The organism is Arthrobacter sp. AIWTK1, assembly GCF_056680535.1.
Window position 1 is genome coordinate 1,931,876 of sequence record NZ_CM155287.1, and the last position, 458,841, is coordinate 2,390,716.

General features: G+C 64.7%; 402 protein-coding genes, 2 tRNA genes and 6 pseudogenes (2 of these 410 only partly in view). 219 read left to right on the forward strand and 191 right to left on the reverse strand.

The genetic code is table 11. From position 1 onward, the window contains the following. The 3 genes from AC1MDG_RS08870 to AC1MDG_RS08880 form a co-directional block, all read right to left on the reverse strand. Positions 1–20 carry the beginning of a hypothetical protein gene (locus tag AC1MDG_RS08870; protein WP_479808578.1) on the reverse strand. The gene continues 271 nt to the left of window position 1, outside the view, so the window shows 20 of its 291 coding nt (coding positions 1–20); the start codon lies at positions 18–20; its stop codon lies off the left edge, out of view. Positions 21–159: 139 nt separating this feature from the next. Further along, positions 160–519 (reverse strand): DUF2750 domain-containing protein, encoded by a 360-nt coding sequence (locus AC1MDG_RS08875; protein ID WP_479808579.1) that lies wholly within the window; start codon positions 517–519, stop codon positions 160–162. Positions 520–647: 128 nt separating this feature from the next. Then, positions 648–974 (reverse strand): hypothetical protein, encoded by a 327-nt coding sequence (locus AC1MDG_RS08880; RefSeq protein WP_479808580.1) that lies wholly within the window; start codon positions 972–974, stop codon positions 648–650. Positions 975–1,115: 141 nt separating this feature from the next. On the opposite strand from AC1MDG_RS08880, the gene AC1MDG_RS08885 reads away from it, so the two are divergent. Continuing rightward, positions 1,116–1,868, forward strand: coding sequence for a toll/interleukin-1 receptor domain-containing protein (locus AC1MDG_RS08885; RefSeq protein WP_479808581.1), 753 nt, complete (start codon positions 1,116–1,118; stop codon positions 1,866–1,868). A 302-nt stretch (positions 1,869–2,170) separates the two neighbouring features. Here the strand turns inward: AC1MDG_RS08885 and AC1MDG_RS08890 are convergent, their stop codons facing one another. After that, positions 2,171–2,611, reverse strand: a complete 441-nt coding sequence (locus tag AC1MDG_RS08890) for a VOC family protein (protein WP_479808582.1) — start codon at positions 2,609–2,611, stop codon at positions 2,171–2,173. Then, positions 2,569–2,865 (reverse strand): ArsR/SmtB family transcription factor, encoded by a 297-nt coding sequence (locus AC1MDG_RS08895; protein WP_479808583.1) that lies wholly within the window; start codon positions 2,863–2,865, stop codon positions 2,569–2,571. Before AC1MDG_RS08895 ends, AC1MDG_RS08890 begins: the two co-directional genes overlap by 43 nt. A 211-nt stretch (positions 2,866–3,076) precedes the next feature. On the opposite strand from AC1MDG_RS08895, the gene AC1MDG_RS08900 reads away from it, so the two are divergent. The 4 genes from AC1MDG_RS08900 to AC1MDG_RS08915 all read left to right on the forward strand — a co-directional run bounded on the left by AC1MDG_RS08900 (position 3,077) and on the right by AC1MDG_RS08915 (position 6,213). Then, a complete protein-coding gene (locus AC1MDG_RS08900; RefSeq protein ID WP_479808584.1) occupies positions 3,077–3,565 on the forward strand; it encodes a hypothetical protein in 489 nt (162 codons plus the stop codon). After that, entirely contained in the window at positions 3,562–4,590 is a 1,029-nt protein-coding gene (locus AC1MDG_RS08905; RefSeq protein WP_479808585.1) for a hypothetical protein, read from the forward strand. Before AC1MDG_RS08900 ends, AC1MDG_RS08905 begins: the two co-directional genes overlap by 4 nt. Next, entirely contained in the window at positions 4,587–5,036 is a 450-nt protein-coding gene (locus tag AC1MDG_RS08910) for a hypothetical protein (protein WP_479808586.1), read from the forward strand. Before AC1MDG_RS08905 ends, AC1MDG_RS08910 begins: the two co-directional genes overlap by 4 nt. A gap of 448 nt (positions 5,037–5,484) precedes the next feature. Next, positions 5,485–6,213, forward strand: coding sequence for an alpha/beta hydrolase family protein (locus AC1MDG_RS08915; RefSeq protein WP_479808587.1), 729 nt, complete (start codon positions 5,485–5,487; stop codon positions 6,211–6,213). Positions 6,214–6,221: 8 nt separating this feature from the next. On the opposite strand, the gene AC1MDG_RS08920 is transcribed toward AC1MDG_RS08915, so the two are convergent. The 9 genes and pseudogenes from AC1MDG_RS08920 to AC1MDG_RS08960 form a co-directional block, all read right to left on the reverse strand. Continuing rightward, positions 6,222–7,253, reverse strand: a complete 1,032-nt coding sequence (locus AC1MDG_RS08920; protein WP_479808588.1) for a DUF4192 domain-containing protein — start codon at positions 7,251–7,253, stop codon at positions 6,222–6,224. 843 nt (positions 7,254–8,096) lie between these two features. After that, positions 8,097–8,380, reverse strand: a pseudogene (locus AC1MDG_RS08925) (aldehyde dehydrogenase family protein). 51 nt (positions 8,381–8,431) lie between these two features. Next, on the reverse strand, positions 8,432–14,341 hold the full coding sequence (locus AC1MDG_RS08930; RefSeq protein WP_479808589.1) for a hypothetical protein: 5,910 nt from the start codon (positions 14,339–14,341) through the stop codon (positions 8,432–8,434). Continuing rightward, positions 14,338–17,154 carry a phospholipase D-like domain-containing protein gene (locus AC1MDG_RS08935; protein WP_479808590.1) on the reverse strand — a complete coding sequence of 939 codons (2,817 nt, stop codon included), beginning with the start codon at positions 17,152–17,154 and terminating at the stop codon, positions 14,338–14,340. The genes AC1MDG_RS08930 and AC1MDG_RS08935 overlap by 4 nt, the downstream gene beginning before the upstream one ends. Before the next feature lie 3 nt (positions 17,155–17,157). Continuing rightward, positions 17,158–20,643, reverse strand: coding sequence for a hypothetical protein (locus AC1MDG_RS08940; RefSeq protein WP_479808591.1), 3,486 nt, complete (start codon positions 20,641–20,643; stop codon positions 17,158–17,160). A gap of 616 nt (positions 20,644–21,259) precedes the next feature. Continuing rightward, complete coding sequence (locus AC1MDG_RS08945) at positions 21,260–22,666, reverse strand: SIR2 family protein (RefSeq protein ID WP_479808592.1); 1,407 nt, start codon at positions 22,664–22,666, stop codon at positions 21,260–21,262. A gap of 304 nt (positions 22,667–22,970) precedes the next feature. Beyond that, positions 22,971–24,095, reverse strand: coding sequence for a hypothetical protein (locus AC1MDG_RS08950; RefSeq protein WP_479808593.1), 1,125 nt, complete (start codon positions 24,093–24,095; stop codon positions 22,971–22,973). A 15-nt stretch (positions 24,096–24,110) separates the two neighbouring features. Next, the gene (locus AC1MDG_RS08955; protein ID WP_479808594.1) at positions 24,111–24,350 is read right to left on the reverse strand and encodes a hypothetical protein; all 240 of its coding nucleotides are present in this window, start codon (positions 24,348–24,350) and stop codon (positions 24,111–24,113) included. 621 nt (positions 24,351–24,971) lie between these two features. Next, entirely contained in the window at positions 24,972–25,316 is a 345-nt protein-coding gene (locus tag AC1MDG_RS08960) for a hypothetical protein (RefSeq protein WP_479808595.1), read from the reverse strand. Positions 25,317–27,349: 2,033 nt separating this feature from the next. On the opposite strand from AC1MDG_RS08960, the gene AC1MDG_RS08965 reads away from it, so the two are divergent. Beyond that, complete coding sequence (locus AC1MDG_RS08965; RefSeq protein WP_479808596.1) at positions 27,350–28,081, forward strand: AfsR/SARP family transcriptional regulator; 732 nt, start codon at positions 27,350–27,352, stop codon at positions 28,079–28,081. Here the strand turns inward: AC1MDG_RS08965 and AC1MDG_RS08970 are convergent. Continuing rightward, positions 28,078–28,326, reverse strand: coding sequence for a hypothetical protein (locus AC1MDG_RS08970; protein ID WP_479808597.1), 249 nt, complete (start codon positions 28,324–28,326; stop codon positions 28,078–28,080). The two genes, AC1MDG_RS08965 and AC1MDG_RS08970, sit on opposite strands and share 4 nt — an antisense overlap. Before the next feature lie 605 nt (positions 28,327–28,931). Here AC1MDG_RS08970 and AC1MDG_RS08975 point away from each other — a divergent pair. Then, a complete protein-coding gene (locus AC1MDG_RS08975) occupies positions 28,932–29,204 on the forward strand; it encodes a hypothetical protein (RefSeq protein WP_479808598.1) in 273 nt (90 codons plus the stop codon). 856 nt (positions 29,205–30,060) lie between these two features. On the opposite strand, the gene AC1MDG_RS08980 is transcribed toward AC1MDG_RS08975, so the two are convergent. From AC1MDG_RS08980 to AC1MDG_RS09000, 5 genes are all read right to left on the reverse strand, one after another. Continuing rightward, a complete protein-coding gene (locus tag AC1MDG_RS08980) occupies positions 30,061–30,294 on the reverse strand; it encodes a DNA/RNA non-specific endonuclease (protein WP_479808599.1) in 234 nt (77 codons plus the stop codon). Positions 30,295–30,945: 651 nt separating this feature from the next. Beyond that, a complete protein-coding gene (locus tag AC1MDG_RS08985; protein WP_479808600.1) occupies positions 30,946–31,458 on the reverse strand; it encodes a hypothetical protein in 513 nt (170 codons plus the stop codon). Positions 31,459–31,750: 292 nt separating this feature from the next. Continuing rightward, positions 31,751–32,044: a hypothetical protein gene (locus tag AC1MDG_RS08990; RefSeq protein ID WP_479808601.1), complete on the reverse strand. Its 294-nt coding sequence runs from the start codon at positions 32,042–32,044 to the stop codon at positions 31,751–31,753. Between the two features lie 118 nt (positions 32,045–32,162). Then, a complete protein-coding gene (locus AC1MDG_RS08995) occupies positions 32,163–32,501 on the reverse strand; it encodes a hypothetical protein (RefSeq protein WP_479808602.1) in 339 nt (112 codons plus the stop codon). Between the two features lie 501 nt (positions 32,502–33,002). After that, positions 33,003–33,131: a hypothetical protein gene (locus tag AC1MDG_RS09000; RefSeq protein WP_479808603.1), complete on the reverse strand. Its 129-nt coding sequence runs from the start codon at positions 33,129–33,131 to the stop codon at positions 33,003–33,005. Positions 33,132–33,543: 412 nt separating this feature from the next. On the opposite strand from AC1MDG_RS09000, the gene AC1MDG_RS09005 reads away from it, so the two are divergent. Together AC1MDG_RS09005 and AC1MDG_RS09010 are read left to right on the forward strand one after the other, a co-directional pair. Next, positions 33,544–34,143, forward strand: coding sequence for an SLATT domain-containing protein (locus tag AC1MDG_RS09005; protein WP_479808604.1), 600 nt, complete (start codon positions 33,544–33,546; stop codon positions 34,141–34,143). Then, positions 34,140–35,444, forward strand: coding sequence for a nucleotide-binding domain-containing protein (locus AC1MDG_RS09010; protein ID WP_479808605.1), 1,305 nt, complete (start codon positions 34,140–34,142; stop codon positions 35,442–35,444). The genes AC1MDG_RS09005 and AC1MDG_RS09010 overlap by 4 nt, the downstream gene beginning before the upstream one ends. 154 nt (positions 35,445–35,598) lie before the next feature. On the opposite strand, the gene AC1MDG_RS09015 is transcribed toward AC1MDG_RS09010, so the two are convergent. Further along, positions 35,599–36,351 carry a hypothetical protein gene (locus AC1MDG_RS09015; RefSeq protein WP_479808606.1) on the reverse strand — a complete coding sequence of 251 codons (753 nt, stop codon included), beginning with the start codon at positions 36,349–36,351 and terminating at the stop codon, positions 35,599–35,601. Positions 36,352–36,741: 390 nt separating this feature from the next. Continuing rightward, positions 36,742–37,632 (reverse strand): HIRAN domain-containing protein, encoded by an 891-nt coding sequence (locus tag AC1MDG_RS09020; RefSeq protein WP_479808607.1) that lies wholly within the window; start codon positions 37,630–37,632, stop codon positions 36,742–36,744. A 395-nt stretch (positions 37,633–38,027) separates the two neighbouring features. Here AC1MDG_RS09020 and AC1MDG_RS09025 point away from each other — a divergent pair, with 395 nt between their 5' ends. Next, positions 38,028–38,222, forward strand: coding sequence for a hypothetical protein (locus AC1MDG_RS09025; protein ID WP_479808608.1), 195 nt, complete (start codon positions 38,028–38,030; stop codon positions 38,220–38,222). 3 nt (positions 38,223–38,225) lie between these two features. Here AC1MDG_RS09025 and AC1MDG_RS09030 read toward each other — a convergent pair whose 3' ends face one another. Continuing rightward, positions 38,226–38,351: a hypothetical protein gene (locus AC1MDG_RS09030; protein WP_479808609.1), complete on the reverse strand. Its 126-nt coding sequence runs from the start codon at positions 38,349–38,351 to the stop codon at positions 38,226–38,228. Between the two features lie 361 nt (positions 38,352–38,712). Between AC1MDG_RS09030 and AC1MDG_RS09035 the strand changes: the two genes are divergently transcribed. Further along, positions 38,713–41,748 carry a DEAD/DEAH box helicase gene (locus tag AC1MDG_RS09035; RefSeq protein WP_479808610.1) on the forward strand — a complete coding sequence of 1,012 codons (3,036 nt, stop codon included), beginning with the start codon at positions 38,713–38,715 and terminating at the stop codon, positions 41,746–41,748. A 1,808-nt stretch (positions 41,749–43,556) separates the two neighbouring features. Here AC1MDG_RS09035 and AC1MDG_RS09040 read toward each other — a convergent pair. From AC1MDG_RS09040 to AC1MDG_RS09125, 18 genes and pseudogenes are all read right to left on the reverse strand, one after another. After that, a complete protein-coding gene (locus AC1MDG_RS09040; protein ID WP_479808611.1) occupies positions 43,557–43,715 on the reverse strand; it encodes a hypothetical protein in 159 nt (52 codons plus the stop codon). Between the two features lie 365 nt (positions 43,716–44,080). Further along, a complete protein-coding gene (locus AC1MDG_RS09045; protein ID WP_479808612.1) occupies positions 44,081–44,404 on the reverse strand; it encodes a hypothetical protein in 324 nt (107 codons plus the stop codon). Then, positions 44,401–45,114: a Gfo/Idh/MocA family protein gene (locus tag AC1MDG_RS09050; RefSeq protein WP_479808613.1), complete on the reverse strand. Its 714-nt coding sequence runs from the start codon at positions 45,112–45,114 to the stop codon at positions 44,401–44,403. Before AC1MDG_RS09050 ends, AC1MDG_RS09045 begins: the two co-directional genes overlap by 4 nt. A gap of 71 nt (positions 45,115–45,185) precedes the next feature. Then, positions 45,186–46,178 (reverse strand): annotated as a pseudogene (locus AC1MDG_RS09055) (sugar phosphate isomerase/epimerase family protein); the annotation flags it as partial. Position 46,179: 1 nt separating this feature from the next. Further along, a pseudogene (locus tag AC1MDG_RS09060) lies at positions 46,180–46,356 on the reverse strand (gfo/Idh/MocA family oxidoreductase); the annotation flags it as partial. A gap of 34 nt (positions 46,357–46,390) precedes the next feature. Next, a complete protein-coding gene (locus AC1MDG_RS09065) occupies positions 46,391–47,251 on the reverse strand; it encodes a sugar phosphate isomerase/epimerase family protein (RefSeq protein ID WP_479808614.1) in 861 nt (286 codons plus the stop codon). A gap of 31 nt (positions 47,252–47,282) precedes the next feature. Further along, the gene (locus AC1MDG_RS09070; protein WP_479808615.1) at positions 47,283–48,311 is read right to left on the reverse strand and encodes a zinc-binding dehydrogenase; all 1,029 of its coding nucleotides are present in this window, start codon (positions 48,309–48,311) and stop codon (positions 47,283–47,285) included. 21 nt (positions 48,312–48,332) lie between these two features. Then, complete coding sequence (locus tag AC1MDG_RS09075; RefSeq protein ID WP_479808616.1) at positions 48,333–49,193, reverse strand: carbohydrate ABC transporter permease; 861 nt, start codon at positions 49,191–49,193, stop codon at positions 48,333–48,335. Then, positions 49,193–50,173, reverse strand: coding sequence for a carbohydrate ABC transporter permease (locus AC1MDG_RS09080; RefSeq protein ID WP_479808617.1), 981 nt, complete (start codon positions 50,171–50,173; stop codon positions 49,193–49,195). Before AC1MDG_RS09080 ends, AC1MDG_RS09075 begins: the two co-directional genes overlap by 1 nt. Before the next feature lie 39 nt (positions 50,174–50,212). Then, positions 50,213–51,643, reverse strand: coding sequence for an ABC transporter substrate-binding protein (locus AC1MDG_RS09085; RefSeq protein ID WP_479808618.1), 1,431 nt, complete (start codon positions 51,641–51,643; stop codon positions 50,213–50,215). A gap of 126 nt (positions 51,644–51,769) precedes the next feature. After that, a pseudogene (locus AC1MDG_RS09090) lies at positions 51,770–52,097 on the reverse strand (sugar phosphate isomerase/epimerase); the annotation flags it as partial. Position 52,098: 1 nt separating this feature from the next. Beyond that, a complete protein-coding gene (locus AC1MDG_RS09095) occupies positions 52,099–53,274 on the reverse strand; it encodes a Gfo/Idh/MocA family protein (RefSeq protein ID WP_479808619.1) in 1,176 nt (391 codons plus the stop codon). 211 nt (positions 53,275–53,485) lie between these two features. Further along, entirely contained in the window at positions 53,486–54,676 is a 1,191-nt protein-coding gene (locus AC1MDG_RS09100) for a levoglucosan dehydrogenase (RefSeq protein WP_479808620.1), read from the reverse strand. A gap of 40 nt (positions 54,677–54,716) precedes the next feature. Then, complete coding sequence (locus tag AC1MDG_RS09105; RefSeq protein WP_479808621.1) at positions 54,717–55,535, reverse strand: sugar phosphate isomerase/epimerase family protein; 819 nt, start codon at positions 55,533–55,535, stop codon at positions 54,717–54,719. A gap of 77 nt (positions 55,536–55,612) precedes the next feature. Continuing rightward, entirely contained in the window at positions 55,613–56,599 is a 987-nt protein-coding gene (locus tag AC1MDG_RS09110; RefSeq protein ID WP_479808622.1) for an ABC transporter permease, read from the reverse strand. Positions 56,600–56,602: 3 nt separating this feature from the next. After that, positions 56,603–58,111: a sugar ABC transporter ATP-binding protein gene (locus AC1MDG_RS09115; protein WP_479808623.1), complete on the reverse strand. Its 1,509-nt coding sequence runs from the start codon at positions 58,109–58,111 to the stop codon at positions 56,603–56,605. 54 nt (positions 58,112–58,165) lie between these two features. Next, complete coding sequence (locus AC1MDG_RS09120; protein ID WP_479808624.1) at positions 58,166–59,326, reverse strand: substrate-binding domain-containing protein; 1,161 nt, start codon at positions 59,324–59,326, stop codon at positions 58,166–58,168. A 50-nt stretch (positions 59,327–59,376) separates the two neighbouring features. Then, entirely contained in the window at positions 59,377–59,862 is a 486-nt protein-coding gene (locus tag AC1MDG_RS09125) for a hypothetical protein (protein ID WP_479808625.1), read from the reverse strand. Between the two features lie 209 nt (positions 59,863–60,071). On the opposite strand from AC1MDG_RS09125, the gene AC1MDG_RS09130 reads away from it, so the two are divergent. Beyond that, on the forward strand, positions 60,072–61,157 hold the full coding sequence (locus AC1MDG_RS09130; RefSeq protein ID WP_479808626.1) for a LacI family DNA-binding transcriptional regulator: 1,086 nt from the start codon (positions 60,072–60,074) through the stop codon (positions 61,155–61,157). 235 nt (positions 61,158–61,392) lie between these two features. On the opposite strand, the gene AC1MDG_RS09135 is transcribed toward AC1MDG_RS09130, so the two are convergent. Beyond that, positions 61,393–62,355, reverse strand: a complete 963-nt coding sequence (locus AC1MDG_RS09135) for a LysR family transcriptional regulator (protein ID WP_479808627.1) — start codon at positions 62,353–62,355, stop codon at positions 61,393–61,395. Between the two features lie 217 nt (positions 62,356–62,572). Between AC1MDG_RS09135 and AC1MDG_RS09140 the strand changes: the two genes are divergently transcribed. The 3 genes from AC1MDG_RS09140 to AC1MDG_RS09150 all read left to right on the forward strand — a co-directional run bounded on the left by AC1MDG_RS09140 (position 62,573) and on the right by AC1MDG_RS09150 (position 65,530). Beyond that, positions 62,573–62,980 carry a hypothetical protein gene (locus AC1MDG_RS09140; RefSeq protein ID WP_479808628.1) on the forward strand — a complete coding sequence of 136 codons (408 nt, stop codon included), beginning with the start codon at positions 62,573–62,575 and terminating at the stop codon, positions 62,978–62,980. Positions 62,981–62,998: 18 nt separating this feature from the next. Next, positions 62,999–63,859 (forward strand): alpha/beta fold hydrolase, encoded by an 861-nt coding sequence (locus tag AC1MDG_RS09145; protein WP_479808629.1) that lies wholly within the window; start codon positions 62,999–63,001, stop codon positions 63,857–63,859. 189 nt (positions 63,860–64,048) lie between these two features. Further along, on the forward strand, positions 64,049–65,530 hold the full coding sequence (locus AC1MDG_RS09150) for an NAD-dependent succinate-semialdehyde dehydrogenase (RefSeq protein WP_479808630.1): 1,482 nt from the start codon (positions 64,049–64,051) through the stop codon (positions 65,528–65,530). Between the two features lie 1,197 nt (positions 65,531–66,727). Here AC1MDG_RS09150 and AC1MDG_RS09155 read toward each other — a convergent pair. Then, the gene (locus AC1MDG_RS09155) at positions 66,728–67,684 is read right to left on the reverse strand and encodes a LysR family transcriptional regulator (protein ID WP_479808631.1); all 957 of its coding nucleotides are present in this window, start codon (positions 67,682–67,684) and stop codon (positions 66,728–66,730) included. A gap of 232 nt (positions 67,685–67,916) precedes the next feature. Here AC1MDG_RS09155 and AC1MDG_RS09160 point away from each other — a divergent pair, with 232 nt between their 5' ends. The 4 genes from AC1MDG_RS09160 (at position 67,917) to AC1MDG_RS09175 (ending at position 71,286) form a co-directional block, all read left to right on the forward strand. After that, positions 67,917–69,233, forward strand: a complete 1,317-nt coding sequence (locus AC1MDG_RS09160; RefSeq protein ID WP_479809059.1) for a YfcC family protein — start codon at positions 67,917–67,919, stop codon at positions 69,231–69,233. A 182-nt stretch (positions 69,234–69,415) separates the two neighbouring features. Continuing rightward, entirely contained in the window at positions 69,416–70,507 is a 1,092-nt protein-coding gene (locus AC1MDG_RS09165) for an MBL fold metallo-hydrolase (protein ID WP_479808632.1), read from the forward strand. Positions 70,508–70,681: 174 nt separating this feature from the next. After that, positions 70,682–71,185 (forward strand): response regulator, encoded by a 504-nt coding sequence (locus AC1MDG_RS09170; protein ID WP_479808633.1) that lies wholly within the window; start codon positions 70,682–70,684, stop codon positions 71,183–71,185. After that, positions 71,104–71,286: an HTH domain-containing protein gene (locus AC1MDG_RS09175; protein ID WP_479808634.1), complete on the forward strand. Its 183-nt coding sequence runs from the start codon at positions 71,104–71,106 to the stop codon at positions 71,284–71,286. The genes AC1MDG_RS09170 and AC1MDG_RS09175 overlap by 82 nt, the downstream gene beginning before the upstream one ends. 152 nt (positions 71,287–71,438) lie before the next feature. Here the strand turns inward: AC1MDG_RS09175 and AC1MDG_RS09180 are convergent, their stop codons facing one another. After that, positions 71,439–72,026 carry a DUF1349 domain-containing protein gene (locus AC1MDG_RS09180; protein WP_479808635.1) on the reverse strand — a complete coding sequence of 196 codons (588 nt, stop codon included), beginning with the start codon at positions 72,024–72,026 and terminating at the stop codon, positions 71,439–71,441. Positions 72,027–72,495: 469 nt separating this feature from the next. Between AC1MDG_RS09180 and AC1MDG_RS09185 the strand changes: the two genes are divergently transcribed. Further along, on the forward strand, positions 72,496–74,109 hold the full coding sequence (locus AC1MDG_RS09185; protein ID WP_479808636.1) for a hypothetical protein: 1,614 nt from the start codon (positions 72,496–72,498) through the stop codon (positions 74,107–74,109). Positions 74,110–74,769: 660 nt separating this feature from the next. On the opposite strand, the gene AC1MDG_RS09190 is transcribed toward AC1MDG_RS09185, so the two are convergent. Further along, positions 74,770–79,992: a beta strand repeat-containing protein gene (locus tag AC1MDG_RS09190; protein ID WP_479808637.1), complete on the reverse strand. Its 5,223-nt coding sequence runs from the start codon at positions 79,990–79,992 to the stop codon at positions 74,770–74,772. Between the two features lie 772 nt (positions 79,993–80,764). Between AC1MDG_RS09190 and AC1MDG_RS09195 the strand changes: the two genes are divergently transcribed. Next, positions 80,765–81,031, forward strand: coding sequence for a PDDEXK nuclease domain-containing protein (locus AC1MDG_RS09195; protein WP_479809060.1), 267 nt, complete (start codon positions 80,765–80,767; stop codon positions 81,029–81,031). A gap of 457 nt (positions 81,032–81,488) precedes the next feature. Here the strand turns inward: AC1MDG_RS09195 and AC1MDG_RS09200 are convergent, their stop codons facing one another. Next, complete coding sequence (locus tag AC1MDG_RS09200) at positions 81,489–82,244, reverse strand: hypothetical protein (RefSeq protein ID WP_479808638.1); 756 nt, start codon at positions 82,242–82,244, stop codon at positions 81,489–81,491. 735 nt (positions 82,245–82,979) lie between these two features. Between AC1MDG_RS09200 and AC1MDG_RS09205 the strand changes: the two genes are divergently transcribed. Both AC1MDG_RS09205 and AC1MDG_RS09210 read left to right on the forward strand, forming a co-directional pair. Beyond that, entirely contained in the window at positions 82,980–83,519 is a 540-nt protein-coding gene (locus AC1MDG_RS09205) for a hypothetical protein (protein ID WP_479808639.1), read from the forward strand. A gap of 197 nt (positions 83,520–83,716) precedes the next feature. Next, positions 83,717–84,037 (forward strand): VOC family protein, encoded by a 321-nt coding sequence (locus AC1MDG_RS09210; protein ID WP_479809061.1) that lies wholly within the window; start codon positions 83,717–83,719, stop codon positions 84,035–84,037. Between the two features lie 353 nt (positions 84,038–84,390). Here AC1MDG_RS09210 and AC1MDG_RS09215 read toward each other — a convergent pair whose 3' ends face one another. From AC1MDG_RS09215 to AC1MDG_RS09225, 3 genes and pseudogenes are all read right to left on the reverse strand, one after another. Beyond that, positions 84,391–85,290: a hypothetical protein gene (locus AC1MDG_RS09215; RefSeq protein WP_479808640.1), complete on the reverse strand. Its 900-nt coding sequence runs from the start codon at positions 85,288–85,290 to the stop codon at positions 84,391–84,393. 528 nt (positions 85,291–85,818) lie between these two features. Further along, positions 85,819–87,026: pseudogene (locus AC1MDG_RS09220) on the reverse strand (IS110 family RNA-guided transposase). A gap of 425 nt (positions 87,027–87,451) precedes the next feature. Next, positions 87,452–88,441 carry a sugar-binding transcriptional regulator gene (locus tag AC1MDG_RS09225; RefSeq protein ID WP_479808641.1) on the reverse strand — a complete coding sequence of 330 codons (990 nt, stop codon included), beginning with the start codon at positions 88,439–88,441 and terminating at the stop codon, positions 87,452–87,454. 302 nt (positions 88,442–88,743) lie between these two features. Here AC1MDG_RS09225 and AC1MDG_RS09230 point away from each other — a divergent pair, with 302 nt between their 5' ends. The 6 genes from AC1MDG_RS09230 (at position 88,744) to AC1MDG_RS09255 (ending at position 95,553) form a co-directional block, all read left to right on the forward strand. Further along, complete coding sequence (locus tag AC1MDG_RS09230) at positions 88,744–89,706, forward strand: sugar phosphate isomerase/epimerase family protein (protein ID WP_479808642.1); 963 nt, start codon at positions 88,744–88,746, stop codon at positions 89,704–89,706. Beyond that, entirely contained in the window at positions 89,707–90,675 is a 969-nt protein-coding gene (locus AC1MDG_RS09235) for a PfkB family carbohydrate kinase (RefSeq protein WP_479808643.1), read from the forward strand. A 142-nt stretch (positions 90,676–90,817) separates the two neighbouring features. Then, positions 90,818–91,885 (forward strand): sugar ABC transporter substrate-binding protein, encoded by a 1,068-nt coding sequence (locus tag AC1MDG_RS09240; protein WP_479808644.1) that lies wholly within the window; start codon positions 90,818–90,820, stop codon positions 91,883–91,885. 16 nt (positions 91,886–91,901) lie between these two features. Continuing rightward, positions 91,902–93,407 carry a sugar ABC transporter ATP-binding protein gene (locus AC1MDG_RS09245; protein ID WP_479808645.1) on the forward strand — a complete coding sequence of 502 codons (1,506 nt, stop codon included), beginning with the start codon at positions 91,902–91,904 and terminating at the stop codon, positions 93,405–93,407. 53 nt (positions 93,408–93,460) lie between these two features. Next, a complete protein-coding gene (locus tag AC1MDG_RS09250; RefSeq protein ID WP_479808646.1) occupies positions 93,461–94,489 on the forward strand; it encodes an ABC transporter permease in 1,029 nt (342 codons plus the stop codon). Positions 94,490–94,647: 158 nt separating this feature from the next. Further along, entirely contained in the window at positions 94,648–95,553 is a 906-nt protein-coding gene (locus tag AC1MDG_RS09255; RefSeq protein WP_479808647.1) for an amidohydrolase family protein, read from the forward strand. Positions 95,554–96,740: 1,187 nt separating this feature from the next. Here AC1MDG_RS09255 and AC1MDG_RS09260 read toward each other — a convergent pair. Both AC1MDG_RS09260 and AC1MDG_RS09265 read right to left on the reverse strand, forming a co-directional pair. Continuing rightward, complete coding sequence (locus tag AC1MDG_RS09260; protein WP_479808648.1) at positions 96,741–97,148, reverse strand: antibiotic biosynthesis monooxygenase family protein; 408 nt, start codon at positions 97,146–97,148, stop codon at positions 96,741–96,743. Positions 97,149–97,225: 77 nt separating this feature from the next. Continuing rightward, positions 97,226–97,573, reverse strand: coding sequence for a cytoplasmic protein (locus AC1MDG_RS09265; protein WP_479808649.1), 348 nt, complete (start codon positions 97,571–97,573; stop codon positions 97,226–97,228). A 342-nt stretch (positions 97,574–97,915) separates the two neighbouring features. Here AC1MDG_RS09265 and AC1MDG_RS09270 point away from each other — a divergent pair, with 342 nt between their 5' ends. Beyond that, positions 97,916–98,086: a hypothetical protein gene (locus tag AC1MDG_RS09270; RefSeq protein ID WP_200890990.1), complete on the forward strand. Its 171-nt coding sequence runs from the start codon at positions 97,916–97,918 to the stop codon at positions 98,084–98,086. Positions 98,087–98,395: 309 nt separating this feature from the next. Here AC1MDG_RS09270 and AC1MDG_RS09275 read toward each other — a convergent pair whose 3' ends face one another. The 5 genes from AC1MDG_RS09275 to AC1MDG_RS09295 form a co-directional block, all read right to left on the reverse strand. Beyond that, positions 98,396–98,566, reverse strand: coding sequence for a hypothetical protein (locus AC1MDG_RS09275; RefSeq protein WP_479808650.1), 171 nt, complete (start codon positions 98,564–98,566; stop codon positions 98,396–98,398). Between the two features lie 660 nt (positions 98,567–99,226). Next, complete coding sequence (locus AC1MDG_RS09280) at positions 99,227–99,958, reverse strand: hypothetical protein (RefSeq protein WP_479809062.1); 732 nt, start codon at positions 99,956–99,958, stop codon at positions 99,227–99,229. 1,479 nt (positions 99,959–101,437) lie between these two features. Continuing rightward, on the reverse strand, positions 101,438–102,148 hold the full coding sequence (locus AC1MDG_RS09285) for a GntR family transcriptional regulator (protein ID WP_479808651.1): 711 nt from the start codon (positions 102,146–102,148) through the stop codon (positions 101,438–101,440). A gap of 129 nt (positions 102,149–102,277) precedes the next feature. Then, positions 102,278–102,883: a cysteine hydrolase family protein gene (locus AC1MDG_RS09290; RefSeq protein ID WP_479808652.1), complete on the reverse strand. Its 606-nt coding sequence runs from the start codon at positions 102,881–102,883 to the stop codon at positions 102,278–102,280. Positions 102,884–102,944: 61 nt separating this feature from the next. Next, on the reverse strand, positions 102,945–104,057 hold the full coding sequence (locus AC1MDG_RS09295) for an alcohol dehydrogenase catalytic domain-containing protein (protein WP_479808653.1): 1,113 nt from the start codon (positions 104,055–104,057) through the stop codon (positions 102,945–102,947). Positions 104,058–104,384: 327 nt separating this feature from the next. Here AC1MDG_RS09295 and AC1MDG_RS09300 point away from each other — a divergent pair, with 327 nt between their 5' ends. The 8 genes from AC1MDG_RS09300 to AC1MDG_RS09335 all read left to right on the forward strand — a co-directional run bounded on the left by AC1MDG_RS09300 (position 104,385) and on the right by AC1MDG_RS09335 (position 112,784). Beyond that, entirely contained in the window at positions 104,385–106,193 is a 1,809-nt protein-coding gene (locus tag AC1MDG_RS09300; protein WP_479808654.1) for an FAD-dependent oxidoreductase, read from the forward strand. Beyond that, positions 106,171–107,085: an alpha/beta fold hydrolase gene (locus AC1MDG_RS09305; RefSeq protein ID WP_479808655.1), complete on the forward strand. Its 915-nt coding sequence runs from the start codon at positions 106,171–106,173 to the stop codon at positions 107,083–107,085. Before AC1MDG_RS09300 ends, AC1MDG_RS09305 begins: the two co-directional genes overlap by 23 nt. A gap of 9 nt (positions 107,086–107,094) precedes the next feature. Continuing rightward, positions 107,095–108,039: a 3-carboxyethylcatechol 2,3-dioxygenase gene (locus AC1MDG_RS09310; protein WP_479808656.1), complete on the forward strand. Its 945-nt coding sequence runs from the start codon at positions 107,095–107,097 to the stop codon at positions 108,037–108,039. An 88-nt stretch (positions 108,040–108,127) separates the two neighbouring features. After that, positions 108,128–108,964: a 2-keto-4-pentenoate hydratase gene (locus tag AC1MDG_RS09315; protein ID WP_479808657.1), complete on the forward strand. Its 837-nt coding sequence runs from the start codon at positions 108,128–108,130 to the stop codon at positions 108,962–108,964. Beyond that, positions 108,961–109,905, forward strand: a complete 945-nt coding sequence (locus AC1MDG_RS09320) for an acetaldehyde dehydrogenase (acetylating) (protein ID WP_479808658.1) — start codon at positions 108,961–108,963, stop codon at positions 109,903–109,905. The genes AC1MDG_RS09315 and AC1MDG_RS09320 overlap by 4 nt, the downstream gene beginning before the upstream one ends. Next, complete coding sequence (gene dmpG, locus AC1MDG_RS09325; protein WP_479808659.1) at positions 109,902–110,951, forward strand: 4-hydroxy-2-oxovalerate aldolase; 1,050 nt, start codon at positions 109,902–109,904, stop codon at positions 110,949–110,951. Before AC1MDG_RS09320 ends, dmpG begins: the two co-directional genes overlap by 4 nt. Positions 110,952–110,976: 25 nt before the next feature. Beyond that, a complete protein-coding gene (locus AC1MDG_RS09330; RefSeq protein WP_479808660.1) occupies positions 110,977–112,338 on the forward strand; it encodes an MFS transporter in 1,362 nt (453 codons plus the stop codon). Positions 112,339–112,472: 134 nt separating this feature from the next. Beyond that, positions 112,473–112,784, forward strand: coding sequence for a hypothetical protein (locus tag AC1MDG_RS09335; protein WP_479808661.1), 312 nt, complete (start codon positions 112,473–112,475; stop codon positions 112,782–112,784). Between the two features lie 2,036 nt (positions 112,785–114,820). Here AC1MDG_RS09335 and AC1MDG_RS09340 read toward each other — a convergent pair. The 5 genes from AC1MDG_RS09340 to AC1MDG_RS09360 all read right to left on the reverse strand — a co-directional run bounded on the left by AC1MDG_RS09340 (position 114,821) and on the right by AC1MDG_RS09360 (position 120,329). After that, positions 114,821–116,230 carry an aldehyde dehydrogenase family protein gene (locus AC1MDG_RS09340; protein ID WP_479808662.1) on the reverse strand — a complete coding sequence of 470 codons (1,410 nt, stop codon included), beginning with the start codon at positions 116,228–116,230 and terminating at the stop codon, positions 114,821–114,823. 71 nt (positions 116,231–116,301) lie between these two features. Then, positions 116,302–117,621, reverse strand: coding sequence for a flavin monoamine oxidase family protein (locus AC1MDG_RS09345; RefSeq protein WP_479808663.1), 1,320 nt, complete (start codon positions 117,619–117,621; stop codon positions 116,302–116,304). 12 nt (positions 117,622–117,633) lie between these two features. Next, positions 117,634–117,966: a cupin domain-containing protein gene (locus tag AC1MDG_RS09350; protein WP_454698282.1), complete on the reverse strand. Its 333-nt coding sequence runs from the start codon at positions 117,964–117,966 to the stop codon at positions 117,634–117,636. A gap of 55 nt (positions 117,967–118,021) precedes the next feature. After that, on the reverse strand, positions 118,022–118,813 hold the full coding sequence (locus AC1MDG_RS09355; protein ID WP_454698283.1) for a MoaF C-terminal domain-containing protein: 792 nt from the start codon (positions 118,811–118,813) through the stop codon (positions 118,022–118,024). A gap of 61 nt (positions 118,814–118,874) precedes the next feature. Further along, complete coding sequence (locus tag AC1MDG_RS09360) at positions 118,875–120,329, reverse strand: APC family permease (RefSeq protein WP_454698284.1); 1,455 nt, start codon at positions 120,327–120,329, stop codon at positions 118,875–118,877. 211 nt (positions 120,330–120,540) lie between these two features. On the opposite strand from AC1MDG_RS09360, the gene AC1MDG_RS09365 reads away from it, so the two are divergent. Further along, positions 120,541–121,155 carry a TetR/AcrR family transcriptional regulator gene (locus tag AC1MDG_RS09365; RefSeq protein WP_479808664.1) on the forward strand — a complete coding sequence of 205 codons (615 nt, stop codon included), beginning with the start codon at positions 120,541–120,543 and terminating at the stop codon, positions 121,153–121,155. A 2,213-nt stretch (positions 121,156–123,368) separates the two neighbouring features. On the opposite strand, the gene AC1MDG_RS09370 is transcribed toward AC1MDG_RS09365, so the two are convergent. Continuing rightward, positions 123,369–123,743: a DoxX family protein gene (locus tag AC1MDG_RS09370; RefSeq protein ID WP_479808665.1), complete on the reverse strand. Its 375-nt coding sequence runs from the start codon at positions 123,741–123,743 to the stop codon at positions 123,369–123,371. A gap of 45 nt (positions 123,744–123,788) precedes the next feature. Continuing rightward, the gene (locus AC1MDG_RS09375) at positions 123,789–124,841 is read right to left on the reverse strand and encodes an LLM class flavin-dependent oxidoreductase (RefSeq protein WP_479808666.1); all 1,053 of its coding nucleotides are present in this window, start codon (positions 124,839–124,841) and stop codon (positions 123,789–123,791) included. A gap of 57 nt (positions 124,842–124,898) precedes the next feature. Between AC1MDG_RS09375 and AC1MDG_RS09380 the strand changes: the two genes are divergently transcribed. From AC1MDG_RS09380 to AC1MDG_RS09395, 4 genes are all read left to right on the forward strand, one after another. Next, positions 124,899–125,468 carry a MarR family winged helix-turn-helix transcriptional regulator gene (locus tag AC1MDG_RS09380; protein WP_479808667.1) on the forward strand — a complete coding sequence of 190 codons (570 nt, stop codon included), beginning with the start codon at positions 124,899–124,901 and terminating at the stop codon, positions 125,466–125,468. Between the two features lie 290 nt (positions 125,469–125,758). Then, on the forward strand, positions 125,759–126,244 hold the full coding sequence (locus tag AC1MDG_RS09385; RefSeq protein ID WP_479808668.1) for a MarR family winged helix-turn-helix transcriptional regulator: 486 nt from the start codon (positions 125,759–125,761) through the stop codon (positions 126,242–126,244). Positions 126,245–126,364: 120 nt separating this feature from the next. Next, on the forward strand, positions 126,365–127,171 hold the full coding sequence (locus AC1MDG_RS09390; protein ID WP_479808669.1) for an MBL fold metallo-hydrolase: 807 nt from the start codon (positions 126,365–126,367) through the stop codon (positions 127,169–127,171). Further along, positions 127,162–127,485: a nuclear transport factor 2 family protein gene (locus AC1MDG_RS09395; RefSeq protein WP_479808670.1), complete on the forward strand. Its 324-nt coding sequence runs from the start codon at positions 127,162–127,164 to the stop codon at positions 127,483–127,485. The genes AC1MDG_RS09390 and AC1MDG_RS09395 overlap by 10 nt, the downstream gene beginning before the upstream one ends. Positions 127,486–127,716: 231 nt before the next feature. Here AC1MDG_RS09395 and AC1MDG_RS09400 read toward each other — a convergent pair. Next, a protein-coding gene (locus AC1MDG_RS09400; RefSeq protein ID WP_479809063.1) for an IS5 family transposase occupies positions 127,717–128,584 on the reverse strand; the annotation gives its coding sequence in 2 pieces (ribosomal slippage) (positions 127,717–128,235 and positions 128,237–128,584; 867 coding nt in all). 1,015 nt (positions 128,585–129,599) lie between these two features. Between AC1MDG_RS09400 and AC1MDG_RS09405 the strand changes: the two genes are divergently transcribed. Further along, a complete protein-coding gene (locus tag AC1MDG_RS09405) occupies positions 129,600–130,877 on the forward strand; it encodes an aminotransferase-like domain-containing protein (RefSeq protein ID WP_479808671.1) in 1,278 nt (425 codons plus the stop codon). A 79-nt stretch (positions 130,878–130,956) separates the two neighbouring features. Here AC1MDG_RS09405 and AC1MDG_RS09410 read toward each other — a convergent pair whose 3' ends face one another. The 5 genes from AC1MDG_RS09410 to AC1MDG_RS09430 all read right to left on the reverse strand — a co-directional run bounded on the left by AC1MDG_RS09410 (position 130,957) and on the right by AC1MDG_RS09430 (position 137,270). Next, on the reverse strand, positions 130,957–131,199 hold the full coding sequence (locus AC1MDG_RS09410; protein WP_479808672.1) for a hypothetical protein: 243 nt from the start codon (positions 131,197–131,199) through the stop codon (positions 130,957–130,959). 81 nt (positions 131,200–131,280) lie between these two features. Further along, positions 131,281–132,654, reverse strand: coding sequence for an NAD-dependent succinate-semialdehyde dehydrogenase (locus AC1MDG_RS09415; protein WP_479808673.1), 1,374 nt, complete (start codon positions 132,652–132,654; stop codon positions 131,281–131,283). Between the two features lie 26 nt (positions 132,655–132,680). Continuing rightward, positions 132,681–134,330, reverse strand: a complete 1,650-nt coding sequence (locus AC1MDG_RS09420; protein WP_479808674.1) for a thiamine pyrophosphate-dependent enzyme — start codon at positions 134,328–134,330, stop codon at positions 132,681–132,683. A gap of 225 nt (positions 134,331–134,555) precedes the next feature. Further along, on the reverse strand, positions 134,556–136,235 hold the full coding sequence (locus AC1MDG_RS09425) for an amidohydrolase (RefSeq protein ID WP_479808675.1): 1,680 nt from the start codon (positions 136,233–136,235) through the stop codon (positions 134,556–134,558). Positions 136,236–136,352: 117 nt separating this feature from the next. After that, entirely contained in the window at positions 136,353–137,270 is a 918-nt protein-coding gene (locus AC1MDG_RS09430; RefSeq protein ID WP_479808676.1) for a LysR family transcriptional regulator, read from the reverse strand. A 142-nt stretch (positions 137,271–137,412) separates the two neighbouring features. On the opposite strand from AC1MDG_RS09430, the gene AC1MDG_RS09435 reads away from it, so the two are divergent. Continuing rightward, positions 137,413–138,756, forward strand: coding sequence for an MFS transporter (locus tag AC1MDG_RS09435; RefSeq protein WP_479808677.1), 1,344 nt, complete (start codon positions 137,413–137,415; stop codon positions 138,754–138,756). A 53-nt stretch (positions 138,757–138,809) separates the two neighbouring features. Here the strand turns inward: AC1MDG_RS09435 and AC1MDG_RS09440 are convergent, their stop codons facing one another. Then, positions 138,810–140,393 (reverse strand): amidohydrolase, encoded by a 1,584-nt coding sequence (locus AC1MDG_RS09440; RefSeq protein ID WP_479808678.1) that lies wholly within the window; start codon positions 140,391–140,393, stop codon positions 138,810–138,812. 277 nt (positions 140,394–140,670) lie between these two features. On the opposite strand from AC1MDG_RS09440, the gene AC1MDG_RS09445 reads away from it, so the two are divergent. The 6 genes from AC1MDG_RS09445 to AC1MDG_RS09470 all read left to right on the forward strand — a co-directional run bounded on the left by AC1MDG_RS09445 (position 140,671) and on the right by AC1MDG_RS09470 (position 148,576). Further along, a complete protein-coding gene (locus tag AC1MDG_RS09445) occupies positions 140,671–142,284 on the forward strand; it encodes an ABC transporter substrate-binding protein (protein ID WP_479808679.1) in 1,614 nt (537 codons plus the stop codon). 14 nt (positions 142,285–142,298) lie between these two features. Next, positions 142,299–143,330: an ABC transporter permease gene (locus tag AC1MDG_RS09450; protein WP_479808680.1), complete on the forward strand. Its 1,032-nt coding sequence runs from the start codon at positions 142,299–142,301 to the stop codon at positions 143,328–143,330. Then, positions 143,320–145,014: a dipeptide/oligopeptide/nickel ABC transporter permease/ATP-binding protein gene (locus tag AC1MDG_RS09455; protein WP_479808681.1), complete on the forward strand. Its 1,695-nt coding sequence runs from the start codon at positions 143,320–143,322 to the stop codon at positions 145,012–145,014. The genes AC1MDG_RS09450 and AC1MDG_RS09455 overlap by 11 nt, the downstream gene beginning before the upstream one ends. After that, positions 145,011–145,826 carry an ABC transporter ATP-binding protein gene (locus tag AC1MDG_RS09460; protein ID WP_479808682.1) on the forward strand — a complete coding sequence of 272 codons (816 nt, stop codon included), beginning with the start codon at positions 145,011–145,013 and terminating at the stop codon, positions 145,824–145,826. The genes AC1MDG_RS09455 and AC1MDG_RS09460 overlap by 4 nt, the downstream gene beginning before the upstream one ends. A gap of 149 nt (positions 145,827–145,975) precedes the next feature. Further along, the gene (locus AC1MDG_RS09465; protein ID WP_479808683.1) at positions 145,976–147,202 is read left to right on the forward strand and encodes a M20 metallopeptidase family protein; all 1,227 of its coding nucleotides are present in this window, start codon (positions 145,976–145,978) and stop codon (positions 147,200–147,202) included. Positions 147,203–147,235: 33 nt separating this feature from the next. Next, positions 147,236–148,576 (forward strand): MFS transporter, encoded by a 1,341-nt coding sequence (locus AC1MDG_RS09470; protein WP_479808684.1) that lies wholly within the window; start codon positions 147,236–147,238, stop codon positions 148,574–148,576. A gap of 675 nt (positions 148,577–149,251) precedes the next feature. On the opposite strand, the gene AC1MDG_RS09475 is transcribed toward AC1MDG_RS09470, so the two are convergent. From AC1MDG_RS09475 to AC1MDG_RS09515, 9 genes are all read right to left on the reverse strand, one after another. Then, positions 149,252–149,581: a hypothetical protein gene (locus AC1MDG_RS09475; protein WP_479808685.1), complete on the reverse strand. Its 330-nt coding sequence runs from the start codon at positions 149,579–149,581 to the stop codon at positions 149,252–149,254. 767 nt (positions 149,582–150,348) lie between these two features. Further along, positions 150,349–150,891 carry an MFS transporter gene (locus tag AC1MDG_RS09480; RefSeq protein WP_479808686.1) on the reverse strand — a complete coding sequence of 181 codons (543 nt, stop codon included), beginning with the start codon at positions 150,889–150,891 and terminating at the stop codon, positions 150,349–150,351. Positions 150,892–151,156: 265 nt separating this feature from the next. After that, complete coding sequence (locus AC1MDG_RS09485; RefSeq protein ID WP_479808687.1) at positions 151,157–151,855, reverse strand: substrate-binding domain-containing protein; 699 nt, start codon at positions 151,853–151,855, stop codon at positions 151,157–151,159. Next, positions 151,852–152,796 carry an aldo/keto reductase gene (locus tag AC1MDG_RS09490; protein ID WP_479809064.1) on the reverse strand — a complete coding sequence of 315 codons (945 nt, stop codon included), beginning with the start codon at positions 152,794–152,796 and terminating at the stop codon, positions 151,852–151,854. Before AC1MDG_RS09490 ends, AC1MDG_RS09485 begins: the two co-directional genes overlap by 4 nt. Before the next feature lie 26 nt (positions 152,797–152,822). Next, positions 152,823–153,776, reverse strand: coding sequence for a Gfo/Idh/MocA family oxidoreductase (locus AC1MDG_RS09495; RefSeq protein ID WP_479808688.1), 954 nt, complete (start codon positions 153,774–153,776; stop codon positions 152,823–152,825). A gap of 26 nt (positions 153,777–153,802) precedes the next feature. Next, on the reverse strand, positions 153,803–155,104 hold the full coding sequence (locus AC1MDG_RS09500; RefSeq protein ID WP_479808689.1) for a protocatechuate 4,5-dioxygenase subunit alpha/beta: 1,302 nt from the start codon (positions 155,102–155,104) through the stop codon (positions 153,803–153,805). 1 nt (position 155,105) lies between these two features. Then, positions 155,106–156,041 (reverse strand): amidohydrolase family protein, encoded by a 936-nt coding sequence (locus tag AC1MDG_RS09505; protein WP_479808690.1) that lies wholly within the window; start codon positions 156,039–156,041, stop codon positions 155,106–155,108. A gap of 2 nt (positions 156,042–156,043) precedes the next feature. Further along, positions 156,044–156,736: a 4-carboxy-4-hydroxy-2-oxoadipate aldolase/oxaloacetate decarboxylase gene (ligK, locus tag AC1MDG_RS09510; RefSeq protein WP_479808691.1), complete on the reverse strand. Its 693-nt coding sequence runs from the start codon at positions 156,734–156,736 to the stop codon at positions 156,044–156,046. A gap of 12 nt (positions 156,737–156,748) precedes the next feature. Continuing rightward, complete coding sequence (locus AC1MDG_RS09515; RefSeq protein ID WP_479808693.1) at positions 156,749–157,777, reverse strand: amidohydrolase family protein; 1,029 nt, start codon at positions 157,775–157,777, stop codon at positions 156,749–156,751. Positions 157,778–157,922: 145 nt separating this feature from the next. Between AC1MDG_RS09515 and AC1MDG_RS09520 the strand changes: the two genes are divergently transcribed. Continuing rightward, positions 157,923–158,828, forward strand: a complete 906-nt coding sequence (locus tag AC1MDG_RS09520) for a LysR family transcriptional regulator (RefSeq protein ID WP_479808694.1) — start codon at positions 157,923–157,925, stop codon at positions 158,826–158,828. 65 nt (positions 158,829–158,893) lie between these two features. On the opposite strand, the gene AC1MDG_RS09525 is transcribed toward AC1MDG_RS09520, so the two are convergent. The 3 genes from AC1MDG_RS09525 to AC1MDG_RS09535 form a co-directional block, all read right to left on the reverse strand. Then, entirely contained in the window at positions 158,894–159,544 is a 651-nt protein-coding gene (locus AC1MDG_RS09525; protein WP_479808696.1) for a nucleotidyltransferase domain-containing protein, read from the reverse strand. A 429-nt stretch (positions 159,545–159,973) separates the two neighbouring features. Next, a complete protein-coding gene (locus tag AC1MDG_RS09530) occupies positions 159,974–161,728 on the reverse strand; it encodes an FAD-dependent oxidoreductase (RefSeq protein WP_479808698.1) in 1,755 nt (584 codons plus the stop codon). 545 nt (positions 161,729–162,273) lie between these two features. Next, positions 162,274–162,564: a LysR family transcriptional regulator gene (locus AC1MDG_RS09535; RefSeq protein WP_479809065.1), complete on the reverse strand. Its 291-nt coding sequence runs from the start codon at positions 162,562–162,564 to the stop codon at positions 162,274–162,276. 97 nt (positions 162,565–162,661) lie between these two features. On the opposite strand from AC1MDG_RS09535, the gene AC1MDG_RS09540 reads away from it, so the two are divergent. The 8 genes from AC1MDG_RS09540 (at position 162,662) to AC1MDG_RS09575 (ending at position 171,683) form a co-directional block, all read left to right on the forward strand. Then, positions 162,662–163,564, forward strand: coding sequence for a LysR substrate-binding domain-containing protein (locus tag AC1MDG_RS09540; RefSeq protein WP_479808700.1), 903 nt, complete (start codon positions 162,662–162,664; stop codon positions 163,562–163,564). Between the two features lie 172 nt (positions 163,565–163,736). Continuing rightward, complete coding sequence (locus tag AC1MDG_RS09545) at positions 163,737–165,149, forward strand: MFS transporter (RefSeq protein WP_479808702.1); 1,413 nt, start codon at positions 163,737–163,739, stop codon at positions 165,147–165,149. Then, positions 165,146–166,054 (forward strand): shikimate dehydrogenase, encoded by a 909-nt coding sequence (locus AC1MDG_RS09550; protein WP_479808704.1) that lies wholly within the window; start codon positions 165,146–165,148, stop codon positions 166,052–166,054. Before AC1MDG_RS09545 ends, AC1MDG_RS09550 begins: the two co-directional genes overlap by 4 nt. Positions 166,055–166,056: 2 nt before the next feature. Further along, positions 166,057–166,794 carry an SDR family NAD(P)-dependent oxidoreductase gene (locus AC1MDG_RS09555; protein ID WP_082049647.1) on the forward strand — a complete coding sequence of 246 codons (738 nt, stop codon included), beginning with the start codon at positions 166,057–166,059 and terminating at the stop codon, positions 166,792–166,794. A gap of 67 nt (positions 166,795–166,861) precedes the next feature. Then, complete coding sequence (locus AC1MDG_RS09560; protein WP_479808706.1) at positions 166,862–167,986, forward strand: Gfo/Idh/MocA family protein; 1,125 nt, start codon at positions 166,862–166,864, stop codon at positions 167,984–167,986. A 166-nt stretch (positions 167,987–168,152) separates the two neighbouring features. Beyond that, positions 168,153–169,022, forward strand: a complete 870-nt coding sequence (locus AC1MDG_RS09565; protein WP_479808708.1) for a sugar phosphate isomerase/epimerase family protein — start codon at positions 168,153–168,155, stop codon at positions 169,020–169,022. Continuing rightward, the gene (locus AC1MDG_RS09570) at positions 169,019–169,858 is read left to right on the forward strand and encodes an aldo/keto reductase (RefSeq protein WP_479808710.1); all 840 of its coding nucleotides are present in this window, start codon (positions 169,019–169,021) and stop codon (positions 169,856–169,858) included. Before AC1MDG_RS09565 ends, AC1MDG_RS09570 begins: the two co-directional genes overlap by 4 nt. 13 nt (positions 169,859–169,871) lie before the next feature. Next, positions 169,872–171,683, forward strand: a complete 1,812-nt coding sequence (locus AC1MDG_RS09575) for an FAD-dependent oxidoreductase (RefSeq protein WP_479808711.1) — start codon at positions 169,872–169,874, stop codon at positions 171,681–171,683. Positions 171,684–172,014: 331 nt separating this feature from the next. On the opposite strand, the gene AC1MDG_RS09580 is transcribed toward AC1MDG_RS09575, so the two are convergent. Together AC1MDG_RS09580 and AC1MDG_RS09585 are read right to left on the reverse strand one after the other, a co-directional pair. Then, positions 172,015–173,049 (reverse strand): AAA family ATPase, encoded by a 1,035-nt coding sequence (locus AC1MDG_RS09580; RefSeq protein WP_479808713.1) that lies wholly within the window; start codon positions 173,047–173,049, stop codon positions 172,015–172,017. A gap of 417 nt (positions 173,050–173,466) precedes the next feature. Continuing rightward, positions 173,467–173,844 (reverse strand): hypothetical protein, encoded by a 378-nt coding sequence (locus AC1MDG_RS09585; RefSeq protein ID WP_479808714.1) that lies wholly within the window; start codon positions 173,842–173,844, stop codon positions 173,467–173,469. A 165-nt stretch (positions 173,845–174,009) separates the two neighbouring features. Between AC1MDG_RS09585 and AC1MDG_RS09590 the strand changes: the two genes are divergently transcribed. After that, entirely contained in the window at positions 174,010–174,237 is a 228-nt protein-coding gene (locus tag AC1MDG_RS09590) for a hypothetical protein (RefSeq protein WP_479808715.1), read from the forward strand. 286 nt (positions 174,238–174,523) lie between these two features. On the opposite strand, the gene AC1MDG_RS09595 is transcribed toward AC1MDG_RS09590, so the two are convergent. Further along, positions 174,524–175,528 carry a LacI family DNA-binding transcriptional regulator gene (locus AC1MDG_RS09595; protein ID WP_479808716.1) on the reverse strand — a complete coding sequence of 335 codons (1,005 nt, stop codon included), beginning with the start codon at positions 175,526–175,528 and terminating at the stop codon, positions 174,524–174,526. Between the two features lie 106 nt (positions 175,529–175,634). Between AC1MDG_RS09595 and AC1MDG_RS09600 the strand changes: the two genes are divergently transcribed. The 5 genes from AC1MDG_RS09600 to nrfD all read left to right on the forward strand — a co-directional run bounded on the left by AC1MDG_RS09600 (position 175,635) and on the right by nrfD (position 183,579). Next, positions 175,635–176,756, forward strand: coding sequence for a Gfo/Idh/MocA family oxidoreductase (locus AC1MDG_RS09600; RefSeq protein ID WP_479808717.1), 1,122 nt, complete (start codon positions 175,635–175,637; stop codon positions 176,754–176,756). Beyond that, the gene (locus AC1MDG_RS09605; RefSeq protein WP_479808719.1) at positions 176,753–177,544 is read left to right on the forward strand and encodes a TIM barrel protein; all 792 of its coding nucleotides are present in this window, start codon (positions 176,753–176,755) and stop codon (positions 177,542–177,544) included. The genes AC1MDG_RS09600 and AC1MDG_RS09605 overlap by 4 nt, the downstream gene beginning before the upstream one ends. 496 nt (positions 177,545–178,040) lie before the next feature. Then, entirely contained in the window at positions 178,041–181,376 is a 3,336-nt protein-coding gene (fdh, locus tag AC1MDG_RS09610; protein ID WP_479808721.1) for a formate dehydrogenase, read from the forward strand. A 104-nt stretch (positions 181,377–181,480) separates the two neighbouring features. Next, positions 181,481–182,491: a 4Fe-4S dicluster domain-containing protein gene (locus tag AC1MDG_RS09615; protein WP_479808722.1), complete on the forward strand. Its 1,011-nt coding sequence runs from the start codon at positions 181,481–181,483 to the stop codon at positions 182,489–182,491. Further along, positions 182,488–183,579: an NrfD/PsrC family molybdoenzyme membrane anchor subunit gene (gene nrfD / locus AC1MDG_RS09620; RefSeq protein ID WP_479808724.1), complete on the forward strand. Its 1,092-nt coding sequence runs from the start codon at positions 182,488–182,490 to the stop codon at positions 183,577–183,579. Before AC1MDG_RS09615 ends, nrfD begins: the two co-directional genes overlap by 4 nt. A 15-nt stretch (positions 183,580–183,594) precedes the next feature. Here nrfD and selD read toward each other — a convergent pair whose 3' ends face one another. Then, the gene (selD, locus tag AC1MDG_RS09625) at positions 183,595–184,620 is read right to left on the reverse strand and encodes a selenide, water dikinase SelD (RefSeq protein WP_479808726.1); all 1,026 of its coding nucleotides are present in this window, start codon (positions 184,618–184,620) and stop codon (positions 183,595–183,597) included. Positions 184,621–184,664: 44 nt separating this feature from the next. Here selD and AC1MDG_RS09630 point away from each other — a divergent pair. The 3 genes from AC1MDG_RS09630 to selB all read left to right on the forward strand — a co-directional run bounded on the left by AC1MDG_RS09630 (position 184,665) and on the right by selB (position 187,927). Beyond that, positions 184,665–184,759 (forward strand) — tRNA-Sec (locus AC1MDG_RS09630). A 36-nt stretch (positions 184,760–184,795) separates the two neighbouring features. Further along, positions 184,796–186,127 carry an L-seryl-tRNA(Sec) selenium transferase gene (gene selA, locus AC1MDG_RS09635; RefSeq protein ID WP_479808728.1) on the forward strand — a complete coding sequence of 444 codons (1,332 nt, stop codon included), beginning with the start codon at positions 184,796–184,798 and terminating at the stop codon, positions 186,125–186,127. Between the two features lie 3 nt (positions 186,128–186,130). Continuing rightward, positions 186,131–187,927, forward strand: a complete 1,797-nt coding sequence (selB, locus tag AC1MDG_RS09640; protein WP_479808730.1) for a selenocysteine-specific translation elongation factor — start codon at positions 186,131–186,133, stop codon at positions 187,925–187,927. A gap of 261 nt (positions 187,928–188,188) precedes the next feature. On the opposite strand, the gene AC1MDG_RS09645 is transcribed toward selB, so the two are convergent. Together AC1MDG_RS09645 and catA are read right to left on the reverse strand one after the other, a co-directional pair. After that, the gene (locus tag AC1MDG_RS09645) at positions 188,189–189,472 is read right to left on the reverse strand and encodes a benzoate/H(+) symporter BenE family transporter (protein ID WP_479808732.1); all 1,284 of its coding nucleotides are present in this window, start codon (positions 189,470–189,472) and stop codon (positions 188,189–188,191) included. A gap of 106 nt (positions 189,473–189,578) precedes the next feature. Then, on the reverse strand, positions 189,579–190,475 hold the full coding sequence (gene catA, locus AC1MDG_RS09650; RefSeq protein ID WP_043481025.1) for a catechol 1,2-dioxygenase: 897 nt from the start codon (positions 190,473–190,475) through the stop codon (positions 189,579–189,581). Between the two features lie 316 nt (positions 190,476–190,791). Here catA and benA point away from each other — a divergent pair, with 316 nt between their 5' ends. The 5 genes from benA to AC1MDG_RS09675 all read left to right on the forward strand — a co-directional run bounded on the left by benA (position 190,792) and on the right by AC1MDG_RS09675 (position 198,167). Continuing rightward, a complete protein-coding gene (gene benA / locus AC1MDG_RS09655) occupies positions 190,792–192,180 on the forward strand; it encodes a benzoate 1,2-dioxygenase large subunit (protein WP_479808734.1) in 1,389 nt (462 codons plus the stop codon). 37 nt (positions 192,181–192,217) lie between these two features. Beyond that, positions 192,218–192,754: a benzoate 1,2-dioxygenase small subunit gene (gene benB / locus AC1MDG_RS09660; protein ID WP_043481028.1), complete on the forward strand. Its 537-nt coding sequence runs from the start codon at positions 192,218–192,220 to the stop codon at positions 192,752–192,754. A 121-nt stretch (positions 192,755–192,875) separates the two neighbouring features. After that, the gene (gene benC, locus AC1MDG_RS09665) at positions 192,876–194,447 is read left to right on the forward strand and encodes a benzoate 1,2-dioxygenase electron transfer component BenC (RefSeq protein WP_479808736.1); all 1,572 of its coding nucleotides are present in this window, start codon (positions 192,876–192,878) and stop codon (positions 194,445–194,447) included. After that, on the forward strand, positions 194,447–195,274 hold the full coding sequence (locus tag AC1MDG_RS09670; protein WP_479808738.1) for a 1,6-dihydroxycyclohexa-2,4-diene-1-carboxylate dehydrogenase: 828 nt from the start codon (positions 194,447–194,449) through the stop codon (positions 195,272–195,274). The genes benC and AC1MDG_RS09670 overlap by 1 nt, the downstream gene beginning before the upstream one ends. Before the next feature lie 61 nt (positions 195,275–195,335). Continuing rightward, positions 195,336–198,167: an AAA family ATPase gene (locus tag AC1MDG_RS09675; protein ID WP_479808740.1), complete on the forward strand. Its 2,832-nt coding sequence runs from the start codon at positions 195,336–195,338 to the stop codon at positions 198,165–198,167. 40 nt (positions 198,168–198,207) lie between these two features. On the opposite strand, the gene catC is transcribed toward AC1MDG_RS09675, so the two are convergent. The 4 genes from catC to AC1MDG_RS09695 all read right to left on the reverse strand — a co-directional run bounded on the left by catC (position 198,208) and on the right by AC1MDG_RS09695 (position 202,095). Then, positions 198,208–198,486, reverse strand: a complete 279-nt coding sequence (gene catC, locus AC1MDG_RS09680) for a muconolactone Delta-isomerase (protein ID WP_043481034.1) — start codon at positions 198,484–198,486, stop codon at positions 198,208–198,210. A gap of 36 nt (positions 198,487–198,522) precedes the next feature. Then, the gene (locus AC1MDG_RS09685; RefSeq protein WP_479808742.1) at positions 198,523–199,626 is read right to left on the reverse strand and encodes a mandelate racemase/muconate lactonizing enzyme family protein; all 1,104 of its coding nucleotides are present in this window, start codon (positions 199,624–199,626) and stop codon (positions 198,523–198,525) included. Further along, complete coding sequence (locus AC1MDG_RS09690) at positions 199,623–200,567, reverse strand: LysR substrate-binding domain-containing protein (protein WP_479808744.1); 945 nt, start codon at positions 200,565–200,567, stop codon at positions 199,623–199,625. Before AC1MDG_RS09690 ends, AC1MDG_RS09685 begins: the two co-directional genes overlap by 4 nt. 124 nt (positions 200,568–200,691) lie before the next feature. Beyond that, positions 200,692–202,095, reverse strand: coding sequence for an MFS transporter (locus AC1MDG_RS09695; protein ID WP_479808746.1), 1,404 nt, complete (start codon positions 202,093–202,095; stop codon positions 200,692–200,694). Between the two features lie 283 nt (positions 202,096–202,378). Between AC1MDG_RS09695 and AC1MDG_RS09700 the strand changes: the two genes are divergently transcribed. Next, positions 202,379–203,077, forward strand: a complete 699-nt coding sequence (locus AC1MDG_RS09700) for a maleylpyruvate isomerase family mycothiol-dependent enzyme (protein WP_479808748.1) — start codon at positions 202,379–202,381, stop codon at positions 203,075–203,077. Positions 203,078–203,526: 449 nt separating this feature from the next. Here AC1MDG_RS09700 and AC1MDG_RS09705 read toward each other — a convergent pair whose 3' ends face one another. From AC1MDG_RS09705 to AC1MDG_RS09730, 6 genes are all read right to left on the reverse strand, one after another. Next, positions 203,527–204,294, reverse strand: coding sequence for an SCO1664 family protein (locus tag AC1MDG_RS09705; protein ID WP_479808750.1), 768 nt, complete (start codon positions 204,292–204,294; stop codon positions 203,527–203,529). After that, positions 204,294–204,848, reverse strand: coding sequence for a DUF3090 domain-containing protein (locus AC1MDG_RS09710; protein WP_479808752.1), 555 nt, complete (start codon positions 204,846–204,848; stop codon positions 204,294–204,296). Before AC1MDG_RS09710 ends, AC1MDG_RS09705 begins: the two co-directional genes overlap by 1 nt. A 24-nt stretch (positions 204,849–204,872) precedes the next feature. Further along, complete coding sequence (locus AC1MDG_RS09715) at positions 204,873–205,565, reverse strand: histidine phosphatase family protein (RefSeq protein ID WP_479808754.1); 693 nt, start codon at positions 205,563–205,565, stop codon at positions 204,873–204,875. A 293-nt stretch (positions 205,566–205,858) separates the two neighbouring features. Continuing rightward, on the reverse strand, positions 205,859–206,842 hold the full coding sequence (locus AC1MDG_RS09720; RefSeq protein WP_479808756.1) for a DUF808 domain-containing protein: 984 nt from the start codon (positions 206,840–206,842) through the stop codon (positions 205,859–205,861). A gap of 728 nt (positions 206,843–207,570) precedes the next feature. Continuing rightward, positions 207,571–208,377: a class I SAM-dependent methyltransferase gene (locus AC1MDG_RS09725; protein ID WP_479808758.1), complete on the reverse strand. Its 807-nt coding sequence runs from the start codon at positions 208,375–208,377 to the stop codon at positions 207,571–207,573. Between the two features lie 5 nt (positions 208,378–208,382). Next, a complete protein-coding gene (locus AC1MDG_RS09730) occupies positions 208,383–209,444 on the reverse strand; it encodes an NAD(P)/FAD-dependent oxidoreductase (protein ID WP_479808760.1) in 1,062 nt (353 codons plus the stop codon). Positions 209,445–209,565: 121 nt separating this feature from the next. On the opposite strand from AC1MDG_RS09730, the gene AC1MDG_RS09735 reads away from it, so the two are divergent. Continuing rightward, complete coding sequence (locus AC1MDG_RS09735) at positions 209,566–210,150, forward strand: helix-turn-helix domain-containing protein (protein WP_479808762.1); 585 nt, start codon at positions 209,566–209,568, stop codon at positions 210,148–210,150. Between the two features lie 289 nt (positions 210,151–210,439). Beyond that, positions 210,440–211,300, forward strand: coding sequence for an ROK family protein (locus AC1MDG_RS09740; protein WP_479808764.1), 861 nt, complete (start codon positions 210,440–210,442; stop codon positions 211,298–211,300). A gap of 44 nt (positions 211,301–211,344) precedes the next feature. On the opposite strand, the gene AC1MDG_RS09745 is transcribed toward AC1MDG_RS09740, so the two are convergent. From AC1MDG_RS09745 to AC1MDG_RS09755, 3 genes are all read right to left on the reverse strand, one after another. Beyond that, positions 211,345–213,057 (reverse strand): ABC1 kinase family protein, encoded by a 1,713-nt coding sequence (locus tag AC1MDG_RS09745; RefSeq protein WP_479808766.1) that lies wholly within the window; start codon positions 213,055–213,057, stop codon positions 211,345–211,347. Positions 213,058–213,062: 5 nt separating this feature from the next. Further along, positions 213,063–213,605 (reverse strand): PadR family transcriptional regulator, encoded by a 543-nt coding sequence (locus tag AC1MDG_RS09750; RefSeq protein WP_479808767.1) that lies wholly within the window; start codon positions 213,603–213,605, stop codon positions 213,063–213,065. 195 nt (positions 213,606–213,800) lie between these two features. After that, complete coding sequence (locus AC1MDG_RS09755) at positions 213,801–214,586, reverse strand: isocitrate lyase/PEP mutase family protein (protein WP_479808768.1); 786 nt, start codon at positions 214,584–214,586, stop codon at positions 213,801–213,803. Between the two features lie 191 nt (positions 214,587–214,777). On the opposite strand from AC1MDG_RS09755, the gene AC1MDG_RS09760 reads away from it, so the two are divergent. The 3 genes from AC1MDG_RS09760 (at position 214,778) to AC1MDG_RS09770 (ending at position 216,381) form a co-directional block, all read left to right on the forward strand. Continuing rightward, on the forward strand, positions 214,778–215,740 hold the full coding sequence (locus AC1MDG_RS09760) for a LysR family transcriptional regulator (RefSeq protein ID WP_479808770.1): 963 nt from the start codon (positions 214,778–214,780) through the stop codon (positions 215,738–215,740). A gap of 73 nt (positions 215,741–215,813) precedes the next feature. Next, complete coding sequence (locus AC1MDG_RS09765) at positions 215,814–216,137, forward strand: SDR family NAD(P)-dependent oxidoreductase (protein ID WP_479808772.1); 324 nt, start codon at positions 215,814–215,816, stop codon at positions 216,135–216,137. Continuing rightward, on the forward strand, positions 216,088–216,381 hold the full coding sequence (locus tag AC1MDG_RS09770) for an SDR family oxidoreductase (protein ID WP_479809066.1): 294 nt from the start codon (positions 216,088–216,090) through the stop codon (positions 216,379–216,381). Before AC1MDG_RS09765 ends, AC1MDG_RS09770 begins: the two co-directional genes overlap by 50 nt. Here the strand turns inward: AC1MDG_RS09770 and AC1MDG_RS09775 are convergent. From AC1MDG_RS09775 to AC1MDG_RS09815, 9 genes are all read right to left on the reverse strand, one after another. Continuing rightward, positions 216,281–217,057, reverse strand: a complete 777-nt coding sequence (locus AC1MDG_RS09775; protein ID WP_479808773.1) for an SDR family NAD(P)-dependent oxidoreductase — start codon at positions 217,055–217,057, stop codon at positions 216,281–216,283. The two genes, AC1MDG_RS09770 and AC1MDG_RS09775, sit on opposite strands and share 101 nt — an antisense overlap. Positions 217,058–217,059: 2 nt before the next feature. Beyond that, positions 217,060–218,058 (reverse strand): fumarylacetoacetate hydrolase family protein, encoded by a 999-nt coding sequence (locus AC1MDG_RS09780; RefSeq protein ID WP_479808774.1) that lies wholly within the window; start codon positions 218,056–218,058, stop codon positions 217,060–217,062. A gap of 11 nt (positions 218,059–218,069) precedes the next feature. Then, complete coding sequence (locus AC1MDG_RS09785) at positions 218,070–219,152, reverse strand: amidohydrolase family protein (protein ID WP_479808775.1); 1,083 nt, start codon at positions 219,150–219,152, stop codon at positions 218,070–218,072. Next, entirely contained in the window at positions 219,149–220,273 is a 1,125-nt protein-coding gene (locus AC1MDG_RS09790) for an FAD-dependent monooxygenase (RefSeq protein WP_479808777.1), read from the reverse strand. The genes AC1MDG_RS09785 and AC1MDG_RS09790 overlap by 4 nt, the downstream gene beginning before the upstream one ends. Positions 220,274–220,341: 68 nt before the next feature. Next, entirely contained in the window at positions 220,342–221,385 is a 1,044-nt protein-coding gene (locus tag AC1MDG_RS09795; RefSeq protein WP_479808779.1) for a cyclase family protein, read from the reverse strand. After that, positions 221,382–222,326: a fumarylacetoacetate hydrolase family protein gene (locus tag AC1MDG_RS09800; protein WP_479808781.1), complete on the reverse strand. Its 945-nt coding sequence runs from the start codon at positions 222,324–222,326 to the stop codon at positions 221,382–221,384. The genes AC1MDG_RS09795 and AC1MDG_RS09800 overlap by 4 nt, the downstream gene beginning before the upstream one ends. A gap of 6 nt (positions 222,327–222,332) precedes the next feature. After that, positions 222,333–223,352, reverse strand: a complete 1,020-nt coding sequence (locus AC1MDG_RS09805; RefSeq protein ID WP_479808783.1) for a VOC family protein — start codon at positions 223,350–223,352, stop codon at positions 222,333–222,335. 151 nt (positions 223,353–223,503) lie between these two features. Further along, a complete protein-coding gene (locus tag AC1MDG_RS09810) occupies positions 223,504–224,316 on the reverse strand; it encodes an MBL fold metallo-hydrolase (RefSeq protein ID WP_479808785.1) in 813 nt (270 codons plus the stop codon). 179 nt (positions 224,317–224,495) lie between these two features. Then, entirely contained in the window at positions 224,496–225,590 is a 1,095-nt protein-coding gene (locus tag AC1MDG_RS09815) for an SDR family oxidoreductase (RefSeq protein WP_479808787.1), read from the reverse strand. Positions 225,591–225,859: 269 nt separating this feature from the next. Between AC1MDG_RS09815 and AC1MDG_RS09820 the strand changes: the two genes are divergently transcribed. The 4 genes from AC1MDG_RS09820 to ppsA all read left to right on the forward strand — a co-directional run bounded on the left by AC1MDG_RS09820 (position 225,860) and on the right by ppsA (position 231,720). Next, positions 225,860–226,873 (forward strand): isopenicillin N synthase family dioxygenase, encoded by a 1,014-nt coding sequence (locus AC1MDG_RS09820; protein ID WP_479808788.1) that lies wholly within the window; start codon positions 225,860–225,862, stop codon positions 226,871–226,873. A gap of 147 nt (positions 226,874–227,020) precedes the next feature. Continuing rightward, positions 227,021–228,343: an alpha/beta fold hydrolase gene (locus AC1MDG_RS09825; protein WP_479808790.1), complete on the forward strand. Its 1,323-nt coding sequence runs from the start codon at positions 227,021–227,023 to the stop codon at positions 228,341–228,343. Beyond that, the gene (locus tag AC1MDG_RS09830; protein WP_043481438.1) at positions 228,333–229,151 is read left to right on the forward strand and encodes a pyruvate, water dikinase regulatory protein; all 819 of its coding nucleotides are present in this window, start codon (positions 228,333–228,335) and stop codon (positions 229,149–229,151) included. Before AC1MDG_RS09825 ends, AC1MDG_RS09830 begins: the two co-directional genes overlap by 11 nt. 151 nt (positions 229,152–229,302) lie before the next feature. Next, entirely contained in the window at positions 229,303–231,720 is a 2,418-nt protein-coding gene (gene ppsA / locus AC1MDG_RS09835) for a phosphoenolpyruvate synthase (RefSeq protein ID WP_479808792.1), read from the forward strand. Positions 231,721–231,786: 66 nt separating this feature from the next. Here the strand turns inward: ppsA and AC1MDG_RS09840 are convergent, their stop codons facing one another. Next, on the reverse strand, positions 231,787–232,575 hold the full coding sequence (locus tag AC1MDG_RS09840; protein ID WP_479808793.1) for an alpha/beta fold hydrolase: 789 nt from the start codon (positions 232,573–232,575) through the stop codon (positions 231,787–231,789). Positions 232,576–233,069: 494 nt separating this feature from the next. Between AC1MDG_RS09840 and AC1MDG_RS09845 the strand changes: the two genes are divergently transcribed. Both AC1MDG_RS09845 and AC1MDG_RS09850 read left to right on the forward strand, forming a co-directional pair. Continuing rightward, positions 233,070–233,486 (forward strand): hypothetical protein, encoded by a 417-nt coding sequence (locus AC1MDG_RS09845; RefSeq protein WP_479808795.1) that lies wholly within the window; start codon positions 233,070–233,072, stop codon positions 233,484–233,486. Further along, entirely contained in the window at positions 233,483–234,001 is a 519-nt protein-coding gene (locus tag AC1MDG_RS09850) for a TspO/MBR family protein (RefSeq protein WP_043481178.1), read from the forward strand. The genes AC1MDG_RS09845 and AC1MDG_RS09850 overlap by 4 nt, the downstream gene beginning before the upstream one ends. A 5-nt stretch (positions 234,002–234,006) precedes the next feature. On the opposite strand, the gene arfB is transcribed toward AC1MDG_RS09850, so the two are convergent. The 4 genes and pseudogenes from arfB to AC1MDG_RS09870 all read right to left on the reverse strand — a co-directional run bounded on the left by arfB (position 234,007) and on the right by AC1MDG_RS09870 (position 237,257). Next, positions 234,007–234,429, reverse strand: a complete 423-nt coding sequence (arfB, locus tag AC1MDG_RS09855; RefSeq protein WP_479808797.1) for an alternative ribosome rescue aminoacyl-tRNA hydrolase ArfB — start codon at positions 234,427–234,429, stop codon at positions 234,007–234,009. A gap of 101 nt (positions 234,430–234,530) precedes the next feature. Next, positions 234,531–235,529: a cytochrome P450 gene (locus AC1MDG_RS09860; RefSeq protein WP_479808798.1), complete on the reverse strand. Its 999-nt coding sequence runs from the start codon at positions 235,527–235,529 to the stop codon at positions 234,531–234,533. A gap of 348 nt (positions 235,530–235,877) precedes the next feature. Continuing rightward, positions 235,878–236,578 (reverse strand): annotated as a pseudogene (locus AC1MDG_RS09865) (SCO1664 family protein). Positions 236,579–236,591: 13 nt separating this feature from the next. Further along, positions 236,592–237,257, reverse strand: a complete 666-nt coding sequence (locus tag AC1MDG_RS09870; protein ID WP_479808800.1) for an MSMEG_4193 family putative phosphomutase — start codon at positions 237,255–237,257, stop codon at positions 236,592–236,594. A 141-nt stretch (positions 237,258–237,398) separates the two neighbouring features. Between AC1MDG_RS09870 and AC1MDG_RS09875 the strand changes: the two genes are divergently transcribed. Then, on the forward strand, positions 237,399–238,787 hold the full coding sequence (locus AC1MDG_RS09875) for a sigma 54-interacting transcriptional regulator (RefSeq protein WP_479808801.1): 1,389 nt from the start codon (positions 237,399–237,401) through the stop codon (positions 238,785–238,787). Positions 238,788–238,814: 27 nt separating this feature from the next. Beyond that, positions 238,815–240,815: a vWA domain-containing protein gene (locus tag AC1MDG_RS09880; protein ID WP_479808802.1), complete on the forward strand. Its 2,001-nt coding sequence runs from the start codon at positions 238,815–238,817 to the stop codon at positions 240,813–240,815. On the opposite strand, the gene AC1MDG_RS09885 is transcribed toward AC1MDG_RS09880, so the two are convergent. The 4 genes from AC1MDG_RS09885 to AC1MDG_RS09900 all read right to left on the reverse strand — a co-directional run bounded on the left by AC1MDG_RS09885 (position 240,810) and on the right by AC1MDG_RS09900 (position 243,933). Then, complete coding sequence (locus AC1MDG_RS09885; protein ID WP_479808803.1) at positions 240,810–241,004, reverse strand: TetR-like C-terminal domain-containing protein; 195 nt, start codon at positions 241,002–241,004, stop codon at positions 240,810–240,812. The genes AC1MDG_RS09880 and AC1MDG_RS09885 overlap by 6 nt on opposite strands. A 122-nt stretch (positions 241,005–241,126) precedes the next feature. After that, on the reverse strand, positions 241,127–242,131 hold the full coding sequence (locus AC1MDG_RS09890) for a PDR/VanB family oxidoreductase (RefSeq protein ID WP_479808805.1): 1,005 nt from the start codon (positions 242,129–242,131) through the stop codon (positions 241,127–241,129). Positions 242,132–242,175: 44 nt separating this feature from the next. Beyond that, positions 242,176–243,273: an aromatic ring-hydroxylating oxygenase subunit alpha gene (locus AC1MDG_RS09895; protein WP_479808807.1), complete on the reverse strand. Its 1,098-nt coding sequence runs from the start codon at positions 243,271–243,273 to the stop codon at positions 242,176–242,178. Between the two features lie 78 nt (positions 243,274–243,351). Next, positions 243,352–243,933: a PadR family transcriptional regulator gene (locus tag AC1MDG_RS09900; protein ID WP_479808808.1), complete on the reverse strand. Its 582-nt coding sequence runs from the start codon at positions 243,931–243,933 to the stop codon at positions 243,352–243,354. A 258-nt stretch (positions 243,934–244,191) separates the two neighbouring features. Between AC1MDG_RS09900 and AC1MDG_RS09905 the strand changes: the two genes are divergently transcribed. Then, positions 244,192–245,535, forward strand: coding sequence for an MFS transporter (locus AC1MDG_RS09905; RefSeq protein WP_043481237.1), 1,344 nt, complete (start codon positions 244,192–244,194; stop codon positions 245,533–245,535). A 108-nt stretch (positions 245,536–245,643) separates the two neighbouring features. On the opposite strand, the gene AC1MDG_RS09910 is transcribed toward AC1MDG_RS09905, so the two are convergent. Then, positions 245,644–246,117: a GNAT family N-acetyltransferase gene (locus AC1MDG_RS09910; RefSeq protein ID WP_479808809.1), complete on the reverse strand. Its 474-nt coding sequence runs from the start codon at positions 246,115–246,117 to the stop codon at positions 245,644–245,646. Between the two features lie 230 nt (positions 246,118–246,347). Here AC1MDG_RS09910 and AC1MDG_RS09915 point away from each other — a divergent pair, with 230 nt between their 5' ends. From AC1MDG_RS09915 to AC1MDG_RS09980, 14 genes are all read left to right on the forward strand, one after another. Then, on the forward strand, positions 246,348–246,932 hold the full coding sequence (locus AC1MDG_RS09915; protein WP_479809067.1) for an adenylate kinase: 585 nt from the start codon (positions 246,348–246,350) through the stop codon (positions 246,930–246,932). A gap of 164 nt (positions 246,933–247,096) precedes the next feature. Continuing rightward, complete coding sequence (locus AC1MDG_RS09920; protein WP_479808811.1) at positions 247,097–247,891, forward strand: IclR family transcriptional regulator; 795 nt, start codon at positions 247,097–247,099, stop codon at positions 247,889–247,891. Between the two features lie 153 nt (positions 247,892–248,044). Further along, on the forward strand, positions 248,045–249,322 hold the full coding sequence (locus tag AC1MDG_RS09925) for a cytochrome P450 (protein ID WP_479808813.1): 1,278 nt from the start codon (positions 248,045–248,047) through the stop codon (positions 249,320–249,322). Positions 249,323–249,326: 4 nt separating this feature from the next. Beyond that, positions 249,327–250,406 (forward strand): PEP/pyruvate-binding domain-containing protein, encoded by a 1,080-nt coding sequence (locus tag AC1MDG_RS09930; RefSeq protein ID WP_479808815.1) that lies wholly within the window; start codon positions 249,327–249,329, stop codon positions 250,404–250,406. A 63-nt stretch (positions 250,407–250,469) separates the two neighbouring features. After that, positions 250,470–252,356 (forward strand): PEP-utilizing enzyme, encoded by a 1,887-nt coding sequence (locus AC1MDG_RS09935; protein WP_479808817.1) that lies wholly within the window; start codon positions 250,470–250,472, stop codon positions 252,354–252,356. After that, positions 252,349–253,134 (forward strand): SDR family NAD(P)-dependent oxidoreductase, encoded by a 786-nt coding sequence (locus AC1MDG_RS09940; RefSeq protein WP_479808819.1) that lies wholly within the window; start codon positions 252,349–252,351, stop codon positions 253,132–253,134. Before AC1MDG_RS09935 ends, AC1MDG_RS09940 begins: the two co-directional genes overlap by 8 nt. A 47-nt stretch (positions 253,135–253,181) precedes the next feature. Then, on the forward strand, positions 253,182–253,502 hold the full coding sequence (locus AC1MDG_RS09945; protein ID WP_479808820.1) for a 2Fe-2S iron-sulfur cluster-binding protein: 321 nt from the start codon (positions 253,182–253,184) through the stop codon (positions 253,500–253,502). Positions 253,503–253,504: 2 nt separating this feature from the next. Then, positions 253,505–254,845: an NAD(P)/FAD-dependent oxidoreductase gene (locus tag AC1MDG_RS09950; RefSeq protein WP_479808821.1), complete on the forward strand. Its 1,341-nt coding sequence runs from the start codon at positions 253,505–253,507 to the stop codon at positions 254,843–254,845. A gap of 32 nt (positions 254,846–254,877) precedes the next feature. Next, positions 254,878–255,663 carry an HD domain-containing protein gene (locus AC1MDG_RS09955; protein ID WP_479808823.1) on the forward strand — a complete coding sequence of 262 codons (786 nt, stop codon included), beginning with the start codon at positions 254,878–254,880 and terminating at the stop codon, positions 255,661–255,663. Beyond that, the gene (locus AC1MDG_RS09960) at positions 255,660–257,180 is read left to right on the forward strand and encodes an aldehyde dehydrogenase (protein WP_479808824.1); all 1,521 of its coding nucleotides are present in this window, start codon (positions 255,660–255,662) and stop codon (positions 257,178–257,180) included. The genes AC1MDG_RS09955 and AC1MDG_RS09960 overlap by 4 nt, the downstream gene beginning before the upstream one ends. 181 nt (positions 257,181–257,361) lie before the next feature. Beyond that, positions 257,362–258,438: an acyltransferase family protein gene (locus tag AC1MDG_RS09965; protein WP_479808825.1), complete on the forward strand. Its 1,077-nt coding sequence runs from the start codon at positions 257,362–257,364 to the stop codon at positions 258,436–258,438. Between the two features lie 50 nt (positions 258,439–258,488). Continuing rightward, positions 258,489–258,692: a hypothetical protein gene (locus AC1MDG_RS09970; protein WP_479808827.1), complete on the forward strand. Its 204-nt coding sequence runs from the start codon at positions 258,489–258,491 to the stop codon at positions 258,690–258,692. A gap of 50 nt (positions 258,693–258,742) precedes the next feature. Continuing rightward, the gene (locus AC1MDG_RS09975) at positions 258,743–259,222 is read left to right on the forward strand and encodes an N-acetyltransferase family protein (RefSeq protein ID WP_479808829.1); all 480 of its coding nucleotides are present in this window, start codon (positions 258,743–258,745) and stop codon (positions 259,220–259,222) included. A 79-nt stretch (positions 259,223–259,301) separates the two neighbouring features. Beyond that, positions 259,302–260,240 carry a 5'-3' exonuclease gene (locus AC1MDG_RS09980; protein WP_479809068.1) on the forward strand — a complete coding sequence of 313 codons (939 nt, stop codon included), beginning with the start codon at positions 259,302–259,304 and terminating at the stop codon, positions 260,238–260,240. A gap of 44 nt (positions 260,241–260,284) precedes the next feature. On the opposite strand, the gene AC1MDG_RS09985 is transcribed toward AC1MDG_RS09980, so the two are convergent. The 3 genes from AC1MDG_RS09985 to AC1MDG_RS09995 form a co-directional block, all read right to left on the reverse strand. After that, positions 260,285–261,052, reverse strand: coding sequence for an SDR family NAD(P)-dependent oxidoreductase (locus tag AC1MDG_RS09985; protein WP_479808831.1), 768 nt, complete (start codon positions 261,050–261,052; stop codon positions 260,285–260,287). 39 nt (positions 261,053–261,091) lie between these two features. After that, the gene (locus AC1MDG_RS09990; protein WP_479808833.1) at positions 261,092–262,114 is read right to left on the reverse strand and encodes a LacI family DNA-binding transcriptional regulator; all 1,023 of its coding nucleotides are present in this window, start codon (positions 262,112–262,114) and stop codon (positions 261,092–261,094) included. A gap of 115 nt (positions 262,115–262,229) precedes the next feature. Beyond that, a complete protein-coding gene (locus tag AC1MDG_RS09995; RefSeq protein ID WP_479808834.1) occupies positions 262,230–263,690 on the reverse strand; it encodes a sugar porter family MFS transporter in 1,461 nt (486 codons plus the stop codon). Positions 263,691–263,894: 204 nt separating this feature from the next. Between AC1MDG_RS09995 and AC1MDG_RS10000 the strand changes: the two genes are divergently transcribed. The 7 genes from AC1MDG_RS10000 to AC1MDG_RS10030 all read left to right on the forward strand — a co-directional run bounded on the left by AC1MDG_RS10000 (position 263,895) and on the right by AC1MDG_RS10030 (position 270,947). Further along, positions 263,895–264,359, forward strand: a complete 465-nt coding sequence (locus tag AC1MDG_RS10000) for a GatB/YqeY domain-containing protein (protein ID WP_479808836.1) — start codon at positions 263,895–263,897, stop codon at positions 264,357–264,359. 114 nt (positions 264,360–264,473) lie between these two features. After that, entirely contained in the window at positions 264,474–265,733 is a 1,260-nt protein-coding gene (locus AC1MDG_RS10005) for an MFS transporter (RefSeq protein WP_479809069.1), read from the forward strand. A 55-nt stretch (positions 265,734–265,788) separates the two neighbouring features. Next, entirely contained in the window at positions 265,789–266,025 is a 237-nt protein-coding gene (locus tag AC1MDG_RS10010; protein ID WP_479808837.1) for a hypothetical protein, read from the forward strand. Between the two features lie 165 nt (positions 266,026–266,190). Next, positions 266,191–268,032: a gamma-glutamyltransferase gene (gene ggt, locus AC1MDG_RS10015; RefSeq protein ID WP_479808838.1), complete on the forward strand. Its 1,842-nt coding sequence runs from the start codon at positions 266,191–266,193 to the stop codon at positions 268,030–268,032. A gap of 287 nt (positions 268,033–268,319) precedes the next feature. Further along, a complete protein-coding gene (locus tag AC1MDG_RS10020) occupies positions 268,320–268,700 on the forward strand; it encodes a VOC family protein (protein WP_479808840.1) in 381 nt (126 codons plus the stop codon). Between the two features lie 118 nt (positions 268,701–268,818). Continuing rightward, positions 268,819–269,781 (forward strand): D-2-hydroxyacid dehydrogenase family protein, encoded by a 963-nt coding sequence (locus tag AC1MDG_RS10025; protein WP_479808842.1) that lies wholly within the window; start codon positions 268,819–268,821, stop codon positions 269,779–269,781. Next, positions 269,778–270,947 (forward strand): alanine racemase, encoded by a 1,170-nt coding sequence (locus AC1MDG_RS10030; protein ID WP_479808843.1) that lies wholly within the window; start codon positions 269,778–269,780, stop codon positions 270,945–270,947. The genes AC1MDG_RS10025 and AC1MDG_RS10030 overlap by 4 nt, the downstream gene beginning before the upstream one ends. A 34-nt stretch (positions 270,948–270,981) precedes the next feature. Here AC1MDG_RS10030 and AC1MDG_RS10035 read toward each other — a convergent pair whose 3' ends face one another. The 3 genes from AC1MDG_RS10035 to AC1MDG_RS10045 are packed head-to-tail and all read right to left on the reverse strand — an operon-like array spanning position 270,982 to position 275,224. Next, a complete protein-coding gene (locus AC1MDG_RS10035) occupies positions 270,982–272,514 on the reverse strand; it encodes a carboxyl transferase domain-containing protein (RefSeq protein WP_479808845.1) in 1,533 nt (510 codons plus the stop codon). A 2-nt stretch (positions 272,515–272,516) separates the two neighbouring features. After that, positions 272,517–273,764: a CaiB/BaiF CoA transferase family protein gene (locus AC1MDG_RS10040; protein WP_479808846.1), complete on the reverse strand. Its 1,248-nt coding sequence runs from the start codon at positions 273,762–273,764 to the stop codon at positions 272,517–272,519. Between the two features lie 53 nt (positions 273,765–273,817). After that, positions 273,818–275,224, reverse strand: a complete 1,407-nt coding sequence (locus tag AC1MDG_RS10045) for an SLC13 family permease (protein WP_479808848.1) — start codon at positions 275,222–275,224, stop codon at positions 273,818–273,820. A gap of 128 nt (positions 275,225–275,352) precedes the next feature. Here AC1MDG_RS10045 and AC1MDG_RS10050 point away from each other — a divergent pair, with 128 nt between their 5' ends. Further along, a complete protein-coding gene (locus tag AC1MDG_RS10050; RefSeq protein WP_043481301.1) occupies positions 275,353–276,060 on the forward strand; it encodes a FadR/GntR family transcriptional regulator in 708 nt (235 codons plus the stop codon). On the opposite strand, the gene AC1MDG_RS10055 is transcribed toward AC1MDG_RS10050, so the two are convergent. Next, positions 276,057–276,563 carry a MarR family winged helix-turn-helix transcriptional regulator gene (locus AC1MDG_RS10055; RefSeq protein WP_479808850.1) on the reverse strand — a complete coding sequence of 169 codons (507 nt, stop codon included), beginning with the start codon at positions 276,561–276,563 and terminating at the stop codon, positions 276,057–276,059. The two genes, AC1MDG_RS10050 and AC1MDG_RS10055, sit on opposite strands and share 4 nt — an antisense overlap. Before the next feature lie 138 nt (positions 276,564–276,701). On the opposite strand from AC1MDG_RS10055, the gene ribA reads away from it, so the two are divergent. Then, positions 276,702–278,540 (forward strand): GTP cyclohydrolase II RibA, encoded by a 1,839-nt coding sequence (ribA, locus tag AC1MDG_RS10060; RefSeq protein ID WP_479808852.1) that lies wholly within the window; start codon positions 276,702–276,704, stop codon positions 278,538–278,540. 65 nt (positions 278,541–278,605) lie between these two features. Here the strand turns inward: ribA and AC1MDG_RS10065 are convergent, their stop codons facing one another. The 3 genes from AC1MDG_RS10065 to AC1MDG_RS10075 all read right to left on the reverse strand — a co-directional run bounded on the left by AC1MDG_RS10065 (position 278,606) and on the right by AC1MDG_RS10075 (position 281,220). Then, positions 278,606–279,190 carry a hypothetical protein gene (locus AC1MDG_RS10065; protein WP_479808854.1) on the reverse strand — a complete coding sequence of 195 codons (585 nt, stop codon included), beginning with the start codon at positions 279,188–279,190 and terminating at the stop codon, positions 278,606–278,608. 81 nt (positions 279,191–279,271) lie between these two features. Next, a complete protein-coding gene (locus AC1MDG_RS10070) occupies positions 279,272–280,129 on the reverse strand; it encodes an SDR family oxidoreductase (RefSeq protein WP_479808856.1) in 858 nt (285 codons plus the stop codon). A gap of 152 nt (positions 280,130–280,281) precedes the next feature. Next, positions 280,282–281,220 carry a LysR substrate-binding domain-containing protein gene (locus tag AC1MDG_RS10075; RefSeq protein WP_479808858.1) on the reverse strand — a complete coding sequence of 313 codons (939 nt, stop codon included), beginning with the start codon at positions 281,218–281,220 and terminating at the stop codon, positions 280,282–280,284. 240 nt (positions 281,221–281,460) lie between these two features. Here AC1MDG_RS10075 and AC1MDG_RS10080 point away from each other — a divergent pair, with 240 nt between their 5' ends. The 4 genes from AC1MDG_RS10080 (at position 281,461) to AC1MDG_RS10095 (ending at position 286,117) form a co-directional block, all read left to right on the forward strand. Continuing rightward, a complete protein-coding gene (locus AC1MDG_RS10080; protein ID WP_479808860.1) occupies positions 281,461–282,579 on the forward strand; it encodes a PrpF domain-containing protein in 1,119 nt (372 codons plus the stop codon). An 11-nt stretch (positions 282,580–282,590) separates the two neighbouring features. Then, positions 282,591–284,039, forward strand: a complete 1,449-nt coding sequence (locus AC1MDG_RS10085; protein ID WP_479808862.1) for an SLC13 family permease — start codon at positions 282,591–282,593, stop codon at positions 284,037–284,039. 259 nt (positions 284,040–284,298) lie between these two features. Continuing rightward, the gene (locus tag AC1MDG_RS10090; RefSeq protein WP_479808864.1) at positions 284,299–284,574 is read left to right on the forward strand and encodes a hypothetical protein; all 276 of its coding nucleotides are present in this window, start codon (positions 284,299–284,301) and stop codon (positions 284,572–284,574) included. A gap of 220 nt (positions 284,575–284,794) precedes the next feature. Further along, positions 284,795–286,117 (forward strand): MFS transporter, encoded by a 1,323-nt coding sequence (locus AC1MDG_RS10095; protein WP_479808866.1) that lies wholly within the window; start codon positions 284,795–284,797, stop codon positions 286,115–286,117. Positions 286,118–286,167: 50 nt separating this feature from the next. Here the strand turns inward: AC1MDG_RS10095 and AC1MDG_RS10100 are convergent, their stop codons facing one another. Further along, a complete protein-coding gene (locus AC1MDG_RS10100) occupies positions 286,168–286,695 on the reverse strand; it encodes a DUF427 domain-containing protein (RefSeq protein ID WP_479808867.1) in 528 nt (175 codons plus the stop codon). A 180-nt stretch (positions 286,696–286,875) separates the two neighbouring features. Here AC1MDG_RS10100 and AC1MDG_RS10105 point away from each other — a divergent pair, with 180 nt between their 5' ends. Together AC1MDG_RS10105 and AC1MDG_RS10110 are read left to right on the forward strand one after the other, a co-directional pair. Continuing rightward, the gene (locus AC1MDG_RS10105; protein WP_479808868.1) at positions 286,876–287,070 is read left to right on the forward strand and encodes a hypothetical protein; all 195 of its coding nucleotides are present in this window, start codon (positions 286,876–286,878) and stop codon (positions 287,068–287,070) included. Positions 287,071–287,127: 57 nt separating this feature from the next. Beyond that, on the forward strand, positions 287,128–287,280 hold the full coding sequence (locus tag AC1MDG_RS10110) for a hypothetical protein (RefSeq protein WP_479808869.1): 153 nt from the start codon (positions 287,128–287,130) through the stop codon (positions 287,278–287,280). 214 nt (positions 287,281–287,494) lie between these two features. Here AC1MDG_RS10110 and AC1MDG_RS10115 read toward each other — a convergent pair whose 3' ends face one another. After that, complete coding sequence (locus AC1MDG_RS10115; protein WP_479808871.1) at positions 287,495–288,646, reverse strand: DUF6226 family protein; 1,152 nt, start codon at positions 288,644–288,646, stop codon at positions 287,495–287,497. 208 nt (positions 288,647–288,854) lie between these two features. Between AC1MDG_RS10115 and AC1MDG_RS10120 the strand changes: the two genes are divergently transcribed. Further along, the gene (locus tag AC1MDG_RS10120; protein ID WP_479808872.1) at positions 288,855–289,217 is read left to right on the forward strand and encodes a hypothetical protein; all 363 of its coding nucleotides are present in this window, start codon (positions 288,855–288,857) and stop codon (positions 289,215–289,217) included. A gap of 47 nt (positions 289,218–289,264) precedes the next feature. Here the strand turns inward: AC1MDG_RS10120 and AC1MDG_RS10125 are convergent, their stop codons facing one another. Continuing rightward, on the reverse strand, positions 289,265–290,230 hold the full coding sequence (locus AC1MDG_RS10125) for an amidohydrolase family protein (protein WP_479808874.1): 966 nt from the start codon (positions 290,228–290,230) through the stop codon (positions 289,265–289,267). A gap of 207 nt (positions 290,231–290,437) precedes the next feature. Here AC1MDG_RS10125 and AC1MDG_RS10130 point away from each other — a divergent pair, with 207 nt between their 5' ends. From AC1MDG_RS10130 to AC1MDG_RS10175, 10 genes are all read left to right on the forward strand, one after another. After that, positions 290,438–291,199, forward strand: coding sequence for a VOC family protein (locus tag AC1MDG_RS10130; protein ID WP_479808876.1), 762 nt, complete (start codon positions 290,438–290,440; stop codon positions 291,197–291,199). Between the two features lie 30 nt (positions 291,200–291,229). Beyond that, entirely contained in the window at positions 291,230–293,923 is a 2,694-nt protein-coding gene (gene hrpB, locus AC1MDG_RS10135; RefSeq protein ID WP_479808878.1) for an ATP-dependent helicase HrpB, read from the forward strand. Between the two features lie 51 nt (positions 293,924–293,974). Beyond that, positions 293,975–294,697, forward strand: coding sequence for an AAA family ATPase (locus AC1MDG_RS10140; protein ID WP_479808880.1), 723 nt, complete (start codon positions 293,975–293,977; stop codon positions 294,695–294,697). Positions 294,698–294,806: 109 nt separating this feature from the next. Then, positions 294,807–295,583 carry a phosphatase PAP2 family protein gene (locus AC1MDG_RS10145; protein WP_479808882.1) on the forward strand — a complete coding sequence of 259 codons (777 nt, stop codon included), beginning with the start codon at positions 294,807–294,809 and terminating at the stop codon, positions 295,581–295,583. Positions 295,584–295,719: 136 nt separating this feature from the next. Next, positions 295,720–296,310, forward strand: a complete 591-nt coding sequence (locus tag AC1MDG_RS10150; RefSeq protein ID WP_479808884.1) for a DedA family protein — start codon at positions 295,720–295,722, stop codon at positions 296,308–296,310. A gap of 5 nt (positions 296,311–296,315) precedes the next feature. Next, a complete protein-coding gene (locus AC1MDG_RS10155) occupies positions 296,316–296,990 on the forward strand; it encodes a response regulator transcription factor (RefSeq protein ID WP_479808886.1) in 675 nt (224 codons plus the stop codon). Next, on the forward strand, positions 296,983–298,011 hold the full coding sequence (locus AC1MDG_RS10160) for a sensor histidine kinase (protein ID WP_479808887.1): 1,029 nt from the start codon (positions 296,983–296,985) through the stop codon (positions 298,009–298,011). The genes AC1MDG_RS10155 and AC1MDG_RS10160 overlap by 8 nt, the downstream gene beginning before the upstream one ends. 73 nt (positions 298,012–298,084) lie before the next feature. Further along, positions 298,085–298,687, forward strand: a complete 603-nt coding sequence (locus AC1MDG_RS10165; RefSeq protein ID WP_479808888.1) for a PadR family transcriptional regulator — start codon at positions 298,085–298,087, stop codon at positions 298,685–298,687. A 138-nt stretch (positions 298,688–298,825) separates the two neighbouring features. Continuing rightward, entirely contained in the window at positions 298,826–298,978 is a 153-nt protein-coding gene (locus tag AC1MDG_RS10170; protein WP_160292500.1) for a hypothetical protein, read from the forward strand. A 112-nt stretch (positions 298,979–299,090) separates the two neighbouring features. Continuing rightward, positions 299,091–301,271 (forward strand): elongation factor G-like protein EF-G2, encoded by a 2,181-nt coding sequence (locus tag AC1MDG_RS10175; protein WP_479808890.1) that lies wholly within the window; start codon positions 299,091–299,093, stop codon positions 301,269–301,271. An 18-nt stretch (positions 301,272–301,289) separates the two neighbouring features. On the opposite strand, the gene AC1MDG_RS10180 is transcribed toward AC1MDG_RS10175, so the two are convergent. Together AC1MDG_RS10180 and AC1MDG_RS10185 are read right to left on the reverse strand one after the other, a co-directional pair. Then, positions 301,290–301,967 (reverse strand): alpha/beta hydrolase family protein, encoded by a 678-nt coding sequence (locus AC1MDG_RS10180; protein WP_479808891.1) that lies wholly within the window; start codon positions 301,965–301,967, stop codon positions 301,290–301,292. A gap of 19 nt (positions 301,968–301,986) precedes the next feature. Next, positions 301,987–303,903, reverse strand: coding sequence for an alpha-amylase family glycosyl hydrolase (locus tag AC1MDG_RS10185; RefSeq protein WP_479808892.1), 1,917 nt, complete (start codon positions 303,901–303,903; stop codon positions 301,987–301,989). Positions 303,904–304,062: 159 nt separating this feature from the next. Between AC1MDG_RS10185 and ligD the strand changes: the two genes are divergently transcribed. Next, positions 304,063–305,085 (forward strand): non-homologous end-joining DNA ligase, encoded by a 1,023-nt coding sequence (gene ligD, locus AC1MDG_RS10190; RefSeq protein ID WP_479808894.1) that lies wholly within the window; start codon positions 304,063–304,065, stop codon positions 305,083–305,085. A 66-nt stretch (positions 305,086–305,151) separates the two neighbouring features. Here the strand turns inward: ligD and AC1MDG_RS10195 are convergent, their stop codons facing one another. Then, positions 305,152–305,772: an L-threonylcarbamoyladenylate synthase gene (locus tag AC1MDG_RS10195; protein WP_043481340.1), complete on the reverse strand. Its 621-nt coding sequence runs from the start codon at positions 305,770–305,772 to the stop codon at positions 305,152–305,154. 186 nt (positions 305,773–305,958) lie between these two features. Between AC1MDG_RS10195 and AC1MDG_RS10200 the strand changes: the two genes are divergently transcribed. Further along, complete coding sequence (locus AC1MDG_RS10200; protein WP_479808896.1) at positions 305,959–306,375, forward strand: VOC family protein; 417 nt, start codon at positions 305,959–305,961, stop codon at positions 306,373–306,375. 43 nt (positions 306,376–306,418) lie between these two features. Here the strand turns inward: AC1MDG_RS10200 and AC1MDG_RS10205 are convergent, their stop codons facing one another. Together AC1MDG_RS10205 and AC1MDG_RS10210 are read right to left on the reverse strand one after the other, a co-directional pair. Next, positions 306,419–307,531, reverse strand: coding sequence for a class I SAM-dependent methyltransferase (locus AC1MDG_RS10205; RefSeq protein ID WP_479808898.1), 1,113 nt, complete (start codon positions 307,529–307,531; stop codon positions 306,419–306,421). 207 nt (positions 307,532–307,738) lie between these two features. Further along, a complete protein-coding gene (locus AC1MDG_RS10210) occupies positions 307,739–309,382 on the reverse strand; it encodes a helix-turn-helix transcriptional regulator (protein WP_479808899.1) in 1,644 nt (547 codons plus the stop codon). 256 nt (positions 309,383–309,638) lie between these two features. On the opposite strand from AC1MDG_RS10210, the gene AC1MDG_RS10215 reads away from it, so the two are divergent. From AC1MDG_RS10215 to AC1MDG_RS10225, 3 genes are all read left to right on the forward strand, one after another. Next, complete coding sequence (locus AC1MDG_RS10215; protein WP_479808901.1) at positions 309,639–311,021, forward strand: MBL fold metallo-hydrolase RNA specificity domain-containing protein; 1,383 nt, start codon at positions 309,639–309,641, stop codon at positions 311,019–311,021. Beyond that, complete coding sequence (locus AC1MDG_RS10220; RefSeq protein WP_479808903.1) at positions 311,018–312,349, forward strand: erythromycin esterase family protein; 1,332 nt, start codon at positions 311,018–311,020, stop codon at positions 312,347–312,349. Before AC1MDG_RS10215 ends, AC1MDG_RS10220 begins: the two co-directional genes overlap by 4 nt. Positions 312,350–312,517: 168 nt before the next feature. Continuing rightward, entirely contained in the window at positions 312,518–313,387 is an 870-nt protein-coding gene (locus AC1MDG_RS10225; protein WP_479808905.1) for a universal stress protein, read from the forward strand. 108 nt (positions 313,388–313,495) lie between these two features. Here the strand turns inward: AC1MDG_RS10225 and AC1MDG_RS10230 are convergent, their stop codons facing one another. From AC1MDG_RS10230 to AC1MDG_RS10245, 4 genes are all read right to left on the reverse strand, one after another. Further along, entirely contained in the window at positions 313,496–314,296 is an 801-nt protein-coding gene (locus AC1MDG_RS10230) for a maleylpyruvate isomerase family mycothiol-dependent enzyme (RefSeq protein ID WP_479808907.1), read from the reverse strand. Then, a complete protein-coding gene (locus AC1MDG_RS10235) occupies positions 314,296–315,123 on the reverse strand; it encodes a fumarylacetoacetate hydrolase family protein (protein WP_479808909.1) in 828 nt (275 codons plus the stop codon). Before AC1MDG_RS10235 ends, AC1MDG_RS10230 begins: the two co-directional genes overlap by 1 nt. Beyond that, entirely contained in the window at positions 315,120–316,253 is a 1,134-nt protein-coding gene (locus AC1MDG_RS10240) for a cupin domain-containing protein (RefSeq protein WP_479808911.1), read from the reverse strand. Before AC1MDG_RS10240 ends, AC1MDG_RS10235 begins: the two co-directional genes overlap by 4 nt. A gap of 140 nt (positions 316,254–316,393) precedes the next feature. Beyond that, positions 316,394–317,227 carry an IclR family transcriptional regulator gene (locus tag AC1MDG_RS10245; RefSeq protein ID WP_479808913.1) on the reverse strand — a complete coding sequence of 278 codons (834 nt, stop codon included), beginning with the start codon at positions 317,225–317,227 and terminating at the stop codon, positions 316,394–316,396. 48 nt (positions 317,228–317,275) lie between these two features. Between AC1MDG_RS10245 and AC1MDG_RS10250 the strand changes: the two genes are divergently transcribed. The 8 genes from AC1MDG_RS10250 (at position 317,276) to AC1MDG_RS10285 (ending at position 324,719) form a co-directional block, all read left to right on the forward strand. Beyond that, positions 317,276–318,622: an MFS transporter gene (locus tag AC1MDG_RS10250; protein ID WP_479808915.1), complete on the forward strand. Its 1,347-nt coding sequence runs from the start codon at positions 317,276–317,278 to the stop codon at positions 318,620–318,622. Then, positions 318,615–319,865: an FAD-dependent oxidoreductase gene (locus tag AC1MDG_RS10255; RefSeq protein WP_479808917.1), complete on the forward strand. Its 1,251-nt coding sequence runs from the start codon at positions 318,615–318,617 to the stop codon at positions 319,863–319,865. Before AC1MDG_RS10250 ends, AC1MDG_RS10255 begins: the two co-directional genes overlap by 8 nt. A 145-nt stretch (positions 319,866–320,010) precedes the next feature. After that, positions 320,011–320,505: an HAD domain-containing protein gene (locus AC1MDG_RS10260; RefSeq protein WP_479808919.1), complete on the forward strand. Its 495-nt coding sequence runs from the start codon at positions 320,011–320,013 to the stop codon at positions 320,503–320,505. Positions 320,506–320,676: 171 nt separating this feature from the next. Beyond that, positions 320,677–321,885 (forward strand): inorganic phosphate transporter, encoded by a 1,209-nt coding sequence (locus AC1MDG_RS10265; protein ID WP_436065402.1) that lies wholly within the window; start codon positions 320,677–320,679, stop codon positions 321,883–321,885. After that, entirely contained in the window at positions 321,886–322,107 is a 222-nt protein-coding gene (locus tag AC1MDG_RS10270; protein WP_011691904.1) for a hypothetical protein, read from the forward strand. A 182-nt stretch (positions 322,108–322,289) separates the two neighbouring features. Next, positions 322,290–323,267 (forward strand): hypothetical protein, encoded by a 978-nt coding sequence (locus AC1MDG_RS10275; protein WP_479808921.1) that lies wholly within the window; start codon positions 322,290–322,292, stop codon positions 323,265–323,267. Next, entirely contained in the window at positions 323,264–324,133 is an 870-nt protein-coding gene (locus AC1MDG_RS10280) for a hypothetical protein (protein ID WP_479808923.1), read from the forward strand. The genes AC1MDG_RS10275 and AC1MDG_RS10280 overlap by 4 nt, the downstream gene beginning before the upstream one ends. 13 nt (positions 324,134–324,146) lie before the next feature. Then, positions 324,147–324,719, forward strand: coding sequence for a dihydrofolate reductase family protein (locus AC1MDG_RS10285; RefSeq protein WP_479808925.1), 573 nt, complete (start codon positions 324,147–324,149; stop codon positions 324,717–324,719). A 24-nt stretch (positions 324,720–324,743) separates the two neighbouring features. Here the strand turns inward: AC1MDG_RS10285 and AC1MDG_RS10290 are convergent, their stop codons facing one another. Further along, on the reverse strand, positions 324,744–325,208 hold the full coding sequence (locus AC1MDG_RS10290) for a hotdog fold thioesterase (protein ID WP_479808927.1): 465 nt from the start codon (positions 325,206–325,208) through the stop codon (positions 324,744–324,746). Positions 325,209–325,419: 211 nt separating this feature from the next. On the opposite strand from AC1MDG_RS10290, the gene polA reads away from it, so the two are divergent. The 3 genes from polA to rpsA all read left to right on the forward strand — a co-directional run bounded on the left by polA (position 325,420) and on the right by rpsA (position 331,155). Then, the gene (gene polA / locus AC1MDG_RS10295) at positions 325,420–328,062 is read left to right on the forward strand and encodes a DNA polymerase I (protein WP_479809070.1); all 2,643 of its coding nucleotides are present in this window, start codon (positions 325,420–325,422) and stop codon (positions 328,060–328,062) included. Between the two features lie 76 nt (positions 328,063–328,138). Further along, positions 328,139–329,428 (forward strand): GNAT family N-acetyltransferase, encoded by a 1,290-nt coding sequence (locus AC1MDG_RS10300; RefSeq protein ID WP_479808929.1) that lies wholly within the window; start codon positions 328,139–328,141, stop codon positions 329,426–329,428. A 251-nt stretch (positions 329,429–329,679) separates the two neighbouring features. Next, positions 329,680–331,155, forward strand: a complete 1,476-nt coding sequence (gene rpsA, locus AC1MDG_RS10305) for a 30S ribosomal protein S1 (RefSeq protein ID WP_011691911.1) — start codon at positions 329,680–329,682, stop codon at positions 331,153–331,155. 111 nt (positions 331,156–331,266) lie between these two features. On the opposite strand, the gene AC1MDG_RS10310 is transcribed toward rpsA, so the two are convergent. Continuing rightward, positions 331,267–331,695: a DUF1810 domain-containing protein gene (locus tag AC1MDG_RS10310; protein WP_479808931.1), complete on the reverse strand. Its 429-nt coding sequence runs from the start codon at positions 331,693–331,695 to the stop codon at positions 331,267–331,269. Between the two features lie 174 nt (positions 331,696–331,869). Between AC1MDG_RS10310 and AC1MDG_RS10315 the strand changes: the two genes are divergently transcribed. Beyond that, entirely contained in the window at positions 331,870–332,478 is a 609-nt protein-coding gene (locus AC1MDG_RS10315; protein WP_479808933.1) for a GNAT family N-acetyltransferase, read from the forward strand. 563 nt (positions 332,479–333,041) lie between these two features. Here AC1MDG_RS10315 and AC1MDG_RS10320 read toward each other — a convergent pair. Next, complete coding sequence (locus AC1MDG_RS10320; protein ID WP_479808935.1) at positions 333,042–333,593, reverse strand: GNAT family N-acetyltransferase; 552 nt, start codon at positions 333,591–333,593, stop codon at positions 333,042–333,044. After that, positions 333,580–334,266: an IMPACT family protein gene (locus tag AC1MDG_RS10325; protein WP_479808937.1), complete on the reverse strand. Its 687-nt coding sequence runs from the start codon at positions 334,264–334,266 to the stop codon at positions 333,580–333,582. The genes AC1MDG_RS10320 and AC1MDG_RS10325 overlap by 14 nt, the downstream gene beginning before the upstream one ends. A gap of 94 nt (positions 334,267–334,360) precedes the next feature. Between AC1MDG_RS10325 and coaE the strand changes: the two genes are divergently transcribed. The 3 genes from coaE (at position 334,361) to AC1MDG_RS10340 (ending at position 338,953) form a co-directional block, all read left to right on the forward strand. Next, on the forward strand, positions 334,361–335,638 hold the full coding sequence (gene coaE, locus AC1MDG_RS10330; RefSeq protein WP_479808939.1) for a dephospho-CoA kinase: 1,278 nt from the start codon (positions 334,361–334,363) through the stop codon (positions 335,636–335,638). Between the two features lie 40 nt (positions 335,639–335,678). Further along, the gene (uvrB, locus tag AC1MDG_RS10335; protein WP_479808940.1) at positions 335,679–337,760 is read left to right on the forward strand and encodes an excinuclease ABC subunit UvrB; all 2,082 of its coding nucleotides are present in this window, start codon (positions 335,679–335,681) and stop codon (positions 337,758–337,760) included. Positions 337,761–337,924: 164 nt separating this feature from the next. Then, on the forward strand, positions 337,925–338,953 hold the full coding sequence (locus AC1MDG_RS10340) for a TerC family protein (protein ID WP_043481383.1): 1,029 nt from the start codon (positions 337,925–337,927) through the stop codon (positions 338,951–338,953). Between the two features lie 74 nt (positions 338,954–339,027). Here the strand turns inward: AC1MDG_RS10340 and AC1MDG_RS10345 are convergent, their stop codons facing one another. The 3 genes from AC1MDG_RS10345 to AC1MDG_RS10355 are packed head-to-tail and all read right to left on the reverse strand — an operon-like array spanning position 339,028 to position 343,478. Continuing rightward, the gene (locus AC1MDG_RS10345) at positions 339,028–340,380 is read right to left on the reverse strand and encodes an alpha/beta fold hydrolase (RefSeq protein WP_479809071.1); all 1,353 of its coding nucleotides are present in this window, start codon (positions 340,378–340,380) and stop codon (positions 339,028–339,030) included. A 31-nt stretch (positions 340,381–340,411) separates the two neighbouring features. Further along, the gene (locus AC1MDG_RS10350) at positions 340,412–340,912 is read right to left on the reverse strand and encodes an N-acetyltransferase family protein (RefSeq protein ID WP_479808942.1); all 501 of its coding nucleotides are present in this window, start codon (positions 340,910–340,912) and stop codon (positions 340,412–340,414) included. A gap of 19 nt (positions 340,913–340,931) precedes the next feature. Then, positions 340,932–343,478, reverse strand: a complete 2,547-nt coding sequence (locus tag AC1MDG_RS10355; protein ID WP_479808943.1) for a DEAD/DEAH box helicase — start codon at positions 343,476–343,478, stop codon at positions 340,932–340,934. A 112-nt stretch (positions 343,479–343,590) separates the two neighbouring features. Here AC1MDG_RS10355 and AC1MDG_RS10360 point away from each other — a divergent pair, with 112 nt between their 5' ends. From AC1MDG_RS10360 to AC1MDG_RS10440, 17 genes are all read left to right on the forward strand, one after another. After that, positions 343,591–344,370 (forward strand): trans-aconitate 2-methyltransferase, encoded by a 780-nt coding sequence (locus AC1MDG_RS10360; protein WP_479808945.1) that lies wholly within the window; start codon positions 343,591–343,593, stop codon positions 344,368–344,370. A gap of 40 nt (positions 344,371–344,410) precedes the next feature. After that, a complete protein-coding gene (locus tag AC1MDG_RS10365) occupies positions 344,411–346,147 on the forward strand; it encodes an ABC transporter ATP-binding protein (protein ID WP_479809072.1) in 1,737 nt (578 codons plus the stop codon). 101 nt (positions 346,148–346,248) lie between these two features. After that, on the forward strand, positions 346,249–348,015 hold the full coding sequence (locus tag AC1MDG_RS10370; protein ID WP_479809073.1) for an ABC transporter ATP-binding protein: 1,767 nt from the start codon (positions 346,249–346,251) through the stop codon (positions 348,013–348,015). Continuing rightward, positions 348,012–348,392, forward strand: a complete 381-nt coding sequence (locus AC1MDG_RS10375) for a GntR family transcriptional regulator (RefSeq protein ID WP_479808947.1) — start codon at positions 348,012–348,014, stop codon at positions 348,390–348,392. The genes AC1MDG_RS10370 and AC1MDG_RS10375 overlap by 4 nt, the downstream gene beginning before the upstream one ends. A 46-nt stretch (positions 348,393–348,438) precedes the next feature. After that, positions 348,439–351,366, forward strand: a complete 2,928-nt coding sequence (uvrA, locus tag AC1MDG_RS10380; RefSeq protein ID WP_479808948.1) for an excinuclease ABC subunit UvrA — start codon at positions 348,439–348,441, stop codon at positions 351,364–351,366. Between the two features lie 112 nt (positions 351,367–351,478). After that, positions 351,479–352,195 (forward strand): HAD hydrolase-like protein, encoded by a 717-nt coding sequence (locus AC1MDG_RS10385; protein WP_479808950.1) that lies wholly within the window; start codon positions 351,479–351,481, stop codon positions 352,193–352,195. After that, the gene (locus AC1MDG_RS10390; RefSeq protein ID WP_043481399.1) at positions 352,182–352,850 is read left to right on the forward strand and encodes a lysophospholipid acyltransferase family protein; all 669 of its coding nucleotides are present in this window, start codon (positions 352,182–352,184) and stop codon (positions 352,848–352,850) included. Before AC1MDG_RS10385 ends, AC1MDG_RS10390 begins: the two co-directional genes overlap by 14 nt. 54 nt (positions 352,851–352,904) lie before the next feature. Then, entirely contained in the window at positions 352,905–354,914 is a 2,010-nt protein-coding gene (uvrC, locus tag AC1MDG_RS10395) for an excinuclease ABC subunit UvrC (protein WP_479808952.1), read from the forward strand. Positions 354,915–354,982: 68 nt separating this feature from the next. Beyond that, on the forward strand, positions 354,983–355,906 hold the full coding sequence (gene rapZ, locus AC1MDG_RS10400; protein WP_043481402.1) for an RNase adapter RapZ: 924 nt from the start codon (positions 354,983–354,985) through the stop codon (positions 355,904–355,906). Further along, positions 355,906–356,925 (forward strand): gluconeogenesis factor YvcK family protein, encoded by a 1,020-nt coding sequence (locus AC1MDG_RS10405; protein WP_043481404.1) that lies wholly within the window; start codon positions 355,906–355,908, stop codon positions 356,923–356,925. The genes rapZ and AC1MDG_RS10405 overlap by 1 nt, the downstream gene beginning before the upstream one ends. Before the next feature lie 9 nt (positions 356,926–356,934). Next, positions 356,935–357,915: a DNA-binding protein WhiA gene (whiA, locus tag AC1MDG_RS10410; RefSeq protein ID WP_011691931.1), complete on the forward strand. Its 981-nt coding sequence runs from the start codon at positions 356,935–356,937 to the stop codon at positions 357,913–357,915. A 182-nt stretch (positions 357,916–358,097) separates the two neighbouring features. After that, on the forward strand, positions 358,098–358,721 hold the full coding sequence (locus AC1MDG_RS10415) for a superoxide dismutase (protein ID WP_043481406.1): 624 nt from the start codon (positions 358,098–358,100) through the stop codon (positions 358,719–358,721). Between the two features lie 265 nt (positions 358,722–358,986). Further along, positions 358,987–359,997, forward strand: coding sequence for a type I glyceraldehyde-3-phosphate dehydrogenase (gene gap / locus AC1MDG_RS10420; protein ID WP_043481409.1), 1,011 nt, complete (start codon positions 358,987–358,989; stop codon positions 359,995–359,997). 10 nt (positions 359,998–360,007) lie between these two features. Next, a complete protein-coding gene (locus AC1MDG_RS10425; RefSeq protein WP_479808955.1) occupies positions 360,008–361,234 on the forward strand; it encodes a phosphoglycerate kinase in 1,227 nt (408 codons plus the stop codon). Between the two features lie 80 nt (positions 361,235–361,314). Further along, entirely contained in the window at positions 361,315–362,130 is an 816-nt protein-coding gene (tpiA, locus tag AC1MDG_RS10430) for a triose-phosphate isomerase (RefSeq protein WP_479808957.1), read from the forward strand. 49 nt (positions 362,131–362,179) lie between these two features. Further along, entirely contained in the window at positions 362,180–362,437 is a 258-nt protein-coding gene (gene secG / locus AC1MDG_RS10435; protein WP_011691936.1) for a preprotein translocase subunit SecG, read from the forward strand. A 145-nt stretch (positions 362,438–362,582) separates the two neighbouring features. Then, the gene (locus tag AC1MDG_RS10440) at positions 362,583–362,960 is read left to right on the forward strand and encodes an RNA polymerase-binding protein RbpA (protein ID WP_479808958.1); all 378 of its coding nucleotides are present in this window, start codon (positions 362,583–362,585) and stop codon (positions 362,958–362,960) included. Here AC1MDG_RS10440 and pgl read toward each other — a convergent pair. From pgl to tkt, 6 genes are all read right to left on the reverse strand, one after another. After that, complete coding sequence (gene pgl / locus AC1MDG_RS10445; RefSeq protein WP_479808960.1) at positions 362,931–363,701, reverse strand: 6-phosphogluconolactonase; 771 nt, start codon at positions 363,699–363,701, stop codon at positions 362,931–362,933. The two genes, AC1MDG_RS10440 and pgl, sit on opposite strands and share 30 nt — an antisense overlap. Positions 363,702–363,738: 37 nt before the next feature. Further along, positions 363,739–364,680, reverse strand: coding sequence for a glucose-6-phosphate dehydrogenase assembly protein OpcA (locus AC1MDG_RS10450; RefSeq protein ID WP_043481422.1), 942 nt, complete (start codon positions 364,678–364,680; stop codon positions 363,739–363,741). Then, the gene (zwf, locus tag AC1MDG_RS10455; protein WP_479808962.1) at positions 364,677–366,239 is read right to left on the reverse strand and encodes a glucose-6-phosphate dehydrogenase; all 1,563 of its coding nucleotides are present in this window, start codon (positions 366,237–366,239) and stop codon (positions 364,677–364,679) included. The genes AC1MDG_RS10450 and zwf overlap by 4 nt, the downstream gene beginning before the upstream one ends. Before the next feature lie 15 nt (positions 366,240–366,254). After that, entirely contained in the window at positions 366,255–367,892 is a 1,638-nt protein-coding gene (locus AC1MDG_RS10460) for a glucose-6-phosphate isomerase (protein ID WP_479808964.1), read from the reverse strand. Positions 367,893–367,898: 6 nt separating this feature from the next. Next, entirely contained in the window at positions 367,899–369,014 is a 1,116-nt protein-coding gene (tal, locus tag AC1MDG_RS10465; protein ID WP_479808965.1) for a transaldolase, read from the reverse strand. Positions 369,015–369,077: 63 nt separating this feature from the next. Continuing rightward, positions 369,078–371,195 carry a transketolase gene (gene tkt, locus AC1MDG_RS10470; protein ID WP_479809074.1) on the reverse strand — a complete coding sequence of 706 codons (2,118 nt, stop codon included), beginning with the start codon at positions 371,193–371,195 and terminating at the stop codon, positions 369,078–369,080. 438 nt (positions 371,196–371,633) lie between these two features. Here tkt and AC1MDG_RS10475 point away from each other — a divergent pair, with 438 nt between their 5' ends. Then, the gene (locus AC1MDG_RS10475; RefSeq protein ID WP_479808966.1) at positions 371,634–372,593 is read left to right on the forward strand and encodes a heme o synthase; all 960 of its coding nucleotides are present in this window, start codon (positions 371,634–371,636) and stop codon (positions 372,591–372,593) included. A 301-nt stretch (positions 372,594–372,894) separates the two neighbouring features. Here AC1MDG_RS10475 and AC1MDG_RS10480 read toward each other — a convergent pair whose 3' ends face one another. From AC1MDG_RS10480 to AC1MDG_RS10490, 3 genes are read right to left on the reverse strand one after another with little or no spacing between them, the layout of a single operon-like run. Then, complete coding sequence (locus tag AC1MDG_RS10480) at positions 372,895–373,839, reverse strand: COX15/CtaA family protein (RefSeq protein ID WP_479808967.1); 945 nt, start codon at positions 373,837–373,839, stop codon at positions 372,895–372,897. A gap of 7 nt (positions 373,840–373,846) precedes the next feature. Further along, positions 373,847–374,605 (reverse strand): ABC transporter permease, encoded by a 759-nt coding sequence (locus tag AC1MDG_RS10485; RefSeq protein WP_479808968.1) that lies wholly within the window; start codon positions 374,603–374,605, stop codon positions 373,847–373,849. Then, the gene (locus tag AC1MDG_RS10490; protein WP_479808969.1) at positions 374,602–375,570 is read right to left on the reverse strand and encodes an ABC transporter ATP-binding protein; all 969 of its coding nucleotides are present in this window, start codon (positions 375,568–375,570) and stop codon (positions 374,602–374,604) included. The genes AC1MDG_RS10485 and AC1MDG_RS10490 overlap by 4 nt, the downstream gene beginning before the upstream one ends. A 114-nt stretch (positions 375,571–375,684) precedes the next feature. Here AC1MDG_RS10490 and AC1MDG_RS10495 point away from each other — a divergent pair, with 114 nt between their 5' ends. Genes AC1MDG_RS10495 through AC1MDG_RS10520 form a run of 6 tightly spaced genes read left to right on the forward strand, consistent with a single transcriptional unit; the run spans position 375,685 to position 380,830 of the window. After that, on the forward strand, positions 375,685–376,554 hold the full coding sequence (locus AC1MDG_RS10495; RefSeq protein WP_479808970.1) for a helix-turn-helix transcriptional regulator: 870 nt from the start codon (positions 375,685–375,687) through the stop codon (positions 376,552–376,554). After that, a complete protein-coding gene (gene sufB, locus AC1MDG_RS10500) occupies positions 376,554–378,017 on the forward strand; it encodes a Fe-S cluster assembly protein SufB (RefSeq protein WP_043481512.1) in 1,464 nt (487 codons plus the stop codon). Before AC1MDG_RS10495 ends, sufB begins: the two co-directional genes overlap by 1 nt. Continuing rightward, entirely contained in the window at positions 378,017–379,267 is a 1,251-nt protein-coding gene (gene sufD / locus AC1MDG_RS10505; RefSeq protein WP_043481513.1) for a Fe-S cluster assembly protein SufD, read from the forward strand. The genes sufB and sufD overlap by 1 nt, the downstream gene beginning before the upstream one ends. 19 nt (positions 379,268–379,286) lie before the next feature. Further along, positions 379,287–379,643, forward strand: a complete 357-nt coding sequence (locus AC1MDG_RS10510; protein ID WP_479808971.1) for a non-heme iron oxygenase ferredoxin subunit — start codon at positions 379,287–379,289, stop codon at positions 379,641–379,643. A gap of 43 nt (positions 379,644–379,686) precedes the next feature. After that, positions 379,687–380,484 carry a Fe-S cluster assembly ATPase SufC gene (gene sufC / locus AC1MDG_RS10515; protein ID WP_043481517.1) on the forward strand — a complete coding sequence of 266 codons (798 nt, stop codon included), beginning with the start codon at positions 379,687–379,689 and terminating at the stop codon, positions 380,482–380,484. A 13-nt stretch (positions 380,485–380,497) separates the two neighbouring features. Next, positions 380,498–380,830, forward strand: coding sequence for a metal-sulfur cluster assembly factor (locus AC1MDG_RS10520; RefSeq protein WP_011691953.1), 333 nt, complete (start codon positions 380,498–380,500; stop codon positions 380,828–380,830). Between the two features lie 105 nt (positions 380,831–380,935). Here AC1MDG_RS10520 and ypfJ read toward each other — a convergent pair whose 3' ends face one another. Next, the gene (gene ypfJ, locus AC1MDG_RS10525; RefSeq protein ID WP_011691954.1) at positions 380,936–381,817 is read right to left on the reverse strand and encodes a KPN_02809 family neutral zinc metallopeptidase; all 882 of its coding nucleotides are present in this window, start codon (positions 381,815–381,817) and stop codon (positions 380,936–380,938) included. Between the two features lie 60 nt (positions 381,818–381,877). Here ypfJ and AC1MDG_RS10530 point away from each other — a divergent pair, with 60 nt between their 5' ends. Beyond that, positions 381,878–383,284: a class I adenylate-forming enzyme family protein gene (locus AC1MDG_RS10530; RefSeq protein WP_479808972.1), complete on the forward strand. Its 1,407-nt coding sequence runs from the start codon at positions 381,878–381,880 to the stop codon at positions 383,282–383,284. After that, the gene (locus tag AC1MDG_RS10535) at positions 383,277–384,518 is read left to right on the forward strand and encodes a thiolase family protein (RefSeq protein ID WP_479808973.1); all 1,242 of its coding nucleotides are present in this window, start codon (positions 383,277–383,279) and stop codon (positions 384,516–384,518) included. Before AC1MDG_RS10530 ends, AC1MDG_RS10535 begins: the two co-directional genes overlap by 8 nt. Here AC1MDG_RS10535 and AC1MDG_RS10540 read toward each other — a convergent pair. From AC1MDG_RS10540 to AC1MDG_RS10550, 3 genes are read right to left on the reverse strand one after another with little or no spacing between them, the layout of a single operon-like run. Then, positions 384,515–385,165, reverse strand: a complete 651-nt coding sequence (locus AC1MDG_RS10540) for an energy-coupling factor transporter transmembrane component T family protein (protein ID WP_479808974.1) — start codon at positions 385,163–385,165, stop codon at positions 384,515–384,517. The genes AC1MDG_RS10535 and AC1MDG_RS10540 overlap by 4 nt on opposite strands. After that, positions 385,162–385,935 carry an energy-coupling factor ABC transporter ATP-binding protein gene (locus AC1MDG_RS10545; RefSeq protein WP_479808975.1) on the reverse strand — a complete coding sequence of 258 codons (774 nt, stop codon included), beginning with the start codon at positions 385,933–385,935 and terminating at the stop codon, positions 385,162–385,164. Before AC1MDG_RS10545 ends, AC1MDG_RS10540 begins: the two co-directional genes overlap by 4 nt. A 1-nt stretch (position 385,936) precedes the next feature. Beyond that, a complete protein-coding gene (locus AC1MDG_RS10550; RefSeq protein WP_479808976.1) occupies positions 385,937–386,626 on the reverse strand; it encodes a biotin transporter BioY in 690 nt (229 codons plus the stop codon). A 314-nt stretch (positions 386,627–386,940) separates the two neighbouring features. On the opposite strand from AC1MDG_RS10550, the gene AC1MDG_RS10555 reads away from it, so the two are divergent. Beyond that, positions 386,941–388,539: an ABC-F family ATP-binding cassette domain-containing protein gene (locus AC1MDG_RS10555; RefSeq protein WP_043481529.1), complete on the forward strand. Its 1,599-nt coding sequence runs from the start codon at positions 386,941–386,943 to the stop codon at positions 388,537–388,539. Between the two features lie 80 nt (positions 388,540–388,619). Here AC1MDG_RS10555 and AC1MDG_RS10560 read toward each other — a convergent pair whose 3' ends face one another. Genes AC1MDG_RS10560 through AC1MDG_RS10575 form a run of 4 tightly spaced genes read right to left on the reverse strand, consistent with a single transcriptional unit; the run spans position 388,620 to position 390,658 of the window. After that, positions 388,620–389,099, reverse strand: coding sequence for a YbaK/EbsC family protein (locus AC1MDG_RS10560; protein WP_479808977.1), 480 nt, complete (start codon positions 389,097–389,099; stop codon positions 388,620–388,622). 3 nt (positions 389,100–389,102) lie between these two features. Next, positions 389,103–389,969, reverse strand: coding sequence for an SURF1 family cytochrome oxidase biogenesis protein (locus AC1MDG_RS10565; RefSeq protein ID WP_479808978.1), 867 nt, complete (start codon positions 389,967–389,969; stop codon positions 389,103–389,105). Further along, on the reverse strand, positions 389,970–390,230 hold the full coding sequence (locus AC1MDG_RS10570) for a hypothetical protein (RefSeq protein WP_479808979.1): 261 nt from the start codon (positions 390,228–390,230) through the stop codon (positions 389,970–389,972). Next, positions 390,227–390,658: a DUF3099 domain-containing protein gene (locus AC1MDG_RS10575; RefSeq protein ID WP_479808980.1), complete on the reverse strand. Its 432-nt coding sequence runs from the start codon at positions 390,656–390,658 to the stop codon at positions 390,227–390,229. Before AC1MDG_RS10575 ends, AC1MDG_RS10570 begins: the two co-directional genes overlap by 4 nt. A 141-nt stretch (positions 390,659–390,799) precedes the next feature. Between AC1MDG_RS10575 and fabG the strand changes: the two genes are divergently transcribed. Together fabG and AC1MDG_RS10585 are read left to right on the forward strand one after the other, a co-directional pair. After that, positions 390,800–391,525: a 3-oxoacyl-ACP reductase FabG gene (gene fabG, locus AC1MDG_RS10580; RefSeq protein WP_043481540.1), complete on the forward strand. Its 726-nt coding sequence runs from the start codon at positions 390,800–390,802 to the stop codon at positions 391,523–391,525. 154 nt (positions 391,526–391,679) lie between these two features. After that, positions 391,680–392,138 (forward strand): Hsp20/alpha crystallin family protein, encoded by a 459-nt coding sequence (locus AC1MDG_RS10585; RefSeq protein ID WP_479808981.1) that lies wholly within the window; start codon positions 391,680–391,682, stop codon positions 392,136–392,138. A gap of 46 nt (positions 392,139–392,184) precedes the next feature. Here AC1MDG_RS10585 and AC1MDG_RS10590 read toward each other — a convergent pair whose 3' ends face one another. After that, entirely contained in the window at positions 392,185–392,562 is a 378-nt protein-coding gene (locus AC1MDG_RS10590; RefSeq protein ID WP_479808982.1) for a DUF5655 domain-containing protein, read from the reverse strand. A gap of 191 nt (positions 392,563–392,753) precedes the next feature. Here AC1MDG_RS10590 and AC1MDG_RS10595 point away from each other — a divergent pair, with 191 nt between their 5' ends. Further along, positions 392,754–393,515: an SDR family oxidoreductase gene (locus AC1MDG_RS10595; RefSeq protein WP_479808983.1), complete on the forward strand. Its 762-nt coding sequence runs from the start codon at positions 392,754–392,756 to the stop codon at positions 393,513–393,515. A 115-nt stretch (positions 393,516–393,630) separates the two neighbouring features. On the opposite strand, the gene serB is transcribed toward AC1MDG_RS10595, so the two are convergent. After that, on the reverse strand, positions 393,631–394,524 hold the full coding sequence (serB, locus tag AC1MDG_RS10600; RefSeq protein ID WP_479808984.1) for a phosphoserine phosphatase SerB: 894 nt from the start codon (positions 394,522–394,524) through the stop codon (positions 393,631–393,633). Positions 394,525–394,645: 121 nt separating this feature from the next. Here serB and AC1MDG_RS10605 point away from each other — a divergent pair, with 121 nt between their 5' ends. The 5 genes from AC1MDG_RS10605 (at position 394,646) to lplAB (ending at position 398,671) form a co-directional block, all read left to right on the forward strand. Continuing rightward, positions 394,646–395,431 carry an ABC transporter ATP-binding protein gene (locus AC1MDG_RS10605; protein ID WP_043481550.1) on the forward strand — a complete coding sequence of 262 codons (786 nt, stop codon included), beginning with the start codon at positions 394,646–394,648 and terminating at the stop codon, positions 395,429–395,431. 18 nt (positions 395,432–395,449) lie between these two features. Then, a complete protein-coding gene (locus tag AC1MDG_RS10610; protein WP_479808985.1) occupies positions 395,450–396,235 on the forward strand; it encodes a sulfite exporter TauE/SafE family protein in 786 nt (261 codons plus the stop codon). Positions 396,236–396,269: 34 nt separating this feature from the next. Continuing rightward, positions 396,270–397,079, forward strand: a complete 810-nt coding sequence (locus tag AC1MDG_RS10615) for a TrmH family RNA methyltransferase (RefSeq protein WP_479808986.1) — start codon at positions 396,270–396,272, stop codon at positions 397,077–397,079. Between the two features lie 128 nt (positions 397,080–397,207). Beyond that, positions 397,208–397,465, forward strand: coding sequence for a type B 50S ribosomal protein L31 (locus AC1MDG_RS10620; RefSeq protein WP_028267311.1), 258 nt, complete (start codon positions 397,208–397,210; stop codon positions 397,463–397,465). 96 nt (positions 397,466–397,561) lie between these two features. Continuing rightward, positions 397,562–398,671, forward strand: coding sequence for a lipoate-protein ligase LplAB (gene lplAB / locus AC1MDG_RS10625; RefSeq protein ID WP_479808987.1), 1,110 nt, complete (start codon positions 397,562–397,564; stop codon positions 398,669–398,671). A 24-nt stretch (positions 398,672–398,695) separates the two neighbouring features. Here the strand turns inward: lplAB and pepN are convergent, their stop codons facing one another. Both pepN and AC1MDG_RS10635 read right to left on the reverse strand, forming a co-directional pair. Then, on the reverse strand, positions 398,696–401,320 hold the full coding sequence (pepN, locus tag AC1MDG_RS10630; RefSeq protein ID WP_479808988.1) for an aminopeptidase N: 2,625 nt from the start codon (positions 401,318–401,320) through the stop codon (positions 398,696–398,698). 106 nt (positions 401,321–401,426) lie between these two features. Next, the gene (locus AC1MDG_RS10635; protein ID WP_479809075.1) at positions 401,427–402,566 is read right to left on the reverse strand and encodes a YeiH family protein; all 1,140 of its coding nucleotides are present in this window, start codon (positions 402,564–402,566) and stop codon (positions 401,427–401,429) included. Between the two features lie 120 nt (positions 402,567–402,686). On the opposite strand from AC1MDG_RS10635, the gene AC1MDG_RS10640 reads away from it, so the two are divergent. The 3 genes from AC1MDG_RS10640 to AC1MDG_RS10650 all read left to right on the forward strand — a co-directional run bounded on the left by AC1MDG_RS10640 (position 402,687) and on the right by AC1MDG_RS10650 (position 406,099). Further along, on the forward strand, positions 402,687–404,243 hold the full coding sequence (locus AC1MDG_RS10640; RefSeq protein WP_479809076.1) for a circularly permuted type 2 ATP-grasp protein: 1,557 nt from the start codon (positions 402,687–402,689) through the stop codon (positions 404,241–404,243). Between the two features lie 81 nt (positions 404,244–404,324). After that, positions 404,325–405,251, forward strand: coding sequence for an alpha-E domain-containing protein (locus tag AC1MDG_RS10645; RefSeq protein ID WP_043481560.1), 927 nt, complete (start codon positions 404,325–404,327; stop codon positions 405,249–405,251). Further along, positions 405,248–406,099, forward strand: coding sequence for a transglutaminase family protein (locus AC1MDG_RS10650; RefSeq protein ID WP_479808989.1), 852 nt, complete (start codon positions 405,248–405,250; stop codon positions 406,097–406,099). Before AC1MDG_RS10645 ends, AC1MDG_RS10650 begins: the two co-directional genes overlap by 4 nt. A gap of 10 nt (positions 406,100–406,109) precedes the next feature. On the opposite strand, the gene AC1MDG_RS10655 is transcribed toward AC1MDG_RS10650, so the two are convergent. Beyond that, positions 406,110–406,595, reverse strand: coding sequence for a pyridoxamine 5'-phosphate oxidase family protein (locus AC1MDG_RS10655; protein WP_043481563.1), 486 nt, complete (start codon positions 406,593–406,595; stop codon positions 406,110–406,112). A 157-nt stretch (positions 406,596–406,752) separates the two neighbouring features. On the opposite strand from AC1MDG_RS10655, the gene AC1MDG_RS10660 reads away from it, so the two are divergent. After that, the gene (locus AC1MDG_RS10660; RefSeq protein ID WP_479809077.1) at positions 406,753–408,450 is read left to right on the forward strand and encodes a GAF domain-containing sensor histidine kinase; all 1,698 of its coding nucleotides are present in this window, start codon (positions 406,753–406,755) and stop codon (positions 408,448–408,450) included. On the opposite strand, the gene AC1MDG_RS10665 is transcribed toward AC1MDG_RS10660, so the two are convergent. Then, entirely contained in the window at positions 408,447–409,208 is a 762-nt protein-coding gene (locus AC1MDG_RS10665; RefSeq protein WP_479808990.1) for a response regulator, read from the reverse strand. The two genes, AC1MDG_RS10660 and AC1MDG_RS10665, sit on opposite strands and share 4 nt — an antisense overlap. 270 nt (positions 409,209–409,478) lie before the next feature. Here AC1MDG_RS10665 and AC1MDG_RS10670 point away from each other — a divergent pair, with 270 nt between their 5' ends. After that, a complete protein-coding gene (locus tag AC1MDG_RS10670; RefSeq protein ID WP_043481568.1) occupies positions 409,479–409,922 on the forward strand; it encodes a universal stress protein in 444 nt (147 codons plus the stop codon). 19 nt (positions 409,923–409,941) lie between these two features. Here AC1MDG_RS10670 and AC1MDG_RS10675 read toward each other — a convergent pair whose 3' ends face one another. From AC1MDG_RS10675 to glgC, 3 genes are all read right to left on the reverse strand, one after another. Further along, the gene (locus AC1MDG_RS10675) at positions 409,942–410,406 is read right to left on the reverse strand and encodes a pyridoxamine 5'-phosphate oxidase family protein (protein ID WP_043481570.1); all 465 of its coding nucleotides are present in this window, start codon (positions 410,404–410,406) and stop codon (positions 409,942–409,944) included. Between the two features lie 96 nt (positions 410,407–410,502). After that, positions 410,503–411,954, reverse strand: coding sequence for an SDR family NAD(P)-dependent oxidoreductase (locus AC1MDG_RS10680; protein ID WP_479803840.1), 1,452 nt, complete (start codon positions 411,952–411,954; stop codon positions 410,503–410,505). Between the two features lie 67 nt (positions 411,955–412,021). Continuing rightward, positions 412,022–413,419: a glucose-1-phosphate adenylyltransferase gene (glgC, locus tag AC1MDG_RS10685; protein ID WP_479803842.1), complete on the reverse strand. Its 1,398-nt coding sequence runs from the start codon at positions 413,417–413,419 to the stop codon at positions 412,022–412,024. 103 nt (positions 413,420–413,522) lie between these two features. Between glgC and glgA the strand changes: the two genes are divergently transcribed. Then, the gene (glgA, locus tag AC1MDG_RS10690; protein ID WP_479803844.1) at positions 413,523–414,719 is read left to right on the forward strand and encodes a glycogen synthase; all 1,197 of its coding nucleotides are present in this window, start codon (positions 413,523–413,525) and stop codon (positions 414,717–414,719) included. 83 nt (positions 414,720–414,802) lie between these two features. Here the strand turns inward: glgA and AC1MDG_RS10695 are convergent, their stop codons facing one another. Beyond that, positions 414,803–416,917, reverse strand: coding sequence for an acyl-CoA dehydrogenase family protein (locus AC1MDG_RS10695; protein ID WP_479803846.1), 2,115 nt, complete (start codon positions 416,915–416,917; stop codon positions 414,803–414,805). Between the two features lie 30 nt (positions 416,918–416,947). Next, positions 416,948–417,604, reverse strand: coding sequence for a TetR/AcrR family transcriptional regulator (locus AC1MDG_RS10700; protein WP_479809078.1), 657 nt, complete (start codon positions 417,602–417,604; stop codon positions 416,948–416,950). Between the two features lie 153 nt (positions 417,605–417,757). Here AC1MDG_RS10700 and AC1MDG_RS10705 point away from each other — a divergent pair, with 153 nt between their 5' ends. Genes AC1MDG_RS10705 through AC1MDG_RS10715 form a run of 3 tightly spaced genes read left to right on the forward strand, consistent with a single transcriptional unit; the run spans position 417,758 to position 421,387 of the window. Beyond that, positions 417,758–419,128 (forward strand): acetyl-CoA C-acetyltransferase, encoded by a 1,371-nt coding sequence (locus AC1MDG_RS10705; protein WP_479803848.1) that lies wholly within the window; start codon positions 417,758–417,760, stop codon positions 419,126–419,128. A gap of 10 nt (positions 419,129–419,138) precedes the next feature. Further along, positions 419,139–420,479: a 3-oxoacyl-ACP reductase gene (locus AC1MDG_RS10710; RefSeq protein WP_479803850.1), complete on the forward strand. Its 1,341-nt coding sequence runs from the start codon at positions 419,139–419,141 to the stop codon at positions 420,477–420,479. Beyond that, a complete protein-coding gene (locus tag AC1MDG_RS10715; RefSeq protein ID WP_479803852.1) occupies positions 420,476–421,387 on the forward strand; it encodes a MaoC family dehydratase in 912 nt (303 codons plus the stop codon). Before AC1MDG_RS10710 ends, AC1MDG_RS10715 begins: the two co-directional genes overlap by 4 nt. Before the next feature lie 2 nt (positions 421,388–421,389). On the opposite strand, the gene AC1MDG_RS10720 is transcribed toward AC1MDG_RS10715, so the two are convergent. The 5 genes from AC1MDG_RS10720 to AC1MDG_RS10740 are packed head-to-tail and all read right to left on the reverse strand — an operon-like array spanning position 421,390 to position 425,938. Continuing rightward, positions 421,390–422,511, reverse strand: a complete 1,122-nt coding sequence (locus AC1MDG_RS10720) for an FUSC family protein (protein ID WP_479803854.1) — start codon at positions 422,509–422,511, stop codon at positions 421,390–421,392. Between the two features lie 47 nt (positions 422,512–422,558). Continuing rightward, positions 422,559–423,698 (reverse strand): serine hydrolase domain-containing protein, encoded by a 1,140-nt coding sequence (locus AC1MDG_RS10725; protein WP_479803856.1) that lies wholly within the window; start codon positions 423,696–423,698, stop codon positions 422,559–422,561. A gap of 36 nt (positions 423,699–423,734) precedes the next feature. After that, complete coding sequence (locus AC1MDG_RS10730) at positions 423,735–424,817, reverse strand: glutathione S-transferase family protein (protein ID WP_479803858.1); 1,083 nt, start codon at positions 424,815–424,817, stop codon at positions 423,735–423,737. Positions 424,818–424,826: 9 nt separating this feature from the next. Beyond that, positions 424,827–425,540, reverse strand: a complete 714-nt coding sequence (locus tag AC1MDG_RS10735; protein WP_479803860.1) for a M50 family metallopeptidase — start codon at positions 425,538–425,540, stop codon at positions 424,827–424,829. 32 nt (positions 425,541–425,572) lie between these two features. Beyond that, positions 425,573–425,938: a TraR/DksA family transcriptional regulator gene (locus AC1MDG_RS10740; protein ID WP_479803862.1), complete on the reverse strand. Its 366-nt coding sequence runs from the start codon at positions 425,936–425,938 to the stop codon at positions 425,573–425,575. Between the two features lie 163 nt (positions 425,939–426,101). Here AC1MDG_RS10740 and AC1MDG_RS10745 point away from each other — a divergent pair, with 163 nt between their 5' ends. Both AC1MDG_RS10745 and malQ read left to right on the forward strand, forming a co-directional pair. Then, positions 426,102–426,620 carry a hemerythrin domain-containing protein gene (locus AC1MDG_RS10745; protein ID WP_479803864.1) on the forward strand — a complete coding sequence of 173 codons (519 nt, stop codon included), beginning with the start codon at positions 426,102–426,104 and terminating at the stop codon, positions 426,618–426,620. Positions 426,621–426,700: 80 nt separating this feature from the next. Then, positions 426,701–428,854: a 4-alpha-glucanotransferase gene (gene malQ, locus AC1MDG_RS10750; RefSeq protein WP_479803866.1), complete on the forward strand. Its 2,154-nt coding sequence runs from the start codon at positions 426,701–426,703 to the stop codon at positions 428,852–428,854. On the opposite strand, the gene AC1MDG_RS10755 is transcribed toward malQ, so the two are convergent. From AC1MDG_RS10755 to AC1MDG_RS10765, 3 genes are read right to left on the reverse strand one after another with little or no spacing between them, the layout of a single operon-like run. Continuing rightward, on the reverse strand, positions 428,851–429,729 hold the full coding sequence (locus tag AC1MDG_RS10755) for an HNH endonuclease (RefSeq protein ID WP_479803868.1): 879 nt from the start codon (positions 429,727–429,729) through the stop codon (positions 428,851–428,853). The two genes, malQ and AC1MDG_RS10755, sit on opposite strands and share 4 nt — an antisense overlap. Positions 429,730–429,741: 12 nt before the next feature. After that, complete coding sequence (gene lhgO, locus AC1MDG_RS10760; RefSeq protein WP_479803870.1) at positions 429,742–430,971, reverse strand: L-2-hydroxyglutarate oxidase; 1,230 nt, start codon at positions 430,969–430,971, stop codon at positions 429,742–429,744. Between the two features lie 50 nt (positions 430,972–431,021). Continuing rightward, the gene (locus tag AC1MDG_RS10765; RefSeq protein ID WP_479803872.1) at positions 431,022–432,326 is read right to left on the reverse strand and encodes a class I SAM-dependent methyltransferase; all 1,305 of its coding nucleotides are present in this window, start codon (positions 432,324–432,326) and stop codon (positions 431,022–431,024) included. Between the two features lie 230 nt (positions 432,327–432,556). On the opposite strand from AC1MDG_RS10765, the gene AC1MDG_RS10770 reads away from it, so the two are divergent. Further along, positions 432,557–432,739: a hypothetical protein gene (locus tag AC1MDG_RS10770; protein ID WP_479803874.1), complete on the forward strand. Its 183-nt coding sequence runs from the start codon at positions 432,557–432,559 to the stop codon at positions 432,737–432,739. Between the two features lie 108 nt (positions 432,740–432,847). Here the strand turns inward: AC1MDG_RS10770 and AC1MDG_RS10775 are convergent, their stop codons facing one another. Both AC1MDG_RS10775 and AC1MDG_RS10780 read right to left on the reverse strand, forming a co-directional pair. After that, complete coding sequence (locus AC1MDG_RS10775; protein WP_082049681.1) at positions 432,848–433,039, reverse strand: hypothetical protein; 192 nt, start codon at positions 433,037–433,039, stop codon at positions 432,848–432,850. Further along, complete coding sequence (locus AC1MDG_RS10780) at positions 433,036–433,509, reverse strand: hypothetical protein (protein WP_479803876.1); 474 nt, start codon at positions 433,507–433,509, stop codon at positions 433,036–433,038. The genes AC1MDG_RS10775 and AC1MDG_RS10780 overlap by 4 nt, the downstream gene beginning before the upstream one ends. A 113-nt stretch (positions 433,510–433,622) precedes the next feature. Here AC1MDG_RS10780 and AC1MDG_RS10785 point away from each other — a divergent pair, with 113 nt between their 5' ends. The 3 genes from AC1MDG_RS10785 (at position 433,623) to AC1MDG_RS10795 (ending at position 436,250) form a co-directional block, all read left to right on the forward strand. Next, positions 433,623–434,183, forward strand: a complete 561-nt coding sequence (locus AC1MDG_RS10785) for a hypothetical protein (protein ID WP_479803878.1) — start codon at positions 433,623–433,625, stop codon at positions 434,181–434,183. Positions 434,184–434,310: 127 nt separating this feature from the next. Beyond that, a complete protein-coding gene (locus tag AC1MDG_RS10790; RefSeq protein ID WP_479803880.1) occupies positions 434,311–435,063 on the forward strand; it encodes an HNH endonuclease family protein in 753 nt (250 codons plus the stop codon). 311 nt (positions 435,064–435,374) lie between these two features. Then, positions 435,375–436,250: a hypothetical protein gene (locus tag AC1MDG_RS10795; protein WP_479803882.1), complete on the forward strand. Its 876-nt coding sequence runs from the start codon at positions 435,375–435,377 to the stop codon at positions 436,248–436,250. Between the two features lie 102 nt (positions 436,251–436,352). On the opposite strand, the gene AC1MDG_RS10800 is transcribed toward AC1MDG_RS10795, so the two are convergent. Then, positions 436,353–436,435: transfer RNA gene (locus tag AC1MDG_RS10800), tRNA-Leu, on the reverse strand. 165 nt (positions 436,436–436,600) lie between these two features. Here AC1MDG_RS10800 and AC1MDG_RS10805 point away from each other — a divergent pair. Next, positions 436,601–437,905, forward strand: coding sequence for a M20/M25/M40 family metallo-hydrolase (locus AC1MDG_RS10805; RefSeq protein WP_479803884.1), 1,305 nt, complete (start codon positions 436,601–436,603; stop codon positions 437,903–437,905). A 43-nt stretch (positions 437,906–437,948) separates the two neighbouring features. After that, on the forward strand, positions 437,949–439,112 hold the full coding sequence (locus AC1MDG_RS10810; RefSeq protein WP_479803886.1) for an acyl-CoA dehydrogenase family protein: 1,164 nt from the start codon (positions 437,949–437,951) through the stop codon (positions 439,110–439,112). Positions 439,113–439,116: 4 nt separating this feature from the next. On the opposite strand, the gene AC1MDG_RS10815 is transcribed toward AC1MDG_RS10810, so the two are convergent. Then, positions 439,117–439,350: a DUF5703 family protein gene (locus AC1MDG_RS10815; protein WP_011692010.1), complete on the reverse strand. Its 234-nt coding sequence runs from the start codon at positions 439,348–439,350 to the stop codon at positions 439,117–439,119. A gap of 39 nt (positions 439,351–439,389) precedes the next feature. Between AC1MDG_RS10815 and AC1MDG_RS10820 the strand changes: the two genes are divergently transcribed. Further along, complete coding sequence (locus AC1MDG_RS10820; protein WP_043481612.1) at positions 439,390–439,656, forward strand: hypothetical protein; 267 nt, start codon at positions 439,390–439,392, stop codon at positions 439,654–439,656. A gap of 67 nt (positions 439,657–439,723) precedes the next feature. Here AC1MDG_RS10820 and AC1MDG_RS10825 read toward each other — a convergent pair whose 3' ends face one another. Next, entirely contained in the window at positions 439,724–440,659 is a 936-nt protein-coding gene (locus AC1MDG_RS10825; protein ID WP_479803888.1) for an aldo/keto reductase, read from the reverse strand. 52 nt (positions 440,660–440,711) lie between these two features. On the opposite strand from AC1MDG_RS10825, the gene AC1MDG_RS10830 reads away from it, so the two are divergent. Continuing rightward, positions 440,712–441,545, forward strand: a complete 834-nt coding sequence (locus tag AC1MDG_RS10830; protein ID WP_479803890.1) for an undecaprenyl-diphosphate phosphatase — start codon at positions 440,712–440,714, stop codon at positions 441,543–441,545. A 15-nt stretch (positions 441,546–441,560) separates the two neighbouring features. Continuing rightward, positions 441,561–442,841 (forward strand): cysteine--1-D-myo-inosityl 2-amino-2-deoxy-alpha-D-glucopyranoside ligase, encoded by a 1,281-nt coding sequence (gene mshC / locus AC1MDG_RS10835; RefSeq protein ID WP_479803891.1) that lies wholly within the window; start codon positions 441,561–441,563, stop codon positions 442,839–442,841. A gap of 69 nt (positions 442,842–442,910) precedes the next feature. Here mshC and AC1MDG_RS10840 read toward each other — a convergent pair whose 3' ends face one another. Further along, a complete protein-coding gene (locus AC1MDG_RS10840) occupies positions 442,911–443,816 on the reverse strand; it encodes a PAC2 family protein (RefSeq protein WP_028269220.1) in 906 nt (301 codons plus the stop codon). Between the two features lie 163 nt (positions 443,817–443,979). On the opposite strand from AC1MDG_RS10840, the gene AC1MDG_RS10845 reads away from it, so the two are divergent. The 15 genes from AC1MDG_RS10845 to tatC form a co-directional block, all read left to right on the forward strand. Then, entirely contained in the window at positions 443,980–444,729 is a 750-nt protein-coding gene (locus AC1MDG_RS10845) for an HAD family hydrolase (protein WP_479803892.1), read from the forward strand. Next, a complete protein-coding gene (locus tag AC1MDG_RS10850; RefSeq protein ID WP_479803893.1) occupies positions 444,722–445,909 on the forward strand; it encodes a site-2 protease family protein in 1,188 nt (395 codons plus the stop codon). Before AC1MDG_RS10845 ends, AC1MDG_RS10850 begins: the two co-directional genes overlap by 8 nt. A gap of 101 nt (positions 445,910–446,010) precedes the next feature. Beyond that, positions 446,011–447,078: a tRNA (adenine-N1)-methyltransferase gene (locus AC1MDG_RS10855; protein ID WP_479803894.1), complete on the forward strand. Its 1,068-nt coding sequence runs from the start codon at positions 446,011–446,013 to the stop codon at positions 447,076–447,078. 82 nt (positions 447,079–447,160) lie between these two features. Then, a complete protein-coding gene (gene arc, locus AC1MDG_RS10860; protein WP_043482196.1) occupies positions 447,161–448,942 on the forward strand; it encodes a proteasome ATPase in 1,782 nt (593 codons plus the stop codon). A gap of 50 nt (positions 448,943–448,992) precedes the next feature. Continuing rightward, entirely contained in the window at positions 448,993–450,612 is a 1,620-nt protein-coding gene (gene dop / locus AC1MDG_RS10865) for a depupylase/deamidase Dop (protein WP_043481625.1), read from the forward strand. Positions 450,613–450,695: 83 nt separating this feature from the next. Further along, entirely contained in the window at positions 450,696–450,899 is a 204-nt protein-coding gene (locus AC1MDG_RS10870; protein WP_043481627.1) for a ubiquitin-like protein Pup, read from the forward strand. 86 nt (positions 450,900–450,985) lie between these two features. Continuing rightward, entirely contained in the window at positions 450,986–451,807 is an 822-nt protein-coding gene (gene prcB / locus AC1MDG_RS10875) for a proteasome subunit beta (RefSeq protein ID WP_479803895.1), read from the forward strand. Between the two features lies 1 nt (position 451,808). After that, positions 451,809–452,516 (forward strand): proteasome subunit alpha, encoded by a 708-nt coding sequence (gene prcA / locus AC1MDG_RS10880; RefSeq protein WP_043481630.1) that lies wholly within the window; start codon positions 451,809–451,811, stop codon positions 452,514–452,516. 1 nt (position 452,517) lies between these two features. Beyond that, positions 452,518–453,882, forward strand: a complete 1,365-nt coding sequence (pafA, locus tag AC1MDG_RS10885; RefSeq protein WP_043481632.1) for a Pup--protein ligase — start codon at positions 452,518–452,520, stop codon at positions 453,880–453,882. A 112-nt stretch (positions 453,883–453,994) separates the two neighbouring features. Continuing rightward, positions 453,995–454,924 carry an FKBP-type peptidyl-prolyl cis-trans isomerase gene (locus AC1MDG_RS10890; protein ID WP_479803896.1) on the forward strand — a complete coding sequence of 310 codons (930 nt, stop codon included), beginning with the start codon at positions 453,995–453,997 and terminating at the stop codon, positions 454,922–454,924. A 27-nt stretch (positions 454,925–454,951) separates the two neighbouring features. Continuing rightward, positions 454,952–455,347, forward strand: a complete 396-nt coding sequence (locus AC1MDG_RS10895; protein ID WP_028269209.1) for an FKBP-type peptidyl-prolyl cis-trans isomerase — start codon at positions 454,952–454,954, stop codon at positions 455,345–455,347. Between the two features lie 123 nt (positions 455,348–455,470). After that, entirely contained in the window at positions 455,471–457,462 is a 1,992-nt protein-coding gene (locus tag AC1MDG_RS10900) for a helix-turn-helix transcriptional regulator (RefSeq protein ID WP_479803897.1), read from the forward strand. A 10-nt stretch (positions 457,463–457,472) separates the two neighbouring features. Further along, the gene (locus tag AC1MDG_RS10905) at positions 457,473–457,838 is read left to right on the forward strand and encodes a hypothetical protein (RefSeq protein WP_479803898.1); all 366 of its coding nucleotides are present in this window, start codon (positions 457,473–457,475) and stop codon (positions 457,836–457,838) included. Positions 457,839–457,870: 32 nt separating this feature from the next. Beyond that, positions 457,871–458,167, forward strand: coding sequence for a Sec-independent protein translocase subunit TatA (gene tatA, locus AC1MDG_RS10910; protein ID WP_479803899.1), 297 nt, complete (start codon positions 457,871–457,873; stop codon positions 458,165–458,167). Positions 458,168–458,215: 48 nt separating this feature from the next. After that, positions 458,216–458,841, forward strand: partial view of a twin-arginine translocase subunit TatC gene (gene tatC / locus AC1MDG_RS10915; RefSeq protein ID WP_043481644.1) — the 5' portion only. 169 nt of this gene lie beyond the right edge of the window; only the first 626 of its 795 coding nucleotides appear in the window; its start codon is at positions 458,216–458,218; the stop codon falls past the right edge of the window.

A 458,841-nucleotide genomic window follows, 5' to 3' on the forward strand; every position in this document is an offset into this window, starting at 1 on the left:
CCGCCTCCCAAAAATGCCATTCTGCTTCCCTTTCGTTGTTCGAGTCTTTCCTCGCGAGACTCTACACAGAGCCCCTGACGGTTTCGGCCGGGGCTGGCATATTCATGCAAGTCGAACAGGGAAAGCCAACGGCCCCTGCCTATCCCCTCCACCGGGCACTTATTCGGATGGTTGGCGAGCGGTTAAGGACGCCAGGGCCGCGGCTGACTCCACGTCGTAGCCGGTTGCCCGGTTGCCGGACCAGTTGAGCCCCACACGTAGCCCATCTCGTTGCAGGCCGGGCAGCCACTTTGATCGCCACTCGCTGAGAGGGATCATGACTTTTTCGAAGCCGGCATAGTCCTGGACACGAGAGATGATGTGTTCTGCTCGTGAACTCAGAGACCAGAAGGGCATGCTACGAAGTCCATCGCTTCCGAGCGGGGCTGGAAAACCGTTAGTATCCCTGATCGTCCAGACTTGCTGTTCGCGGACGACTTCCTCGAAAGATGCAGTTGCGTGCGCGCCGCTAATCGTCATTGTTGCATCGTCTCAGACTCTCCGAGAACCCATCCTTCCTCTCCGAGAACCCATCCTTCGCGGACACTAACAGCCTGGTTCCGCACCTTTGGGGCCACCGTTCCAGTGAGCCCGCATCGGCTACCGTGCTACTCATCCCAGGCGAAATCAGAAAGTTCCCAAACGTCGTTGACGCTCTCGCGGTTAGCCTCTGTTCCTGGAGGCATTGTCGCCAGCTCATTCAGGGAAGGATCATGGTCAGTTACATGCCGGATATGCGTAACCACCAAACCCTTTTGATCGTTCGGATCCCCCATGCCGTCAGCAATAGCCCACCCGCCCTCTGGATCATGAAGGACCTGAAGTGCCGGCATAACGCCGTCAAGAACTGAACGCATGACCACTACCCCCAGATCGGCAGGAAACTCATTATTAGGGAAGGGCCAAGGCAAGTACTGAAACATCTCATGACTCATCGACTTATCATCACATCCAGCCTGTGCCCGTAGTCCGGTCGCCCACCGGACGCTTTAATCGCCCGATTGGGGGATCGGCTTGCGGGCACCGACGGGGCCATTGCTGCACTCGGTGTCGTAGGTCTGCAGTATCATCAGCGCATGGCTCAATGCACAGCTCCAAGAGATGGCCACCGCACTGCAAGCGGTCGGGCGAACTGCCCTGCATGCTCGTCCGGCTATGGGCGTTCTTCATACTCGCTGCCTCGGTCGTACCCGTCCTACCCCACACCGGCCGCGCCTGTACGTAGGAGCGGGAGCCTGTCGGGCGGTAGCGGGGGCGGGGGACGTGGTGTCGCCCGCCCGGCTTGGCAGCCCAGCGGGTCGACTGCCTCGTATACGGAGCAGCAGGTGCGCGATCTAAAGTCTGTCCGCGCGGCGACAGTCTTACGGACTCAGGTGAATGACGTGTTCCTCTGTCATGCCTGGCCTGACCGTCAGGCGGCCGCGAATGACGTCTACGAGTTGCTTCTCGGAGAAAACGTGTCGGTGTGGTTCAGTGAGGTGAGCCTGAGACCTGGCACGGACATGCGAGTAGCCATCGACCGTGGATTGGTGAGTTCGCGCATGGGGATCGTGCTGGTGACGCCCGCCATGCTCGACAAGCTGCGTACAGACCGCAGCATTGCGAGCAACGAGCTCAGCGCTCTGCTGCGCCGGAGCCTCTTAGTACCAGTCATGCACGGGGTAACGTTCGAGGAGCTCGACCAGGTCACCCCGACACTCGCGTCGCGTGGTGGATTCAGCACGGCCGAAGAGCCCATGGAAGACATCGTCGTGAAGATTGCCGAGCTCGTCGGAATCGTTACGGAGGAAGAGGCTGACGAACTCCGCATGAAATCGGCCTCCAATTAGCGCTGAGTAGCAAGCCTCCACCAGCGCCAATGCTTACCGTCCGGTTAACGACATCAGCGGCTTGCCCGTTGAGCGGTCGGCGTGCGGAACATCCCAAAAGTGCTTACAGCGTCCGCTGCCGCGGCCCCGAGTGTGTCATAGGGCCCGGCCATAAGAAAGCCCGTTAGAGGGGTGCCAAAGGCGGCAAAATGTCGGCCCAGCGATGAAAGTGCGGGGTCTCAGTTGCTAGGAAGTGGGGCACAAGTAAGTTTCGCGTGCGTCGTTTTCAGAGTCGCTCATGGAAGCATCGTAGGTCCCATCCCTCAACGGGCGTCGGCAGGTTTCTCCGCCGGCTTCATTTCGATGAGCTGGATGAGGTTGCCGCATGTGTCATCAAAGACGGCCACAACGGCGGTGCCGATGTCAGTCGGCGGCTGTGTGAACACCACGCCCTTGCCGGTCAGCCTGGCGTGCTCGGCCTCGATGTCGTCGACGGTGAATTGAGCGAGCGGGATGCCGTTTTCTGCAAGGGCGTCCCGATAAGGCTTCACGGCAGGGTGGCCCGCGGGCTCCAGAAGCAGCTCCGGACCGTCAGGGGAGTCGGGCGACACGACGGTGAGCCAGAAGTCGTCACCGAGGGGGATGTCATGGCGCTTCGTGAAGCCGAGCACCTCGGTGCAGAAGGCGAGCGCTGCTCGTTGATCGTCGACGAACAGGCTCGTCAGGGCAATTTTCGTTGTTCGGTCCTCTTTCTGGTGGGCCATCGTCCCGTGATCTCGGCGAGTGGCTCGGGGTTGAAGTAGTGCAACTTGGAACGTCCGCGCCTCTCCGTCTCGACGAGGCCGGCCGACTCGAGCACGCCGAGGTGTTGCGAGATCGCCTGTCGCGTGAGGCTGAGACCGTGCCGCATCGTGAGCACGGAACAGATCTCGAACAGGGTCTGGCCGCCGCGCGCTGCCAGTTCATCGAGGACCAGACGCCTAGTCTCGTCGTCGAGAGCTCGGAAGACATCGACCATGACAAACACTATAGGCAAGTAATAACTTGCATATCAACGATGGGCAGTTGGACGGCGGTGTCGGAAACTCCAGGCTTGGCCAGCTCTGGACATGTCCAGAGCATGGGCGTTCAATGGAAGGTAGGCGATTCGTGACGGTCTTGGAAGAGGGGCCGTTGGATTGAATGGCGACCGGGCGGCAAACTTCGGCAGCCGCAGGATGGGGGTTCCGATGGACGGCACAGCTTCCGCCAAATATTCGCCGGCGCGATGCGCTGCGGAAGGCTTCCTCGCACTCAATCTTCCGAGCCGTCTTTCGTTGGAACGGCTGATCTCGATTGTTGAGAACCTCCGGCATCGGCAGATTGAGGTCGATGTTTCCGAGTCCCTCAACGGAGGATCGGTCTGCGGTTTATGGCTGTCCACGGACAGCACGGAGATAATCCTGCACGCGCCGACGCCGTCGGCACTACATCGACAGCAGTTCATCCTTCACGAACTGGGCCATATGGTGCTTCGACACGATGAGTTGGTGGTGTCCTCAAACTATGCGGAGACGTTGTTTCCCAACCTCTCCGGCGAGAAGGTGTCTCGGATCCTGGGGCGAAGTGACTTCCTGGACCACATCGAGGCAGCTGCCGAAACCTTGGCGGACCTTTTTGCCGCTGCAATCCGGGACAGCAGCCTCGAGCCGCGGTCGTTTGAACGGATCTTCGGATGATTCAGGACATTGCCGCAGCCGTGATCTGGTGCCTGGCTCTGTGCCTCCTGCCCGATCTGAAGCGGCGTAAAGACCAAAGCATCCTGGTGGCGGCCGTAACCATCGCCACTGCACTCACGCTCAACGTTGACCGGATCTACATCGCGGGGGACCAGCTACTCGGGAACCGCAATCTCCTGGACCTCATAGCCAATATCTTCATGGTTGTCGGTATCTACTTCCTGTCCCGTGCGATCCTGCGCGCCGCCGACGTCAGCGAGACAGTGGACATTCACAACAGAGCAGGGCTTTCGGTTCTCGGGATTGTCGTTGTGGCCTTGATTGTCAGCTTCAGCCTGGTTGACGCTCCGCGGACTTCGACTTCCTTTATGAGGGATTTTGGAAGCCAGTGGCCGGCGGCCGTGTACTCAAGTGTTCAGTTCCTCTACATCGGCGCGGTGGTGGCCATCACCGGCTTTACCTGTTTCAGGTTCCGCGGCGAGATGGCGAGGCCGTACTTCCGTGTCGCTTTCGTGTTGATCGGCCTGGGCTGCGCGCTGGCTGTGGTGCTGGTCCTTGCCGTGCTGGGGATGAACATTCTTCATCTCATGGGTGAGCTCGGGGCAATGACGCGTCTCTCCTACGTTTACGATGCCGCGGAAGTGGGCGCCATGGTTTTCCTTTGCGTGGGTCTGGCCTTGCCGCCCGTCGCACGTCGGCTGGAGCGTAGGTCTGATGCCCGGGCCGCAGCTGTCCTTGTCGAACGACTGGCTGGGCCCTGGGACCGAATAACCTCGGAGCGAGCCGAGATCCGGCTGAATTTGGCTCAAACTGCGACTGATCGCCACGATGCCCCCAAGCGTCGGCTGCATCGGATGTTGGTGGAGATCCAGGACGCACTGTTCGTGGACCCGCACCTTGCCCAATTACTGAGTCAAGATGATCTGGATGCACTCAGTAAAGCGGAGCAGCATCTCGGAACTCGGTTGGCAGGATCCGGAACTCGGCGACCAAGGTTGTCACGGAAAGGGGGCACGACTCCGTGACCGACAGCGACGGTGGGATCTCCGAACAGCCGCAGGCGAAACTCGCGCGGAAGCTGAATCTCCTTTTGGATCTTTTTGAGGCCCAGGGTTCTGCGCCCCTGACATATCCGCAGATAAGCAAGCACATGTCGGACCGCGGAACGCCGTTGTCTCGCTCCCGCTGGGCCTACATGCGTGCCGGCGACAGTTCCATGGCCACGGACCCGCAGCTTTTGAGGAACCTCGCCGAATTCTTCGGCGTTGACCCCGGATACCTTCTGGACGACGACGGCGAGGTTCCCGACTTGGTGGACGCGCAGCTCGAACTACTGCGAACGCTGCGGGAAAACCGCGTGAGAAACTTCGCTGCGAGGCAGCTTCAGGGCATTTCTCCGGAGACCCTACTGCGCCTACGCAAGGCCATAGACGAACGCCTGAAATCTCCCAAAAGCGACGCCGATGCGTAGGGCCGCCACAGCCGTGGCCATAGGCTGTGGCATTGCCGGCGCTGTCGCCAGCCTCGCGGCGGCCTATTTTGCTCGGGAAGTTGTGGTGCCAAAGACGCTGCGGAAAGAAGATCTGGAAATCCGTCGTGTGTTCCAGGCCGCCGACGAAACGTTGATGGTGGAGTTGCCGGCATCGGCGCGGACCACGGCACCAGGCCGCTACAGCATCTGGTTTGCCAAAGGCACAGGGCATGCCTGTATCGGAGAGATTGTCTCCTCTGACGATGCGGCCGGGACAGTAACTCGCCGCGTTGAACGGGTTGACTCCGGCGATCTCATGACTGCCAAGGCCGGCATTTGGAGCGGATACGTCTTTTCTACGCCGGAACCGTTGGGGCTGCCATGCTCTGACGTTCAGATTCCAGTAGAGAACGGCATGGCGCCCGCCTGGAAGTTCACACCGACAGACGTGTCGCGGGATGCTTCCACGTGGGCCATCCATATCCATGGCCTGGGCGGATCGAAAGCCGGCGCGCTCCGCGGCGTCCCCGTTGCGGACCGACTGGGATACACATCTTTGGTCGTTTCGCTCCGGAACGACCGGGTTGCGCCTGCTTCCGCGGACGGCCGGTATCACTTGGGACAGTCCGAATGGCACGATGTCGAAGCTGCGGTGTCATATGCCGTCGGGCAGGGTGCATGCCAGATAGTGCTTTTCGGCTGGTCCCTCGGCGCCTCAATCGCTCTTCAGCTGGCGGCATCCTCGGAGTTCCGGAACCTCATTTCCCGGCTCGTCCTCAATGCCCCCGTTGTTGACTGGAGCAGCACTCTGATGGACAACGCCCGATCCAGTGGACTTCCCGGTTGGGTTGCCCGGCTTGGACTGCAGATGCTGGGTTCATCCGGAATGCGCTGGATCACGGGCTTGGACGTGCCGTTGAACTTTCATGCCCTGGATTTTTTGGCCCGGGCGGATGAACTGCGTGCTCCCATCCTTGTCATCCACAATGAAGGAGACCGCTCGACACCCTTTGCCATTTCGCGGGAATTCGCCGCCCGGCGCCCGGAGCTGGCAACGCTTCTCACTTTCCCGTCCGCGGAGCATACGCAGGAGTGGAATTCCGACCCGGACGGCTGGGACGCTGCGGTGGAGAACTGGCTCCGGAACGGCCCGCCGTCGTCGTCCGTATCCCTATAACTGCGAGGCTAGGAAGCTTCGAGGCCCCAGGGCCGGAAGGCCCGGTCTTTGTCCATGTTCCAGCCGGCCACCATGCCGGAGCCGATCATGAGGTCGCTGAGTCTGGCCAGACGGTAGGCGGGGTCTGCTTCGAGGGCGAGCTGCAGGAACTGGTGGGCTTTGCTGCCGCGGCCTTCCCACCAGTTGACGAAGGCGATGGCGGTGAGGATGGGGGCGGAGTGTTTGGTGCTGCTGTGCGTGTAGGCGTGGAGCAGCAGCTGTTGTGCCCATTCGACCCGGGACCACTGGGGCGCGCCGTGTGTTTGTGCCAAGAGAACGCGGTCCATCGGTTCGTCGATTCCCGGGATATCGGCCATGAGCTGGTCGCGGATGGCGGGGGCCTGGAAGTTGGCAATCAGATTGATGGTCTCATCGTCGTTCGGGTAGCAGATCGCGTCCAGCATGCCGTCCCAGAGCGTCCTGGCTTGTTCGAGGGCCTCGCCCGGGTTCATCCGGTGGATTGCTTTCACGTCCTCGTCGACGGCATCCGCTGTGCGGCCTTCTTTTGTCGAGGCCGGCAGGGTGATGTGGTTGGTCGGTGCGATGGTGCTGCCGCGGTAGATGAATTCGGCGTTGATCTGGCTGGACTGGGTCGCGTTCAGCGGGAGTGTCAGTCCGTCCTGGGGATCGCCGTCGTTCGGGGAGACGGTGTTGTCTCCGACGAGGAGTCCGTCACGGATGGTCATTCCGCGTTCGGCCAGCGCACACGTCAGTGCTGCGATGGTTGCTGCGTGCGGTTTGGGCTGCCCGGGTTTCGGGGGCTCGGAGGTGTAGACGGCGAAGAGCACGCTGGCGGCGCTGGCGTCGTGGGCGAGGTAGTCGGCCACTGTACGGGCGTACTGGAGACCGCCCTCGCGGTTGGGGAGGTCAACTCTGAGGGTTGCGCCGACGCGGTTGTTGTCCAGGGTGATGCACACGAGGCTCTCGTGCGGCCAGAAGCCGAGGGTGTGCCCGACGAAACTGAGGACGTCGGCTGGTGTTTTGATGGTGAGCGGTTCCATGTTCCTTCTCCTTCAGCGACTGGCGGGCACCGGATGTGTCTGTCAGATTTGTGCGTCGTTCTGATAACGGAGTCACCGCTGGGTTTAGGGTCCGGAGTGCAACTTGGGGAACCGGGAGCGATTCAAAGTTTCGGGAGGAAATAAGCGACGGAGGAGCGCCGAACGAAACTTTGGATCGTGAGCGGCGCGTTGGCGCCCTGGTTGTGCGGAGGACCTGCCCAGCGATGATGGGGATCAGAATGACAAACAGCGATGTTGCTTCTGGTGGTTCATGGCGGTGGGGGAGCGGGGCGGCATGACGTCGTCAAATTTTGACGGGTGCGTCGGAAATGCATTGGGTTAGGCGTGCGCCGGATTGGCTTGCGAGGGCGACTTCTGCATGTTGGACGACGGGCTTGTCTGTGAATACCGGAGCACCGCGTTGCTCCCTCATCTCTCCTGAATTGATCCACGGCGAAATAGGAAAGCCCTGCAATCAGCCTGCACGGATTGGCATGCCGAACTGTGGCTTCGAGAAGCCGAACGGCACAGTCGAACACTGGACCAGGCACCCATAGGAAACGCTCATATCCTGCCAGGTTTCGCGCTGCCGCCAGGGACGCGTCAGGTGTCAGGTTGCGGTCTAAGAGTTTCTGGAGCCATTGTCAGAAGTGCCGAATCGGACCCTATTCTGACAGCCTTTCGGCTACCTGCCTGACATCAGGTTGGGGTGTGCTCTAACGGGACGAATTTCCGGACCCGTTCGTCGGTTATCGTGCCGGGTACGGACGTAGGGACTATTTAACGGGAAAGGCGGGCGTGGACATGAATGTCTTCGCCCGCTCTTCCCGTCACCAGGAGAGGCTAGTCGGCCATCAAATGAATGACTGACGTTTTCGACTGAGTGTAGTGTTCGACGGCTTGGGGTCCGAGTTCGCGGCCCAACCCGGAGGCTTTCATGCCACCGAAAGGAAGGGGGGATGGAAAACGCCGTAGGTGTTTGTCCAGACAGTGCCTGCTTCAAGCTTTCGGGTCACACGGTGAACGCGGGAGACGTCCTTGGTCCAGAGACCTGCGGCGAGCCCGTATTCCGTGGAATTGGCCTTGGCCTTGGCTACTGCGTCCTGCTCGTCAGTGAAGGTGTCGATGGCGAGGACCGGACCGAATACTTATTCGCAAGCCGCGTCAGAAAATCCACGTCAGGGGAGGTTGAAGTCGAGCACGCTGTCGTCCAGGTATGCGTTCCCGGCGCCGACCGGGGCCACTGTGTCGAACCAACGTCGGGTGAGGGCCATACTCAACTGGTACGCCCCGCCGATAAGGTAGCCGGGACCGGGAAGCAGCAACGCATGCGTGGCCGGCGCGTTCTGGATTATTGTAAGCGGCACTGGAACCCACTCCACGGTGGTCGGGGTACGCCAGCGGATGATGCGAAGCCCAGCGTTTAGTTCAACCGTAACATCGGCCAACATGGCCCTGTCTTCGGGACTAAATGCAGGAGCCCGGACCCTCGCCTCGTCCTGCGTCCGCAAGTCGGTAACTACCAGGAATTTCCCTTCCAGCCGGGCGAGATATGCGGGGCGACGAGAACGTGGCAGGTTCCGGAACCCGGGTCGACCATCGGGAACTACGAGGCCGCGGACCCCTCCGGTGCGCTGCGGGATCGTCGGGCGCAGTGGCATCGGGTTCTGCAAAGCGGCCTCGATCAAGGCGCCCAGACGAGCGCGATCGGCGAGCGGGACGCCGGGATGCACCACCTTCCGGGCCAGTCCCAGGGCGATCTCCGCGGCAAAATCCATCGGTTCGGGTGATTCTAGAAGCAGCCAGCGATCCGAGGGCGACGCCAAGCAGGTCAGGTGGACCAGGTCCGGGTCCTCCCGCAGCGGCACAGCGAGGGCGCTGGCGACGTCAGAGAATCGGGATTCCTTGTCGCTGGGGGAGGCGTTCGGGGTCATAGCCGCGGCGATCACACCGCTGAGGCGCGCGAGGACTCCCGCCAAGGACTCGGCCGCCGGTCCGGTGTCGTAGTGCTCTACGCCGTTGCACGAGGCAAGATGTTCGGCGAATCCTTCGTAGCGGCTCGTCCGGAATGGCTGCCTGTACATGTCAAGTCCGTGAACCGTCAGCGCGCTGATTGTGGCTTGTGTGGCGTGCAGGACGCACTCACCGGTGCCCCGGGTCTCGCGGGGCACGCTGATCACGGTTTCGCCGACTCGGCACCGCACGGAGTCCGCGAACGCCTCGACAGCGAGTGCGGTGCGGTCGTCCAGACCGGTGAGCGGCATGTTTTCGATCGGGACGCCGGCCGCCGTGTCCACGACCAACGTTCCGGTGGCATCGTTGCCGCGACGGATGCGGACGCGGATGCCTTGCGCGGTTTGGGCCGGGTCGGCGAGCACGGTGATGCCGAGTTCGCCGCCGGGTGCGACGTGGCCCCGGACGTCGGTGCGGTACAGATCCCAGGTGGTTTCGCCGAAGTGTCCGGTCGTGGTTGCGGTGGCGCTCAGCGCGCCCCCGGTGAAGGTCCAGGCGCCGGTGACCGCGGAGAACGCGGTGATGTCGGCAGCCACGAACGGGTCGCGTTCGACAACGGGACTGCCGGCCAACCGCAGGACGGCGACGTATGCGGCCAGTGGCTCCCAGAGCGGGCGGCCGGACGGGTCGAACGGATCGACTCCTACTCGTGGTTGTTTTTCGGTCCATACGTCATCTGGAGGGCAGGTTCCGTTGGAGGACTCGGTCAGCATTCGATAGCGACCGGCGCGGCCATCCAAAGAATGGGCTGCCACTATGTCCAGAATCGCCCCGGAGACCCAAGGATCGGGCTCCGCTCGATGGGCCAGGAACCAGTCCGCGCTTGCGCGGGAGCTTTTGCCCTGGTGGGCTTCCGGGTTGTTGTCGAAGGATGATTCGACTGCGATGGTGACCGGGAGTCGGAAGCCGGTTTCACCGGTGCCGGCGCCGGGGCCGAAGATCCGCAGCGCGTCGGAGAGCACGAGGTGCACTGATTCCTCGCGGTAGGTGAGCCCTCGTCCGCCGGGCGCATGACTGACGATGTACGGTTTCAACTCCCGGCCCGGCTCCGGCGTTTCGTTGAGTCCCGGCGGCCCGGCCGTGACGAAGCCGACGGTCTCCGTGATGGTCGCCGACTCCCATTCGGTGGCGGAATGGCGTACTTCGACTGTGGTGGTGAGGTCGATTTCGTACTCGTGCCGAGCCAGGAAAGTGACCGGCTGAGTGTGGCCTTCGGTGCTGAGCCGTTGGCAACGGTTGGATTCCTGCTCGTAGCGGGCCTTGTCGGCTTGGGTCACGCACTCCACCGAGTCCAATATGACGGTGGCCGGGATGGTTGTGTCGCCGGGCTCCCGGCCTAGGGGATCGATCACGAGCAGGATCGTCCGGAAGGGTCGGCCTGGGTTGATTGGGATGTCCTGGAATCCGGTGGCGCCGGTGTTTTGCTGCGATCGTGCCACCTCATTGCCTTGTGTGTCCAGGGTTAACACGATCAGTTGTGCCTTCTGCTCTCCGTTGACGGCTATCCGGACTACCGCCGCAGCCAGGTCTTCGTTGGCGCTGACTGTGGCGACGGGCTCGTCCGCGGGTGCGAAGAAGCCGACTCGGCTCGCCGTCGCGCCGGAGGTTTGCGGCGGCCTGACCGCGCAGGCGGTGCCGCGGACGCGGACTGGTGCGGGGGTCGCGCGATCCTCATAGAGGAACGTGCGCAGGAAGCCAGAGGGCAGTGTACCCACCCGCTCGGGGGCGAAGTCGAAGCGGGCGACATCGGGTGGGCGGACTTGGCAGCACGGGTAGAACGGGTTTTCTTCGAGTATTTCCGCGTCGGCGATCGGGGTGTCGATCCCGACGGTGAACGGTGCCCGCCCGTTGAGCAGCAGCGTCTTCGGCGCGACCTGGCCCTGGGTTCGAACGTCCTCGTACCAGGACCAGCGGAAATTTCGAGGTGAGGCGGCGTCGGTCAGTCTCTCTACGTCTGTCCAAGCCCCGCCAGCGAGCGGCCGACGCCGCATGGTTAGGCCGACAAGTGTGTAGCGGGTGCTGAGTGCCAGGTCGCCGTCGCCTGCTGTCTGGATGCCGAGGTCGGGATTGACCTGACCGATGCCCAGGGCGTCAATGACCATCATTGAGAAGTTGATTTCGACTACGGCATCCAGCGGAATTGGTTGGGCGTCGCCTTGCCAGACACCGATCCGGCCCCTGAGGTCGCTGACCGAGACCACCTCCGTGGGCTCGCCGCCTCGGCGGGAGTCGGCACGCCGTACGCGTGCTGCTGTGACTCCGTTCAGCGTGTGGGTGGATGCCTGCATCAGGCCGCTGGTAGCGATCGCGCGCTCAGCGGGCTCCAACTCGCCTGAGACGTGCTCTGCCGTCAGTGAGAAGTCGGGCAGGTACCAGGGTGTTTCGAGCCGGAGGGTGAACCGGAACACGAAGTAGTTCGGCACGTGCGCCAGCCATTCGGCGAGGAGTTCGACGCTAATCCCGAAGCGGAGGAAACCGAAGAGGATGATCGCGAGCCCGGCCTCGACCCGCAGCCGGGCTACGAAATCGTTGGTGCCGGAGAGCATGTACCGCATCAGCACTTCGAGGGCGCCCCAACCCTGGAGGGCCATCACGCCCATGTTGCTGGTGAGGGTGACCGTAAGTGCGAGACCGCCTCCGACGTGGGCGTTCTCCTGCCACTCGAAGCAGATCCCCACACGGAGCTTTACTAGGTCGAAGACTTTCGCGAGGGTGAATTTCAGCTTGCCGCCGATCCAGCTGTCCGGGTTGTTGAGCCGGCCGAGCGCGATCAGCCCAGGCTTGTTGCCGATGGTGATGGTGCCGCCGAGTCGGACTTCTGCCAGTCTTTCGGGGAAGTTGTCGATGAAGTCTTTCAGCGACACGTCCACTTGGATCATCAACACGAAGGCGTCGGTCTTAAAGTCGTACTCGAACACACCGATGGCGAGGGGCTTTTTCGCTTTGAACATGCTGAATTCGACGGCGATGATCAGCCCGGCGGTGGTCGGCGCGTCGAATCCGGCGCCGAATGCCTTCAGCTGAAATACCGAACCGCATCCGGTCGTGGAGATACCTAGTCCGAGCCCGAACGCCCATGCGTCCCGGGTTGGCCTCCAGGCCTCCAGGCCTCGCGTTTCAGGAAGCCCCGTTGGGCGGGCGCGTTTGAGCCACCTGTAGTATTTCAGTTCGCCGGCCTGCCGGTCTCCCTCATCGAGCTTCGGCGTAAGGCCGGTGGCGTAGAGCGCTTCAATGCCGCGCAGTTCGAGCGGTCCCATCGGGATCATCCCGAACAGGGCGATCAAGAGCAGGAAGTACTTCTCTGCGTCGCCGTTGACCGGGGTGCGTGTGCCCCAGAACAGGTCCAGCGTCAGGCCCCACTTGTTGCCACCGGCGTAGATGACGATCCCGCCACCGAGACCTTGTTCCTGCACGCGGGTGCCGTCCGGCAGCAGTTCGTCCCGGTAGCTCCCGTGAGCCGTGATCTCCACGACCTCTTCAATCTTGATGGCTAGACCGAGACCACCAAGCTGGAATGATGGCGCGGCGGGGTTGCCGCCGAGCTTGCCGCGGAGTCGCATGAACCAAACTGCGCCTTCGAAGGGAGCGACGTCCACGCGGACACCTCCAGAGAGGGAGAAGTACGTGGCGCCGTTCTCGTAGGCCAGGCCCATTTCGTGAAGCTCCAGCACGAAGATGTGCAGGCGCAGCTGTGCTCCGCGTGGCATCACCATGTTCCCGGAGGGTTTGCCACGGTCCCACCCGATGTCGGTGAGCGCCGCCTCGAAGGGCCTGCCATCTTCCGTATCGACCTTTACCGCTCCGGCAGCGCCCGGCGTTTCGCCCGGTTTCTCGCGGATGATGATGTCCGTGAGGCCTTGGATCGCCGCGCCGGGGTTGGGCGAGTCCTTCGACAGTTCCTGCAGGGAAACCCCGAGCCGGACGCGGAAGATATCGATGACGAATTTCCAGAGATCCAGGCGGATGACCGGGATGTCGTCGCCGACCGGCGGCGGGGTATGTGCGAAGGACACCCGCAGGATGTCGCCGTCAACGAGTCCGATCTCCACTTCGAATTCGCCGCCGGCGCCCGGCCAGGAAATACCGCCCTCCAGTGTAAGGCCGGACCACCAGTCCTCCTCCTGTGACGGGGTTCGGAAGAAGAGTTTGCTGAGGAAGAGATCGAGGTCCCTGCCGATTGGGACGACCAGGGGCGCGTCGGTGAAGGTCAGGAACTCGGACAAGTCCTCGTCGGGGTCCAGGCTGCGACGCAGGCCGAGGGATCCATGCAAAGGGACTGGGGCGAGCACCGAGGGCAGGACGATATCTTCGAGGACCAACTGTGCCTCATCGGCGATTCGTAGCCGAGACTTGAGATCGTGCAGCGGCCCTTCGGTGTGTGTGAAGTCGAGTTCGATGCCGCCGAAACCGAGGGCACCGCCGCCGAAGGGGATTGCGTCGGTTGCGAGGTCGCGCACGATCCAGTCGGCCTGCGCCCGGGCCGCATCCGGCGCTGAGAGGAGGGTCAGTTCGTGGACCGCGTTGACCGGGACGCCGAAGAATCGGCACGCTCCCACGCTGATAGGCAAGTGCGGCTCCAGGTGCACCTGACCGGCCGCGTCAAGAAGGAATGAGAAATCACGTTTGATCACCGACTCGGGGTCATTGTCGGCCAGCGTAATCCCGATGTCCGCTCCACGGCGCTCCTGGTCGGGGTGGGCACTCAACAGCCCGGTCGGTACCCGAACCTCCAAGGGCAGCGTGTCGATCTGCACAGTGCTGCCGCCGACGATAGGCTTCGAGACTCGAAAATCCGTGGACCATGCAGCAGTCGGCACGAAGAGGAATCCCAACTCCGGGAACAAATGGCTAACCAGGCGCACGGGAGCCGGCGGCTGGCCTTCGATCAGTGTAAGTTTTCCCGTCACGGTCACCGTGCCGTCCGGTCCCACCTCAGTCGCGGCATCCTCGACCTCAATCGCGTCGGCCAGTTGACCGGCCGCTCCTTCGGCATCGCCGGTGTAGGGGAAGGAGGTATTGATGATGTCGTCCGGCCACTGCTCAGCGAACGACGTGAACAAGTCGGCCAGTCTCATGGCGTCTCCAGGTGGCTGCTTGGGTCGATGATGGTGTCGAAGACTGCGTCCGCCTGCGCGCCAGCGATGGCCGCAGTGACGCCGCCGATCACGGTGGCGGCGGCGGCGATGGTGGTCAGTACGGATGTAGATTCGGTTAACTCAGCGGCGAGGTCGAACTCAGCCGTGTACGGCTGGGCCTCGAAGCCGGAGAACCGGTTTCCGACGGTGAATTTGCGCTCGAAGAGTGCCAACCCTGCAGCCGGGTCCCGTAGTGCGACGCGGGCGTATTCGGGTGTGATGCCGAGGTGTTCGGCCCAAAGCGCGCTCCGTAGGTCGCGGATCCAGTTGTCGGCGCCGTCGGACACGGTCTCTCGCAGAGCGAAGATGTTGCACTCCCCGTCAGAGTAGTAGCCGCGGCGGTTTGAGTTGGCCGAGCCGATGGAGGCGAATGCGTCGTCGATCAGCATGATCTTGGAGTGTACGTAGATTGCCGGAAACGATCCGGTGCTCACCGCCGCATCCACTGCGTGCGCTTTGCGTTCCGTGCCGCTGGCACCTGTGAACAGGCGACTCGCCCCGGCACGGTCGACGTGCAGTCGACGGGTCGCCAGATTGGGGGCGCCGGCAACAGTCTGGTAGGCACGCATTACTTCGTCGCCGATGGTGAGCCAGAACGGGGTGGCCGGAACGCGATCGGCCGGGCGCAGTACGACGATGTCCTCGGTCGGAGCGAGTTCCGAAGCGAGCCAGAGGCGGCCAGAGGCGGAGTCGGTGGTCGTCGATGTGTGGGAGAACTTTTTGCGGAGATACCCGACCTTGCACCGGTCGCCCCAGGCGGCCCGCATGTCGGCGATGAACTGCTGACGGCGGGGCACGCCGAAGGGCTGGTCCGGGCTTGAGGGGATGAGGATGATCAGCGGCCCGGAGACCTGTGCTGCCGCTGCCACGAGTGCGTCCCGGATCCGCGGCGGGGGAGTGAGGTACTGGTCCTCGAAGAAAATGTACCGGCGGGCGCGGCCGATGGCCTGGACCAGTGTTTCGAGAATCGTGCTCTCCCCATTCGGGGCGAATGTGGGAAAGCCGCGGCCCGATCCGGGCGCCGGGCGGAAGTAGGTGCGGGCCACCTGCACCACGTCCGGCCCGCCGGTGGGCAGATCGGCGAGGGCGCCGGCGCTGTCGAGTGCGAGTACGGTGGGCGAAGCGCGTCGCCAGCGCTCGATAAATGTCGTGGCAAGTTCGCCTGCGGCCTGACCGTTCACCCGTGCGTGCACGTCGTGGAAGGGCGCCTTAGAGGCGTGCGTGGTGTCCTGTGTGCGGTTGGCTGCCAAGTCGATGCCTCCGCAGTATGCGTGGATGCCGTCGGCGTTGTGGACCACCTGTATCTTCTGGTGGAAGACGGTGAATTTGCGCGTTGCGTCCAGGACCAAGTCCACCAGGGTGTTGCCGGGCTGGGCGATCGGGTTGTCGGCGGTCTCGGCATCCACGGGGTCCAGATGCGCCTCGACTCCGGCGATGGCGTCGAGCGCATCGATGGAGCCGCGATTTAGTTCGAAGCCGTCGATGATCGAGTCGACGTCGGCCGAGCCGAGGAAGAGTGCGACCGCGACGGCCTGGGTGTGCCCGAAGAAGGTGGCCTGGTCGGGGTCGTCCTGGAAAATTGTGGCGACGGCGCCAGCGAGGGAGAGGAGCGCCGCTGCCAGTGCACCGGCGGTCTGTGCGTCGCTCACCCAGCCGGGGTTTAGCTGCAGCATCTGCAGCGCCAGGAAGCGCGGGTCGCCGCCGGCCGCGCCCATTGCGGTAGCGATTTCCTCGACGGTGCGCCGCGGCATCGTGTCGCTGGCCGGTACCAGCTTCGCGTCGTGTTCCAGTGAGTACCCGGTGACGTAGAACGCACCCTGTGGTCCGGCGTCGATCGCCTTGTTCAGTTCGGCGAATAGATCGGCGAAGTGGTCGGGGCCGTCCACGAACGGCCGTACCACGTTGCCTCGGGTGAAGCGCTGCAGGGCTGCGGACTGCTGCGGTGAGAGCCATTCGTCGAGGGTCGCGACGTGGACGGTGTCGGAGTTCGGGGTGAGGAGCACGACGCCGTTGGGGAAAGCGACACCGTCTGCCGACGCAATTACCTGAGCCCCGTTGCCGACATCGACGGTGACGCCGGCGAGGTCAGCCCGGGTCAGCCCCAGTGCCGTCAGTGCGTCGCCGGTCGGCCCCAGTGGTATTGGCGCACCGCCGGTCAGCTGGATGGTTCGCCCGGCGGCGGGGCTCCCGCCGGGTTCTAAGATCCGCAAGGGTTGCTCCAGCGCGGCCAAGCCGGTGAGCAAGTCAGCCAAACTGGGCGTACCCGGACTGAGGCCTTCCGCGTTGAGTGCGGAACCCAGGTATCGGAGTATGCCGAGGGTGTCCAGGCCGGGCTTGCCTGACAGGGCCGCGAGGATCGTTAGTTCTGCGACGCTGATCGGATTTCCGTCCAGGGTCACAGGGCTCCCGAGCGGGGAGCCTTTCTTTTCACCGGTGTCAGCGGTCGCGTGTGCGTTGGCGGTGAATCTCAGGGCTATCAGCGGATTGCCTAGCGGCAGCCGGGATCGCAGGTCGCCGTGAATGAGTACATCCGCAGCCGAGCCCCAGATCCAGTGCACGTCGCTGCCGGAGTCTTGCGCATGCCGCCACCGGCCGGTCGCCGGGAAGCGCAGTGCAGCGGACGGCCCGGAGCCGCTTACTGCGGGATGGCCAGTGGCAGGTGGGAAGGTGAGCTTGAGCGCGGCGGGCAGGTCGGACGCCACCTTGTGCTCCCAGGTCCAGCCCGTGAGTGATGCGAGCGGTGCAGTGAACATGAGTCACACCCCTGTCGGAAGGAAGCCGGCGTGCACGGGACCGGCCAGCCGAGACGGCACGCCGTCAGCGGAGACTGCGATCGCCCACGCGTGAGCGACGAAACCTTCTGCGGGCGCGGGTACGGTGACGTCGGCGAACCCTGCGGCGTCCAGCACTGCCGGGACAGGGATGAGGCGGCGCCCGGCCGCGTCCCGGATCACTAAGCGGTCAACCGGCGTCAGATCCGGGCGATTTCGAATGGTGGCGAGCGAGGCCGTCGCGGTCCGCAATGACTCGTCCGCGGCGAGGAACACATACGGTGCGCCCACTGCGCGTCGGCAATCCAACCTGACGGTCGCGGTTCCGCCCGTGACATTCAGCGATTCGATCTGAGGGGCAACCGCGCGGGCCTCCGACGGTACGTGCACCACGAGGGGCAGCACTTGGGCCGCCACCGATGGCCTGCCCGCCGCGTCCATGGCGCGGAGCCGGTAGAGCCACCGAGCCGGTCGGTTCGGAAGGGTGTCCTCGAACGTGACGCCCGGGTCGACCGTGCCGAGCTTCTCGGCATCGTCGTCCAGACCATCTAGATGGGATGCTGCGTGAGCCAGGAACCGGTCCGGTATCAGCCCTGCGGAGTGCCCGACGCGCAGCGCCTCCGCGTCTGCGAGTGATAGTGCCCACACTTGTGCGCTTCCGTCCGCCGCGATCAGCGAAATTTCGGTGACCTCGACCCGCAAGCGCGTCAGCGCTGCGGCGGCCGGGATCCGGTCAAGCAGCATCCGCGGTGCGGCAGCGAACCCAACCGGCAGGTGGTCTGCTGGCCGGATCCGAACATGCACGTTGTCGCCGGCCTGCCGAGGCGCGGTCCGCGCGGGGATATCGTCGAGGTCGGCAAGGGTCAGGGTCGGTCGGCCGTAGTAACGTGCGGTTACCTCAACGGCGGCTACGGTGCTCTCGTTGCCGGGCCGGGGCGCAGGCTCGGTGGCGGCCCGCCGGTCCGGTACATAAGGCTCCGCGTCGGCGGCGGTCACGCCGTAAGCTAACCGGCGGCGCGGGGTCGCGGCGTCCACGCCGAGGGCAGTGGCGGGCAGAACCACCTGGTAACTCTCGACCACATCGCTCCCGGCGGCAGCGGGAGTGCGCTGCACTGCCTGCACTCGCTGGTCCCAGTACTCCGAGTTCAGCTCGGCCGAGGTGGTTCGATTCAGGGTCAAAGAGCGGGGGACCGGCGCCCGCGAGCTATCTACCGGGCTGGGTGCGAGAGACAGCACCACCGATGTCCCCGCGCCGTGTCCGGTGATCCGGTAAGCGAGCCCAAGCACCACAGTGATACCGGCGAACTCGTTCGCCGCCACGGGGCGGCTGACCTGCACCGGCAGATTCCATCCCGTTCCGGTGCCCGTAGGCACTCCGTTTGGCTGCACTTGCAGCGCGGTAAGCGCAGATCGGTGGTGGTAGACGCGGAACTCCGTGACGTCTGGGTCAAGGTCACGTTGTGCCGGTCCCCAGCCCCAGCGAATTACGACCTTGTCATTTCCGGCGGCGAGGGCGTCCTGCGCGGCGGTGAGATCCGGGTCGTCGACTTGCAGCAGTTGCACCTCCACGCCGGAGCCCGGCATGGCGTCGGCCGCCAACTGGCCGGCCGGGGGTGGTGTGGACGGAGCGGGCGGTCTGACGAACTTGCGCAAGGGCGTCGGAGCGGAGACCCGTGGCGAAGAGCGCCGGCCAGTCGCGTCCACAGAGCTGACCTGATAAGTAACAGTCTCCCCGTACGCGAGTTCGTCCGCGCCGAAAACCTCCACCGCATGGACCAGTGGGCTGGACGAACTTGGTGCAGCATCAGCCGGCGGGAAAGCGCGCAACAGGTCGAACCCGTATGCGCTGGGGTCGGTGCCTGTTGGTGCGTTGCGGCCGGAGACGTGGACGCCATCCTTCACCGCGGGTTCGAACGGCCCGCCCAGGGAACGCTCCAAAATGTAATAGACCACCTCTGTCGGTGGCGCGGCAGCCGAAAGCGGCATGAAGGGCATCGCGGCCGGGTCGATCGAGGACGGCGCCGGCCATGCGATCGCGAAGCCGCGGTTCGTGTCCTGGACGCCCCGGGCGGCGGTCCGGGCAGGGTCCGACAGGTTTGTCACGGTGATGGAGTCAGGCACGGGCGGCGCCAGCGTCGGCCTGTACTCGACGTCGTAAATGGTCTGTGTGATCGGGACCGGCTCATCGGGGTCGAAAGCAGAACCGATCGGCGCGGGGACGATGCCCGCAACACCAAGACTGCCCTCAACAATCACCGTGTCCGCCAGTGCAGCAAACTCGAGCAGGGTGCGTTCTCCCGAAGCAGCCGAAAGGGAGTCGACCGGTACGCTATAGCGGAAGGCCTTGGCGTCCACCTGGGTGCCGGCCACAAGGTCGAGAACGATGCGCCGTGAGGGGGTGTCCAGACGGATGATGAGGCGATCGGTCTCGAAGCCCTTGCGAATTGTTCCGGGCGTGCCAGCGGCAACGACGAGTGCCTGAACCACAGGCGGTTTGCTGGACCATACCACTGTGGAGCCCCAGCGGAAGCTGAGCGGCAACCGGTATCCCCGCGGCACCGTGTGCAGGTCGTACATCTTCTCGTCGCGGTCCCGGCGACGGACCGTGCCGACAATTCGGTAGTCGTAGCGACTGCCCGGCACTAGGCCGGCCGCGTCGGTGTCCCGGTGCGCGAAGCCCCACCCGCGTCGCCACGGCGCCAGCAGGGTCGTCGCAATGGTAAGGCCGTACGGCGAGACGTCCCAGGAGTTCCCATTCCCGCCGGGTTTCTCAGAGATCACCGACCAGGGCGGTGTACCGTCTGGACGCGACAGCGCGGCGTTTGCGTAGGCGCTGACTTCGGTGAAGTCCCCGTCCAGTCTCTCTGGAAGAGCACGGGATTCGGCGAGAGCCAGACCGTCGGCGGGCGACCCGACGGCAGGATTGACCGTCTCGAAGGGCACCTGCAGTTCCTTCACGATAGCCTCAGCATCAGCCCATTCGCGGTCAGTCACCACGTCGCCGCAGATCCGCACCTGGGTGTCGGTCGAGTCCGTTACTACCCAGACGATACCCATCCCACTGCCACGGAACGTTACGGGCACTCCGGTGAACGCGGCGCCGTTAATAACCGTGCCGTCCGGTGTTCCGGCGAATGCAGCCAGGGCGTCGTTGGCCGTAATAGTGAGAACGCTGTGGTGTCCAGTGAGTTCAATCCGGAATGTCCAGATCGACGACGCCGGATCGGACGGGCCCTTGACGTCGGCCCAAATCATCGCGTCCGGGATCGGCAACACGCCTTGAGCCCGAGCTTCGGCAAGAATCTCGGCGGACAGGTCTATGCACTGCTCTGACTTCTCACCGCGGGCACGCCGGCGAAAGATCGTGAAGCCGTCGAGCGAGTGTCCAGAAGGCACCGGTGGCGACCACAACAGATGGATGCCATCAAGGTCGTTCCCCTCGAGCCGTGGAATCGCATGGAACCGGATCATGAAGCCCTCGTTCCGGCGCGGAACCGCCTGCCCCCGGGGCCGGTCCCGTTGATCCAGGTGGCGTCGGACGTCATGTCCACAGCCTGTAAAAGGGGTGACGTGCCGTAGCGTCGACCGTCAGCAGGCGGAGCCATTTGGCCCCTTTGAACTTCCCCTTCAGGACGATTCATGAGTTACTCCTTCGGCTGGCTGTTCGTCGTGACTGGCAAAGTGGGCTGGAATTGCCATTTCGGACCCCGCCGCAAACTACTGTTCTGAACCCCCGGCTGAAGATCCTGCAGTGAGCTGGTCAGCCGGTTCGCTTCCCGGACGTCTAGGATGTTGACGTGCCGATAGTAGGTCACTCAGCGTTACTGCGGCGTTATCACAAACCACCGCCATTCTTCTCTTATTCGTTCGTCCGAACACTTCCATCACGGGCTTGGACGTGTTCGGTAGGGCCAGCGCCGTAGCGGCCTCGGGACCTCGATTGCTGCACCACGACTTATGGAACGGAGCGGCGGGCGCGATCAAAATTCCGTCAATTTCTGATAGCTGCTGCGCGTCCCACAGGCTGGTACGGCTCAAGATTGCGGTCGCCACGTTAGCCGCCAATGTCATCCGGCAGCAAAATTCATCAGTGTTCACCAAGCACTTCAAGCAACAAGGCAGCCAATACCCTATCTTTGGGCATTCCATTGGCTACTGGATCCGCGAACTCTGACAGCTTCTCTGTGGCTTTCCCCGTTAGTCCTCGATGCGCGTGAAGACCTTTCCCAAACTCGGACGCAGCACCAAAGGGATAAGGCAAGGCGACGATGGGTAAACCCATTGAGTCGGCAATCGCAATCTCCTCCGCCGTCCCTGGCCCGCCGCCGATGAACAAGGCGGCCCGACATTTTCTAAGCGTTTTCTCGCGAAGATCCGCTTTGTCTTCATCAGCGTGATAGACCACCGTCCCCATCCGCTCGGGTAGGGTTGGCACGCGGTGTTCGTGTGCATGGTAGCGGAAATGGAATTGCAGACGGTCAGGGCTGTATTCCTCGCGCCGTCGCATTTCGGCAGCAAAACCGGAAGCAAGTAGCTTAGCTGGGTAACTTCCAGTCGAAAAGATTCTCACATATGCGTTTTCGGCCAACCGGGAACCAGCTCCGTGCAGCAATTGCTTGAGAGCGGCATCACTTTCGAAAGAGCCCCCAACAAAAAGGTCTGGGCGGCGCGCGCGGTGTTCAAGCTCGGTCAAAATATTGGGTATTTCATTATGGTCTGAAATCGACAAAACCTTAATACCCGCCCGTTCCAGATCACGCGCGCGAAGCTCAGCAAGCCGCTCCTCTGGAGTATCCTCCGCCGACTTCATCACTGCGTAGTGGGTTAGTCGCCGGAGTCCTGTAGGCAATGATCGACTTAGCTTCAAAAGAGTTTCTATGTTCGGGTCGGTAAAGCTAAAGCCAAGGAAAAGAAAGCTTGTAGTTAGGAACTGAGCGGTCAAAGCCGACCACATGACATTATGGGTCAAATCATAAGTCTCATAATCGGTTCGAGTTATCACGGGTTCACGACGCCATTCGATAACACCATTATGATCTTTTCCGACTGAGCCGTGCAGTTTAGTTATCATTGTGGTATGAAGAATATCTCGACTTTTACGGTAATCGCTATCTTCAACAATTGTGACCGCATCATCACCAAAACATTTTTCTAGGATTCGATCGTAGTTCGTCGTCCATATCCGCGGGATTCCCAACTTTCGAAGCGCCTGATGGGCATCCGGAACTAGTGCAGATTTGGATACCTCTCTGAGAATGTGTTCTATTAATCGCTCGCGCCCCAACTCTTTTTCGATGAACTCTGCAACCACCGCAGCATTTTCAACAGAATCTGGTACATTTGCAGCACGCCGTAAGGGATTCAATAAATCACCCCAGCCCGGCAAGCCGGCTTGTTGCGACATGCCTGCCCCCACAAAGACGGCTGCCATGGATGCCCTGATGGACCGTCCGAAATCCGTCATGAACGCTTCAGTTTGGTCGGTTGCTGCCATTGATCGTCACCATTCCTACAAGTGCTGAAGCAGCGGATGTTTTTGGGTTTACGGGGCTCGCCCCCCGATAGGCAGTAGGCTGCGTGTTCACCCTACGGACTCGTTCTACTTTTGGTCCGACTGCATGAGCCCGGTTTCAGCGGGACCGCCTGACAGGGAATACTGGAGGGCGAGATTGCCGTCGCAATACACAAATGCTTCTTTTCGGGGGCAAATGCCCTACCCGCTTGCCGCCGGTCCCTGCCCGAGATTGTCACGAGCGGCGGTTCCGAGAGGAAGAATCCGTGCCGGCCTGCGCGACTACTCACGGGGTTTGCCCCGGTCTTCTCCTGCCCGTGAGGCGAATGGTTCGGGAACCAAGAACAGACGGATCCGTTACAACGCTCCACGTGCCTGCAGACTGTCCAGCCGTCTGGGGAAAGAACACAATGTCCTCGTCAAGGTGGGAGCCCGAGGCAATCGTCAGTCCCTCACGCGCACTCCAATGAAAGACCCTGCCCGGGCCGGAGGGGCCTGGAACACTGACGCGAAGGGGCGCCCCACCAACGTTACGTATGCGAACCCGCTTCGTTGACTGCCTGCCTGGAAGCACTGAACCAAAATTTAGTATCTCTGGTTCGAGAACCAATTCGGGAACTGTTGGGTTCTTCCAGTAGGCGGCTACTTCTCCAAGCGCAATACCGGGGCCGTCAGCATTGGCCGATTCACACCTAACACGCAACTCAAAGTAGGTTCTGCTGCCGGGCTGGCCCCCGCCGATCATCGCAGTGTCGGCCTCGGCACGTCTTATAAATGAAATGCGGTGGTCGAGTACCGGCGTCCAGTTCGGGTCAGGCCGAGGCGGGAAAATCAACGGCAGGGTAACAGAACGCGTGCTGTCCCAAAGCGGTGGCCCATGACGGACTATTCCCTTCCGATCATCACTAGCAGCTGCATACCGAAACGCCAACAAACTGGTACCAATCTGCAATCGGCGGCGGAAGGCAATATCGCTAATCCAGTGGGAGGCTTCCACCATGGAACCTCCTAGATGCCCAACGATTAAATCCAGTGGGTGGAGTTCGGGGCGTTCCGACGCGTGATAAGTATCATCTACGTAAACGCCGCGCACCGTTACCTTTCCGCCCACTAGAGCTTTAGTCCATTGGTGAAAAGCGGCGTAAAAGAAGATTCCAGGCTTTACTTCGCAGCATATGTTTTCACTTGTGCTGACGATTCCATTACGGTTAACAAGAATTTCCTGATAATCCGCATCGGGAACAATGTAAAAGTTTAGATCGCCGTCTTCTCGCCAACCCGTGTTGGGGAAAATGCTCGTCAGTGTCCCCACTACGGTCTCACCGCGCGATCTAAAGGTCCAGTTATACCTAAATGGATTCTGGATTCGCAGTTTGTTCCTGCGAGAGCCCTCGATAGTCCCATCGCTCATGTCGACACCTTGTAATTAAATCGATGAATCGTGATGAGCGCTTTCGACGGCATCTGTCGGTGCGTTCATCTTATCGCGAGTAAAGAGTCCGGCCATAAAATCGAGAACCGCCCATGTGGCAAGGAAAGCCGCGCATTCCCACGCGAAACTGCCGAGTTTATAATACAAACTGGCCAAGACAAATGAAATAATAAACACAGGCAACTGGCGTAATACGAGTTGTTGCTTGCTTAGAAAGCCGAAGAGCTGATACATAATTATACGACCTTGTCTCAGTTGCAGGTATTACCTGGGTGCAGGTATTACCTGTTTGGTGCCACAGGGTGGATATCACCCAATATCCTGAGCAGTCCCTGCATCCGATTCCGCCTTGATTTGTTAGAGTGTTGACGTCCGTAAGGTGAAATAGGGAAACTCAAGCAACCCCGGTTAATGATCGTCTCCGCGAATTCCGCTTGATACCACCAGATTGCGGCGACAGCGTTGCCAAGTTGCCGCGTCAACATCGTCCTACTGTGGCCCCCAGCCACGTCCAGTGTTGGTGCGCTATTCCTCCGCTCCGGACATGCCTTTTGACGCTATGTGTTCGGCTCAGCTGACCCTGTAAAGCAATGTACGAACGGACGGGGACGGGCACAGAAACCGGATTGTCGTGGCAGAAGGCACAGTTCAGCGCTACGACTGTTGTCGTTGCTCTCACCCCGAGCACCGGTCTTCCCGCTCTAGGCTGCGATCACATGCGACTGCGCGTCCTCATACACAAAGTTAGCTCTGTAAAAGAGCGCTTACGACCGATGGAGCTAGCAACCCCGGAGTACGCAGCCCTGCCACACGTTGTACCAAGGCCTGACCTATCGGATTTAGATTTAGGACTGACTACAGTGCATCCACTCCCTGGAAGGTCCGTCGTTCCGAATGGACCTTTGCGCCGGTACGCCTGTTGATCATCTCAACAAAGACCTTCTTGGTCTCACCATGGCTCAACACGTAGCGAACTTCCAGATGGCCGTCAAATGTAGACCCGGGCCCCAGCACGCCTTCGTCATAGTCCAGAGTTCTGTCTTTTCTCCAGCCTCTATCCCACCGCAAACGAATCGCAATGACCGCGGGTGTATCTTCAGAATAGTTTCCTGGGCCCTGCCAGGAGGCAAAGCCTTCCCCAGTGACGAGGACACTCGAAGTAGCCACATCGTCGAGAATCGCGTCCATTATGATCGGCATACAGGCCTCCGTTGGCGCTAACCAAACAGTAAGACTTCCCGGTGGAGGCCGCAGCCGCCAGCGAATAAATACGCGTAGTTCTCATGAACAAGCAGGACATTGAGCGAAGTCCCGCAGAAGGCTTATGCCGGCCTCCACACGAAAGGTACGACATGCGGCGTTACTGGAGCGTTACTCTACGGCTCACTGCGGAAGGGCACGAACACGGCCGGGGTATCAGCGTGAATGACGCTCTGCCGGACCCTTGGTCCCTCTCGAACCTCGTAACGCTTTGCGGTTCAGTCCTGGAGGCTCTGACGAAGGGGACGGACGGCTCATGGAGAACTCCTCATGCCGAGGGATGACGGACGTCGGGAGTTTGTAGTGGCACGAAAAGGGCGGAGACCTTTGCCTGGGTCTGTTCTCCAGATCGGCACAGTTTGACTCCTTTACCTCTGCGAATGACGAACCTAGGGTCGGGCAGAACGGCGGCTATCCAGTTGTTTCCCAGAATTGCATGATTCCTGCTACGTCGCGTGCCAAGCGTCAGCCGGGGCTGCTGCAAGAGGATAGGTGTTCGCACCTGCAGGAATACGACAAGGGAGGCACAACCGGCGCGAAGCGACGGACGAACAAATTTGCTAAGAGTAATGGAATTATCACATCGACTCCAGGGTCTTATCCTCCATTTGATCTCATCGATCACAGCGTCGCTCAACCGCAGCGCATAGCGTTTCGTGACGCCATCAGTTGACGGCTCCAAGGAGGCGGCGCCGCAGGACGGACTGTTCAGGGGTTCGGCATTCCGCGATAGTTGTCCGTAAGGGGCCGGTTTACTCCGACTCATGACCAGCACAGTAGGGCCGGGGTGTTAGTGGTCTGGCCGCCCCTTCTATGATGGCGAGTCAATCCATGAGTGTGTTGAGTTGCGAATGATCTGTCCGGCGGTAACGCGCTTGAGAAAGCTCGGGACTTCTTGTTGTGGCCTTGCCTTCCGCAGCGCAGCTCGAGCGAGCCACAGATGCCGGAGCCTTCCACGCTTCGAGTGACGGCGACGATGTCCAGTGCCCGGTTGCGTTGCGGGCCGCCGCAGCGGTGAGCCGGTACCGGCTGGAGTTGCCTGTGGCCGAGGGGATATGGCTCGGGCCGGCGAGAGCAGCCGAAGCCGCTTTCGAACGGACCCGGCCGGCTTGCAAGTAGGCGGCGAGACTAATGCCGCGGGTACCACGCCCACCCAGCGGATCTCCAGGACACCTAGGCGACTGGCCGACATGCTCGGCCAGGGCCCGTTGGTTGGCCTCTAGTTCCGGGCTGAGTGAGATGACGGCGGACGCGAGCCGTGGTGCCTCGGACTGTGCGACAGCAGCGGCCGCAACGTCATTGCATCTGGCCCGACAGCCCTGGACTATCGCGACTTGTGAAGAATCCAGTGGAGGGCGTGCTTCGGTTTCCAGATCGAGGGTCCGTAGCAGGGCGTTCAGCGCGTTGCATGCGCCGGTCCGCTGCGTGGCCTACGATCCTTGGGCGGCCAAGGATCCGAAGTGCTTCCCTGAGGGCTTTGGCTCGGAGCTGACGAGCGCGGCCGCGGCCTTTCCCACGATGGTCCGAGCGACGGCGTCGGACTTGTTGGATTTGCCTTGGGCGTGGCAGCATAGCCGCCTCGGCGGTCGGGCCCCACAAGCGGGGAAGCGATCCATCTTGAATAAGTAAGTCAGACAAAAGCCCAGCGCCGGCGCAACGCGCGGATCGGCCCATATGGTGGAGGGGCCCCGGTCAAACGCCCAGGAGCGGTCCGCCTATGCCTCGTCACAACCAAACCTACGTGTCGGCCGACGTTCGATGCCATCCCCAGGCATTCCGGAGTGGACTCTCTCTTTGGAATCAGCATGTGACAGTTGTTGCTCATGAAACCCAACGATGCTGGTGATCTCCCTATTCTTTCGCAAAGAACCATCTAGATGACGCGTGCCATTGACAGCCCGCTCCTGACTGCGGAAAGTCGATGCTACATCTGTTCCAGCTCTTCAGACCCGCGCTGGATTTTGGGGGTGCCCATGGGCAACGACGACTATGGTTTCCAGTTGAGCCTGCTTCAATCGTGGCAACTTCGCCGCGACACGGACATCGTGCACGTCGCAGCGCGGCAACAACGGCTCATCACTGCGCTGGCCATCAACGGTCCCCGTCCCCGCGGTTATCTCGTTGGTCTATTGTGGCCTGAGTGTCGCGAGTCCAGGGCACTAGAAAGCCTGCGCGTCAGCATGCATCTCATCTCGCGGCAAGTCCCTGGCCTGCTCATCAATGGTGGGGCGGTGCTGTCGCTGAGCGAACTGGTCGACGTGGACCTGCACAGGGTCCGCGCCCAGATCCGGGCGCTGGGCCGAGTTGGACTTAATGGAAACGTGGCCTCATGCCTGCACCAGTTACGGGACGCCGACTTGCTCCCGGGCTGGTATGACGACTGGGTGCTCTTCGAGCAGAGCAGATTGCGGCAGGACCGGCTTCACGCATTTCAGATCATCGCTCGCGAGTCGCTGGCGCGATGTGACTATGAATCTGCACTGGAGGCCTCGGAGGCAGCACTCGAAATCGAACCGCTCTATGAAAGCGCCGTTGGACTTCTCATTAGGGCTGAAAAACGGCAGGGCAACAATGCTGCCGCGCTTCGGGCCTACGAGAAGTACCGCGCGAAGCTGGAGGAGGACATGGGGCTTGTGCCTTCGGAGTCCATTCGGCGCCTCATGGCGGATACGTCGTCACAACCAAGCGGCAAAAGAATGATCTAGACCTTGTCCGGAGGGTTTGTTTGGCCAGACAACCATTGGCGCACAACACTTAGCACCTTGTCTGGATCCGCGGTGGAGACAGTTCTGGGTTCACCGCTTGGGTCTTCGCCGTAAGTAAGCCTGGCGCGAAAACTTGGTGTCTGGTCCGGTTCGTGCCATGTGCGGATGACTAGCGTGCCCATGGGCGTCGCCGCGTCTGATTCGTCTTCATCGGAGATTCCTGGCGGACGATCATCGTTGGTCATGCTATTTCACCCTACTTTGCGCGTGTCCGCGGTTGTCAGCCGAGAGCAGCTGTGGACATCCCGCCAACAATGGCACCCGGCAGTCCCCGGCTGCCTTGATCCTTCTGCACATGAATCAGGAATCAGATTACGTTTGCCAAAGGTTTGCTCAAGATCGCCGGCGCTGGCTGAATCAATGTGAGCGTACGTTGTGGCCCTGTGCGTATGGACGCCCTGGCGGTAACGCGTCCGTAACGCCTCAAGTGCTCAAATGGTTGAGGTCTCAGACGCTGTTCCGATGGTGCTCAAGAGGTGACGCCACACGCCTTCGACATGTCGGCGCTACTCACGAGTATTCAACGATCACCCTCCTCCAAGCGGGTGGTTTGCACCATAGACACCGGGTCGGGGAGAAAGTCGTGAAGGACCAAGAGGCTCGTCAGAGACTGACCGAGAACATTGAGCAGCGACAGTCAGCCATCAAGCTTTTCCTGCGACAGGAACGACCTCGTCGGAACAGGCTGGCTACCACAAGCGTAGTTGGTAGCGCGCTGGCTGCGGGCTTCACGGCGGGCCCCGCCTTTGGCGGGCCCAAATTCGCTGCGGGGGTCCAAGGAGCACTGACGTTGGAACAAAGTTCCATAGTTTGGCAGGTGCTCTGTCTGGCAGCGATGCTGATGTCCGTCATCGCTGCTGTATCGACCAACTTGGCCAACTCGCACTCAGTGGCCGCAAAGGTCAGTGCAGCAGAGGCCTGCAATGCCCAGCTCGAGGGGCTTCAAACGGCGTTAAACTTCGGACGCCTCCCTTTGGAAGATGCCATTCAGCTCTATCAGCAGTACACGACACAAGTCGCTTTCGTAGATGATGTGGAAGACAAGACGACTTCACCGCGGTGACGAACGTTAGGTCCGAACCGGGAGTCGGGCACAAAGGTGTTCCGGGACCGGACTGGCCTATTTGCTGGATGCTTGGCATGAGGGAATCTGCCAGGGCCGCCAAGAGCCGCGGACATTCGGAGCCGAGTGCAGGGCTCCGAAACGACGGAAATTGGGGTGTGCACATTGTGCACACTCTGGGCCTCGGACCGGGCCGGATTCCGCACGTTTCCGGGGGAGTGGCGGATTTGCAAGGGCTGGAGTCCGGTTCGAGTCCCACCTCGGGCACGTGTTTTCCCTGTTCAGGGGCTTTTTGGTGGTTTTTCGTGTGCACATTGTGCACCCTCTCGCCTCTGACCTGATGTTCCGGGTGTGTGGGGTCCAGGAAACGGCCTATTCGGTTGTGGGGGAGCGGCTGCCTACGGCGGACCGCGTACCGCACCTTGGGGGCATTGCTGGGTGTTCATCTTTGTTCGTCCCTTCCGTTGGGTTTTCGCGTTCACCACTTCATGGTGGCTAGGGCCGCGTACAACATGACTTGCTGACTATTCTTTCGATCGACCGAGGGTTGCGGCCCAGTCCGGAATCTCCGCTCTGATACCTGTTCATGCAGGAAGGCGGGCGTAACGGCTTGACCTGGCAACCGATCCGGAGCTGATCATGAGCTCGCTGAGCCCGTGGCCTTTGCGAGATCAACACAGACCTGACGGCTCGACGCAGGCTCGCTGAACACGAGGATGGCTAGGAGAAACAGAAGGCATTGACCTCACTCTCCGATTTCTCCAATACAAGCGAAGCGACGCAAAACGCTTGGCACGGCTTGCACCGACGATGCTCGGCATGCCGACAGTCAAAATGTGAGAGACCGGTGCAAGGACTATCCCCGAGCATCTGGGGTCAGGAGCATAGTGAATGCGGCAACTTCTAAGAACTTCAGCGGAATCGGCACGTCCCTGTAGACCGGGTCTGTGTCACCCGAGATCGGGCCCGTGAAAACGACGAGCCGCCGGCCGTTGTCGGCTACGTTGTCCTGCAGGTAGGACTCCAGACCGAGCCATGGGGGACGGGACGAAAGGTCGATCTGGGGCTGACCCTGGACGGCAACCAGCACTATCTCCGGTTCCTGAGCGCCGCGGGCGCCAACAAGGTGGCCATGCCGGACGTGTTCACAAGGGCGAGCGAGGAGGACTGTGTCATGGTCTCAGGCGACCTCGACTTCGACGCACCCGATGAGATTAGGTTCATCTAAAACGAGAAGCTCTCCCACACGTGCGCCTGACGGGCAGGCTCACGCTCTGCGCCATGGGGCCCGAATTGCAGTGTCATAAAGGCCGCTTTGTTATGGAACTTTGCTGAGTTCACTTCTGAGGACGGTGTACTGGGCCCGACCACACGAAGGAGGCTGAAAACAAAGTGTTGGGCATGGTCTGTCTTCGTCCCAGTTGTGTTCTGGCAAACGAGCTGGCGGAGGGCGACGTTCCCGCCGTGGCCGTCGCGTGCGCACGTTGTCCGCCGGCCGAGAATGCGCTCGGCCCCGTCGGCCTTGCCAACGTACTGCTTGCCGTTAGACGAGTCCGTGATGAGATATATCCTTTGGACTTCAGACAAGGCAGCATGCCAGTCAGCATAGCGAGGGTCCTCCACCATCTCGCATAGTTGATCGTAGGTGAGTATCAGGCCGTCGAACCCCGAGAACTGTACCTTCTCCCAGTCGGCGATCCCCAATACGCGACCGAGAATCCTCCCATGAGGAGGCGGCGCGTCAGCCACGCAGGTGCTTCAACTGCGCCGCACGCTCAGCCGTGACCCAGAAGAAAACCTCGTTGGCACGCGGCGGGGTGAACCTGGGCCCGGACTGCGCGCACCACGGCCAGGTCAACCCCGGGAAGTGCTTGCCCAGCGTGCGCTTGACCTGAGTCGGGATGTTCTTCATGACGGAGTAGTCCAGGTCCAGCGCCTTCGCCAGCTCACGGGTGCTCAGAGCTTCGTCCCGGCCGGCGTGGCCGCAGAGGTGCCGGAGCATTCGTTCGACGATGACGCTGGTCTTGGTGTCCATCGCGAAGAACTTGATCAGGTTCTCGTCGGTCCAACCGTCGATCGCTTCCTGATCGGTGACGACCACATCCTCAGCTGTCGGCTCGATGGGGGTGGCGGCTTTGACGGCCGCCGCCGAAAGCCGTTCTCCGAGGAACACAAGCACAGCACGGACGTGCTCGTTGGGGACCGGTACGTACTGGAATGCGGCGGCCGAGCCATTGGTGGGGGTGATGGTCATTGCTCTCTCCTGTTCAGTGGAACAATACGTCACGTACTCTAACACTATTCCAAGAAGTGCGTGAAGTAGATTTCGAAGTGGTCCATGCCTGTGACTCGCAACGGTGAATGGCTTGGTTTTCGTGGTGCTCAAAGGGGTCGCCATAGTGGTCGCCGAAAATCGGGCGCATGTGGCTGATGGGCGGGCCGTGCTAGTTCGATCGGCTTTCGACCTGCTACCGACCCGACCTGTGTCCGGCACGGTCGCGGTGCCGGGGCCGCTCACTGGGTAGCTGCAGAATGTCCGCCAGGCTCTAAAGCTGCCTGCCTCGGCGGTCCCAGTTTGCTCTGCGGGCCTCTTCCTCGTCCCAGAACGGGGCATCATTCCGCCGAACGCGGAGCAGATACAGGAAGTAGATCGTGCTGATGGCGAACCAGGCCAAAAAGACCCAGAAGGATGCCGCATCCCATCTGTCATCCGGCCGGAGGTTGTTCAGCGTGAGCAGTGCGCTGCACAGAGCCTGTCCGCCGGCGGCCCAGGCCGAAAATTTCCAGGAGCCGCGACTCATCCGCGGCTCCAGCCGTTTGCTACCCTCGGTGCTCGGCATGATCAAAACCCTACCGCCACCCGCGTGATCCTGCCCGGCGTCGCGATCCGGGACTGGCCGGGAGTCTTCCCCGAGCCGTTCGAGCCGATTCTGGTGGCGGCATTTGGACAAGGCCTGGCTACTTGCCGAGGCCGGGCAAACCTGCAGAGCGGACGCTCCTGACGCTCTGGGTGTGCCTCGATGTCGACCCGCTCCACGTATTGCGGATGTAGTGCTGATGGTCTAGGAACGATATGACTGAGCGCATCCGTTCCAGCTCGCGGATGAGTTCCGTTCGATCTGCCCCGGACTCGAGGGTTCGGGCGCTTTTCAGAGTTTCCCTGATGTCACGGTCAACGGCACGTGCGAGTGTTGGATAGTTCTCGTCCTTCTTGGCCCACACTGCCACGATGAACGCAACTTGCCTGCCCTGCAGCTCGCAATCATCCGCCAGGTCTTCCAATCTCGTAGGTTCCATCGTTCGTCGTCCTTCCCCAGTCTCTAGTTACCGACCAATTTAGTCGGCTGGTCGGCGCCGGCGAGGAACGTGGAAACCGTGTAGGAGGCGTGTCTGTACGGATACGCCACGCCCGCTTTCACCAGTGACGGTTGCTCACCGACAATGGTCGATCCACGCAGAATGCACAAGCCGCCTCGTAGTGCAGACGGGCTCGGGAACTGCCTGTCCATTCCGTCTGCGCTACCCCCATAGCTCAGGGGTCATCAGTGCAGACGACTTCGAAAAGTGCGGCGGATCCCAACGCGCGGGGAGTGGCCCATCTGGCGGTTCCGCTGGCAAATGCGTCGTAATAGCGGTTGTTGAACCGCACTGTCCGCCTCGCGTTGGCGTCCGGGAAGAAAGTACGTGTCGGGAAGCAGTTTGCGGATTGGCCGCAACTGCCGGCCATTGTCCCCCGGCACGGCCACCAAGACGTCCGGGGTGAAAGTCGTGCAGGGGCTGCCGCCACCTCCCGCACGGCTAGATGAGCCCGCGTCCGTGATCACCGACGGCGGCAGTCGTCAGGATCGGACCTGCGCCGGCCGCGGCCGCTGCTCCCATTACGACGAGTTCCGCGCAAGGGCCACCGGTGAAGTGGTCGACGTTCACTGCGCTGCGGATTCTTCCGGCGGCATCCATGGCCGCCGCGGCGACCGTGTGGTTGGGGTCGCTTCCAATGTCGTAGCCAGACCTTCTGCGTCGGAGGTGCCTCGGAGTTCGGACTCGAAGAGTTTCAGGGCCCATTCTGCCGGACCCGCAACGCAGGTTGTCTCGGGTCAGCGCCAATCTTGCATCGTTTGTGCGGGTCAGGCGTCGTTGGGCGCCACTCTGGCGTGCGTCGCAGGTGTGGCTAGTGGTTGCTCCCCGCGAGAGCTGCCTGCTCCAGATTTTAATGTCAGTGGTGTCAGCCATACTTAAAGCACGTGCAGCGATCGTCGTCAGTCGTCGCTCTTCCGGAGAGTAAGGGGGCCCGGAGGATCCTGTGGGCGCACCTCCCTGAATGACGTTGAATGGGAGAAGCATGACGAGTAATGAAGTGATCGCTGATGAAGGCCGGGATCCGTACTTGCTTGCGCAAGTGCGTGAAGCGTTCGGACGGGTGGTCTACAGCCACAAGACGCAGGAGAAGCAGGCGGACATCTGCTTCCGGCGGCACAGATGGCAGCAGGGCATACTGGTCGCGCTTACGGCGATCAGCTCTGGCACCTTCCTGGCCGCACTGGTCGGTGTGCTGGGGAGCCCGGTGCTGACCAGCCTCGCTACCTCGTTCATTGCGATCCTCGTCAGCGGGACCAGCCTTGCCACGAAGACGTTCAAGTTCTCGGAGGAAGCCGACGCGCACCGCGACATCGCCACACGGCTGTGGGATGTCCGGGAGTCTTACCTGTCGCTGATCTCCGACTTGATGTCGGACGAGACTTCAGCTTCAGATGCTCGTGCGCGGCGGGACGGACTGCAGGAAGCCACCCGCGCCGCGTACGCCGATGCACCCAGGACCAGCCAGAAGGCGTTCAATAAGGCCAGTGACGGCCTCAAGGACGACGAAGAGATGACGTTCACCTCCCGGGAGATCGACCTCTTCCTGCCCGAGGGGCTCCGGCTCAACAAAGGCGAGGCATGATCATGAAGACCTCCGAAATCTTCGACGGCCTGCTCCAGCACCTGAAGGTCGGCGACACCAGCACCACGATCGCCGCGCGCAGAGACGAAATCACGAAGGCGCTGAACAAGGACTTCAGATCCACGGAAGGCTCCACAGGTTACCGGTTGATGGTCGGCTCGTATGGGCGGCACACGGCGACCCGTGGTGTGTCCGACTTGGACATGATCTTTATTGTCCCGCCCGGCTTGCGCACGAGTTATGACAACGAGACCGGGCCGAGGAGAATCCTCAACCGTGTCCGAGACGTGCTGAAGGCGAGGTACCCCAGCACTGATGTCCGCGTCGACCAGTGTGTTGTGCGCGTGCAGTTCACGAGCAACAAGTTCAAGTTCGAGGTGCAGCCCGCCTTCGAGAACGAGGACGGCAGCTTCGACTACCCCGACACCGTCGCCGAAGCCTGGAAGGTTACCAAACCACGCGCCGAGATCAGCGCGACGAAAGCGTGCAACGACCGCACCTCGAAAAACATGCGCCATCTCGCGAGGATGACCAGGGCGTGGAAGAACGCCAACGGCGTCGTCATGGGCGGCCTGCTCATCGACACCTTGGTGCACCGATTCTTCTCAACAACCAGTCTCTACGATTCAGCGGGAACGGAATCGTACAACCTCATGGTCCGCGACTTCTTCGCGTTTCTTGCGGACGAGCCTGATAAGGACTACTACCTCGCTTTGGGGAGCTATCAGCGGGTGACCGTGAAGAACAGGTTCCAGCCGAAGGCAAAGAAGGCCTACAACCGTTGCCTGGAAGCGATTGAGGCCGAGGGCAAGGCATCCGCCAACAAGAAATGGCGAGAGGTATTCGGCACATCCGCGCCCCTGTCTTCGATCAGGCTAGAGGCCGCGCGCGCATTCATCGACACCGAGGAGTTTATCGAGGACAAGTTCCAGATAGACATCTCGCATTCGGTCACAATCGATTGCGAGGTCACGCAGGACGGATGGCGGCCTGCGTCGCTTCTGGATATGCTGCGCGGGCGAACCCCGCTCATGGCGAACAAGGGTCTCAAGTTCAAAATGACGTCCTGCACCGTCTCCTATCCCTACGTCCTGAAATGGAAGGTGCTGAACCGCGGTGCCGAGGCCGAGCGTCGGAACAACATCCGCGGGCAGATCATCGAGTCGAGTCATCCGAACGCCAGGCACGAGCGCACAAGCTTCCGAGGTGAGCACGTCGTCGAGTGCTTCGTCGTGAAGGATGAAGTCGTGGTTGCACGGGATCGCATCGACGTGCCCATCAGTAGTACAAGCACGACGTAAGAGCGAGAGCATCTTCATGTCCCCCCCCGCGGCCTTACCAGGAGAGACCTTGGCATCACGTCTCTCCAGGTCCTCAGGGGTAGTGGGACGCCTCAAAACCCAGCACGGTTGATGGTTGCGGCGTGTTCACGTGAGTGCTGAGGATCTAAATCTCTTAGACCGTGAAGAATGCACTACTCAGCCGAGTGACCGCTGCATCCCCCGCTCCCTCATCTTTGAGGAGCGAGCAGGTCGTCATGATGACCAGCATCGAAATGTCCCGATGCCCGCTAAGGTCTTGATCGAGAACACCGGGTAAACCCTGTCCGAGTATCTCGTTGTCGATGGCAGGGGCATACTCTCCCGCAAGAGGACCTGTGGGATGCGCAAGATAGGAATCCTCCCGCCACATCGCGAACACTGGGCCGTTTTTCACGTCGGTCGCGTGCGCTGCTGCCGCGAACTTGCGCGCTTGGTTCTTGACGTCCCCGTTGGCGCCTGCGAGAACGAAGGCGTTCATCTCCGTCGGGTCGAACCCTACATCCCAGCCCATGTCACGTAAGTGCTTTTGGGTGCCAAGTTTGGTCTCACGAGCGACTCCGAGAATCTCATCCACGGCGCCGGGACGAACTTCCTTCGGGAGGTCAAGCATCCACTGGAGCCGGATGGCTAACTCTGCGAAAAGTCTCCTGTTCGGCGCAGAAGCGGAAGATGTGCCGCTGATGGCAAGTTGCCCGACGACTTGGCTCTGCGCAAATGCTGCTCGGCACCAGCCAACGATGAACTGGGTCACTCGTGTGAGTGGTACGTCGTCGAGGTCGACCGCGAGAACAGCCTTTGCCGATCGAACAATCCACTCGGCATTCACTAGGACCGTAGGTCGTTCTGATAGGGCCTGCCGCTCCGCCTTCGCTCGTTTACCGCTCATGATATAAACCTACAGTCCGGGCTGCGGTCCGCGGACCTGCTCCCGCAAAGACCGACCCGTGCGTCTAACGGCAGCGGCCTAGGCAAGTTGCTGGGGCTCATAAATGTTCGAGATCTGCCCACCCCCCAGAATGAGCTTCAGACGTTGCACGGCCTGCCGGATACTATGGTGTCGAACTAAAAGGTCGCACTGGAGCAGCAGGCGCGTCTCAACGCAACCTCGCGATATGGGACGCGTCATCTGGCATCCGATCTTGAGGGTCTGCTTGATGTGATAGGTCAACGGTGCCCGTACTTTCCTGGCCGGACCATCTCCCCGAAAGCTTGACGGCAGACACAGGCGGAGCCGCCGGGCCAGTCCGCCTCGTCTATGGCTCAGCCGTGTTCCCCATCAGGACCGGCCGGACCTCGCTTCCAGCTTGGCGAGACGCTCCCCAATCTCAGTACCGTCCCGATGCTGCTTCGGACATTTGGCCAGCCACCTCTTCAACACCGCAATCTCTTCGTCCTTCTGGGACAGCTTGCGGTGGATGATGGCCGCGTGCTCCGAATAAGCCGGGGCGGGCATGCCCCGTCCGGCGTCCCGTTCGGCACCTTCGATGGCTTTGTAGCAAAGGACGAGCGCCTCTTCCAGCCGGCCTTCGCGTTTGAGCTGCTTGATCGGTTCAATGAGCTCGAGGTAGTGGACGCCGTCGACCATGCCCCGCTGGAGCTGCTCTGCCCGTTCGCCGCCACCCCGCAACGCCTCCCGGACCATCGCCGAAGTCTCAGCGTGGGAGCTGTTGATCCGTTCACGGGACGTAAGCGCCGGCGGGTTATCTCGGGTGTGGGCCCACTCGGGCTCGCCGGGGCCAAGCCACACGAAGGCCTTGGCCAGAAGCGTCTGCTCCCGCAGGACATGAAGCTGGTAGCTGACCTGTTGACTGGCGCCCGCCGGCAACGGAAGGTCCTTCGCGACATACGACGGAAGAGAGCCAACCTTCTCTCCGTCCACCACGACGGCCACCGCCCGCGGATCGATAGGGTTCTCCGGCTCACGCTGCAGCAGTGCCTGGCCCTCAAAGTAGCCCCGCCCACCAAGGCCCCCGCGTTCCGCCAAAGCAGCGACGGCCTCCTTAGCGAAGGTGGTGGTGCCGGCAACCTCCAGACACGCGTTGAACTGTAAGGAGACTTCGATTTTGAGTGCTGGCTGGAAGCGTTGTTCATCCTTGGGGGAATCAAGGGCCGGTGCCGTGGCCGAGCCCCCTTGCAGTGCTTGTCGCAGCCAGCTTCCGAACCCCACAATGCCCCCTACGGTCTCGGGCGGTTCTGATCCGCCGTGGCCGACTCTATCAACCTGTGGTCAGCTACCGAGGACCCTCGCCCGTCCAGTACTGGGGGCGTTCCTTCAGCATCCGGTTCAATGGGCGGACGAACATTACCCAAGGGTGACTGATTTTGATTAGTTCGGTCATGGGGACTTTGGGGCTGAGGCGGGCAACGCCGAAGGCTGTCCTGGCCTATAGCGGATCAGCACCCAGATCGCGTAGAGCAGCTCGGGTGGTCTTAACCAGGCACGACCAAACTCGTGCCGCAAAAGCCGCCGCGTCCGGCTCGTGACATAAGGTGAATCTTGGGCTTCGGGCATCCCTGCGGCGTGTTGCGTAGTCCGTCCGGGTTCACTCCTGAAGTGTCTTCATGACCGGTCACATGTATTTCTGGCTTCCTGAGCACCATCTCGGGGTCGCCGCGACACTCTCGCACGGCGACGAGATAATCGGACAAGTCGCAGATCTGCTTTTCGACTACCAGACCCAACCGAATGGTGTATTCCAGCTGGCGGACGTGCCCGTGGACCGGGTCAGGCAAACCATTGTTCTGTCATGGCGTTGAGGATCATTCGGTGACGCGCCGCAGCATGTTCGCCAGCAGGATGGCAGAGTCTGCGGCCACGCCGGCGAAGCGGCGGCTTATCGTCGCGCCATGTTTGACGCCGTGGGCTTGTTCGATCGCCGCGCCCACAAGTTTCCGGAGTGCAGCATTCTCGGATCCATCTCAAAATTATGGTCAGGCCCGGGCTCATCTGCATGAGGCCGAAGGCCGGTGCAATTATCTTGACGAGCTCGGGGGCGAACTTGCGTTACTGATACCGTCAGCGAAGACATTTGTGAGGTATTCAGAAACGAAGAGCTTCGCCCTGAGCTTGAGCGGGCGAGGGGCGGGCGCGAAATGGTTCCTCTGTCTGGGGTCACTTCGCCCGGTTGGCGCTTGTCGTGTGCAAGACTTGGCTTCAATATTCGACTGGTGACAACGGCGGGCTCGATACATCGACAGTGCTGGTCCCGTTATGCTCGCTGCGTAGCGGGAAAGGGCTTAGATATTCGTGCCGCTGTGGGAACACCAGATAGATGCTCTGACAATTCTTACCCGGTACCTTCGGCGTTCTGGCCCCAGTAAGGGCGCAGCGCTGGTGACGATGCCCACCGGCACCGGCAAGTCTGCCGTCATCGCTTCCCTAATCGCTGGGCCGCAGGTAGGCGGCAAGAAGAAGAATGCGCTGGTCGTGACGCCATGGCGTGGGCTCGCACGCCAACTCGCGGAAGACATCGATAAGCGGGTGTGGGAACGCTTGGAAATCGACCGCCCACAAGAACTGCCAACGGTGCGCTTGGTTACTAGCGCCAAGAACTTTATTGAGCACGTCAGCGGCGAGGTGGAGCGTGAGCCCGTGGTCCACGTTGCGACCCTTTCGATGGCGTTGACGATCTTCGAGACCGTTGAGTTCGACGAGGCAATGATGGCCGCCTTGTTCGCAGATTTCGCGACGGTGATTGTCGATGAATGCCACTACGAGCCCGCGCCTAGTTGGTCTCGTGCTGTGCGTGCCACTGGACTGCCGATCTGTCTCTTCACCGCGACGCCCTTTCGCAATGACAACCGAATGTTTGCCATCGATTCCGCGGCGCAGTATCGCTATACTCACTCTGACGCAGTGGCTGATCATGTCCTGCGTGAACCACAGTTCGAGTACATGGACGAGACAACCTCGGCTCGCCAGTACGTCGATGCTCTACTCGACAAATTGGAACACGTGGTCGAAAGGAGACCTGGAGACCGCGTCATCATCCGGTGCAGCAACAGGGCGGACGTCCAAGCATTGGCGACGGCTCTCGTGGCAAAGAGCCGCAAGGTCATCGCAGTGCACGAAGCCTTCACCGGCAACGAGGAGTCCCCGCATCTTCGAAAGGTCATGCCGGCTCCATCGGACCGTCCCGACGTCGAATTCCTAGTTCACCAGCACAAGCTGACCGAAGGATTCGATGATCCTGCCGTAAGAGTACTCGCGATTTACGGCGGGTTCGGAAACGATCGCGCTCGGGTGCAGCAAGTTGGGCGCATCCTACGGAACCCCACTCGAGTTGCCGGCCAACAGGCCTTCGTGTTTTCAGGGGACGAAACGATGCAGGAGGCCTGGAAACGCTATCTTAGGTTCGATCAAACTAAAGCGCCGAAATCAGTCGCGACCGACCCTGTTGGCGTTGCAAGGCTTTTGGGTGCCCAGCCCGATATTTTCTACTGGGACCGACTTTTCCGCGAGAAGGCGGATCTGAAAGTCGATGGCGCGTGGAATGCGATCAAATACCGGCTCAGCACATGCATTCGTCGGCCGGTCGGGAAATTTGAACTGGATGGCTTTGCGGCGCGGGTCGCGCACGAGCTTACTTCGAGCAACGGCCAGGTATTGGCCCAGTTCCAACCGAGCGACGACACTTGCGTGATTTTGCATATGACGGTCCGCAACTCTCCGATACTGCGGGAGGCGGCATTCGTTGAGATGTCTCTCGGATACACGGTCCTTCACTGGAACGGCGAGTACCTCTTTGTGTCTGCATCGGACGGGCTGACTGAGTGCGTTCGAACTGACACGACCTCGGTTGGGGCGAAAGGTTTGGTAGGCCTGTTGCCCGGCACTTCGACCATCACTTCTATGTCGCTGACTAATAACGACCTCAGTGACTGGGCAGTGCGGTCGCGATCCATCCGAGCTCGCGATGTCGGCGCGGTCGCTGCAGAGGTGGGCGATTCCACCTTCGGCTACTCCACTGCGTCGGGCAGCCTAACGATAGATAACAAATTCGTCACCCGGTACACCGGCGTGAAGAACGGTCGAGTGAGCGACTACCGAGAGTCGAAAGGGCTCTACAGTGAGCTACGTGGTTGGTTCGACGAATTGACCGCGGCATTGAAACGAGGCGATAAGCCTGCGTCAGCGATCGGGCGGTACGGTTTCCCTGTGACGCTCACTGAGCCACCTGTTGCGGCGCACGTTCTGCTGGACGTTGCACCCGAGGCTTTTGAGCCATCCGATGATCGCCACGGTCCGCTTGTCATTGATTGGTCTGGTGGGGCTGTAGAGAACGGCCGTTTTAAGGTCGAGATCAATGATGACGAAGTCGAGGTAGAAATCGCGTGGGATGCGTCTCTCAAGAGGTTCAATGTCTCGTCGGACCAGAGTGTTCCCTATCGGCCTATCAATAACGACAAGCAGGACTTCTGGCAGTTCATCACGCGTGAGCAGCAGATACGAGTCGCGACTGACTCCGGGATGGTGTATTCGAACAAGAATTTCTGGAAACTCAACCGTCGCAATTCCAGTTCAGATGATGGTCTGTTATCGATTATTGAAACGCACCAGCCGCTCTCCAAAGTTGTCGCTGAAAAGGGACACACAACAGGACAGCACCCATGGCCCGACGAGACGGTCTTCGGGCAGCTTGACAGTCACCTGCTTCCCAACGCGCTTGGGAATGACGCAACGATTCTTTGTACCGATCTGGGGAGCGAGATTGCTGATTTCATCGGGTTCGATTCGGAGAAGGTCATCTTTGCGCATGCCAAGAGCAAGTCGGTAGATGACTCGTCCGAGATCTCTGCGGCAGCACTTCACGAAGTCGTGTCCCAAGCGATGAAAAGTCTGCGCTTCCTCACCCTTGGCAATGAAGATCGTCCCGTCTCCGGCTACTGGGCCAAGGAATGGAAGATTGAGAGGGTTAAGAAGCCGGAACGCACATATGGACCCGCAACTCGGCTGCGCCGAGGTATGCCACAAGACACCGGCGAGGAGCATTGGGACATGGTCAATAAGGTGGTCCAGTCGCATGCTGCGTCGCGTGAAGTCTGGCTAGTGCTCGGCGCATGCCTTTCGAAGTCTGCACTGAAAGAGGAACTTGCCAAGGACCGTCCAAATGCGGTCGCTGTGCAGGCGCATGCCTTGCTCAGTGCTGCGTGGAGCTCTGCGCAGCAGTGTGGAATTCGGCTACGCGTCTACTGCTCGGAGGAAAGAGCGCCACGTCCCAACCTGTCCAAGATGCTGGTGATCGATCCAGTCATAGTGCCGCTGACGGACCGATCATCGTGAGCCACAGGCCACAAGGGCCAGCTTGCCGTTCACAGCAGGGGTCAGTGTCGGCCGCGCAGCTTGCCCCTCAAATGTGTGGCTGTCCAGGACGTCCTGCCTAGAAACCCGGTTACCAAGCTCCGCCGGCTGGCCGCGAGGCCTTCCGGGCACCAACTGGGCATGCAGAGTGGCGGGGGCTGAAACACCCGGATTGGTCATCCCAGGCTTAAGCAACGGCGCAACGCAGATCCTTGGGTACCCCACTTCTGCAAGGGCGCGGCTAGTGAATGTCGGTCATGCCGCTAGGTACCCGTTTGCGTATGAGATGTTCGGAAAGGAGGACATAACAGCCATGACCCACGTCGACTCCCGAACTTCGCGATGCCCCCTCGGTGGGTGTCTGATAGCGGTCGTCACCGACGCTTCGGAGAACATTGGGCCAGAGCGGAGCCACATCGCGCACAGCGTGAAACGGTCGGCGCCCGCACTGTCACGGCGGCCTTCTGGGGCCGGCAGCAAATTGGGCAAAAATGAGGGTGTGCACAATGTGCACACCCTGGGCTTCGGACCGGGTCGTACATCGGCCGGACTGGGCTGGATTGGCGATGTTTGCGGGGGAGTGGCCGATATTCAGGGTCTGGAACCCGGTTCGAGTCCCACCTCGGGCACGCATAACCCCTCGCCAGAGGGGTTTTTGCTTTAATGTGTGGACATTTTGACTCGGCGGGTCCCTCCGAAGTTGTCCGCGGCTTGTGCCTGGCGCCGCGGTGGCCTATTTGGTTATGTGTGGCGGGATCAGGGTCCTGGCCTGTGGGCCTTCCGCTTGCTGGAATCTGGGGTATGTGCCGTCCTATCTGGTTGTGCCGCTGGCCGGTTGTTGGCCCTCACTCATTCATGGCCAGAAGTTGTGGCGACGACATGACGAAGACGATTTTTCTTCGAGGATCTCCCGCGGATGGCTGCTTCTGAGAGCCAGGCAGGGTGCGCTCATCGCGTGTTTGTCCGGCCAAAGGGGGTGTGCACATTGTGCACACTTTTGTGCATGGGCGGCTTTTCGACCTGCATGGTGATCCTTTCCTCCTGGCTCTGCCTTCACTACTTCATGCAGTTCTCTGTTGGACGCGACATGACCTTGCGGCCCCGGACTCTCGGTTTCCTAGGACATCCCGGGTTCAGCGGGAACGTCCTTGGGGGTATCTGTGGCTGGCGTCCGATCCGTCGACAGCGTGAAGGTGTGTGGGATCCGGACTCTTCTTCCGGGGCGGTCCTGGTTTAGTTGATCCGTCATGGCCGGTGTCTGGACGCGCCATCTGGGTGCCTACAGGAGCCTGCTCGGATTTCCTGTCTACATCCGCAATGAATTGCCAGACGTGGAGCGCGACTCATGGTGGCACTGGACTGGACCGAAGACGCGGAAGGCTAGTCACGGGCGGCCGGGGGAAGACGCCAATAGTTAGAGTTGCGACTCTCAAACGGAAGTGGCGAGTGGGCAGGCAAGCCTTGGTACGGATGGATTCGCCCGCGTTCCGCGCCACCTTCAGGATGGCTGTTACAGGCTCAACCTCTCCCATGTTCTTATGTGGCACCGGCTAGTGCCAGAAGCTGTCCAGATCTCGCCGCGCTGGAGTGGGCCGATGGAGCGCTGAAGACCATGGCCTAAGAGGAACCAGCCAGGCTTTGAAGGACAGTCTCTTATTGCTTCCTCGCTGTGCTTGGGCCAAAGGCATTCCGGCCAATCAGCGCGCTGAGTGTGGGCCAGCCGAGAGCTTGGATCGGATGTGCCACGAACAGTTCGGGCAGTTTCAACGTGCTTTCGACCGGCGAAAGCGCTAGAGCTTGGGGGAGTCCTTCGAGGCTGCCGCGTGCACCCAGTACACGATCGCGAACCACAGGAACGGGGCGGCCGGGCACTCCTGGGCCTGGAGGCGGTGCGCGATTTCCGGCTGTAAGTCTGAACCCGCCGCGTCCGTCTCCGTCCGAGTGGGCAACGAGCGACGCGGAGCGGGGCGGTTCACATTCTGGCGGTTGGCGATTGGCAGTTGTCGGGATGGCCGACCGCGGAGTTCATTCCGCCGGCGGCCGGTCGGCACTGCTGACCGTGATCGGTGGCGCTTTCCTCCCGTTAGGTTGGGCCAAGTCGGTACCCTTGGTCCGGCTGTGGACGGGGCCAGCCGTGGCTAACCGGAGTTCTCAACTAAGTCGAGGCATCAGACGCTTCTTTCTCATTTCAACCCGAGGTGAGCGGCACCGACGAGCCGTTCGATCCTGATTAATGACGACGTAAGCCCTCGTCATTCCGGGCACCCGCTTACGACGCCAAGCGCGTAATCGTTGCGGACCGTCAAAGGATTCCCTAGCGTTCGTGGGTGTCTGCCTCGTTTCGGGTGCTGGTGCGGGGTTCCAGTCCGATGGCTTTGTAGCATTGGTCGATTAGTTCCATGGTTTGGACGGCGTCGTCGCTGTCTGTGGGCATGGGGATTCCGTGCCGGATCAGGGCGGCGAAAGCGTCCAGCTGATAGGTATAGGAGGATCTTGTGCCCGGGTGCTCGAGCCGGTGGCCGTCACGCGTTTTCACCTCGAGGCTGTCATCGGTATGAGGGAGGATGAAATTTGCCACGGTGGCGTGTCCCTTGCTGCCGATGGCGCGGTAGGTCATTTCGGCTCGGGTCCCGTTCATATTGCATCTTGCCGTTGCGGTGATTCCGGAGGGATAGACCAGGTTAGCGTCAACCCATTCGTCCACTCCGGGCAAGCCGGTCCGTTCGGTTCCCCGGGCGTTGATAAGGGTGGGATTCCCGCCTGCCAGGGGGCCATGGCCCGGATGGCATGGAGGCTGTAGCAGCCCAGGTCCATCAGCGCTCCGCCCGCAAGTGGCAGCGACCACCGGGGGTCTTCGGGTGGCGGGGGAGGAATCATCACCATGGTTTCCACACGCTGGAGTTCGCCCAGTTCTCCGGAGGCGACCAGTTCGTGGAGCCTCTTTGTGACAGGGTGGAAATGGTAGTGGAAGCCGTCGACGACTTTGACGGACGCGCGCTTGCCCGCGTCCCGCACTTCCCTGGCTTCTGCCGCGTTTGAGGCGAATGGTTTCTCTGACAGGACATGTTTTCCCGCGGCGATGGCCGCCAGGTTCCACCGTGCGTGCAACGAGTTGGCCAGCGGGTTGTAGACCGCTTCGATCTCCGGGTCATTAACAAGATCGTCGTAGGAGGCGAGTACCCGTTCGACGCCGTACCGGTCGGCAAAGTCCTGTGCCCGGTCCCGGTCGCGGGCTGCGACGGCCACCAGACGCGCACCTGTCAGCCTGGCAGGTTCACCGATGGATGTCGGGCTGATGCGGGACGCTCCGAGGATGCCGATACGCAGTGGTGCTTCTCTTCCGTTCATCTGTGGAGTCCTTTCTGGTTTCTGATGTCGCCTTCGCCCCTATTGGTCAGCACGTCCCGGCCCGGTGAGCTGCTGCTGAAGGCGGCGTCGAAGGAGGTGTTCGACGGCGGGAAGTCGAATTTCTTGAGGGCGGCGAGGGCTTCGGGGGCGCCGTGGAGGCGGTCCATGCCGGCGTCTTCCCATTCGACGGAGATGGGGCCGTCATAGCCGATCGCGGTGAGGGCGCGGAAGGACGATTCCCAGGGCACGTCGCCCCGGCCTGCGGAGACGAAGTCCCAGCTGCGGCGCGGGTCGCCCCAGGGCAGGTGGGAGCCGAGGACGGTGTTGCGGCCGGTGGGGCGGAGCTTGGTGTCCTTGCAGTCCACGTGGTAGATCCGGTCCTTGAAGTCCCAGATGAAGGAGACGGGGTCGATGCCCTGCCACATGAAGTGGGACGGGTCCCAGTTCAGCCCGAACGCGGGTCGGTGGCCGATCGCTTCGAGGGTGCGGACGGTGGTCCAGTAGTCGTAGGCGATTTCGGAGGGGTGGACTTCGTGGGCGAAGCGGACGCCGCATTCGTCGAAGACGTCCAGGATGGGGTTCCACCTGTCCGCGAAGTCCTGGTAGCCGGCCTCGATGACCTTTTCGGGGACGGGCGGGAACATCGCGACGTACTGCCAGATGGAGGAGCCGGTGAATCCGACGACGGTGTCCACGCCGAGGGCTTTGGCGAGCCGGGCGGTGTGTTTCATTTCTTCGGCGGCGCGGGTGCGGACGCCTTCGGGGTCGCCGTCGCCCCAGACCTTGGACCCGACGATCGCTTCGTGGCGGAAGTCGATGGGGTCATCGCAAACGGCTTGGCCCTTGAGGTGGTTGGAGATGGCCCAGACCTTCAGGTTGTACTTCTCCAGGACGGCGAGCTTGGACTCGACGTAGCCGGGTTCGTCCCAGCGCCAGGCGTCGAGGTGGTCCCCGGAGACGGCGATTTCGAGGCCGTCGTAGCCCCAGCCGGAAGCCAGGCGGGCGACTTCCTCGAAGGGGAGGTCGGCCCACTGGCCGGTGAACAGGGTGTACGGGCGGGGCATGTCAGGCTCCTTCGGTAACGGGGACAGGGGAAGTGGCGAGCTGGATGATGGAGGATTTGGCGTTGGCGGATTCTTCGATGGCGGCCAGCACGCGCTGGACGGCCAGTCCGTCCTCGAACGACGGCGACGGCGGGGTGCCGCCGCCGATCGCGGCCAGGAAGTCCCGGATTTCGTGGGTGCAGACCCCGCACCGTGTGCTGGGCCCGGGGTGCTCAGAGGGACTGGGCTTTTTTCATGCAGTCCCTGACGTAGGCGTCGGACGCGCGAAGGTGTTCACCGATTCTTTCGAAGCTCCATCCCTGCGTGCCATGGCATTTGAGGCTGGCGACGCCTTCATACCCGACACGGCGCAGCGTTCCCAGCATTACGGAATGGTCAAGTGTCCCGTCGGCACGGGGGAGTTGCAGGTCGGCGGTACCGAAGTTCAGGCCGTCTGTGCCGTGGCGGTAGGCCCGGTCGATGTCCCAGATGTAGTAGTAGAAGAGCCGCTTGCGTTCGGCGAGGAACGTGATCGCTTCGCTGATGGTGTCCTGCATCACCCACAGGTGCGGGGGAGCGATGCAGACGCCAAGGTAGGGGTCGTCGATGTCGCGGATGAGCCGTTTCATCTGCGCGAGGGTGTCAACGCCTTCGTCCCATCGCTGGTCTTCGTTGGCACCGGATTCGAAATCGGCAGCGAACGGGACGGTGAGATGGTTTTCGACTGCGATCCGGACTCCGCGGCGCGCTCCCGCTTCGACGATGGGTGGCAAAAAGGTGGAGACGAAGTCGGGATAGTTGGCTTCGCAGTCGAAGATGAGGGTGTCGATTCCGAGGTCCGCAGCGAAATCGACGCGTTCAAGGATTTCTTCCTGGGTTTTTCCGTAGACGGTGAGGCCGCAGGGTTTGACCCCGTATTTGTCCAGCACTCCGAGGATTTTGCCGGGATCATCTCCCGGGTTGACGTGGTGGGCCAGCGGCGCGGCGGAGGACCAGAGGTTGACCTCCTTGAAGCCGATGTCGGCAAGGTCGCGGATCGAGTCTTCGAAGCCGTGGTCGTGGTAGGGGACGAGCTCGGCGGCATATCTGAACATGGGTTCTCTCCTTCGGAGGGTCTGACGGGGTTTACCAGACGAAGACGGCTTTTTCGGTTTCGCGCTGGTCGAAGGCGCGGAAAGCCTCCTCAGCCTGATCGATGGAAAAGTCGTGGCTAATGAGCTTTTCGACCGGAATTTTCTGGTCGATGACCAGGCGCACGATTTCTTCCCAGTCGCTGATGGGGAAGTACCAGCCTCCGACGACGGTGAGCAGTTTTCTGAGCATCTGGTCGCTGGGGTTGATCTGTGTGGCCCGCGACTCACCGACGAAAGCGACGGCGCCGAGCTTGGCGGCGGCGTCCAGGGCCGAGTTCTGCCCGGCGGGGTTACCGGAACAATCGATGCAGACGTCCGCTCCGCGGCCCTGGGTGAGGTCCCGTATCTGTTGGACGGCATCTGCTGTTGTGCTGTTGATGACGGCGTCCGCGCCGAGCGAGCTGGCCTGTTCGAGCCGGTGGTCGATGACGTCGACGGCGATGACACGGGCGCCGAAGGCCTTGCCGATGAGTACCGCGGCCGATCCCATTGGTCCCATGCCGAAAACGGCGACGGTTTTTCCGCCAACCACGCCGAGCTGCTTCTGTACGTGGTACTGGCTGCCGACCATGTCGGTCATCACCGCCCCGGCGCGGAAGCTGAGTTCGTCAGGGATATGAAGACAGTTGCGTTCGGGCAGCACGAAGTACTCGGCGTCACCGCCGTGGACGTCGAAACCGAAGCATTTCCACTGGTTGCACAGCATCATGTAGCCGCTGAGGCAGTACTCGCAGAATCCGCAGCCCACGGCGAGGTAGCCGGCGACGCGGTCGCCTTCTTTGACGTGGGTCACGGCGTTTCCGACCTTGACGACTTCGCCGGCTGCCTCGTGCCCGGGTATCACCGAGCCGTGGCCGGCGCCTTCGCCGCCGACGATCGGGGTTCCGTAGTAGATGCTCATATCGCTGCGGCAGATCGCGGAGGCACGGGTCCGCACCAGCACCTCATGCGGTCCCGGCTCCGGGACTTCGCGTTCGACGACGGTGACTCTTTTGTCACCGGGGAGGATGACTGCTTTCATTGTTTCTTCTCCAATACTCATTTACTTGACTGCACCGAAGGTGAGCCCGGCGACCATCTGTCGGCGCAGCACGACCATGAGGACCAGGATGGGCGCGACGATGAGGGTCGCGGCGGCGGTGATGTTGCCCCAGTCCGTCCCGTACATGCCGGTGAACTGCTGCAGGCCCACGGGAGCGGTCTTCGCCCCGCTGCGGGTCAGTGACAGGGCGAACAGGAATTCGTTCCAGGACAGGACGATGGTCAGTACGGCGGCCGTGGCGACGGACGGCACGAGCAGGGGCCAGATGATCCGGCGGAGGACCTCCCATGTTGAGGCCCCGTCGACCATGGCGGCTTCCTGGATCTCATAGGGCAGCTGCAGGATCGAGCTGCGCAGGATCCAGACGACGATGGGCAGGTTGAAGGCAGCGTACGGGATGATCAGGGCCGGGTAGGTGTCCATGAGCCCGAGTTTGCCGGCGAAGACGAAGACCGGGATGACGGCGACGATGGGCGGGAACATGTAGGTCGACAGGATCCAGGATGAGAGTCCCTTGCGGGCCCGGAAGTCCCTCATGGTCAGCGCGTAGGCGGCCGGGACTCCCACGATGATGGCCAGCGCGGTGGCACCGAGACTGACGATTGCGCTGTTGGTGAGCAGCTGACCGAAGCTTTCGGATTTGCCGCCGCCGGCTGAGAGCACGGAGGCGTAGTTGTCCAGGGTCGGCTGGAAGATCCAGGCCGGGGGGATCTGATTGGCGATCCCGGCCGGTTTGATCGAGGTGATGAACATGAACAGCAGCGGGACGAGGCCGATAAGGAGCCACACCCACAGGAAGGTGCGTCCTATGATGACGCGTGCCACGGCACCGCCGCGGCTGGTTGATGATGTTGTTGTCATTACATTTCCTCAGGGTCTGCTCGGCGGCCGATGATGCGCAGCATGACAGGGACAAGGAGCGAAAGGATGATCAGGAAGACCACGCCCAGGGCGCAGGCGAGACCGACGTTGAAACTTTGAAGACCGACGCGGAATATGCCGAGGTTGATGATTTCGGTGGATTCACCGGGACCCCCGCCGGTGAGGATCTTGAATGAATCGAAGGTTTTGAAAGCCTGGATGGTCCGCAGCACGGCCGCGATGGCGATGAACGGAACCATGGCCGGAAAGGTGATGTGCCGGAACATCTGCCATGGGGTCGCTCCGTCGACCATGGCTGCTTCCCGGGGTTCCCCCGGCAGGGACTGAAGGCCGGCCATCAGGATCAGGGCGACGAACGGGGTCCACTGCCACATGTCGAGAACGACCAGAACGATCCACGCCGATGTCGGATCACCGAGCAGGTCGATGCCTTTGGGAAATCCGAAGACGCCGAGGTAGTAGCCGACCCACCCGTAGTTGGGGTTCAGCAGCTGCTTGAACACCATGGCCGCTACTGCGGGGGTGACGGCGAACGGCAGCAGCATGAGGGCGGCCCCGACTTTGTTGGCTGGGGTCTGGGCGGCGAGCGGGAGTGCCAGGGCGAAGCCCAGGATCATCTCCAGGATCACCGCAACCGCAACGAAGCCGAATGTGATCAGGAATGCGTGCTGGACAGAGGCGTTGGTAATCGCCGTGATGAAGTTGTCCAGTCCGACGAATTTGCCCGCGCCACCGAGGATCTTGTCGTTGCGGAAGGCCGAGTAGAAGATAAAAATGGCCGGGGCCACCGTCATCAGCAGCAGGACGAACATGGCCGGGGCCATGTAGATCCACGGGGTCGAACGTTTTTTCCAGGTCAGCGGCTTCCTGCCGTGCGGGCCGGCCGTGGCACGGCCGGCCGCGCGGCGGGAAGCGTCAACCGTCAAGGTCGCATCCAATGGTGCGGCGGTTGCTTTCATAATCGATACTCCTTGGGCGACCTTGAGCGGTCCGATGGGTTAGTAGCCGGCCGATTTGAGGAGGGCCGAGACCTTCTCTGACGCAGACTTGAGTGCATCCGATGGCGAGGAAGTGCCGGTTGCTGCGTTGTTCACTGCGACGGCCACCTCGTGGCTCACTTCGGTGTAGTTGGTCAACCGTGCACGGCCAACGCCTTCTGCGAGGGATCTTCCGAGGGTGTCGTAGAAGGGTGCAAGAGGGTTATCGCTCTTGATGCCGGCAAAGACGGAGGTCCGACTGGGGTGCAGGGCTTCGGCGGTCATCGTCGTTTGCTGCTCGGCGGCGGTCAGCCAGCTAATCCCCTGGTAGGCCCACTCCTTGTTCTTGGAATTCTTGTTGATGCTCAGCATCCAGGTCCCGAAGTGGGGTCCGGCGGCCTTCGCGCTGGGCACCGGGGCGTAGCCGATGGTGCCGCCCTTGACGTTGTCACCGAGCTTGAGGTCGTGGTAGTTGATCGTCATCGCGGTCAGTCCGCTGCCGAACGAATCGGCGGTTGTGCCCCAGTCCGCTGACGTGCTGCCCGGGGGTACGTGTCCGCTTTGCGCCAGCTTGGCGTAGTAGTCCAGCGCCTGGGTGCCTTCGGGGGTGTCGAACGTGGGCTTGCCGTTCTGGTCCGCCAGGGTCCCGTCTCCGCCTTGGGAGGCGAGCAGGGTCTTGAAGTCATCGGTGGCCCAGTCGCCGACGCCGGCCATGACCGTGGTGCCGTAGAGCTTCTTGTCAGGCTGGGTGAAGAACTCTGCCACCTGGGCATAGTCATCCCAGGTCTTCGGGACCGTGAGTTCCTTGCCGTACTTGGCCTTGAAGTTCGCCTTCTGGGTAGGGTCGTTGAACAGATCGCTGCGGTAGGCCATGACGGCCACGTTCGACTGGATCGGCATCCCGTACACGTCGAATCCGGCGTTCTTGATCGTGGATGCGTCGGGCGTGGCCGTGGGATCCGGGTAGCGTTTGATCGGGGAATCAGCGTTGTAGACGGCCGTGTCGTAGAACACCTTGGGGATGAAGTCGCCCACGTTGGACTGCGGGCTGTCAGGGTTCAGGGCCCCGTTCTGCAAGTACTGGCTCAAGGGTTCAAGGTTCTGCACCAGGGCCGGCGCCCACGGGGTGTCGACGACGACGATGTCGTAGTAGCTGCTGCTGGAAGCAAACTCGGAGAAGACCTTCTGCTGCAACGCATCGTACGGCTGGTTGTCGATCTTCAGATTGATGCCGAACTTTTCCTTGAACTGCGGCACCAGCGACGCGACGGCGGCGCTGTTGGCTTCATCGGTGGTGTAGAGCATCCGCAGCTCTGCCGGTTTGGCAGCCGCGTTGTTGGGTGCTGATGACCCGCCCGTACATGCGGTTGCCAACAGGGTTACGGTGAGCGCGGCTCCCAAGCCCGCTACGATGCGTGATCGCTTGACGCGATCGAGAGATCGGAGCATCATACTGCCTTTCCTTAAGGGTTAATAAAGTGGACTTACGCCCGGTCTAATTCCGGGTACTTCGGGGGAACGTCTTGCATGCCGCCCTCCCGGGCGGAGCGTTGGACAGCGGAGGTACGCCGAGCCGCCTGCAGGCCGCGCCGGCGGGCGGGTCGGGTTCCGGTTGCCCCAGACCTGCGACCCAACGATCGCTTCGTGGCGGAAGTCGATGGGGTCATCGCAGACGGCCTGGCCCTTGAGGTGGTTGGAGATGGCCCAGACCTTCAGGTTGTACTTCTCCGGCACGGCGAGCTTGGACTCGACGTAGCCGGATTCGTCCCAGCGCCAGGTGTCCAGGTGGTCCCCGGACACGGCGATTTCCAGGCCGTCATGGCCCCAGCCGCGGGCTGGCCGGGCCATTTCCACGACGTGGCAGGTCGGCCCACTGGCCGGTGAAGAGGGGATACGGGAATGGCAGGTCAGGCTTCAGTGGTGGCAAACGACCTATTTTCAACGGCGGTCAGGGTGCTCCTGTTGTTGGCAGATTTCTCGACGGCGGCAAGGATGCGCTGAACCTGCAGCCCTTCTTCGAACGATGGCGACGGAGCGGCGCCGGTGTCGATGGCCACCAGGAAGTCGCGGATCTGGTGGGTGAAGGTATGCTCCCAGCCGATGATGTGCCCCTGCGGCCACCACGCGTCAAGGTATGGGTGTTCGGGTTCGTTGACCAGGATCCGCCGGAAGCCCTGCTCCCGCACGGGGGTGGTGGCGTCCAGGAAGTTTAGTTCGTTGAGGTTTTCGAGGTCGAACGTCAGTGACCCGAGTGAGCCATAGACCTCGATCCGAAGACTGTTCTTCTGCCCCGTGGCCACGCGGGAAGCCTCGACCGATGCACTGATATTTCCTGTCATCGCCAGGGTGGCCCACGCGGCATCGTCGACGGTCACTACTTCCGGACCGTTGGGACCGGGACGCTCGGCGACGAACGTCCTCAACGTGCCGGTCACCTCAGTCACAGTTCGACCGGTGAGGTGCTGGACCTGGTCGATGGCGTGGGAGGCAATGTCCCCCAGCGCGCCGGAACCGGCGGCTTCCTTCCGCAACCGCCAGGACATGGGCGCCCGGTCATCGGCGAGCCAGTCCTGCAAATACGCTGCCCGGACGTGCCGGACGGTGCCGAGCCTGCCCTCCGCGATCAGTTCCCGGGCCAAGGCCAGGGCGGGTACACGGCGGTAGTTGAACCCGACCATGGACTGCACCCCGTGGGCCCGGGCTGCGGCGGCGGCCATCGTCATGGCTTCGGCTTCGGCCATAGTGTTGGCGAGGGGTTTTTCGACGAGGACGTGCTTGCCCGCTTCGAGCGCTGCGATGGCGATCTCGGCGTGCATCCAACCGGGCGTGCAGATGTCCACGATGTGGATGTCGTCCCGGTCAAGGACCGAACGCCAGTCCGTCGCGGACTCGGTCCAGCCATACTTTTTTGCGGCTTCGGCCACCTGTCCGGCGTCCCGGCCCACGAGCACTCTCTGCTCGAATGCCGGGACATCGAAGAAGCTGGCCACGTTCCGCCAGGCGTTCGAGTGGGCCTTGCCCATGAACGCGTAACCGATCCCGGCCACGCCCAGGGGTTTGCTCGGATTGGTCCGGTAGGACATGTTTTGTGTTCTTTCTGGAATAGCGATGGGCTTTGCCTTTGGTGAGCTTGCACAGGCCACCGCGCTAGGGGCGATAGGAGTGAGGGAATCGGCCCGTGGCCAGGCCTCTGCGAACGAGAGTTCGATGGCCATGGGCCGCGCAGGATGGGGGAGGGGCTGATCCCCAGGGTAACGGGAGGTGGACGGACGGCCCGCACCCCTCTCCCCGTGCTTACTTCGCGGTTGTGGCGACGTCGGCGACCATTGGCACGTCGACCCACACGCCCTTCGCGGCAGAGGCCACGATCGCGTCGTCGATGAGCGCCGTCTGATAACCGTCGGCGAAGTTCGGGCTCACGCTGCCGCCTTCGGCGATCGCTTTGAAGAAGTCGTGTGCCTCGATGATTTTCGTCTCGCCGTAGCCGATGCCCAGGGCCGGGATGGGCCAGAGGCCGTCGCCGTAGGGGTGGGCCGGTCCGGTGTAGACGGTACGGAACCCGCGCCGGTCGTTCTGGTCGGAGGCGAAGCAGACCTGGAGTTCGTCGCGGCGTTCGTAGTTGAAGGCGATGCTGCCTTCGGTGCCGTGTATTTCGAAGGTGATGAAGTTGTTGCGGCCGTAGGCGTTGCGGGTCGCCTCGATGGAGCCGACGGCGCCGTTGGCGAAGCGGACCATGGTCATGACCTCGTCGTCGACGTCGACCTCGCCGCGGGGCCCTTCGCCGCCCCGGACGTTCCCCAGTGCGTCGGAGCCCCCGGTCTGTAGCGGGCGTTCGGGAATCCAGGTCGAGAGGACCGAGTTCACGGAGGAGAACTCGCCTACAAGGTAGCGGGCCATGTCGACGACATGGGTGGCGATGTCCCCGAGGGCCCCGGAGCCGGCAATGTTCTTCTGGAAACGCCACGAAAGGGGGGAATTGGGGTCCGCGGACCAGTCCTGGAGGTACGTGCCGCGGAAGTTGAGGATCTGCCCGATGGCGCCTTCTTCGATGTATTTCTTGGCCAGGGCGACAGCAGGTGTGCGGCGGTAGTTGAAGGCGACCATGTGGACGATGCCTGCGTCCTTGACAGCGTCATACATGGCCCTGGCCTCGTCGCCGGTGCGGGCGAGGGGCTTTTCGCAGATGATGTGCTTGCCGGCCTGCGCGGCGGCAATGGCAATCTCGGCGTGCAGGTGGTTCGGGGTGGCGATGTCGACTACATCGATGGCCGGGTCGTCGACGATCCGGCGCCAGTCGGAGGTGGAGTGTTCGAAGCCGAAGCGGCGGGCGGCTTCTGCCGCGAGTTCTTCGGTGGCTTCGGCGATGGTGTGGCGGACGGGCAGGGCCGGGGCCGGCCAGAAGAACATGGGCATGGCGGAGTAGGCCAGGGAGTGCGCCTTGCCCATGAAGCCGCCTCCGATGAGGCCGACGTTGAGATTTTTCACGATGGTGTTCCTTTTCTGAAATGCGTGTGGGGGAGGGGTGTTAAGGCAGGAGTTCTTCGAGGTATCGGCGGCTGATCTCGGCGGCAGCGCGCGGGTCGCCGTCGTACTCGTCGAGTTCGACCATCAGCCAGCTGTCGTAGCCGCTCTCACTGATGGCTTGGACGATGTCCGGGAAGTCGAGTTCTCCCTGCCCCAGGGGCAGGAAGGCGAAGGGATCCTTCCGGAAGTCCTTAAGGTGGACGTGGCGTATGCGGTCCGGGTATTTGCGGATGAGGGCGGCCGGGTCGCCGCCGCCGGCGGCAAGATGGGCGGTGTCCGGGCAAAAGCCGATGCGGGTCAGGCCCATCAGCCGGTTCAGCTCGTCGGGGTTCTCGACGATGGTCGTAAGGTGGGGATGGTAGCTGGCAGAGAGACCCGCGGACGCGGCGATGTCGGTGACCCTGTCCAGGGACTCCCCCAGCCGGCGGTAGTCCTCGTCCGTGGTGCCGGTGGCGCGCCGGGCGCCACCTCCTACGACGAGGCGCTCGGCTCCGAAAGTCGCAGCGAGCTCGGCAGCGCGCTGGATGCGGTGCAGCTCGTCGGGCAGGATATCAGCGTAGATGAAGTTTCCGCCGGTGTAGACGCTGGCGAGGGAGACGCCGGCCTCGTCGAGGATGCTGCGGAGTTGCTCGGGCTTGTCGGCGTATTCGGCGAGGTTGCCGTCGAACATCTCCACGCCCTCGTAGCCGGCGGCTGCGATGTCCTTAATCGCCCTGTCCATCGGCCCGTGGGTCATGTAGAAGAGGTCTTTAATGCTGGTCACCCCTACCGGGTGGCCTACGACGCCACCCCAGGTGATGGTGGAGTATCCGAGTTTCATGCTGAGCCTTTCAGATAAGTGACGAGGAGGTCGGTGGTTTTACGGGCCGGTGGCCCTGGCATTTGTGCTGGCAACGGCTATTTCTTCCGGGCGAGGGCGACGGCCAGGATGATGATGGCGCCGCGGACCACCTGCTGCTGGCTGCTGTCGAGGCCGGCCAGGATCAGTCCGTTGTTGATCAGGCCGATCAGGAGGGCGCCGAAGAGCGTTCCCATGATGGAGCCAAATCCGCCGAACAGGCTTGTCCCGCCGAGGATGACGGCGGCGATGGCGGAGAGCTCATCGCCCGATCCCCACTGGAAGCGGCCGGACTGGAGGCGGCCGGCGTACAGCATGCCGGCAACGCTCGCGACCATGCCGGAGATGAGGAGCACCTGGAATTTGATTCGTTTGGTGTTGATGCCCGTGAATTCCGCGGCGTTGCGGTTACCGCCGGTAGCTAGGACCTGTCGGCCGAACTTGGTGCGGTTCAGTACGACGGCGCCGATGGCAACGAAGATAGCGCTCCAGACAACCAGGCCCGGTACGGGACCGAAGTCACCGGATCCGAACAGCATGTTGAAGGTGTCATTCAGGATCGGCTGGGGGGCCGAGGCCGTGATCCACTGGGCGACTCCGACGGCGATACCCAGCATGCCGAGCGTCACCAGGAAGGAAGGGATGCCAAGGAGACTGACCAGTGCGCCATTTATTGACCCGACCACGAGGCCGACGGCAAGGCCGGCGAGGATTCCGGGGATCAGGCCCCACTGGGACAACGCCATGGCCGTGCAGACGCTGGACAACCCGGCCACCGATCCGACGCTCAGGTCGATTTCTGCACAAGAGATGACGTATGTCATACCTACGGCGATGACGGTGATTGTGGCAGTTTGCCGGAAGATGTTCAGCAGGTTGTTCGGCGACAGGAAGCCCTGGTCGCGGAGCAGAATGGCGAAGAAGAGGAAGACGACGACAAAGCCGATGTAGATGACGTAGCGTCGCCAGTCGAGTTCTTTCAGGATGGTGCCGAAATTGCGGGGTGCCTCGGTGTCCCGGGGCGCGATGGTGTTTGCCTTGCTCACTGTTCAGACTCCCTGGACTGCAAGTTGGAGATATTCCTCGTCAGCGATCTCGCTGCGGGGGATGTCGCGGATAATGGAGCCGTCCTTGAGGACGAGGACGCGGTCGCTGACCGCGAGTAGTTCGGGGTACTCGGAAGAGATGACAATGACGGCTTTGCCGGCGCTTGCCAGCTCGCGGATCATGTCCAAAATTTCGCTTTTGGTGCCGATGTCAACGCCGGCCGTTGGCTCGTCCAGAATCAGGATGTCCGGATTAGTGCCCAGCCACTTGGCGATGACCACTTTCTGCTGGTTGCCGCCCGAGAGCAGCCGCACCGGTCGGTGGGGGTGAGCGACTTTTACTGCGAACCTCTTGATCAGCGAAGAGGACAACTCCTTGCCCCTGGCACCGTCAAGAAAGGGTCCGCGCTGGATCTGGCCAAGCAGCGGCAGCAGCAGGTTGTCTTGGACTGAGTGCTCCAAGACGAGACCTTGGGCCCTGCGGTCCTCCGGGATGAGGGCGACACCCGCAGTGATGGCCTGCTGCGGCGAGGTCAGATTGATTCTCTCCCCCCGGATGAAGATCTCACCGCTGTCCCGCCGGTCGATGCCAAAGAGTGCGCGGGCCAGTTCGGTGCGACCGCTACCCATAAGACCGGCCAAGCCCAGGATCTCACCGGGTCGGAGCGAGAAGGAGATGTCCCTTACCCGCGGCCCGGCGTTCAGCCCCCGGACCTCCAGCAGCGGGGCGCCCTCATGAGCCGCATGGTCCCGCTCGCGGTAGGCAAGTTGGCCCTCGATCTTCTTGCCGACGATGCCTTCCACGATCTGTTCGGGTGTCACGTCGGTCAGCGGCTCGGTGAGGAGTCGACGGCCGTCGCGGAGGATGGTGATCCGGTCGGCCAGACGGTACACCTCGTCCATGCGGTGCGAGATGTAGATGATCGAGATGCCGCGCTGCTTGAGACGGTCTATCAGTTCGAAGAGCGCTTCGGACTCGTGCCGGGCAAGGCTGGCGGTGGGTTCGTCCATGATGAGCACCTGGGCGTTTTGCGAGAGTGCCTTGGCGATCTCGGTCAGCTGCCAGTAGGCCGTGCCGAGCCGGGAGACTTCGGCACGGGGGTCGACGTTTACCTCCATCTCGGCGAAGACCTCCTTGGCCCGCCGCTCCGAGGCGCGGTCGTCGATGAGTCCGGCCGCCCCGAGCGGCTCAGCAGCAAGGAAGATGTTCTGAGCGACAGTCAGGCTCGGTACGAGGCTGAATTCCTGGAAAACCATCCCGATGCCGGCGGACTTCGCGTCCTGAATCGAGTTGATGGCGACCGGTTTGCCTCCAATGAGGATCTCGCCAGCGTCTGCCTGATAGACGCCTTGGAGGATTTTCATAAGGGTGGATTTCCCGGCCCCGTTGCCTCCTGCGAGGGCGTGGACCTCGCCCTTCCGGACGTCGAAGCTGACATCCTTCAGGACTGAAACCCCGTTGAAGCCCTTGGAAATCGAGCGCATCTCGACGACATTGTCTGCGGTGTTCATTGTTGCCCTTTCGGGACAGTAGGGGAGGGTGGGTGCCCCCGCCGTCGGGTCTGGCTACTTTTTGTAGGACTCTTGAATGTCCTTGGGAGCGTCCTCGTGGTAAACCTGCTTCCAGGCTTCGAGGACGTTGGAATGGTCAACGGGGAGTGCACTCAGCGCCACATATGCCGGCGCTTCTTTCCCGATGAGCGCTCCTGCGGCCAGCCGGGCCTCCGTAACGCCTTGGTCGAACGGAACCTGGGCCCCGAGGCCGACGACGAGTTGATCTTTGGCCAAGGCGATGGCGACGTTCTTGCCAAGGTCCTCAGTGGCGATCTTCAAATCCTGTCGGCCTGCAGCACGGGCTGCGGCCATGACACCTTCTGCGGGGACGTCCCAGACCGCCCAGATGCCCGACAGGTCGGCGTATTTGCTCAGCATGGCGTTCGCAGCGGCCTGGGCGTCTCCTGCGAAGTCCGGCCCGGCGATGCCCTTTTCCTCGACGATCTTGATCTCGGGGTACTCCTTGGTGATCGTTTCCTTGAATCCCTGGTAGCGCTGCTTGGTCACGAAGAAGTCGGCTTGGTGGAAGACGAGCCCGATCTTCCCCTTGCCACCGATGGCCTTGGCCATTTGGTGGGCGGAAACGACGCCGTTGCCGTAATTGTCGGCGGAGACGACAGAGACGTAGTCCTTGCCGGCAGTCAGCCCCTGGGGAATGTTGTCCATGAAGACGAGCTTGGTGCCGGCGGCCGCGGCTTTCTTGTAGGCGGAGGCCGTTGCCACGGGGTCCGTGGGGATGGAGACGATGACGTCCGGGTCCTGCGTCATGACAGTCTCGATGTCCGAAACCTGCTTGTCCGGCTTGAAGTTCGCATCGGTTGTGGCGATTACCTTGATACCGAGCTTTTCGAATTCGCTCTTCAGTCCGTTGGTTTGGGCGGTCGCCCAGTCGTTGCCGCCGTAGTGCATCACGATTGCGGCCTTGGCGTTGAGTGCCTTGACCTTCTCGATCTCGTCGGGGGTCAGATCTGCAACGGATGACGGGGAGGGCGTCTCGCCGTTGGGGCCCTTGCTCAGGACCTGTCCCTTGATCTTGTCAAGGGCCTGCTGGGCCTTCTCGGACACCCCCGCATCGGGAGCGTTTGAGGTACCCGTTGCCGAACTGCTGCAGGAAGCGACGGAAAGGGACACGGCTGCGGCCAAAGCCACAATGGGAAGCCTGCGGATCATCATTGTTCTCCAGTGCTTGTGGGTGGATGGATGGGTCGGATGGTGTTGTTGGATCAGGCCAGGGCTATGGCGAGGGCAGGGGGAACCGGCGAGAGGACGAGCCCGCCGGCGGCGGCGGCCGTGCGGATAGCAGCGGCCTTGTCTGACGATGTCAGGACCGCCTCTGCCTGCACTTTGTCGACGAAGAGGCCCAGGGAACACGGTCCGTTATGGGCTTGAACCCACCGGACCGCCTCGCCTGCCGCTTTGGTCATTTCAGCGCCGGCTGTCTCGGTGACCGAGCCGTCAATGGTTGACAGTGACGTCGGCGCGCCTGATTGGTCGACAGAGACCACCAGGCTCGCCCAAAGGCGATTGTCATCGAAGACGCCGACGACGGCCGAGGAGCCTGCGGAGACGAAGGTGCGGACAGCGGCTGCGAGATCATCACGTGCTGCGTCCGTCAGGAGCATTTCCAAATTGGCCCACTGGGCGGGGTCAATATTTCGAATGCCAACGCCGGGATCGAGTAAAAGTGCATCGACGATGGTGTTGCTCATACCGTTCCCTCTTCGTTGAAGTCTGTCTCCGTCAACGTTTACGGACGTACCGTGAACGTTTACGCTCTAAATCGTAAACGTTTACGGAGATTTGTGTCAAGCATCACGTCGCTGGCTGATATGAGGTTCCGGAGGCGCGCGGCGACGTAAGCTTAAGAAGCACGGAATGACCGCGGACTCGGCCCGGCCAGTGCAGGACAGGAGAGCAAGTGAGAGGCACAGCGATCCCCCGCGAGGCGAATGAGCGGCTTCCGGACACTTCCTTGCGGCGGAAGCCGACTATCAACGATGTGGCGCAAATCGCCGGTGTCTCATTCGGGACTGTTTCGCGAGTCCTCAACAACGCGCCGGACGTCAGTGCTTCAACTCGCGAGCGAGTTCTGCAGATCGTTAAAGATATCGGGTACCGGCGGAATCGGGCCGCGACCGCGCTGGTCACCAGCCGGTCAACTTCCATCGGCATACTCTCGGACGGCTCGCCACGATTCGGCCCTGTCGGGACGCTCATGGCCCTTGAGAACATTGCGCGTAAGAAGGGCTACGCCACAACCGTCATCAGTGTTGAAAAACCCTATGAAGAGTCTGTGCAAGCCGCCCTCGACACCCTGGACGATACCGGTGTCGGGGGGATCATAGTCATCGCACCTCTCGTCGACATGGCTGCAGCTGTTTGGAATGCCTCATGCCGTGTACCAGTGGAGATGATTGCCGCCGGAGCATCTTCAACTCCAAACGTCTTCACATACTCAGAAAATCAGGAGCTCGGAGCGAGGCTGGCCACGCAGCACCTCATAGACCTGGGCCACACAGATATCGCCCACTTCGCCGGCTCTATGGACTGGTTCGACGGACGCGTACGCAAGCGCGGCTGGGAGGCCGCGCTTCGTGATGCCGGACTTGCACCAGGACTGTGCATCGAGGGCGACTGGAGCCCCAAATGGGCTTACGAGACCGGCCTCCGGCTCGTCCGGGAGGGAAGGATCCCTCAGGCGATCTTCGCAGCCAGCGACCATACCGCCCTTGGGCTTATTCGCGCTTTCGCCGAAAATGGCGTCCGTGTCCCGGACGATGTCAGTGTCGTCGGATTTGACGACATCGAAGGGTCGGACTATTTTCTGCCGCCCCTGACCACTGTGCGCCAGGACTTCACCGCGCTGGCACTCATGAGCACGGAGGTGCTTCTCGGTGCCATGGAGGGCCGGGACGTCGACCGCACGCCAATCACGCCGACGCTTGTAGTACGCAACAGCTCTATCCGCGCCAGCACCCAAAGCACCTCACCAAGAGACACCTGAAACGCCTCCAAACAAAACGTGAGCGGCACCATGCATCCGAGTAGTCCCGTCTGACGACCGTTCGCGTTGTCGGAGTATGGGACGGGGAGCGGCTGGCCGAGCAGCAAATAGAACTGCAACTAACCGAGGGGGCGCGCCTCCTGATAGCCGAACGCGACTTCGATCCGGTCTAGGGACCCCGGCCCCTGCGCCCGGCGGCATTTCTTGGCTGCATTTACTGCGACCGTCAGTGGCGCTAATTGGACTGGAGCGAGGAGGATAGCGAGGCGCCCCGACGGGAGTTGACGAGGTTCGGAACGCCTCCGAAGGAGGCCAGGGTCCGGGCGGTCTCCACGAACTCACGTGCCAGCTCGTCATTGACGTCAGTGCGCCATGCAATCGACAGCGGAGAGGGCGGGACGTCTCTGACAGGGATGAAAGACAGCCCCGGACGGTCATAGAAACGCTGGGTGGAGGCTTGAGTGAACGCAATTCCCCGCTCACCCATGATGGCTTCGAAACACTCGTCGACGGTGGCAACCTGAGTGCCTAGACGGACCGGCTGGCCGCCGCGGGCGTGGGTTGCGAGCCAGAAATCCCGCCATTTATCCGGAGCCTTGCGGGCCACGAAAGGCTCATCAACGACCTGTTCCACCGAGACCTCGGACAGCCCGGCAAAGCGGGAACTGCTGGCAACTACGAGGACCCGCGGCTCAATGAACAGTGTCTCCATGGCGAGCCAGTCAGCCGCCGGCAGCGGAGGCCGCACAAATGCCACGTCAGCGTTTCCGTCGGCAAGCCCGGCAGTAGGGTCGGCGAAATCGAAGGACCTCATCTGGACGTGGATTTCCGGATGGTTGTTCTTGAACGCGGCAAGGATCCGCGGCGTCAGTTCAGCAGCCGCGTTGGCCTGAAAGCCGACTATCAGGGTGCCCCTCACGCCGCTGGCAGCCTCTCGGGTCAACGAAACGGCGCGCTGCGCAGCGGACATAAGGCGTTTTGCTTCACCCAGCAGAACATCCCCCGCGCTGGTCAGGGAGACGCTGCGGCTGGTCCGGATCAGCAGGGGAGTGCCCAGAGAGTGTTCAAGCTTACGTATTTGGACGCTAAGGGATGGCTGGGCGATGTGAAGTCGGGCAGCGGCTCGCCCGAAATGCAGCTCTTCCGCAACGGCGACGAAGTACTGCAGGACGCGCAGGTCAAGCTGTGGCTGCTGCATCGTTCAACTCTAAGCTCCGCCCCAATCGGGGTCCAATAGTTTCAGGCTATCGGTGGATAGGGGACAGGTATTGGACCGTCCGGGGCAACGGGGGCTGCAATGGAAACAGCGAAGGGTTGCCATCGGAGACAGCCGCAAAGGCACTCCAGAAACCCCGCTTTCGAGGCTCGGACAGAGAAGACCGACGCTCCGCGAGACCAATGAGAGGAACAACGAAATGACGGTCGCAACACGTGCCCCTTCTGTAGAATCCTGGATTCAGAGCTTCACCGAGGCCAACAATCAGGACCCGGAAATTCAGGCCCACGGCGAGTACTTCACCTGCTCCTACCTGCTGGACATGGAGGCACATACCTTTGTTGTCCAGGTCGTGTCGGGCACTATCGCCCAGATTTCCGTGGACCCGGGACCCATCGAGGTGCCCTACCAGTTCGCCATCCGGGCCAGCGCCCACACCTGGGGTGAATTCGGCAAGCCCGTCCCGGCTCCCATGTATCACGGCATATGGGCGGCCACTTTCCAACGCGACATGAAGCTGGAGGGTGACGTCCTGGTCCTGATGCAGAACCTGCGCTGCATCACCCGCCAGATCGAACTGCTGCGCTCCACCGGCGCACCCGTCTAGACCATAGGAGTTCCTGACATGAGCAAAATTTCCCCCGTCACCGGCCACTACGTCACCGTCGACGTGGACGGCCTCGAATACAAGGTTTTCTACCTCGAGAACGGCCAGGGGCAGCCCTTGGTCTGCCAGCACACAGCCGGGGCCCACAACCACCAATGGCGCGGCCTGTTGGAGGACCCGGAGATCACAGCCAACTACCGCGTCATCGCCTACGACCTCCCCCGTCACGGCAAATCAGACCCGCCGGAAAACACCCAGTGGTGGACCGAGGAGTACCAGCTCAGCGCGGATCATTATGCCAACTTCATCGTCGCCCTCGTCGATGCACTGGAACTGGTTGACCCTATCTTCATGGGGTCCTCCTTCGGCGGCAACATAGCGCTGCAACTCGCCCACCGCTTTCCGGAGAGGTTCGACGCCGTCATCCCTGTGGAGGGGGCGGACTACTCGCCGGGGTTTTACCTCGACTGGTGGCAGCACCCACACGCCAACGCCGCGCAGGTGTGCGGCAGCGGCACCTGGGATCTCATGGCCCCGCAATCGCCGGAGGCGGACCGCTGGAAAACGTGGTTTTACTACACGCAGGGTTCCGAGGCCTTCAAGGGTGACCTGTACTTCTACTCGGTGGATCACGATCTGCGCGGCAAACTGGGCGAAATCCAGACCGATAAATGCGCGGTGGTCCTGATGACCGGCGAGTACGACTACCTCACCACCCCTGAAGACGGAGCCCGTACCGCCAGCCAGATCCCGGATGCCGAGTTTATCGAGATGAAGGCCATCGGGCACTTCCCGATGAGCGAGAACTACCCGGTCTTCAAGGCGTACCTCGTCCAGGCTCTGGACCTGATCCGCACCAAGACAAGCGTCCGAGCCTGACCAGTTCTCACCTAAGGGGCGGTGCCGACCCAGCAGGGTCGGCATCGCCCCTGCCACCTCAATGGTGAGAGACACACAGAAGTATTAACGTCCTCGTGCCCTGCCTCTGGCAGCCGGATCGCACCAGATCTGCTGAAGGTCGGGCTGCGCGCCGGTATGATTTCCTTCAAACCCCTTGGAGATAGAACGATGTCAATAAACGTTCAGCGTGAAGCCGAGCTGCTGGCCTCTGTTCCGACCGGCCTGCTGATCAACGGCGAATGGCGCCCGGCGGCGTCCGGAAAGACGTTCGACGTCGAGGACCCGGCCACGGGCAAGGTCCTGCTCAGCATCGCTGACGCCGGCCCCGAGGACGGCGCAGCCGCTTTGGACGCGGCCGCTGCCGCCCAGGACTCCTGGGCCAAGGTTCCGGCCCGTGAGCGCGGGGAAATCCTGCGCCGCGCCTTCGAGATGGTCACGGCCCGGGCGGAAGACTTCGCGCTGCTGATGACCCTGGAGATGGGCAAGCCCCTGGCCGAGGCCCGCGGCGAGGTCACCTACGGTGCCGAATTCCTGCGCTGGTTCTCCGAGGAAGCCGTCCGCGCGTTCGGCCGCTACTCCGTCTCCCCGGACGGCAAGTCCCGCCTGCTGGTCACCAAGAAGCCCGTGGGCCCTTGCCTGCTGATCACCCCGTGGAACTTCCCGCTCGCGATGGCCACCCGCAAGATCGCCCCCGCCGTCGCTGCCGGCTGCACCATGGTGCTGAAGTCCGCCAACCTGACTCCTCTGACCTCCCAGCTGTTCGCGGCCGTGATGCAGGAAGCCGGCCTGCCCGCCGGTGTCCTGAACGTCATCCCGACCTCCACAGCCGGTGCCACCACGGGCCCGCTGATCAAGGACACCCGGCTGCGGAAGCTCTCCTTCACCGGCTCCACCGAAGTGGGCCGCCGGCTGCTCTCGGACGCCTCCGAAACAGTCCTGCGGACCTCGATGGAACTCGGCGGCAACGCCCCGTTCGTGGTGTTCGAGGACGCCGACGTCGACGCCGCCGTGGCCGGGGCCATGCTGGCGAAGCTGCGGAACATGGGCGAGGCCTGCACGGCCGCGAACCGGTTCATCGTGCACGAGTCCGTCGCGGACGAGTTCGCGGAGAAGTTCGCCGCGAAAATGGGCGAGATGACCACGGCGCGCGGCACCGAGCCCGAGTCCAAGGTAGGCCCCTTGATCGATGCGAAGAGCCGGGACAAGGTCCACGAGCTCGTCACCGACGCCGTGAACTCCGGTGCGGTGGCTGTCGCCGGCGGCGGCCCGGTGGACGGGCCGGGCTACTTCTACCAGCCCACCATCCTCAAGGGCGTCACCGAGGGCACCCGCATCCTGTCCGAGGAAATCTTCGGACCGGTGGCCCCGATCATCACCTTCGACAGCGAGGACGAGGCAGTCCGCCTCGCCAACAACACCGAGTACGGACTGGTGGCCTACGTCTTCACGCGCGACCTGAACCGCGGCATCCGGATGGGCGAACGCCTCGAGACCGGCATGCTCGGCCTGAACGCCGGCGTCGTGTCCAACGCAGCCGCACCGTTCGGCGGCGTCAAGCAGTCCGGCCTGGGACGCGAGGGCGGCCTCGAGGGCATCGAGGAATACCTCTACACCCAGTACATCGGCATCGCCGACCCCTACGGAGGCTAACCACGGCTGCCAAAGTACACCCAACGGGGGGTCTTCCATCCTCGCAACATGGGAACCCCTCTGTTGCGTGCACGGTTCTGGACATCGAGTACAGGGCACAAATAGCCGTCAAGCAGTAGAAGGTCGCGCATTAATCAGAGTCTTCGACTCAACGAGCCGCGCGCCCACCACCTTCTATGGATATGCGTTTGGCCGATCCTGAGTGCGTCCGGGGCGGCGGACAGCCAGCAGGTCCGTAACTTCCACGATGAAGCCCGATCAGCCTCAGCGACTGCTCTCGGAGCACTGATAACCGATCTTTCGTCACAACGGGGAAGCCCCTCCTGACGCCCGCTTTTTGGAGCGGGTCTGGGCCTGGCCTGTGGGCCTTCCGCTTGCTGGAATCTGGGGTATGTGCCGTCCTATCTGGTTGTGCCGCTGGCCGGTTGTTGGCCCTCACTCATTCATGGCTGGAAGTTGTGGTGACGACATGACGAAGACGATTTTTCTTCGAGGATCTCCCGCGGATGGCTGCTTCTGAGAGCCAGGCGGCGTGCGCTCATCGCGCGTTTGTCCGGCCAAAGGGGTGTGGACATTGTCCACACTTTTGTCCACGAGGGGCATTTCGGCCTGCATGTTGGTCCATTCCTCCTGGTTCTGCCTGCACTTCTTCATGAAGTTCTCTGTTCCAGGCGACATGACTTTGCGGCCCGGATCGTGGGTTTCCTAGGTCGTTTCGGGTTCAGCGGGAACGTCCTTGGGTTATCAGAGGCTGTGGCGTCCGGTCCATCGACAGGATGAAGGTGTGTGGGATCCGGACTTTATTCCGAGTTGTCCCGGTCTGGTTGATACGTCCTGGCCGGTCCGTGTCTGGACGCGCGGCTTTCTAAGTGAGTACCTGAGCCTGCTCTTCCACGGCCATGGGCTTGCTGGCAGGCGAGGATGACCGGAAATGGCGGGCGCATTACGCCGGCGCCGTCTGATGAAACGTCTCGTTGTTATGTCTCGCAACCGTGGCGGCGATCTCGGTGTCTTCGCCAAGTCTTTCGAGACATTTCTGTCAGGTTGGTATCTGAGGGTTTCTGGAGCCATTGTCAGAAGTCCGGGATCGGGCCTTGTTCTGACAGCCTTCGGCTTCCTGCCTGACGTCAGGTTGGCGTGTATCTCAAGCAGTTAGCAGTGAGACGCGCAGTTCTGAACTTCTGTGTCTCCGGTGCTCTATGTTGGGAGCTCGGTAGGTGCTGGGAGCAGGTTTGCGTGTTTGGGTTTTTCGAACGCGGGAAAGAGTCGCCTGACGGATTGTCCGATGAGTGACTTTGCCTCCGCGACGGGTTCCGGCATGGGTTCATGGGTCGAGCGTGAGGCGATCCCTAGTGCAAGGGGGTCTGGGCCATCTTCCAACGAAACGAAGGCGGTGCGCGCGTATCTTTCCAGGCGCTGGGGGGTGACAAACGGTTCCAGGATGAAGGCAACACCCAGCCCGGCGTCGGCCAATCCGAGGATCGTTTCGACACTGCTGCTTTCATAAACAACCCGGGGCTTGGCGCCGTGAGAGGCAAAAAAGCTGTTCAGGCAGGAGCGCACTCCTCCTGTCTTCGGGAGTATCAAAGGCTTGGAGAGAACGTCATCGAAGTGGATGTTGGCGCCGGGGAAGTCAGCCAGCATGTCGTGGTGCAGGGCTACCTTGAAGCCGCTCCAGGCAAGGGGTTCGTAAGTGAAGCCTTCAGGGAGGGCTGTGTGCGAGAGGACGGCGAGGTCGATGAGGCCGCGGGCCAGCAGGTCGACCAGCTCGCGGGATGATGATTCGAGAGGATTGATCGTAAGCGGGAGCTCGAGCTGAAGCACGTGGTTCAGGAGGTCCGGGATGAGCACGTTGCTCAACATGGGCGTGGCACCGACAGTTACCTCTGAACGAACCCCTGCTGTTCGGACCTCACCAATGACGCTGTTGTAGTCAGCTATAAGCCGGCGTGCGCGGGGAATAAATACTTCTCCCGCCTTGGTGAGAGCCAGCGGCTGGGCGCGACGATCAAAGAGTTCCGCACCGACCTCCTTTTCTATGCGCTTGATCAGCTGGCTGAGCGAGGGCTGTGAAGTGTGGAGACGAATCGCCGCCCTGCTGAAGTTCCGCTCATCGGCCACAGTTACCGCGGCATTCAAATGGTGAAAATCCATCCACATCCCCTGCTATAGGACCAGCGTTATAAGCTCTATCACCATATTCGACCTTCTCAATACTCTGATTGTTGCGGATTATTGAACGAGCCGCCAACTGCGGCGTAAACCGCTCTAGTTGGAATGTGTGTGCTCAATGTCGAGGAACATTTTGCGGGGCGAGCAGAGGGCTAGCCCGGGGACAGTCCAGACTGCCTCAGTAGTACCTAACGTGCTGATGCTACTCATCCTCATGCTGCTCGCGTCTGTGGTCGCGACCTACTTTGTGCCGGGAGGTCAGTACGCAGTTACAGATGGTGGTGCTGTGGTCCCTGGCAGTTACGCCGGAGTAGAAAGCAGTCCGGTGTCATTGCTGGGTGCAGCGGGTGCGCTCTGTACTGGGATAGTTCGGTCAGCGCCCGTTGTGTTGGGCATATTTGTCGTAGGTGGGGCTTTGGCTGTCTTGACAGAGACGGGAAGCGTCCGCGGATTGATCTCACGCCTTGTCGATGTGGCCGGGCTTTACAGGTACGTCGTTTTGAGCGCTGTGATGGTCCTTTTTGGAGTTGCAGCTGCGGTGGGGCTTATTACCTCGGAAGTTGTCGCGTTTTTCCCCGTTGGTTTCATGATTGCGGACGCGCTGCGTCTGCGGGCGATCACTGGGTTGCTGATCGTTTTGCTGCCGACCGCCGTCGGGTACGCAACGTCGTTCCTCAACCCGTCCTCCCTTGCACTGGCGCAGAGTATCGCCGGGGTGCCGCTGTTCTCGGGGGTGGGGTATCGGGCGGCATTGTTTTCCCTCCTGATGCTCCTGACTATCGGCTTCGTCCTACAGCACGCACGCAAGACCTGGATGGACGATGCCTGGTCTGACCCGTATTTTTCAGCGCTCGAGGAGGGCACTAAGGAACGGACTGGAGACTTCGGCGTCCGCCACAAAGTGGTCTTGATTTGTTTGGCTGGCACACTGATCGTTTTTGCGATTGGGTCTGCTGTCCGCCAATGGGGTGCCGGTGAGATGGCCGCCTGTTTTGCAGCCTTCGCCTTGGTGGCCGGGCTTATCTTCCGGATGTCGCCGAAGACTCTGAGCACTACCTTTCTGCGTGGGATGCGCCCGATGATTATCGTTGCTCTGGTCATCGTCCTCGCGCGGGCTATTACTGTCGTGCTTCAGGAGGGGCGGGTCCTTGATTCGATTGTCTTCGGACTGAGCAATCTGGTGGAGCCGACCGGCCCGGAGGCAGGAGCGGTTGCGGTCCTGGTCGGCAGCGGCCTCATCAACTTCTTTGTGCCATCTGGTACCGGCCAAGCCGCCCTGACCATGCCCCTGATCGCCCCGCTGGCTGATCTCTGGGGCTTTTCCCGTCAGTTGGGTGTTCTTTGCTTCCAACTGGGAGACGGAATCACCAACCTTCTCTATCCAACATCCCCGGTCCTGATAGCAGGTCTGACTCTGGGAAACATCCGATTTGTCGCATGGCTGAAGATCATCCTTCCTTACGTCGTGTTAGTCAGTTTCGTTGCCACTGCCGGCGTTATTGCAGGGGTCTGGTTCGAATATGACCTCTAGTGCTCCAACCCATCCCGAGCCGACGGGTCCAGCAGTGGAGACCCGGTCACTGGGCTCACGGGCCGCGGCGTGTGAGCGTCTCCCCGCTCGCGCAAACCGGCAGTCAGCAGACCGTCCTTCCTCACCTGGACCTTTCCCCTTCCGAACGAGAAGTTTTGCCCCAACAACCGAAAGGTAATCGAATGAAAGAAATCAACCGGCGTACAGCAGTTACAGGGCTGGCGTCTGCCGCGGCTCTTGCATCCCTGTCGGCCGCCACCGCTACCGCTGCCCAGGCAACGAGTGGAGCGGGAATTCGACCCGGCATGCCGCGGGAAGTCCGAATGACATGGTTCGGTATCAGCAACTGGCACTACCAGATCGGCGAACTCGGGATCCTAATGGACGGCGCCGTTGGCTATCCATCCAATGAACCCAACCCTGCAGTCGTGCACCAAGTGCGCGAAGCATTGCTGAGAAGGGGCACTATCCAGTACGTGCTCCTCGGCCATCAGCATGGAGACCACTCGGTCGATACTCCGGAGTGGGTCATACAGACGGGCGCCACACTCATCGCCTCAGCCGATGCCTGCGCTGAAGCCGCGGCCTATGGAGTGCCTGCATCCCAACTCCGCCCCGTGAAGGGCGGAGAGACGTTCCAGCTCAGCAAGTACGTGGAAATGCACATCGTCAAGTGGGTGCACAGCGTTAGCGTAGGTGCAACAAGCGCACCTGACGGCGGGATCGAAACCTTCGGCTTCGTTCTTAAGGTCCAGACCCCGAGCAAAGTACTTACGCTATTCTTCTCCGACAGCGGAGCCGGAGGCGCGGAACTGACGAAGGAGCACATCGTCAACGGAGAGAACAGGGGAGCGCCGCTTAGTAACCTCGACAAAGCCATGGAGGCCGCGGATCTCAGAACTTTCGAGATTTGGCAGCCTGGTCCTGAGTCGCGCATCGTGACGCAAGCGCGGGTACTGGTACCAACGTACCGGCCCAAGTACGTCATGCCCCACCACCTCGGCGCCCGCGGGGGATTTGACCTCTTCGGCGGCCTGCATTACAGCTTCAAACCACAGGAAGTCCCCAAGTTAATGTCCGTACTCGACAAATTCGGCGTACCGCTCGTACCTCCTGTCAACTACTTCGACGCATGGGTTTACGACCGCGATGGGCTCCGCTCCGACGATAACGCCGAGGTAAAAGTCGCCTTAGGCCTGCCACCTGCCGGCCCAGGACCAAAGCCCCAAGGCTCAAACCCCCGGGCTGGCGACCTGGAAGGCCCCAACGACTAGAACCATGGGTTGTGACCAGACTCTTCTGGCCACAAAGACGATCACGTCAAGCCCCAGCCAGCTCAGCGCCCCACACCAACGGGGGCGCTGAGCAACGGCACAAGCAAGAGAGCTCCCAGTGATAAACGTCCTGATTATCGACGATGACTACACCGCAACCAGGATCCATTCCTCATGCGTCCGCCAGGTTCCCGGGTTCAACGTCGTCGGAGCAGCTCAGACAGGCGACGATGCTTTGAAAGAGCGCGAACCCTGCGACCTGATCTGGTCCTGCTCGACATCCGACTGCCAGACATCAACGGCCTGGACCTGCTCCCACGCTTGCGTGAGATAAACCCGGCGTTGGATGCGCTGGTACTCACAGGCTCCCGAGACGTCGGCACCGTGCGCCGGGCGCTGCGCGGCGGCATCGTGCACTATCTCATGAAGCCCTTCAACGGCGAAGACTTGCGTGATCGGCTTGAACACTACCGGCAGGCCTACACCCTTCCGGCCGCGTCGGCAGACGCCATCGACCAAGACGATATAAGCCGCATCTTCCAACCGCCCCGTTCCCACCGGACCCTGCCCCGCACCGCACCAGCGAGACCCTGCAAATGGTTGAAAGGCTCGTACAGGAGGCCGAAACCCATCTTTCGGCAACCGAAACGGCGAAAAGGCTCGGCATCTCGCGAGTAAGCGCCCGCCGGTACCTCGAATATTTGAAAGACGAGCGACCCGCAGACGTTCGTCTAAACTACGGCATCGGCCGCCCTGAACGCCTTTACGCCTGGAGGTAGGGACCCGCCCATGGGGCGGGAATCTTCATATGCCCCGAAAGAATTGGTGTGTGTCAGGTTGGGGTGTACCCCAACACACAACCTAAATGGGAACGAGGCCACTCCGGCGTTCTTCTCACGGACTGCTCCGTCAACCCCGTTTCTTAGTGCGCCTAAGCCTCGGGGTGCAAGCTCTCGTCCGGGGCAGTCATTCGCCAGGACGTGAAGTGCACGGTGAGGTTATCGCGCGAAGGGGCGCAGCAGAACGGCCCTGCGGTGACGACAGCTTCCGGGTCAAGAGGCGCTACCCGCACCAGCCGCCATGGCTCGTAATCAACCCGGGCCCGGACGGTCAGGGCGTTGCCGGACCTACTGGCCCGGACAGTGACGTGCCGGCCGTCCCAGCCGGGAACCGGGGACAGGGACCAGTCAGATACGCCACGCGTCACGACCGCGCCGAGGCTTTCCTCGCCATCGCTCCACTCGATGCCCGTCTTGATCCATGTCGTGTCATCGACACGGACGAAGATCCCGGCCTGGTCGAACTGGGCCGAGAAATCGAGATGGAAAGACACCTCCATGGCAGTGTCCTGCTCGAAAGGGACGAGGAGGGCGTGTTCGGTGTCGTGAATGAATCCGTACGAAGTGACGCGCCAGGCGTCACTCTTCTCGATTGCGGTTACCCGCATGCCGTCGTCGGCAAGCTCGAAATGCGCGGGTTCCGTGGTCCAGGTTCCCTCGGTCCAGGCAATATCAGTCATCGTGTCAAGTCCCTTCTTGTCGGCGTGGAATGCGGGGTCAGCACCCATTGAGGAAATTGCCGTCCCTCTCCGAGACGAACGCAATGACGCGGAAGAAGGCTTCACAACCATCGCCGACCGGGGACGGAGCTTTCAGGCTAGCATTCACCAAATTTGCTTCGCGTACGCCGTGGCCACGTAAGCGGCCACTTCCTGGGCCCTTTTAAAAGAGCCGATAATGAAGATTCCGTAAAGCTGCGGCGACGACTGGAGATGGAATAACGACGGCCCCGGCGGGGAGACGCTCGATTGGAGTCAGTGTAGGCCCTGGGGGCTGCGGTATAGCAGTGTCTCGAACGTCTGGCAGGAGCTCCCGCCAAGTCAGGGCCGGGTTTGGTCAACCACTGAAATGCACGGCCTTCAGAGTTAGTATCAGCCCAGTACGTGCTAGTTCAACTCGTCCACATGCACAGGAAAAAGGTGTCCAGTAATGGCTCAGAAAAAACGCCGTCGCGCCGCGGACCGTAAGGCGCGAGCCAAAAACTCTCTCGGCAACGAAGGCGTCGGCCCGCGTCGCCTTCAGGCGGATATGGGCGTCCTATTCGTGCATGGGATAGGAAAACAGGCCGCAGGAGAGACGCTGAAGGACTTCGGACGACCAGTGGGGGAGTACGTTGCACGCCACCTCAGTTCGGCTGGCGTGTTTGGGAACTTATTGGAGCGTGCATGTACTGGCTGCCGAGTTTTAGGCGCCCATCACCATATAGAGGTAGAAGTACTTGCCGTAGATGGGTCTGCGTCGAGGCGCAACTGGATCTTTGCTGAATGCTATTGGGACGACATCGTAAACACTGTTGATCCTAAAGCTTTCAATAAATGGATCTGGCGTGTAGCCCCCATGTTGGTCCTTTGGCAAATGACAAGCAGCACCGTCGGCGGCTTTAGGAGACGCCTGCGCGGCAGGCAGGTTTGGAATCCGTTTTCTTGGTTTTCATTTTTGTGCGCCCTCTTTTGGAATACCTGGCTTCGGCCACCATTGGCTTTCCTGGCCTTCATGCTCAGTCGGCTAGTTGACTATCCCGAGGATCATAGTCGTCTTACAAGACGCGAAGAGGCTTTCTGGTCTGTTGTAGCTAACACATTGGGAGACGCTCACGCTTTCGTGGCAGAGGGCGAGTTGAGCAACCAGCTGGAGAAACGGTTCAGGTACTCATACGCAGCCCTAAAAGATGAGGCTAGCACCGTAGCCGTGATTGGGCATTCGCAGGGCGGCGCCCTTGCCCACCGCATTCTTAGAGACGGAACATCAGCTCCGAATCTCTTTGTTGGGGTTGGCTCGGGGCTAGGTATCTTGTCAGCAGCTAGATTCGACTCCTCCCGGACGCCCGGGATCGCCCGCTCTTCGGCGGCAATAGTATGCGCTGCCCTTGGTTGGGGAGCGGTGAGCGCGGCTGTCTATAATTTGCTGGCTTTGGCTACTCAGCTCCTGCTTATTTCGCTGACTCTAGTCTTGCTTCTATTTACTGGTTTGGGTGCACTTGGACTCGGACAACTAGTTCACGATCTCGGCTATGCAGTCACCGTGATCAACGGCTACGGTCAGTTGTCGTCAATATTGCCGGAAGCGGTAAGACGATGGGCCGCGCTTGTCTTTGCGAACGCGGTGACCGCTATTATCGCCGGAGGATTTGCCTATGTGATCCTGCGTCTCAGTCACTACCTATTCCAGGCACCGAAAGGGTTGAATGCCAAGGGATTGCAAATACTGGGGCTACCGAAGGAGCGCTGGCTTGAGATATACAGCCCGTTAGATCCCGTCTCGGTAGGCGCGGAGGCCAACATTCAGACAACTCCAATTCGTGTTCTGAACTCCACCGGGTGGCGTATTTGGAAGGAACATGTAGCCTATTTCCAACCAGGAGCGGACGCGGTTGCTCGCATCGCCCGGGAGCTTGCACATTTAGGGAAGGTCCCCTTAGCTGCAGCTGATCTGACACGCCCTTCAGTGTGGGCGCGCGGTCGTTTAGTTCTCGTTGAGTCTGCTTTTGTAATTGCTTGGTTGGTCTTTTACTTCACCCAAGTGCTCCCTGCTACATTAAATTGATTGTGGTAGCTTCCGGCTAGGGTTTGTATCGGCAGGTAACAGAAGGCCCTTTTCGACCTATCCCCCGCTAATTTGAAAGAGCCGATAACGGACGTTTCGTCACAACGGGGGAGCCCGTCCTGACGCCCGCTTTTTGGAGCTGGAATATGGCAAAAAAGAGAGTGTGGACAATGTCCACACTCTTTGCTTCGGACTGGGCCGTACATCGGCCGGCCGGACTCCGACGGCGACCTCATCGCCTGTGAAACCCTTCCCGGTCATCCGTAGGTACGTAAGCAGGGATCAACGAAAACCCCGCCAGCCAAGAAGGCTGGCGGGGTTTTCCTCACCTTCACCCCTTCCGGTGCTCGTCTATCTACGCTTAGCACCGGAAGCTGGCCCAGTTGAACGCTGACGAAGTAGGCAATGCCGCAGGCTGCAGAAGGCTTACACCGACAAGCGCACACATCCTTTCGGTCAGAAGGTGTTCTCGAGATTGCGCATCAACCTTGGGCCCGACCCTCTGGCAGCCAACGGAAATCTGTTGACTGCTAGCCATGACTCGAAGGCTCATTAAGAGCGGCTGAGGAAGGAGCGGTGGGCCGGTGCCATTCAACAGTTGGCGGTCGCCAGCGTAGGGCGATACTGGCCTGGCCTGGTAGTTCCTCATAGAAGTCCGTCTCAACGGCAGCTGTCGTGAGCGGATTTTAGGGCCGTAAACGTTTCGACTACTTGAAGGGCGCTCAAGCTGTAGGATGCCCGTTCTGCGGCCGTGGCGATGCGTGGGCTGCTGGATTCCTTGAGAGCGTCGCTGCCAGCTTCCGCAATGGCAATACCGTAGCCCTGAGCCTGGTCATCGTCCGGCAACGGGAATATGGACTGGCTCGCCACAATCTCTTTCGCACCCGAGAGACACGAACTACGTGTTTTCACCATGTCGCAGGCGTCCTGGTATGTAGCGCCCTGATTGCACAAGGCTTGGGATGCGGCCTGCGCAGCATCAAACGAATCTCGGGCATATTGGACGTCTTGATCCGGTGAGTAAGGGCTCCCGTCACAGTTACCTGCTGCCCAGATGGAACCGCCAGCTTCGCGCCCGTCATAGACCCAAGGGCTGGCTATAACGGAGCCGCAAGCCATGGTGGGTTGCCCTGTCGGATGGGGGCCTTCCACTGTCCCCCAGTCGAAATAGCTTGCGTCCACAAAACACGGACCCGCGCCCCACTTGCAGGATCTCACATAAGGAGCGGTGCCACTCAGGTTCCTTGCCTGCCCGCGCACCTGTGCGCTACTGGTAGCGTCCGCTACCAGGATGCCGCCCACGTTAGTGAAAGTCGCATCTACCCCTGCCGAGCTTTGCGAGGAGAGCACAACAGCTGTACCGCTTAGATGGCTGAATATCGAGTTCGTGATTTCTGCCGTAGCGCTGTCCAGTTTCAGTGCCGTGGCCCCGTACCGGAGGTTGAGGTGTGTTGCGGTGAGTTCGGCGTCGTTGTTGATCTCGATGCCTTGCCAGTTGCTGGCGGCGGGTTGGGTGGTTGCTTCGTCGCCGTTGGTGTCGCCGCCGGCGGTGTCGTCCTGGTAGGAGGTGAAGGTGACCGGCGCGGTGGAGGTGCCGTTGATTCTCAGCGCTCCGTTCACGGCCAGGGTCGTGTTGCCGGCGAACTTGACCACGGTCCCGGCCTGGACTGTGAGCGTCACACCCTTGGCAACCTCAAAGGGGACCCAGTAACCAAAGTTCGTTCCGAACACGTAGGGCAGTCCGGTAGTGGGCATGGTCCAGTTCTCGATGAGGGTTCCGTCGAGTTTGATGACGTTGATCTTGTTGCCGGAGGCCGTGTTGCCCGTAATGTTCGATGGTTGCAGGCGCGTATCCCAGATCTGGTAGGGCTCCGTCTGGGTGGGGATCCCGGTAACGTGGTTGTTCCTGACCTGCACCGGGACGGCGTCGAGGTCCCGGTAGCCGGCCTCGACTCTGATGTATCCGGCGCGGGTGAGGGTGTTGCCGCTGATCAGGATTTCCCTCGAGGATCCTTTGATGATCAGGCCGCCGCTGCTATCGGTCAGGGTTGAATCGGCGACCTTGACCACGGTGGCTCCGTCGGCGCTAACGGTGGCCCCGTACCGGAGGTTGAGGTGTGTTGCGGTGAGTTCGGCGTCGTTGTTGATCTCGATGCCTTGCCAGTTGCTGGCGGCGGGTTGGGTGGTTGCTTCGTCGCCGTTGGTGTCGCCGCCGGCGGTGTCGTCCTGGTAGGAGGTGAAGGTGACCGGCGCGGTGGAGGTGCCGTTGATTCTCAGCGCTCCGTTCACGGCCAGGGTCGTGTTGCCGGCGAACTTGACCACGGTCCCGGCCTGGACTGTGAGCGTCACACCCTTGGCAACCTCAAAGGGGACCCAGTAACCAAAGTTCGTTCCGAACACGTAGGGCAGTCCGGTAGTGGGCATGGTCCAGTTCTCGATGAGGGTTCCGTCGAGTTTGATGACGTTGATCTTGTTGCCGGAGGCCGTGTTGCCCGTAATGTTCGATGGTTGCAGGCGCGTATCCCAGATCTGGTAGGGCTCCGTCTGGGTGGGGATCCCGGTAACGTGGTTGTTCCTGACCTGCACCGGGACGGCGTCGAGGTCCCGGTAGCCGGCCTCGACTCTGATGTATCCGGCGCGGGTGAGGGTGTTGCCGCTGATCAGGATTTCCCTCGAGGATCCTTTGATGATCAGGCCGCCGCTGCTATCGGTCAGGGTTGAATCGGCGACCTTGACCACGGTGGCTCCGTCGGCGCTAACGGTGGCCCCGTACCGGAGGTTGAGGTGTGTTGCGGTGAGTTCGGCGTCGTTGTTGATCTCGATGCCTTGCCAGTTGCTGGCGGCGGGTTGGGTGGTTGCTTCGTCGCCGTTGGTGTCGCCGCCGGCGGTGTCGTCCTGGTAGGAGGTGAAGGTGACCGGCGCGGTGGAGGTGCCGTTGATTCTCAGCGCTCCGTTCACGGCCAGGGTCGTGTTGCCGGCGAACTTGACCACGGTCCCGGCCTGGACTGTGAGCGTCACACCCTTGGCAACCTCAAAGGGGACCCAGTAACCAAAGTTCGTTCCGAACACGTAGGGCAGTCCGGTAGTGGGCATGGTCCAGTTCTCGATGAGGGTTCCGTCGAGTTTGATGACGTTGATCTTGTTGCCGGAGGCCGTGTTGCCCGTAATGTTCGATGGTTGCAGGCGCGTATCCCAGATCTGGTAGGGCTCCGTCTGGGTGGGGATCCCGGTAACGTGGTTGTTCCTGACCTGCACCGGGACGGCGTCGAGGTCCCGGTAGCCGGCCTCGACTCTGATGTATCCGGCGCGGGTGAGGGTGTTGCCGCTGATCAGGATTTCCCTCGAGGATCCTTTGATGATCAGGCCGCCGCTGCTATCGGTCAGGGTTGAATCGGCGACCTTGACCACGGTGGCTCCGTCGGCGCTAACGGTGGCCCCGTACCGGAGGTTGAGGTGTGTTGCGGTGAGTTCGGCGTCGTTGTTGATCTCGATGCCTTGCCAGTTGCTGGCGGCGGGTTGGGTGGTTGCTTCGTCGCCGTTGGTGTCGCCGCCGGCGGTGTCGTCCTGGTAGGAGGTGAAGGTGACCGGCGCGGTGGAGGTGCCGTTGATTCTCAGCGCTCCGTTCACGGCCAGGGTCGTGTTGCCGGCGAACTTGACCACGGTCCCGGCCTGGACTGTGAGCGTCACACCCTTGGCAACCTCAAAGGCCTTGTCTATGAGATAGACGTCGGAGCACCCTGGCGACCAGGTCGTATCTACGGTCAAAACCCCGCTAACACGGCGGGTGGAAGGAGCGCAGGCGGCGGGGGTCGTGACGGTGGTGGTCGCTGCGGGTGCGTGTGTTCCGGATCCGTCGTGGGCGAAGAGTGCGTAGGTGTATGTGGTGTTGGCGGTTGCTGTGGTGTCGGAAAACGTTGTTGCCGGTGTTGCTGCGTCGGTGACGGGGGTTCCTGAGGTTGCGTTTGCTGGTGCTGTGGTTCCTTGGGCTCGGCGGATGGTGACCCCGGTGTAGGAGGGCGCGGCGGGGTTGGTCCAGCTGAGGTTGATTGTGGTGGGGGAGGCAGCGGCTGCCTGGACACCCGTGACCGCAGCCGGGGACGGCGTGGGCGGGATGTCCGGTGTCGTAATGGTCACGGTCGCTGCGGGTGCGTGTGTTCCGGATCCGTCGTGGGCGAAGAGTGCGTAGGTGTATGTGGTGTTGGCGGTTGCTGTGGTGTCGGAAAACGTTGTTGCCGGTGTTGCTGCGTCGGTGACGGGGGTTCCTGAGGTTGCGTTTGCTGGTGCTGTGGTTCCTTGGGCTCGGCGGATGGTGACCCCGGTGTAGGAGGGCGCGGCGGGGTTGGTCCAGCTGAGGTTGATTGTGGTGGGGGAGGCAGCGGCTGCCTGGACACCCGTGACCGCAGCCGGGGACGGCGTGGGCGGGATGTCCGGTGTCGTAATGGTCACGGTCGCTGCGGGTGCGTGTGTTCCCGATCCGTCGTGGGCGAAGAGTGCGTAGGTGTATGTGGTGTTGGCGGTTGCTGTGGTGTCGGAAAACGTTGTTGCCGGTGTTGCTGCGTCGGTGACGGGGGTTCCTGAGGTTGCGTTTGCTGGTGCTGTGGTTCCTTGGGCTCGGCGGATGGTGACCCCGGTGTAGGAGGGCGCGGCGGGGTTGGTCCAGCTGAGGTTGATTGTGGTGGGGGAGGCAGCGGCTGCCTGGACACCTGTGACCGCAGCCATAGGCGGCGCAAGCTGGCTGCCGGCGAGGTAGTAGCCGGCGGTGTCGGCAATCAGGTGGACGGTGGAGTTGGAGTTGTTGGTCAGGGCGATGGTCCCGTCGGTCCCGACGGGGGAGTTCACAAGGTTGGGGATGGTTTGGCCGGGCGTGAAGTTCAGGTTGGATGTCCCTGGCTGGGTGGTGCCGCCGGCGTAAGCGGTGATGTTTCCTGCGGTGCCTGGGGAGGTGACGGTGACGTTCACGGCCACGGCAGATACTCCGGCGGCGGGGATCCCGCCGCGTCCGGTCACTTTGACCCTGATCGTGGACCACGGCGCCACGGTACCGGCCGCCACGGCACCGGTACCGTTGCGGGTATCGAGCTGCCGGAACGGCGTAAGCGACACGAAAGCACCCGGGACTGTGGGGCTGCCGGCGAGGTAGTAGCCGGCGGTGTCGGCAATCAGGTGGACGGTGGAGTTGGAGTTGTTGGTCAGGGCGATGGTCCCGTCGGTCCCGACGGGGGAGTTCACAAGGTTGGGGATGGTTTGGCCGGGCGTGAAGTTCAGGTTGGATGTTCCTGGCTGGGTGGTGCCGCCGGCGTAAGCGGTGATGTTTCCTGCGGTGCCTGGGGAGGTGACGGTGACGTTCACGGCCACGGCAGATACTCCGGCGGCGGGGATCCCGCCGCGTCCGGTCACTTTGACCCTGATCGTGGACCACGGCGCCACGGTACCGGCCGCCACGGCACCGGTACCGTTGCGGGTATCGAGCTGCCGGAACGGCGTAAGCGACACGAAAGCACCCGGGACTGTGGGGCTGCCGGCGAGGTAGTAGCCGGCGGTGTCGGCAATCAGGTGGACGGTGGAGTTGGAGTTGTTGGTCAGGGCGATGGTCCCGTCGGTCCCGACGGGGGAGTTCACAAGGTTGGGGATGGTTTGGCCGGGCGTGAAGTTCAGGTTGGATGTCCCTGGCTGGGTGGTGCCGCCGGCGTAAGCGGTGATGTTTCCTGCGGTGCCTGGGGAGGTGACGGTGACGTTCACGGCCACGGCAGATACTCCGGCGGCGGGGATCCCGCCGCGTCCGGTCACTTTGACCCTGATCGTGGACCACGGCGCCACGGTACCGGCCGCCACGGCACCGGTACCGTTGCGGGTATCGAGCTGCCGGAACGGCGTAAGCGACACGAAAGCGCCGGCAGTACTCGGAACCAATGACTCGCTGGCCGGAACCGGGTCTGACAGCCGGCCAACGGCAGTTGGCGATGTTGAAGGCTCTGCCGCAAAAGCAGGGACTGGCCCGAGCACGCACCCCGTCAGAATAGCGGCAACAGCTGCCATAGCGGCGATAAACCTAGAACCAATAGAGCGCATGATAGTCCCCAGCATCGATGTTCATATGGCGCCCGTCGCCGATATGCGCGGAACCTATCACGACTCTGTCAACATTGGCTCAAGTCTGTAACAATCGGCCAGCGCACAAAGATCTGTGAAGAACTGCCTTCGCCGACGTCCACCAGACAATGATGGCGACCCCGGTGCGGGGCTACCACCCCGCCAAGCACTGAAAACGGAACTGCCGACTCCAATGAGGCGAGAGCGGCCAAGTCCGGCTCAACCGTACGTTGCCAAGTGTGTTGAGATTTTGCAAACAAGACAGAGACGGGACAATCCGTTGAATTCGCACCAGAGGCGATTCTCCGGGTTCTACTGGCACCACTGCGGATCGTGCCCAGGCGTATTCGCCTGAGCAGTCTCCAGCGGGCGCGAAAGCTGCGCAGTTTGCGGCGTCAGTCCCGACGGTCGCGGGTATCGGTGCCGGTAGCGGTTCTGACCTCGTACCTGACCCGGTACGAAGCGGACGGGTCGCAGTCCCTCCCGGGGGTATGGCGTTTCAAGCCCGTTCTAGTGCGATCAACGGGCTACGTCGTCATCGAGCTCAAAACGGGCAAGTTCCAGCCTGAATACGCGGGGCAAACTCAACTTCTATGTCGCCCTCGTCGACGACGTACTTCGCCGCGGCCGCCACGACGAAACCATCGGTATCCTCATCTGCGGCATCAAGAACGACCGCACCGTCCTCTACAGCCTGGGGCGATCCACCTCACCCAATGGCTGTCGCGGCGTACACGTACAACAAACTTCCCATGCCGAACAACAGGCACTTCCCGACGAAGGACACATCGTCGCGGCCCTGGACTGGAGAGAAACCGACGACGAGAAGTAATCGAGGGGTCCGGTTTCCCCGGGGACGGATGATTGGGTTCGTGGGGATGGTTCGGACGACCAGGCTGTCCTCTGTGCTTGGTCGGGTGGTGTACTACTTCACGCCTCCCAGCGAATCCTCAGGTTCAAGGACGCATAATAGACCGGAGCTTCGGTCAACTGCTTTTTGACCGAAGCTTCGCCAATTGTCCAAAGGACTCTGGACAGTTCGGGACGACCCCTCACCGGGTCCGACGTCCTGCCGAAACGCGAACCGCAAGAGTGGCCCGGCGTCGACACGGCGAAGAACTAGAGGCTCAGGGAGTCCCAGTCCCATTGGCCATGTGCCATCTGGAAAAATGGGGATCTGATTCACCCGAGCCGAGCCCTACGCGGCGAATGACAACACCCAGCCGCTCACCGACGCTGTCGTCCAAATGGTCCGACGAAGTGGACCCACCACCGGAACAGGTCCAGGATTAAGCGCTCGAGGTCTGCTCTGCTTCCGGCGTGAGTACTTGAAGAGCTCCCTGCCAGTCTTTATGCCAGCGGATTCCGGCGGGATCAGTAAACTCGATGGCTACCTTAGCTCTAAGCCATTCGAGGGCCTTGGAATCATCGCCGTCGAACCAACCGTCACCGCGAACGGTCCACTCCAAATCACTTCGATGACCGATTCCGAGCATCGTTGCTTGCAGTCTCTCGGCTCTGACTTCGAATCGTTCTATGGGAGCAGGCACGATAAGACGGACTTCGGAGTAGGGACCTCCTTGCACTCTTGCACTGCAGTGCAGAACGAGTTTTCCATCCTCCACCGGATTGAACTGCCCTCGAAGTTTTTTTGTATGCTTCGCAAATACCTTGAAATCAACCGCGCTTGCCCACTTTTCCTTCTCTTCCTTGTCGCGCTTGACCTTCGCTCGTTCAGCCGCGGTTGCTTTGGCGTCCTTCTCGTTCTTGCTCTCTTCGTGTTGTTCCTCTTGAATGCGCACGCTGCGGCCCTGCATGTAAACGGTGATGATGGCGCCAACGAAACCGAAGGATGTAACAACGACTCCGGCCCATTCTGCCCAGTTGCCCCGGTCAGGTTCTAGAGGGGCGGAGCCACGTGAAAGGGCAATCAGGAGGAGAACGATCAACGCTAAGAAGATCAAGCACGTTCCCGCCAGCCAGTACTCGAGAGTCGATCTCCTGGCTATCCAGGGCTGTTTCGTTTTCATTTTGGAGTCAATCACCGGTCAAGTGTGCCTGAGGGGGCCTCACCGCTTCATTGGGGACGCGCCCTACTGAAGAAGATCGACCTTTGTGGCATGTAGGTGGAGAGAACCGAATGCATCTGGAGTGCCCATGCCGCACCCGACGTGGTCCTTCGGCCTTGCAACCGTTATAGCTACGGCTTGCGTCTAACCCTTACCCGCTAGACGTCATCGCGGCTAGCGGTAGCGGACTTACAGACCGCGGTAGTGACCGACAGCCGGGCCTGGCACCCGCGTCATCCCGCACGGACAGATCACTGCCCTTAGCCTCCAACTGTCGAAGCTGCTCATTACTTTTCCTAACGCGGACCCATGAGAGTCTTCGCATTTAGCCTAGCTCAGCACTTTGGTGCGATGAGGGTTCTCAGCCCCGGCCGCTTGTCCTGGCACCGCCCGGGACCCGCCCGGTGTTGACGCAATCGAATGCGAAAGGCGCCTTGGGGTGCGCTGTTTCGGATTGCCTGGGTGTCGATCTGGCGGCGGACGTGGCGGCCGGGCTGGAGGCGTAGTTGCACCTGTGGTGGAGCCTTTGCGTGTGACGCTGCTGCTGCGCCACCAGGACCGGGACGAGCAGTCGCCTATGCCTGCCACCGCTCGGTCCTGCCGCAAAGCCGACGCGGGCTTAGGGCCGCGCGCGGGGTGGTCAGGGGCGGGAAAGAACCTTGCGGGTTCGCCTTCACGGATGCCTCCGGGAAGCGGTCGTAGACTCAGAGCATGTCTGATGTTGGGGGACCAAGACTTGTCCGCTTCGTTGCTGCCCTGATGGCGGGAAATATGCTGTGTGCGGGCCTGGCCTCCTGCGCCTATGAGGATGAAGAAGATCCGCAGCCGACGGCGGCCGGACGCAGCGCCCGCCCTGCACCTTCCCTCCCGAGTGCTAGCCCTGAAATTCTGAGCGTTCAAGCGGGTAATTACGTCGAGCTGGAAAAGCGGCTGGCAGGGGTCCCCGGTTCTGTGCTGCTCGACCAATCCGGGCCCGCCGATGGACCCGGCGTCGGGTTCAGCAAAACAGCCACGGTGAAGACAGCTGGCACATATACTGTCACGGCAGCTTGCGTGGGCACCCCCGGGGTGCAGATTATTCTCGGCCGCCCGGGACTGAATGACTTTGTGCCCCTTGACTTGGATTGCTCCGGCGTCTGGTCCCGAGTCGTCGAATTGCAGGCCGGAACCCTCACCGCCCAACTGATGCGACAGAACGTGAACGGGCCGTGGACCGGGGCGGTCGCGGGGCTGCGCATCACGATGGAATGATGCCATGCGCGAAGTCAACCGCGTGAAACCATCGACACAACGTAACGTGCCACTGACGATCACCTGCGTCGAGGGCTGCTGCGCCGAGGATGGACGGTACTGTGGGGCGCCTGGAGATGCGCCTTGAAGTTGTGCAGGTACCGGTATAGAACGACGTCGACAGGTCGACGTCGTTCTATACCGAGAAGCTGGGCTTTATTCTTGATTGCGACGTTGAGCACATCCCTGGGATAAGGGTAGTTCAGCTGACTTCGCCTGGGTCGGCTGCCTCCATTGTGCTCGGGAGGGGAATGACCAGTATGTCGCCCGGCAGCCTCGAGGGCCTGCAGCTCGTGGCATCTGACTTAGCCGCTACGCGAGCTGAACTCCTTCGTCGTGGCGCCGACATCAGTGAGGTCCAGGACATGGGCGGAGTGCAGTTTGCCTATTTCGGTGACCCGGACGGCAACCGGTGGGTTATCCAAGGCGCCACACCCCCCGGCCTCAGAGAGGCGTACCTGGATGCGCCGACGTCCTAGCGCCGTCAGTCGAGGATTCGGATCTCGTTCGCGACCGTCCGTTACCCTACGTGGATGCGTGGGCGCCGGGCGGGATCCGGGTCGTGCTTACGGATTATTTCCCGCAAGACCGGCGGCGTGTCGCCGCGGCCCGGGCGAAAGTAACGGATCAGATGTGCCAGGGCGGCATCGTCGCCCTCCCCTGGCGGGGTTTTTGAGGGTGAACGTGTCCTCCATGCCTTTCCAAATCACCCTGCACTTGCAAGCCACTCGCGTGCCTGTGGGGTTCGGCCTCAATCGAGGCAGAGCCGCTGAGCCGTCGGCTCGAGCGGACTACCCTCCGTGGAGACACCGCCACGATTCGTCCCAATGGGTTACTCCTTCGGCTTCAGCGGGAGTTTCCAGCCAGCTGCTGTGACAAGGACCCCTGTGAGCGCGAGAAACAGAACATAGGATCCGGGCTCGTGCGCCGCGCTCGGTTTTCTCGCTTCAGCCCTGAGGGCTGCGGCCTCGGCAATCTGCTGTTTGTACAGTTCGGCTGACAACTCGACTGGAAGGCCGGATGCAACAGGGTCGGGTGCCGGCCATGGCGCCGCGGCCTTCTCGGTCGCTTCTGTGGCTGGATTAACAAAGGCCTGCGGTACTCCAACGAACGGAAGGACGATGAATGCCAAACCAACAAACAGGGCAGCTAGAGCGCTCCCCAATAATCCGAATTGCCAAGTGACGATCGCCCTGGTTTCGATAATGAAGGCGTTCAACCGTTTGTAGGCCCTCTGTTCGAGAGCCACGCCGTCCGGGAGATTCCATGCGGGGTCAACCTCGCGTGGTGCAACTAGATAGGTAAGGTACACGCTTGAGAGCACCACAGCAGCACCCAAGAAGACGGGCGCCAGGACGCCCCTCAGGGGGAGTGGGCTATCCGTCACGGAGAATACATAAGCCAGAATTCCGGTATAGAGGGCCGCAATCGCTGCCGAGGCCTTCTGGATTGTTTCTGCCGCGAACTTTGACCGTTCAAGAGATCCCGCTGCCAGGGCGTAGAAGTGGCCATGCATTTCTTTCAGATTTTCGAATTCAGCGTTGGCGAGCGCTACCCGCCGGCTGGCATTCTCAGTTCGTTGCGCCTCCTTCCATGCGGGTTCCCCAGTCTTGGTTTCCCGGGGACTGGACTCTTCCATCTGGGCCGCCTCTCCCAGGCCCAGTGAGGCCAAAATTCGTTTCAGCAGCGTCCAGGCGTTCACGGCCGCGCCCACACTTTCGTCAGAATCCATTCCGACCCGGAGTCCTCCGGTGGTTTGCCATAAAAGTGGACTTTCCAGCCCTTCAGCGTGTGACCTTTGCCCGGTTCACCCCCTAAAGGCTCGGCCTTGATGTGTACGAGTAAGCCCTCTGGGTCTAGGCCAAAATTGCTTACGGAATAGCTGTCCTGTTCTACATCGCAAAAGTGTTCTTCTGCTTTGAATAACATCATGCCCCTTGCCCTGCGCGTTTATGCGTTGGATTTGAGAATGCTTAGGGTACTCGAGGCGGACCGCCGCGTCTATGGGCGGAGTTATCCACTGATAAATGCAAGAGGTGATGACCCTTATTGAGCCCCGTGGCATGCATAATCTCGATCAGCGGCACCACGGCGGGGAGGAGGTTAAAAGGGGCCTGCCGTTGCCAGGTCATCAAAAGGTTGCGGGCGGAGGGGGCGGCGTTTTGCATCTGCCCGCAACGTTTATTGACGTAGTCGTTTGTAGGCTGGTCCTGGCGGCACTGGAACCTGGCCTCAGCGGGGGGTGCCCCTATGGTTTTCGTCAAGCGGCTGAGGGTAGGTTCCGTGGCTCGGGTTCCTGGTAGAGGGTTCCGTCTCGGAGCATCGCGAAGAGTATGTCTGAGCGGCGTCGGGCGAGGGCGATGAGGGCTTGGTTGTGACGTTTGCCTTCGGCTCGTTTCCGATCGTATTAGGCCCGCGACGGCGGGTGGCGCAGGGCTGCGAGGGCGGAGGGGAACAGTGTGCGTTTGAGTTTCTTGTTCCCGCGCTGGCTGGTGTGTTCGCCTCTGATTGATGTCCCGGAGCGCCTGGTGACGGGTGCGATGCCGGCGTAGGAGGCAGGTGTGCGGCGCTGGCGAAGTGTTTGCCGGTCACTTCGGTGAGGATGCGGGCGCAGGTCCTGACGCCGATGCCGCGCATCGAGGTCAGGAACTTGTGAAGAGGGTGGGCCTCCACGAGGGCTTCAACCTGGGCGGCGATGTCGTCACGCTGGCAGCGCAAGGCCAACAGCTGTTCTGCCAGCTTCGGGAGAACGATCCCGGCGGCATTGGTGCCCACAACCACGACGGTCTGTTCCCAGAGTGCACTGAAGAACGTGTCGGTTAGTCGTTCTGCGGCGCGGGGTGCGTGTTTCTTCAGCCGGGCTTTGACGTGTCCTCGGCCGGCGGTCTTCAGGGCGCTTGGTGTCGGATAGCGTGTCAGCAGGTCGGCTACGGCTGGGTGGTCGAGGTGCGGGCCCAGGGCACGCTCGAGGGCTGGGTGAAGTTGGGTGAGCAGCCCGCGGATCCGGTTGGACGTGGCGGTGATTTGGGCTGCGAGGTCGTCGTCGAAGCCGCAGAGGACCCCGAGTTCGGCCAGCGTCTCGTCGTCCACGGCGATCGAACGCAGTGTGTGGGGCATGGTGCGTGCGGCCTCGGCGATGATCGCCGCGTCCCTTGCGTCGGTTTTGGCCAGGCCCGGGTGCAGGTCCGCGATCCGCCGCATGGCCAGGCCAGGCAGGTAGCCTACCGCTGCGCCGGCAGCCTGGGCGACCGCAACGGGCAGTGCTCCGATAGTGGCCGGCTGGGCCACTACGAGCAGGATCTTCCCGTGTCCGGACAAGCCGTCGAGGATCTCCCGCAGCCGGGCTTCGTCGTTGGGCAGTGCCTTGTCGAAGAGCCGCTTTCCCGCACGGTTCAGGGCCACGGCGTGGTGGCCGGATTTCCCGACGTCGAGACCTATGAATACATCAATGTCCTGCTGATCCAGAATCACCGCCACACTCGACCCCCTTGTTCGCGCGTCACCGTCTGTGCTGGCTAGTCAACGGCGGCAGGTGTCGGCATCCACGTTACGAAGGACCCGCGTCGTGCCTCTATCAGCGATCAGCTGCCGCCAAGCCGGTCCCGGTGACAACACCCCCCCGGATCATGAACGACTGGGGGCAGAAACCATGCCGGGACCGGCCTGCCAACACACCCTTATCCTGCAACAGGACTGGGGCTACGAAAAAGGTAACGGGGCTGCTGCATCCCGCTGTGTTATGGAGGCGGGCCCTTCCGAGGGAGATCCTTGCGCCTGTGGTGGCAGTGCCCGGCAGTCAATGAGGGAGTATCGACTGCGGGACCACGGGAGCACGCCAGTAAACGTTCTGATTCAGCCCGACCCAGGAGCCTGATGCCTTGTTGCTGCTGGGTTTAGAGTTTTGGCGGTTCCAGGAGTTGTCTTGCCACGTCGGCGTCCGTTATCAGGACATTGATCCATCCTCCTGTGATGGCACCGCGGATGGCGTCCATTTTGCGCATGCCCCCGGCGACGCCGATGCGGCGGGGTACGCGCATCATTGCCTCGGCCTCGATGGAGATCATTCGCTCTTCGATGGCGGGCTTCATTGGCTGGCCGTCGATGTCGAAGAACCGTAAACATATTTCGCCGACGGCGCCAGCCCGGGAAAGTTCCTTTTCTTCCGTTCTGCTCAGGGCGTTCCCGCTTGCCTGCCATAACGGGGATGCCGGGAACGTCCCCACGCCGACGAGCAGCGTGGTCAGGCGGTCCCAGGCTTCGATGGATGTTTTGACGGCCGGGTCGCCGAGGAAGGCATCGCGGATTTGTGGGTTTGCCACGAGTCCTGGGCATCCCAGGTAGTAGGGCTTGGCTGATGTTAGTTCTGCGAGGTGGGAGACGAGGCGGGTGGCTTGAATCTGTGCCTGCGGACTGCCTACGCCGCCAATGAGCTGGATCACTTCATTGGCAATTTTTCTGGGCCGTGAGCGCATCGCTTCCACGGTATGCAGGAGCGTCGTGCTCCATGAGGAGATTCCCACGTAGTCAGCTGCGTCGATGGTGGTTTCCAGGTAAGTCGCCGCAGATGAACCCAGCCGCATTCCCAGCGACGCGCCATCCATAACATCAACCACCACGACTTCTCGGAGTTTGTACTTCTCCTCGAGCGCCTTCTCCAGGCCGACGTAGATGCCGGCGGGTTGAACTATCGATGTCCGGACTATTCCCAGCTCAACCGCAGTCTTGAGATAGCGCGAGACCCTTGCCTGCGAAAGGTTCAAACGCTGGGAGATCTCGCCCTGTGACATGCCTTCCTCGTGGTAAAGGACAGCGATCTTGGTGAACAGCCGAAGCTGCTCTGTGCTGGCGGAAAGAAGGGATGACTGGGGCGTGACCTGCGTCATATTTCGTCACCTTCGAAGCGGTTGTGAATATTCATTCAGATACGAATATAGCCTCATTCGACTCTCCCCGTCACCGGTCCGGCACCGTGGAGCCGTCGTTGTGCCGGGCTTGGTTCGATGACCAATGAGCATGCTCCTGAATCAATATTCAGTGCTGAAGGATTCCCGAACTTCCCGCCACTGCTGGGCAGGTTGGCTCATAGACTTCCAACACCAGCCCAACTTCGGAGCCGAAGTTCCGTCAGGAATTTCGATCGCCGTCCATGCGGGCCAAGCGGCCTTTCGATCGAAAGCGAACACAAATGACCGATATCAAATTCTCCACCCGACTCAATTCCTTTGGCTTGGGTAAGGGCAAGAAATACCCCAGCGGCGAAGATTCCGTAATCGACCTGATCGCCCTGGCAGGCAGCGTGAGAGGGCTGACGTCGCTTGAGCTGAACTATCCGGAGCACTTCGGCCGGGACTCTGTGGAGGACATCAAGACCGCCTTGGACAGCGCCGGCCTTGATGTCCGCGGCATCCAGCTTCGCTGGCCGGCGCCCCAGTTCGCCAACGGAGGGTTCACCAACCCTGATCCGGCGCTTCGGGAAGCGGCTGTGGGGATGGTGAAGGAAGCCATCAGCCTGTGCCGGGAATTCGGCTCCGACCACGTTCTTCTGTGGCCCGCCCATGACGGGTACGAGTACCCGCTGCAAATGGACTACATGAAGTCCTGGAACTGGATGGTCGAAAGCCTGCAGGCCGTCGCCGACGTCGACCAGGACATCCGCATTTCCATCGAGTACAAACCTGCCGAGCCACGTGGACGCACGATCCTCAACACCACCGGTGCCGTCATGAATCTCATCAAAGACTGTGACCGCCCGAACCTCGGGGTGACCCTGGACTTCGGACACCTGCTGATGGCACGCGAAAACCCGGCCCAGTCAGCCGCGATGTGCCTGCGGGAGCAGAAACTGTTCGGGCTGCAGCTCAACGATTCGCACGGTGTGGCTGACGACGGCCTCGTGGTAGCGTCGATCCACTTCGCCGAAACACTGGAACTCGTGTACTACCTGCTCCGCGAGGGGTATGAGGGAACGTACTATTTCGACACTGACCCTGTACGGGAAAACCCCGTCTCGGAATGCGAAATGAACATCGAAAGGATGGAAACCATCATCGGCAAGGCCCACGACCTGGTTCGGGACAATCCGGACCTGCCGAACGGCGACGCGCTGCACTCATCATCTGTCCTGTGGTCGAAAGTCGTGGGTGTCTAGGTGAGCTCAGCCAGTATCTGTGTGGTCGGGTCGCTGAACGCCGATCTCATCGCCTATGTGGGCGCCGAAGGCAGCGCCGCGAGCTACGCAACCGGGTCCAACTTCGAAATGGCAGCCGGCGGCAAGAGCCTCAACGCCGCCATGAGCATCGCCTCGCTTGACCCGACGGTGACGCTTGTGGGACGCATCGGAACGGATGATCTCGGCAATTTCATCGCCGGGACCCTGCGGGCGCGGGGCATCACCACAGAAGGCATCATCTGCGATGATCGGACGCACACAGGCGTGGGGCACGTGAGAGTCAACTCGGAGGGAGAGTACGACACCGTCGTTGTCCCGGGAGCCAACGGGAACTTCTCGCCCGCCGATGTCGATGCCTACCTCGAGAGCCACGAACCGCCGGCATTTGTGGTTCTCAATCTCGAGGTCCCGCTTCCCGCCGTCCGGCGCGCTGCGGCGCGATTCCGCGAACTTGGTTCAACCGTGGTGCTGAACCTCTCGCCGGTGCATGCAGAGGCGAGGACACTCCTCCCGCTCGCCGACGTCGTGGTCATGAACCGCAGCGAGGCATGTCACGTACTGGACGTCCCGCCGGACACTGACACGCGGCTGCTGCTTAAGGCCCTGCACGAAGCCGGTGCCAAGACGCCCGTACTGACACTCGGCGGCGACGGCGTGGTGGCCTTGGACGGGAGCGATCTGGTCGAGGAAAGAGTCGATCCGATCCACGTCGTGAACTCCATCGGGGCAGGGGACAGCTTCCTGGCCACCATGGTGCTGGCGATGGCCAATGACCACCCGTTCGCTGTCAGCCTCCGGGCAGCTAACGAGGCAGGACGGCTCGTCTGCAGCCGTTCCGAATCCTTCCTCACCTCCGATGACATCCGGCACATCGAAACCGTCGTGGGAGTGCGCCTGGCCAAAGGCCCCGTCACCGCTTCACAAGCGTCTGAGAACATCCGGGCCTGAGTCCACGACGGACACCAAGAGCCGAAACGCACATTAGCCGCACGGCGAAACGTGGCGGCGTTCCCGCTAGGGACCGTCGCCCAAAAACACGAGCATGAATCCCGCACGCGCGGGCCTTCCAAAGACGAAAGGAATACCGATCATGAGTAAACTTCCCAAGGCAGCCACCCAGATCGCCGCCGCCACTGCAGCCGTAGCTCTCCTGGCAGCGTGCAGTGCCACCCCGGAGGGTTCGTCCGGACAGTCAGGGCAGTCAGGCCAGGCCGCGGGTCTGGTAAGCCTCGTCGACGAGGCAGCGAAGACACCCATTAAGGACCTCACCGGCAGTCTGGGGGCACCTACAGGGTCGGCGGACACCAAGCTCTGCTACATCACGCGGACGCTGTCCAATGAATTCTGGGGTTTTGAGAGGGACGGATTTGAAGCCGAAGCGAAGAAACTCGGCGTGAAATACCAGACGTTCGACGTGACGGATGAATCCTCGATCACGGAGCAGTTGGACAAGGCCAAGAGCGCCGCGAACCAAGGCTGCAGCGCGCTACTCGCTTCGCCCATCTCGGCAACGGGCTTGGACACCGTCTTCACCGATGCCTTGGCAAAGAACACTCCTGTCGTCATCCTCAACGACGCGAAGGGTACTGTCCCCGGCACGGTCTACGTGGGCCCGGATGCCAAGACCATCGGCCAGACGGCAGCGGACTACATCGCCACAAAGCTGCCGGAGGGCGGCAAAGTTGCCATGATTGAAGGAGATCCTGGATCCTCGAACGCACTTAACCGCGGGGAGGGATTCAAAGCCGGTGTTGCAAAGCATTCCAACCTTCAGCTTGTTGCGTCCCAGACCGCGAAATGGGATCAGACGAAAGCACAGGAGATCGCCTCGGCCATGCTGACGGCAAACCCTGACATTAAGGCGTTCTACTCCCAGAACGACGGCATGGCCCTTGGTGTTTCGGCTGCCATCGCCGCGAAGAACCTCACGGGCAAGGTCTTGCTGATCGGCACGGACGGTATTCCCCAAGCCAAGAAGGAAATCCAGGCGGGGACCATGACCGCCACCGTGAGCGAGCAGCCTACTACTGAAGGCGCCAGCGGTGTGGACGCGGCTCTATGGCTGCTGGCCGGGAAGAAAGTTCCGGGTTGGGTCGACGTTCCTGCGTTCATTATCGATTCGGCCAATGTCGGGCAGTACCCGACCGGCATGCCGTAGGGGGACGGTACGGATCATGGTTGCACCACTGCTTGAATTGCAGAATATTGCCAAGTCGTTCCCCGGTGTCCGCGCCCTGAACGACGTTAGCTTCACCTTGGAACGCGGCGAGATCTGCACCTTGGCCGGGGAAAACGGGGCCGGTAAAAGCACTTTGCTCGCCATTCTCGGAGGCTCACTCGTCCCCGACCACGGTTCGGTGATCATCGACGGAATCAGAAGGGCACATTTCTCACCACGGCAGGCACTGTCTGAGGGTGTGAAGATCGCCCACCAGGAACCTGCCATAGTGCCGCAGCTGACCGTGGAGCAAAACCTGCTTCTGGGTCGGACCTCACGGCAGCGGCGGGAAGCCGGGGCCGACATTGATCAGGCCTTGGCGGATGTCGCCCAGATGGGGTTTCCGCTAAATGCCAAGACGGCCGTGCAGGGATTGAGCCCGGCGCAGCGCCACGCTCTGACCATCGCCCGGGCCATGGCTTTCGGTGCGAAGATCGTCGCCTTGGACGAACCCACCACCAGCATGCTTGAACACAACGTTGAGGGAGTTCTCACCAGGGTCAGGGAGATCGCCCACACCCGCGGAGTGGGGATCATCTACGTTTCGCACAAGATGCCCGAAGTCATGAGCGTCTCTGACAAAGTGGTGGTCCTGCGCGACGGCACCGTCAACTACACGACCGCCATCAGCCAGACGTCCGAACAGGACATTGTGCGGAACATGGTCGGCCGGGAACTGCTCGCGTTCAAGCGGCAGCACCCCATGCCGTCCGGAGCTCCGGTCATCTTCTCCGCCGCTGACGTCAGTCACCCCACGAGCGGCAAACCCTTGTCCCTGGATGTCCGGGCGGGGGAAGTCGTGGGTATCGCCGGCTTGGTCGGCTCGGGACGCACCGAATTCCTGCGTGCCATCATCAGGGCCGACAAGGGCAGCACCGGAACGGTGAGCATCGACGGGAAGAAAAGAAAAATCCGTTCGCCCCGGGACAGCCGCAATGCCGGCATTGCGTTCATCCCGGAGGAACGCAAGCACCAGGGGCTGGTCCTGCAGGTTCCGGCCTATGCGAACGTCGCACTCACTGCGGACAGGCAGTTCAACGGCTTCGGGCCGTTGATCAGCAGGCGCAAACAGATAGCGGCCGCGGAAGAGGCTGCGGCACGAATGTCGCTTCGCCCCGCCAATGTGCGTCTGAACGCCCGCCAGTTCTCCGGCGGGAACCAGCAAAAGATCGTCATCGCCAAGTGGACCTGGCGCAACACCAAGGTCTTCCTCTTTGACGAACCCACCAAAGGTGTTGATGTCGGAGGAAAGGTCGAGATCTACGAGCTCATCGACGCTCTGGCCCATGCCGGCAGCGCCGTGATCGTGGTCTCCTCCGACCTTCCCGAAATCATCTCCCTCAGCGACCGGGTCAAAGTAATGCGGCAGGGTCAATTCGTCTCCGAACACACCGGCGACGACATCAACGAACACAGCCTCGTGGCCAATGCCATGGGCATAGCCGAAAGGACGACGACATGAGCCAGCCCACCCTGCCCAAACAAGCTTCAAGCCAACATCACCGGGGGACCGGCGTGAAACAACAACATGACGCCCCCGCCAAGGCGAACCGCCGCACTCTACCGCCCCTGAACCTCCAGGCACTCGGCATCTACATCGCCGCTGTTGTCATCTTCCTGATCTTCGGAATGCTGAACGGAAACTTCCTCACGGCCGGCAACCTCAGGGACATCGCCGTCTCCGCCAGTGTCAACGCCATTATCGGTCTCGGCATCACCTTCGTGATCATCACGGGCGGGATCGATCTCGCCGTAGGCTCCATCGCGAGCTTTGTCGGGATCGTCTCGGCCACGCTCATGGTTAATGCCGGAACCTCACCATTCCTCGCCCTGCTCGCCGGCATCGCCCTCGGCCTGGTTTGCGGTGCCATCAACGGTGTTCTCATCACCAAACTCAAGCTGCCGCCTTTCATCGCCACGCTGGGGACGATGAGCATCTACCAGGGCTGCGCGTACGTCGTCACTAACGGCCGCCCCGTCTACAACGTGCCCAAGGACTTCGTCTTCATGCTCAATAGCTATGTCGGGGGAGTTCCCGTGGCAGTCATCCTCGTCGCCGTCCTGGCAGTGCTCTGCTGGCTGCTGCTTCGCCGCACGGTATTCGGTCAGAACGTCATCGCCACCGGCGGCAGCGAAGAAACTGCCTGGCTCTCCGGCGTCCGTGTCGACAGGGTCAAGATCGCCGTCTACGCCCTCTCCGGCGTGCTGGCCGGAGTCGGCGGACTGGTCATCGTCGCACGAATTAACGCGGCACAGACCGACGCCGGGAGCCCCTACCTGCTGACCGCCATTGCCTCGGCCGTGATCGGCGGAGCCAACCTGATGGGCGGTGAAGGGCGCATCGCCGGGACCCTCGTCGGAGCCTTGATCCTGGGCGCCCTGACCAACGGACTGGTGCTGCTCAACGTCCCCAGCTTCTACGAACAGATCGTCACCGGGCTCGTCGTCGTCATCGCCGTGGCCCTGGACCAGGGCAGCAAAGGCTGGCCACTGCTGAAGAAACGGTCCGCCGAGAAGTCCGAGAAGAAAGAGGCAACAGCCTGATGGCGTCCGGTCTCTTGAAGGGAGGCTCTGTCCGCCGCTGGCCGTCGGTCCCTCGACGGAACCGGTGGCGGCCATGAGTGAATGGGTCCCGGCTACCGATGCCCTGTTGTTTCCGCTGTTCCGGGGACAGCAGGGCGCGCGGCGGTGCGGCGGCGGCAATGCTTGACCTTGACATCATCGACGCGCATTTCCATCTATGCGATTTCTCGCAGTCATACCCGTGGCTGGAAAGACCCGCACAGCCTTTCCGCTACCACGGTGACGACCGTCCGCTTCGAAGAAGTTATCTTCCGGACGACTACCTCGCCGACGCCCGAGGGTTCAAACTGGTCGGCTGCGTCCACATCGAAAACGGCGCAGCTGACCCGCTCTGGGAAGCCGGCTGGATAGAACAAGTACACGACACCCACGGCCTGCCCTCAGTTCAGGTAGCTAAAGCATCCCTGGCAGATCCAGCCGTGCAGGCCCACCTCGAACAGTTGGCCGCTCTCCCGACAGTGCGGGGGGTGCGGGACATCCTCAACTGGCACCCCGACCCGCGATACACGCACACCGCCCGGCCCGACCTGCTAACCGACCCGGCATGGCTAAAGGGATTTTCCCACCTTGCGCCACTGGGCCTGTCCTTTGACCTGCAGGTCTTCCCCGATCAGCTGGAACAGGCCGCACAACTGGCAGCAGCCCACCCGGAAACACTCATCGTCCTGGACCATGCAGGGATGCCGATCGAACGGGACGCGGCGTCCCTGCACCGCTGGCGGGAAGGCATGGCCGCGATGGCTGCGCAGCCAAACGTGGTCACGAAGATATCGGCCCTCGGAACGAACGATCATTCCTGGACCACGGCATCAATCCGCCGGATCGTCCTGGAAACCATCGACGCCTTCGGATCGGACCGGACCATGTTCGGAAGCAACTTCCCGGTGGATAGCCTCTACTCCAGCTTCGCCGCCCTATACGCGGCCTTTGACGAAATAACCCGCCGGATGTCCATGGACGAACGCCAAAACTTGTTCTCCGAAACCGCCCGGCGGACGTACCGCATCGGACCGAATGCCGCATAAGCAAACCCGCTGGGCCACGGCGCCTTTGGTCCGATCGGGAACCCGGCCGGTATGGGCTCGAGCACCGGTACGGGGCGCCAGATGGCCGCGGGCATCAGCGCAACTCACCTGTCCGCCAGCATTGGTAACACCGATGGGTGCACAGCAAACGCACCCATCCCACCGGGGCGCCGGCGGACGGCTGGCTCGGACTCAATCGGGTGGTAGCGCAGGCCGGCTACCACCCGCTTGGGTAATCGGCTGATCCATCAATCCCTGGGAGCCGAGCTCACGTCCGTGGGTGTCAGCCGTGTTTGGGAGGGTCGGATAATTCAAGGAATTAGGGGGCCACAAATGGAGCTCGCGTTCCGGTGGCCAACGTCGATATTTCGCCCCTGCGAGGCCCGGTCGCCCGACCGTCGAACGCCCGGTGAGAGATTCGTTGACTGCGCGACGGTCTAGGAACGTAGGCCGATCAGGCCATGGACGAGCTGAAGAAAGTTTGAACCGCCGTGAAGACCGGGTTCAGCGGGAACGTCTCCGGGGGCGTCTGTGGCCGGCGCACAGAATGCAGGTGTGTGGGATCCGGACTCCTCTTCCGGGCAGCCCTGGTTTGGTTGATCCGCCTGACTTTGGTGCCCCGAGCTGGCAACGCTGCTCACTTTCCCTTCCGCGGAGGACACGCAGGAGTGGAATTCCGATCCGGATGGATGGGACGCGGTGGTGGGGAACTGGTTCCGGGACGTTCCGCCGTCGTCGTCCGTATCGCTGTAACTGCGGGCCTATGACGCTTCGAGGCCCCAGGGCCGGAAGGCCCGGGCCTTGTCCATGTTCCGGCCGGCCACCATTCCGGAGCCGATCATTAGGTCGCTGAGCTTGCAGTCCAGAGGGTCTCGACTGGAGTTCTTGAAAACGAAAGGTTTCGAGAACAGGTTGATTTGAGAATCGTGTAGTTCCGGGCGAGCGGCTGCAAAGGGGCGTCTTTCTGCGGAAGACCGCCGTGGGGACGATGTCATTTTCGAATTCATCTGCACGGAATGTTCGGACTCGTTTGCACGCTTCCGACTGCCGTCCCAGTCGGACAGGAGCCTGTCAAAGCCGGGGCAGTCCCGATCTGCCGTGAGCGTGGCCGGCCGCGGGCTATCCACTGGCAGGTCTTCCGATGTTCGTCGGACTCAGTCAGGAGCGGGTTACACCCGCCGTAGTTGTTAGGAATCCAGCCCTATGGTCGTTAGTTCCTGACCCCGAACCAATTCCAGTGTGGAGATTTGCATGTCATCCAGATGTTCTTTCATCCGTGCGATCATTGCCTGGAAATCTGGCCGTGACCTGAACTCCTCGATCGCTTCCCGGCTCTCCCACACGGCGTAGCTGAGATAGCTCCGCGGCTGATTGAGATCGCGAAGTAGCCGTGGACGCTGAAGAAGGCCACGAATTGGAGGATCCACATCCTTTACCCCCGATTCCGCAAACGCCCGTGCGAATGCCTCCTCATGACCCGGCTTAACCGACCACCGGCCGGAGGTATAGAAGATCCCTGCGACAACACTGTGCCCCGGAGTCGGCATATCGGAATCCAGGGGCAGGTCATCGCTCGTCGGTGGTGGCACAGTCATCAACTGTTCCTTCTACTCGTCAAAGGGATAGCGGGAGTGAACAAAACCAGGGAACCAATTGGGCTCGCAGGGAACTCCTACGAATCCCGTGGTCCTAGATGCTCCGCCTCATCGTTCGTAGGCAGCGGGGATTCCTTGAGCTCCACAAAGAAGGTATGCGTGTCTGTTTCCCCGATGTTTTCTCCGGAATGGCGCTGGGCAGGCAACCACCGGGCGACAGCGGCGGGTAGCTCCACATCCATGGACTTTCCCTCGGAATAAATACGGCGACGGAAGGCACTGACTGTAACCATCACGCTGTCGGGGTGACTATGCTCTGTGGTCTTATGCCCGGGTGAGTCGGTGTACTCAAGCACGCGGACGCGTTCATTTTCAAAAGCCACCCGGTAATTCATCGGGTTCGTCTCAACAGGATCCTCCGCCATGGTCGGAATATACGCCTACACAGGCTGCAGGACCAGAGGATTTCCCCGCTGACATTTCAATGTCCACACTCATCTGCACTACCCCGGAATTCCGCGGGCACCAGTGCAGTCGAATTCCTCTGCACGGAATGTCAGAAGTCGAGCCATCATCAACGACTCACTTGTCCGTTGACCCGTCGATGGTGGAGGACCTAGGACTTTGGCCATCACAAACTTTCCTTTAATGGTGGGCGCTGGCCTGGGACATTTTGCGCGACGCGTAGTACCTGCCGACCCGGCAGTTTCCCTCTTCTCCGGCGGTCGCGTCGGGGCCATTATTGGAAATAAAGATCGGAGATTGCCATGATCCAGGCCCTGCTGTGCAAGCTGAACATTCGCCACGAATGGCACGTCGAGCACACCGAAGACGGCAGCCTCTACAAGCGCTGTCTGCGCTGCGGGAAGGATGATGACCGCGGCGGCGGCGGAACGGGCGCACCAGGAGCGTGGGCCGGGCCGGCAGGAATGGGTTAGCAACCTACCAATGGACAACATCAGCTGAGGAGCGTTTAGCCCAGTCCCACTCCACAACGGCCCAGCTCGGCCATCACCGCAGCACGCCCGGTCGCAGCGGCCGTCAGCGGCATGATCGATCTGTCGCAGCGGCCGTCAGCGGCATGATCGATCTGTCGGGCGAATTCCCCTGCCACGCCTGGCGGATGGACTTCTCAACCGGGTAGCCACCGCACATTACGGCGCCGAGGACGCCGAGGGTCTTCGCTGCCGCCCGCCGCCTCCTGCGGCTCAGCAGACCAGCCGTTGCTACGCCCTGAAGGATCAGCATCACGCCAGAGGCAGACAATCCCGTTCCCAGCACCCACTGGTCTCGTTTGATGCGCCCGGGGTCCCCTTGAGCTTCCAGACATCGTCGGTGGTCCCCTCCCGGAGCGCCTGCCGGAGCCCGATCAGGCCGAGGGCAAGCTGCGCCGTGGAGACCACAGCCAAAGCCATCATCGCTGGATCCTCCAATCATCTTGGATTCCAGAAATACCCCCGTGGAGCCATTTTAGGAACCGGCCGCCCTCCGCTCAGCACCTGCATGACGAAATTGACGCTACTGGTGAAGTACCGCCATCCCTTCGGCGCCAAAATACCATCTCTGCCGCTCCCATTGGATGCGTCTGCCCCGCCCCCGCGAAACGATTGACAGTGTCACAAACGTCCCTCCTCGTTCTGAATATCGGGGCGTAGTCCGGACAGGAAACCCCCGTATTCCGGAATCCACGGGAACCGGGAGGGCTGTTATCCGTTCAGATGCGAATCGTAGGGAGCCCAGAACGAGGTTTACTCTCGCCTCGGGGCACAGCATGGATGCTAATGGCGTTCACATAATTAATGGGGGGTCTGCCCCCACATCAACGGCACTCGCCACCCTGGGTCTTGACGGCGCAGCCGATTACACCTTCTCCATCACCTGGGAAATCAGCGGAATGCAATTCCGTGCAGGGGACTTGTGACATCTCCATGGCCGTACTCGTCTGCACTACCCCGGAATTCCGCGGGAGCGAGTGCAGACGACTTCTGAAGACGACAGTTTCCACCATCGGCTGTCGATGAGATAACCCGGTGTGGCAGAGAAGGAGTCGGCGCCCGGGGTCGGGATCGCCTATCGCATCAGCTGGTCACTTGTCGGACCTTGAACACGATCGAGTCGAAGACGGCGCGTGCCTCTCTTGTCAGCTCCGGATTGATCGATTCGTGGAATTGGACCACCCAGAACATAGCGCGCTGGCCGTTCAGGTTGACCACCCGGTAGGTTTCGCGCTCAGCGGCGCTCGAGTACCAGCGGGTGCATAGGTTCGAGTATTCGGAGTGAACGCAAAACTGACCGTTGTCGCAGGCTTTGATGTCCACGTCGCCCTCGACGGAGTGGTCGAACTCGACGCCGGGGTAATCGCCCACCATGACCTCGACGGGAGGGGTGCTGGACGTTGACGTCTGGGCCGTCATCGCGTCGACGAAGGCCTGAGCCGATGGATTGACCTCGACGAGCGCGCCCTGCCACGCGCATGCGTCCGTCGGCACATGGTTGGAGGGCCACCAACCCACGAAAACCGCCATATCGTCCGGGTGATCCGGGTCGTCCTTTCCCAGGCCATCGCCGTCGGCCGACCAGCCGTCTGGGACGGTGATCTCGAAATTCTCTTTGAAGCTGGTGACGAGGTATGTGCCGGGGTCGATGTCGCCGCTGTCCGGCAGCGGTGGGATCGTGGGCAGCGGTGGGACCGTGCGAGCCTCCGTAGTCGGCGCGGGGGATGGCGCCTCGGTGGCGGTGCACGCCGAAAGGCCGAGGCAGACGGACAAGACTGATGTCATGGTGATGAAATGGCGTAGCAGCACACGCATGGAGGCCTCCAAAGGCAACCCTTATGCTGCGGACGTTACGCCGGGCCAACACTGACCGCAAGAGACGCCAGAAAGCCAATGCTCCCCCATCTTGGATAACGGGAACGGATGGTGAGTCCCGCCGCCGGGCGACTGTGGTCATCCCCGCTGGTTCGCCAAAGCCTCAGCCCCCATGTGCCTGCAAAGGCGCTCTCGGGACTGTTGGTGAACTGCCCTGCAAAGGTGCACTTCCCGAGTGAATTGGTGCCGTCCCTGCTGAAAGAACATCGGGTACAAGGGCAATTTCCGCCTAGGGTAAGTGAACTTGATGGACACGAGTTTTACATTAGGGCCATCACGAACAAAAACCTTCTCGACGAACGTCGTACTTCAGGCATGAACACGCCGGCAAGGACGACCGGCTCTTCTACTCGGTCAGACTGGTCGACCAGGCGCCGGGTACACGGCCAGACTGACTCGGGTTCAATTCCGCGCGCCTTTCGTCAAGAACGGCTTCAGACCAATCGGGCATCGCGGCATCGACGTCACGGACGCTGTGAAGATTTTGGCTGCGGCAGGCGGACTGACAATGCTTCCAACGTCATGGATAGCGTACGCTGTCGCAGTGGCCGAACTGGACGCGCAAGGCTTCTTGACGGCAACTGGATCCCCGCAGCGAAGGTTGTAGACAGATCCTCTGCCGGGCCGCCTTTGGAAAGTGCAGCCACGGAGCACCCTGGCATTGGATGTCAGACGGTTAGGACGGGCGTGGAAAGACTGGGGTCCAGCCCGTCGGAATTCAATGCAGCCTGACTAATAGCCGACTTTCTTTTCGATTAAACTCCGACCTAAAACGGCCAACACAGCGGTCAATGAGCCTTTCGACATCCACTCCGGGACTTGGTTGTTAACCTGGCTAATCTGTCCGGCTAAAGGGGGTGTGCACATTGTGCACACCTTTATGCACGGGCGGCTTTTCGACCTGCATTTTGGTCCCTTCCTCAAGGTTCCGGATCACCCGTTCATGAAGTTCTCTGTTTCAGGCGACATGACTTCGCCGCCTGGACAGTCGATTTCGTAGGCATTCCTGCCAACGGGAACGCCTTTGGGGTTACCTGTGGCGGACGGACGATCCGTCGACACAGCCCAGGTGTGTGGGATCCGGACTCTTCTTCCGGGCAGCCTGGTTTGGTTGATTCGTCATGGCCTGTCCGTGTCTGGACGCGCGGCTATCTGGGCGCCTACCGGAGCCTGCTCTCACCGGCCACGGGCTTGCTGGCGGGCGAGGATGACCGGAAATGTCCGGTGCATCACGGGGCGGCCTTGGGCACACGGAGTTTTGTCCCGCAAGCTGAGGTTGCAGGAGGGATCCACCGAGGCAGAACCACTAATCGGAGCAGCCGGGTTCGTGATTTCTTGAAGCCTTGTCGTTAGACGCCGTGGCTATTGCACGCAAGTGATGCACACTAGGGGACAGATTGACGACCTTGTCCTGGGAGACTAGGAAACGTCTGCCGTCCTGGCCTGCTGGATGATGGTTGCAGTCGACAAGATGTGTCGTTCCATCTCTGCCTTGGCGGTTGCGGCGTCGCCGGCCTCGAGTGCCTTGATGATGCGCCCATGATCTTCGTTGCGCTCGACAATGGCCGAGCCGAATGGTTGGGGCGCTCCTGTGGTGTTGATGAGGAAATCGCTGAGGTCCCACATGCGGCGGCTCATGTTGCTCATAACCCGCGAATGAGCCATGCGGTGGATGATCTCGTGGAAATTGCGGTTTTGGATCCGGTATTGACGTGCCCGGACCTTAGGGTCGGGTTCGTTGTTCAGGCGGTCCATTCTTCGGGCCGCGAGGTACAGCTCGTCCAAGTGTTCGTCCGTGCGCCGCTGGGCGGCTGCTGCCGCAATGACGGATTCGAACCCGGCGAACATCCGGAAGAAGTCCTCGACCTCTTCGAGGGAGTACTCGGTCACGACACAGCCAATTTGGGGGAAAATCTCGACGAGCCCGTCGGCGGAGAGGAGACGGAGGGCCTCCATGACAGGCTGTTTGCTCACGCCGAATTCCGCGCGGATGGCTTCGACGGAGAGTTTCGACCCGGCGGGGTAGTCTCCTTCGAGTAGCCGGTTCTGGATGGCTTCGTAGATGCGTCCCAGGAGCCGGCCGCCGGTGCCGGTCGAACGTTGATTCAGAGCTGAAGTTTCCGGTGCCATACGTCCAGTATCGCGCATGGTGATCCTTTCTCTGTGACTGGCACGCTAGCATGTGCAGCTCTTGTTCGATGACTTGCCGTTTCCCGGCAACGGCATCCGGCGACGACGCCACTGCCGGGAACGGGGCTATTAGACGGTTTGTGGAGCTGCTGCCCCGAGTATGTCTGCGGTTGAGGCTATGTCTGCGAGCAAGCCGAGGGATTCGATGCTGGCCTGGTGCGCTTCGGGTGTCGCGGCGGAGCAGGCGTCCTCGGCGATAATGACGCGGTAGCCGGCGTCGGTGGCGACGCGTGCGGTGCTCTCCACGGACGCGTTGGTCGCGACGCCTGCGAACACCAAAGTGTCGATGCCGCGGTCCTCCAGCACTGCGGTGAGCTCCGGAACGAATCCCCCGACACGTTGGTGCGTGATGACGGCATCGCTGGGGGCCGGGGCCAGCTCCGGGACGATACCAGCCAGTTCCGTGCCATCCTTCAGGCAACCGGCCTGCTCAACAACCTTCAGCAGCGGGGAGTTGGCGTTCAGGTCGCTGAAATCAGGCTTGAAGGCGACCCTGGTGTAGATCACGGTCATTCCTGATTCCCTGGCACGGTCGAGAAGGCCGCCGATCTTGCTGATGACGTTTCTGCTAACGACCTGGTCGTGGAAGAACGGGGCGAAGGCTCCCTTGCCGGAGACGATGTCTCCTTGGCAGTGGATGGCGATGACCGCTGTGCGTTGCGGGTTGAGTTCCATTGCTGGGTTCCATTTCTGGGGTGTTGGGCTGGCCTTGAGTGTCCGCGGCCGGCGCGTGCTGTTAGGAGCCGGGGACGACGACTACGTTGGTGAATCCGCCGCGTCGTTTGTCGACTGCGTCGAGGGCTTCGTTGACTTCGGAGAGGGGGTAGACCTCGTGTTCGAAGACCGAGAGGTCCAAGGTTCCGGCGTGTGCCATTTCGGCCATGTCCTGGCCTTCGGCGACGCTGAACCAGAGGGAGCCGATGACGCTGATCTGGAAGCACATGAGTTTGAACATCTCCAGGGGGAGTGGTTCTGACATGCCTCCGATGTCGACCATCCGGCCGCCGCGGCGCAGCGCCTCGATGCCTGCGATGGTGATTTCGTGGGGGGCGCCTGGGCCTACGGCGTCGATGAAGATGTCAGCGCCGAGGCCGCCGGTGTTTTCCCTGACCCATTCACCCACCGGCTGATCGCCGTGGGAGAGGATGTGGACGCGTTTAGGATCGAGGAGTCGGACCCGTTCGAGGAGTTCACGGTCCCGGGCCATCGCGAAGACCTTGGTTGCGCCCATGGCCAGGGCATTCAAAACGGCGCCAAGGCCCAGGGTTCCGGTGCCGCCGTTGATGAGGACGGAGGTCCCTGCGCCCGCTCCGGCTTTGCGGAGGGCCGAGTATGAGGTTCCCATGTAGCCGAAGCGGCAGGCCGCCTCGAATGAGATGGATTCGGGCAGGACGACGAGACCGTCGGCGGGGGCTTTCATGTATTCGCAGAAGCCGCCTTGGGGGTAGTCTTCGAAGATTTCCTGCGAGCCGGCCCCGAACCCGAAGTAGCCCTGGAAGGTGTAGGCGGGGTCGTTGATCCGTTCCCCGCGGAGGGAAGCATGTGAGTCACCGGAGTCGCGTCCCGGGTTGACGTAAACCCTGTCCCCGGGCTTGACGTTGCGGACCTGGGACCCGACCTTGCTGACGATGCCGGCCGCGTCCAGACCGTAGATCGCCGGGAGGGCAGGCAACGGGAGGTAGGGAAACCACTCGGGGTAGGACGTGATCACGTTCCGCAGGTTCGGCACGACGTTGCACGCCTTCACCTCCACGATCACGTCACGGGGCCCTGGCTCGGGTACCTCAATCCGGTCGATCTGGAAAGGCTTGCCTACTTCATGAAGCCGTGCGGCCTGCATCAAGCTCATCGTTGTGCTCCTTGCATTCGGGAATCGGAGTGTGCGGTCAGGACGCGATTGGCCGCCGTCGTCGGCTGCGCTCAATCACGTGACCTGAATCACTGGCACGTGAGCCACGCTACATGCAAGACGGCAAGCGTGCAAGCATGCAAATCCAACAGTTAGATAGATATCGTTCTTTACAAACAGACTTGCATGCTAGTATGCTACTTTTAGTGATCGGCCTCACGTTTCACCGCGGAAGCGTGGAGGCCACACAATCAGCCCGGCCGAGAATGACCTCCGCCGGTGCACGGACGGATGATGCCGTCCCGGAACCTGAACTTAGAAGGTGTGATGGAAACTCAGTTGGAATTCGACACGGATGTGCTCATTGTCGGCACGGGCCCGACCGGAGCCACGGCGGCTCTCGCGCTGGCCACCCAGGGTGTGCGCGTCCACATGCTTTCGCGCTGGAACTGGCTCGCCAACACTCCCCGCGCCCACATCACGAACCAGCGCGCCGTTGAAGTGCTGCGGGACCTGGGCGTGGAGGAGGAGGCCGCCAAGTATGCCGTCCCGTGGGGTGATATGGGCGATACGTTGTTCACTACCAGTCTCGCGGGCCAGGAAATTGCCAGGCTCCGCACCTGGGGGACAGGGGATGAACGGTACGGGGACTACCTGAAGGCCAGCCCGTGCACCATGCTCGACGTTCCTCAGCCGCTGATGGAACCGATCCTGCTGAAAAACGCAGGGGAGCGCGGCGCGCAGGTCACGTTCAACACCGAATACCTTTCCCACCTCCAGGACAGCGACGGCGTAACTGTCACGTTCCGGAACCACGTGACGGGGGACGACTACAGGCTGCGGGCCCGCTACCTGATCGGTGCCGACGGGGCCCGCTCCCAGATCGCGGAAGACATCGGTCTGACGTTCGAAGGCCAGATGGCCCGCGCCGGCACTGCGTACGTCCTTTTCAAGTCGGACCTGAGCAAGTATGTCGCCCACCGCCCTAGCATCCTGCACTGGATCATGAACCCGGTCGCCGGCTTCGGAGAAATCGGCATGGGCCTGCTCCGGGCCGTCCGCCCGTGGGACGAATGGATCGCCGGTTGGGGCTTCAACATGGCCGACGGCGAACCGGACCTCTCCGAGGACACCGTGCTGGCCAAAATCCGCACCCTCGTCGGGGACCCGGACCTGGTTGTCGATGTGCAGACCAAGTCCACCTGGTACGTGAACCAGCAGCACGCCAACCACTTCTCCGTCGGGCGGGTCTTCTGCGGAGGAGACGCCGTGCACCGCCATCCGCCGAGCAGCGGACTGGGTTCCAATACCTGCATGCAGGACGCCTTCAACCTGGCCTGGAAACTTGCCTACGTCATCAAGGGCTACGCCGGGGAAAGCCTGCTGGACTCCTACTCACTCGAACGCGCCCCCGTGGGCCGGCAGATCGTCGCCCGCGCCAACCAGTCCCGGAAAGACTACGGTCCCCTGAACGAAACCTTCCGCGTCCCGGGACAGGAACACAGCATCGAAGCGGGATTGGCACGGCTGCACGCGCCGACGCCGGAAGGCGTGGAACTGCGCCAGAAGCTCCAGGAAGCACTGGAACTGAAGAACTACGAATTCAACGCCCACGGGGTTGAGCTCAACCAGCGCTACGAATCCGCCGCCGTCATCCCGGACCCGGAAGCGGGGGAGGAGCAGTGGGCGAGGGATCCGCAGCTCCACGTCCAGCCGACCACACGGCCGGGAGCGAAAATCCCGCACGCCTGGCTCGTGGACCGCACCGGCAACCGCACCTCCACCCTGGACGTCACCGGCCATGGCAAGTTCAGCCTCGTCACCGGGCTCGCCGGCCGGGCCTGGGAAACGGCCGCTGCCGAACTGAGCGAACCCTTCCTGCGCACCGTCGTCGTCGGCGAGAAGGGCGCCGAAGACCCCTACGGCGCCTGGCATAAGGTCCGCGAAATCCACGAAGCGGGCGCCTTGCTCGTCCGCCCCGACGGCTACATTGCCTGGCGCCAAAGCGCCCCGGTGTGGGACGTCGAGACAGCCCGCGCCGAACTCCGCTCCGCCTTGGACGCCATACTCGGCTACACCGAACAGCCCACCCCCGAACACGTAGGAGAAACCCGTGAATTCACGCCCGTACACTAGCGTCTGGTCCGACCTCGCACAGCTCGAATTCAGCCAGGGCTACGTCCAGGCCGGCCCCTACCGCACCCGCTACCTGCACGCCGGTGACAGCTCCAAGCCCACGCTGCTGATGCTCCACGGCATCACCGGCCACGCCGAGGCCTACGTCCGCAATCTCAAAGCCCACGCCGAGCACTTCAACGTCTACGCCATCGACTTCATCGGCCACGGCTACAGCAGCAAGCCCGAGCACCCGCTGGAAATCAAGCACTACATCGACCAGGTCAACCACTTCCTGGACGCCATCGGGGTCGAAAAGGCCTACTTCACGGGCGAATCCCTCGGCGGCTGGGTTTCGGCCCGCTTCGCCATCGACCACCCCGAACGGGTCGAGCGGATCGTCCTGAACACTATGGGCGGCACCATGGCCAACCCCGTGGTGATGGAACGGCTCTACACACTGTCCATGGAAGCAGCGAAAGACCCGTCCTGGGAGCGCGTCAAGACAAGGCTCGAATGGCTCATGGCCGACCCCGCCATGGTGACCGATGACCTGATCCGCACCCGCCAGGCCATCTTCCAGCAACCCGACTGGCTGCGCGCGTGCGAAGCCAACATGGCACTGCAGGACCCGGAAACCCGCTGCCGGAACATGCTCACCGACGATGACCTGCGCTCCATCCAGGCACCCGCCCTCGTCGTCTGGACCACCAAGGACCCGTCCGGACCGGTGGACGAAGGCCGCCGCATCGCCGGCCTCATCCCCAACGGCCGCCTGGCCGTCATCGAAAACGCCGGCCACTGGCCCCAATACGAACAGACCGAGATCTTCAACAAGATCCACCTGCACTTCCTTCTGGGCCTCGACGAAGGTGCCGGCACGGAACTGACCCCCGCTCACGCGAACGGCTAGGAGAACGCCATGACCGTTGCACTGCTCGCCATGTCCCACAGCCCGCTGCTCGAACACGGAGACCCGGGACCCGAAATCAAGGCCGAAGTAGAGGCTGCCTTCGACGCAGCCCGCAGTTTCGTCCACGACTACGATCCGGACCTGGTCATCAACCTGGGCCCGGACCACTACAACGGCTTCTTCTACCAGCTCATGCCGCCGTTCTGCATCGGCTACGACGCCGTCAGCATCGGCGACTACGGCAGCCAGTCCGGAGCCCTGAATGTCCCCAAAGACATCGCCGAAGGACTCGCGGAATTCGTGATCGAGCGCGGCATCGACATCGCCATCTCCCTGAAGATGGAGGTCGACCACGGCGCCGTCCAGCCCATGGAGCTCATGTACGGCGACATCACCGCCAAGCCCTTTGTGCCGGTCTTCATCAACTCCGTCGCCCCACCCTTCACCCCGCTCAAACGCGTCCGCCAACTCGGTGAAGCCATCGGCGAATATCTGAAGACACTGGACCGGAAGGTCCTGCTCATTGCCTCCGGAGGACTCTCTCACGACCCGCCGGTACCCCGGCTGGCCACCGCGACCGAGGCGCAGCGCCGGATGCTGATCGGCGCCGACGGCCAGCAAACGCCAGAGGCACGTGCTGCCCGGCAACAGCGGGTCTTCGACGCCGCCGACGCCTTCGCCCGCGGCGAAGCGGACATCCAGGACCTCGCCCCGGAATGGGACCAGCAGCTGATGAAGATCCTCGCTTCCGGCGACCTGTCACCCATCGACGACTGGACCCCGCAGGAAATGACCGACATCGCCGGGAACTCCTCCCACGAGGTCCGGAGCTGGATCGCCGCCTACGCGGCACTGGGCGCCATCGGCCCCTACACGGTCCAGTACAGCTACTACCGCCCGATCCGCGAATACATCGCAGGCTTCGGCGTCACCACCGCCACCCTCGACAACTAACCATCAGGCTCTAGACGTCTAGCATGCTAGAGCTTTTAGATACGCACCTTCTCGCCGCAGCCCAAGCTGCACGACAGAGAGCAACCCCATGACACAGCAACCCATAATCGCCAACGACGGCGGAGCGGTCACGGCAGGTACGTCGCCGGCCGATCTGAGGAGCGTGGCCAACACCCTCCTCGGTGCCTTGAAGACAGCCCGCCCCTGCGGACCCGTGCGTGATCTCCTCGACGGTGACCTGGACTCGGCCTATGAGGTCCAGGAACTGCTCATCCAGAACCGGGCCAGCATCAGAAACCGCCGTGTTGGACGCAAAGTCGGGCTGACCGCCCCGGCCGTTCAGCGTCAGCTCGGCGTCGACCAGCCCGACTTCGGAGTCCTGCTCTCCGACATGCAGCGGGGCGAGGACGAACAGATCCCGCACGACAGGCTCATCGCGCCGCGCATCGAAGCGGAAATAGCGTTCATCATGGGACGCGACGTCGAATCCACCGACCGGGAATCGGTCCTCGCGGCCGTCGACTACGTCGCACCGGCCCTGGAGATCGTCGACAGCCGCATCGCCGGATGGGACATCGGCATCGTCGATACGGTCGCCGACAACGCCTCCAGCGCTTACTTCGTCCTTGGCAAGGCCAAGGCAACGCTCGACGGATACGTTCCTGCAGGCGCGGAAATGATCATGACCGTCAACGGAGAACAGATGTCGACGGGAACAGGGGCAGACTGCCTCGGGGACCCCGTCAACGCACTGCTCTGGGTGGCCGAAACGGCAGCTGCCTTGGGCCGGCCCCTCCGGGCAGGGGAGATCGTTCTCTCCGGCGCCCTTGGTCCCATGGCCCCCCTCAACGCCGGTGACGTCGTCGAAGCCCGCATCGGCGGGCTGGGCACCGTCACCGCAACAGTCACTAAGGAACTCTCATGAGCGCAAAAGCAGCCATCATCGGCTCAGGAAACATCGGCACGGACCTCATGTTCAAGATCATGCGGCTGACCGACAAGCTGGACATGGGTGTCATGGTCGGCATCGACCCCTCCTCCGACGGTCTCGCCCGCGCCGCCCGGCTCGGTATCGCCACCACGGCCCAAGGAGTCGAAGGCCTCATCGGCATGCCCGAATTCGACGACATCGAGGTCATCTTCGACGCCACGTCCGCCGGAGCCCACCGCCACAACGCGGCAGCCCTGGCACCCTACGGGAAGAAACTCGTCGACCTCACCCCGGCAGCCATCGGTCCGTACGTCGTTCCTTCCGTAAACCTCGAGCAGCACCTGGACTCTGGCAACGTCAACATGGTCACCTGCGGCGGGCAAGCCACTATCCCGGTTATCGCCGCCATCAACAGCGAAACGCCGGTCCATTACGGCGAAATCGTCGCCTCCATCTCCTCCAAGTCCGCCGGTCCCGGGACGCGCGCCAACATCGACGAATTCACCGAAACCACCTCCGATGCCATTGTCACCGTCGGGGGAGCAGCCAGCGGCAAGGCCATCATCGTGCTGAACCCGGCAGAACCGCCGATGATCATGCGCGACACTGTCTTGTGCCTGGTGGACAGGCTGACCGACGCCGAACAGGACCGAGTCGCCGCCGCCGTCCGCGACAGGGTCGCCGAAGTCGCCGGCTACGTTCCCGGCTACCGGCTCAAGCAGGCCGTGCAGTTCCAAAACGAAGGCGCCGAAGTCAGCTGTCTCATCCCCGACGGCCGGGGCACGGGGGATTACACGCGGGTCACCGTCTTCCTGGAAGTTGAGGGAGCTGCCCACTACCTCCCTGAATACGCCGGAAACCTGGACATCATGACCTCCGCTGCGCTCCGCGTCGCCGAACGGCTGGTCACCACCAAAGAGGAAGTAGCATCATGAGCCCGACACCGACCCGCGTCTTCATCCAGGACGTCACCCTGCGCGACGGCATGCACGCCGTCCGCCACCGCCTCAGCCCCGAGAACGTCGGCAGAATCGCCGCGGCCCTGGATGCCGCCGGTGTCGACGCCATCGAAGTCGCCCACGGTGACGGTCTCGCCGGCAGCAGTCTCACCTACGGCCCCGGAAGCCACAGCGACTGGGAATGGATCGAAGCCGCTGCGTCCGCGATCAAGAATGCCCGGCTCACGACTCTGCTGCTGCCCGGCATCGGTACCCTGAAGGAACTCCGCCAGGCCTACGACCTCGGCGTCCGCTCAGTGCGCGTCGCCACCCACTGCACCGAGGCCGACGTTTCCGCCCAGCACATCGCTTACGCCCGTGAACTGGGGATGGATGTCTCCGGATTCCTCATGATGTCCCACATGTCCGAACCCGTAACGCTCGCCGCCCAGGCCAAGCTCATGGAGTCGTACGGCGCCCACTGCGTTTACGTCACTGATTCCGGCGGCGGCCTGACCATGGACGGGGTACGCCAACGCGTCCGCGCCTATCGGGACGTCCTGAAGCCGGAAACGGAAATCGGCATCCACGCCCACCAGAACCTCTCCCTCGCCGTCGCCAACTCTGTCGTCGCCGTCGAAGAGGGCGCCTACCGTGTGGACGCCTCCCTGGCCGGCCACGGCGCAGGAGCAGGAAACACTCCCGTGGAACCCTTTGTCGCCGTCGCCACCCTGCACGGCTGGGAACACCACGCCGACCTTTTCGCCCTGCAGGACGCTGCCGAGGACCTCGTCCGGCCGCTGCACGATCGGCCCGTCCAGGTCGACCGCGAAACACTCACCCTTGGCTACGCCGGTGTGTACTCCAGCTTCCTGCGCCACGCCGAACGCGCTTCGGCCCTCTACGGCCTGGACACCCGCGACATCCTCGTCGAAGTCGGCCGCCGCCAGCTCGTCGGGGGACAGGAAGACATGATCACCGACGTCGCCCTGGACCTCCAGCATGCCGCTGCCAACTATCCCCAACCCCTTCCCGTCCGCTAGCATCCCCTCTTCCAAGGAACCCGTCATGTCAACGAAGACATCCCCGGCCGCACCAGGCCGCACCAGCCCGATGAAGGTTGCGATGGCCAGCTTCATCGGAACCAGCGTTGAGTACTACGACTTTTTCATCTACGGAACAGCAGCAGCCTTGGTCTTCCCCAGGCTGTTCTTCCCCGAAGCCAGCCCGCTCATGGGCACGCTGCTCTCCTTCGCCACCTTCGGCGTCGGGTTCCTCGCCCGTCCCCTCGGCGGCATCGTCTTTGGACACTTCGGCGACCGTGTTGGTCGGAAGAAGATGCTCATCATCTCCCTTGTCGGCATGGGCGCGGCAACCTTCCTGATGGGTCTGTTGCCCGGTTACGCGCAGATCGGCATCGCCGCCCCCATCCTGCTGACCGTCCTGCGCATCTTCCAGGGCTTCATGGTCGGCGGCGAATGGGGCGGCGCCACCCTCATGGCCGTCGAGCACGCGCCCAAAGGCAAAAAGGGATTCTATGGCGCGTTCCCCCAGATGGGTGCCCCGGCCGGCACCAGCCTCGCCACCGTCGCCTTCCTGGGCGCCACCCAGCTTCCCGGCGACCAGTTCATCACCTGGGGCTGGCGCCTGCCATTCCTGGTCAGCGCCGTCCTGGTCATCGTTGGCCTGGTCATCCGGCTCACCATTGCCGAAAGCCCTGCCTTCGCGGCGGCCCGTGAAAAGCAGGAGCTCGTCAAGCTCCCCATCAAGGAAGCCTTCCGCCGCCACCCCAAGGAAATCTTCCTCGTCGCCGGCACGTACCTTAGCCAGGGCGTTTTCGCCTACATCACGATGTCCTACCTGGTGAACTACTCCACCACCATCGCCAAGATCGACCGCACCAGTGTTCTGCTCGGAGTTTTCATCGCCGGACTCGTCGCCGTCGTCCTCTACCCGGTATTCGGGTCTCTCTCGGACAAGTATGGCCGCAAGACCATGTATCTCATTGGGGCCGTGGCCATGGGCGTCCTCATCGGGCCGGCGTTCATGCTTATCAACACCGGAGTCGCCGCCAACTTCGTTCTGGCCGTCGTGCTGATCTTTGGCATCGCCATGGCACCAGCTGCCGGTGTGACGGGTTCCCTGTTCTCCATGGTCTTCTCCCGCGAAGTCCGCTACACCGGAGCATCAGTGGGTTACACCATCTCCCAGATCTGTGGCTCCGCATTCGCCCCGACCATCGCTACTGCCCTGTTCGCGGCCACCCAGTCCAGCGATTCCATCGTCATCTACCTCCTCATCGTCTCGGCGATCTCGGTCATCTCGGTGGCACTGCTGCCAGGAGGCTGGGGACGCAAGGAAGCTGCACGCCAAAACGGCGAACCGCTGGAAACCCAACGAACACAGGAACCCAGCACCGCTGAGGCCTGATCGGGCCCCTCGGGGCGGACGCCTAAGCACGGCGTCCGCCCCAAAACGGAACACGACCCAGTAGCTATGAAGGACCGGAGCTGCACCAGCGACCGCGGCCACATCCGATTCAACAGAAGGAGTCGAACCACTTCATGGATACCGGAATCAACTCCTCGTACTACGTACTTTCGGGCGAATCACCGGGGACCGCAGCCGGCATCCACAGGCGGTATCTCTACCTTGAGTGGCACCTCCTCATCGGGGCCAAGATCGATATCCGGAGGGAAGGAGTCCTTGTTTGGGCAGGCGTCGTGGAGGACGTCACCCCTTCCGGAGACACAGCCTGGATAGCGGCAAACGGAATCGACCGCAGGACCATGATCGAAAAATCCGTCGGCTACGAACTCTGGATTTCAGCCCAGGAGCTCCAACGACGAAGGGTTCACCAACCAAGGCTTAGCTGAGACCGGCTGAGGGACCGGGCGATCGGACTCAGCGGGCATTCAATGAGGGGGACAAGGCAGTTGAACCGGACTTCCGTCAATCGCAGACAGTTTGAGGCATCAGAAGGAGAGCACATGGTCACGGCGCCAGCCAAAAATATGCCGATCCCTCCCACTATCGGAGATGACGGCATACGGTCCAGCAGCGATAGAAACGCCGAAGGCTTTCCGCAAGGCCAGATCGTCTCGTCAGCATGGGAAGGCTGGTGGCACGAGTCGCCAACCCAGGGCTGACAGTGGGGTGCCGCATCGCCGGCGTCCGCACTACACTGAAAAGCCGCGCCCACTGGGCTGATAAAGAACGTCAGGAATTGCGTGTGCACAATGTGCACACTTTGGCCTTCGGACTGGGCCGTTCCGGTGTCGGATCGGGCCGGATTCGGCATGTTTCCGCGGGAGGCCATTGTTTGCAGGGGTTGGAGTCCGGTTCGAGTCCCACCTCGGGCACGCATAACCCCTCGTCAGAGGGGTTTTTGCTTTAATGTGTGGACATTGTCCCTCTGCGGGTCTCTCTGACGCTGTCCGCGGTTTCTGCCTGGCGCCGCGGTGGCCTATTTGGTTATTTTGGTGTCGGGATCAGGGGCCTGGCCTGTGGGCCTTCCGCTTGCTGGAATCTGGGGTATGTGCCGTCCTATCTGGTTGTGCCGCTGGCCGGTTGTTGGCCCTCACTTATTCATGGCTAGAAGTTGTGGTGACGACATGACGAAGACGATTTTTCTTCGAGGATCTCCCGCGGATGGCTGCTTCTGAGAGCCAGGCAGGGCGCGCTCGTCGCGTGTTTGTCCGGCCAAAGGGGGTGTGCACATTGTGCACACTTTTGTGCATGGGCGGCTTTTCGACCTGCATGGTGATCCTTTCCTCCTGGCTCTGCCGACACCACTTCATGAGGTTCTCTGTTTCAGGCGACATGACTTTTTGCGGCCCGGATCGTCGGCGTCGTTGGACTTTCCGGGTTCAGCGGGAACGTTTTTGGGGTTATCTGTGGCCGGCGTCCGATCCGTCCACAGACTGCAGGTATGTGGGATCCGGACTCTTCTTCCGGCGACGGTCCTGGTTTGGTTGATCCGTCATGGCCTGTCCATAGTTGGACGCGCGCCTATCGTCTTCCTCCCATGCATAGGGTCAGTGCCGTGCCCGCTAAGAAAGGCATCCCGCGCAGGCTTGCGGAAGACGAGGCGGCTGCCGCGCCTCTCAGAGACGGGCGTCACCGACTGTCATTACGCTGAACAGAGCGACGATCGTTGGCGGCACTGGCGTCGTGGACGAGGCAGTCGGCCGTTGGGGGCACCGGATGTGTCTGTCAGAAATGTGCGTCGTTCTGATAGCGGAGCCAACGCTGGGTTTGAGGGTCCGGAGTGCAACTTGGGGAACCGGGAACGATCCAAAGTTTCGCGGGGAAATAAGCGACGGAGGAGCGCCGAACGAAACTTTGGATCGAGCCCGGCGCGTAGCGCCCTGGTTGCGTGGAGGGCCCGCCCAGCGATGATGGGGAGCAGAACGACAAAACAGCGCAGTTGCTTCTGGTGGGCCGAAGCGTGTCACTGACGCGCCTTTCAACTCGAGAGTTGCGAGACAGACGATTGAGAGACTACGAATGGCCGCCTTGCCGGAGCTCAGTGTCGCGCAGCCCTGCTTTCAAGCCGGCACTGAGCCAGCACGCACTGGCGACGGTTGCGAGACAACCCATCGATCGGAAGCAGCGATAAGGACCCTTTCGTCGAGCTCGACAGGGGAGAGGGATGGGTCGCCTGACGTAATCATGGCTGTCAGTGCCACCTGACGCGGATGTAGTGCTCGTCCCTTTGGACAACAGATGGTTGAGCGAATGGCCTGGGCCGCCTGTTGGGTTTCAGGGCTCGGTAGGCTCGGTGGCCGCGTCCGGCTGAGCGCTCAACCGTGCCTAAATGTGACTGAAACTCTGCAGCGGCATGCAAGTGTTGCCCCCTTTCCATTGCCTGCGCGGGGCCGATGCAGGTGCCGCGCAGGCAACGAGCGGGTTAGCCGTTGATGACCTGCGGGACGCCGACGGCTTTGAGGCCTTCGGCGCCGAATTCCAGGCCGTAGCCGGATTGCTTGGCCCCGCCGAAGGGGACGCGGGGGTCCACGGCGCCGTGCTTGTTGATCCATACGGTGCCGGCTTCGATCCGGGCGGCGACCTTGCGGGCTTCGGCGAGGTCGGGGGACCAGACGGAGGCGCCGAGTCCGACGTCGAGCGCGTTGGCCATGGCGACTGCCTCGTCGATGGTGCTGTAGCGGATGATCGGGAGGGCGGGGCCGAACTGTTCCTCGGCGACCAGCGGGTTGTTGTTGTCGATGTCGGCCACGAGGGTGGCGGGGTAGAAGTGGCCGGGCTGGTCCGGATCCGGGTTGCCGCCGGTCAGGATGCGGGCGCCGGAGTCGCGGGCGGCTTCGACGAGCCCGGCCACGATGTCGTACTGGGCCCTGTTCTGCAGCGGGCCCAGGACGTTGTTCTCGTCCAGGCCCACGCCCATCGGCATCGCGGCGGCCACCTTGGTGAGCTCCTCGCAGACGGCGTCGTAGATGTCGTCGTGCACGTAGAGGCGCTTCAGGGCGGCGCAGGTCTGGCCGGTGTTGATGAAGGCGCCCCAGAAGAGGCCTTCGGCGATCGCGGCGGGATCCGCGTCGGGGAGGACGATGCCGGCGTCGTTGCCGCCGAGTTCCAGGGAGAGCCGCTTGACGGTGTCCGCGGAGGACTTGATGATGGACCGGCCGGCGGCGGTGGAGCCGGTGAACATGATCTTGCCGATCGCGGGGTGTTCGGCCAGCCGTGCGCCGACCTCGCGGTCCCCGGAGACGACGGTGAGGAGGCCTTCGGGGAGTTCCTCGTTGAGGACCTTGGCGAGGGCCAGGACGGACAACGGGGTCATCTTGGAGGGTTTGACCACCACGGCGTTGCCCATCCGGAGGGCGGGGGCGATCTGCCAGATGGTGATCATCATGGGCCAGTTCCACGGGCCGATGGCACCGACGACGCCGATGGGCTTGTAGTGCAGTTCGGCGTAGGTTTCGCCGTCGTCCACCACGACTTCCGGGTCCAGCGGCGTGGTGGCGGCGGCACGCAGCCAGGCGGCGCAGGCGCCGACTTCGAAGCGGGCGTTGGGGCCGTTCAGGGGTTTGCCCTGCTCGCGGGAGAGCAGGCGGGCGAGTTCTTCGGCGGAGCGTTCGACGGCGTCGGCTGCTTTGAGGAGCGCGGCGCTCCGGGCGTCGTGGCCCAGTGCGGCCCACGCCGGCTGCGCGGCCGCCGCGGCGGCAATGGCCACCTCCAGGTCCGCAACGCTGTGCACGGGTGCTTCGCCGACGGCGGTACCGGTGGCGGGGTCAAAGATGGTTCGGGTCTCGCCGGTGTCCGGGGTGATCGAGGCCAGCAGGGCGTCATAAGTTTCCATGTCTTTTTCTCCTCTAGTGGTCAAGTGCTAGTCCTGCTCAGGTGGGCGGGACTGGGGGTGTGTAGCGTGCGTCAGCTGGCGCTGATAGGGGCACGGGACTCGACGGCCAGTTGATCCGCTACGGCTCTGGCAGCATCGAGGCCGCTTTCGATCGCGCCGTCGATGAATCCTCCCCAGCCGTTGGCGAAGTCGGATCCGGCGAGGCGGATCCGGCCTTCTGGTCTTTGGAGTTCGGCTAGCGAGTGGGTGAGGTAGCCGGTGTAGTGCATTGGCCAGGTGGATTTGGAGTGTTCGTCGTCGATCCAGTTGTGACCGGCTATTTCGAGGACTTCCAGTCCGGGTGCGAGGGAGTCGAGGTGGGCTTGGGCGGCTACGGGGTCCTCGATGTCGATGGCGGCGGCGTCAGGTCCAAAGCAGACGAGGGTGGTGCTGTCATGGTCAATGTATTCGGCCTGGGCGAAGTTCAGTGCCCCGTTTTCACGGCCCAGGGCAACGAACCGCTCTTGGCGGCCTTTGACTTTGATCCATAGTTTGGCTCCACGCCCGGCCTGGCCCTTGGCTGCCGCTGCCAGTTTGGCGGGAGAAAGGGCGGGCTGGATGTCCAGGTCGTTCAGCACGCTCAGGGGCAGCGCGAGGATGATTTGTCGGGCCGCGTACTGCTTGCCGTCGGTGGTGTGGACGATGACGCCGGCGTCGTCCTGGGCGATGGAAGCAACGTGCTGGCTTAGCCGCAGCTCTGCCGTGGAGTCGGCAAGGATGGCCTCGGCGAGGCGGCGGGTGCCGCCGTCGATCTTGAAGCTGGCGCAGGCCTCGAACATGATCTGCCATGAGCCGGTCGCGAGGGCGCACCAGCGCATGGCCTGGGTGTAGGCGGCCTGGTCGAGTTTGCCGTTGAAGTTCAGTGTCCAGAAGGAGCGCAGGAGCTGGCGCTGCTCGTCGTCCAGGTCCAGCCGGTCGATGGCTTCGGAAAGGGTTATGCCGTCGATGTCCGCGACTTCGGGGCTGGACAGCGGCGACCAAGGAAGCGGGAAGTAGTGGCGCGAGTCAGCCAGGAGGGCCTGGTTCGGGGCGTCGAGCAGTTCAAGCAGTCTGTCCGCGGTGCCTTCGTGTAGCTGGCCGTTTGCGGTCCAGTAGGCCTTGGTGAATTCCGGGCCGGGGACGGGATTGATCCCGTAGCGTCCCATTTCCGCCCAGACGTATGGCTGGGTCCAGTGCACCCAGGTGCCGCCAAGTTCGAGGTGGCGGCCCAGCCGTTCGTCGAGGTGGGTGCGGCCTGCGATACGGTCCCGGGCCTCGAGCACGGTGGTGGTGTGGCCGCGACGCGAGAGTTCACGGGCGGCGGTGAGACCGGCGAACCCGGCGCCGACAATGATGACATCGGAGGTTTCCACGGAGTTTCTCCCTTAGCTGTAGACGAAGAATTCGATGGTGGGTTCAAGGACGGTCCAGCGGGTCATCGCTCCCTTGGAGAGGGAGGCCATGGACCCGGTTGTGAGGTCGAAGGTGTCGGCGCCCTTGACGTCGATGCGCAGGTGTCCGGAGACGATGTAGATGGTTTCGTCTTGGTCGATGGGCAGGTCGAAGGGTTCGGGCGCCTCCGCGGGGGTGATTTTCCAGATACCGGAGCTCAGCGCGTCGTTGCCGTTGTCGGCGGGGCGGCGAAGCCATTGCACCTTCCCGAGTTCGAAGGGTTCGAAGGCTGCGTCGGTGTGCTGGGCGTGGAAGACCTGGGACATGAGGTTGCTCCTTGAGTTTGTTGGCCGGATCGGCTGACCGGTCATCCGTGGGCGGTTAGTGTTTGTGCGTGTCCTGCGGGTACTCGGTGGTGTTCAGCACGCTGAGTCGTGAGTTGAACGGCAGGATGACAGGCTCGGCGGCGGGGTCGTCCCAGCCGAACATCCGCCCGATCGAGCGCTGTTCACGGAGATCCACGAGCAGCACAGCTTCAACGGTCATCACTTTCTCGGTCCAGAAGAAGATGTAGAGGTCTTCGGCGACGGCCCAGGTCATGCAACGGTCAGTATCCGCGAGTCCGGCCTCTCCGCCGCGGACGCAGTTCCAGGTGAACGTTCCCGGATTCAGGTAGATGTGCTCGTAACTTTCAACATCGCTGTAGCGGTAGAAGATCCGCTTCCCCACCAGGCCGGAGGATCGCTCGTGCACGGCTGTTGAACCGTCGGCGTTCGAGCGCGTGAATTCTGTGGTGCTCCGGATCCTGCCGTCCACGGTAACGAAAGCGGAGACGCCGCTGGTGACGGCGCCGGTGTTGCGGTCGAAGATGATGGTGACGTTTTCGGCGTCGATGCCTTCACCGCGGACGAAGTCGATGATGAAGACGCCGGGACGGGCCTCGATTGCCTTGTAGGTTGCTGTTCCGCTTCCTGAGGGGCCGGACCAGCCAAGGGAGGACCCGTCCTTGAAGGCGTATTCGGTGATGGAGCCCGCAGGTGCCGGTATGGTCAGGGCCGTGTCGGACAAGGCAGAAGAGGCAGGCAGTGTCTGGGCTCCGAACCCGTCTAGCATGGCTGATACGGGGGGCCATTCGCCTTCGGGAATGTAGTCCTGGATATCTGTGGACGTCATTGGATGGTTCCTTTCATCGGGCACAGGGGTGCCCTTCGGGTGGGTGTATCGGAAGTGGATGTCAGAGGATTTCTGCGGCGTAATTGATCGCGGGCTTTTGCCTGCCCCGCACCAGTCCGGCTATGAAGAAGAGCGGGATACCGATCAGGAGCCAGCGTGCCACGCCCCCGGCGCCGCCAAGCAGGACGTCGTAGTTGTCCAGGGTCAGGTAACCGACAATTACGAAGGCGAGGAAGGACAGTGCGGGTGCGATCACGGTGACCCAAAGGTTGTCGCGGACGCCGGTTTTGGCGAAATAGACGATGATCGCGGCTGATGTCACCAACAGAATTGCGATGAACCCTGCCGTGCCCAAGGCTACGAACCATGCGAACACGGTGGTAATGGGGTCCGCCCCGGTCAGCAGGAAGGCGCTGATGATGACCAGAACAACGAGCCCGTTCACCAGGCCGGCAAAAGAAGGGGCGCCGGTCTTGGAGACAGAGGAGAGCCTGGCGGGGAGTGCGCCGGCCCGTCCGAGCGCAAACAGGTAGCGCGAGAACATATTGGACAGTCCAAGGAGCATCGCGATGAAGCTGGTGACGACGAGTACCTGCATGGCGACGCTGAGCCACGATCCGGCGCTGGCTTCTGCCAAATCGAAAATCATTCCCGAGGGGTTTTCGGTAGCTGTCGCATGGATGTTGTCGATTCCGATGGCGCCGCTGATGGCCCAGGTGGAAAGTGCGTAGAAGACGCCGATGAACGCGATGACGAGGTAGGCGGCGCGCGGAATTGTGCGTCGAGGATTCTTCGCCTCTTCGGCGAAGACAACGGTTGCTTCGAAGCTGGTGAAGCACGCGAAGGCAAAAAGCAAGGAAATTCCCAATCCAGGGCCGAAGATGTTCGAGCTGGTGAATCCTTCGAAGGTGAAGATTCCCAGGCCGTTTTGGCCTACGAGAGATACCACCAACGCAGCTATAACCAGCGTTTCGCCAAGGATGAGAACTCCCAGCACTTTGAGGCTTGCGTCGACGCCGCGCATCGTCAGCCCGGTAGTTACCACCAGGATGACCACGATCCAGATGTAGACAGGAAGTCCGAGACCGGTGAGGCTCTCAACCAGCTGCTGGGCAAACACGCCGAACTGTGCCCACAGGCCGATCTGAAGGCTGAGATAGGTCAAAATCGCGATTCCCGCGCCACCCGTGGCCCACTTGTTGCTCAAGCCTTTGGCGATGTACGCCACAAAGCCACCGGCGTTGGTGATGTGCTGACTCATCCGCAGGTAGCCGACTGAAAAGAGAGCAACCAACAGAGCGGCGATGGCGTAGATCACCGGCGTTCCGGGACCGCTGGCGGAAAAGAGGACGGGGCTTGCGCCCACGACCGCGGCCATCGGCGCGGCCGCCGCGATGGCAAAAAAGGCAATGGCGAGAACACCGAGTTTGTTCGCTCTCAACCGGATCGAAGTCGCCGTGGGGATGAGTTCGTCTACTTCAAGATGTGCGGTGGTCTGGCTGGATTCTTGATTCATGGGTGGGTCCTTCAGGAGTGCAATGTCGACGCCGATGCGGAGGGGAGGAAGCCTGCGGCCGCGCGCCGGTGCGCGGCAGCAAAGTCCGGAAGCTCTTTCTGGGAAGGGCAGATCGTCGGGGTGATCTGCACCACAACACAAACTATACGTTTGTATAGTTTGACCTGTCAACGGGTGACTTTGCGATGCCCAGCGCGGCTAGACTCGCTGTATGAGCCAGGAAATTCGCAAGTTGCCATACGGGGATGGCCGCGATGCGCTGCTATCGGCCGTCATCGATGTGGTCGCAGAAAAAGGCCTCCGAGGCGTGACATATCGGTCTGTGGCCGCGCGTGCGGGCGTCAACCATGCATTGGTGACTCACCACTTCGGGACCTTGGAAGGGTTGCTGGCCGCCACGATGGAGTGGGCGGTGCAGAGGTCAATCCAGGAAACCGGTCTGGCCGGGATCGCGGACTTTGACGATCAGTTTGCTGACTCACTCATCGCAACGGTCTCCGCTGAACCCGAACTGCAACTGTTCCAGTTCGAAATGATCCTCGAGTCGAGGCGCAATCCGCAGATCCGTTCCATGGTGGAGCGCCTCTACGAGAACTACGTAGGCACTGTTGAAGAAGCCCTGAGCAAACGGGGACTGGACACCAGCGGTGAGGCCTCTCTGGCCATTTTCGCCGCACTTGACGGCCTCATGCTTCAATTCCTCACGATCAGCAACCCGACGAAAATCAGGTCAGCAGTGACCCAAGTAGGCCAGCTGGTCTCCGGACTTCGGAAGTCCAGCAACGACAATGACGAACCCCGGCACCAGGTAACACCCACGAGTTAGCGTGCCACTGTCCTGGGGATGAGCACTCTATAGTGCCGCCGCCGGAAGAGGGCGGAGGTTCCTGATGACTGACCCCTAAAGGATCGTTTTCGGCGCTCAAAATGATGACGGACACCGCGGGACGAGCGCCATCCCGTACCTCTTTCGGCGCTCCGAACTGCGCCCGGACGGGTGAGCCGTTTGGACCTCCGGCGGTTTGGGAGATCGGCGATGGGCTATGCGACGTTCTCACCTCTAGCGGAGGTTCTGCCCTTCTGAATCCCAGCCTTCCGTAACGGCCACTATCAGTTGCTGCCGCCAGCCAGTCGCGTACCTATTGGCCGGGGAAGAGGCGGACTTGCGGTTGGCTCTGCTGGCCATTGATAGCACGTGCTCAATTCTTGGAGGCCGGCCTGTCGATTGGAAATACCGGTCGCTCTTCGGTTCTGCATGAGACGTTCGGAGAGGATAGACCCGCCATCATGAAGTTCGTCGATTTCAGCAGGAGGCCCGCCCGGGTATTGCGGTGCTTGTTCGGGGCCGGTTCGGTTCCAAAGGCCTACTCACATCAATTCGAGCGAAATCGCGCCCCTCCCGGACGGCCGTTCAAGCAGCCCGGTTGGGGTCGCCGAAGTGGACAAAAAGGGTGTGCACAATGTGCACAGCCTGGGCTCCGGATCGGGTCGTAGAGGGGTCGGATCGGGCCGGATTCCGCAGGTTTCCGGGACTTCCCAATGTTTGCGGGGGAGGGAATGTAGTTCGAGTCCCACCTCGGGCACGCATAACCCCTCGTCAGAGGGGTTTTTGCTTTAATGTGTGGACATTGACCTCGGGCGGGTCCCTCTGACGCTGTCCGCGGTCTGTGGCCTGGTCGCCGCGGTGGCCTGTTCAGGTGTGTGGGGTGACGGGAGCAGGGTCCTGGCTAGTGGGCCTTCCGCCTGCTGGGATGTGGTTATCCGTCCTCTTCTCTGGCCTGTTCCTGTGGCCCTTGTTGGCCATCACTCGTTCATGGCCCAGTGTTGTGGTGACGACATGACGAAGGCGAATTCTCTCGGAGGATCTTCCTCAGATAGCTGCTTTCTGCGAACCAGTCAGAGTGTGCTCATCGCGTGTTTGTCCGGCCAAAGGGGTGTGCACATTGTGCACACCTTTGTGCACGGGCGACTCTTGGACCCGCATTTTTTCCCTTCCTCTTGGTTCTGCCGACACCACTTCATGAAGTTCTCTGTTTCAGGCGACATGACTTTGCGGCCCGGATCGTAGGTTTCCTAGGACATTTCTGCCAACGGGAACGTTTCCGGAGGTGGCTGTGGCTGGCGTCCGATCGAGAGCGCAGGTGTGGGGTCCAGACTCTTCTTCCGGGGCCGGTTCTGGTTTGGTTGATCAGTGCAACCTGTCCATCGTGGACGCGCGGCTATCGTCTTCCCCCATGCATGGGGTCAGTGCAGTTCCCGCTGAGAAAGGCGAACCCGAGAAGGCTTGCGGTAGACGAGGCGGCTGCCGCGCCTCTCAGAGACGGGCCGTCACCGACGGTCATTCCGCTGAACAGAGCGACGATCGTTGGCGGCACTGGCGTGGTGGACGACGTAGCCGGGCCGCTGCGGGCACCGGGTGTGTCTGTCAGATTTGTGCGTTGTTCTGGTAGCGGAGTTACCGCTGGGTTTGAGGGTCCGGAGTGCAACTTGGGGGACCGGGAGCGGTTCTAAGTTTCGTGAGGAGATAAGCGACGGTGGAGCGCCGAACGAAACTTTGGATCGTGAGCGGCGCGGAGCGCCTTGGTTGCCGTGGAGGACCCGTCCAGCGAGGATGGGATTAGAACGACAAACAGTGAGGGTGCTTTGGCTCCTCGGAGGCAAGTTGTGTCTGACAGGATCGTGGCCGTGGCCCAACCCAGTGCCCACAGCACTTTGGGCAATTGAGAGGAGCTTGCGGCAGGGCTTGGCCCGTCGCTTCAGGGCCGTTGAATGGCTTACTTGGTACCTTGAAGAAGGATGTATAGGCGCTGGTCGAGATCTGTGGCCGCTCACCCGTTGGAGCCGGGGACAAGTGGAAATCATTGTTGTCGCCGCTGCAGCAACCTGGACCAGGCCGCGATGGCGGCGAGGGCTCCGGAGATGAGCTGGGTGATGCGGCTTCGGTGTCGCCGAACGTCATCGTGGTCGGAGGGTCGGTGACTTTGACCGGTAGGACGGTGTTGGCTGCCGGAAACCTCGTAGAGGAATCCCTCCCTCCGCTCAGAGGCCGTACGGGCCAAAACGGGCAATTGCGATACCAGCGGCAAGGATAGCCAAAACGATGTTGACGATGACACTGGGTGTTTCGTGGCGGCGGCCATGAGTGGTGGCCGCACCTGCCATGAGGAGGAAGAGCCCGGCCGCGGCTGTGGGCACCAGTACGGTGGCTATTCCCAGTAGTGCCGGCAGGATGAGGCCGAGGGCGGCGAGGATTTCGAGTGCGCCGATGCGCTTGACGGCGCCGCCGGAGAAGTCTTCCACCCAGCCTTGGCCGGCGGCCGCGAGCTTTGCCTTGGGTTGGGCGATTTTCATGGTTCCTGCGGCAAGGAAGAGAAGGGCGAGTACGGCGGTGATGATCCAGAGGGCGATATTCATGATGTTCTTCTTTCGTGTGTCACTGGGTTGTTGGAGACGGTGCCGTCATACGACTTCCATCGACTTCCGGTGGTCGGCGAGTATTTCGCGGACCATGGGGACAACTTTGCTCCCGTAGAGTTCGACGGCCTTGAGGCGTGCGCTGATTGGCTGGGCTCCGGAAGTGAAGATGAGATCGAAGCGGCCAACGTCGAGCGATGCCACGGCGCGGGCGATTCTCCGGGCGACCGTCTCCGGTGAGCCGATGTACATCGAGCCGTTCCGGGTTTCTGCGTCGAAGTCTTCGCGGCGGACGGGCGGCCAGCCGCGGAGGGCTCCAATGCGGTCCCTGACCACCTTGTAGTGGGGCCAGAAGATCTCCTTGGCTTCGTCGTCGGAATTCGCGATGAAGCCGGGGGAGTGCATTCCTACCTGCCACACCGGCGTAGCGAATTGTGCGGCGGACCGTTTGTAGAGGTCGATGAAGGGCTGGAACCGTTCCGGTGGTCCGCCGATGATGGCGAGCATCATGGGGAATCCGTATTTCGCTGTGCGGACCACGGAAGCGGGTGTTCCTCCGACGCCGACCCACGTCCGCAGGCCGCCCTCGGTCTTGGGGTAGACGTCGGCATCAGCCAGGGGCGCACGCACGGTGCCTTTCCAGGTCACCGGTTTCTCTTCTAGGAGTTTCGAGAACAGCTCGATCTTTTCCTCGAAGAGCACATCGTAGTCTTTGAGGTCGTAGCCGAAGAGCGGGAAGGACTCGGTGAAGGAACCGCGCCCCAGGATGACCTCGGCGCGGCCGTTGGAGAGCGCATCCACGGTGGCAAATCGCTGGAAGACGCGCACGGGGTCATCGGAGCTGAGTACCGTCACGCCGGATCCAAGGCGGATGCGTGAGGTGCGCGTGGCCACGCCGGCCAGGACAGTCTCGGGGGCCGAGACTGAATATTCCGGGCGGTGGTGCTCGCCGACAGTGAAGGCATCCACACCCAACTGGTCAGCCAGTACCGCCTCGTCGATCAGCTGCCGGAGCGCTCGGGCATGGCTGACGGGTGCGCCCTGGTCGTCGACAGGGACGTCGCCGAAGGTGTCCAGGCCAAAGATGACTTCGCTCATGGGTCTCCTGTAATTGATATGTCAATTACTTAATTGACGCGTCAATTATCACCCCGTATGGTTGACATGTCAAGCGAAGACGAGGTGGTTATGGAACGCAGCAGTAAGAGTGCCAGGCAGAGTCCCACTCCGGATGAACTGGCCATATGGCGTGAGTATGTCGAGACGGCGGAGGCGATACGGCAGGCTTTGGCGGCCGGACTGCAGGCCACGTCCGGGGTTTCCCCGGGCGACTACGCGGTGCTCCTGGCCCTGAGCGAGTCTGAGGGGCACCGTTTGCGGTCCTCGGCACTGGCCGAGGGTGTCGGATGGGAGCGCAGCCGGCTGTCGCACCATCTGGGTCGGATGGAAACCCGGGGGCTCATTCGAAGGCGTAAGTCGGGTAACGACAGTCGTGGCGCAGAGGTGGAGCTTACCGACGACGGAGCACGGACTTTCCGTGCTTCTTCAGCGCCGCACCTCCGGCTAATCCGCCGGTACTTCATCGACGCCCTCGAGCCGGGAGACCTCGAAGCCGTTGGAAAGGTTGCAACGAGCCTGCGCCGCCACCTGAAAGAACTCGCTCGTGAACAGCGAACCGACCAGGACCTAGCGGACGTTGAGCCTTCTCCGGCCGGCACGATGTAGTAGAAACCGGTGCGGTTCTCGGCGGCCCAGGCTTCGTAGAACTCGGCCATCGTTCGGGCTTCTGTTGTCTGATGGGGGTGGATCCAGGAATGGCGTCGGAGAGACGCCAGCATGGCTCGACTGATCTCCCGTGGAATTGCGGCGGCGATTGTTTGTATGGCCTCCTGCTGTTGCGGGTCGCTCTGGTGGAGGAATCGCCGCTGGGTGTAAGGGCCGGAGGGCAACCCGAGTCCCGGGGAGGGGAGGAGATTGTTGCAGGGAGATAAGCATAATGTTGGACGGTGAACAGTATGAAGGAATTCAGCTCCGGCCAAGAGGCTGCCAACGATCCCCGCGTCCTGGTCTTCGGGCGCCTTCTGGGGGCGGCCAACCGGCTGGAGTTTCTTCTTGGCCGCGACCTGGAGCAGGAGTTCGGCATCAGCCATTCCGTCTTTGAGCTGCTTCTCCTGGCAGGACGGGCGGGCGACAAGGGAATCCCGGTGCGGGATATCGCCCAGGCGCGGGTGTTGACGTCAGGCGGAGCCACGCGGTTGGTGCAGCGCGCGTCAGCGCTGGGCCTTATTGAACGGACGGGCTCCGTTTCCGATGCCCGTGTCCAGCTGATCCACCTCTCGGCGCATGGCGAAGAGTTGCTCCTCAAGGCCAGTAGCCGGCACGTGCAGAATATCGAACGGTACCTGCTCGGGCTGCTCTCGCCCGCGGAGGCCGAGGTGTTTTCGGAGGTCGTCAAAAGGATCAGCAAGAATGCTGCGCGGGAACTGCCAATCATGCCGTGAACGAATGGGACGCGACCCTGTGTAATAGCTGACTAGTCAGCTATTATTGGGTCTGAGTGAGCGTGCATTGCGCGACTCGCCTCGGGGCGTTCTCGAGGCACCGAGAAAGGCTAACCAGTAATGTCACTGAATTTTGAGGTCTTCGATCTCGACTTCCCGGCAGGTTCACCGAACAAGTCAGCAACGTTGGTTACCGGCCCGTCTAAGGCAATGCTTGTAGACGCGGGTTTCACCCGGGCCGACGGCCACCGTCTCGTCGCAGCCATCCTGGACTCCGGCAAGGTGCTGGAAACCGTCTTCATCAGTCACGCAGACCCGGACTACTACTTCGGCCTTGAAGTCATCGCGGATGCGTTCCCGAATGCCACAATCCTGGCGACCCCGATAGTCATCGAGCACATCCAGGCGACATTCGAAGGCAAACTCAAGGCCTGGGCTGCACTGGGCGCCAACCTCCCGACCCGCCTGGCCGCGATCGCGCCCCTGACTGCAGGCGCACTTGAACTCGACGGGTACCGCTTCGAACTCCGCGGCGGCTCTGACCTGCTTCCTGACAGGCACTACCTGTTCAATGCAGATCAGAATGCGGTGATCGGCGGGGTCCTGGTCTTCCAAAAAGAACACGTCTGGACCGCAGACACCGCCACCCCGGAACAGCGCTTGGCATGGATTGAACTCCTTGACCAGATGCAGGCACTGAACCCCGAGCTCGTGGTGGCGGGCCACCGGCTGCCGGGAACCGCCAACGATGTCACGGGCATCGACTACACGCGGTCCTACCTCCAGGAATTCGAACGGATACTCGCGCGCTCAGCTGATGCCGCGGCCGTCACTGCGGCCCTGATCGAAAGCTACCCCAACTCCGGGATGCTGATCGCCGCGCAAATCGGAGCCAAGGTCGCGAAGGGGGAAATGACATGGGGCTGAACGAAGCAACCGATCCCGGCATCTCAACTGCACCCCGCGACGTCGTCCGCCGACAGTATCTGGCATCAGCGGCAGGTGACTTGGAAGCGCTCGGCGCCACGATGGCCCCTGATGTCGAATGGACGGAGATGGCCGGCTTCCCCCTTGCAGGGACCTACCGCGCGCCCAGCGAAGTGACCTCCAATGTCATGGAAATCCTCGGTAGAGACTGGGACAACTGGGCGGCCCACGACGACACCTACATCGTCGAAGGTGAAAACGTCGTCGTCCTCGCCCGGTACACCGCCACACACCGGGCAACCGGGAACCCCTGAACGTCCGGGTGGCCCACCACTTCATCGTCCGCGGCGGACTCATCGTACGCTTCGAACAATTCGTCGACACCGCAAAACTCGCCGAAGCAAGCCAGCCCCCGGATGGCTGACTTCTGCGAGCCAGATAAAGTGCGCTCATCGCGTGTTTGTCCGGCCAAAGGGGGTGTGCACATTGTGCACGGGCAGCATTTCGACCCGCATTTTGATCCCCTCCTCCTAGGGCGTGTCTCCTTATTGCCGTAACCAAATCAGGGAGGCGTAGAGAGCGACGCCTGCCCGGTAGGTGATTGCGAGTTTGTCGTATCGGGTGGCGATGCTGCGCCATTGCTTGAAGAGGCTGAATGATTGCTCGACGACGGACCGGCCTTTATAGGCTTCACTATCGAAGTCCACGGGCCGCCCGCCGGCGGAGCCCTTGCGTTTACGGTTGGCGATTTGGTCCCTGGGTTCGGGAATGATCGCTTTGATTTTCTTCTGGCGCAGGAGTGCCCGGTTGGCTCGGGACGAGTAGGCCTTGTCACCCATGACCGCATCGGGTCGGTTCCTGGGCCTGCCGCCACCGATTCGTGGCACGCTGATTGCCTCGATGACATGGGGAGACATGGGTGAGTCCGATCCCTGGCCCGGTCCCAGAATGAACGCCAAGGGACGGCCCCGGCGGTCACATGCGTGATGTATTTTTGTGCTCAGCCCGCCCCTGGACCGGCCTACGGCATGGTCCTCAGGTTCGCTCCAAAGTTTCTTGTAATTCGGCGGTTCCCCCTGTGGTGCGGGGAAAGTTCGTTCCGTGCTGGTGGGCTCTGTTGATGGTCGAATCCACAGAAACAGTCCAGTCGATTTCACCGTTGGCGTCCGCCTGAGCGAGCAATGCCGCGTGGATACGGTCCCAGGTCCCGTCCGCAGCATAGCGGCGGTGCCGCTTCCACACGGTATGCCAGGGTCCGAACTGCTCGAGCAGGTCCCGCCACGCGATCCCGCATCGGTACAGGTATGCGATGCCTTCTACGATCTGGCGGCTATTACGGAAGGGGCGCCCGCGATGGCCATCGGAGCTCGGCAATAACGGCTCAACACGGGCCCACTGCTCATCAGTGAAAATCTGAAAACGCGACTCGACCCCAGTTAAGCAACCAACACCAACCCCATTTGGGAGACACGCCCTAGTTCTGCCGACATCACTTCATGAAGTTCTTGGCTTCAGGCGACATAACTTCGCGGCCCAGACCGTCGGTTTTCGTGGGACGGTCCATTCAGCGGCAACGTCTCCGGGGTTATCTGCGGCTGTGGCTTACGATCGGTCGACAGAGTGAAGGTGTGTGGGATCCGGACTCTTCTTCCGGGGCAGTCCTGGTCGGGTTGATCCGTAAGACCTGTCCCTAGTTGGACGCGCGTCTATCGTTTCCCTCCCATGCATAGGTTCAGTGCCATTCCCGCTAAGGCGTCCCGCGCAGACTTGGGGTAGGCCGGTTGCCGCGCCTCAGACGGGCCCGTCACAGACGGTCCCGGTGAACACGGCGACGAGGACGCTGGCGGCACTGGCGTCAAGGTCAACGTGGTCGGCCTACGCGGGCATCGGATGTGTCTGTCAGATTTCGGCGTCGTTCTGATACCGGAGTCGCCGCTGGGTTGGAGGGTCCGGAGCGCAACTTGGGGAACCGGGAGCGGTTCAGAGTTTCGCGAGGAAATAAACGACGGGGGAGCGCCGAACGAAACTTTGGATCGTGAGCGGCGCCTTGCGCCCTGGTTGCGTGGAGGACCCGCCCAGCGATGATGGGGATCAGAACGACAAACAGCCAGGACGCTTCTGGTCATTCATGATTGGGAAGCGGTGGTGCGGCATGACGTGAGGATCGTGTCAACAACTCGGACTTCATCAACCACCTTCTGTTCGCCTACCGCAGGCCTGCCGGATCTTGTTGAACCGTCCCGGCCTGGGGGCTGCCTCGGCTCTGGCACAACGAGGACGCCCGCAGGGGGCCGGTTTGCTCCAGTTGGCTGCCGCGGGGCGGGTGACCTTATGCCGTCCCGGTATGCCCATCCCCGGACTTTGGTCTTAGACAGCATCGGCGGGGCGGCGCGACACTGGAAGGATACTCGCGACCGAAAGGTATCCCATGTCCGTATCAGTGGAAACTTCCGCAGGATTTGCCAACACATCCGGTGACATCAGCGTCCCCGCCCGGCTGCCGCACCTCGCGCAGCGTACCCTCGCCGCCCGGCCCTCGGAAGTCCGCAAAGTGTTCAGGGCCGCCCAGCGGCCGGGCATGATCTCCTTCGCCAACGGCGCCCCCTACCTCGGTGCCCTCCCATTCGACCGGATCGCAGCAGACGCCCAGCGGATTCTGCTCGACAGCGGCGAACGCTCCTTCCAGTACGGCTCCAGCGACGGCATTCCTGAGCTCCGCGTCCACATTTCCGAACTCATGAAACTCGAGGGCATCACGGCCGGTCCGGACCGGGTCATCGTGACCTCCGGTAGCCAGCAGGCCTTGGACATAGCCGCCCGCGTCCTCGTCAACCCGGGCGACGTGATCTTCGCGGAGGCCCCGTCCTACGCCGGCGGCATGGCCGTGTTCACCAGTTACGAGGCCGACATTGTCCACGTCCCCATGGACGCCGACGGCCTCATTCCGGAAGAACTCGAACGGCTCATCGGCGAAGTCCGTGCCGCGGGCAAGACCGCACGGGGCCTGTACACCATTCCCAACTTCCAGAACCCCGGCGGCGTGAACCTCTCCGGAGAACGCCGCAGGCAGGTCGGCGAGCTGTGCCGCAGCAACGACCTGCTGATCTTCGAGGACAACCCCTACGGGCTCCTGGGCTTTGACGGGGAAACTATGCCTGCCATCCAGCCCGGCTTCGAGGACATCACCCTGTACTTCGGCTCGTTCTCTAAGATGATTGCGCCTGGCCTGCGCGTGGGCTGGGTCCTGCCTCCGACGTCGCTGTACGGCCACCTGCTCAATGCAAGCGAAACCTCACAGCTCAACCCCTCGGTGTACTCGCAGCAGCTCATCAGCGCTTACCTGGACGATCCCGCCTGGGAAGACAAGCTGGCCGAATACCGGGCCATCTACCGGGAGAAGTTCACCGCCCTGGTGGAAACACTCGCGATGGTCATGCCCGCCAGCACCACTTGGAACCGGCCCACCGGCGGCTTCTACCTTTGGGTGAAGGTCCCGGCCGGGATCGACACCGAAGCGCTCGTCTACGACTGCATCGAACGCGGCGTGGTGTACGTCCCAGGCACCGCTTTCTACACGAACGGCAGTGGCCACAGCGAACTGCGGATGTCCTTCTGCCTGCCGTCCCTGGACGATATCCGCAAGGGCGCCGCCATCCTCGGCGAGGTATTCAGCGCCGCCGTTGCGGGAGCAGCAACCTCGGATTAGTCGCACTGCGAAGCAACAAAGTGAGGCGCCCCCAGAGCTCTGGGGGCGCCTCATGTATGTATGGATATTTCAGATCGGATTACACAGTGGCCGGGGTGGCTTCCGTGTGACGTCCAAAAAAGATCTCGTATGAATCGAAGTCGATCAGCCGTCGGGTGCCGGTGACGGTGTCCTGAATCCAGAACACTCCCAATTCCGGGTGGGCTTCCTCGATGTGGCCCCGGTGGTGAACTTTGTGGTTCTGCCGTGCCTCGATGAGATCACCAAGGCGAAGGTGGCTGAAGTCATAGGACCGGAATTTGTCGGAGGGGAGGGCGGTCATGTGGAGTCCCTTCTGAGTGGGGGTGGGAGCCTGGGGCCGTGCGTGGTGGTTCTGCCGCTTTTTCATCGGGGATCCCGCTGCCTACTTCGCGGTACGGATTAGCTTCCGGTTCACGAACTCATCCATGCCGTATTTGCCCAGTTCGCGGCCCACGCCGGAGCGCTTGATGCCGCCGAAGGGCAGCTCGGCCGCAGTGCCGGGGGCTTCGTTGATGTACACCATGCCGGCATCCAGCCGGTCGGCGATCTCCGCGGCCTTGGCCGGGTCGGTGGACTGGATCACAGCGCCCAGCCCGTAGACGGAGTTGTTGGCCAGCTCCACGGCCTCATCCTCCGAGGACACCCGGTACAGCACCGCCACCGGGCCGAACAGCTCCTCGGAGAAGGCACGCATGTCCTCGGTGACGCCGGCCAGGACCGTCGGCTGGAACCAGGACCCCGGCTGATCCAGCCGCCCACCGCCGGTGAGTACCGTGGCGCCCTTGGCGACGGCGTCGTCCACCTGCTCAGCCAGACCGTCCAAAGCTGCGGCGGAAGCCAGCGGTCCCATGAACGTGTCCGCCTCGGTGGGGTCACCCACCTTCACGGTGGCCACGGCACCCACGAACTTCTCCACGAACCGGTCGTACACCGCGTCCGCAACGATGATCCGCTTGGCCGCATTGCAGGCCTGGCCGGTGTTGCCAAAGCGGCCGAACAGGGCATGCGTGGCCGCCTGGTCCAGGTCCGCGGAGTCCAGCACCAGGAACGGGTCCGAGCCGCCGAGTTCCAGCACCACCTTCTTGAGGTTCCGGCCCGCGATCTCCGCGACGGCGGAACCTGCGCGCTCCGAACCCGTCAGCGAGATGCCTTGCACGCGCGGGTCGGCGATGATGTCCGCCACCTGCCCGTTCGTGGCGAAGATGTTCACGTAGGCGCCCTCGGGCGCGCCGGCGTCGTGGAAGATCTGCTCCATGGCCAGCGCGGATTCCGGGCACTGCGGGGCGTGCTTGAGCAGGATGGTGTTGCCGTTCATCAGGTTGGGCGCGGCGAACCGGGCCACCTGGTAGTACGGGAAGTTCCACGGCATGATCCCCAGCAGCACGCCCAGGCCGTCCTTGCGGACCATCGCCGTGCCGCCGGCCGCGACCTCCAGCTCCTCGTCCTCGAGGAAGGCCGGGCCGTTCTCTGCGTAGTACCGGTAGATGGACGCCACGATGTCCACCTCGATCTGCGCCTGGAAGACGGGTTTGCCCATCTCCCGGGTGACAATGCCGGCAAGCTCGTCGCGGCGCTCGGTGTACAGCTCAGCCACACGGCCCAGCAGCTTCACCCGGTCCGCCAGCGCCGTCCGGTTCCACGCCCTAAAGGCGGCGTCGGCGGTGGCTACTGCGGCGTGGATCTGCTCATTTGTGGCGGTGGGGTAGGCCTTGACGGTCTCGCCGGTGGCCGGGTTGATGACGGCATAGAGGCTCATGCTGTGTTCCTTCTGGGTGGGATCGGTTAGGGGAGGGCGATCGCGGGGTCGGTGATGACGTGGATGATGGCCGGGATGCGCTGGTCCTGGACAGCTTTCAGGGAACGTTCGACGGCGATCGCGGCCTGGTCGTCGCTGGTCACGGTTTCGCCGTGCCCGCCGAAGGCGCGGGCGTAGGCCGCGAAGTCGGGGTTGGCCAGCTGCGTGCCGCTGACGCGGCCCGGGAAATGGTGCTCCTGGTGGTCCCGGATGGTGCCGTACTGGCCGTTGTCCATCACGATGATGAGCATCGCGGCGCCGTACTGCACTGCCGTGGCGAACTCCTGGCCGTTCATCAGGAATTCCCCGTCGCCGGCGATGGCCACGGCCAGGCGCTCCGGGCCCTGCAATGACGCGGCCACGGCCGCCGGCACGCTGTAGCCCATGGAACCGTTGCGCATGCTCAGTTGCGACGGGAACACGTTCGTGGGCAGGTACCGCTGGGCCCAGGCGCAGTGGTTGCCGGCGCCGAAGCTGTACACGGCGTCCTGCGGCAGGCGACGGACCAGCTCGGACACCACGGCGCTCATGTGCCCGGTGCCTTCACGGGTTGCCGGCAGTGACGCCACGTCCGGGAGTTCGCTGAACGCAGCCTGCGCGTCCCGGCCGGCGGCACGCCAGGAGTCCCACTCGGCTGCCTTGCCCAGGCGCAGATCCTTGACGGCGGCGGCGAAGGCCACCGGGCTGGCCAGGATGTGGGCCGTCACTGCGCCTGAGCGTCCCCGCAGGGAACTGTCGATGTTGACGACGATGTTCGTGGCGTCCAGTGACTGCCGCAGGGTGTAGCCGTCGGTCGGAACGTCTGTGGGCACTGCGCCGATGGCCAGCAGCACGTCGGCCTCGGCGAATATTCGGGCGGTCTCCGCGGTGCGGCCGTAGCCCAGGGCACCGACGAACACCTCGGAATTGAACGGGATGCGGTCCGAGGCGCGCCAGTCCTGGATGACCGGGATGCCGTTGGCTTCGGCGAAGGTGGTGATTGCTGCTGCGGCGGTGGCGGTCCAGCGTTGGCCGCCGATGAACAAGGCGGGCTTCACTGCGCCGGCCAGCGCGGTGCGGACCAGGTCCAGCTCAGCCGGGGACACTGCCCCTTCAGCCACGGCGATGGGCGCGTGCAGGCCACCGGTGAACTCGTGGGTGATGACGTCTTCCGGCAGGCCGACGATCACGGGACCGGGGCGCCCTGACTTGGCGGCGAAGAATGCTTCGGCCACCACCTCAGAGGCCCGGGAGGCTTCGTCGAGGACAAGGACGCGCTTGGCCTGGGTGCCGAACCACGCTTTGGGGTCGAATTCCTGGAAGGACTCGCGCTCGCGGTCCGCGACTGGGATCAGGCCCACGAACAGGACCATGGGGGTGGCGTCCTGCCAGGCGGCGTGGATTGCGACGAACGCATTGGCGGCTCCGGGTCCGCGGGTCACCATGGCCACGCCGGGTTCGCCGGTGAACTTGCCGTGGGCTTCGGCCATGTAGGCGGCGCCGCCTTCCTGGCGGCAGACAACCGTTTCGATGTCGGCTCCGTGGAGTCCGTCGAGAACGGCCAGGTAGCTTTCTCCCGGGACGGCGAATACACGGTTGACGCCATGCAAGGCCAGGGAGTCAACGATCGCCTGGCCGGCGTGGGTTGTCGTCTTCAAAGTAGTGCTCCTTTACAGGGTGGCCAGGATCTGGCCGTCGGTGGCGGCCCGGCTGCAGTGCCGGCGCCAGGGGTTTCCTCAAGTATTGGCAACGGAGTTCATGCTGTCTAATACATATAAAGTTCAAATCAGATAACCAAAGAGCATGAAGATGGCGGCGGCAGAGACCGCTGCGGTGCGGGCCAGCGAGGGCCCCGCTGCGGCAGCCTCCGCGGGGCGTCAGCCCTAAAGCCTGCCGTGCACCAGTTCGCCGCCCACCACGGTGGCCTTGACACGGACATCGCCGATGTCCTTCGTTGGAACCTTGTAGATGTCCTCGGTCAGTGCCACGAAGTCGGCCAGCATGCCCGGTGCCAGCGAGCCCTTGTAGCGCTCTTCGTGCACCGCATGCGCACTGCCCACGGTGTAGGCGCGCACGGCCTGGGCCACGCTGATGCGTTCCTCCGGAACGAAGTCAGCTCCAGAGGACGTGCGCCGGTTCACCAGATCGTGGATGTTCAGCAGGGGGTCCCCTGACACCACTGGTGCATCCGAGCTGGCGGGGATTTCGATGCCGGCGTCGAGCAGGGACTTCACCCGGTAGGCAAGGCGCGATCGCTCCGGTCCCAGCGCCCGGGCCGCGCCGTCGCCGAGTTCGCTGATGAAGCGGCCCTGCGGGACGGGGATCAGGCCCAGGGATGCCAGCCGTTTGATCTGGTCATCGCCGGCCACGTTGACGTGTTCCACCCGGTGGCGGGCGTCCGGGCGCGGGTAGAGCTGCTGGGCTTCCTCAAAGATGTCCAGCACCACGTCCAGTGCGGCATCGCCGATGGCGTGGGTTGCCACCTGCCAGCCCGCGCGGTGTGCGCCGATGACGCGGCGGCGCAGTTCCTGGGCCGGGAACTGCAGGAGCCCGCGGTTGCTTTCTGGCTCGCCGGCCGCGTGCTGGTAGTCGCAGCACATGAACGCGCTGCGGCCGATCAGCGAACCATCGGACAGGATCTTGGCCGGGCCCAGCCGGAGCCATTCGTCGCCGAAGCCGGAGCGCATGCCCAGGTCCAGGCCCATCCGGGCTACATTGCCCGCGCCGTTGTGCCCGTCCCCGTCCCCATCGGCGTCGCCCAGCCCGTGCAGGGTGGTCAGGTACGGCATCACCGTGGCCCGCACGCCAAGTTTCCCGACATCCCGCGCGGCCTGGTAGCCGGCAATATCGGACAGGCTGTGGCCAATGTGCTGCGGAGCGCCCAGGCCGGGCTCCGTGATGCTTGTGACGCCAAGTTCCAGCAGGGCGGCGCTGCCTGCGCCCACCATGTCGGCAACATCCTCCACACCGGGGCCGGGAATGGCGTCCATAACCAGTGCCCGGGCCGTTTCCTGAAGCAGCCCGACGGCCCTGTCGGCAGCATCGGCAGGTGCCGCCCCGCCGTCGGGCGCGGTGACATTGCGGCGGCCGGGATATCCTGCCCGTTCGAAAGCGGCCGTGTTGGCCACCCCCATGTGCCGGGAGTTGTGCATCAGCCACACCGGGTGGCCGTGGCTGACGGCATCGAGCTGCTCCGCCGTAGGGTGCTGGTTGCCCAGATGGTTTTGGTCGTAGCCGGCACCCTGGACCCACGCCCCTTCCGGCGCGGCCAGGCAGGCGCGCTCCGCGGCGGCCAGCAGTTCGTCCATGGTGCCGCATGCGGCCGGCCGGAGGTCGGCCTGGACCAACGCCTGGCCCACGTAGCTCAGGTGGCAGTGGGCATCATTAAAACCGGGGACGACGGCGGCGCCCCCCAAGTCGAAGACGTCGCGGAAGAGCGAGGCGGGCAGGTCGTTGTCGAGGCTGATGATGCGCCCGTTGTGGAGTCCCATGCTGTGCGCACGCGGACGCCGGAGGTTTTGGGTGTAGAACGATCCGTTGGTGTACAGCGCGTCCAGGAACATGCGGTTCTCCCGAGTTGTGTGGGTGGTTCATTGCGTTCCACCAAGTATCGGAAGCTAATTCCATGCTGTCTAATGTCTATTTAGTCGCTCGACCATGCCTGCTAGGCATAAAGCTGACTACCCCCTGGCATCGTCCTTGATGACTGCGCCCTGCTGGTTGAGGAAAGCTCGGATCCGGCGGGCCACTGCCCGGATGGTGTCCTCGGCGAAATGGCCCGGGATCCAGGCGGTATGCAGCGGAAGGCGCAGTGCGGGCCCCGGCCTAGCCTCTGTGCCCGCCAGGATTCTGATGGGGTGGGTGCCATAGGCAGGCAGGTCAGTGGTGACGCCAATCCCGTGCCCGGCCGCCGCCAGCGCCATGATGGTTTGCCCGTCGTCGCATTCGGAGACCTGGCGGAAGCTTAGATGGGCCTGGTTGAGGGCGTCGTCCAGGATATAGCGGCTAACGCTCTGGTGGGAGGGCAGGATGGCATGCTGGACGGACAGGGCGGAGAGCGGAAGTTCGGTGACGCCTTCGCGGGCCCATTCGTGGTCCGCAGCCACATAGGCGGTCAACGGGATGCTGCCCAGCGGCATGGTGGTCAGCCCCGGCTCCGGCGGGGCAGGGGAGACGGCGAAATCGCAGCCGTGCAGCAGCGCTTCGGCAATGGCGAAGTGGCTGGTCTCCTGCGTAATGATGAGTGGATCCTCGGGCCCAGTGGTGGCGATGTAGGGCGCCAGGAACCCGCGGACCGAGGCCGCCGTGGCCGCTGCCACCAGGGTGGTCACGCGTCCGGTGCGCAGGGCGTCCGCGGCAGCTTCCAGGCCCTGGGTTTCCACCATGAGACGTCGGGCGGCCGGGATGAATGCCCGTCCGGCGGGCGTCAGGGCCAGCTTGTTGCCCTGGGCCTCGAAGAGGCGTAGCTTGAGCTCGTTTTCCAGGGTCTTTATCTGCCGGCTAAGCGCAGGCTGTGCGATGTGGATCCGTTCGGCAGCGGCGGTCACTGTACCGGCGTCCACGACGGCAAGGAAGTACTGCAGGCGGCGAAGGTTCATGGAAACAGCATGCTCTTTGGGTATACCTAAACGCAAGAAGAAGTATTGGCGGGTATGCAACACCTCACAGTACGTTTCATGGGACAGAGCCATCGGCGCTCTCACAGCCCATCAGCATTGCACCGCCATTTGAGGACCTCCCATGACACATCAAGAATCACGAGCAGCGAGCTCCCCGGCCGCACCACCTGCAGCGTCGCCTGCCCCCGCACCGCCAGTGCCCGCAGGCGCCCCGTCCAGTCCCGGCAAGGTGGTGGCCGCCGCTTTCATCGGCACGGCGCTGGAATGGTACGACTTCTTCCTCTTCGGAACCACCGCCGCAATCGTCTTTGCACCGCTGTTCTTCCCCGGCAGCGATCCCGTGGCCTCCACCGTCGCAGCATTCCTCAGCTTCAGCGCAGCGTTCATCGCCCGGCCCGTCGGCGCGCTCATCTTCGGCCACGTCGGGGATAAGTACGGCCGGCGCGGCGCCCTGGTGGCCACCGTGATGATTATGGGAGCCGCGTCCACGCTCATGGGGCTGCTGCCCACCCACGAAACGGCCGGCGTCGTCGCCCCCGTTCTGCTGACTCTCCTGCGTGCGGTCCAGGGCATTGCCACCGGCGGCGAATGGGGCGGAGCCACCCTGATGGCCATCGAGTACGCCCCCGCGAAACGCCGCGGGCTGTACGCGGCCCTGGTCCAGCTGGGATCGCCGGTAGGCACGCTGCTGTCCACAGGTGCCATCACGCTGGTGGCACTGCTGCCCAGGGACGACTTCATGGCCTGGGGCTGGCGGCTGCCGTTCATCGCCTCAATTGTCCTGGTGGCCGTGGCACTCTGGCTCCGCTGGAACGTGGAGGAGACGCCGGAGTTCCAGGAACTCAAAGCCACAGACAAAACCACAAAGGCCCCGGTCATCGAACTGTTCCGCCAGTACAAAGCGAAGCTGGCCATCGGCGTGTGCACCTACCTCGTGGGCAACGCCGGCTTCTTCATCCTCACCACGTTTATGATCAGCTACGTCACCCGGGTCCTGGGCCTGCCGTCAACCGTGATCCTCACGGCCATGACTGTCGGCGCCGTGGCCCAGATGGTCATGACTGTGCTGGCCGGCCGCCTTGCCGACCGCTTCGGCGCGGCACGGGTGGGCATCATTGGCTACTCGATCTTCATTGCTCTGGCGTTCCCCATCTTCTGGCTTGTGGACAGCAGGGACCCGGGACTGATCATCTTGGCCATGGTGCTGGCCTTCGGCCCCTGCGCCATCACCTACGCCATTATCGGCGCACTGATCGACAGGCTCTTCCCGGCGCAGGTCAAGTACACCGGCATGGGGCTGTCCGCCAACCTGTCCGCCGTCGTGGCCGGGTTCATGCCGGCGCTCGCCACCGTCTTCCTCACCTTCTCCGGCAACGCCTCGTGGGGACCGGCCTCGCTGCTCGTGGTCATCGGCCTGATCTCCCTGGGCGGCGCCATCGCCACCTCGAAGGTGCGGGCAGACTAGCTCAGACTCCCGGGTCAGGCGCCCAGCTCACCCGCCCGGCTGCGCCGGCCGGCTCAGGCGTCCCGCCGGTATCGCACAGCCCCGCCGGTGACGGTCATGTGGACCATGGTGTCCCTGATCCCGGCGGCGTCTGTCGTGAAGATATCGGTGTCCAGTGCCACGAAGTCCGCGAGCATTCCGGGGGCCAGTGTGCCCTTGAGCGCCTCCTCGCCGGAGGCGAACGCCGGGGCTACGCAGTAGGCGTGCAGGGCCTCGGCCAATGAGATTCGCTCCTGCGTTTCCCACCCGCCGTCGGGCTCCCCGGCGGCGGTGGTCCGCGTGATGGCGGCGTGCAGACCGTGGAACGGGTTGGGAACTTCCACGGGGGAGTCGGAGCCGAAGGCTACCGTGGCGCCAGCGTCCAGAAGGCTCCGCCAGGCGTAGGACGCCAGGCCCCGGCCCTCAACAATGCCCAGAATGGGCAGGTCGCTGGGGCAGTGCTGCGGCTGCATGGATGCCACCACACCTAGTTCGGCCACCCTCGGAACATCGGCGGGCTGCAGGAACTGCACGTGCTCGATCCGGTGCTGCAGGCCGTACCGCCTGGTCGTATCCCGAATCGCGGCCAGGGCGTCCAGAACCAGGGTGTTGGCGCGGTCGCCAATGGCATGGACTGCGACGGCGATGCCTGCCTCCGCCGCCCGGCCGGCCAGCGTCAGCAGCTCAGGGTAGGCTGTCACCTCCACCCCGTGGCCGGTGCCGCCCGGAAAGGGCTGGCTCATGTGGCACGTGTGTGATCCCGCCGCGCCGTCGGCAAAGATCTTCACGGCGCCGTGCCGGATCCAGCTGTCACCCTGGCCGGTCCGCATGCCGGCTTCGATGGAGGCCTCAAGGTCGTCCTGGGCCAGCAGTTTGTGGACGCGCAAGGTCAGCTCTTCCTCCTCACGCAGGGTCCGGTAGGCGGCCAGGGCGTCAGCGCCGTCGATATCGTGGACGCCGGTGATGCCCAGGGACAGCAGGTACCGCTGCGCCTCCCTCAGCTGCTCCGGAAGGTTTCCGGAGACCCCCGACGCCGCCAGTTTCCGCACCGGGTAGACGGCGCTTTCCCGCAGGATCCCGGTGGCCTCACCGCCGGCGTCTCGGACTATTTCCCCGCCCGACGGGTGGGGTGTCTCCCGGGTGATGCCCAGCAGCTGCAATGCCTGCGAGTTGGCCCAGACCGTGTGGCCGTCCGCGCTGGTGAGAGCCACGGGATTGCGCGGGCAGACCGCGTCCAGACTGGTCCTGTCCGGCTGCACAGGAACCTGCCATTTGTTGAAATCCCACCAGCCTCCCAGGATCCACTCGCCTGCCCGGTACCGCGGCAGAACGGCGCCGATTCCAGCCAGCGCTTCGGCCAGGCTGCCCGCGCCCCGCAGATCCACCTCGTGCATGGACCTGGCCAGGCTGGCGGTGTGGATGTGGGCGTCGGTCAGACCCGGAATCACGACGGCGTTGCCCAGGTCCACGGTGTTGGTTCCGGCGGGTGCGTGGGCACGGAGTTCGGCTGCCGGCCCGGCTGCCAGGATGACGCCGTCCGCCACCAGCAGGGCTTCGACGCGGGGCTGGGCCGGGTTGAGGGTATGGAAGATCGCATTGGCAAAGAGGGTTGGGGTCACCGGAACAGGGTAAGCGTGCCACCCGCGGTTTCCCGCCACCGGGTCCGCAACAAACGGGTCATCTGGCCGTGCCCCGGTGCTGGCCCTGGCCCGGATGGCAGCCCCGGACCCGCTGGGGCCGCGGAACTCCGGGCTCCATGCCCGAACGGCATGACATCTGTAAATAATGAGTCTTAGACGTTCTGAGATGTGGATCACATACTCGATTCTGCAGGTGTCCGCCGCCGCCACACGCCGCGGCCCCTGCGCCCGCATCGGACCAATCTAAGGACCCCTCGTGATTCAGACTTTCCCGCCCACCGCAGGCTCTGCGGTCCGGCGCGGCCGCAGGCTCGCTCCGTTGGCCGCCGCTGCCGCGGCCATCGCCGTCGCTGCCACCGGCTGCACCACCGGCACCGCCACTACGGGTTCCACAGCCGGGCAGGCTTCCACCGACACCATCCGGACCGTGGTCAACGCCGACCCCACCAGCTTTGCTCCGGTAGAGGTCCGCAACGCCGACGACTACGGCATCAACCGCCTCCTCTTCTCCACGCTGGTGCGCCGCGACGAGAACAACAAGATCGTGCCGGACCTCGCCACCAAGTGGGACATCACCCCCACCCAAGGCACGTTCACCATCCGCAGCGGGGCAACCTGCGCTGACGGCACGCCCATCACCGCAGCCGTGGTGGCGGAATCGCTCAAAGTGTTCGCGTCCCCGGACAGCAAATCCAGCTTCCGTCCGCTCGTCCTGGGCGAAGGGCCCGCGACCGTCACGGCCGATGACGCCGCCGGCACCGTCACCGTCTTGCTTGCCCAGCCGTGGACAGACCTCCTCCAAGGACTGTCCCTGCACGCCACCGGCATCGTCTGCCCGGCCGGCCTCAAAGACCCCAAGGCGCTGGCCGCCGGTGACATCCCCGGTGCGTTCTCCGGTTCCTACACCCTGACCAAAAAGCAGCACGGCGTGGCCTACACGTTCACGCTCCGCGAGGACTACAAGGCCTGGCCCGAATACCAGACCGAGATCGCGGGCACCCCGGCCAGGACCATCGTGGCCAGCGTCAACGCCAACGCCAGCGCCGTGTCCAACGAGCTCCTCACCGGCACCAAGGACCTTGCCACCATCCGTGGCAAGGACGCCACCCGCTTCGACGGCAACAAGGACTTCAGCACCCAGGTGATTCCGCAGGGCAGCCTGTACGTGATGTTCAACGAACGCCCCGGCCACCCCTTCACCGACCCGGCCCTCCGCAAGGCCGTTGCCCAGGCTCTGGACGCCACCGCCTTCAACCAGGCGGCCTCGGGTGGCCTCGGCGAGCTCTACTCCTCTTTCGCGCATCCGGGTGTACCGTGCTCCAACAAGGACTCCGGACTGCTCATCAAGCCAGACCCCGCAGCGGCGAAAGCCACCCTGGCCGGCGTCAAGATCCGCATGGTCGGTGCACAAGTCTTCGGCCCCAACGGCGCCGCCAACACCTACGTTGCCGAGGCGCTCCGCACAGCCGGTGCCGACATTGAACTGCGAAACGTGGACCTGGCCACCTGGAGCACGGACCTGACCCAGAAGCTCGACACCTGGGACATCACCGTGATGGGCGGCATCAACGCCGGCGGCACCATGTACGGGGCGCTCTCCACGGTCATCGGAACCCCTGTGGAAAAGGGGGGCCTCAACTGGGGCGGCCTGGAGAACCAGCCCGTCCTTGACCTGGTGTCCAAGGCCATGACCCAAACCGATGACGCCGAGCGTTGCGGGACCTACCAGGAAGCACAGAAGCTCATGATCAGCGAGGCACACGTGATCCCGCTGGCCAGTCTGCCCTCCCAGGTGACCATCCGCTCCGGCTTCGCCATGCACACCATGAATGGCCAGCCGGACGAGAGCACCATGCGGATCACGAAGTAGCCCGGTCACCAGCCATGACTGCTCCCAGCATTGCTGAAGCTTCCCGCACTCCCGGCGCAGGTGCCGGGAGTGCGGGAAGCCGCTACCTCCGCCACCCGTGGGTGGGATTCTCGCTGCGCCGGCTCGCCGGGCTGCTGCTCTCCTTTGCCGTCCTGGTGACCGTGACGTTCCTGATTGTCCCCCTGATCCCCGGGGACCCGGCCGTCATCGCCGCCGGTGAAGGCGCCAGCCCCAACCAAATCGCCGCCGTCCGGGCGGAGCTGGGCCTCGACCTGCCCCTCCTCACCCAGTTCCTGAACTACGTTTCAGGCGTCCTGCGCCTGGACATGGGTGCATCGTTCATCAGCGGCGAAAGCGTGTCCGCCCTGATCTTCACGCGGTTCCCGTTCACCGCGGAGATCGCACTCCTGGCCATCGCGCTGGTCCTGGCCATTGCCGTGCCGCTCGGAATGACCGTGGCAATCCTGACCCGCGGCGGCCGCAACAGATGGCTGGACACCGGATTCAACTTCGTCACCAGCCTGATCTACTCCGTGCCCCAATACGTGGTGGCCACGCTGCTGGTGGTGGTGTTCGCCGTGACCCTTCGCTGGTTCCCGGCAGCCGGCGCGGCAACCCTGAACTCCCTGGTGCTGCCCACCGCGGCCCTGATGCTGGGGCCCGCATGCGTGATCTCGCGGATCGTGCGGCGCGAAACAGCGGCAGTACTGGAGAAGGACTACATCCGCACGGCCCGCGGCTGGCGGCTCAGCGTGCTGCGGACCAACGCCCGCTATGTCCTGCCGAACCTGGTGACCACCACACTGACCCTCTCGGGCCTGATCCTGGCCGCCCAGCTGGGCGGCGCCGTGGTAATTGAAACCGTGTTCGCCTGGCCCGGGCTGGGGCAGGGAATTGTCAACGCGATCCTGCAGCGCGACTACCCGGTAATCCGGGGCATCATCCTGGTCCTCGGGCTGCTCGCCACCCTCATCATCATCCTGGTGGACCTCATCCTGGCCATCATCGACCCCCGCAACCTCGGAGGAACCACCCATGACGTCTAGGTTTACGAGCCGGGAGTTCTGGACTCCCGCCATGGTGACCGGCGCCGTGCTGATGATCGCCCTCATCCTCATCGCCGTTATTGCCCCGCTGACCCTGAAGCAGGCAGCCGAGCAGTTGACCCCCAACGCAGCCCAGGGACCCAGCGCCGCCCACTGGCTGGGCACCGACGACTTCGGCCGCGACCTGCTGGCCCGCGCGCTCGTGGCCACCCGGCTGACCCTGCTCATGACCGCCGGGGCGGCCGCGATCACGGTGCTCGCCGGCGTCGTCATTGGCCTTGGCATCTGGTTATCCGGCCGGCGCGTCCGGGAGGCGTCCCTGCGGGTACTGGAAACCGCAGTGGCCTACCCCAGCCTGATCTTCGCCCTGGTGATCGCCGCGGTGCTTGAGCCCGGTGTTTCCTCGGCGGTCATCGCGATCGGGATCGCCGGGATTCCCGGCTTCGCCCGGATCACGGCCAACCTGGCCTCCTCCGTGTCCAGCAGCGAGTATGTGGTCACAGCCCGGCTCCTGGGCGTCAGCCCGGTCCGCATCGCCGTTCGGCACATGCTGCCGAACATGGCCGAGCCGTTGCTGATCCTCTCCGCCACCGTGTTTGCCCTGTCCCTGGTGGAAATCTCCGCCCTGTCCTTCATCGGGCTCGGCGTACAGTCCCCGGAGTACGATTTCGGCCGGCTCCTGAACGACAGCCTGGGCGCGCTGTACACCCAGCCGATGGAAGCCGTGGGACCGTCCATCATGATCGCGCTGACCGGCCTGTCAGTCATGCTGATCGGCGACGCACTGGCCGCCCATGCCGACCCCCGGGCCAAGCGAAGGTTCTTGCCCCGGGTCCTGCAGCGCAACCGCACAGTGACCGTCCCTGCCGCGGACGGAGCGCTGGTGCGCGTGGAAAACCTCCGGATCAGCATCCCGGGCCGCCAGGATCTGGTCAAGGGCATCTCCTTCACCATCCACCCCGGCGAGGTGGTGGCGCTGGTGGGGGAGTCCGGCTCGGGGAAATCCCTGACGGCAATGGCCGTTGCCGGCCTGCCCTCGGAGGACCTCGCCGTCGGCGCGGACCTGCTGCGGGTAGCCGACATGAACATGCTGGCCGAACCCAACCAGTCACGGCTGGCCAAGGAGATCAGCATCGTCTACCAGGACCCCGGCACTACGTTCAACCCGTCCCTGCGCATGGGGTCCCAGCTAACCGAGGTCCTGCGCACCCATCTGGGCATGGGCGGCGCCAAGGCCCGGAAGGTCATCACCGAGGCGCTCGCCGCCGTCAACATCACCGAGCCGGCCAAGCGGCTCCGCCAGCACCCGCACGAGCTCTCCGGCGGCACGCGCCAACGGGCCATGATTGCCGCGTCCATCGTCACCTCACCGACCCTGATCGTGGCGGATGAGCCGACGACGGCTTTGGACGTCACCGTGCAGGCGGAAGTTCTGCGCCAGTTCCGGCGCATCCACCGCGAGGAGGGGACGGCCATGCTGTTCATCTCGCATGACCTGGGTGTGGTGGAGGCGCTCTGCGACACCATCCTGGTGATGAAATCCGGCGAAATCGTCGAACGTCTGACATCCGGACAGCTGGCTGCACGGGATGTCCACCACCCTTACACCAAGGCACTGCTGGCCGCGATCCCCGTCCTGGATCTCGGCCGCAAGCCGGCCACCGCAGGAGCTGACACACCATGAATCCACACACCAACGTTGCCGTCGCTGCCGTCGGAGCCCGCGCGGGCGCACCCGCCGCAGCAGTACGGAAGCTGAACGTCAGCTTTGGCTCCGCCCACGTCCTCAAGGACGTCACCCTGGCCGTTCCGGCGGGGCGGGTGGTTGGCCTGGTGGGCGAGTCCGGGTCCGGGAAGTCCACGCTGGGCAAGACGCTGGTGGGAATCAACCGGCCCACCAGCGGTGAAGTGCTCATCGGAAACAAGGACTTCACCACAGTGCACGGCGAAGGCCGCCAGCGGATGCGTCGGGAAGTCCAGTACATTCCCCAGGACCCGTACTCCTCGCTCAGCCCGCGGCGCACCACGGGCCAGACGCTGGCCGAGGCCCTGGACCCGCGGAGAGCCGACCCCGTCAGGCACCGGGACGCTATCGCCGCTGCACTGGAGCGCGTCAAACTGGACCCCTCCGCGGCGGACAAGTACCCGCATGAGTTCTCCGGCGGCCAGCGGCAACGGATCGCCATCGCCCGCGCGCTGATGCTGGAGCCAAAGCTGGTCATTGCCGACGAGATCACGTCGGCGCTTGATGTCTCCGTCCAGGCGGACATCATCCGGCTGCTGCAGGGAATGCGCGGCACCGTGGACAGCGCCATGCTGTTCATCTCGCACAACCTGGCCGTAGTGCAGGAAGTCTGTGACGACGTGGTGGTGATGTTCCAGGGCCGCATCGTGGAACAGGGCACCATCGATGCCGTGTACCGCGACCCGCAGCATGAGTACACACGCAACCTCCTGGCGTCCGTTCCCGGATCGCCCGAGTTCTCGCTGGACTGACGTTCTACCTCGCCCGGCCCGCTTCATGCCGGAACGGCATGCAATTCTTGCGAAATAGGTCATGGACGGCAGGTATCGCGGCTCACATACTCGAAGGAAGCAAAGACCACTGTTTAGTGGACAAACCGTACATCCGAAGGGAACACTCCGTGTCCGTCGCCCGAATTCTTGAAGACGCCCGCGAACTCCACGGCGAAGTCGTCCAGTTGCGCCACGACCTGCACCGCCACCCCGAACTGGGCCTGGACCTGCCCCGCACCCAGGAGAGCGTGCTGGAGGCAATGTCCGACCTGCCCCTCGAGATCACGCTGGGCAAGGGCCTCACGTCCGTGGGCGCGGTTTTGCGGGGCACCGCCGGTGACCCGTCCGCCGTCGACCGCCCCACTGTCCTGCTCCGCGCCGATATGGATGCCTTGCCGCTGCAGGAGGAAACCGGCGTCGGCTTCGCGTCCATGACGCCGAACCGGATGCATGCCTGCGGCCACGATCTGCACACGTCCATGCTGGTGGGCGCTGCGCGGCTGCTGGCCGAGCGGCGGCACCAGCTGGCCGGCGACGTCGTCCTGATGTTCCAGCCGGCGGAGGAACAGCTGGCCGGCGCCCCGATGATGATCGAGGAAGGCATCCTGGAGCTGTCCGGTCGCCAGGCCGACGCCGCCTACGGGCTGCACGTGTTCAGCGCCGGCGGCAACACCGGCCGGTTCGAAACCAAGGCCGGCGTTATGATGTCCGCCGCGGATGCGCTCTTCGTGAAGGTCATCGGCCGGGGCGGCCACGGCTCGGCGCCGCATCAGGCAAAGGATCCCGTCCCGGTGATGGCCGAAATGATCTTGGGCCTCCAGAACATGGTCACGAGACAGTTCAACGCCCACGATCCTGTGGTGGTTTCCGTGGGCATGGTCAAGGCGGGAGAAGCCATCAACGTCATCCCGGACATGGCCGAATTCGGTGCCAGCCTGCGGATGTACTCGGACGAAGCCCGCACCAAGATGCAGGCCGCCATCCCGCGCCTGCTCAAGGGCATCGCATCAGCCCACGGACTGGAAGTGGACATCAACTACCACGTGGGCGGACGCGTCACAGTCACTGACGCGGCCCACACGGCCTTCGCCGCCGAGCAGATCCATGAGCTCTTCGGCGCCGAACGCCACCACAGCCTGCCCGCCCCGCTAGGCGGGTCCGAGGACTTCGCCGACGTCCTGGCCCGGGTACCGGGCAGTTTCATCTGCCTGGACGCCACCCCGCTTGGTGGCGGCCCGGACGCAGCCTTCAACCATTCACCCCGCGCCACGTTCGACGACAGCGTGCTCGTGGACGGAACCGCTCTCTACACCCAGCTTGCCGTCGCGCGGCTGGCCCAGCTCGCCGCCGCCTAACCAGGCCTCCCGGCTCCCACCCAAGGAAACCCCATGATCCACGATTCAGCTACCCGCGCCCACGATCAGGTGGCCGAGGTTTCGGCCCACCTGAACCCCGTCGCTGTTGCGCCCACCAGAGCAACGAAAGAGCAGCGGCAGACCCTTATCGCCACCGGTATGGGCAACGCCTTGGAATGGTACGACTGGGGGATTTACTCAGCCTTCGCCATCTACTTTGCCACCGAGGTGTTCAACCCCAGGGACCCGCTGGCCGCGCTCCTCGGCGCGATGGCCGTGTTCGCCGTCGGATTCGTTGCCCGGCCGGTGGGCGGCTTCGTGTTCGGTTGGTTGGCGGACCACCTGGGCCGCCGCGCCTCCATGATCTCCACGGTGGGCCTGGCATCCCTCGGTTCCCTGATGATCGGCCTGGTTCCCACATACAGTGCCGCCGGAGCCTGGGCCGCCGTGGTGCTTCTGACGGCCCGCCTGCTGCAGGGCCTGGCGCACGGCGGCGAAATGCCGTCCGCCCAGACGTACATCGCGGAGTCGGCGCCCGCGGCGCGCCGCGGCCTGTGGTCCTCGCTGATCTATGTTTCCGGGACATCCGGCATCGTTATCGGCCTGCTCTTCGGCTATCTCCTCAACCTGGTGCTGAGCAAGCAGGACATGCAGGCCTGGGGCTGGCGCGTCCCCTTCATCATTGGCGCAGTGCTGGGCCTCTACACCCTCATCGCGCGCTCCCGGATGAAGGAGACCGAAGCGTTCACGGCCGCCAAGGCCACTGTCCGCGCGCCCATCTGGCCCGAAATCCGCCGGAACTGGCGCTCGGCCCTCCGGGTCATCGGCCTGGGCATCGGCGCCACCGTCTGCTACTACGTGTGGTCCGTCAGCGCAGTCCAGCAGGCTGTCCTGATCCACAAGATGGACCAGGGCACTGCGCTGCTGGCAAGCGTCCTCAGCAACGTGGTCCTCATCATCTCCCTGCCCTTCTGGGGCAGGTTCTCCGACCGCTTCGGCCGCCGCGCCAGCATGATGATCGGCACCGGCGCGCCCATCCTGCTGTTCCCGCTGCTGGTCAACACCGTGGGCCAGAGCTTCTGGTCCCTGTTCCTCCCGGCAACCCTCATCCTCGTGCTGATGGGCGCCACCCTCGCCGTTACCCCGGCTGTGTTCGCCGAAATGTTTCCCACCCGGATCCGCACTGTGGGCGTGGCCGTCCCCTATGCGGTAGCCGTGGCCATCTTCGGCGGTACCGCACCGTACCTTCAGAGCTGGTCCAACGCAGCCTTCGGCCCATCGGCCTTCACAATCTATGTGGTGACATTGTTGATCATCTCCACTGTGGTGGCGTGGAAGCTGCCGGAAACCAGGGGTAAGGACCTCACGGAGTAGCTCTAGCATCTGGAGTCCGTTTGGTGATTCCTTCATTGCTGGCCAAGGCGCCTCGGGAATAATGCTGGTGGCCCGAAGAGCGTTACAAGTACGCGGCCACGGTACCCAAGGGAGTGAGTCCGATCGTGAGGGCTGATCCGGTGGTTGGAGGACGTGGCATCCGTGTCCGCGGCTCTTGCCCGGGGCGCAGGAGGCTCGCCCCGACGGAGAGTGAACTGCCCAAAGCCTCAGCTGCGCGCACCAATGAGCTGATGGCCGGCGCAGTCATTGCCGGAACCAATTAACCGACAAGACCGGTCAGACAGCACTGAATCGGCATGGGACACCCAGCCCAGTCTCTAGAAGCTGCCGGAAGCCGTGGATTCACAGCTTCCGGCAGACAAGCACCAAAGCATCATCCTTCGGCCGCCGTAGAACAAAAACCGTCGAAGGCCAACACATCAAAGTGGGCCAACCAAAACGGGAGTGCAGGGTAACTGAATGGGGAGGACTCGAATGCTAGGAAACTCTGTGATGCAAGTGGGGGCCGCCCCGGGCGAGGTCCTCCCATTCAAGCCTCGCGGTGTTTGCTGGGCAAGAGAGCACCATGAATCTGGGCTGGAGGGCACCGACATCCATCAATCGTGCGGAGGTCAGCGATTCCCTAATCCATGGGATAAGAGTTCACCTGTTCGGCTAGATAGCCCAAGGAGAATCTGTGCCTGCGTACGCAATTTGCAGCAGCGTCAGGTCTTGATCGGCGGTGATAAGCAGTTCCTTCTCAGATCGAGGTGCCGAGAAGATGACGCCGGGTTCGATGACGTATCGGATATTTCCTCCCGCGAACGAGGCCCAGCCCCTTCCGGACAGGCAGTAAAAGGAGACACCGGGAGTCAGCGGTATCGAGTGTTCTTGAATTCTCTTTTCAGCATGAATCTCCCGGACGGTGTATCCGACCTTGTGGTCGATTGAGACCACCATCCCGGAGCGGTGCGTTGCTCGATCTGCTGTTGTTGAGTGGATCATGTAGGCATCTCCTTGGTTTCTATCCAGTTTTGGTGCACCAGCTCGTCCAGGACGGCTTTGTTTGCGGTGAATAGGGGGAGCGGGGGCTGGGCCGGTGCTTTGTGGAGTAGATCTAGGCTGGGGAAGCCGCTTCCCGGGATGAGTATCGAGTCTGCCTTGGAAAGATCGCGAGAGGTCAGGTCCGGGACCAAGTCGCGCGGCCGTACCGCCCACTTGGCTCCCTGATCAAAGCGGTCCTGTCGGGGATACTGGTCCCATTCCGGAGGGAGCTCGTGTTGGTGTGTTCCGGAAATGGCGAGACCGTGCTTGTCCAGATAGGCGGCCACTGCCTCGATTGTCGGGAGGGTGAACCACGGCGGGATGACAACGTAGGGGCTGCAGGCCCGGGCGCGTTGCATGGTCGTGATGATGGCTCTGGCTGCGGTGGTATCGGGTTGATGGCGCGTGCAGAGGCCTCGAAGGCGTCGTCAAAGGTGTCTGGACTGAAGATCCTGCTGCTGGTGAAACATAGACCCACAGCATCGACTCCGATTCGATCCAGAGTGTTGAGGGCCTCCATGAGGTGCGGCCCGATCGGCGAGGACGTGTCCGTATCACCGGTATATTCCTCTCCGGTGGCCCGGGGAAGGCGGAACCGGGTGACGTGGATAGATACGCCTCGTGGGGCCATTCGGTTTATTTCCATCTCCGGGACTGGATCATTGTCAACGACAACGATCCCGATGCGGTAGCGCGGGTATTCTTCGTTCGGCGAACCGTCAGGTTCTTTAGCTGGCATTAGCGGGCTCCGTGCGGCGCAATGAGAGGGCCAAGACGATGCCGAGGGCCGCGAACGCGGCGTTGATTGCGAATGCGAGTGGGTAGCCCACCGTGGGACCGGCAAGCGCTATGACAAGTACGAGGAGCGCGAGGCTGACGCCGCCGGCGACGTATTGGGCTGTAGTGATCAGAGAGCCGGCCGCTCCCTGGCTTTCTTGCGGGGCATCGGAGGTGCCGAGGACGAACATGGCGGTGTAAATGACGCCGTGCCCGAAGCCGCTGAGCAGGAAGCCCGGGAGGAGTCCGAGCCAGAAGCTTTCAATGCCGAGAGAGAACGCCAACAGCAGCAGGCCGGAGGCTGCGATTGCGAAGCCCAGCGCCAGAACGGACTTGACGCTGTTTTTCGCGATGAGCTTTCCCGCAACAACGTTGCCTACGGTGACCATTACTGCCAGGGGCAGGAACGCGATGCCGGCGGCGAGTGCAGAGTACCCACGTTGTTCCTGTAGGTACAGGGTGACGAGGAAGAACTCCGTGCCAACGCTGGCCATGTAGAGCCCTCTCAGATCGGCCCCTGAGCAGCATTTTCTGCCTGCCCTGTGGTGGTGCGGTTGCCCGTTTTCTACCGGAAAGCATCTTCCGCAATCATGGAGCCGGCCGAATCCTGCTGCCGGAACGTCCGGGTCTGTGATGTGAGGCGAACATGCGGAAAATCTGGCCGGCCGCGAACGTCAAGGTCTACGGCGGCGGTGTCGCCGAAGACGGGTTCCTCCGCGTCTGCAGGACCCGCATCAGTCAATCCGTCACGGCAGGGCCTCAGGGCGCGCGAAAACTGTGCGACGACTTGATCGATGCCGAGAGGTCCGAGCGGAAGAAGGCCAACACCTCCGCAGCACGAGCCGGGTTGTTGGAGGATGTCGCGACAGCACCCGCGAAGACCGTGATAATCGCGCAGTCGGCCGGGAGAACGCCGAGGATGCACACGCCGGGTTGCCCGACCAGTTCGCTGAGCTGCTGCAGGCCGAGATCGACCTCTCCCTCGGCGAGCAGGCGCGCCACGGGTACGCCTGGACGGGCCTGCACAAGCCGGTCGCTGACCTCATCGGTCATGCCCCAGTGGTCGATCATTCGCAATAGCTCGGTGCCGCTCGGTCCGGTGGAATATCCGATGCGGAATGCCGCGCGCAGGGCGGCGCGAAGCTCGTCGGCATTCGCAAAGGCCGTGCCTTTGGAACATGTGGCTGCATCGGCGCTGCGTGCGGCCACGCCTACGGCGACCTCCGACAGTACGATCGGGGCGATGGATGCCGGATCGACGTGCCCCTCGGCAGCGAGGCGTTGGAGAGCGTCCTCGGCGAGGAACACAAGGTCGAACGGCTCGCCGGCGGTCACCCGCTGGGCGGCGTTCACTCCGCCTACGGATTCGAGCTGTAGAAGCGGTAGCCCGGTCCCGGCGGCAGCTTCAGCGAGGTCGGCGAGTACGTGGCGGGTGGCCATCGACGAGATCGCCCTCATGCGGCATCCTCGAAAGTCTCGGCGTCTACTTCGGCAGCAGATGCTGGCGCATATCGCGCGCCAGAGATAGTGGCCGTGCCAATCAGCTCGCCGGCCCGCGTCAGCAGCGCGCCGTCGACAGGGATGTGGGCCGCCGCCATGTTCTCACGCAGGTGCGCGACGCTCGTTGTTCCCGGGATCGGCAGAACGTGATCGCCGCGGGAGAGCAGCCAGACCAGCGCGAGCTGTGCCGGGGTGCACCCGGCCTCCGCAGCCAGCTCACGCCAAGAGGCCAGCAGCGTCGCATTCGCACCCCAGTGCTCGGGCTGGAAGCGCGGCATGCTGCGGCGGATGTCGTTTGGGGCCAGCTTACCTGGGTCCTTGATCGCATCGGCGAGGAAACCCCTTGCGACCGGCGAAAACGCAACCAGGGTCACGCCGTCCTCGCGAGTGGCGTCAAGCATGCCAAGCTCGGCATTGCGACTCCACAGCGAGTACTCGTTCTGCACGGCCGCGATAGGGGTGACTGACTGCGCCTCGCGCAGTCGCGCGACCGACACCTCGGACAGGCCGATTGCGCCGATCTTGCCCGCGGCGACCATCTCGGCCAGCGCGCCGACGCTATCGCCAATCGGCACCTTCTTGTCCCACCGGTGAAGGTAGTACAGGTCGATGTAATCGACGCCAAGGCGGCTCAGCGAAGCATCGACCTGTGCGCGCAGCGTATCGGGGCGTCCATCGATGACCTTCACGCCGTCGACGGACGCCATCCCGCACTTACTCGCCAGGAAGACCTCGTCGCGGCGTCCCGCGATCGCAGCACCTACAAGCTCTTCGTTGCGGCCGCCGCCGTACAGTGTTGCCGTGTCGAGCATCCCGATGCCTTCATCGAGAGCTGCGCGCAGCATCGCCAGCCCCTCGTCACGCGACGGGGGGACGCCGTACGCGTGGCTCAGCGACATACAGCCCAGACCGGTGGTGGGTAGCCTCACGCCAGCTGCTTCTCAAGCGCGCCGAGCACGCGGTAGCAGTCGATGACCTGGCGGATCGACGAGTTCGGCTCGCGCCCCTCGCGGATCGCGCTGACGAACTCGCGGTCCTGCAGTTCGATGCCGTTCATGCTCACCGCCACCTTCGAGACGTCGATCTGCTCGTCGCGGCCGTTGAAGAGGTCGTCGTAGCGCGCGATGTACGTCTCGGTGTCGCCGATGTAGCGGAAGAAGGTGCCAAACGGGCCGTTGTTGTTGAACGAGAGGGAAAGGGTGCAGATCGCCCCGGTCTCGCTCTTCAGCTGGATCGACATGTCCATCGCGATGCCCAGATCCGGGTTGATGGGGCCCTGGATCGCGTTCGCCTGCACGATCTTGCCCGCCTGGTAGGCGAACAGGTCGACAGTGTGCGCGGCGTGGTGCCACAGCAGGTGGTCGGTCCAGGAGCGCGGCTCGCCCTTGGCATTCGTGTTCGTGCGGCGGAAGAAGTACGTCTGCACGTCCATCTGCTGCACGTTGAACGAGCCATCGGCGATCCGGTTGTGCACGAGCTGGTGCGAGGGATTGAACCGCCGCGTGTGGCCCACCATGGCGACGCGGTCGGACGCCTCGGCCGCGGCGAGCGTCGCCTCGGCGTCGGCGAGCGAGTCGGCGAGCGGGATCTCGACCTGCACGTGCTTGCCGGCCTTGAGGACCTCCTGCGTCTGCGAGGCGTGCAGACCCGTGGGCGTGGCGAGGATGACGGCATCGACGTCGTCGCGCTCGAGCACGGCGTCGAGCCCGACGACGGCGTTGGCGACGCCGTACTTAGCGGCGACTGCCTGGGTCGGTTCGAGCCGCGTGCCGCTGACGACGGTCACCTCGGCATCGGGGATGTTCATCAGGCCGTCGAGATGTTTCATGCCGAAGGCGCCTGCGGCGCCGACGACGGCCACACGGATCTTGTCAGTCATGGGGGGCTCCTTTGTTGCGGATGCGGTCAGTCGGTCGGGTTCGCGAGAACAAGGTGGCCGACGGCGGTGTTCGACGCCGGCACGTGGTAGAACCGGTGGTCAACAGAAGGCGCCTCGCCGCCGAACTGGTCGTCCATCGCGCCGCGCGCGATCAGCCAGTCGACGAGCTCGATGCCCTCGGAGCCCGCCTCATCGACGTACTCCATGTGATCCCACTCGGTCAGGCCCAGCGGGTCGGCGATGAGGTGGTCGAGGAACGCGTTGTCCCACTCCTCGTTGATGAGGCCGGCGCGCGGACCCTGGAGCTGGTGGCTCATGCCGCCGGTGCCCCAGATCTGCACGTTGAGCTCCGGACCGTCCCACTTGTCGAGGGCGCGGCGAAGGGCCTTGCCGAGCTCGTAGCAGCGGCGTCCGGAAGGCACCGGATACTGCACCACGTTGACGGCCAGCGGGATGACCTTGCATGGCCACTCCTCGACGTCGCCGAAGACGAGCGAGAGCGGCACGGTGAGCCCGTGGTCCACGACCATCTCGTTGACGAGGGTGAGGTCGAAGTCGTCCTGGATGACCGACTGCGCAATGTGCGCGGCGAACTCCGGGTAGCCCTTCACGTCGGGCACAGGGCGGGGGCCGTAGCCCTCGTCCGCGACCGGGTACTCTGCCCCGGTGCCGAGCACGAAGGTGGGGATGATTGACGAGTCGAAGGCCGTGGCGTGGTCGTTGTAGACGAGGATGACGACGTCGGGCGTATTCTCCTTGGCCCACCTGCGGGTCCACTCGTACCCGGAGAACACCTTCTTCCAGTACGGCTCCTCGGTCTTGCCGAGGTCCATCGCGGCACCGATCGCCGGGACATGCGAGGTGAACAGCGCCGACGTGTACTTCGCCGGGGCGTTCTCGCGCATGGTCTGGGACTTCTCGCGCGGCGCCGGCGGGACCCAGCCGTCGAGGTCCTTGAGGCGGTTGCCCTCGGGGCGGCGTCCGCCGCCGATCATCATGTCGCGGTAGGCGGCCTCGGACATGCCAGTCATGGAGCCGGCCATCTGCTGGAAGCTCAGGCCGTGCGTGGCGCCGATCTTGCTCAGGAAGTAGATGTTGCCGCCCTCGGCCATCATGGCGTTGAGGTCCATGTCCAGCACGGCCTGGCGCTGCTTGGGCGAAAGGGGCCACTCATCGAGGTACGCCTCGCGGTCGGCCAGGTAGCGCTGGCGGTTCTCGGGCTTCATCAGCGACATCGAGAACTGGTTGAGGTGGTATCCCTTGCGGGCCATCTCCGCGTCGAAGATGATCGTGCCGGGAACGTCCTTGTACGGCTTGTCGAGTGCCATGTCATGCTCCTTCGGGCCAGTAGAGGCGGCGGGGGTTGTCCACGAGCAGCTTCTGCTGGAGCTCGGGGGTCGTCGCGATCTGTGGGATGTAGTCGACCAGCAGCCCGTCGTCGGGCATGTGGTCCTTGAGGTTGGGGTGGGGCCAATCGGTTCCCCACAGCACGCGGTCGGGGAACTCTTCGACCACGCGTCGGGCGAACGGCACCACGTCGGTGTAGGCGTGCTGTTCGCCGTCGAGAGCGCGCGGGCCGGTGACGGACAGGCGCTCTGGGCAGGAGACCTTGGTCCACACATTGGTGTTCTCGCGCATGAAGCGCAGGAACAGTGCGAACTCAGGGCCCTCCGGGTCCTTGGACACGTCGGGTCGGCCCATATGGTCGACGACGACGTCAGTCGGGATCGCTGAGAAGAAGTCGTAGAGCTCCGGCAGGTCCTCGGCCTCGAAGTAGATGACCACGTGCCAGCCGAGCGGCGCGATCTTCGCGACGATCTCCCCGAGCGAGTCGGTGGGCACCCGGTCGACGAGGCGCTTGACGAAGTTGAACCGGACCCCGCGGACGCCGGCCGCGTGCAGCTCGGCCAGCTGCTCCTCGGTCACGTCGCGGCGGACCGTGGCGACGCCGCGGGCGCGGCCGCCGCTGCGCTGCAGCGCATCGACCAGTGCCCGGTTGTCGGCGCCGTGGCAGGTTGCCTGGACGATCACGTTGCGGTCGAAGCCGAGGTGGTCGCGCAGCGCGAAGAGCTGTTCCGCCGAGGCATCGCACGGGGTGTACTTCCGCTCGGGGGCGTAAGGGAACCGCTCCCCGGGCCCGAACACGTGGCAGTGCGCGTCGACCGCGCCGGCCGGCAGTCGGAACGTGGGCTTGGTGGGGCCGTCGTACCAGTCGAGCCAGCCTGCGGACTTCTCGAAGCCTCCCGTGGTGTCGCCGTGCGCCATGGTCACTTCTCCACGTATTCGAGGCCGGCGGCGGCGAGCGGCTCTCGCATGCCGTAGATATCCAGGCCCAGGACGCCCTCACGGAACTTCACGCGTTTGGCTTCCTCGTTATCCTCGCGCTTCTGGCTGGCGTCTGCCACCGCTCCGACCAGCTCGCGCGGGACAACCACGACGCCGTCGACGTCGGCCACAACGACGTCGCCAGGGTTCACCACGGCGTTCGCGACCACGACGGGGACGTTCACCGATCCGAGGGTGGCCTTGACCGTGCCCTTGGCGTTGACAGCGCGGGAGAACACCGGGAAATCCATCTTCTCCAGATCGGCGACGTCGCGGACACCACCGTCGATCACCAAGCCCTTGCAGCCGCGGGCGGTCAGCGAGGTGGCCAGCAGCTCACCGAAGAAGCCGTCCTCGCTTTCGGTGGTGCAGCCGGCGACGATCACATCGCCTTCCTGCACCTGCTCGGCGGCGACGTGGAACATCCAGTTGTCACCGGGCTGTAGCAGCACGGTCACTGCCGGACCACAGAGCTTAGCGCCGGTGTAGGCCGGCCTGATGTAGGGGCGCAGGAGCCCGACGCGCCCCATCGCCTCGTGGATAGTGGCGACGCCGAACTGCGAAAGCCGTTTTACGTCCGCGGGATCCGGACGTTCGATGTTGGTGCGGACGATGCCGAGGTTGTTCAGTCGCATTTGATGGTCCTCTCAGAGTCCACGCGCAGTAAGGGCACGGTCAAGCCTTGGGTAGACACGGCGGGCGTTGGCTTCGAACACCTGCGCGCGCTGCGCGTCGTTCAGGTTCGGGGTGGCGTCGACGTACCGCTTGGTGTCGTCGAAGTGGTGTCCGCTGCGCGGGTCGATGTCGCGCACGGCGCCGATCATCTCGCTCGCGAAGAGGATGTTCTCGGTCGGGACGACCTTGGTGAGTAGGTCGATCCCCGGCTGGTGGTACACGCAGGTGTCGAAGAACACGTTGTTCAGCAGGTGCTCCTCGATTACGGGCTTGCCCAGCGCCATTGCGAGCCCACGGAAGCGCCCCCAGTGGTAGGGAACGGCGCCGCCGCCGTGAGGGATTACGAGCTTCAACTCGGGGAAGTCGCGGAACAGATCGCCCTGGAGTAATTGCATGAACGCGGTGGTGTCGGCGTTGAGGTAGTGCGCTCCGGTCGTGTGGAAGGCCGGGTTGCACGACGTGCTGACGTGCACCATCGCCGGGATCTCGTATTCGACGAGTTTCTCGTATATCGGGTACCACGAGCGATCGGTCAGCGGAAGCGACGTCCAGTTGCCGCCGGACGGGTCGGGGTTGAGGTTCACAGTGACGGCGCCGAGTTCCTCGACGGCACGAGTAAGCTCGGCAACGCTCGTCGCGGGATCCGTACCGGGGGACTGGGGGAGCATCGCCCCCATCAGGAAGCGTTCGGGGTAGAGCTCGCTGACGCGGGCGCACAGGTCGTTGCAGATCCGGGCCCAGGTCTCGCTCACAGCGAGGTCTCCGATGTGGTGCGCCATGAACGAGGCACGAGGGCTGAATACGGTGACGTCGCTGCCGCGCTCGTTCATGAGCTTGAGCTGGTTGGCCTCGATGGTCTCACGGATGTCTTCATCGCTGATGCGCAGGGTCGCAGGGTCAGGAGCGTCCGCGCGTCCCTCAGTGAATGCGATCTGCAGATCACGCCAGGCTCCGAGCTGTGTTGGAGCTGTGGTGTAGTGGCCGTGGATGTCGATAATCACGCGTGTCGTCCTTGTCACTGAGTGTAAGCGGTGCGATAGCAGCTGCACTTCGTTAAATCAGTGCTGCCCCAAACTGACTTTAGGGGTGTTTGCCACTGTGGTCCAATAGATATGCAAATACAGATCCATAGATAGGATCTATGGCATGACGTTCACCGACCTCAACCAGCTCCGGACATTCGTCACGCTCTACGAGCTGCGCAGCGTCACGGGCGCCGCCAGGCGACTGCACGTGACGCAGCCCACGGTCAGCTATTCCCTGAAGCGGCTCAGGGAGCGGTTCGGCGACGAGCTGTTCCGTCGCGAGGGGAACGACATGGTGCCGACCGCGAAGGCGACGCAACTGTTTGGGCCCCTACACAACGCCTTGGCACAAATAGACGCGACCGTCATGGGATCGGACGTGTTCGAACCGACCGGATTCAGCGGCGAACTCGTCCTGGGACTCACCTCGATCGGCGAGCAGACGTTCCTCCCACCGATCATGACCGCCCTCGGGCGGGTCGGCGCCGATCCGCGAATACAGGTAGAACGGCTCGATTCGGACGAGGTCGAGAGCGGGCTAATCCGCGGCACCATCGATCTGGCATTGACCGTGTCGCGGATCGCCACACCGCGGCTGTGGAGGACGCACGTGCGTTCGGTCGAATACGTGGCTCTGTCGTCCGGGTCGCATCCACTGCCCGCGACCGGGCCTGACATGTTCGAGGGGAGGCGCTTTGTGCGGGTCTCCGCCCGTGGCGGGCACGTCTATCCTTTGCAGGCGCTGACCGAACACGACTTGATGTCCCAGGTCGTGCTGACCATGGAGGAATACGGCACCGTGCCCGCCGTGCTCGAGGCGACGGATCTGGTCGTCCTGCTGCCGCGGCATGTAGCGGGGGTGTTCTGCGGGTGGTTCCCCCGCCTTCGCATCGCCGAGCTGCCCTGGCCCGGGCAGAGCACACCAGTGGAGTTGTACACGCGGCGCGAGGCCAGCCTCTCGCAGGTGCAGCGATGGTTCCGCTCGCTGGTGCTTGATGCGGTTGCAGCGGATGAATACAAGTCGTAGTCACAAGCGTCTGCGGGCGTCTCAAAATCGGACAGGCCGACTGAAGAGCAGGCCCAAGCGGAGCGCTAGCGTTTCGTCCTGTTCCAGCTGGCCTTGCCCGGAGCGAACGGGCTACGCACATGGATCGACCATGACGAGTGCGGGTGGATCGTCAGAATCGCGTGCTCCCACCAGGCCCGGGCTTCGTTAGAGAGCTCCGGTAGAACCGCATCCTTGTCGGCGTCGTCCTCCGGACGGGGACGCAGCGCCTTCCAGACCAGCTGCACCTCGGGCGCCCCGGTCGGAATGCCGTCGACGTCGATCACTGCACGATCCCACGGCAGTTGCAGTCGGGGATCTCGTCGATAAACCCAGACGCTATCCGTGCCGTCCTCGACGTTGACCTGCAGTACCCATGCGCCCGTTGCGTCATCATGGATACGGATCGGCTGCAGATCGGCATCCATATCAGCCTCTGCCCAAGGGAGAACGCCGTCGCCTGACGGAGCCCACGCGCTAAACGGCGCCGGCAAGTCCTGCAACACTTGAGGCAGGTCGGCGATCGTCGTGCTGACATCGATATTGTCGTGCTCGCGAGTGTTAGTGCCGAGCCAGTGGTCGAGCGCCACCCCTCCGGACAACCACCAACGCGCCGATGACGGCCCGAGCAGCTCCGCCACGACTCGCAGGGGCAGGGGTTCCCAGCGCGTCGCGAGGGTGGGTGTGGATGAGGCCATGCTCAAGGTTACCCGTGGGCGGCGGTGGTTTGTCGAAATGGCAAGGGGAACGAATAGGAAACCTGCGGGAGCAAACGATCCAACAAGGAATTAAGGCTCCAGCGTCTGAACGCAGTCACTGCCGCAAAGGCCCACCTGTCCTGCCAAAATGCGGAATTGGTTCATGGGACGGGAGTCGTCAAATACTTACACTCCCGTACTTTCAACGCCGATAAGGGACCTTCCGTCAAGCTATCGCGGTCTAAACAAACAGATAGCAATCCGGCCGGGAGGGATACGCTCTTTAGCGCCGCCACATCAGGAACGCCCGACGGCGGGAGTGTCCCGCCGTCGGGCGTTCCTGGGGCTGATAGGGAAACCAAGCGCTTGCTATCAGAGCACGGGGAGGCTGCCGGCGATCCTGCCTACCCGTGAGTAAATTCCTCCAGACTAGCCGCGGGCCTGGGCTGTGGTGGCCTGGGCTGTGGCGGCCGCGTGGCGGGCCGCCTGCCAGCCGAAGGTCATGCCGGCGCCGACCTGCACGCCTGCGCCGGGGTATTCCGAGCCCATGACCGACGCGGCGTCGTTTCCAGCGGCATAGAGTCCGGGCACCGGGTTGCCCTGGGTATCAAGTGCCTGCCCGTTTCCGTCGGTGAGCACCCCGTACGCGGTGGCCAGCGGTGTGGGCACGACGGCCATCGCATAAAAGGGCGCCTTCAGCAGCGGCCCGATGTTCGGGTTCGGCCCGTGGTCCGGGTCCCCGGCCACCTGACCGAAGAGCAGCTCGCCCTTGTGGAAGTCCTCATCCACGCCGGTGGCGGCAAATCCGTTGTAACGCTGCACGGTCGACTCCAAGCCCGCGGCGTCCACGCCGATTTGCGCCGCTAAGTCGGTGAGGGTCTCTGCCTCGTAGAGATAACCGTCCTTGATGTAGCGCCGCAGCGCCGCACGCGGCAGGTGGGGCATCGTGATCATGCCCAGCCCGTACTTTGCCAAGGTCCGCGAGTCCACGACCAGCCAGGCCGGCACCGCGGCGGCGTCCGGGGAGGCGAACATGGCCCGCACGAAACGGTGGTAGGAACAGGATTCGTCCACGAAGCGCAAGCCGTTGGAGTCCACGGCGATCACGCCGGGACGGGCACGGTCCCAGATGTGCGGGAAGACCACCCGAGAACCGTCCCTTCGTCGTCCGATGGAGCTGGGGAACCACAGTGCGTTTTCCCCGTTATCCTTGGCCAGCGCGGCACCGGCCTCCCTGGCGAGGGACAGCGTGTCTCCGGTGGAACCTTCCCCGGCCCGCGAGTAGAGCGGCGTGGGGGAAGGCAGCAACTTCTTTCGCATTTCAGCGTTTTGGGCGAAGCCGCCGGCGGCGAGCACCACGCCTTGGCGGGAACGGATGCGCAGGCGCCTGCCGTCCTGCACAACCACCGCACCGACAACACGGTCCCCGTCCTTAACCAGTTCGGTGGTTTGCGCATCGAAAAGGAATTCCACCCCGCGCTTGCGCGATTCGTGGAACATGCGGGCCACAAGCCCGTTGCCCATCACCAGACGCGTGCCTCGCGGACGTGTGAGCCGGTCAAGTGCCCACCGCAGGCCGAGTTGTGCAGCCAGAGCCACGGCCTTGCCGCGCTCAGCCAGCGAGCCGTTGTAGAGCTTGAGCAAGGCGGACACGTCCGCGCGGCGCAACATCAGGGTCCCGCCCAGAAGAGCGAACTCGGGTACCGGCGGACGGACACGGCCGAAGTCGGCCTTGTCCAGCAGGCGCCCGTCGAAGGGGTCCGGTTCCAATGCGCGTCCGGTCTTACCGGTCTCGGGCAGTTCGGAGTGGTAGTCGACCACGGCAGGGGAGCGACGGAAGGTGACGCCGAGGTCATGCATCGCGTCCAGCATCTTCGGCGCGGCGTCCAGATAGGCGAGCCAGCCTTCACGCGGGGCCTTGCCGCTCACCACGGCGTCCAGGTAGCGTGCGGCGCGGTCGTAATCGTCCAGGATTCCGTCTTCACGCTGGAATCGGTTGTTGGGCACCCAACAAGTCCCGGCCGAGTACGCGGTGGTTCCCCCGAGGAGTTCGGTTTTTTCCAAGACCAGGACTTTCGAGCCCTGGGCCGCGGCGGTCAACGCCGCTGAAAGCCCCGCCGCTCCAGTACCGAGCACCAAAAGGTCCACTTCCTGATCCCAATTGTCCGACAGGGGCGTTTTCATGTCTCTCCTTCGCGCACATCTGTGTGCGTCACGTGCTGTATGTCCTCCTCATTATGGGCGCCATACAATGTAGCGTCTATGACTAATTAGGTTACTGATTATGTGCAAAACAAGAATAGTCTGGGTCTGACGGGCTGGACCGACATGCCGCGGTCGTCCCGGGACGAGGAACCTGGCACCAGCAGATCGTTTCGGAGCCGCTGGTTTCTGAAGAGGGAAATCCCGAGTGACTCATCGGTGGTTGGATCGCCGACCTCCGCGTCCGAGGACGGTGCTATGTGGCCATTTCTAAACCGTGGGCTTTGGACGGGACGACCCGCGGAGGAGGTCCGGCCCAGACACTCCTGAAGGCGCTCCCCTGCACATTTTCGGAGGCCGCTAATGGACTTTCGTTAATTTGAGGCGGGGGAGTGCCTAGCATCACCGGATTCGTTCGGCGCTGGGAGCCACGCTGGGTTCAATCCCGATACGACTCGATGCCAGGGAGGGCACGTCCACCGGCAGGCCTACGAAGGGCAGATTGAGGGAGCCGTTGTGAAGGAGGTTCAGCGCGCCCGAGAAACCAATGCCCAGGCGTCCGTAAAACGTGCCGCTGCTCTCGGTCGTGGCCGCGCGGCGGGCAAGGTCCAGTTCCTCGAGGATCTTCCCGGCATGCGGCAGGAATGACAATCCGGCGGCCGCCAGTGAGACGGCCCGGGTATTGCGCTCGAACAGGTCCGCGCCGAGGTTTTTGCCAGCTTCTTGATGGTCTGGCTCAGTGGGGACTGTGCCATGCGCAGACGGCTGGCGGCCCCGCCGAAGTGGAGCTCCTCCGCGACGGCCGGAAATGCCCCGATTTACGCACGCTCCCTGTGCTGGTCCGGTGGGGTAATCCCTGAAGAGCTACAGCCCCCTGTCGTTTCGATGTTCAGGTAAAGGGTACATTCTGAAGACATGACAGAGATCCGTTGGCTGGAAGCGTTCGTTGCGGTGGCCGAAGAACTGCACTTCGGCCGTGCTGCTCAGCGCCTGCACACCTCACAGTCCCCGCTGAGCCAGACGATCCGGAAGCTTGAGGCTGACTTGGGGACGCGCCTTTTTGAGCGCAACACCCGAAGCGTGGCCTTAACGCCGGCGGGGTATGCCCTCCTGCCGCGCGCGTACCGTGTGTTGCGCGAGATGCGGCTGGCCCGGGAGGCGGCCCAGGCCGAGGTTGAGGGCGTCCGGGGCAACATCAGAATCGGATTCTCCGGAGCTGTGAACCACCTGACCCTCCCGCCGCTGACCCGTGCCGTGCGCCGGCGTCACCCCGACATCAAAATGGACCTCACGAGCCGTGTGCGCACGGCCGACGGGTTAGCCAGCGTCGCGAACGGCACCCTGGACGTTGCCTTCGTGGGCCTTCCCGATACTCCGGTTCCCTCGGTGATGACGCGGTTGGTCGCAAGGGAGGAAATCGGGGCGGTGCTGCCGCTGGATCATCCGCTGGCGCAGGAGAAGTCCATACCGTTGCAGGCTCTGGCGGCCGATGACTTCATATCTCCGCCGCTGGATGGCTCGTCCTCCATGACCGAAGTGATGCTCGCCTCGTGTATGGCGGCCGGCTTCCGCCCCCGCATAGTCCAGGAATTATCGGACCCCTACATGGTGCTGACCTTCGTGGCCGCAGGCGTGGGCGTGACCCTCATGAGCAGCGGGATAGCCGGGATCATACCCTCGGGCGCGACGTATGTGGCACTGGATCACCCGCAGCACTTCATGAACCACGCCATCGCGTGGTCCGAGGAAAACGACTCCGCTGTGCTGGCGGCGGTGCTCGCCGTTGTCGAGGAGATCTTTCCTAAGATCCCCAACTAATCATCCGCTGGATATAGTCGAATTACAGCATAGTGATAGATGATTTTAGTCGTGGACAAGCTAAGTGGTCGCAGCCACACTGGAGGGAGAAGCCGCATAGCGCGGCAAACCGTTTCGCAGCCCGGCCCACCCCAAGAGCCCCGGAACGGTCCCGTTACCTGAAGGGAACACCATGTCAGTGTCGACATCGGCGCCAGCACGCCCCAAGAACAATGCGAAAATCGCAGCAGTTTCGGGGTTCGTGGGCAGCGCACTTGAGTACTATGACTTCTTTATCTTTGGCTCAGCCGCAGCGCTGATCTTCGGCAAGCTGTTCTTCGCCCCGGGTCCTTCGGCAATGCTCCTGTCATTCGCAACAGTAGGCGTCGCATATATCGCACGCCCCCTTGGTGCAGTGATCTGTGGCCACCTCGGCGACAAGTTCGGCCGAAAGAAGGTCCTGCTGCTCACTCTCCTGCTGATGGGTGCCTCAACCTTCCTGATCGGCTGCCTCCCCACCTACAACGACATTGGAATGGCAGCTCCGATCCTCATCGTGGCTCTCCGGCTCCTGCAGGGACTCTCCGCCGGCGGCGAATCGCCGGGGTCAAGTTCCCTCACGCTCGAGCACGCACCGGACAGGAAGCGCGCTTTCTACACCAGCTGGACGATGAGCGGCATCATGTTCGGCATCGTGCTCTCCACGCTCGTATTCATTCCCGTGGCATCCATGCCCGAGGACCAGCTGCTTGCCTGGGGCTGGCGCGTCCCGTTCCTCGCCAGCGCAGTGGTGACGGTCATCGCCTTTGTGCTCCGGCGGCTCCTGGAGGAGCCGCCGGTCTTCGCCGACGTCAAAGCGCAGGATGAAGTGGTCAAGGTTCCGATTGTCACCCTGTTCCGGCACCACTGGGTTACCGTCATCCGGGTCACCGCAATGTCTCTGTTTACTATCATCAACACCATCATCAATGTCTTTGCGTTGTCCTACGCCACCTCCGTGATCGGCGTTGAAAAGGGGCTGATGCTGACCGTAATCGCAGTGGCCAACCTCACCGCCGTGGCCATGGGCCCGCTGGCCGGCATCCTCTCGGACCGGATCGGGCGTAAACCCGTCTTCGTCACCGGTCTGGTGCTGCAGATAGTGATGATCTTCGTGTTCTTCTCGGCCCTGTCGGCGGCGAATGTGCCGCTGATCTTTGTGACCGGCATCCTGCTGATCGGGGTTGCGTACACCGGGTCGAACTCCATCTACCCCGCATTCTTCCCGGAGCAGTTCCCGGTCAAGGTCCGCTACTCCGGTATGGCCATTAGCCTGATGTTCGGACTCCTGCTGGCAGGATTCGCGCCGGTCATTTCCGAGCTGCTGATCGGCGGCGACAAAGCCAACTGGGTTCCGGTCGCAACGTTCGCCGCCGTGGCCTGCGCCATCTCCGCCGTCGCAGCGCTGCTGGCACCTGAGACGTTCAAGACTCCGACGGCCCTGCTGGGACTGAAGAAGACCGACCCGCGGCGCCACGCGGCGTCGTCCGTCACCCCTGAGGCCTCAGCACGGCAGTCCAGCACGGCCGACGACGCTTCCACGGTTGCAGACCGGGCGCGGGCATGAGCCAGCAGACCATGCCGGGCACCTGGGCATTCCGGCCGCGTGAAGCCGATATCAGCCATCGGTTCGTGGTTGGTTTGCTCGGCTCCGGTATCCGCGGATCGCTCACCCCGGGCCTGCACGAAGCCGAAGCCGACCGGCTGGGCCTTGCCTACACCTACCGCATCATCGACCTGGACGCCATCGGACAACCCGCAGAAAGGTCCGCGGCGCTGGTCCGGCATGCAGCCGATCTCGGATTCGACGGCCTGAACGTCACCCACCCAAGCAAGCAACTGGTGCAGGACGGCCTGGACGAGCTTTCGCCTGAAGCCCGGATCCTCGGCGCCGTCAACACCATCACCTTTCACGACGGCAAGGCCGTAGGCCACAACACGGACCACACCGGCTTCATCGGCGGACTCCGGGCCGGCCTCCCGTCCGCCGCGACCGGCTCAGTGGTACAGATCGGTGCCGGGGGAGCTGGCGCAGCAGTGGCCTTCGGCCTACTCAGCACCGGAACCCGGCACCTGGTCATCGCGGACATCGAGCCGGCCCGAGCCGAAGCCCTGGCCGCCCGTCTGGCCCCGCACTTCCCGGACAGCCAGCTCTCGGTGACCCGCACGGATGCTGTTGCCAGAAGCATCCGGGAAGCAGACGGGCTGGTGAACTCAACACCCGTCGGCATGACAGGCCACCCCGGTGTTCCCGTGGATCCCGGCCTGATCCACCCCGGGTTGTGGGTGGCGGACGTGATCTACCGGCCGCTTGAAACCGAACTGATCAAGGCAGCCCGCGGCAAGGGCTGTGCCGTGCTCGACGGCGGACGCATGGTGGTGGGTCAGGCCGCCGCCGCCTTCGAGCTCTTCACCGGCATCCCCGCCGACGCCGAGCGCATGCTGGCCACGTTTCGACAGGCGATCAGCTAGCTATGGATTCCCAGGCACCGAGCACCATGGCCGAATCCCGCTGCCTCGTCATCGGGGCGGCCAGCGGCATCGGACGTGCGACGGCGGCACGCCTCAGGGCGTCCGGCGCCGCGGTGACGGGTGCGGACCTGCGCTCGGCCACTTGGCCGGGCGGACCAGGCACCTCACTCGCCATGGACGTCACCGACCCGGCATCGGTTGCGGCGGCCGTCTCCGCGGCGGCCCAGGAGATGGGCGGGCTCGACGCGGTGGTGAACTGCGCGGGCATCCTGGGTCCCGTGGCCCCGGCAGCCGCCACTTCGGTGGAAGATTTCGAACGCATCATGAAGATCAACCTGACAGGGGCGTTCATTGTCTCGCAGGCCGTCCTGCCGGGGATGGCCGAAGCAGGCTACGGCCGCCTGCTCCACATCTCTTCGACGGCGGGCAAGGAAGGCGTGGTCAACATGCCCGCCTACTCTGCCAGCAAGGCCGGGATCCTGGGCCTGGTCAAGTCACTGGCCAAGGAGTTCGCATTGTCCGGCGTCACCGTCAATGCCCTCGCCCCGGGCAATGTGGTGACCCCGCTTTTCGCGGAAGTGCCGGAAGAACAGCAGGCGGCCCAGGCCGCCAAGATCCCGATGGGCAGGTTCGGGACGCCGGCCGAAGCGGCCGCGCTCATCGAATTCATCGTTTCACCGGCGGCGTCCTACACCACCGGCTCCGTCTTCGACCTGTCCGGCGGCCGGGCCACCTACTAGCCCCGCACCAGCCTTTGCCGGACCGCACCACAATTTCCTACCAGCACCAGAAAGATGGCACCTGTTGATGATCACCCCATCACCTGTCACCGCCCGCCCCCTCCGCATTGGAATTGCGGGATGCGGGGCGATCTCCCGCAACCACCTCGAGGCGTTCCGCGCCCTTGACGACGTCGTCATCGTGGGCGTCTGCGACATCGATCTCCAGCGCGCCCGGGACACCGCCGAAGCCTGGGGAATCCCTGCAGCTGTCAACACGGTCCAGGAGCTCCTGGCGCTGGACCTGGACATCGTCGCGGTCTGCACCCCGCACCCCACCCACGAGGACGTGGTGCTGCAGGCCGCCGCCGCAGGAGTCCACGTGCTCTGCGAAAAGCCCATCGCCACTGACCTGGCGTCCGCGGAGCGCATGGTGAAGGCCTGCGATGACGCCGGCGTGAAACTCGGTGTCCTCTTTCAGCGCCGGTTCTGGCCGGCCGCCCAGCGCATCCGCGCAGCGATCGACGATGGCACGCTTGGCCGGCCCATCATGGGCCAGTGCTCGGTGATGCTGCACCGGGACCCGGAGTACTACTCCCGCGACGCCTGGCGCGGAACCTGGGCCAACGACGGCGGCGGGGTGCTGATGACCCAGGCCATCCACTACATCGACCTGCTGCAGTGGTTTATGGGTGACGTGGCCGAGGTCTACGGGAAAATCAACACCTACAAGCACGGCGAGCACATCGAAGTGGAAGACTCGGCAACCGCCGTCATCACGTTCACCTCCGGGGCCATGGCCACCCTCGAAGCGTCGACGGCGGTGTCCCCGAGCCTGGGCGTGCAGATCCGGGTCACGGGGGAAACCGGAGCCTCCGCTTCCCTGACCGAATTCCCGGAAGGCAGCGACGGGCGCGTGGACCTGTGGGCAGTGGCCGGGACCATCAGCACCGAGCCCGTCTACCCTGAAGGAGTTGACCCGAACGTCAGTCTCACCACGATCAACGGCCAGCTCATCCCGCACCACACTGCCCAAGTCCGGGACTTTGTCCGGAGTATGCGCGGCGGCGGAGAACCGGCCATCACCGGCCAAGACGCGACGAAAGCCCTACGGATACTGCTGGCGGTCTACGAATCATCCCGTACAGGTCTCCCGGTCCGCTTCGCCCCGCTGCCTGAAAGCACACGACCCCTCGCACAGATTGTCGGCTAAGGAACAGTAATGGAACAGGACACACGCTACGCCGCCCACCCCCTAGCACTGGGCCGCAACGGCCGCACCCCACGAACCCTCCGCTACGACGCAGCACGCGGATCGCCTCTCTCCTGACGGCCGGGGCCACCCCACACAACGAACTGAGCCTGAACGGAGTAAAGTCATGACCGAAAACGCGCACAGGCCCGTCGGCCTGGCCCAGCTGTCCCTGCTGAACACCGCCCCGCCTGAACTGGTGGGAATCGCCGCCCAGGCAGGCTTTGATTTCGTTGGCGCCCGGGTGCGCCCCGTGACACCGGCGGAACGCCCCTACGACATGCAGCCGGGGTCAACGATGCTGCGCGAGACGCTGTTGAGGATGGCGGACACGGGCGTGACCGTGCGGGATATCGAATTCCTGCTGCTGGACGGCAGCGACCAGCGCGAAGCATGGCTGCGCATGATGGAGGCGGGCCAAGCCCTGGGGGCAAGCTCCCTCACCGTGGCCGGTGCCGATCCGGACAGCGCCCGACTGGTCGGCACGCTGGCCCGGATGACCGAGGACGGCCGCGGTTTCGGGATCACCCCCACTCTGGAGGCGATCTCCTACCAGCCCGTCGCCTCGATCGCCCAGGCCGCGGACATCGCCCGCCAGGCGGGCTGCCGGATCGTGGTGGACACCCTGCACTTCAACCGCTACAACGGTCCGGGCGCGGCCGATCAGTGGGCGGAGCTGCGCGCCAACACAGACCTCGTGCCGCTCCTGCAGCTGTGCGACGGCCCGGCGGAACGGCCAGGCACCCGCGAGGGACTGGTCACCGAATCCCGCTCGGAGCGGGGCGTTCCCGGCGAGGGCCAGTTCGGCCTCGTGGCGGCGGTTGCCGCACTTCCGGCCGGCCTTCCGGTCAGTGCGGAGGCCCCTTCGGACCGGCGCGTGGCGGAACTCGGCGAGCTGGGGTGGGCGCGCCGGCTCAAATCCGGGGTGGACGCCGTGCTGGCCCAGGCAGCCAGCGTGCAGCTGACCGGAACTCTTGACACGGCAGGGGCGAAATGAGCGGCACCACCGCAGAGATCACGACGACGGAACTTACTCCGGGTGTGCAAATCCCGCTTATCGGCCTGGGAACCTGGCCCCTGACGGGTGAGGACGCCGCCGCGGCCGTGAACCAGGCCATCGGCAACGGCTACCGGCACATCGACACAGCCGAGAACTACGCCAACGAGGCCGCCGTGGGGGAGGGCATCCGCCGCAGCGGCATCGACCGCGGTGACCTGTTCCTCACCACTAAGTTCAACACCCAGTGGCACAACCGGAGCGGAGTACGCAATGCCTTCGGCCGGGCGGCGCGGCGGCTCGGAACCGACTACCTGGACCTGTTCCTGGTTCACTGGCCCAACCCCGCCCAGGGGCGGTTCGTTGACGCCTGCGAAGGCTTGCAGGACCTCGTTGACGACGGCTCCATCAGGGCCTGGGGCGTCTCAAACTTCAAACCGGCGCATCTGCAGGCCGTTCAGGAGGCCGGCATGGAGGTCCCGCTGAACCAGGTACAGGTTGATCCCGAGCACGGCCAACCGGCCCAACTGGCGTACCACCGCGAGCACGGAATAGTCACTGCCGCCTACAGCCCTTTGGGCCGCAACGGGAGTTTCCTGGAGCAGACGGCTGTGCGCGACCCTGCCAGGGAGCTTGGCAAGACACCGGCCCAGATCGTCCTGCGCTGGCACGTGCAGCACGGCCGCGTGGCGGTGCCGAAATCCGCGGACAGCCAACGCCAACGGGAGAACCTGGACGTCTTCAGTTTCGCCCTGACCCAGCAGCACATGGCTGCGATTGATGCACTCGAAACCGGTGCCCCGCCGCGCCTGGACTCCGACACCTACTTCCACTGAGAAAGCACCGAACATGAATGCACCAGCAAATCCTTCATCTGCCCTCCCGAGCCTGGACTGCGATGTCCTGGTAGTCGGCTCCGGCGCGGGTGGTCTGTCTGCGGCCGTGACCGCCGCCTATCACGGACTGAAAGTAGTGGTTGTTGAAAAGGCCGACGTCTGCGGCGGCGCGACGTCCTGGTCCGGCGGGTGGGCCTGGACCCCTGGCAACCCGCTGGCCAAAGCCGATGGCGTCAACGAGGACCGCGAACTGTTCCGCACCTACCTTCGCCACCGGCTGGGCAGGAACTACCAGGAAGACAGGGTGGAGGCATTCCTGGAGGCGGTCCCGCACATGGTGGGCTTCTTCCAGGACAAGACCAGTCTCCAGTTTGTACCGGGAACCAAGATCAAGGACATCTACGGCAGCACTCCCGGCGCGGGTACCGGCCACCGGTCGGTGGGGCCCAAACCGTTCAACGCACGCAAAATCAAGCCGGAACTCCGCGCTAAGATGCGGCACCAGCTCTACGAAACCTCGTTCCTGGGCATGGGCATCATGGCAGGCCCGGACCTGACCAAATTCCTCTCGGCCTCCCAAGGCAACATCAAGGGAATCTTCCACGCAGGCTGGCGGGTGGGCTTCCACATCCTGGACTTGGTGACTCACCGGCGCAACATGCAGCTGGTCAACGGCACTGCGCTCACGGGCCGGCTGCTGAAGTCCGCCGATGACCTGGGCGTGGAGATCCGCGTCTCCACCCCGGCCAAGCACCTGCTGACCGACGCATCCGGGAAGGTGACGGGCGCCGTCGTAAGTTCCCCGGAAGGCGAGCTGCAGATCAACGCTTCCCGCGGCGTCGTCCTGGCCGCCGGCGGCTTCCCCAACGACGTCTCCCGCCGCAAGGCGCTGTTCCCCAAGACGCCCACCGGCCGGGAGCATTGGACACTTGCGCCGAAGGAAACCACCGGCGACGGCATCACCATGGCGCAGGAAGTGGGCGCCCGATTCGAGACGGACGTGGAGTCCCCGGCCGCCTGGTGCCCGGTCTCGCTGGTCCCGTACCGCAACGGACGCACGGGAACCTTCCCGCACATCATGGACCGGGCCAAGCCGGGCAGCATCGGTGTCCGCCGGGACGGCAAGCGGTTCGTCAACGAGGCCAACGGCTACTACGACTACGTCGAGGGCCTGCTCAAGGCCACCCCTGAGGGTGAGCCGGTGGAGGCCTGGCAGATCGCCGACGCAGCGTTCGTGCGCAAGTTCCCGTTGGGCATGGCTAAGCCGCTTCCCGTGCCGGTGTTCCCCTACCTGCGGTCCGGTTACCTGAAGAAGGGCAACACGCTCGAGGAACTTGCCGCTGCCTGCGGCATCGATCCGCAAGGACTTGCCGCGACCGTCGCAGAGTTCAATGACAACGCCCGCAAGGGCATCGATCCCGACTTCGACCGGGGCGTCAGCGAATTCAACCGCTACGGCGGGGATCCCAAGAACACCCCGAACCCCTCGCTGCGGCCGCTGGACAAGGGGCCGTTCTACGCCGTCAGGATTGTCCCGGGATCCTTCGGGACCTTCGCCGGGCTCGCAGCCGATTCAAGAGCGCGGGTCCTGGACAACCAGGGCCGGCCCATCAGCGGCCTGTACGTCGCGGGCAATGACCAGGCCTCCGTCATGGGCGGGCACTACCCCGCCGGGGGCATCAACCTGGGGCCGGCGCTGACCTTCGGTTACATTGCCGGCCGCGACATCGCAAACGCGACACACTACGAAGATGACGGCACCCGGGCCCCGGAAGAACGCGCCGGAAACAACGATGCGACGGTCAAGCAGCCGAGTTTGAATTAGCAAGGCCTGGAACCCGGTTCGAGTCCCACCTCGGGCACGCATAACCCCTCGTCAGAGAGGTTTTTGCTTTAATGTGTGGACATTGACCCTTCGCGGGTCCCTCTGACGTTGTCCGCGGTCTGTGGCTGGCGCCGCGGTCGCCTATTGGGTTGTGGGGTGGGCGGAGTTAGGATCCTGGCCTGTGGGCCTGCGCCTGCTGGAATCCGGGGTATGTGCCGTCATATTTGGCTGTTCCGGTGGCCAGTTGTTGGCCGTCACTCATTCATGGTCGAGGGTTGTGGTGACGAGATGACCAAGCCGCATTCTCTTCGACGATCCTCCTCAGATCCGGTCAGGCCAGCCAGCGCCACCAGCGTGACTGCTCCGGTTCCGGCGTCGGTTCCGGTTCCGGCTCCTCGCCCAAGGCCAGCGCGGCCTGGAGGATGTCGTCCGCGGTGAGCGTCATGACGGCCTCACGATCGAGCGCGTCGAGACTTCGTTCCTGGTCGAGCGACAGCCGCAGCGCCTGACGGTTGAGCGCCTGCTCGAACAGCGTGCGGGCGAACCGTGCGTTGCCGGAGTCCTCGCCCGCGTGGAGCCCGGTGAGGATGCGTCGCAGCATCTGGTCCGCACCTGGCTCCAGCCTGTACTCGTGCTGGGCCAGCATCTGGTGGAAGATCGTCTGGAGCGCGTCGACGGAGTAGTCGGGGAACGTGATCTCGCGGGCGAACCGGGAGCGCAGTCCGGGGTTCGAGAGCAAGAAGGACTCCATCAGCCGCGGGTACCCGGCCACGATCACGACCAGGCGGTGGCGGTGGTCCTCCATCCGCTTGAGCAGGACCTCGATCGCCTCGGGGCCGAAGTCCGTCCGGCCGTCCTCCGGGGCCAGCGCGTAGGCCTCGTCGATGAACAGGACGCCGTCCAGCGCACGCCGGATCACCCGGTCCGTCTTGATGGCGGTCGCGCCGACGTACTGCCCCACCAGGCCCGAACGGTCGACCTCGACCAGGTGGCCTTTCTGCAGCAGACCGACCGCGCGGTACATCTCGGCCAGGAGCCGCGCCACGGTGGTCTTGCCCGTGCCCGGGTTTCCCAGGAACACCAGATGCTGTGATGTGGCCACCTCCGGCAGGCCGTGCATCTTACGGCGGGCCTGAACCTGGAGCAGTGCGACGAGCGCCCGCACCTGTTCCTTCACGGTTTCCAGACCGACCAGTGCGTCGAGCTCGGCCTGCACCTCGGACAGCGGCCGGGCCGGCCCGGGCCTCGCGCCGATGAGATCGCCGACCAGGTCGTCAACGCGCTCCGAACCGTGCAGCCTGACCTGATCGGCCAGGTGGCCGATGGTTTCTCTCAGGTCGTCGAGCGGATTGCGGCTGGCAGCCATACATCCACTGTAGTACTCGATTCCCGACCGGGATGGGGGTGGCCCCACCAGTGTCAACTCCCTTTTGGTCGTAGTATTCACGAGGTACAGGCAGTCTCCGTTGGATAGTGCGGGCACTGGCCGTGCTTTCGGTGCTGACTACGGCACCAAGGATGAGGCAGAAGCTGCAGGTCGGGACGCTGCCCAGGGCGACAAGGGGAGCATGCCATCAAGAACCAGGGCGGAAAGATCGTCTCCAAGAACAGCTACGACAACGATCACCGGAATGTCCCGGCCCGATCCGGCTGTTCACGCCATCGCTCAGCGATGTGTCGGTGATGGTGGTTCCTTCCAGAACTGGACCAGGTGACGCTCAACCGGCGACTCCACGGCCCCATCAAAGGCGGTGGAGTTGGCGGCTTCAGATCAGATGTGTCGTCACTCTTTTTCTGCTCCGCCTTTGCGTTCGCGGCCCACGGCTCCGTCCGGACCGTAGTCGCCCTCGGTGTATTGGCCGGGTTTCGTCCCTGCGGTACGGCCTTTAACCGTTCCGGCGGTGCCGTAGTCGGCCTCAACAAAGCGCCCTGCGTCCTCTGCACCTTCATCCGGGGACGGGGCCAGGGCTCCCTCGCCCCCGGCTGCACCGTAATCGCCTTCCGTGTACTGGCCTTCGTCATCACCAGCCTGACGGCCCGCCTCAGTGCCGCCCTTGCCGTAACTGCCCTCAACATAGCGGCCACGGACCTCTTCGTCCCCCGGCTTTTGCCCGCCGCTCGGCTCGGCGGCGCTCTCGTCAAACTCGTTGCTTCGCGTCATGATGTTGCCTCCACGCAACTAACTGGGCGGTCTTCCCGCCCTTCCAATCCTAGCGACCGCAAGGGGGCGGAAGTAGGGTCTGGCGGAACGTCATGTTCCATCCGCTCCGGCACGCATGACCTCGGGCCTACCCTGGGCTTGAAGGACGTTTCAAGGGGAGCTGCAATGGCGCGATTGACTATTGGCGCGCCGGGTAATGCGGGTCCGGCCGGGGTGCCCGCTGCTGATGATCAAGGTCCGGCGGCGGAGCTTTTGCCGGTGTTCGCCGCACCCGCCAGCGACGTCGAATCGTCCGCGGCGCTCGGCGCTCTACTGAAATGCCTCAACCGGCAAGGGCTTTCTTCTGGTGCTTCATCGCGCTTTTCTTGGGGGCCTTTCTTCTCGGCGTCGTGACACAGGCGAGGTGGGTTGGCCTGGGAATCGGCGGAGCCCCGTTTTCTTGTTCCTGTTTGGATTGCACGTCTGCCGGGACATCTACGGCACCGCGAGCATGTGGTCCAGGATCTACAAGGAGAGCCGTCGAAAGCGCACAAAAAAGAACGGAACAACGTCCTTCCTTCATGGTCTGCTGACGGTGCCCGGCCACCAGTAAAGCCTACGAAATCGCCCGGCATGCGGTGCCGGGACTTCCTGCGCGTCAAATGCCGGAGCTGGCGGTCAGTTCTCGATACTGGACCAACTAGGGCTGCATCTGCGGGGCGGGATGTCCTGTGGTTTTGCGGAGGACCAGATGGGGTGTCCTGACAAGATGGGCTGGCGCCTGGGTGCCCTCTATCCGGTCGACGGCGCGGTCCACGGCTGCGGCGGCAAGGAGCGGGGCGTCCTGGCTGATGGAGGAGAGCTGTACGTAGCTGAGGCGGGCGAATTGGCTGTCGTCGTAGCCTAGGACGGATACGTCCGTAGGTACCTGCAGTCCGTTTGCCCGGAGACTTTCAATGACGCCGAGGGCTGCCCTGTCGTTGAAGGCGATGACGGCTGATGGCACATCACCTGTAAGGGACTGGCCGGCTCTCAAGCCATCCTCTTCGTTTGGGCCGCCGGGCACGGTAACGGGTTCCAGGCCGTGGCGCATCATCTCGGTGCGGAACGCTTCCCGGCGTTGGTCCGCGGAGACTGCAGTTCCGCCGTCGACGTGGACGATGCGGCGGTGGCCGAGGGTGGTGAGGTGGTCAACGGCTATCCGGATGCCGGCGTGGTCGTCACTGCTGACCGAGTCGACGAGCTCGCCGACGTCGTTGCGGAGGAGGCTGACGACGGGCACCTGGCTGGCGTACCGGGCCAGCTCTTGGCTGCTGAGCGTGGGAGAGATCAGGATGAGGGCTTCGGAGCCGAAATCCAGGAGGGCCTCAATGGCGCGTGTTTCGGGCCGGCCGTTGGCCACCGCACTGAGGACTATTTCATAGCCTTTTTTTGACGCTGCGGCATAGGCGGCGTCGACTATTTCCGCGTGGAAGGGCTGGGAGCTGGAGAAGCTTAGGCCCAGGAGTTTGGTCCGGCTGCTGCGCAGCAGCCGAGCCCGGGAATCCGGCCGGTAGCCGAGTTCGCGGGCCGCCTCCAGGACTTTCTGTCGGGTGGGTTCTGACGCGCCGGCCGCGCCGCGCATCACGATGGAGACCAGTGCCCGTGAGACCCCGGCCACGCGGGCCACGTCCATCAGGGTTGGGCGACGCTGCTGTTCCGTCATTCTTCCTCCTCGACCGGATCAGTATAGAACGATCTAGACATGGCCATCCTCGACATGCCACCATGGAGCGACTAGAACGATCTAGTTGCAAACTTCAGGAGTTGTCATGAGTTATCTTCAGCATCCGGTCAGCGAAGACCGGCCGATCCGTGTCGGCCTGATCGGGGCGGGATGGATTGGAAATTTCCACGCTGAGTCCATCGTCCAGCGCATCGCCAGCGCCCGCCTTGAATCCATTGCCGATCCGGCCCTGCCGGCCGTGGAGGTTCTGGCCAGCCGTTTGGGCGTCGCCAAGATCAGTGCTGATCCCGCCGACGTGATCAATGATCCCGACGTCGACGCCGTCCTGATCGCCGCGCCGGCACGCTTCCACGCCGGACTAATCGCGGCTGCGGCGCGGGCCGGGAAGCATGCATTCTGCGAGAAGCCCGGCGGGCGCACGGTGGAAGAACTTGACGAAGCCCTCGACGCGGCTGCTGCTTTCGGCGTGGTTGTGCAGTTCGGCTTCAACCGGCGCTATGCGGCCGATTTCGCCGCCGCTCGCAAACTCATCGACGACGGCGCCGTGGGCACCCCGCAGCTGCTGCGGTCGCTAACCCGCGATCCCGGCACCATGGCGGGCATCGCCAACCCGGAGCGGATTCCGCCGGGCACAATCTTCCTCGAGACCCTCATTCACGATTTCGACACCCTGAACTGGCTCAACCCCGGCGCCGTCCCCGTCCGCGTCCACGCGGTCGCTGACGCGCTGGTCGCCCCGGAGGCAAAGGCCGGGGGACTTCTCGATACGGCAGTCGTGACTGTCACGTACAGCAACGGGGCAATCGCCGTGGCAGAGGCGAACTTCAATGCCCTTTATGGCTACGACGTGCGCGGTGAAGTGTTCGGCTCCATGGGGATGGTCACAGCGGGCGGGCCGCAGGCCTCCAGCGCCACGAGCTACACCTCCGCCGGCATCGGCGCAGCCACCGTCCGCCTGAACGTGGACCTCTTCCGGGACGCCTACACCGCGGAACTCGCCCACTTCGTGGACGCCGTGAAAACCCGCCGCGACAGCCTCCAGGCTCCCGGTACTCCTGGCCCCGGCGGCACAGATGCCCGGAACGCCCTCGCGATCGCACTGGCGGCCGCCCGTTCGGCGGAGACCGGCATGCCGGTGGATGTTGCATCGATCGCCGAGCTGCGTCCTGCCGAGCCCGAACTCCACCTGACGGGTGGAAAGGCATGAGCTTCCGCCTGGCCGTGTGCGCTGAGATGGTCTACGGCGACCTTCCCCTGATCGAACGCGTGGACAGGATCCACGGGCAGGGATTCGACGTTGAGCTCTGGGACGCCCGGGGCAGGGACATCGCCGCTCTCGCCGCCACAGGGGCAAAATTCTCCTCGATGAGCGGCTACTTCGGCGGCAGCCTCATCGACCCCGACAGCGCCGACGAGGTGCTGGCATCGGCGGAGACGCTGATTCCTGTCGCCCTTGAACTCGGTGTCGAGCGGATGGTGGTCCACCCGGCAGAGCTCGGCGAAGGCGGCCTGGCCGTCCGTCCCATCCACCGGTCCACCGGTCAAATGTGGCTGACCGGCCTGCGCACGCTCGAGCGCCTGGCCGTCCTTGGCGAGAAGCACGGCGTGACCTTCGCGCTGGAGAACCTGAACACCATCCTTGACCACCCGGGCATACCGCTCGCCCGGGCCAAGGACACCATGGCGCTGGTCGCGGCAGTTGACCACCCCAACGTCAAGATGATGCTGGATCTCTACCACGCCCAGATCGGCGAGGGAAACCTGATCGAACTCGTCAGGACCGCGCTGCCCGCGATCGGGGAAATTCAGGTAGCCGACGTCCCGGGCAGGTTTGAACCCGGCACCGGCGAGGTCAACTACCGGGCCGTGGCCACCGCCCTTAGAGAAGCCGGTTATAACGGGGTCATCGGTCTCGAGGCCGGAGCCTCCGGCGGCCCGGACCTCGAATCAGGAGACGCCGCCCTCGCCGCCTTCCGCGCCGCCTTCGGAGGCTGAGCACCACCCAGCACACCCGTTTGCCCCAGCAAGTCAGCGCCCGGCCCTTTTCAGGGCAGGGCGCTGATTCACTCCTGGAATCAAAGGAGATGCACCGTGATAGCTCTGCGACGGCTTGCCGTCGCTGCCGCCGCCATCCCGCTCATTGCCCTGAGCGCCTATTCAAGCCCGGGAGGAAAACTCGCTGCGGCCGGTGCCGGCGTAACGGGCGGCTAGATTGCCTGCAGGTAATCCCACGTACGACGCGCGAGGACGGTTGCCCCAGCCCTCGAGCCCCCAGCCCCCGAGCGCGCGAAAAGGCACACCTCGTTCGGTGAGTGAGCTTTTCCTCCACCAGCTTGGGTCAGTCTTTGAAGGCGTCCTTGACCTTTTCGCCCTCGGACATGTGGCGGGGCGGGGCCCTGCCCCTTCAACCGCAACTTTGCGCCGCATCACTTGGAAAGGACACGCGAACGTTGTCCTGTTGCTCCAGGCCGGGACGGGATATGCTCCTGAAATGGCACCGCGAAGTTTTCTTCAATGGCCGGTCGTCCGTCAACTGAGCACGGGGGATCTGCTGGGCCGTGGGCCCGCTGTCACCTCGGCCAAGACCAGGGCTATTGCCCCGCGCACAGCTACTGCTGACCGCGTTGTCCAGAGCGTGTGCCCCTACTGCGCCGTTGGCTGTGGGCAGCGTGTCTACGTCAAGGACGAAAAGGTCGTCCAAATCGAAGGCGATCCGGACTCGCCCATCTCGCGCGGCCGCCTGTGCCCCAAGGGCTCTGCCAGCGAGCAGCTGGTCAATTCGCCTGGCCGGCAGACCAAAGTGCTTTACCGTGCGCCGCGCTCGAAGGAGTGGGAACACCTGGACTTGGCTACGGCCGTCGAGATGGTGGCGGACCGGTTCATCGAAACGCGCCGCAGGACCTGGCAGCAGGAGGATGACCAGGGCCGGCTGCTCCGCCGCACCATGGGCATCGCCTCGCTCGGCGGGGCAACCCTGGACAACGAAGAAAATTACCTGATCAAGAAGCTCTTCACGGCTGCAGGGGCGGTGCAGACCGAGAACCAGGCCCGCATATGACACTCCGCCACGGTTCCCAGTTTGGGAGCCTCGTTTGGACGCGGTGGTGCAACGCAATCACTGCAGGACATGGCCAACGCCGACTGCATCATCATTCAGGGTTCCAACATGGCCGAGTGCCATCCCGTTGGATACCAGTGGGTGGCGGAGGCTAAAGCCCGCGGAGCGAAGGTCATTCACGTGGACCCCAGGTTCACGCGGACCTCGGCGGTCTCGGATAGGCACATTCCCATTCGTGCTGGCTCTGACGTGGTGCTGCTCGGTGCGCTCATCAACTATGTCCTCACCAATGACCTGTGGTTCAAGGAGTACGTCACTGCGTACACCAACGCAGCCACGCTGGTCCACGAGGATTACCGCGACGCCGAGGACCTGGGCGGGCTGTTCTCCGGCTTTGATCCGGAGAAGCGCGCTTACGACACGTCGTCGTGGGCCTATGCGGAAAAAGGGGACGGTGCCATTGATGAACCGGGGCCCGGTTCGGAACACGGCGCCGATGCCACGGCTCGGGCCGCCGGCCACGCTTTTGGAAGCGGGGGCCCACCCTTGGAGCACGCGGAAGTGCAGCGCGACGACACCCTCCAGGACCCGCGGACTGTCTTCCAGATCGTGAAGCGGCACTACGCCCGTTACACCGCGGAGATGGTCCGGGACATGTGCGGTATCGACGCCGCGGACTTCGAGTATCTGGTCCGCGCCATCACGGAAAACTCCGGTCGCGACCGGACCACCTGTTTCGCCTACGCCGTCGGTTGGACCCAGCACTCCCTTGGAGCGCAGTTCATCCGGGCAGCCGCTATCCTGCAGCTTCTGCTCGGAAATATCGGACGCCCGGGCGGCGGAATAATGGCCCTGCGCGGCCATGCCAGCATCCAGGGCTCCACGGACATCCCCACCCTCTTCAACCTTCTGCCCGGGTACCTGCCGATGCCCAGCGCCGGACGCCATGACAGCCTTGAGGACTACCTGTCAGTGATTGGCTCGAAAAAGCAGAAGGGTTTTTGGGCCGACGCCGACGCCTACACCGTCAGCCTCCTGAAGGCCTGGTGGGGCGACGCCGCAACTGCCGACAACGACTGGGCTTACGACTACCTTCCGAGACTGACCGGAGCCCACGGTACATACGAGACAGTGATGGGCATGCTCGAGGATGAAGTGGAGGGTTACTTTATCCTCGGACAAAATCCGGCGGTGGGTTCCGCCCACGGCCGGATGCAGCGCCTCGCCATGTCCCATTTGAAGTGGCTTGTGGTGCGTGACCTGAACCTCATCGAGTCCGCGACGTGGTGGAAAGACGGGCCGGAAATCGAATCCGGGGAACTGCGCACGGAGGATATTGAAACCGAGGTGTTCTTCCTGCCTGCCGCCACCCACGTCGAGAAAGCCGGCTCTTTCACGCAGACCCAGCGGCTGCTGCAGTGGCGGCACCAGGCGGTGGCACCGCCGGGGGAGTGCCAAAGCGAACTGCAGTTCTTCTTCGAGCTGGGCCAGCGGATCCGCGAGAAGCTGGCCGGGTCGGAAGACGAACGGGACCGTCCGCTGCTCGACCTCACCTGGGACTATCCGACGGATGAGCATGGCGATCCTGATGTCGAGGCGGTGCTTGCGGAAATCAACGGACGCCACCTGGACGGCCCGGATGCCGGCAAACCACTCTCGGCATACACCGAACTCCGTGCCGACGGGTCCACGGCGGCCGGCTGTTGGATCTACACCGGCGTGTACGCTGACGGTTTCAACCATGCCGCCAACCGTAAGCCGGGCCAGGAACAGGGGCCCGCGGCGCCGGAATGGGGCTGGGCATGGCCGGCCAACCGCCGGATCCTCTACAACCGCGCGTCGGCCGATCCGGCCGGCAAGCCGTGGAGCGAGCGGAAGAAATACATCTGGTGGGACGAGGAACAGGGTAAGTGGGTCGGAGACGACGTGCCGGACTTCCCGGTTGACCGGGCACCGGGCAGCAAGCCCGATCCCTCTGTAGGTGGTCCCGCCGCACTCAGCGGAGATGATCCCTTCATCATGCAGGCCGACGGCAAGGGCTGGTTGTTCGCACCGAAGGGCCTCGTGGATGGACCCCTTCCCACCCATTACGAAGCCCAGGAATCCCCGGTGGCGAACGCGCTTTACCCGCAGCAGCAGAGTCCTGCGCGGCTGGTGTTCCCCCGCGCGGACAACCTCAGCGCGCCGAGCGCCGGTACCAGTGGTGCAGACATCTACCCATACGTCTTCACCACATACCGGCTCACCGAGCACCACACAGCAGGAGGGATGAGCCGCTGGTTGCCATACCTGTCCGAACTGCAACCGGAGATGTTCTGCGAGGTCTCGCCCGAGCTGGCCGCCGAGCGCGGATTGGAACCCTATGGGTGGGCCACCATCATCTCGCCCCGCTCCGCCATCGAGGCGAAGGTGCTTGTCACTGACCGGATGAGGCCCCTGGCCATTGGCGGTCACACCGTTCATCAAATCGGGCTGCCCTACCACTGGGGCGTCGGCAATAGTGCCGTCGTCAGCGGTGACGCGGCCAATGATCTGCTGGGTGTGACGCTGGATCCCAACGTCCAGATCCAGGAATCCAAGGTGGCCTCATGCGACATCCGTCCGGGCCGACGGCCGCGAGGGCGGGAACTGCTTGACCTGGTTGCCGAGTATCAGGTGCGGGCCGGAATAACCATCGAAACGGGTAATCGCGCGGTCACAGATCCGGCGGCGGAAGGCATCGAACCCGGCCCGGGTAAGGATGGCCGCGCCGCCGGTGGGCCGGGCTGATGAACGTGATTGCCACTGCCTTACCCGAATCACACACCGCCCTGCCCGGATTGCTGCCGCCCGCCGGCAGCATTCCGGGCAACAACCCCACGTTGGAGGACTAGATGGGCCAGCTGTCCGGACCGACCGACCCCACCGCCGATGCCCACTGGGAGCACAACCATCCGCGCAAGGGGTTTTTCACCGACACCTCGATCTGCATCGGCTGCAAGGCCTGCGAAGTCGCCTGCAAGGAGTGGAACCACAACCCGCAGGACGGAAACCTGGAGTTGCTCGGGTCCTCCTACGACAACACCGGAGCGCTGGGTGCCAGCACGTGGCGGCACGTGGCATTCATTGAGCAGGGCCAGGAACGCATCATCGAGGCGCGGGAATCAGGCCGTGCCCTGGTCAACCTGGGGATGCCGCGCATCGGTCCTCCCGCCCAGGCAGCGCCGGCTGTGACGGACCTCGCGGAGGCGGATACCACTCCGCCGGACACGGCCGACTTCCGGTGGCTGATGTCCTCCGACGTCTGCAAGCATTGCACGCACGCCGGATGCCTCGACGTCTGCCCCACCGGAGCCCTTTTCCGCACCGAATTCGGCACCGTCGTCGTGCAGGACGACGTCTGCAACGGCTGCGGAACCTGCGTGGCCGGATGCCCCTTCGGCGTGATCGAGCGCCGCAGCAGTGGCACGGTCAAGGTCGCCACCAGCAGGGAGGAACAGCACGCGAAGCATCCCGAGGTCCCCAACGTCGGCATCGCCCAGAAGTGCACACTGTGCTACGACCGTCTGGTGGCAGATGAGACGCCCGCGTGCGCCAAAGCATGCCCGACGACGTCCATCAAGTTCGGCGACCACGACGACATGGTGGAGACGGCCCGGGAACGCGTCGCCACCTTGCATGCGCAGGGCATGACCGAAGCGAGGCTTTACGGTGCGAACGAGAACGACGGCGTCGGCGGAACCGGATCGGTCTTCCTGCTGCTTGATGAGCCCGAGGTGTATGGGCTCCCGCCGGACCCACGCGTCCCCACAGCCGACCTGCCGCAGATGTACCGGCGGGCAGGCATGGCTGTAGCGGGCATGGCTGCGGCCGCAGCATTGGCTTTTCTGGGAGGACGGGCGTGACCCTTTCGGAATTCGACAGCTTCCGGCCGGCGGAGCCTGCCCGGCGTCGCCGGCAGGACGGCAAACGTGGCATGCGCCGCCGCAGGGACAACGGCGACGGTTCCCGCGAAATGCCCATGGTCCCGGAGCCGGAATTCACCTCTTACTACGGCCGCCCCGTCGTAAAGCCCGCACCCTGGGGCGATGACGTTGCCCTCTACCTGTTCCTGGGCGGCGTGGCAGCAGGCTCGGCGCTGCTTGGCCTCGGCGGGCAATTGACCGGGCGGCCGACACTTCGCCGGAATGCCCGGCTGGGTGCATTGACCGCCGTGAGCGGCGGCGCCGTCGCTTTGGTAAAGGACCTGGGCAGGCCCGAGCGATTCCTGCATATGCTGCGGACCTTCAAGGTGACCTCGCCAATGAGCGTGGGCTCCTGGATCCTCAGCGCCTTCAGCGCAGGTGCGGGCGTCGCGGCAGTGGCGGAAATCGATCGGATGAGCGGAAACCGGCTGCCGCTGGGACCCTTGCGCAAGGTGCTGCAGGCTGTCGAAGGACCGGCGGGCGTTGAGGCTGCGTTATTTGCCGGACCACTGGCGGCATACACTGCGGTGCTGCTTGGCGACACCGCCACACCCACATGGAACGCCGCGCACGAGGAACTGCCTTTTGTCTTTGTGAGTTCCGCGTGCCTCGCTTCTGCCGGGCTCGCCATGGTCACCACACCGGTGCGCGAGACCGGTCCTGCCCGCAAACTTGCCGTACTCGGCGTCGTGGGCGATGTGCTTGCCATGAAAATCATGGAGCGCCGGATGGACCCGGTGGCAGCCGAGCCCCTGCATCAGGGCAAGGCAGGCACCATGCTGAAATGGAGCGAGCGGCTGGCAGTGGCCGGCGGTTTGGGCACACTCCTCGGCGGTCGCAACCGCATTGCGGCTGCGGCTTCAGGGGTGGCTTTGCTGGCCGCTTCGGCACTGACCCGGTTTGGCGTGTTCGAGGCGGGACTGGCCTCCGCCAAGGACCCGCGGTACACCATCGAACCGCAGAAGAACCGGCTCGCGGCCCGCCGCGCAGCCGGCGTGACCGGCGACGCGATCACTACCGGCAGCTGACTGACCGGTCAGGCGTCAGCGGATCTCGATGCCCCGGCCCGCAGTGGTGTATCCGATGACGGGGTGCCCGGGCAGCTCGCCGACCACCAGCAGCCCGCCGGAGGTCTGGGCATCGGCCAGAAGCAGCAGGTCGTCTTCGGTGATGCCGGGTGCGGTATCCAGGTGCGGACGCACCCAGTCGAGGTTGCGCCGTGTCCCGCCGGAGACAAAGCCGTCGCGGAGCGCCTCGCGGGCTCCGGCAATCAGCGGCACAGCCTTCAGATCGATCACCGCGCCCACTTCGGATGCCCGGACCATCTTGTAAAGGTGCCCAAGCAGGCCAAAACCCGTCACGTCCGTCGCTGCCCGGACCCCGGCGGCCACCGCGGCTTCGGACGCGTCGCGATTGAGGCTCGCCATCGTCTCTATCGCCTCAGCGAAAACCTCACCGGTCGCTTTGTGCCGGTTGTTCAGAAGCCCGACGCCGATCGGCTTGGTAAGCGTGATGGGCAGCCCCGGCTGGGCGGCGTCGTTGCGCAGCAACCGGTCGGGGTGCGCGACGCCGGTGACCGCCATGCCGTACTTGGGCTCCGGATCGTCAATGGAGTGCCCGCCGAGCACGGGGCAACCGGCCCCCGACGCCACACTCAGCCCGCCGCGGAGGACCTCCGTCATCAGCTCCATCGGCAGGACGCCGCGGGGCCAGCCGACCAGGTTGATGGCCGTGACCGGCCTGCCGCCCATTGCGTAAATATCCGAGAGCGCATTGGCAGCAGCGATCCGGCCCCAGTCAAAGGCATCGTTGACAACGGGAGTGAAGAAATCGGCGGTGGTAAGAACCGCAAGATCGTCGCGCACCAGGACGGCTGCCGCGTCGTCGCCGCTCTCCAGGCCAACCAGCACCTCTGCACCCGGCTGGCCGATGAGGCCCCGGACAACATCTTCGAGCTCGCCCGGTGGAATTTTGCAGGCGCAGCCTCCTCCGTGGGCATAGTCGGTGAGCCGGAGCGCGCCGACGGCGCCCCCGCCAGGTTGCTGGACTGACGTCTGGGCCTTGTTCACCCGCCTAGCGTACCCCCGCAAAGCGACCTGCTATATTGATGCGCGGTGGCGTCCGGGTCCTGGTGGGCCCCCCGGTCTTCAAAACCGGTGAGGCTGAGCATCTCGGCCTGGCGGGTTCGATTCCCGTCCGCCACCGCCAACTTTCGGCACTGGATGCCGCGATAGGAGGAGGGCTGTGGACCACGTCGATCCCCGGCGCCTGATACCCCGCACGAACGACCTGCTGGCATTGCCGCCCGTCCGCGAAGCCGGGACACGGCTGAATGAGCGTGTGATCCGCGAACTTGTGCGGGACATCCAGGAGCAGGCCCGGCGCGGGGACCTCCCTCCCGGCCAGGTGCAGCCAGTCCTGCTGGCCGCCATCGCTGAGCGCAAGGCAACAACCCTGCGCCCGGTGCTGAACGCAACCGGAGTCATCGTCCACACCAACCTCGGGCGGGCGCCTCTTTCCGCGGCTGCGGTCGAAGCTGTTGTCGCAGCCAGCGGCTACGTCAATGTGGAACTCGACCTGGCTGACGGAAACCGCTCCCGCCGGGGCGCCGGGGCCCGGGCGGCATTGCTCGCCGCCTGTCCCGCCGCTGAGGACGCACTGGTGGTCAACAACGGAGCAGCGGCCCTGGTACTGGCCACAACAGCCCTGGCCGCCGGCCGGGAGGTGGTGGTGAGCCGCGGCGAACTCGTTGAGATCGGTGCCGGCTTCAGGCTCACCGACCTGATGGAGTCAACAGGCGCAAGGCTTCGCGAGGTGGGCACCACCAACCGGACCCACCTGCACGACTACGCCGGAGCCCTCGGCCCCGATACGGGCTGCGTCCTGAAGGTGCATCCGAGCAACTTCCGGGTGGACGGTTTCACGTCCGCTGTTCCGCTGCACGAACTGGGCCCGCTGACACAGGCAAACGGGGTACCGCTCGTGGCCGACCTTGGCAGTGGACTGCTGGCACCCGACCCGCACCTCCCTGATGAACCTGATGTTGCCTCCGCCTTGGCGGACGGGGCCGACGTCGTCATCGCCAGCGGTGACAAACTGCTGGGCGGACCCCAGGCAGGTCTCCTGTTGGGCCGCAAGGAGATCATCACCCGGTTGGCCCGCCACCCGCTTGCCCGGGCCGTCCGGGCCGACAAACTTGCCCTCGCTGCCCTGGAGGCGACCGTCGCTGGCGGAATGCCGCCCGTCGTGCAGGCGCTGCACGCCGACGTCGGACAATTGCGGCGCCGTACCGACCGGCTCGCCCAAGCACTTGGAGTACCCGTGGTGCCGCACGACGGCAGGGTAGGCGGCGGGGGTGCCCCCGGTGTGCCCCTGCCCGGGTGGGCGCTCCGGCTCCCCGAAGGACTGGCGCGGCTCCTGCGCACCGGCGATCCCGCCGTGCTGCCGCGCGTCCACGACGGCTCCTGCCTGATCGATCTGCGGTGCGTTCCCGCAGCGGACGACGACCGGATTCTCGAGGCCGTACAGCAGGCGCTGGCAACCCTCGAAGCTGCGGATGCAGGCAGGGCGGGCTGAGCGGTGCACGTCGTTGCCACGGCCGGGCATGTTGATTCCGGCAAGAGCACCCTTGTCCGCGCCCTTACCGGCATGGAGCCGGACCGGTGGGAAGAAGAACGGCGCCGCGGGCTGACCATCGACCTGGGTTACGCCTGGACCACGTTGCCGTCCGGACAGGACGTTGCATTCGTGGACGTCCCCGGCCACGAGCGTTTCCTGGGCAACATGCTTGCCGGAATCGGACCCGCGCCGGTGATCTGTTTCGTTGTCGCCGCCGACGAAGGCTGGCAGGCGCAGTCGAGCGACCACCGGGACGCTGTGGCGGCGCTGGGCATCGAACACGGCGTGGTGGTCCTCAGCCGCGCGGACCGGGCGTCCAGCCAGCAGGTGGCGGACGTGCTGGCACGGACCCGCGTGGAGTTGGCCGGGACTGGCCTGAGTGACGCCCCGGCAGTTGCCGTGTCCGCCATCGACGGTACCGGCCTGGATGACCTGCGTGCAGCGCTCGACGGCGTCCTGGCCGGCGTGCCTCATCCCGTCACCGATGGGCGGGTCCGGTTGTGGGTGGACCGCTCGTTCACGATCACCGGTGCCGGCACAGTGGTGACCGGAACGCTGGCAGCAGGAACGATCGTCCAGGGGGACCGGCTTACCCTGCTTGGTCACTTTGGTTCCCGGTCCGTCGTCGTCCGTGGCCTGCAAAGCCGCGACACCTCGTACACCTCGGTGGCGCCGGTCAACCGTGTGGCCTTGAACCTGCGTGACGTTTCCGCCACGAACATCCGGCGCGGGGACGCCCTGCTTACCCCCGATGCGTGGCCCACCACCGGCGTCCTGGGCATCCAGCGGATGACTGGCGTGGCCTATACGGATGTGCCGGAGCAGCTCATGGTCCATGTCGGCACCGCGTCCGTGCCGGCCCGGCTGCGTCCTTTCGGCGCCGACCACGCCCGGCTCGTGCTCGACAGGCACCTGCCTCTGGTCCTGGGAGACCGGCTGGTGCTGCGCGACCCCGGGAGCCGCTCCGTGCTGGGCGGGGCACGCATCCTCGACGCGGATCCACCGGCCTTGCGGCGGCGCGGCGACGGCGCCCACTGGGCCGAGCGGCTTGCAGGCATGGACCCGGCGGGCGACGTGCTGGGGGAGGTGGCAGCCCGCAAAGCCGTTCAGCTGGAGCATCTGCGCCGGCTGGGGCTGCTGTCCGGGCACGACCCCAAGGCGCCGCCCGGCGTAGAGGTTATCGATGACTGGTGGGTGCACGTTCCTGTCCTTGAGGCCTGGCAGCACCAGCTTCGCGACGCAGTCCAGGCGCTGCAGGAACGCGATCCCTTGGCGCCAGGCCTTTCCATGGGGGCAGCCCGCGACCTGCTTCGCCTGCCCGAGGAGAGGCTGCTTTCCCATGTCATCCGTGCGGCTGCCCTGGAACTGGACGCAGGCCACATCCGGCTGCCTGGCAGCCGGGGCAACCTTGGCTCCATCGAACCGGCAATCGCGGAGCTGGAGCGCAGGCTCACCGCACATGCGTTTCGAGCCCCGGAATCCGAGGAGCTGGCCGCGCTGGGCTTAGGCACCCGGGAGCTGGCTGCCGCCGAACGCACGGGTCGCCTGCTGCGGCTGCGTGACGGCGTGGTGCTGCTGCCAACGGCGCCGGCACTTGCGATGCGCACCCTCGCCGGCCTGGGGCAGCCCTTCACAACCAGCCAGGCGCGCCAGGCTCTCGGAACAACGCGCCGGATTGCGGTTCCACTGCTGGAACACCTCGATTCGCGGGGGTGGACCCAGCGGTTGGACGCCGGTCACCGCAAGGTGGTGCGTTGACCTCGGGAGTGCGGAACTGCATGACCGCTCGTTGCCCTTCGGGCCGTTCTGCCTTGGGTGCACTACTTCTCATGTCACCTTTTTGTTAATGACGGACTTCTAGGCAGCTGCATGACCAAATGGTCAGCTCGCCGACGGCTGAAGTGGTGGAAGTCGGGACCAACGTTCCGGGGACAAGATGCCTGAGGCCGTGTCTCTCATATTGCCCCAACTGCCGCCGTCGAATTCCCCGCCGCGTAGGCGCCGCGGAGTTGACCCGCTCTAGAGATCGGGATGGTCCGCGTGCTCAAGCAGCCTGGAAACCGCGTAACCGATTACCAGTCCCCAGAACGCGGAGTGGATGTTGAAAAGGTTCAGACCGGAAATCGTGACCACGAATGTCACCAGTGATCCCAGCGTGAAGGCGGTGGCGAAGGCCGTCACAAAGGCCTGCTGAAGGGCCCGTAGCATCGCGATTCCGCCCAGGGTGAGGACGAACTCCTTGGGGCTGGCGAGCATCAGCCTCGTGAGCAAGGGGGCCAGTACGGCGCAGGCAACGGCCAGTGTGCCGTAGACGACGGCGGCCGAGTACTGGCGCTGTTTGGTTCCGGAGGATGTCAACAGAGCATTGGTAGGGCCCGTGACGCATGCTGAAATGGCGCCGAATGAAGCATTGAGCACGGAAAAGGCCCCAGAGGCGACTGCAAAGGCGTTAATAGGTGGGGGATGGCCGGCAGCCCGGAGGACGGCGATACCTTGCCCGTTCTGAACAAACAACACGGTCAGGGCCAGGGGAATAACCAACTCGAGCTGGGCTGCCCAGGTGAAGTTGGGAACTGTGAACACGGGTGCAGCCAGCAGGGGTCCTGCTTCTCCGAGGACGAACTGGCCGCTAACCGCCACAGCCACGCAGCCGGCCATCAAGGTACCGAGTACCGGCGGAAGGAAGCGTCCCAGGACCGGTACGGCAGTGAGCAGCAGGAATGATGCCACCATCGGGCCGGCAACGGCCGGATTGGATTGCGTCGAGGCAATAATGTCCGTGCCGAACTTAAGGAATACCGCGGCCACCATGGCCATGACGATTTGCATTGGCATCCGGGCCATGATTCGGCGGACCACGCCGCTGGCGCCCAAAGCCAGGATGAGTACGCCCGAGGTGAAAAAGGCTCCAACCACTTCCGCAAAGGACAGGTGCTGCAGGGACGGGCCCAGGAGTACCGTGCCGGGAATGGACCAGGCAAAGCCGAGGGGCTGACGATACAGCAGCGACATGACCAGGGTTGCTGCTCCGCCGGAAAATAGAATGCCGAACACCCAGGACGCGAGCTGGGCTTCACTAAGTCCCCCCGCCGTTCCAACAGCCAGAGTTATAGCTATCGGGCCGGAAGCGGAGAAGATGAGGCCGATCACCCCGTTGGAAATATAAGGCATGCCGAGGTCACGGAAGACCTGTCGCACGCCTGCGGGACGGACACCCGGGCGTTCCAGCAGGGGCTGGCGTACATGGGCCGCAGCAGTTTCCGTTTCGGGGACGGCGGGCGGGTCCTGGCGGGATTGTGGCATGTAGGCTCCTGGCAACGGCGGCACACGATACAGGCGCCCCGGAGGTGACCCTCCGGAGCGCCCTGTGGTGCCGGAGGGAACCGGCACCATTTGTGAGCGGTGGTTCTTACTTGTGCTGGCCTTCTTTGGCGAGGACGTAGTCATAGACCACTTCTTCGCCGGCGCCGCCATCCGTGCGCGGCTTGGGATCGAGCATAAGTTCAGGCTTGACTGCGGAGGCAATGTCGTCGGCGTTGTGGGGGTCGCCGGGGAAGTAGAGCTGCTGAGTTACAGGCTGGAAGCCGGGCGCCGAGACCTTGATGTGGATGTGCGCCGGGCGCCAGGCATGCCAGCCTGCCGCGCTGATCAGCTGCCCGCAGGCCCCGTCCGTGGGGATCTGGTAAGGCGCCGGGCGCATCGTGTTGATTTCGAAGCGGCCGTCGTCGTCCGCCTTGACCGTTGCCCGGAAGAGCCATTCCGGGAGGCCCGGCGCGTACTGGGAATAGAACCCGGCGCTGTCGGCGTGCCAAATCTCCACCTGGGCGTTCCGGATGGGATTACCGTCCGTATCGGTGAAGCGGCCGCTGAAGTGCAGCGGGGTGCCCTCCTCGTCCTCACGCATTTCGACGGTTCCCGGGGTCTGGAGCAACGGGGAGCCCGGCACGTAGTAGGGTCCTTCGATGGTGCCCACAGTGCCGGGGCGGTCCTGGGAGTTGACGTCCTCCACGGTGTGCTCCAGCCACACGTCGAGGAACAGCGGCCATTCCCCGTCAGTTCCCACTTTGATGAGCCAGGCTTTGAGTGCGTTGTATTCCTCGTAGGTGACCTGGTGTTCGACGACGATGTCGTTGGCGGCCTTGATCAGTGCCCCCGCCAGCAGGCTCACTCTTTCTTTCGGCACATCCAGACGGGAGAGCTTGCCTGAGACGGTGAAGCGTTCGGTGGCCTTGGAGCCGGCTTCGACGGCAGTGCCTTCGTCCTCTTTGCGGGTGTCTGCTTGGGTCTCGGTCATGGTGATGTCCATACTCCTCTTTGAATAAAGGACAGGAAGTGCTCCTGTGCCATTGCGAAGGCGTGCGGCCGGACTTGCACCTGCCACCACGCGACCTCGGGTGATGTCCGTCTCATCGTAGGCTTCAAATAAGGACGCTACAAATATCGATTTAGCCTGTTTTCAGTCAAAAAGGCGACATAAAGACACCCTTGGTCGAACCTAGGTTTTTGCCTGATGTGAGAGCTGTCACGGTGGACAAGAATTACCTGACAACGTCCTGGGCGTTCCGCGACGCTAGCCGGACCACCCGCCCATCCGTCCAGCACTCTCCAATGAAGGAGCAGCCATGACCGAGAACATGACCCATGTCCGCGAGGTCCTTGCCGACGCCGTGATCGACGACCGTGAGAACGGCGTCATCCGGGCCAAGCGCGAGATTTTCACGGATGAAGAGATTTTCGAACTGGAGATGAAGCACATCTTCGAGGGCAACTGGGTTTACCTGGCCCACGAATCCCAGATCCCCAACGTGGGGGACTACTTCACCACCAACATCGGCCGTACTCCTGTGGTGATCACCCGTGACAAGGACGAAAAGCTCAATTGCATCGTCAACGCCTGCTCACATCGCGGTGCGATGCTGTGCCGCCGTAAGACGGACAACCGCACCACGTTCACCTGTCCGTTTCACGGCTGGACGTTCAAGAATTCCGGTGAACTGCTCAAGGTTAAAGACTCCCGCAATGCTGGCTACCCGGAGACGTTCAACAAAGAGGGCTCCCACGACCTCACCAGGGTTGCCCGTTTCGAGTCTTACCGGGGCTTCCTGTTTGGCTCGCTCAAAGCTGACGTTCTCCCGCTCGAAGAGCACCTGGGTGACGCCACCAAGGTGATCGATTCGATCGTGGATCAGTCCCCGGAGGGACTGGAGGTGCTGCGTGGGTCCTCCACCTACACCTACGACGGCAACTGGAAGGTGCAGGCGGAGAACGGCGCCGACGGCTACCACGTGACCGCGGTCCACTGGAACTACGCTGCCACTACGGCCCGCCGCACCGCCGGAGACTCCGCGAACAAGACCAAGGCCATGGACGCCGGCAAGTGGGGCAAGGTCAAGGGCGGTTTCTATTCCTACGACCATGGACACCTGCTGCTGTGGCAGGAATGGACAAACCCGGAGGACCGCCCGCTGTGGGACCGCCGCGAGGAGCTCGTCGCCAAGTATGGCGAGGAGATGGCTAACTTCATGATCAATATTTCGCGGAACCTCTGCCTTTACCCGAACGTCTACATCATGGACCAGTTCTCCTCGCAGATCCGCCACTTCCGTCCCATCTCGGCGGACCAGACAGAGGTGACGATCTACTGCATCGCCCCGAAGGGCGAATCACAGGAGAACCGGTCCAAGCGCATCCGCCAGTATGAAGACTTCTTCAACGCCACCGGCATGGCCACTCCCGACGATCTCGAGGAGTTCCGGTCCTGCAACAAAACCTACTGGGCTACTTCTGCGCCTTGGAACGATATGACTCGCGGGTCCACCCACGAGATTGCGGGCCCTGACGAGCAGGCCCAGGCGCTGGGAATGACCAGGGTCATCGCGTCCGGGGTACGAACCGAGGACGAGGGGCTTTACCCCATCCAGCACTGGTACTGGAAGGAAGTCATGGACCGGGCCCTGGCGGAGGAGGAGGAGGAGACCTCCGCACTGGACGCTGTTCCAGTCCGAGCCTGACCCAGAGCCCGCCGGAACCAGAGAGAGCACAGAACCCATGACCAACCTGACCCAAACCGCCCCGGTCCTGAAGACCGCGGAGGAGATCGCAACCCTCGAGACCGTCCGGACGTTCCTGTACCGGGAAGCCCGCCTGCTGGACGACCGCCAGTTCGATGAATGGCTTGAGTGCTACCACCCGGACTCCGAATTCTGGATGCCGGCGTGGGACGTCGACGACCAGCTGACGCAGGATCCCCAGAACGAGATCTCCCTTATCTACTACGACAACCGCGGCGGCATCGAGGACCGGGTGTTCCGGATCAAGACCGACCGGTCTTCTGCCACTTCCCTTCCCGAGCCGCGCACGGGCCACAACATCACGGACATCGAGGTTTTGGCGAACGACGGCGGCCAGGTCCAGGTGCGCTTCAACTGGTTCACCCTCTACTTCCGCTACAACACGACGGACACGTACTTCGGCACCAGCTTCTACACGATCGACCTTTGCGGCCCGGAGCCGGTGATCCTGAAGAAGAAAGTGGTCCTGAAGAACGATTACATCCACCACGTGGTGGACGTCTACATGATCTGACCTGCCGTGCGGCGCCCGGGAGTTCCCGGGCGCCGCACGGCAGGTCCCACACCCGTGCCCGCCGGGCACGCCAGAACTTTTCCCGGGTCGCGTTGATGCGGCCCCCAGCCAGGAGGAAACCATGGGCCACAAAGTTGCCCTCAGCTTCGAAGACGGCGTCACCAAAGTCATCAAGGTCGGCGACTACGAGACCGTGATGGACGCCGCGTACAAGGCCCGCATCAATATTCCGTCGGACTGTCGTGACGGCGCATGCGGTACCTGCAAGGCCTTCTGCGATTCCGGCTCCTTCGATCCGGGCGACTACATCGACGACGCCATGACGGAGGAAGAGCTCGACAAGGGCTACATGCTTACCTGCCAAGCGGTTCCCGAGTCTGATCTGGCCATTCAAATCCCCGCCACGTCCGAATCGGCGAAAACCGGAGCCAGTTCCTTCACTTCAACTGTGAAGGAACTCAACAAACACTCGGAAACCACGGTGTCGTTTACCTTGGAGGTGGAAAACCGGGACGCCCTTGCCTTCCTGCCGGGCCAGTACGTCAACATCAAGGTCCCCGGAACCGACGCGGAGCGTTCATATTCGTTCAGCAGCGGCCCCGAGGTTCAGGACTCCTCATTCATGGTGAGGGTGACGCCTCAGGGTGCGATGTCCGAGTACCTGCGCGATCGCGCGGCAGTGGGAGACGCCATCGAATTCACGGGCCCCTACGGATCGTTCTTCCTGCGTGAACCCAAGCGACCACTGTTGCTCCTGGCTGGAGGTACCGGCCTGGCGCCGCTCCTGTCCATCCTCGAGAAGCTTTCCGAGAACCCGGCGTCGGTACCGGTCCATCTGATTTATGGCCTGACCCGTGAGGCGGACATCGTTGGCCTTGAGTGGCTGCGGGACTATGAGGCGAAGCTGCCCGGATTTACGTGGGACTACATTGCTTCCGAACCTGGCACGTCGGCTCCCCACACGGGCTATGTCACCCAGATCATCGAGCCAAAGCATCTGAACGACGGCGATGTTGACATCTACCTGTGCGGACCCCCTCCCATGGTCAACGCCGTGTCGAAATGGCTGGACTCCGAGGGCATCAAGCCCGCCAACTTTTACTTCGAGCGCTTTGCCCCGAAGGAAACCACCGGCGGCGACGCGGAGACAGGTGCGCCGGCAGCCGCCGAGAAGATTGCGGCCGACGGCGACAAGATGAGCCGCAGTGAGGCCGTTTCGTCCCTGGAGACCGGCCGGCTGGATTTCCGTAAAGAGGACAGCTTCGCACAGCTTGACGCGCGCATGGGCCTGGAACTCGCAGTGAGCGAACTGATGGTGGGCCGCCTGAGCGAGGAGCAGCTGCACCAGTTCCGACGCCTCGCCGAGGCAACCAAGCGCTCTGTAAATGCCGGCACCATCCAGGAACCGGAAGAGTTCGCGCGGACTAATGAGGAGTTCCACGAATACCTCTTCATGGTCTGCGACAACCCCATGCTGCTCGAGTCCTACCGCCGGCTGGACGTCCACGCGCAGATGGCGGCCGCCTTCGAAACGGGAACGAGGATTTTCGAGCGGGTCATACAGGACCATCTTGATGTTGTTGACGCTTTTGAGCGGCAGGACAAAGCACGGGTCCGGGAGGTCATCATGGCCCACGCCCACGATGCCAAGGAAACCATGGCCGGCGCCATCGACGCCAGGGCCGGCCGCTGATGACACAGCCGTATGCCGGACAGTTCGTTACTCCCGCCCGGTACGCCGGCAAGGTAGTTCTTGTGACGGGTTCCGCCCAGGGCATCGGCCAGAAGGTGGCCGAGCGCATCGGTGCCGAGGGCGGCGCCGTCGTCCTCGTAGACCGGGCCGAGTTGGTCCATGAGGTGGCGAGCGGGATACAGGAGGCAGCACAGGGAACCGGTTCAGGTGGCTCGGCCACCTCGGTGACTGCGGATCTGGAGACCTTCGCGGGAGCACAGCAGGCCGTGGACGCGGCACTGGCCGCCCACGGCCGCGTGGATGTGCTGGTTAATAACGTCGGCGGCACCATCTGGGCCCGCCCCTACGAAGAATATGACGAAGACAAGATCGAGAAAGAGATCCGGCGCTCCCTCTTTCCCACCCTGTGGACCTGCCGGGCCGTTCTGCCTGCCATGCTCCACCAGGGCTCGGGCACCATCGTCAACGTTTCCTCGGTGGCCACCCGCGGGCTGCACCGGGTGCCGTATGCGGCGGCCAAAGGGGGTGTCAATGCCCTGACCCAGTCATTGGCGATGGAGGTGGGAGGGCGCGGCATCCGCGTGGTGGCGACAGCCCCCGGCGGCACCGAGGCGCCACCCCGCAAGGTCAAGCGCGGGCCCGAGGCCGAATCCTCCACCGAGAAGGCCTGGTACCAGGTGATCGTTGACCAAACCGTGGAGTCGTCCTTCATGAAGCGCTACGCGACGTTGGACGAGCAGGCCGCGCCGATAGTCTTCCTCGGATCAGATGAGGCGTCATACCTGACGGGCACCATCCTTCCGGTTGCTGGCGGGGACCAGGGCTGAGCCCACTGTGATGGATGTCCGCCGTCAGGTCCGGCCGGCCGGCTCCGGTAGAGTTGCGGCCATGACGGCGGGCTCCATGCAAGGCGATACTGCGGAGGGCTTTCCCCTGGCCGGCCGGTCAGGGGTCTTTGAGGAACTGCTGGGAATTCTCCGCACTGTCCGCAAGGGCAAAGTGGGCGCAGTGGTGATCACCGGCCCGTCCGGTTCCGGGAAGACGGCCGTGCTGGAGTCCTTTCTTGAGCACTGCCGCACTGTTGCCCGCGGTGTCCGGGTGTTGTCGGCCATGGGCGATGAATGGGAGGCACAGTTTCCGCTTGCGGGGTACTCCCAGCTCATGCTCACCTCGCCGCTGCGCTCGGCTAAGGATTACGACGGCGGCCCTGCTCTGCCCGCGGGTCCGGTTGCGGCTCTCACCGCCGCCCAGGTGGTTAATTACGCTTCCACCCTCAGCACCCACCTCGAAGGGCTGCAGGCCCATGGCAGCGTAGTTGTAGCCGTGGATGACGTCCACAAACTCGATGTGGAGAGCCTGCGCATCCTCACCTTCGTCATGCGCCGGTTGTACGGAAAACGGATTTTGTTCGTGCTCACCCTCAACCCCGATGACGCTTTACGCGTCCCCAGCGGTGTGCTTGACTTCCTCACTGGCCACCAAGTAGACAGTATCCCGCTGGATCCGATAACCCCGCAGCAGGTTCAGGATCTCGCCCGGAGGATGTTCGGCCTCGACCTCAGCGCGACCGCCGCACACGGCCTGGTCAAGCACACCCGGGGACTCGCGCAACCGATCGTGGAGCTGCTCCGTGAGCTGCCGGCGGAAACCTGGCAGACGTGGTTTCCTTCTCTGCCTCCGACGTCCCGCGTCCGCGCCAGGGTGCGAAGTGTCCTGGAAGCAGCGTCCCCGGGTCTGGTTGCTGTCGCCGAGGCAGCGTCGGTGCTCGGGCGGTCCGCCAGCATGGCGGAGGTTTCCCAGGTCAGCGGAGTGGACGCCATTATGGAGGCGCTCGACGAGGGGCACCGTGCCGGGCTGTTGGGGCTGTCTGTCGACCAGGCACGTTCCGCCGTCGTGTTCTTTGAATCAGGCACCGACGCCGCCGTCTATGAACAGATCGCTCCCAGCCGGCGCATTGGGCTTCATCGGCTGGCCGCCGAGGCCGTGCAACCCGAGGGCGAGAGGTTGGGCCACCGTGTCTCCGCCACACCCGGCGCGGACGAGGACCTGGCCAAGGAGCTGGAGGAATTTGCCCGCCGCCAAGCCCTCGTTGGAGCCTGGCAGGACGCCTCAACAGCATTGTTCTCCGCCTCCCGGCTTTCCCAGGACATCCGTTCCCGGAACGACAGGCTCCTGAGGGCCGTGGATGCCCTGGTGGGTTCAGGCAACATTGCCCAGGCCCAGATGTGGACTGCGGCAGTGGACGCGCTGCCGCCGTCGCCGCTTCGCTCGTCCGTGTTGGGCTACCTCTCCACCGCGTCGGGACAGAATGACAGTGCCCAGAAGCAGTTGGAGATGGCCTGGCGCACCTCCAATCCGCAGCGTGATCCAACGGCCGCCGCGCAGGTGGCGCAGCGCTTCGTCCTGCACGGCGTGGCGTCGTGGGACGGTCCGGTCATTACCACTTGGGCAGAACGGGCCATGGAACTTACCCAGCCGGGCACCCCCGCCCATATTGAATCAGAGGCCATCTACGGCCTCGGCCTGTACGCTCAGGGCCGGTTTTCCGAGGCGGAGGCTTCCTATCACCGGGCTTTTGAACATGCTGCCGAGAACGCCCAAAAACAACGGGTCCAGATGGGTGCGGGCTGGCTAGCGCTGCGGCTCGACAACGTTGAGACAGCGCTGGTGAACTTCGAGTCGGCGGCCCCCACTGAGTACCAGGGCGGCTCGATGCGGATTTCGCTTTGGGCCGAGGCCTGGCTGGCTCGCACTCACCTGATACTCGGCAACTGGGATGCGGCGGCCGCCACCGTGGCGCGCGCATCCGTGCGGCTCGAGACGTCACGGATGCCGCTGATCCGGCCCCTGCTCTATTGGACTGCAGCGGAGCTATGGTCCATGCGGGGAGACTGGGAGCGGGCCCGGTACTACGTTTCGCAGGCGGCTGTGCAGCCAGGGACGTACCGTGCCATGCAGGTGCCCGCGAGCCTCGCCCGCGCCCGCTTCCACGAGGCCAGGGCGGATTATGAAGGGGCTTTGGCTGTCCTGCAGCCGCTGACGGAGCTGGACCCATGGACCGAGAACAGGGTGTCCTTCTGGCCCTGGCAGGACACCTATGTCAACGCCCTGGTCATGACCGACCAGCTCGACGCCGCCGACTCGTTCCTTACGGCGTTCGAACGCGTGCCGCGCGAGCGGGAAGTGCCCTCGGATATGGCGCGGATGGCGTGGGCCAGGGGACGGCTGGTGGCTGCACAGGGAGACCCGGACACTGCGAGGGAACATTTTGAGGCGTCTCTGGGGCACCTTAGGGGGCTCAACCGGCCGTACCTGCGGGCACGGATTAGTTTTGCATTCGGCCAGAGCATGCGCCGGGCGGGCAAACGGCGCCTGGCCTCCTCGGTCCTGCGGGCCGCCCGTGACCTCTACGACTCCCTGGGGGCGGCCACGTATGTGGAACGGTGCGACCGGGAGCTCAAGGCAACAGGGCTCGACGTCGGGAGCCTGCCTGACCCTGCCGACCCCGTGCTGACCGCCGTCAGCGACCAGCACCTCCAGCTCACAGCCCAGGAACGCGCCGTGGCCGAACTGGTAGCGGGCGGCGCCACCAACAAGGAAGCGGCCCGGACCCTGTTCCTGGCAGAGAAGACCGTGCAGTACCACCTGACCCGGCTTTACCGGAAAATGGGAATCCGCTCCCGCAGCGAGCTCGCGGCCGTGTTCCGGGCCAGGGACTGATCCCGGAACACGGCCGGCCCTGGAGGCCTCGCGCCGGTGACTATTTGACGTCGGAGGGGTGCTTCGCGAGCGGGACCACCGAGATGTCCATGTACGGGAACAGCGGCAGGTTCTGCAGGATCTCGTGGAGTTCGTCGTTCGAATCGACGTCGAAGATCGAATAGTTGGCGTATTCACCCACCACCCGCCAGATTTCCGGCCACTTGCCCGAGCGCTGCAACTGCTGTGAGTAGGCCTTCTCCCTGGCCTTGATCTCCGCGGCTTCGCCGGCGGGAAGGTCGGCGGGCAGGTTTACGTCCATGTGGACCAGGTACTTCATAAATGTCCTTTCGGTAAGGCGGTTTGCTAGCGGTTGCTAGCGGTCGGTGCGGTAGCGCGAGAGCTTTTCTTCATCAACAGCGGTGCCCACGCCTGGGCCCTCGGGAACACGGATGCGTCCGCCGGTGATGGCCAAGGGCTCGGCCAAGAGGTCGTCGGCCATGTCCAGGTAGTTGGACAGCTCCGCTGCCCGCTTGGCCGAATGGGCAAAGGCGGCGCCGAAGACCACCGAGGCTACCGTGCCGACCTGGGTGTCGATCTGGTTGCCTATATAGACATCGATGCCCATACCCTCGGCCATGCCAACGATTTTGGCCGCCTCGGTAAAACCGGACCGGGCAGTCTTTACCGCCAGGAGGTTCGCACCGCCGGTGAGGATCTCCCGAGCGGCCTCGCCAAGGTTGGCGGCAGATTCGTCCGCGGCGATCGGGATGGGGGAGTTGGTCACGAGGCGACGGCGGCCGAGGACTTCGCGGGCGTCGTCGGGCTCCTCCAGGAACTGCAGACCCAATTCTGCCGTGCGGCGCAGCACTTCGGCGGCCTCGTTGGCAGACCAGCCACGGTTGGCGTCCATGTACAGCTCAGCGTCCTCGCCAAGACCCTCGCGGAGCACCCTGGCGGCCTCAATGTCCAGGTTCAGCGGGCGGCGTCCGGTCTTGAGCTTGAACGTGTTGATGCCATAGGTCTCGCGGAACTCCAACGCCAATGCCAGCAACTCCCGGGCAGGCTTGAAGCCGAGCATGTGGGAGACCCGGAGCGAGTCGGTGTACCCGCCCAGTAGCTTTGTCACCGGCTGCCCGAGAGTCTTGCCGATGACGTCCCACAGGGCGATGTCTACGGCGCCCTTAGCCGTCTGGTTGTGAACGGTCCTGTGCAGGATTGACTGAACTTTCTCCCGATCAAAAATATCGACACCGATCAGTTGCGGAGCGAAAATGTCCTCCACCACCGCCACGATCGACTTCTGGGTCTCACCATAGGTGTAGGGGCGCGGAGGGGTATCAGCGGTTCCCACCACGCCGTCGTCGGTGCGAAGCCTGACGAGCACGTGGTCTGCCTCGTGCACGGAACCGGAAGCGAAATGCAGTGGATGAAGATAGGGGATCGAGTAGGGAATCGCCTCAATGGCTGCGATCTTCATGAGCGGGAAAGCCTTTCATCAGTGGGAAACGGCACAGGGTCGGGGGCCGGGGCAGGCACCGTCGGTCCCGCAGTTGCGGTGGCCACGATGTCCAGAAAGTTACGGAGCAGCGCAGAGTGATGCCCGCGCATCCAGGCGACCGCGAGCTCCACATCGGGGACGTCTTCAATTTGCCGGTAGGCCACGCCTTCAAGCTGGAAGGCCTGCACGCTGGACGGCATCACCGCCACCCCGCCCCCTGCAGCTACAAACGCCAGCATCGTCGAGGTCTCACCAACCACCTGGGTAATGCGTGGCTGGAAGCCCGCCTGGCGGCACAGGTCTGCGGTGGTGCGGTGAAGCACGGACTCGGGCGGGTAGGCGATGAAGTCCTGGTCCTGCAGCTCGTGCATCGCCACGGGCCGATCCACGGCCAGGGCACTGAAGGAGGGAAGCGCGACGACGAGCGGCTCACGGGCCACAGTCCGATAGTCGATGTCTTGCGCTGCGACCGGGGGCCGCAGCAACGCGGCGTCCAGAGTACCGTTCCGCAGGCCCGCTTCCATGGACGGCGTGAGCATTTCGCCGTGCAGGGCCAGGGACAGGCCCGGCAGCAGCTGTTTGGCAAGTCGGGCTACCTGGGGCATGACACCATACGTTGCCGAGCCCGAGAAGCCGACCCGCAGGACGCCGGTTGCGCCCCTTCCCACCTGGTAAACATCAGCCTGAAGAGTCGCCACGTCATTGACTATCTGCCGCCCCCGATCCAGGAGGAGCTGCCCCGCCGCGGTGAGGTCCACCCTGCGGGTGGTGCGGTTGAGCAACTGGACTCCTATCTGGTCTTCCAGCTGGCGGATCTGCTGCGAGAGAGGTGGCTGGGCCATATGAAGGCGCTTGGCCGCGCGGCCGAAGTGCCGCTCCTCAGCAACCGCAATGAAGTAGTTCAGTTGGCGGATGTCCACGGTGGTGCCGTCCTTCAGCTAACCGGCCCCGACGATGCGGCCGTGGCTTATTTATTCAAATAATAACCATAATAAGCCTCACTAGGATATCCGAACCACGTAATGTTGCTGCGGTGCCGGTGGATCATGGGCGGAGCGCGGACGTTGTGAACTGCTCAGTAGGAATGCTGTCTTCTGCACGACCCTCTGCGATTTCTTCGACCTTGTGCTCGGCCTCCTCCAGCTTCCGCTGACGCGGCACCAGCACAGTGACCACGGCGCCGACCAGGGCCACGGCCCCGTAGATGTAGAAGGCCGTGGATCCGCCAATGCCGGCGGCGGCCAGCCACCCGCCGATAATCGGACCGAGCACGCCGCCCAGCCGTCCCACGCTTGCGCACCATGCGACGCCCGCGGCCCGGGCGTTAGTGGTGAAGTAGTTGGACTGGAACCCGTAGATCAGCACCTGGGTTCCCAGCGTTCCCACGCCTGCGAGGGCTATAAAGGCAAAAAGCAGCGGCAGCGGAAAGCTGAAGGTCATGAGCGCCAGGGAAATGGTCGCCAGCGCGAAGGTGGCCGCGATGACCCGCTGGGGACCGCTTCTGTCCGCGAGGCGGGACGCAAGCAGGCCACCCGCCACTGCGCCGAGGTTCAGTGCCAGCGGGAAGAACAGCGAGTACGTCCGCCCGTAACCGTAGCCCTCCATGATTTTGGGCAACCAGGTGTTGAGTCCGTATGTCAGCAGCAGACCGCAGAAGGACATCAGGCCCAGCAGAATCGCTGCCACGGCAAACTGGCGGGAAAACACGGCCGCAAAGCCTGATTTCTGCGGCGCGGCGCCTACCTGCCGGATGATCCGCTCCTCGATGAGCGGGACGCCGGTGCGGTGTGCAGCAGCGAGGGCCTCCTCTTCGCGCCCCCGGGACAGCAGCCATCGCGGTGATTCGGGGAGGTTGCGCCAAGCAATGGGCAGGAGGATGACCAGCGGCAGTGAGCCTATGATGAACAGCCCGCGCCAGCCGATGCTGTCGAGGAAAAGGATGCCCAGGATGGAGGCCAGGACGCCGCCTGCCGGGATGCCTGAGTACACAATTGCGTTGTAGAACTGCCGCCTTCCCGCCGGTGCGAATTCAGCCATGGTGGCGCCGGCGCTGGCGATAACGATTCCCAAGCCAAGTCCGGTCGCAAACCGCAGGGCACCAAAGGCAGGGACGCTGGTGGCAAAGGCTGTGGCGAACATGCCGATGGAGAACCAGGCTATTCCCAGGAGCATCAGACGGCGGCGGCCGAAAAAGTCGCCGACAGCGCCGCAAACGAGTGAGCCGACGAGCACCCCGATGAGAGCCCACGAGCCGAGGAGCCCGGCGGTGACTGCATCGAAGGCTCCGATCTGGCCCGGGTCTGCGAGCAGCCCTGGCAGGACGGTGCCGTAAATGACAAGGTCGTAGCCGTCAAACAGCAGGGCTGTGCAGATGATGAAGGCCACCCAATTGGCGGTGCGCGCCTCCTTTTGTGGATTTTCGGCTATAACGTCGTGCGGTTGTGACATGGTCCCTAAGTCCTCTCTGACTCAAGTGGAGGCCTGCGGCGCCGGGAGAACCCAAGGGGCCGTCCTCCGAGTGCTTTCAGCCTGACAGAGGTGTGACGCGCGACATATGAGGGAAATACCCGGCTTTCCGCCCGGGGGCGATTCATATGCTGTGGATCTGAAACGGTCTCTTTACGGAGTGAAGCCCTCGGCAATGCTGCCCGTCTGAGTCGAGACGATCTGGATATGGAAAGACGGGGCAGAAACGGTGGTTTGGAAACTGGCCCGTGGGTAGGCTGGCACAATGATCAACCCTGCACGCCTTTACTCGGACCTGTCCCGCCTGGGCAGGGAAACGGGCATGTTCCTGGCTACCGTTGAGTCCCTTGCCGACGACGAGCTGAGGGTTCCCTCGCTGTGCGAGGGATGGAGCCGTGCCGACGTTATTGCCCACGTCGCATCCAGTGGCCGCGCACTGGTAAAGCTCATCGACTGGGCAACCTCCGGCGAGGAACGTCCCCTGTACGCCTCACGAGAGGCCCGCTCCATGGAGATCGCTGCTTTGGCCGCCCTGCCGCGCGAGGAACTTATCGGGGAACTGCGGGAGTCCGCCCGGACCTTTGCCGAGCAGGCACAACGGCTCAGCGGCGAACTCGCGGCCACGGAAGTGCAGGTAAGCGGCAAACCGGTCCCCGCCACGTCCATCGTCGCGCTCCGGATTGCCGAGGTGGTGGTGCATCACCACGACCTCAACACAGCCTGGACCGTCGAAGAAGCCGATCCGGATTCGCTGCTGAACGCCCTCGAAGCCGCAGTGCGGTCCCTGCGCGCCAAGGGTGCTCCCGGCATGACGCTGGTGACCGAAGAGCGTGACGAGTGGGTCATCGGCGACGGCGGATTGCGCGTTGAGTCCGACCGTGAGGGCCTGCTCCAGTGGCTGGCGCGCGGGGACGCCGAACACGTGGATATTGACGGCCCGGCGCCGGCACTGCCGTCCTGGTAAGCAGGCCCGCCCAGTCCGAGCTAGAGACTATGTTCGGTAGGTTCGCCGTGGCAAGCATGCTGCTGGTAACCGATATTCCGGTCATCAGCGTCATGGCAGACTTCTGGACCAGCAAGAAAAGGGGCGGACATGAGGGTGTGCACAACGTGCACACCCTCACCTTCGGATCGGGTCGTACCGGGGTCGGATTCCGCATGTTTCCGGGGGAGCCCCGTGTTTGCAAGGGTTGGAGTCCGGTTCGAGTCCCACCTCGGGCACGTGTTTTCCCTGTTCGGGGGCTTGTGAGCCTCTGAGCGTGCACAAACTCTCTACATGAGGGCCCGGCCGGGGCCTGGCTCCTCGGAAAATCGCCAGCCGAGCTCGTGCTCAGGAAGGATTAGCCCCGCCGCCGCGTCGAGATCCATGCCATCAACGTGACACAGCCTGCGAAGCACGTAGCCGTAATTCCCTTAGAACAGCGGCCAGGGCACCGCCGACATCTCACCGCTCGGAGCCGGAAACCGCCCTGCCAAGCGCAACCGGGCGCAACGCGTGGCGAGCGATGCGATTTCTTCGGCGCTGAGCAAGTCCGCCAGGTTTCTGCCCAGCCCACCGTGCAGTCCTTCGCTGACACGATCGATGCCGTCGCGTTCCTCGGCGGTCAGAGCGTCTCCCAGCCATCCCCACAGGACCGTGCGCAGCTTGTGGTCACGGTGAAAGGTAAGCCCATGGTCCACACCGTGCCGGTGGCCGTCCGTCATGGCAAGAATGTGGTCGCCTTTGCGGTCGGCGTTGTTCACGACGACGTCGAACACCGCCATGCGTCTGAGCGCCGGCGAGTCCTCGTGGATGAGGGCGACCATCCGTCCGTTCTCATCCTGACCCTCGAGAACGTGTTTCCAACCGGTCTCCGGTACGTCGTCCGACGCAACGAGGTCCACCGCGTTTTGGTCGGGGTCTGTCTCCTGCCACAGCTGCACCATTCCTTCGCCGAACGGACCATCGCGCAGCCAGGTGCGTGGCACCACGTTCCAGCCCAGGACCTCCGAAACCAGGTAGGCGGCAACCTCCCGGTGGGCAAGGAAGCCGTCGGGAAAATCCCACAGCGGTTTCTCCCCGGCTATCGGCTTATAGACGACTGTCGTGTCGCCGATGCTGCCCAGAAATGTAGCGTTCGACGCGGTGGTAATGCGCCCAGTGAGCGTCAGCTCGGCGGTAAACAGTTCGGGCGCCGGCATCAGACCTCGGGAAGGGTGCAGATGTGCCCGTCGGCGTCTACGGGGTAACCGCAGAGCGGGCACGCGGGACGCCCGGCACCCACAACCTCACGCGTGCGCTTAGCGAATGCGCGGGCGGTGCCAACCGGCATCCGCACCAGCAGCATTTCGGGCACGTCATCGTCGTCCTCATCAAGCGATTCGTCGTTGTCATCAGCATCGACATCGGTGATGGGGTAGGCCTCTATCACAACCTGCGCCGTCGTCGGGTCCCAACCTAAACTCATGGCGCCGGCGCGAAACTGCTCCTGAACGGCCTCGAGTTGGTCATTGTCAACCAATTCAATGGGAGTGCTGGTGGGAACGCTGTGTGGGTTGCCCTCGACAGTGAGAAGCTGGTCGAGAATTTCGTCGATCTTCTCCGCGAGCAGAGCCGACTGCTGCTTCTCCAGGGCAATACTCACGATGTGCGTCCCCGCCCGCACCTGCAGGTAGAACGTGCGCGCCCCCGGAAGGCCAATAGTGCCAACAACGACCCGATCAGGCCAGGCAAACTCGTGAACAAGTGTAGGCATGTCAGTATTCTAGGCACATGAGGTTCATGGCGCCTTTTGCCCTGCACCGCCGCCCACCGGCGCATCGCCAGACTGGATGCCGTTCGACAGCCACGACAGATCACCCGCGTCGGTGTTGGTCGCGTAAACGCTTGGCCGACTAGCGCCGTAGCGCACGATCGATACGGAGGCGGGGCCCACGTTAATACGCTGGAACAGGTCAAGGTGCATGCCGAGCGCGTCGGCGAGGATTGACTTGATGATGTCACCGTGACTCACCGCCACCCACACGGCCCCTGGCCCGTACTCGGCTTCGAATGCTGCATCGTGGCGTCGAATCGCTGCCACCGATCGAGCCTGCATCGCGGCCATGGATTCGCCGCCGGGAAAGACGACGGCGGACGGTTGCGACTGCACAACCGGCCACAAATCCTCGGTCGCGAGATCACTGAGCGTGCGGCCCTGCCACTGGCCGTAATCGCACTCGGTGAGATCGGGATCGACCGGCGAGTACGGCGAGCCAGCTTGGCGATCGAGGATGAGCTGGGCGGTCTGCTGACAACGCTCAAGAGGGCTCGACACCACCCCGACTACTGGCACGACCGCGAGCCGGTCTCCGGTCAGAGCCGCCTGGTCGCGCCCGATCTGGTCCAGGCTGACGCCGACGGCCCGACCGGCCAGCAGTCCCGTGGCATTGGCTGTGCTGCGGCCGTGCCGCACGAGAATAACTGTCGCCATCCACCCAGCCTAACCACCCCGCCCGATGGCGGTGTGAACCATACCGGGTCGCGCGTCGAACAGGCAGGTAAAGCACTGGCGGAACCCTTCAAGCACGCCGACGCGCTCAAAGCCGCCCAGACGGACTCGGCACGCATAGACCAGCTCATGGCTGACGCAGCAAAACCGGAAGAACCGGCACCGCCAGAACCCGCGGTTGACGTCGACCCCCGCATGGAGGACGTCCTGTACCCGCTCCGCGTCGGATTCAGTAGTTCCCGCCCTCTGAGAGCGGGTCGTGTTCCATGAGAACTCTAGCGGTCTCCTGCAGTGTCGCTCTCTTCGTGCCCGTCCTTCTTTTTGCCGACCGGCAGCACCTTGAGCAGCGGGCCCACGACGGCCATGACGACGAGTCCCCAGGCGATTCCAAGGATGGCGGAGCACAAGGTATTCACGAACCAGGCAAGGAAGCTGCCCGCCGCCGGGATCCCGGCGAAAGGGGTTTCGAGGGCATGTACCAGGTCGTACGGCGCATGCCAGCCGAGGTCGTGCGCGCCCTGCAGCATGATGTGGCCGCCCACCCACAGCATGGCGACCGTCCCGATTAGGGTGATAGCGGTCAACACTGCGGGCATTCCCTTGACGAGCAGTTCGCCGAACCGCTGGGAGCGCGCGGAGTCCTTGGTAGTCAGGTGCAGGCCGACGTCGTCCATCTTGACGATGAGGGCGACGGCACCATACACGAGCACTGTGATCACCAGAGCCACGACGACCAGGATGAGCGCCCGGACCCATATGGACTCAGTGGCCACCTCGTTCATGGAGATGACCATGATTTCGCAGGACAGGATGAAGTCGGTGGTGATGGCGCCCTTGACCACCTTGGCCTCCGCCTCGGGCCCCCGTTCGACCGCCGGCGTATCTTCGTCCGCGGAGTGGTGGCCGCGGAGCTTGTGCCAGACCTTCTCCGCACCCTCGTAGCACAAGTAGGTGCCGCCTAGCATGAGGATGAACGGGATGGCCCACGGAACGAAGGCGCTGACGATCAGCAGTGCCGGCAGGATGAACAGCAGCTTGTTTTTGAGCGAGCCCCAGAAGATCCGCTTGATCATTGGCAGTTCGCGGGACGGGTCCGCTCCGGACACGTACTGCGGGGTGACGGCAGCGTCGTCGATTACCACGCCGGCGGCCTTGGCCCCCGCCTTCGCAGCTCCGGCAGCGACGTCATCCACCGAGGCGGCCGCTATGCGGGCCAGGGCTGCGATGTCGTCCAGCAGGGCGACAAGACCGCCGCTCACAGGTCGATCCCGCGCTGCTCGTGGGTGGGCTGCTGGGCATTGAGGCCGTGGTTCGGGCGTGTGTTTGGCATGCTCAGATTATATGAGCGGTCTTCCTCCCAATGGCCCGGAAACGGGGGCGGGGGCGTGCCTGTGGGCGACCTCACCCATATGGACTCCGCTCATGAGCCCGTAGGAATTGAATAGGCCCGTAGAAATTTCTGTTGCCGGACCGTTGATCCTGGAGGCGTCACCGGCTGGCCAGTCGCTCGTGCTGATCCCGTCCCTCTGAAAGGGAAACAGGCCTTGCGCTCGTGGCGGTAGAACGGGTCGCCTGCACGGAATCCGAACTTGCCGAACTGCGGGACGACGCTGACGAGCCGGCGTGGAAGGATTCCCTCGACAACCTCTCCGAGAGACTGCGGGCAGCACTGAGCCTGGTGCGGCAGCGCCATACTCGGTGTGAATGCCGGCGATGTTGTAGCCCTCGCGGCGTGAGATCCACTGGCGTCAAGGCTGCGGGAGAGCGCCCGCTCGAAGTATGTCGCCGCCAGCGGAATCATCCGCCTCCACATAACGAGGTTGGTCGATGGCCAAGGGTCGACGCAAAGGCCGGTCTCGGACCTACGTCATCGCGCTGGCTCCGCCGGTCAACCACCAGATGGGATCCCGTGACCCATTTTGCCTCCTCGGACGCGAGGTAGAGGCCTGCATACGCGACAGCGAGTGGCTCAGGGCTGCTCCTGGTTCTAGGCGGGGGTGGCAACCCAGACGGTCCGGGAGGTGCGGGGTTCCAGCTCGACGTCGTCCGGGAATCGCTGCAGCAGGTTTGCCACGGCGTGGCGGTCGTCTGCGGTCAGGGCTGCCAGGTGTGAGAAGCGCGCGAACCACTGGCGGGCGTACTCCCGGGCGGCCGGGGTCTCTGGTGCGATGGTTGTCACTTCGGACCGGGTGACGGCGAACCCGGCGGCCTCGATGACCGGCGTCCAGTTCGGGTGGTGGTTCCACCCTCCGGCCGCCGCAGCGGCGTGGCAGCGCAGCTCCAGCAGCGCTTCGCGCGGATGGCTCAGGAAGCGGGGCAGAGTGGCGAGCTCGACGACGACCAGCACCCCGCCCGGCGCCAGTGCCCGGCGGACCCCCGCGAGGAGCCGGGCGGGGTGGCTGACGTGGTGGAGTGAGGACGATGCCCATACCAGGTCAACCGGCGCCTCGGCCGCTGCACCCGCCGTCATTGAGGAGCCGGCAAGCGCAGGGAAGCCGTGGTCGAGGTTGGTCTCGACTACGGCGAAGCCCTGCTTGCGCAGCACCTCGAGCATCTGCGGATCGTTGTCCACGCACGTCACGGCGGCGTCGGGGTAGCGCTCCCGCAGCAGCCGGCTGCCTGCGCCGGTGCCGGCGCCGAGGTCAACGACGCTGCGTGCAGCTGGCACCCCGGCCAGGTCCAGCACGGCTGTGAGGTGGTCGCCGAACACTTCGGCATCGAGGTCGAGGACGCGGTGCTGGTCATGGCTGCCAAGGTGGTCGTGGTGCCGCGTCGGGTGGGGCTGGTGATCCATGTTGATTACCTTTCTACTGTGGCCGCAGGGGCGGTTTCGGTGACTTTCGGTTCGTCACCAAGACCATGGCGTCGGTGACCCAGCACGATCTGAGAGACTGCTGCTTCCGAGACGGCGGAGAAGGGGCCGGAGTGCCCTTCAACGGCCCACCGGGTTTCCTCTTCGATGAGGTCAGCGTTGATCCTTGCGGCGGTCATGACACCCTCGGCCGCCGCGGTGATCACCTGAGCCATCAAGTTGGAGACATTGCCCGCTGCATACACACCCTGGACGGCCGTCGCGCCCATGGCGTCGGTCTCGATAAACCGTCCGGCCCCCGAGGGGTGCGCCTGAGCACTTAGCCCGAGTGATTCCAGAAGCGCGGATCTGGCCTCCATCCGTGTTCCGACAGCCAGGGCCTGCACGTCGAACGAGGAGCCCTGGCGGAGCGTGATCCCCGTGAGGACACCATCGAGAGCGTCAACAGAAACCACGGCGCCGGCAACGACCGTGACGGACCGGGCGGCGAGCTTGTCCCACTCCTCGTCGGTCGGTTCCACGGTGTCGTTGAGGAAGAACGTGATGTCCGGGGACCACTGCCTGAACAAGAGTGCCTGATGGACGGACAGCGGGCCTGTGCCCAGCACTCCAATCCGTTGCCCGCGGATTTCCCAGCCATGGCAGTAGGGGCAGTGCACAACGCCCTTTCCCCATTGCTCTCTCAGCCCGTCGATGGGAGGCAGCTCATCTGTCAGGCCGGTGGTGACGAGGAAGCGGCGGCCGAAGAACCGGCGGGCATCTCCGAGAATCACCTCGAATCCATCGGGGGTCCGCCGTGCCGAAACGGCTTCACCGCCGATGACCGTTCCTCCGTAGGAGAGCACTTCGCTGCGTCCCATGGACAGGAGTTCCCGGGGGGCCATGCCGTCCCTCGAAAGATAGCCGTGTACACCCGCCGCGGGTGCATTGCGGGGAGTTCCGGAATCGATGACTAGCACCGACCGCATCGCCCGGCCCAGGGTCGTGGCCGCGCTGAGTCCCGCCGCGCCGCCACCCACAATAACAACGTCATACCGTGTGGTGTCCATACAGATTTGTCCTTCTTCGCGTCCCGAAAGTTCACCGCCGGAGTCATTGAGCGGTACAACCAGCTTCCATCGCATGAACGCAAATTGACAAACATGATTGCCGTTATGGCAAAGTGAGGACATGGAAACTGAACTTGACGATGTTCTCGGGGCGGTCGGTCCCCGGCTTCGGGCACTCCGTACGGAACGGAACCTCACCCTCGCGGATGTGTCCTCGGCAGCCGGGGTGTCGGTGAGTACCCTGTCCCGCCTGGAATCCGGCCAGCGCAGACCCAACCTTGAAATCCTGCTGCCCCTCGCGAGGTTGTACGGTGTTCCCCTCGATGATCTGGTCGGCGCGCCGCCCACCGGGGATCCGAGAATTCACCTGCAGCCCATCACCCATGGCGACATGACGGCGGTTCCTCTCACGCGCCGCCCGGGCGGACTGCAAGCCTTCAAAATGGTGCTCACGGGGGATGCGCGCGGGGCAGAGCCTGACCCGCGCGTTCACGAAGGCTACGAATGGCTCTACATCCTCAACGGACGACTGCGTCTGGTGCTGGGCGACAAGGACTTTGAACTTCGCCCTGGCGAAGCCGCGGAATTCGACACCCGCACGCCGCACTGGTTCGCCAGCGCTGACGGCAGACCCGTCGAATTCATCAGCCTGTTTGGACAGCAGGGCGAGCGGATGCACGTACGCGCACGGCCCAAGCCCTCATAGTCGAAGAGGCCCGACGGGGGCTGCATGAATGGCTGAAAACTGGATTGTGAACCCGCCAGGTCCCACTGTCTAGTCCTCGGGGCCCCGGCGCAGGCTCGGCCCATGCGTCAACTTTCCCCGCAGCGGCGGCCACCAACGTCGGCGGCCAGGGGGCGCACTGGACCTGCGCGACGCCGTCGCCCGCCTTCAGCGAGAAGATCCCGTTCATCGCAGGCGACGAATGGGATGCGCTGATCGAGGAGGCAAAGCAGTTGCTGCACGTTCAGAGTGCAGCGTTCGCTGATTCCGCGTGGGTGAAGCCATCAGGTCCCTCCTTGATGAAGAGTTCGGCGCGGAACTGCCGGACGGCTACGGCGTTGGCACCCTGCCGGTGGCCGGTGATCCGCAGCCGGACGGCTCAGTGCGCTGGGCGGGGGCCGACGTCGTCCTCGACAACCACGCGGGGTATCAAGTCAGGCCCGGCTGGCATGGATTCGACTTCGAGAGTTTCATTCAACGGTCACTCCATGTGCCGGTTGTCGTCGATAGCGTCGTCAATCTGATGGCCCGGGCGGAGCACGCAGCCCATTGGTCCGGTCACGGCAATTTCATGTTCGTGAACGTCGATTCGAGTATTGGCTCTGCGATTATCAGCGGCGGCAAATTGCAGCCTGGTGCCAACGGGGCGACGGGTGGCTTGGGGCACGTTCGCGCGTCCAACGGTGGCGACCTTGCGTGCCCCTGCGGGAACTATGGCTGCTTGGACATGATTTCTTCAGTGCCGGCACTGGTCCGGAAAGTCCGCCAGCACGGCGTGGATGCCCGAACGGGCGAAGATCTTTTGCGTCTGGCAGCTGACGGTCAGCCCAGAGTCACATCTGCGCTGCACCAAGGGGGGCGTGACATAGGAGACGTCCTGGCAACGGCCGTCAGCTTGCTGAACCCCTCAGCCATCGTTCTCGGCGGTAGCCTGGGGGAGTCGGCGGATGTCCTTGCCGGGATCCGAGAAGTTGTGTACCAGCGGGCCCTGCCGCCGGTGACGTCCCAACTGCAAATCAACCATCCGCTTCTGCATCACAAAGCCACAGTTGCCGGAGCCACTCAGGTGGTCGCGGAGCGTGTACTCTCGCCGGCGGCAATAGATGCAGCTGTGCGGGACCTACTGTCGTAGCGACGCAGCCGGACCATTCCAGCCGATATGCCTCCCCGCTTCACTTAGAGGCCGCGGCGTCCCGCCCACAGCCCGTGCAGCAGCGGCACGAGCGACACGATCATCAGCAGGTTGCCGAGCAGCGTGTCGTCCGCCCGGACCAAGGAACCTGCGATGAGCAGGGCGCCGAAAACCAGCGCCGATGCCGTTCGCTGCGCCGCCCGGTCCAGCCGTGCCATCCGCCGTTCGAGACGCGGATTGGCCACGGATAGTGAGCCGTCCTCGATTCGAGTGAGAAGCCCGTCCAGGCGTTTCGGCAGCCCCAGTGCGACGCCGGCGGCGTCGAGCGCCTGCTTGGCCACGTCCTGCACGAAGTTTCCACGCTCGTCGCGCAGCAATTGCGCCGCATAGGGTTCCACCGCGTCCCACAGATTGAACCTGGCATCCAGCGAGCTGCACACCCCCGAGGTGAGTGACATCGCCCGGATGATGAGCAGGAAGTTCTCTGGCAACTGGAACGGCAGCGAGCGGACCAGGTCGCCGAACTCCACCGCAAATTCGAGGAACTCCCGCGGGTCCACTTCGCGAAGTTCGGCGAAGCCCATCCCGCCGAACCGGGCAAAGAGATGCGTCATCGCCCGCTCAAGCTCGGCCGTGTCCGCCGACGGCACCAGCACACCCACATCGCGGATCGCGGCCACCAAGCCCTTACCGTCACGCGAGGCGGCCGCAATCAGAAGCTTCCGCAGGCCGCTGCGGGTACTGGGAGGAACCTCGCCCATCATGCCGAAGTCGATAAACGTCAGCTTCCAGGGGCGTCCTGCGGATGCATTGGAAGCCGGCGTGACGAAGATGTTACCGGGGTGCGGATCGGCATGGAAAAAGCCGCTGCTGAACAACTGGTCGAACATGACCGAGGCGAAAACCGGGGCAACCTGCGCCGGATCGATACCCGCCGCAAGAAGTTCCTCCGAGTCAGTGATCTTGATCGCCGCGACATTTTCGAGGACAAGCACGCGTCGGGTGCTCCACTCCCATGCGACATCGGGCACACCAACCCGGTCGTCGTCGGCGAAATCAGTCGCGAAGCGTTCTGCATTCGCTGCTTCATGCAGGTAGTCGATCTCCTCAAGACTAATTTCCGCAAACTCCTCCACCAGGGCGGGCATGTCCGCACGATCGGACACCAGGCGCACGTGGCTCAGCCAGCCGCCCACTCTGCGCAGCGCCGCCAGATCGACGTCGACAATCGCGTCGATGCCGGGGCGCTGCACCTTCAAGACCACGCTGTGGAGCCCTGCGTCGGCGGCATTGGCAGGAAGGAGGTGCGCACGGTGCGCCTGCCCGAGGGACGCGGCGGCGATTGGCATCTCTTCTACTGAGGCGAAAACCTTCTCCAGCGGCGCGCCCAGCTCCGCCTCGGCAAGTGCGCGGATTGCGGGAAACGGGACGGGGGGCACCTCGTCCTGGAGTCCCTCAAGTTCCTTGGTGATCTCGGGCGGAAGTACGTCGAGTCTGGACGACAGGAACTGACCCACCTTGATCATCAGGCCGCCCAAATCCACGGCCAGCACGCGGAAGCGCTGTGCGAAGCGCCGCATCCTCCTCGTCCGGGTGCGCTCGGCAAATTTGCCTAGCCCGACGCGGGGAAGGAACAGCTCAAACCACCAGGTCACCGCCAGATGCCACGCGGCGAAACGGAGGATGCGACGGTAACGGGCGCGGGTGTTCCCGGCGCCGGGTACCGGATCTGCCCGGTCCCGACGAACCGACGCCACCCCCGTCAGTCCTGGGCGAGGATCGAATACAGCCGGCGGCGGGCCTCGTCGAGCACCGCCACGGCCTGTTGCACCTGCTCCGGCGAGCCGGTGCGACCCACCTGGGACGCGGCCTGCGCCAGCTCGAGGCCAGCCTTGGGCAGTGCCGCGAATCCGGTGCCGGAAGCCTGGCCCCCTGAGTCCCACGGCGCTGACGCATGCGCACCCGCCACTTCCTCCCGGCCTTCCTCGGTGAGCGAGTAGATCTTGCGGCCGTTGGATTCCTCGGCACGGATCAACCCCTCATCGGCCAGCAGCTGCAGCGTGGGGTAGACGGAGCCGGCACTGGGCTTCCAGCTGCCGCTGCTGCGCTCCTCGATTTCACGGATGATCTGATAGCCGTGCATCGGCCGCTCCGTGAGCAGGGCAAGCACCGCCGAGCGCACCTCGCCCCGCCCCGCGCGGGTGCCGGAGCGCTTCTCAAACCTTGACCGCAGCTCCTCAACGGCCTGCCACATGCCGTCGATGTTGGGGCCGCCAAATCCGCCCGCAGGGTATGAATTACGCATGCTGCTCTCCTAATGGGACGCGAACGATACTCAACGATACATCCCGATACACGCGAAAACCAGCACTCGAGAAGGCTGCAGAGTGGAGGATCAAGCACAGGGTTCCCGGCAGCGTCGAGGGAGAATCCCGCGCCTCCGGATCTGTCACGCCGGGTTGTGGAGCTTTGGGCGTGGGCCGGTTCGCGCTAACGAGGGTCAACCCCCGAGGCGCTGGCTAAATGACACAAGACGCGATTGCATCTCCCAGTACGGAGTGGCGGCCGGCGCCTGCTTGCCGTCACGCAGGGCGCTGACGACGTTCACGGCCGCGTCAACTGCTGCGCGGTACGGCAGGGAGCCGGAACTCACCCGCCGGACGCCCAGCTCACCCAGCTCGGCAACAGTCAGCGAGGGATGTGCCAGCACGTTGACCGGCAGCCCAATGCCGGCGGTAATAGTCCGGATGTCCTCCGGAACCACAAGTCCGGGGACAAAGATTCCGTCCGCCCCGGCGTTCGCGTAGGCAGAGGCACGGAGCAGGACGGCATCCACGGTGGCCTGTTCGCCGAACCATATGTTGTCCACCCGTGCGTTGATGAACATGGCCGGGGTGCGCCCCTTGACGGCGGCAACCTTGTCGGCAAAGGCTGCTGGATCGACCAGGTGCCCGGCCGTGCTGTCCTCCAGGTTGACCCCGGCCACGCCAAGGGCAGCGAGTTGGGCCACAAGTTCCGCAACCTCGGCAGGGTCATCGGAGTAGCCGTCCTCGATGTCCGCCGTGACGTGGACAGGCAGGCGGCACAGCTGCTCCGTGAGTGCCGTGGTGACTGTCTTGCTGGACCGACCTCCGTCCGGCAGGCCGGCACTTGCCGCAATGCCAAAGCTGGTGGTGCCGACGGCCGGGAACCCCGCTGCCGCGAAAGCCAAGGCGGATCCGACATCCCACGCGTTGGGCAGCAGGAGTGGCGCCGCAGTGTGATGGAGTTCCCGAAAAGTGGCCATTTCATTCCCATCCCCTGCTAACCGAATAGGTGAATACCGTTCAGTCTACAAACGCGGCCGGGCGCCGCAAGGGACCGACATTACGCGGAACAAGTGATGGCCTAGCGGGACAAGACGCTCGGGCCGTGGCCGCCCGGTCGGGACCGGCGACCATTAGCGCTGTGGATGTACTGTACGGATAACCTGTGGGTATGAAGAACCTGGACCTGAACCTGCTGCCCCAACTTCAGGTCCTGTTGGAGCTACGCAACGTATCCCGTGCGGCCGAGAGGCTGCAGCTCAGCCAGCCAGCCACCAGCGCGGCGATGGCCAGGCTCCGGCGGCACTTCGACGACGAACTCCTGGTCCGGAACGGCCGCACCTATGACCTGACGCCCTTTGCGCAGTCCCTGGTCCCGCTGGTTGATGAAGCGATGCTTCACATCCAGCGGGCCACGCGCGTGAGGTCCGGCTTCGATGCCGCCACGAGCGAGCGGGAATTTGTGATTGCGGCATCGGACTACGCGGCGGCGCTGATTGTTGGTCCGTTGCGTGGGATTCTGCGGGAGGAAGCCCCAGGCGTGTCCGTGGACTTCGTCCCGACAGCCAAGTCCGGCATCCAGGGCCACATGGCCGACTACTCGAAGATTGACCTCCTGGTGGGGCCAACCGGTTACCACATGCAGGGTACAAGCAAGCAGGTGTTCCGGGACAGTTTCGTGGCAGTGGCTGATTCCGGAAATTCCCTGCTCCAGCAGCCCCGCCTCACGCTGGACGACCTGGCCACGGTGCCTCACGCCGTCGGCTATTTCGGTGAGGGAATCAGTACCCCGGCGGACAAGCTGTTTGAATCCCGCGGTGTTCAGCGCCGCGTGGCAGCCGTGGTGGCCGGGTTCCTGTCGTTGCCGCTGCTGGTCGAAGGAACGGATCTGGTGGCTCTGGTCCCGCGGATGCTGGCGGCACGGGCCCAGCGCGGCGGGGACATTGTGGTGCTGGAGTTCTCCGAAGGCACCGAGGCGTCCCTTGTGGAGGCCATGTACTGGCACCCCTCCCAGACGGAGGACCCCGCCAGCGTCTGGCTGCGCTCCGTGGTGCAGCGGGCCTGTTCGCGGCTGCATGAACTCTTTCGCGTCACGGCCCATCCAGTGACTATCACTGTGACGGATACCAGGTAGGTCCAACCCGCCGTTCCGCTCCTGCACCATCCCTGCGAAAGTCGAAGGAAACGTACTTTCGGAAGGAACCACCATGCCCCTCTCCAGCCAGCGCCTCGCCGGCAAAACCGCCGTGATCACCGGAACCGCCAGCGGGCAGGGGAGGGCGGCGGCGCTCGCCTTCGCTTCCGAGGGTGCGCTGGTGGTGGGCTGCGACATGGACGACGACGGCGCCGCGGCCACCGTTGAGCAGGTGACTGCGGCCGGCGGCCGGATGGCCAGCATCTGGGTTGACCTGACGGATGAGGGCGCTGTGAATGATCCGCACCGCCGCCACCGAGGGCAACCTCCTGGCCGCCGACCACCCTATGAGAACCATCGCCGGCAGCATCCCGCTGGGCCGGATTGGTACGCCTGATGAAGTCGCCAAGTGCGCGCTGTTCCTTGCCTCGGACGAAGCGTCCTACGTAACGGGCGCCAACCTCATGGTCGGCGGCGGCTGGTCGGCGGTGCTGCCGGCTGAAAATGGGGACGGGCTGAGCCTTAGGCGGCCAGCAGGTCTCAGCGCAGGGCGTCGGAGACGGACTTGGCACCGCCGTGGCCTGACTGGCCGCCATCCACCGGAATTTCCGCGCCGGTCACGAAGGAGGACAACGGACTGAGCAGGAACAGCACGACGCCGGCCACCTCCACCACGCCTCCGGTGCGGCCCAGCGGGATTTCGGCCAGGGTGGCCTGCCTGAACACCGGCTTGGCGCTCGCCGTCATGGGCGTATCAATGAAGCCCGGGTGGACGGTGTTCACCCGGATACCCTGCGGGCCAAGTTCCATGGCCGCCACCTGGGAGAGCCCGCGCAGGGCCCATTTGCTGGCGGTGTAGGCGACCGGATAGTGCGCCGTCAGTCCGGCTACGGATCCAACGTTGACGATCGCGGAGCCGGACGCCATCAAGGGTGTGAGGGCCTGGATTCCCAGCAAAGCGCCGGCAACGTTCACTTCGTACACCCGTTGCAGGTCGTCCACCGAGGCATCCAGAAGCCGGCTCCGCTGGGTGATTCCGGCATTGTTCACCAGGCCGTCCACCCGCCATCCCCGGGACTGTATCCGTTGAGCGAGACCGGACCAGCCGGCGGCATCGGCAACGTCAAGCTGCCGGTACACCAACGCACCGCCGGAAGACGACGGCAAGGCGGCCAGCTCAGCCGGCACGTCCGCCGCGAGGTCCGTCGCGATGACGCGTGCGCCGGCCTCAACCAGGAGTCGCGCCTCCGCGGCGCCCTGACCCTGACCGGCCCCCGTTACCACCACCGTCCTGCCCGCGAGCTGGAAGGAATCCACTCTCAGGCCCCTGAAGCAGCCGCAGCCGCAACCCGGTTTCGCGGACGCACCCGGGCCGGCACCCGGGTCGCAGCCTCGCGCCGGGGGCCAACAGTGTTCTCGATGGTGCCGATGCCTTCCACCGTCATCCGGACCACGTCTCCGGTCTTCAGCGGCGGGGGAGTCTTCGAGCCGTTCCGTCCCCAGAGTTCCGCGAGGCAGCCACGGCCGCAGGTGCCGGAGCCCAGGACGTCGCCGGGCTTCACCACGGAGTCCTGCGACGCGTAAGCAACAAGCTCGGCGAACGGCCAGCCCATGTTGGACAGCAGGTCCTGCCCGATGGCTTCCCCGTTGACTTCCACGGCCATGGAGATCGGCAGGAACCCCTCGGCGTCGTGCAGGTCCTCGAACTCGTCCGCCGTGACAATCCACGGTCCCAGCGTGTTGGCGAAGTCCTTGCCTTTGCACGGGCCAAGGCTGACTTTCATCTCGCGGCGCTGCAGGTCCCGCGCGGACCAGTCGTTGAGCACCGTGTAGCCGAAGATGTGCCGGTGCGCCTCCTCCGCTGTCAGGTTCCGGCCGTCGCTTCCGGGAACGCGTCCGACGACGGCGGCGACTTCGGTCTCAAAGTCCAGGTCGTCGCAGCCCGCCGGAATTCCGACCACCTCGCCGGTGCCCGTCACGGTGTGCGGATTGGTGAAGTAAAACGTGGGGGCCTCGGACCACTCGGGCACCACGCCGGCCACGCCGTCGATGCTTTTCCGCACCCCTTCGACGTGCTCCTCGAAGGCCACAAAATCACGGATGGTGGCAGGCGCCAGCGGGGCAATCAGCTGCACGTCCGCCAGGGGCACGGGCGCCGCCGAACCGATGGTTTTGCCGGCGAGGGCCAGGGCTTCGGCCAGTCCGGCTTCCAGCAGGCTATTGACGGTCCTGCCTGCGGGCAGGGCGTAGCAGTTGTGGCCGTCCACGAAGCCGGACTGCGTCCCGCCGTCGTCATTCCAGCGTGCAATCTTGACCATGACGTTGTCCCTTAACCTGTGGGTCGGGCGGTGAGGATTGAAGCGGGCGTGATGCCGAGGGCTGCGGCGTTACCGGCCAGCACTTTGGCTTCGTCGTCCGCGGGCAGGCTGGCCGCGCGCACTTCGTCCGCGGGGCTGTCGGAGCCCATGTCGAAGGGGTAATCGGAACCGAGCAGTACCTGCTCCGGGCCGGCGGCAGCCACCAGCGCCCGTAGTTGAGCCGGGTCATGGACCAGCGAATCGAAGTAGAGCTTCTTCAGGTATGACGACGGCGGCTGTGCGCAGCCATGTGCTTCCGGCCGGACTTTCCAGGCGTGGTCGGAGCGGCCCAGGCTGGTGGGAAGGTATCCGCCGCCGTGGGCAGCCAGCACTTTCAGGCCCGGGTGCCGGTCAAGGACCCCGCTGAAGATCAGGTGCGACAGGGCCACCGCGTTTTCGGCCGGCTGCGACACGGTGTTGGCCAGGTAAAAGCGGTCCAGCCGTTCATCCAGGGAGCAGCCGAACGGGTGCAGGAACACCAGCGCGCCCAGCTCTTCAGCCCGGGCCCAGAACGGCTCAAGCCTCGGATCGGAGAGTTCAACGGTGCTGCGTTCCGGGTCGCCCGGAGTGGCGGCGAACGAGCCGATTTCCACGCCGAGCAGGCCGCACTCCAGCACCGCGTGCTCCAGCGCTTCCACCATCAGCGCGGGGTGCTGCAGGGGCACCAGGCCCAGGCCGGTGAGCCGATCCGGGGCGCGGTCAACGAACTCCCGCACAGCCTGGTTGGCGGCCATGGCCAGCTGCAGCGACAGTTCCTCGCCGGCGAAGTAGTAGAAGTGCGACGGCGACGGCGAGACCAGCTGCACATCCACGCCCTGGGCGTCCATGTCCTGCAGCCGGCGGTCCAGATCCGTCAGCTGCGGCCAGCGCTCCTTGATCATCCGGCCTGAAGCGGCCATCGACTCCGGGCCGTTGCGGCGCACCTCCAAGGCCTGCTGGGCACCAAAACCTTCGGGGGCGGCGTCGGAAACCAGTAGCTGCAGGGCCGGAAGCAGGATATGGGCGTGGACGTCAACAGTGGGGCTGGCCCCTCCTTCAAAAGGGAGCGTGCTCATGCGGGTTCCTTAACCATGCTGGAGATCGAGTGCATGAGGCCCGGCACGTCGGCGTCGCGGACGCCGTCGAGCATCCACTGGCCAAGCTGGACGGAGGCGTTAACCACTGCCTTGGCACGGTCCAGCCGGCGGTCGGTGAACTCCTTCCAGAGCGTCTCGGTGACGTCATCGGCCCTGATCAGCAGTTCGGCGAGCACCGCCGCGTCCTCGAGTGCCATGGCAGCGCCCTGCGCGATGGTCGGCGGGCAGCTGTGCGCGGCGTCCCCGATGATCACGGTGTTGCCGCGGTTCCAGGGCCCGTCCACCAGGTGCGTGGTGAACCACGTGTAGTTGATACGGGCACTGTGGTCCAGGTTGGCGCGGATCTCGTTCCAGGGCCCGCCATAGGCAGCGGCGAGTTCGGCCATGATGCGCGGTCCGTCCTCGTGCCTGCGCTCCTGGGCGTTCTCCACCAGGTAGGCGTAGATGGTGTCCGGGCCGGTGGGGCAGTAGCCGGCGATGAAGCAGGGCCCGCCGTAGGTGAGGTCGGTGCGGACCACATCGGCGGGACGCTCCACAAAGGCACGCCAGATGCCCATCCCGGTGGACTGGGGTTCGACGTCGACGCCGATGGCCTTGCGGACCGATGAGTGCAGGCCGTCGGCGCCGATCAGGAGGTCATAATTCGCGGCGGCGCCGTCGGCGGTGCTGACGGTGACGGACCCGCCGTCGTCCGTTATACCGGTGACCGTCCTGCCGTAGCTTATGCGGGCGCCTGCCTGCCCGGCGCGTTCACGGAGGATGGCGGTGAGGTCGGGGCGGTACATGCCCAGGGTGGCGGGGAGGTCGTCGCCGCCGGTCCGCATGTCCTCCAGGACCGCGATCACGGTGCCGGCGGGGTCCGGAGCGCGCAGGCCGAGCGTGCCGAATGCGTAGCCCTTTGGCTCCACCTGCTCCCATACCCCGAGCTGGCGCAGGATCCGCAGGGCGTTCCCCTGCAGGGTGATTCCTGATCCTAGGGTCTGCGGGGATTCCGCCTTTTCCAGGACTTCGACGTCGATTCCGGCGTCGGCCAGGAGGATGGCTGCGGTCAGTCCCGCGGCTCCCGCCCCCACGATTCCGACGTTCTGTACTGCTGCCATCGCTGACTCCTTTGTTTTGACGGCGTTACTGCTGGTGGATTGTTGTAATGAAAGCTACCGGACTGTTATTACCGGACGGCGATCGGGTTGACCGGGGATCCGACCGCCCCGGTGATCGGGAGCGGCGCCGCCGTGAGCAGGAAGTCATACCGGCCGTCCGCCGCGCACGCTTCCGCCAGGCCGTCCGGGTCCCACATCTCGCCCAGGAACAGCCCCAGGTTGGGGATGGCGATCTGGTGGAGGGGCTGGAAGGCGCCGTCGAACTCGTTGGGACGCACCTCGAAGCCCCACGTGTCCGTGGCGATCCCGGCGATCTCGCTGCCGTGCAGCCACGGAGCTGTGCTGAAGGACAGTCCCGGGGCGGAGCCGCCGGCGTAGTCACCCCAGCCGTCCCGGCGGACGCGGGTGTGCTGTCCGGTGCGGATCACCACGATGTCGCCCCGGCCCACTGCGGAGCTGGGTCCCTGCAGGTCAATGGTCCGCTCAAGGTGTTCCCGGGTGATGGCAAAGCCGTCCGGCAGCTCGCCGTCGCTCCTTCCCAGTTCCGGTCCGAGCGCGCGGCCGACGTCCAGCAGGACGCCGCGGGTGACAATCTTGGCCGCGGCGGTTTCGATGCCGGTCACCAGGTCGCCTTCGGAGGTGACCACGTCTCCGGCTGCCCTGCCGTTCCAGGCCTTGCCCTGGTCGAAGATGTGGCCCAGGCCGTCCCACTGCGTGGAACACTGCAGCGGCATGGCTATCACGTCGTCCGCACCACCGAAACCGTGCGGGAAGCCCTGGTTGCCGCGTTCGGCGTCCACCCCGGTGTCCGTCATGGTGTGGACGGGGTTGGTGCGCCGGCGCCAGCCCTTCTGCGGGCCGTTGGTGTCGAACGGCTGGGACAGTGAGAAGGCCTCGCCCGTCTTCACCAAGGCCGCCGCTTCGATGCGTTTGGCGGCGTCGATGAAGTTCAGGGTCCCCAGGACATCGTCCTCGCCCCAGCGGCCCCAGTTGTTGTGGGCTGCTGCCATGGCGCGGATGCTGGCCAGCGGGTCTTCACGCCGGATCACCGGGGAATCAGCTGATCCCCCGGTGGCGGCGTTGCTAACTGGAGCGGTGTCCTGGGCGGTCACTGGACTTCATCCCTGCAACGGATCAGTTGCGTGCCCAGGCCGGTGATGGTTCCTTCCATCACGTCGCCCTCCTGCAGCAGGCGGCCCCAGTGCTGGCCGTTGCCGGCAGGGCTTCCGGTGAGAACCAGGTCGCCCGGTCGCAAGGGCATGATCTGGGAGGCCTCGCTGACCAGTTTGGCCACCCCGAAAATCATGTCCTGGGTTGATTCGTCCTGCATGGCCTTGCCGTTGAGTTTCAGCGTCACCTGCACGTTCTGCGGGTCCCCGAAGAACTTGGCGGGCACCAGCAACGGGCCGGCGGGCAGGAAGCCCGGGGCATTTTTGGCGCGATACCAGTCCGAGCCGATCGCCGGCATGTCCTTGCGGAAAACGTACTCCCGCGTGGTGATGTCATTGACCATGGTGTAGCCGAACACATACTCGAGCGCCTCCTCCGGCGTTACGCGGAACGCCGTCTTGCCGATGACTGCTGCCAGTTCCAGCTCCCAGTCATGGGAGTTGCTGTAGGAAGGCAGGGTGAGGTCGTCCGTGGCGGACGCGATCGCCGTCGGGAGCCCGATGAAGAAGTACGGCGTGCCCTGGCCGGCGCGCTTGTCCATCATGGCCGCGGTCTTGGCGCGTACTTCCTCCTCGTCCTCGCCCGGTTCGCGGTGCGCTGCGGCGAGGTCGATCACGTGCTTGCGGTAGTTCGCACCGGTCTGCAGGACCTGTGCAGGCTCCACCGGAGCGAGGATTTCGACGTCGGCCAACGCCAGGCCGTTAGCTTCACCGGCAGAAGCGGCGATAGCGTCCAGTTGGCTCTCGGTGGTGTCCCAGTGCTCGATCAGGGAGTTGATGTCGCCGACCAGCGGCAGGACCCGGTTTTCCACCAGCAGGCCAACGCGCGCCTTGCTGTCGCCGGATTCCTGGAACCGGACGAGGGCGTACTGTGCTTCGGTCATTGTCCGTTAGCCCCGACCCTGCTTGGCGTACGGGTTCAGGAGGGCTTCCTTCATCTCCGGGGAAGCGCCTTCTTCCGTGGCGGTGAAGCCCTCGGCCGGCGGGAACGATTCCGTCATGGAGTGCGGCATGGCACCGTTCTTGTAGAAGTTGTTGGAACCTTCCGACGGCTTCCAGGTGTTGGCCTCCCAGTCCGGAACATAGTTGCGGTACCCGCCGGAGTTCAGCTCCACGCGCAGGCCGGACGGTTCGCGGAAGTAGAGGAAGTTCTGCTCGCCCACCCCGTGGATGGAGGGGCCGTATTCCATGGGGGTGCCGTTTTCCATCATGACGTCAGCGGTGCGGAGCAGGTCCTCGGTGGTGTCCACCCAGAAGGCGATGTGGTTGACGCGGCCCGGACGGTTGGAGGTGTCCAGGACAACGCCGAGGTCGTGGGACTTTTCATTGGTGGTCAGCACGGAGAACACGGTGATGGGCGCCTCGTCCAGGTCAACGAACGCCATCACGCGGAAGCCCAGGGCCTCGTTGTACCACTTGGCGAAGCCGCGGACATCGGAGGCGGCTACGGTGACGTGGTCAAGGAAGCGGGGTGCGGCGGCGTGGCTGCTGCGGCGTTCCGGGCGGTCCGGGTAGGTGGACTCGAAACCGGTTTCGGCGACGAACTTCTCGACGTCGAAGAAAAGGCGCATGTGGTGGCCGTAAGGGCCGGTGAATTCGTAGGCCTTGCCGTAGCCGTGGCCGCCTGCGGTCCAGGCGCCCTGGACGCCGGTTGCTTCCACGCGCTGGGCCGCGGCTTCCAGTGCGGCCTGGGAATTGGTGCGCCACGCCATCCGGGCCAAGGAGGCTTCCGGTCCTTCGGTGATGACCAGGCTGTAGCGGTAGTAGTCGCCCCAGCAGCGCAGGTATACGTTGCCGTCCACGCGGTCGATGATGCGCATGCCGAACTTTTCCTCGTAGAACCGTGCCGAGGCTTCGACGTCCGGGGACGTGATCTCGAGGTGGGCAAGATGGGAGAGCGGAGTTTCCACGTTGAAGTCCTTCTGGTTACTGGCTGCGGTCGTTTTGGTGCAGGTCCTGTAACCACTGTGGGGCACTTCATATATTCGGGGAAGACGCAGTTCTTGATACTAAGTATCTGTCCGGCAGATAGTCCATCGGGGCAGGTGCCATACGCACGGTTCAGGTTAAGTGGTCGAAATCTCCTCGCACCCAAGCAGCGTGCCTTTGGGCGGAATCGTGCAGGATGGCCTTGGCTCCGGACGCGATGACGTTGTTGAAGTTGCCGTAGATCCGGTCGAACTTGAGCTCGCCGAGCTGCACGGCGATTCGCAGCGCTACCGCGCCGGACAGCGGCAAATGATTCGGGTAGCTGCGCATGAAGGAGACGGAGCGACGGTCTGGATTCGGGTACACGCTGTCACCGGTCAGCAGAACTCCTCGGCCGCCCGCTCCTGCAGCCCAGTGCACCACCGAGCTGCCCGGGAAGTGCCCCCCGGTCTGGTGCAGCGTCAACCCTTCGGCGATTGTTTCACTGCCGGACCAGTATTCGATGATCGGATCATCGCGCCCCAGCCATCGCCGGTCTGCGTCCGCCACAAGTACGGGGACGCCACCGAGCCGACGCGACCATTCGACCTGCACACCAAACATGTGTGGATGGCTAGCCGCGATCGCCAGGACCGGTCCTCGCTCGAGCGCTGCGTTCACTGCTCTGTCGTCGACATATCCCACCGGATCCCACAGCAGCGAACCCTCGTGTGTCACCACAAGCTGAGCCGTCTGGCCGATCCCGACTTTTGGCTCCGTCCTGATCCCAGTGAGTCCCGGCTCGTTCTCCTTCACCACGGTCTGCTGGCCCTCCTGCGCCAGCCCGTCCAGTGTGAGCCATTTTTGTCCGTCCTCGGGCACAAACTGCCGCTCATCGGTGCAGATAGGGCAGAGCGCCGGGGCAGGTTCATCGCGTTCGACGGCGCAGGTTGCGCAGATCAGCATGGCTGGTCCCTTCCAAGCATTTGTCTCCTGCTTTCCCGCCTTCTCCACCTTCGGCCGCAGGCTGGCGTGCCCAGACTATTGCACGCGAAAGTCTCCAAGGAAGAGAGATCCTTGTCTCCGCAGCGGGACGGGAGTCCGCGCAGCCAAAGATGACTGTGTCGCGCGCTCGACGAAGCTGATCAGGGGATGATCTTCTCGGCGCGGTACCGGTCGAACAGCCGCCGGAAGGAGTCTTCCGTGCGCCGGTAGCCGGTAAAGCCGGCCAGCCGGCTCTTGCTCATGTCCGCGAGAACCTCAATATTGCGTCCCAGGTCGGCGTCCGTGTGCCACCACGACGCAACCCGGGCCAAGTCGGCCTCGACGAGACCGTGAGTGGCGGCAATTTTCGACCATACGTCATCCATGCCCTGCATCTGTGCCTCGAGCGGCCGCGGCGAGCCCTCGAAGCCTTCGGCTTTCACGCCAAAGTAGCCGGCCAACTTTGGCCACATCCAGCGCCACCTGAAGACGTCACCGTTGACCACGTTATAGGCCTGGTTGCCCGCTTTTTCGGTAGTGGCGGCCCAGATCATGTGCTCCGCAAGGAGATCCCCGTCAGTCATGTCGGTGAGGCTGTTCCATTGGGTCTCGGAGCCGGGAAAGACGAAGGGCTTACCCAGCTCTTTGCACAAGGTTGCCTGTGCGGCCAAAGTCAGGCCCATGTTCATCGCATTGCCCACGGCATGGCCGATGACGGTGTGGGAACGGTGCACGGACCAGCGGAACCCCTGCCGTTCTGCAGCCGCCCATAGCTCGTCTTCCTGCGCGTAGTAGAAGTTCGGCGCCGGCAGCCGGGGCTCTTCCTCGCGGAAGGGGGTGTCAGGAATTGGGCCGGCGCCGTAGGACTCGAACGGGCCCAGGTAGTGCTTCAGTCCGGTCATCAGGGCCACGTGTTCGACGGGGGCACGGTCAAGGGCTTCGAGCAGGTTGCGTAGCATTGCTGCGTTGACGCTGATGTTCTTTTGTTCGGTGTCCTGCTTTGCCCACGCCGTGAAGAAAACGTGTGTGGGTTTCTCGGTGCCGAGTGCTACGGCGAGACTTTCGGCCGAGAGCAGATCCGCGGAGATGTGCCTGGTAGAGGAACCGGGGATCGGGTTCCTGGACAACGCGAGAACTGTCCAGCCACCGTTTTGATTCAGTTGTTCGACTATGGCCGAGCCGGCGATGCCGCTGGCGCCAACTATAAGGGCAACTTTGTTTTGAACGCTGCCTGTATCGACGGTGGGGGAGGTCATGAGTACCTGGCTTTCTTGGTGTGAGATCTGCCGAAGACCGGCGGGGCCGACATTCACGTGGAGGTCATCAGCGCACCTTACACGGCAGCGCCTAGTCCGGGAGGATGCGGGAAGGGACTACGCACCGGTTCGAGCGTCGGTCCGCAACGGGAATTCCGACGCTCGTTCATGCCCAACGTAGTTGCCCGGCCGTACCATGGAAACAGATACATGCGCCGGCTTGCCAAGTTCACTGAAAAGGACAAGTTCACTGAAAAGGACTGGAGACGTTGCCACTCGAAACACTGCCCGTTCTCGACTTCTCCCGATTGAACGCGGGTGCGGAGGAGGCGTCCCGGTTTCGTGACGAACTGCGCAACGCCATGCACGAGGTCGGTTTCCTGTACCTGGCCGGCCATGGCATCCCGCAGGAGCTCATGGACGCAATGCTGGGCGTGTCCCGCCGCTTTTTCGAGCTTACCGAAGAACAGAAGCTCGCAATCGAGAATGTCCACAGCCCCCAGTTCCGTGGCTACACCCGTATCGGCGGGGAAATCACGGACGGTGCAGTCGACTGGCGCGAGCAGGTCGACATCGGCGCAGAGCGGCCAGCGGTGGCGCCAGGCCCGGGCGTCCCGGAGTACTGGCGCCTCGAGGGGCCCAACCTGTGGCCGGATGCGCTGCCCGAAATGCGGGGGATTGTCGCCGAGTGGATGGAGCGGCTGAGCACTATCTCATTGAGTCTCCTGAGGGCCCTGGCGGTCTCTCTCGGGGCGCCCGAAGACACCTTTGATGAGGCCTTCGCTGCACGGGCCTTCCCCGTGCTCAAAGTTGTGCGGTATCCGGGGTCATCCCACGAGGAACCGAAGCAGGGTGTGGGCTCCCACCGCGACGGCGGGGTGCTGACGCTCCTCCTGGTGGAGCCCGGGAAGGGCGGCCTCCAGGTCGAGTACCAGGGGACGTGGATGGACGCACCCCAGGTGCCGGGAACTTTTGTGGTCAATATCGGCGAGATGCTTGAGCTGGCCACGAACGGCTACCTGAAGGCAACCCTGCACCGCGTGGTCTCGCCGCCTCGCGGCACCGACAGGGTCTCCCTTCCGTTCTTCTACAATCCGGCCCTGGATGCGACGATGCCGCAGCTTGCGGTGAGCCCTGAGTTTAGAAGCAAGGCGCGCGGCCTGTCGGTTGACCCGACGAACAGCCCTATTCTGGAAACCTACGGCGATAACGCCCTCCGCTACCGGCTTCGGGCCCACCCGAACGTCGCCGCGGTGCACCACGCGGACCTGATGGCAGGCTGACCGCCACCCACATGAATCGAGCCCACAGTGGCCGTTACCCCCAATACGTCTCTTCCCGGCCCCGCCCCTCAGGACAACGGCCCGGGACGTCTGTCCCGCCAAGACCCGAGGGCGAGGTGGCGCATCGGCCGGGTGGTGGCGGGCTCCATGGCCGCAGGGCTCCTCGTTGCTCTGCTCCTTGTCGCCGCCCCCTTTATCCGGGCACAGGAGAGCGAGGTTACTGGTGCAGTGCTGTGCGGATTCGCGCTGGGCTGGGCGATGTTGGCCCTCCTCTCGGTGCGGTTCACTAACCAGCCCCAGCGATGGGCCGCGGCTCCGGCACTGTTCATGGGCGCGGGCGGGCTTCTCCTGGTGTGGTTCGGCTCCGCGGTGGACCAGGTGCTCAGCTGGGTGTGGCCTCCCGCCCTCCTTGCATTGGTGATCTGGATGGTCGTCCGGGCCCGTCGGCAGCTTCATAGCCGGAGCAAAGGCTGGCTGCTCTACCCGGTCATGGCGATGCTGGCTCTTACCTCGATCGGCGGCGGCTACCAGGCCGTGAGTACAGCGGCGGATGCCAAGGCGTACCCGATGCCTGGGCAGCTGATCGACGTCGGCGGACACAGCCTGCACCTTAACTGCACCGGCTCAGGCAGCCCCACAGTTGTGCTCCAACCGGGCGGAGGCGAAATGTCCTCGAACCACGGGTGGATTACGCCGGCCGTCGCCCGTGACACCCGGGTCTGCATCTACGACCGCGCCGGCCGAGGCTGGAGCGAACCCGCTGACACCGCCCAGGACGCCACCCAGATAGCGACCGACCTCCATACCTTGCTGCACCGCGGGAACGTCCCGGGACCTTATGTGCTGGCGGGTCATTCCTTCGGTGGCCTCTATGTACTGACCTTCGCCGCACTCTACCCCGACGAGGTAGCGGGCATGGTGTTGGTGGACTCCACCGCACCGGCACCGGCAGCGAATCCGGGAGCGCCATCGGCCGCCGTTAGGGGCGGCTTCGACATCCTTGACCGGGTCTCGGCGCTGATCTCTACCTCGGCTAGGCTCGGACTGGGCCGACTGTACGCTCCGTTCGAGGCCGGCAGCCTGCCGCCGCGATTCCGGGACGAGGTCCGCGCCAACATCGCGACCCCAGGCAACCTGCGCAGCACTATCGACGAATACGTCCAGGCGAACACCTCGATGGAGGAAGCTGCGTCACTGCGCGACTTCGCCGACAAGCCCCTGATCGTCCTGACAGCCGGCATCGGCAGTGACAGCAAGCACCTGGCATCACAAAACGAACTGGCCGGGTTGTCGACGAACACTGCGCACCGCACCATCGACGGGGCCTCCCACGAATCGCTCATTGCAAAGGAAGACGGCGCCGCAACCACGACCCAAGCGATCCTCGACGTCGTTTCTTCCGTCCGAAGCGGAGGGCCGGCATTGGGATACCGGACCGCTCCTGGTGCAGAATGCGTTCATGACCAATGACGTTCTTCGGCCTGTCTACTTCCTTTCGGACAGCACCGGCATCACGGCGGAAACGCTCGGCAACACCTTGTTGACGCAGTTCCCCGCCAATAACTTTGACCGCATCACGGTTCCCTTCATCACCACCGTCGAACAGGCCAGGACCGTGGTCGCCACCATCGACCAACTGGTCGCCACCGGTCCGCGGCCGATCGTCTTTTCCACCGCTGTCAGTAGCGACGTCCGCCAGGCCTTGGCCAAGTGCCAGGGGATTGTGGTGGATCTTATCGGGACGCATGTCGGACAGCTGGAGCAGGCCCTCGGCTCACGGGCCAGTGGCGAACCTGGCCGGGCCCATGGCCTGGGCAACGCGGAGCGGTATCAATCCCGGATGGCCGCCGTCGAGTACGCCATGGAACACGACGACGGGCAGAGCCTGCGCGCGCTGGAAAAGGCGCAGGTCATCCTCGTGGCGCCGTCCCGCTGCGGAAAAACACCCACCACCATGTATCTGGCGCTGCAACATGGAATCTTCGCTGCCAACTTCCCGCTGGTGGACGAGGACTTCGAACGGGAAGGGCTCCCCAAGCCCCTGAGGCCTTTCGTTGAGAAATGTTTCGGACTCTCGTCCAACCCGCTGCGCCTGAGCCAGATCCGTACCGAACGGCGCCGTGGCTCACCGTACGCGTCGCTGCGGCAGTGCGGCTTCGAGCTGCGCAGCGCCGAGCAGTTGTACGTCTCGCACCGGATTCCGTACCTGAATTCGGCCACGGTGTCCGTGGAGGAGATGGCTGCAACCATCCTGCAGCGCATGAACCTCAAGCATTAGGGAAAAATTTCACAAACCCGGTGTGGCGCACATCATGTGGAAAGAGCGCCCGAGACCTGTCACTGTTGACAGGATTCGCGCCCACCAACCGGCCATCGCCGGGAGCGGGGCGGCGCATCTGCATGCCATCATCTGCAAAGGAGCAGCAACTATGACGACAGACATCCTGTGGTTCTCAGAACTCGGACTCAAGGACCTGGACCGGGTGGGCGGAAAAAACGCCTCCCTCGGTGAGATGGTGCAGAACCTGACCTCTGCCGGCGTCCAGGTCCCGGACGGCTTCGCCACCACGGCCGACGCTTACCGCACCTTCCTCGCCGACTCCGGCCTGGACCAGAAGATCGCCGACCGGCTGGTGGGCCTGGACACCGACGACGTGACGGCCCTCGCCTCAGCCGGCCAGGCAATCCGGACCCTCATGCGCGAGACGCCGTTCCTGCCGGACTTCGAAGCGCAGATCCGGAGCTCCTACCAGCAACTGGTGGACAAGCACGGGGGATCCGAGGACCTCTCCTGGGCCGTCCGTTCCAGCGCAACGGCCGAAGACCTCCCCGACGCCTCTTTCGCCGGTCAGCAGGAAACCTTCCTCAACGTGCGCGGCATCGACAACATCCTGCTTGCCATCAAGGACGTGTTCGCGTCCCTCTACAACGACCGCGCCATCGCCTACCGCGTGCACCACAAGTTCGAACACGCCGAAGTGGCCCTCTCAGCGGGCATCCAGCGGATGGTGCGCTCCGACGTCGGCGCCTCCGGGGTCATGTTCACGATGGACACGGAGTCCGGGTTCCAGGACGCCGTGTTCGTCACGTCCTCCTACGGCCTCGGAGAGGCCGTCGTCCAGGGCGCGGTGAACCCCGACGAGTTCTACGTCTACAAGCCCGCCCTGCAGGCCGGCCGCCCCGCGATCCTCAAGCGCGGACTGGGCGAGAAAGCGCTCCAGATGACCTACACGAGCAACCGCGAAGTGGGCCACACCATTGACTTCGTTCCGGTTGAGGCTTCGTTGCGGAACCGCTTCAGCCTTACGGACGACGACGTCGAGCAGCTCGCCCGCCACGCGGTCGCCATCGAGAACCACTACGGCCGCCCGATGGACATCGAATGGGGCAAGGACGGGATCGACGGCGGCCTGTACATCCTCCAGGCGCGCCCCGAGACCGTGCAGTCCCGCCGCGCCTCCGGCAGCCTGAGCCGTTTCCGGCTCAACGGGACCGGCAGGGTTCTGGTCGAAGGCCGCGCCATCGGCCAGCGTATCGGCGCCGGCACCGTCCGCATCCTCACCGCAATCGACCAGATGGCGGCCTTCAAGACCGGCGACGTCCTCGTCGCCGACATGACCGACCCGGACTGGGAACCGATCATGAAGCGTGCCTCCGCGATCGTCACCAACCGCGGCGGACGCACCTGCCACGCGGCCATCATCGCCCGCGAACTGGGGATCCCCGCCGTCGTCGGCACCGGTGCCGCCACCGACGTGCTCTCCGACGGACTCGAGGTGACCGTCTCCTGCGCCGACGGTGAAACCGGCGTTATCTACGAAGGCCTCCTGGACTTCAGCGTCGAGGACACCGAGATCACCCAGCTGCCCGAGGCCCCGGTCAAGGTCATGATGAACGTCGGCACCCCCGAGCAGGCCTTCACCTTCGCCCAGCTGCCCAACCACGGCGTTGGCCTGGCCCGGCTGGAATTCATCATCAACCGCCAGATCGGCATCCACCCCAAGGCTCTCCTGAACCTGGACAGCCAGCCGGCGGACGTGGCCGCGGTCATCCGGGAACGGATTGCCGCGTACGACAGCCCGCGCGATTACTACATCAAGCGCCTGGCCGAAGGGGTGGCCACCATTGCCGCGGCGTTCGCTCCGCAACCGGTGATTGTGCGTATGTCCGACTTCAAGTCCAACGAGTACGCCAACCTCATTGGCGGGCCCGCCTACGAGCCCCACGAAGAAAACCCCATGCTCGGCTTCCGCGGCGCCTCACGCTACCTGGAGCCATCCTTCCGGGACTGCTTCGACCTCGAGTGCGAGGCCCTGTCCTTCGTCCGCAACGAGATGGGGCTGACCAACGTCAAGCTCATGATCCCGTTTGTGCGGACCCTGGACGAGGCCCGCGGCGTCATCGAGCTGCTGGCGGAGAACGGCCTGCGCCGCGGCGAGAACGGACTCGAGGTCATCATGATGTGTGAGATTCCGTCCAACGCGCTGCTCGCTGACGAATTCCTGGACTACTTCGACGGATTCTCCATCGGCTCCAATGACATGACCCAGCTGGCCCTGGGCCTGGACCGGGACTCCGCGATTGTCTCGGGCGGCTTCGACGAACGCGACCCCGCCGTCAAGAAGCTCCTGAGCATGGCCATCAAGGCCTGCAGGGCGCGCGGCAAGTATGTCGGCATCTGCGGCCAGGGGCCCAGCGACCACGCGGACTTCGCCCAGTGGCTGGTCGAGGAAGGCATCGATTCCGTCTCCTTGAACCCCGACACCGTGGTGGATACCTGGCTCCGGTTGGCGGGTGCGGCAGGCGGCCTGGACGTCGGTGCCGCAGTCGGCGCAGAGGCGATCTGACTCTTACCAACGAAGGAAATGCCCGCCCGGGGAAACCCCCGGGCGGGCATTTCCTTAACAGTCGTCTTACTGGCGGGCGGAGTGCTCACGCACGCGCATCAGCCATTCGGCAACGAGGGCTTGCAGGATGCCGGGCTGCTCGTGCATCAAAGCGTGGCCGGCACGGTCGATCACCGCAAAGCTGGCGCGAGGGTAGTGCCTGACCAGGTCCCACGGGCCCGCGTGCCCGGCGGTGGCATCCTGGCGTCCGGCAAGGATCAACACTGGATGGGGATAAGCTTTCGCGCTTTCCTGCGGATCCCGTAGCTCCCAGTGCGAAAAGATTCGCCCGAGGCCCGGCTCGTCAACAAGTGACATCCCGGGAGCCGTGTACTCCCGGAACCGACGCAGGGTTTCCGCCGTCTGCACAACGAAGTAGCTACGGTAACTGGCCTCAAGATCCGGTCCCACATCGCCCGGCATATCGACCTCCGAAGCAAGGACCTCGTGCGTGGGCACGTCACGCGTCTTCGCGCCAACCGGGCAGATGAGCCCCAGCCCGATGGCCTGATCGGATCTCTCATCGGCAATGGCACGGGCTAAGTACCCGCCGTACGAATGACCGATGACAAGAAACGGTTCATCGCCAATAACGCTGTCGATGAGGCCGTGCAGAGTGTCCAGCACGTCATCGTTGCTGGCAACCGCCTCGGGCGCGGGGGTGCGGCCCATTCCCGGCAGGTCCGGATAGAGTCGCCGAAAGCCGGAAACGTTGCAGAATATCGGTTCAAGGGCGCCAGCGATCTCGCGATGGTCGACACCAGCCCCGTGGAGAGCGACAACCGGAGTGCCGCTGCCGTTCTCGGCGAAGTGCACAGGCACTCCACTCACCGTGCATTCCATCCGGACAGTGTAGAGCGGGTCGTGGCTCTCGTACACCGTCACTGGGCGAGTGCTCGCGTTGAGAGCGACGCATCGCGGTAAACGCAGGGTCCAAATACCCTGTCCGGGTTGATTTCCCTGCGGCTAGTGTCAGCTGAGGCAGATGGCGGCACATATTCGAGCCGGTCTGTCGTCAGCCGAATGATTTAGGGGATGACTATGGCCAGGGATTCAGAGGCGGCAGGAGGGCCGGGACTTGGCACCGGAAAGCCAGCTGCGGCAGCACCGGAGGCGAAGGACAGGGACCTTCCGTCCACGGATCCGGGCGTTGCCGGGACAGCCGCAGGCAATGGCGGCCTTCGTGGGTATGATCGCGAATTGTGGCCGCCGCTATAGCGGTGCGCAGGTGACCCGCACCGCCTGGTGACCAGTGCCCAGGAGGCCCTGTGGCCCTACTCCGGGGGGCCGTCAATCCATAGCATTGCGTCATGGAACAGATGCAGGAAACCAGCGCCGAAGAACCGGCATTGTCTGCCACCACGGTTTTCGCCAGCCTCTCAGAGTTGAGGGACGCCCCCGGCTATAGCCCGAGGGCAATAGCCGAAAGGCTCATAAATTCGCTGGGCTCTGAAGCCGCGGCACCCCTGCTGGGCGTCAGTATCGAACTCTTGGATCGTTGGGCATCGGGCCAGGACGCGCCGGACGCGGCCGGCCGGCTTCAGCTTGCGGACCTGGACGCCCTCGTCGGGCACCTCCATGGTGCCTTCACGCCGGCCCAGGCCATGCTCTGGATGTGCAGCCCCAATGTGCAGCTCGGCTCCAGACCCATAGATGTGTACCGCATGCAGGGGTCGGCGCCGGTGATCGGCGCCATCCGGGCCCACGTCCAGGAGGGCCAACGATGAAACTCTTGACAGTAGCGTGGACGGCAGCCGCGACCGCAGCCACCGCAGCGGCCGGGGCGGTGGCGACAGATCCTGATAGCCGCTGGTATCAGCGGCTGCGGAAGCCGGACTGGCAGCCGCCCGCCCTTGCCTTTCCCGTCGTGTGGACGGCCCTTTACGCGGACCTTGCCGTGAGTTCCGCCGTCGCCCTCGACAGTCAAAGGGTGCCCGAGAGTGCCGGCCGACCGGGCAGGCAGCGGCGGGAGGCACGCGCCTACCGCGGCGCCCTGGCCGCGAACCTGGTTCTCAACGCGACGTGGAGCTGGCTCTTCTGGCGTGCCCGCCGGCCGTGGCTGGCCGCGCTGGAGGCCGCAGTGCTGGCTGCGAGCAGCGCAGACCTCGTGCGGCGTACGTACCGCCTGAACCGCAGCGCCGGCGTGGCGCTGGCCCCTTATGCGCTCTGGTGCGGCTTCGCCACCGCTTTGTCGGCGGCAGTCGCGAGGCTCAACCCCGGAATGGACGGCCGGCAGCCGTAGCCGGCCTAATCGGCGTACGGCCGCTTTCGCTGCTGTTTTGTGGCCGCCCGCTGTTGCTTGGCTGCGAGGCGCCGGCGGTTTGAGCCCCGGGTGGGTTTTGTTGGGCGCCGGGGGGCAGCTTCGGGAGCAAGGGCCTCCGCCACCAGGCCGGAGAGCTTCGCCAGGGCGATCTCGCGATTGCGCAGCTGTGAGCGCTGCTCGGAGGCGGTCACGGTGATGACCCCGGAGATCAGGCGTCTTTCGAGGCGCGTGAGCAGCATCAGCCGTTGGCTGTCCGAAAGCGCCGCGGACCCGCCGACGTTCCAGAAGAGTTCGACGCGGCTGTCCGAGGTGTTGACGTGCTGACCGCCGGGCCCGGACGAACGCGAGAACCGCCAGCCGAGCTCGGAGGCGGGAATCGTGAGCGCGGGCGACACCTCCAGGTCCATGCAACCAGCGTTGCACAACATGGGCGCAATCGAAGAGCCCGGCCCCTCGCACGCTAAAGTAGGGGCGTCCTAGTGGGTGAGGGGGGCATGCCGGCCCGCAGTCAGGTTGCCTGCCAGCTGGTAGGGAGCGTCTTCAACCCGTAGACGATAGTGCTGTCCATCCGTTCAAGGTGCGCTCCCGAAGCGAGGGTCAGTCCCGGCAGCCGGGACAGGATGGCTTCCAGCGCAATCTTGGCTTCGAGTCTTGCGAGCGGTGCCCCGAGGCAGAAGTGAATGCCGTGGCCGAATGCCAGATGCCGGGTCTGGCCCCGGTCGATGTCGAACTCGGCAGGGCGCTGGAACTGCCGCTCGTCGCGGTTTGCGGAGCCGATCCACGCCACTACGGGTACGCCGGCCGGAATTTGAACGTCGCCCAGGGTGGTGTCGGCGACGGTCACCCGGTACATGGACTGGACGGGGGACCGAAAGCGGAGCACTTCTTCGATAGCCTGGGGGAGCAGTGATGGTTCCGTCACTAACCGCTCCATGGTGCCGGGCACCTCGGTAAAGCAAAGTACCGCGTTGCCTATCAGGTTCGTGGTTGTTTCGTTGCCGGCCACCAGCAGCAGGGCGCAGAAGCCCAGCAGCTCGGCCACGTTTAGTTTCCGCCCGTCGATCTCGGCGGCGAGCAGGTTGCTGATCAGATCATCGCCGGGCCGACTCCGTCGCTGTTCGATGAGGTCCAGGAAGTATCCGGTCATTTCCCGGTTAGTGGCCTGGTGGTCTTCCGTCGTCGCACTGGTGCGCGTTTGGCTGACGATCACATCGGACCACTGTTTGAAGCGGTTCCGGTCACCCGCGGGTATACCCATGAGTTCCGAGATCACGATGACAGGCAACGGGTACGCCAGCTCCTCGATCAGGTCGGCCCCGCCGCGGGAAGCGAACCCGTCCAGCAGCTCTTCCGTCAGTTCGGAGATGCGGGGAGCAAGTGCGTCCACGGCTTTCGGCGTGAACGCCTGGGTCACCAGGGAGCGCAATTGCCGGTGCCGCGGCGGGTCAGTGGTGATCAGGCTCGAGGCGAACAGCTGGCCTGTCTCGGAGGGATCGTCGCCGCCCATCCGTGAAGAAAAACTTGCATGTTCTGACAGCACCCGTTGCACGTCGTCGTACCGGAACACATGCCAGCTGCCCGATTGCTCATCGTGAAAGACGGGGGCGGCTTCCCTCATTCTCGCGTAATGGGGAAAAGGATCCAGCGGGTGATCGTTGGCCGCGGCGAAGTCCATGGCTGGCCTCTCTGCTCAGCCCGGCGGTCTAGCGGAATGGACGAACCGTCGGGACGTCGGGTTGATGGACCGGGGACCCGAGTTTATCCGACGTCGGCCCCGCACGACAGTGGTCATCAGGTCCTTTCATGCCCGCCGGCTATCGGGCGGGGTCGGTCGGTGGCTCGAAGGCGACGTCACTTACACGAGCGGCCACGGGTAACGCATGCCGGTGGGTCAACCGGAAGCACGCCTTCGCGGAGCAACCGTTGGACCCGGCGCCGCAGAGCAGTGGCCTCCGCGTGGTCGAGGAGCTCGGCAACCTCTGGCGGCACGTCCTCCGCGAGTGGTGCGATGTCCTTAAGCAGTGCAGCGGGGATGGGGGCACCTGCGAAGTCCCAGATCACGGTGCGGAGTTTGAAGTCGGCCGAGAAGCACAGCCCGTGGTCGATGCCCCACAACCGTCCGTCGTGGCCGCGCAGGACATGACCGCTCTTGCGGTCGGTGTTGTTGGCGACGCAATCGAACAAGGCGATCTGCAGCAGGATGTGATGGATCTGGGGCGAGTCCGCGTAGAGGGTGAAATAGTGCTCCCGGAAGTCACCCTCGACGAACCACTGGAGCGACCCGATCCCCAGGGGAGAGTCTTCGCGGATCACGGTGGGCGGCACGATTCCCCACTGCAGGTGCTCACTGAGCAGGTACGCCGCGCGTTCGCGGCGGTAGAGCCCGGGCTCGAAATCGACAAGCGGCCGTTCCCCGGCCTCCGGCTTGTAGACCGCCCAGGCGGAGTCGTGCCCGCACGAGACCTGGGCCAGGAAGGTCGCGTTGCTGCCGCGCGGGATCCGTCCCAGCAGCTCGACGGCACCCTCCGTGAGCAGAGTCAGCTCCCGCCCGGACACCGGCAGTCCCATGTCACGATGCCCTCAGTCCGCTCAAGGGCTCCAGGGTCGAGTTCACCGTCAGCACTGCGGGGGACATGCCCTCCGCATAGGAGATGGCCGAAACGGACCCCGGGTTGATGACGATCCGCTGGAAGTGGTCCAACTGCGTGCCCAGGGCGTGGGCGACGGCGGCTTTGATGGGGTCGGCGTGGGAGAAGCAGACGACGACGCCCCCGGCGTGAGCGGCGCGCAGCACCTCCAGCGCCCCCACGATCCGGGCTTGCATCTCCGCGAAGCTTTCGCCGTTCGGGAAGCGGAAGGCCGACGGAGTCCGCTGCACGGTTTGCCACTCCGGCAGACCCGCCAGCTCGGCGAGCGCGGCACCGGTCCAGTCGCCGAAGTCGCACTCGAGCAGGCCGGCGTCCTGGTTCACTGCGAGTCCGGTGCGGGCCGCCGTGGGCTCTGCAGTCTCGCGGGCGCGCTCCAGCGGCGAGGAGTAGATGACGTCCACGGCAAGGCCCGCGAGCCGGTCCGCGACCCGTTCTGCCTGGGCCTGCCCGCGTTCGGACAGGTGCAGTCCCGGGGTGCGGCCGGGCAGCACCATGCCCGTGGTGGGCGTCTCCCCGTGGCGTACCAGAAGGAGGAGGGTGTTCTGCGGTGTCGCTGGTGCCGACGGCGTTGCTGCAGTCATCACCATCCAGCTTAACGTTCGCCGCTCCCACGTGCTTCGCAAGCCCGGCCGGGGGCAGACGGACGGTTCTCTTACCGGGGGCACGTGCGCGGGAATCTTTGGGCAATTCCCTCGATTCGCCGCAGGTTCGAGGACTACGGTAGAGGGGTGAGTGATCGTCCCGATATTTTCACCGTTGGTGAATTGCGTGCTGCAGGCCATGTCCTGAAGGATCTGCGCCACGAGATCCGCGGCAACCTGCTCGCCGCGCTCGCCGCCGGCCGTGATCCGTGGCCCGGGCTGTACGGTTTCAGCCGGACCGTTATTCCCCAGCTCGAGCGGGCCCTGATCGCCGGCCACGATGTGGTCCTGCTGGGCGAACGGGGCCAGGGAAAGACACGGCTCCTCCGCACCCTGGTGGGACTGCTCGACGAGTGGTCCCCTGTGATCGAGGGATCGGAACTGAACGAACACCCGTTCGAACCGATCACGGAACACTCCCGCGCCCGTGTCATCACCGAAGGGGACCGGCTGCGTGTGTCGTGGCGGCACCGTTCGGAACGCTACGTCGAGAAGCTCGCCACCCCGGACACGTCCGTCGCAGACCTCATCGGAGACGTCGACCCGATGCGGGTGGCTGAAGGCCGCCGGCTGGGCGACCCGGAAACCATCCACTACGGCCTGATCCCGCGTTCCAACCGCGGGATCATCGCGATTAACGAACTGCCCGACCTCGCCGAGCGGATCCAGGTTGCGATGCTCAACGTGATGGAAGAGCGCGACATCCAGATCCGCGGCTACGTGCTTCGGCTGCCGCTCGACGTGCTCGTCGTCGCGTCCGCCAATCCGGAGGACTACACTAACCGCGGCCGGATCATCACGCCCCTGAAGGACCGCTTCGGTGCCGAGATCCGGACCCACTACCCGATTGAGCTGGAGGACGAGGTGTCCGTCATCCGGCAGGAGGGGCGGCTGGTGGCAGACGTCCCGCCCGTGATCCTTGAGATCCTGGCACGCTATACCCGCGCGCTGCGGCAGTCTCCGGCCATCAACCAGACGTCCGGCGTTTCGGCGCGTTTCGCCATTGCGGGCGCAGAAACCGTCGCCGCCGCGGCGCTGCGGCGGGCCAGCGTCCGCGGGGAGGACGAGGCAGTTGCCCGGATCATCGATTTGGAGACTGCGGTGGAGGTCCTGACGGGAAAAATTGAGTTCGAATCAGGGGAGGAAGGGCGTGAACAAGCCGTGCTCGACCACCTCCTCCGCACGGCCACTGCCGAAGCCGTTCGGGCGCATTACCAAGGTATCGACCTGGGCCCGCTCGTGGCGGCGCTGGACGGCCACCGGACCGTAACCACCGGAGATCATGTCACGGCGCGGGAGTTCCTCGAGAACCTCCCCTCACTGGACGGGGCACCCCTCTACGACGAGATCAGCGGGCGCCTGAACGCCAAAAACGACGGCCAGCGCGCCGCCGCAATCGAACTCGCACTGGAGGGCCTTTTCCTCGCGCGGCGGATCTCGAAGGAGTCCGACGACGAAGAGACGATCTACGGCTAGGAACCAGGGCTAGGGATAGGCGGCATCATGGGTGTGCACAACTCCAGGTACGGCCGGTACAGGGGAGGACCTGATCCGCTCGCCCCGCCGGTGGACCTGGCGGAGGCGCTCGACGCGATCGCCGAGGACGTCATGGCGGGCTACTCACCCCGGCGCGCACTGCAGGAATACCTGCGGCGCGGCGGCCGCAACCGTGAAGGCCTCGACGACCTCGCCGGCCGCGTTCAACAGCGCCGGAATGAGCTCTTGAGCCGCCACCGGTTGGACGGCACCCTCAGTGAGGTCCAAAAACTGCTGGATACCGCGGTGCTCGAGGAACGCAAACAGCTCGCCCGCGATGCCATGATGGACAACACCGACCGCGCCTTCAGGGAGATGCAGCTGCAGAACCTGCCCCGTTCAACGGCGGCAGCGGTCAACGAACTCGCCTCCTATGACTGGCAGTCGAGTACCGCCCGTGAGGCCTACGACCGGATCAAGGATCTTCTGGGCCGGGAGGTGCTGGAGCAGCGGTTCGCAGGAATGAAGCAAGCACTCGAGAACGCCACTGATGAGGACCGGGCTGCTGTGAGCGGGATGCTGCGCGACCTCAACGAGCTGCTCGGCAAGCACCGCCGCGGCGAAGACACCGACGCTGATTTTCAGGAGTTCATGTCACGTCACGGCCACCACTTTCCGGAGAATCCTCAGTCGGTCGAGGAGCTGGTGGACGCCCTCGCCCGGCGCGCGGCCGCGGCCCAGCGGCTCCTGCAATCCATGTCGCCGGAGCAGCGCGATGAGCTGATACGGCTGTCGGCGCAGGCGTTCGGGTCTCCCGAACTCATGGCGCAGCTCGATGAGCTCGATGCCAGCCTGCGGGCGCTGCGCCCGGGGGAGGACTGGACAGGCTCCGAACGCTTCGAGGGGGAGGAAGGACTCGGGCTGGGCGACGGCACCGGCGTGCTCCAGGACATCGCTGAACTCGACGACCTCGCCGAACAGCTCTCGCAGTCCTACAACGGGTCACGACTCGACGACCTGGACCTGGATGCCCTCGCCCGCCAACTCGGGCAGAATGCCGCCGTGACGGCCCGCACCCTCGCGGACATCGAGCGGGCGATGCAGGACGGCGGCTACCTGCGGCGCGGCGCCGACGGCGACCTCCGGTTGTCACCGCAGGCCATGCGACGGCTCGGCAAGTCACTGCTGCGGGACACCGCCAGGCAGCTGTCGGGCCGGCAGGGGCGCCGGGATACGCGCGTCGCCGGGGCAGCCGGTGAGCAGACCGGCTCCAGCCGTGAATGGGAGTTCGGGGATGCCGGTGCCTGGGACGTCACGCGAACCATGACGAACGCGATCCGCCGTACGATGGCCGACGGCGGTGACCCGAGCCGTGGAGTGCGTCTCGGGGTGGGCGACATCGAGGTGACGGAGACGGAGGCGCGCACCCAGGCCGCCGTCGCGCTGCTCGTCGACGTATCGTTTTCGATGGCCGCGGAGGGGCGGTGGGTGCCGATGAAACGCACCGCACTCGCCTTGCACCATCTCGTCTCAACGCGGTTCCGCGGGGACCGGCTGCAGCTGATCGCGTTCGGCCGGTACGCCCGATCCATGGACATCGGCGAGCTGACGGCCCTTCCGGCCCTGCGGGAGCAGGGCACCAATCTGCATCACGGTTTGCTGCTGGCCGGCCGGTTCTTCCGCCAGCATCCGTCGATGCAGCCCGTCCTCCTGGTGGTCACCGACGGTGAACCCACCGCGCACCTGCTGCCGGAGGGAGACTCATGGTTCGACTACCCGCCGGACCCGGAGACCATCCGTGTCACGATCGCAGAGCTCGACCGTCTTGGCCGTGCAGGCACGCAAGCCACGTTTTTCCGTCTGGGCGATGACCCGGGGCTCGAGCGGTTCGTCCAGCGCATGGCCCGCCGAATCGACGGCCGGGTGGTTGCGCCCGAGGCGGGGGACTTGGGCGCCGCCGTTGTGGGGGAGTACCTCCGGGCCCATTTCCGTGGCCGCCCCTACGACGACGCCGACTGGGCGTCATAGACCGGGGCTGCGTGAAAACAACGTGTTGACGAGGCGGGTCCCGAAGCCTTCGTCCAGCGGCGCTCCGCTCAGGAAGAACCGGTAGTAGATCGGCCCCAAGAGGAGGTCCGTCAGCATCTCGGCGTCAAGGTCCGCCCGCAGGTCGCCCCTCGAGACTCCCCGCTCCACGAGGCGGCGTACGTCGGTCACCCGGCGGTTCACCACCCGCTCGGGATAGGCGCGCGCAAGTGCTTCCGGCGGCCCATCCTGGGCACCCTGGCCGGTCCCTGCAGGCCTCCCGTGAACGCCGGGCCGCGCGCAGGCCTGGTCGTTTAGACGTCTATGGTGACGACGGCGCGTTCCCCGGCTGCGTCCGCCCGGGCGCCGGTCTCAGAGCTCACTGCCCGCGAGACGCAGCAGCACATCTTCGCCGCGGCGTGCTGCTGACGCTCGCTGTAGAACACGTCCCGGTGGTCCACCGTGCCCTGCAGCCCCAGCAGCCGCACTTCGCAGAGTCCGCATTCGCCCTTGCGGCAATCGAACATCATGTCCACTCCCGTGCCCTCGAGGGCTTCCAGCATCGACTGGGCGGGCCCGACTGTCGTCTCCACGCCCAGCCGCGGCACGCGGACGACAAATTCCTCCGGGTCGAACCACCCGCTGTTGCCGAAGGTCTCGTACCTCAGGTTGGGGACGCTCAGCCCGCGCGCGTCCCAGCCGCGTTTCACCGCGTCCATCAGCCGGATGGGTCCGCACATGTAGAGCTCAGTGTGCGGATCCACCGCTGCCAGCAACTCATCGACCTTCAGCGCCGTGCCCTCGTCATCCACGTGCACCCGCAGCGCGTCGCCGTGGAGCGTTTCCAGCTGGGGCAGGTAGGCCATGGCGGCCCGGCTGCGGCCGGCGTACACAAGGGTGTAGTCCGCCTTGATGTTGCGCAGTACCCGGGCCATGTGGACCATCGCGGTGATGCCGATGCCTCCGGCCAGGAGCACGTAGCGCCGGGCGCCCACCCGGAGCGGGAAGTTCTGCAGTGGCTGGGTGATTTCGAGCTGGTCCCCGACCTCTAGCCCCTGCATGAAGACCGATCCGCCCCGGGACTGCGGTGCCCGGAAGACGCTGATGGCCACGCGCAGGCCGTCCTCGCTGGAATCCACCACGGAGTAGGAACGCTTATGGAGTTCTCCGTCGATCGTGACCATGACGTCGATGTGCGAGCCCGGCTCCGCCTTCTTTGGTTGTGACTGGGACAGGACCAGTCGCCGGGTTTCGGCGGTGATGGCCTCGGCTTCGACGACTGTTCCGGTCTGCCAAACTTCAATGTTCGTTGCTGCCATGACTATCTTCTTACTTCTCGCTGGGCTGGACGGGTCTGGGTCGGTTAGACGGTGAGTATGAGCCGGCCCTCTGCGGCAAGTTGGCGCTCGATCAGCCTTCGGACCCACATCCCGCCGGCATCGATATTGAGGTTGTAGAACTCGTAGTCCGGGTTCGCGTCAATCGCCTCCTGCTGCGCCTTAAGCATCGCCTCGTCCTCGCCGAAGACGCCGTTGACGCCGTTGCGAAGCTGGGTGGTGATCAACTGGCTGTCCAGCCGGTAGTTGCGCATGAAAGCCCAGAAGTAGTGGCAGGTCTTGGCGGTTTCGGGGGAGATGGTGTTCATGACGAAGCCGTTCACGCCCTGGCTGCGGTCGCCTTCCGGCGCCCCCGTGCCGGCCTTCGCGACACCGACGTCGATGTTGATGGTCGACGGCGACTGGAACGTGATGATCTGCCAGCGGTCCACCTTGCCCTCGAAACCCGGGAACTTGTCGCGCATGTTCTTGAGCCAGAACGGCGGCGCGTCGATGTCGAGCATCCAGCGGGACACGGTGACGGTGTTGCCGTCCTGGGTCACCTTGAAATCGGACTCGCTCAGTTCGTCCTGCCCGATCGAGGAAGAATGGACGAATTCCTCGTGGGTGAGGTCCATCAGGTTGTCCAGCACCAGCTGGTAGTTGCACGGGGCAAAGATGGTCTCGCCGTCGCCTGCCCACTCATCCGAGCTCATCTGGTGCATGTCCGGGACGAGGGCGGGGTCGGCCTGGGTCGGATCGCCCAGCCAGACCCAGATATATCGGTACCGTTCGATCACCGGGAAGGACGGCACCGTGGCGCTCGGGTTGATGGTTTCCTGCGCCGGCATGGAGACGCAGCGGCCGGCGGAGTTGTAGACAATCCCGTGATACGGGCACTGGATCTCATCCTTTGCAAGCGTCTTGCCCATGGAGAGTGGAGCCAGCCGGTGCCAGCAGGCATCCGCCAGCGCAACCGCCTTGCCGTCTTCCGTGCGGTAGAGGGCGAGCGGCCGGTCCGCGATCCGCCGGGACATCGGTTTGCGGGTCACCTCATGGTCCCAGGCGGCCACGTACCAGGCATTGAGCGGGTACCCGAGCACTTTGTTGGTTGTCGAACTTACGGACTGCATCATCGCGGTCATGTCATTCCTTCGATATATCTATCTACATAGTTAGTGGTCTGGATCACAGCATAACTATGTTGATAGATAGTGGCAAGGTCAAGACTCGAGTTTGTCGATCAGCTCGAGGCCCCGCCGTGCCCACTCAATCTCAGCTTTGGCGCGTTCGATCATCCCTTCGTAGGTGAAGATCTTGTAGCCGGCAATCTTGGCCCTGTCGGCGTCCGGGGCCGTCTCGAGGCGGGCCGCCAGGATGGGATTGCTCCTGTCCTTCAGGGCGGCAATCATCTCCTGCCACTGCTGCGCGCGGGATGAGTGGTAGGTGATGTGGGCCTGCATCTGCGCCCGCGCGGCGTCAGGCTCGGCCCACTCCAGGTACGCCGCCTTGAGGTGGATCGGATCCCGCTCGCGGGTGTAGTCGAGGGTGGTGTTGATCCAGGCCCGAAATGCCTCAATGCCCTCCGGCGTGATGTGGTACCGCTTCTTCTTGCCTTTCTTCCCCCAGGTCTCCTCGACTCCTCGCAGCAGTCCATCTTTTTCCATCCGGCGGAGCTCGGGATAGATCTGCGAGTCGGGTGCATGCCACACGTATCCGACCGATTGTTCGAAATGCTTCAAAACGTCATAGCCCGTCAGGGGCTGGGACGTCAGCAGTGCCAGCAGTGCGTAGCGCAGGCTCATATGCCACCGATCCTCTCCGTGAGGGCCCGCCCGCCGCAGCGCGGCGGGGAGCCCGACTTCCGTAGCGCTCTTGTCAACTAACTATGTTCATAGTTAGGCTGTGTCTTACGCCACATCTAGCTATCAGTATAGATAGTTGTCCGGCAGCCGGCCTTCGCTGACGAAGTTCGGCGGCGGCCCCGAGTGGCGGACTATGCCCCTCGGCACACAACTTTGTATACCCGCCCGGACTGTCCGCGGCCTCCAGAAAGTAGTTCCATGCAACTCCAAGAACGCATCGACGCGTCCCGCATGTCCCCGTACCAATGGCTGATCGTCGGACTGTGCATCATTCTCAACGCCCTCGACGGCTTCGACGTCCTGGCCATGGCCTTCACGGCCAACAGTGTGACCCGCGAGTTCGGCCTCAGTGGTGCCGAGCTGGGGGTCCTGCTCAGTTCCGGTCTGGTCGGCATGGCCATCGGATCCCTGGGCCTGGCTCCCTTCGCCGACGTCATCGGCCGGCGGCCGATGGTCCTGGTTTCCGTGGGTCTCGCAACAGCCGGCATGCTGCTCGCCTCCCTGGCGCACTCTGCAATGGAGCTGGGAATCTGGCGCGTCGTCACGGGCCTGGGGATCGGCGGCATCCTGGCCTGCACCAACGTGATTGCCAGCGAGTACTCCTCCAAGCGGTGGCGCGGACTCGCCATCAGCATCTACACGGCCGGCTACGGCATTGGCGCGACGCTGGGCGGTGCCGCCGCGGTTTCCTTGCAGGCAAACTTCGGCTGGCGCTCGGTCTTCGTCTTTGGCGGCATCTGCACCGGCGTCGTCCTGGCCCTGCTCGCGTTCCTGCTGCCGGAGTCGGTGGACTTCCTGACCAGCCGCCGTCCCCGAAACGTCCTTGACCGCCTCAACAAGATTGCCCGCAAGATCGGACAGCCTGAAGTGGCGGAGATCCCCGCCCCCGCCGCAGTTGCGCAGCGCAGGAACAAGCTCTCCGAACTGTTCACAGCCGGCAACCGCCGTTCCACATGGCTCGTCTGGCTGGCCTTCTTCGCCACCATGTTCGGGTTCTACTTCGTGAATAGCTGGACGCCGCGGCTCCTTGTCACCGCCGGCATGACCGAAAGCCAGGGCGTCATCGGCGGCCTCATGCTCACCCTTGGCGGCACCTTCGGCTCCCTGCTCTACGGACTGCTGACCGTCCGCTGGAACAGCCGCAAAGTGATGATCGCCTTCGCCGTGCTCTCGGCGGCCACCATGGTGGTCTTCATTTCCACCGCCGGCATCCTTGCCCTGGCGTTCGTCGCGGGCGGCGTCGTGGGCATGCTGATCAACGGCTGCATTGCCGGCATGTACACCATCACCCCGGCCCTGTACGGCGCGTCCGTCCGCAGTACCGGCGTCGGCTGGGCAATCGGCATCGGCCGTGTCGGCGCCATCGTGGCCCCGCTTATCACCGGCGCCTTGCTGGACGCACACTGGACGGCGTCCATGCTCTACATGGGTGTAGGTGCTGTGGTTCTCGTGGCAGCAGGCGCCGTCGCGGCGATGCGTCCGGCGCGGCAAGAGAGCGGCGCTGACCACAGCATGGAGGAGGAAGCTGACGTCCCGGTCTGACAGGTCTGGGCGTGGCACCGATTGCTGTGCGCACCGTGTTCGGCGGAGCGCCTCGCGAAGAGGTGGCCATGAGCGGCCCGCGGCCACATTCGGTTGCCACCTGCCTGTTCAGAGGTGCAGTTCCATGAAAACGCTGTTCGGATCCAGGGCGTAGTCGGCAAAGGGCGGGCATTCGGCGAATCCGTTGCGGGCGTACAGGCGCCGTGCGGGAGCGAAATAATCTTCTGTTCCCGTCTCAAGGTAAAGGCGCCCGTAGTGCCTGCTTCGGGCTTCGTCCACGATATGCCTGAGCATCAGGGTGGCCACGCCGCGCCCCCGTGCGCCTGCCGTGGTGCGCATGGACTTGATTTCGCCGTGCTTCGCTGGACCGGGCGGGGAATCGAGGAGTTTGAGCGCGCCGCACCCGAGGAGCGCGCCTTCCTCGCGGGCGGTCCAGAACGTGATTGAGGGGCCGGACAACGCTGAATGATCCAGTGCATGCACACTGTCGGCCGGCGAGGTGGCGAACATGTCGGCCAGGTGTTCGCTCAGGAGTTGGTGGACATCCGGGCGCGCGGGGTCGTCGCGGTCAATGTGAATCATCGCCCTCAATTTACCGGCCGCGCCACGTCATACGCCACGTGGACGCCGCCGCTCACTGCACCAGCACTACCGGTAGCAGCACAAAGGGCCAGGGGACGACGGCGGGGATCCTCCGCCGTCGTACTCTGCTGTCAGGCACCGATGCAGCCCGGCCGCAACCCCCGGATCAGTAGCATCGGGCCAGGACGAAGACGTCCATATAACCAGCAAAGGAATATTGAATGACGAGAATGCTGATTATTGGTCCGCCCGGTTCCGGCAAGGGAACCCAGGCGGAACGGATCTCAGGACGCCTCGGCGTAGTGGCGATTTCCACCGGAGACATCTTCCGCGCCAACGTCAAGGGCGGGACACCGCTGGGCGTCGAAGCCCGGAAGTACATGGATAACGGAGACTTCGTGCCGGACAGCGTCACGAATGAAATGGTGCGGAACCGCCTCAGCCAGGACGACGCCAAAGAGGGCTTCCTGCTGGACGGCTACCCGCGCACCGTGGCGCAGGTGCAGTACCTCGACGGAATCCTCGCGGCCGGCGACCAGAAACTCGGCGTGGTCCTCCAGCTGACCGCGGACGACGAGGAACTGGTCTCCCGGCTGCTGGGGCGGGCCAAGGAAACGGGCCGGAGCGACGACAACGAAAGCGTCATCCGCCACCGGCTGGACCTGTACCACCAGCAGACGGAGGCGGTGGTGGCCCAGTATGCCGGCCGCGGGATCCTCTCCCGGGTGGACGGGATCGGCGGCGTCGGGGAGGTCACCGACAGAATTCTGGCCAGCATCGATGACCTGGTCAGGGTGCCGGTCCGCGGACAGTAGAACAGCAAGGGCGGGAGGACGACGGCGGGTGGCACCGCCGTCGTCCTCCCGCCTTTTGCGTCCCCGGCCTGTTGTGCCCCGGACGCGGACTAGACTCTGATCGGACTGCCGGGAGGCGGCCCGCACTATGCAAAGCAATGGGCAAGTACCGGATAAGGAGCACCATGGCCGGAGGCAGCCGCGAACCGGGCAGGACCGTGACCTCGAAGGTCCTCTCCATCCTGGAAGCCTTCGAAAAGTCCCGGGGTGCCCTCAGCCTGACCGACATCGCCGAAAGAACGGGGCTGCCGCTGAGCACCGCCCACCGCCTGGTCAACGAGCTCACCGACTGGGGACTCCTCTCCCGCGAACCCAACGGCCGCTACCAGCTGGGCATCCGGCTCTGGGAGCTCGCCCAGAACACCGGCAGGCAGCTCCGCGACGCGGCCCGGCCCTTCGTCCAGGACCTGTTTTCACTCACGGGCGAAACCGCGCACTTGGCGGTCCGGGCCGGCCACGAGGTGCTCTACATCGACCGGGTCTACGGCTCCAGGCGCGTGCCCCGCGCCGGTCGGGTGGGCGGCCGGCTTCCCATGCACGCGACCGCCGTCGGAAAGGTCATCCTCGCCTTCGAGGAGGACTGGGTCCGTGACGCCTACCTGAACCGGCAGCTGGAGCGGCACACCGCGCACACCCACGTGGACCCCAAGCAGCTGGCCGCAGAGCTGACCCGGATCCACGAGCAGGGCTACGCCACCACCTTGGAGGAAGTCCGGCTGGGATCCTGCTCGATTGCCGTCCCGGTCTTCCATACCGGCAGGATCGGAGCGTCGATCGGCCTTGTGCTGCCCGCCGACCAGGCCGCGACGATGACCCGGCACCTTCCTGTCCTGCGGGGAATCGCCGCCCAGATTGAGCGCGCCACAGCCCGGATTCCGCTGGAAACACTGCTGGGGAGCCACGCCGCGCTTACCGACTGAGCCGCGTTTCCCGCCCCGGCGGGCCCGCAAAATAACTGGCTTCCGCTCAGTGGAAGAAGTCCGGCCGTGAATGGGTGATGGGGGCCACACTGGTGAATAAGAACCCCGGCATGCACTGGCGCTGCCGGCGGGACCGAAAACCAAGGAGCTTAGATGTCACCCTCGACGGAAACGGCCGGCCGCTGTCCCTTTGGACACGGCGCCGAAGCACCCGCAGGGCACCACGGCTACGAGCCGTTCCAAATGAAGGATCCCTTCCCGGCCTACGCCGAACTCCGGGCCGAACAGCCCGTCATGTTCGACGAGCGGGTGGGCCTTTACGTCGTCTCCCGCTATGACGACATCAAGGCCGTCTTCGAGGACTGGGAGACCTTCTCCAGCGAAAACGCCCAGGCCCCCGTCCGCGAACGCGGCGCTGCCGCGAAGAAGATCATGGAAGACGGTGGATTCACGGCCTACTCGGGCCTGTCCGCCCGGCGCCCGCCGGAGCACACCCGCATCCGCGCCGTGGTCCAAAAGGCCTTCACTCCCCGCCGCTACAAGGCACTGGAACCGTTCATCCGGCAGAACGTCGTTGAACTGCTCGAAAAGATGCTGGCCCGCCCGGAACACCGCGGCGACATGGTCAAGGACCTCGCCTACGACGTGCCCACGATCACCATCCTCACCCTCATTGGCGCGGACGTCTCCCAGGTGGACACCTTCAAGCGCTGGAGCGACTCCCGCGCCGCGATGACCTGGGGGGACCTCAGCGACGAGGAACAGATCCCGCACGCCCACAACCTCGTGGAGTACTGGCAGGAATGCCTCCGCCTGGTCAAGGTGGCCCACGAGGAAGGCGGCGACAACCTCACCGCGGACCTGGTGAAGTCACAGCAGGAAGGCGCCGAGATATCCGACCACGAGATCGCCTCGGTCCTTTACAGCCTGCTCTTCGCCGGCCATGAGACCACCACGACGCTGATCTCCAACGCCCTCCGCGAACTCCTGGCCCGCCCCGGGCAGTGGCGGCAGCTCGTGGACGACCCCAAGAAGATCCCCGCCGCCATCGACGAGGTGCTCCGCTATGCCGGCTCGATCGTCGGCTGGCGCCGCAAGGCCCTCAAAGACACCGAAGTGGGCGGCGTCGCCGTCGAAGAAGGCGCGCAGCTGCTGCTCCTGATGGGCTCAGCCAACCGCGACGAGAATAAGTTCGACGCCGGCGAGGACTTCGACATCACCCGCCCCAACGCCCGCGAGCACCTCTCCTTCGGGTTCGGCATCCACTACTGCCTGGGCAACATGCTCGCCAAGCTCCAGGCCAAGATTGCCCTCGAGGAAGTGGCGCGGCTCGCCCCGGAGCTGCAGCTGGAGGAGCCGGAAGCCATCACCTTCCGCGAAAACCTTTCCTTCCGCGTCCCCGAGACCGTCCCCGTCAGCTGGAAGGCCTGAAAACATGCAAAGCAACGACTACGTCCAGTTCTTCGACGGCGGCATTGAACCCAAGCTCGAGAACCTCGGCGGCAAGGGCGCCTCGCTGGTCACCATGACCTCCGCCGGCATGCCCGTCCCGCCCGGCTTCGTGGTGACCACGGCCCAGTTCGACGCCTTTATGGCGGAAGCCGGCATCACCCGGGACATCCATGAGCTCCTGGCCGGACTGGACCCCGAGGACATGTCCCAGGTGGACAAGGTCTCCGCCGCCATCCGTGAGGACATCCGCTCACGCCCCGTGCCGCAAGCGATGCGCGAGTTCACGGTAGGCGCCTACGAGGCCCTGATGTCCCGCTTCGAGGCGCCGGTCCCGGTAGCCGTCCGTTCCAGTGCCACCGCGGAGGACCTTCCGGACGCCTCCTTCGCCGGCCAGCAGGACACCTACCTCTGGCTCGAGGGCGTGAAGGCCGTCACCGAGCACATCCGGCAGTGCTGGGCCTCGCTCTTCACCTCCCGTGCCATCATCTACCGGCTCAAGAACAACATCCCCAACGAGGGCCTCTCCATGGCGGTCGTGGTGCAGAAGATGGTCAACGCCCGCGTCTCCGGCGTCGCCATCACCATGGATCCCACCAACGGCGACCGCTCCAAGATCACCATCGACTCCTCCTACGGGGTGGGGGAGATGGTGGTCTCCGGCCAGGTCACGCCGGACAACATCAAGCTGGACAAGGTCACCCTGGCCGTCATCACCGAACATCTCGGCGACAAGCACGCCGAACTCGTCCCGGACGCCGCCGCCGGCCGCCTGGTGGAACGGGAAGTCGACGCCGAACGCCGCGGCCGCCGGAGCCTCAGCGACGCCGAACTCACCTCGGTTGCGCAGATGGCCAAGCGCGCGGAGAAGCACTACAAGTGCCCGCAGGACATCGAATGGGCCCTCGATGCGGACCTGCCCGACGGCGAAAACCTGCTCCTGCTGCAGTCCCGCCCGGAAACCGTGCACTCGTCCAAGGCATCCACCCACACCGCTCCGCAGCCGGTGGTTTCCGGCGGCTACTTCAGCGGATTCAGTGCCGGCACGCTCAAGCCGTCCATCTAGCACCCCTGCTATTCCGCCCTCCCACCAGGGGCTCAACGCCGAGCCCGTATTGAAAGGACCGCCATGTCCCTGAAGTCCTTCCCCAAACCCTCCGAGCTTGCGGTCCCCGCCGGTGCCGAGGGCTGGGAAAAGATCTACCCGTATTACCTGGTCTTCCAGGACAAGCTCAAGGAACAGGAGGACGCCAAGTTCTGGTTCTGCGACAGCCAGCACTGGCCCACGGTGTTCAAGCCCTTCGAGACCATCGGCGGCGAGTTCGCGGTCAAGTGCCTGGGCCAGTACAACGCCCGGCACCTGATGATCCCCAACGCCAACGGCATTGAGTTCCGCGTCCACCTGGGCTACCTCTACATGTCGCCCATTCCGGTGCCTGAAGACCAGATCGCCGCCCGCGTGCCGCTGTTCGAACAGCGCGTGGGCCACTACTTCCAGAACTGGGACCAGCTGCTCAAGCAGTGGCACGTCAAGGTCAAGGGCACCATCGATGAGATGGAAACCATCTCCTTCCCCAAGCTTCCGGACATGGTCCCGATGGAGGACATCCTCTCCGGCAAGGGCAAGGACGGCTCCGAGAAGCTGCTGGAAAGCTACGACCGGCTGATCCAGCTGGCCTACCAGAACTGGCAGTACCACTTCGAGTTCCTCAACCTGGGCTACATCGCCTACCTGGACTTCTTCAACTTCTGCAAACAGGTCTTCCCCAACATCCCGGACCAGTCCATCGCCACCATGGTGCAGGGCGTGGATATGGAGCTCTTCCGCCCGGATGACGAACTCAAGCAGCTCGCCAAACTCGCCGTCGAACTGCGGCTGCAGCCGCATTTCAGCAACACGGACGACGTCGACGCCACCTTGAGTGCCATCGCCGCCGCTCCGGGCGGGGACCGCTGGACCGCCCAGTACGAGGCCGCCAAGGACCCGTGGTTCAACTTCACCGTGGGCAACGGCTTCTACGGGCACGACAAGTACTGGAACGAGCACCAGGAAATCCCGCTGGGCTACATAGCGGACTACATCCGGCGCGTGGACGAGGGCCAGGAAATCATGCGTCCCGTCGAGGCCCTGATCATCGAACGCGACCGCATCATCGAGGAATACCGGGACCTGCTGGAAGGCGAAAACCAGGCGCTCTTTGACGCCAAGCGCGGACTCGCCGCCACCGCCTACCCGTATGTGGAGAACCACAACTTCTACATCGAGCACTGGACCATGGGCGTCTTCTGGCGCAAGATCCGGGAACTCAGCCGCATGATGCAGGCGGAGGGATTCTGGACCGAACCGGACGACCTGCTCTACCTGGGCCGCAACGAGGTCCGTGACGCGCTCTTCGACCTGGTCACCGGCTGGGGCGTCGGCGCCAAGCCGATCGGCCCGGACTACTGGCCGGAGGAGATTGAACGCCGCCGCGGGATCGTGGATGCGCTCAAGACCGCCCGCCCGGCCCCGGCGCTGAACACGCCGCCGGAAATCATCACCGAACCCTTCACCCGGATGCTCTGGGGCATCACCACCGAACAGGTCCAGCAGTGGCTGGGCGCCGGCGAAGCGGTGGAAGGCGGCGGCCTGCGCGGCATGGCAGCCTCGCCCGGCGTCGTCGAAGGCCTGGCACGCGTTGTCACCGACGCGGACCAGCTCTCCGAGGTGCAGCAGGGCGAAATCCTGGTCGCCACGGTCACGGCGCCGTCCTGGGGCCCGATCTTCGGAAAGATCAAAGCCACGGTCACGGACATCGGCGGCATGATGAGCCACGCAGCGATCGTCTGCCGCGAGTACGGCCTCCCGGCTGTGACCGGCACCGGCTCGGCGTCCACCACGATCAAGACCGGCCAGCGGCTGCGTGTGGACGGCACCAAGGGCACGGTCCAGATCCTCGACGCGCTGATTCCCGATGCCGGGGATCCGGAGTTGCTTGTCGCCGGCCCCGGGGCGCACAGCCACAGCCATGTCTGACGCGACCATCCCCGCCATGGAAGATGCGGCAGGGCAGCCTGCCCGCACCGTCCTGATCACCGGTGCCGCCGGCGGCCTGGGCCGGGCGTTCGCGCTCGGCTTCGGCCGCCGCGGCTACCGCGTGGCGGTGGCGGACGTGAACCTCGACGGAGCGGAGGAAACGGCCAAGCTGGTCCTGGACACCGGGGCCGAGGCGGCCGCCTTCCACGCGGACGTCACCAGCGTGGACTCCACCGAGGCCCTTGCGAAAAGCTGCGCGGACTTCGGAAACGGGAGCATCGACGTCGTGCTAAATAACGCGGCTGTGTACGCGGGGGTGACCCGCAGCCCGTTTGAGGACATCGACCCGGCCGAATGGGACCTGGTGATGAACGTGAACCTCAAGGGCCCCTGGCTCGTCACCCGCGCCGCCAGTCCGTACCTGCGCGAGGGCGGGCGCGTCATCAACCTCTCCAGTGCCACGATCTTCAGCGGCTCGGAGCAGTGGATGCACTACGTCGCCTCCAAGGGCGGCGTGGTGGCCCTGACCCGGGTGATGGCCAAGGAACTGGGCCGGCGGGGGATTACCGTCAACGCGATCGCCCCCGGCTTCACCCTCACCGAGGCCAGCTACGGGCTGATGGAGAACGCCGAAAACTACGGCGTGGACCGCGGCGCCATCAAGCGGGCCAGCCAGCCGGAGGACATTGTGGGCGCGGCGCTCTTCCTGGCCGGGCCGGACAGTTCCTACTACACCGGCCAGACCATGGTGGTCGACGGCGGCCGCCAGTTCATCTGACTCTGCCCTACCTGCCAACTTTTCGACTTCAACCCCAAGGAGGACCAATGCCAACGGTTCACTTCACCGACGCCGACGGCGCCGTCCGCGACGTCCAGGGCAATCCCGGCGACTCCGTCATGGAAACCGCGGTGCGCAACGGCGTGCCCGGCATCGTGGCCGAATGCGGCGGATCGTTGTCCTGCGCCACCTGCCACGTCTTTGTCCGCGAGGACTGCCTCTCACAGCTCCCGCCGATGGAGGACATGGAGGACGAGATGCTCTACGGCACCGCCGTGGACCGCGAGGACAACTCGCGGCTGTCCTGCCAGCTCCGCCTGACCGACGAGCTCGACCTGTTCGTCACCACTCCCGAAACCCAGGTGTAGTGATGGGCACCCATGCCGCCGCCGCTGAACAGGCCTCCACCGGAGCGGCCGGCGCAGCCGGTACCGAAACTGACAGCCGAACCCGTACCGGCCTGCTGATCATCGGTGCCAGCCAGTCCGGCGTCCAGCTTGCCGTCTCATTGCGGGCGCTGGGCTTCGAGGAGCACATCACGCTGCTCGGCGACGAGGACCACCGCCCCTACCAGCGCCCGGCCCTGTCCAAGGAGTTCCTGCAGGGCACGGTGGAGAGCGAATCGCTGATATTCCGCTCCAACGAGTACTGGACCGAACACAACGTGGACCTGGTGAAGGGCGAATACATCGTCAGGATCGACAAGGACGCCGACGGCTCCGGGGTGGCGCACTCCTCGTCAGGCATGCAGTTCCCCTTCAAGCGCCTCGCCCTCACCGTAGGCGCCCGAGCCCGGAAGCTGGAGATCGAAGGCGGGGACCTCGACGGCGTGCTGTACCTGCGCAACGCCGACGACGCCCTGGCACTCAAGGCCAGGGTGGGTGACGCCACCGATGTGGTGGTGATCGGCGGCGGATTCATCGGACTCGAAGCCGCCTCCAGCCTGCAGAAGATGGGCAAGAACGTCACCGTGCTGGAATTCGGACCGCGGCTGGTGGGCCGCGCCGTCGGCGAGGAAACCGCCGAGTACTTCCTCCAGGCCCACCGTGCACGCGGCCTGGACATCCGGCTCAACACGAGCGCCAAACGCTTCACCGCGAAAGCCGCCGGAGACAACCGGCAGGCGGTCGCCGGCGTCGAACTCCAGGACGGCACGGTGCTGCCCGCGCAGATCGTGCTGGTGGGCATCGGGGTCATGCCCAACACCCAGCTGGCCGAACAGCTTGGCCTGAGCGTGGACAACGGGATCGTGGTGGACCGCTTCGCGCTGGCCTCGGACGGAACCACTGTGGCGATCGGCGACTGCGCCAACATGCCCAATCCCGTGCCCGGCTCGGAACCGGGCGAGCGGATCCGGCTGGAAAGCGTCAACAACGCGATCGAACACGCGAAGGTGGCTGCCTACTCGCTCACCGGCCGGCGTGAGGAATACGCCGGCATCCCGTGGTTCTGGTCCAACCAGGCCGACCTCAAACTGCAGATCGCCGGGCTGTGCAACGGCTATGACCAGACCGTGCTGCGGCGCGACGAGGAACGCGGCAAGTTCAGCGTCCTCTACTACCGCCAGGGCCAGGTCATCGCCGCGGACTGCGTCAACGCTCCGCTGGACTTCATGGCGGTCAAGAATGCCCTGGCCAAGGGCCGGAACATCCCCGCCGACGCCGCCGCGGACCCGGCCACGCCCCTCAAGACAATCACCACGGACAGCTAGCCGTCCCGGCCGGCCGCACCCGAAGGAGCACTATGACCACCCCCAAGACCCCGGTCGCCGACACCGGCACCGACACCGGCACCGCGAACCCGGTCACCGACAGCCCCGCGGCCGGCGATCCCGCCGCCGTTGATTCCGCGACTGCGGATTTCGCCGCCGCATACCCGGTCCGTCCGGTCCCGGCGCAGGGACCGGTGGACACCGCCCCGATCGCCACCACCCCGGCAGCGCTCCACGAACTCGACGGGCTCTGGCAGGCAGTGGTGCACGAGACGCGCACCCGCGGCAACGACATCCACCTGCCGATCTCCCTCGCCTTCGCCGAGCGGCTCTGCCGCGCCTACCCCGAGGCCGACGCTGAACTGGTCCGGGTGGCCACCCTGCTGCACGACACCGGCTGGGCCCACGTGGACGAATCCCGCATTATCTCCGAGGGCTTCGCGGGGGACTGGCGCAAGGCCGCCATCCGCTATGAACACGAGAAGCAGGGCTGCGACGTGGCCCGCCGGGTGCTGCCGGGCCTGGGCTACTCCATGGAATTCATCGAGCGCGTCTGCGTGATCATCGACGGCCACGACACCCGCCCGGTGGCCAAATCGCTGGAAGATGCGCTGATGCGCGACGCCGACAGGCTGTGGCGCTTCGACCAGGCAGGGATTGCCCTGGCCTCCTCCTGGTTCAACATGGATCCGGCTACCTACACCGACCGGCTGGCTGAGGAAATCGTCCCCGAGCTCATCACCCAGGCGGCCCACGACATGGCTTCCGCGGACCTGAACCGTTCCACCGCCCTCCTCAAGACGGCGGTCATCCGATGAGCGCCGCCACGCACGCCGCCCCCGCCTTGGCCGCCCGCGCCGCGCTCAACCTGCCCTACACCCACGTGGACGACATCTTCATCAATGGCGCCTGGACCGCTGCGCGCGGCACAGGCCGCAACCCGGTCACCGACCCCGCCACCGGCGAAGTCTGGGGCTCCGTCCCGGACGGCGCCCCCGAAGACGTGGACGCCGCCGTCGGCTCCGCCCGCAAAGCGTTCGACGGCGGCGACTGGCCGCGGCTGGCACCGTCCGAACGGGCGGCATACCTTGTGCGGATTGCCGAGGAAGTGGAGAAGCGTGCGGACGAACTCTCGCTGACGAACACCCGCGAGAACGGATCACCGGTCTCCGAATCCGCCGGAGCCGCTGCCAACGCCGCAGGCATCTTCCGGTACTTTGCCACCCTCGCCGACTACCTGGAGCGCGAGGACGTGCGGGCCTTCCCCAAGGGCGGCGGCGAATCCGTAGTCCGGCGCGAACCGATCGGCGTGTGCGCGCTGATCGCGCCCTGGAATTTCCCGATCAACCTCGTGGTCATCAAGCTCGCCCCGGCGTTGCTGGCCGGCTGCACAGTGGTGATCAAGCCTGCCTCACCCACCCCGTTGTCGCTCCGGGTGATCATCGACGCCATGGCCGCCGCCGGCGTCCCGGCCGGCGTCGTCAACCTCGTCACCGGTTCCGGCCGGCTGGGAGATGCGCTGGTGAAGCACCCGGAGGTGGACAAGGTGGCCTTCACGGGTTCGACGCCGGTGGGCCGCAAGATTGCGGCGGCCTGCGGCGAGCTGCTGCGCCCTGTCACCCTGGAACTTGGCGGGAAGTCCAGCGCGATCGTGCTGCCGGATGCGGACCTGGACGCGATGTCTAAGGTCCTGATCCGCTCCTCGATGCGCAACACCGGGCAGACCTGCTACATCTCCACCCGTATCCTGGCCCCCGCCAGCCGCTACGAGGAAGTGGTGGACATGGTCACCAGCACCATCGCCGCCGGCAAGCAGGGCGACCCGCTGGATCCGGACACGGTGTTCGGCCCGTGCGCCACCGAGTCCCAGTACCGGACCGTGCTCGAGTACGTGGAGTCGGGGCTGGCCGAAGGCGCCCGCGCCACCACCGGCGGACGAGCGGCGTCACTGGGCGGCGGCCTCGAAAGCGGGTATTTCGTGGAACCCACGGTGTTCGCCGACGTCACCCCGGACATGCGGATCTCCCGCGAGGAGATTTTCGGCCCGGTCATCTGCATCCTGAAGTACAACGACGCCGGCGGCAACGCAGATGAGGCCGTGGAGTTGGCGAACAACACGGAATTCGGCCTCGGCGGTTTAGTCTTTGGTGCCGATCCGGAGGCCGCGCTGGCCGTGGCGGACCGGATGGACACCGGCTCGGTGGGCATCAACTTCTTCGCCTCCAACCATGCCGCGCCTTTCGGCGGCCGGCACGATTCCGGCCTCGGAACCGAGTACGGCGTCGAGGGCCTCAACGCCTACCTGAGCTACAAGTCCATTCACCGGAAGGTGTAGGAACGCCCGGAAGTCAGGTTTCGTTCAGCCGGACCTTGGATAATGGAACGAGGCGCGGCGCCCGGGAACACCCCGGGCGCCCGGAATCGAATCCATCCAGTGGGACTGCGGAGGTCATTTGGCGTTGCTAGTTGATGGGAGAGCCGGGACGGCTGCCGGGCAGACCGTCGGGCAAGGTACGGTGCGGCAAAGGCTGGACGGGTTGGACGTCCTCCGGGGTGCGGCCGTCGGTGCCGTTCTGCTGGGACATTCGTGGCCAGGGGTATTTCAAGGTGCCGGCATTGTCGGAGTGATTGTCTTCTTTGTGCTGAGCGGCTACCTGATCACAGGGGTGTTGCTGAGGGACATCGAACAGCATCGCAAAGTCCGTTACGGCCGTTTCTATGCGCATCGGGCTTTCCGGTTGTTACCGGCGCTCCTCGCCTTCCTTGGCGTCTACGCCGTCGTTGAACTGACGGCGGATGTCCTCGGGGACCGATCCAAGGGGATCATCGGCTATACCCTCCTGGCCGGTTTCGGCTACCTGAAAGACCTGCCGCTGCCTTTTGACGTCAGCATGGCGATCGGGCCGCTCTGGACGCTGGCGGTGGAGGAACAGTTCTACCTGATCTGGCCGGTACTGCTGGTGTTCGCGCTGGCGAGGAACGGCCAGGGACAGCTGATCGGATGGTCTGGCGCCGTCGTCTTTTTCCTGATGACGGCGAGCGTCCTGGCCATGCTGATCCTGGCTCCGCACCTGCACTCCCTGGTCTATGCGCTCCCGACGACGTGGGGCCTCGGGCTGATCATCGGTTCCGGGCTGCGCCTCTACCGGGTCAGGATGTTCAGCTGGTTCGCGGGCCGCCGGCCCCGGCGGCCGGCCCTGCTTGGCGCCGTCCTTGTCCTCGCCGCGCTGGTGTTCTTTCCCAAGGCCAACGAGTCGCCTGCCTTCTTTTTTGTCGGAGGTCCGCTGGCCATGGCTGCCGCGGCCGTCCTGGTGGTGCTGGCCGCTTCCCGTTCGCAGATGATGCCCCGGTGGACGCGCCCGCTGCAGATGCTGGGCACTGTCTCCTACGCGGCGTACCTCTGGAACTATGTGGTCATTCTCTGGCTCAACGGCGGATCGACAGCCGATCTGCCGCCGCTCGTAGCCGTGTCGGCCATCGTGCTGACCCTGCTTGTGGCGGTCATCAGCTGGTACACCGTGGAAAAGCTGGGGCGCGTGGGGCGCCACCGCTTTGACGCGTACTTTCAGGCCAGGGCCGACGCCCGGGCGTGATAAAGCGCCGGCGGGAGTAGGGTTGGGCCTTAGTCGACGAAGGAGTCAACATGAGCTACAAATATCGAACCGTCCGGGTTCGGGGTACCGAGCTGGTTGGAACGATTGCCCGGAAGCATGGCGGTGCGCCCGAAATCTACGAAACGTCCAAGGACCCGAGTACATCAGTGGTACCGGTGTTCTTCGAGGAGACGGGCCAGGTCCGGTTCTTCGACCGCTCGGTGCTGGAGGACGTCGTGAAGCCGGCCAGTTAGCCGCAATGGCAACGGTGGACGCGGGCCGAAGTGCCGAGCATGATGAAGCCGTGACTTCTGATAACTCTGCCAACGCCGGGACGCCACGCCGGGCCACTCCGGCAGATGCCGCGACGGTTGCCCAACTGCTCCACGACTTCAACACCGAGTTCGAGACGCCCACCCCGGGCGCAGCCGAACTGGCGTCGCGGCTCTCGCAGTTACTGTCGGGCGAGGACGTGGTGGTGCTCCTCGTCGGGGAGCCGCCAAGCGGAGTCGCGGTGCTTAGCTTCCGGCCCAATGTCTGGTACGCGGGGCCGGTCGCGGTCCTGGACGAACTCTACGTTCGTCCTGGCCTCCGTGGTCATCGCTTGGGCAGCGTGCTGCTCGCCGCGGCATGCGAGCTGGTGAAAGGCCGTGGCGGGACGCTCATCGAAATCAACGTCGACGGCGAGGACATTGACGCCCGCAGATTCTACGAAGCACGCGGGTTCAGCAACACCGAGCCGAACGGCACGGAGCCGATGCTGTATTACTACCAGGAGCTCTGAAATTACTACCAGGAGCTCTGAAGTGGATCCCGAGCGCCAACCGGATTCTCAAGGGAGCCCATCCGTGTCAGGATCAGGTATGCCCCACCGCCTGATGCTGCTGGACACTGCCTCTCTGTACTTCCGCGCGTTCTACGGCGTGCCCGACACGATCCGCCGCGCCGACGGCACTCCGGTGAACGCCGTGCGCGGCCTGCTCGACATGATCGCGCGGCTCACCACGGATTACCAGGCGACGCACCTCGTTGCCTGCTGGGACGAGGACTGGCGTCCGCAGTGGCGGGTGGACCTCATCCCGAGCTACAAGTCGCACCGGGTGGCAGAGATAGTGGCCGGTGGTCCCGACATCGAAGTGGTGCCGGAAGCGCTGGAAGCGCAGATCCCGATGATCCGTCGCGTGCTCGAGCTCGCCGGCATCGCCGTCGTGGGGGCTGCTGAACATGAGGCCGACGACGTCGTCGGCACCTACGCCAGCCAGACCGGCGTTCCGGTGGACGTGGTCACGGGAGACCGCGATCTCTTCCAGGTGGTCAGCGACGACCGCGGCGTGCGGGTGATCTACACCGCGCGCGGCATGAGGAACCTCGAGGTCGTCACGGACGCGGTAATCGTCGGCAAGTACCGCGTGCTGCCCGAGCAGTATGCCGACTATGCGATCCTCCGCGGCGACACCTCCGACGGGCTGCCCGGCGTCGCCGGCATCGGCGAGAAGACCGCCGCGTCGCTGCTCGGGGAGTACGGCACCCTCGAACTCCTGCTCGAGGCGGCGGCGGATTCGCAGAGCGGGCTGTCCGCGCCCGTACGGGCGAAACTCGCAGCGGCAACGGACTACCTCACAGTGGCACCCGCCGTCGTGAACGTCGTTCGCGACCTCGGGCTGCCGACCCTCGAGGAGGCGGGCGCGCAGCTGCACCCTATAGTCGGCGACTCGCGCGCGGACCTCGAAAGTCTGGCCACCGAATGGAACCTTGGCGGCTCAGTCAAGCGGCTTCTCGACGCGCTGGACCAACGGCACTGAGGGCTTTCTGACGGGCGAAGGAACGGTTGAGTCGTTTCTTCTTTTCAGAAGAGCGTAATGCCGCTGAGTTCGGCGAGTTTATCAGCGAGCCGGTCTTGGAAATCGGTGTCGTTGACTTCCGGGGCGGGGTTCCGCTGCCGGCGGTGGTACCAGTACTTGCCGGACATCAAAGCAGCGGGGTCATTGCTGACGGCGAGCCAGCTCTGCGTGTCGTGGCCCATGGCGAGGTCGTCAGGGGCGCTGGCACCGCCCATCCTGGTGGGCACCCAGCCGGGGTCAACGGAGTTGCTGAGCACGTCGGGCCAGTGCCGGGCGACGGCGGCGGAGAGCGCGGAAACGTGGAGCTTGCTCTCGGAGTACGCCGCGCCGGCATTCCAGCGCCGTTCGGTCCACTCGATGTCGCGGAGGTTGCCGCCGGCCCCGAGGTGCATGCCGCTGCTGACGTAGATCAGGCGGCCGGGCCGCTGGATCAGTGCGGTGAGTATGTAGGGGGCGAGCACGTTGACGGCCAGGGTGCGGGAGTGTCCCTCCGGAGTCGAAACGCGTCCATGCGGGAGGTAGACGCCGGCGTTATGGATGATGGCGTCCATCCGCCCGTGCCCGTTGACCTGCTCGGCGAGGTCCAGGGTCTCGACGGCGCTGCTGAGGTCACCAATCACGACGCCGGCCGCTTGCGGCGCGAGTTCATCCAAGGCGGCCGCGCGTTCCTTGGTCCGGGCGTGCAGCAGGACCTCATGGCCTTCGTTGAGAAGCGTCCGGGCATTGGCAAGGCCGAGTCCGTCCGTCGAGCCGGTGATGAAAATGCGAGCCATGATGGTCCTTTTCGTGGGCAGCGAGTCGGCCGTTGAACGTCAGTGCGTCAATGCCGGCGCGGTGCTGTTGCGGACCACCAGGCGCGGGGTCAGCACTTCGGTGCGTTGCGGCAGGGAGGGCTCCGCCATGCGTTCCAGGAGCAGCCGGGCTGCGCGGATGCCGACGTCGCGGCTAACGGGGTCCACGCTGGTGAGGGAAAGGTGTCGGATTCCGGCCAGGTAGGTGTTGTCGTATCCAACCAGTGAGAGCTGTGCGGGGACGCGCATGCCGTGGTCGTCTGCGGACGAGAGCGCCCCGACGGCGAGGACGTCGTTGGCGGCGAGCACCGCCGTGGGTGGCCGCCCGCTGTCGATGAGGCTGTTCATTGCCTCGAAGCCGGAATGTTCGCTCAGGTCCGTGTGCACCACGCGGATCTGTTCCTGGAGGCCATGGCTGGCCATCGTGTCCTGATAAGACTTGGCCCGCAAGGCGGCTGAGCCGGTGGACGCAGTGAGGTAGGCGATGTCCTTGTGGCCGAGGCTGATCAGGTGTTCGACGGCGATACGCGCCCCGGCGACGTCGTCGTTGGTGACGAGGTCCGCGGAGGGAAGCTCGAATGCGCGTGCCCCGACAACAACGGTCGGGGTATGCGCGGTGGCGCGCAACAGGTCCTCGTCGGTCTGCACGTCTCCGGCGATAATGAGCCCGTCCACTCGGAGTTCCATGAATGCAGATACCGGGCTCTCGCCCGGCCGGGCCAGGTAGGTGGGATCGCTGAGGACCATGCGCAGGTTCTGCTCGCCGAGTACGCTCTGCAGCCCGTCGAGCAGTTCCACGAACCAGGGATTTGCCAGATCATCCAGCAGTACCCCGACAATGCGGGTACGTCCGCTGGCCAGCCAACGGGCAGCATTGCTGGGTCGGTAGTCGAGTTCTGCGATGGCCTCGGCAACAGCCTGCCGCTTTTCCGCGCTGACTTTGGGGGAGTCCCGCAGCACCAGCGAAACGAGGGCGCGGGAGACACCGGCCACCCTCGCGACGTCGTATATCGTGGCGCGTTTGGACGCTTCCTGGTGCTTCACTTCACTCCCGGACGATCGGCCGCTTTCTGCAGGTAAGCGTATCGCGGCCGGGGCGGCACTCTGCCGCCCCGGCCGCGATCGACATGGTTGCCTGGCTGGGGGAGATGGGCGGACCCTAGTTGGCCGCGGCCTTCGCGCCCGGCGCCGTTGCGGGCGCGATGACGGGCAGGCTGCCGGTGCGGAAGTGCACCTCCAGTTCTTCCAGCGACTGTCCCATGGTCTCGGGAACAAACTTGGACACGAAGACCAGGGAGGCGATGTTCACCAGGACGAACACAGCGAACGTTCCCGTCGAGCCCAATGCCACAACGAGGATCGGGAACAGGAAGGAGATGCCGGCATTGACAGTCCAGAGGGCAAAGACTGCGATGCCCATGGCAAAGCCGCGGATGGCCATCGGGAAGATCTCCGAAAGGAGGAGCCAGACGCAGGTGCCGATGAAACACTGCACGAAAGCGACGAACAGCATCATGGCGGCCAGGATGGTGTAGCTGACGAAATCCGACTGCGGCAGCATGAAGACGACGGCGAGGATCGCCTGGGAGGCGACGACGCCGGAGAACCCGATGACCAGCATGCGGCGCCGCCCGATGAAGCCGAGCAGGTAGATGCCAAGGACGGTCATCAGCACGGAAGTCACGCCCACCGCGACGGTGGCTACCAGTGATGCGCTGACGCCCAGTCCGCTGCGCTCCAGGATGGTGGGTGCGTAGTAGTTCACCGTGTTGATGCCGGTTGCCTGCTGGACCACGGCCAGGCCGATGCCGATCCACAGCAGCTTGCGCATCCACGGATTGTTCTTCAGGTCACGCCATGCGTGCGAGCGCTCAGTCTTTGCGGTGGTGGCGGATTCCACGATTTCCTTGTATTCGAAATCGGCTTCCTCGGGGCTGCGGCTGAGGTCGAGAATGCGACGGCTGTCCGCAAACCGTTCCCGGATCGCGAACCAGCGGGGCGATTCCGGCAGGATGAGCATGCCGATCAGCAGGGCGATTGCGGGGAGGGATGCCACGCCCAGCATGAGGCGCCAGACCTCGGGATCATGGATCAGCGTGTCAAGAAGGGCGTTGATGGCGAAGGCAAGCATCTGGCCGGTCACGATCATGAGTTCATTGATGGTGACCATGCGGCCGCGCAGGTGGGCCGGCGCCATTTCTGCCAGGTAGAGGGGGCAGGTGACGGCTGCGGCTCCAACGCCGAGGCCCAGGATGACTCGGGCCACCACCATGAAGCCGACTGTCGGTGCAATCGCGCAACCCAGGGCGCCGACAAGGAAGAGCAGCGCGCAAACAAGGAGCGTGCCGCGGCGGCCGAGCGTATCGGCCAGCCTGCCACCGCTCAGCGCGCCGACCGCCGCACCCGGGAACAGCAGGGCACTGACCACGGTGGCTTCTTCGACCGGGCTCATGCTCAGTGAATCCTGCATGTAGAGCAATGCGCCGGAGATAACCCCGGTGTCGTAGCCGAAGAGAAGGCCGCCGAGAGTGGAGATGACAGTAAGGCGGGTCAGATACCCGCGATGCTTGGAGCCGGGTTTGGTCCCCGGCGCTGTGGGGTGTGCTGCGTGCAACGACATTGTTGACTTCCTCGGATCGTTTGTCCCGTCCAACTGGACCGTCGGTGGGTCCCGGCGAGTGCGCCAGGTCACGTGCTGCCACCAACGTTAGAGCGCTCTAACGATGGAGTCAAGACTTTGTTCTGACATACGGTCAAAGAATGCAACTGTCAGGGCGGCACCGAGCAGGGACAATGGAAGCAAAGCCAACGAAATGAGAACACCATGACCACGCTCAAAGAACGCCTCCACGGCGACGTTGTGATCCACATGAAAGACCGGAACAAGGTGGCGCTCACCACGGTGCGCAATGTACTCGGCGAGATCGAAACACGCGAGAAGTCGGGCAAGACCCCGATCGAACTGGACGACGCCCAGGTAACCGGCCTGCTGCAGAAGGAAGCGGCCAAACGCCGCGACACAGCGAAGATCTATACAGAAGCTGGCGAAGCCGACCGTGCTGCGGCGGAAATCGCCGAAGCCGAGGTCATCGAGGCCTACCTGCCCAAAGCGCTGACGCGGGACGAGGTGGAGGCCATTGTCGACCAGGCCATCGCCGGGCTGAAGGCCGAAGGCCAGGAGCCGTCCATGCGGCAGATGGGCGCCGTGATGAAGCCGGTCACAGCCAAGGTCGCGGGTCGCTTTGACGGCAAGACCGTCAGCGAGATCGTCCGGAGCCGCCTCGCCTAGCACGGTCGGGGGAGCCTGCCCCGGGCCGCAGCCGCACGGGCACTGGTGAACACAGGCTGAGGGGACGAGAATAGGCTCGTGCTCCCACCTCGCCCCGGCGGGGACGTCAACGCGATGAGCGCCGCCGCCCGAAGGATTCAGCGCATCTATCTCACGTTGACGCTGGGCAATACCGTTGCGGCTTCCTTCATCTGGGGTATCAACACCCTCTTCCTGCTGGATGCCGGGCTCAGTAACCTCGAGGCCTTCGCCGCGAATGCCTTCTTCACGGCGGGCATGGTGCTGTTCGAGGTTCCCACCGGGGTGGTTGCCGACGGCTGGGGGCGCCGCGTTTCGTTCCTGCTCGGCACGGTGACCCTGGCGGTATCCACCTACTTCTACTACCTGCTCTGGCAGCTTTCCGCCCCGTTCTGGTGGTGGGCACTGGTGTCGGTCCTGCTCGGTCTGGGCTTCACCTTTTTCTCGGGGGCGGTGGAGGCCTGGCTGGTGGACGCGTTGCGTTTCTCGGGCTACGAAGGCGGCCTCGAGGCGGTGCTCGGGCGCGGAGTGATGGTGTCGGGTGTTGCGATGCTCGTAGGTTCGGTGGCTGGCGGCGTGATCGCGCAGGTTACGAACCTCGGTGTGCCGTTCCTGATCCGGGTAGGGGTGCTGCTGGCGATGTTCATCGTGGCCTTCCGGCTGATGCACGACGTCGGGTTCACGCCGGAGCGTTCGGCCCACCCGGTGCGGGCGGTCCGTACCGTCCTTGCCGCCTCGATCGAGAACGGTTTGAAGAACCCGCCCGTGCGTTACGTGATGTTGGCCGCGCCGTTCAGCGCCGGCGTCGGGATCTACGTTTTCTATGCCTTGCAGCCCTACCTGCTGGAGCTCTTTGGCGACCCTAAGGCCTACTCCGTGGCGGGGCTGGCGGCGGCAGTTGTGGCCGGAGCCGAGGTGCTCGGCGGCTGGCTGGCGCCGCGGATCCGGCGCCTGGTGCGAAAGCGCACCACCGTGTTGATCATTAGCGTCGGACTTGCCGCACTGATTTTGGTGGTGCTCGGGTTCACCCGGATGTTCTGGGCGGCGCTGGCTCTGCTGACACTCTGGGCGGTGGTGGACGCCGCGGGCGTCCCCGTGCGGCAGGCCTACCTCAACGACATGATCGCCTCGAAACAGCGGGCAACCGTGCTGAGCTTCGACTCACTCATCGGCTCAAGCGGCGGCGTGGTGGTGCAGCCTCTGCTCGGCCGCGCAGCCGATGCCTACGGCTACGCGGCCTCGCTGGCGATCGGCGGCCTGATCCAACTGGTCTCCGTGCCCTTCCTGTCAGCCAGCCGCCGCCAGGGATCCCCGGCCGATCTGGCCAACGTCCCTGTAAAGACAGACGAGTTGTGAACGCCCGGATCGATCACTTGGTGATCGCCGCCGATTCGCTGGAACAGGGTGCGGCGTGGTGTTTCCCCGACTGCTACCTCGAGGTCATCGCGATCGATCCCGATGCGCCGGCGCCGGGGAGGCCGCGCGGCAGCCGGTGCTGCGCGGCAGTCCGCTGAAGGCGTTCGAGGTGCTGCAGCATCCGGCCGTTGACACGAGTCCGATCGACGCTGTGCGCGACGCGCCGCTCACCGACACGCTGGAGTCGCCGCGTGGCCGTGTTGTGCTCGATGCGTGGCGCATCGAAGGCTGAACGGCGCTGACGCCGGCACCGTGTCCACGGCCCGGCGAAGCGGCTCCTGCCCCGCTGATCGGCCCCAGCCGCGCTCACCCCGCAAGGGATTTAGTGTTGAGTGTCACTCCGGGCCGGAGTAACGTGACCCTCACCCACTCGCACCACCCTGACTCGGGAGCAACCATGCCTAAGGTGAGACGTCGAATTGCCGCCATCACGGCGGCCCTGGCCATGAGCGTGACGGGCGGCGCTGTCATGAGCCCCGCGTTTGCCGATCCAACGGAGATCAAAAAGGAGCCCACCGCCACGGGCTATGGCGGTGCGGTCAGCACAGTCGACCCGGAGGCCTCCGCGGCAGCGATTGAGGTGCTCCGCAACGGCGGCAACGCGGCGGATGCCGCCGTCGCCGCAGCCGCGACCCTGGGCGTGACCGAGCCGTACAGCGCCGGGATCGGCGGGGGCGGCTACTTCGTCTTCTACGACGCGAAGACCGGTGAAGTAGGCACCATCGACGGCCGGGAAACCGCACCTGCGAAGATGCCCAATGACGCGTTCATCGACCCCGCGACCGGCAAGCCCTACCCCTTCACCCCCGAGCTCGTCACCAGCGGCGTCTCCGTCGGAGTTCCCGGCACGCCCGCCACCTGGGAGCGCGCCCTCGAACGCTGGGGCACCCTGGACCTTGGCGACGCCCTCGAGCCGGCCATCGACGTCGCCACCCGCGGCTTCGTGGTGGACGAGACGTTCCGCCAGCAGACCCTCGACAACGAGAAGCGCTTTGCGGCGTTTACGTCCACGAGCAGCCTCTTCCTCCCCGGCGGCGACGCCCCCGCCGTCGGCAGTGTCTTCCAGAACCCGGACCTGGCCGCGACGTACGAACTCCTTGCAGAGGAGGGCACGGATGGCTTCTACGAAGGCCCGGTGGCGGACGAGATCGTCGCTGCAGTGAAAGCACCGCCGAAGACCGCCACCACGACGCTGCCCGTCCCTGTCGGCCACATGACGACAAAGGACCTGGCAGCCTACGAAGCCCTGGACCAGGACCCCACGCACGTGGAATACCGGGGACTGGACGTCTACGGTATGGCGCCCTCGAGCAGCGGCGGCACCACCGTGGGCGAGGCGTTGAACATCCTCGAGCCCTTCAACCTTTCGGAGCCGGGCAACGCCAACGGCAAGAATACGGCTGCCCTGCACCCCTACCTTGAGGCGAGTGCGCTCGCCTTTGCGGACCGGGGCAAGTACGTGGGTGACCCTGCCTTTGTGGACGTCCCCACCCACGAGCTCACTGACCCGGTGTTCGGCAAGGAGCGCTCGTGCCGGATCAACCCGGCGAAGGCAGCATTGAAGCCCGTCGACCCGGGGGACATCTCCTCGTACGACGGCGCGTGCCCGGCCGCTGCTGCGGCGCCCGCCGCTGAGACGGATACGGAGAACATCTCCACGACCAACCTGACGGTCGCGGACCAGTGGGGCAACGTGGTGGAATACACTCTCACCATCGAGCAGACCGGGGGATCCGGCATCGTGGTGCCGGGGCGCGGGTTCCTGCTCAACAACGAGCTGACGGACTTCTCCACCGTGTACAAAGAGGACGACCCCAACCGGATTCAGCCGGGGAAGCGGCCGCGCTCGTCGATGTCGCCCACCATCATCCTGAAGGACGGTGATCCGTTCCTGGCCCTGGGCTCGCCTGGCGGATCAACCATCATCACTACAGTCCTGCAGACCATCCTGAACCGGGTGGACCTGGGCATGAGCATCTCCGATGCGATCGCTGCGCCGCGTGCTTCCCAGCGCAACACGGCCAAGGTCACGGCCGAGCCCGCGTTCATTGAAGCCTACGGTGAGCAGTTGAAACCGCTGGGCCACGAATTCACGCCGTCGGGCGATGCGTTCACTTCGGCGGCCGAGATCGGCGCGGCGACCGCCATTGAATTCAGGCCCGACGGGCGTATGGTCGCTGCGGCTGAGCCCGTGCGGCGCGGCGGCGGCTCCGCGATGGTGGTCAAACCGCGGCGCTGAGTCCGGCGCTGAGTCCGGCTATTCCGGAGGACGACGGCGGAAGTGACTTCCGCCGTCGTGCTCCACTTTCCCGCTATATCCCGGAGGCCGAACTGCGGCCATAATGGCGGTATGAACGCTGGGGAGACCCCGGACGGCGGCCGTTGAAAAAGCCGTGACAAGGCCTCCCCGGCCCCGTCCCGGCCCATCGAAAACAGCCGGGAGCCGGCGGGAGCCGGCATAGCCGCCTCGCAGGCGCCGCCTTCGGGGCGGGCATCTCGACCGCTTCAAAATCAGGAGATTTCGACATGCTCAAGGAACGTGAAATCGCTGCGGTCCTCCCTGCCAAGGACATTGCCCGGGCACGTGACTTCTATCGTGACGTCGTGGGGCTGGACGATCCGGAGGTCATGGACGACGAAAATGTGATGTACCGCTGCGGCAATGGAACAACTTTCCTGCTGTACCAGACGGACAACGCGGGCACTGCAAAGAACACCCAGATGGGCTGGATGACGGACAACATCGAAGCCGAGGTCGAAGAACTGCGCGGGCGCGGCGCCACTTTCGAGGAGTACGACTTCCCGGGACTGAAGACTGAGAACGGCGTCGCTACCAACGCCGTGGGCAAAGCTGCGTGGTTCCTGGATACGGAGGGCAACATCCTCAACATTTTCCAGCGCGCATAACCGGACCGGTGGCCCCCAGCAACGCAGTGTGGGGGCCACCCGCATGTTCTCCTCCGATGCAACGTGACGGTAGCCTGACTGCAGTGCCCGCACGCTGCCTACGCCGAAGGATCCATACATGCGCCTCGCCATTCTGGACGATTACCAGTCTGTCGCCCGGGATTACGCGCCCTGGGAGCAGCTCGCAGCCGACGGCGTCGAGGTCACCTTCTTCACCGAGCCGTTTCGGGACGACGCCGGCACGGCGGCCAGCCTGCGCGGGTTCGACATCGTCATCGCGATGCGGGAACGGACCGCCTTCGGGCGTGAGCGCCTGGCGCAACTGCCTGACCTGAAACTGCTGGTGACCACCGGGATGGCGAACCAGTCCATTGATCTTCCGGCAGCTGAGGAGCGGGGCGTTGTGGTGTGCGGGACCGGCGGCTCCCCGACGGCGGCACCGGAACTGACGTGGGGACTGCTGCTGGCGCTTGCACGCAGCATTCCGTTCGAAGACCGGAGCCTGAGGGAGGGCCGCTGGCAGTCCACCGTTGGCTTTGAGCTCGCCGGTAAGACCCTGGGAGTGCTGGGCCTGGGCAAAATCGGCCGTCGGGTCGCCGCTTACGGACAGGCGTTCGGCATGGACGTCATCGCCTGGAGCCCCAACCTCACGGTTGACGCGGCCGCTGAGGCGGGAGTCAGGAGGGTCAGCAAAGACGCGCTCTTCCGGGAGGCGGATGTGGTGTCGGTGCATGTGCGGCTCTCAGAACGCTCCCGGGGCGTCGTCGGGGAGGAGCAACTCCGCCTTCTGGGGGCGCGGGGCGTGCTGGTCAACACCTCCCGCGGGCCCCTGGTCGACGAGGACGCCCTCATCCGGGGACTGCACGAAGGCTGGATCGGCGGAGCAGCCCTTGACGTCTACGACCTCGAGCCGCTTCCCGCGGGCCACCGGCTCCTATCCGCACCACGGACCGTCCTGACGCCGCACCTGGGCTACGTCACGGAGCAAAGCTACCGGGAGTTCTACGGCGGCGCGTTCGACGATGTGCAGGCATGGCTCCGCGGAGCGCCGGTCCGGCTGCTGACGGCTGTGAATAGATGACCACTGAGTTTCGGCCCGGGAGCATGCCGTATCCGCAGCTTCGGCTCAATCTTGAGGCCCTCGACGACAACATCCGCGTTATGGCGTCCTGGTGCCGGGAACGTCAGGTGGACCTCGCCCCGCATGTGAAGACCACCATGTCCGCACCGATCATCGGCCGACAGCTGGCCGCCGGGGCCGTCGGGGTAACGGTAGCCACCGTGGACCAGGTCGCCTCTGCGCTGGGCTGGGGACACCAGCACGTCCTCATCGCCAACGAGGTCGTCGACCGGTACGGCCTGGCACGGATCCGCGACTGGCTGGGCGAGGATTCCGGGCGGGAAATCCGCTGCTTCATGGACTCCGCTGCCGGTGTCAACGCGGCAGCGGAGGTGTTCGCCGCCGGGGCTGACGTCGCCCTTGAGGTACTGCTCGACGTCGGGACGCCGGGCGGACGCACGGGGGTACGCAGCCGCCAGGAGGCCGTTCAGCTCGCCGAGCTGGTCCGCGCCGCGCCCGGCCTCAGGCTCGTTGGAGTCGCCGGGTACGAAGGCGTCGTGCCCAACAGCAGGGCTGAGGAGACGATCGCCGCCGTTGACCGGCACTGCCGGCTGGTGCGGGATGTCTATCTGGACGTCGCGCCGTCTTTTGAAACGTCCGCGCCGGTCTACTCCATGGGCGGCTCTGCGTTCCCGGACCGCGTGGCGGAATACCTCCCGGACGCCGGCCAGGTGCCCGGAACACAGCGGATCCTCCGTTCGGGTTGCTACGTCACCCACGACCACGGCACCTATGCCGGCGTCAGCCCCGTGCCGGGCCTCGTCCCTGCGCTGACAGTCCGCGCCGTTGTGCTGTCCACCCCTGAGGACGGGATGGCCGTCGTCGGTGCCGGCAAGCGGGACCTTCCGTACGACGCCGGTCTGCCGCTGGTCCTGTCCGTCCAAACCGCTGACGGCGCCACGAAGGACGGGGCAACCGCTGCTGTGCGCAGCCTCTTCGACCATCACGCGGTCCTCACCGCCGTGACGGGACTGGAGGTCACGGATGTGGTGGACTTTGGCATCTCCCACCCCTGCTCGGCCTTCGACCGCTGGCCCGAATACGTCGTCACCGACGGAAAGGGCCGGGATCTCGATGTGTGGCGGACGGATTTCCACCGGTCGTCCCTGTCCACGATCACGTGGTGAAGCAGACGGGGACACCGGAGTAATCCGCCGGGGATCACCCGGCGAAAAGGCCGCCCAGGTTCCGGTACTTTGCAAGCCGCAGCGGGAGCAGCGCGTTGATCCCGACGGAAGACAACGTGGCGAGTTCGTATTCGATGGCCTGTCCCAGCCGCCGGCAGAACGCCCTTCCCTCGAGGGCCGCATCGCTGTGTCCCGTGTCCCCGCGTTCGTCCACGATGTGCTCCACCAGCCCGCTGGCGTACAGGGCGGCAACGTTGACGCCTTGTGCTTCGGACATGGCCGGCGCGAAGTCGGTGCTCCGGTGGACGATGGCGCTGGCGCCTTCGGGCGGCAGCGGGGACAGCCACGCATGCTGGGCGGCGATGGTGCGGTCTGCGGGCAGGAGGGCAAGCGCGCCGCCGCCGGCGCCCTGACCCAGCAGGACCGAGACAGTGGGGGAGTTCAGCCCGATCATGTCGTGCAGGGACCGGGCAATCTCGCCGGCCAGGCCGCCTTCCTCGGCTTCCTTGGACAGCGCCGCGCCGCCGGTGTCAATGACCGTCAACAGCGGCAGGCCCAGCTCCTCGGCCAGCCGCATGCCGCGACGGGCCTCACGGAGCGACGCCGGTCCCATCGCGGTCTGCTGCGAGGGCCTGGGCCGGGTGTGGCCGATGACCACGCAGGATTCCTGGCCGAAGCGGGCCAGGGCAAGCTGCAGACCGGGGTCCTTTTCTCCCTGCCCGGTGCCGTTGAGCGGCAGCACATCGCGGGCGCCGTAGGCGAGCAGCTGGCGCAGGTCCGGCCGCCGCGGGTTCCGGGAGATTTCGATCGATTCCCAGGCGCCGGCGTCGGACGGTCTGACCGAAAGGGTCTTCGGCGGCTCAATCCGGGCATGCGGGCCGGTGACTAAAATGCCGAGGGCACGGTCCACGACGTCGGACAGTTGCGAGGGCGGGACCACCGCGTCGATGAGGCCCTTGTCGAAGAGGTTTTCCGCCACCTGCACGTTCTCCGGAAACGGCGTGCCGTAGAGGGCCTCGTAGACCCGTGGTCCCAGGAAGCCGAGGAGGGCCCCGGGCTCGGCCACGGTGATGTGGCCGAGGGATCCCCAGGATGCCATGACCCCTCCGGTGGTGGGGTGCCTCAGGTACACGAGGTAGGGCAGGCCCGCCTGGCGGTGGGCGCGGACGGCGGCACTGATTTTCACCATGGACAGGAAGGCGATGGTTCCTTCCTGCATGCGGGTACCACCCGACGCCGGGCCCGCCAGGAGCGGCAGACCTTCGCGGGTGGCCCGTTCGACGGCGGTGACGATGCGTTCCGCGGCGGCCTGGCCGATGGAACCGGCGAGGAAGCGGAATTCGCTGACGATCACGGCTACGCGCCGGCCGCGGATGAGGCCTTCGCCGGTGACGACGGATTCGTCCACGCCGGTCTTGGCACGGGCCGCCGCCAGCTCCTGCCGGTACTCCGGACCGGGATCCGGGTCCACCACCGGAGCGTCCCAGCTCCGGTAGGAGCCGGGATCCAGCACGGCGGTGATGAGCCCGGCGGCATCCAGGTGCCGGACTTTCTGTTCTGCGAGCATGGTCAGCGCCCTTCCTGTTCCGGGCCGGCCGCGGTGCCTTTTGCGCCGGCGGGCTGCAGCCCAAGCCACTGCCGGATCTGCTCCCCGTCCTGGTCCAGCAGCGGGGGTGCGGTGTGCGTGGTGAGGGTCGTTTCTGCAGTGTCGGCGGAGCTGAAGAACCGCAGCGGCGGGCCGGGCAGGCTCACGGTGCCCAGGATTTTGTGGTCGACGTCGATCACCAGGCCCTGCGAATGCACCTGCTCCCAGGCGTACACCTCGTCCAGGGTGCGGACCTTGCCGGCCGGGATTCCGGCGTCGTTGAGTTTGGCGAGGAGCTCCTCCGCCTCGTAATCGGAGAATGCCTGCTCCACCTCTTCGATGACTTTCTCGCGGTTGCGCACCCGGTCCGCGTTGCTGGCGAATTCGGGACGCGCTGCGTCGATTCCGAACGTGGCGGCGAACGTGTTCCACAGCTTTTCGCTGCCCACGCTGATCTGGACCCGTCCCTGCCGGCAGTGGAACAGTCCGTACGGGGCGATGGAGGGGTGGTGGTTGCCCTGCGCCTTCGGGACCTCGCCGGCCACCGTGGCCCTGGTGCCCTGGAACGCGTGCACCCCGATGAGCGCGGCAAGCAGCGAGGTGCGTACGATCTGGCCCTGCCCGGTCCGCTCGCGCTGCAGCAGGGCGGCGAGCGTCCCGAACGCGCCGTACATTCCGGACAGCAGGTCGGCGATGGGAACACCCACCCTTTGGGGGTCGTCCGGCCCGGAACCGGTCAGGGACATCAGGCCGGCTTCGCCCTGCAGGATCTGGTCGTAGCCGCTGCGCCGGGATTCCGGCCCGTCGTGTCCGAAGCCGGTGATCGACAGGATCACCAGTGCCGGGTTCAACGCGTGCATTTCCGCGGCGGAGAAGCCAAGCCGGTCCAGGACGCCGGGGCGGAAGTTCTCGATGACGACGTCGGCGCGTTCCAGCAGTTCGCGCAGGACTGTCCGCCCGTCGTCGGTCTTCAGGTCCAGGGCGATGGATTCCTTGTTCCGGTTGCAGGACAGGAAATACGTCGCCTGCGGATCGTCCTCCGGGCCCACGAAGGGCGGGCCCCAGCCCCGGGTGTCGTCCCCGGTGCCGGGGTTCTCCACCTTGATGACCCGGGCGCCGAGGTCGGCGAGCATCATTCCTGCGTGCGGGCCGGCCAGGGCGCGGCTCAGGTCCACCACGAGGTAGCCGGACAGCGGACCCTCTGCCTGGGGATGGGATTCAGTGCTCTGCATGGGGTTCCTTCTCTTGCTTCTAGATACCTGGGTTGCTGCTGTTGCGTGCCGGCCTACAGCCAGCCCGGGACCACCATGACCAGCCAGGCGATGGCAGGCCCGGCGACGACGACGATGCCGCTGTAGGCCAGGATCTGCTTGTAGAACCTGTCCTTGTCCACGTCTTCGGGTGCGTTGGCCAGCACCAGGGCGCCATTGGTGGAGAACGGGGAGACGTCAACGATCGTGGAGGCCACGGCGAGTGCGGCGATGACCCCGACGGCGCCGATCTCCCCAGAGGCCAGGAACGGCACAGCCAGGGGAATAAGGGCCGCCAGGATGGCGGTGGAGGAGGCGAAAGCGGACACAACGGCGCCGATGTAGCAGATCAGCAGGGCCGCGAGCAGCGGCATGCCCAGCTGCGCAACGCTGTCCGACACAAACGTGATGGTGCCGGCCTCTTCGAGGACGCCCACGAAGGTGAGCATGCCGCAGAGGAGGAGAACCGTGGACCAGCTGATTTTGTTGACGGCGCCCTTCTGTGCGGCCGGGGAAACCAGGGCCAGGACCATGGCGATGGTGATGGAGACGAAGCCGACGTCCACCTTGAACCCCAGCGAAATCACGGCGAGGGCGATTAGGCCGAGAATCGTCACGAGCTGGGGAACGGAAGCACGGGGACTGCCGGCCGGCTGTTCGGTGCTTGAAGAGGCGTTGCTGGAGTGCTCACCGGAGCCTGACGTGCCTTTGGAGGAGACGCGTGCGGAGGAAATGTCGGTACCCGAGCCCTGCAGGGTTACCCCTGCGGTGCGGGCTCCTACGCTCATGGCCATGCGCTTCTCGGCGGCCTGTTCCACCAGCCGGCCGCCCGCGGAGGACCCGGACTTGTTTCCGCCGAGGACGAGGAACAACACCAGTGCAATGGCCAGGTTGAAGATGAAGCTTGCCAGGAAGATCGCCATGGGGCTGGCTTCCAGTTCCGTCTTGGCAATGATGCCGTTGACGGTGACGCCGTAGACGGCGATGGGGGAGAAGCCGCCGGCCTGCGCGCCGTGGATCACCATCATGCCCATCATGAGCGGATTGATTTTATGCTTGGCCGCGAAGCTGAGCGCGATCGGCGCGATGATGGCGACGGCGGCGGGCGAGAGTGCGCCGACGGCCGTGATGACAGCGGTGATAGCGAACATGATCCACGGGATCAGGGCCACCTTGCTGCCAACCATCCGCACGGCGCCCCGGACCATCAGGTCGATGGTGCCGTTGTTCTGGGCGATGGCGAAGAGGTAAGTGACGCCGACGATGGTCAGGAATAGACCGCCGGGGAAGTTGGCAAGGATGTCGTTGGTAGACATTCCGAGGACGACCGACCCCAGCAGGAATGCTCCGACGAAGGCCAGGGCGCCCATGTTGAGGGGCAGCACCGTGGCCAGCAGGAACATCACCGCCAGGATGATGATGGACAGGACGGGAGCGGACATCTTTGTTCCTCCGGATCGAATGGTGGGAATTGTAACTGGCTTAGTGGCCTAGCCTCCTAGACACTAGGTGTCTCTGTCAATAGTTCTCCGGTACTCTTGGGATTTAGGACCTTCTCGAAAGGACGCAGATGGCTAAGCAGACGGCAACCCGGCAGATTACCCGCGTTTCGCGGCCCCGGCTTTATGAGCAGCTCGTGGAGCAGCTCATGGACTTCATCGAGGCTGCCCAGCTGGGCCCCGGGGATACCTTGCCTGCTGAGCGCGAGTTGGCCGAACGGCTGGGGGTCTCACGCGCCACACTTGCCCAGGCCCTGGTGGCACTGGAAGTCCTCGGTGTGATCGACGTCCAGCACGGCACCGGTGCCGTGCTGGTCTACCGTCCCAATGTCCCGTCCGTGATCAAGGGGCTGCGCGAGCACCGCAGCCGGCTGCCGGAAATCGTGGAGGCACGCAGTACCCTTGAGGTCAAGCTTGCCGAGTTGGCCGCGGAGAGGCGCAGCAAGGAGGATATGAAGGCCATCGACAAGGCGCTCGATGCAATGGCCGAGGAGGTCGCCTCGGGCGGCCGGGGCGCGCACGGCGATGAGCTGTTCCACCAGGCCGTGACTGCCGCCGCCCACTCCGCCGTACTGGCCCAGCTGATGACATTCATCGCCGGAATGGTCCTGGAAACGCGGCTGGAATCGCTCGGACAGCCGGGCCGCCCGGAGCAGTCACTCGCCTCCCATCGGAAGATCGCCGACGCCATCAGGGCCCAGGACCCTGTGGCGGCGGCTGCGGCAATGCTGGAGCATATCGACCTCGTCTCCGACGTGGCCCTGCTGAAGAACCCCTAGGTGGCCGCTGATCCGCCGCCGGCGCCGCGGGGCCGGCAGGTGGCGTCGATGGCGTGCATGATCCGGCCGCCGATGTCACCCAGTTGCGGTGACTGTGCCTTGGTGAGGGGATCAAAAACGAGGTTGCGCACGGCTTCGACATGCCCGGGTGCCGTGTGAACGACCTTCGCCCAGCCGTCGTCCGTGAGGGTGGCCAGGGTGATCCGGCCGTCCGAGGGATCCGGGGACCGGCGCACCCAGCCGCGCTTTTCGAGACGGCCCACCACCTGTGACAGGCGGGGCAGGCCGGATTCGGTGAAGCCTGCCAGTTCGCTCATCCGCCGCGTCCGGCCGGGAGCTTCGGACAGTCCGGCGAGCACCATGTACTCAAAATGGCTCAACCCCGCGTCGCGCTGCAACTGGGCGTCGAGTGCCGAGGGCAGCCGCATCATCACGCCCACGAGCGCGAGCCAAGCCTGGCGTTCGTCGTCGCTGAGCCAGCGTGGTTCCGCGGAGGTTTCCATGCCGCTAGCCTATCCCAAAAACTTCATATGTGAAGTTTTATCTCCGGTAAATCACTTGCATCCTTAACTAACCGGCGGTACGGTTAACTTCAATCTTCAAGTAATTTCCACTTCCCTTACCGAATGCTGAGGCCCCAGATGACCCTTGTGTCCGAGACCCTCATGCCGCCTGTTCCGGCACTGCCCGCAGCTGCCGTTCGCAGCACGGTCACCGTTCCGCTGCGCTTCCCTGACGGCTTTACGGCCACCGCCGAGGTGCTGACGTTCCACGGGCTGGCCGACGGCAAGGAACACCTGCTGCTCGCCCTGGGCGACTGGGAGTGGACGCTCCTGGATCCGCCGTCGGCACATTCGGCGCCTCTGGTCCGGCTGCACAGCGAATGCCTGACCGGTGACGTGTTCGGCAGCGAGCGCTGCGACTGCGGTCCGCAGCTGCGCGAAGCGGTGGAAGAAATCTCAGCTGCCGGCGGCTTCCTCCTGTACCTCCGCCAGGAAGGCCGGGGCATCGGCCTGTACTCAAAGCTCGACGCCTACGCCCTGCAGGACACGGGACTGGACACTTACGAAGCGAATCTGGCCCTGGGCCACGGCGAGGACGAGCGCGACTACACGGCTGCCGCCCAAATGCTTGGCGCCGTCGGCGCAACCACCGTCCGCCTGCTCACCAACAACCCGGACAAAGCCGCCCAGCTCACCGGCATGGGCATCGACGTTGCGGAACAAGTACCCACGGGCGTCCACCTTTCACCGGCCAACCACGGCTACCTCGCCGCCAAGCGGGACCACACCGCTCATACCCTCAACATTCCGCCCATGACCGTCCCCGGCCACGAGGAGATACTGGCCAGGGTCGACGCCCTTATTCCCCGCCTGCGGGAGCGCGCTGAGGAGACCGAGCGGATCCGCCGCCTTCCGGAATCCACGATGGCGGACCTGAAGGAGGCGGGTGTCTTCCGGTTGCTCTCCCCAAAGGCGGTCGGGGGACTCGGCCTTGGAGTGGAGACGTACGTTGAGGTTGTTCGCCGGCTCGCCCGGGGGTGCCCCTCCACGGCGTGGACCGTGGGGCACCTCATCGAGCACGTCTGGATGCTCGCCCGGTGGCCCCGGAAAGTTCAGGACGAGGTCTTCGCCAGCGGACCGGCTCCTTTGGCCGCTGCCACCGGCGCCCCAGTGGGGGCGGCTGTCAAGGTCCCCGGGGGGTACTCCATCTCGGGCCGCTGGTCCTTCGCCTCGGGAGTCATGCACTCGGAGTGGGCCCTCCTGGCCGTGCAGGACGGGGAAGTCCGGCTGCAGTGCCTGGTGCCGGTGTCCGACGTCGAGCTGCTGGACGTGTGGCACACCGCCGGACTGAGGGGGACCGGCAGCAACGACATCCGGGCAGACGAACTGTTCGTGCCGGAGTACCGGGCGATTGACTGGGCCACCCTCAGCGCCCCGGACAACCCGGGCAGCCTGATCCACCAGGACCCCATTATCCACACACCCATGGCCACCCTCCTGAACCTGGTGGCACCCGCCGCCGCCCTGGGAGCCGCCGAGCACGCCGTCGAACTTTTCCGCGAGCGGATCCTGGTGCGCAGGATCAAGAACACTCCTGAGAACCGCCAGGCGGATTCCCCCCTCGCGCAGGCACGGTTCTCCCAGGCGCACGGGCTTATTGCCACCGCGCGCCTCCAGTGGGAGGAAGCCATCCGGGTGGTCACCGCCTCCTCCACGCGCCGGCCCATGACAATGACGGACGAGGAACGGGCCAGGTTCCGGCTGGCGCTGGCCCTCAGCGGGAACGCGTCGGCCGAGGCCGTGCGTCTGATCATGGCCGGATCCGGCGGAAGCGCGCACCGGCTTTCCAATCCGCTCCAGCAGGTCCAGCGCGACGTGGACGTTCTCCTCAACCATCCAACCCTGGCGATGGACCCGATCCTCGAGCAGGCGGGCCGCGGCCTGCTGGGCCTCGGGTTTACGGTCCCGTCGTTCTGACGGCACGCGTTTCCCAATTCAGCGGGTTGAACTCGCCTATGAGGCGACGGACCTTCTCACGAACACTATTGCACCGGGCCGGGAAACAAGTGACGGTTCCTGATGCGTGATTGGCCAAACTGAATCTCCAGCGGTTCAATGTCCCAGGCTCCGCTGCCGCGCGTCTTCGGACTGCCCACGGCAACGTGCGGTGTCCAGTGCGGGGACCTGAAGCCGAGCGCACGGGAGCTGAGGATGAAGTCATCGACGTTGTCCACCAGCAGCATGTCCAGCAGCTCGTGCAGGGCCCGCACCAGGGATGCCTGATACTCGTGGACCTGCTCCGGGACGTCCATTGCAAGACCCGACACGTTGCCGCTGCCCAGCGGGATCAGCCGGGCGGCGGTGCCGGAAAAGCCGTCCAGCACAGGCAGGCCATCCAGCCAGGCAAGCGTGCCGCTGGTAGCCGCTGCAACGGTTGTGATGCCCTTGGTCCATTCCGAGACGTCCCGGGCGAAGTCGTCCAGTACGCCGACGTGCAGCAGGGTCAGGTGCAGACCCCGCTGCCTGCGCAGGGCCCGGACGTGGCGGCCCAGTCCTTCGTAGTCCGAAGGGCCGGATCCGACGCTGAGCACCGGCGCCTCCACTGTGATGCGCGGAATCGTGTTCATCCCGGCCCTCCCGACTGTGCTGGCAGTTGGCTGTGGAAGCCATTATCCGCCGGGGCGGGCCAACCGCGCTGCCGAAGCCGGTCAGCCGGCGAGCGGGCGCAGGCCGTCCACCAGGGGAGTAGTGGGCCGTCCGGCCAGCCGTGCAAGGTCGCCGGTGGTGAGGGCCAGTGCGTCCTCGCGGATGTTGCCGTCCAGCGCGGCGAGGAATCCGGCTGTTGCCGGGTCGAGGCCGGCAGCCTCCAAGGCGCTGACGTGCTCGGCTGCACTCACCGGGCGGTAGGAGACGGTGCGCCCGAGGACCGCGGAGAAGGCTGACGCCAGTTCCTCGTAAGTCCAGGCGTAGTCCCCGGACAGTTCGTAGGTGCTGTTGTCATGTCCGGCTGTGGTCAGGACGGCGGCGATGGCCGCGGCGTAGTCCGCGCGGGTGGCGCTGGCCACGCGGCCCTTTCCGGCGCTTCCGAGCAGTGTTCCGGTCTCGCGCGCTGCGAGCAGGGCGTCGGCGTAGTTCTCGGTGTACCACCCGTTGCGCAGGAAGGTGTAGGGGAGTCCGCTGGCGCGGATGTAGGCCTCGGCTTTGACGTGGTCCGGCGCCAGGATCACCGGGGTGGTGTCGGCCGCCAGCACGCTGGTGTACAGGATGCGGGCAACCTTGGCCCGCGCGGCCGCATCGATGACGTTCTCATGCTGCGCCGCCCGGCTCTGGATGTCGTTGCCGGAAATCAACAGCAGGGTATCGCCTTCGGCCAGCGCCGACTCAACACTGGCCGGATCGTTGTAGTCCACCGACGCGGTGTGGACACCGTGCCCTGCCAGTTCGGCGAGCTGCCCGGCGGACCTGCCCGCAGCAACGATATGGGCGGCGGGGACGCCGCGGTTCAAAAGTTCCTTGACGACGAGCCGTCCCAGCTGGCCGGTGGCACCTGCAATGACAATGGACATGAACTTCTCCTTGGTTACCTGGCACCCCGAGCGGCGCGCCTTCCGTCATGGCCAACCGTCCCCGAACGGGAACAATTCCGTTGCTGGATGACGCACTTTGAAGTGCAATAGGCACCTTCAGGTAAGTGTCGCTCTCACATGACCCGGCTCAGCTAGAGGTAGTCGCCGGCCCGTTCGCGGGCGATCTCCAGCAGGGTGGAGTGAAAGGCAACCTCCGCCGGAGCGTAGACCTTGTCCTCCCGCTGGGCCAGCAGTACCCGCCGCAGCGGTGCGGCGGACCCCAGGCTCAGCACCTTTACGTCCGGATGCTGAAGTGCCACTGCAGTCTTTGGCACCATGGCTACGCCCATTCCCACGCTGACCATGGCCTGGGCCTCCTGGTAGTCGTTGGCCAGGAAGGCAATCTCCGGTTCGAACCCGGCGTCGTGGGCGGAGCGCTGCAGCACCTCGACTACGGGGTGGGCCTCGGCGCGCACGATCCAGGACTCGTTGCGCAGGTCCTCCATGCTTATCTGCTCCCGGTCGGCGAGCGGGTGGCTGCGGGCCACCAGGATCACCGTGCTCTCCCGGAAGACCTCTGTTACCCGGATGGAATCGTCCCGGAACGCATTCCAGGGGTAGTCCCAGAGCAGGCACAGCCCGGTGACCCCGGACTGCAGATCGGCCACGAGTTCATCGAAGCGGGCGCTGCGCAAAGACAGGTTGACGGCCGGGTAGCGCTTCTTGAAGGTTCGGATGACGATGGGCAGGAAGGAGCCGGCCAGGGTAGGAAACGTACCCACGGTCAGGGATCCCCGGTTGAGGCCGGCAATCTGGCCCAGGTCGGACCGGGCCGCGTGCATCTGCCAGACGATCTTTCGGGCGTGACCGGCCAGCACTTGGCCGGCCTCGGTGGGCACTACCCCGCGGGAGCGGCGGTTGAGCAGAGGCTGTCCCACCTCTTGTTCAAGCTTGCGCAACTGCTGGGAGACGGCCGAGGGTGTGTACATCATCAGCTCGGCCGCGGCCGTAATGGAACCCTGCTCCACCACCTCCAGCAGCAGAGCAAGCCGCCTTATGTCGAACAATTCCTGGCCTTCATCGTTAAGCAACGCTTCACCCTTCTGTGAATTTGATTCATTCCCTGTTGGGACGTGGCCTCTGCCCCCGTCATCGGACTCTATTCCCTGCAAGGAAGGCTGAGAAGGTGGGAAATAATCCTTCACCCCACTATGAGTTAAGCGATTCTACATCCCCCCTCGAAAATCCAACATTGTCTAAAAGTGTGATCTGGCTCAATCTCTTTTCAGGTCCTCATCCAAATCTGAGGCACGAGGAGAAGCGGGAAACCCATGAAGATCGAAGCGCAATGGATGCGCGGAGGCACCAGCAAGTGCTGGGTGTTCGAAGCGGAGCATCTTCAAGAGGGCGGCGCCAGCCTTGACGTGCTGCTGCCGCGGCTGTTCGGCAGTCCGGACCCCCGCCAGATCGATGGCGTAGGCGGAGCCACCGCCACCACCAGCAAAGCCGTGATCCTGCACCGGCCGGTCAGCGACGACGTCGATGTTGAATACACCTTTGCCCAGGTGGGCATCGAAGAGGCGGCCGTGGACTGGGGCAGCAATTGCGGGAACGGCTCGGCGGTGGTGGGGCTGTACGCCATCGAGAAAGGGTGGGTGCTCCCCAACGGCGACGTCACCCGGATCGTCACCCGCAACACCAACACCAACCAAATCATCGTCCAGCGTGTGGCCACCCCCGGAGGCAAGCTGGCCGGCGTTCCGGACGCGCAGATGCCCGGCGTGCCGTTCCCTGGCTACGCGGTGGGCCTCGGCTTCCACGACCCTGCCGGGAAGACCACCGGGGCGCTGTTGCCCACCGGAGCGGCCACCGACACCATCACGGCCGACGGAACCCGTTGGACCGTGTCGCTGGTCGACGCCGGAGCGCCAGTGGTGATGGTCCGGGCCGAGGATCTGGGCCTGGACCTGACCAGTTACGGCAACTGGAGCGCCGCTGTGGAACTGCAGCTGGATACCCTGGAGCAGATCCGGCGGCAGGCGGCGGTGCGGATGGGGCTGGTCCCCACTGCAGCCGAGGCGGCCCGGGCCATCCCCAAGCTCGCCATCGTGGCCGCGCCTGGCCCGGCCGACCCCGACGCCGACGCCAACGTCATGATGCTCTCCATGGGCAAGCCCCACCCGGCGCTGGCCATCACCGGCAGCATTGCCCTGACCCTGGCCGCCCGCACCCCCGGCACCGTGCTGCACACCATCACGGGCGGGACGGTGGCAGCCACGCTCCGGCTCCGCACCCCTGCCGGGGTGATCGAGACGTGGAGCGAGGAACACAACGGGAGCCTCCTCGTAGGCGTCGACCGCACGGCCCGCACCATCGCCTCAACCATCATCCATCTCCCCGAGGTTCCCGGCAGCGCCGTCGCTGCGGCCCTCGCCGGAGCCACCCGCTAAAGGAGACCATTATGACCAAGACTGAGCACCGCACCGCTGTCGTTGCGGGCGAGACCGGGGGCAATGGCGCCCGGCGTCCAACCCGTCGCCGCCGTATCCTACTGGTGGCGGCGGCCGCCGGGTTCGCGATCCTGGCATTAATTGCCATCGTGCTGGGTGGTGATATCTTCAACTCTTCGGCCACCCCGGAACCGGAGCACTCCATGACCGCTGTCCAGATCATCCCGCTCGTTATCCTCGTCATCATGTTCATCGTCGCCACCAAATGGCCTCTGAACATCGGCGTGATGGGGCTGGTGGCCTCGTTCGGCGTCGGTTACTTCATGCTTGGAATGTCGGATAAGCAGATCCTCGAGGAGTTCCCCGCCAGCATCGTCCTGACGATCATCGGCGTGACGTATTTCTTCAGCATGGCCCAGCGGAACGGGACCATCGACATCATCGTCCAGAACTGCGTGCGCCTCGTCAGGGGCAAGACGATGCTGCTGCCTTGGGTGTTCTTCCTGATCGCAGCCGCGCTGACCTCGCTGGGCACCTTTTCACCGGCCGCGGTCGCGCTGCTGGCACCGGCGGCCATCGGCTTCGCCTACGAGTCCCGGATCCATCCCGTGCTGATGGGCGCGTTCATCATCAACGGAGCCCACGCCGGCGGCTTTTCCCCGCTGTCCGTGGCCGGCGTGCTGGTGCACGACATCGCCCTGAAGAACGGATTTCCCATCTCCCAGGGCGCGCTCTTCACTGCCAGCTTCGCCCTTAACCTCATTCTCTCCGTCCTCACCATCGTCCTGTTCGCCCTCATCGGCCGGTTGCGCGACGGTGAAGGCGGCCAGCACGCCGACGTCGACACCACCCGCACCAGCCGTCCCCGCGGCCAGCAGATCCTCACGCTGACCCTGATCGCGGTGATGCTCGTATGCACCCTGGGCTTCCACATGCCGATCGGCTTTGTGGCCCTCTCCGCCGGACTCCTGCTGGCGCTGGTCAACATCAAGGAACACCAGACGTTCATTGGCGGCGTCTCCTGGTCCACCGTCCTGCTGGTTGCCGGCATGATCACCTATGTCTCACTGCTCCAGCACGTGGGCGTCATTGATACCCTCGCCGAGCAGGCCCTGGCCCTGGGCGCACCGCTGCTGGTGGCCCTGGTCCTCTGCTACGTCATCGGCGTCGGCTCAGCCTTTGCCTCCTCCACGGCTTTGCTGACCGCATTCATTCCGCTGGCCGGTCCGCTGCTGGCCACCAGTTCGCTGAGCGCCTCCGGAACGGTCGCGGCGCTGGCCATCGCTGCCACGGTGGTGGATGTCTCTCCCTTCTCCACCGACGGTGCCCTGGTGGTAGCCAACGCCCGCGACAACGACAGGCAGCGCGTCTACCGGCAGCTGATGGCCTATGCCGGCGGAGTGGTGCTGGTGGCCCCGGCCCTGGCCTGGGTCCTGCTGGTACCCACCGGCATTATGTAGCCGAACAGCGACGCAGCCTCATACCGCAAGTACGACCTCGCCGGATTGACCAGGGTCTCCAGTGAAAGCCCGGAGCCAGAATAACGGCGCTGACACAGGGAGTCCGCCGGCGCCAGACCGCAGTGGGGCGGCGAATGATGATCACCGGGATCATCGCCTATTCGCAACGCGCGCCGCTCCACTGCACTGACCACAGAAGAGGACCCGCATGACCCGGGCCGAGACAGATGTCCAAAGCCGCCAACCGCAAGGATTACCCATGACTAAGCGTCCGCGCGTATCCCCGTCGCCGGCAATGACTCCGCCACTGGAACCGACACCCAACTGGACCAGGCTTTCCCGAAAGGACGAGATCGAACTGCATAAGGACGGAAAAATCGTGGCCTCCGGGACGGTGGACATGATGGCCTTGAACGGATCCCTTCTCTGGCTCCTCCAAGACGGCGGCAAAGGCCGAGCCCTGTTTCTCCACGACGACGGGTTTTTTGTCCTCAAACGCTGCCGCACGCGTACGCGCAGAAATCCGGGATCGTGATGCCGAAGGGCCACGGATCTATCACCGACCCCGGAACAGCGGCAGCAGGGTGAGAAGTGTGTTTTCCGTCAACCGGTCAGGAAAATGGCCCCGCGCAAGAGGAGAAAGGGCGCCGGAATAAGGGCTCTTGGCCCTTGGGGATCTCCGGTGGCCCGAGATACGATGCGTCGATTACAGGGGGTGCTGCCGGCCAGGTGCCCTGCGGAAGGGCGTTTCTGTTATGTCGCGTGACAGTCCTGAACCCTCGATGGCCGGGATGGCGCCCGGCACTCCGCAGCCGAGGCGGGCCGTTGATCTCTTGCGCGCGCTGCGGGTGCGGAACTTCGCACTCTTTTGGACGGGTCAACTCATCTCCGGCACGGGCACGTGGATGCAGATGGTGGCGATGGCCTGGCTCGTGCTGGACATCAGCGGGTCCGCGGCCGTCCTGGGCATGATTACCACGTTGCAGTTCCTGCCGATGCTGATGTTTGTGCTCCCGGCGGGAGTCCTGGCCGATCGCTTCCCGAAGCGGACAATAATGCTGGCGGCCCAGGCTCTTGCCACGGTGCAGGCGTTGCTGCTTGGCTTCTTGGCGTTGACCGGATCGCCGCAAATCTGGCAGCTGGCCGTCTTGGCATTCGCCCTCGGATTGTCCAACGCGTTCAATAATCCTGCACAGCAGGCGTTCGTTCCCGAGATGGTGGGCCCCGCGCTGGTGCCCGATGCCGTAGCTATGAACAGTGTGCAGTTCAACTCCAGCCGGATGATCGGCTTCGCCCTTGGCGGATTGGCCGTGGCCCAGTTTTCGACCGCAACGGTCTTCTTCATTAATGCTGCGAGTTTTACCGCCGCACTGGGCGCCCTGTTGGCCCTCCGCACGGGCGAGCTACGACTCTCCCCGGGCAAGGCCGTCCGGCACGGCGCCCTGCGGGAGGGCATGCAGTATGTTGTACACACCCCCGCCGTCCTTTTCGTTCTCGGAGCACTGGCCGTGGTGGGCACATTCGGTTATAACTGGCCGGTCGCAGCGCCGCTGCTGGCCCGCGATCTGCTGAACGTGGAGTCCGTCGGTTTCGGCGCGCTGATGTCAGCGTTCGGTGCCGGATCCCTGGTGGCAGGCATCGGTCTGGTGGTAGTGGGAGGCAGCAATGATCGCCGGGTCATCGCCTCGGGCGCAGCCCTTGCGCTGATATTGGTTCTTCTTGGCCTCTCCCAGGTGTACCCGGTGAGCCTGGGGCTGATGGCACTGGCAGGGCTCAGCGGTACGGTGTTTACGACGACCGTCAACACCCGTCTCCAAGGACTGGCGCCGGACCGATTACGCGGCAGGGTCATGAGCCTGTTTGTGTTGCTGATGGCCGGCACCACCCCGTTCGGGTCGGCTCTCCTGGGAGTAGGGGCGGAAACCTTCGGCATCTCGGCAAGCATCATCGGATTCGGCGCCGTCACCGCGGGAGGACTGGCCCTATTGCTCGTCCTTCGCGCGCGCAAAGACGCGCGCAAAGACCGGTCCGTGCCCCCAGGGAACGTGGGGCCTGAACGCGAACCACTAATGGAATAGCCAGGCGCGATGTCCGGGGCACGTCTTGCCGGCGCGCAAGACGGACGTGCTCACCACCCGGCTGTGCCCGGACCACCCTTGAACGGGCCAACGATCTGCGAGGTGATCCAACCACCGTAGAAGCTACCTTCCTGGAAGGTCACTTGCTCGCCGTTGACCTCGCAGGAATCCATGCGACCCGGGTAGAGGGCCACCCGGGTGCTGAGCGCTTCAAAACCCCGGGTGGGTTCCGGGTAGGTCCATCCGCCGCGGGGAACGACGACTCCGCCGGCAACGACGTCGAAGTAGTGGGCTTCGCCCTTGAACTCGCAGAAGCTGGTGCCCTCGACCGGGACGAGTACACCGGCGGGGAAGGCATCCAATGGCAGGTAGTACACCGGGGGATGACTCGTCTCCAGCACGCGCACTGCATCGGTGGTGTCGGCAATCACCTGGCCGCCAAGCCGCACGATCACCCGTTCCGATCGCGGCTCGACCTTTGGCGGCCGCGGGTAGTCCCACACCGATTCCTGACCGGCCTTGGGTTTGATGGGTCGGGGACGCCGATAGAAGCCGGACAAGCCGTGAGCAGGAGTCATGTCCCCATGTTGCCATCTTCCGCTGGGATTCCACCGTGAACGCGGGAGGTCCCGGCCGGCACATATGGCCGCAGGTTCAAGGCCATGAATCCGCCGCGCTTCCAGGCGGATCAGGAGGAAAATTGTGTGTAGCGAACCTGGTCCAGGCATTCAGCCCGGGCCTTCACCAGGTGAGATGACATGGATGATTTCGTCGCTTACCTTGATACTTCGGAGGTCCGCTCCGGCAAGCTTGAGGAACTTAAAACAGCCGTGGCAGAACTAGCCGCGTTCGTTGAACAGCATGAGCCTCGGATCATCTCCTGCAGCGTCAGTTTCTCAGAGGACGGCTCCACCATGAGCGTCCTCCACTTTCATCCTGATCTGGCCTCATGAGAGTTCCACATGAAGGTGGCGGGGCCTAAATTCCCGCCAGTTGCGCCGCCTATCAAGATGAAGACGATCGAGATCTTCGGCCGCCCAGGCGAGGACCTCGTGGCGCAACTTCGCGAGAAGGCCCACCTCCTCGGCACCGGAACCGTCATTGTCCGTGACTTTCACGCCGGCTTCGCCCGCTTTGCCCGCGGCCGGTTTTCCCTGCCGTAAGCCGGCCGCGTGTGAGGCCGCCGGGCAAGGATGACTGCCTGAGGTGACCGTTCAAGCGGGCCGGTTTCGCGTGTCATTTGGGCGGTCACGGTGAAGTGGAATAGCAGGCCAAGATTCCGCCCAGCTGCCTGCCGGCGTAAGGGAGGCTCCCCAGTTCCGCGATGTCGAATTGCAGCGCGGGATCCGGGAGTAGGCTTTGGCCGCCCGCTCATAGTCAGGACCTGAGTGGCCATGGGCTCCATCCGCCCGCCACCTCCCGTAGCCCGATCTCCGCTTCCTGGAGCCGTGCGGCATCCACAGGGCCCGGTTCACCGCTCCCGCTTTCCGACCCGGAACCGTCGACGGCGGTCAGTGCGTACTCGCTCCACCTGCGGCGGCCCACGGGATAGCGTTCGCTGTAACCTCCTGCCGCGACCGCCAGCACCAGCATCTCCATCCGGTCAGCCACTGTCTCCGCGGTTTCGTCACACGCATCGCAGCCGCAGACCGGAAACGGAAAATCATGCAGCAGGCCGGCGTGGATCCGGACGCCCGGGTAGCCGGTCAGCACAAACGTCAGCGGCGCTGCTCCGGAGCGCCGTGGAGTGACCCGGACAGCCCGCAGCACCTCCCCGGCGTCCGTGAGCAACTCTGTGGCATGACGAGGATCGTTATCGACCTCCACGTCGTAGACGGCGGACAGGTGATCAATGAGTGCCACGGCGACGGCGTGAAGCCCGGCGAACCGCTCGGGATGGCTGTCAACGCTGTACGAATCCGGGTCAGGACCGTCCGCACCCCACTGCCTGCCGTAGGGGATGGGTATACCTTCCGGTGAGTAGTACGTCGTCCTCGGCAGGGTCGGCCGGATATAAGGGGGTTGGCCTGCGCCCGGCGGGACCGGTGCGGGCCGGACGGCAGGCGGGTCCTCCGTTTCCCTGGCCCAGTCCGAGAGTTTGGCGACAAGGCCCCGGACTGAGTCCCCGTCCGCGGTGCGCAGGGCCTGAAGCAGGCGACCTACGTCGAACTTCGTCTGCCGGTTTCCAACCAGGGGAGACCCTGCGTCGTAGGAGATCCACTCCGCATCCGGTCTCAGCCGCGCAATGGTGTTTCCGGTGAAAACAGCTGCCGCGGCGCTGACAGCAGTTCCGCTCTCAATCTCGGCAGAGATTGCGTGCAGGAACCACACGAGCCGGGCCGGGTCGTCGGCCAACTCTTCCGCCCTCACGTCGTGGCCGGCGCAGAACCCGAGGAACGCGGAGTAGCCTGCGACGTGCCTGACCGGGGCTTCGCGGCCGGTCACCTCCTCATAAAGTGCTGCGCCGCGTGAGATCGGTGCGGGCAATCCGGTGGCCGGCCCCTCGAACAAATCCTCCATTGGGCCCATAACGAGATCCTAGCCCGCGAGGCAAGGAAGGATCGGGCACCGGTGGAGGAGGGATACCGCACTTCGGCGGAGAGCTTGAGAAACCCGGTCTACTATTTCCCGCATGGGACGCAGGCCATTCTCGGTGGGCATTGCCGTCAGCGCGGTCATCGCGGTGGCTTCTTCGTCAGGGTGCGTCGTGTCTTCTGGGGACGGACCCCCGCCGTGCATGCCGCCCGCCTTTTCCGTGAACCCGCCGAGCGCGAAAGCCGGCGACACGGTAACGGTCCAGGCGTCGGACGCCGACTGTGATCCCCGCTACGGAGGGAATGCCCGCGTCCAGGTGATTGTCACCGACGCGGCCGGCGCGAAGGTCATTAACACAACTGCCCCGATGAATGACGCCGGCGGATTCGCTTACACCTTTGAGGTTCCGCTCCAAGCGGCTACCGGAGACGCGGCCGTTGAGGCTACGCCGTACGGCATCGATTGGTGTGATGACACTGGCAGGAACAACCGCGCCGGGGCAGCGGCCACTCTGGAACGCGTGTCGTGTGCAGCACGCATTGAGACTCTAGGCATTACCCGCTAGGTCCCCCCGGCCACCGACGGTGGAAACCAGGACTCATGACGGGGCTCCTACGTGGTGGATTGCCTCAGCCGGGGGAACAGCGCCTCCGAATTGCCGCGGTCTATCGCCGCACGCAGGGAGGGTTCCAGAGGGTAATTCTCGTACTGCATGTTCAGGAAATCGATAGCCGCCGATGGGGCGAACGGGAAGTCAGTGCCGAATGTGATGCGGCCGGGGTCAGCTACCTCGAGCAGGCTGGGAAGCGCCGCCGGGCTGGCGGACAGGGCGACGTCATAGTAAAACCGCCGCAGGACGGATTGTTTTTTATCTGTCAGCGCCGCAAGCGCGCTGAGGGCCAGGTCCTTTTGAGTGAGCATCGTCAGCAGGATCCTGGACGCGATGTAAGGCACGAAGCCGCCCGCGTGGGCCAGGATGAACTTGATTCCCTGGTACTTCTCCATCGCACCGGACAGGATGAGGCTGAGAGCGGTGCGGGTGGTGTCGAGCAGGAAATCTGCGGCGAAGGCGGGTACGCCCGGTACCGCCGGAGCGGGCAGTTCACCGGGGTGGATGAAGACGACGGCCCGTCGGTGGTTGAGGAACTCCAGCAGTGGCTCAAAGCCCGGATCGCCCAGGTAGCGGCCGTCGTTGTTAGCCAGCAGCACGATCCCGTCCGCGAGCAGGGTGTCCAGGGCGTACCGGGCTTCCGCCAGGGCACCCTCCACGTCCGGCAGCGGGAGCGTGGCGAAGAACCCGAACCGTTCCGGCCGACCGGCCACCACTTCGGCACTGTACTCGTTGACTTCCCGCGCCCGCCGCCGCGCCTCCGCCGCGTTCCCGAAATATACGCCGGGTGTGGACAGGGACAGGATGCCGGTCTGCACGTCGTGCCTGTCCATGAACTTCAACGCGGAGCGCTCGGACCACGACGGCAGGCCCACGCCGCCGGGGCGGATGCCCTTTTCGTGCAGCCAGCCTGCATAGCCCGGTGGAACGATGTGCTGGTGAGTGTCGATGCGGTACGGCCGGCTCATCCGGGTCCTTGTCCACGTGCTCGTTGCGCTGAACCGTGTGACGCAAAAAGCTCAGCGGATGCGAACAATCTACTCGCTCAGCGGACTCCGGCCCAGCCGCCGGCCGCCGGGCGCCTGGGCAGGGCGTCGGCAAAGGCTTGAAGCAGTGCCAGTTCCTGCCTACGCTGCACAAAGGAACGAGTCCTGACGGAACAGGAAGGCGCCATAGTGACAACCCGTGATACCCGCTCGATCGGCGCGCCGTGCCGGGTCGACACGTTCCAGCCGGATCCCCGGGCGGCCCTGGACTTCTACGGCCCGCTCTTCGGCTGGAGTTTCGACGATCCCGCTCCGATGCCGGCCGGGCTCGAGGGCAGCTACTATGCTGCACGGCTGGACGGGCAGCTGGTTTCCGGGATCGGCCAGGCACCCGCGCTGTCCGGGCCTACGTGGAACACCTACGTGCGTGTTGGCGACGTGGCCCATTCCCTGGCTCGTGCCGGGCAAGCGGGAGGCAGCCTCCTGGCAGGACCGTTTGGTGTCGGTTCAGATGGAGCCATGGCCGTGGTGGCCGACCCCACGGGAGTGCCGTTCTGCCTGTGGCAGGCCGGCGGGAGCGACGATGCCGTGCTGGCCGATGCGCCGAACACCTGGGCGATGAGCTCTCTGCACACCACCGACGTCGGGAAAGCGCTGTCGTTTTACGGCGCCATGTTCGGCTGGGAACGTGAATCGGTGCCGGACGCTCCCTTTGCGCTGTGGCGCCGCTCCGGCCAGGTGGTGGCCGTCGTGACCGGGACTGACGGCGTCGCTGTGCCGCCCCACTGGAGCGTCAATTTCGCTGTCAGTGATGCGGATTCCGTCGCCCGGCACGCCGAAGCGCTGGGCGGCACCATCCTGATGGCGCCGATGAACACGCCGGGATTCCGCAACGCGGTGATCGGCGACCCCCAGGGCGGCTTCATCGCGGTCAGCGCACCCGCGAGCTGACCCGTTGAACTTTGTAGGCACAATGGAGGCGTGACTTCTCCGCTCCCTCCGGCCACCGCACGCCCCAACGCACCCTTCGATCTGGGTGTCATCGGCGCGGGCCTGGCCTTCGCCGCGTCGCTGGGGGAGCTGGCCGACGCCCTGCGTGCGGGAGGAAAAGGCGGAACCGCGGTGGTCCAGGCGCCACCCGGTACCGGCAAGACCACCCTGGTCCCGCCGTTGCTCGCCAACATCGCAGCCGAAGCCGTTTCCGGTGGTTCAGGGGCTGCCGCCGGACCGGACCGTGGCCCGCGCATCGTCGTCACCCAGCCGCGGCGTGTTGCCGCGCGATCGGCGGCGCGCCGCCTGGCCACCTTGGACGGCAGCCGGCTCGGGGACCGCATCGGCTACACGGTCCGCGGCGAGCGTGTAGCCGGCGGCGGGACCGTGATCGAGTTCGTCACGCCCGGCATCCTGCTGCAGCGGCTCCTGTCCGACCCGGGCCTGGAAACCGTGGACGCCGTGGTCCTCGACGAAGTTCACGAACGCGGACTGGAGACCGACCTGCTGCTCGGCATGCTCGCGGAGGTCCGCGAACTGCGCGGCGACCTCATGCTGGTGGCCATGTCCGCCACGCTGGATGCACCGCGCTTTGCCGCCCTGATCGGGTCGGGGGGCCACGGGACCGGCGCTGAAGTGACGCACGACGGCGGCGGGCCGGCTCCGGTCGTCGACTGTCCGTCCGCGCTGTACCCCCTGGAGACCGAGTGGGCGCCCGCCGCTGTGGCGCGCCTGGACCCGCGGGGCGTCACCCGGGCGTTCCTGGACCATGTGGCGGACACCGCCGCGTCATCACATGCCGCGGCGCTTGCGGCGGACCCGGGCGTGGATGCCCTGGTGTTTGTACCCGGCGCGTGGGAGGTCTCGCACGTCGCTGGACGTCTCCGCGGCAGGGTGGACGCCGAAGTGCTGGAGCTGCACGGCCAGGCAAGCCCGGCGGAGCAGGACCGTGCAGTGGCGGGGCGGGAACCTGGCGGACGTGCAAGGATCATCGTCTCCACCGCGCTCGCCGAATCCTCGCTGACCGTTCCGGGAGTCCGGCTGGTCATTGACTCGGGGCTGTCCCGGGAGCCGCGGCGCGACACAAACCGCGGCATGTCCGGCCTGGTCACTGTGTCCTGCTCCCGCGCCTCCGCTGAACAGCGGGCCGGACGCGCCGCACGCCAGGGGCCGGGGCGTGTGGTCCGTTGCTATGACCAGAGGACCTTCGGCGCCGCCCCGGCCCACCAGACCCCGGAAATCGCAGTGGCCGACCTGACCGGCGCAGCGCTGGTCCTGGCCTGCTGGGGATCACCCGGCGGAGAAGGGCTGGCCCTTCCGGACGCGCCGCCGGCAGCCGCCATGGTAGAGGCAGTTGAAGTCCTCCGCGAGCTGGGCGCCATAGGTCCGGAGGGCCTCGCCACAGGGCTGGGCAAGGTCCTGGCACGGATTCCCGCCGACCCGCGCCTGGCCCGCGCCCTGCTGGACGGCGCCGCAAGCGTGGGCCACCGGACCGCGGCGGAGACTGTCGCCGTCGTCGCCGGTGACCAGCGCGCCCCGGGCGCCGACCTCACGCGGCTACTGGCGGCGCTGCGTTCAGGCAAGGATCCGGCGGCCCGGCGCTGGAAGGAGGACGTCCGGCGGATGGAATCGATCGTCCGCAAGGAGATCGCCGTCGTCGAACAATCCCTGACCGTGGCGCCGGTGGCCGCCGCGGAGGCCGTCGGGTTCGTCGTCGGCCTGGCTTTCCCGGACCGGGTGGCGCGCCGCGTGCCCGGCGCGGGGGAGCGCTACCTGCTCTCTTCCGGCACCCGGGCAGGCCTGCCGGCGGGCAGCCCGCTGTCCGGCCATGAGTGGCTGGCGGTCGCTGAAGTCTCGCGCGCTGAGGGCCGCGACGCGGCGGGAACCGGCGCCGTCATCCGTTCGGCCGCGCCGCTTTCCGCTGACACGGCGGAGGCCGCAGCCCGGCACCTGCTGGCTGAAACGGTCGAAGCCGGATTCGAACAAGGACGGGTCAAGGCCCGCCGGGAGCGCCGCCTCGGCGCGATCATGCTGTCCTCGACGCCGGTGCGGCCCTCCGCCGCCGAGGGGCGGACAGCCGTGGCCCGCGCGCTGGGAAAAGAAGGCCTGGGAACCATCGGATGGTCGACGGCGGCGGACGCCCTGCGCCGCCGTCTCGCGCTGCTGCACCGGGAACTGGGCAGCCCCTGGCCGGATGTTTCCGAGCAAGCGCTGCTGTCCCGCCTTGGCGACTGGCTGGCACCCGAACTCGAAGCGCTTGCCGGCGGGGCCGCCACCGCCGGGATCGACCTCACGGAACCGCTGCGCCGTCTCTTGCCGTGGCCGGACGCGGCCCGGCTCGGAGAGCTGGCGCCTGAGACGCTCGAAGTGCCGAGCGGCTCGCGCGTCAGGATCGATTACCCGGACGCGGAGCACGACGACGGCCGGCCGGTTGTGGCGGTCAAGCTGCAGGAATGCTTTGGCTGGGCTGAAACGCCGCGGCTGGCCGGCGGCAGGGTTGCGGTGCTGTTCCACCTCCTGTCACCGGCAAGGCGGCCCCTCGCGGTGACGGATGATCTGGCATCGTTCTGGTCGGGCCCGTATGCGCAGGTGCGGGCGGAGATGCGCGGCCGCTACCCGAAGCACCCCTGGCCCGAGGACCCCTGGACGGCGCCGGCCACCGCCCGGACCAGGAGCAGGATGTAGGGCCCTACCCGGTTCGAAGGAGTTGCAGGCGCGTGCCTGCAAGAATGGGGCATGCCCGCACAAAGCGTCCCGATCCGACGGCTGACGGAAGATCCGGCCCGGGCCCTCGACCGCAACCAGTGGCCGGCTGTCCTGCCACCTGTCGCCCAGCTGCTGGACCATGGGCTCGATCTGACGCCCGCCACCGTCTTGGTCGGCGAAAACGGATCGGGAAAATCAACCCTCGTCGAAGCCATTGCCCTGGCCTACGGGTTGTCTCCGGAAGGCGGATCCACCGGGGCCCGCCACAGCACCAGATCCACTGAATCAATGCTCGCCGATCATCTGCAGCTTGTCCGGAACGCCGGCGCCACGAGGCGCGGCTACTTCCTCAGGGCGGAAACCATGCACGGCTTTTTCACCTACCTCGAGAAGAACCCGAGCACGTCGGGTCCGGATATCCCGTTCCACGACATGTCACATGGCGAATCGTTCCTGGAGCTGGCGGTGGATCGCTTCCGGGGGCGCGGATTGTGGGTGCTCGATGAACCTGAATCGGCGTTGTCCTTCGCGGGCTGCCTCAGCCTCCTGTCGGTCCTGAAGGATCTCCTTGCCGAGGGTGACTCGCAGGTGATCATGTCCACCCACTCACCCGTCCTCGCTGCCCTTCCCGGGGCGCAGATTCTCGAAACGGGACCCTGGGGGCTTCGGCGTCAGGAATGGGCAGACCTCGACCTTGTCTCCAACTGGCGGTCATTCCTCGAGTCGCCCGAAAGGTACCTCCGGCACCTGTAGGCGCAGCCGGTACAGGGAGGCGCCTGAAGTTCTTACGGATTCCTTAATGGCAGGAGGCGAAGGTTGTGTAAGCGGCCAACCGTCCGCCGTGCCCTGAAGGAAAGACGCCATGACCGAAGTTCACCGCGACCGCACGGAACCACGCCCGGCAAGGGCTGCCGGCACTGCCGGCACCGACACAGCAGAGGCGCGTCCCGGCTTGCTGGAACTTCCCCAGGCACGGCATTGGATCATCTCCGCGGGACTCCTGGGTGCCGCAGTTCTCGGGCTGGGCCTGACCGTGCAATTCCTTCCAGGGGAGACTGTTATTGAACTGGGCGTCGACCAGGACCTCAGCCGGCATCATTCCGCCATCCTGACGGCCGCAGCGATGGCCTTGAACGCCGCCTTCGGCCCTGTTTGCGGTGTGGTTGTCATTGCCCTGATCGCCTTGACCGTCCTGCTGGTCCGCAGGTCGGCGGTGGACGCGGTCGCGTTCGGTGTGGTGGCGGCGTCGGGGTGGGTGGCAAGCGAATTCGTCAAGCTCATCATCCGGCGCGACCGGCCCAACCCTGGCCTGTTGCTTGACCCGCTGGCCCCGGAAACCGGCTCGAACAGCTTTCCCAGCGGTCATGTCGCATTCTCCATCACCCTGGGTTTCGCCCTCTATTGCCTGGTCCGGGGGACACGCTGGGCCCGTCCCGCGGCGGCCGCAGGCGTGGTGCTGGCACCCGTTGTGGCGTGGTCGAGGCTGTATATCGGGGTCCATTACCCTACGGACGTGGCTGCCTCGTTCCTGGCGGCAGGCGCGGCCCTTGTCCTGCTCACGGGTCTGTGGAACCGGTTCGCGGCCAGGATCCTTCAGCGTGTGCCCGTCAACGCGGCAACCCGACACTTTTTGTCCTGAGGAGGGCGTCATTCACATCGTCCAGGCCTTTGCCGGTTCCCCGGCCTTCGCAGCTTCAACCGGCGGACTGTCCCTGCTTGATCCTGCGGGCCTGCTCCAAGGCCTGGGACCTGCCGCCTTAGGGGTCATCGCCGCCATGGTCTTCGTCGAATCCGGTGTCCTGTTCCCTTTCCTGCCCGGAGACTCCCTGCTGTTCACCGCCGGTCTGCTGCACCAACAGCTGCAGCTCACCCTGCCGGTACTGATCGGCATGGTCGCGGCAGCGGCTGTGGCCGGGGACCAGGTGGGTTACCTGCTTGGCCGTACATTCGGCAGGCGATGGTTCAGGGACGATGCCAGGGTATTGAAGACCGCCCATCTGACCCGGACTGAGGAATTCTTCCACCGCCACGGCGGCCCGGCCATCGTACTTGCCCGGTTCGTTCCCATCGTCCGCACGTATGCGCCGCTGACAGCCGGCATCGCCCGCTACGGGTACAAGGCCTTCACGCTCTGGAACATCATCGGTGCCCTGGCCTGGGCCGTCTCCGTGACCCTGCTGGGCACGTGGCTGGGCCACTTTGAGATCGTCGCCCGGAACATTGATGTGATCGTCGTTGTCATGGTCCTCGTTTCCGTGCTCCCCTGGGGTATCGGGCTACTCAAACGCCGCCGCACTTTACGGGCCGCCGAGCGGGAAGTCGCCTTGGACGAATCACGTGCCAAAGAACCAGCCACGGAAGAATAGCCGTCATGACAACGGATATCCTGCCCGCCCTGCTTCTGGTCGAAGACGATGCCGCCCTAGGTCCCCTCATCGTTGAACTTCTTGGCATCGACTTCCGGATCCGGCTGGTTGCCAACGGGAGGGATGGCCTTCATCTCGGCCTGACAGAAGCCTGGGACGTGATGATCATCGACCGCGGGCTCCCTGGGATGGACGGCGTGGAGCTTATAACTGCCTTGCGTTCGAAGGGAGTCGCGGCTCCGATCCTCATATTGACCGCACTGGGTTCCACGGAAGACAAAGTCAACGGCCTGGATGCAGGTGCGAACGACTACATGACCAAGCCATTTGACGTCGCAGAGCTCAGCGCCCGGCTCCGTGCCTTGACCCGGAGCTTCACCCGCGCCCGGCCCCTGCTCAGCATCGGGGATTGGGAACTGGACGCAACCTCCCGGTCCATCCGCTCCGTGTACGGGCCGTTGGTTTCTCTCACGGCCAAGGAGACCGAACTCCTGGCCGCGTTCGCCAACGAGCCAACACGGGTCTTCACCCGTGACGAGCTGCTTTCGTCCCTGTTCCAGCCCACTGACCAGCCTGGCGTCATCGACACCTACGTCCACCACCTTCGCCGAAAAATCGCCAGGACCGTCATCCGCACCGTCCACGGTGTGGGATACCAGATCGGTGACGCCCATGAATGAGGCACTCGCCGGGGGCGACGGTCCCGACCGCGCAACCCTTCGGCGGGCGGCCCTCAAGGTTGCCGTCCGGATCAGCGCAGCGTGCGCCGTCATGGTCCTCTGCCTTCTCGCCGGGGCCGCCTTCTACCTCACGAACCAGCTGGCCCACCCCGCAGTGCCCGGCTCGGGAGTGCCGGCCCCGGATTATGCCTACCTCGATGCGAAGGACCTGTTCGAAGCCCTGATCATCGCCGGCGTGGCTGGCATCGTCCTGGCCGGAGGCGTCGGCTGGGCCAGTGCACGAAGCGCCATTAAGCCTTTGGCAAAAGCACTGGCACTGCAGCGGAGGTTTGTCCAGGATGCCAGCCACGAATTGCGCACCCCGCTGGCGATCCTGGACGCCCGTATTCAGCTAGCCCAGCGCCACGCAATATCGGATTCGGAACCCGGGAAGGCTCTGGCCCGGATCCGTGACGACACGGCTGCGCTGACGGCCATCGTCAACGAACTCCTGCTTGCGGCGACCGGGGCGCAACAGGAAGCGCCGACAGAACCTGCTGACCTGGCCGACGTAACCGCCGCCGTTGCCGAGAGCTTGCAGCACCTGGCGCGTAACCGGGGCATCAGTGTTGTGGTCCGCAACGAAGGCCGTCCACTTGCCTGGATCGACGTAGGGAGCCTGCGCCGTGCCGTGCTCGCACTGGCCGACAACGCCCTGACGCACACCCCCGCTGGCGGCCGGATCACGCTCACCGCCGTCTCGGACAAACACCAGGCCGTAATTACGGTGGCGGATACCGGCCCGGGAATAACCGGAGTGGACCAGGACAGGATTTTCGAAAGGTTTGTCAGGACCCAGGGCCACCAGGGCACGCAGCGCAGCTTCGGCATCGGCCTGGCCCTGGTCCGCGACATCGCCTCGGGCGCCGGCGGGAGCGTTCAAATCGCCCGGACCGGTCCGGCGGGAACCACCATGCGGTTGGCGCTGCCATTGGCTGCCAGTGGAGAAGCCCCTCCTGCGGGTTCCCGCGAAAACTCTTGACCGGCGATACTTACCGATATATCGTTAATTATCGCCGATGGTCGGTGATAAGAAGCGGAAGGACGATGCCATCATGAGAGGCATTCACGACAAATTTTCAGACAACGGCCCGGAACGGGGCCGTTTCGAGCGCGGCCGCAGCCGCCGCGGACCCCACGGACATGGCGGCGGCGGATTCGGGCGGGGCTTCGGCCCAGGCTTCGGGCCGGGTTTTGGACCGGGTTTCGGACCAGGCGGCCCGCGCAGGGCCAACAGGGGCGATGTCCGCTCGGCCATTCTGTCCCTCCTGGCGGAAGCACCCTCCAACGGCTACGGGCTGATCAAGACCATCGCGGAAAAAACGTCCGGGGCATGGCGTCCCAGCCCAGGCTCCGTCTACCCGACGCTGCAGCAGCTCGTCGACGAAGAACTCATCGCGCCCGTTGGTGAGGGCAGGCGCACCGAGTTCACCCTCACGGATGCCGGCAAGGCGTATGTGGAGGACCATGCGGACGAGCTGGGCAATGCTTGGAACACCGACCCCGAGGGCACGGGTCCCGCGTTTCATCAGAGCGTAGGCAAGCTCATGGGCGTCATTCATCAGTTCCGGGTTGCGGCGACAGACGAACAGCGCATGGCCGCCGTCGAAAAGATTGACGAAGCCCGCCGGGCGCTGTATCTGATCCTTGCAGAGTAGATCTCCAGGACCCCAAAGTGCCCTAGTGAGGTAACTGATACACACCGGAAACCTTGCGTCGTTGCCGCGAAACATTGCACGGTTACGCTCATTCCTACCTGGACATAGCGGTCCATGCAGCGAACGGAAGGACACACCATGATGACTCTTTTGAGCACTTTGACACTCTCCCTTCACTCCGGCTGGAAGGACAAGGATCCGCACGCCGGCGGGGCGGGTTCCAAGGGCGCCTTCCCCAGCGGGCAACTCACATCCACCCCCTGGGAAGGCTGGTGGCACGACGAAAGCTAACCCCGCGGGCAGGGGCTGCACCGCACCCTCTTGAAGTTCGGCGGCCTCAGGGTGTCGAATCGTCTTACAGAGGCCGCATGGCGGCTCACGACTAAGACGCCTGGAGTTGCTCATGTCGGTAAAAAGCTCAAACGGCCGGGCCAAGAGCCCGGCCCGCAGCACCTCTGATTCCCGGCGGGCGGAGGCCTCCGCCGGGGCTCCTGCCGATTCGCCGGAGAAGGTCCGCAACGTGGTTCTCGTCGGCCACTCCGGTGCCGGCAAGACGATGCTGGTGGAAGCGCTGCTGGCCGCGACCGGTGTGATCTCACGGATGGGATCGATCGAGGACGGGACAACGGTCAGCGACACCGAACCCTCCGAGGTGCACCAGCAGCGCTCCGTGGTGCTCTCCGTAGCCCCTCTGATGGTGGACGGCATCAAGGTCAACCTCCTCGATACGCCGGGCTACGGTGATTTCACCGGCGAACTCCGCGCAGGACTGCGGGGAGCGGACGCCGCCCTGTTCGTGGTGTCCGCCATCGAGGGCATCGACGCCGCCACCACTGCACTGTGGGCAGAATGCGACCAGGTGGGGATGCCCCGGGCGGTCGTGATCAGCCGCCTGGACCACCCGCGCGCGAACTTCGAGGCAACAGTGGCCGAGTGCCAGCGCTCGTTCGGTGATTCGGTGGTGCCGGCCTACCTCCCGGTGCGCACCGGAGACGCCACCACCGGGCTGCTGGGACTCCTCTCGCAGACAGTGTCGGACTATTCCGCCGGCTCACCGGTACCGCAAGTGCGGCAAGCCGGCACGGAGGAGGTGACGGCGTCCGAAAGCGCCCGCGGAACACTCATTGAGGGAATCATCTCGGAGAGCGAGGACGAGACCCTCATGGACCGCTACCTCGGCGGCGAGGAAATAGACGTCGATGCCCTTGTCAGCGACCTGGAAACCGCCGTCGCCCGCGGAACGTTCTTTCCGGTGCTGGCAACGTCCGCCGAAACGGGGCTGGGGGTTGCCGAACTCCTGGAGATGCTGACCCGTGCATTTCCCTCTCCGTTGGAGCGCAGCCTGCCGCAGGTAACCGGCCTGGCCGGTGAGCCGGTCCCGCCGCTGGCGTGCGATCCCGCGGGCCCACTGGCCGGCGAGGTGGTGCGGACCACCATCGACCCGTTCCTGGGCCGGGTCTGCCTGGTGCGGGTTTTCTCCGGGACGCTGCGCGAGGATTCCGCCGTGCACGTCAGCGGCCGCGGGCTGGCGGAGCGGGGCCACGAGGACCACGACAGCGACGAGCGGCTCACCCACCTCTACTCCCCGGCGGGGTCCAGCCTCCGGCCGGTGCCCTATTGCGTGGCGGGGGACATCTGCGCCATCGCCAAGCTGGCCACTGCCGAAACCGGCGACACCGTGTCAGCCAGGGAGGCGCCGCTGCTGGTGGTTTCGTGGGACATGCCGGAGCCGCTGATGCCCGTTGCGGTGGAGGCGGCAACCCGCAGCGACGAGGACGCCCTTGCCAAGTCGCTGGGGAAGGTTGCAGCCGGTGACCCGACCCTGCGCGTTGAGCGGAACGGCGAAACCCATCAGCTCATCCTCTGGTGCATGGGCGAAGCCCACGGTGAGGTGGTGCTGGACAGGCTGCGCGAGCAAGGCGTCAAGCTGCAGACCGTGGACGTTGTGACGCCGCTGCGCGAAACGTTCGCCGCGCCGGCTTCGGGCCACGGCCGGCACGTCAAACAGTCCGGAGGCCACGGCCAGTACGCCATCTGCGACATTGACGTGGAGCCCCTCGAACGCGGCGCGGGCTTCGAATTTGTTGACAAGACCGTGGGCGGAGTCATCCCGGGGCAGTACATCGGCTCGGTGGAAAAGGGCGTCCGGGCGCAAATGCAGAAGGGCGTGGCAGCAGGGTTCCCGGTGGTGGACATCAGGGTGACCCTTACCGGCGGCAAAGCGCACAGCGTGGATTCCTCGGATGCGGCGTTCCAGGCGGCCGGGGCGCTGGCACTGCGGGAGGCCGCGGCCGCGGGGCGGATCCAGCTCCTCGAACCCGTCCTGGCGGTGACCATCAGCGTTGCCGACGACTATGTGGGCGCGGTGATGAGCGACCTCTCCTCCCGGCGCGGGCGGCTGACCGGCACCGCCTCGGCCGACGGCAGCGGCACCCGGATCAGCGCAGAAATACCGGAACAGGAACTGCTGCGCTACGCGGTTGATCTGCGGGCATTGACAGCAGGCACCGGCCGTTTCCGGCGTACCTACCTTCGCCACGAGCCCCTGCCCCCGAACATGGCGCATACGGCTCCGAGGCAGTAAGCCCTCGGCGGCCCGAAGCTAGCCATGTGAGCGCAGATACGCCGCAACCGGGCCAGCAACGGAAGCCCCGATGTCCTCGGCGCTCCGTTTTTTGCCCGCGACCGCAAACGAGTGGTCGCCGCCTTCGTACCAGTGGAGCGTGGCCGTGGGCCCGATCCGGCCGACAACGCCCGCCAGCAGCTCAGGGGTGGCAAACGTGTCCCGCGTTCCCTGCATGAACAGCATCGGAAGGGTGAGGCCGTAGAGGTGCTCGTCCCGCAGCTTCTCCGGCTTGCCCGGGGGATGCAGCGGATAGCCGAGGTACACCAGCCCGGCCGCCGGCATTCCCTCGGCGACGGCCATGGACGCCATCCGGCCGCCGAACGACTTGCCGGCCGCCCATACCGGACCGGTGTCGGAGTGTGCGGCCGCCTTGGCCGCAGCCTCTTCCATGGCCGCCCGCCAGGTGGCGATCGCGAGCGGTGGCCGGTCGGGGAACTTCCGTCCGGCCTCGCGGTAGGGGAAGTTGAAGCGTAAGGTGGCGACGCCGTCGTCGTTCAACGCATTGGTGAATCCGACCATGAAGGGGTGCTCCATGCCGGCGCCGGCCCCGTGCGCCAGGGCGAGCGTGGCGAACGGGGTGTCCGGCCGGGCGTAGACGCCGGAGACCTGGAGATCGCCGACGGTGATGGTTACGGGGGATTCGGGTACGGGCATGAGTCCATGATGCCAGCACCTAGTCCCGCGCAGGGGTGACGCGAAGCCACGCGAACTCCTGCGGCCGGAGCCTGATTCCACCGTCGAGTCGCACCGGGTTGCCGGTCCGGATATCCACTGCCCCCGCCGCGAAGCCGGAGAGCGTATGGGCCGTGACGGTCTGGTGCCCGTCGCTGAAGTTGGCGAGGACCAGGATGCGGGTTCCTTCTCCGGGACGCTGGTAGCCCAGGACGCCCCGGTTGCTGGTGTCGAAGTGCACCAGCCGTGTGCCGGCGAATTCCGGCGTCGCCGCGCGCACCGAGATCATACTGAGTAGCCCCTCAAACACCGCGCCTTCAGGGGTGGCCCGGTCGTGGCGCTTGGCGTACCGCTCGGCAGGGTAGTGGGGGCGGTGCACCCACCGGCTGTCCGTGCCGTGGCCTTCTTCCAGGGCGTAGCCGTAGTCATTGAGCTGCCCCACCTCATCGCCGAGGTAGAGCAGGGGGATCCCGCCGGTGCTGAAGGCCACCGAATGGGCGAGCAGGATCCTGTCTACCGCCTGGCCGGTGCCGTCCTCCAGGCCGCAGAGCGAGGCCGTCGTGCCGGAGATGCGGCAGTCACCGGTCCGCGGGTTGTCCTGGAAGGGGACGCCCCGGGCGAAGCTGCCCGGAAAGCGGTTGACGTAGAAGGAGTTGAGGAAGCGGCGGTGTTCGAAGCCGTTGATGCCCAGCTCCGCGGCGTCCTCGTCCGCGAACGTCCAGCCGATGTCGTCATGGCTCCGCACGTAGTTCACCCAGGACGTCCCGGCGGCGATGTTGTGCCGGCGTTCCAGGGCCTGCGACAAGAGCGACACATCGCGGGTGGCCATCGCCTCCCAGATCAGGGCCATCTGCAGGGGATTGTAGGACAGCTGGCACTCGGCGGGGTCGATGTACAGGGCCACTTGGTCCGGGTGGACGATCGCCTCTGACTTGAAAAGCAGGGACGGCGCTGCAAGCCGGCAGACCGCGTTGAAGGCCTGCAGCAGCGTGTGGGCTTCAGGGAGGTTCTCGCACGGGGTTCCGAGCTGCTTCCAGATGAAGGCGACCGCGTCCATCCGCAGGATGTCCACCCCCTGGTTGGCCAGGAAGAGCATCTCCCCGGCCATGGCCCGGAAGACGGCCGGGTTGGAGTAGTTCAGGTCCCACTGGAACGTGTGGAACGTGGCCCAGACCCAGCGGCCGTCCGGCATTTCGATGAACGAGCCGGGGTGGTCGTCCGGGAAGATCTCGCGCACGTTTTGTTCGAAGGCGTCCGGCATGGTCCGGTCCGGGTAGATCCAGTAATAGTCGCTGAACTCCGGGTCGCCCGTGGCCGCGCGCCGGGCCCAGTCGTGTTCATCCGAGGTGTGGTTGAAAATGAAATCCACTACCAGGCTGATGCCGTTGGAGCGCAGTTCGGCAGCGAGTTCCCGCAGCTGCTTCATGGTGCCCAGTTTTGGATTGACGTCGCGGTAGCTGGAGACGGCGTAGCCGCCGTCGGAATGCGGTTCGGGTGCCAGGAACAGCGGCATCAGGTGCAGGTAGGTGAGGCCGAGTTCCTGGAAATAGGGGATCCGGGCGCGGACACCCTCAAGGTCCCCGGCGTAGCGGTCCACGTAGCAGACGCCGCCCAGCATGCGGTTCGACTGGAACCACCCGGAATGGTGCTCCCGTTCTGCGTCCAGGGCCTTGAGTTCCGCCGGACGTTCGTTCCAGGATCGGGCTGTCTGGAGCACCAGCGCCGTCAGCTGCTCCTGGAAGTCGGGCCGGCCGCCGTACAGGGTGTGGAAGAGCCGGTACAGGTCAGGGAAGTGACGGTCGAAGCGCTGACGGAAGCCCATGCTGTCCTGCCCCGGAGACGAGAGGTCAGCCTGCGCGCCCAGCGCGTTCAGGGCATGTTGCCTCGATGCCTGGTCCACACCAGCGGCTTCAACCATGGAACGGGTCTCCTTCGACGATTTCCCGGGCACCGCAGGGCATCCGGCCAGTTCACATCCTGACAGACCGGCAGGCGCGTGCCCAGTGGACAGGCCCAAGTTTCTTCCATTCGTGGCCAAGTGCTGACGCGGCGGACCGGCCGGGGGTAGGTTGTCACCATGGCGAGCGAATCCACCACCCTCACCGTCGACGGGCCGAACGGCCCCCGCGACATGCGGATCTCCAGTCCCGGCCGGGTCCTGTGGCCGGACATCGGCCTGACCAAGCTGGACCTCGCGCGGTACCTTGCGGAGGTGGGGAAGGCCTTCATCGCGGCGAACGGCGGCCGGCCGGTGGCGCTGCAGCGGTTTTCGGACAACGTGGATGGCGAGCAGTTCTTCTCCAAGAATCCGCCGAAGGGCACACCGGACTTCATCCGCTCAGTGAAGGTGGTCTTTCCGAGTGCGCGCTCGCATCCCATGCTGGTCCTTGACGAACCCGCCGCCGCCGTGTGGGCCGCCCAGATGAACACCGTGGTGTTCCACCCCTGGCCGTCGCGCGCTGAAAACACGGACAACCCGGACCAGTTGCGGATTGACCTGGATCCCCAGCCGGGAACGGACTTCGACGACGCAATCCCCGCGGCCCTGGCGCTGAAGGAGGTGCTCGCCGAAGCGGGCCTCACCTCGTTCATCAAGACCTCAGGGAACCGCGGTCTGCACGTCTACGCGCCGGTGCAGCCCACCCGCGAGTTCCTGGACGTCCGCCACGCTGTGATCGCGGCCGCCCGTGAACTGGAGCGGCGGATGCCGGACAAAGTCACCACGGCCTGGTGGAAGGAAGAACGCGGCGAACGCGTGTTCGTGGACTTCAACCAGGCAAACCGGGACCGGACCATAGCCGGTGCCTACAGCCCCCGCGCACTGGGCCACGCCCCGGTGTCCTGTCCGATCACCTGGGACGAACTGGGCAGCGCGGACCCGAAGAACTTCACCATCCTCACCGTCCCGGAACGGCTCAAAACCGTCGGGGACCCGTGGGCGGACATGAACGCCAAACCGGGGAAGATTGACGTGCTGCTCGAATGGTGGGAGCGCGACGTCGGCGCCGGGCTCGGGGAACTACCGTTCCCGCCGGACTACCCGAAAATGCCGGGCGAACCTCCGCGGGTCCAGCCGAGCAGGGCACGCAAGAAGGACTAAACCCGGCCGGGCCGGGGCAGCCCCGCTGGGCGGGCAGCCCCCGGGCCGCCCGCCGGCGAAAGGGACCTACTCGAACCGGGACGGGTCTCCCATACCCCGCCGGACCACTTCCGCGGACCCGCTCGAGAAGTCGATGACCGTCGTCGGCTCCGCCCCGCAGTCCCCGGAATCAACCACGGCATCCACCACGTGGTCCAGCCGTTCCTTGATTTCCCAGCCCTGCGTGAGCGGTTCTTCCTCGTCGGGAAGCAGCAGCGTGCTGGAGAGCAGCGGCTCGCCCAGCTCGGCCAGCAGCGCCTGGACCACGGCGTTGTCCGGGATCCGGACGCCCACGGTCTTCTTCTTCGGATGCAACAGGCGCTTGGGCACTTCCTTCGTGGCGGGAAGGATGAACGTGTAGCTGCCCGGGGTGACTGCCTTGATGCTGCGGAACACATCGTTGTCGATCTGGACGAACTGTCCCAGCTGGGCAAAATCCTTGCAGACCAGGGTGAAGTGGTGTTTGCTGTCCAGCTGCCGGATGGCCCGGATACGGTCCAGGGCCTCGCGGTTGCCGAGCTGGGCACCGAGGGCATAACAGGAGTCGGTGGGGTACGCGATCAGTCCGCCGGACCGCAGGAGCTCCACGATCTGGCCAATCGCGCGGGGCTGGGGATCGTCGGGGTGCACGTCAAAGTATCTCGCCATGTCCTGAGCTTATGGCCCGGCGGGGAAATCCGCACTCGCCGGCCCGGCGCGCGGCGGCCGGGCCGGGAGTCCCCCTATGCAGCCCGGCATGACTGGGGCAACATATGAAGTGTTCCAAGCCCGGGCGGCCACACCGGATCCACGCGTGGTCCGGGTATCGACCGGTACGAGAGGACACACCTGAAGATGACCACGAGACTGAACCCCTACCTTGGCTTCCGGGACAATGCGCGGGACGCCATGACCTTCTACCAGTCAGTTTTTGGCGGCGAACTGGCAATGAGCACCTTTGGTGAATTCCATGCCAGCGAAGACGCCTCCGAGCAGGACAAGATCATGCACGGCATGCTGACCACCGAATCCGGCCTGGTGCTCATGGGTGCCGATACGCCCAACGGCATGAGCTTCACCCCGGGCGACAACTTCTCCGTTTCCCTCAGCGGCGATGACGACGGTGAACTGCGCGGGTACTGGGAGAAGCTGTCCGACGGCGGCACCGTGACGGTGCCGCTCGAACAAGCGCCGTGGGGCGATACCTTCGGAATGTGCACGGACAAGTTCGGCGTCGCCTGGCTGGTGAACATCGCCGGTCCCCAGAAGTAGGCCCCGGCAGCAGGGGACCGGCGCCGACTGAGCCGTTCGGCGCCTACTTCCGTGCCACAAAGTAGGCGTTGAACGGGTCCTCCTCGAGTTCCTTCACGTCGACGGTGCCGAAGCCTGCGGCGCGGACCATGGACTCGGCCAGCTGCACGCCCCAGACCGTTCCAAGGCCGTCCCCGCCCTGTGCCAGGGACACGGACATGCAGTGAAAGGTGGAAATCGCGTAGAGGAACGTTCCCCACGGAAGCTCCACATTGTCCAGCAGGTTGCTTGACGCCTTGATGTCAGCCATCAGGAACGTGCCGTCGGGACGCAGCGCCCGGTGGATGTTTTGCAGCACCTTCGCCGGCCGGGCCTGGTCATGGATGGCATCGAAAACGGTGATGAGGTCCAGGCCTTCCACCACGTCCAGGGCCGCAGCGTCCAGGACTTCGAACCGGACGTTCCCCAGCCCCATCCGCCGGGCCTCCGCCCGTCCGGCAAGAACAGCGTCCTCGAAGAAGTCGTAGCCGGTGAAACGGCTTGCGGGAAAGGCTTCGGCCATCAGGTTCACGGCGTGGCCGGCCCCGCAACCGATATCCGCGACGTCAATCCCCGTGCGCAGCCTGTCCACGCAGCCGGTCAGCGGCAGTATGGCGGACACCAGGGATGCGTCGTGGACCGAGGCGCTGTCAGCGGCCTGGATGTCCAAAAAATCAGGGTAGTCCTCATACCCCAGGCCTCCGCCGGTCCGGAATTTCTGCGCAATCTTGCCGGCTACCTCGCCCATCAGGGTGATGTACTGCAGCGTCCGGGCCAGGTTGTCGACTCCGGGGCCGGAGACGGACGGCGCCAGTGCAGGGTCCAGCCGGTAGGTGCCTGCGGCAGGCCGGTACTCCACGAAGCGGGCCGTCACCATGCCGCCGAGCCATTCGCGGACGTAGCGTTCGTTCAGGCCGGCAGCGTCGGCAATCTGCTCACTCGAGGCCTGCGGCAGCCCGGCCATCACGTCGAAAAGCCCGGTCTGGTGGCCGATGCTGGCCAGGACGGCAGCCGAGCTTTCATTGAGGATGCCGAGCAGCCGTGCAGCGGCCGCTTCAACGGCGTCCTCTGCGGCCAGCGCGTCGCTGCGGGCGGCCGCCCCGTCTCCTGCCGCGAGATGGAGGTCTGTGGTGGTCATCGTCTTTCCTTTCGTCGGCGGACTTCCTGTCCGGCTACTTCGAAAGTACGTTCGCGGCCGGGCACGCCGCGTCGGGCGGATCATGCATCTTTCGCCGGACTGTGGGGCGAATGATGCAGGGGCGCGTTCCCCGGACCTGGCGGCCAAGCGAATCCGGTCAAGCGGACGCAGGACGACGACGGCAGCGGCGCTCGCCGTCGTCGTACTTCACGCAAGTCCGCGTTCCCTGGCCCAGCCGGCCGCGGCGGTTCGGGTGGACACACCGATCTTGCCGAAGATGTTCGCCAGGTGCCGTCCGACCGTCTTTTCACTGATGACCAGCGCGTCCGCCACCTGGCGGTTGCTGGCACCGGTGGTGATGAGAGCCAGGACTTCGCATTCGCGGGCCGTCAGGCCGCCCCTGTCAGGGTTGTCGGCGCTGCCGCCGGCCCTACCGGCGCCCCGCTCCAGCCGGTCGATGTCGGGGCCGGCCCCGAGCTGGCGGTAGATTGCGAGCGCTGTGGCGAGGTCGGCATCGGCTGCGCCAGGCTGGCCGAGGGCCCGGCGCGCATCGGCAAGGAGCTCGTGGATCCGGGCGGTGCGGTAGCGTGCACGCTGCGTGCGGTACGTACGGGCGGCCGCCTCCAGGAACGGCAGGGCGGCGCCCGCGCGGCCGGACGCCAGCAGGACGGCACCGCGGGCCTGGGAAGCCCACGCCTGGAGTCCCGGAGAGGCGAACCGGGCTGCTATCCGTTCCAATTCCGCTGCCAGCGCTTCGGCGAGCGCCCCGTCATGCTGGTCCAGAGCCAGCTCGGTGGCGGGCAGCAGCAGCCTGGTCCGGTCCAGTAGCCGGCTCTCGCCCAGGGCTGCGCGCAGCTGGTTGAGCGCCAGGGTGCTGTCCCCGGCTGCATAGTGGAGCAGGGACTCACCCGGCTGCGGGTCCACCCCGAGCTCCCGTGCACGGCGGTACGCGGCCAGCGCCCCCGCAGCGTTGCCGCGGAGGCGGCGGACCTCTCCCAGCTCGTAGTAGCCCGCGCCGGCCATCCAGCCGTGCGCAGTGACCAGGTTGTCGCTGGAGGCGCCTATTTCGCGTTCCACCACATCCCAGCCGCCTTCCGCGCTCACCAGCTGAAGTTCGTGGATGCGCGTGACGCCGGTGTACACAAAGGTGGCAGACAGGCCCGCGGTCCAGTGCTCCAGGGCGCCGGTCCAGGCGCGCATCCTGGCCAGGTCCCCGAGCTGGTGGCACAGGTGGATGACCGTGCAGTAGATGTCCCCGGCCCATACGGCGGCGACGTCACCCGCGAGGACGGGAAGCATGGCCTCGTCCAGGTCGCTGAAACCCTCCTCGGTCCGCCCGGCACGGACGCCGGCAAGGCCGGCGATGACCCGGGCAAAGCAGCCAAGGGTGGTGTCCGCCAGCCGGCCCGCCAGGGCGTCGAGGCTGGCTGCGGCATCCTGCGCCGGTCCGGGGTCTTCCTCCAGGTCCAGGGACATGGCGCTCTCCAGATAGAGGAGGTAGCCGTGTTCAGGCCCCTCCGGAAGGTCCTGCAGCAGGCGCCGTGCCCGGTTGAGCCAGCCGGAGGCAACCACGAGGTCCCCCCGGGTACCCCACTGCAGGGAGAGGATGATGGCCTTCATCGCGGCCGCCCGCAGGTCGCCGGCCCTGGCCAGGCCGCGGTACAGATCCTCTGCTACCGACAGCGCTTCGGGAATGTCGCCCAGCCACCACATCGCGTCGGCCAGGGCATCGAGGTCCTGCAGCTCCAGGCCGGTGGTGGTCCTGGCCGCAAGCAGCCCGTTCCGGGCCGCGGGCCAGTCCCTGCGGGCGAACGCCGCGCGCGCGCCGGTGATCAAATCCTGTTCAGCCATACGACGTCTCCAAGGGGTGGTTCCAGCGTACTGCCGGCTCCGGTTCCCCGAAAGGCACGAACGCGCCCGCAGCCGTGACTTTCGGCCCTAGGTGGGCTGCCGGAAGAAGCGGAAGCTAGGACGTACATCGCGACTGCGCAGTCCGGCGCGTTGCAGTCCGTGCGCCTGCCACGCCTGCCGCGGCCCTGGCGTTTCCGCGACGCTGCCGGCTGCCGGACGGCAACGGGAACGCTGCGCAACGGGAGCAGGGAGCACCATGAAACACCAACACCCGCAACTCCGGTTCCTCGGAGCCACGGACAGCGTGACCGGCTCCCGGTACCTGGTGGAAGCCGGCGGGAAACGCATCCTGGTGGACTGCGGGCTGTTCCAGGGCTACAAGGTCCTCCGCGACCGCAACCGGATCCCTTTCCCCGTCCGGCCGGACTCCATCGACGCCGTCCTGCTGACCCATGCCCACCTGGACCACACTGGCTACGTTCCCGCCCTGGTCCGGGACGGCTTCAACGGACCGGTGTACGCCACGGAAGGCACCACCGAGCTCTGCACCCTGCTCCTGCCGGACAGCGGGCACCTGCAGGAAGAGGAAGCCAAGTACGCCTACGAGCACGGATCGTCCCGGCACAGCCCGCCGGTTCCGCTTTATACGGCTGCCGAGGCGGTCCGGTCGCTCGACAGCTTCCGCGAACAGGGCTTCGACACTCCGCTGGAGCTGGGAGGGGGCATCTCCGCGACGTTCCTGCCCGCGGGCCACATTCTCGGGGCCGCCCAGATCAGGCTCGAGGTCGGCCAGCACTCCATCCATTTCACCGGCGATCTGGGCCGCAATGATGATCCGCTGATGTTTCCGCCCCGGGGGCTTGGTGCCACTGACATCCTGGTCACCGAATCCACGTACGGTAACCGCAAGCACTCGAGCCTGGCTCCTGAACTGCAGCTGGGCGAAATCATCACCCGTGTGGCAAAGAAGAACGGCGTGATCATGATTGCCGCGTTCGCCGTCGGACGGGCGGAGACACTGATGCTGCATCTGTCCCGCCTGCGCGCCAGGAACGCGATTCCGGACATCCCCGTGTACCTCAACAGTCCCATGGCCATCGACGCTTCCGGCATGTACCAGCGGCACCCCGACGAGCACAGGCTCAAGCAGCGGGAGTACGAGGACATGTACAAAGTGGCCAAGATGACCCGGACGGTGGAGGATTCGAAGCTGCTCAACCTCCGCGGCGGGCCAATGGTGATTATTTCCGCCAGCGGAATGCTCACAGGCGGCAGGATCCTGCACCACATCGCCGAATACGGGCCCGATCCGAAGAACGCCATCATCCTTAGCGGGTACCAGGCCGGTGGAACCCGCGGAGCGGCGCTCGCCGCCGGCCACCGGGAACTTAGGATCTACGGAGAGGATGTCCGCATCCGCGCCGAGGTGATCCAGATGGAAAGCCTTTCGGCGCACGCGGATTCCGACGGGCTGATCGAGTGGATGAGGGCCGCCGAGCGGGAACCGCGGATGACGTACATCACCCACGGCGAACCCGAGGCGTCCGATGCCCTCCGGATCCGCATCAAGCGCGAACTCGGGTGGCGGGTGCGTGTTCCGGAGTACCTCGAAAGCATCTCGCTCGAGGACCCGACATGACCAACGGAAACCGCGCCGTCCTGAGCATGCTGGACGAGATCCGCACCCTGGCCCGGCCGCTCAGCGGGTTCCGGGATCTTGACGGGCTGGTCCACAGGGCTGGTGCCGGACGCTTTGTGGCCATCGGCGAAGCATCCCACGGCACGCACGAGTACTACACGATGCGCGCCCGCCTGAGCATGCGGCTGATCGAAGAACAGGGCTACAGCTGGATCGGGGTGGAAGGCGACTGGCCGGACTGCTGGCGGATCAACCGCTGGGTGCGGGGACAAAGCGGGCAGGACACGGGCGTCCACACCATGCTCGCCGGGTTCGGGCGTTGGCCCACCTGGATGTGGGCGAACGAGGAAGTGGCGGGCTTCCTCGACTGGCTGCGCGGCTGGAACCTGGAGCGTCCCCTGGAGGAACGGGTGGGCTTCTACGGCCTGGACGTCTACTCACTGTGGGATTCCCTGCGGGAAATCATCGGCTGGCTGGAGGAAAACGAGCCCGACGCCGTTCCCGCGGCCATGCGGGCGTGGCAGTGTTTCCTTCCGCACCACGAAGACCCGCACGAGTACGCCTGGAGCACCCGGCTGGTCCCCGAATCGTGCGAGGGTGACGTGGTTGCCCTGCTTACCGAGGTGCGGAACCGGGCACTGGCACTGCGGGACCACGAACCGCGCGCCGAAAGCGACGAAGCGTTCGACGCAGTGCAGAATGCAGTGGTTGCCGCCAACGCCGAGCACTACTACCGCATCATGGTGCAGGGGAGCCGGGAGTCCTGGAACGTCCGGGACCGTCACATGGCGGACACGGTGGACCGGGTGAGCGCGCATCTGGGCCCTGCGTCCAAAGGGATCATCTGGGAGCACAACACCCACGTGGGCGATGCCCGGGCCACGGACATGGCACGGGACGGGCTGGTGAACGTGGGCCAGATGCTCCGCGAGCGCCACGGAGCCGAAGGCGTGACACTGGTGGGTTTCGGATCGTACCGGGGAACAGTGATGGCCGCGGACGCGTGGGGGTCCCCTGAACGGGTCCTGACCGTACCGGAAGCCCGGACCGGCAGCCACGAGGACCTGCTGCACAGGGCCCTGGGTGCACCTGCGCTGCTGGAATTCGGCAGGGACAGGTCCGGGCCGTGGCTGTCGGCCTGGCTGGGGCACCGGGCCATCGGGGTGGTCTACCGCCCCGCCCGGGAATACGGGAACTACGTGCCCACCCGGATGGGAGGGCGCTATGACGCCCTCATCTGGCTGGAACAGACCTCGGCGCTCCGTCCGCTCCATCACGAGGCTCCGCCGGGTGAGCCGGAGTTCGAAACGGAACCCACGGGCTTCTGAGCTGCCGTTTGGACGCGCAGCAGCCGGTTCATCACCAGCCCGGTCACCGGCGCCGGGTTGAGGGGCTTAAGGCCCTAACCCCCGTGTCTGCCACCGGAGCACACTGAAGGTGTCAGCGGCCTCCGGCGTGCTGATCCGAAAACGCGATGGAGAAGAGCAGGATTCAGAATGAGCAAACCAATCGTCGTCGGCATCAACGGCTCCACCGGAAGTGAGGCCGCAATGTCGTGGTCGCTCCACCGGGCAGCCAGGCTCAAGCTTCCGGTGATCGCCGTCCATGCGGTGGATGACCGGTGGATGTCGCCGGACTTCCAGTACCACGAACTGATCCGGGAATCAGGCATGGAGCTCCTGAGGCAGGTGCAGGAGGATGCCGCCAAGAAGGAACCGGACGTGGCCGTCGACGTTCAGCTGCGGCACGGCAGCGCCGGCGCGGCGTTGAAGGAAATGTCCAAAGACGCCGCCATGGTGGTCATCGGATCACACCACCGCCACTGGGCCGACGGAGGACCCATGACCGACCGGGCCCTTCAGGTCGTTACTGCCTCGGACAGCCCGGTGGCGGTTATTCCGCAGGACCAGGGGCCTGAGGGCCGCGGCGTTGTGGTGGGCGTGGACGGCTCGGAGGAGTCCCTGCAGGCCGTTGCGTTTGCCGCGGCTGAAGCGGACCGCGAAGGGGACGAACTGACTGCCGTGCTGGCTTTCCGCCGCCCCGCCCGCTGGGTGCAGAGCGGGATGCCGGCCAGCGGGCTGGCGGAGGTCATTGAAGAAGAGGACAAGATTGTGCTTGCCGAGTCGGTCGCCGGGCTGCGGGATAAATACCCGGACCTGGTGGTGAATCAGGTGCTGGACAAGGACACCGATCCGGCCAAGGCTCTCGTGGAGGCCGCTGCGAACGCGCGCCTCCTGGTCATCGGCAGCCGCGGACGCGGGGGATTCAGCCGCCTTGTCCTTGGCTCCACGGCCCACGCGGTTCTGCTGCGTGTTCCGTGCCCCACGGTGGTCACCAGGGTCCACAAGGTCAAGCACGAGGAATAGCGGGCACTGTCAGTGCATGGCGATGGCCCCCTCCGAGGAGGGGGCCATCGCTATGTGCGGAAGTCGCCGTCGCGCTTCACTGCCGCTCCGGACACCAGGTCCTGGGCGCTAGATCCACTTCGGTGCTGCGGGCACCTCGGGCAGGTCAGCGTCCGACGCCGGTGCGGCGGCATCCGCCGCTTTGCCGGCTGCTGCGGTGCTCGTTGCCGTCACACCGTGGGTGCCGCGGCCGGTGGCCCATTGGGTGATGGCAGCGAGCGGGCCGGAAATCAGTGTTGGTGTTTCGGCGGTGGTGTCGCCGAAGGTCATCCCGCCCGGCTGGTCGGTGACTTTGATCAGCAGGCCGGTGTCGGTGCCGCGGGTGTGCCAGGCACTGGTGATGTCCGCCAGTAGCCGGGCCAGGACGGGGGCGGGGATGTCGGTGAAGGTGGCGCCGTTGTCCAGGTCCACGGCGTGGACCCAGACTTCGCGGGTCCGCATCCAGACGGTTTCCTCGGCGGGCACGATCCGGCCCTGGGCTGTTTTGACTTTGTGGTGCCAGGCTTCTGCCGGGAGGTCCCGCCATTCGACGTTCAGGTGCACTGCGGAGTGGTCGAAGAGGTGCCGCAGCGCGATCGGCGGAAGGGTGGCGCCGAAGTTGATTTCGTGGTCGCGCACCGACGTGGAGGCGTACATGGGTGTCTCCACGCCGGTGGCTGCCCACTCGATGAGCCGCGCGATGGCCCGCGCGTTGTAGCCGATGTGGGCTGTGACGTGCCGCCGGGTCCAGCCCGGCAGCAGCGAATCCCCGTCGAGGTCCGCGTCGGAGAGCTCGTTGAGCTTGCGGGCGAAGAACGCCGTGCCCCGCCGTGCCTGCAGCAAACCCTCAAGGAGCTGCGGGTCCGTGGTCTGGTCGTGGCGGGCGACCATCAGGCTTCCTTGACCACGCGGTTGCTCAGCTGGCCCAGGCCCTCGATGGTGGTGACCAGGATCTGGCCTTCCTGCAGGTAGCGCTTCGGGTCCTGGGCGTGGCCCACACCGCCGGGGGTGCCGGTCGCGATCACGTCACCGGGGTTCAGCGTGATGATCGTGGAGATGTAGGAGACCAGGAACTCCGGGGTGAACACGAGGTCCCCGGTCGGGGTGCTCTGCTGGACTTCGCCGTCCACGGCCGAGGTCATCAGCGGACCGGCGGTGAACTCATCCTGGGTGACCAGGGCGGGGCCGAACGGGGTGGAGTTCTCCCAGGTCTTGCCCTGGAGCCACTGGATGGTGCGGAACTGGTAGTCGCGCATGGACACATCGTTCAGCACCGAGTACCCGGCGATGTGGTCCTTGGCGTCGGCTTCGCTGATCCGGCGGCCCTTCTTGCCGATGACGACGGCGAGTTCGGCTTCCCAGTCCATGGTGTCTGATTCCTGCGGCAGGGCCAGGTCATCGTTCGGGCCGATCAGGGATTCCTGGTACTTCGCGAACAGGGTGGGGTACTCCGGGATTTCCCGGCCCATTTCCTTGATGTGGTTGCGGTAGTTGTGGCCCACGCAGATGATCTTGCCCGGGAACGGGACCACGGGGGCGAGGTCGGCGCCCTCGGCCGGGTGTGTCGCGCCGGTGGCGGCGGCGGCGATAGACTCCCAGGCGGAATCCTTCAGGAGCGCTCCCACATCGGAGAACCCGTCGATTTCGGTCAGGGTGGTCCCGTCCTGGCGGACAGCCTGGGTCGTGCCGGTGCCGGTGCGGAGGGTGAGGAGTCTCATGCGTTCTTGCGTCCTTCGATGTAGGTGCGGTTAAAGTTCAGTCGTTCGAAAATGGGGGCGTCACTGAACCGGAAGAGGTCAAACTCGCTCCCGGCCTGCACGGACCACTCGGCCCAGGACGGGACAACGAACAGGTCGCCCTTTTCCAGGTTCCTGGCCTCGCCGTTCAGGACCACCGAGCCGGTCCCTTCGAAGACCTGCCAGACGCTGGAGCCGACCTCGCGGACGCCCTGGGTGGACGCGCCGGCACGGAGGCGGTGGAATTCGGCCCGGATGGTGGGCATCACGTCCCCGCCCGTGGTCGGGTTCGTGTAGCGGACGGCGGCATGGCCCTGGGACACGGTGGCCGGGTGGCCCTCATCCTCGAGGAGCAGCTGCTCGGTCAGCGCCCGGTCGGTGTATTCCCAGCGGTACGCCGCGATGGGGGAGCTGGTGGTGTCATCCAGGCCCGAGAGCGGACGCAGGCCCGGGTGGGCCCATAGCCGCTCGGAACGGGAGATGTCCGGGGTGGCCTCGTCCGTGACCCGCTCGGTGCCGAACTCGAAGAACCCGGCGTCGGCGTAATGCACGAACGGGATGTCCAGCCCGTCGATCCAGGCCATCGGCTCATCGGTGTCGTTGTGGTGGCCGTGGAAGTTCCAGCCCGGGGTCAGCAGGAAATCACCGCGGGACATCCGCACCGGGTCCCCGTTCACCACCGTCCACACACCCTCGCCCTCGACAACGAAGCGGAACGCGTTCTGCGAATGGCGGTGCTCCGGGGCGGTCTCACGGGCACCAAGGTACTGGATCGCCGCCCACAACGTCGGGGTGGCATACGGGGTACCGGCAAGGCCGGGGTTCGCCAGCGCAATGGCGCGGCGTTCCCCGCCACGGCCCACCGGCACCAGATCCCCGGCACGGGCGGCCAGCGGATACAGGTCGCTCCACCGCCACACGTGCGGCACCGCCTTCGGGGACGGGACCATCGGCATCAAATCCGCGATTTCAGTCCACAACGGGATCAGGTTCTCCCGGTCAAAATCCCGGTACAGCTCTTTCAGCTGGGCAGCTTCTTCGGGCGTCGGCTCCGGAGCAGTGTGCCCCGCGGCCACTGATTCATGAGTCGTGTTCTCGGCGCTGATGGACACGTGGGCCTCCTCGATAGGTCAGAACGGTTCTTGGCGTAGTTCGACTCTACGGATGCCGTGGTGTGACCCCCAACATATTCTGCTGGACAGAATTGATTGACCGGTCCGACGGCGGGAGCTGCCGGCGCCTTGCCCGGTGTTCAGTCCGGCTCGGCCGGATTTGCTGCGATGTCGATTTCCAGCTGCCGGCAGGTTTCCCGCAGGGCGGGGACCAGCCCGGCGTCAAACACCCTGCGGAAGCGGGTCGCGGGGGTGGCCACGCTGAGCGCGCCCACCACCTTCCCGTGCCTGTTGTGCAGGGCGATCCCGAGGGCGCTCACACCTTCCTCGGTGCCTTCGAAGTTGGCGGCGAAGCCGTTGTTGCGGATCGACTCCAGCTCGCGCAGGAACGCCGGGTACTCCGCAGCCGCGATGGTGTCCCCGCCGATCTCTGCGTTGTTGCTGCGGAAGAGCTGGTCGATCATGGGAACCTCCAGTTCGGCGAGCATGGCTTTGCCCCCGGAGGTCCTGTTGGCGGGCATCACCGTTCCCTGCCGGTCACCGACCCGCAACACGTTGTTCCCTTCCACGGTCGCCAGGAAACGTACTTTCGTACCCACCCGCACCATGAGGTTTACGGTCTCGTTCAGCTGCGCGGAGAGCAGTTCCATGTGCGGCTGGGCGAGCGAGCGAAGCAGCCGGGTCCAGCTCAGTCCCGCCGGCCCCACGCCCATTGCCGGGCCGGGCACATAGCGCCGGGTTTCATCCTGGACGGCGAAACCCCGGTAAACCAGCATTGCCAGGAGGCGGTGCGCGGTGGAAGGGGCCACGCCCAGTTCCTCGGCGGCGTCCTTGAGGCGCAGAGCTCCACCGTCACGGAGCAGCTGCAGGAGCTGCAGCGCGTTGTCGACCGCCTCAATGGAATAGGTGGGCCGCTTCTGCACTGGTTTCCGGGCTGATCTGGACGCCGGTTTGGGGGTTTGCTGTTTCTGCACATCAGAATTCTATTGTGGTTCACCTTCCCTGGCCATGACAGTAGTGGCATGAATCACACAACTTCCGCTGCAGCGCCGCAACGGTCCTCTCAAGGGGATCCCGTCCCCACTTCCGCTGATGGGCCTGCATCGCGGTTTTCCAAAGCGTCGGCCGCGGCCGTCCTCGTCTGCTGGCTGTTGGTGGTCTTCGATGGCTACGATCTCATCGTCTACGGCACTGTCCAGTCTTCGCTGATCTCCGAGACCGGCTGGGGCCTGAACAAGGCCACCGCCGGGACCATCGGGTCCATGGCCTTCCTCGGCATGATGATCGGAGCGATCTTCGCCGGCCGGATGGCTGACTCGTGGGGTCGACGCCGCACCATCCTGGGGTGCGCCATGGTCTTCTCGGTCTTCACCGCCCTCTGTGCCTTCGCTCCCAACGCTGCCGTCTTCGGCGGCCTGCGGCTCCTCGCCGGCATCGGGCTTGGCGGCCTGGTGCCCTCGGCGAACGCCCTCGTTGCTGAACTCGTCCCCACCAAGTGGCGGTCCACCATTGCCACCCTGATGATGTCCGGTGTACCGATCGGCGGATCCATCGCCGCTCTTGTCGGCATCCAGCTGATTCCAGCCTTCGGGTGGCAGGCCATGTTCCTCGTGGCCGTGCTGGCCCTGGTGATCGTGGTGCCGCTGGGACTGAAATACCTCCCGGAGACGCTGGCGCCGGTCAGTGCGGCCGAGAAGGCCGCCCGCAAGGCTGCGGGCAGTGCCGGCACGATCAAGGAACCGTCCGGTTTCTCCTCCTTGCTCCGCGCCCCGTACCTGGGCGTCAGCATGCTGTTCGCCCTGGCGACGATCGCCACCCTGTTCGCCTGGTACGGACTCGGAACCTGGCTGCCCAACCTGATGCAGCTGGCGGGTTACAACCTCGGTTCCGCCCTGACCTTCGCGTTGGCCCTCAACCTGGGTGCGGTGGCCGGTTCGGTCATCACGGCCTGGGCCGGGACCCGCTTCGGTCCGGTGCCGACTGCCATCGCAGCGGCCGCCGTCGCCGCCGTCGCGCTGGTGGTCCTCATCACGGGACCGTCCGTCACCGTCGTGTACCTCATGCTGGTCCTTGCCGGCGTCGGCACCCACGGCACGCAGTGCCTCATCATCGCCGCCGTCGCAAGCCACTACCCCGGCCACCTGCGGGGAACCGCCCTGGGCTGGGCGCTGGGGACGGGCCGTATCGGCGCCGTCGTCGCGCCCCAGGTAGGCGGACTCCTGCTTGCTGCCGGACTCGGCGTCAATTCCAATTTCCTCGCCTTCGCCGGTGCAGCCGCCATCGCAGCGGTCCTGCTGGCCGCCGTCGGCATCAAACTCAAGTCGAAACTCTCACCCTCACCCTCACCAACAGGAGTAAGCAATGTCTGAGCACGCCACGTCCACCGATGTCCTCGTCATCGGAGGGGGAATGGCCGGACTGGCCGGAGCCCTCGCGCTGCGTGAAAACGGAGCCAATGTCACCCTCGTGGAGCGCGCTCCGGAATTCGGCGAGGTCGGCGCGGGCCTGCAGATGGCCCCCAACGCCTCCCGCGTCCTTCGGCGCTGGGGACTGCTTGAGAGAGCGCTGGAAATCGGTGTCCAGCCCAAGCACCTGGTCTTCCGCGACGCCGTCACCGGCGAGGAGCTCACCCGCCAGAGCCTCGGCGCGGAATTCGAGGAACGCTACGGCGCACCCTACGTCGTGATCCACCGCAGCGACCTGCACCGGGTCCTGCTCGAAGGCTGCGAAGCTGCCGGCGTCACGCTCGTCAACGACGTCATGGTCGAGAGCGTCGAAACCGTGAACGGCCGAGGCGTGGCCCACACAGCCGCAGGCGTTGACTACGAAGCCGACGTCGTGATCGGCGCCGACGGTCTCCGGTCCACCCTCCGCCCGCTCGTGGCCAACGACGAGCCCGTCTCCTCGGCCTACGTCGCCTACCGCGGCACGGTGCCGATCACCGAGAACACCCCCAAGGCCGACCTTGAGGACGTCATCGTCTACCTCGGCCCCGACTGCCACCTGGTGCAGTACCCGCTGCGCAAGGGCGAGCTGCTGAACACCGTGGCCGTCTTCAAGTCGCCGTCCTTCGAAGCCGGTGTTGAGCAGTACGGCGGAGTGGACGAGCTAGAGGCAGCCTACAAGGACTGCGTCCCGGCCGTTCAGGAAGCTCTGAAGAACCTGGCTACCGGCATCCGCTGGCCCATGTACGACCGCGACCCGATCGAGAACTGGGTTGCCGGCCGGATGGTGCTCATGGGCGACGCCGCGCACCCGATGCTCCAGTACCTCGCGCAGGGCGCCTGCCAGGCCCTCGAGGACGCCGCCGTGCTGCAGGATGTCAGCGTCGGCACCGTCTTCACCGCGGACGGCGTCAACCCGGAAGCCTGGGATGGCGCCATCAAGGAGTTCAACAACATCCGCGCCGGCCGCACCGCCCGGGTCCAGCGCACCGCCCGTGTCTGGGGCGAGTCCTGGCATGTCTCCGGGCTGGCCCGGACCCTGCGCAACCTGCTCTTCAAGAGCCGGAAGGACAACGACTTCCAGTACAACGACTGGCTGTACGGCCAGGCCGGCGACGGAATTCCTGCGGCCGTCCGTAAGGAGGCCGCGGTGAAAGTCCCCGCCTGATCCTCAGCCCCAGGCATAACGCTGCACCCCTGAAAAGTGCCGGACACCATTCTGTGTCCGGCACTTTTCCGTTTGGTGCCGTATTGCCCGCCCCACGGCCCCTCGGTAACGTTTTGAGTGGGCTCCCGGAGGAAAGGACGCCGCCGTGAGGAATGTCTCCCTCTACCTGGACGTGGACGGCGTGATCTGTCCGTTCGGTGCCTCAGGCACCACGGACTGGGGGAGCCGCTGGCGGACTTCCGACGCCGGCCTCCTTGAAGTGACGTACGCCGGTGAGCTCGTGGAATCCCTCAACGCGCTGGCCGTGACACCCGGCCTCCGGTGCGTCTGGCTGACCAGCTGGGAGGAGATGGCGCCGGACTACCTGTGCCCCGCCATCGGGCTGGCAGGACGGGAATGGCCCGTCCTTGGCAGCGACGGATTGGGCGGCGGCGAAGGCTGGTGGAAACTGCAGGCCCTGCAACGCGACATCGAGGCGTGCGCTCCGGACCGAGCTGTGTGGATTGACGACCAACTCGATTACGAAGCCGAGGCCCGTGCATGGGCGTCCGTCCTCAGTGGGCGCCTACTGTTGATTTCACCGCATCCAAGGCGGGGCTTGTCCCCGGTTGAACTGGACGCAGTCCGTGCATTCCTTTGACCGCGCGGTGTTTTGTCCTCAGGGCGTTGACGCGTACGATCGTTAGGGTTTCAAGCCCCTTCCGAACAACACCGCGTTAACTGCCGGCAAATGCCGTGTGAACTTTGCGTGCGGACGGGGGCAATGGGGAAGTGGAACTGCTGACCGTCGACTCTGCAGATTGGGCAACAGGTGGAAATCACCTTCATGGTGGCGCTGGTTATAGCGCTGGCACTTTTTTTCGACTTCACCAACGGATTTCATGACACCGCCAACGCAATGGCCACGCCCATTGCCACCGGTGCCATCAAACCGAAGACGGCAGTCGCGCTGGCAGCGGTCCTGAACCTGGTGGGAGCGTTCCTCTCCACGGAAGTGGCCAAGACGGTTTCCGGCGGCATCATCAAGGAGGGGGCAGACGGTATCCAGATCACCCCGGACATCATTTTTGCCGGCCTGATGGGCGCCATCCTCTGGAACATGATCACGTGGCTGAAGGGCCTGCCGTCTAGTTCTTCGCACGCCCTCTTCGGCGGCCTGATCGGCGCCGCGATCGCCGGCATCGGCATCCATTCGGTGAACTTTGAATCCCTGCTGCAAAAGGTCATCCTTCCCGCCATCTTTGCCCCGGTGATCGCCGGCGGAGTGGCGTACGTCTGTACCCGCCTGGCCTACGCGCTGACGTCCCGGCACGATCCGGAGACCGGCAGCAAGCTCACGCAGAAGCGCGGCGGTTTCCGGACCGGCCAGATCTTCACGTCCAGCCTGGTGGCCCTGGCACACGGGACCAACGATGCCCAGAAAACCATGGGCATCATCACTCTCGTGCTGATCTCCGCCGGAACGCAGGCGCCCGGCTCCGGCCCGCAGTTCTGGGTCATTGCAGCCTGTGCGTTCGCGATTGCCATCGGAACCTATGCCGGCGGGTGGCGGATCATCCGCACCATGGGCTCGGGCCTTACCGACGTCAAGCCGGCCCAGGGCTTCGCTGCTGAAGCCAGCACGGCATCCGCCATCCTCGCTTCCTCCCACCTTGGCTTCGCACTGTCCACCACGCAGGTGGCTTCCGGATCCGTCATCGGCTCCGGTCTGGGCCGCAAGGGCACCTCGGTGCGCTGGGGCACCGCAGGGCGCATCGCCGTCGGCTGGCTTTTCACCCTCCCGGCCGCCGGGATCGTCGGCGCCCTGACGGCCCTGCTCGTAATGACCGGAACGGTGGGTGTAGTCATCGCCGCCGTTGCCGGGACCGGCGCCGTGCTGTTCATGTTCGTGCAGTCCCGTAAGTCCCATGTGGGCCACCACAATGCCGTGGAGGTCGAGGAAGCAGGCCAGGCCGTCCGCTTCCGCAAAAAGAAGGCAATGGCCGCCAGCCGCGCCAACAAGCTGAAGGGTGGCAATTAAATGAAATGGTTGGAATTGGTGCAGGTGGCCGGTGCCACGCTCCTTGCCGCCGTGACGGTAGTGGTCCTTTACTCCATCGGGGTCCGTTTTACCGCCATCGCCGGTGATCCCGAGCAGGCCACGCCGCGGTGGATGAAATCGCTCGCCTACGCCTGCTTCGGGCTGTGCGGCCTGGCGGTGCTGTTCGGCCTCTACCTGATCATTCCCTACTTCAGCAAGTAGCCACAGGCCGTTGCCCCTGGAGCGCACGGGACTGCTCTGGCGGATATCACCCAACGGGGGAATAGTTAACACTGTTTCAGCGTGTTTGGTCCGGCTCCGCGGCCGGCCGGTGCCGGGAGCCATCCCGAAGGGTTTATCCAGGCCGGTTCCCCTGCCGGGAACCGCAAGCAGGTGGGTCTGTCATGCACAGTCAAACCGGGGCAGCAGCTCGGCCTGCAGCCCGACTCCCAGGAACCGCAGCGGCGTTGTGCCTGCTGGTCCTCGCCGTCGGATGCGCCGCTCAGCCTTCCGCGCCACCGGAGCCGCAGGCAAGTACGACGACGGCGGCACCTCCCGCGCCGGAGCCCGCCGCCACCACCTCCTCCAGCGCGGATCCGCCCACGGCTGCGCCGCTGCCGGGTCCGGTAGACGGCCCCCCCGTGGCCGGTGGCCCTGTCATCCGGTGGGTCCCCATCGGACCGGCCGCACCCACCGATCCGCCCGAGGGAACGCTGTACGAGCTCCTGCGCAACCGTGACTGCGCCGGCCTTCGTGAGTCAACGCTGAACACGGCGTTTCCAGCTGTCTGGAAGGCCGCGGAGGCCACGTGCCAGGCACTGGCCACGGACCTGCCCGCGGACTGGCAGCAGGCACAGGCCGCGCTGGCGGGGGTTCCCGGCCTGCCGCCCGAACGGTGCTGGGAAATCAAGGTCACGGAATCGCTGCAACAGGCAGTTGCCCTGCGGGCCGCCCACCCGGGAGTCCAGCTCCTCGTGAATGCCGGCGGGGCAGGGGACGACTGCCCCCGGCAGCTGACCGGCTTGACGGTCCTCGACGGGCCTTCCGCCGGCGCCGCCCCGCCATCCGTTCCTTTCGGCGGCGGCGCCAAAGTGCGGCTTGAGGGGTTCTTCGTGAACGTGGACAAAGTCCTGGTGGACGGCAACCCGGTCGGTGTCCAAGGCACGCCGTTCGGTCCCTTCGAGTTTTATGCCCCGCCGGCCGCTTCCGGCGCCACGTCCGCCACCGTGGCAGTCGTGGCCACGCCGCCCGTCTCCGGTGAAGCCGCGCTCCTCTACGCCGACCCGACACTTCCCGTTCCCGGCCCCACGCCAACCACACCGCCCACGCCACCCCCTGATACTTCCTCGCCGCAGGAGACGCCGGCAGGAGCGACGCCATGACCGGCGAACCGGAGGCGGATCCCCGCTGGAAACGCGCCGTGGACATGCTGGCGGTCATCGGGCCGCCACTGACCATTGCGACAGCCCTGCTGGTCTACTTCGGCTGGGCGCGGACGGATGCCCAGGCAAAGGCCATGGGGCTGGACGTCAGCCTCTTCGGCTACACCGTGCAGGATTTTGTCCTCAGGAGCATCCCATCCCTGTTCATCCCGCTGGTCTGGCTGCTGATTGTGGCTGCCATATGGCTTTCCGTGGACAGGTTCCTGGCCGGACGCCTCACGGCCGGCCGGGACGCGGGCATCCGGAGGCTCGCGGCGGCAATACTGGTTGCCGGACTGGCCTGTGCGGCAGCCATGTGGCTGGTGGTGATTCTCCAGCCTGAACGCACCGTCTTGTTCGTGCCGTACGTTATGGCCGGCGGCGTCCTTCTGGCGGCCTGGGGCCTGAGCCTTTGGCGGCGGTCCGCGGAAGCACCGGGACGCAGCCTCGCCGCACTGTCCCGCGGGTCCGAGAAGACGCTCATCTTCTGCCTGGTGACACTCCTGCTCTTCTGGGGAACGTCCGACTACGCCCAGGCCCTGGGCCGGGGACTTGCGATGAGCTACGAGCAACGGTCCGCGCTCCTGCCCACCGCAGTTGTCTTCAGCAAGGACCGGCTGGGCATCAGCGCACCCAACGTCACCGAACAATCCAGCGGCACGGCGGAACATCCGGTGTACCAGTACAGCGGCCTGCGGCTGCTCGTGGTCAGCGGCGGACGTATCTTCCTGCTCAACGAGGGCTGGACGCTCCGGAGCGGCAAGGTGGTGGTGCTCCGTGATGATCCCGGCGTGCGCGTGGAGTATGGGAACCCGGAGTCCAAATGACTAGGCTGGGGCCATGTCCAGACTTCAGTACTTCGTGGCCTCATCCCTCGACGGATTCATCGCCACGCCCGATGACAACCTGGCATGGCTCCTCCAGTTCGACGGGTTCGAGGGCGGCAGGGAAAGCTACGAAGCCTTTATGGCCGAGGTCGGCTGCATTGTGATGGGCGGGGACACCTACGCCTGGCTGATGGAGCACGAGCCGGGCAACTGGCCCTACCCGGACACGCCGTGCTGGGTCTTCACGCACCATGAACACTCGGCGCCCCGGGGCGCGGACGTCACGTTCGTCCGCGGCGACGTCCGCGAGTTCATGGACGATTTCACCGCTGAGGCGGCCGACAAGAACATCTGGCTTGTTGGCGGCGGAGAGCTCGCGGCCCAGTTCGCCGATGCCGGCCTGCTGGACGAAATCATCGTTTCCATCATCCCGGTGGTGCTTGGTGCCGGGAAGCCCGTGCTGCCCATCAGGACGGGGCCCACGCGGCCGCTGGAGCTGGCGGCGTCCAGCAGCATGGGCAGGGGAATCGTCGAGCTTCGCTACCGGCTCGGCAAAGCGCCGTCCGACGGCGCAGCTTCCGGCTGAGCCGCTGCCAGCCAGAGCGGGCAGTCAGTCAGCGATGTCCCGGATCAGGTTGGTGATCCGTGCAGTGGAGAGCCGGCGGCCCTTCTCGTCGGTCATCACGATCTCGTGCGTGGTGAGCGTGCGGCCCAGGTGGATGGCCGTGCAGGTTCCCGTCACAGTGCCGGAGGCGATGGCGCGGTGATGCGTCGCCCCCACCTCGATGCCCAGTGCCTGCCGTCCCGGGCCGGCGTGCATCCCGGCAGCGAACGAACCGAGGGTCTCGGCCAGCACCACGTGGGCGCCGCCGTGCAGGATCCCCGCCACCTGCGTGTTGCCTTCGACCGGCATGGTGGCCACTGTGCGTTCCGGGCTCATTTCGAGGAAGTGGATGCCCATCTTCACCACCAGCGCACCCACGCCGTATTCGCCGAGCCACTCATGCATTTCTTCCGGAACTCCGGCGGCTGCCAGTTCGTTGGCGAACTGCCCGGGCGTGAAATTGTCCATCATGGGAACTAGGCTGGCACCTGTGAGCGAAACTACCAAACCGGCCCTTGCCCCCTCTGCAACAGACACCTTCCCGGCAGCTGAGTCCGAATCAGCGACTGCGGCCAAACCCGCCCGGAAAACCACACGCACCGCGGAGCCGGTTTCCGCCACCGTGGCCCCCGTGATTCCCATCACCGACCAGCCCCGCCTCCTGGTGCTGGACGGGCACTCGATGGCGTTCCGGGCGTTCTTCGCGCTGCCCGCGGACAAGTTCTCCACCGCAGCCGGCCAGCACACCAATGCGATCCACGGATTCACGTCCATGCTCATCAACCTGATCAAGGAACAGAAGCCCACCCACGTCGCGGTGGCCTTCGATGTATCGGATGAGACCACCCACCGTAAGGCCGAGTACAGCGAGTACAAGGGCGGCCGCAACGAGACTCCCCGCGAGATGAGCGGCCAGATCGACCTCATCGACAAGGTCATGGGCGCGTGGGGCATCAAGACCATCAAGATGCCCGGCTACGAAGCAGATGACGTTCTGGCCACGCTCGCCGCGATGGGGGAAAAGGCGGGCTATGAAGTGCTGCTGGTGACGGGCGACCGCGACGCCTTCCAGCTGATTACGGACAACGTCTTTGTGCTGTACCCCAGGAAGGGCGTCAGCGATATTCCCCGGCTGGATGCGCCCGCCATCCAGGAAAAGTATTTCGTCAGCCCGGCACAGTATTCGGACCTCGCCGCCCTGGTGGGGGAGTCGGCGGACAATCTCCCGGGCGTTCCCGGCGTTGGCCCAAAGACGGCCGCCAAGTGGATCAACCTCTATGGCGGGCTGGAAGGCGTGCTGGAACACCTCGACTCCATAGGCGGCAAGGTGGGGGACGCCCTCCGCGAAAACGTGGAGGCCGTGAAGAGGAACCGCCGGCTGAACAGGCTCCACACCGACCTGGAGCTTCCCGTGACGCTGGACGACCTCGCGGATCCCCGGCCCGACCAGGCTGCGCTGGAACAGCTGTTTGACGACCTCGAGTTCAAGACCATCCGCACCCGGCTCTTTGCCCTCTACGGCGCCGACGATGTGGACCTCGCGGAGCGGGAGAGCCTTGACATCCCCGACTACAGCACGCCCGCCGGAGCGGCCGAGCTGAGCGCATTCCTGGCCGCGGGTGCCGGACAGCGGTCCGCCGTCGCCGTCGACCTCGTTCCCGGACGCATTGGCGAGGACGCCGCCGCGCTGGCAATCGTCCGGGACGGAGCGGCGGTCTACCTTGACCTGTCCAGCCAGGACGCCGAGACCGAGAACGTCCTGGCGGCGTGGCTGCGCGACCCGGAAGCGCCCAAGGTGATGCACGGGTTCAAGGCCGCCCTGAAGGCCCTGACGGCCCGCGGCCTGGAACTGGAAGGCGTCGTCGATGACACGTCGATTTCCGGCTACCTCATCCAGCCGGACCGTCGCACCTACGAGCTCGCGGAGCTGGCGCAGCACCACCTCAACATCGAAATTTCCACGGCCGTTGCGAAGGCCGGGCAGCTGGAACTGGCGTTCGACGGCGACGATGCAGCCGCCGCAGGCGAACTGGTCCACGCCGCCGCCGTCGTGCACGCCCTCAGCCGCTACTTCGAAGCGGAACTGAAGGAGCGCAAGGCGGAGGAGCTGCTGTCCACGCTGGAACTTCCCGTGAGCCGGGTCCTGGCCGATATGGAACTCGCCGGAATCGCCATCGACATGCAGCGGATGGATGAGCAGCTGGCTGACCTTGCCAAGGTGATCGACAACGCCCAGGAGCTTGCCTTCGCCGCCATCGGCCACGAGGTCAACCTCGGGTCGCCCAAACAGCTGCAGACCGTGCTCTTCGACGAACTGCAGCTGCCCAAGACGAAGAAGATCAAGTCCGGGTACACCACCGACGCCGCTTCGCTCAAGAACCTGCTCGAAAAGACCGGCCACGAATTCCTGGTCCAGCTGATGGCGCACCGGGAATCCTCGAAACTCCGCCAGATGCTGGAGTCGCTGAAGAAGTCCGTCACCGAGGACGGCCGCATCCACACCACCTACGCGCAGAACGTCGCAGCCACCGGCCGCATCTCATCCAACAACCCCAACCTGCAGAACATCCCTATCCGGAGCGAAGAGGGCCGGCGCGTCCGTGGCATCTTCGTGGTCAGCGACGGCTATGAATGCCTCCTGTCCGCGGACTATTCGCAGATCGAAATGCGGATCATGGCCCACCTCTCAGGGGACGCCGGCCTGATCCAGGCGTACCGCGACGGCGAGGACCTGCACCGGTTCGTGGGATCGAACATCTTCCATGTGCCCACCGACCAGGTCACCAGCGCCATGCGTTCCAAGGTCAAGGCGATGTCCTACGGCCTTGCCTACGGCCTGACCTCGTTCGGGCTCTCGAAGCAGCTGGAGATTTCCGTCGACGAGGCGCGGACGCTGATGAAGGAGTACTTCGACCGCTTCGGAGCCGTCCGCGACTACCTTCGCGGCGTGGTGGAGCAGGCCCGGGTCGACGGCTACACCGCCACCATCGAGGGGCGCCGCCGGTACCTGCCGGACCTCACCAGCACGGACCGCCAGGCGCGGGAAAACGCGGAACGCATCGCGCTCAACTCACCCATCCAGGGCTCGGCGGCGGACATCATCAAGCGGGCCATGCTGGGCGTGCACGCCGAACTGAAGGCGCAGGGCCTCAAGTCGCGCATGCTCCTGCAGGTCCACGACGAACTGGTGCTTGAAGTCGCGGCAGGCGAACGGGAGGCGGTGGAAAAACTTGTGACAGAGCAGATGGGCTCCGCCGCGGACCTCAGCGTGCCGCTGGAAGTCCAGATCGGCGTCGGGCCGAGCTGGTACGACGCCGGCCACTAAGCGCTACAAGGCACGCAGGACGCCACGAACGGGCGTCCTGCGTGTGTCATTCATTCGGTTCAAGGGGGAGCAGCACGTGGCAGACAAGTACGAGATCCGGCGGTTCAGGGCGGCAGAGAAGGGTGAGCCCGGCTACGAACAGGGAACCGATTGGATCCAGGCGGTGGGCTTCGGATTCCACGACACCCGCCGCAACGACGACTTCGTGGACAAGATCATGTCCATGTACCGGTCGGACGGGCGCGAGCTGACCGGTGTCTACCAGACCGGGGAGGCACCGCCGCATGCCCTCGGCGCCGGCATTCCCGTGGCGACCTTCGGCACACTCCGCAAGGACCTGAACGTCGGCTACGGCCGCCAGCTGCTGACCCATATGGTGACGGCGGTGACCGTGCGGGGGACGCACCGCCGCCAGGGCCTGCTGCGCCGCATGATGACCGAAGACCTCACCGCGGCGAAGGGTGACGGCCTGGCCATGGCGGCCCTGACCGCGTCGGAGGGTTCCATCTACGGCAGGTTCGGCTACGGTGTTGCGACCTTTGAACGCAGCGTCAAGGTGGATACCGGACCACGGTTCGGCCTCCGTCACCAGCCTTCGGGCACGGTGGAGATCGCCGACCGCAAGGTGCTGCTCGAACTGGCTCCTGAAGTGTTTGAGCGTGTTCACCGGCACACCCCGGGTTCCATCGTCCGCCAGGATGCCTACCGGCAGAACGTCTCCGGAACCGTGGGCCGTGACGGGAACGAAGACGAGGCCATCAAGTGCGCGCTGCACTATGACGCCGCCGGAACAGTGGACGGCTACGTCTCGTACAAGTTTGCCGGCTGGGACACCAAGCCCTACACGGTGGAAGTGGTGGACCTCGTGGCAGGAACAGATGCCGCGTACCTGGAGCTCTGGCAGTTCCTCGGCAGCATCGACCTGATCCAGCGGGTCAGCTGGGCGGATGCGCCGGTGGACGATCCGCTGGTGTGGGCCCTCTCGGACCCGCGCTGTGTTGAGGCCTCCGACCACCGGGACATGCTGTGGCTGCGGATACTGGACAGCGATAAGGCCCTGGGTGCCCGGCGCTACTCCGCGGACGGAAGGCTGGTCCTCGCTATTGAGGATGCCCTGGGATTCGCCGGCGGCACGTTCATCCTGGACGTTAGCGGCGGCGAGGCCAGGGTTTCGGCGGCGCCGGCAGAGGCGCGGCCGGACCTGTCCATGGACGTGGCCGACCTCGCCTCCATCTACCTCGGTGCCGTGTGTCCGGTGACCTTGAAGGCGGCAGGACGGATCCAGGAACACGCGCCCGGTGCCGCCCTTCGGGCGCGGCTGATGTTCGCCGTCGAACGCGCGCCTCACTGCCTGACGCATTTCTAAGCCGATTCCGGCCGGCCGCCCCGCGGCCAGCCCTAGGTGGAAGCGGCCGTCGACCATGCCGGCCGCTTTGACCGGTGTTGGCCGCGGCGACTAGAATAAACGGGCGTGTACTGCGTGCACGTGTCTAGAATCCACAAAATCAGGATGAACCTGGCAGACCCCTGTGGTCGGCCATCACCCGCGCCCCCGTCCATACGGGTGTGCGGCGGTCCGCCTGACCGACTAACTATCCACAACGGAGCCCCTACTACATGACCATCACCTCCACCGAGAAGCCCGGTACCCCCGTAGTCGCGATTAACGACATCGGTACCGCTGAGGACTTCCTCGCAGCAGTCGACGCCACCATCAAGTACTTCAACGACGGAGACCTCGTCGAAGGTACCGTCGTCAAGGTCGACCGCGACGAAGTTCTGCTCGACATCGGTTACAAGACCGAAGGTGTCATCCCCTCCCGCGAGCTGTCCATCAAGCACGACGTTGATCCCGGAGACGTCGTCTCCGTTGGCGATCAGGTCGAAGCCCTGGTGCTCACCAAGGAAGACAAAGAAGGCCGCCTGATCCTCTCCAAGAAGCGTGCTCAGTACGAGCGCGCCTGGGGCGACATCGAGAAGGTCAAGGAAGAAGACGGTGTCGTCACCGGTACCGTCATCGAGGTTGTCAAGGGTGGTCTTATCCTCGACATCGGTCTGCGCGGCTTCCTGCCCGCATCCCTCGTCGAGATGCGCCGTGTGCGCGACCTTGCTCCGTACATCGGTCAGCAGATCGAAGCCAAGATCATCGAGCTGGACAAGAACCGCAACAACGTTGTGCTGTCCCGCCGTGCATGGCTCGAGCAGACCCAGTCCGAGGTCCGCTCCACGTTCCTCAACAAGCTGGAAAAGGGCCAGGTTCGTCCGGGCGTCGTTTCCTCCATCGTCAACTTCGGTGCCTTCGTGGACCTGGGCGGCGTAGACGGCCTGGTTCACGTTTCCGAGCTGTCCTGGAAGCACATCGACCACCCCTCCGAGGTTGTCGAAGTTGGCCAGGAAGTCACCGTCGAGGTTCTCGAGGTCGACCTGGACCGCGAGCGCGTTTCCCTGTCGCTCAAGGCTACGCAGGAAGATCCGTGGCAGACCTTCGCCCGCACCCACGCCCTCGGCCAGGTTGTTCCGGGTAAGGTCACCAAGCTGGTTCCGTTCGGTGCGTTCGTTCGCGTCGAAGACGGCATCGAAGGCCTCGTTCACATCTCCGAACTGGCTGTCCGCCACGTGGAGCTCGCCGAGCAGGTTGTCTCCGTTGGCGACGAGCTGTTCGTCAAGGTCATCGACATCGACCTCGAGCGCCGCCGCATCTCCCTCTCCCTCAAGCAGGCTAACGAGGGCGTTGACGCCGACAGCACCGAATTCGATCCGGCTCTCTACGGCATGGCCGCTGAGTACGACGAAGAGGGCAACTACAAGTACCCGGAGGGCTTCGACCCGGAGTCCAACGAGTGGCTTGAAGGCTACGAGAACCAGCGCGCAGCCTGGGAGCAGCAGTACGCTGACGCCCAGACCCGCTGGGAAGCACACAAGAAGCAGGTTGCCCAGCACGCTGCCGACGACGCTGCAGCTGCAACGTCCGGTGACAGCGATTCCGGCACCACCAGCTACTCCTCCGAGCCGGCTGCAGCCGAGACCGGTGCAGGCACGCTTGCTTCGGACGAGGCTCTTGCTGCACTGCGCGAGAAGCTGACCGGCAACTAATTTCCCGGTTCTCCTCCGGACGTGATTCCGGAGAGCCCAGGCAGTTAGCACGCTGAAGGTGGCCGTCCCCGAAAGGGGGCGGCCACCTTCTGTTTAACGCAGCAACGGTGCCTACCCCAGCAACCGGTCGGTCGCAGGGTCCGCGCTCCCGTTGAAATATTGGTTAAGAACTTCCTGGAATACCGGTTCCGCAGGATCCGCACGCAGGAAGAGTGTCATGGAGGACTGCAGCTTCCGGGCGTCGATCCCGCCGAATATCCGGACTGCACTGACCCCGGCGTGGGCAGCAACAGCGCGTGCGCTCTCAAGCAGCCGCGGCCCAAGTACCGGGTGCCCCAGATAGGCCTTCGCCTCGGCCAGGGACGTGACCGCGTACATCCGGGAGGTGGGGCTCTGTCCCAGCCCGGCGACCTGCGGGAAGATGAACCACATCCAGTGGCTCTCCTTGGACCCGTTGGCCAGCTCTCCAAGGGCCCTTTGATAGGTTCCATTAGCGTCCTGGGCCTGCACGAACCGTTCCAGGTTGAAGGGATCTTCCACGGGCTGCCTCCCTAACTGAGTTGGGTACTCCGGCCGGGTACCGTCCGTCCATCCAACCACCGGCCCGGCCGGGTGGCGAGGGCTCGTTGGCGGGATCCGCCTGAAGCGGGCCGACGTCGGGCGCTGTTCCGCTGTGACCAGCACCTCCGGGCGGCTCCCCTTAGAGTGTGGTGCATGGAAGCCTTGCATCTGCCGGTACTGGAAACACCGCCCGCCGCTGGATCCGACGCCGGCGCCCTGGCCTTCGTTGAGCGGCAGCACCGGCGGCTGGCCGAGGGGTCCGGATACTCCTTTGCCATCGCCGAGGCCGCGTCCAACGTGGCGGTAGGGCAGATCGGATTGTGGCTGAAGAACCAGCAGCAGGGCCGGGCAAGCATCGGCTACCGGATCGCGCCCGGCTACCGAAGGAGAGGTGCTGCATCCGCTGCCCTGGCGGCAGTTTCGTCCTTGGGACTCCGGCAGCCTGGCATCCACCGGCTGGAGCTCTACGTGGAACCGTGGAACGAGGGTTCCTGGCGGACCGCGGAGCGGAACGGCTACGCCAGGGAAGGGCTGCTTCGGAGCTGGCAGGATGTCGGCGGCGAACGGAGGGACATGTATATGTACTCACGGCAGGGATTCACCGTGAAGACGAAGCTTCGCCAGCATCCGCCTGTTGTCAATTGCCTGCTTGAATGTAGCGGCGACGGAGGCAGAAGCTATCATTGCTGCAGCCTGCTGCCGCACCTATCAGATCCGACAGTGTGGAGGATTTTTCCACTACGGTTGCACGATGATCGCTGATTTCCTGAGGGATGACACGCGGAAACTTCCCGCACATCCCGATCCGGCTGCAGTGACTGCTCTACGTATATGGCACTGCAAATACAAGTCGCTTGCGGCACTATCCAAGTTCACAAATGTGGAGACTCTTGTCATAGCGACATATCCGGATGCGGGCTTGGAGCCCTTAGCGGGTCTTCTCCGTCTCAGGTACCTGAGCATCATGCACCTTCCCAAAGTCTCTGACCTGCAACCACTAAGTCAATTGCGACGACTTAGGACAGTCAGGTTCAGCACACTGCCGTCCTGGGATTCATCTGGCAAGAAGACGATCGTTCGCTCGCTGGAGCCCTTGGCGGAGTTACCGGACCTGGCCCATGTCGAGCTTTTTGGTGTGCTCCCCGAGGACGGCCTGCTTCAGCCCCTGGAGCGGTGCCCTGCCCTGGAATCAGTTCGCGTGAGTAGATACACGAAAAGCGAAGTTAGTCGCTTTTATTCTGTAACGGAACTACCAGACTCTTTCGCACCATCACCCAGCGTGCACGACTGGACCTGACGGTCAAAGGTCCTCCTGCTGGTAGAGGTCAGCGAAGGTTGATTCGCGCCGTCACCGTTGGACTCATGCCGTTCCCGGCAAGCTCCGCACCGGCGGAGCGAAGGAGCGACAGGGCAGCGGTGTTCCCGGCGGTCGTTTCGGCCTGCAGCACCGCGGCGCCAGTGCCTGCGGCCACGGCGCGGACGAGCCTCAACGCCTCCCGGCCGATGCCCCGGCCCCGGAAGCTGCGGCCCAGCCACAGCCCCGTTTCCAGCGCCGGCATACCCGACGGCTCCGTTCCGGTGCGCTTGAGCCGGATGGAACCGGCAAGCCGTCCGCCGCAACTGACCGCCCAGGATTTCTCGGCAGCAGGCCCGTCAAGGCCGGCTGCTGCGGCGCGGTGGTAGTTGCGGAACCAGCTGATCCGTTCCTCGTTCCAGCCGGCAGTGGCACCCAGCGGGGGAGTGACGTCGTCGGCTGCGGCGTCCGCGAGGGCGACGTCCAGCAGTGCTTCCAGGATTTCCTCGGTAACGTCGAGCAGTTCCACGCGGCCTGCAGGGGATGAGGGTGAGGAAGGGGACATCGGCTCAGAAGGGGACATCGATCCATTCCGTTTCTCCCGGCCTCAGGACGGCGCTGCCGGCTGTCATGGACGCAAGCCGTTCGGCGGCCCGTTCAAGTTCGTCGGCCTGGTCGGCCAGCGCAAGCCTGAGGACCGTGTTGCTGGCTCCGTAGGTGGTTTCCGCCATCACATACCCAGCGGCGCGGAGATCGTTTTCCAGCCGCCCGGCCGCCGAATGCGGAACCTCCACCGAGCAGATCCTCAGCCGGCTCCGACGAACCAGCGGCGCCAGGTCCAGTGCCGAGGAGACGGACTCCGAGTAGGCGCGCACCAGCCCGCCCGCGCCAAGGAGGATCCCGCCAAAATAGCGTACGACGACGGCACTGACGTCACTGAGGTCAGTCACCCCGGACGCGGTTTCGCGCCGGATGAGGGCTTCCAACATGGGGATGCCCGCGGTGCCGGACGGTTCTCCGTCGTCGCTGGAACGCTGGATGTCCCGGTCGGGTCCCAGGACGAAGGCTGAGCAGTGGTGCCGGGCGTCGTGGAATTCCTTGCGCAGTCCGGCTACCAGCGCCCTGGCGCCGTCCTCGTCTCCGGTGCGCCGGATCACCGTGATGAACCGCGACCGCTTGACCTCCAGTTCATGGCGGAAGTCAGGCCCGGCCGCAAGGGTGGTGTAGGCAGTCGCCCTGCTTTCTTGCTCTTGCACCGCACAAGTCTAGTCCGGGCATGGGCCCACGCCGCCAGGGTTCCCTGGGCGAGCGGAGCGAGGTCAGGGGGGCGGTGGGGACTAGTCTGGTGGGGTGCTGAAGATCGGGTTGACGGGCGGCATCGCCTCGGGGAAGTCTGTTGTTGCCTCGCGTTTGCGGGAGTTGGGGGCCGTGCTGGTCGACGCCGATGCCCTCGCCCGTGAAGTGGTGCAGCCGGGCACTCCCGGACTCGCCCGCGTGGTGGGGGCTTTCGGGGAGGACATGCTGGGTGCCGACGGCGGTCTGGACCGGCCGCGGCTCGGTGCCTTGGTGTTCGGCAACCCGGACAGGCTCGCCGTACTCAACAGCATCGTCCATCCCCTCGTCCGGGAGCGGGCCGCGGCGATGATTGACGCCGCCCCCCGGGGCGCCGTCGTCGTGCAGGACATTCCCCTGCTGGTGGAAACGGGCCAGGGCAGCAACTTCCACCTGGTTCTCGTGGTGGATTCCCCGGACGACGTGCGGGTGCAGCGGATGGTGGAGCACCGGAAGATGACTGAGGAACAGGCCCGGTCCAGGATGGCGGCGCAGGCCGCCAGGGACGTCCGCCTGGCGGCCGCGGACGTGGTGCTGGACAATTCCGGAAGCATTGATGAACTGAGGGCCGCGGTTGACCTGCTGTGGACCAACCGGCTGGCTCCGTTTGCGGACAACATCAGCAAGGGGCGGGCGGCGCCGCGGACCGGCGGGCCGGTGCTTGCCCCTGCCGACCCCACCTGGGATCGGCAGGCGGAGCGGCTCGCCGCCCGGCTCAAGGCTGCCGTCCCGGCGGACATCCTGGCGGTGGACCATATCGGGTCCACTGCGGTCCCCGGGCTCGATGCGAAGGACATCATCGACCTTCAGCTGACTGTTGCGGACCTGGCAACGGCCGACCGGATCGCGCCGTTGCTTACCGCGGCAGGCTTTCCGTTGTGGCCCGGTGTGTTTACCGACAGTCCCAAGCCCTCGCACCCTGATCCGGCGGCCTGGGCCAAGCGCCTGCACGGCAACGCGGACCCCGGCCGTGCGGTGAACCTGCATATCCGGCCTGCGGGCTCGCCTGGGTGGCGGTTTGCCCTGTCTTTCCGGGACTGGCTTCGCGATGACGCTGCAGCCAGGACCGACTACCTGGCGGAGAAGCGGAGGGTCGCGGCCCTCCACAGAGTGGACAAGTCGACGGCGGGCTACGCTGCGGACAAAGAAGCATGGTTTAGCGAGCACGCCGCGGGCCGGATGGACGACTGGGTGAAGCGCACGGGATGGCAGCCGCCGTCGTATGCCACGGCCACGGCCGCCGGTTCCGACGGCAGCGCGGCGGGCGCCACCGCGGGCCGTACCGCCCAAAGCTGAATCAGGGCACGATGTCGGTGCCCGGCGGTAGATTAGATTCATGAGTCTTGCCCAGGAAATCAACCGCGTCGTGGCTCCGTTCGAGGTCATCAGCGAGTTCAAGCCGGCAGGCGACCAGCCGGCCGCCATCGCGGAACTGACGGAGCGCATCAAGAACGGCGAAAAAGACGTGGTGCTGCTTGGCGCCACCGGTACCGGTAAAAGCGCGACGACGGCCTGGCTCATCGAGCAGGTCCAGCGGCCCACCCTGGTGATGGTGCAGAACAAGACCCTCGCCGCGCAGCTCGCCAACGAATTCCGGGAACTGCTTCCCAACAACGCCGTCGAATACTTCGTGTCGTACTACGACTACTACCAGCCCGAGGCCTACGTGGCGCAGACGGATACGTTCATCGAGAAGGACTCCTCGGTCAACGAGGAAGTGGAGCGGCTCCGGCACTCCGCCACCAACGCGCTGCTGACCCGCCGCGACGTGATCGTGGTTGCCACCGTGTCCTGCATTTACGGCCTCGGCACCCCGGAGGAATACATCGCCGGCATGGTGACCCTCCGCAAGGGGGCCGAGATGAACCGCGACGACCTGCTCCGGAAGTTCGTCTCCATGCAGTACACCCGCAACGACATGGACTTCCACCGCGGCACGTTCCGGGTCCGCGGGGACACCGTGGAAATCATCCCGATGTACGAGGAACTCGCGATCCGGATCGAGTTCTTCGGCGACGAGATCGAGAACATCTACACCCTGCACCCGCTGACCGGCGAGGTGCTCCGGGACGAGACCGAAATGTACGTCTTCCCCGCCTCGCACTACGTGGCAGGTCCGGAACGCATGGCCCGCGCGATCAAGCGGATCGAAGACGAACTGGCCGAGCGGCTGCAGGTGCTGGAAAGCCAGAACAAGCTCGTGGAAGCCCAGCGCCTCCGCATGCGCACCACCTATGACCTCGAAATGATGCAGCAGATGGGATTCTGCAACGGCATCGAGAACTACTCCTCGCACATCGACGGCCGCGCCCGCGGGACCGCTCCGCACTGCCTCATCGACTACTTCCCGGACGACTTCCTCCTGGTCATCGATGAATCCCACGTCACCGTGCCGCAGATCGGCGCCATGTACGAGGGCGACATGTCCCGTAAGCGCAACCTCGTGGACCACGGCTTCAGGCTGCCCTCGGCGATGGACAACCGCCCGCTCAAGTGGGACGAATTCCAGGACCGCGTGGGCCAGACCGTCTACCTGTCCGCGACCCCGGGCAAGTACGAACTCGGCAAGTCCGACGGTTTCGTGCAGCAGATCATCCGTCCCACCGGCCTGATCGACCCCGAGGTGGTGGTCAAGCCCACCAAGGGCCAGATCGACGACCTGCTGGGCGAGATCAAGACGCGCACAGCGAAGAACGAACGCGTCCTGGTCACCACCCTCACCAAACGGATGGCGGAGGACCTCACGGATTACCTGCTGGGCCATGGAGTAAAGGTGGAATACCTGCACTCCGATGTTGACACGCTCCGCCGCGTGGAACTCCTCCGGGAACTCCGAATGGGCGTCTTCGACGTCCTGGTAGGCATCAACCTGCTTCGTGAAGGCCTCGACCTGCCGGAGGTCTCGCTCGTGAGCATCCTGGACGCGGACAAGGAAGGTTTCCTGCGCTCGTCCACGTCGCTGATCCAGACCATCGGCCGCGCCGCCCGTAACGTCTCGGGACAGGTGCACATGTACGCCGACCGCATCACGGACTCCATGGCGCACGCCATCGACGAAACCAACAGGCGGCGGGCCATCCAGGTGGCCTACAACACGGAAAACGGCATCGATCCGCAGCCCCTGCGCAAGAAGATCGCGGACATCACCGACCAGCTGGCCAAGGAGGACGCGGACACCCGCGAGCTGCTTGCCGCCGCAGGGAAGACCCGCGGCAAGGGCAAGGGCGCGTCCACCGTGCGGGCGGACGGCCTGGCGGCCGCACCGGCGGAGGACCTCGTGGGCCTCATCGAGCAGCTGACGGAACAGATGCACGCCGCGGCCGGCGAACTCCAGTTCGAACTCGCGGCCCGGCTGCGCGATGAAGTAGGGGAGTTGAAGAAGGAACTGCGGCAGATGCAGGCCGCCGGCCACGCCTAGGGTAAAGTTGTTCTCACGTAGGGGAGTATCCCAAGCGCTACGATCGTCAACACGCACGGCATAGATGCCCTGCCGGGCGTAGCGGGCTGCCAATTCAGCACCAAGTGCACAGGCAAGCCGGAGAGACTTACACCGCTTCTCTGTACCCTGCGAAAGGCATCCCTGTGCTCGATTTACCCGTTTGGTTTGAGGTCGGCTCCTTCGTCGTCCTCGGCCTCATCCTCGCTTTCGACCTCCTCCTGGTGCTGCGGCGCCCGCACGAGCCGTCCATGAAGGAAGCCGGCCTGTGGGTCACCTTCTACGTGGCCCTGGCCCTGGTCTTTGCGGGTGCCATGTTTGCCTTTACGGGCCCGGAGTTCGGCGGGCAGTTCGTTGCCGGCTGGGTGACGGAGTACAGCCTCAGCATCGACAACCTCTTTGTGTTCATCATCATCATGGCCCGCTTCTCGGTGCCCCGTAAGTACCAGCAGGAAGTACTGATGGTGGGCATCATCATTGCCCTGATCCTGCGCGGCATCTTCATCCTGCTGGGCGCCATCGTGATCGAGCAGTTCAGCTGGGTCTTCTACATCTTCGGCGCCTTCCTGCTCTGGACCGCCTGGAAGCAGGCCCAGGATGAGGGTGAAGACGAGGAGGACAAGGAAAACCCGCTGATCGCGAAGCTCCGCAAGGTGATCCCGATGTCGGAGAAGTTCGACGGCGGCAAGCTGCGCACCACGGTTGACGGCAAGAAGGTTTTCACCCCGATGCTGATCGTCTTCGTCACGATCGGGCTGACCGACCTGCTGTTCGCTGTTGACTCCATCCCGGCCATCTTCGGCCTGACGCAGAGCCCGTTCATCGTCTTCACCGCCAACCTCTTTGCCCTGATGGGCCTGCGCCAGCTGTACTTCCTGCTGGGCGGCCTGATGAACCGCCTGATCTACCTGAAGCACGCGCTGTCCTTCATCCTGGCGTTCATTGGCGTCAAGCTGGTCCTGCACGCGATGCACGTCAACGAACTGCCGTTCATCAACGGCGGCAAGCACATCGAGTGGGCTCCCGAGATCCCCACGTTCGTGTCCCTTGCCGTCATCGTCGGCACCATCATCGTGGCCGTGATCGCCAGCCTGGTGAGCTCCAAGGCTGCCCAGGCGAAGGTGGACGCTCGCCTCGAAGAGGACGCCCGCAAGAGCATGAGCGACGCCGAGTAGGCCTCCGCGCCGTCCCACGTAGCAGACAACCCCGGCCACATGGGTGGCCGGGGTTGTCTGCTTTGCGGATTCGCTCAAGGGCGGACTGAGCGCACCATGCCCAACAGGCGCCCGAAGATTCCTTCGCCGTCGTCCGCGATGCCGTCATGGTGGAAGTCCGCGGTCTCCCAGACCTGGAGCCCGCGGACGGCCGACGCCGTTTCGAGCGAAAGGTCCCGGTCGACGTAGATGTCCTCGCTGTACACCGCGGCGGCCACGGGAACGGTGTTCGATGCCAGCTGCCCCGCGTCATACAGCGGCTTCCAGTCGGACTTCTCAGCCAGCAGCTGGGCAACATTGCGCAGCGGCCGGAGCGCCGCGTCCTGTTCGAAATACCAGGGATAGACCATTTCTCCGGTCAGCAGCGGCTCGGCCGCGTCCGGGCGGAATTCAGGAAAGTCCCGGAGTACGCGCAACGCGGCCCAGTCCGTGGCTTCCCCCTGCCCGTAGATGGACTCGTGCATGAGGGCATACAGCGGGTTCCCTGCGCGGGTGACGATTCCGCGTACCTGCTCCAGGAATGCGTCCGAGAGGCGTTCGCCGCCGGGCGTGGCCACGAAGGCATCCTCCAGCAGATGGTGCAGGGTGTCCACGCGGGTGTTTCCGCCAAGGAAGGACCCCACCATCTGGAAACGCTCCACGGTGAGCCGCTGGCCGTCGGGCAGGTGTTCCTCGGTTTCGCGAAGGTGCCGGGCAATGCGGGTGACCGCGGCGCGGTCCTCGGGGTAGGACTTGAAGTATTCTGCGTTGCGGGCGGCGACGCGCCGGTAGGTGGCCTGGTACACCCGGTCCGCAGGGCCGTGCAGCGGAGCCAGGCCGCCGGTGATGAGCGCCCCGCGCAGGCCTTCCGGGGCGAAGGAGAGGTAGCTGAGTGCGCAGAAGCCGCCGTAGCTTTGCCCGTAGATGGTCCACGGCGCGGACCCGAGGGCATGCCGGATCGCTTCGGCGTCGGCAACAATCGAGTCCGCACGGAAGTGCGTCAGGTACTCAAGCTGGTCTGTCTCGTTCCCGCGGAGCGGGAGCGTGTTCCGGTCGATCGGCGTGGACAGCCCCGTCCCGCGCTGGTCCAGCATGAGGATGCGGAAGTCCCTGGCGGCGGCCTTGCTCCAGCCGCCGAGGGAGGGGAACCGGTTGCCCCGTCCGCCGGGACCGCCCTGCAGGTAGAGCAGCCACGGCAGCTTCGCGGCTTCTTCCCCGGTGTGGCCGGCGGAGACGTACTCGCGCGCAAACACGGTGACGGTCTCCCCGGTGCCGTCGCTGAAATGGTCCAGCGGCACCTCGAAATAGTGTTCTGCCGTGCGCATCCCGCGGTACTCGTGGCGCGCCTTGACGGTGTGCGGGACGGTGTTGGGAAGCGTGGCGGCGGCATCGGCCGCAGCCTCCAGCATCCCCACGGCAGCCAGCCCGGTCATCGGAAGATCAGCCAATGACCTGCGCCTCGCGGGAGGTTCCGAACGACTTGAGGGCCTCCCCGGTCAGCCGGAAGGTGGACCACTCGTCCATGGGAAAGGCGCCCAGCTTCTTGTAGAAGTTGATGGACGGTTCGTTCCAGTCCAGGACGCTCCACTCAACGCGCGCGTAACCGCGTTCGACGGCGGTGGCCGCCAGGTGCTGCAGCAGCGCCTTGCCGTGGCCTTCGCCCCGGGCCTCCGGAGTCACGTAAAGGTCCTCCAGGTAGATGCCGTGGACGCCTTCCCACGTGGAGTAGTTCAGGAACCAGAGCGCGAAGCCGCGGACCTTGCCGGATTCATTCTCGGCCATCGCGGCGTACACCCGCGGGTTTTCGCCGAAGAGGACCCCGGTGAGCATTTCCGGGGTGTTCCGGACTGCGTGGGGTTCCTTTTCGTAGATGGCCAGTTCATGGATCATCTGCAGGATGACGGGGACGTCTTCAACGGTTGCGGGGCGGATTACACTCATTGTTCGAGTTTACTAGCGCCTACAGCCGGTTCACGTCGGTCACCCGGACCACCGCCGTGCCCGTCTCGTCGGATGCCGCAAGGTCCACTTCCGCCGAGATGCCCCAGTCGTGGTTTCGGGCGGGATCGTCGAAGATCTGCCGCACTTTCCAGATCCCGGGTTCCTCGGTAATGATCAGCAGGCCCGGCCCGCGGGCGTCCGGCCCGGTGCCGATGTCGTTGTGTTCGTCAAAGTAGTCATCCAGGACGTCCTCCCAGCGGTCGGCATCCCAGCCGGCGCCGCCGTCGAGCTCACCGAGTTCCGTGGCCGCCTCGTCGGCGAAAAGCTCCACGCGCCGGAACATCTCGTTCCGGACCATCACGCGGAACGCCCTGATGTTGGACGTCAGTGACGGCGGTGGAGGCGGGGGAGCGTCATGCGGAGTCGGGGCTGCCCCGGAGGTCAGCTCCTCCCATTCGTCCAGGAGGCTGGAATCGACCTGGCGGACCAGCTCGCCCAGCCAGGCAATCAGGTCCTCGAGGTCTTCCCGCAGCGCGTCCTGCGGCACCGTCTGCCGCAGTGCCTTGAAGCCGTCCGCGAGGTACCGCAGCACAATGCCTTCGGAGCGGGCCAGTCCGTAGAACTGGACGAATTCGCCGAAGTTCATGGCCCGTTCGTACATGTCCCGGACCACCGATTTGGGGGCGAGTTCGAAGTCGCCCACCCACGGTGCGGCCTTGCGGTAGACATCGAAGGCCTCACCCAGGATTTCCGCGAGCGGCTGCGGGTAGGTGACATCCTCCAGCATGGCCATCCGCTGGTCGTACTCGATGCCGTCGGCCTTCATGGCGGCGATGGCTTCGCCCCGGGCCTTCTTCTGCTGGGCGGAGAGGATCTGCCGGGGCTTTTCCAGCGTGGATTCGATGACGGACACCACATCGAGGGCGTACGACGGCGACTCCGGATCAAGGAGCTCCAGCGCCGCCAGCGCAAACGGCGAGAGCGGCTGGTTCAGCGCGAAGTTGGCCTGCAGGTGGACCGTGAGCCGGACCGTCCTGCCGTCGGGGCCCTGTTCCTCCGGCGGGATCCGCTCCACCACTCCTGCGGCCAGCAGCTCGCGGTAGATTCCGAGGGCCTTCTTCATCAGCTGCAGCTGCGAACTGCGGGGCTCGTGGTTTTCGGTGAGCAGCCGGCGTGCCGCCTTGAACGGGTCGCCGGGACGTTCCATCAGGTTCATCAGCATGGCATGCGTCACGGTGAAGCTTGAGGTCAGCGGATCCGGGACTGAGCTCACCAGCCGGTTGTACGTCGGTTCGCCCCAGGACACGAAGCCTTCCGGCGGCTTGCGCTTGACCACCTGGCGGAGTTTCTTCTGGTCGTCGCCGAACTTGGCGGTGGCTTTCGCCATCGCCTTGACGTTCTCGATGACGTGTTCGGGAGCCTGCACCACCACGGTGCCGGCGGTGTCGTAGCCGGCCCGCCCCGCGCGGCCCGCGATCTGGTGGAACTCGCGCGAGTTCAGCAGCCGGGTGCGGACGCCGTCGTACTTGCTCAGGGCGGTGAGCAGGACGGTGCGGATAGGCACGTTGATCCCGACGCCCAGGGTGTCCGTGCCGCAGATGACCTTGAGCAGGCCGGCCTGCGCCAGCTGCTCCACCAGCCGCCGGTACTTTGGCAGCATCCCGGCGTGGTGGACGCCGATGCCGTGCCGCACCAGCCGGTTAAGGGTCTTGCCGAAACCGGCCGCGAAACGGAAGCCGGCAATCAGCTCCGCGATCTTGTCCTTCTCCTCGCGGGTGCAGACGTTGATGCTCATCAGGTTCTGAGCCCGGTCTATCGCCTCAAGCTGGCTGAAGTGGACCACATAGACCGGGACCTGCTTGGTGGACAGAAGCTCCTCGAGGGACTCGTGCACAGGAGTCTGCTCGTAGTAGTAGTGGAGCGGAATCGGGCGTTCAGCGGAACTGACTGTCGTCGTCGGGCGCCCCGTCAGTTCCGTGAGGCCGGCCTCGAAGCGGCTGACATCGCCCAGTGTGGCGGACATCAGCAGGAACTGCGCCTGCGGGAGTTCCAGCAACGGCACCTGCCAGGCCCAGCCGCGCTGCGGGTCGGAGTAGAAGTGGAACTCGTCCATGATGACCGCGCCAAGATCCGCTCCCGCACCCTCGCGAAGGGCGATGTTGGCGAGGATTTCGGCGGTGCAGCAGATGATGGGGGCGTCCTGGTTGACGCCGGAGTCGCCGGTAATCATCCCCACGTTTTCGGCGCCGAATATCTCGCACAGGGCGAAGAATTTCTCCGACACAAGCGCCTTGATGGGCGCCGTGTAGTAGCTGCGGTCCCCGCGCGCCATGGCCTGGAAGTGTGCGGCGATTGCCACCAAGGACTTGCCGGAACCCGTGGGAGTAGCCAGAATGACGTTATCCCCGGACGCCAGCTCCATGATGGCTTCGTCCTGTGCGGCGTAAAGGGACAATCCGCGGCTTTCGGTCCATTCGACGAAGCGGGTGTAGAGCTCGTCCGGATCGAGGTCCGTCCCGCTGGACGTGCGTTCGGCCGGGACAGGGAGCTGCTCAACGAGTTTCATTGCTTTCAAGCTTAGTGCCAGCCGCCAATGGGTGGTTCTTCCTTGGTCGCGGGGCCGGCCCGGGCTAGGCTCGGCCTGACGGCAACAGCATGAGCTATTGGAGGGGGCGTCTTTGAAGTGGGATCCTGCGAAGTACGTGGAGTTCGGCAACCACCGCGACAGGCCGTATTTTGACCTGACTGCGCGCATCCACGCCGAGCGTCCCCGCCACGTGGTTGACCTCGGCTGCGGGCCAGGCAACCTGACCGCCACCCTGGCGGAACGCTGGCCGGACGCCCAGGTGGCGGGAGTCGACTCGTCCGCCGAGATGCTGCGCAGGGCAGCGGAACACGCGGCACGGGCGGCCAACCTCTCCTTCGAACTGCAGGACATCACCGAATGGATGCCTACGGAGCGCACCGGTGTGGTGGTGTCCAACGCGGCGCTGCAGTGGGTCCCCGGACACCCCGCACTGCTGGCCGGCTGGCTGGAGGCACTCAGGCCCGGCGCATGGTTCGCCCTGCAGGTTCCCGGCAATTTCACGTCACCCTCGCATGTGCTCATGCGGCAGCTCGCGGAGTCCCGCCGCTGGAAGGATACGCTCGACGGCGTGCTGCGGCACGACGACGCCGTCGCCGAACCGGCCGAATACCTGAACATCATGCTCGACGCCGGCTGCGACGCGGATGCGTGGGAAACCACCTACCAGCAGGTGCTCCACGGGCCGGATCCGGTGCTGGAGTGGGTCAGGGGAGCCGGGCTGCGGCCGGTGCTGGCGGCGCTCTCACCCGACGAGGCGGCTGAATTCGAAGCGGAGTACTCCGCGGGGCTGCGGGATGCCTATCCGGCCACGGCCCACGGCACAGTGTTCCCGTTCCGGAGGATCTTCGCAGTCGCGCGGAAACGGGGCTGAATATGGCGCCACGGCGGGAGGAGCTGCGGTGCTCCGGGGCATGATGATGCGGCTGCTCGCCGCGCATAAGCCTGCCGTTCTGGCCATCGTGGTGCTGCAGTTCGTCCAGACCACGGCCAACCTCTTCCTGCCCACGCTCAATGCCTCCGTCATCGACGATGGAATCGTCAAGGGAAACACGGACCTGATCCTGCGGCTGGGCGGGTGGATGGCCGCAATTGCCGCCGTCCAGGTTGCCGCCGCCCTGGCTGCCGGGTACTTCAGTGCGAATGTGGCCATGAAGCTTGGCCGTCAACTGCGCCAGGAGCTCTTCGCGAAAGTCCAGTCGCTGTCCTCCCAGGAAGTGGGGACGTTCGGCGTGACCAGCCTGGTGACCCGGGCCACCAATGACGTCCAACAGATCCAGGCGCTGGCCGTCCTGGTCTTCACCATGCTGGTGGCGGCGCCCGCCATGGGCATCGGCGGCATCGTGCTGGCCCTGAACCAGGACGTGGTCCTCTCCGGCATCGTGGTGGCCATCGTGCCCGTGCTGGTCCTCATCATGTATGTGATCGTCCGCCGCCTGGTGCCCCTGTACCGGCAGGGCCAGGTGCTGATCGACCGGATCAGCCGCGTGCTGCGCGAGCAGATCATCGGCGCCAACGTGATCCGGGCGTTCGTCCGCCAGGCGCACGAGGCTCGCCGCTTCGCCGTCGTCAACCGCGAACTGACCCGTAACAACCTGCAGTCGGCACTCATGGTGGCAGGGATGCTTCCGCTGATCATGATCGTGGTCAACCTGTCGTCCGTGGCGGTCGTCTGGTTCGGCGGCCACAGGATCCAGGCCGGCGACATGCAGCTCGGCTCGCTGACAGCCTTCATCGCCTACATCCTGCAGATCCTCATCGCCATCATGATGGCGATGTACGTGCTGATGACAGCTCCCCGCGCCGCGGTCTGCGCCGAACGGATCCAGGCCGTGCTGGACACCAGCCCGGCCATCGCTGATCCTCCGATCTCACGCGCAGGGCTGCCCCCGGGCGGGCGCACGCCGGGCGGCACGGTGGAATTCCGCGACGTCACCTTTGCCTATCCCGGAGCGGAAGCGCCCGTGCTGGAAGGCATCAGCTTCACCGCGTCGCCGGGTACCACCACCGCCATCATCGGTTCAACGGGTAGCGGCAAGTCGACGCTGCTCAACCTCCTGCCGCGGTTCCTGGACGCCACGTCGGGGGACATCCTCATCGGCGGCCACAACGTTCGCTCACTTCCGCTCCATTTCCTGCGGGACAGCCTGTCGCTGGTGCCCCAGCGCGCCTACCTTTTTTCCGGGACCGTGGCCGGGAACCTGCGGATAGCAGCCCCGCACGCCAGCGACGCGGACCTCCTCCGGGCGCTCCGCGCCGCCCAGGCGGAGGACTTCGTGCGCGAACTGCCGCACGGGCTCCACAGCGCCGTGAGCCAGGGCGGAACGAATTTTTCCGGCGGGCAGCGCCAGCGCCTGTGCATTGCCCGCGCACTGCTCCGGGACGCCCCGGTATACCTTTTCGACGACAGCCTCTCCGCGCTGGACTATGCAACGGACGCTCGCCTCCGCCAGGCGCTCGCCCCGCTCACGCGCCGGTCCACGGTGATCATCGTGGCCGAGCGCATCGCCACGATCCTCGACGCGGGCCTCATCCTGGTGCTCGACCAGGGCAGGCTCGTTGCGCAGGGGACACACACGGAACTCATGCGCACCTCGACGGTGTACCAGGAGATTGCCGCCTCACAGCTTGCGCTGGGAGGCAGGCTGTGACCGCACCGACTGCAACGACGACGGCGGTCAGCTCCGGGGGTGCCGGCGCCTGGGCCACCGGCAGGCGGCTGCTGCGGCTGCTTCGGCCCTTCACCTGGCGAATGATCGCCGCTGTGGCTGCCACCTGCGCGTTCGTCGCGCTCAACGTGTCGGCTCCCAAGCTGCTGGGTGACGCCACCGACGTCGTGGTTGAAGGTGTTTTTGGCGGGACCTTCAACGAGCAAAAGCTGGGCGCCCTGCTCCTGGTCGTGGCGGTGATGTACCTGGGCGCCTCAGCCTTCAGCTGGGTTCAGGGAGCGGTCACTGCCACGGCTGTGCAACGGGTGAGCTACCGGCTGCGGGCGGCGGTGGAGGACAAACTGGCGCGGCTGCCGTCCGCGCATTTCGACGAGCAGCGCCGCGGCGACGTCCTGAGCCGGGCAACCAACGACGTCGACAACATCTCGCAGGCCTTGAACCAGTTGCTGAACCAGCTGATCCTGTCGGTGCTGATGTTGCTCGGCTCACTGTCCATGATGCTGTGGCTCTCACCGGTCCTGGCAGTGATTGCCCTCGTCACCGTGCCTTTTTCCACGGTGGTCACGGTGCTCGTGGCCCGGAAGTCGCAGGCGCATTTTTCCGAGCAATGGAGTACCACGGGCGAACTCAACGCACACCTCGAGGAATACATCACGGGCCACGAAGTTCTCAAGGCTTTCGGCCGGCAGGGGCTGGCCACCGAGACCTTCACCAACAGCAACGACAGGCTCTTCCGGACCAGTGCCCGCGCCCAGTACGTTTCAGGCGCGGTGCAGCCCCTCCTGGTGTTCGTCTCCAACCTTAACTACATAGCGGTGGCTGTGGTGGGGGCCCTGCAGGTCATTGCCGGGGCGATGACCATTGGCGGTGTCCAGGCCTTCATCCAGTTCAGCAGGCTTTTCAGCCAGCCCATCGGCCAGATCGGCGGGATGGTCACCTTGATCCAGTCCTGCATTGCGTCAGCGGAGCGGGTGTTCGCCCTGCTGGACGCGGCGGAAATCCCGGCGGACGGGTCAGCCCTTCCGGCGGACGGCGCAGGACAGCACGCGACGGCGGGCACCCGTACATCCGGCCCCGTCGCGGCCGGCGGCCGGGTGGTGTTCGACGCCGTCACCTTCGGCTATGGCGGCGGTGCCCCTGTGGTCCGGGACGTGTCCTTCACCGCCGAGCCCGGGCAGACCGTGGCCATCGTGGGCCATACCGGAGCCGGCAAGACCACCATGGTGAACCTGCTCATGAGGTTCTACGAGCTGGATTCCGGCCGGATCACCATCGACGGCACGGACATCACGGAGCGCTCCCGCGACGAGCTGCGGTCCATGATCGGGATGGTGTTGCAGGACGCCTGGGTGTTCACGGGCTCCATCAGGGAAAACATCGAGTACGGCCGGCCCGGTGCGAGCGAAGCCGAGGTCCTCTCCGCCGCCGAAGCCACCCTGGTGGACCACTTCGTCAGGTCCCTCCCGGACGGCTACGCGACCGTGCTGGGCAATGACGGCGACACCCTCAGCCAGGGCCAGCGGCAGCTGATCACCATCGCCAGGGCCCACCTCGCCGGCCGGAGCATCCTGGTCCTGGACGAGGCAACAAGTTCCGTGGACACGCGCACTGAGGTACAGATCCGGCAGGCAATGCAGCGGCTGCGGCACGGCCGGACCAGCTTCGTGATTGCCCACCGTTTGTCCACCGTGCGGGACGCTGATCTAATTCTGGTCATGGACCACGGACGAATCGTTGAACAAGGGAACCACCACCAGCTGCTGTCAGCGAAGGGCAACTACAGCAGGCTCTATGACGCCCAGTTTGCCGGCGGCGAAGAGTCCTTGCGCGCAGCGGAGTCCGGACTGTGAGCGGCGCGAACGAATTTCCGGGGACCTGGCGGCCGAACCAGGGCAGCTCCGTGCCGCTCTTTGAACAGCTGCGCCTGAACATCATCGAACGGGCGGACAGCGGTGCCCTCGCTCCCGGCACCCGGCTTCCCGCAGTGCGGAGCCTTGCCAGCGCACTGGGCGTCGCACCGCACACGGTGGCCCGGGCGTACAAGGAGCTGGAAGCAGCCGGAGTGGTCGCCACCCGCGGCCGGCACGGAACCGTGATCTGCGCCAGGGACGAGGCCTGGACATCCCTGACCGCGGCGGCGGCCGAATTCGCCACGGCGGCCAAGGCCCAGGGCGCCAGCTTCGCGGAGGCAGTGCAGCTGCTGGCGGCCGCCTACGACGCCGAATAGGCCCCCGCAATAGAAATTCGAAGAAGTTTTCGATTAGCATTAGTGGGTGCCTAAAGCCGTAGCTGAAGAACCAGCCCTTGATGCCCGCTCCGCCGTCGTCCCCCTAAAACCAGGAAAACCGGCGCGCCCTGACCTTTCCCGCCTCGTAGTAAAAGGGGCCCGGGAGCATAACCTGCGGAACGTGGACCTGGACCTGCCGCGCGACTCCATGATCGTTTTCACCGGGCTCTCCGGGTCGGGCAAGTCATCCCTGGCATTCGATACGATCTTCGCCGAGGGGCAGCGCCGCTACGTCGAGTCCCTCTCCGCGTACGCCCGCCAGTTCCTGGGGCAGGTGGACAAGCCGGACGTGGACTTCATCGAGGGCCTGTCCCCGGCTGTTTCGATCGACCAGAAATCCACCAGCAAGAACCCCCGCTCCACCGTCGGCACCATCACGGAGATCTACGACTACATGCGCCTGCTCTGGGCACGTGTGGGCCGCCCGCATTGCCCCATTTGTGGCGAGCAGGTGGCCAAGCAGACGCCGCAGCAGATCGTGGACCAGCTTCTTGAACTGCCGGACGGCACGCGCTTCCAGGTCCTCGCCCCCGTGGTCCGCGGCCGCAAGGGTGAATTTGTCGATCTTTTCAAGGAACTCACGGCCAAGGGCTACTCCCGAGCCCGGGTCGACGGGGACCTCGTCCAGCTCAGCGATCCGCCCAAGCTCGGCAAGCAGTTCAAGCACACCATCGAGGTGGTAGTGGACCGGCTCGTGGTCAAGGACGGCATCCGCCAGCGCCTGACGGACTCCGTCGAGACAGCACTCGGATTGGCTGAGGGCCGTGTGCTGGCAGAGTTCGTGGACCTTGAAGCCGATGATCCGGAACGGATCCGGGCGTTCTCCGAGCACCTCGCATGCCCCAACGAACACCCCCTCGCCATTGATGAGATCGAGCCCCGCTCGTTCTCGTTCAACAACCCCTTCGGGGCGTGCTCGGCGTGCAGCGGCATCGGCACCAAGCTGGAGGTTGACGAGGAACTCATCATTCCGAACGGGGAGCTTTCCCTGGGTGAGGGCGCCATCGCGCCCTGGTCGCTGGGCACCGCCACCAGCGAGTACTGGAACCGGCTGCTGTCCGGGCTGGCGAAGGAGCTCGGCTTCTCCATGAAGACGCCGTGGCAGAAACTTCCCAAGGACATCCGGCAGACCGTCCTGCACGGCAAGGACCACAAGGTCGTCGTGCAGTACCGCAACCGCTTCGGCCGGGAGCGCAAGTACAGCACCGGCTTCGAGGGCGTGATCCAGTACGTCCACCGCAAGCACCTGGAAACGGATTCGGACTCTGCCCGGGACCGGTACGAAGAGTACATGCGGCAGATCCCGTGCCCTGCCTGCAACGGTGCCCGCCTGAACCCGGCCTCGCTGTCCGTGCTGATCAACGGCAAGTCCATCGCCGAGGTGGCGGCCATGCCCATGCGGGAATGCGCGCACTTCCTGGACACCCTGGTGCTGACCGGCCGCGAAGCCCAGATCGCCCACCAGGTCCTCAAGGAAATCCAGGCGCGACTGACCTTCCTCCTCGACGTCGGGCTGGAGTACCTGAACCTGGAGCGTCCCTCCGGCACATTGTCCGGCGGCGAAGCCCAGCGCATCCGGCTGGCAACCCAGATCGGTTCCGGCCTCGTGGGCGTTCTCTACGTCCTCGACGAACCTTCCATCGGCCTGCACCAGCGGGACAACCGCCGGCTGATCGAAACGCTCACGCGCTTGCGCGACCTCGGCAACACCCTGATCGTGGTGGAGCACGACGAAGACACCATCCAGGAAGCCGACTGGGTGGTCGACATCGGCCCCGGCGCCGGTGAACACGGCGGCCAGGTGGTGCACTCCGGTTCGTACAAGGAACTCCTGGAGAACACCGAATCCCTCACCGGCGACTACCTCTCCGGCCGGAAGAAGATTGAAATCCCGAAGAAGCGCCGCAAGTATGACAAGAAGCGGGAGCTGAAGGTCGTCGGCGCCAGGGAGAACAACCTGGTCAACGTGGATGCCGCCTTCCCGCTGGGCCTGTTGACGGCGGTCACCGGCGTGAGCGGTTCCGGCAAGTCCACCCTGGTCAACGAAATCCTCTACAAGGTACTGGCCAACAAGCTCAACGGCGCCAAGCAGGTGGCGGGCAGGCACAAGTCAGTGCTGGGCCTCGAACACCTGGACAAGGTGGTGCACGTCGACCAGAGCCCCATCGGCCGGACCCCCCGGTCCAACCCCGCCACCTACACGGGTGTGTTCGACAACATCCGGAAGCTCTTCGCCGAAACCACCGAGGCCAAGGTCCGCGGTTACCAGCCCGGGCGGTTCTCGTTCAATGTGAAGGGCGGCCGCTGCGAGGCCTGTTCCGGCGACGGCACGCTGAAGATCGAAATGAACTTCCTGCCGGACGTCTACGTCCCGTGCGAGGTCTGCCATGGTGCGCGGTACAACCGGGAAACCCTGGAAGTCCACTACAAGGGCAAGACCATCGCCGACGTCCTGGACATGCCCATCGAGGAGGGCGCGGAGTTCTTCGCCGCGTTCACCCCGATTGCCCGCCACCTTCGCACCCTCGTGGACGTCGGTCTCGGTTACGTGCGCCTGGGACAGCCTGCCACCACGCTCTCGGGCGGTGAAGCGCAGCGCGTCAAACTCGCCGCCGAACTCCAGAAGCGCTCCAACGGCCGCAGCATCTATGTCCTGGACGAACCCACCACGGGGCTGCACTTCGAGGACATCCGCAAGCTGCTGATGGTCCTCCAGGGGCTGGTGGACAAGGGCAACACCGTGATCACCATCGAGCACAACCTCGATGTCATCAAGAGCGCGGACTGGATCGTGGACCTCGGTCCCGACGGCGGTTCCGGCGGCGGCCAGATCATCGCCACCGGAACCCCCGAACAGGTCGCTAAGTCCACCACGAGCTACACGGCGTCCTTCCTGGCGGAGATCCTGGGCTAGGGTCCGCCGCGGCCGCGACGAATGGCTGGAGCTTGCTGCTCCGGCGGGAAGAAGTATTCCCGCCGGGGAATGCGAGTTTCAGCCATTCGCGCACTCGTGAGAAACTAACCCGGTGACCCTTTCAACAGTGCCCGTGATCTTCGACCTGGACGGCACTCTTGTCGATCCGGCCGGGGGGATAACGGACGGAATCTCCGCGGCCCTTACTGAACTCGGCATCGGGGTTCCCGCCCCGGCCCAACTCAACGCGATGATCGGCCCGAAGCTCAGCGATTCCCTCCTCAATATCGCGGGAGTTCCACAGGAGCAGTTGGGTGAGGTCATCCGCCTGTACCGGTCCTACTACCTCGAAACGGGTATCGCCCAGAGCCGCCTTTACCCGGGCATCCGTGACCTCGTCGAGGAATACTCCGCCGCCGGCCGTCCGATCGCCGTGGCCACGCAGAAGCCGGAAGGGCTCGCACGGATCGTGCTGGAACACCACGGCATCGCGTCCTCCTTCCGTTTCATCCGCGGTTCAGCCGCCGATGAAGCCGCCCACGCCCGGGCTCCGCTCGGGAAGACCGAAATCGTTGCCGCCGCCCTGTCCGACCTCCGTACGCAGCACGCCGTGATGGTGGGTGACCGCGCCCAGGACGTGGCCGGCGCCATGGCCAACGGCCTTGACTGCATCGGCGTCAGCTGGGGATTCGCCCCTGACGGCGAACTCCACGAGGCAGGGGCAATGGCAATCGTCCACACCACCACGGATCTTGTGTCAACCGTTGAACGCCTGGACGCCCTGCGCGCCGCTGCCCCGAGTGAGGTGAACAACGATGGCGTTGTTTGATGCGATCCGCTGGACCACCCGCACGCTGATCTCCGGAACCTGCCGGCCGACCGTCATCGGGCTGGAGAACGTTCCAACGGAAGGTCCGTTCATTGTCGCGCCGAACCACCTGTCCTTCCTGGACAGCGTTATCGTCCAGGCACTGATGCCCCGGCCGGTGGCCTTCTTCGCCAAGGCCGAATATTTCACCACCGGGGGCGTGAAGGGGAAGGTGATGAAGTCCTTCTTCGAATCCGTCGGTTCCATTCCGGTGGAGCGCGGGGAGCAGGCAGCCAGCGTGGCCGCCCTCAAGACGCTGCTGGACATCCTCGAGGCCGGAAAAGGCATCGGCATCTATCCGGAGGGCACACGGTCGCGGGACGGCATCCTCTACCGGGGTCGCACCGGCGTCGGTTGGCTCGCACTGACCACCGGCGCGCCGGTCATTCCTGTCGGCCTCATCGGGACCGAGAACCTCCAGCCCGCCGGGCAGAACGGCGTGAAGCCGCAGCACTTCACCATGAAGGTCGGCGAGCCGCTGTACTTCGAAAAGACCGGGCCGGACCACTCGCTGCCCGCCCGCCGCCAGGTGACGGACCGCATCATGGACGCCATCGCGGAGCTCAGCGGCCAGGAGCGGTCCACCAGCTACAACCAAAGCAAGGCCGCCGAGTAGGGCGCCCAGGACCCCCTGTCCGGAAGTTCCCGGCAGCGTCAGTAGACTTGAACCGTGGCAGATCCAGCTAGTTACCGACCCCAAACGGGTGAGATTCCAACCAACCCGGGCGTCTACCGCTTCCGGGATCCGCACGGCCGCGTCATCTACGTCGGCAAGGCCAAAAGCCTGCGGTCCCGCCTGAATTCGTACTTCGCAAATCCCGGCGGGCTGCTGCCCAAGACCTACGCCATGGTCCACGCAGCCAGCAGCGTGGAGTGGACCGTCGTCGGAAGCGAACTGGAATCGCTGCAGCTCGAATACACCTGGATCAAAGAGTTCAAGCCACGGTTCAACGTTGTCTTCCGCGACGACAAAACCTACCCCTACCTTGCCGTCACCATGGGGGAGAAGTTCCCCCGGGTGCAGGTACTCCGCGGAGAGCGCCGCAAAGGCACCCGGTACTTCGGCCCCTACACCGCCGGGGCCATCCGCGAAACGATGGACACGCTGCTGCGCGTTTTCCCCGTCCGCAGCTGCAGCCCGGGTGTCCTGAAACGGGCGCAGGCCAGCGGACGGCCCTGCCTGCTCGGCTACATCGACAAGTGTGCCGCGCCGTGTGTCGGGCGGGTGACCCCCGAGGAGCACCGGGCACTGGCAGAGGACTTCTGTTCCTTCATGGGCGGCGAAGCCAAGCGCTTCATCGGCCGGCTTGAAAAGGACATGGCTGCGGCAGTTGCCGAGCTCGACTACGAGCGCGCCGCGCGGGTCCGGGACGACATCATTGCCCTCCGAAAGGTCTTCGAACGGAACGCCGTGGTGCTGGCGGAAGACACCGACGCCGACGTTTTCGCGCTGCATGAGGACGAGCTGGAGGCAGCCGTCCAGGTGTTCCATGTCCGGGGCGGCCGAGTCCGCGGCCAGCGCGGCTGGGTGGTGGAGAAGGTGGAGGACTTTACCACCCCGGACCTCGTGGAGCACCTGCTCCAGCAGGTCTACGGCGAGGAGGGCGAAACGCAGGGGCGGCTGCCCCGCGAGGTCCTGGTTCCGGAGGAGCCGAGCAACGCTGCCGAACTCGCCCAGTGGCTTGCCGGCCTGCGGGGCGCAAAAGTGGACATCCGGGTCCCGCGCCGCGGGGACAAGGCAGCCCTCATGTCCACGGTCCGGGAGAATGCCGAGCACGCACTGAAGCTGCACAAGTCACGGCGTGCGGGCGACCTGACCAACCGCTCCCTCGCGCTTCAGGAGCTCCAGGAAGCCCTCGACCTGCCGGTTGCGCTGCTTCGTATCGAGTGCTTCGACATTTCCCACGTGCAGGGGACCAACGTGGTGGCGTCCATGGTGGTGGTGGAAGACGGCCTTCCGAAGAAGTCCGACTACCGCAAGTTCTCCATTACCGGCGCCGCAGCGGTCGACGACACGGCCGCGATGCACGATGTCCTCACCCGCCGCTTCCGGAACTACCTGCAGGAGAAATCAGCGCAGGCGGAAGCGGCCCGGCTGCCCGGGCACCAGGCCGCGCTCGAAGCCGTGGCGGTGGCGTCCATGCAGGACACCACCACGCCCGCTCCTCGTGCCAAGTTCGCCTACCCGCCCAACCTTGTGGTGGTGGACGGCGGCAAACCCCAGGTGAACGCCGCTGCCCGCGCCCTGGCGGAACTCGGCATCGACGACGTCTACGTGGTGGGCCTCGCCAAGCGGCTTGAGGAAGTCTGGCTGCCGGACAGCGACTTCCCCGTGATCCTGCCGCGCACGTCCGAGGGCCTCTATCTGCTGCAGCGCATCCGCGATGAAGCCCACCGTTTCGCCATCACGTTCCACCGGCAGAAGCGCGGCAAGGCCATGACCGTTTCCGCCCTGGACAGCGTTCCCGGCCTGGGCGAGGCCAAGCGCAAGGCCCTGCTGGCACAGTTCGGCTCGGTCAAGAGCATCCGGACAGCCAGCGCGGCCGAACTGGCCACGGCCAAGGGGATCGGACCGTCGCTGGCGGACGCAATCGTCAGCCATTTCAGCAACGGCGCCGCGGCCTCCGGTGCGGAAGCGCCGTCCATCAATATGACGACCGGCGAAATCATTGAAACTTAGCTAGGGTAAGGACCTGAAGCGGAACGCGCGGTTGCGTCGAATTACATAGCAGGAATGGGGCTTTACTCATGGCAGAGTCAACGGCAGGATCCGAAGCGGAACAGGACGGCATGACGCCCGTCAGGCCCGTTGAAGCGGAGCTGCTCGTGGTGACGGGAATGTCCGGGGCAGGCCGCAGTACTGCTGCGGACGCACTCGAGGACCATGGCTGGTATGTCGTTGAGAACCTTCCGCCGCAGATGCTCGGGACCCTGGCCGAACTCGTGTCCCACGCCCCGCAGTCCATTCCCAAACTCGCCGTGGTGGTGGACGTCCGCAGCACGGCCCTCTTCGCCGACATCCGGGCCGCATTGAAGACCCTTGAGGCGAGCGGGGTCATGTTCCGTGTCCTTTTCCTGGACGCCAACGACGACGTCCTGGTCCGCCGCTTCGAGCAGGGTCGCCGTCCGCACCCCCTGCAGGAAGGCGGACGGATCCTCGACGGCATCGCAGCCGAGCGGGACTTGCTCCATGAACTCCGGGATTCCGCGGACATTGTGCTGGACACCTCCGATTTCAACGTCCACGCACTCGCCACCGCCATCACGGAGCTCTTCAGTGAAACCGGTCCGGTAGCCCTGCGCCTCAACGTCATGAGCTTCGGCTTCAAATACGGCCTGCCGGTGGACGCGAACTTTGTGGTCGATGCCCGCTTCATCCCGAATCCGCACTGGGTCCCGCAGCTTCGCCCGCACACCGGCCTGGACAAGGACGTCAGCGATTACGTCCTCGAAGCCGAAGGAGTCAAGAGCTTCGTGGATCGCTACGTGCTGGCCATCGAACCCGTGCTGGACGGCTACCGCCGCGAAAACAAGCACTATGCCACCATCGCCGTGGGCTGCACCGGCGGCAAGCACCGTTCCGTGGCCGTCGCCATGGAACTGTCAAAGAAACTGGCACAGTATCCCCGTGTCACGGTGACCACCACCCACCGGGACCTGGGCCGCGAGTAATGGGACTGCTTACCGGGCCGCTGCCCCTGGTTCCGCCGGCCGGCGGCACCGGCGGCGGGCAGCTGGACAAAGGGCCGTCCGTCGTCGCCCTCGGCGGGGGCCACGGGCTGTCCGCTTCGCTGTCCGCCCTCCGGCTGCTGACCACGGAACTGACCGCCATTGTCACCGTGGCGGACGACGGCGGATCCTCCGGCCGCCTGCGCGAAGAGTACGGCGTCCTCCCGCCCGGCGACCTCCGGATGGCCCTCACGGCACTTTGTGACGACACCGACTGGGGCCGCACCTGGCGGGACGTCATGCAGCACCGGTTCAAGCCCGGGGCTGGCCGTGGCGGCTCGCTCGACGACCACGCCATGGGCAACCTGCTCATCGTCACCCTGTGGGAACTGCTGGGCGACACAGTGGGCGGACTCAAATGGGCCGGCGCCCTTTTGGGAGCCCGCGGACAGGTCCTGCCCATGTCCAGTGAGCCGCTGACAATCGAGGGTGAAGCCCGGGTGCCCGGTCCCGACGGCACGTACACGCTGGAAACGGTCCGGGGCCAGGCCAAGTGCGCGGTGGCAGGCTCGCTGGAGAGCGTCCGGCTGCTGCCGGAATCGGCACACGCCTGCGTGGAGGCCCTGACCGCCATCGAACTGGCCGACTGGGTCATCCTCGGCCCGGGGTCCTGGTACACGTCCGTGCTGCCGCACCTCCTGCTGCCGGAGATGCGCCAGGCGCTCTCCGACACCCCTGCCAAACGGTGCCTGACCATGAACTTGGCTACTGACACCAAGGAGACGTCGGGGATGTCCGCCGCCGACCACCTGCACGTGCTGCGCAGCTACGCGCCCGACTTCAGTATCGACGTCGTGCTGGCGGACCCCGTGTCCGTTCCCGACGTCGAGGAGTTCAAACGGGCCGCAGGGATGCTGGGTGCCGAGGTGGTGTTGGGTAAAGTAGGGGCGTCGAGCCGCCGTCCGATCCACGACCCCCTGCGTCTGGCAACGGCGTACCACGATATTTTCGGGAACAGTTAGGAAGGTGCCATGGCACTGACATCATCAGTCAAGGAAGAACTGTCCCGCCTGGACATTAAGAAGTCCTCGGTCCGCAAGGCTGAAGTCTCCGCAATGCTGCGATTTGCCGGCGGACTGCACATCATTTCGGGCCGGATCGTGATCGAGGCCGAGGTTGACCTCGCCTCCACAGCACGCCGGCTCAGGGCCGCGATAGCCGAAGTGTATGGCCACCAGAGCGAGATCATCGTGGTTTCCGGCGGCGGGCTGCGCCGCGGCAACCGGTACGTGGTGCGGGTGGTGCGCGACGGCGAGGCCCTCGCCCGCCAGACCGGGCTGCTGGACGCCCGCGGCCGGCCCGTGCGCGGTTTGCCGTCGGCAGTGGTCAACGGTTCCGCCGCCGACGCCGAGGCCGTGTGGCGCGGCGCCTTCCTTGCACACGGCTCGCTGACCGAGCCGGGCCGGTCCTCCGCCATGGAGGTGACCTGCCCCGGCCCCGAGTCGGCCCTCGCCCTGGTCGGCGCGGCCCGCCGCCTCGGCATCCAGGCCAAGGCCCGTGAGGTCAGGGGAGTGGACCGGGTGGTCATCCGGGACGGGGACACCATCGCCGCCCTGCTCACCCGGATGGGTGCGCACGACGCGCTGATGGTCTGGGAAGAGCGCCGCATGCGCAAGGAGGTGCGGGCCACAGCCAACAGGCTCGCCAACTTCGACGACGCCAACCTGCGCCGCTCGGCCCAGGCCGCAGTTGCCGCCGGCGCCCGGGTTGACCGCGCGCTGGAGATCCTCGGCGACGACGTCCCGGACCACCTGAAGTACGCCGGTGAACTGCGCGTGGCCCACAAGCAGGCGAGCCTGGACGAACTTGGCCGCCTGGCCGACCCGCCCATGACCAAGGACGCGATTGCCGGCAGGATCCGCAGGCTCCTGGCAATGGCGGACAAGCGCGCCCTGGATCTGGGGATCCCCGGGACCGAGGCCAATGTGACGCCGGAAATGCTGGACGAGTAACGGCGCCCCTAGAATCGAGACCGGGTAACGGAAATACCTCGTGGCAACCGGAGGTTGTGACCCTTGGGAGCCCCGGCTCCGCCTGGTTTCCGTCCCGATAGATTTCCGGGTGCCTAGTCATCCGGATGCACAATCCGAGAGTTACCAAACCGGACATCCCGTCCACGACATTGGAGGATTTTGTGACCGAGTACGTACTGCCTGAACTCAGCTACGACTACGCTGCGCTGGAGCCCCACATCTCCGCACGCATCATGGAGCTGCACCACAGCAAGCACCACGCTGCCTATGTGACCGGCGCCAACAACGCGCTGGCCCAGCTGGCTGAGGCACGCGAAAAGGGCGACTTCGCCAACATCAACCGGCTTTCGAAGGACCTGGCTTTCCACACCGGCGGCCACGTCAACCACTCCGTGTTCTGGAACAACCTGTCCCCGGACGGCGGCGACAAGCCCGAGGGCGAGCTGGCCGCAGCCATCGACGACGCCTTCGGTTCCTTCGACGCTTTCCGCGCACAGTTCAGCGCTGCCGCACTGGGCCTGCAGGGTTCGGGCTGGGGCTTCCTGGCCTACGAGCCCATCGGCGGAAACCTGGTCATCGAGCAGCTCTACGATCAGCAGGGCAACGTTGCACTCGGCACCACCCCGCTGCTGATGCTGGACATGTGGGAGCACGCCTTCTACCTGGACTACGTCAACGTCAAGGCCGACTACGTCAAGGCGTTCTGGAACATCGTCAACTGGGCCGACGTCGCCAAGCGCTTCGACGGTGCACGCAAGAACGCCACGGGTCTCATCACCCTCTAGGCGTGACGGGGAAGACATCCCCCTGTAACAAACTTCACATTTAGTCCGTTTCGGGCCGAATCGTGGAAGGTCGGCCCCCGCACTTGCGGGGGCCGACCAACTTAAACGTAAGATGGATCACGGAAGGCGGTTAGCCTTCAGCAATGTGGCTGGTCGCCCTCCGATCTGGTAATCATCTCTGCCCAATGGCGTGCGGGATCTGTTAGTTGGCTTGAACGCCCGCTCAACTAGTTGTGCTTCTACAAGCACCAAGGAGACTGAAAAAGTGACGACCCGTATTGGTATCAACGGCTTCGGCCGCATCGGCCGCAACTACTTCCGCGCAGCACTCGCACAGGGCGCTGACCTCGAGATCGTTGCAGTCAACGACCTCACCAGCCCCGAGGCCCTGGCCCACCTCTTCAAGTACGACTCCGTGGGCGGCCGCCTGAAGGAGAGCATCGAGGTCAAGGACGGAAACATCGTCGTCAACGGCAATGTCGTCAAGGTCCTCGCCGAGCGCGACCCCGCAAACCTCCCCTGGGGAGAGCTGGGTGTTGACATCGTCATCGAATCCACCGGCTTCTTCACCAAGGCCGCTGCCGCCAAGAAGCACATCGATGCCGGCGCCAAGAAGGTTCTGATCTCCGCCCCGGCCTCGGACGAGGACATCACCATCGTGATGGGCGTAAACCACGAGCTGTACGACAACGCCAAGCACCACATCATCTCCAACGCTTCCTGCACCACCAACTGCCTCGGCCCGCTGGCCAAGGTGGTCAACGACGAGTTCGGCATCGAGCGCGGCCTCATGACCACGGTCCACGCCTACACGGCGGACCAGAACCTGCAGGACGGCCCGCACAACGACCTCCGCCGTGCCCGCGCCGCCGCCATCAACATGGTTCCCACCTCCACGGGTGCGGCCAAGGCCATCGGCCTGGTGCTTCCTGAGCTCAAGGGCAAGCTGGACGGCTACGCCATCCGCGTTCCCGTTCCCACCGGCTCCGCCACCGACCTCACGGTCACGGTTTCCCGCGAGACCACCGTCGAGGAAGTCAACGCCGCGCTGAAGAAGGCCTCCGAGTCCGAGGCACTCCAGGGCTTCCTGACCTACACGGATGAGCCGATTGTCTCCTCGGACATCGTCGGTGACCCCGCCTCCTCGATTTTCGACTCCGGTCTCACCAAGGTCATCGGCAACCAGGTCAAGGTTGTTTCCTGGTATGACAACGAATGGGGCTACTCGAACCGCCTGGTCGACCTCACGGAGCTTGTCGCATCCAAGCTGGGCTAGGGTTAGACACATGACATTCCACACCCTCAACGAACTGATCGCTGATGGTGTCCGCGGGCGGTACATTCTTGTCAGAAGTGACCTGAATGTGCCGCTCGACGGCTCTGAAGTGACTGACGACGGCCGCATCAAGGCCTCCCTGCCAGTACTGACGAAGCTCACGGACGCCGGTGCCCGCGTGCTGGTCACAGCCCACCTCGGCCGCCCCAAGGGCGCCCCCGAAGAAAAATACTCCCTTAAGCCCGCCGCCACGCGGCTGGCTGAACTGGCCTCGTTCAAGGTCACCCTGGCCGGGGACACCGTCGGTGCCTCGGCAAAGGAGCTTGCCGCTTCGCTGCAGGACGGCGAAGTGCTGGTCCTTGAAAACGTCCGTTTCGATGCCCGTGAGACCAGCAAGGACGACGCCGAACGCGGGGCCTTCGCGGACGAGCTGGTGTCGTTGACGGGGGAGCACGGCGCCTTCGTGGATGACGCCTTCGGCGCCGTCCACCGCAAGCACGCCAGCGTGTACGACGTCGCCACGCGGCTGCCGTCTTACCAGGGCGACCTCGTGCACACTGAAGTCGAGGTGCTGCGCAAGCTCACCACGGAGACCCAGCGGCCCTACGTCGTGGTGCTCGGCGGCTCCAAGGTCTCGGACAAGCTTGCCGTCATCGACAACCTGATCGGCAAGGCTGACACCATTTTGGTGGGCGGCGGCATGCTGTTCACGTTCCTTGCGGCCGAAGGCCACAAGGTTGCCGGCAGCCTGCTGGAAGAGGACCAGATCCCCGTGGTCCAGGACTACCTGAAGCGTGCGGCGGACGCAGGCACGGAGTTCATCGTGCCCACGGACGTTGTAGTGGCCGCGAAGTTTGCCGCAGACGCTGAGCACGAGACGGTCGCCGCTGACGCCATCGAAGGCAGCAGCTTCGGTGCCCAGGGCATCGGCCTGGACATCGGACCTGAATCGTCGGCAGCTTTCGCCAGCCGGATCAAGGGTGCCAAAACGGTGTTCTGGAACGGCCCCATGGGCGTCTTCGAGTTCGAGGCCTTTGCCGGCGGCACCCGTGCCATCGCGCAGGCCCTTACCGAGTCGGATGCCTTCACCGTGGTCGGCGGCGGCGATTCCGCGGCTGCCGTCCGTACCCTCGGCTTCGCTGACGATCAGTTCGGCCACATTTCCACGGGTGGCGGCGCCAGCCTGGAATACCTCGAAGGCAAGGAACTGCCGGGCCTTAGCGTCCTGGACCGCTAGATCCTCCAGCCGGCAGGGCACCGCACTGAAAAGTCGGGGCCCTGCCGGCTGTTCACATCACAAGCATTTTTGGAGAACACGTGACAACGTCAACGAATGGCAAGTTCGACCGCACGCCCCTCATCGCCGGCAACTGGAAAATGAACATGGACCACGTCCAGGGCATCACGTTGCTGCAGAAACTGGCCTGGACCCTGTCCGACGCCAAGCACGACTACACCCGCGCTGAAGTTGCTGTTTTCCCGCCCTTCACCGACCTTCGCGGCGTCCAGACCCTGGTCCAGGGCGATGAGCTGGAGGTTGTCTACGGAGGCCAGGACCTTTCGCAGTTCGATTCCGGCGCCTATACCGGCGACATTTCGGGCCAGTTCCTGAACAAGCTGGGCTGCAAGTACGTCCTGGTGGGGCACAGTGAACGCCGCACCATCCACAACGAATCCGACGAGGTCCTCAACGCCAAGGTGAAGGCCGCCTTCCGCCACGGCGTCACCCCGGTGCTGTGCGTCGGCGAAGGCCTCGAGATCCGTCAGGCCGGGACGCACGTCCAGCACACCCTCGACCAGCTCCGTGCCGACGTCGAAGGCCTCAGCGCTGAAGAAGCGGCCGAACTTGTGGTTGCCTACGAACCTGTCTGGGCCATAGGCACCGGTGAGGTGGCAGGGCCGCAGGACGCGCAGGAAATGTGCGCCGCCATCCGAGCCGAACTCGTCTCCCTGTTCGGCGACGACGTTGCCGCCAAGGTGCGCCTGCTCTACGGCGGCTCGGTGAAGGCCAACAATGCGGCCGCCATCCTGAACGAGCGCGACGTCGACGGCGTGTTGGTGGGCGGGGCCAGCCTCGATCCCGCCGAGTTTGCTAATATTGTCAGGTTCGAGAGTCACCTGCTGACGGATTAGCCCGGACACAGGCGTGACCCCCGCAATCATCAACTTCTGAAAGGCCGTCGTGGACGTTCTTCATGTCATTCTGCAGATCCTCCTGGGCATCACCAGCCTCCTGCTGACGCTGCTCATCCTGCTCCACAAGGGACGGGGCGGCGGTCTGTCGGACATGTTCGGCGGAGGCATGAGCTCCGGCCTTAGCTCCTCCGGCGTCGCGGAACGGAACCTCAACAGGTTTACGGTCATCCTCGGCGTCACCTGGGGCGTCGTCATCATCGCGCTTGGCCTGCTGATGCGCTTCTCCGGGGGCGGCGACTCCTAGCAGCGGCCCGAAACGGAGCAGTACCGGGAGTTTCCCCGGAATTTACACGCCCGGTACTAACGGCCCTGCCGCCGTCGGGAACTCCGCACTAAACTGTGGCTGTTGGCTTCCAACAACAGGTCAGTCGAGTAGCCAGGAGTTCCCGATGGTGCATGCTGCTTCAGGGTTCCGGGGAACCCGCGTGGGGGTGGCCGAAGGGTCAGCCCCCAGAATCCAGCCAAACGACGTTGTCGGTGAACGCTTGCCGCGTATTCGTGTTTCCTATTGGTGCGCCAAGGGACACGAGACGCGGCCAGTTTTCATTAAGCTCCCGGAAGACCAGATCCCCGTCATCTGGGACTGCCGCCGCTGCGGCGGCCCTGCGTCGCGGGACGAATCACGGGCCGAGCTCCCGCCCCACTCCGAGGAAGGCTACAAAAGCCACCTTGAGTACGTTAAAGAACGACGCTCCAGCCAGGACGCCGAAGACGTACTGGCTGGAGCGCTGGAACGGCTACGAGCCCGCGGGACCCTTTCGGACTAGCTGCTCGGGCACCCTTGACGCGGCATTCTCGTCAATCAGCCACAGCGTCCGTGTGCGCCCGGTAGGTCCTGCCGCCGGGACCTGGACGGGGTTGGCGCCCGCCAGGGCAAGGCCTACGGCACCTGCCTTATCCTCGCCCGCAACGACCATCCACACTTCACTCGCGGTGTTGATCGCCGGCAAAGTCAGCGAAATCCGTTCGGGCGGCGGCTTCGGAGAATTGCGGACACCCACCACCGTGAGTTCCTTTTCCCTGACGCCTGCCTGCTCAGGGAAGAGCGAAGCCACGTGGGCATCCGGACCCACGCCAAGGAGGACCACATCGAACCGCGGAAGCTTCCCCGGGTTCTCGGGACGGTCATCTGACATGTCCGCGGCGTGCTCCGCCGCCGCTGCCTCGGCAAGACGGCGGGCGTAATCCGCTGCGGCGTCCTCCGGGCTGTCGAAGTCGTCCGTGGACGCCGGCTCATGCACCCGGTCCGGGTCTACCGGTATGTGCGAAAGCAGCGCTTCGTGTGCCTGGAGGGTGTTGCGGTCGCTGTCGGAACTTCCGACAAACCGCTCGTCGCCCCACCAGAAGTTGACCTTGGACCAGTTCACCGCCGGAGCCGCCGCCGAGTCGGCAACCGCCCTGAGCGTTCCGATGCCCACAGTGCCACCCGTGAGCACCACAGTCGCCTCACCGTGTTTGTCTTGGACGTCCACCAGTTTGGTGATCAGCCGGGCTGCAATGGCAGCCATTAAAACGGATGAGTCAGGGTGGATGCTTACTCTGGGATCAGCGCTCACTGGGACGGACACTCCTTAGATTTGTACGGGGCAGTCCAATAGTAATCACTTCACCGAAGACTTCGTCCGGATCCAGGCGCCGCAGTTCTTCGGCGAGGCAGTCCCTCAGGCTTCGGCGCGGCAGCGAGATGCGCTGGGCGGGCTGGCCCGGCTGGGTCAGTTCAGCCACGGACAGTCCCGGACGGAACAGCTGGACGTCTCCGCTGGGACGGCTCAGCCGGACGCGGCGGATGCCGGTCCCGGCGGGGTCCGCCACGATGGTCACCGGCGCGTCCAGGGCCAATGTCAGCCAGGCTGCCAGCAAGAGGGTGCTGGGCGAGTCCGATGCGCCTTCAACGGCAACGGCCGTGACCGGTGAGGAATCGACCTGGTCCAGAACGGCCGCCAGTTGGATCCGCCAGTTGGTGAGGCGGGTCCAGGCGAGGTCTGTGTCGCCGGCTTTGTACGTGTTCCGGATGTTGTCCAGTGCTTTTTGCGGGTCCTCCTCGTTGGCGGAGTCGGTGATCCGGCGGTGGGCTATCCGGCCGATGGAGGTTTCGCAAGCACTCTTGGGCGCGCCGTGCGGCCACCAGGCCACGATCGGTGCGTCGGGAAGCAGAAGCGCGGCAACGAGGGATTCGCTTTCCTCAGCGAGCTCGCCGTATCCGCGCAGCACGATCACCTCGGAGGCGCCGGCGTCGCCGCCCACGCGGATCTGGGCGTCCAGCCGGGTGGGGGCCTGGGCCCCGGCATCCGCGAGGACGATGATCCGGCAGGGGTGCTCCCGGCTGGCTTCGTTGGCCGCCTCGATTGCTTCTTCCTCCAGCCCGGACTTGGTGACCACCACGAGGGTGAGCACGCGTCCGAGCGCGATCACGCCGCCCTGCTCGCGCAGGGACATGATCTTTTTGGAGATGGCGGAGGTTGTTGTATCGGGAAGATCTACGATCATGGCCTTCTCCAGGTTCGTCCGTCACGGGCAAGCAGCTCATCGGCCGAGGCGGGGCCCCAGCTTCCGGGGGCGTAGGGCTCGGGCTGTTCGCCGAGGCTTGCCCAGTAGTCCTCAAAGGGGTCCAGGATCTTCCAGGACAGTTCCACCTCGGCGTGCCGGGGGAACAGCGGCGGTTCGCCGAGCAGCACATCCAGGATGAGCCGCTCATAGGCTTCCGGGCTGGACTCGGTGAACGAGTGCCCGTAGCCGAAGTCCATGGTCACGTCGCGGACTTCCATCTGCGTACCCGGAACCTTCGACCCGAAGCGGATCGTGGCGCCTTCGTCGGGCTGCACTCGGATCACCACGGCGTTCTGGCCGAAGTCGTCCTCTCCGTGATCCCGGAACAGCAGGTTGGGGGCGCGCTTGAAGACGACGGCGATTTCCGTCACGCGGCGTCCCAGCCGCTTTCCGGCACGCAGGTAGAACGGCACACCGGCCCAGCGGCGGGTATGGATGTCCACCCGGATCGCGGCATAGGTTTCGGTGGTGGAGTCGGCCGGAATGCCCTCCTCCTCCAGGTAGCCCACGACCTTTTCGCCGCCCTGCCAGCCGCCGGCGAACTGACCCCGCGCCGAATGGGTGGACAGGTCCTCCGGCAGCTTGACCGCGGCCAGGACCTTTTCCTTCTCAGCCCGGAGATCATCGGCGTTGAAGGAAATGGGTTCCTCCATGGCCGTCAGCGCCAGGAGCTGGAGCAGGTGGTTCTGGATGACGTCGCGGGCCGCGCCCACGCCGTCGTAGTAGCCTGCACGGCCGCCGGTGCCGATGTCCTCGGCCATGGTGATCTGGACGTGGTCAACATAGTTGGCGTTCCAGAGCGGCTCGAACAGCTGGTTCGCGAAACGCAGCGCCAGGATGTTCTGGACCGTTTCCTTACCCAGGTAGTGGTCAATCCGGAACACTGCATCCGGCGGGAAGACGGACTCCACGATGTCATTGAGCTGCCGGGCAGACTCTAGGTCGTGCCCGAACGGCTTCTCAATGACCACGCGGCGCCACTTGTCACCCTCGGCCTGCGCCAGGCCGTGCTTGGACAGCTGGCGGCAGACCTGTTCAAACGCCTTCGGCGGGATGGACAGGTAGAACGCGTGGTTGCCGCGCGTTCCGCGCTGCTCGTCCAGTTCGTCGATCGTGTCACCGAGCCGCTCAAAGGCGTCGTCGTCGTCGAACTCTCCCTGGACGAAACGGATGCCCTCGGAGAGCTGGTTCCACACTGCCTCGTCAAACGGGGTCCGGGCGTAGGCCTTGACGGACTCCTTGACCTCGGCGGCGAAATCCTCGTTTTCCCACTGCCGCCGGGCGAAGCCCACCAGGGCGAAGCTCGGCGGCAGCAGGCCGCGGTTGGCCAGGTCATACACGGCAGGCATGAGCTTCTTGCGGGCGAGGTCGCCGGTAACCCCGAAGAGGACCAGCGATGAGGGGCCGGCAATGCGGTTCAGCCGGCGGTCCCGAGGGTCCCTCAGCGGGTTGCGGCGCCGCCCTGCTGACTTCCTGCTGCCGTTTTCAGTATCTGGCATGGTTGTTTCGGTGCCTTAGCTTTCAGTGTGGGTTGCTGCCTGGCCGGCGAGCTCTGAAACAATGTCCTGCAGCTGCTTGACGCCGGCTGCACGGTCAGTGAGGTGGAGGCGGAGAACCGGACGTCCGTGGTCGCTGAGGACCTGGGCATCACCGGCGGCCTGCGCCGAGATCAGCTCACCGAACGTGAACGGCCGCTCCGGGATGGAGAGGTCCGTTGCGGACTCGGCCGTGACCTGCAGGAACACCCCGATGGCGGGCCCGCCCTTGTGGAACTGGCCCGTGGAGTGCAGGAAGCGCGGGCCCCAGCCGAACGTCACCGGACGTCCGGTGGCTGCTGCCAGCTGGTCGCGGACACCCTCGAACGGCGCATATGCCAGCCGGTCGAAGTAGGCCTGGACACTGAGGTAGCTGTCTTCGGCAAGCTGGGCGAGCAGCGCCGACACTGCGGCAGGCGCCGTTGCGGCGTCTCCCAGCCAGTCGCCGCCGCGGACCTCGATGGCACCGTCGACGAAGTTGGCCGGAGTCGGTTCCGGCTGGGCGTCCAGCAGGCCGCGGGCGGCCACCTTGGCGGCCTCGACGTCGGGCTGGTCAAAGGGGTTGATACCCAGCAGGCGGCCGGCAACGGCTGTGGCGAATTCCCACACCATCATCTGCGTCGCCAGGCCGCCGGCAATGGCGACCTCGTTCTCGCCGAGCTGGACGTCGTCGGCGTCGGCGGCTACCAGCCGCACCACCAGGACGTCGGCCGCGCCGGAGGTGACTTCCGGTGCTGACGGGCCGGCGACGACCGGCAGGACACCGGTGCCAAGCTTTCCGGTGGATTCGGCGATGAGCTGTTCTGCCCAGTCGGCGAAACCGACGATGCCTGATCCGTCCTCCGCGATGACGATCTTGTTGCGGAGCGGGTTGGTGCCGCCCAGCGCGGTCCCCAGGGCGAGGCCGATGTTTTCGGGGGCGTCCTCGTTGAGGATTTCGGCTGCTTCTTCGGCCTCATCCAGGAACGCCTGGATATCCACTCCGGCCAGCCCGCAGGGGACCAGTCCGAAGGCGGTCAGCGCCGAGAAACGTCCGCCGACATTGGGGTCGGCATTGAAGACGGCGCGATAGCCGGCCTCCCGTGACGCCTTGTCCAGCGGCGAACCCGGGTCGGTGACGATAACGATGCGGCTCTTCGCGTCGACGCCGGCATCGGTGAGGGCCTGCTCGAAGATCCTCCGCTGGGAATCCGTTTCCACGGTGGAACCGGACTTGGACGAAACAACAATGGCGGTTTCGGCCAGGCGGTCCACCAGGGCGGCACTGACCTGTTCGGGGTCGGTGCTGTCCAGCACAGTCAGCTCGACGCCAGCGGTGCCCGCGATGACTTCAGGAGCCAGCGAGGATCCGCCCATGCCGCAGAGGACGATACGCGTGACGCCCTCTGCCTTCAGTGCGTCTCGGAGTTCCAGGATGTCGCTGACCAGCGGCTGGGAGACGGTTGCCGCCTCGACCCAGCCGAGCCGGATGGCGGATTCCTGTTCGGCGTCCGGACCCCATAGGGTATGGTCCTTCGCGAAAATCCGGGTGGCAATGCGGTCTTCCAGCAGCGCGGGGAGGTGCTGTTCAAGGGCCTCGCGGGCTGCGCCGGTGGCGTCGTAGCTGAGGGTGCTCATGATGGGTTAGGAAGCCTTCCGTGCAGAGGCCAGGGCGCCTTCGACGTCACCCAGGAGTTCCTTCCAGCTGGCCACGAACTTGTCCAGGCCTTCGGACTCCAGCAGTGCCACGACGTCGTTGTAGGAAATTCCCAGCGCGTCGAGGGCGTTCAGGGTTGCGTTCGCGTCGTCGTAGCCGCGGGTGACGGTGTCGCCGGTGACCACGCCGTGGTCAAACGTGGCGTCGAGGGTCTTCTCCGGCATGGTGTTGACCACGCCCGGTGCCACGAGTTCGGTGACGTAGAGGGTGTCCGGGTAGGCCGGGTCCTTCACGCCGGTGGAGGCCCACAGCGGGCGCTGCGGAAGGGCGCCGGCTTCGGCCAGCAGTGCCCAGCGTTCGGTGGAGAAGAGCTCCTCGTAGACCTGGTAGGCCAGGCGGGCGTTGGCCAGGCCGGCTTTGCCCTTGAGAGCCCTGGCTTCGTCGGTGCCGATGGCGTCGAGGCGCTTGTCGATTTCGGCGTCCACGCGGGAGACGAAGAAGGACGCGACCGAGTGGATCTTGGAGAGGTCGTGGCCGTTGCCCTTGGCCTGCTCCAGGCCGGACTGGAAGGCATTGATCACGGCGCGGTAGCGCTCCAGCGAGAAGATCAGGGTCACGTTGACGCTGATGCCCTCGGCCAGGGTTGCCGTGATGGCCTCGAGGCCCTCAAGGGTTGCCGGGATCTTGATCAGGACGTTGTCCTTGTTGACCTTCTTGTACAGGTGCTTGGCTTCGGCGATGGTGCCGGCGGTGTCCCAGGCGAGGCGGGGGTCCACTTCGATGGACACGCGCCCGTCCACACCTTTGGTTGCCGCGGCGACGGGGGCGAACAGGTCGCAGGCGTCGGCGACGTCGGTGGTGGTGATTTCGAAGACGGTCTCTTCAACGGTGGCGCCGGCAGCCGCCTGCGCCGCAATGACGGCGTCGTAATCCGTGCCGGAGGTGATCGCGGCGTGGAAGATGGACGGGTTGGTGGTGACACCGACGACGTTCTTCTCTTCGATCAGCTTGCGGAGCGTGCCGGTCTGCAGGCGGCCGCGGGAAAGGTCATCGAGCCAGATCGAGACGCCGGCGTCCGAGAGCTGCTGGGTGGGGGTAGTCATGTCATAACTCCTGGAAATCAGGGGTTCCGGGGGCGCAACGTCCCCCGGAACCGTGGGGGTTGATCAGTTGGAGAGGCCGGCGAGGGATTCCTTGGCCGCGGCGGCAACTGCCTCTGCCGTGATGCCGAATTCCTGGAAGAGGCGCTTGTAGTCGGCGGAGGCGCCGAAGTGCTCGAGGCTGATGGAACGGCCGGCGTCGCCGACGAATTCCTTCCAGCCCAGGGCCAGGCCGGCTTCGACGGACACGCGTGCCTTCACGGCCGGGGGCAGGACGGCGTCGCGGTAGGCGGCGTCCTGCTTGTTGAACCACTCCACGCAGGGCATCGACACCACGCGGGTGGGAATGCCTTCGGCCTGGAGGGCTTCGCGGGCGTTTACGGCCAGCTGGACCTCGGAACCGGTGCCGATCAGGATGACCTGTGCGTCGGCGGTCTTGCCGTCCTTGGAGGCCTCGGCCAGGACGTAGCCGCCCTTGGCCACACCGGAGACGGCACCGAAGGTGTCACCCTCGGCGTCGCCTTCGCCGCGGGCATAGGTGGGGATGTTCTGGCGGGTCAGGACGATGCCGGCCGGGTTCTCGTGGTTTTCGAGCATGGCCTTCCAGGCAGCGGAGACCTCGTTGGCGTCACCGGGACGGACAACGTCCAGGCCCGGGATGGCGCGCAGGGAGGCCAGCTGCTCCACCGGCTGGTGGGTGGGGCCGTCTTCGCCGAGGCCGATGGAGTCGTGCGTCCAGACGTACAGGGACGGGACACCCATCAGCGCGCCGAGGCGGATGGCCGGGCGCTGGTAGTCCGAGAAGATCAGGAAGGTGCCGGAGAACGCGCGGGTCTTCCCGTGCAGGGCGATGCCGTTCACGATCGAGGCAGCAGCGTGCTCGCGGATGCCGAAGTGCAGCACCCGGCCGTACGGGTTGCCCTTCCACGCATCGGTGGACCGGGACACGGGGATGAACGAGGGCGAACCTTCGATGGTGGTGTTGTTGGACTCGGCGAGGTCGGCCGAACCGCCCCACAGCTCCGGCATGACCGGACCGATGGCGTTCAGGACCTTACCGGACGCAGCGCGGGTGGAGACGTCCTTGCCTGCTTCGAAGACCGGCAGGGCCGAGTCGAGTTCCACGGGGAGCTTGCGGGCCTCGACGCGTTCGAGCAGCGCGGCGGCGTCGGGGTTGGACGCCTGCCAGGCCTCGAAGGAGTCCTGCCATTCGGCACGTGCGGCGGCACCGCGGTCGACGACGGAGCGGGCGTGGGCCAGCACCTCTTCGTCAACCTCGAAGGACTTCGCGGGGTCAAAGCCCAGCACGTTCTTCAGCGCTGCGACTTCCTCGGCACCCAGGGCCGAGCCGTGGATCTTGCCGGTGTTCTGCTTCTTAGGCGCCGGGTAGCCGATGATGGTGCGCAGCGAAACGATGGAGGGCTTGGAGGTCTCCGCCTTCGCAGCGAGGAGTGCGACGTACAGTTCCTGCACGTCTTCCTTGTATTCGCCGGTCTTCGTCCAGTCAACACGCTGGACGTGCCAGCCGTAGGCTTCGTAGCGCTTGAGGACGTCCTCGGTGAAGGCGACGTCGGTGTCGTCTTCGATGGAGATGTGGTTCTCGTCGTAAACCACCACAAGGTTGCCGAGTTCCTGGTGGCCGGCCAGCGATGAAGCCTCGGAGGTCACGCCTTCCTGGAGGTCGCCGTCGGAGGCAATGACCCAGATGGTGTGGTCGAACGGGGAGGTGCCGGCGGGAGCGTCGGCGTCGAACAGGCCGCGTTGGCGGCGCTGGGAGTATGCGAACCCGACGGAGGATGCAAGGCCCTGGCCCAGCGGGCCGGTGGTGATTTCCACACCGGCGGTGTGCTTGTACTCCGGGTGGCCCGGTGTCAGCGAACCCCAGGTGCGGAGCGCCTTAAGGTCGTTCAGTTCCAGGCCGTAGCCGGAGAGGAACAACTGGATGTACAGCGTCAGGGAGGTGTGGCCGGGGGAGAGGATGAACCGGTCGCGGCCGATCCAGTCCGGGTTCTTGGGGTCGTGGCGCATCAGCTTCTGGAAGAGAAGGTACGCAGCCGGGGCCAGGCTCATCGCGGTGCCCGGGTGGCCGTTTCCTACCTTTTCGACCGCGTCCGCGGCCAGAATGCGGACCGTGTCAACGGCTCGCTGGTCCAAACTGGTCCATGACAGTTCTTGCTCTTCCAAATGTGGCACGAAAACCGGGCCCCTCTCTGTGCTGACGGCAGGTGGTACGAACAGGCCGGAGCGGGGACACACATAATGGCGCCCGCTGCGGTTAGTACCAGCCGTTCACCATTGAAACGTTGATCTTCATTCAGTCGCGTTCGAGAATCCGGGAATGCGCATTCCATTGGCATTCCTTGCGTGCTGATCTGCAGACAGCTTAGCCCCATTCCACGGGCTGGTCAGCGTATATCTCACTAAGTGGACTGAATTTTCCTTATATGAATCACCGCGTCGGGCGGCGCCAGTGAGGATCGGTTAACCTGCCGGAATCATCGAGGCTTTGGACCCCGGAGAGCCACGGTATGATATTCGGAGGCCACCGCCGGAGGGAGCGGGCCCGTTTTGGGCCGCCGCCGCTGCGAGAACCAGCCGGACTGAACAGCCAGACAGAACAGAGTGACTGCCACCGTGAGCACAACAGATACGCCGCTGAACGCCTCCCGGCTCCCCGGAAAAATCGGGATAGCCCGTAAAGCGAAGGCGTACCTTGCCCTCACAAAACCGCGGGTGATCGAGCTGCTCCTCGTGAGCACGCTGCCCACCATGATTTACGCGGAACGCGGATTTCCGTCCATCGGGCTCATTCTTGCCACGCTCGTGGGCGGGGCATTCGCGGCCGGCAGCGCCGGTGCCTTCAACTGCTACATCGACCGTGACATCGACAAACTGATGCACCGGACCGAAAACCGACCCCTGGTCACCGGCGAAGTGACCCCGCGCGAGGCGCTGGTGTTCTCCTGGCTGCTGGGGGCGGCCGCCATCGCGATCCTTTGGTTTGGCGCCAACCCCCTCTCGGCGTGGCTTGGCCTCGGGGCCATCGTGTTCTACGTGGTCATCTACACCATGATCCTCAAGCGCCGCACGGCCCAGAACATTGTTTGGGGCGGCGCTGCGGGATGCTTCCCGGTGCTGATTGCCTGGTCCGCGGTCACCAACACTGTGGAGTGGCCGGCAATCGTCCTCTTCATGGTGATCTTCCTGTGGACCCCGCCGCACTACTGGCCGCTGTCCATGCGCTACGGCGAGGACTACCGGAACGCTAACGTGCCGATGCTCGGGGCCATCGCCGGTGCGAAGGTCGTCTCCGTCCAGGTTGTCCTCTACGCGTGGGCCATGGTTGCCTGCTCGCTGCTGCTGATCCCCGCCGGCGGAGCGGGCTGGGTCTACACGGTCACCGCCGTCGCTGCCGGCGCCTGGTTCCTGTATGAATCGCACGCCCTCTACAACCGGGCCCAGGGCGGCGACGTCTCCAACAAGGGCGCCATGAAGGTCTTCCACGGTTCCATTAGCTACCTGACCCTGCTGTTCATCGCACTGGCTGTCGACCCCTTCGTGGGTTCAGCCATCATGGGCTAACCCCAAACCCCTAACCCCACACCCCACGGGACGCTCTCTCACCACGCAAGTGACGAGCGTCCTGTTTGCGGTCGTACCGAGGTGAGAGAGCGTCGGCAAAAACACTGCAGGATCTGAGAGAGCGTCGTGGGGTTGTCGTGGCATTCACGTCAGGAGGCAAAGGGAAGCACCCCGGTCAATGGTGACCGGGGTGCTTCCCGCCTGCTGCCTGTTACCCGGCTTGGCTGCCGTTTCGGGGCTGCCTGACCAGGGCCGGCACTGTTGCCTGAACGCGCCCTGCGGCACGCCTGACCGGACGGCCCTACTTGACCGGGCTGAACCGCGCCAGGTCTGCGGCGTTCGTGGCGGCGCTCATGAGCAGCGCGGCTCCGAGCATGTGGGCGCCCACCAGGAGAGCGGGAATGCCGTTGTAGTACTGCGTGAAGCCAATAACCGCTTGCAGCACCGTGACTCCCAGGAGCATCAGCACGGCAGTGCGGAACGGCCCCCTGACCCGGCCCCGGAACACGAGGAATACACCGAAGAGCGCGCCGGCAGTGACAAGGTAGGCGGGCACGGCGTGGATGTGGGAGAAGAGGTCCCAGTCCAGGTCGTTCCTGGGGGCGTCGGCGTCACCCGCGTGCGGCCCCGCCCCTGTAACCACCACTCCGAGCGTCACGGCGACGGCGGAAAACAGCGCGACGGCGGCCATCACCGGCCGTGCGGCGCCGGGAAGGGCGGGAAGCGCGACGGCGGGAAACCGTCCCGTGCGCCCATAGGCCCGGTTGACCAACAGCGTCGCAATAACGACCAGGGCCATCGACACCAGGAAGTGGAGCCCCACGACCCACGGATTGAGCTGGGTGAGTACCGTGATGCCGCCGATGACTGCCTGTGCCGGGATGCTTGCCAGCAGGCCCAGGGCCAACAGGAAGAGGTCCTTGCGCTCCTTGCGGAGGTTCCACAAGTACACCAGCATGAGCACTGCGATCGCCGCCAGCGCGAACGTCAGGAGCCGGTTCCCGAATTCGATGAGGCCGTGGATGCCCATTTCCGGGGTGTTGACCAGGGACCCGTCCGTGCAGCGCGGCCACGTGGGGCAGCCGAGGCCGGACGCGGTCAGGCGTACGGCGCCGCCGGTCACCACGAGGACCGTCTGTCCGATGAGTGAGAGGACGGCCAGCCTGCGCACGGTCGCGTTGACCGTTACGGGCAGCTTGGACGTCATGCGTCCGAGAATCTGGGGGAGGCGCGATGCCGTACTCACGGTTTTCTCAATTCCACTTGAACCAACGGATGGCCGCTGCACCGGCAATTGCCGTCCAGAGCAGCAGGATTAGGGTGGCGCCTCCATTGAAGGTGCCTGCCAGGAAGGCGTCCCGGAGCGCCTCGCCCAGCGCGCCGGAGGGCAGGAAGTGGACAAGGTCCCTGGCCGGTCCGGGCAGCCGCTCGGCGGGCAGGACAATTCCGCCCAGGGCTCCGAGCAGGATCCACAAAAGGTTGGTGATGGCCAGGGTGGCCTCCGGCCGGACTGTACCGGCGACCAGGAGGCCCAGTGCGGTGAAAGCTGCCGCCCCCAGCACCAGCAGTACCAGCGCCGGAAGCCAGCCCGCCGCCGTCGGCTGCCAGCCGAGTGCGAAAGCCACCACGCCCACCACCAGTACCTGAAGGACCAGCACGGCCAGCACCGCCAGGATCTTGCCTGCGATCAGTCCGGCGCGGCCCAGGGGAGTGGTGGACAGGAAACGCAGCACTCCATACCGGCGGTCGAAGCCGGTGGAGATGCCCTGGCCGGTGAAGGCGGTGGACATGGCGCACAGGGCGAGGATGCCTGGCACCGCCACGTCAACGCGGGATCCGCCCAGGCCGTCCAACAGCGGGGTAACAGTCAGTCCCACCAGGGCCAGCAAGGGCAGGACGATCGCCAGGATGAGCTGCTCCCCGTTGCGGAGCATCGTCAGTGCTTCATACTTTCCCTGGAGCAGGATGCGGCGAAGCAGCGGGGCAGGAGCGCTGCCGAGGACCCGGCTCATCGGATCTCCCTTCCCGAGATGTCCAAAAATACGTCTTCGAGGCTACGGGCCTCCAGGCTCATGGAGCCGGGCATGATGCCGTGGGCAGCCCACCAAGCCGTCAGTGAGGCAAGGTCTTCCGGGGTCAGCGCGCCGGTTGCGGCATAGCTCCCGGCGCGGGTTTCCCGGACGTCCACGGCGGCGGGCAGCACGCCAGTGAAGTCCAGGCCGGGCCGTGCCTCGAAAAGAAGCGTCCGGACATGTTCCTGGGCGGCGTCCGCACCCAGATTCCGCTGCAGCAGCTGCGCCACCGTGCCCTCCGCGACGTTCCGGCCCGCATCAATGATGTACACATAGTCGGCCAGCCGCTGGGCATCGTCCATAAGGTGGGTCGTCAGGACGATTCCCATCCCGGCATCCCGCAGTTCGGAAATCAATTGGAAAACCAGCTGGCGTGACTGTGGATCCAGGCCCGCACTCGGCTCGTCCAGGAAGAGGACTTCGGGGTTTCCCACCAGGGCAGCGGCAAGGGCCAGCCGCTGCCGCTGGCCGCCGGAGAGGCGCCGGACCGTGGTCCGGCTAAACGTGTCAATGCCCAGGCGCCCGATCAATTCATCAACAGGCCATGGATCCTGGTACATACCGGCGATATGCTTCAGCAGGGGGATGGGACGGGCCGACGGCGGCAACCCGCCGTCCTGCAGCATCACACCCACGCGGGAGCGGAGCGAGGCCCCTGAAATGTCCGGGTCCTGGCCTAGCAAGGAGACCGTACCGCCGGACCGCCGCTGCAATCCCTGCGCGCATTCAATGGTGGTCGTTTTGCCGGCGCCGTTGGCTCCCAGCAGGGCGGTGACCTGTCCGCGTTCGGCGGCCAGGGAGACGCCGCTGACCACCCGGAGCATTTTGCCGTCAAGGGAGGCCAGCGGGCCAACGTCCTTGATGAGTCCGGTAATGGACAGGACGGGAGAATCGGGAGATCGCACCAAAGCATTCTACGGGATGTAGTACGCGCGCCACCCGACGGGATGTGACCGCAGGTCAGCCTCGCCTTACTGGAACGGGGGAGTAAATTACGACATGATTGTGTTGTGTATTCCATGAGCACTCGACTTTCTGCGCCCCGAACCGGGCCAGCCGCGCCCGACGGTGCCGCCGGTTCGCTCCGGCCCGGGATTTCTGCGCCCGCAACAAGGCCGGCGCCGCCGCCGCATACGTTGCCGGCGGACTCGGAAGAGCGCACGCGCGACCGCGTATTGAATGCCGTGCTGGAGCACGGGCCTGTCAGCGCTGCCGAGCTCGGCGACCTGCTGGGATTCACTCCCGCAGCCGTGCGCCGCCACTTGGACCACCTGTCCCGCAGCGGAGTCATTGAGGTCAAACGCGTGGCGAAGGCCGGCGCCGGCGCCGGACGCCCGGCCCGCCGCTACGTCCTCAGCTCGCAGGGACAGTCCAGCCTGGGCGACGACTATCTCGACATTGCCGGCCAGGCCCTCCAGCGCCTGGGCGAAATTGCCGGACCCGACGCCGTCCGTGAGTTCGCCGTCGAGCGCTTTGCCGACATGGAGCGCCGGTACGCGCCGGAGATCGAGGCCGCCGGCCAGGACATCACCGCCCGGGCGCAAGCACTGTCCGCAGCGTTGAGCCGGGACGGGTTCGTTGCCTCCGCAGCGTCCATTGAAGCCAAAGCGCCGCTCCCCGCAGCGCTTTCAAGCGTCCAGCTCTGCCAGGGGCACTGCCCCATCCAGCAGCTGGCCACGAAGTTCCCGGTGTTCTGCGACGTCGAAACCGAGGTCTTCTCCCGGCTCGTCGGCGTCGACGTGCGACGACTGTCCACGCTGGCGCGCGGCGGACACGTGTGCACCACCCACATACCTACAGGCCGTCCGGCCGCGAAGGGGCCTGCCGGCCCCGGACACACCACGGACAGCCTGGGCGAAGTATCCAACCATCTGCAAGAAAGGCCGTGATGACGGACCAACTATCAGAGAACAAGGTTGCTGAAACTACTGTGATTTCGGAGATTCTGGAGAAGAACCCCGAGCTCCACGGTATTGGCACCTACGAGTACGGCTGGGCCGACAAGAACGATGTCGGAGCCAACGCGCGTCGTGGCATCAACGACGAAGTTGTCCGGGACATTTCGGCCAAGAAGAACGAACCGGAGTGGATGCTGGATCTCCGCCTCAAGGGCCTGAAGTACTTCGACCGCAAGCCCATGCCCACGTGGGGTGCAGACCTCTCCGGCATCGACTTCGACAACATCAAGTACTTCGTGCGCTCCACCGAGAAGCAGGCCGCCACGTGGGAGGACCTCCCCGAGGACATCCGGAACACCTACGAGAAGCTGGGCATTCCGGAAGCCGAGCGCAGCCGCCTGGTTTCAGGCGTGGCAGCGCAGTACGAATCCGAGGTTGTGTACCACCAGATCCGCGAGGACCTCGAAGCCCAGGGCGTTATCTTCCTGGACACGGACACCGCCCTGCGCGAGCACCCGGAGATCTTCCAGGAGTACTTCGGCACCATCATTCCCGTGGGTGACAACAAGTTCGCGTCGCTCAACACGGCCGTATGGTCCGGCGGATCGTTTGTGTACGTTCCCAAGGGCGTCCACGTGGATATCCCGCTGCAGGCGTACTTCCGCATCAACACGGAAAACATGGGCCAGTTCGAGCGCACGCTGATCATCGCCGACGAGGACTCCTACGTCCACTACATCGAAGGCTGCACGGCGCCGATCTACACCTCGGACTCGCTGCACTCCGCCGTCGTGGAGATCATCGTGAAGAAGGGCGCCCGCGTCCGCTACACGACCATCCAGAACTGGTCCAACAACGTGTACAACCTGGTCACCAAGCGCGCCATCTGCGAAGAGGGCGCCACCATGGAGTGGATCGATGGCAACATCGGCTCCAAAGTCACCATGAAGTACCCGGCCGTCTACCTTGTGGGCGAGCACGCAAAGGGCGAAACGCTGTCCATCGCCTTCGCCGGCGAAGGCCAGCACCAGGACACGGGCTCCAAGATGGTGCACATCGCACCGAACACCAAGAGCTCCATCATCTCCAAGTCGGTGGCCCGCGGCGGCGGCCGCGCCGCCTACCGCGGCCTGGTCCAGATCCGTGAAGGCGCCAAGCACTCGGCCAACACGGTCCGCTGTGACGCCCTGCTGGTGGACACGATCAGCCGTTCGGACACCTACCCGTACATCGACATCCGTGAAGATGACGTCCAGCTGGGTCACGAAGCAACCGTCTCGCGGGTATCCGAAGAGCAGCTCTTCTACCTCATGTCCCGCGGCATGCGCGAAGACGAGGCCATGGCCATGATTGTGCGCGGCTTCATCGAGCCGATCGCCCGCGAGCTGCCGATGGAATACGCCCTCGAGCTGAACCGCCTCATTGAACTCCAGATGGAAGGATCCGTCGGTTAATGACTGCCGAAATTACTACTGAAAAGGCCCGCATCGGAGCGCCTTCCATCGCAGGCTTCACCGAGGAGGGCGAGGGGCTGGTCGCCGCCAAGGTGGACCACACCCACAACCACGGCGTTACCGTGATGTCCTCCCGCGCTGAACGCCTCACCAGCTTCAACGTTGCCGACTTCCCGCTGCCCACGGGCCGCGAGGAGGAATGGCGCTTCAGCCCGGTCCGCGGACTGGCCAACCTGCTCTCCGACACCGCAACGGACCTCGATCCCGTACCGGCCGCCGGCTACACGGTCGAAGCGCCGGAAGGGTACGTCCGCGCTCCGCTCGCTCCCGGAGCCGCACCCCGCGGAACCGCCCTGGTCCCGGCGGACCGGGCCGCCGTCGTCGCCTCCGCCAACACGGACGAGGCGCTGCATGTGGTCATCCCGGCGGAAGCCGAACCGGCCGAGCCGCTGCGGATCCTGGTCCACGGCGCGGCCGCCGGCCACCGCTCCAACGCGCACTTCGTGCTGGAAGCGGGCGCCAACTCCCGCAGCGTTGTGATCCTCGAACACACCGGTGCCGCCGACCACAACGGCAACCTGGAAGTCATCGTCGGTGAGGGCGCCAAGCTCACCGTGATCTCAGTACAGCTCTGGGAAGACGATGCCAAGCACCTGGCGCAGCACGACGCGCAGGTCGGCAAGGACGCTGTGTACAAGCACATCGCCGTGTCCCTGGGCGGATCCATCGTGCGCCTGAACTCCAACGTCCGTTTCTCGGGCGAGGGTGCCGAGGCCGAGCTGCTGGGCCTGTACTTCGCCGACGCGGGACAGCACCTGGAGCACCGCTCCTTCGTTGACCACAACATGGCCAACTGCAAGTCCAACGTGCTCTACAAGGGCGCCCTGCAGGGTAAGGACGCACACACCGTCTGGGTCGGCGACGTCCTGATCCAGAAGCAGGCCCTGGGCACCGACTCGTACGAGAAGAACCAGAACCTGGTACTGACGGACGGCTGCCGCGCGGACTCGGTCCCGAACCTCGAGATCGAAACCGGTCTGATCGAGGGTGCCGGCCACGCGAGCTCCACCGGGCGTTTCGACGACGAGCACTTGTTCTACCTCATGGCCCGCGGCATCCCCGAGGATGTTGCCCGCCGCCTGGTTGTCCGCGGCTTCCTCAACGAGATCATCCAGAAGATCAAGGTTCCGGCACTCGAAGAGCGCCTGACCGACGCAGTTGAGCGCGAGCTCGCCGCGAGCGAGAACTGAAACAGGCAGGCAGGAACGCATGAGTGAACAACCCAAGGGTGAACTGGTCTGCAATGCCAACGACATCCAGGTGAAACAGGCACTGCGGATCCTGATCGATGACTACCCGGTTGCCATCGTCAAGGATTCAATGGGCGAAATCCACGCCATCGGCGACACCTGCTCGCATGCGGACATTTCGCTGTCCGAAGGGGAAGTGGAAGGCTGCGCCATCGAGTGCTGGGGCCACGGCTCGCAGTTTGACCTGCGCAATGGCCAGCCTCTTCAGCTTCCTGCCTACGATCCCGTGCCTGTCTTCGCCGTTGAGCTTCATGGCGACGACGTCTACGTGGACGTGACCAATGTTCTGAACGGCGCCACGGTCAACAACTACTGAGCGCCCGGCTTCACAAGACTTACGAACGAAAAGAAAGAAGAGCATGTCAACTCTTGAGATCAAGGACCTGCACGTCAGCATTGAGACGGAGCAGGGCACCAAGGAGATCCTGAAGGGCGTCAGCCTGACCATCAGGACCGGCGAGACGCACGCCATCATGGGCCCCAACGGCTCGGGCAAGTCCACCCTGGCGTCGACGATTGCCGGCCACCCGCGCTACAACGTCACCAGCGGCACCATCACCCTGGACGGTGAAGACGTCCTGGCCATGAGCGTGGACGAGCGCGCCCGCGCCGGCCTGTTCCTGGCCATGCAGTACCCCGTGGAGGTTCCCGGCGTCAGCATGACCAACTTCCTGCGGACCGCCAAGACCGCCATCGACGGCGAAGCGCCCAAGCTGCGCACCTGGACCAAGGACGTCAAGGCCGCCATGGAGAAGCTGCGCATCGACGCCGACTTCACCCAGCGCAACGTCAACGAAGGCTTCTCCGGCGGCGAGAAGAAGCGCGTGGAGATCCTCCAACTGGAGCTCTTCAAGCCGAAGTTCGCCGTCCTGGACGAGACCGACTCCGGCCTGGACGTCGACGCGCTGAAGGTCGTTTCCGAAGGCGTTAACCGCGCCCACGCCGAAGGCAACATGGGCACCCTGCTCATCACGCACTACACGCGGATCCTGCGCTACATCAAGCCTGAGTTCGTCCACGTCTTCGTCGACGGCCAGGTTGTCGAAGAGGGCGGCCCGGAACTTGCCGACCGCCTCGAAGAAGAAGGCTACGACCGTTACGCCAAGGGTGCGGGCGCAGCCACCATCGCTGCAGCCGACGCTGCAGTCCAGGGCTAGTTAGGACAACGCCATGACCGAAATCAAAGCGGCCCGCACGGGCCTCGAAGATGTCGAAGAGGCACTGAAGGACGTCATCGACCCCGAGCTTGGAGTCAACATCGTCGACCTCGGCCTGCTGTACGGCCTGAAGTACTCGGACGACGACGGCGCCCTGCTGATCGACATGACGCTCACCACGGCGGCGTGCCCCCTCACGGACGTCATCGAAGAGCAGGTGGGCAAGGCCCTCGACGGCGTCGTGGACGACTGGCGGCTGAACTGGGTCTGGATGCCGCCATGGGGTCCGGAGCGGATCACCGAAGACGGACGCGACCAGATGCGTGCGCTGGGCTTCAACATCTAGCCAACGGCGCACACGCCAACAGCACGACGGCGGCCGGTCACCTTCCCTGGGGAAGGTGGCCGGCCGCCGTCGTTTCGTTTCTGTTCAGCCGAAGCGTCCAGTCAGCTAGAGCGTGGCGGCACTGAACGTGTCGCATTTGTTGATGTCGCCGGTCTGGTAGCCCTGGTAGAACCACTTCTGCCGCTGGGCGCTGGAGCCGTGCGTCCAGGCCTCCGGCGAAACCCGGCCGGTGGCTGCCTTCTGGATGCGGTCATCACCAACCGCGGACGCGGCGGACAGGGCATCGTTCAGGTCCTGCTGGGTGAGCGGTTCGAGGAAGGGCTGGCCGGTGTTGGGGTCCTTCTGCGTTGTGGCGTAGCGCACCCAGAGTCCGGCGTAGCAGTCTGCCTGCAGTTCGACGCGGACGGCACCGGATTCGGGGCCCTGCGGATCCTGCTGGGCGCGGTCAAGGTTGCCCATGATGTTCTGGACGTGGTGGCCAAATTCGTGCGCCACCACGTACTCCTGGGCCAGCGGACCGCCGGAGGATCCGAAACGGTCCACCAGGTCCTGGAAGAAGCCGGGATCGAAATACGCGGTGGTGTCGGCCGGGCAATAGAACGGCCCCACCTCGGAGGTCGCCCCGCCGCAGCCGGTGTTGGTGGCCTGGCTGAAGATCACCGTGGTGGGACGCGGATACTCCGTGTTGTACTGGGCGAGGTAGGCCGGCCAGAACGCGTTGAGGCTGTTCACCGTTCCGGTGATGCGGCAGTCGAGCCGGGCGTCCGCGTCGGCGCCGGTCTGGCAGGCCGGCGCGCTGCCCGTGCTCTGCGGCTCCTGGACTGTGCCAGTCAGGCCTTCCAGCAGTTGCGGGTTGACCCCAAACAGGGCGGCTAGCAGGAGGATGATTCCGCCGCCGATGCCGCCGCCGATCTTGGTTCCGCGGCCCATCCCGCGCCGGTCCTGGACCTGCGACGGGTCCAGCTGAACGTTGTCATTGAAACTCATAAAGTCACAATAGCCGTACCGGCCCCGCCGGGAGCCCTGGACGCCGGTAAAGTTGATCCGATGCCTTTCCTCAACAGACTCCAACGCTGGGCCGATGACCGCCACGACGACACTGCCGTCGTCGTGGCGGGCCGGCACCTCAGCTGGGGCGCGCTTCGGGACGCCGCCGCGGCCCGGACTGCGGACGGCGGACAGGTCAGCGTCCTGGCCGAGCCGAATTCCGTGGACTTTGCTGTGTCCTATGCCGCCGCGGTGGCAGGCGACCGGCAATGTGCCGTCCTCGACCCCACCTGGCCCGCGCAGCTCAAGGCAGACATTGCGGCCAGGCTGCAAAGTGGCGCCACTGCGGAGCCCGGTCCGCCGGCATCCGCGGAACTCTGCGACGGCACTCCGGAATCCGCCTTCCTGATCGGGCTGACCTCCGGGACCACGTCCGTGCCCAAGGCGTTCACGAGGTCCAGGCGGTCCTGGCAGCTTTCCTTCGATGCGTCCATCGAGTTCTTCGGACTGACCCAGGAGGACAAGACCCTCGCCCCGGGACCGCTGGCGGCCAGCCTCAACTTGTACGCGCTCTCCGAATGCCTGTACGCCGGCTCCGAGTTCCACACGCTGGAATCTTTCGACGTCGGCGACGTTCACTCCGCCATCACCCATGACGGCATCACCCGGCTTGTGCTGGTGCCCACCATGCTCCGGCTGCTCAGTGAACGCGGACTGGCCGGCTGCGTGGACGCTTCCGGCGTCACGTCCATCATCTGCGCCGGATCCAAGCTGGACGCCCGCACCCTGGAGGCCGCCCGCCGCTGGGCACCCCGGGCCACCATCTTCGAGTACTACGGAGCCTCCGAACTGAGCTTCGTTTCAGGTGCGGGTCTGCGGGCCGGAGCGCCGCTGGACGCGGGCGGAACGGGAATCGGCAAACCTTTCCCCGGCGTCGAGGTCCGGATCCTGGCCGACGACGGCGCGCCGCTTCCGGACGGCAGGGACGGCAACATCTGCGTCCGCAGCGGAATGGTCAGCAACGGCTACCTCTGGGGCGACGACGGGCAGGCACTGCGCTGCTTCGACGGCTGGTACACCGTGGGGGACCAGGGTTACCTGCAGGATGGCGAGCTCCATATCCTGGGCCGCCGCTCGGACATGATCATCACGGCCGGCAAGAACGTCTACCCGCATGAGGTGGAACTGGCCCTCGCGTCCGTCCCTGGCGTTGCGGCCGCCGTCGCGTCAGGCATGGCGGATGACGTCCGCGGCCAGCGGGTGATCGCCGGTGTGGTGCCGTCCCATGGTGGAATCACCGCTACGCAGCTGAAGGCGGGGCTGGACGATGTCCTGCCCAGGGACAAGCGGCCGCTGCAGTATTTTGCCCTCGCGGAACTGCCTGTGACGGACCGGGGCAAAGTCAGCAGGCAACTGCTGCTCGACTGGATAGAGTGCGGCGACACCAGGGTCCGCCGCCTTGGCTGAGCCAGCCGCAGAACAGCTGCCGCCCCACCGGCAGCCGGTGGTCATCGCGGCCCTCCGGACTCCCGTCCGGAAGGTCAATGGCGCCTTCAAGGAGCTCCGCGCGCATCAGCTCCTAGCCCCCGTGCTTCGGGGCCTCCTGACAGAATCCGGCCTGCCGGACCACGCTGTTTCGGACGTGGTGATCGGCAATGCCGTGGGAGGCGGCGGCAACGTGGCGCGGCTGGCTTCCTTGGAGGCCGGCCTGCCGGTCAGCGTACCCGGCCTGACCGTGGACCGGCAGTGCGGATCCGGGCTGGACGCCATAGTGCTCGCATCGCGGCTGGTGGCAGCCGGCGGCAATGGCGCCTACCTCGCGGGCGGTGTGGAGAGCATCAGCACCGCGCCGCTGCGCGCGCACAGGTCCGCCGACGGCAGTCCCGATTTTTTCCGGCGTGCCCAGTTCGTCCCGCTCAGCTACGGCGACCCGGACATGGGAAACGCTGCTGAAAACGTGGCAGCCACTTTCGACATCAGCCGGGACCGGCAGGACCGGTTCGCGCTGCGGAGCCACCGCCTGGCGGTGGCGGCAGCAGCGGCAGGACGCTACATCGGCGAGACGGTGCCGCTGCCGGCCGTGTCAGGAACCGTGGCGTACGACGACGGTCCGCGGGCCAGTATGTCGGCCGCCTTGCTCTCGCGGTTCCGGCCGGCGTTCGCAGCGGGCGGCACCGTCACCGCCGGGAATTCCTGTTTCGACGCGGACGCCGCGTCCGCCGTCGTCATCACGTCCCTGCAGCGCGCGCAGGAGCTGGGCGCAGCAGACGGGCTCCTGGTGCTCGGCACCAACACCGCGGGCGTCGACCCCCATCTTCTGGGCATGGGTGCCGCGACGGCTGCCGGCCGCCTCCTCGCGGAGCGCGGCATTCAGGCCGCCGACATTGACCTGGTGGAATTCAACGAGGCCTTCGCCTCGCAGACGCTCGCCTGCCTGGACGCGCTCGGCATCGACCCGGAGCGGGCAAACCTCGACGGCGGTGCGCTGGCCTTGGGCCACGCGTACGGGGCCTCGGGCGCTGTTCTGGTGACGCGGCTTCTCGCGCAGGCCCGCACCGGCACCGCGCAGACGCCCGGAAACACTGCGCAGGCGCGCGGGGCCGGACAGCTGGCGCTTGCCATGATCAGCATTGCGGGCGGTATGGGAACTGCTGCCCTCTTCCGGTACGAACGGCTGGACGGTGACTCCCGCAGCAGCTAGCTGCTTGCCTGCCCGTCGTCGTCATCTGTCCCCGGTTCGCCGAGCCCCCGGGCGGCGAGGGCATCGCCGGTCTGGCGGGCGTAGGCCACCGTTGTGATGAAGACCGGCAGGACCAGTGCCCGCGGGTTGCGTTCGAGGCCGCGTGCCCGGGCCGAATCCCGGACGTCCGAGTATGCCCCGGCGATGAACGGAATGCTGCGGAGCATGATCGCGATGGTGAGGGCGAAGCGTTCGGGATCCGCCCCAAAGCGCCGGAACGGCACCGCAAGGGACACGACGCCGTCAAGGAGCCGTTGCATGGGCGTGGTGGCGGTCAGTATGGAGGCGGCCACCACGCACACCAGGATGTTGAGGACGATCCGGGCCGCGACCGGGCCGCCCAGCTGCCACCACTGGAACAGTCCGACGGCCAGCAGCACGGGCAGGATGGGCCGGACAGCCTTGAACAGACGCCTCACGCCGACACCGCTGGAGAGGAACAGGGCGCACATGAGGACCAGCGCCGCCGCGGCAACCGCCCAGTCCACCACCAGGAACGAGGCCATCCCGCAGCCGACCACCACCAGGAACTTGAGCCAAAGCGGCGCCCGGTGGACCGGCGACGTGCCGGGAACATAATTGACCAGCAGGAAGTCGTGGCCGCTCACGCGGGCTCCGCTTTGTGCGGCGCCACCGAGGCACTGACCCGCGGAGCGGCAGTGTCCACCGGCGGGAGTCCTGCTGCGGACAGCGCCCGGTAGTGGTCGACGGCGGCGTCCGCACCGCCGTCGAACACCACCCGGCCGGATTCCACCACCAGGACACGGTCCATGTCCCGGACCAGTTCGAGGTCGTGCGTGGACATCACGATCTGCTGGCTGAGGCCCGCCAGAGTCCGGCGGAGGAGTTCCCGGTTCCGCAGGTCCAGGAGGGTGGACGGTTCGTCCAGCACCAGTACCGCGGGCTCGACGGCAAGGACAGCGGCCAGGGCCATCAGTTGCCGTTCGCCGCCGGACAGCTCGTAGATGCTTTGGTCGGCCAGCGGCATCAGCCCAAAGCGGTTGAGGATGGCCGCGGCCGCTTCCTGGCGCTCCCGCGGCTGACGGATGGAACGCCGCAGCGAGAGTTCCACGTCCTCCCGGCCGGTGGGCATCACGAGTTGGGAGAGCGGGTCCGTGAACACAAAACCGACTGTGCGGCGGACGGCACGCACGGCACGGACGGTATCGTCACCGTCAACGGTCACTGTTCCGTGGCTCGGTGCAACGAGTCCGTTCAGGAGCCGGAGGAGGGTGGACTTCCCCGATCCGTTCGCTCCGATCACGCCGATCCGCTGTTCGGTGAGGTTCAGCGAGATTCCGTCCAGGAGGGTCTTGGGTTGCGGCCGTCCATCCACCGCAACCCGGACGTTGACTCCGTCCAGCAGGATGCTGCCCATGCTAGTTACTGGCTCCGCCCTTTGGGGCCCTGACCGTCCCGGGCTTCCGGACACCGGCGCGGCGGATCAGGAGATCCGGGAACGCCTTGTGCAGGGCGAGTGCGATGGTGACGGCCAGGACGTTCTTGATGATGTCGCCGGGGTAGTAGGCAAGGTCAAGGATGAACGCCTTGGAAAGGTCCAGCTTGCCGTTGACCATCATGCCCAGCACGCCCAGGCCGTGGACCACTACGATGCTTGTGGCCATGGTTGCAGCGAAGAGGAACAGCCCTCGGTACTTCAGGGTGCGGCGGAGCACGAGGGTGGTGAGCCAGCCGACCGCAAGGGCAGCGAACGGAAAGGCAATGATGTAGCCGGCAGAGGGGCCGGCCAGGATCCCCAGTCCGCTCCTGCCGCCACTGAAGATCGGCAGGCCGGCCAGCCCCAGCAGGGTGTACAGGCCGACGGCGGCGAACGCCCGGCCGGGGCCCAACGCCAGCCCGGTCAGCATCACGGCGAGTGTCTGCAGGGTGATGGGGACGCCAAGTCCGCCAACCGGAATGGCCGCAATGAGTGCAGAGCCGGCCACGAGGGCGGCGAAGACGGCGATGAGGCCGAGGTCCGTGGCATTCCAACGGTTCCGGGCCGGTTTGCCGCCCGGTTTACGGCCGGCACCGGCCTGGCTGGTGACGGCGTTGTCAGTCTTGGTCATGGGGAGATCCTGTCGGTGGGTGCAAGTGCTGGGCAACGGGGATAGGGAGGCAGCCTGCACGGGCCGTTTCCCTGCAATTCCGACGATACGTCTCCGGCAGCGGCCCCATTTTGTAGGGGATCCACTAACAGCGTGCGCTGACTCTGGACGTGGTGGCCAATGAAGGCCCGGCGGGGCGCGGGGGCCGGGGTAATCCGGAAGGAGCGGTGCCGGTAGACTGGTAGAGGCCGTTCTCTCGGCCACACTGCCCCGGCCCCGCCCAGACTCCATCCGTTGTGCCGCGGCGTTCCCTGTTGTGAAAGGCCTTAGCTGCATTGATTACCGTCCAGGATCTCGAACTTCGCGCCGGCGCCCGCCTCCTTATGGACCAGGTGAGCTTCCGGATCGACAAGGGGGACAAGATCGGCCTTGTGGGCCGTAACGGTGCAGGCAAGACGACGCTGACCCGGGTTCTCGCCGGCGAGGGACTGCCCGCTGCCGGCAAGGTCACCCGCAGCGGTGAGATCGGTTACCTTCCCCAGGACCCGCGCACGCCGGACATGGAGCAGCTCGCGCGCGACCGGATTCTGTCCGTCCGGGGCCTGGACATCGCCGTCGGCAAGCTCCGCCTGGCCCATGAAGAAATGGCCAGCGAGGACGCCGCCGTCCAGCGTAAGGCGATGAACCGCTACGACCGGCTTGAATCCGAGTTCCTGGCGGCCGGGGGTTACGCCGCTGAAGCCGAGGCAGCAGCGATCTGCTCGAACCTCGCCCTCCCGGACCGTCTGCTGAACCAGCCGCTTAAGACGCTCTCCGGCGGTCAGCGTCGCCGCGTGGAGCTCGCCCGCATCCTCTACTCGGATGCCGAGACCATGCTCCTCGATGAGCCCACCAACCACCTCGACGCCGACTCCATCGCCTGGCTGCGCGACTTCCTGAAGAACCACCAGGGCGGCCTGATCGTGATCAGCCACGACACGGAACTGCTCGAAGCCACCGTCAACAAGGTCTTCCTGCTGGACGCCAACCGCGCCCAGATCGACTTCTACAACATGGACTGGAAGCGCTACCTCCAGCAGCGTGAAACCGACGAACGCGCCCGCAAGCGGGAACGCGCCAACGCGGAAAAGAAAGCCCAGGTCCTGTTCGACCAGGCCAACAAGATGCGGGCGAAGGCCACCAAGGCCGTTGCCGCCCAGAACATGGCCAAGCGTGCCGAACGCCTGCTCAGCGGGCTGGAGGCTGTGCGCGAAAACGACCGCGTGGCGGCGCTGCGCTTCCCCGATCCCTCGCCCTGCGGGAAGACCCCGCTCACCGCGGACGGGCTCAGCAAGTCCTATGGCTCGCTCGAAATCTTCACCGACGTGGACCTGGCCATTGACCGCGGCTCCAAGGTGGTCATCCTGGGCCTCAACGGTGCCGGCAAAACCACACTGCTGCGGATGTTGGCCGGTGTCGACAAGCCGGACACCGGCGAAGTGATCGCCGGCCACGGGCTCAAGGTGGGGTACTACGCCCAGGAGCACGAGACGCTCGACGTCGACCGCACGGTCCTGCAGAACATGCGTTCCTCCGCCCCGGACATGAACGACTCCGAGGTCCGCGGCATCCTGGGCTCGTTCCTGTTCTCCGGTGACGACGTCGACAAGCCTGCCGGTGTACTCTCCGGCGGCGAGAAGACCCGGCTTGCCCTGGCCACGATCGTGGCGTCCAGCGCCAACGTGCTGCTTCTCGATGAGCCCACCAACAACCTGGACCCGGCCAGCCGCTCCGAGATCCTGGGTGCCCTGCGCAACTACACCGGCGCAGTCGTGCTGGTGAGCCACGATGAAGGGGCCGTCGAAGCCCTGAACCCTGAGCGCGTTGTCCTGCTTCCCGACGGCGTCGAGGACCACTGGAACGAAGACTACCTGGACCTGATTACGCTGGCTTAGGCCGCTCGTGTCGTAGGCGTCCTGCCTGCGTCCGCTCCGTCCTTGCGTGTGTTACCTGTGCGCTCGGTGATGCCGGCGCCCTAGCGGACGGGCATCTCTTCTGCGCTGGTGATCTTTTGTAGCTCGTTGTAGGTGATGCTGAACATCGAGTGGTGGTCGCCTGCTCCGGCCCAGAGGAGGCTGTGGGCTTTGAGGGACTCGTCCAATAGTGTCCTGATCTTTTCCGGGTGGCCTACCGGGGCTACTCCGCCTACTTCCTGGCCGGTGTGTTCCAGGACGTAGGCGGGGGAGGCGCGGCGGATCTTTCCTGTTCCCAACCGGGCTGCTACCAGCGCCGTGTCCACCCTCGCCGCACCGCTGGCCAGGATCAGCAGGGGAGTGCCGTCGACGTCGAACACCAGACTGTTGGTGATGGCCGCTACCTCGCAACCGAGCGTCGCGGCCGCTGCGGCCGCCGTCGGTACTTTTGAGTCGAACACCGTCACGGTGTCCTCGGCGCCAAGAGCGGCGAGGACACGCTTGACGTTGGCAACCGGGCCGGGAATACCGTCAGGGCTCATCACTCAGTACCCCTGGGCATCCAGGATGGCGTCTTCCTCTTCCTCCGCCGTCGGATGTTTGCGCTTCCGGGGCGCCGGGCGGCGCCGGTTGGCGGCCATGGCGTACTCGGGCGTACCGTCCCCGGCAGCGTCCTGGGCGTCGATCTCAGCGTTGCGTGCCTGCTGGCGCGCCGCGTAGCCGAAGCCAATGAACATCAACACACCGAAGGCGAACCACTGCAGTGAGTACGACAGATGTGTTCCTTCCTCCATGGAGGGTTTCGGGAACGGGTAGGGCATGGTGGCGGCGGCGGGTGTTTCGGAGGCAAGTTGCCCGTAGGCACCCGTCAGCACAGGGTAGCCGAGCTGGGCGGCGTAGGCCGGCAGGTCGATGGAGGCGAGCTGCCCGTCGGGTGCGCCGCGCTGAAGCTCAGGCTCACCCGGCTTGAGCCGCACCACAACTGTGACGTCGCCCGACGGCGCCTCCGGAACAGAATCGGGGCGGCCGGGAGTGTCGTTCCCGATGGGGAGCCAGCCGCGGTCCACCACCACCGTCTGGCCGGTGGTAAGCCTGAAGGGAACCACCACTTCGTAGCCGGGCTGGCCGTTGAGCGGCCGGTTGCGCACCACTCGCTGGCCACCGACGTCGTACCGGCCATTCAACTCCACCTGGGTCCACTCCTTGTCGGCGTCCAGCCGGGAGAACTGCGCTTCGGCTGCCTCGAAGGGCAAGGGAGTGGCCGAATAGTTGGACGTGACCCGGTTGATCTCCGCCAGGGTCTCGGCCCTGCGGTCCATCTGCCAGCGGCCCAGGAACACGCAGGCAGTGGCAAAGATCGCAGCCAGCAGGAGATAACCCAGCCATTTGCTGGAGAAGAGGAAGCGGTACATTCAGCTGTCCCTGCCCGGTGCGGTGGCAAGAGCCAGCGGCAGGGTCTCTTTCCAGAGGCCCCGGGTCTGCAGGTAGTCTTCCAGCCAGAGCCGGTGCTCCTCGCAGGCCAGCCAGGTCTTACGGCGTTCGGGCGTGTGGATCTTCGGGTTGTTCCACAGCAACTGCCAGGCAGCCCCGGCCCGGCAGGCCTTCCGTGAACACATGGGTGCAGCCGCCTCGGCAGGCCCGGCGTCGCCGCCGGCCAGGTCAAAAATGTTCATGAAGCTGCCCGTTCCTGGCCGTCGATATCGTCTTCGTCCTCGATGAGTTCGCCCTGGAGAATCGTGGGCCCCTCGTCCGCGACGGCTGCCGGCGTTTCCGGTGCCTCGAGCTCCGCCAGCGGGGCCGCGTCCAACAGGTAATCGCTGTGAATCTCTGCTTTGTCGCTCCCGTTGGCGATGACCACGGCAATCCACGGAAGAAACACCGCGCCGGCAATCGGCAGGACCTTGAACCAGCCATCAACAACGAACACCAGGATCAGGCAAACCATGCGGATGCCCATGGCCACGGCATATTTGATCATCCGTACGCGCATCTCTTCCGAATGCGCAGTGGCGGCATCCGTAATGCTGTGCACCTCGGCGTCACCGGAGACGGCGTCCGGTTCACCGGACGTCGAAGGTCCGGGTCGTTTTGCAAGTGTCACGGCTGATTCATCACGCTCCCAAGGCTTAATCCAATTCTCTCACCCTCACCAGTGCCGCCCAAACGGACGCTAAGATCGGAGGCAGTAAAAATCCCGCCCCTCACCGCGGTGCCCCATGCCGCAGAATCCCGGAGCAAACTTATGACTGAAGCAGCATCGACAGGCCGCAGCGTCCTGATCACCGGCGGCAACCGCGGCATCGGCCTGGCCATTGCCGAGGCCTTCCTGGCCAACGGCGACAAGGTTGCCGTGACCTACCGCAGCGAGTCGGCACTCCCGGAGGGAATCCTGGGCGTCAAGGCCGACGTCACTGATGAGGCGTCCGTGGATGCCGCCTTCGCAGCAGTCGAGGCTGCGCACGGCCCGGTAGAGGTGCTCGTGGCCAACGCGGGTATCACCAAGGACACCCTGCTGATGCGCATGAGCGAGGACGACTTCACCTCGGTGATCGACACCAACCTGACCGGTGCCTTCCGTGTCATCAAGCGGGCCTCCAAAGGAATGATCCGGATGCGCAAGGGCCGGGTTGTGCTGATTTCCTCCGTTTCGGGGCTCTACGGCGCCCCGGGCCAGATCAACTACTCCGCCTCCAAGGCCGGCCTGGTGGGAATTGCCCGCTCGCTGACCCGCGAACTCGGCGGCCGCGGCATCACGGCCAACGTGGTGGCTCCTGGCTTCATCAACACCGACATGACGGCGGAGCTGCCGGAGGCCACCCAGAAGGACTACCTGTCCAAGGTACCGGCGGGGCGCTTCGCCGAAGCCGCCGAAGTGGCGAACGTGGTGCGCTGGATTTCCAGTGATGAAGCGTCCTACATCTCCGGCGCCGTCATCCCCGTTGACGGCGGCCTGGGCATGGGCCACTAACCCTCCGCGTACTCCCTGACCCGCTCCAAACGCCCGGCCATGAAGGGACCTTTTGCCCATTACACGCCCTTGGTGCGGGTGTGTAATGGGCATACCGGCCGGTGCTGCACCCGGGCCGGCCACACACCACGGGGAACAACACTAGGGAGCTATCATGGCCGATCTCAACAAATGGACGCCGTCGGACGTTCTGGAACCCATCCGGCGTTTCCTCGACGGGGACATGACAATGTCGTCAATCCGTGTGGAACAGTTCATGGACGGAAACACGCTCGTGGTGCGGGCAGAGGTGCCCGGCCTCGATCCCGAGAAGGACGTAGACGTCTCGGTGGCAGCCGGCATGCTACACATCAAAGCCGAGCGCGAAGAAAAAACCGAGCATAAGGGCAAGACCGGCTACCGCTCGGAGTTCCGTTACGGCTCGTTCGCACGAAGTGTTTCGCTGCCCCCGGGTGCCCGGGATGAAGACGTGACGGCATCCTACAAGGACGGCGTCCTGGAAGTCCGGGCGCCGGCGCCCGAACAGGCACCGCAGGCAGCCGGCACGCGCAAGATCCAGATCACCACTGAGCCGGGTAACCGCCCTGACGAACCACGGCAGAACCCCGTCTAAACCGTAGGCGCGGCGGGCCGGACGGAAACGCCTGGACCTCCGCCCGTCAGCCCGCTTCCCTGCGTGCGTCACCCAGCCAGCCGGCCACTTCGTCGTCGAGGTCGGCCATGGAACGAAGTTCCAAGTGGTGCATCCACACGCCGGGGGCCGGGCTGACCACTTCCTTGAAGCGGCCCGACTCTATCCGACGCGGCAGGGCGATGGACAGGACGGCCGGAACCTCCGAGTTTATGTACCGGGCGGGCCACCACATGTAGGCAAATCCCCGGCGTCCCTTGAAGGCCACCTGGCTTTTGGTGGCCCTTATGGTCGACGGCGCGTACCCGGCCAGCATGCGCTCCACCTGCCGCAACAACTCCAGCCCCAGCGGGGAACCGCGGAAGACTTCCTCCGGGGTCGAATCCTCGGCGGTGCCGCGGGTCACGGCCTGCCCGCCGATCGGTGGTCCCTCAAGCCCATGGCGGTGAGCCTACGCCGGGAGGCCCGGGGCGGCAATGACCGGAACTAGCCCGGGTCCGCTTCTTTGTTGACGTCAAACAACTGGATTCTCCCCGTCCGCTGGCATGATGGATGGCAGACCCACAGATTTTGGACGTTTGGAACAAAGGAGCTCGAATGGGATTGCTGGACAACAAGACTGCTATTGTGACCGGTTCGTCGAGGGGGATCGGCGCTGACGTCGCCAAGCTCCTCGCGGCCGAAGGTGCCGCCGTCGTGGTGAACTACCGACAGAAGGCCCCGCGGGCCAACAAGGTTGTCACTGAAATCGAGGCGGCCGGGGGCCGTGCCGCCGCGGTCGGCGCCGACCTCACCACGCAGGAAGGTGTCCAGGCCCTGGCCAGCGCGGCTATGGAGAACTTCGGCTCGCTCGATGTCCTGGTCCTCAACGCTTCCGGCGGGATGGAGTCGGGCATGGAAGAGGGCTATGCCCTGAAGTTGAACCGTGATGCCCAGGTCAACATGCTGAACGCTGCCGTGCCGCTGATGCGTGAAGGCTCCCGCGTGGTCTTCGTGACCAGCCACCAGGCCCACTTCATCGACTCCGTGCCCACGATGCCGGAGTACGAGCCCGTGGCACGCAGCAAGCGCGCCGGCGAGGACGCCCTGCGCGCCCTCATTCCGAACCTTGCGGACAAGGGCATCTCGTTCGTGGTGGTTTCCGGCGACATGATCGAAGGAACCGTTACCGCAACGCTGCTTGACCGGTCCAACCCGGGCGCCATCGAAGCCCGCCGGGCCGAAGCCGGCAAGCTGTATTCGGTTGCCGAGTTCGCCGCGGAGATCGCCAAGATGGTGACTGCCGACGTCGAGACCGGCCACACCGAGTACGCCGGCGGAGCCGATTACTTCGGCAAGAGCACCGGCCAGGCAGGCTGACACCGCCGCCCGGGAAGCATGAAAGAAGGCCGGGCATCTGCCCGGCCTTCCTGCTGCCACCTCAATCTTTCGTTGCCCGGGAGCCACGCCTGTTTGCGCGTGCGTGGCCGTAGCCTTACACCCCGGCGATGTGGCGCACGGCGTCCAGGTAGGGCAGGTTTACCGCCGCATCGGCGGCAGCGCGCACGGCGGGTTTCGCGTTGAAGGCTATGCCGATCCCGGCTGCACTGAGCATGTCCAGGTCGTTGGCCCCGTCACCCACCGCGATCGTGTGCTCCATGGGGATGCCCTCGGCGGCAGCCCACTCGCGGAGGTACTTTTCCTTGGCCGCACGGTCGATCACCGCTCCGAGGACCTTGCCGGTCAGCGCGCCGTCGACAATTTCCAACTCATTGGCGATCCAATAGTCCATCCCGAGGTCCTCCGCAATGGGGCGCAGGATCTGGTTGAACCCGCCCGACACCACTGCCACGGCGTGGCCTGCCGCCTGGAACGCTGCAACCAGATCGGCAGCGCCTTCGCTGAGCTTCACTTCAGCCCGCACGGAATCGACGACGCCGGCCGGCAGCCCGGCGAGGACCGCCACACGCGCATGCAGGCTCTGGGCGAAGTCGAGTTCCCCGCGCATGGCCGCCTCGGTGACCGCCGTCACCTCTTCCTTCTTGCCGGCGTAGGCAGCCAGGAGCTCAATGACCTCCTGCTGGATCAGCGTGGAATCGACATCCATGATGAGGAACTTCCTCGGTGCATCCCGGAGCGACGCCGGGACGATCGCCGTGTCCATTCCGGTGAAGCCGGCAAAAGCCACCTCCTGACGCAGCGCGGCGATCTCGGCCGCCGTGCCGGATTCCACGGAGAAATCCACCGTGTACACCTCAAAGCGGGTGTCGCCGGCACGGGTTTCGGCGGAGAAGGAAGCGCCTGACCCGGTCAGCAGGAACCGGAGCTGCTCCAGTTCCGAAGGGGACAATTTCACGCCGTAGCTGACCGCAGTCACGTTCGAACTCATGGCTGCAATCTTAGCCAGCGCCATCCCGGCGCCCGAATTCGTTTCATCGCGCCCGGTGCAGCGGCCGCCGACGGTGTATCAGTTATCAGTCGCACCCGGTTTTGTCCTAGTGTCTACTCCTATGAGTGATGTTCTTGAAATGGCTGGCGTCAGCGTTGTCCGCGGAGCCAAAACGCTCCTCAACAAAGTGGACTGGCAGGTCAAAGAAGGCGAACGCTGGGTAATCCTCGGCCCCAACGGCGCCGGCAAGACCACTCTGCTCCAGATTGCGGCGGCACGGCTCCACCCCACGAGCGGCATGGCCGGCATCCTGGAAGAAATGCTGGGGGCTGTTGACGTCTTTGAACTCCGGCCCCGCATCGGTCTTTCCTCCGCCGCCCTGGCCAACCAGATTCCCGAGCATGAGAAAGTGCTCAACGTTGTGGTGACCGCTGCCTACGGAGTGACCGGACGCTGGCGTGAAGGCTACGAAAAAGACGACGAACGGCGTGCGTTCCGGCTCCTGAACGACTGGGGGATGGGCCCGCTGCTCAACCGTCCGTTCGCTTCCCTGTCCGAAGGTGAACGAAAGCGGGTCCAGATCGCCCGGGCCCTGATGACTGACCCCGAGCTGCTCCTCCTGGACGAACCCGCGGCCGGGCTGGACCTTGGCGGCCGTGAAGACCTGGTGCACCGCCTCAGCGAGCTGGCACGCGACGAAACGGCCCCCGCGATTGTTCTGGTGACCCACCACCTGGAAGAGGTCCCGCCGGGCTTCACCCACGCCATGCTGATGCGGGACGCCCAGGTGGTGGCCGCGGGCCCTATCGCGGAGGTCCTGACGTCCGAGCACCTGAGTGAGACGTTCGGGCTGCCCCTCGACGTCACGGTCAACGCGGGACGCTACGCCGCCACCGCCCGCCGCTGACCCGGCGGTCTTCCGAGCGTGGAGTTACTCAACGGCGTCTTCATTTTCTTTGCCGGGCTGTGGGCCGGAACCATCAACAGTGTTGTGGGTTCGGGCACCCTGGTCACCTTCCCGGTGCTTATTGCCCTGGGCATTTCCCCGGTAACTGCCTCCATCAGCAATGCGATGGGCCTGGTGGCGGGCAACGCCGCCGGCGCGTGGGGATACCGCAAGGAACTCGAGGGGCGGGGCAGGCAGCTGCTCCGCCTGCTGCCTGCATCCCTGCTGGGCGGCATCAGCGGCGCCTGGCTGCTGCTGCACCTTCCGGAAAAGGTGTTCCACTACGCGGCACCCGCCCTGATTGTGCTCGCGCTGCTGATGGTGGTCTTCCAGCCCCGGCTCCAGCACTGGGTAAGGAACCGGGAGGCCAACCCGGAGCACGCCATCAGGGATAAACGACACGGCGTGCTGCTGATCGTGCTGGTGTACCTGGCCGGCGTCTACGGCGGCTATTTCGTGGCCGCGCAGGGCATCCTCCTGGTGGGGATCCTGGGCGTATTCATGACGGGAACCATCCAAAACGCCAACGCCATGAAGAACATCCTGGTGCTTGGCGTCAACATCGTGGCTGCGGCGTCCTACCTGCTCTTCGCGTTCGGGCGCATCAACTGGACCGTAGTGGGCATCATTGCGGTGAGCTCGCTCATTGGCGGCGTCATCGGCTCCAAGGTGGGCCGGAGGCTTTCCCCGCCGGTCCTGCGCGGGGTCATCTTTGCGCTCGGTCTCGTGGCGCTGGGCTTCATGATCGCGAACCTGTTCAAATGACCGGCACCTACGCCCCCCGATGAATTGATTTCCAGTGACTTTCCACTATCTTGAATCCGCTGACGATCCGCGTGTTTCCGACTACACCCGCCTGACGGACGTACACCTTCGCAAGCTCCGGGAGCCCGCCGAGGGCATGTACATCGCGGAGTCGTCGCGTGTGCTCCGGCGTGCCCTGGCGGCCGGTCACCGGCCGCGGTCCTTCTTCCTTGCGGAGAAGTGGCTTGAGGACCTCAGTGACGTCTTCGACCGGTTCCCGGACGTGCCGGTGTACATAGGCAGCGCCGCCCTGCTGGAAGACATCACCGGATTCCACCTGCACCGCGGCGCCATGGCCGCCATGCACCGTCCGTCGCCCGTCCCGCTGCCCGAACTGCTTGCCGGTGCCCGCCGGGTGGCTGTCCTCGAGGACATCGTGGACCACACGAATGTGGGTGCCATCTTCCGGTCCGCGGCCGCTTTGGGCGTGGACGCCGTGCTGGTGTCTCCCCGGTGCGGCGACCCCCTGTACCGGCGCAGTGTCCGCGTGAGCATGGGCACGGTGTTCCAGGTTCCGTGGGCCCGCCTGGAGTCGTGGCCGGGTGATCTTGGCGTCCTCCGGGAGCACGGTTTCACGGTGGCCGCCATGGAGCTCACCGGAGACGCCGTGGACCTCGACGAACTCGCAGCACGGAATCCGGACAAGCTCGCGCTGGTTCTCGGCACGGAAGGGGCAGGCATGAGCCCGGAGACGCTCTCCGCCGTGGACCTCGCCGTCAAGATTCCCATGCGGGCCGGAGTCGACTCGCTCAACGTTGCGGCTGCTTCCGCCGTCGCGTTCTGGGAACTGCGCCCGAAGGACTGACGCCTGATTCGTGCCGAATCCCTGTTTGGGCTAGGATTGAGTGTTGGTCCGGACACCTGGTGTTTCGGCCGCATCCCATTCATACCTGGCAACTGGCAAAATCCAGTTGCGTGAACGAAGGTCCCATTATGAAGTCTGATATCCACCCGAAGTACGAAGCTGTTGTATTCAACGACCTGGCTTCCGGCGTCAAGTTCCTGACCAAGTCCACCGTGTCTTCCAAGAAGACCATCGAGTGGGAAGACGGAAACACCTACCCGGTCATCGACGTCGAAATCTCCTCCGAGTCCCACCCGTTCTACACGGGCAAGCAGCGCATCATGGACTCCGCAGGCCGCGTCGAGCGCTTCAACGCTCGCTTCAAGGGCTTCGGCGGCAAGAAGTAACATTCTTCTCCCAAGGTCAATTGGAAAAGCCCGCACCGGCAACGGTGCGGGCTTTTGCGTTTCCGGTCACCTGCACGGTGGGGCAGGATGGGATGCATGACATTTCCTCCTTTTGAGAGCCGTCCGGCGGACGGCATGCACGACGACGGCGGCCGGCGCCACGGTGAGTACAAGGTGCCCGGCGGCAAGCTCGTTGTGGTGGATTTCGACGTCGTCGGCGGGCACTTCGCCCATGTTTCCGTCAGTGGTGACTTCTTCCTGGAACCCGACGAAGCGCTGCTGGACATCAACCGTGCCCTGACCGGCCTTCCGGAAACAGCCGCAGCCGCAGATATCTCCGCGGCCGTGACCGCGGCCCTGCCCGAGGACGCGGTCCTTTTTGGTTTCTCCGCCGATGCCGTCTCCATCGCCGTCCGCCGGGCGCTGGCGAAGGCGACCGGGTGGGCTGACCACCACTGGAATGTGATCGCCCCGTCAGTGCTGCCGACGCATGTCAATGTCGCCCTGGACGAGGTGCTCACCGAGGAAGTCGGGGCGGGGCGGCGGAATCCCACCCTCCGGTTCTGGGACTGGGAGGAGCCGTCCGTGGTGATCGGCAGCTTCCAGTCGGTCCGCAATGAGGTCCATCCCGAGGGCGTGGCACGGCACGGCATCAGCGTGGTCCGCCGGATCAGCGGCGGGGGAGCGATGTTCATGGAAGCGGGCAACTGCATCACTTATTCGCTGTACCTGCCGCAGACCCTCGTGGACGGCATCAGCTTTGCCGATTCCTACGCGTTCCTGGACGCGTGGGTGATGGCTGCGCTGGAAAAACTGGGAATCAGCGCCTTCTATGTGCCGCTCAACGACATCGCCACGGAGCAGGGCAAAATCGGCGGTGCGGCCCAGAAACGCCTCGCGAACGGCGGCATGCTGCACCACGTCACCATGAGCTACGACATCGACGCCGACAAGATGGTGGAGGTGTTGCGGATCGGCAAGGAAAAGCTCTCGGACAAAGGCACCACCAGCGCCAAGAAGCGGGTGGACCCGCTGCGCCGCCAGACCGGCCTGCCCCGGGCGGACATCGTTCAGGCCATGATGGATGTCTTCAGCGGCCGGTACGGGGCCACACCGTCAGTCCTGACGGACGCCGAACTTGCCGCCGCGCATGATCGCGTGGCGGCCAAGTTCGGCACCGAGGAGTGGCTGCACCGGGTGCCTTAGCAGATCCCCCGGGTCCGGGGAGTGCTAGGAAGCGGGAGAGTGCCGCACCGCAGCCGCCTGGGCCGAAAGGGCCCGGTGCAGGTGGCTCCGCTGCTCGACGATGATGCGGCGCAGTGCCCGCGGGGCCTCCGGGTGCCCCTCGAGCCAGCCGTCCGTCAGGACAATCACGGCATTCGTGTCCGGACTGCCGCCGTCCAGGTCCTGCCCTGCGGGGTAAAGCCCGCGGACAATCCGGCTGGCGATCTCGATGCTGCGCTCAGCCCAAACGCCTTCCAGGCATTCGAAGTACGGTTCCACGAACGGCTCCAGCAAGCCGTCAGGTGCGGTGTTGAAGCCTGCGATCGTGGCGCTGAGCAGCTGGTTGGAGAGCGCGGTGCCTTTGACGGCGGCATCCCAGGCAGCGGCTTTGACGGCGGCATCCGGACGGGCTGCGAGTGCCGTGGCATGGCCGGCGCGGCCGGAAGCCGTGGTGTCGCGGGCAAGTTCGGCGTCGAGTTCGGCCTCCGTTGCCTGCCCGTTGGCCGCCAGGGCGTGCCACAGGCTCCAGCGCAGCTCCGGGTCGACGGCAAGGCCTTCGAACACCGTTGTACCGTCCAGAATCCCCCTCACGAGGTCAAGGCGGCCTGTTGCCTGCCGACTGGTGGCGGCGAGGGTCCTCGCCCAGGCCAACTGGTGGTCCGAACCGGGCCGGGCTGCGCCAAGTTCCCGGGCCGCCACGTCAAGGAAACCGTCCCGGACCGTGGCCCGTTCCGAAGCGGGGACATAGCGGTCGATCGCGGTTGAGGCGTTGCCCAGCACGTTCAGCAGGACACCGATTCCCTGTTCAACAGGGCCGAAGGTTTCCACTGCCGCTACATAGCGGTCCGCCGGTGCCACACCGTCGCGTGCCGCATCCCAGAGTGCAGTCCAGCACAGCGCCCGCGCCATCGGATCCTGCAGGGCGCCGAGGGACGCGCGCGCGGTCGCTTCGGAGCGGGGATCAAGACGCACCTTCACGTAACTGAGGTCGTCATCGTTGACCAGAAGGAGCGCCGGACGTGGTTTGCCCTCCAGTTCAGCCACCACCGTGCCCTGGCCCGTCAGGTCTGTTTCCACGCTGTCCACGCGGACCAGCAGGCCCTCCGCGTCGAAGTCGTAGAGACCGATGCGCAGCCGGTGCGGGCGCAGTTCCTGGCGTCCCGTGGCGGGGTCCACCGCATCCTGGACGAGGGTCACTGAGCCCAGCACGCCGTCGTGCTCTTCGATGGTGGCAGAGACGGTTGAGATCCCCGAGGTCTGCAGCCACTGGCGCGCCCATGATGCCAGGTCCCGGCCGGACGCCTCACCCAGGGCCGCCAGCAGGTCGGCCAGCGTGGTGTTGCCGTACTCGTGCTCGCGGAAGTACCGGCGGGAGCCGGCGATGAATGCCTCGAAGCCGACGTAGGCCACGAGTTGCTTGAGCACGGATGCGCCCTTGGCGTACGTGATGCCGTCAAAGTTCTGCTTGGCGGCCTCGAGGTCGGGAATGTCGGCCACGATGGGGTGGGTGGTGGGCAGCTGGTCCTGGACGTAGGCCCAAGCCTTGCGGTTGTTGGCGAAGTTCACCCACGCCGTATCCCAGTCCGTGGCGCGGTCCACGGCCAGGGTGCCCATGTAGTCGGCAAAGGACTCCTTGAGCCACAGATCGTTCCACCATTTCATGGTCACGAGGTCGCCGAACCACATGTGCGCCATTTCGTGCATGAGGGTGTTGGCCCGGCCCTGGTACTGGGAATCGGCCGCGCGGGACGTAAAAACGTAGTTTTCGGTGAAGGTGACCAGCCCCGGGTTCTCCATGGCGCCGAGGTTGTACTCGGGCACGAAGGCCTGGTCGTATTTGCCCCAGGGGTACGGGTAGTCAAAAAGGTTGTTGAAGAAGCCGAGCCCCTGTTTGGTGAGCTGGAACAGGTGCCCGGTGTCGAAGGACCCGGCCATGGACTTGCGGCAGTACAGGGACAGCGGGACTTCCAGTGCGGTGCCGTCCTCCAGTGTTCCGCTCCAGTGGTCCTCAGCCTTGAAGTAGGGCCCGGCCAGCACGGTGGTGATGTAGGTGGACATCCGCGGCGTCGGCGCGAAGTCCCAGCGGCTGGTGGCAGGGTCGCTCGTCAGCTGCGTGCGGCCGGCCTCGGCGCCGTTGGAGGCCACCTGCCAGTCGGACGGAGCCATCACGTGGAAGGTAAATTCCGCTTTGAGGTCCGGTTGTTCAAAGTTTGCGAACACCCGCCGAGCATCGGCGGGTTCGTACTGGGTGTAGAGGTAGCACTGGCCGTCCGCGGGGTCGAAGAAGCGGTGCATGCCCTCGCCGGAGGTGCTGTACAGCGCTGTTCCGGTGACGGTCACCTGGTTTTCGGCCTGCAGGTTGTCCAGCCGGATGCGGGATCCGTCCACGACGTCGGCGACGGAAAGCCCTTTTCCGTTCAGGAAGACACTGTGCACGTCGCTGCTGATGAAGTCCAGGAACGTGGATCCGCCGGGTTCCCGGGCCGAGAAGGTGATGACGCTGCGGCTCCTATAGCCCGTCTCCTCCGGGTCCTGCGCCTGGCGGACGTCCAGGGAAACGTCATAGGTGTGGGTGGTGATCAGGGCTGAGCGGGTTGCCGCTTCATCGCGTTGCAGGTTCTCATTCGACACCAAGCTATTGAATCATGGGCCCGGCCGGACCATCCCCGAGGCTGCGCGGGGGCGCTGACGAAGCCTTTACCTGTCGGGGCCTTTACCTGTCGAAGCCGTTGAACGATCAGTGCGGCTGCATGATGAGCACTGCGGCCCCGAGGCCCAGCGCGGCGATGAGCAGCCATGCCGCGAGGGCTGCCAGCAGTGCCCGGCCGCCGGTATGCAGCAGGGTTTGCACCCGGACCGCGGAGCCGAGGCCGAAGAGCGCCGTGCCCAGCAGCAGGTCCTGCAGGGCGGCCGCTGCCTCCAGCCAGCCGGGGGACAGCCACCCTGTGGAGCGCAAACCCACCATGGCCACGAAACCGGTGACGAACAGTGGAACGATCGGCGGCAGCCGGACCTCGGCGCCGTCGGTTTGGGATTCCGGCCCGGCTGCGTGAGTGCGCCCGGCTCCGTTCCGCCCAGCCATACGCCGGCCGGACCCGCCCGCGGCGGCCTCGTTCGCGGCGCGGCCCATGGACGCCCTCTGGTGGACGCCGGCGGCCGCCACGATCGGGGCCAGGAGGATCACCCGGGTCAGCTTGACCACGACGGCGATCGCCAGGGCGCCGGTTCCTGCGGTCTGTGCGGTGGCCACCACCTGGCCGACGTCGTGCACCGACGCCCCGGTCCAGGCGCCGAACACCTCAGGAGTGAGCTGCAAGGGGTGCAGCAGGAGCGGCAGGACGCCGATGGCCAGCGTGCCGCACAGGGTGACCAGCGCTACCGGCAGGACGGTGTCAACGTGGCGGATCCTGCGGACCGCCGCCATCGCACCGATGGCGGAGGCGCCGCAGATCGAGAAACCGGTGGCGATGAGCAGGGATGCATCGCGAGGCAGGCGGAACAGCCGCGATATCCCGTAGGTTCCGGCGAAGCTTGCCAGAACAACGCCGGTGACGAGCAGCAGCGACTGCCAGCCGAGGCCGAGGACATCCATGACGCTGACTTTCAGTCCCAGGAACACAATGCCGGCCCTCATCAGGTGCTTGCCGGCAAAGTCGAGCCCGGGGCGCGCCCGCCCTGCCGCCCATGTTCCCGTGCCCGGAAGGTTCGCGGCGAGCAGGCCCAGTACGACGGCGACGGTCATGGCAGGCAGGACCGGCACCATTGCGTGTACGGTAAAGGCCACCCCGACGGCGAGAACGGCAGTGAGCAGCCCCGGCACGAGGGGTGGGATCCGTGCGGAGATCCGTCCTTGGGGGGCGGCGGGGAATCTGGGCAATGGCACTCACATACTTTGCCGGAACAATGCGGAAAAACACGAACCGGAGGGGGTGGCTCCAACACGCCACAATGGGCATCAGTAATGAATTCGAAACAAAAAGGTGGTTGGCTAATGACCATGTCTGACCTATTCCAGGATTACTCCGAGGCCGCCGGCCGCACCGGCGCCTATGACGAGATGTTCACCCCCGGCCAACAAGCCAGGAAGTCCTACGGGCAGGTCGCCGGGGCTCTCCGCGAGCTTTCCCTCACCGATGTCACCGCCCGGGCCGATTCGATGGCCCGCACCTTCCTGGACCGCGGTGTCACGTTCGACTTCGCGGGGGAGGAACGCCCGTTTCCGCTGGATATCGTCCCCCGCGTGATCCCCGCCGACGAATGGACCGTCCTGGAGAAGGGTGTGGCCCAGCGGGTCCGCGCCCTCGAAGCGTTCCTTAACGATGTCTACGACAAGATGACAGTGGTGGCTGACGGCGTCATTCCTCGCCAGCTCGTCACCACCAGCGCGCACTTCCACCGCCAGGTCCACGGCTTCGAGCCGGCCGGCGGCGTCCGCGTCCACATCTCCGGCATCGACGTCGTCCGTGACGCTGCGGGAACCTTCCGGGTGCTCGAAGACAACGTCCGTGTACCGTCCGGCGTCAGCTACGTGCTGGAAAACCGCCGGGCCATGGCCAAGGGCCTGCCTGAAGCATTCGGCCAGCAGCTGATCCGGCCGGTGGAGGAGTACCCGCGCCGCTTGCTTTCCGCGCTGCGCAAGACGGCGCCGTCCGGAGTCGACGACCCCACGGTGGTGGTCCTTACCCCCGGCGTGTTCAACAGCGCATACTTCGAGCACACGCTGCTGGCGGGGCTCATGGGCGTGGAACTCGTGGAGGGCCGGGACCTCATCTGCCGCGGCAACAGGGTGTACATGCGGACCACCGCCGGCGAACAGCGCGTTGACGTCATCTACAAGCGCATCGACGACGACTTCCTCGATCCGCTGCAGTTCCGCGCCGACTCCATGCTGGGCTGTCCCGGCCTGGTGAATGCGGCCCGCGCCGGCGGCGTGACCATCGCCAATGCCGTGGGCAACGGTGTCGCTGACGACAAGCTCGTCTACAGCTACGTGCCGGACCTCATCCGCTACTACCTCAACGAAGAGCCGGTCATCGCCAACGTGGACACCTTCCGGTTGGAGGAGAAGGAAGCGCGGGAGCACGTCCTGGACAGGCTGGATGAGCTGGTGGTCAAGCCGGTGGACGGCTCCGGCGGCAAGGGCCTGGTCATCGGGCCGGATGCGTCCAAGGACGAACTCGAAGCCTTGCGCAAGCGCGTCATCGCCGATCCCCGCGGCTGGATTGCCCAGCCGGTCCTGCAGCTGTCTACGGTTCCCACCCTCAGCGGTGATAAGTTTGGCCCTCGGCACGTTGACCTGCGGCCCTTTGCCGTCAACGACGGCGACGACGTCTGGGTGCTTCCCGGCGGGCTGACCCGCGTGGCCCTCAAGGAGGGCTCGCTGATCGTCAACTCCAGCCAGGGCGGCGGTTCCAAGGACACCTGGGTGCTCTCTGACTCCCCGGAGGTTCCGGTCGAAGCCCTGCCACGGCCGTCCATTACCGTCCGGGAGCGGGTTTCGGTGTGGCCGGTCGAAAGCAACTGGCGCGACCGCCAGACGGAGCAGCAGCAGTGAGCCGCCGCCCGCCGGTGCAGCCCGCATCAGATTTTCCATCTTTGTTCATGCAGATTTCGGACCCGCAGGAGGTAGCCGTAAATGCTTAGCCGTATTGCCGAGTCCCTATTCTGGATCGGCCGCTATGTGGAGCGGGCGGATGGCACCGCCCGCATCCTGGATGTCCACCTTGAGCGGCTCAACCACCTGCCCACGGAGGAGCGGGACAAAGTGGCCCGGGAACTCCTGGCAGTCATGGGAGCCCGGCCCGAGAGTGACGAGTTCGGCCTCGAGGAGCTGCTGCACGCCCTCGCCTACGACAAACAGAGCGCCACGTCGATCGCCGGTTCGCTCGGTGCTGCACGCGAAAACGCCCGCCGTGCCCGCGAAACGGTTTCCTCCGGGCTGTGGGAAAGCCTGAACACGACGTACTACGGCCTGAACCAGCATCGCAAGGACGTAGTGGGCACCTACCGGTTCTGCCACTGGGTGCTGGAACGCACGGCCATGGTGAGCGGCCTGGCGGACACCACCGTCAGCCACGATGACAGCTGGCTGTTCCTCGCCCTGGGCCGCTCCCTGGAGCGCGCCGACATGACGGCCCGCATGCTCTCCACCCGCGACGTGCTCTCCGCCGGCATGTCCTGGGTGAACATGCTCCGTTGCGCCGGCGCCTACGAGTCCTTCCTCCGGACCCGGCGGGCTGCTTTCGGCGACCAGCATGCCGCCGAATTCCTGCTGCTGGACCGGCTGTTCCCGCGCTCCATCGTCTACGCCCTGCGGGACGCGGACGAGTGCCTGGCGAAGCTTGACCCGTCCGCGCAGCGCGTCGGGTTCATTAACGACGCACGCCGGATTGTGGGACAGGCCCGCACTTTCCTGGAGTTCCACCGCACGGACGACCTCATGTCTGAACTGCCGGAGCACATGGAGCGCGTCCAGAAGGCTGTGTCGCAGGCTTCCGACGCAATTTCCCGTAAGTACTTCAATCAGGCGGACGAACTGGCCTGGGTGGGAGAAGTTTCATGACCCGGCTGAGTATCATCCACAAGACCGGCTACAAGTACAACAAGCGCGTAACGCTCTCGTACAACGAAGCCCGCATGACCCCGCTGACGGATCCGCAGCAGGTGGTGCTGGAATCGTCCATGAAGGTTGCGCCGTCGCAGGCCGCTGTCAGCAGCTACCGCGACTACTGGGGTACGCGTGTTACCGCCTTCGACATGCAGATGCCGCACGAGTACCTCGAGGTGGTTGCCACCACCACGGTGGAAGTCCACCGTGTGGAGCGTGTTCCGGCCGAGGGCGACATCGTCTCCTGGGACGTTTTGCAGGCGCCCGAGACGCTCAACCAGTTCAGCGACTGGATCCCGCAGTCCCGGCTGAGCGGTCCCGGGGACGAAGTCCTCGGCATCATTCCGGGGATCGTCGAGGGCAGGAACCCGCACGGGGCAGCCATGGCCATCTTCGAATGGATGCGCGGGGAGATGACCTATATGAAGGGCTCCACCGGGGTTACCACCAATGCCGCGCAGGCCTGGGGCCAGCGCCAGGGGGTATGCCAGGACCTGGCGCACCTCGCTGTCGGGGCGCTCCGCAGCTGCGGCATTCCCGCACGGTACGTCTCCGGTTACCTCCACCCGCGTTCGACGGCGGACATCGGCGAAACGGTGGCCGGCCAGTCCCATGCGTGGCTGGAATGGTGGGACGGTGAATGGCGCAGCTGGGACCCGACCAACCACAAGCCGGCCGGTGACTTCCATGTCACCGTGGCACGCGGCCGCGACTACCGGGACGTGCCGCCTCTCAAGGGCATCCTGTCAGGCGGCGGCGGTTCCGCACTCAACGTGAGCGTGGAAATCACCCGCCTGGCGTAGGCCGGGAGGCCTACTCGTAGCCGGACCGGGTGGCGTCGTCCAGCGGCGTCCACCAGGTCAACGGGGGAGTGACCTTGAAACGCCGGCCTGTGACGATATCCGGGGTAATCCGGACGAAGTGCTCTTTCTTGCCGGCCTGCCAGGGGAAGAGCAGCAGTCCCACCGTGTCGAGAACCTCCTGCTGGTTCTTGACCGGGGCTGCCTGTCCCTTGATCACGACGCTCCAGGCGATACCGGTGTCCGCGTCGACGCCGTCAGCCTCCACAGCGACCGGTGTGTCGCCGGTGGCTGCCTGCAGCTTGGTGCCGTCCGCGGTGCGGAACACCAGAGTTCCGTGGTCCACCTTGTAGTTGATGGGAAAAATGTCCGGATGGTCTTCGACCCACACGGCCAGCCGGCCCACTGAGACGCTGCGCAGCAAACGCCAGCATTCATGGTTGTCGAGGTTTTCGACCTCGTGGGGGTGGTCAGCGCCGGGTTTCGGATCAGTGCTCATGACGCCGAGCCTAAGCCAGGGAACCTCCGGAAAGCTAGGGCCCAAGGTCCCCATGACGCAGAAAACGGCAGGCTTCATCCCACGATGAAAGGCTTAACGGTATTCTGGCCTCACGCCGCCTGAGCGGCCGTACGCGGTCAGGAGTTGGGTTGTGGATATGCATGCCGATGGCGACAGTCCCGAACGATACACGGCTGCGAGCGGCACGAGGATTGAAGACCTGCTTAAGGATTTCGTCGCCCGGGCCGGTGAACTCCTCCAGTTCCAGGAGCGCATGGGCGGCCTGCTTGAGGCCGTCGTGGCTGTCGCGGAGGATTTGAGCCTCGATGCCGTCCTGGAGCGCGTCGTCCAGTCCGCCTGCCAGCTCTTGCGCGCCCGCTACGGGGCATTGGGCGTCATCGGCGACGACCGCGCCCTCAGCCACTTCATCACGGTCGGGATTGACGGCGAGCTGGCCAAGCGGATCGGCCCCCTCCCCACGGGCCATGGCGTCCTGGGATTGTTGATCTCCGATCCGAAGCCGCTGCGGCTCCACGACCTGCGAAGCCACCCCGAGGCCTACGGCTTTCCCGCGCACCATCCGCCCATGCAGTCCTTCCTCGGAGTTCCGGTCCGGGTGCGGGATGTTGTGTTTGGCAACCTGTATCTGACGGAAAAGGAGGGCGGCGGGGACTTCACGGTCGAGGACGAGGAGCTGGCCGTCGCCCTCGCGGCCGCTGCCGGCGTCGCCATCGAGAATGCCCGGCTCTATGACGACGCCCGGCGGCGGGCACAATGGCTTGAGGCCTGCATGGATGTCGCCGGGCTGATGCTGGGGACCGACCCGGCGTCGTCGGCCGGCCTTGGACCCATTGCCGGCCGGGCGCTGCGGGAGTCCGGGTCCCGGCTGGCCCTGATCGTGGAACCCTCGGCGGACGAGGTTGGCCACGTGGTGGCGGGGGCCGACGGCGAAGATGCGGATTTGTTCGCCGGGTTGCCTCTTTGCCTGGATTCCGAAGCGCTCCAGGGGGTGCTTGCCGGCGGCGAGCCGGTGCTCATGGACAATGCCGCAGACGTGCTGGGAGTGCTGGAGGGGACAGTGGCCGGTCCGCTCCTGGCAGTGGCGCTCAGCACCCAGGGCGCCCATCACGGACTGCTCCTCCTCGTCAGGGACGCCGCGGCCGGCCCCTTCGGCCGGACGGATGTGGAGATGGGCGCTGTTTTCGGCTCCCACGTGGCGTTGGCACTTGAACTGGCACGGGTCCACCGGTTGCGGGAAGAACTGCTGGTCTTCACCGACCGGGACCGGATTGCACGCGATCTCCATGACCTCGTGATCCAGCGGCTCTTCGCCGCTGGCCTGAGCGTCCAGAGCCTGAACCGATTCACGAAGGAAGATCTGGCGCTGGAACGCATTCGTGCCATCACCGGGGAACTGGACGAAGCCATCCGCAGCCTCCGCGACACTATCTACTCGCTCAGGACCGGCAACGGCGATGCCGAACTGCTGAGCGGGCGGCTTCGCAGTGTGACGCGGAGTGCCGCCAAGTCCATGCCCTTCGCACCGGGGCTAAACCTGGAAGGACCGATTGATTCCGTCCTCCCGGACAAGGCCGACCATGTGGTGGCCGTTGTGTCCGAAGGGCTGAGCAACGCCATCCGCCATTCTGGAGCTGATTCGATCGAGGTTTCCGTCTCCGCCCTGGACGGCAGGATGACCGTCCTGGTGACCGATAACGGCAGCGGCTTCAAGGATTCGGTCAAGCGAAACGGACTGAACAACATGGAGGAGCGTGCCAGGATGCTGCACGGCACCTGCACCGTCACCGGGGCCCCGGACACTGGAACCAGCCTGGAGTGGTCGGTTCCGCTTTAGCGCCGGTACCCGTCGGCGTCGTTGCCGGCGTGGGCAGCGGCAGAATGGGCCCCGCCGGGGTGCCCGGTAGCTGACGGCGCCGGGACAGAGTTGTTGGCAATATACACCGCGGCCTGCGTGCGCCGCTCGAAGCCCAGTTTTGCCAGCAGCGAGGACACGTAGTTCTTGACGGTTTTCTCCGCCAGAAACATTTCCGCAGCGATCTGGCGGTTGGTGAGGCCGCCGCCCACCAGCTCCAGAACGCGCCTTTCCTGGGGGGTGAGGCCGGCAATCCGCGGGTCCACCTGCTGGGGTGCGACGAGGCTTTCCACGATGCTCGCCGCCACGCCGTCGTCGAACAGTGACTCACCGGCAGCCGCACGGCGCAGTGCCCCGATGAGGTCGGTACCGCCGATCTCCTTCAGGACGTATCCGCGGGCGCCGGCGAGGACAGCACCCCGAAGGGCCTGCTCATCGTCGAAGCTCGTCAGGATGAGGCAATTCAGGTTGGGGTCCACGGACCGGACGTCGCGGCACACTTCTATGCCCGTCCCGTCCGGAAGCCGGGCATCGAGCACGCTGACATCAGGATGCAATGCAGGAATGCGCCGCGTTGCCTCGACAGCGGAACCCGAGCTGCCCACTACCTGGAAACCCTCGCCTTCCAGAAGCTCCTGGAGGCCCCGCCTGACCAGTTCGTGATCGTCGAGAATGAACACACGGATGAGGTCAGTGTGTATGTCCTGCATGGAGGGACCTTGGTCTGCCCGAGGAATCATGGTCCTCCTGTCCGGCGGCCGGAGCTGCCATAATCGGTCCGCAACCGGCTTGCCGGTGCGGTGCAGATCCCATTATCTCTGTCCGGACCCGGTTTCCGTCATCCGGCTCTGCAATTCTCGTTGACGGTGCCACCTGCAACAAGGGTCCTTGGACCCGCCGCGGCCATGACTTTAGGCCCTAGCAACTCCGGGTCGTGGCACACAGCCTTGAAGGACACCTGCCTGCCCGCCGGGGTCCTCCCGCGAAAGCCGCCCTCGAAAGGGGAAGACATGAATGAGGCCAAGGACGTCCCTACGATCATTGTTGGAGTCGACGGTTCAGAAGCCTCGGTGGAAGCCCTGAAGCAGGGACAGGGCCTCGCCGACAAACTTGATGCACACCTCGTTGCGCTGGCGTGCTGGGACTACCCGCCCGTGTACGACGGCTACGTGGCCATGGGAATCAACGACTTCGACGTGCGTGCCGGGGAGATCCTCCAGGAAACAGTAGCCAAGGCATTCGGGACGGAAACACCGCCGAACGTCGAGACCAAGCTCGTGCAGGGGCATCCGAGGCATACCCTCATTGACGCCAGCCGGGACGCCGACATGCTAGTGGTCGGAAGGCGGGGCCACGGTGGCTTTGGAGGCCTATTGTTGGGCTCGGTAAGTTCTGCCTGCGTAGCCCACGCCCATTGCCCGGTACTGGTGGTGCACACTCCCGAAAAGCGCTGACGGTTCGTAGCGAAGGGGGCTACTCGAACGCGGCGCGCCGGGGATCGGACAGCCGGGTGTTCCACATATCCGGCTTCTTGACCTTGAACCGTCGGCCAGTGAGTGCCTTGGGCGCCAGCCGAACGTAGTAGTCCTTGTCACCCGGCTGCCACGGCTCCAGGAACAGGGCGTCCACTTCGTCCTTCTCGTCCTGGGTTTCGATGAGTTCGGCTTCGCCGCGGGCAACCACGCTCCAGGCCATCTCTTCATGGGCGTCATAGCCGTCGATTTCGAAAGCCACGGGCTTGGCCGTCATGGCTGCCCACAGCTTGGTTCCGCCGGCCGTCCGGAAGACGACAGTGCGGCGCTGGAGCACGAAATTTACCGGGAAGATTTCCGGGTGGCCATCAACAATGAGCGCGATCCTCCCGACCACCTCGGTGTCGAGCATAACCCAGCACTGGTCAATGGACAGCTGGCCCTCGGGCGGCGTCATGGTGTTCATGTAAACCCACGTTACGGTCCCTCCGGCATGCCCATTAGGGCCATAGGGCCCCTAGCGACACCCCGGCAGCGTCTGCTATCGGCCGGGAAGCGCCGGCTACCAGGGGCTCGGCTTGTAGTCCTTGAGGAAGACGCCGTACTGGTCTTCGCCGTTTTCGCCCATGACGATTGGATCGTAGACCCTGGCTGCGCCGTCCACGAGGTCCAGCGGCGCGTGGAAGCCTTCCTCCATGAGCCGCACCTTGGTGAAATGGGGCCGCTCATCCGTAATCCAGCCGGTATCCACCGCGGTCATCAGGATTCCGTCCGAATCCAGCATTTCCTGTGCGCTGGTGCGGGTCATCATGTTCAGCGCCGCTTTGGCCATGTTGGTGTGGGGGTGCCCAGGGCCCTTGTACGCGCGCGAGAACTGCCCTTCCATGGCAGAAACGTTCACGATGTACTTCCGGTGCGCGGTGGAGCGTTTCATGGCGCTACGCAAGCGGCTCACCAGCAGGAAGGGCGCAGTCACGTTGCAGAGCTGCACCTCCAGCATTTCCAGTGGGTCCACCTCGTCCACCACCTGGGTCCAGCTGTTGATAGTGGCCAGGTCCGGAACAAGTCCACCGGCGTCGATGGCCGTGCCGGAGGCTATCCGTTCCAGCGAAGCGGAACCCGTGGAAAGGGCCAGGGATGTGATGGCGTCGCCGGCCAGGACCGGGTGGTCCATAACACTGCTGGCGAGGGCCAACGGGTGCTTGTCATGGGCGTGGCCGAAGGTCACCAGTTCCGGTCCGCCGTTGGCAGCCTCGAGGGCTGCCGGCAGCGGCTCGTCCTCCGCATCGACCAGGGGCTTGTAGGCGTTGCCTGACCGGCGGACAGTCTGGGCCGCGTTGTTGATGATGATGTCCAGCGGGCCCGCCGCGTCGAGCGAATCGGTCAGGGCCATCACCTGGGAGGGATCCCGAAGGTCGATGCCCACAATCCGCAGCCGGTGGAGCCAGTCACCGCTGTCCTCCATGGCCGCGAAGCGACGCGCCGCATCCTTCGGGAACCGAGTGGTGATGGTGGTGTGGGCGCCGTCCCGGAGCAGCCGCAGGGCGATGTACATGCCGATCTTTGCGCGTCCGCCCGTGAGCAGCGCGCGGCGGCCGGTGAGGTCCGTGCGGGCGTCGCGCTTGCTGTGGCTGAACGCGGCGCACTCGGGGCACAGCTGATGATAGAAGGCATCAACCTGGGTGTAATGGTTCTTGCAGATATAGCACGGGCGGGACCTGATGAGGTGCCCGGCCACCTTGCCCGTGGCAGAGGGCTCCAGCTTGTTCCCGCGGGTTTCGTCATCGATCCGGTCGGGCGCTGCCGTGGCCGTCTGGGCGAGCACGGCGCGGTCGGATTCGGCGATCAGGTCGCGCTTGGTGACCCTGCGGTGGCGTTTGACAGCCTTAAACATCTTGCCGGTCGCGCGGCGAACCGAGACGTAGTCCGGGTGCTCCTCGTCGTAGGCATGGATGGTGTTGAGGACCTTGAGGCAGGCCTGGATCTCCTCAGGCGTCAAATCGGGGGTGTTCATTGGTCCAATTTTACAGCCTGGGAAACCTTCGGCCTGCCTCAGGGTTCAGCGGTGGCGGCGTGCGCGCCTAGTCGGTGGTGGATACTCCCACGGCCGCAGCGTGGGCTTCCCCTACTTTGGCCGCGGATTCCCGGGCAGACGGGTAGTTCTCCGTTGCCGCCTTGATGGCGTTGGGGACCAGGTGGAGGTTGGCGGCTGACAGCGCGCGTTCGGCCTCGTCCGGTTCAGGGACCGCCTGACCCTTGGAAAGCACCGTGATACCCGAGTCCGTGACCTTGAAACCGCGGGCGCGGTCGCGCTCCGGGTCCAGGCCGATCGCCGCACCGGCGGGCACCTTGACGTTCTTGTCGATGATGGCGCGGTTGACCACGGCACCTTCGCCGATCTGGACCTTATCCATCAGGACCGAGTCCACCACACGGCTCGCCGTTCCCACATAGACGTCGTTGGACAGGACTGATCCTTCCACGATGCCGCCGGAGATCACCACGCCGCTAGCCACGATGGAGTCGAGGGCCGTACCCACGGTGTTGCCCTGACCGCGGACGAACTTTGCCGGCGGGGAGATGCTCTGCCGTGTGTAGATGGGCCATTCCGAGTTGTACAGGTTGAAAACCGGCATGGGGGAAATAAGGTCCATGTGGGCGTCGTAAAAGGAATCGATAGTGCCGACATCGCGCCAGTAAGTGCGGTCGCGTTCGGTGGAACCGGGAATATCGTTCAGCGTGAAGTCATAAACGCCTGCTTCGCCCTTATTGACGAAGTACGGGATGATGTCGCCGCCCATATCGTGCTTGGTGTCGAGGCGCTCGGCATCCACGTGCAGGGCGTCCACCAGGGCATCCGCATCGAAAACGTAGTTTCCCATGGACGCCAGGAACTGGGTGGGATCTGCCGCCAGTCCGGGGGTTGAGGACGGCTTCTCCACGAAAGCCGCGATTTTCTGGGGATCGTCCTGATCCACTTCGATGACGCCGAACTGATCGGCCATGTTCAGCGGCTGGCGGACTGCGGCCACTGTCGCTTTGGCACCACTCTTGACATGCTGATCAACCATCTGCGCGAAGTCCATGCGGTACACGTGGTCGGCGCCAACCACAACCACGATGTCGGGGTTGGCGTCATGAATCAGGTTCAGTGACTGGTAGATCGCGTTGGCGCTGCCGAGGAACCAGCTCTTGCCCACGCGCTGCTGAGCCGGGACGGAGGCGATGTAGTTTCCGAGCTGCGTGGACATTCTCCACGTTTCGGAAATATGCCGGTCAAGGCTGTGGGATTTGTATTGCGTGAGAACAACTATCTGCAGATAGCGGGAATTCACGAGGTTGGACAGCGCGAAGTCGATTAGCCGGTAGCTCCCGGCAAAGGGCACGCCGGGTTTGGCCCTGTCAGCCGTCAGTGGCATGAGCCGGTTGCCCTCGCCGCCTGCGAGGACAATAGCCAGGACTTTCTTATTCAACGGCATGGTGGTTGCTCCTGTACGCCTTCGTAACTTCCCCAAAAAAGTCCGGCACGCCCGGACTCCTTCACACTAGAACAGATACGCCGTAAGGACTACCTTGGGTATCGTGCGAATAGACATTGTGACTAAAGAGTTCCCGCCGGAGATTTACGGCGGCGCCGGGGTCCACGTGGCTGAATTAAGCCGAGTGCTGGCCAAGCATGTGGATTTGCAGGTGCGGGCCTTCGGGGCGCCCCGGGATCCCGACTACCACGGGGCGAAGGTGACGTCCTACTCGGTCCCGGAGGATCTGGGTGCCGCCAACGCCGCCGTCCAGACGCTTGGGGTGGACCTGCGCATCGTGCCGGACATCGCGGGAGCCGACCTTGTGCATTCGCACACCTGGTATGCCAACATGGCGGGCCACCTGGCCTCGCTGCTGCACGGCATCCCGCACGTGCTGAGCGCCCACAGCCTGGAGCCGCTGCGGCCGTGGAAGGCCGAACAGCTCGGCGGCGGTTATGCCTTGTCCTCATGGGTGGAAAAGACCGCCTACGAGGCCGCCGCGGCCATCATCGCCGTATCTGAAGGGATGCGTCAGGACATCCTCCGCAGCTACCCGGACGTCGATCCGGCCAAGGTCCGCGTGGTCCACAACGGCATCGACGTCGAACTCTGGGCCCGCGATGAGGGCGATGACGCCATCCGTGCACTGGGCATCGACCCGGATCTGCCCAGTGTGGTGTTCGTCGGCCGGAACACGCGCCAGAAAGGTGTTCCCTACCTGCTTCGCGCCGCGGCCAAGCTGCCGGCGGGCGTCCAGCTGGTCCTGTGCCTCGGCGCGGCGGACACCCCGGAACTCGCGGCGGAAACTGCCCGCCTGATCGAGGAGCTGCAGAGCCAGCGCAGCGGAGTCGTCCTGATTGAGCGCATGCTTCCCCGCCACGAACTGATCCAGGTGCTCAGCCACGCAACTGCTTTCGCCTGCCCGTCCATCTACGAACCGTTGGGGATCGTCAACCTGGAGGCCATGGCCTGCGGCGCCGCCGTCGTGGCCAGCGCCACCGGGGGCATTCCCGAAGTTGTCCAGCATGGCGAAACCGGGCTGCTGGTGGAGCTGGAGCAGGTGACCGACGGCACGGGAACCCCGCTGGATCCGGAGAAGTTCGTCGACGAATTTGCCGCCGCCCTGACTGAAGTGGTGTCGGACCCGGAGCGCGCCCGTGCGATGGGCCAGGCAGGACGCCGCCGGGCTGAGGAGCACTTCTCGTGGGAGTCCATCACGGAAACCACCCTTGAGGTGTACCGCTCGGTTCTGGCCTAGAGCCGAATAGACGACGACGACGCCGCCCCGCTGAGCGGGGCGGCGTCGTCGTCGTACCTCAGTACCCCGTAAGGCCCGGGGACCTAGCGGCGCGGTGCCTTGGCCTCACGTGCCTGCCTAGCAATGAGGACCTTCTCGTCGACAGGGGCTTTGCCGTCGGCGCGCTGGGTCCGGAAGAACGCACGTGCCTCGTCCTGCCGGGTCTTTTCGGCGCCGGTCGCAATAGCCGCGCGGAGATGCTCCGGGCCGTATCCGAAGGCATCCACCAGGTCCACGGCGTGCGGGCGGATTTTGACCAGGAGCCGGTTGATGTAGTCGCCCACAGTGCGCGCACGCTGCATCGACAGCCGGCCGTTCATGAGGTACCAGGAGAGGTTCTTCTCGATGAGTGAGAGTCCGAACAGATCCCGGAGCCAGGTCAGCACCCGCTTGGTGCCCGGGTCATTCACATCGGCCAGCGCTTCCGTGAAGGCTTCCCACTGCAGCAGCTCCGCGTGGGCCTGCGCCGCCTCAATCAATTCGTGCTGGTGCTGGTTGAAAGCCGCGGCGGCCTTCTGCTGCGGCAGCTTATTGGTTCCCTTCAGGGCTGCCCCCGCCTCGGCAACCATGGTCTGAACCCTGTCCGTCAGCAGCAGCCGCTGGGTGTCCTCATCCCGGAGGGCAATGGCCGCCTTCTGCACGGAGCCGGTGTCCGCCATGAATTGCGCAACCTGGCGGAGTCCGGTCCGGTGTACTGCGGCGCCGGCTGCCTGGCTGACCACGTAGCGTGCCAGCACCCCGACGTCGACGTTGCGGAATTCCTTGGCGTAGTCCGCCAGAAGCCGTTTGGCCACCAGCTGGAGGAGCACGGTGTTGTCGCCTTCAAACGTGACATAGACGTCCAGGTCCGCACGAAGGGAGGCGAAACGGTTTTCAATCAGGAAGCCTGCTCCGCCGCAGGCTTCGCGGCACTCCTGCAAGGTATCCAGGGCGTGCCATGTACTGAGCGGCTTGAGTGCGGCGGCCAGTGTCTCCAGGTCCTGGCGGTCCTCGTCGGTGTCGTGTGCGCCGGAGAAGACGTCGTCGAATTTCTGCAGCAGCTGCTCGTGGGCGAAGCCTGCGGCATAGGTTGTGGCGAGCCGGGTGAACAGCCGCCGCTGATGCCGCTGGTAGTCGAGCAGCACCTCTTCGTCAGTGTGCGAGGAGGCGTTGAACTGGCGGCGCTCAGTGGCGTACTGGATGGCGGTCTTGAGCGCCAGCTTGCTGGCGGCCACCGCGGCGCCGTCCAGGGAGACACGGCCCTGGACGAGGGTGCCCAGCATGGTGAAGAAACGGCGGCCCGGGCTGGCAATGGGGGAGGTGTAGGCACCGTCGGCAGCAACATTGCCGTACCGGTTGAGCAGGTTATCCCGCGGAACGCGGACGTCACTGAAGTGCAGCCTGCCATTGTCGATGCCGTTCAGCCCGCCCTTGACGCCGTCGTCCTCACCACCGATGCCCGGCAGGAACTCCTTGGTCTTCGGATCCCGCAGGTCCACGTAGAAAGCGTGGACCCCGTGGTTCACGCCGTTGGTCACAAGCTGGGCGAACACCACGGCGCCGAGTCCGTCGAGGGCTGCGTTGCCGATGTAGTCCTTCCACGCGGCACGGAAGGGCGTGTTGATGACGAACTCCTGCGTGGCCGGGTCAAAGGTGGCCGTGGTGGCAATGCTGGCAACATCAGAGCCGTGCCCGGTTTCCGTCATCGCAAAGCAGCCGGGGATGTCCATGTTCATGATGCCGGGCAGCCACTTGGCATGGTGCTCCTCGGTGCCGAGGTGCATTACAGCCGATCCGAACAGCCCCCACTGGACGCCGGCCTTGATCTGCAGCGACGGGTCGGCCGTGACGAGTTCCTCGAACCCGGCGATGTTCCCGCCGTGATCGTCCGAACCACCCAGTGATGCGGGAAAAGCACGGTGAACGGCACCGTTCTCCACCAGGTACTGGAGCTGGCCGAACGTGCGCTTCCGGTGCTCGGTGTGGGTGAGGCCCTCGGTCTTATGCAGTTCGGGACGGCCCGAAAGCTCGCGCGAGTGCCGGCGGATGTGCGCCCACTTGCCCAGGAGCTGCTCGCCCAGCGCAGCGACGTCGACGGCGGGTGCCGCGTCGGCGTGGTGGTGTGCGCTCCCGGCGGGGCGGCGTGCCTGGCCGGCGGCGCGGTCAACTACGTCAGTCATGTCGATTCCTTCTTTGGTTCTGACAATTCACTAAGGGTTTGGATTGTGGGGGTCCAGGGTCTCCAGCTCCGGGGCAATCCCGACGCACAGCCAGGCGGTGATCTGGCGTGCCATGGTTTCCTGGTCAGGTTTGCCGGGCGACTCCGGCGTGGCAAGCCACTGTTCGCCGGCATTCCGGACGAGCCCGATCGCGGCAGTGGGCCAGTAACCGATCACGGCTTCCTTGCCGGTACCAAGATGGGCGCGCATGGGCCGGGCGATCATGTCGCGGACTTCTTCGAAAAAGTGGCCCAGGGCGCCCGTGGCCGCCATGCCCCCGGTGGCCGTGCCGGGTTCGCCTGTCGAGTATGTCGTGACGAAGGTGTAGACGTTGGGACTCGTTTCGGCCATCTGAAGGTAGGCGGACACCATGGCCAGCAGTCCCTCGCGGGGAGTTTGGGCGCTCTGGGCGGCTTCCTGGATGCGGCGCTGCATCTGGCTTATCACCACCTCGCCGACGGCTTGCTGCAGCCCGGCCTTGTCGCCGAAGTACCGGTAGAACACGGACTTGGATGTGCCGGCCGCGGCGGCGATGTCCTCCATGGAAGCATCGCTGCCGAGCGCATGGACGGCCTTCCGTGCGGATTTGATGAGTTCACGGCGGCGTTCCTCCCGGTGGGACTGCCAGCGGGCAGCGCGCCCGTCAATTGCGGTGCCGTCCGGCGCGGTACCCGGCTTTTCACCACCGGGTGAGGTTCCGCCCGCGGCAAAGGCGGGGTCAACGGGAAGGATGTTCACGATACCCAGCGTATCAGGTACGCTGGGTATCGGTAATCAGCGTTGAGCAGAAGGAGACAGCACATGTCCATTACCGGACAGTCCGCCACAGGACCCGAGGAATCATCAACCGCCGCCGCCGCAACGCCTGGCGGGGTCCTGCTGCGCAAGGCTGTGGTGGTAGGAGGAAACCGGATTCCGTTTGCCCGGACAGGCGGCGCGTATACGAAGTCATCGAACCAGGACATGCTGACTGCGGCCCTGGACGGCCTGATTGCCCGCTTCGGCCTCGCGGATGAACGAATCGGCGAGGTGGCCGCAGGGGCTGTGCTGAAGCACTCCCGCGACTTCAACCTCACCCGCGAGGCGGTGCTGGGTTCCGCCCTCTCCGCGGAAACCCCCGCCTATGATCTCCAGCAGGCGTGTGCCACGGGACTTGAGACGGTCCTCGGCCTCGCCAACAAAATCAAGCTTGGACAGATCGATTCGGGCATTGCCGGGGGCGTCGACTCCGCATCCGATGCGCCCATCGCTGTAAGCGAGGGCCTGCGAGAGGTCCTGCTGGACCTCAACCGCGCCAAGACCCTGCCCCAGCGGCTCAAGGTCCTGGGCCGCCTTCGTCCCAAGGACCTGGCACCGGACGCACCCAATACAGGGGAGCCGCGGACCGGCCTTTCCATGGGTGAACACCAGGCCCTCACCACCGCGCAATGGAAGATCACGCGTGAGGCCCAGGACCAACTTGCCTACACCAGCCACCGCAACCTCGCAGCCGCCTATGATGCCGGCTTCTTCGACGATCTGCTGACGCCCTACCGCGGGCTGAACCGGGACTCGAACCTGCGTGCCGACACAACCCTTGAAAAACTTGCCACGCTCAAACCCGTTTTCGGCAGGAACCTGGGTGCGGAGGCAACCATGACCGCAGGAAACTCCACTCCGCTCACTGATGGCGCGTCCACCGTGCTGCTGGCATCGGAAGAGTGGGCGGACGCCCACGAACTCCCGAAGCTCGCAACGGTCATCGACGGCGAAGCGGCCGCAGTCGACTTCGTCCACGGCAAGGACGGGCTGCTGATGGCGCCGGCTTTCGCGGTTCCGCGCCTGCTGGCCCGCAACGGACTGACGCTGGATGATATCGACTTCTTCGAAATCCATGAAGCCTTCGCCGGTACCGTCCTCAGCACCCTGGCTGCATGGGAAGACGAAGAATTCGGACGGACACGCCTCGGCCTGGACGGTGCCCTCGGCAGCGTCGACCGGTCGAAGCTGAACGTGAACGGTTCATCGCTGGCAGCAGGGCATCCCTTTGCCGCCACCGGGGGGCGCATCGTGGCCTCACTGGCCAAGATGCTCCACGAAAGGGGCCAGGTGGACGGCCGTCCGGCCCGTGGCCTAATTTCCATTTGCGCTGCCGGCGGCCAAGGCGTCGTCGCCATTCTTGAAGCATTCTAGGGAGGCCGGCGTGACGGACAAGTACACACAATTCGTATCCCGGGGCATCGGCAAGGATGTTGCCAAAAAGCTCGGCCTGCCGCAGCCGGTGGTCCTCAGGCGCTACCAGCCTGGACAGGCCCTTGTCCCCGGTCCGATCCTGGTCCAGGGCTCCAGCGACGGCGCCGACGAACTGGCGGCCGCCCTCCTGGCCTGGGACCTTGATGTCCGCAGGCATGCGGTGCCCCGGGAGAAGTTGGGCGCGATCGTCCTGGTGCTGGATGAGCTGGACCACCCGGAAGACCTTGAACGGCCGGTCCTCTCGGCGGCAGCGTCCCTCCGGGACCTGGCGCCGAACGCCCGCGTCGTGACGGTCTCCCGGACACCGGCGAGCGCACCCGGGCCCGCGTCCGCAGCAGCGCGCCAAGGAATCGACGGACTGCTGCGGTCCCTTGCCAAAGAGCTGCGGGCCGGCGCCACGGCAAACGGCATCATGCTGGCAGACGGAGTAAATACCACGAGCCCCAGCGCCCTTGGTGCCTTGCGCTTCTTCCTGTCCGGCCGGTCGGCCTTCGTGGACGGCCAGTTCCTCACTGTCACATCGGGGGAAGGGCAGCTCCCCGCCGAGCCCGAAAAACCGCTAGCCGGAAAAGTGGCAGTCGTGACCGGGGCAGCACGGGGCATCGGCGCGGCGATTGCCCGAACGCTGCACAGGGACGGTGCCACCGTGGTCGTCGTCGACATCCCCGCAGCCGGCGACCACCTCGCTGCCGTAGCAAACTCGGTCCGCGGGACGGCGCTGCAGCTGGACATCAGCCGGGAGGATGCGGGACACCGGATCATCGAGCACGCGGTGGGCAGGCACGGCCGCCTGGACATCGTGATCCATAACGCGGGCATCACCCGGGACAAGCTCCTGGCGAACATGGACCAGGGCCGCTGGAATTCGGTTCTTGCGGTGAACATCGCGGCCCAGTTGCGCATCAATGACGCGCTGCTGGCGTCCAGGGATTTCCGCGACTCACCGCGGATTGTCTCGGTCGCCTCCACCAGCGGCATTGCGGGCAACCGCGGCCAAACGAACTACGCGGCGTCCAAGGGCGGCGTCATTGGAATGGTGCGCGCTACGGCACCCCTTCTTGCGGAGCGCCATGGATCCATCAACGCCGTGGCGCCGGGCTTCATCGAAACCGAGATGACTGCCCGGATTCCGTTTGCGACCCGGGAGGTAGCCCGGCGCTTGAACTCCTTGCAGCAGGGAGGACAACCCGGTGATGTTGCCGAGGCCATCGCGTTCCTTGCCAGTGATGCCGCAGGCGGCATCACGGGCGAGGTGCTGCGGGTGTGCGGCCAGAACCTGGTGGGCGCATGACCGGTGCCCAGCCTGTAATCCTCGGAGACATGCCCTCGCTGTCCAAGCTCTACGTCAATGCCGCGGCCACCGCCGCCAGGCGGCGGGTGCTTGGTACTGACGCCGGGATTTCACTTCCTCCCTGCGGACATGAGGTCAGGGGAGCGCTGGCAGAGGTGGGCAACCTCACCGCGTTCCAGCACCTGGTGGGCGAGACGGCGAGTGACGTCCTGCCTGCCGGCTTCATTCACGCCCTGGCCTTCCCGGTGGCAATGAGTGTGATGAACCGTGACGATTTTCCGCTGCCGCTGCTGGGAATGGTGCACCTGAAAAACACGGTGGAACAGCACGCAACCATCCTGTTCACGGAGGCGCTGGACATTACATCCTGGGCCGAGAACCTGCGGGGGCACCGTGCCGGCACGCAGGTTGACATCGTCGCGCAGGTCCGGCGAACCGGGGAATCCGAAGTCCTCTGGAAGGGAACCTCCACGTACCTGGCCAAAGGAGTCTTCCTCCCCGGGATCGACAAGCCCTCGGCGCCTCCCGCGCCCACGACGTTTTCGGCGCCTGACCCCACGGCACTGTGGCAGCTGGGAGTCGACACCGGACGGGCTTATGCGGCGGTGTCCGGCGATTTCAACCCCATCCACCTCAGTGTGCTCTCAGCCAGGGCTCTGGGCATGCGACGTTCCATAGCGCACGGCATGTACCTTGCCTCGCGGGCGCTGGCCGACGTCGGCGCCGTGAAGGGGGATTCCTTCCGGTGGGATGTTGCCTTTGAGGGACCGGTGTTCCTGCCGGCGCGTGTGGCGCTGGACATCAGTTCAGTCCATTCCCCGTCCGGTGCTTGGCGGCACTCCGACTACACGGCGTGGAATCCCCGGTCCGGCCGGAGGCACTTCAGCGGGAGCGTATCGGCGCTTTAGGGTCAGGACTGCCCGGCCGTGACCACCCTGAGAATGCGGTGCAGGTTCAGTACGATGGCTTCGGCTGCGCTGGGGGCATCCGGATTCACATCGTCGGATGCCATCCGGTCAGCGAGGGCGTCCACGGCGGCAGTGGCTTCCTCAAGCAGTTCGTTTTGCCGGTCCGGGTGTTCGTCTTCCATGGACCTCAGGACCTCGCTCACCGCGGTAAGTGCGTCTGCGAGTGGCTCGCTGTAGGGAAGCGGAATGACGAAGGGAACGTCCTTGTCCCAGATGACATCCGCCAGCACTTCAGTCGTGTCCTGAATGTGGAAGGTCACGCGCTCAAGTCCCCTGAGGTCCTTAAAGTCCCGGTCCAGATCGTGCGGGTGGAGCCGGCGCCGCGGATTGACCTGCCTGCTGGCGTCGGCCTTCTGGACAGCGGCCCGGACAGCACGGGCCGATTGCGCGAGCTCGTCCGATCGCACCGCCCAATCCTCGTGCTCGGGCGGCCACGTTTCCCTCATCGCTTCACCCATGTCGGAGAGCTGCTTGGCCAATGCCCACCGCAGTTCGGCGAGGCTGAGGGCCGCGGCTTTGAAATGCAGGGGCGGGAAAACCAGCATGTTGACGGCGATACCTACCGCGACTCCTACACCCATCTGCAGGAGGTAGCCGAAGGAGAAATCGTCCGGGTTGTTTCCGCCTACCAGGAGGACCAGGAGGGCCGCCGTCGGAATCCAGTCGCGCCCAGCGCCAAGCCGCGGTAACCCGGCGAGCAGCACGCCCAAGCCCATAACGATGGCCACCGTAACGGGTGAGGGATCGGTGACGCTGACCAGCAGGAAGGCCAGGCCAATGCCCATCCCGAGTCCCACGAGCGTCTGCACGCCCTGCTTCATGGAACCCGATACGTTCTCGTACATTGCTACGAGGGCACCGAGCGGGGCGTAATAGGGATACTGGGCCGCGGCGCCGGGCATCAGGGGCGCAATGAGGAATGCCAGGCCGGCGGCCAGCCCCGCCTTGGCGGCCAGCTGCAGCCGGGGGCCCGCCAAGGCAACGGCCACACTATCCGTGACGGACTGCCGTATTTTGCCGACCCGCGACGGCGTGGTCTCGTCCTGCTGTCTTGTATTTGCCATTTGGCTTCACCCTAAAGGTGCAGCACAGATGCTACAAATGGACAAACCTACTCGCCGGTAAGAGGCGGCAGCCCTGGCTGCCCGGCGGCGGCCGCCGCCTGCCGGGCCGCATGGGCCAGCCGGTGTGCACGGCCCGGCGTTCGGCCCTCCTCCTGCGTCCCGGGGATGTAGCCGAACGCTAGATCGTAGGCGGGGTCGGCAAAGCCCAGCGCCGCATTGGCGCCTTCGTGGCCGAACGCCAGGTGGCTGCCGAAGTTGCGGCTGGGGTGGGGCTTCATGAAGACCACCGCAAAGGCGTTGTCGAGCCCGGACGCGCGGTCCAGCCCCCACACCTGTTCCTCTGACATGGTGCTGATGGTTGCGGGTGCCAGAAAAGCCGGACCGCCGTCGAGGCCGGTGGTGGCGGCAGCGTAGAGCCGGGCCAGGCCTTCTGCGGATCCCACTCCGCCGGCGCTGCTCATGCCGTGCTTGCGGATGACCCTATGGTTGGGGAGTTCCATGACTGTGCTGACTGCAGCATTGCCGTTGAGGCCCTCAACGCCCAGCGGGTCCAGCCACGGCTGGCCGGGATCGACGTCGTACAGCACGTCCCGGTAGCGGGGCTCCTGGTCCTCGGGCAGCCCCAGGAAGAAGTCGATGCCGAACGGCTGCCGGATACGGGAGGCGTACATGTCCTGGAGGCTGCTGCCGGCGACGCGGCGGCAGAGCTCCTCCATGATGATGCCTATGGTCAAAGCGTGGTATCCGAACGTGGTCCCCGGCCGCCACAGCGGTGCCGTCCCGGCGAGCTTCCGGGCGGCTTCCGCCGTCGTGAATTCACTCAGCGCCAGGCCGCCTTCCACTCCAAGCAACCCGGCCCGGTGGGACAGCGCCTGGCGGACGGTGATCGCCTCTTTGCCGTGGGCAGCGAAGTCCGTCCAGTAGTGCGCTACGGTGCGGTCAAGGTCCAGCAATCCGTCCTGGACCAAGAGGGCGATGACGAAAGCAGCCACGCCTTTGGAACAGGAGTAGGCGCCCGTGATCGAATCCTTCGCCAAGCGGTGGCCGCCCGTCAGGTCCACGACTTTCGTGCCCGCACGGTAGACGGAGACCTGGGCGCTGAACTGCGGGTCGTTCCCGAGGAACGACTCAAACAGGTCCCTGACCGCTTGGAATTCGGGCACGGCAAAACCGGACGAAAGTGGCATGGGACAACCCTAGCGGCGTGCGGATGAAGGTGGCGGTCAGCCTGCGCCGTGTCCCGCGGTAACTTCCTCGCCGCTGCGGACGGGGCCGGGTGCCGTGCCGTCTCCGAAGGGCCGGCCCCCCAGTGACTCCCGGCCGTGCGCGGTCAGCCATCCGGAGAGGTCCGGCCCCTGCGGAACGATTCCGGTGGGGTTAATGTCCTCGTGGACGATGTAATAGTGCTGCTTGATCTGCACGAAATCGATGGTGTCGCCGAAGCCGGGCGTCTGGAACAGATCCCGGGCATAGGCCCACAGCGCCGGCATCTCGCTCAATTTTTGCCGGTTGCACTTGAAGTGGCCGTGGTAAACGGCGTCGAAACGGACCAACGTGGTGAACAGACGCACATCGGCTTCCGTGATCGTGTCTCCCACGAGGTACCGCTGGCCGGTGAGGCGCTCCTCCAGCCAGTCCAGTGCGGTCCAGAGACGGGTGTACGCGGCGTCGTAGGCGTCCTGTGAACCGGCAAAGCCGCAGCGGTAGACACCGTTGTTCACTTCGGTAAACACCCTTTTGTTTACTTCGTCGATCTCCGCCCGGAGGTGCGCAGGATAGAGCACCGGGGCGCCAGGGCGGTGGAATGCCGTCCACTCAGTGGAGAAGTCCAGTGTTATCTGCGGGAAATTGTTGGTGACAACTGCGCCAGAGGGTACGTCCACGATGGCCGGGACGGTGATTCCGCGGGGATAGCCGGGGAACCTCCGGAAATAGGCGTCCTGGATCCGTTCGATGCCGAGGACCGGATCCACACCGCCCGGGTCCAGGTCGAAGGTCCAGGACCGTGCGTCATGCGTGGGACCGGGCTGCCCAAGGGAAATGGCATCCTCAAGCCCCAGCAGCCTGCGGACGATGACCGTCCTGTTGGCCCACGGGCAGGCGCGTGCCGCAATGAGGCGGTAACGCCCTGGCTCAACCGGCCACCCGGGTTCCCCTTTTGTTCCTAACGTGCCGTGACGGGTTATCCGATCCTCGATGTAGTTGGTGTCCCGGGTGAATTCCTCACCTCCGGTGACGTAGGAGCCCCGGGTGCTGAACCCGGGGTCGGAGGAATGGTCGGCGGCGGGGCGGGAAGCTGAAGTCATGCTTACACCCTATGGGCTGACGCCAGCGGCCAACACGTGTGCCATTGGCTGCCAGGCCACCCACCAGGAACCGGCGACGACTGCCCCGAAGAGCAGGATCCAGACGACGGCGGGAACCGACGTTGCCCGGTAGAGGAGATGGGCGTCGGATGTGGTCAGCCTGTCCCGGCGCCGCAGGTGGACATTGGAAAGCTTGGCCAGATCACGGACGGCAGCAACCAGCAGCGCGAGGCCCAGTGCGATGACCACATGCCCGGTGAACTGAGGCGGGACAAAGAGAACCAGGAGTGAGCAGCCCAGGACTGCCGCAAAGGTGATGACCAGCCCCATCGCATTGCGGATGAAGAGGAACGAGCCCAGCAGGATCAGCGTGCCGACGGACATCGCGGCCGGTCCCCAGCCGTTGAAACCGGACCACACCATGGCGGCTCCCACAACGCCCGGCACGGGGTAGCCCCAGAACGTGGACCAAACTGCCGGGAAGCGGCCCCTGCTGTACGTGGTGGTGGTCCCCGAATGGTCCAGGCTCAGCCGGATGCCGCCAAGACGCTGTCCGGTCATCAGGGCAGCAAACGCATGCCCCAGCTCGTGGGTGACGGTGGCCAGAAGCCCGAAGTACCGCCAGGAAGCGCGGGGGAGGGACACCACCGTGGCCACCACCATGACTATCAGCAGTTCCGTTGCCGTCACCTCAGGGGACGGCGCCTGCGAGAATCCCGACATGATCCTCTCCCACAGGGAACCGGCAACATCCGTCAAGGCTTCGGCCCCGCCTTGCCGCCAGCGTGATCGATGCAGTAGGGCGTCCACGGGCGGGCTTCGAGCCTGCCTTCGGCAATAGGTACGCCGCAGGTTTCACAGTAGCCGTACGTGCCTTCCGCGATCCGGGCCAGAGCCGCCTCGACCTGCGCCAGCGTGGCAGTGCTTTGCCGCATCAGCGCGGCAGCCTGGGAGAGCTCAAAGGCGATGGTGGCACCTTCGGGATCATGTTCGTCGTCGACGTTCGAGTTGTGGCGCGCGGCGTTCGCAGAAGTGATGTCCTCCCTGAGGGCCGGCAGCAACAACGTTTTCCGGGCACGCTCCGATTCGAGCAGGATCCTGAACCTCTCAACGTCCACCATAGTGTCCAAGGCTAGCCCGCCACGGAGGCCTCGCCTAAAGAGTGGTGAGGCCCTAAGACCCCTTGCCGCGCGTTCATGCCGCCGTAGAGTGAAAGTGCGTGAGTACATGCCCGGCGTGGGGCCGCCCGCCGGACGGCAGGCGCGCACGAGCCCGGGAGGCATCATGAACAATGCGTCGAAGAAAGACCCCGCTGCGGAGGCTGAAGCCCTGGAGGCCGTCGAAAGGCACCACGCGAGCATGCTCAGACGCCTCACGGCGCTCACTGACGCCTTGACGGGCTCCGTGGAAAAGCATGACGCCCCGGCCGAGCATGATGCGCACGATGTGCTGCTGGAGTGGTGCGAGAACGAGCTGGTGCCCCATGCGCTCGCCGAAGAAGGCCCGCTGTACAGCGGGCCGCGGAATTCCGCCGAGGGAAGGCTGCTTGTTGAGGGCATGCTGGCGGAGCACCAGGTGATCGTCTCCCTGGTGGAGGAGCTGCGTGGAGCCCGGGGCGTGGCCGGCGCCGTAGCCGCCGGCGCCATTCAACGCATCTTTGCCCTGCACTTGGACAAGGAGAACCGTCTTCTCATGCCGTTCGTGGCGGCGTCGCCCGGCCTTTCCCTGGCCCAAGCCGTGTCCGGGCTGCACGAACTTGTTGGTGAAGGGCACGCACATCCGCCAGGAAGCGTGCATGGCTAACACCGCCGGGCGGGGGTTCGGAAGAAAATAGGTGCGGGTGCTGCCCGTGCTGTAGGCCGGCGAGCCAATAGAGTAAGGCCATGGCGGATGGAACGGGACAGGACCACACAGGAACAACCGACGAACTGCTCCGCAAGCTGGCGGCAGTCCGCGGCGTGAGCACATCTTTCCGCGGCTGGGATGGTATGGAACATCCGGTCGCTGGCAGCACGCTGCACGGCGTACTGGCAGCACTGGGGGACCGGACCGGGACGCCGGAGGAGCTCCACAGCGCTTTGCGCGACGCGGAACTGGCACCGTGGAGGAGGCTGCTGCCCCCGTCGGTCTTTTCCAGGCAGGGACGCGAGATCCACGTTTCCGTCCATGTACCGCACGGAACACCGGTAAGTGTCTGGGCGGTCACCGAGGACGGCCACCGAGTGGATGCCGAGCAGCGCGAGGACTGGGAAGAACCGCGGGAGGTGGACGGAGTCCTCAAAGGGCGGGCCGCTTTCGCCGTCCGCGACGATTTGCCGCTTGGCTGGCATACCCTGCACGCCGATGCTGCCGGGGAGGTGGCGGAATGCGCGCTCATCATTACGCCCGAGCGGCTGGGGACCACCCGCCGCCCGGCGTCCGAACGATACTGGGGCCTCACAGCCCAGCTCTATTCGGTCCGGTCTTCCCGTTCCTGGGGCATCGGAGATTTCTCCGACCTTGTGGACCTTGCCGCAATTGCAGGAAATGACGGAGCGGGTTTTGTCCTGGTAAATCCCCTGCACGCCGGCGAGCCCCGGCCGCCCATCGAAGACTCGCCTTATCTGCCCACCACCCGTCGTTTCTTCAATCCGCTGTACATCCGCATTGAGGACGTTGCGGAGTACGCATACCTGGACCGTGCGTCCAGGGCGGTCATCGATGGAAATGCGGTGGTGCTTCACGCCGCCAATACGGCCGACGGCCTCCTGGACAGGAACGCCAGCTACCACGCCAAACTTGAAGCGCTTGAACTCATCTTCAAGGTCCGGCGCAGCCCCGCCCGGGTCCGCATGTTCAGAAATTTCTGCGCAGCGGAAGGCAAGGGCCTGGATGACTTCGCCCTGTGGTGCACGCTCGCAGAGCGGCTTTCCCCGACGGCGCCCGAGTGGGCCGGCGAGGCATCGTCGCCGGACACGGCGTACTGCGACACCGTCCGGGAGGAGCATGCAGACCGGCTGGAGTTCTACCGCTGGATGCAGTGGATCTGCGACGAACAGCTAGCCACCGCGCAGCGGACGGCAAAAGCATGCGGAATGGCCATCGGCATCGTCCATGATCTAGCCGTGGGCGTTAAAACGGACGGAGCCGATGCGTGGACGCTTCGCGGCGTCCTCGCCCAAGGTGTCACTGTCGGCGCGCCGCCTGACGTCTTCAACCAGCAGGGCCAGAACTGGACCCAGCCGCCCTGGCACCCCGGACGGCTTGCAGCATCGGGCTACAAGCCGTACCGCGACATGCTGCGGACCGTACTCCGTCATGCAGGCGGCATCCGCGTCGACCACATCCTGGGCCTATTCCGCCTGTGGTGGATCCCGGAAGGCGCCGGGCCCGACCAGGGCACGTATGTGTACTACGACCACGAAGCACTCATCGGCATCCTGGCCCTCGAGGCCCAACTGGCAGGGGCTACCGTAGTGGGCGAGGACCTTGGCGTGTTCGAACCCTGGGTGAGGGACTACCTCGCGGAGCGGGGGATCCTCGGCACGTCCATCCTGTGGTTCGAACACAATGAAGCGGGCCCGCTTCCGCCCGAAGAATACCGCCAACACTGCCTGACCAGCGTGAACACCCACGACCTGCCCCCGACCGCGGGTTATCTCGCGGGGGAACATGTCACGCTCCGCGAATCGCTGGGCCTGCTCCTGCGCCCGGTTGAAGAAGAAAGGGCGGAGGCTTTGGCCGAGCAGGAGGCCGTGCTGGCCCTGGTCCGCGAACGGGGGTTGCTTCCGGGTGCGTCAGCGGACGTCCAGCGCACGGTCGAGGCACTGTACGCCTTCACCGCCCTCACGCCGTCTGCCCTGCTGGGTGTTGCCCTGGTGGACGCCGTCGGGGAAACGCGCACACAGAACCAACCCGGAACGGACGCGGAGCACCCCAATTGGCGCGTTCCGCTCGCGGGGCCCGGGGGTCCGGTGCTGATTGACGACCTGCCGGAGAACAGCCGGTTCAATTCCTTGGTCGGAGTGGTACGGGACGCGCTGAAGTCATCGGGTTAGGCGCCGTGCCCGGGGCCAGCTTCCGCCGGGCCAAGGATCCGGAGGGCCTCCGCTTGCGACGCAAGTTCCTCCGGGCGCACGGTCCGCCCCTGCATAAAGCCTGCGCCAGCCAGCATCTGTCGCAGTTCCGAGAGCGTCCGCGGAGTAGTCACGCCGAGGTGCGCCATGGCGTGGCAGTTCGCGCACAGCGGCACGAGATCCGTCACCGGGTCCAGCCGGTAGCTGCTGTCGAGCAGCGATACGGGCGCCGTGTGGTGAACGTCGATGAAGTCCCTGCCGGCGTCGCCATAGGCGATTTCGAAGGAAAAGCCACAGGCTGCACAGAGTGTTCCGTAGTGGGCGATGCAGGCACGCCGCGCCGCCGGATCCCGTTCGTACCGGTTTACCTCAACCTTGCTGACGGCCCAGGCGGGGTAGGTCCCGGGTACAGGCAGCGTCGATCCTGGAGCCGGAGCCGGTCCTTCCAGGCGCCACAGCTCACGGATACGGGCGTGCACGGACGGTTCAATGGCCTGGCCGTTGCGGACCATGTTCCATGTCAGTTCCGGAAAGGCGGCGCTCAGGACCTCCGGCCCGATCTGGTCGCCAAGGGGCAGCAGGGAGTCGAACGTGATCAGCGCAGAAGAAGTCGTGGCAGTTGCGGCAGGCGGCGCGGCGCCGGGCTGCGCGCGGACCACCACGCCGTGCCCGAGCAGGCCCGGCCCATGCCTTCCCTTCAACAGCAGCCACGCGTCCGCGCCGGCAGCAATGCCGGTGCGGCGGCCAACAGGCCACTCGCCGTGGGCCTGCCCGGCGTCGCTGACCTGCCCGACGACGGACGCGTAGTTCCAGTCGTTCCAGCGGTCAGGGTTCCACACCAGGAAGATGGCTGTCATGCGCCCATTCTGTCAGGGCATTCGGGGTACGGGACCGGTGGTTCCCCGGCGGGGGAGGACATGGTGCTCCAGCACATAGTCCGCGATCGCCATCGCGGAGGTCGCCGCAGGGGAGGGGGCGTTCCGCAGGAGTGTCACCGGTCCCAGCTCCTCGATCGCGAAGTCGTCGAGGAGGCTGCCGTCCAGTGACCACGCCTGGGCGCGGACACCGGCGGCGGTCTTTGCCGTGAGGTCGTCCATGCGGAGCTCCGGGATGAACCGTCGTGCCTGCTGGAAATACAGCGGCTTGAGCAGGGAGGCGGCAACCTCCTTGGCGCCCATCCGCCAGTGTTTCCTGGCGAGGGCCGGGGCGCCGGGCCACATGATCGACACAGCAGTGTCCCTGAAGGACACGTTGTTCCAGCCGTAGCCCTCCCGGGCCAAGGCCGGCACGGCGTTCGGCCCCACGTGGATCGTGTCGTAGACGCCGCGGGTGAAGTGCACGCCCAGGAAAGGGAAGCGGGGGTCCGGCACCGGGTAAATCATGCCCCTGACAAAGTGTTGCTTCGCGGCCGACAGGCCCCAGTACTCTCCGCGGAAGGGGAGGATTTTGGGCGCCGGGGAAGCGCCCGCGAGTCCGGCAACGACGTCGGACTGCAGCCCTGCGCAGGCGATCAGTCGATCGAACACGAATTCGGAATGGCTGGTGGTGACACGGACTTTGCCGCGCTCTGTGGTGATGGCTACGGCTTCATGGCCCAGCATGATCAGCCCGCCGGCGGTCCGGATATCCTCGGCCATGGATTCCGTGATGGCGGCAAAGTCGACGGCGGCGGTGTGCGGTGAGTGAAGCGCTGCCACTCCTGCGACGTGCGGTTCGACGTCGCGCATGGCGTCGGCACCGAGGCGGCGCAGCCCAGGTACTCCGTTTGCGACCGACCTCTTTTCAATGTTGGTAAGGGCCGGAAGTTCATCCTCCGTAACGGCAACCACGAGTTTGCCCAGTTCCCGGTACGGCAGGTTCCTCTCCCGGCAGTAGTCCCGGGTCAGCACCCGGCCGCGTTGGCACAGCATGGCTTTCAGTGATCCCGGGGTGTAATAAAGGCCCGCGTGCACCACCCCGGAGTTGTGCCCCGTCTGGTGCGTGGCAACCCGCTGCTCCTTCTCCAGGACGGTGACGTCTGCCAGGCCGCGGCTGCGGAGGGCCCGTGCAATCGCGATTCCGACGATGCCGCCCCCAATGATGCCGATGTGCTCAGTCATTGATCCGAAACCCCCGGCGGGCCGTCTTCAGCGGCCACGCTTCGGCAGCATCAAAGCCATGCGTGCCGCCGCAGCGGAGGTTGGGCCCCGCCGGGGCGTTGTACCAGCACCTGATTGACGCCGGTCAGGCCATCCTCGAAGCCCAGCGCACTGGCTGCCATATAGAGCCTCCACACGCGTGCCCGCCCGGGGCCGCTGGCGCTAACGGCTTCGTCCCAGTTCGCTTCCAGGTTGCGCACCCAGGCGCGGAGGGTCAGGGCGTAGTGGCGCCGAAGCGCCTCAACGTCGAGCACTTCCAGCCCACCGGACTCCAGGGCACCGATCATGTCGGCGAGGCTGAGCATTTCGCCGTCGGGGAAGACGTAGCGGGGTATGAAGGAGTCAGGGTCCGGGCTCGTGGGGCCGGCGTTCCACGAGATGGCGTGGTTCAGCAGCCGGCCGCCGGGACGCAGGAGGCCGTGGAGCTGGGATACATAACGGGAAATCTGCTCGCGGCCCACGTGCTCGGACATGCCGATCGAGCTGATCGCATCGAACGGCCCGTCAACCACGTCGCGGTAGTCCTGAACCCGGATGTCGACACGGTCCGTCAGGCCGGCGTCTGCCACGCGCTTGCGGGCCAGCCCGGCCTGCTCGTTGGAAAGCGTTACACCGACAACGTCGACGCCGAAGCGTTCGGCAGCGTGGAGTGCGAAACTGCCCCAGCCGCAGCCGACGTCCAGTACGCGCATGCCGGGCTGCAGTCCCAGCTTGCGGCAGACAAGGTCGATTTTGGCCTCCTGGGCGGCTTCGAGGCTGTTGGCCCGGTCACCGTGCCCGTCTGTTTGGTCGTTCCAGACAGCGCACGAGTAGACCATCGAAGGGCCAAGAACCAGGGCATAGAAATCATTGCCCACGTCATAGTGGTGCGAGATCGCCGCCGCATCCCGGCTCTTCGAGTGGCGCCGGCCTTGTCGATGGACCTTGGATTCCTCCGGAGGCGGGGCCGGGTTCGGGCCGAGCGCGCCGACCCGGATTGCGGTCCTGAGCAGTGTCCACATTTCTTTCGCGGTCAAAGGGGGGAACGGCCCGGGCTCGGCGAACTTTCCTGCCGAGCTCAGCGCGGCGAAGCTGGCGAAGATGTCGCCCGGCGCGTCGATGTCCCCTGCCACATACGCCCGGCTGAGGCCGAGCTGCCCGGGCGACCACAGCATACGCCGCAGGGCCCGCCGGGAGCGGAACTCGAGTACGGGGGCGTCGGCCGGTCCCGCCTCCGAGCCGTCCCAGGCCCGCAGCCTTAGCGGGATCCCTTCAGTGCCGAGGACGATGGCCAGTGCTTCGGCCAGCCGTGCTGCCACACCCGTTGTCTTCCGCATGTACATTGCCTCTCATCCGTGCCGAAACCGGTGCCTGTCCGTTCCTCGTGTCATGGCTGCGTGAGCGCTCTGCCTGCCCTCATGCGCACCTGTAGTTGTTCAATCTATGGTGCAACCCCATCCGATGTCTTGGGCCGAACGACACCCCTCGCCTTCCGACCCGAAAAATGGTCGACCTGCGCGCACATTGGGAGGAGGATTAAAGGGCATTCACCATAAGGAGGCCAGTGATGTGCTATCCGTATAACAAGGAGTTCCGGAGGGACGTTCGGAAAGAAGAGCCGCGGGAACCAGAAAAGCAACCCGAACCGCGCGTGGAGGCCAAGGAGTTCAAGTTCTGGGCTTTCCCGCGCCGTGAGCGGAAGTTCACGGGCTCGGAACCGATGGTGGACCGCACCCCCGAAAAGGTCTAGGGAACCCGGACAAGGATAAGGAAAGGCCCCGCAGATGCGGGGCCTTTCCCAGGCTCTGAACCCCGGGGTTCAGCATCCCGGGGAGCTCCGGCCCAGAAGTCTTCTTGCCTAGAGGTCTTCTTGGGAGAGCGCCTTGGTCTCTGCCGGCGTCGGGCGACCCAGACGTTCGTCGAGCGCCACACGGAGCTTTGCTGCGGCAACCTGGACTCTGTGCTCGGATGGCGTCAGCTGCCTTCCGCGGGGAGTGGAGACGTGACGGGGTGTCCGGGATTTCTTCTGCTCCGGTGTGCTGGTGCTCATGGCCTTCCCTCCTCCGCTCGGTCCTTACTCGTGGTTCCATTGTCGCCGATCGGTTCCCCGGAGTCCACGGCCTCGACGTCTTCGTCCCACGAGCCGTCGCCGCCGTTGGCCTCCGTCACCGATTGCCACGCGATGTCCAGCAGCTCAAGTTCTTCTTCGCGGGCGAGATCGCTCCGCGCCAGGACCGCCAGGGAAGCAAGGCCCAGGGCCTTTGCATCCTGGTCTGCCTCCAAGGCCTTGTCCAGTGCCCACTGTGTGCGCTTCCACCACTCTGCCCGGTCATCAGCCCGCGTCCTTTGCCTGAGCGCCTGTGCGTCAGCCACGGCTTTTTGCCGAAGTGTGCGCCATCCGATGAACGCGGCGAGGACGGCGCCGGCCAGGACCGCCAGCGGCCCCAGGGCGGCCACGATCTGCCACCATTCGGCAGGAGCCGAAAGTGCTGCTTCGAGCGGGGCCGCGGAGAACTTCACATAGCCAGCCTAGGCCTTGGCCTTTCGGGTGGGCTGCATTTGATCTGGCCCGGCAGCGAGTCTCCTGATCCGGTGCATCATTGGCCGGTACCGTTACTTAGGGGGTACATGATATGGAGAACGGCGTTACGGACCGGCTGTGGGATAAGGACGTTCAGGGGTTCATTTCTGCCTGCCGGCAGGAGAAGCTGTGCGACATTGCGTTGGACCACCGGGACGGGAACGGGAAGGCGCTGCTGACCGTGGCGGCCACGTACCGGTCCCGGAAAGGGCGCATCGTACCCGTAGGTTACCGGTGGGCGGATTCAAAGTCGGGCCTGGCAGCCGAGGTCTACGTCGGCAAGGCAAAGGCTCCGGCGGAGCTGGAACTGGACGGGCTGTTCAGGCTTGCCCTGAGGGCGGGGCTGTGGGGGGAGCGGCGACACGTCGCCTTCACGCTCATGGCGATCACTGACGTTCAGGCAAAGGCCGACGGCGTCCGCGGCCGCCTGCAGCTTGAGTACCTGAAGGCGCTGGGCGGCGATGAGCCGAATTCTGCGGTGTCGGGCCGGGTCGACGCAGCCGGGACTCCGGAACGGAGGGCGCTGATGGTGCAGGCGCACGAGCTGACCATGCAAACACTCAACGATCTTGCGTACTTGTACGGCGCCCGCTCGGGATACGCAGCGCACTAGGCCCGTTCCGGGACGCCCGGGCCAGCCGCCGCGGCGCACAGCAAGCCGGTTGTGACCGGCGCCACCATTCGACCTGCAGTGGCGGTCCCTGCAACGGCGATACCCTGAGCTGCAACTTCCGCTTTCAATGAAGGACACAACGATTCCACGCCGCAGCACCAAAGCACTGATCCTTGTGACCGCTCTACTTCTCATGGGAAGCCTTACCGGTTGCGGGGCCGTGGAATCCGCCGGAACTGCAGTCGCGAAGGCCCTCCGCAGCGCAGCACCGTCGGCTGGCGAGCAGAATCCTGCCGCGCCGCCTGCAGGGAACCCGGATGAAGTTTCTGCCGCCATCACCCGGCTTGCCGCCATCCCGGTGAAGGGGCGCGCGCCGAAAACCGGCTACAGCCGCGACCGCTTCGGCCCTGCCTGGGCCGATACGGACCACAATGGCTGCGACACGCGCAACGACATCCTTGCCCGCGACCTCACCGGGGAAACATTCAAACCCGGCACCCACAACTGCGTTGTTACCACCGGCACGCTTGCTGATAAATACACCGGCAGGACGATCCGCTTCGTCCGCGGGGCGGATACCAGCTCCGCCGTCCAGATAGACCACATCATTCCGCTGTCCCTGGCGTGGCAGACCGGTGCCCAGCAGATCAGCGAAGAGCAGCGCAAGGAGCTTGCCAACGATCCGCTAAACCTCATGGCCGCCGACGGCACGGCAAATTCGGCGAAGGGCGACAAGGACGCGGCCACCTGGCTGCCGCCGAACAAGGCCTTTCGGTGCGAATACACGGCCCGGATGACGGCGGTGAAGGCCAAATACAAGCTGTGGGTCACCCAGCCTGAACGCGACGCGATCCAAGGCATCCTGGCTGCCTGCGCGTGACCCCGTGCGGAGGTGCCGCCCGGTACTTTCGACTCTGGGGCGCAGCCGCCCTGTGGCACCACACTTATGCCATGAGTGGTTGCCCCGGTGGTGGGCGGGCTCGGAAGGAATCCATGCCTCGTTGCCAGTCCCGGCCCGCTCGCCTCTGCGCCACGCTCGTGGGCCTGGCGGCCCTGTTTCTCGCCGCGTGCTCTCCTCCGGCTGGCCCAAGCGGCTCGTCGTCGACCGCGCCCTCATCCGGCACGGGCAACCCCGCATGCGATCTCCTCACCCCGGAGATCGCGGCGAAGGCTGTACCGGGGATAGTGCCTGTGGGCCAGATCATCCCGGCCAAGCCGCCGGGAAGCAAAGCGTACGTGTGCACCTATTCGAGCAAGTCCGATACCGGCATGACGGCCCTGTCTGTAGCGCTCACGTCTCCCGCATCGGCCGCCGACATCTCGAAAGCGAAATCGACGTCGGACTGCTCACCTGTCACAGGCATCGGTGACTTCGCCTGCCTGCAGTGGACAGGCTACTTCCGCGGTGAAGCCGGCGGCGCGTCCGCGAATGTCGTCCTGACGGCAGTGCGGGGCAAAGAGGCCCTCGAGATGCCCTACGTGACCGGACCACCCATGGCCGGGGGCGGCATCCCCGACGGGGACGCCATGGCCCGGGCGCTGTCGCAGGCAGCAGTGGACGCCGGCTGGGGCAACGGCACTGCGCTCAACGTCCCCGCCGCTCCGCGCGTGGGTCCGCCGGCCACGACGAACAACGCGGTCTGTGCACTGATCAGTACCGATGAGGTCAAGCGGGCATTCGGGGCGAAGACCCAACCGCAGATCCTCCCGGGCGAGGTCAGTTGCCGCTACACGTTCGGCGACCTGGGCACACCGGGCCCGGACTCCCTTGTCTTCTCGGTTGAAGTCCTGAAGGGCGCAGCGTCGACGCTGGACGGTCCCGGCTTTCGCGGCGAGCCGCTCGACGGAGTCGGGGACAGGGCGGCCTTCATGGTGACAACCGAACCCGCCGGCCCCAAGTCCCTCCGTCCCGCCGGAGATGTACCGATTACGATCCTGTCCGTCATGGTGGTCAGGGGCCAGAACCTCGCGACGTTCACCGCGCAGGTCCTGATCTCCCCGGCTGGCCCCTCGGCCGAGCAGATGAAGGATCAACTCATTACCCTCGTGCGCGGCGTCGGGTTCTGACTGACCAAGCGGTATGGACATCCGCTCAGGTGGACTTGGGCCCGTGTGGTTGGAAACAGAAAAAAACCCCAGGAATCCGTGGATTCCTGGGGTTTTCCCTTGTGCGCGGAGGGGGACTTGAACCCCCACCCCCTTTCGAGGACTAGCACCTCAAGCTAGCGCGTCTGCCATTCCGCCACCCGCGCAGGTGGTAATTCGGAGATCGTTTCCGCCTTTCAGCGTTTTGGATTTCTCCGAAGCAGCGAGAAAGACTCTAGCACGACTTTTCGGGAAACAAATAATCGAGGGTTGGAGGGGGCTTGTGGGTAGGCTGAAACCAGCATTCAAGCCGCCCCCACGAGGAGTGAAACATGACTGAAGTACGCCCCGAGGATGAAGTCGTCAGGATCTGCCAGGAACTGATCCGGATGGATACTTCGAACTACGGCGACGGAACAGGACCGGGGGAGCGCGCGGCTGCGGAATACACCGCCGGCCTCATCACGGACGTGGGGCTGGATGCGGAGATCTTCGAATCGGCGCCGGGGCGGGCCAACGTCGTAACCCGTATTGCGGGGGAGGACCCCTCCGCCAGCGCCCTGGTGGTGCACGGGCACCTCGACGTCGTGCCCGCCCTTCGGGATCAGTGGTCAGTCGATCCCTTCGGAGCCGAACTCAAGGACGGCCTGATCTGGGGCCGCGGCGCCGTGGACATGAAGGACATGGATGCCATGATCCTCGCGGTCATGCGGAACTTCGCCCGGACCGGACGCAAGCCCAAGCGGGACCTGATCTTCGCTTTCTTCGCCGACGAGGAGGCCGGCGGCACCTACGGCGCCCGCTACGCCGTCGAAAACCGGAGGGAACTGTTCGACGGCGCCACCGAGGCGATCTCGGAAGTCGGCGGCTTCTCCGCAACCATTGGCGGACAACGGACCTACCTCCTGCAGACCGCGGAAAAGGGGCTGTCGTGGCTGCGGCTGGTGGCCCACGGCCGCGCGGGCCACGGCTCGCAGATCAACACCGACAACGCCGTAACGCGACTCGCCAGCGCCGTGTCCCGCATCGGTGAGTACAGGTGGCCGGTTGAGCTGACGCCCACCACCCGGCAGTTCCTGGACGGCGTGACTGAACTCACGGGAGTGGAATTCGATCCCGACGATCCGGAGAAGCTCCTCAAGGAACTCGGAACCGTTGCACGGTTCGTGGGAGCCACGCTTCAGAACACCACCAACCCCACCCTCCTCAAAGGCGGCTACAAGCACAACGTCATCCCCGAGTCGGCTGAGGCCCTGGTGGATTGCCGGACACTTCCGGGCCAGGAACAGCAGGTACTGGAGATCGTCAAGGAGCTGGCGGGTACCGGAGTCGACGTTTCCTACGTCCACAACGACGTCTCGCTTGAGGTGCCGTTTGCCGGGAACCTGGTGGACTCCATGATCGATGCCCTGCACGCCGAGGACCCCGGCGCCAAGGTCCTTCCCTACACGCTGTCAGGCGGCACGGACAACAAGTCTCTGAGCCGGCTGGGCATCACCGGATACGGCTTCGCTCCGTTGCAACTCCCGGATGAGCTGGATTTCACCGGCATGTTCCACGGCGTGGATGAGCGCGTGCCCGCTAAGTCACTCAAGTTCGGCGCCCGCGTTCTGGACAGGCTGCTGACCACCTACTGAGTCCGCCGGTACCCGAAAAAGAAGCGCCCACGAAAGCCAGGCCATGACACCGGACCAGATCCTCACCGAGCCCCTGCTGGAACGCATCCGCGCCCGCGCCGCCCGCTACGACAGGGAGAACGAATTCTTCACCGAGGACCTGGCGGAACTCGCCGCTGCGGGCTACCTCAAGATCTTTGTCCCCGCGTCCGACGGCGGGCTGGGCCTTGGCCTCGCCGAGGCCGCCCAGCTGCAAAGAAGGCTGGCGACGGCGGCCCCGGCCACCGCGTTGGCGATCAACATGCATTTGGTGTGGACCGGCGTCGCGCACGTCCTCGCCGCCCGCGGCGATTCCTCCCTGGACTTTGTCCTCCGCGAGGCGGCACAGGGTGAGATCTTCGCCTTCGGGAATTCGGAAGCCGGCAACGACTCGGTGCTCTTCGATTCACGGACGGTTGCCAAGCCGAAGGCAGATGGCAGCTACAGCTTCACCGGGCGGAAGATCTTCACCAGCCTGTCGCCGGCGTGGACCAGGCTGGGCATCTTCGGCAAGGACGGTTCGGCCAGGGACGGCGAAGGGGAGCTGGTGCATGGCTTCCTCAGCAGGGAGTCCGCCGGCTACGACATCCTGGAAGACTGGGACACCCTGGGTATGCGGGCGAGCCAGTCCAACACCACGGTGCTGGACAGCGCCGTGGTGCCCGCGGACCGGATCTTCCGGAAACTCCCGGTGGGGCCGAACGCGGACCCCTTGATCTTCGCGATCTTCGCCTGCTTCGAGACCCTGCTGGCCGCCGTCTACACCGGCCTCGGCGAGCGGGCGCTGGTCCTGGGCGTGGACGCCGTCAAACGCCGGACCTCGTTCAAGAACGATGGGCGCAGTTATGCCCAGGACCCCGACATCCGGTGGAAGGTGGCGGAAGCCGCCATGGCCATGGACGCGCTGTATCCCCAGCTTGCGGAGCTCTCGCGTGACGTTGATGGCTTGGTGGATCACGGCACCCAGTGGTTCCCGCGGCTGGTGGGCCTCAAGGTCCGGGCGACGGAGACGGCGCGTACGGTAGTCGACCTGGCAATCCGGGTATCAGGGGGATCCAGCTACTTCCGGGGCTCGGAACTGGAACGGTTGTACCGTGACGTGCTCGCGGGAATGTTCCACCCTTCGGATGACGAGTCGGCGCACAATACGGTGGCCAACGCCTGGCTGGGCCCGTTGGCCACTCCTTAGCGCGCTAAACCGTGCGCTGCACCTGGATGACTTTGCGGCGCAACCAGAAGCGCCTGCCTCCGCCCACATAGAGCCTGCTGCGTTCCAGCTCCCACTTGCCGTATTCAGAATGTTCAACAAGGCGGCGGCGCGCCTCCGGAAGGGAATCCTCAGGGCCGACCGTCAGTACGAGGTACTCGTACTGCCTCGCGTAGTCCCGCTCCCGCTGGACTGAACTGCTCAGAAAATGTTCTTTCATTGCTCTCCATTTTCGTCCTTTTCCGGCTAACGTGAAGTCATGAGCATCGATCCGCGTGTCGCGCTTCAGTCCTTGACCACAGCCCTGGAAGAACACCTGATCGCAGCCTCCGCACGGCGGGGCGAGGGAGACCCGACGGTCGAAGCGGCGTTCTTTGCCGTTGCTGATGCTTTCGAAGTCTACGACGATTCCCTCTACGAGGCCTACGGTGAGGTTACCCCGCTTGAGGTGATCGACGACGTGGAAGACGACGACGATGAAGTGGAAGCCGAGGACGACGAAGACCTGGAGATCGTCGACGACTAGGCCGGCCCAGGCGCCCGGAAGTCAGGCACCGAAATTCCGGCTCCGACGGGCGGATTGCTCCGCAGCCTTAGTCCACCGCAGAAACATCTTCCAGCGCCCGCGCGATTTCGGCAGGCACGTGAGTCAGTTGCGAGTCCAGAATTTCCTTAAGCTGCACGGGAGACCTGGCACCCACCACCGCTGTGGCCACGCCATGCTGTGACAGCAGCCAACTCAGGGCAACGTCGATGGACGACCGGCCCAGGCCCCTCGCGGCCATCGAGACCGCCTCAACGATCCTCGAGGCACGCTCCTCCAGGTAGGGCTCCACGTAGCTGGCAAGCCTCGTCTGTGCCGCCCGGGAATCCGCCGGAATGTGCCCGCGGTATTTCCCTGTCAGGACGCCGCGGCCCAGGGGCGCCCATGCAAACAATCCCAGGCCGGCGTCCTCGACGGCGGGGATGAGTTCTGCTTCGGGTTTCCGCTGCAGCAACGAGTACTCCGTCTGGCTCGCCACCAGCGGGAAGCCGGCCACGGCCGCGGCCTTGGCGGTCTGCCACCCGGTGAAATTCGAAACTCCCACATAGCGGGCGCGGCCCGTGCGCACCGCGAACTCGAGGGCTGACAACGTCTCTTCCAAGGGGACATTGGCATCCCACGCCTGGGCAAACCAGACGTCAACATAGTCGGTGCCGAGCCGGGCCAGGCTGGCCTCCAGGCCGGACAGCATGCCGTTACGTGAGGTGTCGACGCTGCGCCGGCCGTCCGACGTCGAAATGCCCGCCTTGGTGGAAATCACCACTTCCGAGCGGGAGACGACGTCACCCAGCATGGACCCCAGGAGGGCTTCCGCCTGGCCGTCGGCGTAGGAGGAGGCGGTGTCGATCAGGGTTCCGCCGGCGTCAACGAACGACCGCAGCAGTTCGGAGGCGTCCTGCTCATCCGTCTCCCGCGCCCACGACATTGTTCCAAGGGAGAGTGAGGACACGCGCAACCCACTGTTGCCGACATAACGCTGCTGCATAGCAGTTAGCTTACGGGGATTCACCATGCTTCATGACGTAGGGTCTATAAACGTGAACTGGTTTGAAGCGGCCCTGCTGGGTCTTGTCCAAGGGCTGACCGAATTCCTCCCGATTTCCTCAAGCGCCCACCTGCGCATCGTCGGATCGTTCCTGCCGGAAGCGGCGGACCCCGGGGCGGCCTTTACCGCCATCACCCAGCTCGGAACAGAGACCGCGGTGATCATCTACTTCTGGCGGGATATCGTCCGGATCGTCAAGGCCTGGTTCGGTTCCTTAATGCGGCGCGTGCCGTCGGATGACCCGGATGCCCGCATGGGCTGGCTGGTGATCCTGGGCAGCCTCCCCATCATCGTCCTGGGCCTGATCTTCCAGGACCAGATCGAGTCCGTCCTCCGCAGCCTCTGGATCGTGGCCACCATGCTGATCGTTTTCGGCCTGATCCTCGCCGTGGCAGACGCGGTGGGCCGCCAGGAGCGCGACCTGACGAAGCTGACGTATAAGCACGGCATCCTCTACGGGTTCGCGCAGGCCTTGGCACTCATCCCCGGTGTGTCACGGTCCGGTGGAACCATTACCGCCGGACTGCTGATGGGGTACACCCGCGAGGCCGCAGCCCGGTATTCGTTCCTCCTCGCTATTCCGGCCGTATTCGGCAGCGGGCTGTACCAGCTGTACAAAGTGGTGTCCAAGGACGGCATCACGGGCCCCTACGGCCTGCCGGAAACGGCTTTGGCCACCGTGATCGCCCTCGTTGTTGGCTACGTCATCATCGGCTGGTTCCTGAAGTTCGTCTCCACCCGGAGCTACCGGCTCTTCGTCTGGTACCGGATTTTCCTTGGCCTGGCGCTGTACTTGCTGCTCGGTTTCAATGTCATCAGCGCCTAGCACTAGGCTTGGCCTGTGAAATCCTGGATCTCCCGCCCTGTCCCTCAGCTCCCGGGCCGCATGCCCGCCGTTCGGATTTTCGACACCGCCGAGGGCGCCTACAGCACCCTTGAAGCCACGGGTGAGCAATCACTGTACGTCTGCGGCATCACCCCCTACGATGCAACCCACATGGGGCACGCGGCCAGCTACGTCGCCTTCGACCTGCTGAACCGTGCTTGGCGTGACGGCGGCCAGCGCGTCGCCTACGTCCAGAACGTGACCGACGTCGACGATCCGCTCCTCGAGCGGGCCACGGCAACGGGCGTTGACTGGCGTGAGCTCGCCGCCAGCCAGATTGAGCTGTTCCAGACCGACATGGCCGCCCTCAACGTCCTGGCACCGGATCATTACGTCGGGGCGGTTGAATCCATTCCGGAAATCGTTCCCGCCATTGAACGCCTCCTGCACCTCGGCCTGGCCTACCGCGTCCCCGGCTCTGGCGGGGAGCCCGACGGCGACGTTTATTACGACGTCGAGGCCGCCAGCAAGCACTCCGCGGAGGCCCGTGACGCCTGGACCCTCGGATCGGTGTCCGGCCTCTCCGAGACTGAGATGCTGGAGCTCTTTGCCGAACGCGGGGGCGATCCCGGCCGCCAGGGTAAGCGGCAGGCCCTGGATCCGCTGCTGTGGCGCGTGGCCCGCGAGGGTGAACCCCGCTGGCCCGGCGGGGAACTGGGGGAGGGCAGGCCCGGCTGGCACATTGAGTGCACGGTCATTGCGCAGAAGTACCTGCCGGCACCGTTCACCGTCCAGGGCGGAGGATCAGACCTCATCTTCCCGCACCACGAGATGGGCGCAGGCCATGCCTATTCCTTGGCCGGTGTCCCCCTGGCACGGCACTTTGCCCACGCCGGAATGGTGGGCCTCGACGGCGAAAAGATGAGCAAGTCCAAGGGGAACCTGGTGCTCGTGTCCAAGCTCCGGGCCGCCGGTGAAGAACCTGCCGCCATCCGCCTGGCAATCCTGGCCCACCATTACCGCACGGACTGGTCCTGGACGGAAGCGGGCTTCGCCGAAGCGAAGACCAGGCTTGGCGAGTGGCGCGACGCCCTCAGCGTGGCACCGGAAGGGTCCGCTGCCACCCTCATTGCCGAGATGCGGACCGAACTGGCGGATGACCTAAACGCTCCCGGCGCCCTCGCGGCCGTAGACCGCTGGGCAGCCGATGCGCGGAAACACGCAGGTGCCGGCTCGCCGATGGACCACGCGCTGGCCAGCGACGCCGTCAACGCCCTGCTCGGCGTCGAACTCTGATTCCTCTGCGACGGAAGGCGGTTCCCGGCAAACTTTGCCGGGAACCGCCTTCCGTTTAACGGCTGCGCCCTACTGCTTGTCCTTGCCGCGGCGTTTGAGGTACCGCTCGAATTCACGGGCAATGGACTCGCCGCTCGCCTCCGGAAGGTCAGCGGTGTCCTTGGCTTCCTCCAGCTGCCGCACGTAGGCCGCAATCTCCGGGTCCTCGGTGGCGAGCTCATCCACCCCGCGCTCCCAGGCGTCGGCTTCTTCCGCCAGTTCGTGCGTGTCGAGCGGCACCTGCAGCAGCTCCTCGATTCTGTGGAGAAGGGCCAGCTGGGCCTTGGGCGAGGGGGCCTGGGCAACGTAATGCGGGACGGCCGCCCAGAGGGACACGGTGGGCAGTCCGGCCAGCAGGGCCACTTCCGACAGCACACCGACGATTCCAACCGGCCCCTCGTACTGCGATGCCTCCAGGTTCATGCGTTCCCGGAGGGCGCTGTCGTCCGTGGAGGTGCTGACCGGAATCGGACGGCTGTGAGGTACGTCAGCGAGCAGCGCGCCCACCAGGATGACGTAATCCACGTGCAGGGCCTCGGCATGGACCAGCAGTTCAGCAGTGTAGGCCCGCCATTTATAGGACGGCTCCGTGCCCTGGACAAAGATCACATCGACATTCGCGTCCGGCGCACTGGCTTTGTAAATCCGCGTGGATGGCCATTTGATCTTGCGTTCCCCGGATGAGGTCCGCCGGATCGTGGGCCGTGTGAACTGGAAGTCGTAGTACTCGTCGGCATCAATCGATGCCACTTTCTTGCCGCCCCACAGTTTGTTCAGGTAACGCAGGGCATCGCTCGCTGCTTCGCCGGCATCATTCCAGCCTTCAAAGGCGGCGAGCATCACCGTGATGCGCTGGCCTTCCGGCACGGGCTGCAGCAGCCGCTCCGGCTCGGGCGTGGCACCCGGTTCGCTGGTGTCTCCGTCGAAGCTATTCATTTCTTCACCCTACGTCCAAGACCCTGCCGGGTGCATGGAATGAAGCGCCACAAATCTTCGGTGCCCGCAGCAGCGCCGCGGCAACACAGCAGCATCCTGCAGGATATTCGCCGAGGGCGTAGTGCAGGCACCCTCCCGATTGCCGCACCGTAGACTTGGAGCTATGCGATCCTCAGCCTCCGAGCCACTTCTCAAAGCCGCTTTATGGGACATGGATGGCACCATCGTCGACACTGAACCGTACTGGATCGAAGCTGAGCATGCCCTCGTTGCCGCCCACGGCGGGCAGTGGTCCCACGCGCAGGCCATGCAGCTGGTGGGACAGTCACTGGTCTTTTCAGCCGGAATTCTCCAGGAGGCCGGAGTCAGGCTCGAAGCGCGGGAAATCATCGACTCATTGACGGCCCAGGTGGTCAGCAAAGTCCGCAAGTCGGTTCCCTGGCGGCCGGGTGCGCGTGAACTGCTGGACCAGCTCCACGAGGCAGGCATCCGTTGCGCCTTGGTGACGATGTCCGAAGGGCCGCTTGCGCGCGAAGTCGTCGCGGCGCTGCCGAAGCCCTATTTCGAGTTCCTGGTTACCGGTGACACCGTCGCCAACGGCAAGCCCCACCCGGAGGCCTACCTTAAAGCGGTCGAACTGCTGCAGCGAGGGGACCCCGCACTGACCATCCACGACTGCGTTGCGCTCGAAGATTCGGCGCCGGGTGTGGCTGCCGCCATGGCCTCGGGGGTGGCGACCGTGGCGATCCCGCACATCGTTCCCCTTCCGGCCGATCCGGCCCGGGCCACGTGGCATTCCCTCGAAGGGCGCACCGTGGCCGACCTGGAGCAGCTGGTGGCCCGGCGCGGTGAGTTCCCGGCAGGGGACATCGGCCTGGAGGACGCAGCAGTCCGGAGCCACGGCCTTGACTGATCCGGCAGGCGGCGGCGACCCGAAGGTCGCGAACGGCCGCAGGGAAGGCATATCACTTGGCCGCATCGCCGGGATCCGCGTAGTCCTGGCGTATTCATGGTTCATCATTGCGGCGTTCACGGTGATTGTGTACGGACCGGTGCTTGAGGGCCAGTACCCGGACATGGGCATCGCGGCCTACTACGTGGCCTTCGCCTATGCCTTGCTCCTGCTCATCTCAGTCCTCGTCCACGAGCTCGCGCACGCACTGACGGCCAAGATCTTCCATTGGCCCACCGAGAAGATCGTGCTGAACCTCTGGGGCGGGCACACCCAGTTCGAGGGCTTCACCGCCACGCCCGGCCGCTCTGTGCTGGTGGCGATGGCCGGCCCTGCTGCGAACATCGTCCTGGCCGGTGCCGGCTGGCTGTTTATCGTCGCAACGGATCCCTCCGGCGTGGCGGGGATCCTGTCCAACATCTTTGTCTGGGCGAACCTGCTGATCGGCATCTTCAACGTCCTCCCCGGGCTTCCGCTCGACGGCGGGCGCCTCGTTGAGTCCGCGGTCTGGAAGGCCACCGGCAGCCAGGAAAAGGGGACCGTGGCTGCGGGCTGGGCGGGCCGGATCATCGTTATTGCCCTAGCTGCCTGGTTCGTCCTGCTTCCGTTGCTGCGCGGCGACCGCCCCGACGTGTCGCTCATGCTCATCACGGTGCTGGTGGGAAGCTTCCTCTGGATGGGGGCCTCGGCCTCCATCCAGCACGGGCGGCTCCGGAGCCGGCTGCACCTCGTCAATGCGGCGGCCCTCGCTGAACCGGCCGTCGGAATACCGGAATCCTCCACGGTGGCCGATGTCCTCCGGCTTGCCCCGCAGGGCACTCCGGCCATTGTCCTGTGCGGACCGGACGGACGGCCGGCGGGAATCGTTTCCGACGTCGCCGCCGCCTCCGTTCCGGCCGGCGCAGCAGCTGTAACGCCAGCCACAGCCGTATCGCACGCCCTCAGCCCCGGCGCCTACGTGCCCGAGTGGTCCCAGGGCCAGGAACTGGTGCAGTACCTTGCCCAGCTTGACGGCCACGAGTATGCAGTGGTCGATCACCACGGAAAAGTGACCGGACTGCTCCGCCAGCAGGCCGTGGTGAGCGCCATTACAGGCAAAGAAGCGCGCCGCAGCGGGCGCGCAAAGGCGCAGAACCGGTAGAGTTACCTGCCGGTCGTGAAATACCGCCGCCCGGGGCCGGCGTCTGGTGCCCGGCCGTCTTGATGCACGGCCCACAGGTTTACAAAAGCGAGGAATATTCCATGAGCAGCGAAACTGCCGCCAACAACATCACGTCGGGTGACACCGCAGAGACTGCCGGTACCACCGCAGTAGTTCCGGTGGGCGCCGCCCGGCGTCGGGGTCCGTTCCGCGAAGGCGAGCGTGTGCAGCTGACTGACGAGCGCGGCCGGATGAACACGATCACCTTGGAAGCAGGGGGAGCATTCCATACCCACCGCGGCTTCCTGAACCATGACGAAATCATCGGCAAGGTGGACGGCTCCGTCGTCACCAATAACGTCGGCCAGCAGTACCAGACCCTCCGTCCGCTGCTCTCGGACTTCGTTCTGTCCATGCCCCGCGGAGCTGCAGTGGTTTACCCGAAGGATGCCGGCCAGATCGTCACCATGGCGGACATCTTCCCGGGCGCCCGCGTGGTGGAGGCCGGCGTGGGTTCGGGTGCGTTGTCGATTTCGCTACTGCGTGCAGTCGGCGACAACGGCTACCTGCACTCTTTTGAGCGACGCGAGGAATTCGCGGATATTGCCCGCGGCAATGTGGAAACAATCTTTGGCGGCCCGCACCCCGCCTGGAAGATTTCCCTCGGCGATTTCCAGGAGGAAGTTGTCCGCAGCGAAGCTCCCGGGTCCGTGGACCGGGTGGTACTGGACATGCTGGCACCGTGGGAGTGCCTTGACGCCGTCGCCACCGTCCTGGCTCCCGGCGGCGTGTGGATCAACTACGTTGCCACCGTGACCCAGCTGTCCCGCACGGCGGAAGCGATCCGCGCCGACGGCCGCTTTACCGAACCCGACGCCTGGGAATCCATGGTCCGCGGATGGCACCTGGAAGGCCTGGCCGTGCGGCCGGACCACCGTATGGTTGCCCACACGGGCTTCCTGTTGGTCACCCGCAGGCTCGCAGACGGCGTTACCGGCATCTCGGTCAAGCGCCGGCCTTCCAAGACAGACTTCAACGAAGAGGATGTCAACGCCTGGACCCCGGGAGCCGTTGGCGAGCGGCTCGTCTCCGACAAGAAACTGCGCCGCGCGGCACGCGATGCGATCGCCGGAACCAACGTCAAGGACGACCCGGAGGTCACGAACTAGTCCGTATTTCGGATGTCTCCAGCAGTACCCGGCTTCTTGGGGCTAAGGTCTTAATAGAAGCGCAGGAAGGGGCTGATGCATGATGGAGACTCCGAACAACGACTCCTCACGGACACCGGACGAGGCCGCAGGGGCAGTGGAACCTGAGAATGCCCGCTATGTGGCCAACGAACTCTCAGTTGCGGACCGTCAGGTGAACATCCTTCGGGACAAACTGCGGCACATAGACCGCCAGCTTGCCGCCGCGACGCAGAACAACTCAAAACTGGTGGGCATGCTGGAAACCGCGAAGGCGGAGATCCTGCGTCTAAAGAACGCCCTGGACCAGGAAGGCCAGCCGCCCTACAGCTTTGGGACCATTCTGCAGCTGAATCCCAAACGGCAGCCCACAGCCGGAAACAGCGGGCAGGCGGCCACGGAAGAGTCAGTGGACATCTTCAACGCCGGCCGCAAAATGCGCGTGGGGGTGAGCCCGCTGGTGAACATGAACCAGCTTGCCGTCGGGCAGGAAGTCCTCCTCAACGAAGCACTGCTGGTGGTGGCAGGACTCGGTTACGAACGCGCCGGGGAACTGGTCACACTCAAAGAAATGCTGGGCACCGACCGGGCCCTCGTTGTGGGACGCGCTGACGAGGAACGCGTCATCCGCCTTTCCGGAGCGCTGATGTCGGAGAAGCTCCGTGTCGGCGACGCCCTCTCCATCGACTCCCGGACGGGGTATGCCCTCGAGAAGGTTCCGCGCTCGGAAGTGGAGAACCTTGTGCTCGAGGAGGTTCCGGACATCACGTACGAGGACATCGGCGGCCTGGGCCCGCAGATTGAACAGATCCGGGATGCCGTTGAGCTCCCGTTCCTGCACCCGGACCTCTACCGTGAACACGGCCTGAAAGCTCCCAAGGGCATACTCCTCTACGGCCCGCCGGGATGCGGCAAGACGCTGATCGCGAAGGCGGTGGCCAACTCCCTCGCCGCCAGGGCCGCCGAGCGCACCGGGAACGTGGACCTGAAGAGCTACTTCCTGAACATCAAGGGCCCGGAGCTCCTGGACAAGTACGTCGGCGAGACCGAGCGGCACATCCGCCTGATCTTCTCGCGGGCACGGGAGAAGGCCTCAGACGGCAGCCCCGTCGTCGTGTTCTTCGACGAGATGGATTCGCTGTTCCGCACCCGCGGCACCGGCATCTCCTCGGACGTCGAAACGACCATCGTGCCCCAGCTCCTGAGCGAAATCGACGGCGTTGAACGCCTGGACAATGTCATTGTCATCGGTGCATCGAACCGTGAGGACATGATCGACCCGGCCATCCTGCGTCCGGGCCGGCTGGACGTCAAGGTCAAGATCCAGCGGCCGGATGCGGAAGCCGCCGCCGATATCTTCTACAAGTACATCACCACGGACCTTCCGTTCCACGAGTCCGACCTCGCGGAACATGGCGGTGACGTCCAGGCGACCGTCGACGCCATGATCCAGCGCACCGTTGAAGCGATGTACTCCACCGAGAAATCCAACGAGTACCTCGAGGTCACCTACGCCAACGGCGACACAGAGATGCTGTACTTCAAGGACTTCAACTCCGGGGCCGTGGTGCAGAACGTGGTGGACCGCGCCAAGAAGTACGCCATCAAGGACCTGCTGACCTCGCAGCAAAAGGGCATTCGCATCGACCACCTGCTGCGCGCCGTCGTCGATGAATTCCGCGAGCACGAGGATATGCCCAACACCACCAACCCGGATGACTGGGCGCGCATCTCTGGCAAGAAGGGTGAACGCATCACCTACATCCGCACTATCGTCCAGGGCAAGGCAGGACAGGAGCCCGGCAAATCCATCGAGACAATGCCCAGTACGGGCCAGTACCTGTGACGCCCCGCGGCGCAGGGGTGCCCGGGGGTCCGCTGCCGGCAGGCGGGGCGATGCGGGTGATGGGTTCGGAAACCGAGTACGGCATCCACGCGCCGTCAGCGCCGGGCGCCAACGCCACGATGATGTCCGCCCGGGTGATTCAGGCCTATGCCCAGCTGACGCGCCAGCGCGCCGCCGGGGGCGCGGAGACACGGTGGGACTACACAGACGAGGAACCGTTGCATGATGCGCGCGGGTGGACCCTGGAACGCAACCAGGCCGACCCCAGCCAGCTGACGGACCAGCCTCCGGTCCTGGATGCCGAAGCTGTGGCGTTGGCCTACGGACGTGAGGAACTGGAGCAGGACGGCGAGGACGAAACGGGCTCGCTCCTCATGAACATGGTGTTAGGCAACGGCGCGCGCCTGTACGTGGACCACGCGCATCCGGAGTACTCCAGCCCGGAGGTCACGAACCCGCGGGATGCCGTCGCCTGGGACGCCGCGGGAGATGTGGTGGCACTTTCCGCAGTTCGCCGCATGGCCGCCGATCCCCAGCTTCCGCCGGTAAACCTGTACAAGAACAACACGGACAACAAGTCGGTGTCCTACGGCTCGCACGAGAACTACCTCATGCCGCGCGTGGTGCCCTTCGGCGATATCGTCCGGGGCCTCACGCCGTTCTTCATCACGCGCCAGGTCATGTGCGGGGCCGGCCGCGTGGGCCTTGGACAGGACAGCTCCCGGGCGGGGTACCAGATCAGCCAACGGGCGGATTTCTTCGAGGCCGAAGTTGGCCTGGAAACGACCATCCGCCGGCCGATCATCAATACGCGGGACGAGCCGCACGCCACGGCGGACAAATACCGCCGGCTGCATGTGATCATCGGTGATGCGAACCTCAGCCAGGCCGCGAACTACCTCAAGTTTGGTACGACGGCCATGGTGCTCAGCCTGATCGAGGCGGGACTGGCTCCCCGCGTGGAGGTCCATGAGCCGGTGGCGGCCCTGCAGGCGGTCAGCCACGACACCTCGCTGACCGCCACCCTGCGGCTTTTGGACGGCCGCCGGGTCACGGCGCTGGACCTGCAGTGGATGTATCACGAGGCCGCCGCCAAGCTCGCCCAGGACACCGGGGTGGGCGATGCCGTGGACGGTGACGGACACACGCACGCCCTCCTGGAACGCTGGGCTGCGACGTTGACGGATCTCGACAGCGACCGCACGGCTGCTGCCTCGTCGGTGGAGTGGCTGGCCAAGCTTTCCCTGCTGGAAGGCTACCGGCAGCGGGACGGACTGGAATGGAACGACGCCCGCCTGGGGCTGGTGGACCTTCAGTGGGCCGACGTCCGGCCTGAAAAGGGGCTTTACTACCGGATGCTCGCCCGCGGTCGGATGGACCGGATCGTCGACGACGAAACGATCGCCCGTGCGGTAACGGCACCGCCGTCGGACACTCGTGCCTATTTCCGCGGCCGCTGCGTCAGCAGCTTCAGCAAGGACGTGGTGGGTGCCAGTTGGGACTCGGTGATCTTCGACGTGCCCGGCCACGGACGGCTCCAGCGTGTGCCCACCCGCGAGCCCCTGCGGGGTACGGAGGCCCTCACCGGAGGCCTCTTTGCGAGGCACAAGGACACCGGATCTTTCCTGGCCGAATTACTCGGACAAACTCCGCCTCCGCCACCGGCATAAAGCACCCCACCACGGCTTAAGGCGTGGCAATATGGGCTTACAGGATGTCCCCTCTCACCAGGGACGGATAGAAGGAGAAGGAAATGGCAGGCCAGGAGCAGCAACAGCCGCAGTCACGGGAAACCGAATTCGAAGACGACGCTCCCGCAACGCCGCCCGCGACCGGCGACGCCCAGGCATCGGCGGCCACCCAGGGCGTGGACGATCTCCTGGACGAAATCGACGGCGTCCTCGAATCGAATGCCGAAGAATTCGTCCGCGCCTTCGTTCAAAAGGGCGGCCAGTAGGGCTCCGGCTGCCATCGCCTGAACGGAGGGACGGCAGCCCGGACGCCCGCAGAGACGTTGATCCACCACGTTGAAGGAGTGCATCAGTGCAGGACACCACAGCCAACCAGGTAGCTGCCAACGCGACGTCATCATTCACTGAGCACCTCCAACGCAACAGGCCCGGCTTACTTCCCTACAATCAGCCGTTCCAGGCCGCATCCACCGGCTCGCAGCCGCTGCAGGTGCCGCACGCCACCACCATCGTCGCGCTGACCTACGGCGGGGGCGTCCTGATGGCAGGAGACCGCCGCGCCACGATGGGGAACGTCATTGCCAGCAGGCACATCGAAAAGGTGTTCCCTGCCGACAGCTATTCGGTGTTGGGAATTGCCGGCACCGCGGGCATCGCCATCGACCTCACCCGGCTGTTCCAAGTTGAACTGGAGCACTACGAGAAGATCGAGGGCACCCTGCTGAGTCTCGAGGGCAAAGCCAACCGGCTTGGTGCCATGATCCGCGGAAACCTGCCCATGGCCATGCAGGGCCTGGCCGTGGTGCCACTGTTTGCCGGATTCGACCTGCCTGCGGGCATCGGCCGCCTGTTTTCTTACGATGTCACCGGCGGACGGTACGAAGAGAAGGAACACCACGCCGTGGGCTCCGGGTCGGTGTTTGCGCGGGGGGCACTCAAGAAGCTCTGGCGGCCGGGGCTCACGGCCGACGAGGCGGTGGCCGTGGCCGTCGAATCCCTGTATGACGCGGCGGACGACGACTCGGCAACAGGCGGGCCGGACCCAGTCCGGCAGTTGTGGCCGGTCGTCTACACCGTGGAACGCAGCGGTGCAAGGCGTGTACCGGACCACAACCTCGCCGCCGTAGCCGGGGCCATCATCGAGGCCCGGACAACAGCACGGCGGGAGGCCTGATATGACTCAACAGTTTTATGTGTCACCCGAACAGCTGATGAAGGACCGTGCGGATTTCGCACGGAAGGGCATCGCCCGTGGCCGTTCAGTAGTGGTTATCAGCTGCGAGGAGGGGATTGCCCTCGTCGCGGAGAATCCGTCCCCGTCGCTGCACAAGATCGGTGAAATCTACGACAAAATCGCTTTCGCCGCCGTCGGAAAATACAACGAGTTTGAAAGCCTTCGCCAGGCCGGTGTCAGGTACGCGGACGTCCGCGGCTACTCCTACGACCGGGAGGATGTCACAGCAAGGGGACTGGCCAGCGTTTACGCGCAGAGCCTGGGGGCAGTGTTCACGGCCGAGCAGAAACCCTTCGAAGTCGAACTCGCTGTCGCGGAGGTCGGGGGGAGTCCTGCCGACGACCACCTGTACAGGCTGACGTTCGATGGTTCGATTGCCGACGAAAAACGATTCATCGTGATGGGCGGCCAGGCCGACAAAGTCGCCGAGACGGTGGAAGGCGGCTGGCAGCAGGAACTGAACTTCGCCGGTGCAATCAGGCTCGCAATGAAGGGCCTCGTCACCGACAAGGAAGCCGGCGAATTGCCGGCGTCAGCCCTGGAAGTTGCAGTACTGGACCGCGCTTCGGAGAGCACCCGGGGATCCCGGCGGGCCTTCCGGCGCCTCGGCGACGACGAAATCGCCGCCCTGCTGTCTGAGGAGAACTGAAATGGACAAGCGCATTTTCGGCATTGAAACCGAGTTCGGCATCTCATACTCGAGCCCGGACTCGCGTCCGCTGGCACCGGAGGAAGTGGCACGCTACCTCTTCCGCAAGGTGGTCAGCTGGGGCCGCTCCTCGAATGTCTTCCTGACGAACGGGTCCCGGCTATACCTGGACGTCGGTTCCCACCCCGAGTACGCCACCGCCGAATGCGACGACCTGGGACAGCTGATCGCCCATGACCGCGCGGGCGAACTGATCCTGGACGACCTCGTGGACGAGGCCCAGGAAAGGCTCGCGGCGGAGGGATTCAACGGCACGGTTTACCTGTTCAAGAACAACACCGACTCCGCGGGCAATTCGTACGGCAGCCACGAAAATTACCTCATTCCCCGGCGTGGTGAATTCTCCAGGCTGGCGGAGATCCTGATCCCGTTCCTGGTGACACGCCAGCTCATCGCCGGTGCCGGCAAGATCCTGAAGACCCCGCACGGCGCCACCTTCGCCTTTTCCCAGCGCGCGGACCACATCTGGGAAGGCGTTTCCTCCGCCACCACCAGGTCCCGTCCCATCATCAACACCCGGGACGAGCCCCACGCCGATGCGGAGTTCTACCGACGCCTCCACGTCATCGTGGGCGACTCCAACATGTCGGAAACCACGGCGCTCATGAAGGTCGGCACTGTGGACCTGATCCTGCGGATGATCGAGGCCGGCGTGATCATGCGGGACATGCGGATGGAGAATCCGATCCGCAGCATCCGTGAGATCTCCCACGACCTCAGCGGACGGGCGCTCATCCGGCTTGCCAACGGCCGCCAGCTCACGGCCCTCGAGATCCAGCGCGAGTACCTGAACAAAGTGACGTCGTTTGTCGCCGAGAACGGCGCCCACAACCAACATGTGCCCCTCATCCTGGACCTGTGGGAGCGGACGCTCACGGCCATAGAAAGCGGAGATACGAGCACGATCGACACGGAGATCGACTGGGCCATCAAGAAGAAACTGATGGACAGCTATCGGAACCGGCACGGGCTGGGACTGGATGCTCCGAGGATCGCCCAGCTCGACCTCACCTACCACGACATTTCGCGCACCCGCGGGCTTTACTACCTGCTGCAGTCCCGCGGGGCAGTCCGCCGGGTGGTGGATGACACGGCAGTCAAGGACGCTGTCGATGCGCCGCCGCAGACAACGCGGGCAAAGCTCCGCGGCGACTTTGTCCGCCGCGCCCAGGAACTCGGCCGCGACTACACGGTTGACTGGGTTCATCTGAAGCTCAATGACCGCGCCCACCAGACGATCCTGTGCAAGGATCCGTTCCGCAACGTGGATGAGCGCGTGGATGCCCTCCTGGACTCTATGGGCTGATACCCAGCTTCAGGGGCTATTCTGGATGGGGCCGTTTAACCGGCCACCGACTGCGTTGCCGCGCGCACCACTCGCGGCAACGCATCCATCTTGCCCCGACGAAAGTTCTTACGTGCGCCGACTACTAGCAATTCTCATTCCCGGACTGCTGCTGATTACCGCCTGCGGCGGAACGCCTGCAGCCCCGGAACCCACCAGCCAGTCTGCTGGCGAGACCGCCAAGCTCGACTCCCTGAAGCTTACGGACAACGGGGACAAGAAGGCACCCGGAGTCGAATTCGACAAGCCCCTGGATGTGAAGGAACCCACCGTCAAGGTGGTCACCGAAGGCGACGGGGAACGCCTGAAGGCCAACCAGATCGCCGATATCTCGATCCTCGCCCTTAGCGGCAAGGACGGCTCCACTCTCGAAGACACCTTCGCCAAGGACCCCGAGCCCCTCGAGTTGAACGATGCCCTCAAGACCGGAAACGCCGTGATTTACAACGCGTTTGTGGGCGCAAAGGTCGGCTCGCAGCTTGCCCTCGCCGTGCCGGGCCAGGCCGCCCAGGAAGGTGCCGAAGCCGGCCCCACGCAGTTGCTCGTGGTCAAGGTCCTCTCCGCGAAGGACGCCCCGAAGGTGCTCGACAAGCCGGAGGGTGAGACGGTCACGCCTCCCGCCGGGCTTCCCACGGTCAAAGAAAACGACAAGGGAATTCCGGAGATCTCCGTTGACGGCGTCAAGGCCCCCACGGCACTCGTCTCCCAGGACCTGATCAAGGGCACCGGTCCCGCCGTCAAGGAAACCGACACCCTGACAGTGAACTACGTCGGAGTCACCCTGAACGGCGGAAAGAAGTTCGATTCCAGCTTCGACCGCGGCGAAAAGGCCAGCTTCCCGTTGACCGGCGTCATCAAGGGCTGGACACAGGGCCTTGCAGGCAAGACCGTGGGCTCACGCGTCCTGCTGGTCATTCCGAAGGATCTTGCCTACGGTGATGCGGGACAGGGCGAGGCCAAGGGAGACCTTGTGTTCGTCGTCGATATCCTCGGCGTCAAGTAAGCCAACCCAACCAAAAAAGGAGCAAACATGTCATTTGGACAACGCAATTTCGACCGCCAGAAGCCGGAAATTGACTTCCCCGAAGGTGATGTACCCACCGAGCTGGTCATCACGGACCTCATCGAGGGCGACGGAGCCGAAGCCAAGCCGGGCGACACCGTCTCCACCCACTACGTCGGAGTCGCCTGGTCCACCGGCGAAGAATTTGACGCTTCCTGGGGCCGCGGTGCTCCGCTGGACTTCCGCGTTGGCGTCGGCCAGGTCATCCAGGGCTGGGACCAGGGCCTGCTGGGCATGAAGGTCGGCGGCCGCCGCCGCCTGGAGATCCCCTCCGAACTCGCTTACGGTTCCCGCGGGGCCGGCGGAGCGATCGGTCCCAACGAAGCACTGATCTTCGTTGTGGACCTCGTCGGAGTCCGCTAAGCGGATCCCTGCCCGGCGCCGGCCGGACAAGCTTGAGGAAGCGCGGTAACAATCGGAAGGAAATTTCCGTTTGTTGCCGTGCTTCCGGCGTTAAGCCGCGGCGGCTTTAGTAACGTAGCCAAGGTGTCCGCCCTACGTACAGAACGCCTCCTGAACCTGCTCATCGCGCTGCTCAACACCCGCTACGGCCTGCGACGCAGCGAGCTGCGCGAAAAGGTCTACCACGACACCACCAGCACCGAGGTGGCCTTCGGCCGCATGTTCGAGCGGGACAAAAGCGACCTCCGCCAGTTCGGCTTCGACGTCGAAGCGGTCATGGACCACGGCTGGAGTTCCGACGATCCTGCCACGACGCGCTACCGGATCGGCAAGGAGTCCAACCGGCTCCCTGACGTCAACCTCAGCTCCGCCGAATGCACCGTGCTCATCCTGGCGGCGCAGCTGTGGGAGCAGGCCGCCCTCGGTTCGGCAGCGCAGAACGCCATGCGCAAGCTGCAGGCGGCCGGCGGGCTCACTGAAGCAGCGCTGCCGGCAGGCGTCCAGCCCCGGATCAAGCCTGCCGGCCAAGCCTTCGAGGACCTCGTGACGGCAATGCACGCCCAGCATCCAGTGACCTTCAAGTACCTGGCGGGCAGCACCGGTCGTGAGGAACTCAGGACAGTAGAGCCATGGGGCCTGGGGAGCCGTTTCGGGCAGTGGTATCTGGTGGGCTTCGACCGGGGCCGTGGCGCCAAGCGCTTCTTCCGTCTGTCCCGCTTCACCTCCGCCGTGGCTGTGCAGGAAAAGGAACACCATTCTCCTCCGCAAGGCTTCAACGTCCGGAAGGAGCTGGACTCCCTTCCGGAGCTGCCGGTGCAGTCTGCCATCGTGGACGTGGCGCCGGCCAAGATGCTCGGCTTGCGGAAGCGCGCCACCGACGCCCCTGCCGCCGGCCCGCCCGTCAACATGCCCGACGCCGGCTGGGACCGGCTCAGCGTCCCCTTTCGGGACGCTGAGGTGCTCGGTGAAGAACTCGCGTCCTACGGGCCGAATGTCGTGGTGGTTGCCCCGGCAGAACTGGTAACCGCTGTCCGGAGGAGGCTGACGGCCGCTGCCGACTTCGCGGCGTCTCCGGCTCCGGCCATCGTCTTTCCGGATACCGTTCCCGCGAAGCGCCCGCGCAAGCGGACGTCCGAGGACCAGCTCAAGCGCATGCTTCAGCTCGTGCCGTTCCTGGTCCACAACCAGGGCCTGCATATCAGCGAGGTTGCGTCCAGTTTCGGAGTTACCCGTAAAGAGCTGGAGGACGATCTGCGGATCCTGATCTGCTCCGGCCTCCCCGAGGGATACCCGGATGATCTCCTGGACATCCAGTGGGAGGATGACCACGTCTTCATCACGCAGGACCTTGACCTCAATCGTCCGGTCCGCTTTACCGTGGACGAGGCCTGCGCCCTGCTGACTGGCCTGGAGACCCTCAACGGCCTGCCTGAGCTCGCCGAGGGTAGTGCGCTGGAGTCTGTCACGGTGAAACTGATGGCGGCAGCGGGGGAGGAGGGCCTGAAGGCGGCGTCCATCGCCGGCCCCGAAGTGGGTCCGGCGAATTCCGCGCATCTAGCGACCATCCGGCAGGCCATTGCGGACGGCCTGCAACTGCACCTCACGTACTTTTCCGCGCAGCGCGACTCCATGTCCGAACGGGACGTCGACCCCCTGCGGCTCTACTCGCTGGACAACACCTGGTACTTCGAGGCGTACTGCCACAGCGCACGCGGACTGCGCAATTTCCGGCTGGACCGCATCGAGGCCCTGGCGCCGAACGGCCGGAGGGTCACCGACGCGGCAAAACCCGCCGACGGTTTTCCGGTGAAGCTATTCACCCCGAACGACGACGACGCTTTGGTGATCGTCGAACTGGCGCCCCAGGGAATCGGACTCGCGGACGACTACTACGCCGAACGGACGGCGCCGCTCCCGGGCGGAGGGCTCATAGCGGAAATCAGGTTCGGCAACACCGCGTGGCTGCCCATGTTCGTTGCCCAGCACGGCGGCACCGTCCGCATTTTGGCACCGACGGGCCTGGCCGACGCAGCCCGGGGTTGGATCGACGCAGCCCTGGCCCATTACGGCGACTAGACTACTCAGCATGCCTTGGTGGTCTTGGATCCTGATCTGGATAGCGCTCGTAGCCGTTTCCCTGCTCTTCTATGTGCTCCTGGGCATCAGGCTGTTCAGGCAGTTCATGGCCACGGTCAAGGACCTGGGCGCCGCCGGTGAGCGGTTCGGGGCCCCTCTTGCCAGCCTCACTGACGCGGACCCGCAGGGGGAGCCGGCGCCGGGCGGGGAGCCACGTGCGCAGCCTGGTTCAGCAGTTTTTGCCTCGCCGATGCAGATGAGACATGATTACCTCACGTCCAAATCCTCCCGCAGGGAAGAGCGCCGCCAGCGGCGCGTTCAGCGCAAAGCGGACCGTGGCCAGCCCCAGGCGCTGCGCGACATCGAATTCGGTTAGACGTAGGATGTATTTCGAGGAAAGGACTTCCAGTGGGACGACTCTTTGATGGCCCTTGGCCCATCGTCATTATTATCATCGTGGCTCTGTTGCTGTTTGCCGCGCCCAAGCTTCCGGCCATGGCCCGCAGCCTCGGCCAGTCAATGCGCATCATCAAATCCGAGGTCAAGGAAATGAAGAACGACGGCAAGCCCGAGGCCAAGGAGGGCACGGATCCGGTCGAAGGCAAGATCGTCAACCACCCGCAGTCCCGGCCGCACAACGGTGACTCCAGCAGCGGCACCGGCAGCGCAGACGGCACCGACGTTCCGCCGTCGAACCGCGTTTGACCTGAAGTGGCACTGACGAAGGGCCGCAAATCCAACCCTGAGGGTCGGATGGCCCTGATGGATCACCTTAAGGAGCTCAAGAACCGGCTCATTAAGTCGGCCATTGGCCTGGTCATTGGCGGCATTGGCGGCTGGATCCTCTATGACCCGGTATTGAGCGCCCTCAAGGAACCGGTTGATCGGATTGCCGAGAACACCGGCGGCACTTCTTCGGTGAATTTCTCGAGCATTGCGTCGCCGTTCGACTTCAAGCTGCAGCTCTCGCTGCTGATCGGCGCCGTCATCTCCAGCCCCATCTGGATCTACCAGCTGTGGGCTTTCATCACGCCCGGCCTCACCAAGAAGGAACGGCACTATACGCTCGGCTACATGGCCGCCGCCGTGCCGCTGTTCCTCGCGGGTGTGTGGGTTGGCTGGATGGTGACCCCACAGGTAGTGCGGGCACTGACGCAGTTCACCCCTGCCGGGTTCTCCAACCTGATCGATGCCCGCGACTACGTCGATTTCGTCACCCGCATGGTTTTGTTCCTTGGCCTCGCTTTCCTGGTGCCCGTGGTCCTGGTGGGAATCAACATGGCCGGCATCATCAGGGGTGAAACCATCCTGAAGGCCTGGCGCATCACGGTGTTCCTCGTCTTTGTGCTTGCCGCTGTGGCTGCCCCGGGCGCGGATGC

Coding starts and splice junctions, on each gene's coding strand:
- AC1MDG_RS08875 (WP_479808579.1), bottom strand. CDS start 519: ATGACGATTAGCGGCGCGCACGCAACTGCATCTTTCGAGGAAGTCGTC.
- AC1MDG_RS08880 (WP_479808580.1), bottom strand. CDS start 974: ATGAGTCATGAGATGTTTCAGTACTTGCCTTGGCCCTTCCCTAATAAT.
- AC1MDG_RS08885 (WP_479808581.1), top strand. CDS start 1,116: ATGGCTCAATGCACAGCTCCAAGAGATGGCCACCGCACTGCAAGCGGT.
- AC1MDG_RS08890 (WP_479808582.1), bottom strand. CDS start 2,611: ATGGCCCACCAGAAAGAGGACCGAACAACGAAAATTGCCCTGACGAGC.
- AC1MDG_RS08895 (WP_479808583.1), bottom strand. CDS start 2,865: ATGGTCGATGTCTTCCGAGCTCTCGACGACGAGACTAGGCGTCTGGTC.
- AC1MDG_RS08900 (WP_479808584.1), top strand. CDS start 3,077: ATGGACGGCACAGCTTCCGCCAAATATTCGCCGGCGCGATGCGCTGCG.
- AC1MDG_RS08905 (WP_479808585.1), top strand. CDS start 3,562: ATGATTCAGGACATTGCCGCAGCCGTGATCTGGTGCCTGGCTCTGTGC.
- AC1MDG_RS08920 (WP_479808588.1), bottom strand. CDS start 7,253: ATGGAACCGCTCACCATCAAAACACCAGCCGACGTCCTCAGTTTCGTC.
- AC1MDG_RS08930 (WP_479808589.1), bottom strand. CDS start 14,341: ATGAGACTGGCCGACTTGTTCACGTCGTTCGCTGAGCAGTGGCCGGAC.
- AC1MDG_RS08935 (WP_479808590.1), bottom strand. CDS start 17,154: ATGTTCACTGCACCGCTCGCATCACTCACGGGCTGGACCTGGGAGCAC.
- AC1MDG_RS08940 (WP_479808591.1), bottom strand. CDS start 20,643: ATGATCCGGTTCCATGCGATTCCACGGCTCGAGGGGAACGACCTTGAT.
- AC1MDG_RS08945 (WP_479808592.1), bottom strand. CDS start 22,666: ATGGCAGCAACCGACCAAACTGAAGCGTTCATGACGGATTTCGGACGG.
- AC1MDG_RS08950 (WP_479808593.1), bottom strand. CDS start 24,095: ATGAGCGATGGGACTATCGAGGGCTCTCGCAGGAACAAACTGCGAATC.
- AC1MDG_RS08955 (WP_479808594.1), bottom strand. CDS start 24,350: ATGTATCAGCTCTTCGGCTTTCTAAGCAAGCAACAACTCGTATTACGC.
- AC1MDG_RS08960 (WP_479808595.1), bottom strand. CDS start 25,316: ATGCCGATCATAATGGACGCGATTCTCGACGATGTGGCTACTTCGAGT.
- AC1MDG_RS08965 (WP_479808596.1), top strand. CDS start 27,350: ATGGGCAACGACGACTATGGTTTCCAGTTGAGCCTGCTTCAATCGTGG.
- AC1MDG_RS08970 (WP_479808597.1), bottom strand. CDS start 28,326: ATGACCAACGATGATCGTCCGCCAGGAATCTCCGATGAAGACGAATCA.
- AC1MDG_RS08985 (WP_479808600.1), bottom strand. CDS start 31,458: ATGACCATCACCCCCACCAATGGCTCGGCCGCCGCATTCCAGTACGTA.
- AC1MDG_RS08990 (WP_479808601.1), bottom strand. CDS start 32,044: ATGCCGAGCACCGAGGGTAGCAAACGGCTGGAGCCGCGGATGAGTCGC.
- AC1MDG_RS08995 (WP_479808602.1), bottom strand. CDS start 32,501: ATGGAACCTACGAGATTGGAAGACCTGGCGGATGATTGCGAGCTGCAG.
- AC1MDG_RS09005 (WP_479808604.1), top strand. CDS start 33,544: ATGACGAGTAATGAAGTGATCGCTGATGAAGGCCGGGATCCGTACTTG.
- AC1MDG_RS09010 (WP_479808605.1), top strand. CDS start 34,140: ATGATCATGAAGACCTCCGAAATCTTCGACGGCCTGCTCCAGCACCTG.
- AC1MDG_RS09015 (WP_479808606.1), bottom strand. CDS start 36,351: ATGAGCGGTAAACGAGCGAAGGCGGAGCGGCAGGCCCTATCAGAACGA.
- AC1MDG_RS09025 (WP_479808608.1), top strand. CDS start 38,028: ATGACCGGTCACATGTATTTCTGGCTTCCTGAGCACCATCTCGGGGTC.
- AC1MDG_RS09045 (WP_479808612.1), bottom strand. CDS start 44,404: ATGAACGGGACCCGAGCCGAAATGACCTACCGCGCCATCGGCAGCAAG.
- AC1MDG_RS09050 (WP_479808613.1), bottom strand. CDS start 45,114: ATGAACGGAAGAGAAGCACCACTGCGTATCGGCATCCTCGGAGCGTCC.
- AC1MDG_RS09065 (WP_479808614.1), bottom strand. CDS start 47,251: ATGTTCAGATATGCCGCCGAGCTCGTCCCCTACCACGACCACGGCTTC.
- AC1MDG_RS09070 (WP_479808615.1), bottom strand. CDS start 48,311: ATGAAAGCAGTCATCCTCCCCGGTGACAAAAGAGTCACCGTCGTCGAA.
- AC1MDG_RS09075 (WP_479808616.1), bottom strand. CDS start 49,193: ATGACAACAACATCATCAACCAGCCGCGGCGGTGCCGTGGCACGCGTC.
- AC1MDG_RS09080 (WP_479808617.1), bottom strand. CDS start 50,173: ATGAAAGCAACCGCCGCACCATTGGATGCGACCTTGACGGTTGACGCT.
- AC1MDG_RS09085 (WP_479808618.1), bottom strand. CDS start 51,643: ATGATGCTCCGATCTCTCGATCGCGTCAAGCGATCACGCATCGTAGCG.
- AC1MDG_RS09095 (WP_479808619.1), bottom strand. CDS start 53,274: ATGTCCTACCGGACCAATCCGAGCAAACCCCTGGGCGTGGCCGGGATC.
- AC1MDG_RS09105 (WP_479808621.1), bottom strand. CDS start 55,535: ATGAAACTCGGATACTCCACCATCACCTGGGGTGGCGTCGTAGGCCAC.
- AC1MDG_RS09115 (WP_479808623.1), bottom strand. CDS start 58,111: ATGAACACCGCAGACAATGTCGTCGAGATGCGCTCGATTTCCAAGGGC.
- AC1MDG_RS09120 (WP_479808624.1), bottom strand. CDS start 59,326: ATGATGATCCGCAGGCTTCCCATTGTGGCTTTGGCCGCAGCCGTGTCC.
- AC1MDG_RS09125 (WP_479808625.1), bottom strand. CDS start 59,862: ATGAGCAACACCATCGTCGATGCACTTTTACTCGATCCCGGCGTTGGC.
- AC1MDG_RS09135 (WP_479808627.1), bottom strand. CDS start 62,355: ATGCAGCAGCCACAGCTTGACCTGCGCGTCCTGCAGTACTTCGTCGCC.
- AC1MDG_RS09140 (WP_479808628.1), top strand. CDS start 62,573: ATGACGGTCGCAACACGTGCCCCTTCTGTAGAATCCTGGATTCAGAGC.
- AC1MDG_RS09145 (WP_479808629.1), top strand. CDS start 62,999: ATGAGCAAAATTTCCCCCGTCACCGGCCACTACGTCACCGTCGACGTG.
- AC1MDG_RS09150 (WP_479808630.1), top strand. CDS start 64,049: ATGTCAATAAACGTTCAGCGTGAAGCCGAGCTGCTGGCCTCTGTTCCG.
- AC1MDG_RS09155 (WP_479808631.1), bottom strand. CDS start 67,684: ATGGATTTTCACCATTTGAATGCCGCGGTAACTGTGGCCGATGAGCGG.
- AC1MDG_RS09160 (WP_479809059.1), top strand. CDS start 67,917: ATGCTGCTCGCGTCTGTGGTCGCGACCTACTTTGTGCCGGGAGGTCAG.
- AC1MDG_RS09165 (WP_479808632.1), top strand. CDS start 69,416: ATGAAAGAAATCAACCGGCGTACAGCAGTTACAGGGCTGGCGTCTGCC.
- AC1MDG_RS09170 (WP_479808633.1), top strand. CDS start 70,682: ATGCGTCCGCCAGGTTCCCGGGTTCAACGTCGTCGGAGCAGCTCAGAC.
- AC1MDG_RS09175 (WP_479808634.1), top strand. CDS start 71,104: ATGGTTGAAAGGCTCGTACAGGAGGCCGAAACCCATCTTTCGGCAACC.
- AC1MDG_RS09180 (WP_479808635.1), bottom strand. CDS start 72,026: ATGACTGATATTGCCTGGACCGAGGGAACCTGGACCACGGAACCCGCG.
- AC1MDG_RS09185 (WP_479808636.1), top strand. CDS start 72,496: ATGGCTCAGAAAAAACGCCGTCGCGCCGCGGACCGTAAGGCGCGAGCC.
- AC1MDG_RS09205 (WP_479808639.1), top strand. CDS start 82,980: ATGTCTGATGTTGGGGGACCAAGACTTGTCCGCTTCGTTGCTGCCCTG.
- AC1MDG_RS09215 (WP_479808640.1), bottom strand. CDS start 85,290: ATGGATTCTGACGAAAGTGTGGGCGCGGCCGTGAACGCCTGGACGCTG.
- AC1MDG_RS09225 (WP_479808641.1), bottom strand. CDS start 88,441: ATGACGCAGGTCACGCCCCAGTCATCCCTTCTTTCCGCCAGCACAGAG.
- AC1MDG_RS09230 (WP_479808642.1), top strand. CDS start 88,744: ATGACCGATATCAAATTCTCCACCCGACTCAATTCCTTTGGCTTGGGT.
- AC1MDG_RS09240 (WP_479808644.1), top strand. CDS start 90,818: ATGAGTAAACTTCCCAAGGCAGCCACCCAGATCGCCGCCGCCACTGCA.
- AC1MDG_RS09245 (WP_479808645.1), top strand. CDS start 91,902: ATGGTTGCACCACTGCTTGAATTGCAGAATATTGCCAAGTCGTTCCCC.
- AC1MDG_RS09255 (WP_479808647.1), top strand. CDS start 94,648: ATGCTTGACCTTGACATCATCGACGCGCATTTCCATCTATGCGATTTC.
- AC1MDG_RS09260 (WP_479808648.1), bottom strand. CDS start 97,148: ATGACTGTGCCACCACCGACGAGCGATGACCTGCCCCTGGATTCCGAT.
- AC1MDG_RS09265 (WP_479808649.1), bottom strand. CDS start 97,573: ATGGCGGAGGATCCTGTTGAGACGAACCCGATGAATTACCGGGTGGCT.
- AC1MDG_RS09270 (WP_200890990.1), top strand. CDS start 97,916: ATGATCCAGGCCCTGCTGTGCAAGCTGAACATTCGCCACGAATGGCAC.
- AC1MDG_RS09275 (WP_479808650.1), bottom strand. CDS start 98,566: ATGATGGCTTTGGCTGTGGTCTCCACGGCGCAGCTTGCCCTCGGCCTG.
- AC1MDG_RS09280 (WP_479809062.1), bottom strand. CDS start 99,958: ATGCGTGTGCTGCTACGCCATTTCATCACCATGACATCAGTCTTGTCC.
- AC1MDG_RS09285 (WP_479808651.1), bottom strand. CDS start 102,148: ATGGCACCGGAAACTTCAGCTCTGAATCAACGTTCGACCGGCACCGGC.
- AC1MDG_RS09290 (WP_479808652.1), bottom strand. CDS start 102,883: ATGGAACTCAACCCGCAACGCACAGCGGTCATCGCCATCCACTGCCAA.
- AC1MDG_RS09295 (WP_479808653.1), bottom strand. CDS start 104,057: ATGAGCTTGATGCAGGCCGCACGGCTTCATGAAGTAGGCAAGCCTTTC.
- AC1MDG_RS09300 (WP_479808654.1), top strand. CDS start 104,385: ATGGAAACTCAGTTGGAATTCGACACGGATGTGCTCATTGTCGGCACG.
- AC1MDG_RS09310 (WP_479808656.1), top strand. CDS start 107,095: ATGACCGTTGCACTGCTCGCCATGTCCCACAGCCCGCTGCTCGAACAC.
- AC1MDG_RS09315 (WP_479808657.1), top strand. CDS start 108,128: ATGACACAGCAACCCATAATCGCCAACGACGGCGGAGCGGTCACGGCA.
- AC1MDG_RS09320 (WP_479808658.1), top strand. CDS start 108,961: ATGAGCGCAAAAGCAGCCATCATCGGCTCAGGAAACATCGGCACGGAC.
- dmpG (WP_479808659.1), top strand. CDS start 109,902: ATGAGCCCGACACCGACCCGCGTCTTCATCCAGGACGTCACCCTGCGC.
- AC1MDG_RS09330 (WP_479808660.1), top strand. CDS start 110,977: ATGTCAACGAAGACATCCCCGGCCGCACCAGGCCGCACCAGCCCGATG.
- AC1MDG_RS09335 (WP_479808661.1), top strand. CDS start 112,473: ATGGATACCGGAATCAACTCCTCGTACTACGTACTTTCGGGCGAATCA.
- AC1MDG_RS09340 (WP_479808662.1), bottom strand. CDS start 116,230: ATGGAAACTTATGACGCCCTGCTGGCCTCGATCACCCCGGACACCGGC.
- AC1MDG_RS09350 (WP_454698282.1), bottom strand. CDS start 117,966: ATGTCCCAGGTCTTCCACGCCCAGCACACCGACGCAGCCTTCGAACCC.
- AC1MDG_RS09355 (WP_454698283.1), bottom strand. CDS start 118,813: ATGACGTCCACAGATATCCAGGACTACATTCCCGAAGGCGAATGGCCC.
- AC1MDG_RS09360 (WP_454698284.1), bottom strand. CDS start 120,329: ATGAATCAAGAATCCAGCCAGACCACCGCACATCTTGAAGTAGACGAA.
- AC1MDG_RS09365 (WP_479808664.1), top strand. CDS start 120,541: ATGAGCCAGGAAATTCGCAAGTTGCCATACGGGGATGGCCGCGATGCG.
- AC1MDG_RS09370 (WP_479808665.1), bottom strand. CDS start 123,743: ATGAATATCGCCCTCTGGATCATCACCGCCGTACTCGCCCTTCTCTTC.
- AC1MDG_RS09375 (WP_479808666.1), bottom strand. CDS start 124,841: ATGAGCGAAGTCATCTTTGGCCTGGACACCTTCGGCGACGTCCCTGTC.
- AC1MDG_RS09380 (WP_479808667.1), top strand. CDS start 124,899: ATGGTTGACATGTCAAGCGAAGACGAGGTGGTTATGGAACGCAGCAGT.
- AC1MDG_RS09385 (WP_479808668.1), top strand. CDS start 125,759: ATGAAGGAATTCAGCTCCGGCCAAGAGGCTGCCAACGATCCCCGCGTC.
- AC1MDG_RS09390 (WP_479808669.1), top strand. CDS start 126,365: ATGTCACTGAATTTTGAGGTCTTCGATCTCGACTTCCCGGCAGGTTCA.
- AC1MDG_RS09395 (WP_479808670.1), top strand. CDS start 127,162: ATGGGGCTGAACGAAGCAACCGATCCCGGCATCTCAACTGCACCCCGC.
- AC1MDG_RS09405 (WP_479808671.1), top strand. CDS start 129,600: ATGTCCGTATCAGTGGAAACTTCCGCAGGATTTGCCAACACATCCGGT.
- AC1MDG_RS09410 (WP_479808672.1), bottom strand. CDS start 131,199: ATGACCGCCCTCCCCTCCGACAAATTCCGGTCCTATGACTTCAGCCAC.
- AC1MDG_RS09415 (WP_479808673.1), bottom strand. CDS start 132,654: ATGAGCCTCTATGCCGTCATCAACCCGGCCACCGGCGAGACCGTCAAG.
- AC1MDG_RS09425 (WP_479808675.1), bottom strand. CDS start 136,235: ATGTTCCTGGACGCGCTGTACACCAACGGATCGTTCTACACCCAAAAC.
- AC1MDG_RS09430 (WP_479808676.1), bottom strand. CDS start 137,270: ATGAACCTTCGCCGCCTGCAGTACTTCCTTGCCGTCGTGGACGCCGGT.
- AC1MDG_RS09435 (WP_479808677.1), top strand. CDS start 137,413: ATGACACATCAAGAATCACGAGCAGCGAGCTCCCCGGCCGCACCACCT.
- AC1MDG_RS09450 (WP_479808680.1), top strand. CDS start 142,299: ATGACTGCTCCCAGCATTGCTGAAGCTTCCCGCACTCCCGGCGCAGGT.
- AC1MDG_RS09455 (WP_479808681.1), top strand. CDS start 143,320: ATGACGTCTAGGTTTACGAGCCGGGAGTTCTGGACTCCCGCCATGGTG.
- AC1MDG_RS09460 (WP_479808682.1), top strand. CDS start 145,011: ATGAATCCACACACCAACGTTGCCGTCGCTGCCGTCGGAGCCCGCGCG.
- AC1MDG_RS09470 (WP_479808684.1), top strand. CDS start 147,236: ATGATCCACGATTCAGCTACCCGCGCCCACGATCAGGTGGCCGAGGTT.
- AC1MDG_RS09475 (WP_479808685.1), bottom strand. CDS start 149,581: ATGATCCACTCAACAACAGCAGATCGAGCAACGCACCGCTCCGGGATG.
- AC1MDG_RS09480 (WP_479808686.1), bottom strand. CDS start 150,891: ATGGCCAGCGTTGGCACGGAGTTCTTCCTCGTCACCCTGTACCTACAG.
- AC1MDG_RS09485 (WP_479808687.1), bottom strand. CDS start 151,855: ATGAGGGCGATCTCGTCGATGGCCACCCGCCACGTACTCGCCGACCTC.
- AC1MDG_RS09490 (WP_479809064.1), bottom strand. CDS start 152,796: ATGTCGCTGAGCCACGCGTACGGCGTCCCCCCGTCGCGTGACGAGGGG.
- AC1MDG_RS09495 (WP_479808688.1), bottom strand. CDS start 153,776: ATGACTGACAAGATCCGTGTGGCCGTCGTCGGCGCCGCAGGCGCCTTC.
- AC1MDG_RS09500 (WP_479808689.1), bottom strand. CDS start 155,104: ATGGCACTCGACAAGCCGTACAAGGACGTTCCCGGCACGATCATCTTC.
- AC1MDG_RS09505 (WP_479808690.1), bottom strand. CDS start 156,041: ATGGCGCACGGCGACACCACGGGAGGCTTCGAGAAGTCCGCAGGCTGG.
- ligK (WP_479808691.1), bottom strand. CDS start 156,736: ATGCGACTGAACAACCTCGGCATCGTCCGCACCAACATCGAACGTCCG.
- AC1MDG_RS09520 (WP_479808694.1), top strand. CDS start 157,923: ATGACGTTCACCGACCTCAACCAGCTCCGGACATTCGTCACGCTCTAC.
- AC1MDG_RS09525 (WP_479808696.1), bottom strand. CDS start 159,544: ATGGCCTCATCCACACCCACCCTCGCGACGCGCTGGGAACCCCTGCCC.
- AC1MDG_RS09530 (WP_479808698.1), bottom strand. CDS start 161,728: ATGAAAACGCCCCTGTCGGACAATTGGGATCAGGAAGTGGACCTTTTG.
- AC1MDG_RS09540 (WP_479808700.1), top strand. CDS start 162,662: ATGACAGAGATCCGTTGGCTGGAAGCGTTCGTTGCGGTGGCCGAAGAA.
- AC1MDG_RS09545 (WP_479808702.1), top strand. CDS start 163,737: ATGTCAGTGTCGACATCGGCGCCAGCACGCCCCAAGAACAATGCGAAA.
- AC1MDG_RS09550 (WP_479808704.1), top strand. CDS start 165,146: ATGAGCCAGCAGACCATGCCGGGCACCTGGGCATTCCGGCCGCGTGAA.
- AC1MDG_RS09555 (WP_082049647.1), top strand. CDS start 166,057: ATGGATTCCCAGGCACCGAGCACCATGGCCGAATCCCGCTGCCTCGTC.
- AC1MDG_RS09560 (WP_479808706.1), top strand. CDS start 166,862: ATGATCACCCCATCACCTGTCACCGCCCGCCCCCTCCGCATTGGAATT.
- AC1MDG_RS09565 (WP_479808708.1), top strand. CDS start 168,153: ATGACCGAAAACGCGCACAGGCCCGTCGGCCTGGCCCAGCTGTCCCTG.
- AC1MDG_RS09570 (WP_479808710.1), top strand. CDS start 169,019: ATGAGCGGCACCACCGCAGAGATCACGACGACGGAACTTACTCCGGGT.
- AC1MDG_RS09575 (WP_479808711.1), top strand. CDS start 169,872: ATGAATGCACCAGCAAATCCTTCATCTGCCCTCCCGAGCCTGGACTGC.
- AC1MDG_RS09580 (WP_479808713.1), bottom strand. CDS start 173,049: ATGGCTGCCAGCCGCAATCCGCTCGACGACCTGAGAGAAACCATCGGC.
- AC1MDG_RS09585 (WP_479808714.1), bottom strand. CDS start 173,844: ATGACGCGAAGCAACGAGTTTGACGAGAGCGCCGCCGAGCCGAGCGGC.
- AC1MDG_RS09590 (WP_479808715.1), top strand. CDS start 174,010: ATGGCGCGATTGACTATTGGCGCGCCGGGTAATGCGGGTCCGGCCGGG.
- AC1MDG_RS09595 (WP_479808716.1), bottom strand. CDS start 175,528: ATGACGGAACAGCAGCGTCGCCCAACCCTGATGGACGTGGCCCGCGTG.
- AC1MDG_RS09600 (WP_479808717.1), top strand. CDS start 175,635: ATGAGTTATCTTCAGCATCCGGTCAGCGAAGACCGGCCGATCCGTGTC.
- AC1MDG_RS09605 (WP_479808719.1), top strand. CDS start 176,753: ATGAGCTTCCGCCTGGCCGTGTGCGCTGAGATGGTCTACGGCGACCTT.
- AC1MDG_RS09615 (WP_479808722.1), top strand. CDS start 181,481: ATGGGCCAGCTGTCCGGACCGACCGACCCCACCGCCGATGCCCACTGG.
- AC1MDG_RS09645 (WP_479808732.1), bottom strand. CDS start 189,472: ATGCCACAATCCCGCCAGGACCCGCCCGCCGTCCCCGAAACGGAAACT.
- catA (WP_043481025.1), bottom strand. CDS start 190,475: ATGGACATCACCATGACCGAGACCCAAGCAGACACCCGCAAAGAGGAC.
- benA (WP_479808734.1), top strand. CDS start 190,792: ATGACCGAGAACATGACCCATGTCCGCGAGGTCCTTGCCGACGCCGTG.
- benB (WP_043481028.1), top strand. CDS start 192,218: ATGACCAACCTGACCCAAACCGCCCCGGTCCTGAAGACCGCGGAGGAG.
- benC (WP_479808736.1), top strand. CDS start 192,876: ATGGGCCACAAAGTTGCCCTCAGCTTCGAAGACGGCGTCACCAAAGTC.
- AC1MDG_RS09670 (WP_479808738.1), top strand. CDS start 194,447: ATGACACAGCCGTATGCCGGACAGTTCGTTACTCCCGCCCGGTACGCC.
- AC1MDG_RS09675 (WP_479808740.1), top strand. CDS start 195,336: ATGACGGCGGGCTCCATGCAAGGCGATACTGCGGAGGGCTTTCCCCTG.
- catC (WP_043481034.1), bottom strand. CDS start 198,486: ATGAAGTACCTGGTCCACATGGACGTAAACCTGCCCGCCGACCTTCCC.
- AC1MDG_RS09685 (WP_479808742.1), bottom strand. CDS start 199,626: ATGAAGATCGCAGCCATTGAGGCGATTCCCTACTCGATCCCCTATCTT.
- AC1MDG_RS09695 (WP_479808746.1), bottom strand. CDS start 202,095: ATGTCACAACCGCACGACGTTATAGCCGAAAATCCACAAAAGGAGGCG.
- AC1MDG_RS09700 (WP_479808748.1), top strand. CDS start 202,379: ATGATCAACCCTGCACGCCTTTACTCGGACCTGTCCCGCCTGGGCAGG.
- AC1MDG_RS09705 (WP_479808750.1), bottom strand. CDS start 204,294: ATGCCGGCGCCCGAACTGTTTACCGCCGAGCTGACGCTCACTGGGCGC.
- AC1MDG_RS09710 (WP_479808752.1), bottom strand. CDS start 204,848: ATGCCTACACTTGTTCACGAGTTTGCCTGGCCTGATCGGGTCGTTGTT.
- AC1MDG_RS09715 (WP_479808754.1), bottom strand. CDS start 205,565: ATGGCGACAGTTATTCTCGTGCGGCACGGCCGCAGCACAGCCAATGCC.
- AC1MDG_RS09725 (WP_479808758.1), bottom strand. CDS start 208,377: ATGGATCACCAGCCCCACCCGACGCGGCACCACGACCACCTTGGCAGC.
- AC1MDG_RS09730 (WP_479808760.1), bottom strand. CDS start 209,444: ATGGACACCACACGGTATGACGTTGTTATTGTGGGTGGCGGCGCGGCG.
- AC1MDG_RS09735 (WP_479808762.1), top strand. CDS start 209,566: ATGGAAACTGAACTTGACGATGTTCTCGGGGCGGTCGGTCCCCGGCTT.
- AC1MDG_RS09750 (WP_479808767.1), bottom strand. CDS start 213,605: ATGCGTAATTCATACCCTGCGGGCGGATTTGGCGGCCCCAACATCGAC.
- AC1MDG_RS09755 (WP_479808768.1), bottom strand. CDS start 214,586: ATGGCCACTTTTCGGGAACTCCATCACACTGCGGCGCCACTCCTGCTG.
- AC1MDG_RS09760 (WP_479808770.1), top strand. CDS start 214,778: ATGAAGAACCTGGACCTGAACCTGCTGCCCCAACTTCAGGTCCTGTTG.
- AC1MDG_RS09765 (WP_479808772.1), top strand. CDS start 215,814: ATGCCCCTCTCCAGCCAGCGCCTCGCCGGCAAAACCGCCGTGATCACC.
- AC1MDG_RS09770 (WP_479809066.1), top strand. CDS start 216,088: ATGAGAACCATCGCCGGCAGCATCCCGCTGGGCCGGATTGGTACGCCT.
- AC1MDG_RS09780 (WP_479808774.1), bottom strand. CDS start 218,058: ATGGTCAAGATTGCACGCTGGAATGACGACGGCGGGACGCAGTCCGGC.
- AC1MDG_RS09785 (WP_479808775.1), bottom strand. CDS start 219,152: ATGAGCACGCTCCCTTTTGAAGGAGGGGCCAGCCCCACTGTTGACGTC.
- AC1MDG_RS09790 (WP_479808777.1), bottom strand. CDS start 220,273: ATGGCAGCAGTACAGAACGTCGGAATCGTGGGGGCGGGAGCCGCGGGA.
- AC1MDG_RS09800 (WP_479808781.1), bottom strand. CDS start 222,326: ATGACCGAAGCACAGTACGCCCTCGTCCGGTTCCAGGAATCCGGCGAC.
- AC1MDG_RS09810 (WP_479808785.1), bottom strand. CDS start 224,316: ATGCTGATCTGCGCAACCTGCGCCGTCGAACGCGATGAACCTGCCCCG.
- AC1MDG_RS09815 (WP_479808787.1), bottom strand. CDS start 225,590: ATGACCTCCCCCACCGTCGATACAGGCAGCGTTCAAAACAAAGTTGCC.
- AC1MDG_RS09825 (WP_479808790.1), top strand. CDS start 227,021: ATGGCCGCAGGGCTCCTCGTTGCTCTGCTCCTTGTCGCCGCCCCCTTT.
- AC1MDG_RS09830 (WP_043481438.1), top strand. CDS start 228,333: ATGACCAATGACGTTCTTCGGCCTGTCTACTTCCTTTCGGACAGCACC.
- ppsA (WP_479808792.1), top strand. CDS start 229,303: ATGACGACAGACATCCTGTGGTTCTCAGAACTCGGACTCAAGGACCTG.
- AC1MDG_RS09845 (WP_479808795.1), top strand. CDS start 233,070: ATGGAACAGATGCAGGAAACCAGCGCCGAAGAACCGGCATTGTCTGCC.
- AC1MDG_RS09850 (WP_043481178.1), top strand. CDS start 233,483: ATGAAACTCTTGACAGTAGCGTGGACGGCAGCCGCGACCGCAGCCACC.
- arfB (WP_479808797.1), bottom strand. CDS start 234,429: ATGGACCTGGAGGTGTCGCCCGCGCTCACGATTCCCGCCTCCGAGCTC.
- AC1MDG_RS09860 (WP_479808798.1), bottom strand. CDS start 235,529: ATGGGCGGCGACGATCCCTCCGAGACAGGCCAGCTGTTCGCCTCGAGC.
- AC1MDG_RS09870 (WP_479808800.1), bottom strand. CDS start 237,257: ATGGTGATGACTGCAGCAACGCCGTCGGCACCAGCGACACCGCAGAAC.
- AC1MDG_RS09880 (WP_479808802.1), top strand. CDS start 238,815: ATGGGTGTGCACAACTCCAGGTACGGCCGGTACAGGGGAGGACCTGAT.
- AC1MDG_RS09890 (WP_479808805.1), bottom strand. CDS start 242,131: ATGGCAGCAACGAACATTGAAGTTTGGCAGACCGGAACAGTCGTCGAA.
- AC1MDG_RS09895 (WP_479808807.1), bottom strand. CDS start 243,273: ATGACCGCGATGATGCAGTCCGTAAGTTCGACAACCAACAAAGTGCTC.
- AC1MDG_RS09900 (WP_479808808.1), bottom strand. CDS start 243,933: ATGAGCCTGCGCTACGCACTGCTGGCACTGCTGACGTCCCAGCCCCTG.
- AC1MDG_RS09905 (WP_043481237.1), top strand. CDS start 244,192: ATGCAACTCCAAGAACGCATCGACGCGTCCCGCATGTCCCCGTACCAA.
- AC1MDG_RS09910 (WP_479808809.1), bottom strand. CDS start 246,117: ATGATTCACATTGACCGCGACGACCCCGCGCGCCCGGATGTCCACCAA.
- AC1MDG_RS09915 (WP_479809067.1), top strand. CDS start 246,348: ATGCTGATTATTGGTCCGCCCGGTTCCGGCAAGGGAACCCAGGCGGAA.
- AC1MDG_RS09920 (WP_479808811.1), top strand. CDS start 247,097: ATGGCCGGAGGCAGCCGCGAACCGGGCAGGACCGTGACCTCGAAGGTC.
- AC1MDG_RS09925 (WP_479808813.1), top strand. CDS start 248,045: ATGTCACCCTCGACGGAAACGGCCGGCCGCTGTCCCTTTGGACACGGC.
- AC1MDG_RS09930 (WP_479808815.1), top strand. CDS start 249,327: ATGCAAAGCAACGACTACGTCCAGTTCTTCGACGGCGGCATTGAACCC.
- AC1MDG_RS09935 (WP_479808817.1), top strand. CDS start 250,470: ATGTCCCTGAAGTCCTTCCCCAAACCCTCCGAGCTTGCGGTCCCCGCC.
- AC1MDG_RS09940 (WP_479808819.1), top strand. CDS start 252,349: ATGTCTGACGCGACCATCCCCGCCATGGAAGATGCGGCAGGGCAGCCT.
- AC1MDG_RS09945 (WP_479808820.1), top strand. CDS start 253,182: ATGCCAACGGTTCACTTCACCGACGCCGACGGCGCCGTCCGCGACGTC.
- AC1MDG_RS09950 (WP_479808821.1), top strand. CDS start 253,505: ATGGGCACCCATGCCGCCGCCGCTGAACAGGCCTCCACCGGAGCGGCC.
- AC1MDG_RS09955 (WP_479808823.1), top strand. CDS start 254,878: ATGACCACCCCCAAGACCCCGGTCGCCGACACCGGCACCGACACCGGC.
- AC1MDG_RS09960 (WP_479808824.1), top strand. CDS start 255,660: ATGAGCGCCGCCACGCACGCCGCCCCCGCCTTGGCCGCCCGCGCCGCG.
- AC1MDG_RS09970 (WP_479808827.1), top strand. CDS start 258,489: ATGAGCTACAAATATCGAACCGTCCGGGTTCGGGGTACCGAGCTGGTT.
- AC1MDG_RS09980 (WP_479809068.1), top strand. CDS start 259,302: ATGCCCCACCGCCTGATGCTGCTGGACACTGCCTCTCTGTACTTCCGC.
- AC1MDG_RS09985 (WP_479808831.1), bottom strand. CDS start 261,052: ATGGCTCGCATTTTCATCACCGGCTCGACGGACGGACTCGGCCTTGCC.
- AC1MDG_RS09995 (WP_479808834.1), bottom strand. CDS start 263,690: ATGTCGTTGCACGCAGCACACCCCACAGCGCCGGGGACCAAACCCGGC.
- AC1MDG_RS10000 (WP_479808836.1), top strand. CDS start 263,895: ATGACCACGCTCAAAGAACGCCTCCACGGCGACGTTGTGATCCACATG.
- AC1MDG_RS10005 (WP_479809069.1), top strand. CDS start 264,474: ATGAGCGCCGCCGCCCGAAGGATTCAGCGCATCTATCTCACGTTGACG.
- ggt (WP_479808838.1), top strand. CDS start 266,191: ATGCCTAAGGTGAGACGTCGAATTGCCGCCATCACGGCGGCCCTGGCC.
- AC1MDG_RS10020 (WP_479808840.1), top strand. CDS start 268,320: ATGCTCAAGGAACGTGAAATCGCTGCGGTCCTCCCTGCCAAGGACATT.
- AC1MDG_RS10025 (WP_479808842.1), top strand. CDS start 268,819: ATGCGCCTCGCCATTCTGGACGATTACCAGTCTGTCGCCCGGGATTAC.
- AC1MDG_RS10030 (WP_479808843.1), top strand. CDS start 269,778: ATGACCACTGAGTTTCGGCCCGGGAGCATGCCGTATCCGCAGCTTCGG.
- AC1MDG_RS10035 (WP_479808845.1), bottom strand. CDS start 272,514: ATGCTCGCAGAACAGAAAGTCCGGCACCTGGATGCCGCCGGGCTCATC.
- AC1MDG_RS10040 (WP_479808846.1), bottom strand. CDS start 273,764: ATGCAGAGCACTGAATCCCATCCCCAGGCAGAGGGTCCGCTGTCCGGC.
- AC1MDG_RS10045 (WP_479808848.1), bottom strand. CDS start 275,224: ATGTCCGCTCCCGTCCTGTCCATCATCATCCTGGCGGTGATGTTCCTG.
- AC1MDG_RS10050 (WP_043481301.1), top strand. CDS start 275,353: ATGGCTAAGCAGACGGCAACCCGGCAGATTACCCGCGTTTCGCGGCCC.
- AC1MDG_RS10055 (WP_479808850.1), bottom strand. CDS start 276,563: ATGGAAACCTCCGCGGAACCACGCTGGCTCAGCGACGACGAACGCCAG.
- ribA (WP_479808852.1), top strand. CDS start 276,702: ATGACCCTTGTGTCCGAGACCCTCATGCCGCCTGTTCCGGCACTGCCC.
- AC1MDG_RS10065 (WP_479808854.1), bottom strand. CDS start 279,190: ATGAACACGATTCCGCGCATCACAGTGGAGGCGCCGGTGCTCAGCGTC.
- AC1MDG_RS10070 (WP_479808856.1), bottom strand. CDS start 280,129: ATGTCCATTGTCATTGCAGGTGCCACCGGCCAGCTGGGACGGCTCGTC.
- AC1MDG_RS10080 (WP_479808860.1), top strand. CDS start 281,461: ATGAAGATCGAAGCGCAATGGATGCGCGGAGGCACCAGCAAGTGCTGG.
- AC1MDG_RS10085 (WP_479808862.1), top strand. CDS start 282,591: ATGACCAAGACTGAGCACCGCACCGCTGTCGTTGCGGGCGAGACCGGG.
- AC1MDG_RS10090 (WP_479808864.1), top strand. CDS start 284,299: ATGACTAAGCGTCCGCGCGTATCCCCGTCGCCGGCAATGACTCCGCCA.
- AC1MDG_RS10095 (WP_479808866.1), top strand. CDS start 284,795: ATGTCGCGTGACAGTCCTGAACCCTCGATGGCCGGGATGGCGCCCGGC.
- AC1MDG_RS10100 (WP_479808867.1), bottom strand. CDS start 286,695: ATGACTCCTGCTCACGGCTTGTCCGGCTTCTATCGGCGTCCCCGACCC.
- AC1MDG_RS10105 (WP_479808868.1), top strand. CDS start 286,876: ATGGATGATTTCGTCGCTTACCTTGATACTTCGGAGGTCCGCTCCGGC.
- AC1MDG_RS10110 (WP_479808869.1), top strand. CDS start 287,128: ATGAAGACGATCGAGATCTTCGGCCGCCCAGGCGAGGACCTCGTGGCG.
- AC1MDG_RS10115 (WP_479808871.1), bottom strand. CDS start 288,646: ATGGGCCCAATGGAGGATTTGTTCGAGGGGCCGGCCACCGGATTGCCC.
- AC1MDG_RS10120 (WP_479808872.1), top strand. CDS start 288,855: ATGCCGCCCGCCTTTTCCGTGAACCCGCCGAGCGCGAAAGCCGGCGAC.
- AC1MDG_RS10125 (WP_479808874.1), bottom strand. CDS start 290,230: ATGAGCCGGCCGTACCGCATCGACACTCACCAGCACATCGTTCCACCG.
- AC1MDG_RS10140 (WP_479808880.1), top strand. CDS start 293,975: ATGCCCGCACAAAGCGTCCCGATCCGACGGCTGACGGAAGATCCGGCC.
- AC1MDG_RS10145 (WP_479808882.1), top strand. CDS start 294,807: ATGACCGAAGTTCACCGCGACCGCACGGAACCACGCCCGGCAAGGGCT.
- AC1MDG_RS10150 (WP_479808884.1), top strand. CDS start 295,720: ATGGTCTTCGTCGAATCCGGTGTCCTGTTCCCTTTCCTGCCCGGAGAC.
- AC1MDG_RS10155 (WP_479808886.1), top strand. CDS start 296,316: ATGACAACGGATATCCTGCCCGCCCTGCTTCTGGTCGAAGACGATGCC.
- AC1MDG_RS10160 (WP_479808887.1), top strand. CDS start 296,983: ATGAATGAGGCACTCGCCGGGGGCGACGGTCCCGACCGCGCAACCCTT.
- AC1MDG_RS10165 (WP_479808888.1), top strand. CDS start 298,085: ATGAGAGGCATTCACGACAAATTTTCAGACAACGGCCCGGAACGGGGC.
- AC1MDG_RS10170 (WP_160292500.1), top strand. CDS start 298,826: ATGATGACTCTTTTGAGCACTTTGACACTCTCCCTTCACTCCGGCTGG.
- AC1MDG_RS10175 (WP_479808890.1), top strand. CDS start 299,091: ATGTCGGTAAAAAGCTCAAACGGCCGGGCCAAGAGCCCGGCCCGCAGC.
- AC1MDG_RS10180 (WP_479808891.1), bottom strand. CDS start 301,967: ATGCCCGTACCCGAATCCCCCGTAACCATCACCGTCGGCGATCTCCAG.
- AC1MDG_RS10185 (WP_479808892.1), bottom strand. CDS start 303,903: ATGGTTGAAGCCGCTGGTGTGGACCAGGCATCGAGGCAACATGCCCTG.
- ligD (WP_479808894.1), top strand. CDS start 304,063: ATGGCGAGCGAATCCACCACCCTCACCGTCGACGGGCCGAACGGCCCC.
- AC1MDG_RS10195 (WP_043481340.1), bottom strand. CDS start 305,772: ATGGCGAGATACTTTGACGTGCACCCCGACGATCCCCAGCCCCGCGCG.
- AC1MDG_RS10200 (WP_479808896.1), top strand. CDS start 305,959: ATGACCACGAGACTGAACCCCTACCTTGGCTTCCGGGACAATGCGCGG.
- AC1MDG_RS10205 (WP_479808898.1), bottom strand. CDS start 307,531: ATGACCACCACAGACCTCCATCTCGCGGCAGGAGACGGGGCGGCCGCC.
- AC1MDG_RS10210 (WP_479808899.1), bottom strand. CDS start 309,382: ATGGCTGAACAGGATTTGATCACCGGCGCGCGCGCGGCGTTCGCCCGC.
- AC1MDG_RS10215 (WP_479808901.1), top strand. CDS start 309,639: ATGAAACACCAACACCCGCAACTCCGGTTCCTCGGAGCCACGGACAGC.
- AC1MDG_RS10220 (WP_479808903.1), top strand. CDS start 311,018: ATGACCAACGGAAACCGCGCCGTCCTGAGCATGCTGGACGAGATCCGC.
- AC1MDG_RS10225 (WP_479808905.1), top strand. CDS start 312,518: ATGAGCAAACCAATCGTCGTCGGCATCAACGGCTCCACCGGAAGTGAG.
- AC1MDG_RS10230 (WP_479808907.1), bottom strand. CDS start 314,296: ATGGTCGCCCGCCACGACCAGACCACGGACCCGCAGCTCCTTGAGGGT.
- AC1MDG_RS10235 (WP_479808909.1), bottom strand. CDS start 315,123: ATGAGACTCCTCACCCTCCGCACCGGCACCGGCACGACCCAGGCTGTC.
- AC1MDG_RS10250 (WP_479808915.1), top strand. CDS start 317,276: ATGAATCACACAACTTCCGCTGCAGCGCCGCAACGGTCCTCTCAAGGG.
- AC1MDG_RS10255 (WP_479808917.1), top strand. CDS start 318,615: ATGTCTGAGCACGCCACGTCCACCGATGTCCTCGTCATCGGAGGGGGA.
- AC1MDG_RS10270 (WP_011691904.1), top strand. CDS start 321,886: ATGAAATGGTTGGAATTGGTGCAGGTGGCCGGTGCCACGCTCCTTGCC.
- AC1MDG_RS10275 (WP_479808921.1), top strand. CDS start 322,290: ATGCACAGTCAAACCGGGGCAGCAGCTCGGCCTGCAGCCCGACTCCCA.
- AC1MDG_RS10280 (WP_479808923.1), top strand. CDS start 323,264: ATGACCGGCGAACCGGAGGCGGATCCCCGCTGGAAACGCGCCGTGGAC.
- AC1MDG_RS10285 (WP_479808925.1), top strand. CDS start 324,147: ATGTCCAGACTTCAGTACTTCGTGGCCTCATCCCTCGACGGATTCATC.
- AC1MDG_RS10290 (WP_479808927.1), bottom strand. CDS start 325,208: ATGATGGACAATTTCACGCCCGGGCAGTTCGCCAACGAACTGGCAGCC.
- polA (WP_479809070.1), top strand. CDS start 325,420: ATGGCGTTCCGGGCGTTCTTCGCGCTGCCCGCGGACAAGTTCTCCACC.
- rpsA (WP_011691911.1), top strand. CDS start 329,680: ATGACCATCACCTCCACCGAGAAGCCCGGTACCCCCGTAGTCGCGATT.
- AC1MDG_RS10315 (WP_479808933.1), top strand. CDS start 331,870: ATGGAAGCCTTGCATCTGCCGGTACTGGAAACACCGCCCGCCGCTGGA.
- AC1MDG_RS10320 (WP_479808935.1), bottom strand. CDS start 333,593: ATGTCCCCTTCTGAGCCGATGTCCCCTTCCTCACCCTCATCCCCTGCA.
- uvrB (WP_479808940.1), top strand. CDS start 335,679: ATGAGTCTTGCCCAGGAAATCAACCGCGTCGTGGCTCCGTTCGAGGTC.
- AC1MDG_RS10345 (WP_479809071.1), bottom strand. CDS start 340,380: ATGCTGGAGGCTGCGGCCGATGCCGCCGCCACGCTTCCCAACACCGTC.
- AC1MDG_RS10350 (WP_479808942.1), bottom strand. CDS start 340,912: ATGAGTGTAATCCGCCCCGCAACCGTTGAAGACGTCCCCGTCATCCTG.
- AC1MDG_RS10355 (WP_479808943.1), bottom strand. CDS start 343,478: ATGAAACTCGTTGAGCAGCTCCCTGTCCCGGCCGAACGCACGTCCAGC.
- AC1MDG_RS10365 (WP_479809072.1), top strand. CDS start 344,411: ATGATGATGCGGCTGCTCGCCGCGCATAAGCCTGCCGTTCTGGCCATC.
- AC1MDG_RS10370 (WP_479809073.1), top strand. CDS start 346,249: ATGATCGCCGCTGTGGCTGCCACCTGCGCGTTCGTCGCGCTCAACGTG.
- AC1MDG_RS10390 (WP_043481399.1), top strand. CDS start 352,182: ATGGCGTTGTTTGATGCGATCCGCTGGACCACCCGCACGCTGATCTCC.
- rapZ (WP_043481402.1), top strand. CDS start 354,983: ATGGCAGAGTCAACGGCAGGATCCGAAGCGGAACAGGACGGCATGACG.
- AC1MDG_RS10405 (WP_043481404.1), top strand. CDS start 355,906: ATGGGACTGCTTACCGGGCCGCTGCCCCTGGTTCCGCCGGCCGGCGGC.
- whiA (WP_011691931.1), top strand. CDS start 356,935: ATGGCACTGACATCATCAGTCAAGGAAGAACTGTCCCGCCTGGACATT.
- AC1MDG_RS10425 (WP_479808955.1), top strand. CDS start 360,008: ATGACATTCCACACCCTCAACGAACTGATCGCTGATGGTGTCCGCGGG.
- AC1MDG_RS10440 (WP_479808958.1), top strand. CDS start 362,583: ATGGTGCATGCTGCTTCAGGGTTCCGGGGAACCCGCGTGGGGGTGGCC.
- pgl (WP_479808960.1), bottom strand. CDS start 363,701: ATGGCTGCCATTGCAGCCCGGCTGATCACCAAACTGGTGGACGTCCAA.
- AC1MDG_RS10450 (WP_043481422.1), bottom strand. CDS start 364,680: ATGATCGTAGATCTTCCCGATACAACAACCTCCGCCATCTCCAAAAAG.
- zwf (WP_479808962.1), bottom strand. CDS start 366,239: ATGCCAGATACTGAAAACGGCAGCAGGAAGTCAGCAGGGCGGCGCCGC.
- AC1MDG_RS10460 (WP_479808964.1), bottom strand. CDS start 367,892: ATGAGCACCCTCAGCTACGACGCCACCGGCGCAGCCCGCGAGGCCCTT.
- tal (WP_479808965.1), bottom strand. CDS start 369,014: ATGACTACCCCCACCCAGCAGCTCTCGGACGCCGGCGTCTCGATCTGG.
- AC1MDG_RS10485 (WP_479808968.1), bottom strand. CDS start 374,605: ATGAGCCGGGTCCTCGGCAGCGCTCCTGCCCCGCTGCTTCGCCGCATC.
- AC1MDG_RS10495 (WP_479808970.1), top strand. CDS start 375,685: ATGAGCACTCGACTTTCTGCGCCCCGAACCGGGCCAGCCGCGCCCGAC.
- sufB (WP_043481512.1), top strand. CDS start 376,554: ATGACGGACCAACTATCAGAGAACAAGGTTGCTGAAACTACTGTGATT.
- sufD (WP_043481513.1), top strand. CDS start 378,017: ATGACTGCCGAAATTACTACTGAAAAGGCCCGCATCGGAGCGCCTTCC.
- AC1MDG_RS10510 (WP_479808971.1), top strand. CDS start 379,287: ATGAGTGAACAACCCAAGGGTGAACTGGTCTGCAATGCCAACGACATC.
- sufC (WP_043481517.1), top strand. CDS start 379,687: ATGTCAACTCTTGAGATCAAGGACCTGCACGTCAGCATTGAGACGGAG.
- AC1MDG_RS10520 (WP_011691953.1), top strand. CDS start 380,498: ATGACCGAAATCAAAGCGGCCCGCACGGGCCTCGAAGATGTCGAAGAG.
- ypfJ (WP_011691954.1), bottom strand. CDS start 381,817: ATGAGTTTCAATGACAACGTTCAGCTGGACCCGTCGCAGGTCCAGGAC.
- AC1MDG_RS10530 (WP_479808972.1), top strand. CDS start 381,878: ATGCCTTTCCTCAACAGACTCCAACGCTGGGCCGATGACCGCCACGAC.
- AC1MDG_RS10545 (WP_479808975.1), bottom strand. CDS start 385,935: ATGGGCAGCATCCTGCTGGACGGAGTCAACGTCCGGGTTGCGGTGGAT.
- AC1MDG_RS10550 (WP_479808976.1), bottom strand. CDS start 386,626: ATGACCAAGACTGACAACGCCGTCACCAGCCAGGCCGGTGCCGGCCGT.
- AC1MDG_RS10560 (WP_479808977.1), bottom strand. CDS start 389,099: ATGAGCCCTGACGGTATTCCCGGCCCGGTTGCCAACGTCAAGCGTGTC.
- AC1MDG_RS10565 (WP_479808978.1), bottom strand. CDS start 389,969: ATGTACCGCTTCCTCTTCTCCAGCAAATGGCTGGGTTATCTCCTGCTG.
- AC1MDG_RS10570 (WP_479808979.1), bottom strand. CDS start 390,230: ATGAACATTTTTGACCTGGCCGGCGGCGACGCCGGGCCTGCCGAGGCG.
- fabG (WP_043481540.1), top strand. CDS start 390,800: ATGACTGAAGCAGCATCGACAGGCCGCAGCGTCCTGATCACCGGCGGC.
- AC1MDG_RS10585 (WP_479808981.1), top strand. CDS start 391,680: ATGGCCGATCTCAACAAATGGACGCCGTCGGACGTTCTGGAACCCATC.
- AC1MDG_RS10595 (WP_479808983.1), top strand. CDS start 392,754: ATGGGATTGCTGGACAACAAGACTGCTATTGTGACCGGTTCGTCGAGG.
- serB (WP_479808984.1), bottom strand. CDS start 394,524: ATGAGTTCGAACGTGACTGCGGTCAGCTACGGCGTGAAATTGTCCCCT.
- AC1MDG_RS10605 (WP_043481550.1), top strand. CDS start 394,646: ATGAGTGATGTTCTTGAAATGGCTGGCGTCAGCGTTGTCCGCGGAGCC.
- AC1MDG_RS10620 (WP_028267311.1), top strand. CDS start 397,208: ATGAAGTCTGATATCCACCCGAAGTACGAAGCTGTTGTATTCAACGAC.
- lplAB (WP_479808987.1), top strand. CDS start 397,562: ATGACATTTCCTCCTTTTGAGAGCCGTCCGGCGGACGGCATGCACGAC.
- AC1MDG_RS10640 (WP_479809076.1), top strand. CDS start 402,687: ATGTCTGACCTATTCCAGGATTACTCCGAGGCCGCCGGCCGCACCGGC.
- AC1MDG_RS10645 (WP_043481560.1), top strand. CDS start 404,325: ATGCTTAGCCGTATTGCCGAGTCCCTATTCTGGATCGGCCGCTATGTG.
- AC1MDG_RS10650 (WP_479808989.1), top strand. CDS start 405,248: ATGACCCGGCTGAGTATCATCCACAAGACCGGCTACAAGTACAACAAG.
- AC1MDG_RS10655 (WP_043481563.1), bottom strand. CDS start 406,595: ATGAGCACTGATCCGAAACCCGGCGCTGACCACCCCCACGAGGTCGAA.
- AC1MDG_RS10660 (WP_479809077.1), top strand. CDS start 406,753: ATGCATGCCGATGGCGACAGTCCCGAACGATACACGGCTGCGAGCGGC.
- AC1MDG_RS10665 (WP_479808990.1), bottom strand. CDS start 409,208: ATGATTCCTCGGGCAGACCAAGGTCCCTCCATGCAGGACATACACACT.
- AC1MDG_RS10670 (WP_043481568.1), top strand. CDS start 409,479: ATGAATGAGGCCAAGGACGTCCCTACGATCATTGTTGGAGTCGACGGT.
- AC1MDG_RS10675 (WP_043481570.1), bottom strand. CDS start 410,406: ATGAACACCATGACGCCGCCCGAGGGCCAGCTGTCCATTGACCAGTGC.
- AC1MDG_RS10680 (WP_479803840.1), bottom strand. CDS start 411,954: ATGAACACCCCCGATTTGACGCCTGAGGAGATCCAGGCCTGCCTCAAG.
- glgC (WP_479803842.1), bottom strand. CDS start 413,419: ATGCCGTTGAATAAGAAAGTCCTGGCTATTGTCCTCGCAGGCGGCGAG.
- AC1MDG_RS10695 (WP_479803846.1), bottom strand. CDS start 416,917: ATGACTGACGTAGTTGACCGCGCCGCCGGCCAGGCACGCCGCCCCGCC.
- AC1MDG_RS10705 (WP_479803848.1), top strand. CDS start 417,758: ATGTCCATTACCGGACAGTCCGCCACAGGACCCGAGGAATCATCAACC.
- AC1MDG_RS10715 (WP_479803852.1), top strand. CDS start 420,476: ATGACCGGTGCCCAGCCTGTAATCCTCGGAGACATGCCCTCGCTGTCC.
- AC1MDG_RS10720 (WP_479803854.1), bottom strand. CDS start 422,511: ATGGCAAATACAAGACAGCAGGACGAGACCACGCCGTCGCGGGTCGGC.
- AC1MDG_RS10725 (WP_479803856.1), bottom strand. CDS start 423,698: ATGCCACTTTCGTCCGGTTTTGCCGTGCCCGAATTCCAAGCGGTCAGG.
- AC1MDG_RS10730 (WP_479803858.1), bottom strand. CDS start 424,817: ATGACTTCAGCTTCCCGCCCCGCCGCCGACCATTCCTCCGACCCCGGG.
- AC1MDG_RS10735 (WP_479803860.1), bottom strand. CDS start 425,540: ATGTCGGGATTCTCGCAGGCGCCGTCCCCTGAGGTGACGGCAACGGAA.
- AC1MDG_RS10740 (WP_479803862.1), bottom strand. CDS start 425,938: ATGGTGGACGTTGAGAGGTTCAGGATCCTGCTCGAATCGGAGCGTGCC.
- AC1MDG_RS10745 (WP_479803864.1), top strand. CDS start 426,102: ATGAACAATGCGTCGAAGAAAGACCCCGCTGCGGAGGCTGAAGCCCTG.
- malQ (WP_479803866.1), top strand. CDS start 426,701: ATGGCGGATGGAACGGGACAGGACCACACAGGAACAACCGACGAACTG.
- AC1MDG_RS10755 (WP_479803868.1), bottom strand. CDS start 429,729: ATGACAGCCATCTTCCTGGTGTGGAACCCTGACCGCTGGAACGACTGG.
- lhgO (WP_479803870.1), bottom strand. CDS start 430,971: ATGACTGAGCACATCGGCATCATTGGGGGCGGCATCGTCGGAATCGCG.
- AC1MDG_RS10765 (WP_479803872.1), bottom strand. CDS start 432,326: ATGCGGAAGACAACGGGTGTGGCAGCACGGCTGGCCGAAGCACTGGCC.
- AC1MDG_RS10770 (WP_479803874.1), top strand. CDS start 432,557: ATGTGCTATCCGTATAACAAGGAGTTCCGGAGGGACGTTCGGAAAGAA.
- AC1MDG_RS10775 (WP_082049681.1), bottom strand. CDS start 433,039: ATGAGCACCAGCACACCGGAGCAGAAGAAATCCCGGACACCCCGTCAC.
- AC1MDG_RS10785 (WP_479803878.1), top strand. CDS start 433,623: ATGGAGAACGGCGTTACGGACCGGCTGTGGGATAAGGACGTTCAGGGG.
- AC1MDG_RS10790 (WP_479803880.1), top strand. CDS start 434,311: ATGAAGGACACAACGATTCCACGCCGCAGCACCAAAGCACTGATCCTT.
- AC1MDG_RS10805 (WP_479803884.1), top strand. CDS start 436,601: ATGACTGAAGTACGCCCCGAGGATGAAGTCGTCAGGATCTGCCAGGAA.
- AC1MDG_RS10810 (WP_479803886.1), top strand. CDS start 437,949: ATGACACCGGACCAGATCCTCACCGAGCCCCTGCTGGAACGCATCCGC.
- AC1MDG_RS10815 (WP_011692010.1), bottom strand. CDS start 439,350: ATGAAAGAACATTTTCTGAGCAGTTCAGTCCAGCGGGAGCGGGACTAC.
- AC1MDG_RS10820 (WP_043481612.1), top strand. CDS start 439,390: ATGAGCATCGATCCGCGTGTCGCGCTTCAGTCCTTGACCACAGCCCTG.
- AC1MDG_RS10825 (WP_479803888.1), bottom strand. CDS start 440,659: ATGCAGCAGCGTTATGTCGGCAACAGTGGGTTGCGCGTGTCCTCACTC.
- AC1MDG_RS10840 (WP_028269220.1), bottom strand. CDS start 443,816: ATGAATAGCTTCGACGGAGACACCAGCGAACCGGGTGCCACGCCCGAG.
- AC1MDG_RS10845 (WP_479803892.1), top strand. CDS start 443,980: ATGCGATCCTCAGCCTCCGAGCCACTTCTCAAAGCCGCTTTATGGGAC.
- AC1MDG_RS10855 (WP_479803894.1), top strand. CDS start 446,011: ATGAGCAGCGAAACTGCCGCCAACAACATCACGTCGGGTGACACCGCA.
- arc (WP_043482196.1), top strand. CDS start 447,161: ATGGAGACTCCGAACAACGACTCCTCACGGACACCGGACGAGGCCGCA.
- dop (WP_043481625.1), top strand. CDS start 448,993: ATGCGGGTGATGGGTTCGGAAACCGAGTACGGCATCCACGCGCCGTCA.
- AC1MDG_RS10870 (WP_043481627.1), top strand. CDS start 450,696: ATGGCAGGCCAGGAGCAGCAACAGCCGCAGTCACGGGAAACCGAATTC.
- prcA (WP_043481630.1), top strand. CDS start 451,809: ATGACTCAACAGTTTTATGTGTCACCCGAACAGCTGATGAAGGACCGT.
- pafA (WP_043481632.1), top strand. CDS start 452,518: ATGGACAAGCGCATTTTCGGCATTGAAACCGAGTTCGGCATCTCATAC.
- AC1MDG_RS10895 (WP_028269209.1), top strand. CDS start 454,952: ATGTCATTTGGACAACGCAATTTCGACCGCCAGAAGCCGGAAATTGAC.
- AC1MDG_RS10905 (WP_479803898.1), top strand. CDS start 457,473: ATGCCTTGGTGGTCTTGGATCCTGATCTGGATAGCGCTCGTAGCCGTT.